The following is a 432,266-nucleotide window of genomic DNA, read 5'->3' as shown; positions in this document are numbered from 1 at the left end:
CCGGCCTCAACGCCGAGGAAGGACTCTGGCACCGATCAGGCTGGGCAGGACGCGGATGACACACCCGACCCATCCACACGTTCTTGCCTATAAGCCCCGCCTGGCAGCCAGCTCCGTGAAACCGCGGCGTTAAACAGGATTGAGGGCCGGCTTCAGAGGCTAGAAGCCGACCCTCTCCCTTGCACCAAGAGTGTCCTGCAATCACATTCCGCAGAAGCTGCCACAGCAAACAACCTCTGCCCTTGAACTATATAACGGTCAGGTAACGGAGCGCTAGTTATGAAACTGTTATTTTTCTGAGAATGTTGCTCGATCCGCCTGTGGACCGGGAACGTCTACAGCGGATTGTCGAGCGGATTGTCGAGCAGCCGCTGGAGCAACTCGTCGAGCGTTTCGCGTTCGGCGGGTGTCAGCGACTGGAACGACTTTGTGAGCACCTGGTCGGCGATGTTCGCTCCACGCTCGCGAAGATCCTCGCCCTTGGCGGTGAGGCGGTGACGCACCGCGCGCCCGGGGCCCGGTACGCGCTCGATCAGGCCGCGGGCAATCATCCGGCCGGCCAGCGTTCCGAACCCCTGGTCCGACTGGAAGGTGAGTTGGGCGAGATCGTGCAGGGATGCATCGGGGTTCTCGTGGAGGTGACGGAGGGCATCCCACTGCACGAGGCTGATCTCGAGCGGCGCGAGTGCCGCCGTCATGGCGTGGTGGTGCCGCATCTGCACTCGCTTCACCGACAGTCCGGTGTCTCGCAGTGACCTTGCCATGCCAGCAGTCTAACCATAGATAACAACTTGTTTATATCAACATATTTGGATACTGTTCTTCCACACAACGTGAACCCAGGGAGACATCTTGAGCAACATCGACACCACGAGCGACACTCGCACCTTCGCGCTTCCCGCGATCGGCGAGGTGGAGGTGAGCTACGCGGAACGCGGCTCCGGCCGCCCGGTCCTCCTGCTGCACGGGGGCGCCGGCCCCCAGTCGGTCATCGGGTTTGCCGACCTGCTTGCGGCTACCGGCGGCGCGCGCGTCATCACCCCAACGCATCCTGGCTTCGGAGGAACCTCACGCCCGGCGAGCCTGAACAGCATGGCCGGGCTTGCCGCGGTGTACTCGCGGCTGCTCGACGAACTCGACCTGGAGAACGTCACCGTGGTCGGCAACTCGATCGGCGGCTGGATTGCGGCCGAGATCGCACTTCTCGCCTCTCCGCGCGTCAGTGGTGTCGTACTCGTGGACGCCGTCGGCCTGCAACTGGACGAGCATCCGATCGTCGACTTCTTCGGCCTCACCATGGACCAGGTCGTCGACCTCAGCTATTTCGCCCCTGACGCGTTCCGCATCGATGTCAGCGCGTTCTCCGAGCCGCAGAAGGCGATGATGGCTGCGAACCGTGCGGCACTGCAGGTCTACGGAGGCGCCACCATGGCGGATCCAGGGCTGCAGGGCAGGCTGCCCGGGATCGCGACGCCGACCCTCGTCCTCTGGGGCGAGGCCGACCGCATCGTGCCGCCCGAGCACGGCAGCGCCTATGCCGACGCGATCCCGGGCGCTCGTCTCCACCTCATTCGCGAGGCCGGTCATCTTCCGCAGCTGGAGACTCCGGAGGAGTTGCGGCGAACCGTCGTGGGCTTCATCGATGAGCGCGTCGCCGACCGCGTGTAGTCGTCCTAGCTGGTGAAGTAGGCCCGACCGGCGAGGTCCTCCTCGAGCGTCGGACCGCTCGGGGTCCAGCCGAGGTACTCGCGCGTGCGGTCGCTGGAGACGAGGGTGTCCGTGCCGAAGAAGCCGGCCAGCCAGCCGAATTGCTCGGGAGCATCCGCCCTGTCGACCGAGACGACGGGCATCTCGAGGCCGCGCCCGATCCACTCGGTGATAGAGCGGGTCGGGATGCCCGGCTCACCGACGGCGTGCAGCACCAGTCCGGGTGTGGCCTTCTCCAGCCCGAGGCGAACGACGCGCGCGGCGTCGGAGCGGTGCACGGCCGCCCACCGATTTGCACCGTCGCCGATGTAGGCGGCGCGGCCCGTGGCGCGGGCAATGCCGACAAGCGCGGCGATGAAGCCGTGGTCACCTTCGCCGTGAACGGTGGGGGCAAATCGCACGCTTACCGAGGCGACGCCCTGGTTGGCGTAGTCGAGTGCGAGGTTCTCGCTGCCGCCCCGCGGGGCTTCGAGCCCGTGAGCCGGGGAGCGGTCCTCCTCGGTCACAGCGTTTCCGTTGACCGCGCCGAAGCCGGACGCGATCAGGAGCGGCCGATTCGACCCGCGCAGTGCGGTGCCGAGAGTGTCCACCGCGGTGCGCTCGGCGAGATTGGACGCGGCGGGGTTGGCAAAATCGTGCTTGTTGGCCAGGTGAACGACCGCATCCGCACTCGCGGCGCCCGTGCGCAGGCTGTCGAGATCGTCCAGGTCGCCGCGCTGCACCGCGGCGCCCTTGGCGACAAGAGACGAAGCGGATGCCGCGGAGCGAGCGAGTCCGAGGACCTGGTGCCCCGAGGCGAGCAGTTCGTCGACCACGGCGGAGCCGATCCATCCGGATGCTCCAGTAACAAAGACGCGCATGGGCGCGACCCCTTTCTCCCGTCGCTGTCGGCGAGAATTTGATGTCAGATACTGACATCACTATACATGCCCATGACAGCGACTGTCATCACTAGAATCGAACCATGGTGAGGTGGGAACCCGGCGCGCGCGAGCGGCTTCAGACGGTGGCGCTCGCACTCTATGCGAAACGCGGGTTCGAGGAGACGACCGTTGCGGAGATCGCCGAGGCCGCTGGTCTCACCGAGCGCACCTTCTACCGTCACTTCGCCGACAAGCGCGAGGTGATCTTCGGGGGCGAGGACGAGTTCCAGGGCCTGTTCGTTCGGGGCATCGGTTCTGGCCCTGCGGGCGGGAACCCGCTGGAGCTGGTTGCGTCAGCCGTCACGGGCGTCGAGTACTTTCCCGATGAGATGCGTGCACACTCGCGGCAGCGCCAGGCCGTCATCGCCGCGAACCCGGAGCTCCAGGAGCGCGAACTGCTGAAGCTCGCCGCCCTGGGAACGGCCATCGCGGTCGCCCTGCGCGAGCGGGGCATCCCGGAGCCGACGGCCACGCTCTCGGCGCAGTCGGGCGTCACGGTGTTCCAGGTCGCGTTCCAGCAGTGGATCGCGGAGGGCGAGACGCGCTCGCTGGTCGAACTCGAGCGCGAGATGTTCACGCAGCTGGCGGGTCTGACGGCCGCCGAGCCCCGGAAGACCAAGCGTGAGAAGATCGAACCCTAGAAGATGTCGGGACTGGGGGCGCTCGCGTGCCGCACCGAGACATCCGCGTGGCGGTCGAAGCGGTAACCGACGCCGCGAACCGTGCGCACGATGTCTTCGTAGGCACCGAGCTTGGCGCGCAGACGACGAACGTGCACGTCGATCGTGCGCTCGTTCGGGACGTCGTCATCGCCGACGGACCACAGCGATGCGATCAGTTCCGCGCGCTCGATCGTGTGGCCCTCGCGCAGCACGAGGTATTGCAGCAGCTCGAACTCCTTGTATGTGAGCGAGGCGGTCTCGTCATCGAGGATCAGGCGTTTGCGGGAAAGGTCCACCACGACACCGCCGCGGCGGGGCTCCTCTTCCGGCTCGGCGTGCTGGCGGTGCTTCGCGAGTGCCGACGGATCCTGCAGGGCGAGGCGAACGACATCCACGTCGCGTCCTCCCGCACCCTCCGGTGCGAGGGCGACGGCCGCGTAGGTCTCCGCGGACGGCACGAGGTCGTTCGTGAGCTTCTTGAGCGCCTCGACGATGTGGCCGAGGTCGGTCCCGGCTGCTGCGGCCTTCAACTCGTCGACTCCGACGTAGAGAACGAAGCCGCGCGCCTCGGTGCCGGAGGGCACGGCGCGCAGTCTCGGCGTCGGGGCTTCACGCGGGGTCGCGGGAGCGGTGACGTGGCTGGACGGAGCCTGCGCCGGAGCGAGGTGGTGGGTCGCCGGGTGGGTCGTGGCGGGCGTGCGGATGAGATCGGTGGTTGCAAGAGACATCAGAGAATTCCTTGTGTGGGGTGAAGGGCCTCTAATGATGAGGGTGTGATCCTTCGGCTACTGCGGGTCGTGCTGAGCGGATGCCGTTCGTTATGAGGAGCGGCGCCCGGGAGTCTGCGCCGCGTCGTGGCAGCGGAAACTCGACAAGGATTGGCCGATTAGGCACACATTCGACAACAGACAGAAGCGCAGCGCGGCATCATCATGCCGGCAGTCCCATGGTCCTCAACAGAGGTCAGGGCGCGCGAGTCGATAGTCATAGACCCCACTATCGGGCAGCATCCCGCCGTCTGTCAAGTCCCGCTGCTGCTGAACACTGCCCTCTCGTGGCGGGAAACGCGCACTCGTGGCGGGAGAAACCGCACACTCCGGCGGGAGAAACGGTCTCGCGGGCGGAGGTATAACTCCCGCCGCGAGACCGTTTCTCCCGCCACAGGGAGGTGGAAAGGGAAGTGACTTATTCGACGGTTCCGTAAAGACGGTCGCCCGCGTCGCCGAGGCCGGGCACGATGTAGCCGACCTCGTTGAGTCGCTCATCGAGCGCACCGAGCACGATCGTGACATCCCGCCCGGCCGTGGCCCTCTCGACCGCGGCGAGGCCCTCCGGCGCACCGATCAGGCAGATGGCCGTGACGTCGACCGCGCCGCGCGCGAGCAGGTAGTCGATGGCCGCGATGAGCGAGCCGCCCGTCGCGAGCATCGGGTCGAGTACGAAGCACTGCCGGTTCGAGAGGTCGTCGGGCAGGCGCTCAGCGTAGATGCTCGGCTGCAGCGTGGTCTCGTTGCGCACCATGCCGAGAAAGCCGACCTCCGCGGTCGGAACCAGTTTGACCATGCCCTCGAGCATCCCGAGGCCCGCGCGCAGGATGGGAACGACGAGCGGGCGGGGCTGGCTGATCGCGAGGCCCTTGGCTGTTGCGACGGGAGTCTCCACGAGCACCGGCTCGACCCGAACGTTGCGCGTCGCCTCGTACGCGAGCAGGGTAACGAGCTCCTCGGCGAGAGACCGGAAGGTGGGGGATGAAGTGGTCTTGTCGCGCAGGACCGTGAGCTTGTGGGTGATGAGCGGATGGTCAGCTACGTGAACTCGCATAGGCTCAATCTACTTCAGGAGGCGCCATGACCGGACACAGGGACGAGCACTACAGCACGTGGATGCTCGCGGCCATCGACGACGCCCGTCGCGCGTCGGAGACCGGCGACGTTCCCGTCGCGGCGCTCGTGCTCGACGCCGACGGCACCCCGATCGGCCGGGGCCGCAATGAGCGCGAGAAGCTCAGGGATCCGACCGCGCACGCGGAGATCCTCGCTATTCGCGAAGCAGCGCGCGCCACGGGCGACTGGCACCTGGAGAACACGACCCTCGTGGTGACGCTCGAGCCGTGCAGCATGTGCGCGGGCGCGATCCTGGGCGCGCGGATTCCCCGCGTGGTGTTCGGCGCCTGGGACGAGAAAGCGGGGGCTGCGGGCAGCGTCAACGACCTGCTGCGCGATCGACGGCTGCCGCACAGGGTCGAGGTGGTCGCGGGAATCGAGGCGGACGCCTGTGCTGCACTGTTGAAGGAGTTCTTCGAGACCCGTCGCTGAGCGCTAGTCAGAAGCCTTGATGATGATGGCCTCGGTGCTGACGTTGCCGTCCGCCTGCGAGACATACACGTCCGGTTCGATGAAGATGACGCGCGCGATGGGAACGGCGTCGCGGATGCGGGCCTCGAGCGCGTTGATCGCGGCAGCCACATCCGCCATCTTCTTCTTGCTCGCGAAGGCGACCTTGGCTCCGACCAGCAGCTCGTCTGGTCCGAGGTACAGCGTGCGCATGTGGATGAGGGCCTCGACGCTCGGCTCGGCGTTGATCGCGTCGCGGATGAGCTCGGCATCCGCTGGCCTTGCTCCCTCGCCCACCAGCAGGCTCTTCGTCTCGACGCCGAGGATGACCGCGACGAGCACGAGCAGCGCGCCGATGCACAGTGTGCCTATCGCGTCGAAGACGGCATTGCCGGTGATGACCGTGAGGCCGACGCCGAGGAACGCGAAGACAAGACCGGTGAGGGCTGCGACGTCTTCGAGCAGCACGACGGGAAGCTCGGGCGCCTTGGCGTGGCGGATGAAGCTGAGCCAACTCTCCTTGCCGCGAACGTGGTTCGACTCCTTGACTGCGGTGCGTAGCGAAAATCCTTCGAGGACCATGGCGATCACCAGCACGAGAACGGGCAGCCACGCGTTCTCGAGCGTGTGCGGGTGCTGCAGCTTCTCGACACCTTCATAGATGGAGAACACACCACCGACGCTGAACAGGATGATCGACACGACGAAGGCGTAGACGTAGCGCTCCCGGCCGTAGCCGAACGGGTGCTCGCTGTCCGCGGCCTTGCGGGACGCCGCGGCGCCGCGCAGCAGAAGCAACTGGTTGCCGGTGTCTGCGAGAGAGTGCACGCCCTCCGCGAGCATCGATGCGGAGCCCGAGAAGAACCATGCGATGAACTTCGTGATTGCAATGCCGAGGTTTGCGAGCAGGGCCGCAACGATCGCCTTGTTCCCGCCAGAAGTGCTCATGGATCAATCCTAGGATGTGCGTGCACCGGCTCACCGGTTCGACTGCACCGCGGAACAGGGGCAGGATTGAACGATGCAGACGACTTTGCCAGCTATCTCCATTCTCGGCGCCGGCTCCATGGGCGGGGCGATCCTGAGCGGCCTGTTGCAGCCGGACGTGGCCGTCGAGGGCGGCATCCGGGTGACCAATCGCACCGAGGCGAAGGCGGTTCTGCTGCGCTCGGATACGGTGCTCAGCTACGCGACAGACAACAACGCCGCCGCGAACCTGGCTGCCGTCGCGGGCGCGCGCATCGTGCTCGTCGCGGTGAAGCCGCAGATGGTTCCGGATCTCCTGAGGGAGATCGGAGGCGCCCTGGACCCCGGCACCGTCATCATCAGCGTGGCTGCGGGCGTGACCGTCGCGACCATTGAGTCCATCCTGCCGGAGTCCGTGTCCGTGCTTCGGGCGATGCCGAACACGCCCGCGATCGTCGGCAGGGGCGTGACGGGTCTGAGCGCAGGAACGCGGTCGAGTGCGGCGGACCTGGGCCTGGCATCCGCTCTCTTCGGCACGGTCGGGGATGTCGTGGTCGTGCCGGAGGAGAAGATCGACGCCCTGAGCACCATCTCCGGTTCCGGCCCGGCCTATGTGTTCTATCTGATCGAAGAACTCACCCGCACCGCCATGGACCTGGGCTTCAGCGAGTCGGCGGCCGCGACGATGGTCAACGGCACCTTCCTGGGCGCAGCGGAGCTGCTCGTGTCATCCCGTCAGAGCCCGCAGGAGCTGCGCAGGCAGGTGACGAGCCCCAGGGGCACGACAGAGCGGGCGATCGCCGAACTCGAGAAGGGCGAGCTCAAGGTGCTGTTCGACCGGGCGACCGCGGCCGCGCTCACTCGCGCGAAAGAGCTCGCCGCGGGGGCCTGAGCCCTTACGCGGGTCGAGTGCTCGCGCAGCGAGTGTATCGAGACCTCAAGTCGTTACTCACGAGGGAGGTTTCGATACGGCCCCGGCGGGCCCACTCAACCCACTGGGTTGGCCTACGCCTGCAGCGTGGCGAACGCCTCAATGTTCGCGGAGTTGCCGCTCACGATGATGAGATCGCGGTTGGAGACGATGGTCTCCGGCGTCGCGTAGGTGAAGTCCTTGCCGGGCGACTTCACGCCGACGACGGTGATGTTGTACTTCTTGCGCACGCCGGCCTCCGCGAGCGTGATATCGCGGATCGGCTTCGGCGGATACATCTTGACGATCGCGAAATCGTCATCGAACTCGATGAAGTCGAGCATCCGCCCCGAGACCAGGTGCGCGACGCGCTCGCCCGCCTCCGCCTCGGGATAGATCACGTGGTTCGCGCCGATGCGAGCGAGGATCTTGCCGTGCGACTGGCTGATGGCCTTCGCCCAGATCTGCGGGATCTTGAGGTCGACGAGGTTCGCCGTGATGAGCACGCTCGACTCGATCGACGAGCCGACCGCCACCACGGCAACCGAGAAGTCCTGAGCACCGATCTGGCGGAGCGCGTCGATGCTGCGGGCATCCGCCTGGACCGCGTGCGTGACGCGCTCCGACCACTTCTGCACGAGGTCTGCGTTCTCGTCGACAGCGAGCACCTCGCGGTCGAGCCGGGCGAGCTGGCCAGCGGCCCCTGCGCCGAACCGGCCGAGGCCGATGATGAGCACGGGGGCATTGTGAGGAATGCGATCAACCAACGATGGGCCTCTCTTCTGCATTTCGGAACAGCTGTGGGCGCTGGCTGGCGGCCAACGCTGCGGCGAGGGTCACTGTACCAACGCGACCTGCCCACATCGTCGCCGCGAGGATGAACTTGCCGGAGTCCGGCAGGCTTTCGGTGAGTCCGGTGCTCAGGCCACAGGTGCCGAACGCGGAGATCACATCGAACAGCACCAGGTGCAGCGGGGCCTTCGTCACCTCCATGAGGGCGATCGACGAGGCCGCGACGATGGTCGCACCCCACAGCACGACACTCACGGACAGGCGCAGCACATCCGTGGGGATGCGGCGTCCGAACGCCTGCATGTCTTTGTTGCCCTTGGCCTCGGCGACGGCCGCGAGGAACAGCACGGCAAGTGTCGTCACCTTGATGCCGCCCGCGGTGGATGCCGAGCCGCCTCCCACGAACATGAGCATGTCCATGGTGAGGAGGCCCGCGCCGTGCATGTCGCCGATGTTCACGTTCGAGAAGCCGCCGGAGCGCGTCATGATCGACAGGAACGTCGCCGTCATCGGCCTGTCGATCGGGGCCTGCGCGCCCAGGGTCAGTGGGTTGTCCCACTCGATCGCATAGATCGCGATGGCGCCGAGCACGATGAGTACGAGAGTGGTGACGAGGGTCAGCCTGACGTGGATCGACAGGCGACCCGGCTTACGAAAGCGCCTGGCCAACGCGAAGATCACCGGGAAGCCCAGGCTGCCGACGAAGACGCCGATGGCGATGGTGCCGAGCATCCACGGGTCGGTGGCAAAGGGCGCGAGGCCGGAGGTATGCGGCACGAAGCCGGTGTTCGTGAACGCCGAGGTGGCGAAGTAGAAGCCCTCCCACAGCGCTTGCCACGGGTTTGAACCCGCGAGCAGCAGGCGTGGCACGAACATCGCCGTGAGCACGATCTCGATGGCGAACACGCTGATCGCTACGGTGGCGAGCAGGCCTCCGATCTCACCGAGGCGGATCGCCTGGGACTCTGAGACCGGTCCGACGTGAATACGCCCCGCGTTCGAGTCGCTCGCCGCGAGCAACCTGGCGCGAAGCCCGAGACGCCGGGACACGATGAAGCCGAGCATGCTCGCCAGGGTCATCACGCCGATCGCGCCGACCTCGAGGCCGATCAGGATGACGACGTTGCCGAACGCGGACCAGTGCATCGCCATGTTCACGGTGTTGAGCCCCGTGACGCAGATCGACGACACTGCGGTGAAGAGCGCATCTGGCAGCGGCGTCGCGGTGCCGGACGCGCTGGCGATGGGCAGCGAGAGCAGCGCCGTGAACAAAAGGATGAGCGCCGTGAAGACCACGATCGCGAATCGTGCAGGCGACGACGCCGCAAAAAGGTCGATAAGATCGCGGGTGCGTGACAAAACGGTGCCGCGAGTGGCGCCTCGGGCGGTGCGCTTGGCGCGCATTGCTCCCCCTTGCTCTCCTGCATCGTCTGCGTCGTTGCGGCAGCTTGTCATGGTACTCCAGCTGGGAGGCCCGGTAGCCTTGGTTCCATGGCGGACATTTTTGACGTGATAGCGGATGCGACGAGGCGCGATCTCCTGCAGGTGCTGCTCGAGCGTCGGGTCTCGTCGGAGTCGGACTCCGGCGAGACCGGGGCGGGCGAGATCAGCGTCGGAGAGCTCGTGGAGACTCTGGGCCTCAGTCAGCCCACGGTGTCCAAGCACCTGAAGGTGCTGCGCGATCACGGACTGGTCCACGTTCGCGAGGAGGGCCAGCACCGCTACTACACCCTCGACTCTCTTCCGCTCGAGGAGCTGGAGGACTGGGTCATCCCCTTCCTCAGCTCGGACTTCGGGGCGGAGGTCGACGGTACGACCGTGTTCTCGGCGTGGTCAGGGGTGCAGGTTCCCGCACCGCTGCGGCGCGCGGCAGACACGCTGCAGCATCCGGCAGAAGCGGGCATCGCGGTGGGGCGCAAGGCGGCGGAGGCCTCGTTCCAGACGATCAATGTTCTGCACGATGCATCCCAGGGCGTCGAGCGCAGGGTGATCGATCCGATCAAGAAGAAGCTCGGCAAAAAAGACTCAAAGTAGGCCTTCGGCACCTGCCTGGGCGGTTGGCGGGGCGAACGCTGCTTGCACACAAGTCACATCTGCCCCTAAAGTGACAATTCAGCACTCCAGTAACAGCGGATGAGTGCTCGGTTCTGCATATTCACGGAACGCTAGGGGCACAGGACAATGGCACGCGATCTTTCTGAGGTGCGTTTTCTCACTATTGCTGAGGTCGCGGACATGATGCGCGTCTCGAAGATGACGGTCTACCGTCTCGTGCACTCCGGCGAACTGCCCGCGATTCGCTTCGGGCGCTCCTTCCGCGTTCCAGAGTCCGCGGTCGAGGCAGCGATCGACTCGCACATCTCCGACGTCGGCTGACCGCTCGGCGAGGACTCGCGAGCTACACGAAGCGGATCGACGCCTGCAGTCTCGTGCGGATGTCGAACAGTTCGTTTCCACCGATCGGCGGCTCCTCTGGGAGTCCGGTGCGCATCAGGGTAGGAAGCCCTGACTGCTGCACGAGCACCGAAGGGATGCCCTTTACTCGGCCGAGCAGTGTGCTCGTCGACTCCGTGGCGTCATCCGGAACCACGATCGCGAGCGCGGTGAAACGCACGCGCGCGGGCTTCTCGACCGACTTCGCGCGCGCCGCCAGGGTGCGAAACGGCCGCTCGTCCTCGATGCCGTCACCGATGAGCTCGCTCTTGCGCACCTTGACGGGAGCGCCCCAGTCCTCGGACTGCACGGCGAACAGCCCGGCCGGCCCGAGCACGACGTGGTCGAGTTTGCCCGCGTCACTGCGCACGTCGTGCCAGATCGTGTATGCGATGCCGAGCGCCGAGAGTGCGCGGGCGGAGGCCTCCTCGGCGAGGGCATCCGCGAGCAGGTGCCGGAGCTCACGCGGCGCCGAGCGCACGAGCGCCGCGTCGTACGGATCCTCAAGCGGTGCGCCGAGCCCCACCCACTCGCGGATGGACACGAGGTAGCGCTCGCGATTCCAGCCACCCGGATGCCCGTAGGACCGAGCAGACGGCCGAGAGTCCCTAAACGTGCGGGCCGGCCGCGCCTCCCACGGCTTGTCGTTCGATGACGCCCCGCCCGAGCGGGACGACGCTCCGGCGCTCGCCGCGTGCCCGCGGTCGTAGATGGCCCGGCTCGCCGGGGTGCCCACTCGCTCCCAGGCCCGCTGCACCGCGGTGAACTCCGTCTCGGAACCGCCGGTGTCTGGGTGGGCCGCGCGCAGCATCCGCCTGTAGGCGCGCCGCAACTCCTCGGTGCTCGCCGACGGGCTCACGCCGAGCACCTCGTAAGGCGTCGCCGCGAGTGGGCTGTCAGTCATGCGGTCGCTTTCGGGTCGAGAGTCAACTCACGAGAATACCCGCGAACCCTGCTCCCTCGCCAAGACGGTCGGCACGACGGTTCAGCTCTTGGTGCGGCCTCCCCGCCTGATGAAGCCCCAGAGCGCGGTGATGACGAACAGGATGATCCCGACGACCGCGAGCCAGAGCAGGCTCTTGATGACGAAGCCCAGGATCGCGAGCACGAGCCAGATAATCAGAAGGATGATCACTAGTGACAACATCGTCCGAGTGTACGTGCATCGTTCGTGACTAGGGTGGAGCGTGATGCGATTCTAGGAAAGAGGCGGCCCGTGGCCGAACCGATCATCCGCCCGTATCGGCCCTCTGACCGTGCCGAGTGCTACGACGTCTGCGTGCGAACGGGCGCGGCGGGTGATGATGCGCGCAGCGTGTACTCCAGCGACGATCTCCTCCCCGACATCTTCTGCGGCCCCTACCTCGACCTGGATGCCGACTCCGCCTTCGTCGTCGACACCGGCGAGCGAGTGGCCGGCTACGTGATCGCCGCGTCGGACACCCGCGAGTTCGTGCGCCGGTACCAGGCTGAGGTACTCCCGGTGTTTGCCGCGCGGTATCCGCTCGTCCCGCATCCGGCGAGCGCGGAGGACTTCATGGTGATCCTCGGACACACACCCGAGCGGATGCTCATCCCGCAGCTCGACGACTACCCCGCGCACCTGCACATCGACCTGCTGCCGGAGGTTCAGGGGCTGGGGCTGGGGCGCCGCCTGATCGAGACGCTGCGGGCTTCGCTCGCTGCCCGTGGCATCCGCGGCGTGCATCTCGTGATGGACTCCGCGAACACCCCGGCCCGCGCATTCTACGATCGGATCGGCTTCGTCGAACTGCCGACGGACGACGAGAGCGTTGCGGTGCTGGGCATCCGAACCGCCTGAGACGGTGTCGGGAACCGCGGGTCAGGCGTCGTCGCCGATCTGCCCAGCGGATGCCCGTGCGAGCAAGCCAGACATGGCCTCCTGCAGGGACTCCCGCGAGACGCTCTCGAACGCCGTGAGCTCCAGGAAGTGCCGTGCGATCGTGACGCCGAGAATCGTGCTGACCGCGAGAAGCGCCCGAGCCTGGCCGGTGTCGCCGCCGAACGAGCGCGTGAGGTTGGTGACGCGCTCGTCGAGATAGCTGCGCATCGAGTCCGCGGCCTCGGGCACGGTGAGCATCGACCGCACGAGGGCGTGGGTCTCCGGCGGCAGTTCTCCGAGGCGAGAGGCGAGCACCTCGGCCAGGTGATCGACGGTGCCACGGTCGTCGCCGGTGGGCAGCTGAACGGCGGAGGCGAACAGCGCGGCCTTGGAGCCGTAGTGCTGCATGACGAGCGACGGGTCGACCTCCGCGACCGTCGCGATGCCCCTGATCGTCGCACCGTCGAAGCCGCGGGCGGCGAACTCCGCCCGTGCCGCTTCGAGGATGCGCTGTGCCGTGCGAGCGCGCTTGACATCTCGTGTACTGGGGGCCATGCACTCACTCTACAGGCGTTGAGCGAAGGTGGTACCGTGATCACTCAACAGCCGTTGAGTGGAGTGGACAATGACACGGATCGCGATAGAGGAACACTGGAACCTTCCCGGGGTGACGGCCGCCGTGAAGGCCCTTCCCGCGGATCGTGGGGATGACAGCATCGTGTTCGACGAGATGGGCGACAACCTCGAGCGTCTCGACGACCTCGGTGAGGCGAGGATCGCCGCGATGGATGCCCAGGGCGTCGACCTGCAGATACTGTCGCTCGCGCCTCCGGGGACGCATCCGCTCGACCCCGCGGAGGCGCGCTCGCTGAGCCGGAGAGCGAACGAGGTCGCGCTCGAGGCGGTGCGGCGGCATCCCTCGCGGTTCCGCGCGTTCTCGACGCTTCCGATGGCTGACCCGGTCGCGGCGGTCGCCGAGCTGGAGCGCACGGCTGGTCTCGGTTTCGTGGGAGCGATGGTCTACGGCCGCGTCGGCGAGACTCCGCTCGACGACCCGCGCTACGACGACCTTTTTGCCGCGGCGGCCGCGCTGCGCCAGCCGATCTTCATCCATCCCCAGATCCCGTCGAGCACGACGAGGGACGCGCTGTACGGCGGCTTCGAGCCGATGACCGAGCTCGCCCTGTCAACGTTCGGATGGGGATGGCATCTCGAAGCGGCGGTTGCGGCCCTGAGGCTGATCGTTCGCGGCACCTTCGACCGGCACCCCGAGATGCAACTCGTACTCGGCCACTGGGGCGAACTGCTGCCGCTGTGGAGCGAGCGCACCGACGGCCTGGCGAAGGTGGCGGGGCTGGAGCGGAAGGTGTCTGACTGCATCCGGTCGAACATCCACGTCACGAGCTCGGGGATGCTCAGCCCCGCGCTGCTGCGGCACACGCTCGAGGTCACGACCCCGGACCGGCTGCTGTTCTCGACGGACTATCCGTTCCAGCGTCCGACGGCGGCGCAGATCGACGCGTTCCTCACGGTCTTCCCGAGCGATGCGGCGCGCGAGCAGTTCATCGCGGGCAATGCGCGTGCGCTGTTCGGTCTCCCCGGTGAGCCGGTGGTTTCAGGCAGCTAGTTCGTCGGATTACTCAGGCGGCCTGGGTGAGACCGCACTGTGGGCACACCCACCAGCTGCGCTCCCCGTCGCCGGTCGGCATCATCCGAAAGAAGCAGTCCGGGCAGTTCGGCGCCTCTGCGTCCTCAACGTCATCCATGAGACCGAGGGTAGCCCTGGCCTCCGTCGATGGCAGGCTGTAGCTGCGCTCTCATTGCTCGGCGCTCAGGAGCGATGCGTAGGACCCCGCGCGGACGTCGTCGAGGAGTGACCGCGCCGAGGGCGCCCATCCGAAGGTCTCGCGGGCCTTCGTGGCGACGAGGCGACTGCTCGTGGTCAGCACGCGCGAGGCCGGGCCGATAGTGCTCTCCGCGACGGAGAGCGGGATCGACACCGCGGGCTTCCCGGTCAGCTCACCGATCGCTTCCGCGAGGGCTCGGAAGGTGAATGGCACGTCACCGACGGCGTTGAAGACACCCGCGGTCGGCCGCGCGATCGCACTCGTGTAGAGAGCGGCGAGGTCGTCGACGTGGATGGGGACCCAGCTGTTGCCTCCCTCGTCGAGATAGGTCGCGGCACCGTTGTCGATGGCGGATCGGATGAGTCCGGTTACGAGACCGGAGCCGCCGCGACCGAAGATCAGCCCGGCGCGAAAGACGATGGGTGTGATTCCTGGGGCGTCGAGCACGATGCGTTCGGCCTGGGCCTTCACGGGCTGTGCGCTGATCTCGGGTAGCACCGCATCCTCCGTGACATCCTTGTTCGGCTCGAAGCCGTAGACGAGACCCGTGCTCGTGAACAGCACGGGCTTGCCGGTGCCCGCGGCTCCCGCACCCTTCGCGAGTGCGCGTACGGCCGCGAGCTCCGTGACGGTGGATTCTTTCGTCATGGCGTAGTCGACCGCCGCGTGGATGACGGCGTCGGCGTGTGCTGCCGCGTCGTACAGCACCCCGGTATCGTCCAGTGAGCCGGCGACCGGCGTCACTCCCGCCTGCGCGAGCGTGTGGCGGCTCGCCTCCGAACGGCCGAGGCCGCTGATCTCGTGGCCTGCGCCCAGCAGATGTTCGACCAGTACCGATCCGAGGTAGCCCGTGCCGCCGGTGATGAAGATCTTCATTTTCGTGTTCCCTTCCGCGGTGTGTTTCGCCGCGGAAGTCACGCTAAACTCTGACATCAGTGTCAAGGTCAAGTCGAAGGGACCACACGTGAGAATCGGTGAACTGAGCCGGACCACGGGCGCGAGCGCTCGCTCGCTCCGCTACTACGAGAAGCTCGGCCTCATCTCCTCCGAGCGCGAGTCGAACGGGTACCGCGAATACGATGCATCGGCGATCCGCATCGTCGGCACGATCAAGTCGCTGCTCGAGCTCGGCTTCCCGACCACGCTGATCGAGCAGGTGCTGCCGTGCACGGGGGACAGTGGCCCGGTCGAGATGAGCTGTTCTTCCGTGATGGAGAAGGTCGCGCGCATCCGCGACGAGATGGACGAGAAGTCCCGCCGCCTGGCGGAGACCCGTGACGTGCTGACGGCGTTTCTGGAGCAGGCGGCCGCCTGACGAGATAGGGCCACGCGGCGTCTTTCGCTCCGCCGATTCACCCCGTCACCCAGTGCGGCTTCAGGAATCCGCTTTCGTAGGCGAACATGACGGCACCCACGCGACTTCGGGCGCCGACCTTGGTGAAGATGTTCGCCAGGTGGGTCTTGATCGTCGCTTCGCCGAGGAACAGCCTCTTGCCCACTTCGCCGTTGCTCAACCCCTGAGCGACGAGCGTCAAGACGTCGCGTTCCCGCTCCGTGAGTGCGCCCAGTCGGCTGACGTATTCCGCGGAGACGAGCTCGGTCGGGGTTGACCTGGCTCCGCGCTCCAAGAGCACACGAGTCATGGCCGGGTCGATGAGGGCGTCGCCTCGCGCCGCGCTGCGCACGGCCGCCGCGAGCAGATCGGGTCCGGCATTCTTCAGCAGGAAACCGGATGCTCCGGCGTGCGCACTCTCGCGGAGGTATTCCTCGTCGTCGAATGTCGTGATCATGAGCACCGCATCGGCACTGCCTGCGTCGAGGATGCGCCGGGTCGCTTCGATGCCGTCGACGCCGGGCATGCGGATGTCCATGAGCACGACATCGGGCCGGAGTTGTGCCGTGGTCGTAACGGCCGCCAGTCCGTCGGTCGCGGTGCCGACGACCTCGATGTCTGTTTCCTCATCGAGCATCAGCCGGAATCCCGCGACGATCACCGGCTGATCGTCGGCGATCACCACTCGGATGGTCTGGTCGCTCAAGCGAGTACCGCGCTCCCGGTTCGAGGCAGAACCGCACGCACAGTCCACCCGCCCTCCGCGCGAGGGCCAGCCGAGAGTTGACCGCCGAGAGCGCGTGCGCGTTCCCGCATTCCCCGGATGCCGTTTCCGGCGTGGGTGGGTGGTGTCGTCTCACTGCGCTGGCCGCGGTCTTCCACGCGGACTTCGATATCGCTTCCTGTCGTCGCGAAACTGACGGAGATGTGTTCGGCGTCGGAATGCAGGAGCACGTTGGTCAAGGACTCCTGCACGATGCGGAGCACCGCATCCCGCACGATCTCGGTGGTGCCCGCGATCTTACCCGACACCGTCACGCGACGGCCACTCGTGCCGAGCCGATCGGTCAGTTCCCGCAGGGCCGTTTCGAAAGACCTGTCGGAGTTGGGCCGCTGACGCAGCACCTGCACGACCTGCCGCATCGCGGCCAGGGCCTCGTTTCCTTCGACCGCGATCGCCCGAACCGTGGTGCGGAGAAGCGCGGGGTCTCGATCGGCAACTCGGTCGGCGGCCTGCGCGGTCACGACCATGGCAGCAACGCGGTGCGCGACAACATCGTGGATGTCGCGGGCGATCGCTGTCCGCACCTCGATTGCCACCCGCTCCCGTTCCGAAGCGCGCAGGGCGATGAGCTCAGCATTCTGTCGGTTGAGGTCTTCGGCGATCTGTTGCTGTCGATGCACGGCCTGCTGTTGGCGGTGCACGGCGTACCCGAGTGCCGCGACCACGGCAACAGTGACCATGAGCATGATGTCGACGGAAGGTTGCGTCCAGGCATATCCGTGGGGGTACACCAGGTCGCCGTTGACGATATGTGACAGGAGATTGTGAACGGCGACGAACGGTGTCGTGATCGCGAGAATGGGGATGACGTACCGCTTGGCACCGCCCAACTGTGCCGCACGAAATGCGGCGACGGCGAGCGGCACGATTCTCACCTCGGGTGCAACGAAGGTCCAGATCCACGGGAGCGCGGCGATGGCGGCCACCACCAGGAGGGTCGATTTCGGCGCCAGCCGCGAGAGCGGCCATGCGACAGCGGTGACGATCGCTACGACGAAGTAGTCGGCGGGACGCGCCGGAAACCACACGGTCGACATCGCGAAGACCACGACTGACAGGGTGAATGCCAGCCAGAGACCGGCGATGATGAGGTCGCGCGTGAGTGGCGAGCGACGGGTGAGGAATGGGGCCACACCGTTACGCTACGCGCCGCCGCTCGGGGCCGCCTCATCCGTTCGGTGGAGTGTGTTCCACCGTTTCCCCGATGGTCTACGGCTTGTGCGGAGCAAAGGCTGGACACCATGAAGAGCACCCATCGAAGCCCCTACCGCGCCCTGTCACTGGGCGCCTCCGTTCTTATGGTCGCGGGTCTCGCGGCCTGCTCGAGCTCGGGTCCCGCGAGTCCGTCGTCCGCGCCGTCTGGTGGCGCCGACGCCAGCACAACTCAGACCGCGAAGACGCCGGTGCTGCCGCTGGACGCTTACATGAATAGTCTCACCGGCCTCTCCGGCAGCCTTGCCGACATCCAGGAGCAGACCTATCAGAGTGATCTCAAGCGCGAGAATCTCATCGCCGCGTGCATGCAGAGGAACGGGTTCTCGTACATTCCCGAAGCGGTCAAGAGCACGCAGACCACCACTCAGGTCGGGCCGCAGCAGAGTGACCTCGACTCGAAAGCATGGGTGCAGAAGTACGGCTACGGGGCCGTCTACACGCCCGAGGGACTCACGGGCGGGATAGCCCGGGCTCAGGAGGCAGCTGGTTCCGCCAAGAAGTCGGGTGAAAGTGTCTCGAATGATCCTAATTCCCGGTACCGATCGTCCCTCACCGGTGCTGAGCAGAAGGCATACGACACGGCGCTGTATGGCACCGAGGCCGCAAATCTCTCGTCGGACGGGACGCGGGACTGGCAGAAACTCGGATGCAGCGGCGCGGCTCTGCATAAGATGCCGAACGAGAACGTGATCATGGCGACCGCTCAGGGGAAGGTAGTCGAAAAAGCCATCGAGCAGTTCGAGAACGGCTACTCGACCTGGCCCGGAGTCTCCGATACCGAGAAGGCGTGGTCGTCGTGTATGGCGGACAGCGGCCATGCCGGCTACCACGCCCAGAGTGAGCCAGCGGCACAGTTCGCGGGGCAGGACACCGCACTCTGGGCCGCCGCGAGTTCCGGCAGCCAGCCGACGACGTCCGATCTGGATGCTCTGGCGAACAAGGAACGTGTGGTCGCGCTTGCAGACCTGAGCTGCCGCGAGAAGACCCACTACAGCAGCACCCTTCGTGCCATCGAAATCAGGCAGGAGAACCAGTTCATGGCGGACAACAAGGTGGCGCTGGACGCCCTCACAGCAGCGGCAACTCAGGCGAAGTCCAAATGAGCACGAAGCGGCTGTCACCGCGCGACTGGTTGCGCAGAAAATGGCCATTTCGAGGCTGGAGCGCGGTGCTTCGACGAGGCCGTGTGATCTGGATCGGTGCGGCCGCAGGAGCTTTGTCGCTCATCGCCGGGCTTCTCGTCGGCCACTACGCGTTGCCGGCAGATGCTGCGGGTGTCGCTCCGGGAGCCGGGCTCGTCACGGTGCCTGTGAGCTATACCCGGTTACAGAACGTCGTGACCCTTCGAGGCCAGGTCGGCTACGCGGATTCCCTTGACGTGACGGTGGACACGTCCGCGCTGACCGGCACTCCGGTCGTCACCGGCCACGTGCCTCGGGTGGGTGCTCAACTCACTCCGTTATCGATCGCTCTCGAAGTCTCGGGGCGGCCGCTGATTGTGTTGCCCGGAGCATTGGCCGCCTATCGCACGCTGAAGTACGGGATGACCGGTGCCGACGTCGTGCAGTTCAAGCAGGCAATGCGGACGGTCGGACTCGATGCCGGCGACCCGGCAAATCCAGTCTTCGACGAGGCCGCGGCCAATTCGATCCCCACCCTGTATGCAAAGATCGGCTATTCCCCGCCCGCGGCAGCGGAGGGAACCTCCGCCGCGGTGACGGCGGCTCGCGCCACGGAACAATCGGCGGAGGACGCACTGACGTCGGCCCAGAACGACCTGTCGGCTGCCTCGGCCGGACCATCAGCGGTCGCGGTGGAACAGGCCGATAACTCGGTCAGGAGCGCGCAGCGTGCGCTCGACTCGGCCAGGGCAGCGACTCCGACGGATGCAGATCAGCTTGCAGATCTTCAGGATGCCCTGGATCTGGCCACAACGGAGCGTCACGCGCTTGATGTCGCCCCGAACACGAGCGCCCAGCGTTTGGCTGTGGCGTCCGCGATCAGATCGCTGGCTGAAGCCCGGGCGGCACTCGTGCTTGCGAACCAGAATGCTCTTCCGGTGCTTCCGCTGAGTGAAGTGCTGTTCGTTCCACAACTCCCGGTGCGGGTCGACAAGGTCGATGCCCACCAGGGCGAACGGCTCAGTGGCGCTGCTATGACGCTGTCAGGAACGACGGTCGCGCTGACAGGCTCGGTCGACATCGGAGACGCGAAGCTTCTGAAGACAGCGGATTCCGCGACTTTCGATCTGCCCGATGGCGGCAAACATCCGGCGACGGTGACGAGCATCACACCGGGAGCGACCGCGAGCGATCGACCGACGATCGTCCTGACCCCGGCGTCTCTGAGCGCCGACCAGATGAAAGAACTGGCCGGACAGAACGTGAAGGTTGAGGTTCCCGTCGGTGCGACGAAGGGCGCGGTGCTCAACGTGCCAGAGGCCGCGCTCTCTGCTGGCCCAGGCGGGGAGACTCGTGTGCAGGTGGTGGATGGAGATCCTCGGGCGGGCACGAAGGCTGTGACCCATCTGGTGGTCGTTGACACCGGACTGGCCGCGGGCGGCCAGGTCGAGGTGACATCGAAGCGCGGCGTGCTCCGTAAAAACGATCTGGTGGTGGTCGCCCGATGAATGAACTTCTTGTCGAACTTCGGGACGTGACTCGATCATTTCCGGGACCGCCGGAGATCCAGGCGCTTCGTGGCGTCAATCTCACGATCAAGCACGGCGACTATTTATCCATCGTCGGGCCCAGCGGCTCGGGCAAGTCGACCATGCTCAACATTCTCGGACTGCTCGACAGACCTTCTGTCGGCGAGTACCGTCTGGAAGGCGTCCTCACCAGCAATCTCGACGAACGTGCCCGCGCCACCGAGCGTGCTCACCGCATCGGGTTCGTCTTTCAATCGTTCCACCTGTTGTCCCGCCGTACGGTGCTCGAGAACGTCATGATGCCGATGCTCTATAACGGCACCTCTCGCACAGAACGCGAGCCGCGCTCCGTGTCGGCTCTTGAACGAGTGGGCCTGGCCGAGCGATCCTCGTGTTTGCCGAACTTTCTCTCGGGGGGCGAACGGCAACGGGTTGCGATCGCGCGCGCCGTAGCGAGCCGCCCCAGCATCCTTCTGGCGGATGAGCCGACCGGAAATCTCGACCAGACGACCGCGGGCGAGATCATGGCGCTCTTTGAAGAACTGAACGCCGAGGGATTGACGGTTGCCATCATCACCCACGACGTTGAGTTGGCGCGCCGCGCATCACGGTCTGTTCGCATCAATCGTGGACGCCTGAGCGAGGTCGAATGAAAGGCGGGGTTCGGTCCGCCGATCGATTCAGGATCTTGGATGTGGTCGTGGAAGCAACCACAGATATCAACGCTCGTCCGGTGCGGCTAATCGCAACCGTCATTGGAACGATCTTCGGGGTGGGAGCGCTCGTGGCGACGATCGGTTTTGCACAGACCTCCGGCGTTCAGATCGCACGCCAATTCGCGGCCGTTGCCGGACGGCAAGCCATCGTCAGGCCGGCGACCGAGCCCGGACCGAACGGTACGGACATCCCGGTGACGAATCTGAACTGGGATGCCTCGACGCAGATTGGACGACTGAGCGGAGTCGATGATGCCGCACTCTTGTCCAAGGTCCCGCTCGGTGGCGGGGTCGTCTCGGCAGTCACGGTTGACGACCCGTCCGCACCAATCCTCGAGCAGCCGGGAGTCTATGCGGCGTCCCCGGAGATCATTCGCACGGCGGGAGCGTCTATGGTCGCCGGGCGGATGTTCGACAGCGGCCACGACCGTCGGGCCGCTCGGGTCGCCGTGATCAGTGCGCGTGCCGCAACCCGGCTGGGCGTCGGCGCCATAGGATCGCAGCCCTCGGTCTTTCTGGGTGGGGTGGCGTATGCAGTGATCGGGATCTACGACCACGCGAAATACGACGGTGATCTCCAGGACGCGATCATCATCCCGTCAAACACGGCGCGCGCCGAATTCGATCTCGCTTCGCCGGACGAAGTGCTGGTGCGGTTGGCTGTGAACGCGGGGCCGATATTCACCAGGCAGGCTCCGATCGCGCTGTCCCCGGGCAACCCGTCTGAGATCGCCGTGTCTGCGCCGAGTGGAGTGTCCGGCCTGCAGAAGAGCGTGCAGGGCGATGTCAATCTCGTCTTCATCATCCTGTCGGTGGTGGTCCTGCTCGCTGGCGGCTTCGGGATCGCGAACGTGACAATGCTCTCAGTCATGGAACGAACCGCTGAGATTGGCTTACGGCGCGCGGTCGGCGCGTCTGCGCGACAGATCGCTGCGCAGTTCATCGCAGAATCTGTCGTCCTGGGTCTGCTCGGTGGGCTGCTCGGGGCAGCTGTCGGGGTCATGTCAATCGAGGTGTTTGCGCTGGTTCACCACTGGCCGGTGGTCACGAGCCCCGCTGTTGCTTTGGGCGGGGTGACACTGGGAGCGCTCGTCGGGCTCGTCGCCGGAGGTCTTCCCGCGCGGAGGGCGGCCGGAATCGAACCCATTGATGCGCTACGCGGGTGAAGGTAAGCCTCACTCCCCGTAGAAGCCGGGAAATGAGGCAGTGGCTCCGACCGGCGTCGATCCGGTGACCTTTCGATTTTCAGGCGTGCTGCTAATGCTGCGGCATTGCCATGCTGGATGCTCCTTCGAACCTCGAGCCGGGCGCTGCGGAGGTCATCGCGCGCGGATGTGCCCGCCCCATCAAGACCGCTTCGGGCGTGTGGGTGCGGTGCGGCTCGAGGGTCAAGAGTCGTTGCCCGTCGTGTGCGGAACTGTACCGGGGCGATTGGGCAGCCATAGCCCGTTCTGGCGTATTTGACGGGCCGGTTGAGAACTTCCAGTTCTACCTTCTGACGCTCACGGCACCATCGTTTGGCCAGGTGCATCGCGTTCCGCGACCTGGCAAGCAAGTGGCCGGCAACTGTGGTTGTGGCGTGCAGCACTCGGCTGACGATGCGGGACTGCGCGGTGTGCCCTTGGATCCCGCGCGATACGACTACGTGGGGCAGGTCGCCTGGAATCGTGACGCTGGTTTGTTGTGGGATCGCACGCGACGTCGTGTGCGGGATCGCTGGGACTCTGCGGAGTATTTCATCGTGCGGGAGTGGCAAGACCGTGGGGTGCTGCATGTGCACGTGTTGGTGCGTATTGCACGTGTTGAGGCACCGACGGCGGACGTGCTGCGGGAGGCTGCGCGCACGGCGGTTGCTGCGTCGAAGGTTGACGGCGGCCTGGTGGAGTGGGGCGCGCAGGCTCGCTGTGATGCATTCCGTGCGAACGGTGACGGGGCAAAGACGATTTGGTATCTGTCAAAGGCGCTGAACTACGTGATGAAGGACGTGGTGCAGCAAGACGGGAGTGCGGCGCATCCGCTCGTCTGGGCGCATCTGTCGGCATTAGAGCGTGCTGCACGGTCGATTCGATGCGCTCCCGATTGTGTGCCTGCCTCCTGCGGTAGTCGGGTGCATGACCGCTACGGTGCGCGCTCGCAGGTGGTGAGTGCGTCGCGTCGTACTAAGCACCGCACGGGCTGGTCGTTCACCGGTCTGACGCGCACGGTGCAGCGGCGGCTGCGCCTGGAGTGGTTTCTCTCACACGCCGCTCCGTCAGGGGCGGCAGATTCTGCGACTGCGGTTTACCAGGTGGAGGCCGTCGAGGAGTTGGCGTTGCGCTTGCGACGTGAGCTGGCTCCTTGCTCGGCGGCTGTGCCATGAGGGGGAGGGGGTGATGAAAATGGCTGAGCCAGATTGTGGGACGTGCGAGATGCTGGGTTACCGTGCGTGCGATATCTGCGGCACTCCGATTATGGATGGCCGGGGCCGTGATGCTCTCGGTCGTGAGTTGTGTGCGTACTGTTCGTGACCGGAACCTGTTGACCGGTTGCGAAGGTGAGGAGACCGTGCGGATGCCGTGCGTGGATGCCCCGAAGGGGCGAACGCGCGGTGCCGCGCGGCCTTTCTCCCTTGCTCCGTGCAACGGCTCCCGCCGCGAATGGACTGCACTATCCCCGCCTGTGGCAACCGGAGCGCGCAGCGCGGAGGGCGGCAGCGCTCCTCTAACGAAGCTAGCGATTCATCATTGAACGGGGACTGGGTATCAGGCTGTGGTTTCTTCCGCGACGTAGTGAAACGCGGCAGCGAGGATGGTCGAAGCAAGAGCGTACGCGCTCCATTCATTGTTCTGAGCTTCCCACTCGTTCATTTCGCTCGGCGAGGGTAGTGCGCTTGGGTGACTAAGCCTGCTGTTTCTGAACTTTCCCAGCTCGCGCGATCTTTCGATCCAATGTTTCTCTAGTCCAAATGTGCTCGCCGTGTGCTCAATGCGAAGGCTCGTGTACTTGGCGTCGAGACGGTTGAGCGCATCGTTGGACGCGCGAATAGCTTTGGCCTTTTTCTTTGCGAGCGCCTTGCCCTCTAGCGTCTTTTTGAGCGTCGCCGCAATTGCCGCCGACTTCTCGTCGTAGTCTGCTGGTGTCATCCATGGAACCACGTCCGCGCATGCTTCTAACACTTGGTAGAACGCAAGGATGGAGCTAGCTGACGTCAGCGGCCCTGCCGCGAAGTCGCTGTATTCAACGCCTCGGTAAAAGATCTCACTGGCAACGGCGAGCTTGGAGTTCTTGTGAAGGCTGGCTACGCGCGCCTGAGCTACTGCGAGCTTCTCAGCAGGAAGATCCTCCTTGGCGTAGTAAGCGATCTTGACAGCTTCGGAGAATGACGAGCCCTGCTTGCCGTCATCGACACCCCAAACTTGAACGCGGTGAGGGTTTCTTCTTTCGCCAGCAGAGAGAGCCGCTATGAGCGGGACGATCTCTTCTGCAACTGCTTTGCGGATGGCAAGATCAGATCGAGTCGCGCGCACGCCTGGGACTATCACCCAACAATCCGAGACGACGCGCAGAGCGGGGGAGGCCGCAGTGAAGTATGTCGAATCCGCGACCGGTTTCAGCTGCGGCCCACTCGGCGGACCCACTGGGCGGTAACCCGCTGGCCCCGGGCCTACCATGGCATTTCCTATTTTCACGTCCACTAGGGGAAGCTGCGGTCCGGTGATGCGTGCCCAGACGCGCCACTCTTTGGAGGCATCGCGGGTTGATGTGCCCATTGCTGCTTTCTTGATCTTGTATAGAAGATTTCGGGAGAACCTGGCTAGGTAGTGTTCGTCGGTGGTGCACCGTAGTCTTGTAGTCGCAGAATCAAGAACTACGAGACGGGGCGTGATGGCGGACTTCCGATCTGAGCGTATGCCCTCGCCTGAGGGTGAAGGCCGGGCAAAGTCTGCCCTTGAGTCGGCCTATACGACTTACTACAAGGCGAATAAGTCTTTCAACGAGCGACTCTTTGGCGCATTCCCGGAACTACGCGAAGCATTGCGCGGCTATTCCGGTGCGCGGCTGCTCGATCTGTTGGGATTCTGGCTCATGTGGCGGATTAGCGGTGGATTCGAGGGCACTCAGAAGGCGCTCGGCATTAGCAAGTCTCAGATGTACCGGCGTATCGCTTTGTTTCGTGAGGCATTCGGAGAACATCCCGACGTGTACGAGTTCCCCGGAATCACTGTTGACCCCGTTGAATTCCTTGCCGGTATGGGCGAACGGTTGAGGCCCAAGCCAAAGAGCTAGTCGCAAAGATTGCGTCTATAGAACATTCCCGCTACTCTCGCATTATGCGAGTACAGAGCGAGTTGGACGCCCCTACGGTGGGCGACCTCTTTGCGCGGTATTGCACGCTCATTCTGAGCAGAGTCGCTCCGGGTACCGGGCGCGGATACATGGTTGCGTGGCGTCGCCGTGTCGCGCCGTCGTTCGCGTCTCGCGCGGTCGCTGAGCTCACGCCGCTGGATATCGAAGCTGAGTTCGCCGCTTGGTCTGGCTCGCGCTCGACCCGGATTGACGCGTTGAGCATGCTGTCGGCGATCTGCCGCGTTGCGGTTAAGGGTGGCTACCTTGTTGCCAACCCTTGTCTCGGAGTCGATGTGCCTCGAGGGCGCGAGGCTGATCCTGCCTCCCGTTCGCTGAATGTTGTGGAGGTTGATCGGCTGCTCCGGGTGTTGCCGCAGTCTGGGCCATATCGGCGGTTCGTGCTCGCTTTGCTCTATACCGGCTGCCGCCTCGGAGAAGTCGCGGCGCTGCGCGTCTCGAACGTTGACCTGGCGGAGCGCGTGATCCGAGTGGCACAAACTGCCTCACCCGGCATGCACGGTGAGCTGCTCATTGGGCCGACCAAGGGCCGTCGCGTTCGCATGGTTCCGATAGCCGATCCGCTGCTGCCGATTGTGTTTGAGGCGATGGGCGGCAAGACGGAGCATGACCTGCTGTTCCCTGGGCCGCGCGGGGGATTCATCAACTCGAAGAACCTCAGCCGTGCGCTGCATTGGTCTGGGATCCGTGACCAGGTGAAGACATACGCACCGGGGGAGGCCGCGCTGCACTGGCACGACCTGCGCCACACAGCCGCTGTCGCCCTGTTCAGTGCTGGCGTGTCCGCTCCCGACGTTCAAGCGATCCTTGGGCACTCGTCGCTACTCGTCACGCAGCTATATGCAGATACGCGAGCTGATGCTGCGAGGCGCGGTGCGGCTGCCCTGTCCAAGTACTGGGATGCCCAGTCGAACGGTCATATTCGAGGGGGTGACGAGTCCGCAAAACTGGCGGCTGATCAGGGGATTTGAGGGTGGCTCCGACCGGCGTCGATCCGGTGACCTTTCGATTTTCAGTCGAACGCTCTACCAACTGAGCTACAGAGCCCTGCACTAGTGCAGAAGGCACGGCCGTCTGGCGAGAGATGACCGTGCCTTGCGACCCTGACCGGACTTGAACCGGCGACCTCCGCCGTGACAGGGCGGCGCGCTAACCAACTGCGCTACAGGGCCTAGCTATTAATGTTTTGTGACCCCAACGGGATTCGAACCCGTGCTGCCGCCGTGAAAGGGCGGTGTCCTAGGCCACTAAACGATGGGGCCATGAAGAAACAACCTTCATAGCTACCGAGCAATAAGCATAAGGGTGCACTCCCCATTAACCAAACGCAGCAGTTTCCGAATCGAAAGACCCAATTGCACCACTCCGAACGAGCGCCCGGCCGAGTCGCCGGAGGGCAGGTAGGTTCAACTGGTCATTGAGGCTGTGCAATGCCGGGTAATGCGCATGAGCGTTGTTACCGTGGTCATACAGAGTTGTTGCTGTGATCAGCCGGCACTTCGCGGTACCGGGTTTGGGGAACGATGAAGAAGCTGTCAGGCCGCGTGCGCACCGCGTCCGAGCCGACCGGTCGTCGCCGCATCCTCAGTCGCCTGCTCTCCACCATCGCCATCGTCGGGATGCTCGCCACCGCCGGCATCATCGCTACCCCGGCACCTGCCGCCTGGGCCGCCGACTACCCGAGCTGGGAAGACGTGATCGCCGCCCGCAACAGCGAGACGGCCAAGGCGGCCGAAGTCGCCAGGGTGCAGAGCCTGCTCGCTGGACTCGAGGCAGCCGTGGCATCCACCCAGGCCGACGCTGAGGCCAAGGGCCAGATCTACTTCGAGGCCCAGCAGAAGTTCGACGCTGCGGCGCGCAAGGCTGAGGAGCTGAAGAAGCAGGCGGATGAGGCTCAGGCCACCGCGGCGAAGTCAAAGGTCAGAGCGGGTCGGGTCGCATCCCAGCTCGCGCGCTCCGGCGGCGGGGACCTCACGGCCACTCTGCTGTTCAGCGGAGACGATGCCGACAGCCTGCTCGCCCAGCTCGGCCTGGCCAGCAAGGTCGCCGACCAGTCGCAGGGCCTCTACAGCAAGGCCATCCAGGATCAGAACACCGCGCAATCGCTGACCGACCAGGCAACCGTCGCCAAGAACGCGTTGCAGGCTCTCGCCGAGGCGGCGCAGGCTGCCCAGGTGGCTGCCCAGGCGGCGGCGGATGCGGCGGCCGCGGCGCTCGCAGAACAGCAGGCGAACAAGGCCAGGCTCGATGCCCAGCTCGCCACCCTGCAGAGTGACCGCATCCACGCCGAGTCGGAATATCTCGCGGGCGTTCAGGCACAGTGGGGTGCCGGCGCGGGTCTCGGCGCGGGCAAGATCAGCGCATCCGGGTGGGCACGGCCCGCGGGCGGGCACATCAGCAGCGGCTTCGGGCGACGCATCTCACCGTGCGCAGGCTGCTCCTCCTTCCACGAAGGTGTCGACCTCGCGGCCGGCTGCAACTCGCCCATCTTCGCCGCGCACAGCGGCACGGTCGTCTACGCGGGTCCCTTCGGCGGCTACGGCAACTTCGTGCAGATCGCCAACGACGACGGCAGTGGCCTCTCCACCGCCTACGGTCACATCGTGAACGGCGGAACCCTCGTGCGCACGGGACAGTCGGTGGGAGTCGGCCAGCAGATCGCACGCGTGGGCAGCACGGGCCACTCCACCGGATGCCACCTCCACTTCGAAGTGCGCGTCAACAACGTGCCCCGTGACCCCGTGTCGTTCATGCGCTCGCAGGGTATCGAGCTCGCAAACTAACGGGCTGGCCCAGGGCGTCCGATAGTCGCCAGGGACTGAAATGTCCCGTGGGGCTGGCCATTTCGGCACATGCCGGTTATTGTGGCTGATGTTAACAGTGTTACTGGAGTGATTCTCCGAGCACTGTGATGTTTCGGGGGATCATGAACAACGCACTCACTGCCGACGGTCGGACAGCGGTCGCTGGCATGCCCAGGCGGCTGCGCCGAGTGTTGGCCGCCGTTGGAGTGCTCGCGCTTTTCGTCACGGGAGCCGTCGCGGGACAGGCTGCGGCGCCCGCGTATGCCGCGAGCTATCCGAGCTGGAACGACGTGCTCGCCGCCCGCAACAACGTCGCCGCCAAGCAGGCGGAGATCGCACGCCTCGATTCCCTCATCAGTTCGCTCACGAGCGAAGTGACCGCAGCGCAGGATCTCGCCAATCAAAAGGGCGCAGAGTTCCAGGTTGCCCAGCAGAAGCTCGACGAAGCCGGCTACAAGGCCGCCGAGTTGAAGAAGCAGGCGGATGCCGCCAAGGTGAAGGCAGACAAGTCCAAGCAGTACGCGGGCCAGCTTGCCGCGCAGCTCGCCAGGGTCGGCGGCGGAGACGTCAGCACGAGCCTGTTCTTCAGCGGAGACGACGCCAAGAACCTGCTCGCGCAGCTCGGCCTCGCGAGCATCGTGAACGACAAATCCGCCTCGGTCTATGAGAAGGCCACACTCGACGAGAACACCGCTCGCTCGATGGGCGACCAGGCCACCAGGGCGCAGGACGCGCTCAAGGTGCTTGCCACGGCCGCCCAGACCGCGCTCGACGAAGCGAATGCCGCATCGGATAAGGCCAATGCCGCACTGCAGGCGCAGGAGGCGAACAAACCCAGGCTCGAAGCGCAGCGCGCGAGCCTGATGGGCAACGTGAAGATCACCGAGGCAAGCTATAACGACGGAGTCGCGGCGGCAGCTGCGGCGGCCGCTGCAGCAGCGGCAGCCGCCGCAGCGAACCCGCCCGCAAACGGCGGATCGAACAGCTCTGGGTGGGCGCTGCCGGCGCGCGGTCCGATCTCCAGCGGCTTCGGCCCACGCATCTCACCGTGTGCAGGCTGCTCGTCATTCCACGAGGGCACCGACATCGCGGGCGGCTGTAACGCTCCGATCTATGCCGCCCACGCCGGAACCGTCGTCTATGCGGGTGTGTACGGCGGCTACGGCAACTACATCCGTATCGACCACGGGGGTGGAATCACCACCGCCTACGGTCACATCGTCAACGGTGGAACGCTCGTGCACCGAGGCCAGTCTGTGGCGGCGGGGCAACAGATAGCCAAGATCGGCAGTACCGGTGAGTCCACCGGATGCCACCTGCACTTCGAGACGCGTCAGGGTGGCGTTGCGACCAACCCGGTGCAGTTCATGGCGGCGCGCGGCATCAGACTCGGCTAGTCACATCGCCTCGACAGCGTAGGGTCCGTAACGGGCGAGACTGCCTCACGGCGGGAGAAATGCGCCCGGCTTTCGGCGTGCGGACGGAGAAACTCTCTGGAGGAGAGAGTTACGACTCCCGCCTCGAACCGCTATGTCCCGCCGCGACTGAAGCCGACGGCGACTGAGCTCGCCGCGAGTGAGACTCGGCGCGTGAGAGTCGGGTCAGTGGCCCTCGGCCTTGAGCTTCTCGACTCCGGCCACGATGATCTCCTCGGCCTCTGCGGCGTCGCCCCAGCCCTCGGTCTTGACCCACTTGCCCGGCTCGAGGTCCTTGTAGTGCTCGAAGAAGTGCTCGATCTCCTTGCGGGTGAACTCGGGGATGTCGCCCACATCCTGGATCCAGGTCCAACGCGGATCCTTCGCGGGAACGGCGATCACCTTGGCGTCTGAGCCGCCGTCATCCGTCATCTTGAAGACGCCGACCGGGCGCACCGAGACGCCGACGCCGGGGAACAGCGGGTAGTCGAGCAGCACGAGCACGTCGACCGGGTCGCCGTCGAGACCGAGGGTGTGCTCGATGAAGCCGTAGTCGGTCGGGTAGACGAAGCTGGTGAAGAGTACCCGGTCGAGGAAGACGCGACCCGTCTCGTGATCGACCTCGTACTTGTTGTGGCTTCCCTTGGGAATCTCGATGATGGCGTCGTACGCGGCCATGGGGTGCTCCTTCTTCTGTCTGCTGGAATAACGTTACTGGATGACCACCCGGCCGAAACTGACCCCCGCGATCGCCGATGTGCGGCGTGCGGTGCGAGCCGCTTTGCTCCCGCTGCAGGCAGCATCCTCCGCTGCCGCCCTCGTTCCCATCCCAAATGAAGGCATTCCAGCGCGGGGGATCGAGACTGCCCAGTACTCCCGGGACGACGAGGTGGCAGTGCCTTCATTTGGGACGCCGGCGGAAGGGACGGCCGGGAAGCAGAGCCCGCTCGTGCTGGTGGCGCTCAGCGGTGGGGCTGACTCGCTCGCGCTCGCGGCCGCCACGAGCTTCGAGGCGGCGCGGGCGGGCATCCGCGCGGGTGCCGTGATCGTCGATCACGGTTTGCAGGTCGGGTCGGCGGATGTCGCGGCGAGGGCCGCGGATCAGGCACGGTCGTTGGGCCTCGACCCGGTCATCGTCACGCGGGTCGAGGTGGGAACGGACGGCGGCCCCGAGGCCGCGGCGCGAGACGCGCGCTACGCGGCCCTCGCCGATGCTGCGGCAGAGACAGGTGCCGCGCGGGTACTGTTCGGGCACACGCTCGACGACCAGGCAGAGACGGTGCTGTTGGGGCTCGCGCGCGGAAGCGGCGCCGCGAGCCTGAAGGGCATGGACCACTCGGCGGGGCTGTATCTGCGGCCGATGCTGGGCATCCGTCGTTCTGTGACGCGTCAGTTCTGCGCGGATTCCGGGCTCGAACCGTGGGAGGACCCGCAGAACAGCGACAACAGGTTCCGCAGGGTTCGGGTGCGCGAGACGATCCTTCCGATGCTCGAGGCGGAGCTCGGTCCCGGCATCGCGGAAGCGCTCGCCCGCACGGCCACGCAGCTTCGCGAGGACGGAGACGCCCTCGACCACTTCGCGGAGGAGCAGATCGAGGAACTCGCGGAACACGCGGAGGCGGGAATCTCGCTCGAGGTGAAAGCACTCGCGGCCAACCCGCCCGCGCTGCGGCAGCGCATCATCCGCCTCGCCGTCTCCGCGGAGTTCGACGTGAGCCTCAGCCGCGCGCACACCCTCGAGGTCGCCAGGCTCGTGACCGACTGGCACGGCCAGGGGGCGCTCGACCTGCCGGGCATTACTGTTAAACGCGAGAGGAACCTGCTGGTGTTCTCTGCAACCACTTCATCTCACCGGGAGCCATAGACCCATGGAATTCAGCGACATCGCGGACGACCTCAGCAGCACGCTCCTCACCGAGGACGAGATCCACGCGAAGATCGCGGAACTCGCCAGGCAGATCGAGAAGGACTATGCCGACCGGGAGATCCTGCTCGTGGGTGTGCTGCGCGGCGCCGTCATGGTGATGGCCGACCTCGCGCGCGAGCTCACCATCCCGCTCGAGATGGACTGGATGGCCGTCTCCTCCTACGGCTCCGGCACGCAGTCCTCGGGCGTCGTGCGCATTCTCAAGGACCTGGACTCCGACCTGCACGGCCGCAACGTGCTCATCGTCGAGGACATCATCGACTCAGGCCTCACCCTCTCCTGGCTCCGCAGCAACCTCGCCAGCCGCGGCGCAGCATCCGTCGAGATTTGCGCGCTGCTGCGCAAACCGGATGCCGCCAAGGTCGCTGTCGACGTCAAGTACGTCGGCTTCGAGATCCCCTCCGCGTTCGTGGTCGGCTACGGACTCGACTACGCGGAGCGCTACCGCAACCTGCGCGGCATCGGCGTGCTCGCGCCGCACGTGTACCAGTAGGGCGAACGGCGCTGGCGTGCATTACGCCGCCAGCAAACATCCAGTGGCTGCCCAGTCCCGGCGCGATACCCTTGCAACCATATTCTTCGTCAGAAAGGTGCCGGGAGCGATCCTCGGAACACTATGAATTTCAAGCGCTTTCTCAAGGGCCCGCTGGTCTACATCCTGCTGGCTGTTGTCGTTGCGTCGGTGGGGTTTAGCCTCCTGAGCGGCTCCGGATTCAAGCAGATCTCGACGCAGGATGGTCTGAAGCTGCTCTCGAACGACAAGGTCGCCTCCGCGAAGATCGTCGACGGCGAGCAGCGAGTGGATCTGACCCTCAAGGCCGCGGGTGCCAACGGCAAGCAGGTGCAGTTCTACTACGCTTCTGCGCGCGGCACCGAGGTGGTCTCCGCGGTGACCAAGTCGACCGCGAAGTTCGACGACCAGGTCGACAAGGGCAACTGGTTCTCCTCGGCGCTCTGGCTCATCCTGCCGTTCCTCGGTATCGGCCTGATCTTCTGGTTCCTGCTCTCGAGCATGCAGGGCGGCGGAAGCAAGGTCATGCAGTTCGGCAAGTCCAAGGCGAAGCTCGTCTCCAAGGAGACCCCGAAGGTGACCTTCGACGATGTCGCGGGTGCCGACGAGGCGATCGAAGAGCTCGAGGAGATCAAGGACTTTCTCAAGGAGCCGGCCAAGTTCCAGGCTGTCGGCGCGCGCATCCCCAAGGGGGTTCTGCTCTACGGCCCTCCCGGAACCGGTAAGACCCTGCTGGCCCGCGCTGTCGCCGGTGAGGCCAACGTGCCGTTCTACTCGATCTCCGGATCGGACTTCGTCGAGATGTTCGTCGGCGTCGGCGCGAGCCGCGTGCGCGACCTCTTCGCGCAGGCCAAAGAGAACTCGCCAGCCATTATCTTCGTCGACGAGATCGACGCTGTCGGACGCCACCGCGGTTCCGGGATGGGCGGCGGCCATGACGAGCGCGAGCAGACCCTCAACCAGCTCCTGGTGGAGATGGACGGCTTCGACGTCAAGACCAACGTCATCCTGATCGCGGCGACCAACCGCCCCGACATTCTCGACCCCGCGTTGCTTCGCCCGGGCCGCTTCGACCGCCAGATCGGTGTCGACGCACCTGACCTCCTCGGCCGCAAGAAGATTCTCGAGGTGCACGGCAAGGGCAAACCGCTCGCCGCCGGAGTCGACCTCGAGGTCGTCGCGCGCAAGACGCCTGGGTTCACCGGCGCGGACCTCGCCAACGTGCTCAACGAGGCCGCGCTGCTCACCGCGCGCTCCAATGCCCAGCTGATCGACAACCGCGCTCTCGATGAGGCCATCGACCGCGTGATGGCCGGTCCGCAGCGTCGCACCCGCGTCATGCGCGACCAGGAGAAGCTCATCACCGCGTACCACGAGGGCGGCCACGCGCTTGTCGCGACCGCGATGCGCAACACCGACCCCGTGACCAAGATCACGATCCTGCCGCGCGGACGTGCCCTCGGTTACACGATGGTGCTTCCGCTCGAGGACCGCTACTCCGTCACCCGCAACGAACTGCTCGACCAGCTCGCTTATGCGATGGGTGGCCGGGTCGCCGAGGAAATCGTGTTCCACGACCCGACGACCGGCGCATCCAATGACATCGAGAAGGCCACGAACACGGCCCGCAAGATGGTCACCGAATTCGGCATGAGCGCGAGCATCGGCTCCGTGAAGCTCGGCTCCGGCTCGGGCGAGATGTTCCTCGGCCGCGACATGGGAAGCCAGCGCGACTACTCCGAGCGCGTCTCGGAGCAGGTCGACGACGAGGTACGCGCGCTGATCGAGAAGGCGCACGACGAGGCCTGGCAGGTGCTCAACGACAACCGTGCCATCCTCGACACGCTTGCGACAGCGCTGCTCGAGAAGGAGACCCTCGACCACGTGCAGCTCGAGGAGATCTTCAAGGATGTGAAGAAGCTTCCGGAGCGCCCACAGTGGCTCTCGAGCGACAAGCGCCCGATCTCGAACAAGCCTCCGGTGGCGATGCCCGTGAAGGCTCCCATCGACGGAGACCTGGTCGACGGAGACGTAGATTCCGCGCCACCGAAGAAGGCTCGTGCTCCGAGGCAGCGCAAACGCCCCGACATCGCAACCGCGTAACGCACGACGAAGGGGATCCGTGTCCCACCAGCACACCGAACCGGATGACGACGGTGCCGCCAGAAGCGCGCCGGCGGCATCCGCGCGGTCCATCGACACGGAGCGCATAGAAGCCGCGGTCGCCGAGCTCATCCGGGCGATCGGCGAGGACGCATCCCGCCCCGGCCTCGCGAAGACCCCGCAGCGGGTCGCGCAGGCGTACACGGAATACTTCGCCGGACTCGCGGTCGACCCGCTCGACCACCTCGCGGGCAACACCGAGTTCCCCGAGGGCGCGGAGGAGTTCGGCGAGCTCGTGCTCGTGCGCGACATCGACTTCCGCTCCATTTGCGAACATCACCTGCTGCCGTTCGTCGGCGTCGCCCACATCGCCTACGCACCGCGCACCCGTATCGTCGGTCTCGGCAGGCTTCCGCGCGTCGTCGAGACTCTCGCCGCGCGGCCCCAGGTGCAGGAGCGCCTCACGGAAGAGATCGCGGATGCCCTGCAGACCGGCCTCGATCCTCGCGGAGTGCTCGTGGTGCTGGAGGCCACGCACGCCTGCGTCTGGGCACGAGGAACCCGACAGCTGCACAGCTCGACGGTCACGGTGACCAGCCGAGGAACCCTGTCTGAGCCGCTCGTCCGCGCCGAGACGATGGCGCTCATCGGCGCACCACGAGGGTCGGCAACGCCGTGAGCACCGACCAGGTCGCCCTGCCGGAACTCACTCCCGGTCGCTCCCGCACGCCCGCCGTCCTGCGCCGGCGCGCACCGTCGAGCGCGACAGCACCGGTCATCATGGGCGTGATCAACATGACCCCGGACTCGTTCAGCGACGGCGGCGAATACAACCATCTGGATGCGGCGATCGCGCGCGCGGTCGAGCTCACCGAGGCGGGCGCGAGACTGGTCGACATCGGAGGCGAGTCGACGAGGCCGGGTGCTGAGCGCATCCCGCTCGACGAGGAGCAGCGCCGCGTCATCCCGCTCATCACCGAACTCGTGCAGCGCGACATCGTCGTGAGCATCGACACCATGAACGCCGCGACCGCGCTGGCGGCCGCCGAGGCCGGCGCGAAACTCATCAACGACGTGTCCGGCGGGCTCGCGGACCCGGCCATGGCGAGGGTCGCCTCCGAGACTGGCCTGCACTTCGTCGCGATGCACTGGCGCGGCCCGAGCTCCACGATGGCGGCGAACGCCGTCTACGGCAGCGTCGTGCGGGACGTGCGCTCCGAGTTGAAGCAGCGCGTCGCCGAGTTGATCGTCGCTGGCGTGGATCCGAACCGCATCATCGTCGACCCCGGCATCGGCTTCGCGAAGAACACAGAACAGAACTGGCTGCTCATCGGCCACCTGCGCGAGCTCGGCATCCTGGGCTACCCGCTCCTGCTCGGGGTCTCGCGCAAGCGCTTCCTCGGCGAACTCCTGCCGGAGGGCGCCCCGGTCAAGGATCGGGACGCGGCGACCGCCGTGATCAGCGCCCTCGCCGCAGAGGCGGGAGTATGGGGTGTGCGCGTGCACGATGTCGCCGGAACGAGGGCGGCTCTCGACGTGTGGAGCGCCATGCACGGAAACGGAGCCAGGCAGTGACCGACGACCTCTTGACCCTCACCGGGCTACGCGCATCCGGCTTCCACGGCGTCTTCGCGGAGGAACGGCAGAACGGGCAGGACTTCTTCATCGACGTGATCGTGGCGCTCGATTTCGCGGCAGCCGCGGCATCCGACGACCTCGACGACACGCTCCACTACGGCGTGCTCGCCGAGGAGATCGTTGCGGCCGTGGAGCGCGATCCGGTGGACCTGATCGAGACCGTCGCCCAGCGCGTCGCCGATGTCGTGCTCGCCCACAGAGCGGCGAAGCGGGTGACCGTGACGCTGCACAAGCCGAGCGCGCCGATCACCGTGCCATTCGCGGATGTCTCGGTCACCATCACCAGGAGCCGCGAGTGAGTGCTCGGGTCGTCGTCGCGTTCGGCAGCAACCAGGGAGACCGCGAGGAGACCCTGAGGTCCGCGGTCGCCGACGTTGCGGCGCTCGACCGCGTCGAGGTGACCGCTGTCTCCGGGCTCGTCGAATCCCACGCCGTCAAACTCGTCGGCGTGGATGAGACTGCACCCAGCTACCTGAACGGCGTACTGCTCGCGACGACCTCGCTCGCGCCGGAGGACCTGCTGACCGAGCTGCAGCGCATCGAGCTCGACCATGGTCGGGTGCGCCTCGAACGCTGGGGTGACCGCACGCTCGATCTCGACCTCGTTGCGGTGGTGAACGCCGACGGCACCCCAGTGCAGCAGGAGACCGAACGGCTCACGCTGCCGCATCCGCGTGCCTGGGAACGCGCGTTCGTGCTCGCACCATGGGCCCAGGTGGATGCCGCCGCCGAGATCCCCGGTCGCGGCCCGGTCGCAGAGCTGCTGGCCCCGATCTCCTCCACCGTGTGGGCCCGCGAGGCGGCGGCGCCCTTCGACAGCAGCTCGGTCGAGGGGACTTCGCTCGAGGAGGCACCGCGATGAAGCACACTCGCGTGAGCACACTCGTGCTGCTCGGCGCCCTCGGAATCGTCGGCGGGGCCTTCGCCGAGACCCTGCTCGCCACGGGTGGGCGGCCGATCGTCATTCCGCAGCTCGGCCTGCCGGTCGCGCTCGTGGCGATCGCGGTCATCCTCGTTCTGCTGGCGCTTCCGATTCGCAGCCTCACCCACGGCACGGCCAAGGCACCGATCGACCCCTACTACGCGACGAGGGTGCTCATGCTCGCCAAGGCCTGCGCGCTGGTCGGTGCGGTGCTCGCGGGGTTGAGCATCGGCGTGCTCGGCTACCTGCTGACACGCTCGGTGTTGCCCGACGGTGGCCCGATCGGCCTCACGGTGTCTACGCTGGTGGGGTCTGGCATCCTGCTTGCGGCGGGACTCATCGCCGAGCGCATGTGCACCATTCCGCCCGTCGATCCCGACGATGACGCGGATCCGAAGCCGATCCGCATCAGGCCCTGACCGACCACCACCAGAGGACACCCGTGAGCACTCGACTTGAACTGGCCGATGTGAGCTGGCGCCGCGTCTCGCCCAAGCTCGTCTGGGTCGAACTCGGCGGCGGCGCGATTTCGTTGGTCGTTGTCGTTGCCATCGCGCTCGGCCTGTGGTTCCTGCAGGCCTGGATACCGCTCGCGATCGCCGGGGTCTTCGCGGTCGGCACGCTCGTGCGGATCGCGGTGACGCCGCGGCGGGTGCGCTCGATCGGCTACCAGCTGCGCGAAGACGACCTGTTGTTTCGGCGCGGCATCATGTGGCAGCGCTTCGTCGCCGTCCCCTACGGGCGGATGCAGCTCATCGACATCAATCGCGGGCCGATCGCCCGTGCGCTCGGCCTGAGCGAGCTCAAGTTCGTCACCGCGGCCGCAGCCGCGGGTGTCACCCTCCCGGGGCTCCCAGAGGCGGATGCCGACGAGCTGCGAGACCAGCTCGTCGCGCTTGCGGAGACTCGGCGAGCGGGACTGTGAGCGAGACTCCCCCGCTCGCGTCCGGCGCCGTGCCGATCGCGAAGAAGGTCGTGGCACTCACCGACGGCGAGTGGCACCGGCTGCACCCGGCATCCCCCCTGCTCCGCGGCGGGATCGCCCTCATCGCCGTGCTCGGAGCCGTGATCGCCAACCTGCGCGAACGCCTGCTCTCGATCTTCATCCCGCGCTTCGACGAGGGCGGCGACCCGATCGACTACGTGATCGACAACGGCCTCGTCATCCAGGCGCTTCTCGTGCTCGCGGTGCTGCTGATCCTGTTCATCACGGCCTTCTACCTCTCCTGGCGGATGCACACCTTCCGCATCACGGACGAGGTCGTCGAGGAGCGCTCCGGCATCCTGTTCCGCACGAATCGCAAGGCCAGGCTCGACCGCATTCAGGGCATCAACATCGTGCGTCCGTTCTTCGCGAGGCTGTTCGGCGCGGCGAAGCTCGAGATCAACCAGGCCGGGCAGAACAGCAACCTGAGGCTGTCGTACCTCTCCTCGAGCGCCGCGGATGACCTGCGTCTCGAGATCCTCCGCCTCGCCTCCGGCGCCAGGTCGGCCGAGCTGCCCGCCGCCGCTGCCGCACTGCACGGACTGCTCGATCGTCGGGTCGCGGAACTGCTGGCCCCCGAGCTCGACCCGAAGCTTGCACTGCCGGAGTCCGTCGTGAAGATCAATCTCGGCCGCCTCGCGGGGTCGATGCTGTTCAGCGAGACCACGATCTTCTTCATCCTCCTGTTCATCGGCGGGGGCATCTGGATCGCGATGACGGGCCGGTACTTCATCCTCTTCTTCGTGCTGCCGAGCCTCTTCGGTCTCGTGAGCTTCTACGTGCGGAAGTTCACCAAGGCGCTCAGGTACACGATCGCGGGAACACCGGATGGCGTGCGCGTCGGTTACGGCCTGCTCTCCACGAGCAACGAGACCCTGCCGCCCGGGCGCATCCACTCCGTGCAGGTGCGCCAGTCGCTGCTGTGGCGGCCGGTCGGATGGTGGGAGGTGCGGGTGAACGTCGCCAGCCACTCCTCCAACAAGGGCGCGGACGGTCGAGCCAACACGACCATCCTGCCGGTCGGAGACTTCGACGATGCCGCGAGGGTGGTCGCGCTCGTGCTCCCCGGATTCCAGCTTCCGGACTTCCGCGAGGTCGGACCGGAGGACGGCTTCACCAATTCGCCGCGCCGCGCCGCCTGGCTGCGCCCGTTCTCCTGGCGTCGCAACGGTTTCGCCTCCGCACCGGACCTGCTGTTGCTGCGCCGCGGTGCCATCTGGCGCCAGCTCGTGATCGTTCCGCAGCCGCGCCTGCAGAGTGTCGCCATCGCCCAGGGGCCGGTGTTGCGGGTGCTGGGCCTCGCGGACATCTCGCTGCACACGGTCTCGGGGCCCATCCGCGCGCAACTCGGCGCCGTCGACTTCGAGCAGGCGGAGACCTTCTTCGGGCAGGTGGCCGAGAGCGCCATCAGCTCCGCCCAGCGTGACACCTCACATCGCTGGCGTTCAGGGGAGGAATCGGCATGAGCACAGAACAGCGCTCAGGTCGTCTCGGGGTCGGCATCGTCGGCGCTGGCCTCGTCGGTCCGATCATCGGGGCGGCGCTCGCCGGAGCGGGGCACGCGATCGTCGGCATCTCCGCGATCTCGGATGCGAGCAAGGAGCGTGCCGAGGCGATCCTGCCCGGGGTGCCGATCCTCGAGCTGCCGCAGGTGATCGAGCGCAGCGAGCTCGTGATTCTCGCGGTGCCCGCCTCGGAGCTCACGCAGCTCGTCGAGGGGCTCGCCGCTACAGGCACCTGGCAGGCCGGGCAGCTCGTGCTGCACACCGCGGCCGAGTTCGGCACGGGCGTGCTGACGCCGGCCATGGCCCAGGGGGCGATTCCGCTCGCCGTGCACCCGATCATGTCGTTTACCGGCACGACCATCGACCTGACCCGCATGGTCGACAGCTACTTCGCGGTTACCGCCCCGGCGCCCGTGCTGCCGATCGGGCAGGCACTCGTCGTGGAGATGGGCGGGGAGCCGCTCGTGGTGGCGGAGTCCGATCGCGCGGCCTACGCGGAGGCCATCTCGACCGCGGTCAGCTTCTCGACCGCCATCGTCGACCAGGCCACGGGCATCCTCGCCTCGATCGGGGTGGAGAACCCCGGTCGCGTGCTCGGCCCCCTCGTGCGCTCCGCGGTCGACAACGCGCTCGGCCGCGCTCTCTGACGCCTCGTCCCCTCGTCATCACCCGGATCGTTGGGTGTTTTCGCCCTTCCCAGCGTGGGGAAGGGCGAAAACCGCCAACAATCGCGCCGCGACCGAGCCGGTAGCATCGGGGTGTGCCCGTTGACGTCGTCGAAACCATTGCCGAACTGCGTGCGCGGCTCGCGGATGCGCGGGGCGACGGCAGGAGCATTGCGCTCGTTCCCACGATGGGCGCCCTTCACGACGGCCACCTCGCACTTGTCGCCAGGGCCCGGGAGATCGCGGATGTCGTGGTCGTCTCGATCTTCGTCAACCCGCTCCAGTTCGGTCCGGCCGAGGATCTCGACCGCTACCCTCGCGACCTGGATGCCGACCGTGCTCGCCTCGACGGCCACGGCGTCGACCTCGTCTTCGCGCCGTCCGTTGCCGAGATGTATCCGAACGGAGAGGTGCAGACCCGCGTCGTCGCGGGCGAGGTCGGCAGCCTCTACGAGGGAGCGGCGCGCCCGGGACACTTCGACGGCGTGCTCACCGTGGTCGACAAACTGCTCGGCATCGTCGGCCCGACCGTCGTGCTGTTCGGACAGAAGGACGCCCAGCAGGCGTTCCTGGTGAAGCGCATGGTCGCGGACCTCAACCTGCCGGTCACGGTCGAAACCGTGCCGATCGTGCGGGAGGCGCGGGGGCTCGCGCTGTCCAGTCGCAATCGGTACCTGTCTGAGGAGCAGAGGACGGCGGCGCTGGCACTGTCTGCTGCGCTCGCGGCGGCCACGGCATCCGCTGCTCTCGGTGCCCCGGTGGCGCTCGGCACCGCCCGTGCGATCCTCGACGAGCAGCCACTGGTTAAGCTTGACTATCTGGTTGCGGTGAATCCGACGGACTTCCTGTCCGTCGAGGATGACTACCACGGGCCAGCAACCGTTCTGGTGGCTGCGACCGTGGGTACGACCAGGCTTATCGACAATGCCGCGGTGCATCTCGGCCCGCCATCAGCTGTGAAGTGAGAGTGCGATCCACATGACGACCACACCGGCAGACTCTGCGTCCGCCGCCACCGAGGCCGAGACCGCTGCGGCCGAGGAGGCCTTCGAGGCCGAGGCATCGCAGCAGATGCAGGTGCGTCTCGGCAAGCGGGACCGCCTCATCGCCTCAGGCACTGGCGCCTATCCGGTGTCGCTGCCGATCACCACGACCATCGCTGAGACGCGTGGCCGCTTCGGCGAACTCGAGCCGGATGCCGCTACGGGCGAGGTCGTCGGACTCGCCGGCCGAATCGTGCACCTTCGCAATACGGGCAAGCTGTGCTTCGCCTCGCTGCAATCGGGCGACGGATCCCGTATCCAGGCCATGGTCTCGCTCGCAGTCGTCGGCGAGGACTCGCTCGACTCGTGGAAGGAACTCGTCGATCTCGGTGACCACCTCTTTGTCTCCGGCGAGGTCGTTGCGAGTCGCCGCGGCGAGCTGTCAGTGATGGTCAAGGAGTGGAAGATCGCCACCAAGGCGCTGCGCCCACTGCCCAACCTGCACACCGAGCTCAGCGAAGAGACGCGTGTTCGCGCCCGCTACCTCGACCTCATCGCCCGTGAGGGCGCGCGCCAGATGGTGCGCAGCCGGGCGGCGTCCGTCGCATCACTGCGCAAGACCTTCGCCGACCACGGCTATGTCGAGGTCGAGACGCCGATGCTGCAGACCATCCATGGCGGGGCATCCGCTCGTCCGTTCATCACCCACAGCAACGCCTTTGACACCGAGCTGTTCTTGCGAATCGCCCCGGAGCTGTTCCTCAAGCGCGCCGTGGTCGGCGGTATCGAGCGGGTGTTCGAGATCAACCGCAACTTCCGCAACGAGGGCGCGGACTCCACCCACTCGCCCGAGTTCGCGATGCTCGAGGCCTACCAGGCCTACGGCGACTACAACCAGATGGCCGATCTCACCCAGGAGATGATCCAGAACGCCGCGATCGCGATCGGCGGCAGCATGGTCGTGACCTGGGCCGACGGCAGCGAGTACGACTTCGGCGGCGAGTGGGATCGCGTGAGCATGTACGAGTCGCTGAGCGCCGCATCCGGTCGGTCGATTACCACCGAGACGCCCGTGGATGAGCTGGCCGCCTTCGCGGACGCGCTCGGCATCGAGGTCAAGCAGGCCACCCACGGCAAGTACGTCGAGGAGCTGTGGGAGCACTTCGTGAAGGGCGATCTCGAGCGGCCCACTTTCGTGATGGACTTCCCGGTCGACACCTCCCCGCTCGTGCGCGACCACCGCACGAACCCCGGCATGGTCGAGAAGTGGGACCTCTACGTGCGGGGCTTCGAACTTGCCACCGGCTATTCCGAGCTCGTCGACCCGGTCATCCAGCGCGAGCGCTTCATCGAGCAGGCCAAGCTCGGCGCGACCGGCGATCTCGAGGCGATGCGGCTGGACGAGGAGTTCCTTCGAGCGCTCGAGCACGGGATGCCGCCGTCGGGCGGCATGGGCATGGGCATCGACCGCCTATTGATGGCACTCACCGGGCTCGGCATCCGCGAGACCATCCTGTTCCCGCTGGTGAAGTGAGGCTCGGATGACCGACTCTGGCAACGGCAAGAAGCCGGAACCGATAACCAGGAACCGCATCATCCTGTGGATTCTCGTGGGCGGCTTCGGCCTGTACCTGGTCGTCAGCGGGGCCATCGGGCTGATCAACTCATAGAGACAGCGCTCGCAGGCACTGGGCGGGCATCGTTCAGCCTGACCGCGTATCCTTGAGCCGTGGACAGCCTTTGGGACAGTTGGTTTATCGTGCTGCTGCCGACGGTTCTTGTCGGCCTCATCTTCTGGTTCATCATGCGCGCCGTCGTGCACGCGGATCGCACCGAGCGCCGGGTCTATGCGCGCATCGAGGCGGAAGAGCGCGCACGCCTGGGCCAGCCGGCGCCGCAGAAGAAGTAGCCGCCGCGCTTCGGGGAATCACGTGCGCGGCTTGAGCCTCACGTTCGGCATCTCGGGCGCGGGCAGCGGCGCGCCGTCGTAGCCGAGAACGGTGCCGAAGCGGCCGTCGATCGAGCCGCCGGCCACGACATCCGCCTGCCACTGCTCGCGGAAGCGCACGATCTCGTCGTGGTCGCGGCCGATGAAGTTCCACCACATGACGATGCGCTCGCCGAGCGGCGTGCCGCCGATAAGCAGCGCGCGCACCGGGGTCGTGCCGGCACTGAGGTGCAGTGTCGAGCGGCCAGGGGGGAGATAACCGAGGTGTGAGACCGCGACTCGTTCGGTCTCGACGGTCAGATCGCCGGCATCCACGAGCACGCCGTGTTCGAAGTCGGGGTCGACCGGCAGGTCGACGGATGTCCCGGCCGGCAGGTCGAGCTGCGCGCCGACGAGCGGGCTGAAGGCCGTTGCCGTGGAGCTCTCGCCGAGGAGGGACCCGAAGAAGATCCGCAGCGTAGCCGCTCCGAAGCGTACGGGCTCCGGGACATAGTGCTCGAACAGCGGCTCGGTGTGCCGCGTCGCATCGGGCAGCGCCACCCACAGCTGGGCACCGTGCAGCACAGTGGTCTGCGTGGTCGACACCTCGGAGTGCTGGATGCCCCGCCCCGCCGTCATGAGGTTCAGTTCGCCCGGGTGCACCATGGCGTGGTGTCCGGCGCTGTCGCGGTGCTCGATCTCGCCTTCGAACAGCCAGCTCACCGTCTGGAGGCCCGTGTGCGGGTGCGGGGGCACGACCATCCCGCCCGTCGCGGCCACGTCATCCGGCCCGTAGTGATCGATGAAGCACCACGCGCCGATGAGCGATCTGCTGCGCTGCGGCAGTGTGCGGCGAACGCCCATCGCGCGCGGGCCGCCGAGCGGAACGTCGCGGGGCTCGAGAATCTCGATCGCGGCGTCCGTGCCGGCGTTATCGCAGACCACCTCGGCCGGGTTCTTCTCCAGGTTGCTCATGCCGGGAGCCTAGCTGCACACCATCTCACTGTGGGAGTGGTGTGCCACCGCCTGAATCGGCGTCAAGTCTGCGTACTTTCTCCACCTTGCCGAGAGGATTCGGGTCACACCGTGGCACGACTCTGTTGCCCGGTTCTTATGGAGGAGAGGATAGAGGCATGGATTACGGCGTGCGGGTGCTTCGCTTCGCCGACTATCCGGTCGTGCCGTGGCGCAACGGCAGGGGCGTGACGCGCGAGGTGGCGGCCTCCGCGGTGCCGATGGCGAGCACCAACCGCGACCCGGGCGGCGACGACCTTCCCCCCATGCCAGCACCGACTCCGGCCTGGCGCATCAGCATGGCGACCGTCGACTCAGAGGCCTCGTTCTCGGACTTCACCGGGCGCACGCGGGTGCTCGGCGTCGTCGATGGCGCGGGCATCGAGCTGACGGTCGACGGGCGGATGTCGAGCCTGCGCCGCGGGGAGACCTACGGGCCGTTCTCGGGCGGGGCACCGGCATCCGCTCGTCCGCTGGACGGCGAAGCACTCGATCTCGGCCTCATCTTCGACCCGGCGCGCACTCGAGGAGAACTGGGCGCGGTCGGCGCGGGCGAGCACGACATCGTCGGGCTGATCTGGTTCGTGGTCGCGCTCGTCGACGGCCTCGAGGTGAGCCTCAACGGCACCTCAGCGGCCACCCTCGCCCGGCGAGACACCGCAGCCCTCGACCTGCGTACGGCCCCCATCGCGCGGCTGTCGCTCGCGGCGCCCACGGCCGCCGCCAGTTCCCCATCCGCCCCGCTCGCCTACCTCGTGTCGATAGCGTCCTGACACGTCGGCCGCCAGCCCCGCCGTAATCGCCCAAATGAAGGAGATGCGGGTGTTTCTGTGGTGACAACCCCCGGAATCCGGGGAAGTCACCGCGCCGACTCCTTCATTTGGGCGATTGCGGATGAGAGGTGCGGTGGAGGATGGGATGCCGCCGTCAGGCGGTCGGTGCACGCACCAGCAGTTCCCCGACCTCACAGTCGAGCGCGTCGCAGATCGCGGTCAGCGTGGAGAAGCGGATCGCTTTCGCACGGTCGTTCTTGAGGACCGAGAGGTTGACGATGCTCATCCCCACCAACTCGCTCAGCCGCGTCAGCGTCAGTCCGCGCTCTTCCAGCAGTTCGTCCAGGCGGCAGTGGATGCCCGTAAGCTCCTCGTTCACGCCCTTGCCCCGAGTCGACCTGCGTCGTTCCCCGCAGTACTCGCGCGGATTGCGCCAAAATGCACTTCCCGCGCCCCGCAAGCGTCCATTTGGCGCAACGCAGTGGGCGCCGACCTGCACGACGGCATCATACGAGCCCTTCTGTGTCGCGCTGCAGGCGCTCGCCAAAGCGGAATGTGGCCGCGAGCAAGGCCAGTGCAACACCTACCAGCAACGGCATCCAGTCAGTCGATCCGATCGCGGTCGGCATGACGAGTGTGTTCGGGGCTGTCTGCGCCACTTCGACATAAGCGATGTGTTGGGCTAACAGGAGTGCGGCACGGGAGAGAGTTCCGCCCAGCCCGATTACGATGGCGCAGGAGGCCAGGCCACGCGAGATCTTGCTGCGAAATGCGACCTCCCGCGCAGCGCTTCTTGCGAAAACGAGGACGAGCACGGTGACCGCAATGCTCGTGACGGCTCCTAGCAGGATGCCAAATGTATTCCACGCATGCGGCCACCAACTGAACGCTGATGAGGAGAATGTCGCTTCGCGAAAGTATCCGAAAGCATCCGGAGCAATCGACGCCGGCACTGCCGTGCCATTCGTCGACATCACGGAGAAGGTGAATGCTGGCGAAGTCGAGCCGATGACGACGAGCGCGATGACAATGGTGAGGAGGTTCCAGGCGATAAAAAGCGTTCCGCCCAGCACGAGAATTCCTTGGGCGATTGAAAGGCTCCCTCTGGCCGGCGTTGGCGGCCCCTTTTCTCGCACCATCGGACTGCTCCTTCCGCGTGATCCGTTCAACGATAATCGTTAACATAACGATTATCGATAACCTTCACAACGTCCGCCAGTCTCTCGCGAGGAAGGGACGCGCAGAAAAGGAGGAGAAACCGTCGTCGGAGCCGCAAAAGTTCCTCCTTTACGTGCGGATGACGCAAAACGTCCTCCATTTCGGCCAGACACCGCCGCCGCGCGGCCGCCGCGACCGTCACGCGGCCGGCTCACGCGGCCGACTCACGCGGCCGGGAGTACTCGCCACTTCGGCCGCAGATGCGCCCCGGTCACGCCTAGGGCGAACACTCGCCAATTGACCGGCTCCCCTCGTTACTCTCGATGTAACGGCATCCACACTGCGCGATGCCTGAGGAGTCAGAAATGTTTGAGAGATTTACCGACCGTGCTCGTCGCGTCGTTGTTTTGGCCCAGGAAGAGGCCAAGATGCTCAACCACAACTACATCGGCACCGAGCACATCCTGCTGGGGCTGATCCACGAGGGTGAGGGCGTCGCTGCGAAGGCACTTGAGTCGCTCGGGATCTCCCTGGATGCCGTGCGCGAGCAGGTACAAGACATCATCGGCCAGGGTCAGCAGCAGCCGACCGGCCACATCCCCTTCACGCCGCGTGCGAAGAAGGTGCTTGAGCTGAGCCTGCGCGAGGCGCTGCAGCTCGGCCACAACTACATCGGCACCGAGCACATCCTGCTCGGGCTCATCCGCGAGGGTGAGGGCGTCGCCGCACAGGTGCTCGTGAAGCTCGGAGCCGACCTCAACCGCGTTCGCCAGCAGGTCATCCAGTTGCTCTCCGGCTACCAGGGCAAGGAGCAGGTCGCCGTCGGCGGTAACGACCAGGCCACGGCGCAGGCGGGCTCGCAGATCCTCGACCAGTTCGGGCGCAACCTCACCCAGGCCGCCCGCGACGGCAAGCTCGACCCGGTCATCGGGCGCGAGAAGGAGATGGAGCGGGTCATGCAGATCCTCTCCCGCCGATCGAAGAACAACCCTGTCCTGATTGGTGAGCCCGGCGTCGGCAAGACCGCCGTCGTCGAGGGCCTCGCCCAGGCGATCGTGCGCGGGGATGTGCCGGAGACGCTGAAAGACAAGCAGCTCTACACGCTCGACCTCGGTTCGCTCATCGCCGGCAGTCGATACCGCGGTGACTTCGAGGAGCGACTGAAGAAGGTGACCAAGGAGATCCGCACCCGCGGCGACATCATCACCTTCATCGACGAGATCCACACCCTGGTGGGTGCGGGTGCCGCAGAGGGCGCAATCGACGCGGCCAGCATCCTGAAGCCTTTGCTCGCCCGCGGTGAGTTGCAGACCATCGGCGCGACCACGCTCGACGAGTACCGCAAGCACTTCGAGAAGGATGCCGCTCTCGAGCGCCGCTTCCAGCCCGTGCAGGTGCACGAGCCGTCGCTGCCGCACACCATCAACATTCTCAAGGGACTGCGCGACAAGTACGAGTCGTTCCACAAGGTGTCCATCACGGATGGCGCGATCGTCGCCGCCGCGAATCTGGCCGACCGCTACGTGGCCGACCGGTTCCTGCCGGACAAGGCCATCGACCTGATCGACGAGGCCGGCGCACGCCTGCGTCTGTCGATCCTCTCGGCCCCGCCGGAGCTGCGCGAATTCGACGACAGGATCGCCGACGTTCGCGGGCGCAAGGAAGCCGCCATCGAGGACCAGGACTTCGAGAAGGCCGCCTCCCTGCGCGACGAGGAGAAGAAGCTGCTCGGCGAGCGGCTGCGCCTCGAGAAGCAGTGGAAGAGCGGAGAGGCCGGCTCCACAGGAACAGTGGATGAGGGTGTCATCGCCGAGGTCCTGGCTGCAGCCACGGGCATCCCGGTCTTCAAGCTCACCGAGGAGGAGACCGCGCGTCTCGTCTTCATGGAGAAGGCCCTGCACCAGCGGGTCATCGGCCAGGAGGAGGCGATCTCCGCGCTTGCGAAGACGATCCGCCGCACGCGTGCCGGGCTCAAGGACCCGAAGCGCCCATCCGGTTCGTTCATCTTCGCCGGCCCCACCGGTGTCGGCAAGACCGAGCTGGCCAAGGCGCTCGCCGAGTTCCTGTTCGACGACGAAGACGCGCTGATCTCACTCGACATGAGCGAGTACGGCGAGAAGCACACCGTCTCGAGGCTGTTTGGTGCCCCTCCAGGGTTCGTCGGCTTCGAAGAGGGCGGGCAGCTCACCGAGAAGGTGCGCCGCAAGCCGTTCTCCGTCGTGCTGTTCGATGAGATCGAGAAGGCCCACCCCGACATCTTCAACTCGCTCCTCCAGATCCTGGAGGAGGGACGTCTGACGGATGGCCAGGGCCGGGTCGTCGACTTCAAGAACACGGTGATCATCATGACCACCAACCTCGGCACGAAGGACATCTCGGGCACTCCGATCGGCTTCACCTCGGCCACAGACACCGCAACCGGCTACGACCGGATGCGTGGCAAGGTCGTCGAGGAGCTGAAGAAGAACTTCAAACCAGAGTTCCTGAACCGCGTGGACGACACCATCGTGTTCCCGCAGCTCAGCGAAGTGGAGCTCCTGCAGATCGTGGACCTGTTCATCAAGCGGCTCTCGGACCGCCTGCTGGACCGCGACATGACCATCGAGCTCACCAAGCCCGCCAAGGAGCAGCTCATCAAGATCGGCTTCGATCCGACACTGGGTGCCAGGCCGTTGCGCCGTGCGATCCAGCGCGAGGTCGAAGACCAGCTGAGCGAGCACATCCTGCAGGGCGAGCTGAACGCGGGAGACCACGTGCACGTGGACTTCGTCGGAGGCGAGTTCGTGTTCACCACAGCACGCCAGCCGGGCCGTGAGATCGAGGAGCCGGTGGCTGCCGTCGAGGCCTGACAACGGCACCTCAAGGGGCGCGACGGGTTTCCCCGCCGCGCCCCTTCTCTTTCCCGCCCCATTCAGCGCTGATCTCGCCGAGCGTGCCCGTGTGCGTCGAGCGTGCCTGTCCGCGCCGCGTTAAACGGGCACACTCGACGCACACGGGCACGCTCGGTGGAGAAGAGAAGGGCGGCACGTAGGATTGAGGTGTGAGTTTTACCGTGCGCACCGCCCGCACATCCGACGTGCCGCACGTGCAGAGGCTCATCGAGCCACTCGTGCAGCGGCGCATCCTGCTCGGCAAGGATGCGGTCGTCTTCTACGAGGCGATCCAGGAGTTCCGCATCGCCGAAGACGAGCATGGCAGGCCCATCGGATGCGGTGCCCTGCACGTGATGTGGGAAGACCTCGCTGAGGTGCGCACCCTCGCGGTCGTGCCGGAATGGCTTCACCATGGAGTCGGACACGCCCTGCTCGAACGCCTCGAGACGGATGCGGTCAATCTCGGTCTGAGCCGCCTGTTCTGCCTCACCTTCGAGGTCGATTTCTTCGAGAAGCACGGATTCTCGACAATGGACGAGGAATCCATCGACCCCGACGTGTACTCCGAGCTCGTGCGCTCTCCCGACGAGGGCGTTGCAGAGTTTCTGGATCTCGCCCGCGTGAAGCCCAACACGCTGGGCAATACCCGGATGCTGAAGCGCCTGTAGTTACTCTTGGGACATGTCGACGTTCAAGAACCCCGTCGGCCCCCAGTCAAGCAAGGTGTACTGGCGCCGCAGGCTCATCGTGGGACTCGGGCTGATCGCGGTCATCGTGATCATCATGCTGATCGTGACCCGGCCTGGTTCGGCGTCGGACAAGAAGACGGCCACCCAGACGCAGTCGCAGTCGTCGACCGCGTCGACGCCGGCGAAGACGACAAAGGAGGGGGATGCCTGTTCCCCCGCCAATATCAAGCTCGAGGCGATAACCGACAAGTCCAGCTACGCCGCGGGGCAGAATCCGATGATCTCGATGAAGATCACCAACACCGGTACGGCGGCGTGCACGATCAATCTCGGGTCGACGCAGCAGGAGCTTAAGATCACGAGCGGCAGTGAGACCTACTGGGATTCCAAGGACTGCCAGACGGACGCTGTCGACTCGACTCAGGTGTTGAAGCCGGCGACGCCGCTCACCACGCCGGCGATCACGTGGGACCGCACCCGGTCGTCCACAACGACCTGCAGTTCGAGCAGGCCGCAGGTCACTGCGGGCGGAGCGAGCTACCACCTCACGGTGAAGGTGGGCGACATCACCTCGAAAGACACCGCGCAGTTCCTGCTGAACTGATCGCGGCTTGAACTGACTCCGGGCGCTCGCAGTGGCTCGTCGAGGCTGCGGTCGCTCCATCGACTACCGTCGCTGCGCGCCGCGCCAGAAGACGTCTCGTGGCGCCAAAAACTTCTGGAGCGGCGGGCCCGTTTCCGGCGCGCGGAGGCCCGCGGCAGCTGCGCGCACGAGGAACAGTTGCGACCGCGGTGGTGAGTGCGAGGTCGGGCCTTTGCTCGCCCTGCTGAGGTATACTCCCCCGAAAGGGGGTAGAACATGACGACGACACCCGTGGAGGAACGGCAGCACGCCAGGCTCACCGCACGCCAATTGTCGAAGCTGCGTGCGCGGCTCGTGTTGGATCTCGAGGACACTCGTGATCTCATCTCGCAGCTGGTCGTGGATCTCGAATCGATGCGTGAGTCCAGGCAGGATGTCGCGACCGATGACGAGCACGACCCAGAGGGTCCGACCCTCGCCTTCGAGCGCTCGCAGGCGACAGCCGTGTTGGACGATGCCAAGGCTCACTTCTCGAGCATCGAGGAGGCGCTACAGCTCGTCGACGGTGAGGAGTTCGGCATCTGTCTCGGCTGCGGTGGACGGATTCCCTTCGCACGGCTGGATGCTCGCCCCTATACGCGCTACTGCGTCGCGTGTGCGGCGCGCGCCGAACGCTGACGCGCGCGCCGCTGGTTAGAATTCCGGAACGTCGATCTTCTCGGTGCCAGCGAACGCGAGCCTCAGCGCCTCGCGCAGGTGACCGCTGTGTGCGTCGAGGACGGTGGAGAATCCGAGGCGTGCTGCCTCTGAAGCGCGCCGCTTCTCCTGGGTGACGGGGCGGATCTCGCCGGCGAGACTGATCTCTCCGACCGCCGCGAGGGTGCCGGGGAGCGGCTTGTCGCGGTAGGCGCTCGCTATTGCCAGCACGATGGCGAGATCGGCGGCGGGCTCCGTGAGACGGATGCCGCCCACGGTCGACACGTACACATCCGCTCCGCTGAGCGCCATCTGGGCGCGCCGCTCGAGCACCGCGAGCAGCATCGCCACCCGCGAGGAGTCGACCCCGTTCACGACCCGGCGCGGCATCGGGGCGCTCGTCTTGACAATGAGCGCCTGTACCTCGACGGGCAGGGCCCTGCGGCCGTCGATCGAGACCGCGACGCAGGTGCCGCTCACCGGGATCGCGGCACGGCCGGGTACAAAGCTTCGCGAGAGGAACAGTCCGCTCGGGTCTGCGACCTGGGCGATCCCGTCGCCGGTCATCTCGAAGCAGCCGACCTCATCCGTGGGACCGAAGCGGTTCTTGTGGGAGCGCACGAAGCGCAGCGCGGTCTGGCGGTCGCCCTCGAACTGCAGCACGACATCCACGAGGTGTTCGAGCAGGCGCGGGCCCGCGATGGTGCCGTCCTTCGTGACGTGGCCGACGAGCAGCACGGGCAGGTTGCGATCTTTGGAGACACGGATGAGCGTGGAGGCGACCTCGCGCACCTGCGCAGGGCCGCCCGCCATGCCCTCGCTGAGCGAGCTGGACACGGTCTGCACGGAGTCCACGATGAGGAGCTGAGGCTCGACCTGGTCGATCTGGCCGAGGATCGTGGCGAGGTCGGTCTCGGCGGCGAGGTAGAGAGTGGGCTGCAGCGCACCGGTGCGCTGGGCGCGCAGGCGCACCTGGCTGGCAGACTCCTCGGCGGTGACGTAGAGCACGCGGGCGCCGCCGGCCGCCGCGCACGAGGCGACCTCGAGCAGCAGGGTCGATTTGCCGACACCGGGCTCACCGCTGAGCAGGATTGTGGCGCCGGGCACGATACCGCCGCCGAGCACGCGGTCGAACTCGGCGATGCCGCTCGGCCAGTGTGCGACCGAGTCGGATTCGATCTCGGTGATCGGCCTGGCGAGCCGGGCGTCGCTCACGTGCACGGCCTTGACCGAGCGCAGGATGCCGGTCTGCTCGCCCGCCTCCACGACGGTGCCCCAGGCCTGGCATTCGCCGCAGCGGCCCGCCCACTTGAGGGTCGTCCATCCGCATTCTGTGCAGCGGAAATTGGACTGGACCTTGGGCATGCTGCCAGCTTAAGCGAGGCCGCCGTCACTCATCCGCTGCGGTGGATGGCGTGGCCGGAACACGCCTGTCGAGGAGAGGAAGAAACGCGGATGCCCACACCCGGTATCCGCGATCGTTCGGGTGAAAGAAGTCTGCCGCGACCTGGTTCAGCGCGTACCGCGGGCCGCCCTGCCGCCACGTCGCCGCGTAGAGCGGAGCCACCTCGAGCCCGAACTCGTCGGCGATCCGGTGCAGGATCTCGTTTGCGATCCGCACCTTCTTCTCTGCGGCGCCGAAATAGAAGGCGGGGAGGTCGGCGACGATGGCGTGCCGGGGGAGCGCGGAGTAGAGCTCGCGCAGCTCGCGTTCGAAACGCTCTGCCTCGAAGGCGGCGATGTCGTTGGCGCCGATCGAGACGGTGAGCACGTCGGGGTGCAGCTTTCGCAGCTTCGGCAGTTCGAGGTCGAGCGCTTCCCGCAGCCGAGCGCCGGACTGGCCCAGGTTGACGACTCTGACCGGTCGTCCCGTGCGCTCGAGCATGTGTGCGGCCAGCATCCCGACATAGCTCCGACCCGGTCGGCTCGCCCCGATGCCCTGGGCCGCGGAGTCGCCCACGGCGACGTAGAGCAGTTCGCCGGTCTTGTGCTCCTGCTCATGCCACCACTTCGCGTTGATCGGGATGTCGGCGGTGAGCCGGATGACCGCCGCACGTCTGCGACGCAGTACCAGCGTGCGCGCGACCAGTGCCGCGATCGCACCGAGCACGACGACGGCGAGCATGGCGCCGGCGATCCACCACCCCATCCGACGACCTTACCCAGCGGCGTCGAGAGCCCGCCGAATGTGGCACGAGTGGGAGCCCACCGTCGTCACCACGAACCGGCCGCGGGCACAACTCAGGAAAAATGCGTCTCAGACCGCTCGGATCCATGCTCCGAGAGGCCATCGCCGCGTTCTGCCTGAGTTGTGACGAGAACAGCGGATGCTCGTGGTCGTTCCGGGGTGAACGCGCGGTCGCTCTGTACTAGGATCGTCCGCGGTACCGTGTCCGAGCGGCCGAAGGTGCAACTCTCGAAAAGTTGTGTGGGTGAAAGCCCACCGTGGGTTCAAATCCCACCGGTACCGCCACTCTCAACCCCTCTACTTCCCTTTATTTACGGGGAAGCAGGGCTGGCGGTGAAGGCTGACGCCCACCGTTTGCCCACATTTTGCCCACATTTGAAATCAAACGGGCGTGATTCAAAGCTGTCGCAACGGCGTCTAGATCCTCGTCGAAGAGGTCCGCGTAGGTGTCCAGAGTCATCGCGGCGGAGGCGTGACCGAGCATTCTCTGCACCGCTTTCACGTTCGCGCCGGCGGACACGGCGAGCGACGCCGCGGTGTGTCTCAGATCATGCCGGGTCAGGCTGGGGAACGTCGGGTCGACCTCCCGAGCTCGGCGCACTGCCGAAATCCACCACCCGCGCCTCGAGTCCGGTGGGCGCACGAAATCTAGGCCGTCGCCGAACACGAGCTGCTCGAGGGTCTTCCCCTCGCAGGCGGCCGCGAGCCCGACGGTGAGGAACTCCGGGAACGGCACAGACCTAGCCTCATGGGACTTCGGGGTGCCGACGACAATGCGCCCGCCAACCATCACAGCGTTCTGCTGCACCTTTGCTCGCCGCCGGAGCATGTCAAGGTCACGGACTCTCAGGGCGGTCACTTCGCCCCACCTGAGGCCCGTGTAGGCCATGAACTCCACCAAGGTGGCCTTGTCCCCGCACAAGCCAACCAGCAGCTCCACCTGTTCGTGGGAGAGGTACACGCGCTCCTTCTTGACCTTGCGTGGCAGGTTCACTCCGCGAGCAGGATTCGACAGGATGCGCCTGTCCTTCACTGCCACATCGAGGATCGACGCCAGGACACCATACGCGCGCAGCACGGTCGTCGCTGACCTGCCGTTCTGGATCTCGGTCACCCACTTCTGCACGGCACTGAATCTGACCTCCGAGACGGCGGTCTGTGCCCAGGCGGGGGAGACGTACAGTCGCCATGCGATCTCGAGCGGACGTGCCGAGGAGGGCTTCAGGTGGCCCAGGTTATCCAGCCAGACTTTCCCGAGCTCGCCGAGAGTGACCTTGCCCTCGGTGGCGTCGATGAACTCACCCTTGGCCTTCGACACCTCCACGGAGGCCAGGAACAACTCTGCGGCTCTCTTCGTGGTGAACCCGCGCTTGTCAGTCTGCGTGCGGTCAGGCTTCCGGTAGCGGACCCTGTAGCGCTTTCCCTCGGATGTTGTGTACGCGGTGATGCTAGCCATCAGAATCATCCACTTTGAATACTTGAAGGTCGACCTGTAGCTGACTAAGTGATGTGCGCAGCTGCTCGAGCTCCCCATTCGCCTCATCGAGCGCATCCTGGTCAACCGTCCCAGCCTCCACTAGGGCCGCAAGCCTTGTGACGCGATTTTCCTGCATCATGTAGTCACGCAGGTGACGGATTAGGTTCTCTGCTACTGCTGTTGCTTGGTTCGCGTGGTCGAATTGCGACGGGTGGTTTGTGAAGATGGTGGACATATTGTTGAACCAGTCCATAGCGCTGAAAACACGTCGCGTGTGGACGTGGTTCTTGCCATTAGCCAGACGTACGAATCGATAGGGCTCATCGATCGGCATTGCCAAGACCACAGGTGGGATGGCCAGGGCCGCTGACAATGCGATGAGTTGGTCAACTGTTATGTCCGTTTTCCGGCCCGTCTCGATATTCGCGATTACACCGCGAGTTAGGCCATAGCCGGCCATTTCCGCAAGCTCGCGTGCGCTGAGGTCCGCGAGCTTGCGGAAGCGAGCGAGGCGCTTGCCTAAGCCTTCACTGGGTTTCTTGCTCACCCCGGAACTATAGCGGCTTTTGGTGTGTTTGTCTCACTGAGAGACAGTTTGCGTTACACGGAGACTATCCGCTATTGTCTACAACAGAGACAAGTTGTCTCTGAGGAGGACAAATGGAGAAGTACCTCAGCCCCGAGGAGGTGTGCGAGATTATCCCGGGCATGACCAGGGCACTACTCGCACAAATGCGGTTCCGCGGGGATGGCCCGCCGTTCATCGCAGCCTCACCGAAGAAGCGCGTGTACTCGGAGGCGTCACTGCATGCGTGGCTGGCCTCACGGGAGCGTACGCAGACCGGAGAGCCGGTATCAGCATGACCGCGCAACCACTTCCACGGCAGTCGTGGGAGACCGACGCCGACTACCAGGCGCGTCTCGCGTCCTGGGAAGGAAGCGCCACCAAAGAAGAGACCCCTCGCGCCAACGAGGGGTCAGTATCCGAAACCCTGAAAGAGGAAACGAACATGTCTATTGTCTCAGAAACCACCAACAAGCGCGAGCTTACCGACGCCGACCTGGTCGACGGCCAGCTCTACGAGCTGGGCGACGAAAGCAAATGGTTCAAGCCGATTGCACGCAAGATGCGGATTCCCGTGTCGGCAATTCCTCCTGAGACTGTGGTGGAGATCCGCAACAAGCCGAGCGACATTCCCGCGATCAGTTATCCGTTCTCTGAAGCCACAGACTCGGACGGCAACAAGATCAAGTTCGCACCGCTGCCCAAGGGCGCCAGCTTCAAAAGCAACTATCTCTTCAAGGAGAACGGGATCACCTACGTCGGTCGAGGCATCTACTGGACAGATGGGCTCGAAGAGGTCGACGGGATCGAGTACGTCAACTTCACTTACGGTCAAGGAGATCTGCCGTGCCCGGTGCACGACTGGTGCAATGGCCACTATCTTCGCGACATCGAAGCGTTCGAACGTAGCGGGGACAAGCTGGAACTCGACTTCTGTGTCGGTCCCACCATGACGTTCTTCGAGTTCAACGTCGGTGAACCCGGCGATTCCACTAGGCCTCAGCGTCTAGCGGGTAGCCGATCCGTCAATGATGACGGGGAGGAGCAGGCACACATCTTCGCCGAGCTTGAGGTCACGTGCAATCGGACGAGTGCCCAGAAACTCGCGGCCGAGCTTCATGCCGCTGCTGACGCGCTCGCCATGTACGCCGCCGGAATGGAGCGTGCCTGATGGCGACCTGTGCAGCGTTGGTCCCCGGCCGCAAGGGCGAGTGCCTTCGTCCCGTACCCGAGGACGCACCCATCCGGCTGTGCCTCGTCCACCAGTGGGTAGTGCAACTTGGTGGGGCGCAGGCCGTCGCCGCCGAGATCCGCAAGGAGGGCAGCTGATGGGCGACGGGATGAGCTTCGACCCCTACGCACTCCCGAGGTTCGAGGGCGGCGACATGACCGCCCTCGACTCCCTCGTCACGTTCAGCGACGGCAGCCAGAAGGCGTTGCGTGATTGCAACAGCGTCGACTTCGAGGTCATGAGAGCGTGGGCCGCCTACAAGTCCGCTGACGCTGGGCGCAGCCTCGCCCTGATCGACGCCGAACTCGAGAACCGCCGCCCGAAGCTCAGGGCGGTGGACTAGCCGATGGGATTCAAGGACGCCAACTGGGCCTACAGCCTCGACCTGCCAATGGCACAGAAGGTCGTGCTCGCTGCGATCTGCCAGCGCACCGACGACAAGACGCACACGACCCTCGTGGGGCAGCAGACAGTCGCCGAGATGATCGGCATGTCAGTCAGGTCAGTGCATCGCGCAGTTGGCGTCCTTGACGATCTCGGCATCATCACACGTGAACCGAGGCGACGCTCGGACGGATATCGATCCTCGGACGCCATCACAATCAACAGGTCTTACACGCCAGAGAGTCACGTGACAGACGTTCACATGACAGAGAGTCACGTGACAGAGAGTCCGACCTCACATGACACACAGGCCGATCTCACACGACAGAGTGTCATGACGATAGATGTCAATCAGTTGTCAACCAGAGATCAACCAGTTTCGGCGACGCCGAAGCCGAAACGACCCGCCGCGACCGGAACACGACTACCCGAAGGCTGGCTCCCATCAGCACCCGTCCGTGCAGCGATGAAAGACGCCGCGCCGCTCGTCGACCTCAGGACCGAACACGAACGATTCACCGACTACTGGATCGCCCAACCCGGCGCCCGAGGCCGCAAGACCGACTGGGACGCGACCTGGCGCAACTGGATGCGCAAGGCCAACGACGACGCCAAGCGACTATCCGCCCCGAAGTCATGGGAAAAGCCAGTCGGCAGACCCATGACGCTCGCCGAAGAGCGAGCCCGATACCTCCAAGAGGTGAGCTAACCCATGAACGAAAACCACATCCACGAGTTCGACCCGATCTCAGGCTGGTGCACGAGAGTCACCGCAGGCGACAGCACATTCTGCGGACACCGCGACGACGGCAGACACATCATGCCCTTCTCCGGCGAGATCATCCACACCGGCCCGAGCTATACGCGCACTGTGCTCGACACCATCAAGGCCAAGATCGAAGCACTCGTCGCCGCCAAGTACCCGACATACAGGAACAAGAAGCAGAACATCGACCTCAACACGCGCGCATACAGGGAGCCAGCCGCATGAGCCGCCAGTCGCGCCGCCAGGTCCGCCGCTGGGCACGGGGCTTCCACCGCCCGACATGGCGACTGGTCAGCTTCACCCTCACGAGGTGGCGGGCATGACAGCCAAGCACGCCGACCCCGAGTACCGGAAGAACGCCCGCCTCATCCGCCAACACGTGAACAGCGCACGCAAGCGCGGCATCGAGATCCTCTGCTGGCGGTGCGGCTGGCCCATCGACGAAGAGCAAGCATTCGACATCGGACACCTCAACCCCACCGAAGGACACAACATGGCCAACCTCGCACCCGAACACCGAGGAGAGAACCGCAGAGCCGGAGGCAAGACCGGAGCAGCCATCCAGAACCTCAGACGCGCCCGAACAACAGGGATGCTGCCATGGTGAACGCTTTTTTTATTTCGGCACGCGGAACCCCCGCCATAGGCTCTACAGTCATCTCTCTCCCTGAGGTCGACTCGTGAGCGAGATTCCCGCCGAAGTGTTGGCGCATCCGCTGCTGGATGAGTCGGCGTGGGTGGAGTTTCGGGACAGCGGCATCGTTCCGTTCTTCGAGACGGAGCTGGTCACGACGGAGGACTCGCGGCTGGAGTTCCTGGCGGGCGCGTGGTTGCTGGATCGCACGGTGAAGGATGGCGGGCTGCTGGCGAATGTGAAGCCGCAGATGCTCCGCGTGGTGGATGTACTCGCCGCGGGCCGGTTGTTGAATGGTGTGATCGAGCCCCGCCGGTCGAGCAAGACGACGACGCTGTTCTGCATCCTGCTGGGCCGCTGCTACGTGCGCCCTGTGCACATGGCTGGGTTCACGCTCGCAACGACGCAGAAGAAGGCGGCAGAGCGGTACCGGTTGGACGTGTACGGGCCGATCATCCGGCAGTGGCCGGACGAGAGTGTGCGCCCGGTGAAGCTGTACAAGGGCAACGGCACGGAGCGGGTGGAGTTCGACAACGGATCGGTGCTCGCTGTGCTGTCCCCGGACGGTGAAGCATTCCGGTCTGGAGCGTACGACACGCTGCTCGTCGACGAGGGCGGCGAGGCGTCCACGGCTATGGGTGACGACATCCAGTCGGCGGTGCTCCCGGCGTTCGATACGCGGCCTGATGGGCAGTTCATCGTCGCCGGTACCGCGGCGAAGTTCCGTGACGGCAACATCTTGTGGGACACCATCAACGATACGGTCGCCGGCGTGCTGCGGTTCACCGTCCCGGACACGATCGACCCCGAGGAGCTCGAGGCGTGGGAACCCGACGAGGAGCACCCACGGGCCCGGGTTCGCGAGCTGATCGAGGGCATGCACCCGGGCGTTGGCACGCTGACCACGCTCGAGCGCATCGAACTCAACTACCGGAAGCTGGGAATCGAACGGTTCGGCCACGAGTACCTCGGGCTGTTCGGCATGGAGGGCGCGAACCAAAGTCTCATTCCGGCACCTCAGTACGAGGCGGCGCTGCTGCAGGAGGCGATGCCGCCCATGCCGAAGCTGTTCACCCTCGCCGTGGCCGTGCATCCTGACCGCGCGTGGGCCAGTGTCGGGGTCGCGTGGAAGCGTGACGACGGGCATGTACTCGTCGGCCTGCTGCATCATCAGGACGGGGTGAAGGGATTCGCGCAGAAGGTGCTGAGCCTGACACGCAAGCTCAAGGTCCCGGTTATCTACGACGACGGGTCCACTGCCACGTCGGTGGAGATGGAGTTCTTGGCCAGGGCGAGCCCGCGCCCGCAGCTGTCGAAGATGGCGACCGGCGATGTTCGCAGGTCCGCGACGAAGGTGTTGAAGCGGTTCGAAGAGGGCACCATCCACCACTACGGGCAGACGCAACTGGACGATGCTGCGCGGGTGGCGGTGAAGCGACCGATCGGCAACGCTGGCGGGTTCGGATTCGGCCGTCCGAAGGATGCACCGGGCGTGGACATCACCCCGCTCGAGGCCATCGCACTCGCCGTGCATGTGCTCGATGATGAGCAGAAGAAGCAGAAGATCGACATCGTCTTCGCGGCTTAGAGCTTATCTACAAGCAACACGCCGATTGGTTGTGGGTAACCTACAACAATACGGGTAATGTGGAGGCGTGGGTTTCCTCGAATGGCTCGGCTTCGGTGCCTCGCCAACTATCGGTATTCAGTCGCCCCTCGCGCCCACTGACAACCTCACGATCTTCGCCGCCGACGACTGGCTGCGCAGCGGCGCGAATGGTGTGATAACCACTCGTGAGACTGCACTTCGCGTCCCTGGCGTCAAGCGTGCGCATGGCATCCACTGCTCACTCGTCGGAGGTCTCAACTTCTACGACATGACGGGCGATCAGCGATCCGAGGAGCAGCCGGCCTGGCTTACTAACTCGGCATCTGGCATCGCGCCGTACCACCGTTGGTACGGCCTTGCGTCCGACCTCTTCATGAGCGGATGGGGATGCCTCGGCTTCACCGACGACATGACTGACTGCATGCATGTCCCGGTCGGCTGGTGGGGAGCTGACGCCGCAGGGAACATCGTCATCTTCGACCAGCGTGTACCCGCGCGATACCGTGCCCGCCCGATCGCTATCCCGATGGGCTACGGCAACAACGGGCTCCTAGTGGACGGCGTCAGTACCGTGCGTGCTGCCCTCCGAATCGAAGATGTGTGGATGGAGCGGATCAACAACCCGCTGCCCGCGACCGATCTGCACATCACTGACCCTGCATACAACGAGATGTCGAAGAAAGAAAAGCAGAAGATCGTCGACCAGTGGAACGAGAACCGTGCACGCGCCGGCGGACAGACGGCAGTGACCCAGTCGTTTCTTGAGGTCCAATCTCTAGGCAGCATCAGCGCCGACCTGTTCGAGAAAGGCCGCAACGCGATCCGCCTGGATCTCGCCAACCACACGGCCGTCCCCGCGTCGATCATCGAGGGCGCGAAAGACGGCAGCGGCTCGGACATCAACTACAGCAATTCGGAAACCTCACCCAACGAGCTCTACAACTTCGGCACCAAAGCATTCGTACAGGCAATCGAAGCACGCCTCTCACTCGACGACGTGTGTGCACCAGGCCACAGCATCCGCGCCGACCTCACCGGAATCATGGCCACACCCAGCCTCAACACCGACCCAACCAGCGCCGACTAGGAGATCATCATGACCGACAACCTAATCCAGTTCGAGGGCGGCGATATCCTCGCCAACCTCGAAGAGCGAACCATCACGGGACTGCTCATCCCCTTCAACGAAGTCGGCAGGACCAACATCGGTCGCTTCCAGGTAGAGGCGGGAGCAGTCGAGCTACCTGCCGACCCCATTGTTATTGGAATCAACACCGACCATGATCCGACCTCGGGCGTCGGTCGTGCTACCAAGGTCTGGCAGGAAGAGCGCGGCATCATGGCGACATTCTCGATCGCCAAAGGGCCCAAGGGCGACGCAGCCCTCGCGGATGCGATCAGCCCGACGGGTGAACGTCGCAAGCTCTCCGGCGAGTTCGGCCCTGCCTTCATCAAAGCGGGCAAGCTCGTCGCCGGAACTGCACACCTCTGGGGTGCAGCGCTCGTGAAGGCCGGCGCATTCCCATCGGCACAAGTACTCGCCGCAGACACTGCCGACCCCGCGCCCGCGATTGAGGGTGTTCCTGCCATCGCAGCGGATGACCCTGCCCATGTGGTCATCGCCGTCGACACACTGCCCACTGACATCACCGCCACGACCCCGGATGGGTCGAGCGCGGTCTACGAACCTAACGCCGCCCCGGCGCAGGAAAACAACACCGAAGGAGCGTCCAACGTGACCGCAACCGCAACACCTGCCGGGGCTCCGGCAGCAGTCCCTCCCACGATCCCGGGCGCGCCCCAGGTTCTCGCCAACCAGGCACCCGCGACCACCGAGCCGAGGCCCGTCGACCGCCGCCAGGTATTCGCCGCCATCGCCGCAGTGAAGGCAAACCCGAATGACCAGGAGAACGTGCAGATCCTCGCCGCTCTATCCGACATCAAGTTCGACGGAACGGGTGCACTCCCTGCCTCCGGTGTGCTCCAGCCCAACTGGCTCGGGTCGCTCGACACGGGCGCGTACGTGCGCGAGTACATCGACCTCGGCAACCTCGGCACCGCAATCACCGCCGGCGGAAAGTCCGGATACAAGACCAAGCGTGGCACCACCGACGCGCCCATCGCCGGACCCGCAGGCATCCCGAATGGCGGCAACTGGACCGGCAACAAGGGGGACATCAACTCCTACGACGGGCGGACTCAACTCTTCGGATCGAGCCTGCGCCGCTTCGCCGTCGGCAACGACATCGCGAGGGAGTTCTACGACCTCCCGGGCGGTGCAGAAGTCGTCGACTCTTTCATCAGCCTCCTTCAGGAGGATTACATGTACTGGTCCGACATGTGGGCACTGTACGACCTGATCTCCCAGCCCGGCGCTCCGGTCGCGGCCGACACCTACCCGACCAACTACCCATCCGCCGTGGGCATGCTGATCCAAGGCATCCTTGCCGTCAAGAAGCGCAAGGACGACGGACGCCGCGACGTACCGACATTCGCCATCGCCAACGACACCGCCTACGCAGCGCTCGCGTACGCAGCCGGTGGAGAGCAGAACCTGCCCGCATTCGTCAACCTCGTCATCACGACCGCCTCAAAGGGCACCGTCGACGGCAACGTTAACGTTGTCCAGGGCGACAACGGCATCACCGACACGGCATCCGTCACGGTCGGTGCGAAGGCCGGCATCGACTTCGACGAGATCGCCGGCGGCCCGCTCGTCGTCAACGCGCTCGAACTCGCCCGCGGCGGTATTGACCGGGCCGTGCACGGATACCTCCAGACGTTCCCACGTCGCTCCGAGGCATTCGTCACCATCGGTACCGCCGACACGCGCGCGAACTCCACCGACTACGCGCTCGGTCGTCTGATCAAGGCGAGCAGCGTCGTCTATCGAGTGGTTGCCGCCGGCACGACCGGCGCATCCGCGCCGACCGCGCCCGCAGTCGGCGCAACCGTCACGGACGGCACCGCGACGCTGCTCCGCCTCGTCTAACGGATCGGGAGCGAAGTCATGGCCGAATGGTTCACAGTCGAGGGCGACACACCCGAGGAAGCGACAGCGGCGCAAGAGCGCCTCGCTGCCGCCTGGGTGGACGCACCTCTCGACAACCTGGAGGTGTGCGCCATGCTGCTGAACGTCGCCAAGACCGACGTTCTCGACTTCGCTCCCGACCCTGCCGACGAGGACGATGCGCCCGACCCGCTGCCCGACCCGCCCGTGATCCCCGAGCGCTACGTGCTTGCACAGCTCCAACAGGCCATCAACCTGTGGAACGCAGGCCGCGTGAGCTCGGACGGAACCAGCGGCATGGACACGTTCACGTTCACGCCGCGCCCTCTCGACAAGACAATCCGGAAAATGATCCGCCCAACGAAGGGACTATTCAGTGTCGGATAGCCTCCGCGTCTGGCTCGACGAGCAGCTCACTCCGCTGCTCCCATCGGGGTGGACACTGATCCCGAACCAGCGGATGCCCGAGACGATCACTGTCACCACGGTGGTGTTGAAGCATTTGGAAATCGAACGTCTCGACGCGGCACCGCTCGGGCAGCTACGTAACACGGTCGTGCTCACCGTGGCGGACGCTCACCAGAACCAGACCACCGCGGAGAACGAGCTCGACGAGTCCGTTCTCACCCTGTGCACCGCTCTGGACGCCCTCAAGAACCTCAACTGGACTGGCGCGAAAAAGGTACTCGTGAACGACACCTATTTGGGCTGGGACATCACCCTCACCGTCATCACAAGCAAGGAGTAATCTCATGGCTCAGATCGCCGTCAACCCGTTCCTCATGAAGGACTGCCTCCTCACGGTCGCAGCCTCGGACTACGCGAAGCACGTCTCCGCTGTCGAGTTCGTCCCGACGTCCTCCGTTGCGACGTGGAAGGGGCTCACTCCTGATTCTGTTTTCAGCTTCGGCAGCAACGCGACCTGGGTCTGCAACCTGACCTACGCGCAGGACTGGAGCACCGCTGATTCGCTCTCCCGCTACCTGTACGACCACGAGGGAGAAGAGATCGAGGTCGTGTTCGAGCCGGTTGCAGGCGGACCGTCCGTCACGGCGACGCTGATCATCACCCCGGGGTCGATCGGCGGCGCTGTGGACTCGGTTGCCGTCTCCACCGTGGGCCTCGGCGTCAAAGGCAAGCCCGTCCTGGAAGCGGTCGCCTGATCATGGCGAGTAGCGGGAGGATCTCGCTGCTCGTCTCCAGTCCACTCGCGACCCTCGTGCAGGCCGTCAAAGGGATGGATAAGGAGGTGACCGCGCAGATCCGGAAACACACGAAGCCGGTCGCTGAACCTGTCTGGCAGGAAGCGGTGCGCGGCAACGTCACCGACCGCCTCCAGACCCGCGTGCTGTCCGACACGGCTCGGGTCGCCGTGTCGGACTCGAACATCATGCTGCGCTCCGGCGGTATCGGGAAGATGACCAACGGCACACCCAAGTCGCTGCTGGCCAGCGCGGCGGAGTTCGGTGCCGACCCGAACAAGCGCATCACCTCACACACCAAGGCAGGTAAGGCGTACACGCGCCGTCGCGGGGCACAGTTCAAATTGCCCCGCTCGCGTGGCTACGTGGTGTTCCCGGCCGCTCGCGAGGTCATCCCCCGCATCGCCTCACTGTGGGTTCAGACCGCCGTACGCACGGTGCACGAGGTGTTCGAGAAAGGTGGCGTCCGTGGCTAAGGGCATCGAGATCGGGATTGCTTCGGAGACGAAGGCGTTCAAGCAGGGAATCGACACCGGCATCATCGCCCCGCTAGAGGACGCCCAGAAGTCCCTCACCGACCTGGGCCGCGACAAGGGTCTGGACAAGCTGGAGGACAACCTCCAGGACGCGCAGAAGGCGTCGAAGAAGCTGGAGAAGGAGACCAAAGACACTGCCGACGCCATCGAGCAGGAGTATCGGAACGCCTACCGCAAGCTCAAGACCGAGTCGAAAGAGGGATACCACAAGGCCTCTGAAGCGGCCGAAGGATTCAAAGACGAGGCCAAGCAGAACTTCGCCGAGACCGCATCATCATTCGACGGGTCTATGCAGTCAATCGCGGACGGTGTGCAGGGCACTCTCGGCGGTCTCGCCACGTCCGTGGCTGGCCCGCTCGGCCTCGCTTTCGGTGCCCTCGGTTTGACTGCGGGAGCGTTTTACTCGCAGTGGCAGAAGAATGCCGAGAAAGTTCAGGAGCGCATCAAAGCGATGTACGACGACATGCTCCAGTCAGGTCAGGATTACCTCTCCCAGGACTATGTCAATGACCAGCTCGCCGCTCTAAAAGACGACCAGAGCCAGTACAACGACCTGGTGAAACTGTCAAAGGATCTCGGCCTCGACCTCTCGGACGTGCTCATCGCCCAGGTCACCAAGGGTGAAGAGCGCGACCGCGTCGAGGCGCGCATCAGAGACAAGTACAAAGAACAACTCGACATCGCGGGCAAGATCGAGGACGGCTTCACGCACACCGGCAATGAAGCCGCGGTCGTGGCCGGACAGCTCTCGAAGTGGAAAGACCACTTCGCGGATCTCGACAAAGACCAGGCCGACACACTCTCCACCGTGCATGACATCCGGGACGCCCAGGAGCAGGTCAACGCGAAATACACCGAGCAGGGCAAGCTCATCGACTCGAACAACAAGAAGCTGAAAGAGACGCCCGCCGAGGTGAAGGTCAAGGTGGCCGAGCCGGATTCGTCGAAGTTGGATGCGTGGCTCAAGAAGCCGAAGAACACGAAGGTCACGGTCGATTTGTTCACGCGTGATGGGAAGCGGATCTACTGATGGTCACACAACTCGCTCTCGACCCGCGTGGCACTGTGGTGGTGCGCAGGAATCTGCTCAAGAATCCGTCTGGCCGCCGCACGCTGACTGGGTATGTGGCGCTCGGCGGCACGCTGGGGCAGGATGCGAACGCAGACACGTACTGCACGGTCACCGCGCCCGCCAGTGTCGCGTCTGCTGGTGTGCAGATTGAGCAGCTCACGGTTGGTGTCGGGCTGACGGCCGATACTGACTACACGCTGATGATCGATATCGGTGCGATCGGCGGGTCATCGGCACAAATTTTTGTGCTCGGCGCGGGTCTCGTCGCGGACGTGTCATCCACGACGGTCGCCCCCGATGTTGGGCTCATGACGCGCACCGTGACGTTCACGACCGCCTCGGCAGGCCCGGTCACGGTCTATGTGCTCAACGGCTCCGCTGCGGCGACCGGCAACACGATCTACTGGCGTGACGCGCTCCTCGGCTCCGCCGGAACCTATTTCGACGGCAACACGGCCGCCGTAGGCGATCTGAGCTATGCGTGGACTGGTGCTCCGGATAACAGTCCCTCGATCGAGCAGACCGTCGACCCGGACACGGTCTCCGCGGCGATCTTGACCGTCGGCTATGAGGTGACGCGGCAGGTGAACACGATCGTCCACGATGTGCCGAATGCGGCCGTGCCGCCGGTCACATTCAAGGGCGCCCAGTCCAGGAGCGGCACGCTCCAGTTTTTGTTCTCGGAGCGGGAGACCTGCCGGCGGGCGGAGATCATCCACACCCGGCCCGGCTACATCACGATCACGGACACGGACTGGCCTGACGGGGGTATGAGGTATGTGGCGCAGGGGGATGTGACCTCGCAGCTCGACCCCGACACGCAGGTGCTGTGGCTGTTGACGACCGGGTTCAGGGAGGCGTGATGGCGACGCCAATGATTCACGCCTGGCAGGTGTCGTGGGCGGACGACTCCGGCAGCGTCGTGCGCGCCTACACGTACACGGTCACCGAGGGTCGCCTCACGCTCGACGAGAACTGGGCACCCTACATTCAGGCCGAGGTCATGTTCCCGATCGTCGGCCTCGTGGGCGTCGATTTTCTCGACCCGCGCACGGACGTGCGCGTCAACCTCACCCTCACCATGACCGCCCTCGGGGCCAGCGCGGCGGTGGCGAGCCGATCGTTCAATCTGGGGGTGCGCACCCGCGAGGTCGACTGGATCGCCGGGACCGTCACCCTGACCCTGGCGTCGGATGAGGCCCTCATGCAGGACTACCGTGACCTTCAGCACGCAGCCGCCGTGTACGGATTCGGCAAACTCATCTACATGGTGCCCGCGGTCATCCAGACCGTGCTACCGGCCGCGACGGTCACATTCCCGACAACTCTGCGCCCTGCCGACAATGCCGCTATTAGCGACGTCGTCTACGGAACGAGCACGCTGTGGGACGTGCTGGCCCCGTGGGTCACCCGTGCTGCCAGGCGAGTCTGGTGCGATGGCGCCCGTGGTTGGCACTACGACGATCCGGCCACCAACCTCACCGCATCCCCGATGCTCCTGTCCGTCACCGACAACCTCACCTCCGCCGTGGAGACACTCGACCGCACCGGCGACTGGTATGACGCCCTGGGCATCACCTACAAGCTCGGAGACGGCACCTACCTCGCGTTCCGCACACCCGCCGGATACACCCGCGCTGGCGCGCTCGAGCGGGAGACTACCGAGTTCGTCGATTATGCCGAGATCGACGTGATCCGCGCCGCGAGCAGCCACGCCGGCCGGCAGTTCCCCATCACCGCGGTCAGCGACATCACCGCGCAGCCCGGACTGCCCATCACCCTCGACCGCGGCATCGGCGCAGAGCTCACCGGCTACATCAGTGCCGTCACATTCGACTGCGCGACCGACGAAATGACAATCCGACCGAGAGATCTAGCATGAGCACGAACGGGCATCTGGCCGCAGCGGAGCTGACGACCGTGCAGGGCACAATCCAGCTGCGCACCGACACCGCCGCCGCGTGGAACGCGATGAAAGCCGCTGCGGCCCGTGACGGGGTGACACTCACGATCGCACCGCCAGCGGGCGGTTACCGCTCGTGGGCAATGCAGCTCGACATGCGTGCACGCCCCGCGCTGTACAACATCACTCCCGGCATCATCCCGGGCCTGCCCTCCGAGCATGGTCTCGGAATCTGTGTCGACATCGCGCAGGGGCTCGCCTGGGTGAAGCACAACGGCGCCCAGTTCGGATTCACATTCCCGCTGCGCACCGACCCGAACCATGCACGCTACAACGGCACCACCACCGCAGGTAGCGGTGGCACATCGATAGGAGATGACGACGTGATTGACGACGCATATTGGAAGCGGCTCGACATCGGACTACAGTCCGTGATCGACCAGATCCGCGGCAGCAAAGAGGCCACCATCAAGCAGCTGCGTGAAGACCTCAGTTACATGCGCGACACGACGTTCAAGAGCTTGCAGGACGGGATCTCGCACCTCACCGCGAACGGCGGTGACATCTCGGCCGCGGACAGGGATCTGATCATCTCCGCGATCAAAGCCGCACCCGCGGCGACCGTCGCCGCGATCAAGGCCGCCCTGTAACGATGAGCGATGCAGTAGCAGCAGCGATCATCGGCGGTCAAGCGCTCGTCCTGGCCGCCGTGCTGCCCCTACTGATCTCCACCAGGCGGCACGCAAAAACGGCAGCCGAGGAGACAAGCAACGACCACAAAACCAATTTCCGCGTCGAGTCCGACGAACGTCACGCAGAGACCGCCGCGAAACTCGACAACCTCACCCGACTCATGCACGCCCAAGGCCGCAGAATCGGCCGCGTCGACCGACGCGTGACCACCATCAACACCCGCCTCGCAATCGTCGAGGACACCATCCCACGAAGGAGCACGAAATGAACATCGCCAAGCAAGCCAAGGCCGCCCTCGGAGGCATCCTCTCCGGCCTCATCACCCTCGCCGCCGTCGCCGCCAACGCCCACGGCATCCAGGACGTGACATTCATCCAATGGGTACTCGTCGCCATCAGCATCATCGGAGTCTGGATCGGCGTCTACCGCATCCCCAACAGACCCGTCAGCTGACCAGGACTCTCAGTCACGCGCTGGCGCTCTCCACGTAATGGCGCACGCCAGCAGCCACGTCAAGAATGCGGCCACGCCGAGGACGGCGAAGATGCCAGCCCACAAGAACTGGACTGTTCCATCACTGAATATCGACGACGACTCACTGGACCCGATCATGGCCAAGACGCCCGCAGTCCCCAACGCGAGAATCCAGACCCATCCGAGCGCGACAATGTACGGATTCATGCCAGTGAAGAAGCCAGGCTCGGCCTTGACCCGTGAGTTCGGTTCATTAGTCATGGCGGCAGCGTAGCGCGGACCACCCGTATCGTGCCCACATTTTGCCCACATTTGTACGAAAATAGGGTGATTGAACCCAATCCAAACGAACCCAAAACCCCCGTATTTACAGGGATCGGGCCACCTCGCCAGTGATCCATGGGGGTTGAGATAGGGTTCAAATCCCACCGGTACCGCTCTGTGATCTCGCAAGACATAGGAAACTCTTGAACCTGCATGGGCTCAAGAGTTTCTTGTGTTTTGGGGTTGGTAGTCGTGGGTCGGGTCTGGGTTCAGGTCGCGGATGCCCTGCCGGAGAAGGCCGCGGATCGGTCGCGCCGGCGGTCGGCGGCTCCGCTCCGCGACGGAGCTGTCTAGGAGAGGCAATTGCCCGCGCCGGCACCGTGCCTGAGGCTGGCAGGAACGGTAGATTATTCACGTGGACAACGGCGCTCAAAACAGTGAAACGAACGTTGACCCCACCCTCGCGGTGCCCCGTCGTCACCGGGCGATTGCACCGCCCGAGGCGGTCGGACGGCTCGAGTGGATCACCCAGCGCCTCGCTCGCGCCCTGCAGCGCGCCGTCGAGCTCGTCGCGTCCGACAACGACATCACCGTGCCGGAGTACCACCTGCTGCTCGCCACGAGTGACGACGTCGGCCGGTCGAACGCCGAGCTCGCTCGGCTGATGTTCGTGACGCCGCAATCGGCCAATCGGGTGCTCGCCGGGCTCGAGCGGCGCGGTTACGTCGTGCGCGCGGGCGAAGCCTCCCGCGGGCGCACGCGCAACACCGTGCTCACGCCGGAGGGGCGGGCCGTGCTCGAGAGCTGCACGAAGCGCATCGCCGACATCGAGGGGCGCGTGATGGCGAGCCTCGACGATGACCACCGCGACGTCATCCTGCCCGCGCTGCTTCGCGCGGCCGACACCCTCGTCGGCGGTTACTTCGGCAACGTCGAGGATGAGCGCCGCGCCGCCGCCAACCGGCGCTCTGCGCAGTCCCGGGGCTGAGCATCCGCCTGAACCGGGCAACGCGAGTCAGCGCGGCCAGCCGCCACCGAGGGCGAAGCGGCAGAACTGCAGGGCCTGCCTGAACTGGCCGACCTCATCCGGCGGAAGCGGAGATACCATCTGCTGCTCGATCCAATCGACCGTGGGCCGCACGTGCGCGAGAAGTTCGTGACCCGCCGTCGTGACGGTCAGGAGCTGGCGTTGTTGGTGGGATGGGTCCTGCGTGCGCGAGACGAGGCCGGCCTCCGTCAGCTCCGTGGTCACCGCCGACATTGATTGCGCGCGCACGAACGAGTTCTTCGCGAGCTCCGCCGAGGTGAGGCCTGGCCGACGCTCAAGCACCGTGAGCGCGGTGTACTGCGTGACCGTGAGCCCGACCTCGCGGGTCACGGACTCGAGGCGAGCGCGGATGGCGAGTTCCACCTGCTTGATCAGGTACAGCAGGGTGACGGTGTCGCCCTGGGTCGGCGGGTGGAGGGCCTCGATGCTCATGTCGACAGCCCCGCGATGAATGACACCATCGACTGCTCGACACCGGCGAGATCGAGGGTGCGCGGGTCTGCATTGCTGGCGCGGATCTCGAGCACCGGGATTCCGGCATCCTCGAGCGCGAGGGTGATGAATGCGGCGCCAGGCACGTCGTCCGCGACGAGATGTACTACCCCGTCGACTCCGTGACCCCTGGCCTCCTTGACGTACCACTCCGGTGCGAGCGGGGGCGCGTAGAGCAGGTCGGTGATGCCGACGAACCGGGCAGCGAGGGTCTCGATGGCGTCGTCGCCGTAGCGGATGTAGCCGTCCGCGGCGATCGCGAGATACATCGACCACACGAAGACCGCGCCGAACTCGTCTTCGAAGCGGCGGTACATCGCGGTGTCGCTCCAGAGTCCGCGCCCCACCCACATCAGGCGGGTGCGCTCGTGCTCGGCGACGGCGGCGCTCGACTCCACGAGCGAGGCGACCTCGTCTCTCAGGGCGCGCGCGGCATCCCGACCCCACTCGCTGCCCCGATGCCACTGCGGAATCATCACGGCCGGAATCGTGTCTGACACGCGCACGGGAGTCGGGCGAGCGGAGGCGACGAGGTCGCGCGCCTCGCGGTTGTACTCCTCCTGCTCGTTGATGAGCCGCATCACCCTCTCGAGCTTCTCCAGCTCGAAGGTGCGGCCGGTGCGCCGCTCGAGAAACTCGATGAGCTGCCGGTTCTCCGCCGCCATGAGGGCGATCCGCTCGCGCCCGAAGACGCGAGTCCACTCGCGCGGAGCGAGCTCCCACCACTCGCCGTCCGGGGTCACGGCCGCCGTGCGCTCGTAGGCGAAGTAGCCGATCGATGGATCGTCGGTCCAGGCCTCGAAGACCTTGCCCGTGGCATCCCCGCTCAGTTCCGCGATCACGAAGTCGGGCTTCGGCAGGCCGCCCCACGGTGCGCGCTCAGGGTCGAGACCGCGGGATCCGAGGGCCAGCACGTCGTACTGCCTGCTGTCGTCGGGGTATCCGTTCCTGGCCACGACCTCGAGGCTCTCGGTCGCGCCCTGCTTCGCGGTGACGATGGATGCCCACCACTGGTTGACGACATAGGGGATGTCCATGGCGCGCAGGATCTCCTGCGGCGCGTCCGCGTTGACCAGAGCGAATATCCCGCCCGCGGCGACGGACGCACGCAACTCGTCGAACCACTCGTGCTGGTGCGCGAGCGCCGCCGTCGCGGACGCCAGCCGGGTCACGATGCCGCTCGCAGGGACTCGACGGCAGCCACGATCTGCTGCGGGTCGTCGGCCGCATCGCCGCGCACCATGACGGCGGGCACTCCCGCGCGTGCGCTCTGGAGGCGCCAGTCCCAGGCCGGTGCGTCGTCGTGCGGGCGCACGACGCTCAGCAGGGCGCGGGCGCCGGTCGCGATGATGCCGTCCCGGGTCGCCGACGCCCGTGCGGCCATCGTGGACGACGCGGATGCCGGTGCCCCGCCAAGTCGGGCGAGCGCGAGATCGCGGAGCAACTGCTCCCTGCCCCGGTCGACCCTCGCGGGCAGCTCGTCGCTCAGAATCGGATCGCCCCAGTCGTGGTCCTCCCCGACGACGGTGGCCCCAACGGCCTCGACCGCGCGATACACCTCGTCTCCGAGGGGCGCACTGCCGGTGAGGAAGAGCGGGAAGGCGGCATCCGTGGGCTCGGTGGTCGTGGCGCGCAGGAGCTCCATCGTCGTGGCCGGGGGCAGGGCGGCTGCCACTCGGTACGCGTGCAGGGCCGTCGTGCCGGCGAGTCGCCGCGCCCGACGCTCCGCGCGCATCCGCTCGAGCTCCGCTCGCAGCCCGACCAGCTCGGCGTGGGCGTCGCTCAGGGACGCCTCCGTGATCGGCGTCGACGTCCAGCTCTCGAGCGTGCGCACCATCCCGGCGAGTTGGGCGATGTTGAACTGCACGGTGCTCTCCCTGTTCTGGTGCACCTGATCCACGAGGCTCACCCCCACCGTGGTACGCCCGCGGCGATGGAGTTCCTGCAGCGTGTAGAACAGCCGCACCGAGGACTCGGTGTCCCGCGAGAGGAGGATGCCGGAGAGAAAGTCGAGCGACCCGTCGAGCACCGAGGCCAGCACGAGGGTGGCCGCGCGGTCGACGGCTCGGCCGAGGAAGCGATCCGTCTCGTCGGTTGGAGCGCCCTCGGGTGCGATGCGGAACGGATGTGCGTCCGCCGCGGCGACGAGGAGCGCTGGCACGTCCCGGCCCACGATTCCGACCACCGCGCGACCGGATGACGCGATGGCAGCCGCGGCGGATCGTGCGCCGAGCGCCGCGGTCTCGAGCTCCCCCGTCACAGGGCGCCCGCGTCTCTCAGGGCAGCGATCTGCTCGGCGTTGTAGCCGAGGAACTCGCTCAGCACGGACTCGGTGTGTTCCCCGAGCCAGGGCGCGGGGCGATCCAGCGAGGTGCTGCTGCCGGAGAGCACGATCGGCACCCCGGAGCCATAGAGATCCTCCGCAACACCGAACACCGGATGGCTCAACTGTTCGACCTCGCCGCGGCTCAGCACGAGCGGGTCGCGAACCGCCTCGCCGGTGTCGCGCACGGGGGCCGCGGGAACGCCGTATTCCTCGAGGCGGCGCACGGCCTCCGCGGAGGTGAGGTGCTGCGCCCAGCTCGCGATCATGGCGTGCAGCTGGTCGGCGTTGTGCACGCGGCTGTCTCGCTTGGAGAAGCGCTCGTCGTCGGCCATCTCCGGCACTCCGAGCGCCTTCATGACACCGGAGCTGAAGGCGTCGGTCGGACCGCACAGGGCGAACCAGCCATCCTGCGTGACGAAGACGCCGAACGGAGCGAGGCGAGGCACATACGAGCCCGTGCGCAGCGGCATCCCGACCGTCTCGAAGGCGTCGAAGGGCTCGCAGGCGACGAGCGAGGTCAGCGCTCCGAGCATCGACACGTCGACCTGCTGGCCTTGACCGGTGCGCTCACTCTCGAGCACCGCGGCGAGAGTGCCGATCACGCCGAACAGGGGCGCGACGAGGTCGGCGATCGGCAGACCGAATCGCACGGGCGGCTCACCCGGGCTGCCCGCCGTCAGCATCGTGCCGCTCAGCGCCTGGATGATCGTGTCCATCGCCTTGCCGCTGCCTGGGCCGCCTTGGGCGCCGAAGCCGCTGATCGACGCATAGACGAGGCGCGGATTGATCTCGCGCAGGGTCTCGAAGTCGACGCCGAGGCGTTTGGTGACGCCGGCGCTGAAGTTCTCGACCACGACATCCGCACTCTTGGCGAGTTCTAGGAAGATCTTCTTGCCCTCTGGGGTCTTGAGGTTGAGAGTCACGCTCTCCTTGTTGCGCCCCCGCAGCATCATCGACACCGACATGTCTTTGTCGCTCGTGCGCCGCGTCTCGAGACCGTGGTCGCTGTAATACGGGGCGTTGTTGCGCGAGGAGTCTCCACCGAGCCGCGGGTTCTCGATCTTGATGACTCTCGCACCGAGACCGGCAAGCAGCAGTGTGGCGTATGGCCCAGACAGGGCGGTCGTGAGATCGAGCACCGTCTTCCCGGTCAGCGGCCTAGCGGTGTCGTTCATTCGGTGTCTCCTTGTTCGTGTGGTGCTCGGACCCGCACCTCGTCGCCCTCCCAGGCGAACTCGGTGTCGAATCCCTCCTCGGCGGTGATCCGCCGGATGTAGTCGATGACGTCTCTGCCGCGCTGGTCGTCGCCGTGCGGCACGGGCTGCGCGCCCTTGCCGATCCAGCACGGGATGACGCCCCAAGCCAGTCGGCCGGTCGGCGAGACATCGAGCAAGGCGATTGCCGTGTTGCGGCTCTCCGGATGGAACGGATACCAGCTCGGCAGACGTGGGTCCGGTTCGAAGCCGAAGAGCCTGCGACGGCGTTCTGCCCACTCGCGCTGCTCGTCGACGCTCGCGGCGGCGGGAGTGAGCGCGTCGGTGACCGTGACGAAGTTGCCGAGACCGTGGAAGATCGCGCGACTCCGATAGAACTCGATGCCGCGGAGGATGTGCGCGTGATGGCCGACGACCATCGCCGCGCCGGCGTCCACGGCGGCGCGCGCGATCTCGGTCTCGTAGGCGGCCAGTGCTGCCGGAACGTGCACGAGCCCCTTGTGTAACGCGACCACGAGCACGTCGACACGGGCGGCGACCCCCGAGATCGTCTCGCGCATCATGGCGAGGGATGCGGGGTCTGCGAAGGTGTGGACGCTCGGGGGCCCGCCCGGGTTCGCTCCGATGGCCTCGTAGTGCGAATAGACGCGCACGTACGCTCCGCCGGGGCGCCTGCTCGTGGCCCAACTGTCCGTCGGCCCGACGCAGTTGAACGACAGCACGCCGATCGTTCTGCCACCGCGCGAGAGGATGACGGGCTCGGTCGCCGAGGCGAGGTCCGCACCCGCACCCGTGGTTGCCATACCGGCCGCCCGCGCTGCGGTGATCGTCTCGACGATCCCCTCGCCCCCGGCGTCCGCGATGTGGTTGCCCGCGAGAGTCAGCACGTCGAATCCAGCACGGGCGACCGCGGCGAGATGCGCGGGGTCCGCCGGCGGGGCGGGTACGTCGATCGTCGCGACGGCAGTGGTCGTGGCGTGCGGCACCTCGAGCTGGCCGATCGTGAGGTCGGCGGCGCGCAGCACCGGCGCGGATGCCGTGAAGAACTCGTCCGGGTCGGGGCGATCGACGATCAGGTCGCCGACGGCCGCAATACGCAGGGAGCCGGTGGCGACATCACTCATGGCTGCCTCGGAGGTTCCGCGACGCCGTTCAGTTCGTCGACGAAGACGCGCACCTCGCGCACGAGACGCTCCGGGGCCTCCTCGCCGATCATGTGGCCGCTGTCCTCGAACAGCACCGCTTTCGCGCCGCGCACATTGACGGCGGCGCGCAGCGCAGACTGCGGTGAGATCACGCCGTCGCGCATCGCCGCGAGAATCAGAACGGGAACCCGGATGCCGCGGTACACCTCCGCGAGCGCCTCGTCGGTGGTGGCCTCGGGGAAGGGTTTTCCCTGGTTGATCTCGGCCTCGTCATCCGGTCGGAGTGCGGCCTCTTCAGCTCCGGCGGCGAATCTCACCTTCCGCGACTCGATCACGGCAGGGTCGTCGGTCCAGCCCGCCATGTGCTCGAGGATGCCTTTGACGAACTCCGGGTCCTTGCGGTGCTCGATGAAGCTGCGGCGGCCCTCGGAGGATGCGGTACCGCCCTCGCGATCGTGCGGCGTTCCGACGACCGAGATGAGGGCCTTGAGTCGCTCGGGGTTCCTGCGGGCGATGTGCCAGCCGATGCCGCCGCCGTGCGAGATTCCGGTGTAGAGGAAGCGGTCGATGCCGAGCCGGTCTGCGAAGGCGCAGACGTCATCCGCCCAGGTGTCGAGCCAGCTCTCCGGTGGGCTGGCCGGATGGGTCGACCGCCCGAAGCCCCGGGCCTGGATGGTGTACACGTGATACGAGGTCGGCGCGGCGGCCAGGATCTCCGGGTAGGCACCCGCCGCGAATCCCATCGCGGACGAGAGCACGACCTCGTCTCCCGATCCGAACTCCTCGTACCAGAGCTCGCCGTCTCCAACATCCATCACGCTCATTGCTCCCCCTCGTTTCGGCGACGTTGACGTTCTTCTCGCCGGGCGCGCTGCTCGGCGGGGTCTGGAACCGGCGCCGCAGCGAGCAGCGACCGGGTGTAGTCCTCGCGCGGACGTTCATAGACGTCGGCTGCCGGACCGAGCTCGACGATGCGGCCCTCCTTGAGCACGGCGATCGTGTGCGAGATGTGCCGCACGACCGAGAGATCGTGCGAGATGAACAACAGGCTGAGGCCGAGATCCCGCTGCAGCTCCGACAACAGGTTGAGCACCTCCGCCTGCACGGAGAGGTCGAGCGCGCTCACCGGCTCGTCGCACACGATCAGTCGAGGCGAGAGCATGAGCGAGCGCGCGATGGCTATGCGCTGCCGTTGTCCGCCGGAGAACTGGGCGGGGTAGCGGTGGGCGGCGTCCTCGCTGAGACCGACTCGCTCGAGCAGCATCGCGGCCCGGTCTGCGGTCTCTGCCGCGGTCATCCGCTTGTCGCGCGACACGATCCTGCACGGCTCCGCGAGGGTGTAGCCGATTGTCTTGCTGGGATCGAGCGAACTGTACGGATCCTGGAAGATCACCTGCCGAAGTGCGCCGAGCGCTCGACGCTCGCCCCGGGGCATGCGCGAGATGTCGCGCCCCTCGAAGAGCACCCGACCGCTCGCGATCGGCAGCATCCCGAGGATCGCCATGCCCGTGGTGGTCTTGCCGGAGCCGGACTCGCCGACGAGGCCCAGCGTGGTGCCCGTGGGGATGTCAAAGCTCACGGCGTCGACGGTGCGCTTGCGGCGGCGGCCGGTACCGCGATCCACGGAGAGGTCGGTCACCTCGAGAATCGGCCCGGTGGCGCTCACGACTGCACCTCACTCAGCTCGTCGATGTGGATGCAGCGGCTCGACCGTTTGCCCTCCAGGTGCACCATCTCGATCGGCGCCCGCAGGCACTCCTCGGTGGCGAGGGGGCAGCGCGCGGCGAAGTGGCAGCCGACCGGCCACTGGTGCGGAGCGGGAACCGAGCCTCCAATGGTGGGCAGCGGTTTGCCTGGCTCCGCGCCGTGCGGGTTCGAGCGCAGCAGCGCTGCGGTATACGGATGCCGCGGAGCCGAGAACAGTTGGGAAACGGACGCGCGCTCCACGACCTCGCCCGCGTACATCACGATCGCGCGGCTGCACAGGTCGGCGACGACGCCCCAGTCGTGGCTCACGAGGATGACGGCCATGCCGGTCTCCTCCTGCAGTCTGCGCAGCAGGTCGAGGATCTCCGCCTGCACCGTCACGTCGAGCGCAGTGGTCGGTTCGTCGGCGATGAGCACCTCGGGCCGCCCGGCGAGGGCCATGGCGATGGCGACCCGCTGGGCCATTCCCCCGGAGATCTCGTGCGGGTAGCGCGCCGCGAGGGCGGGATCGAGCTGCACAGCCATGAGCAGCTCCGAGGTGCGTGCCCTGGCGTCGGCGCGGCTGATGTGATCGTGGGCGCGCACGGCCTCGGCGATCTGCGAGCCGACCCGGAACGACGGGTCGAGAGCCACCATCGGCTCCTGCGAGATCATGGCGATCCGTGCGCCGCGCACCTCGCGAAGCCGGGCGTTCGACATACCGACGAGCTCCTCGCCTCCCAGGCGGATGGAGCCACCGGTGATGCGCCCGTTGACGCCGAGCAGGCCGAGCAGCGCGAGTGCCGTCACGGTCTTTCCGCTGCCGGACTCCCCGACGAGCCCCACGATCTCGCCGGGCAGCACATCGAAGTTGGCGCGCTGGATCGCGATCGTCTCGCGTCCGGCCGGACCGAAACCGACCGTGAGCCCACGCACCGAGAGCAGCGCGCCGGGGGACGCGGGCATCCCGGCCTCCGCGTCGTGCTCTGTCGCCGTGTTGGCGGGCTCATCCAGCTCGTCGGCAGTGGCCACGGCCGCGGTCACGGCCGAGGCGACCCTGCGGGCCGGACCCTCGGTGCGCACCCGCCTGGTGCTCGCGAGACCGGCAAGCGTGAAGCGCTCCTGGTTGGCGTCACGCACGGCATCGCCGAGCAGGCAGAGCGCGAGTGTCGTGACGGCGATGATGCCGCCGGTGGGAATGAGCAGCCAGGGGTCGGTCTGGATGAGCGTGGCGGCCTCGGCGACCATGCCGCCCCAGGTGGGCGCCGGCGGTGGCGGTCCGAATGCGAGGAACGCGAGACCGGTCTGGATGCCGAGGGTCGCCGCTGAGAACAGGCTCACCTGCACGAGCAGCACGCCTCGAATCTGCGGCAGCACGTGCGCGGCCATGATGCGCGCCTGCCCGACGCCGGATACCCTCGCCGCGCCGATGTAGAGCTCCCGCCGCACCGACAGCGCCGCGCTTCGGAAGACGCGGATGAACGCACCGCTGGCGAGCACACCGACGCTCACCATCGCCACGAACATGCTGTTGTTGAAGATGGCGAGCACGGCGAGCGTGATGATCGTGCCGGGGATGGAGAGCAGCACGTCGACGACGCGCAGGATGATGCGGTCGGTCAGGCCGCCGACATAGCCGGCAAGGATGCCGAGCGGGATGGCGATGATGAGCATCGAGACGACAGCGACGAGCACGCCGCTCAGCGAGTCCTGCCCGCCGAACAGCAGGCGGCTGAGCACGTCGCGCCCGAGGGAGTCCGTGCCGAGCAGGTGCGCGAGAGTCGGGCCCTGCTTCGCGATCCGCAGGCTCTGCTCGAGCGGGTCGTACGGGGCGAGCCACGGCGCGGCGATCGAACTGCCGACGATCAGGATCACGACGATGCCCGAGATCACGCCGAGCGGCTTGCGCAGCACGCGGTTCACGAGTCCGGCCGACATCGCCCGGGTTCCATTGCGGCGGGTCATTGCACTCGCACCTTCGGGTTCAGCACTCCGTAGAGCAGGTCGATGGCCAGATTGACGATGATCACGAAGAGGGTGAAGAACACGCCGACTCCGAGCACGACGGGCAGGTCGTGCGAGGTCGTCGCCTGGGTCACCATCGTGCCGAGTCCGGGAAGCACGAAGACGTTCTCGACGAACACTGCGCCGGTCAGCGCGCCGACGACGGTGAGCCCGAGCACGGTCAGCGAGGGGAGGGATGCGTTGCGCAGAACGTGCTTCCATACGATCGAGCGTTCGCGAACGCCGGTTGCCCGCAGCACGCGGATGTAGTCGCGAGCCAGCACGTCCATCGCGGAGTCCCGCATCTGCTTGGCCACGATGGTGACGCCGCCCAGGGAGAGCGCCGCCACGGGGAGCACGAGAGAGAGGAGCCAGCCGCCCGGATTGTCGGCGAACGGGATATAGCCGGTAGCGGGGAAGATCCGAATGGCCACTGCGAAGAGGGCGACCAGAAGGATGGCGACCCAGTAGCTGGGGAGCGCGAGGCCGATCAGCGAGATCGCATCGAGGAGCTTGCCGAGTGCGCCTCCGCGCACGGCGCTCGCGAGTCCGAGCGCCGTGCCGAGAACCGCGATCACGAGCGTCGACAGGACCATGAGGGAGAGCGTCACCGGCACCCGGGCAATGATCAGCGTGCCGACAGGGTCGCCGCTGAAGACCGACTTGCCGAAGTCGCCGTGGATGACACCGCCGAGCCAGGAGGCGTACTGGGTGAGCAGGGGCTGGTTCAGTCCGAGCTGGTCCCGAAGCCTGGCGACCGCATCCGGCGTGGCGTTCGCGCCGAGAATCGTGCGCGCAGGGTCACCCGGGACGAGCGACATGAGGAAGAAGATCGCGATGGAGGAGATCACGATCAGGACAACCGACAAGAGAAGCCGGTTGACGATGAGTCGAACCATGGATGCAGAGCTCCAGGGGGCCCGGCCGGCACCGGCCGGGCCCCATCGAGGGGTGGATAGGTGTGCCTGTTACTTTGTACGCTTCCAGGCGTACTGAGCGTCAGGTGCCTGCGGCAGCGGGTTCGGGTTGAGCGCCGACGCCTTCACATTGGTGATGGTCTTGCCGATCGCGAAGACGTTCTCCGTGGAGATCGCCGGGGCGAACCATCCGGCGTCATTTGCCGCCTTGGTGAGCGTCTCGTACGCCTTCGTCCTCGCCGTCGCACTCGTGCTCGACTGCGCCTGGGCGTACAGCTTGTTCAGTGTCTCGTTGACATTGCCGAACGGGTTGGTGACGCCTGGCTGGGTGAAGTTGGTCACGACCTGCGCGGAGTTCGTGCCCACGACCGGCCAGATCAGTGCAGGGAACTGCTTCGACAGTCCGGCCTGGATGAAGTCGGGAACGGAGTTCTTCACGACCAGGTTGACCTTGATGCCGATCTTGCCGAGGTCGCCGGCGATCGCCTGCGAGATCGTGGTCTGGCTGTCGAGGATGTTCTCGGTCAGCACCGTGAGTTCGAAGCCGTCCGGGTAGCCGCCCTTGGCCATGAGGGTCTTGGCCTGCTTGACGTCATAGGTGAATCCGTAGTCCGCCACGTGGCCGTCGGTGCCCTTCGCACCCATCTGGCCGTTGGGCTGGGTGTAGTCGGGGCTGAGCGCGGATGCCAGGGCGTCGCGGTCGATGGCCAGGGCGATGGCCTGGCGCACATCCGAGTTCGCAAGCGCAGGCACGAGCGTGCCCTGGGTGTCAGCGATCGTGAGACCCCAGGTGAAGAAGGGGGCTGCGACGAGCGTGAGGCCCGCTGCCTTCACGGTGGCCGCGGTGCCTGCCGAGATGCCGGCGAAGTCGACCTGGCCCGTGGTGACGGCGGAGGAAACTGCGCTCGGATCACCGATCACCTTGACGACGATCTTGTCGAACTGCTGGGCATCCGGGTTGAAGTACTTCTTGTTTCGCAGGTAGGTGTAGGAGGCCCCGGAGACCGAGTCGGCGGCGGAGTAGGTGTACTGGCCGGTGCCGTCGCTCGAGGTGAGCAGGCTCTTCGGGTCTGCGAGACCCTTCGGCCCGATGATCTGGCCAACACTCCAGTACTGCGAGAGGTAGTAGGGCGCATCAGGGTACGCCGCCTTGTAGGTGATCACGACGGTGTCGCTGTCTGGCGTCGTGATGGTGTCGACCGGTCCCGCGTACCTGGCATCGCCACCGCCGGCCTTCATCGTGTATTCGAGGGAGGCCTTCACCGCCGCCGCGTCGAGCTTCGCACCGTCGGTGAACGTGACGCCCTTGCGGATGGTGAGGGTCAGCTTGGTGTTGCCGTCAGACAGCGCCCACTTGGTCGCGAGGTCGGGGATGAGCTTGCCGTCACCGGTCTGGTAGACGAGGGAGTCATAGGGTAGCGAGGTGAAGATCGCGCTTCCGCCGGAGCCGCCGAGCGCCGGGTTCAGGCTGATGGGAACGCCGGCGAACTGCGTCGTGAGGGTGCCGCCCTTGGTGCTCGTCGAGGAGGACTTCGTTGACGGGCCGGAAGAACAGGCTGTGGTGCCGAAAACCAACGCCAGGGTAGTGACTGCGACCAACGCGGCTTTCCACGTCGGTCTGCGTGATGCAGACATGTTGCTCCTTTGCAATGAGTGGGGTACGAGGCGACGCGGCTGCGCGTCGAAGATGAAAGTATCAGCTAAACTGATACTCACGCAATAGGTTAGAAAAATCCTGAGAGGTCACGCAATGTCGCGTCCCGTTTCCGAGTCGATCCCGATCGGCAGGCGTTCACTGCCCTTCGGCACCGCATTTCTGCCCGAGCTGAGCATGGGTGTAGACCTCCCTCGCTACGGCTACGCGGAGGAAGAATACCTGTTCAGAGGCACCGCAACGGTGTGGCGCCACGGGACGGATGGGGCCCACGAGGCGGTCAAAGCCGAGCGGCCGTTCTGCACCAGGGTGCTCGTGCGGCGGCCGGCATCCGGTCGGAGCTCCGGGCTCCTGCAGGTGGAGCCGTTGCATCCGGATCTCGATTCCGCGTTGGTCTGGAACGCCATCCACCCGTGGATTCTGCGCGGTCGGCACACCTGGATGGGCGTCACGGTGTTCGCGCCGGCCGCCAGGCAGCTCACGGAGCTCATTGATCCGGAGCGGTATCGCGAGGTCGACATCCCTGAAGACGGCATGCTCTACGACGTGCTCGGGGCGGCCATCCGCTCCGCCATCGCGGGAGACTTCGGCCAGATCGGGGCCGAGCGGGTGATCCTGGCCGGGATGTCTGCCACCGGCAGTTTCTGTCGCGTCGTGCTGCAGGACGGCTTCCACGAGCGCTGGATGCGCGACGACGAGCGGCACCTCATCGACGGCTACGTGATCGGTATCTCCTCCGGGGGTGCTGGCGTCGCGGGCTATCCGCCGCTGTCAGAGCAGGATGGCGTGCTTGCTGCAAACGACCCGCGACGCACGCTTGACCCCCGAGACGCGATCGCGTTCGAGGTGTTGAGCGAGACCGAAGCCGAAACCCACGAGCCGGTGACTCGCGCGGATTCCGATGACCCGCACTCGCTGTATCGGTTGTACGAGATCGGGGCCACCGCGCACGTCGAGGCCCACCCGAGCGTGCTGACGAACCTGCAGCAGTACGAGCGGAGCGGCGGCGTTCGCCCGGCGTTCGAGGTGCTGGAGCGGCGCTCTGACGCGCGATTCGATCTCTATCTGCGAGGCGCGTTCGAGGCGATGCACCGCTGGCTGGTGAACGGGGAGCTCCCGCCCCGGGCGGAACGATTCGAGCACCGCCGCGGCACCGAGGAACTGGTGCGCGACGCGAGCGGGAACGTGCTCGGCGGGGTTCGAACGCCGTGGCTCACCGTGCCGACGGCCGCCTACGCGCCGCACAGCACGGCATCCGAAGAATCGGAGAAGCCGCCGGAGTGGATGCCGTTCGGCGACCCGCAGATGCTGGCCCGCCTGGTCGGCAGCATGCGCCCGTTCCGCATCGCCGAGCTACGCGAGCGCTACGGGTCACGCGCCGGCTATCTCGACCGCTTCGCGCTCGCCGTGCGCGACCAGGTGCGCTCAGGCCTGCTGCTGGACGACGACGCCGACGAGTTGCTGCGGGAGGCGCCGAAGCGCTGGCGCGGCTAGGTCAGTACAGCTACGGCCGCGCCACTATCGGGCGGGGGACACGGCCCTGAACAGGTCGTCCACGAGGGCGTCGACTTCCTCTGGCGTGAGCGGATCCGGGGCGAAGATCGCGCGGTAGGTGATCGGTGACACGACGTAGTTGATCACCTGGTCCGCGGTGGGAACCGGTGCGCCCGATTCGGTCTCGTCTTCCGGGTGCGTGTGCACTCGCTCGACGAGGACCGCGGCCTCCCGACGCCGATTGATCGTGCAGTCGCTCGTGCCGGCGTTGGCCAGTGCGGCACCGGCGCGCAGCAGGGAGCGGTTTGCCGGCGTGCCGAAGTGTTCGGCGAGCTCGTGCGCCCATCCGCGGATGTCCTCCTCGAACGAGCCGGAATCGGGCAGCGTCCGCTCGGGGTCGAGCTTGTATGCCGCCACCTCGTTGATCAGGGTGGAGAGGTCACCCCAGCGGCGGTAGATGCTCGTCGCGTTGACTCCCGCGCGTTCAGCGATCAACGCGATCGTCACGTTCTCGGCGCCAAGCTCGGCGACAAGGGTCTCGACGGCGGAGCGCACGGCTGCGACGACGAGCGAGCTTCGCCCGCCGGTGCGCGTGAATGCGATCTTCTCCGTCATGAATCCATGCTAACGCAGAAAGAGTTGCGATAACAGGACAACAGGGTTACGGTACTTCTCGCAACATTTATTGCGTTAGCCATTTATTCTGCTTTTGGAGCCCGCCGTGAACCAGGCCATCGGCCAGACATCACCCGCATCACCCGCAACATCCTCGATTCCCGAGGCGCACGCGTCAGGGCCGTCGATACGGCGGCGGGGTGCGTCTCGCGGCGTCGCTTTCACAGGGTTCTCGCTGATCCTCGTGCTGCTGTTTGCGTCATCCGCGGCGCCGTCTCCGTTCTTCGTGGTCTACCAGGCCGAGTGGGGCTTCCCCTCCTGGTGGATCAGTTTCGCGTTCGCCGTCTATGCGGTCACCCTCCTGGTGGCGCTGCTCACGGTTGGATCGCTGTCCGATCACATCGGCCGTCGTCCCGTGTTGATCGGTGCGCTGGCGTTTCAGGCGGCGGCCATGGTGCTCTTCGCGTTCGCTCCGAGCATCGGAACAGTCGTGCTCGCGCGCGCGATCCAGGGCTTTGCCACGGGCGCGGCGACGGGAGCATTCTCCGCCGCCCTCACCGATCTTGCCCCCGCGAACAATCGCGCGCTCGGCGCGACCATCAGCGGGCTGTCTTCGGTCGGCGGCCTCGCGATTGGAGCGATCCTGGCTGGCGTGTCGATCGAGGCGGAGGCCGATCCGATCGTCGGCACCTTCCTGGCACTCGCCGCCGTGTTCATACTCGGCCTCGCGTTCGTCGTGGTCTCGCCGGAATCCGTCACTCCGCGGGCGGGTGCGCTGCGCAGCCTGCGCCCCCACGTCGCAATCCCGGCCAGGGCTCGCGGAGAATTCGGCATGGCGGTTCCCGTGCTCCTCGCAGAATGGATGACCGGCGGCCTGTTCCTGGGGCTCGTGCCCGAGATTCTTCGAGACGTCTTCCACGTCGACAGCGGACTCGTCAGCGGCGGCACGATCGCGGCGCTGTCGCTGGTCGGGGCCGTATCCATCTTCCTCAGCCGTCGCGCGGCGGCCCGCACCGTCGTCATTGCCGGGTCATTCGCGCTGCTGCTGGGAGTTGGGGCGGTCGCCGCATCGTTCCTGCTCGCGTCCATCGTGCTTCTCGCGATCGGCACGGTCGTTGTGGGAGTGGGCTTCGGCATCACCTTTGCGGCCGAGCTGCGATTGATCGCACCACTGGCTGAGGCGCACCAGCGCGGCGAGATGTTTGCCGCGATCTATGTCGTGGCGTATCTTTCCTTCGGCGTGCCCGCGATCGTCGCCGGAGCTGCCGCGAGCATCTTCCATCTCGTGCCGACCGCGATCGCCTACACGCTGGTCGTTGTTCTCAGCGCGGCCGTCGGCACCCTCGTGCATCTCGCGAGAGCGCGTCGTGCAGGGGCCGGAGTACGTGCTCGCTGAGAGTGGCGCGTCTGGCGCGGCTAGGGTGTGATCATGGACAACCGCAGCGCTTCCGAGTCGATCCTGGTCAACCGCAGCCCCGAGGTGCTCTACGCACTCGTCTCCGACATCACCCGCATGGGCGAATGGAGCCCGGTGTGCACGGGCGGCTGGTGGGAAGACGATTCCCGCGGCGTGGGCGCCTGGTTCGTCGGGCACAATGAGACCCCGGAGAAGACCTGGGAGACGCGCTCGCAGGTGGCCGTGGATGAGCCCGGGCGCGAGTTCGCCTTCATCGTCGGCGGCGATCGCACCCGCTGGGGCTACACCTTCGAGGCCGTCGACGGCGGCACCCGCATGACGGAGTCCTGGGATTTCCTCCCGGCGGGAGATGCCCTCTTCGCCGAGCGCTACGGCGACGAGGCAGAGGCGCAGGTGATCGACCGCGCCGAGACAGCGCGGGCCGGAATGCGCGCGACCCTGGCCGCGATCAAGAAGGCCGCAGAAGCCGACTCATGAGGATGGAGGCGCGGCCCACGACGAAGCGGACCGCGCCGGCCCAGATGGCCTACGCGCTCTTGCGCGGCTTGATGAACGGGGTGGCTTCCGCCTTCTCCCGCTTCAGGGCCCGCTTGTCCTTCAAAGACAGCTTGGCCTGCTTCTTCGTGTCATTGCTCCGAGGCGATTTCCCTGCCATGTCCACTCCGCTTCCCTATTGACTAGCTGGCGTGCTTCCGAACGACCATAGCCCATTACTCTCAGGAAGTCATGTGCCTCTGACCAGCAAAAAATATGGATGCGACGGTCAGCTCATGCCGAGGCGCGGTTGCGCCGCCAGCTCACGATTCCGGCGATGATCGAGGCGAGGATGAAGGCGCCTCCGACGGCATATGCGGCGGACTTGACGGCCGGGATGCTCGCGGCGAAGTACCCGGTCACGGTGAGCAGCACTCCCCAGGCCAGCGCCCCCACGAGGTTCGCAGCGAGGAACTTGCCGTAGTCCATGCGGGCGATGCCGGCGATCGGGGGAACGAAGACGCGGCCCCAGGGAATGAAGCGCGCCACCACGACGGCCCACCATCCGAGGTCGTGGTAGAACTTCTCCGACCTGGCGACGGCGCTCTTGACCCAGCCGCCCTTGCGACGGTCGAGGTAAGGGCGGCCGTAGTGGCGGCCGAGCACGAAGCCCACCTGGTCGCCGAGGAATGCCGCAACACCGACGCCGATGGCCAGCACCCAGATGTTGACGCTGTCTGCCCGGTGCGCGATGATTCCGGCGGCAAAGAGCAGCGAGTCTCCCGTGATGAACGGGATGAAGACACCGACGAAGAGGCCGGTGCCGGCAAAGACGAGGCCCCAGACGATCAGGTAGAACAGGATCGGACCGAAGGTGGCCAGCCAACCGGATGCCTGGCCGTCAAGGGCGGCGAGGTGAAGCATTACGCTTCGGACTTCTCGGGGCCGTGATCGATCTTGCCCTGCGCGGCCAGGGTCGCGGCACGCTCGGCGAGGCGGTGCTGCACGGACGCCTGCCCCTCGGCGATCACGCTCTGGTCGAGGTGTGCGTTCACGTGGTCATTTCGCCCGTGGTACTTCTCGATGTAGGCGTCGAGCGCCGGACCGGACTCCCACGAGGTGATCAGGCTGTAGCGCGGCTGGGACCCCGCGTGCCAGGTGGCGTGCCAGAAGCGCTGGGTGTCGATGATGAGCTGGGCGCCTGCGGGCAGCGCGAGACGCACCTCGGTGGACGGGTCGAAGCGCTCCCTGCGCAGCACCATGTAGGAGTCCGCGTCGTCGGAGAGGTTGTAATAGCCGCGCACGACCCATCCGGAGCCCTGGGGGTTGAGACGATTGTTGTCGTCCTGGTGCATGTTGTAGAGCGCGTCCGCGTAGCTGTTCGGCTGCAGCTCGATAACGCGGCAGCGGCCGACGTTCGCGCCCGGCTCCTGGGCCCGACGCACGAGGTTCGGCGCCTTCGCAGTCTGGGACTCGATCCACACGCCGTCCTTGTCCGGACGCGGCGGCTCGTGGTTCCAGAAGCCACCGACCTCGATCTCGCCCTGGGCGCTCGCGAGCGGTGCGAAGCGGGTGTCCCCCGATGACTTCCAGTTGACGTATTCGAGGTCACGCCACTCTTCGGGGTCTTTCGCCTGGTCGTAGCGGTCCAGAACGACGAAGCCGCGTTCGTCGAGGAGTGCCGAGGTGAGGTAGCTCATACGAGCCCTTTCGATAGGAGAGCCAGCGCGTTTCAACAGGCTCGACTTAGGCAACCCTAACAGCCGCGGCGGGGAGCGAACGGGCCGGGTGGTTCGCCGATCCCACCGGCTTGCTGAGAGAACTCTAATCGCCCAATAGCCTGTGAACGCTTGTCAGCCCTCGGTGCCCCGTGCCTAGTCTGGAGACCGAGCGACGGGGTGTGGAGGCCTCCACGAGGCACTGGCCGATGGGGGTTGGCCAATCATCGAATCCCACCATCCGCTCTCGGGGGAACTTCCCTCATTGACGCCAACGACGCCGCTAGTCCAACACTCGCGACGGGTGCACGCTGCCCGCCAGAAGGAAATGGAGAACAGCAGCATGACGACTCCCTTATGGAAGAGCAGCCCCTATCGGGGCCATCGCCGAGGCGAGGAGACCCCGCTGCCGCGCAAGCAGGAAAACGGCGCGGTGCACTCTCCATCGCTCTACCTTTTCGTGCTCATCGCCACGGTCGGCATCATCGCGTACACCGCGTTTCTGCTGAACCCGGCGAATCGCGGCGACTGGCTTCCGTACTCGCTGGTGATGTCGGCAGAGCTGCTGCTGGTCGTCCAGGCGCTCTTCGCGATGTGGACCATCCTCTCCGGCGGCCACGACCCGCGGGGCTTCACCTTTCACCACGCGCAGGAGCGCCTCTACGACGGCGAGACGATGGACCGCGAGAACACGGCAGGCTCTCCAGATCGCTGGCCGATGTTCCTCGGCGACCGTCGCATCGGAGTCGACGTATTCATCACCGTGTATGGAGAAGACCTCGAGGTCATCCGTCGCACGGCGTCCGCAGCCGTGGCCATGCGGGGCGAGCACGCCACGTGGATCCTCGACGACGGATCCTCGGATGCCGTGCGCGACCTGGCAGCGGATGTGGGCGCCTGGTACGTGCGTCGCCAGGACCACTCGGGCGCAAAGGCCGGCAACGTCAACAACGCGCTCACGCACGCGAAGGCCGAGTACTTCGCGATCTTCGACGCGGACTTCGTTCCGAACGAGGACTTCCTCTACGAGACCGTGCCGTTCTTCATTGACGACGACGTCGCCTTCGTGCAGACGCCGCAGACCTACGGCAACATGCACAACCTCGTCTCGCGCGGCGCGGGCTTCATGCAGTCCGTGTTCTACCGCTTCATCCAGCCGGGCCGTAACCGCTTCAACGCCGCGTTCTGTGTGGGAACCAACGTGATCTTCCGCCGCACCGCGATCGACGAGGTCGGCGGCATCTACACCGGCTCGAAGTCGGAGGATGTCTGGACCTCGCTCCTGCTTCACGAGCGCGGCTGGAGATCGATCTACATTCCGGTGACCCTCGCCGTGGGTGATGCGCCGGAGACCGTCGAGGACTACACGAAGCAGCAACTGCGCTGGGCATCCGGTGGTTTCGAGATCCTGATGCGACGGAACCCGATGAATCCCCGCCGCAGGCTCACGATCGACCAGCGCCTGCAGTACGGCGTGACCGCGACACACTACCTCGTGGGTATCACCCCGCTCATCCTCATGATGGTGCCGCCGCTCGAGATCTACTTCGACCTGCGCCCAGTGAACCTCACCGTCACGTGGGTCACCTGGCTGCTGTTCTACCTCGGCTTCTACGGCCTGCAGATCATGCTCGCCATGCACACGATGGGGTCGTTCCGGGTGGAGACGCTCGTGCTCGCGACGGTGTCGTTCCCGATCTACCTCAAGGCGTTCATCAACGTCTTCGCGGGCAAGGAGCAGAGCTGGCACGTCACGGGTGCCGCGGGCAAACGGGTGTCGCCGTTCAACTTCATGATTCCGCAGGTGCTCACCTTCACGTTCCTGTTCCTCACCTCGATCGTCGCGGGTGTCAAGGACTTCGGGCATCAGACCTTCACGCTCGCGACCGCCTGGAACGTCACGAACACCATCGTCTTCGCGGTGTTCATCCTCGCCGCGATGCGTGAGTCGCACCGGGCCAAGCGTGCTCCGGTGCGGGCCCGCGTGTATTCCACCTTCGGTCGCCCGGCGGTCGCGCCCCTGCCTGTTCCCGTCGCGGCCTCGACGGATGCCGACACCACGACACCTTCGCCATTGCCCTCGCCGGTGTCCGACCCAGAACTCGTTCCGGCGGGTTCCTATAGAGAGGCTGCATCATGACCTGGACCAACCGCTTCAAACTCCTCAACGGACTCATCGTCGTCGTGGCGATCGTCGCGGCCGCAACGCTCATGCTCAACAAGCGTGAGTCGCAGGTGGCCAGCACCTCGGCGTCCATCGAGGCGATCTCGTACTCCGTGGGCTCGGACTACGCCGGCACCGTCGTCAAGCAGTCTGTGAAGCAGGGAGACACGGTGAAGGCGGGCGACCCGCTGCTCACCATCCAGAGCGCGAGCCTCATGAGCTACATCTCGACCCTCGCCACGCAGGACAAGACGCTGCCGACGACCACCGCATACACGGTGGGAAGCGACGGCCTGCTGACTCTCATCGCCACGCAGCCCGGTGTCGTCTCGAAGGTGAACGCATCCGTCGGCGGCTTCATCGACGCTGGCGAGACACTCGCCACCATCAACCGCAGCAACTCGCTCTACACTCTCGCGAAGTTCAAGCTCGACCCCTACGACTTTTCGCGCATCGAGAAGGGCGCTGAGGTGGAGATCGTGCTTCCGGACACGCGCAAGGTCCTGGGCAAGGTTGCGGTCATCCGCGTCGACACCGTGTCGGGAAAGGCGGATGCCGAAGTCGAGGTGCGCAGCAAGGGGCTGCATTACGGCGGCCATGACGGTCTCATCGAGCCGGGAACGCCGGTCACCGCGATCATGCACCTGCGCGATGACGGACCGCTCTCGGGGGTGACCAACACCTTCCGAACGCTCCTGTTGCAGGTGGGCCTGTGAAGCGCGGCATCGCGATGGTCGCCACCGCGCTCGCGGCCCTGCTCCTGGCGGGCTGCTCCGTCACGGAGCCGACTCCCGACAGGATCGACGACGGCTCGCTCACCTCGGCGCTGTCGCGCATCCCGCAGCGAGAGGTGGCCGCAGCGCCGCACATGCGGCTGGCACCCGGACTCGTGCCACCGACCAATCGATGGTTCTCCGGCCTCGTCTTCGGCACGCCGCAGCCCGTGTTCCCCCTGCCGCTCTCCTTCGAGCTCACCGACTCGGGCTTCTCGTTCGGTGTTCCCGTCGTACACAGTGGCGCGAACACGATCACGGGAGGGATGCAGCCGGACCTCACCGTGGATGCTGGGGCCGCCTCGAGCAAGGTCGTCGCCTACGACACTGCCTCGGTCACCATCGACGAACTGGATGCCTCGGGCAAGGCCATCGGTTCGGTGGTGATCGCCGAGGGCTCGCCGCTCGTGAGCTTTACGGCGAAGCAGGATGCGACGCTCAAACTCCCGCGTCCGCTGAAACACTCGGGCGGTGGCTGGAGCGCCGAAGTGCAGGATTCCCACTACGGCCTCGTCACCAAGGGAGAGGTGCAGAAGGACGGCGGCGCCGTCTCCCTTAAGAAGGGGCAGTCCGCCGTGTGGTTCGCCGCCCCGAGCGCCGGAAGCCTGGACGCGGTCGCCGCGCTCGCCGAGCCGCTCGTGTCGACATCCGTGACGCATTCGGCGTCGGACACGACGGTCGAGACCGCGATCAGCTACCGCACCCGCGGCAAGTCCGACACCGTGTTCGTAGCCATGCCGCACCAGAAGGCGGATCTCGATCACTCGGTCGACTGCGGCCTCGGCAGCTATCCCTCCGTCTATGGCGAACTGGCGCTATGCTCCGGCACGACCCTGAAGTGGGCATCGCCTCGCATCGCGCCCGACGACTCGCTTCCGGTGGATCGCCTGTCGGCGAAACAGAAGGATGCGCTGAAGGCGCAGGTGACGAAGGACGCGGATGCGCCGCCGGACCTGCCCACGGACACCTACTTCGGTGGCAAAGCGCTCTATCGCCTCGCGAACCTGCTCGACCTCGCCACCCAGCTCGGCGACGACGACTCGGCGGCGACCGTAAAGAGGCAGCTCTCGAGCGCGCTGGAGAAGTGGACGGACCCGAAGGGCTGCAGGACGCGCGTGACCCAGTGCTTCGTCTACGACCCGGCGGTGCGCGGGATGGTCGGGCTCAAGGCATCCTTCGGCGCGGACGAGTTCAACGACCACCACTTCCACTACGGCTACTTCCTCTATGCGGCGAGCGTCGCCGCAGCTCACGACGCGACGCTCGCGAAGAAGATCGCGCCGGTGATCAACCTGCTCGCTGCCGACCTTGCCACGAGCGGGCCGTCGAAGCACTTTCCCGTGCGTCGCACCTTCGACGCCTACGCGGGCCACTCCTGGGCATCCGGGTACTCGCCATTTGCCGACGGCAACAACCAGGAGTCGAGCTCGGAAGCGGTCTCGGCCTGGAACGGACTCGCGCTCTGGGCCGACGTGACGAGAAATAAGTCGCTGCAGGACGAGGCCGAGTGGATGCTGTCTAGCGAGGCCGCATCCGCGAAGGCGTACTGGACGAACTTCGACACCTCCGCGCCCGTGTATCGGGGCTACACGCACTCGATCGTCTCGCTCAACTGGGGCGGCAAGCGCGACTACGCCACCTGGTTCAGCGCGGAGCCGAACGCGAAGCTCGCCATCCTGCTGCTGCCGATGAGTCCGGTCTCGGGCTACCTCGGCGGAGATTCGACGCGCATCGAGAAGAACCTCGCCCAGGGAGCACCGAACGGGTACGACGTCACGCTCGGCGACTACCTCATCATGTACTCCGCGATGGCGGGGGACGCGCAGAAGGCGAAGGCGTTGAAGGATGCGAAGGCGCTGCCGGACAACCGCATCGACGACGGCGACTCCCGCAGCTACCTGCTCGCGTGGATCATGACCAGGTGACGCGGCTGCTCCGCTCAGTGCTGCTTTTCGAGGCTCTCGGCGGTCACCGCGAGTGCCGCGCGGTTGGCGAAGACCCCTCCCACGATCACCGAGACGATGAGCACCCCCGCCGCGACGAGCACAAGGGTGCGCTGGGCGTCGACGGACAGCGGCGCGAGGAGAGCGATCGCCGCCAGGATGACCGCGATCGGTGCGCCGACCCAGACCGTGGGCAGCGCAGCCCTGTGTCCCGCGCGCCAGGTCTCCTCGCTCGCCATGACCGACGCGATCCGGATGCCGACGAACGGGTTGGACCGGATCCGCCCGGTCGCGCACGCGTGGATCAGGAACGGAAACGCGACGGACACGAGCAGGATGACGACCGCGGCAACAATCATGGGGATCAGGCTACCCCGTGCCCTCCCCTGCACTCCCGGAGCGCCATCCGGCCGCGGCTGTGTCGGCATCGGGGGACCGCCCCTTCCGTAACTCCTGCAAATTGCCTGCCTGCACGTGACCAGGCCCGTGTTTGTGGTGGCCGCGCCAGACCTGGCCGCAAGTCGCAGGAGTTACGCCAGGTGGTGCCCTCCGTGGGCGCAGACGAGAGTGGGCGTGGATGCGGGTAGGCGCGATGTGGACGCGGCACGGTATTGGCAGGAGCCCTACGAGGTCGACCGTCTCCTCGCCGACCCGCGGGTCCAGGCTGCTCTCGCTCCCGTCGCCGAGGCAGTCGCCTCCTCTCCCAAGGCCGCGTGGTGGTCGACGCCGCTCGACCGTGAGCGGCAGCGTTACGTGCAGTGGCTCGATGAGACGCCAGGGGAGCCGCCCGCGTTGGTCGGAGCGCGACCTCAGCTTGAGCAGTGGAAAGCGCGGACGGTTGCCGACGAGCTCCAGTCGCGGGAGCGTCCATATGGGCTCGCGGAGAATGTTTCGGGATATTGGTGGTCGGCGCCTCAACTGGTTCCCCTCGTGACCACGACCCGGGCATTGCCATTGCTCGCCGCGGTCGGGCTCGTGCTCGTCGAAGACACCTTTGGCTGGCAGCAGGCGCGCGTGTGGTCACTGCGGCCGGCATCCGACGCTCGCGTCTTCGAGATCACCGGGTCGGATGCCTGGGCCGAGTTGGCGGGCAGGTATCCGCTGGACGTGTCCCTGTCTCGCCGCCACGACTGGTGGAGGGCGACCGGGTACGACGGCAGCTGGCTGATCCCCGACTGGGCGGCCGTGGCATCCGACTATGACGCGGTGCACCTCACCGTGCTCGGCTACCTCACGACCGCCGGCCGGGCGCTTTCCTTCGGCGACTCGCACGCGGTACTGGCCGGATGGAACCCCGACGAGACGTACTGGCTGGCAGATGTGCTCGCCGAATCCGGCACTCCGAGCGAGTGGCGCCGGGAACCCTCAGATCCGCTCGGTTGGACCATTGGGTGACCCGACCCTGGTTCGACATGTCATCTCGACGCCGGTCGCCGTCGGCCTCGGAACGGGCTGCCCGACTATCGGTGCGCTGAGCGGCCCCTATGGGGTGACGAACCGCCCGGCGGCCTGGTCGGCCACGGACTGCTCCTTCAGCTTGAAGTGCTGCTTCTTGCCCGTTGCCGTATAGGGCAGCGCGTCGACGAAGGCATAGCGCCGCGGACGCTTGTAGCCCGCGAGGCTCGGGCTCGAGGTGCAGAACTCATCGAGCTCCTTCGCGGCCGCCGCCTCGTCGGTGAGCTGTCCAGGCTTGCGTTGCACGTACGCCACAACCAGTTCGCCCCACTCAGGGTGCGGCGTGCCGACCACGATCGAGTCCGCGACGCCCGTGTGCTCCGCGAGCAGCGCTTCCACCTGAACCGGATGCACGTTTTCGCCACCCGAGATGATCATGTCGTCCTTGCGGCCGATCACGGTGACCATCTCATCCTCGGTCCAGCTCGCGAGATCGCCCGCGTAGAGCCAGCCGTCGTGGAACTTCTTCTCCTGCTCCTCCGGATTGTGCATGTAGGCGTGGCCGGACTTCGACGAGCGTACGATGACCTCGCCGATCTCGTGGCCGTCCTTGTCAGCGAGGTCATCCGGGTCTGCGAGCCTGTCCGGGTAGACCTTCACGACGACGACATCGTCATCGACGCAGGCGCGCCCCGCCGCACCAGCGGCGGTGGTCAGGTCCTCCGGCCGCAGGAAGGTGTTCCAGAATGCCTCTGTCGTTCCGTAGCCGTTCGCGATGCGCGGGCTCAGGATGCGCTGGTAGCGCAGCGCGGCGGCCCGCTCGAACGGCGCACCCATCGTCACGATCCCCTTGAGGCTGCCGAGACTGCGCGGCTTCGCCTCCTGGGCCTCCGCGAGCCGCTCGAGGTTCGTCGGTGCGCCGATGATGTAGCTCAGCTGGTACTGCTCGATCAGGTCGAGCATCCGGTTCGCGTCGAAGCGCGGGAAGGTGACGACGCAGCCGCCGAGGTAGAGCATCGTGTTCGGGCCAGCACAGTAATTGCCGCCGCGGTGGAACCACGGCGACATGTTCATCGTCTTGTCGCCGGGCACGAGCGACATGTGCATGATCACGTCGTGCGCGGTGAGCACCTCGTTGAGACTCGTGAGAGGCACAGCCTTCGGCATGCCGGTGGTGCCCGAGGTGTAGAGGCGACTCGTCTCGTCCCAGACGCTGCCGTCTGCCGGTGCGCGGAAGCTCGGCGCATCCGCCACGAGCAGGTCGTCGAAGACGAGCGAGCCGGTGAGCGGCGTGCCGTCCCCGACCGCGACGAGAACCGGGGGCTGGAACTCGGACAGTGCCAGCGCCTTGTCGATGTTCTCGGCATCCGCGGCGTCGTAGAAGAAGATCGTAGGTCTCGAATCGCTCAGGATGAAGGCGATCTCCGCGGGCGCGAGGCGAAAGTTCATGGGGGAGCTCACCGCGCGCAGGCCCTGCGCGGCGACGTAGAGAAATGCGAACTCCGGCCGGTTCATCAGCTGGAAGGCGACGATGTCGCCGACGCCGACACCCTTCGCTTTGAGGCCGGCCATGAGCTGCCCGGTGACCGCACCGAACTCCCGAAAGGTCCAGCTCTGCCCGGTGTCCGAGTCGATGATCGCGGGCTGGTCCGCATAGCGGTGGATGTTGCGCTCGACCCCGGAGGCGTAGGTGAAGTTGTGCTCGAACACGGTCTTGAGCGCACTCGGGTCGTACTCACTGTTGGAGTGCAGCTTCGTGGACGAATCGGTGAGGGTCATGACGTCTTCTCTTCCTGTGGATGCTCGGGCGGGCGTCCTTTCAGGCGTCGTGTCCTGGGCGGTTTTCTAGGGGTGGTCGTTGCTGGATTTCTCCGCGGGGGAACCACCGGTCGGGTCGGCTTCGTCGCGGGTCATCTCCGACCAGTACGGTGGCGCCACGATAGTCAGGCCGCCGTCGATCGTCAAGACGTGGCCGGTGATGTAGCTCGCTCCGGGGCTCGTGAGAAAGGCCACCGCGTGCGCAAGATCATCGACGGTCGCGAGCCTCCCGAGCGGGATGCGCGCGATCATCGAGTCGATACCCGGCATTCCAGGCAGTGCGTAGAAATGCCGCAGTGAATCCGTGTCGACGAGCCCGCCGTTGACCGCGTTGACCGTGATCCCGCGTGGACCGAACTCCGCTGCCATGTGGCGTACCCAGGACTCGATCGCGGCCTTGTCCGCGCCAATCGCCCCGTAGCCGGGGAAGGCGCGGATGCTGCCATAGCTCGTGAGGGCCACGATGCGGCCGCCGTCGACGAGGTGTGGAAGCGCGCGCTGGCTGAGCAGCACGAAGGAGCGCACGTTGGTCGCCCAGGAGCGTTCGAGGTGGTGGGCGGAGAAGCCCGCTATCGGGCGGAACGCGCTCGCCGCCGCGTTCGCGACGAGATAGTCCAGTTTTTCGCCGGTACTGAAGTGCTCGTCGAACAGCGCGTCGATGTCGTCGGCCGACTCGAGTTCCACGCGCACGGCGACGGCCGTACCGCCCGCGCGCTCGATGCCCTCGACGACGCGCTCCGCATCCGCCTGGTTGCGGCGGTAGCTGAGCAGCACGCGCACGCCGTCCGCGGCCAGCACCTCCGCGATCCTGCGGCCGACACCGCGCGATCCACCGGTGACGATTGCGGTGCGAACGGGATCGGTCATGGTCGTCTCAGTCCGCGCTTCCGCGCAGGAACTCGCCGATCTCTCGCACCTCGGATGCCACCAGGCCGTGTCCGAGGCCCTCGTAGATGCGCTCGGTCAGGGTCGAGTGCTGTGGCAGCCAGTCGATCGTGCGGTCGATCGAGCCAGGATCGATCACCCGGTCCTCGGTGCCTCGACCCCAGAACACGGGCGGACGTAGGGCCTCGAGCGTCGCATCCCCAGGGTGTATGCCCTGAACGGCATATCCCGACAGGGTGACCGCGCGGCCGAAGGTCCGCGGGCTCAGGCGCAGCAGCTGCAGCACCATGGCCCCGCCCTGCGAGAAGCCGAGGATGTCGACCGAGCTGTAGTGCTGTTCGCCGAGCCAGTCGAGAACGGCCGTGGCTGCGGCATCCGCGTACTCGTGGGTCGGGCCGCCGTCGACGTAGTGGGCATGATCGAACCAGGAGTAGCCGGGACCGTCGGGCAGCACAGCGCGAACGGATGCGACGACCGGCTCGAGCGGGAGCAGCGGCGACAGCCCGAACAGGTCGTTCTCGTTCGATCCCTTCCCGTGCATGAGCACCAGCAGCGGACGACCGGCGCGCTCGCGCTCCGGGGCGGACCAGAGTACTGCGTGTCGGTCTAGGTGCATCTCTACATACTTGCACCGCACCGGCGCTTATTCATCGAGTGGGCCCTGCATCGCCGCGGAGACGTGCTCCTCGAATCCTCGCGCTACTGCAACAGTTCGCCACGCGTGCGTGAGCCTCATGTTCTAACGTTGACGTCTGGACAAAGAAAGCGCAGGCAATTCGATGGGGTTCAAATCCTTCCGTGACGAGTCGAAGATCTTCACCTCGTGAGCTCCTCCATTCCGTCGCGGGCGGCCCTTGTCACCGGTGCATCGGGGGGCATAGGGGCTGCCGTGGCACGTCGCTTCGCGGAGGGCGGCGATCGCGTTGCGGTGCACTACGTCACGAATAAGGCTGCTGCAGAAGAGACGCTGCGTTCACTCCCAGGCGAGGGCCACGCTCTCGTTTCTGGAGACTTAGCGGACGTCGGTTCTGCACCGCGAATCGTTCAGGCCGCCGTTGACGAACTGGGCGCCCTGGATGTGCTGGTCTGCAATGCCGCGGTCGCACCATCCGAAGAAAACCGGCACGTCATCGGCGAAGTGTCGTACGCGCAGTGGACTGACGCCTGGCGACGGATGATCGACGTGAATCTACTCGGTGTCGCCAATCTTTCGTGGGCAATGGCTCATCACCTGATCGGACGATCCGCGCCCGGGGCCATCGTCAACGTCGGATCCCGCGGTGCTTTCCGAGGCGAACCCGAGTATCCGGCGTATGCGGCCAGTAAAGCTGGCCTGCATGCGCTCGGACAATCGCTCGCGGTCGCGTTGGCGCCGTACGGCATCTCGGTCACCTCGGTGGCACCTGGCTTCGTCGCGACGCGCCGCCAATTCGCCAAGTTGGAAGGCTCGGAAGGGGACGGTCTCAGGGCGCAGAGCCCGTTCGGCCGCGTTGGCACTCCGGAAGAGATCGCCGCAGCAGTGCACTGGCTGGCGTCTCCCGAGGCGGCCTGGTCGTCGGGAGCGATTCTCGATGCCAACGGTGCATCCTATTTGCGCATGTGACTCGCCTGTGTGCGGACCAGCGCTGACGCGCTTCGGGAGAACGGCAGGAAGCGCGCCGCAAGGCATGGCTGCGGCGGGAGGGGAGAGAATGGACCATGAGCTCCGTTGGCACCCCAGACCCGAATTCCGGTTGGCTCTCCGATGAGGAGCTCGAAGACATTCGCGGACGGCTGCCGATCCTCTACGTCGAGGGCGTGCCGGTGCGGGTCGATGGTCTCGGCAGGGTGATCGAAGTCGGGATGCTGCTGCGGGCATCCGAGACGGGTTCCATCACGCGCACCCTCGTCTCCGGTCGCGTCATGTACGGCGAGACCCTGCGCGACGCCCTGTTCCGGCACCTCGAGAAGGATCTCGGGCCGATGGCGTTCCCGCTCCTGCCTGCGAACCCCGTGCCGTTCTCCGTGGCGGAATACTTTCCTTTCCCCGGCGAGAGCCAGTACACGGATGTGCGCCAGCACGCGGTCTCGCTGGCCTACGTCGTTCCCGTCACCGGCACCTGCGAGCCGCGGCAGGACGCGCTCGAACTCACCTGGATGACGCCGCGCGAGGCCGCATCCGACTCGATCGCCGCCGACATGGAGGGTGGCCGCGGCTCCCTCGTGCGCGCGGCCCTGGCCTCGGTCGGAGTGCTCTACTAGCACGTCGGCTCGCCCGGCCTGGTGCATAACTCCTGCAGAACGCGCGACCGGACCGTCGTTCAGGATGTCTCGTCTTGCGCCGACGCGAATTGCAGGAGTTGTGGATACCGCGGCCGGGAGGTGCTGGCGATTGCCTGCGCCCGGATGCACAAAGGGCCCCGCGCGAACGCGAGGGCCCTGCTGTAATCAGTGCTTAACGTCCCCGGCGTCGCCCGCCACCCTGCGACATGCCGACGAGGCCGCCGCCGGAACCCGCGCGACCCGCGCCGCCGGAGCGACCGCCGCGCGGTGCACTGGAACGCGGTGCGCCGGAGCGCTGGCCGCCGGAGTGTGCAGTACCAGATGCGCCCTCGCCGCTGGCCGTGCTGTAGAAGTTGCGCGATCCACCGGTGCGCTCGCTGCGGGGAGCGCCGGATGCTGCGCCGTCGCGGTTGGCCCGCTTGCGCTGGGCGTTGGCTCCCTGCGAACGCCCGCCGCCGGTGCGTCCGCCCTGCGACTGGCGCGAACGGCCACCGCCCTGGGGCTGGGCAGCGGCACGCGGGGCCGGCTTCACGTAGGCCGCGACCTCGCCCACGAGGGTCGTCACGGCATCCGAAGATGCGGTCACGCTCTGCGGAACGACGCTGATCTCCGCCTTGCGCAGGAGCGCCGCGGTGTCTTTGCGCTGGGTCGGCAGCACGATCGTGACGACCTCGCCCTGCTTGCCCGCGCGAGCGGTGCGACCGGAGCGGTGCAGGTATGCCTTGTGCTCGGCCGGCGGGTCGACGTGGATGACGAGCTCGATGTCGTCGACGTGAACGCCGCGGGCCGCGACATCCGTTGCCACGAGCACCTTGACGCTTCCGTCGCCGAACGCGGCGAGGTTGCGGTCGCGCTGTGGCTGGGAGAGGTTGCCGTGCAGGTCGACGCTCGGGATGCCCGCCTCGGTGAGCTGGCGCGCGAGCTTCTTGGCGTGGTGCTTGGTGCGCATGAACAGGATGCGGCGGCCGGTGCCGGAGGCAAGCTTCCTGACGAGCTCGTTCTTGGCGTCGACCGACTCGACCTCGAACACGTGGTGGGTCATCGCCTCGACGTGCGAGTGCTCGTCGTCCACGGAGTGGAGCACCTCGTTGTGGAGGAAGCGGCGCACGATCTTGTCCACACCGTTGTCGAGGGTGGCCGAGAACAGCAGGCGCTGGCCGTTGTTCGGGGTCTTGTCGAGGATGCGGGTGACGACGGGCAGGAAGCCGAGGTCGGCCATGTGGTCGGCCTCGTCGAGCACGGTGATCTCCACGGCATCCAGCGTGACGAAGCCCTGGTGCATGAGGTCTTCGAGCCGGCCGGGGCAGGCGACGACGATGTCGACGCCGCTCTTGAGGGCCGCGACCTGGCGCTGCTGCGAGACGCCGCCGAAGATCGTGGTGATCTTGAGGCCGTAGGCGTCGGCGAGGGGCTCCATCGCGTGGGTTATCTGGGTGGCGAGCTCGCGGGTCGGTGCAAGCACGAGGCCGAGCGGGCGGCCGGCGCGGCGGTTGCCGCCGGAGAGCTTTCCGCCGAGACGAGCGGCCATCGGGATGGCGAACGCGAGCGTCTTGCCACTGCCGGTCTTGCCTCGGCCGAGCACGTCGCGCCCGGCGAGCGTGTCTGGCAGGGTGTCGGCCTGGATCGGGAAGGGGGAGGTGATGCCTTCTGCCGTGAGTTTCGCGACGAGGGGTGCGGGCACGCCGAGCGTGCTGAAAGTTGTTTCGGACATAAAGCTGGTGTGGTGCCTTTCGGGCATCGGTGGTTCGGCAGCGCCTGAGCGCCGATCGAACAAATGGCGAGAGTGACGGTGGTCACAATCGATCGCCGGAGAAAGTGTCTACGAACCGAATCTGTTTCGGCGAGAAGAGGAAGCCCTTCGATACGGCGCTGGGGCGCCCACTCAGGACAAGCGTTCTACGACGCAGGGAGTTCATGACGAACTCGCAAGTGCCTCAAGCGTAGCAGTACGCGGCCGCTGCCGCCGGTGTGGTGTCTGTATCGTGCGTCCGCCGCTGCGTGTGGCCTCCCAAATGAAGGAGTGGAGCGCTCCCAGCGACTCGTCGTCCCCGGAATCTCGGGGCGCCGCATCCGCAACTCCTTCATTTGGGCGGAAATGAGGGATGCCGGGGCGGGGCGCGCTGCGCGAGGCGGGGTGCGCGCGGCTCAGTACTCGCCGGCGTAGAGCTCGCCCACCGGGATCTCCACGTCCACGGTGTTGCTCGGCGGCGCGAGCGGGCAGGCCCAGGCGGGGTCGTACGCGCACGAGGGGTTGTAGGCGAAGTTGAAGTCGATGACGAGGGAGTTCGGATGCGCACCCTGGCCCAGGTCCGCACCCTTGATGGTGTCGAGAAGGTAGCGTCCGCCGCCGTAGGTTCCGGATGCCACCTGCGGTTCTTCTGCCGATGGACGCCGCCCGGCCAGGGCATCCTTCACCGGCACGAAGATGCCGCCGCCGTAGGTCGTGAGCCGCCATACGTCGAGCGAGCCGACGTCGGGCACTTCGACGCGGCCGAGGCGCTCGAACGGCACGACGCCATCCGTTCCGGTCTCCACCTCGAGGCGCTCCGGTTCCGTCTCGAGCAACTCAAGCTCGAATCGCCAGGCCGGGTCGTATGGGGCGATGGGCAGACCGACGAAGGTGCCCCGCTCCTCCGGGAGCAGCGGTGTGGCCGAGTGGGCCGAGAACAGCCGGTCGCGCCCGGTGCGCCAGAGCTCGTGCCCCATGGCGGGGTCTTTTGCCGCGCGAACCGATGCGTACAGGGCGAAGACATTTCGTCGCCAGTCGGCAACCTCGAATGCTGTCATCCTCTAACGCTACGCTCGACGAACGCGAGCACGCTCGGCAAGCGCACAGGTGCCACGGGGAATGTGGTGCGGGAACGTGTCGTTGTCACTCGGGAGCGAAGGAGCAACCATGAAGGCACTATTGGGCGACACCGTGATCGCCGAGGCACCGAAGGAAGACCTCGTCTCGATCGAGGGAAACTGGTATTTTCCGCCGTCGAGCGTGAGGAGCGAGTACCTCGTCGAGAGTCCGACTCCGTACACCTGTCCGTGGAAGGGCGTCTGCCAGTACTTCAGCGTGAAGGAGGGGGATGCGCTTCTGCAGGATCGCGCCTGGAGCTACCCGAACCCGTACCCGACCTCGTTTGAGCGGGTCGGCAAGGACTACAGCAACTACGTCGCGTTCTGGAAAGAAGTGAAGGTCACCGAGTAACACCGGGTCATCCCCGCGGTCGCGAGCGTGGCCGCCCCATACGATGGCACGGTGAGTTCACCACACGACCAGTCCCACTACCAGGTCCGCTTCGACTGGGGCTCCGCGGGCATCCGTGCCATTGCCCGGGACGCCGACCTGGTCGTGCTGGTCGACGTGCTGTCGACGAGTCCCGCGCTCGAGATTCCGGATGTCGCCGCCGAGGTCGTGCAGGGCGGGTTCCGCAACCGCACGGCCGTCGCCCGGTGGGTGCTCGACCGGCAGGCAGAGAAGGGCGACCGTGTCTTCGTCGCGGTGATCGCGGCAGGGGACGCCCGTGACGACGGCAGTATCCGCTTCGCCGTGGAGGATTTGCTTGCCGCTGGCGCGATCATCGATGCGCTCGCCACGGCGGGCATCGACTTCGTCTCGCCGGAAGGTGCGGCAGCCTGCGCGGCGTTCACCGGCCTGCACCGCGCGATCGCGCATCTCGCCACCGCGTCATCGAGCGGTCACGAGCTGACCGCACTGGGGAGGGGCGACGAGATCGCGCCCGCACTGCAGCTGGATGTCGACACCGAGGTTTTGTCTGTCCCCAGACTCCCGTAGCGTGGAGCGATGCAGACTTCCGCAGAGGCGCTTGTCCACATCGACCACTTCACGATGACGTTCGGCAAGACCACGGTCATCGACGACCTGTCGTTCGACATCAACCGTGGCGAGACCTTCGGATTTCTCGGCAGCAACGGCTCGGGCAAGACCACGACCATCCGTGCCCTGCTCGGCATCTACCAGCCGACGGCGGGCGTGCTGCACATCGAGGGCAAGCCGTTCAGCCCCGAGAACAGCGGCAGTCTCGGCTACCTTCCCGAGGAGCGCGGGCTCTACAAGAAGGAGTCCGTCATCGACGTGATGGTCTACTTTGGCCGCCTCAAGGGGCTTACCCACCAGGGGGCCAAGGAGTGGTCGATGGACTACCTCGAGCGGGTGGCGCTCGCCGACAAGGCCGCGATCCGCCTCGACAAGCTTTCAGGTGGCCAGCAGCAAAAGGTGCAGCTCGGCGTGACGATCATGAACAAGCCGGAGCTTCTCATCCTCGACGAGCCGACCAAGGGCTTCGACCCGGTGAACCGCCGCCTGCTCATGGACATCATCGAAGACCAGAAGAAGGCCGGCGCGACCGTCATGATGGTGACCCACCAGATGGAGGAGGTCGAGCGGCTCTGCGACCGGGTCATCCTGCTCAAGGACGGTCGTGCGGAGGCGTACGGCACGATCGACGAGGTGCAGGACCAGTATGGCGGGGAGATCATCCGCCTGCGGTATTCGGGCGGCGTCATCCCGCCATCCACCCACTACGAGATCTCGCTGCAACAGACCAACTACGCCGAACTTGCCCTGACGGATGGCGCGGACGAGTCGGTCATCCTGCGCGAGCTCGTCGACGCGGGCGTGCAGGTGCGGGAGTTCACCACGAGCAAGCTGTCGCTCGACGATATCTTCGTGCGCGTCTACGGCGAAGAGAACGGGACGGGAGAGTGACCATGGCCCAGCACAACCTGCGCGTCGTCGTCGGCTTCGAAGTGCGCCGCACACTCACCACGAAGCGATTCTGGATCTCGACCCTCGTCGTTCCCGTCGTCATCGGCATCGTGTTCGCACTCGTCTTCCTCAGCAACTCGTCCACGTCGAGCAGCGTCGACTCGCAGAAGAACGCGAAGCTCGCCTTCTCCTACAGCGATGCCTCCGGCCAGATCAACGACGCGATCGCGAGCAAACTGGGCGGTACGAAGGTGACGGATGGCGACCAGGCGATCGCCGAGGTCAGGTCCGGCACGCTCGACGCCTACTTCGCTTACCCGGCGAACCCGGCCAAGCAGCCGGTGAAGACCTACGGCGTGGACGAGGGCATCTTCGCCAACGGCAAGTACTCCTCGATCGCGACGACCGTGCTGCAGCTCAGCGCGCAACAGGCGATCGGCTCCCCGGAGCTCTCGGCGCTCGCGCAGGGCCACGTGGATGTCACGTCCGTTACGTACAAGGACGGGGAGGTCGCCGGCGGCATCAACGCCCTGGTTCCCCCGCTGTTCTTCCTCGTGATCTTCTACGTGGTCATCCTGCTACTCGGCAACCAGATGCTCTCGAGCACGCTGGAGGAGAAGGAGAATCGCGTCACCGAGATGATTCTCACCACGGTGAATCCGACCACGCTCATCGTCGGCAAGATCGTGTCGCTGTTCATTGTGGCGGTGGTGCAGGTGCTGGTCTTCGCGTTGCCGGTGATCGTCGGCTACCTGTTCTTCAGGGAATCCCTCGCGCTTCCGGGCTTCGACATCTCGACGCTCATCTTCGACCCGCAGCGGATGATCGTGGGCGCGCTGATCCTGATCGGCGGCTTCATCCTGTTCACGGGCACGCTCGTCGCGATCGGCGCGGCGATGCCGAGCGTGAAGGACGCGGGAGCCTTCTTCGGCATGATGATGGCGCTCATCTTCATCCCGTTCTATATCGTCACGCTCATCGTGAGCGACCCGAACGCGTTCATCGTGCAGGTGTTCACCTACTTCCCGTTCTCGGCGCCGGTCACGGCGATGCTGCGCAACGGCTTCGGTTCGCTCGAGTGGTGGCAATCGACGATCATCATCGTCGAGCTGTTCGGGCTCGGCTACGTCGCGCTGAAGCTCGCCGTGCGCCTGTTCCGCTTCGGCTCGATCGAGTACACCCGCAAGGTCTCGCTCAAGACCGCGCTCGCACGCCAGAAGTAGACCTCAGCTCACATGCACCGTGGGCCGACGCTTGACCTGCGGCTCGGCCTCGCGAAGTACCTCGCGGGTGACGGGTCCGATCTCACCGGTTCCCGTGATGAGGAACTTGAACATATTCGAGATCGGATTACCCTGCGTCCACTCCAGATAGACCTCGGGTATCGTGCCGGCCTGGTCTCGGATCTCCAGAAGCACTGCTGCGATGGTGTTCGGGATGGCGCCGCTCACCACCTGCAGCACCCGGTATCCGTGTATCGTCATGCCGCGAACGAGGAGGTCCTCCTCGAAATCGGAGGAGTCGGAGGGATAGACCTCGAGAAAGATGATCGGCGTTCTCGACGGGATGTGGCTGTAGCGTCGTTCGTCACGAAGCTTGTCGCGGTACTCGGCCTTGTCGTCGGCTTTTGGCTCATGAGCGACGATCTGGATGGCGTCGTATGTTTCCGAATCCTCCATCACGAAGCGGAGTGCTTCCTCGTCCAGGGTCACCGAGGTGGCTCGCAACTGGAATGATCGACGCACTCGCGACACGATCGACACCGTGACGATGCCGACGATGAACAGAGCCGCGATCCTCACGCCGTCCGGGCGCTCGATCACGTTGGCGACGGTCGTGTAGACGAAGATCAGGGAGATCACGCCGAAGCCGATGGTGCGCCAGTGCTGCCGCTTGCGCCGGGCCGAGAGGGCGACGGCGATCGAGCCCGAGGTGATGAGCACGAGAACGCCCGTCGCGTATGCCCCGCCCTGCGCATCCACGTTCGCCTGGAAGATGAGGGTGATGGCGAAGGCGATCGCAATGAACACGAACACGAGTGGGCGCACGGCGCGGGCCCACTGTGGCGCCATGCCGTATCTGGGCAGATAGCGGGGTACAAGGTTCAGGAGCCCTGCGAGCGCCGATGCTCCGGCGAACCACAGGATGCAGATGGTGCTGAGGTCGTAGACGGTGCCGAATGCCGACCCCAGGTATTCGTGGGCGAGGTAGGCGAGCGCCCGGCCGTTGGCCGAGCCGCCCGGCTGGAACTCCCTCTGCGGAATGAGGAGTGTCGTGACGAGGCTCGAGGTGATGAGGAAGGCGCTCATGATCACGGCTGCCGTGGTGAGCAGGCGCTTGGTTCCGCGGATGCGCCCTGCCGGGTTCTCCTCGGTGTCGTGCGGCCCACCGTGCACCTGCGGCATCACCGCGACACCGGTCTCGAAGCCCGAGAGGCCCAGCGCGAGCTTGGGAAACACGAGCAGGGCGATGCCGACCATGACGAGCGGATCGCCGTGCTGCGTCGTGAGCGCGCCCCACCAGTCCGTGACCAGGGTCGGGTGCCCGGCGGCGTGCCCGATCGCCGTCGCCACCACGACGAGGTTGAGGACGAGGTACACGGTCACCAGAACGACCGCGACGCCGATCGCATCCTTGAAGCCCCGCAGGAAGACCGCGCCGAGCAGCGTGATCAGCACGAGGGTCACGAGCACTTGATTGCCGTGCAGCCAGGCCGGAGCGAATGGGTTCTCGATGGCGTGCGCCGAAGCATCCGCCGCCGAAAGGGTGATCGTGATCATGAAGTCGGTCGCGGCGAAGCCGAGCAGCACGAGCACGAACAACTTGCCCGCCCACCATGGCAGCAGTTTCTCGAGCATGTGGATGGAACCCGACCCTCGCGGGCTCTCCGCGGCGACTCGACGGTAGACGGGCAGCGCGCCGAGCAGGGTCAGTGCCACGAGCACGATCGTTGCGACCGGGGAGAGTAGACCTGCAGCGAGGGCGGCGATGGCCGGTTGGTAACCAAGCGTCGAGAAGTAGTCGACGCCGGTGAGGCACATGACCTGCCACCACGAGCGGGTTTTCTCCACCGATTGTGCGTGCGGCCCCACGTGTGATCCGTGCGGATCGACGAGACCCTTCAACATCCACCGGCGAAAGGAACCACCACGGGTTGTATCCACTTGCACACAGTACGGCAGATGCCGACAGATGACGCTGCTCCCGGTGTAGCAATTGTGGAATGGTGTCGTTTCCGGTGCCGAGCATAGGCTGGAGGCTGTGAACAGAGCCGGAATCCCCTTCATTATCATCGGCGGTCTGAGCGTCATTGCGGGAGGGGTGATCTCGGCGGTCGCGGCCGGGTCACCGAGCTACCTCGCCTCCTGGGCCGTGGCCTACATCGTGCTCGTCGCGGGTGTTGCGCAGCTCGTCCTGGGGATCGGACAGGCGCAGCTCGCGTCGAGGCGGCCACCGGCGTGGGCGATCGTCGCGGAGGTCGTGGCGCTCAATCTCGCGAACGTCGCCGTGTTGATCGGGTCGCTCGCGGACATCCGGGTGCTCAGCTACATCGGCGCTGCACTGCTCGTGATCGCACTGGTGCTGTTCGTCTGGGCCGTGCGGGGCCACCACTCCCGCAACCGCTGGCTGCTCTACGCGTTCCGCGTGATCGTCGTGGTGCTCGCGGTGACCGCGCCGATCGGCCTCGTGATCGCGCACTCCCGCATGGGTTGAGCAGTGCGGTTTCAGGCCTTCGCGCCGCGCGCCCGGTGTGCCCGCACCTTTGCGCGGTTGCCGCAGCGCTGCATGGAACACCAACGGCGGTTGTTGCTGCGCGACTCGTCGTAGAAGACCAGGCCGCAGTCATCCGCAGCACATTCGCGGACGCGCGCGGTCGACTCCGCCCCGAACAGTCCGATCGCCTCGCGTGCCATCGCGGAGAGCGCCTGGCTCGCCCGCGCCCTCGTGCGCCCGGCCTGCCTGCTGCCGCCGGGAAGTGCGGGCGGGATGTCCGGGGTCGCCGCAAACAGGTTGATCACGTCGACGTCGTCGCGGCCCGGTTGCTCGTCGCGGCTTCTCGCGGTGACGATGCGTGCGATGGCCGCGCGCAGGGCCGTCGCGTCGAGAAGATCGCGGTCGGTGACGGTGCCGTCGATGCCGGCGAATCGCTCGCTCAGCCAGGCGGCGAGATCCTCCGGGGTGTGGAGTCGCTCCCACGCGGGGTTGTGGCCCATCGCCCCGGTGTAAGCGAAGTCGAGCGCGAGCGACCCTGAGTCGAACCACCAGCGGTGGCCGCCCGCGGAGTCGAACCACTGGCCGGTCGCGGACTGGCGAGCCGCGTCATCCTGAGACTGTCGCACGTAACCAATATAGTGGGTTACATGGCGAACACGGCGGGCAACACGGGGCGCACCAAAGACGCGGGCTGGGAGGTGGGCGTTCGGCAGACCGTGCCCGCCGCGCTCTCGGCTGTGTGGGAATTCCTGCTCGGCGATGGCCTTCCGCTCTGGCTGGGCGAGACGACTCTCGTGCGCGAGAAGGGCGAAGCCTACGAGACCGCAGACGGTGTGGTCGGAACGGTGCGCAGCTACGCCGAGGGCTCGAAGATCAGGCTGGGCTGGCATCCGAGCGACTGGCCGCACGAGACGGTGCTGCAGCTCACGGTCAAGGAATCGGCGACTGGCACCACGATCGGCATCCACCATGAGAAGCTTGCCGACCGGGATGAGCGGCGCATGATGCTCGGCCACTGGAAGTCCGTGATCGCCGAGCTCGCCGACGCGGTCAATCGGCTTTAGCGATCACTGCCTCTGAGCTACGAGCTCTGTGTCGACCTGCTGTCGCGTTTGAGGAACCTGAGCGCGAATCTTCGCCGGGCGAGGCAAACTCGACGTGCTCTTGTTCTGAGCGGCGAGCAGCGGAGACAGATCGGCTGAACACCCGGTCAGTCGTTCAGCGGTACCGTGCGACCGACCGCGAGGCTGAGCGACCGTAGTGCGTCAGCGAGTTGTTGGTCGTGAAGAACCCGTTGACGTGAACCCACGCTCGCAAACGTAAACGCCTGATGTACAGGTCCGTTAGGACTTTGGAACTCGATCACTGCGACTTCAGGCGCGGGGGTACCTGCTGGCGTGAGTCGAGAGTTGGTTCCGATGTAGGGAGCGAGCTGGCGGGGACGGAAAGCAGAAGGCGAGGGGTACGACCACCTCGATAGAACTGGACCGTTCGCGCATCCACGACAAGGGTCCGGTTGTACGAGCGAAAAAGCCCGGATGCAGTTGTGGGTGCGTTGAACGCAACCTGAAGTTTCACCCGTCAGGCACTGACCCCGCATGACCAGACTGAACGTTGCAACTGCTGCAGCCAGAAGAACACCGCCGATCCTCGTTGTTGAGGTCGCGCACCGCCGCGAGGTCTACAACAAGCTCTGAACACAGAAGTGCGATACGAGATCACCGGCGCCGAATCGAGGCGGGTTCCGCTTGTCCTAGGGTTATAGGCATGTCCAAGGTCTTGAACAAGCTTCCCGTCGGCGAGCGAGTCGGCATCGCGTTCTCGGGAGGTCTCGACACCTCGTGCGCGGTCGCCTGGATGCGCGAAAAGGGTGCCATCCCCTGCAGCTACACGGCGGACATCGGCCAGTACGACGAACCGGACATCGAGGCCGTCCCCGACCGCGCGAAGGCGTACGGCGCCGAGATCGCCAGGATCGTGGATGCTCGCAGTGCCCTCGTTGAAGAAGGCCTCGTCGCCCTGCAGTGCGGCGCCTTCCACATCCGCTCCGGGGGCAAGACCTACTTCAACACCACCCCGCTCGGTCGCGCGGTCACCGGCACGCTGCTCGTGCGCGCCATGAAAGAGGACGGCGTCGACATCTGGGGCGACGGCTCCACCTACAAGGGCAACGACATCGAGCGGTTCTACCGCTACGGGCTCATGGCCAATCCGCGCCTGCGCATCTACAAGCCGTGGCTCGACTCGGATTTCGTGGGAGAGCTGGGCGGTCGCACCGAGATGAGTGAGTGGCTCGTCGCGCGCGGCTTCCCGTATCGCGATTCCGCCGAGAAGGCCTACAGCACCGACGCGAACATCTGGGGTGCGACGCACGAGGCGAAGCGACTGGAAGAGTTGAGCACGGGCCTCGACATCGTCGACCCGATCATGGGTGTCGCCGCTTGGCGCGACGACGTCGAGATCGCGCCGGAGGTCGTCTCCGTGCGCTTCGAGGCCGGTCGCCCCGTCGCGATCAACGGCGTCGAGTTCACGGATGCCGTTGCCCTCGTCCTCGAGGCCAACGCGGTCGGCGGCCGTCACGGCCTCGGCACCTCGGACCAGATCGAGAACCGCATCATCGAGGCCAAGAGCCGCGGCATCTACGAGGCGCCGGGCATGGCCCTGCTGCACATCGCCTACGAGCGCCTGCTCAACGCCATCCACAACGAAGACACCGTCGCGAGCTACCACACCGAGGGACGTCGCCTCGGCCGCCTCATGTACGAGGGCCGCTGGCTCGATCCGCAGTCGCTCATGCTGCGCGAGTCCCTGCAGCGCTGGGTCGGATCCGCGGTGACCGGCGAGGTCACGCTGCGGCTGCGTCGCGGCGACGACTACACGATCCTCGACACGACCGGCCCTGCACTCAGCTACCACCCCGACAAGCTCTCGATGGAGCGCGTGGGGGATGCCGCCTTCGGCCCCGGCGACCGCATCGGCCAGCTCACGATGCGCAATCTCGACATCGCGGACTCTCGCTCGCGTCTCGAGCAATACGCCTCCGCCGGACTCATCGGCGGAGCGACGGCCGAGCTCGTCGGCGCTCTCGAGTCCGGGTTCGCGGAGGAGATCCTCGATCACACCGAGTCAGCGGATGCCGCAGCGGTTGCGCTCGAGCGCGCGACCGATGTCGCCTCCGAGGGCGCGGCCTTCGACGCCGGCACCGACTGACCCCATCGCCGTGCGCTACCGCCGTCGGCAATCGCGCCGAAGGCGGGGGCGTGGTGGGCCTCTATGGGCGGAGCCTTTGGGGCGATTGCCGACGGCACACCTTTACCGCACCCGCCGCTGCTGCCAGCTGATCACGTACGCGGGGTCGAACCGCTTGGAACACCTGCCGCAGGCGAGCGCGCGGGTGGGTTTGCGGTAGCGGTAGTGCAGGTGTCCTGCGGGGCAGGTCCCCACCCAGGGCGCGAGCTCGTTGGCGATCGCGCCGTCGTGCAGCCGCTTTCCCTCGTAGCCGAGGTCTGCAGCGATGGCCTTCCACCGGGGTCCGTGGCCCGCGCGTGATCCGGCGATCGCGTGCGCGACCTCGTGCAGCAGCACCTGGTGGATCTCGTCATCCTCATACCGCCCGGCCAGGTAGCGAGACACGCTGATTCTCTTGTTCGTGTAGTTGCACAGCCCGGCGCGGGTCTTGGCGTTGTCGAAGCCGAATGACCACAGCGCGGGGTCGAGGTGCAATGCGATGAGCGCGTTCGCCCACACGCGCACCCGATTGAGGTCTGCCACGTCACGACACTAACTCGTGCCACCGCTACAGAACATGTCGACGCCTTTAAGCGCAAAGAGGTAGTTTAAAAGGATGATCGGGGACAAAGATGTCGAACAGCGTCACGCCGCGCTCGCCTCGCAGAGTCGTCGCGCGGTGTTGGACCTTCTGACGAGTTCGCACGAACTGCTGGATGCCGCCGCCATCGCGGACGGCATCGGCTTGCACGTCACGACCGTGCGCTTCCATCTCGAGCAGCTCGAGCGTGCCGGACTCGTGCGCCGCGAACTCTCGCACGACGGGCAGCGGGGTCGCCCCCGGGTGCTGTTCGGTGTCACCGCTGCGGCGCAGAGCGACGAGGGACACCGCCAGCTCGCCGAGGTGCTCGCGGATGCGCTGTCTTCCGACCCCGATGGCGGTAAACGACGCGCGACCGCCGCGGGCGAGCGCTGGGCGGATGCGAGCACACGGGACCTCGCCGTCGACCCGGCCAGCGGCGTCGTCGAGCCGCTCGTCACCGTACTCGACCGCCTGGGGTTCGGTCCGGAACTGAGCGGCGAGGGGGATGACCGGGTCATTAACCTGCTCGCGTGCCCCTTCCGGGACACCGCGGCCGCGCATCCCGAGGTCGTCTGCTCCGTGCACCGCGGCCTCATCCAGCGCACCTTGAGCACCTTCGGCAAGGAGGGGGACTCCGCCGGGCTGGTGCCGTTCGTCGAACCTGAGTTGTGCGTCATCCCGCTACACCTGGCTGATGGTGGCGCAAAAACCAAATAGCCCACTCCTAAATAAAAGGAGTATTGTGCTTTTAATGTGTGAGTGACCGCGTCGGGAGTCGAGCGGCACAGAAGAGAGAACAGCCGTGACCTACGTAATCGCAGAACCGTGCATCGATGTGATGGACCGGGCCTGCGTCGATGAATGCCCCGTCGACTGCATCTACGAGGGGGGCCGTTCGCTCTACATCAACCCGGACGAGTGCATCGATTGTGGCGCCTGCGAGCCGGTGTGCCCCGTACAGGCCATCTTCTACGAAGACGACGTCCCGGATGCCTGGTCACCATTCACCGCAGACAACAGCACCTTCTTCTCACAGGTGCTTCCCGGCGCGACCGAGCCGCTCGGCTCCCCCGGCGGTGCGGCCAAGATCGGCCCCACCGGCACGGACACGGATCTCGTCGCCAGTTACGCTCCGCTCGCCGAGCGTCAATAGCCTCCACCGAGGGCACGTCTCAATCGGCCCACTGCGTGCCCCCGGTGGTTAACCTTTTCGCCTAGCCTTCGACGAGCGGCCCCAGCCGCACCTCGAGCAGACGGTCGTCGCCCTGCCGTGGGGTGCCGCGTCCGTCGGTGTTGTTGGTGAGCATCCACAGCGTGCCGTTCGGCCCGGGAATCACGTCGCGCAGGCGCCCGTAGTCCCCCTCGAAGTACGACACGGAGTCGAACGGCGTCCCCGGGTAGATCACCCAGAGTCTCTGCCCGCGAAGCGATGCAAGGAAGAAGGTGTCGTCGACCTGGGCGAGACCGCTCGGGCTCGCATCCGAGGTCTTCCACTGGAGCACCGGGTCGATGAACCCGGACCTGTTCGCGATGCCCTCGACGGTCGGCCAGCCGTAGTTGCCTCCAGGCTCGATGCGGTTGAACTCGTCCCAGGCGTTCTGCCCGAACTCGGCGGCCCAGAGCTGGCCGCTCGAGTCCCACGCGAGGCCCTGCGGATTGCGGTGCCCCGTCGAGTAGACGAGCGAGCCGGGCGTCGGGTTGTCGTTCGGTACCGCACCGGTGGGCGTCATCCGCAGGATCTTGCCGTTGAGCGACGACGGGTTCTGCGCGTTCCCGGGCGAACTCGCGTCGCCGACCGTCGCGTAGAGCATGCCGTCAGGCCCGAACTTGATGCGCCCTCCGTCGTGATTGCTCGCTCTCGCGAGCCCGGTGAGGATGTTTTCCGGGGCACCGAGTGAGTAGTCGCCAGCGCCTCCCTGCAGCGGCATTCGCACGATGCGGTTGTCGGATGCCGTGGTCAGGTATGCGTAGAGCCAACTCGAGTCGGTCGCATCCCCGGCCGTGTCACCCGCGCCATCCATGCTCGCCGGAAGCCGCTCCGCCCCGAGCACCTCGATCCCGAGCAGTCCGCCCTCGCCGCGGTGGACAACATCGCGCACCGCGCCGACTTCGCGCACGGTTCCGTTCGCCTCGAACTCCTTGACCACGCCGGTGTTGCGCTCACTGATCAGCGCGGAGCCGCTCGCCAGCCGCACCACCGACCACGGCGAGGTGAGTCCGCTGGCGAGCACCGTCGGCGTTCCGACGGGCTGCACCGGTCCACTGGTCGAGCTCGAAGTGGGAAGCGGCGCCGACGAAGAGGCCAGTGGTGCAGGCGGCGTGGAGGTGCACCCGCCGAGAGTGATCGCGATGGCGAGCCCGAGCCCGCCCACTGTCGCGGCGAAGCCACGCGTTCTGGACATCTGTCGCCTCCCGGCCTCGGCATCCGTTGTTCCAGCTTCCCCTACGCGAAGGCTGTTGGCTACACGTCTCTTTCGACAGCTCGGGATTGTTGGTGATTTCCGCCCTAAAAACCAGTTTTAAGGGCGGAAATCACCAACAATCCGGAGCCTGCGACGTCGGTCCAGTCTTTGGTGCGATTCACGACGACCCCTCGCGGAACCGCCGGGTCAGGACCTACTCGCGCCGCGCCCCCACCTGGAACACGTTCTTCGACGGCGGCGGCGACGGGATGGCCGTGGCGTCGGTCACAACGGGCGCACCGGCGATGAGGTCTCGCAGCTCGGCCCCCGCAACCACCTTCGACGGATGAGGACCCCCGGCGAGCAGGCGCGGCATCCAGTCGAGCGGCAGTTCGCTCCTCGACCCCACGAGCACGATGTTGCCGAACCTGCGCCCCTTGAGAATCTGCGTCTCGGCGAGCGCGGCAACGTTGCCCGTCGCGTCGAGCATGGTTGCCGCCTGCCCCCGCGCGAAGACGAGGCCGGGGCCGTCTGCGATGTTCGCGACGATGACGCCGTCGGGCTTCAGCAGCGAGACGGCCTGGCGGTAGAACTCGATGCTCGTGACGTGAGCGGGCGTGCGGGCTCCGCTGAACACGTCGACGACGACGAGGTCGACCGTGCCGTGCAGGCCGCCGGGCAGTTTCCCGAGCACCTCGCGGGCGTCGCCGTGCCGTACCCTGATCGATGCCTGCTTCGACCACGGCAGCTCCGCGCGCACGAGGTCCACGAGATCGGTCTCGAGCTCGATGACCTGCTGACGGGAGCCCGGCCTGGTCGCCTCGATGTAGCGGGGGAGGGTGAGGGCGCCCGCGCCGAGGTGCACGGCGGTGAGCGGTTCCCCGGGCATCCCGAGCTGATCGATCACGTGCCCGATGCGCTGGATGTATTCGAAGAAGAGCTGGGTGGGGTCCTCGAGGTTCACGTGGGACTGTGGCGTTCCATCCACGACGAGGGTGAATGCTCCGTCGACCCAGCGATCCGGTTCGATCACAGCGCGGTAGCCGCTGTTCTTCAGGTGGGCCGAGGGGTATTCCTTCACCCCTCGATCATCCCATCCGCGTCCGACTCACAGTGCAGGCCCGACTCACACTGCAGGTGTGTGCGCTTCATCGTCCTGCGACTCGCCCGAGGCATCCGCGATGTACTCGCCCATCTTCTCCTTCGGTAGATGGAAGTGCACGGCCAGCCAGTAGATGCCGCCGGTGATGACGATGTTCACGAGGAAGGCCCAGCCGAACAGTGCGGGGTGCATGGATGGATCCATGAAGAAGCTGAACAGTGCCATGGCGATGAGGTACGGCAGAACCCAGATCGCGGCGACGCGGAAGTCCAGTGGGGGCCGCTCGCTCTTCGTGCCGAGCACCTGGAACAGCACGAGCACGACGTAGCCGATCAGGATGGTGATGAACAGCTTGTAGTTGGTGTCCCAGCCGCCCCAGAACACGATGAGGTTGGCGCAGTAGAACGCGAGCCACGGGATCACGTCTTTGCCCGGGAGTGTGAATGGCCTCTTCAGCTCGGGGAACTGCCGTCGCAGCACGGCGACGACGAGCGGGCCAGAGCCGAACGAGAGCACGGTCGCACTCGTGATGAACCCGACCAGTTGCTGCCAACTCGGGAACGGCAGGAGAAGGAACACCCCGACGACGAAGGTCACCAGCAGGCTCCAGTACGGAACACCGTGACGGTTGTTCGAGGCGAGCCAGCGGGGCGAATTGCCGTTGCGTCCCATCGCGTAGGAGACCCGCGCGGCAATTGTCGTGTAGATGAGCCCGGTATCCGTCGGTGAGATGATCGCGTCGAAATACAGGATGTACGCGAGCCAGCCGAGACCGGCGACCGTGGCGAGGGCGGCGAGTGGCCCGGCATCGTTCGTGAAGACGAGTCCGGCCCAGTTGCCGGACTTGTCCAGAATGTGCGTCGGCACGGCGAGGGTGAAGGCGATCTGCAGCAGCGCGTAGATGATCGCGGTGATGCCTACCGATCCGATGATGGCCAGCGGGATGTTGCGCTTCGGGTTCGAGGTCTCGCCCGCAAGTTCGATGCCCTGCCGGAAGCCGAGGAACGAGAAGCTGATGCCCGCAGTCGAGATGCAGGTGAAGATCGCCACCCAGCCGTTCGGCGCGAAGCCGTGGGAGGTGAAGTTCGCTGGCGTGCCCATCCTGGTCGTGGCGAAGGCCGTGACGAGGAACACCACGATAACGAGAACGATGACGAACAGCTTCCACCACACGAGCACGTTGTTGATCTGGGCGAACAGTCGAACGCCGAAGTAGTTGAGCACGACGAACAGGGCGAGCAGGATCACCGCGACGACGATGCCGAGCGGGGTGAGCACGTGCACGGTTACGCCGCTCGCCGTCGCGCGCGTGGTCAGCGGCGCGTACTTCGTCGCGTAGGTCAGCGCGCCCTCCACCTCGATCGCGGGCACCGCGGCGGTTGCGATCCAGGTGATGAAGCCGAGCGAGTAGCTGCCGAACGATCCCCAGACGAAGTGGGGAAAACGGATGACGCCGCCGGAGATGGGGAACATCGGGCCGAGCTCGGCGTAGCAGAGGCCGATCAGCATGATCATGATGCCGGCGATGATCCAGGAGAAGATCGCCACCGGCCCCGCGATGATCGAGGCGTTGTACGCACCGAACAGCCAGCCGGAGCCGATGATCGACCCGATGGCGGCGAACAGCAGGCCAACCGGGCCGACGTGCCTTCGGAGCTTCAGACCTTCTGTGGACACGGTGTTTTTGGTCGTCGTTGACATCGTCGTCTCCCGTCTCGGCCGGTCGGCTGGTGCGGCGTAGACAGTGTGGCGTCGAGTGAGTCAACCTCAGCGGGCAGGCTATTCCGGAGTCCTGAAAGTCAGGTGTGTGTTGCGGAGTCCCAAATGTGGTCGTCGGGGCGCGTCCGGGTATGGTCAGAGAATGAGCAATGACGCCCAGAGACCAGCGCCCATCAGGATCATCCCGGCCGGCATGCGGACCCAGCTCGACGCATCCTCGTTCCAGGGCCCGGCCACCTTCGGGATGCGCCCGCTGCTGACCGAGCCGGAGCAGCTCGACGCGTGGCAGCCGGATGTCGCGATCGTCGGAGCCCCGTGGGACGACAACACCACGAATCGGCCGGGTGCGCGCTTCGGCCCGCGCGCCATGCGGGCAAACGCCTACGATCCCGGCACCTACCATCTCGACCTCGGAATCGAGATGTTCGACCACCTCGAGGTGGTCGACTACGGCGACGCGATCATGAGCCACGGCATGTGGGAGGCCTCGAAGGACGCCATCCACCAGCGGGTGGGCGAGATCGCCAGCCGGGGCATCATCCCGATCATCCTGGGCGGGGACCACTCGATCACCTGGCCCGCCGCGACCGCCGTCGCAGAGCACCACGGCTTCGGCACGGTGGGCATGATCCACTTCGACGCCCACGCAGACACGGCAGACCAGATCGACGGCAACCTCGCCAGTCACGGCTCGCCCATGCGGCGCCTCATCGAGTCCGGTGCGATCCCCGGCCACAACTTCATCCAGGTCGGACTCCGCGGCTACTGGCCGGGCGAAGAAGACCAGAAGTGGATGCGCGCCCACGGCCTGCGGCACCATCCGATGCAGGAGATCTGGGAGCGCGGCGTCAAAGAGGTGATGAAGGATGTCGTGGCCGAGGCCCTCGACGGTACGGACGCGATCTACCTCTCCATCGATATCGACGTGCTGGACCCGGCGTTCGCGCCGGCGACGGGCACCCCCGCCCCCGGCGGCTTCGCGCCGATCGACCTGCTGCGGGTGGTGCGCCAGATCGTGCTCGACACGAACGTCGTGGCGATGGACGTGATGGAGGTGGCGCCGGCATACGACCACGCGGATGTCACCATCAACAACGCGCACGGCCTCATCTGGGAGGCCCTCGCCGCCCTCGCCTACAAGAATCGGGCCGCCAAAGCCTGAGTTCGTCGCCGCGGTCGCCCGAATGCGCAGCCTCAACGGTCAAGAGCCATACCAACACCATCTTCCGAAAGTCGGGGGTGCGGGATCAGGCACAGGCCATTGCTCTGACCCGTTCCCGGGGGTCGAGTGCTCCGGGGAAAACTGGGTAAACGCTGCGTTTATACTCGCTTTTGCAGAATTGGTCAAGAAACAAGTAGACAACGGTGTGTCGCGCGCCTATAGTTGTTCTTTGCGCTCCCAGATAATCTCTGCCTTCATATTGCGGTCGGCTGCGCATGCCAGGGCATCACAACTCGGGCATATCTTTATGGGGTTCTGGAGAGTCGTGAAGCCCACATATCACCGACTGTAACCGGCCTTTAGCGAGGCCCCGGAGGTTATTTCCTTGGCTGCTGCGCGCAACGCATCCACCACGAATTCATCCAAGAACGCGTCTCCCAAGAACGGTCGCTCGCACGAGCGTCTCTCGTTCGCGAAGATCACAGACACGCTCACTGTTCCCGATCTGCTCGCACTGCAGACGGAGAGCTTCGACTGGCTCGTCGGAAACGACGTCTGGAAGGAGCGCGCCGCGCAGGCGAAGGCGGAGGGTCGCGAAGACCTCCCGTCGCTCACCGGCCTTGAGGAGATCTTCGAAGAGATCTCCCCGATCGAGGACCTCGGCGAGACCATGCAGCTCTCCTTCACGAACCCGTTCCTCGAGGAGAAGAAGTACTCGATCGACGAGTGCAAGGAGAAGGGCAAGACCTTCGCCGCTCCCCTCTATGTTGAGGCCGAGTTCATGAACCACCTCACGGGTGAGATCAAGACCCAGACGGTGTTCATGGGCGACTTCCCGCTGATGACCCCGAAGGGCACCTTCGTCATCAACGGCACCGAGCGTGTCGTGGTCTCCCAGCTGGTCCGTTCCCCCGGCGTGTACTTCGACCGGGCACAGGAGAAGACGAGCGACAAGGACCTCTACTCCGCACGCATCATCCCGAGCCGCGGTGCATGGCTCGAGTTCGAGATCGACAAGCGCGACCAGGTCGGCGTTCGTATCGACCGTAAGCGCAAGCAGTCCGTTACCGTCTTCCTGAAGGCCCTCGGCCTCACGAGCGAGGAGATCCTGGAGGAGTTCAAGGGCTTCGCCTCCATCGAGCTCACCCTCGAGAAGGACACCATCCTCACCAAGGAGGAGGCGCTCAAGGACATCTACCGCAAGCTCCGTCCGGGTGAGCAGGTTGCGGCAGAGGCAGCGCGTGCGCTTCTCGACAACTTCTACTTCAACCCGAAGCGTTACGACCTCGCCAAGGTCGGTCGTTACAAGATCAACCGCAAGCTCGGCATCGACGAGCCCCTGAGCGAGTCGGTGCTCAGCCGCGAAGACATCCTCGCGACGATCAAGTACCTGGTCGCGCTGCACGACGAGCAGGCCACGATCAAGGGTGTTCGCGACGGCAAGCCGGTCGACATCCGCCTCGACGTGGATGACATCGACCACTTCGGCAACCGCCGCATCCGCGCGGTCGGCGAACTCATCCAGAACCAGGTTCGCACCGGTCTCTCCCGCATGGAGCGCGTCGTCCGCGAGCGCATGACCACGCAGGACATCGAGGCGATCACGCCGCAGACCCTGATCAACGTGCGCCCCGTCGTCGCCGCGATCAAGGAATTCTTCGGCACTTCGCAGCTCTCGCAGTTCATGGACCAGAACAACCCGCTCGCGGGCCTGACCCACAAGCGTCGCCTGAGCGCCCTCGGCCCCGGCGGTCTGTCGCGTGAGCGTGCAGGCGTCGAGGTTCGTGACGTTCACCCCAGCCACTACGGCCGCATGTGCCCGATCGAGACTCCTGAAGGCCCGAACATCGGTCTGATCGGATCGCTCGCCTCGTTCGCGCGCATCAACTCCTTCGGGTTCATCGAGACCCCATACCGCCGCGTCATCAAGGGCAAGGTCAGCGACACCATCGACTACCTCACCGCGAGCGAGGAAGACGAGTTCGTCGTCGCCCAGGCCAATGCACCGCTGACGGCAGATGCACGCTTCGCAGAGCCTCGCGTCCTCGCGCGCAAGAAGGGTGGAGAGGTCGACCTCTTCCCCATCGAAGACATCGGCTACATGGATGTCTCCCCGCGCCAGATGGTGTCGGTCGCGACCTCGCTCATCCCGTTCCTCGAGCACGACGACGCAAACCGCGCGCTCATGGGTGCGAACATGCAGCGCCAGGCCGTTCCGCTGCTGCGCAGCGAGAGCCCGATCGTCGGAACCGGCATGGAGGGGTTCGCGGCCATCGACGCCGGGGATGTCGTCACGGCCGACAAGGCCGGCGTCGTCTCCGAGGTCTCCGCCGATGCGGTCACCATTCAGCTCGACGAGGGCGGAACGCAGGAGTACTACCTGCGCAAGTTCGAGCGTTCCAACCAGGGAACCTCCTACAACAACCGCGTCATCGTCAGTGCGGGTGAGCGCGTCGAGGCCGGACAGGTTCTCGCCGACGGCCCCGCCACCGAGAACGGCGAGCTCGCGCTCGGCAAGAACCTCCTCGTGGCGTTCATGCCGTGGGAGGGCCACAACTACGAAGACGCGATCATCCTCAACCAGAACCTGGTGAAGGATGACGTGCTCTCCTCGATCCACATCGAGGAGTACGAGGTCGACGCCCGCGACACCAAGCTCGGTAAGGAAGAGATCACTCGCGACCTGCCGAACGTCAGCCCGGAGCTCCTGGCTGACCTCGACGAGCGCGGCATCATCCGTATCGGCGCCGAGGTTCACCCCGGTGACATCCTCGTCGGAAAGGTCACGCCGAAGGGTGAGACCGAGTTGAGCGCCGAAGAGCGCCTGCTCCGCGCGATCTTCAACGAGAAGAGCCGCGAGGTCCGTGACACGAGCCTCAAGGTTCCGCACGGTGAAGAGGGCACGATCATCGGCGTCAAGGTGTTCGACGCGCAGGACGGCGACGACGAGCTCGGCTCGGGTGTCAACCAGCGGGTCGTCGTGTTCATCGCCCAGAAGCGCAAGATCACCGAGGGCGACAAGCTCTCCGGTCGTCACGGCAACAAGGGCGTCATCTCGAAGATCCTGCCGGTGGAGGACATGCCGTTCCTCGCCGACGGAACTCCGGTCGACATCATCCTCAACCCGCTCGGTATCCCGGGTCGCATGAACTTCGGCCAGGTGCTCGAGGTTCACCTCGGTTGGGCCGCGATGCAGGGCTGGGAGGTCAAGGGCTCCCCGAAGTGGGCCGCGAAGCTCGGCCAGGATGCACTCTCGGTCGCCCCGGGCACGAAGGTCGCGACCCCGGTGTTCGACGGTGCTCTGGAGACCGAGATCGAGGGTCTCCTCGACTCGACCAACCCGACGCGCGACGGCGACCGCCTGATCGACGGCACCGGAAAGACGCAGCTCTTCGACGGTCGCTCCGGCGAGCCGTTCCCGCTGCCGGTCTCTGTCGGCTACATGTACATCCTCAAGCTGCACCACCTGGTCGACGACAAGATCCACGCTCGTTCGACCGGACCGTACTCGATGATCACGCAGCAGCCGCTGGGTGGTAAGGCACAGTTCGGTGGCCAGCGCTTCGGTGAGATGGAGGTGTGGGCGCTCGAGGCATACGGTGCGGCCTACGCCCTGCAGGAGTTGCTCACGATCAAGTCCGATGACATCCTCGGCCGCGTCAAGGTGTACGAGGCGATCGTCAAGGGCGAGAACATCCAGGAGCCGGGCATCCCGGAGTCCTTCAAGGTTCTGATCAAGGAGATGCAGTCACTGTGCCTGAACGTCGAGGTGCTTGCGGCGGATGGAACGGCAGTGAACCTGCGCGATACGGATGACGAGGTCTTCCGTGCTGCAGAGGAACTCGGTATCAACATCTCGGCCAGGTTCGAGTCGTCCTCGGTGGACGAGATCTGATCGCCCGTAGTTCATCCAGCACAGCAGACTTTAGATTTCTGAAGAAGGAAGAAAACATTGCTCGACGTTCACGCGTTTGACGAAATCAAGATCGGTCTCGCGACAGCAGACGACATCCGTCGCTGGTCGCACGGCGAGGTGAAGAAGCCGGAGACGATCAACTACCGCACGCTCAAGCCGGAGAAGGACGGCCTCTTCGGAGAGCAGATCTTCGGCCCGTCCCGCGACTGGGAGTGCTCGTGCGGTAAGTACAAGAGGGTGCGCTTCAAGGGCATCGTGTGTGAGCGCTGTGGCGTTGAGGTGACCAAGTCCTCCGTGCGTCGCGAGCGCATGGGTCACATCGAGCTCGCGGCGCCCGTCACCCACATCTGGTACTTCAAGGGTGTTCCGAGCCGCCTCGGCTACCTGCTCGACATGGCTCCGAAGGACCTCGAAAAGGTCATCTACTTCGCCGCGTACATGGTGATCTCGATCGACGAGGAGGGCCGTCACGACGACATGCCCGGTCTCGAGAACGAGATCCGCCTCGAGATCAAGACCCTCGAGGGCCAGCGGGACTCCCGCATCGCGGAGCGCCTGCAGAAGCTCGAGGCCGACCTCGCCGCCCTGGAAGAAGAGGGTGCGAAGGCCGACCAGAAGCGTCGCACCAAGGATGGTGCCGAGAAGGAAATGGGCCACGTGCGCAAGTCCTTCGACGAGCAGATCGCCCAGCTCGAGCGCGTGTGGGAAGACTTCCGCACCCTCAAGGTCGGCGACCTCAAGCCCGAGGATGCCGTCTTCCACGAACTCCAGGACCGCTTCGGCATCTACTTCGAGGCCCACATGGGCGCCGAGGCCATCCAGAAGCGCCTGCAGACCTTCGACCTCCAGGCGGAGAGCGACGACCTGCACGACCAGATCGCCAACGGCAAGGGCCAGAAGAAGATCCGTGCCATCAAGCGCCTGCGCGTGGTGAACTCGTTCCTGCAGACCGGCAACTCGCCCGCGGCCATGGTTCTCGAGGTCGTTCCGGTCATCCCGCCGGAGCTGCGCCCGATGGTGCAGCTCGACGGCGGCCGCTTCGCGACCTCCGACCTCAACGACCTCTACCGCAGAGTGATCAACCGCAACAACCGACTTCGACGTCTATTGGACCTCGGCGCTCCCGAGATCATCGTCAACAACGAGAAGCGGATGCTGCAGGAGGCCGTCGACGCCCTGTTCGACAACGGTCGTCGCGGTCGTCCGGTCACCGGAACGGGCAACCGTGCCCTCAAGTCCCTGAGCGACATGCTCAAGGGTAAGCAGGGTCGTTTCCGCCAGAACCTGCTCGGCAAGCGCGTCGACTACTCCGGCCGTTCTGTCATCATCGTCGGCCCGCAGTTGAAGCTGCACCAGTGTGGCCTGCCCAAGCAGATGGCGTTGGAGCTGTTCAAGCCGTTCGTGATCAAGCGCCTGATCGACCTGAGCCACGCGCAGAACATCAAGAGCGCCAAGCGCATGGTCGAGCGCAGCCGTCCCCAGGTGTGGGACGTGCTGGAGGAGATCATCCGCGAGCGCCCCGTGCTGCTGAACCGCGCACCAACCCTGCACCGCCTGGGCATCCAGGCCTTCGAGCCTCAGCTCGTCGAGGGTAAGGCCATCCAGCTGCACCCGCTCGTGTGTGCCGCGTTCAACGCCGACTTCGACGGTGACCAGATGGCAGTGCACCTGCCGCTGTCCGTCGAGGCACAGGCCGAGGCGCGCATCCTGATGCTCGCGTCGAACAACATCCTCAAGCCGTCGGATGGCCGCCCGGTCACCCTGCCGACCCAGGACATGATCATCGGCCTGCACCACATCACGACCCTCAAGGAGGGCGTGGTCGGTGAGGGCCGCGCGTTCGGCTCCATCGCCGAGGCGATCATGGCGTTCGACCAGAAGACGCTCGACCTGAACGCGAAGGTGCGCATCCGCCTGGATGGCCTGCACTTCGCAGACGGCGCGGCCCCCGAGGGCTTCGTCGAGGGTGAGCGCTTCCTGCTCGAGACCACGCTGGGCCGTGCGATCTTCAACGAGACGCTGCCCGAGGACTATCCATACATCGAGGCTGTGGCAGACAAGGGCCGGCTCTCCGCGATCGTCAACGACCTCGCCGAGCGCTACCCGAAGGTTGCGGTTGCCGCGGCACTCGACCGGATCAAGGATGCCGGATTCCACTGGGCAACGCGCTCCGGTGTGACCGTCGCCCTGTCCGACGTGCTGACCCCGCCGTCGAAGCGCACGATTATTGAGGGTTACGAGAAGCAGGCCGCGAAGGTCCAGACCCAGTTCGAGAAGGGCCTCACGACCGACGCGGAGCGTCGTCAGGAGCTCATCGAGATCTGGAACAAGGCAACCGCAGAAGTCGCCAAGGCGATGGAAGACAACATGCCGTCTGACAACAACATCAACCGCATGGTCACTTCCGGTGCCCGTGGTAACTGGATGCAGGTTCGTCAGATCGCCGGTATGCGAGGGCTCGTGTCGAACCCGAAGGGTGAGATCATCCCTCGCCCGATCATCTCGAGCTACCGCGAGGGCCTCTCGGTCGCCGAGTACTTCATCGCGACCCACGGTGCCCGCAAGGGGCTGGCAGACACCGCTCTGCGTACCGCGGACTCCGGGTACCTCACCCGTCGTCTCGTCGACGTCTCGCAGGATGTCATCATCCGCGAGAACGACTGTGGCACGACTCGCGGTCTCGACCTGCTCGTGGCCACGGCCGATGAGAACGGCGTGCTCGTGCGCGACAGCAATGTCGAGAACTCGCTCTATGCTCGCAGCCTCGCCGAGGACGCGGTCGACGCCAAGGGCAAGGTCATCGCGAAGGCGGGTGCGGATGTCGGTGACGTGCTGATCCAGGAGCTCATCGACGCGGGTATCACCCACGCCAAGGTGCGCTCCGTGCTCACCTGTGAGTCCGCGGTCGGTGTGTGCGCGACCTGCTACGGTCGTTCGCTCGCCACCGGAAAGCTCGTCGACATCGGAGAGGCCGTCGGCATCATCGCGGCCCAGTCGATCGGCGAACCCGGAACGCAGCTGACGATGCGTACCTTCCACACCGGTGGTGTGGCATCCGCGGATGACATCACCCAGGGTCTTCCCCGTGTCACCGAGCTGTTCGAGGCCCGCACCCCGAAGGGTGCGTCCCCGATCGCCGAGGCCGCAGGAAAGATCACCATCGAGGACACGGATCGCAGCCGCAAGCTCATCCTCACCCCCGACAACGGTGACGAGCCGATCGCCTACCCGGTGCTCAAGCGTGCGACCCTCCTCGTTGAGGACGGTCAGCACGTCGAGCTCGGCCAGCAGCTACACGTCGGCGCTATCGACCCGAAGGAGGTTCTTCGTGTCCGCGGTGTCCGCGCGGTGCAGCAGCATCTCGTCGAGGGCGTGCAGGGCGTCTACCGCTCGCAGGGTGTTCCGATCCATGACAAGCACATCGAGGTCATCGTTCGCCAGATGCTTCGTAAGGTCACGGTCGTCGATCACGGCGACACGGGCCTGCTGCCTGGTGAGCTCGTCGACCGCCTGAAGTACAACGAGCTGAACCGCGAGGTGCTCACCGAGGGCAAGAAGACGGCATCCGCTCGTCAGGAAGTGCTCGGTATCACCAAGGCGTCGCTCGCGACCGAGTCGTGGCTGTCGGCCGCGTCGTTCCAGGAGACCACGCGTGTTCTCACGCAGGCCGCCATGGAGGGCAAGTCCGACCCGCTGATGGGCCTGAAGGAGAACGTGATCATCGGAAAGCTGATCCCGGCCGGTACCGGTCTCCAGAAGTACCGCAACGTGTCGGTCGAGGCCACGGAAGAGGCCAAGGCAGAGCGCTACCCGAACCGCATCTTCACGGATGAGTCGGTGTTCAGCGAGTCAGACCTGAGCTTCGTCGACTTCGACAGCTTCAGTTCCGACGACTACACGCCGGGCACTTATAACTAACCCGCTGGTCGAGTAAGTCGCGCAGCGACCGTATCGAGACCGGAGCGAACGGCCCGTCACCTCACGGTGGCGGGCCGTTCGTCGTTCCTGTGCACGCGGATCGAGTAGGCCGCTCGTGGCCGTACTGTAGGCCGTATCGTGGCCGAGAGAGGTCTCGATGCTTGGATACGCCGCGGGCGGCTGCTCAGCACGAGTATGACTCCTTCGTTGGCTGCTCGACCACCGACTCACTCGTTGGAGTAGCGAGGCACGAGCGTATCGAGCACCGTACTGGGCCCGTTGAATTGACCCCCTCGGGCAATAGTTTCCTTAGCGACTGCATCCCGTCCCGGTCTCGACACGCGGGCTCGTCCCTCGCGCGCGACTCGAGCAGCGGCCTCGTCCTTCGCGCGCTACTTGAGCAGCGGCCTCAATCCGAGAGAGAGCCTTACCCGGTTCGTCGGAGTTCTTTCGGTTCCCGTTGTTCTCGTTGCAGGTCATGTAGTGCTTCGCTCGTGGAGGGCATGGCTTGTGGGGTGCGAGCAGGATCTTCGTCTGCTGGTGGTAGTAGCCAGTACTGGCCGCCGGTCCGGGTGATGTCCCAGTGGTTGTCGTGCAGCAAGAGGTGGTGATATCGGCAGAGGAGGATGCCGTCGGCAATGTCGGTGTTTCCCTGATCTCTGGCCCATTGGTTGATGTGGTGGGCTTCGCACCAGGAGGCGGGTCTGTCGCAGTCGGGCCAGCGGCATCCGCCGTCGCGGGCGGCTAACCCGATGCGTTGCCTGGCGGTGTAGAGGCGTTGTTCGCGGCCGAGGTCGACGCATTGGCCCTCGCTGTCGAAGGCCACCGGCACGGTTCCGGACTCGCAGAGGGCTCGCTCGACCGTGTCGATGGACACTGGGGACGGCTGCCCTTCGATACGCCCGTGGCCTCGCTGTGGAGTATCACCGCCCTGCCTGGCCTGACCACTCTGATGAGCTTGACCACTCTGCTCGAGGGTCGCCCGGGTGACGAGCACGCGCACGGCGGGGCGGCGAGAGCCGAGCACGCTGCGTGCGGCGGTCTTCTCGTCGGTACTGACCCCGATGCGCAGTACGGCCATGATCCCGTCGAACGCGAGTTGCTCCAGTGTGCGCGGATCGGCCTCGATGGATAGCGCACGGGTCTTGTCGGCCAGGTCGACCATCCGTGGTCCGCCACGACGGGGAGAAGTGAGGGAGTCGTAGATGCCGTCGAGGTAGGCGGCGTTTTCCGGGTCGGCCACCAGCGAGTACGCGGTCATGCCGTCTGGTCTGCGATAGCGGCGAAACGTGCGCGCGGCGCGCCTGGCACGTTCCCGATCGGCAATGCCGGCCTCGTCCAGGTCGTCTCGGAGGGCACAGGCGCGGGTCAGGAGTTGGTCGGCGTTCAGGCCGCCCGCGTCGCCCAGTAATCGCTCGGCCGCGGCAGCGAGGGCGTCGGCGGCGATGTCATCTGTTGGGGCGCCCAAGCCGACGCGGATCGCGTCGGCGGCCTCAAGAGACAACTCACCCGCCATGACGGCACGGCCGACCGCGACCAGCCACGGCTTACTCAGCTCCCGCGGGACCCCGCCTGTCTTCTCTGCGGCGGAAACGAGTTCGGCTTCGTGGATGATCGCCCCGGTCCGCACCAGCTTCACCGCCTCGCGACTGGTCGATCCGGTCAACTGTTGCAGCAACCGCTCCGGGGTACGGAACCCGCTGCGCTGCGCCAGCCCGCCGAAACCGAACTCTCGGGCGGAGCGACGAGCGAGTTCACCCGCGACCACGGCGGCGGATGGTTCCAGCTGCCGGGAGATGTCTGCGAACAAGCCCGGGAGTGCCAAGAGTTCGTCTTCGGGTAGCCCCGCCAGAGTCGCCGAATCCCGAGGCAGCGCGGCGGCGGCGGCCGCTATCGCGTGAAGGGAATCGGTGAACGGGGACATGCAAAAAGTCTTCCACATTCGAACACGTATTCGAGAAAATGTGGACAAGTTCTTCTCCACAGATTTTTTGAGGAGAAGAGATGCGGAGTCGAGAGGTCGCAGAGAGCTTCGCGACCGAGCAGATCATAGGCGGCCGATCGGCCATCGCCCTGGTGAGCGCGTCGAGTCCCTTGAACAGTTCGAGAGTTCTGGAGCTCAGGATGTATCGCCCTTGAAGCTCGAGGCGTTTCGCTCGGACATCCGGATCGATCGGCACAGTGAGCTTCGAGCAAACGGTACCGCCGATATCCAGATGCATCTCGGCCTTACGATTTAGGTGGGGCGCCGACGGTATCAAAAGGCTGTCTGGTGCTGTCTCGGGTAACGAGGGAGTCGTGCCTGTGCGAGCGATGGCGATGTTTCCGCTGCTTACTGTTCTTTTCGTCGGATGCGCTGGGTCGCTGTCACCGTCATCTTCCTATGACCGCGTGTCCAGTGAGGACGGTTCGTGGGGAGTCGGGGTAGTGAATCCTCGTTGTGAAGCGTCAAGCGCCTGCGACAAAGATCCAAGCGTCGACATTGCGCTTCACAGTGCCGACATGCCATCGTCACATCTTGGAGTGCGGCTAAAGCCCGGCTCAACCGAGGCGGACGCATTGCGTATAGCTGATTGCCTCGCCGCCGCTCTCACGAGCGGCGAAATATCAATTAGTTCTCCGACTCACTAGAAGATCATTCGGAACCGTCGGCGCTGGCGCCGCAGAACCGTTCCGCGCTCCTCAGTGCTCAAGCGCGCTGCTCGGCCCGCGTGCAAGAACGCGCCCACAAGATCCGCACTCGCTGTTGTACCCCTCTATCGCGGGTATGGTGTAACCCATTCGGGCGCGTTATCGTTAGGCCTCCGGGGGGATTCCGGGGAAATGGGGCGCGTCCTGTCCAGACGGTCGCGCTCAAGGCCTTGAGGGGGGTGAGCGCTACGTGGCGTCGTTGACCGAGATCTTGATCATCCGTGGCCTCATGCCTATCGAGAGTCTTGACGCTGCCATGGGCGGCGAGGTAGATGACGATGCGTTCGTGACCGAGCTTCTCAAAGAAGGCAAGGTCACACCGACACAGGTCGCCTCGGCGCGTGCGGCAAACGCAGGGCTGCCGTTCGTCGAGCTCACCGATTACCCCGTGGATCGCACTGCCGTTGCGCTCGTTCCTGCCGCGCTGTGCAAGCGCCACGAGATCCTGCCGATCTCGGTCACGGGCGACACTCTCGTCGTGGCCATGGCCGACCCCGGCGATGTCTTCGCTCTCGACGACATCCGCGCGGCGACGAGGATGCGCGTGAACGCCGTCGTCGTCGAACAGCAGGATCTCGAGAGCGCGATGGATCGCTTCCTGCGCGCGGACGGCGAGCTGAGCGACCTCACCAACCTGATCGAAGAAGAGGCACAGCCCTCGACGGATGTCGTGCTCGGCTCCGACGCGCTCGAAGACGACGCCCCGATCGTGCGCTTCGTCAACCTGCTCATCAGTCAGGCCATCCAGGACCGCGCGTCAGACATCCATATCGAGCCCGGCGAACACGATCTCGGAGTGCGCTACCGCATCGACGGTGTGCTGCACGAGATGCAGCGCGCCCCCAAGAACATCCAGAACGGCGTGATCTCGAGGCTCAAGATCATGAGCGACATCGATATCGCCGAGCGCCGCAAGCCCCAGGACGGCCGCATGTCGGTCAGTCATGGTGGCCGCAAGATCGATCTGCGCGTCGCGACGCTGCCCACGGTGTGGGGCGAGAAGGTCGTCATGCGAATCCTCGACAACTCCAGCTCGCAGATGGCGCTCAGCGACCTCAACCTGCTCGACCGCAACCTCGACGCCTACCGGCGCTCATTCACCAAGCCGTACGGCATGATCCTGGTCACAGGCCCGACGGGATCCGGTAAGTCGACGACGCTCTACACGACCCTCCACGCGGTGGCGAAGCCGGAGATCAACGTCATCACCGTCGAGGATCCGGTCGAGTACCGAATGGCGGGCGTGAACCAGGTGCAGGTGAACCCCAAGGCGGGGCTCACCTTCGCGAGTGCCCTGCGCTCGATCCTGCGGTCCGACCCGGATGTCGTGCTGCTGGGTGAGATCCGCGACCACGAGACCGCGCAGATCGCCATCGAAGCCTCGCTCACCGGTCACCTCGTGCTCTCGACCCTGCACACCAACGACGCGCCGAGCGCCGTCACCAGGCTCACCGAGATGGACATCGAACCGTTCCTCGTGGGCTCAGCGCTCGACTGCGTTGTCGCCCAGCGTCTTGCTCGCCGGCTGTGCGAGCGGTGCCGCGAGCCGTACCAGGGTGACAGGAACGACCTCATCAACCTGCGCATCGGCTTCAATCCCGAACTTCCGCCACCGACGCTGTTCCGCCCCGTCGGATGCACCACCTGCTCGAACACCGGCTATCGCGGGCGGATCGCGATCCACGAGGTCATGCTCGTCACGGAGGAGATCGAACGACTCGCCGTGAGCCGCGCATCGAGCGCGGAGATCGGCCGTGCTGCGCGCGAACAGGGGATGCTCACCCTGCGCGAAGACGGGTGGGCGAAGGCGCAGTTGGGCTTCACCTCGGTCGAAGAGATCCTTCGGGTGGTGGCGTGATGTTCTTTCCCGCGAACGTAGCTGTCCAGAGATATAAGGGGATATAGGCGTGAACGAACCAAGGTACGACATACCGGTCACACCCGGGGGTGACTCCGAGGGTGCGCGACCGAGTTACGCTCCCCCGCCGCCCAGCGATCCGACCGTGGAGTCGCTGGACTTCCCGCCGCCGACCATGTCGTCGGTGCCCCCGCAGCATCCCGTGTACGTTCCGACCCCCGTGGACGAGTCGGCGGTGTTCTCGCCGATTCCGCCGGAATCACAGGTGCCCACCCTGCGTCCGCGGGGACACGCGGATGCTCTCGGCGCTCCGCCGGAGCAGTTCGTCCACGCCGCGGCGATGCCGGGCACGAGCACGCAGAGCCCGCTCATCGACGCAGACCCGGATCTCGTGACGGCGCTGCAGGAGGTCGTCTTCAGCGGCGCATCCGACCTGCACATCACGAACAACGCGGTGCCGATGCTCAGGGTGGACGGCTCACTCCGCCCGGTCACGGAAGATGTGATCTGGAATCGTGCCAAGGTGACGACGGCACTGCTGAGCATCCTCACCCCGCAGCAACAGGAGACCTTCGCGAGGGAGCTCGAGTTCGACTTCGCGTACACGATCTCGGCGAACGCTCGCTTCCGCGTCAACTTCTACCAGCAGCGCGGTGCGATCGGTGCGGCTTTCAGGCTCATCCCCACCGAGATCAAGAAGCTCGACCAGCTCGGTGTTCCGGATGCCGTGGAGCGTTTCGCGCACCTGGCCAGGGGACTCGTGCTCGTGACCGGCCCGACCGGCTCGGGTAAGTCGACGACGCTCGCCGCGCTCATCGACCTGATCAACCGCACGAGGGCCGATCACATCGTCACGGTCGAGGACCCGATCGAGTTCCTGCACGGCAACCAGATGTCGCTCGTGAACCAGCGCGAGGTCGGTTCAGACACGCACAGCTTCGCGAACGCGCTCAAGCACGTGCTGCGCCAGGACCCGGACGTGATCCTCATCGGTGAGCTCCGGGATCTCGAGACCATCTCCGTTGCGCTCACCGCAGCCGAGACCGGCCACCTGGTCTTTGCCACCCTCCACACGCAGGATGCCCCGCAGACGATCGACCGCGTCATCGACGTGTTCCCTTCTCACCAGCAGTCGCAGGTGCGAGCGCAGCTCGCGGCGACCCTGCAGGGCGTCGTCTGCCAGACCCTGGTCAAGCGCGCGGGCGGCACGGGGCGTGCCGTGGCCACCGAGGTGCTCATCGCCACGCCGGCCGTCGCCAACCTCATCCGAGAGGGCAAGACCTACCAGATCCCCTCGGCGATGCAGGCGGGTCGTGACCTCGGCATGCACACGATGGACCAGCACCTGGCCGAGCTCGTGAACTCCGGTGACATCACGCAGGAAGCCGCGGTCGAGAAGGTGCACGACCTCGAATCGTTCAAGCGTCTCGTGCAGGGCGGCAACACCGGTGCCCCCACCTACAGCTTCGACACGCGCGGCATGAGTGGAGGCTACTAGGTGTCCACCGCACAAGTATTCGCCTACACGAGCCGCGATGGCGGCGGCAAGCTGGTCAAGGGCAAGATGGAGGCGCAGAACGAGGCCGTCGTCGTGTCGCGGCTTCGCACCATGGGGCTCTCTCCCGTGACGGTCGGCACGGCGAACGCCGGCACCGGGCTCAACCGGGAGATCAGCCTCGGTTCGTTCTCCAAGGGAGTCAAGGCCAAGGATCTCGCCGTCGTGAGCCGGCAGATGTCCACGATGATCGCCGCGGGCCTGTCGCTCCTGCGCACGCTCGCGATCATCAGCGAGCAGACCGAGAACAAGCGTCTCGCCCAGGTGTTCAAGACGGTGCGAACGGATGTCGAGGCGGGAACCTCGCTTTCCGATGCGATGGGCAAGCACTCACGCGAGTTCCCTCCGCTCATGTTGAATCTCATCCGCGCGGGTGAGATCGGCGGGTTCCTCGAGAGCTCTCTCGAGTCCGTCGCGAACAACTTCGAGGCTGAGGTCAAGCTCACCGGCAAGATCAAGGCGGCGCTCAGCTACCCGATCGTCGTGCTCGTCATGGCTGTCATCGCGGTTGCTGCAATGCTCATCTTCATCGTTCCCACCTTTGAGAAGATGTTCGAACAGATGGGTGCGACCCTGCCGCTGCCCACCCAATTCCTCGTGGATCTGTCGCACGGCATGGTGTTCATCGGTCCCATTGTCGTCGTGCTCGGGATCGCGTTTGCGATCTGGTGGAAGAAGAGCAAGAACGAACTGCGGGTGCGCAAGGTCGTCGACCCGCTGCGCCTGAAGCTCCCCGTCTTCGGTGAGCTCATGAAGAAGGTCGCAGTCGCCCGCCTGACCCGCAACCTTGCAACCATGGTCGGATCCGGCGTCCCCATCCTCAAGGCACTCGAGGTCGTTGGTGCGACCGCCGGTAACTGGGTCATCGAGAGTGCGCTCGCCCGAGTCGGCGAAGCTGTGCGCAAGGGTGCGACGATCGCGGAGCCGCTCGCGAAGGAGACCATCTTCCCGTCCATGGTCACGCAGATGATCGCGGTGGGCGAAGACTCCGGCTCTCTGGAGCAGATGCTGCACAAGGTGAGCGACTTCTACGACCAGGAGGTCGAGTCGATGACCGAGCAGCTCACGGCACTCATCGAGCCGATCATGATCGCCGTCATCGGTGTGCTGATCGGCGGCATGATCGTCGCTCTCTACATGCCGATCTTCGATATCTACGGCCACATTCACTGATTGGGGTACACCCCCTCAATTGGGGGTGTTTCATTTCCTAATACCCCCCGTTCACGGGATTCCTCGTTGGGGTACAAAGGGTCATGCTGTCAGGTGGGGGGTCAAACACTCGGGGGCCACCTGTCCTATAACTCACGACAGACAGGAAATCACATGATCAGGACGATCAATACCGCGATGGCGCAGCGTCGCGCGGAACTCAGGAACGGTGAGAACGACAAGGGCTTCACCCTTATCGAGCTCATGGTTGTCATCATCATCATCGGCATTCTGGCCGCTATCGCCATCCCGGTCTTTCTCAACCAGCGCAACTCTGCGTGGGAAGGCCAGGTCAAGTCGGACCTCGCGAACGCGGCCCTCGCAGCCGAGTCCTTTGCGGCCGCACACGGCGGTTCCTACGTGGGTATGGTGACTACCGATCTGGCTGACAACGGCTACAAGGCCACTGATGGTGTAACGGTCCAGGTCAGCGGCACGCCGACGGCAACCGCCTACGTGCTCACGGGCACAAACTCGAACATCACCGGGTCGACGTGGACATTCACCAGCTCCACGGGTAAAACCGTGAAGAGCTGACCCAGAAGTACAGCCTTTGCTGTGCGGGGCGTCGCTTCTTGCGGCGCCCCGCACTGGCGGCAGGCCCACATTCCAACTAGCGGGAGAGTGGCTAAACACCAGGAGGGGGGACCTCGTGAAGATCATCCGCAGGCGCTTATATGTCGCCGAGACGCATGACTCCGGAATGTCCCTCATCGAGGTCATCGTCGCGATCGCCATCGTCTCCGCAATCGCGCTCTCCTCCGCCTCACTCGCCATCAACGGCTCTTCCCTGGCGTCGAGCCAGGGACGCAAACAGGTCGCGGTCACGATCGCCAGCGGCGCGATGGAGGCAGCGAGCGCACAAACGGTATCCACGATCTACTCCGGAAGGGCGAAGACCGCCGTACAGGCCGCCTTCGCCGCAAACTCGACCGTGCCCGGCATCGCCGCGGTCGGCGGGGTCGTGCCGACCTATGCGGTCTGGGACACGACGGTTCCGGTTCCCTCGGCCATGAACCTTCCCATCACCGCAGCGCCGATCACGCTCGACGGTACGACCTACACGACGACGACCCTGCTGGGCGCGTGCTATCAGCCTCGAACCGGCGGAGACTGCACGACGATCGCCGGCAAGTCGAGCCCACCCGCGACCGCGCCGGCGGGCTACGTCGCTCTCGTTCGCGTGGTGGTGGTCGTCCGCTGGAGCCCGGATAAGACCTGTGCCGCGAGTGGGTGCTTCTACTCCGCGACAACACTGCTCGATCCCAGCACGGATCTCGAGTGGGTGACCCATGGTTAGCCGCCGCGGCGCGGTGCCGGACGATAACCGGAACGAGGCCGGTGTCACCATGGTCGAACTCATCGTCACGATGTTCGTCTTCGCGATCTTCCTCGCCATCGTGACCTCATCCCTGATCGGCATCACCAAGGCGTCGACCAAGGCCCAGACCGTGTCACGATCGTCCACCGGAGTGCTCAACGTTTTCCAGGCCTTCGATCGCTCCATCCGCTATGCCGATGTCATCAACCCCCCAGGCGCAACGAGCAATGGGCGCTATGTCGAGTTCCGCACCCCGGCAGCGACGACAGGGGGCGCTGCCACCTGCGTGCAGTGGCGCTACGTGCCCTCGTCGAAGACCCTCCAGTCGCGGCAGTGGCCCGACGGTGCGATCGGCTCCGCCACGGCGTGGGCCACCAAGCTCAGCTCCGTCTTCGACAAGGGCGGCAACTATCCCTTTGTGCTCATCCCGGCCGGCAGTGCCGGATCGTCAATGCAGCAGCTCACCCTCACCGTCGTCGCCGGAGACGCGGCCCAGAAGACCGCGGAGATCTCGACCACCTTCGTCGCACGGAACAGCGACGTTGGTTCCAATTCGGGTGGGCCCGTGTGCTCGGCTGGGACGATGCGGCCATGATGACGAACAGGACGAGTGGTCGGCGGCAGGCGAATGAGAGCCCCGCGAGTCGCCTGCGGGATGCGCTCCTCGCGCGACTGCGTCATGACGATGGAGAGCGCGGCGCGGCGCTCCTGAGCGCCATGATCTTCATGGTCATCATGGCCGGTCTCTCTGTCGTGTTGCTGAGCACCGTGCTCAGCCAAACCGTGCCGTCCGTCGCGGCGCAGCGAAACACCAAGACGGTCTATGCCGCACAGGCGGGCATGCAGGCCTCGTTCGCCATGCTTCGTTCCGCCGCAGCCGCACCCGATTCGGCAGGCAATGTCTACGGATCGCTGGGCAAACTCAAGTGCTCGGTGACCGGCCAGGTCGATGCCCAGGCGAACGGGCTCAACTATTCCGCGACGATCAAGTACTACGCGAGTAATCCATCCACGAATCCCGTTCCTCCGGAGATCCCGTGCTCGGCACTGGGGGTGAGTTCGCAGCCCAAGTTCGCGCTCATCACCTCCAAGGGCAGCGCGGCCCCGGGTGCAGGCTCCGGAACCGCGGTGACGGGAGACAGGGCGATCTCCGCGGTCTACGCCTTCAAGGTCACCAACATCAACATCCCGGGCGGTCGTATCTTCGACCAGAACAACGCCGTCTGCCTCGAGGCGGTGCCGCTCGGCTCCGGAAGCGTCGGGCCAGGCTCTTTCATCAAGTTCGTCGCCGCCGCCTCCTGCACCTCATCTGCGACCAACGACGCCAAGCAGCTCTGGGTCTACGCCACTGACTATGAGATCAAGCTCGCAAGCACAATCGGTACTGCAACGCCGCTGTGTATCACCGGGCCCATCAACTATGGCGATTCCACGCAGGACGCGACCCTCCAGAAGTGCCGGACCGATTCCACGAGGTGGAACCAGCTCTGGAGCTGGACGGGCGATTACACCTGGCAGGGACAGAACCCGAGCATCAGTTCCGGCACCAGCGGTTACTACATCGGCGGTCCGATTGCCGCGGGTAATCGGCTCAAGATTCGGACGGACCACAATAACGGAACCTTCAATCCGGCGTCCGCGGTCGGGGCTGGTGCGGCGAGCGTCAACACCATTCAGATCGTGAACTACAAGGAGTTCGGTCGCTGTCTCGACGTCACGAGCGAGGACATCAACTCGAGCTTCATGATCGCGTATCCCTGCAAGCAGGATCCGTCCGGCACGGGTACCCCTGCGGGCACAGGCAAGCTTGCCTGGAACCACAAGTGGTACTACACCGAACCGACCGCACCGGCCACCTCTCTGACCCAGTCCATCTATGTGTATGACGGCTCGGGTACCAAGAAATGCCTCACGACGTCCACAGCGTCCTCGGGCCCGCTCTATCCGACCTTCAGCAATTGCAGCGGTAGCAACAGCCTCCAGAAATGGACCAGGATCGTCATTCCCAGCGACTATCTGAACAGCTATTGGTTCAAGGACAACCTTGGACGCTGCCTGTCTGTGGGTAAGTCGGACGACCTCTACAACGGGTGGTCCAAGATCGTCGTGACGGCCTGTGACGGCTCACTCGCCCAGAAGTGGAACGCTCCGGCGGAGGTCACGAAAGCCACGGTCGGCGGCTACAAGGAGGTGTATAACCAGTGATCGCCTTCCTCATTCTCGCGGGCTTTCTCGGTCTGGTCATCGGCTCCTTTCTCAACGTCGTGGTCTATCGCGTGCCTCTGCGCCACTCCATCGTGTCGCCGGCGAGTGCGTGCCCGGAGTGCGGCCATCCGATCCGGTGGTACGACAACATCCCGGTGGCCTCCTGGCTCGTGCTGCGGGGTAGATGCCGTGACTGTGGTGGGCGCATCTCCGCTCGCTATCCGCTCGTCGAACTGGCAACCGCACTCTTCTTCGTGCTCGTGGCCTTACTCTTTCTCCCGCCCGTCCTGGGCACAACCAGCGGTGTCACAATGGGCGCCCTTACACTCGTTCTCCTTGCCTTCTTGTATTTCGCTGCGATCAGTGTCGCGCTCGCGCTCATCGATCTTGATGTCCACCGGCTGCCGAACACGATCGTTCTGCCCGCGTACCTCGTCGCGACAGTGCTGCTGGTAGCATCGGCCACCCTCTCCGGTGACTACGGCGGGCTGGTGCGGGCCGCGATCGGCGGTGCCGCGCTGGGTATCGCCTACCTCCTCATGGCGGTCGTCGCACCGGGAGGCATGGGTTTCGGAGACGTCAAACTGGCTGGCGTACTCGGCATCTTCCTGGGATGGATCGGCTGGGGGGCACTCGTTGTGGGGGCCATCGCAGCGTTCCTGCTCGGTGGTATCTTCGGGATCATTCTGATCCTGGCCCGCCGCGGTGGGCGCAAGACGGCGATACCGTTCGGTCCGTGGATGCTCCTGGGAGCGTGGAGCGGGATTGCGGCGGGGGGTCCCATCTGGGCTTTGTATCTCGCATCGTTTGGATTGGTTTAAGGGGGGAACACATGAGTTCGAGGATTGTCGGAATCGACATAGGCAGCAGATCGGTGCGTGCCGTGGAGGTGCAGGGTGCGGCAAAGGCCAAGCCTATGATCACTAGATACCACGAGGTGGCGCTGCCGGACGATTCTGTGCGCAGGGGAGAAGTGCTCGAGGTGGGCACGGTCGCCGATGCGCTCAAGAAGCTGTGGTCCGGTGGAAAGTTCACGAGCAGGAACGTCGTGCTCGGCATGGGAGGCCAGCGGGTGTTCGCCCGTGACCTGATCGTGCCGAAGGCCCCGATCGAGCGGATCCGGGAATCACTCCCGTTCCAGGTGCAGGACCTGTTGCCGGTGCCGGTGGAGGATGCGATCCTCGACTTCTACCCGATCTCCGAGGGGGCCAGCAGCGAAGGTCCGATCGTGAACGGCTTGCTCATCGCGGCCATCAAGGATGCCGTGAACCAGAACGTCGACGCGGCCACCAGGGCGCGCCTGAACCCCGTACACGTCGACCTGATCCCGTTCGCGCTCACGAGGGCGCTCGCGCCGATCAACTCGAGTGAGAGCCTGACAGTGCTCATCGGTGTCGGCGCAGACACGACCAACGTGATCATCGCGCAGGGCGGAGTGCCGCTGTTCGTGCGCATTCTGCCGGCGGGCGGAGACGACATCACTCGGGCCATGGCCACGACCCTGCAACTCGAACCAGGCTATGCAGAGGCGCTCAAGCGCGAACTTGGGCTCGGCTCGGCCGATGTCCCGATCGAGCACCGGCCGGCGGTCGAGATCATCTACGCCGTCGTCGGTGAGCTTTTCAACAGCATCCGCAACACGCTCAACTACTTCCTGTCCACCAAGCGGAACTCGCAACTCGAACGGGTCGTCGTCACGGGCGGCGGGACCCAGCTCGCCGGGTTCAACTCGGCGCTGTCCGAGATGATCGGACTTCCGGTTGCGCAGGCGGAACCATTGGGCGGGGTGCAGCTCTCACGCACTGTGGCGTCAGGTACGACACCGCAGCAGAAGGACGCCATGTCCACAGCCTTCGGACTCGCATTGGGGACGAGCGCATGAGCGGTAAGAAGTCTCTCGCGCTCGGGGGAGAGCCCCGGGTCTTTCTCCTGCCGCCGGAGGCCGCGCAGCGTGAAAAGGCGCGCGGGGCCCGCAGGCTCTCGGTCCTGTTGCTCGTGCTCGTCGTCGTCCTCGTCGGCGCGGGATACGGCTACGCGTTCTCGCTGAACTCCTCTGCGCAGGACTCGCTCACCCAGGCACAGGCGCAGTCCGCCGCGCTCGTGAAGCAGCGTAAGCAGTACTCGAAGGCGACCGCGGTGGCGTCGAAAGTCTCCGATGTGACGGACGCCAAACGACTCGGGGCCTCGACGGAGGTGCTCTGGTCCGACCTGATCAGTGCCGTGCGCGGATCGCTTCCCGACGGGGTACTCATAGAGTCGGCGACCATGACTGGGCGGGCGCCATGGCAGCCAGAGCTTCTGCCTGCCGGGCCGCTGCGTGAGCCTCGCGTGGCCACACTCACCTTCGTGATCAGCAGTCCGACCATCCTGGATGCCACGGCCATCGTCCGTTCGCTCGTGGACGTACCGGGGTTCGCGGATGCCACTCCGGATTCGGTCACAAAGGCCGACGGTATCTACAGCACGACGGTAACGCTCAACGTCGACAAGAGGGCGCTCTCCAACAGGTTCGCCGACGACGCGAAGGAGGCATCGAAGTGACCGGCAATCGAATATGGATGCTTGGCGTCACCCTGGCCGCCGTCGTCGTGGTGGCGCTGGGCTGGCTCTTCGCAATCTCGCCGACACTCGCCCAGGCCGACCTGGCGTCGGTTCAGGCCGACAACACGAAGGCCCAGAACGCAGCGCAGCAGATCGCGCTCGTCAAGCTCAAGGGACAGCACGACAAGCTGCCGCAACTCCAGGCAGACCTCGCGAAGCTTCAGGTGGCGATCCCGGATGCGGTCGATCTCGACGACTTCCTCGACCAGCTGCAGCAGCTTGCGCAGGCAACGGGTGTGACGATCACGACGTTCACCGCGGCGGAGGCGACTCCGTACGGCGGCAACGAGGCCGCGGCAACCGGCTCCGCATCGAGTTCCTCCAGTTCCTCGGGCTCGCCGAGTAGTGATTCGTCGACCGCGCCGGCTGACGCGTCGAAGACCGATGCAGCGTCGACCGCCCAAGAAGGGGTGAAGACCAGGCTGTACAGCGTTCCGATCAGCATCGTTCTGACCGGGACCCCGGAGCAGGTCATGGCGTTCACGGACGCAAGTCAGAAGGGCGACAGGTTCTTCCTCGTCACGAGCGACACCTTCACGGGGTCGCGCGACCACCCCGAGGATGACGGCGGAACGCTCACAGGATTCGTCTTCGTCGTACGGGACGCACCACCCTCGGTGACCGCAGCCAAGTAGGTATGCCATGACAGGACCCCATCCGATACGGGAGGCGGTCCTGTCGTGTTTAAAGGCTCCGTTGCTAGAGTGACTCCGTTGGAAGTTGGATGCCCGCGAGGGCTCGACAAGGAGCATGACGTGAGCGACGAGACACAGGAGAACCCCGCCGAACCACGCGCGGGCGAACCGATTCCCACCGATTCCTCCACGGAGGCCGACGCCGCCGTTGAGCAGACTGCGCCGGCGCAGAACGACGACACTGCTCGGGAGGTCGCCGACGACAGCACCCCCGCTGCGGGGACCTCGGACTCGGCCGTCGAGGGCGCAGGGCCCGTCGTCATCGAGTCCGAACCGGAGCAGGCCGAGCCGGTGAGTGACGTCGCTCCCGCCGAGGAACCCGTGGTCGCGGCCTCGGCCCCGGCGCAGACCGTCTACGTGCACGCCCCGGTGCCACCACGCAGGAGGGGCAACCGCGGCATCGGCACCCTCATCGCGCTCGGCTCCGCGATCATCTTCGCGGCGCTCTACGCCGTGGTCGTCTTCGCCGTCGTTCCCGTGTTCGCTCCGCCGCGGGCCGTCGGCTTCGAGTTCCTGGAGTTCATCTCGAGTCCGGCGTTCTTCGTCCCCGTCCTCGTCTTCGCCCTGGGCTTCATCCTCCTCGTGCTGGTCGTCAACAGGGGAGGCTGGTGGGCATACATCCTGGGCAGCCTTGTCGTCGGCGTCTTCGTCTATGTCGTGAGCATCGGCATCCTTCTGCTCGTCAACGGCATCATCGGATCGACACTGAACGAGGGCCTCAGGATGCTGCGTTCCGCTGTCCAGTCCCCGGTGACGATCGTCGCAGGCATCGTCGCTCGCGAGGTCGCACTCTGGATGGGTGCGGCGATCGCTGCTCGCGGCCGCCGGGTGAAGGTCCGCAACGCGGAGGCCAGTGCCGCCTACGATCGCGACACGGCCAGGGCCCGCGCGGACTACGAGAGAGCGGTGGCCGCAAACGCCTCCCGCTGACCCGGGCCCCGATGGCGAGCGTCACACAGGCTCGCCACTCGGGCAGGCGATCCTCGCCTCACTCATGGCCGCCGTGCTCTACGGGGCATTGCTCGGTGCCGCCTACGGCATCATCAGCCTCGTCACCAACCAGGACGTGATCACCGAGCGGGACGTCGGCCCGCTGCTCGGCCCGATCATGGCCGCGACGGCCTGCGCGGTGGTCCTCGTGTCCGTGTTGCTGAGCCTGCGTCCGCGCCGCGGCCCGTTCCGGCTGCCCGTGCTGCGGGCGGTCATGACCGCGATCATCGTGTACCTGCTCGGCCCGATCGTGGGCGGCGTCATCGTCATGTTCGACCGGGGCGACAGTTTCGCCGGCCTGTTCTTCTTCGCGCACAGCGTCACGGGGCCGTTCATCGTCGCCTCGGCGCTCGCCGCGATCCCCGTCGTTCTCTTCGCACCGTTGCTCGCATCGACGACGAATCGTCCGCGCTGACCATTTGACCCACGGCCCGCAGCGAGTTATTCTTTTCAGCGGTGTGCGCTTTGCCGTGCGCTTGAAGTGTGCCCGCCGGATCTCATTCTTCCGGTAACACCTCAGGCTCGGGCATCAGGCATACAAGCTGGGTTTGTTCTCCATCGAACAGCCCCCACGGCATACCACTCAGAAACCCGTTTCCACGGATTCCGCGTGTGGTGCAAGACGGCCAGATTCATTCGTGTTTCAGGTCGGATGCTTAGAACGAAACTGTCACCGTGCAGTAAATACAAGGAGTATGTAGTTGCCCACCATTCAACAGTTGGTCCGTAAGGGCCGCAGCCCGAAGGTCGTCAAGACCAAGGCGCCTGCCCTCAAGGCCAACCCCCAACAGCGCGGCGTGTGCACCCGTGTCTACACGACCACCCCGAAGAAGCCGAACTCGGCTCTGCGCAAGGTCGCTCGTGTGAAGCTGTCCAACGGCACAGAGGTCACCGCCTACATCCCGGGCGAAGGACACAACCTGCAGGAGCACTCGATGGTGCTCGTGCGCGGAGGTCGTGTGAAAGACCTCCCCGGTGTGCGCTACAAGATCGTGCGCGGCGCGCTCGACACCCAGGCCGTCAAAAATCGTAAGCAGGCTCGCAGCCGCTACGGAGCGAAAATGGACAAGAAGTAATGCCACGTAAAGGACCAGCACCGAAGCGTCCCGTAGTTGCGGACCCGGTCTACGGAGCCCCCATCGTCAGCCAGCTCGTCAACAAGATTCTTCTCGACGGCAAGAAGGGTCTCGCCGAGAGGATCGTCTACGACGCACTCCTCGGCGTCTCGGCCAAGAGTGGCGCGGATGCCGTGGCCACCCTCAAGAAGGCGCTCGACAACGTGCGCCCGACGCTTGAGGTCAAGTCCCGTCGCGTCGGTGGATCCACCTACCAGGTGCCGGTCGAGGTCAAGCCTCACCGCGCGAACACCCTGGCGCTGCGCTGGCTCACCACCTACGCCAAGGGCCGCCGTGAGAAGACCATGACCGAGCGTCTCACCAACGAGATCCTCGACGCGTCCAACGGCCTCGGCGCCGCGGTGAAGCGTCGCGAGGACACGCACAAGATGGCAGACGCCAACAAGGCATTCGCGCACTACCGCTGGTAACAGCTTTTCTTCTGCGGGTGAGTAGGCCGCCAGGGCCGTATCGAAACCGGGTTTCGATGTGACACGAGCGCCTACTCAACCCGCAAAAACATTCACCCCAATCTTCGGAGGAACCCGTGGCACAGGAAGTGCTCACCGACCTGAACAAGGTCCGCAACATCGGCATCATGGCGCACATCGATGCCGGCAAGACCACGACGACTGAGCGCATCCTGTTCTACACGGGCGTCAACCACAAGATCGGCGAGACCCACGACGGTGCGTCGACCACGGACTGGATGGAGCAGGAGCAGGAGCGTGGCATCACGATCACCTCTGCCGCTGTCACCTGTTTCTGGAACAAGAACCAGATCAACATCATTGACACCCCCGGCCACGTCGACTTCACGGTCGAGGTCGAGCGCTCGCTGCGTGTGCTCGATGGCGCGGTCGCGGTCTTCGACGGCAAGGAGGGCGTCGAGCCCCAGTCCGAGACCGTGTGGCGCCAGGCCGACAAGTACGACGTTCCCCGCATCTGCTTCGTCAACAAGATGGACAAGCTGGGCGCCGACTTCTACTACACCGTCGACACCATCATCAACCGCCTGGGCGCGAAGCCGCTGGTCCTCCAGCTGCCGATCGGCTCAGAGAGCAACTTCGTCGGCGTCGTCGACCTCGTCGAGATGCGCGCACTCGTGTGGGAGGCAGACTCCAAGGGTGACGTCACGATGGGCGCGAAGTACGACGTTCGCGAGATCCCGGATGACCTCAAGGAGAAGGCTGCGGAGTACCGTCAGCAGCTGCTCGAGACCGTCGCCGAGACCGACGACGCGCTGTTGGAGAAGTTCTTCGGTGGCGAGGAGCTGACCGTCGCCGAGATCAAGGGCGGCATTCGCAAGCTCACCGTCTCGAGCCAGATCTACCCCGTGCTGTGTGGCTCGGCGTTCAAGAACCGCGGTGTCCAGCCGATGCTGGATGCGGTCATCGACTACCTGCCGAACCCCCTCGACGTTCCCGCGATCAAGGGCACCGACCCCCGCGACGAGACGAAGGTCATCGAGCGTCACCCCGATGCGAAGGAGCCGTTCGCGGCCCTCGCGTTCAAGGTTGCCGTTCACCCGTTCTTCGGGCGCCTCACCTACATCCGCGTGTACTCCGGTCACCTTGACAGTGGCGGCCAGGTGGCGAACTCCACCAAGGGCAAGAAGGAGCGCATCGGCAAGATCTTCCAGATGTACGCCAACAAGGAGAATCCTGTTGACGCGGTCACCGCTGGTCACATCTACGCCGTGATCGGCCTCAAGGACACCACCACCGGCGACACGCTGTGTGACCCGAACGCGCAGGTCGTGCTCGAGTCGATGACGTTCCCGGAGCCGGTCATCGAGGTCGCCATCGAGCCGAAGACCAAGGCCGACCAGGAGAAGCTGGGCGTCGCCATCCAGAAGCTCGCCGAGGAAGACCCGACGTTCCGCACCGAGCAGAACCAGGACACCGGCCAGACGGTCATCAAGGGAATGGGCGAGCTTCACCTTGACATCCTCGTCGACCGGATGAAGCGCGAGTTCAACGTCGAGGCCAACGTGGGCAAGCCCCAGGTCGCCTACCGCGAGACGATTCGTCGCACCGTGGACAAGCACGACTACACCCACAAGAAGCAGACGGGTGGTTCCGGCCAGTTCGCGAAGGTTCAGATCTCGATCGAGCCGCTCGAGGTGACCGCGGAGACGACCTACGAGTTCGAGAACAAGGTCACGGGTGGGCGCGTTCCGCGCGAGTACATCCCCTCGGTCGATCGCGGAATCCAGGATGCGCTCCAGGTGGGCGTCCTCGCCGGATACCCGATGGTCGGCGTCAAGGCGATCCTGCTCGACGGTGCCGCGCACGACGTGGACTCGTCGGAGATGGCGTTCAAGATCGCCGGCTCGATGGCGTTCAAGGAGGCTGCTCGCAAGGCCAGCCCCGTGCTGCTCGAGCCGCTCATGGCTGTCGAGGTGCGTACCCCTGAGGAATACATGGGTGACGTCATCGGTGACATCAACTCGCGGCGTGGCCAGATTCAGTCGATGGAAGACGCGACTGGCGTCAAGGTCATCTCGGCGAAAGTTCCACTGTCGGAGATGTTCGGGTATGTTGGCGACCTGAGGTCCAAGACCTCTGGCCGTGCGGTGTACTCAATGTCGTTCGACAGCTACTCAGAGGTGCCGCGTGCGGTGGCCGACGAGATCATCCAGAAGAACAAGGGCGAGTAATTGGCCCGCCTGGCAACAGGCACTTCTGGGTGGGCCGCGACCTCGGTCGTGAAACCGCTCGGATACACCGAGTAACATATCTACACACTCCAAACCAAGAGCATCCGGTCTTATCTCGGAACGGATGCACTCGAAGATCGTCCTGAGGAGGACCACTGTGGCTAAGGCCAAGTTCGAGCGGTCGAAGCCGCACGTAAACATCGGAACCATCGGTCACGTTGACCACGGAAAGACCACGCTGACGGCAGCCATCTCCAAGGTGCTCGCCGACAAGTACCCTTCCGCGGTGAACGTCCAGCGCGACTTCGCGTCGATCGACTCCGCTCCAGAAGAGCGCCAGCGCGGCATCACGATCAACATCTCGCACGTCGAGTACGAGACGCCGAAGCGCCACTATGCGCACGTCGACGCTCCTGGCCACGCTGACTACATCAAGAACATGATCACCGGTGCTGCCCAGATGGACGGCGCGATCCTCGTGGTCGCCGCCACCGACGGCCCGATGGCCCAGACCCGCGAGCACGTTCTGCTCGCCAAGCAGGTCGGCGTCCCGTACCTGCTGGTCGCACTGAACAAGTCCGACATGGTCGACGACGAGGAGATCCTGGAGCTCGTCGAACTCGAGGTTCGCGAGCTGCTCTCCAGCCAGAGCTTCGACGGCGAGAACGCTCCGGTCATCCGCGTCTCCGCACTCAAGGCACTTGAGGGCGAAGAGAAGTGGGTGCAGAGCATCCTCGACCTCATGCAGGCCGTCGACGACAACGTGCCCGACCCGGTGCGCGACAAGGACAAGCCGTTCCTCATGCCGATCGAGGACGTCTTCACGATCACCGGTCGTGGAACCGTCGTCACCGGCCGTGCAGAGCGCGGAACCCTCGCGATCAACTCCGAGGTCGAGATCGTCGGCATCCGCCCGACGCAGAAGACCATCGTCACCGGTATCGAGATGTTCCACAAGCAGCTCGACGAGGCGTGGGCTGGCGAGAACTGTGGCCTCCTGCTCCGCGGTACGAAGCGCGAGGATGTCGAGCGCGGCCAGGTCGTGGTGAAGCCCGGCTCCACCACCCCGCACACGAACTTCCAGGGCACCGCCTACATCCTGTCCAAGGATGAGGGTGGCCGTCACAACCCGTTCTATGCGAACTACCGTCCGCAGTTCTACTTCCGCACCACGGACGTCACCGGCGTCATCACGCTGCCCGAGGGCACCGAGATGGTCATGCCCGGTGACACCACCGAGATGACGGTCGAGCTGATCCAGCCGATCGCCATGGAAGAGGGTCTCGGCTTCGCGATCCGTGAGGGTGGCCGCACCGTCGGCGCCGGCACGGTGACCAAGGTCATCAAGTAACACCGCATCACACGAAGGGCCGCACCCCAGGGTGCGGCCCTTTGTCGTTCCCCTGCACTTTTCTCTTCTCTTCTCTTCTCTTCTCTTCTCTTCTCTTCCCCCTCCCATCCGCACCACTTTCGTCGAGCGTGCTCGTTTGCGCCGAGCGTGCCCGTCGGAACGCACTTGGATAGGCACGCTCGGCGCAAACGGGCACGCTCGGCGGGCAAACGAAGACGGGGGACTACTCCTTGACACGGGCGAGGAGAGTGGGTTTCTCCACGAAAGCGCGGAAGGTGCGCGCGGCTCTCGGCCCGAATGGACATGCTCGACGCATGTCGATGCTCGAACTTCCGCCGCTTGTCACGATTGCTGAGCTTCTCCGCAGTGGCGGATCGCCCGCCTCGTTGCAGCGATCCGCTCGTCGCGGTGACGCACGCATGATTCGTCGAGGTGTGTATCTGCCGACACCTTCGTGGGACGCGCTGGATGCGGAGTCTCGACATCGCATGCAGATCGCGGCTGCCCAGGCCAAGGCGCATTCACCGCTCGTCTTCTCCCACGAGTCGGCTGCCCTTCTCTTCGGCATGCCGATTATCGGCGCGCTTCCAGATCGAGCGCAGGTCACTGCCGCGCCCGAACGTGGCAGGCGCACGCGTCACGATCTCCAGTGGCACGATGCTCGGCTTACCGCGTCCGAGATCGGCGAAGAAGAAGGCTTCAGGGTGACAGGCCCGCTCCGGACGCTTGTCGATCTTCTGGCCTCGCGGTCGTTCATGAGCGGCGTCGCGACGCTCGATCACGCCTTGCACGACATCGAACGCTACGGAGTGACAAAAGAAGCTCTGCAAACGGCGCTGGCAGTGCGGCGTCCATTCCGCAATGTGCGAAAAGTCGACGCGGTGGCGGACTTCGCCACGGGGCTTGCGGATTCGGTGCTCGAGTCGGTAAGCATGGTGTGCTTTCGAGATCTGGGCTTTCCGCTTCCACAGCAGCAACGGGAATACCGTGGCCTCATCACTGGAAAGCAATACTGGGCGGACTTCTACTGGAAGGAGTTCGACGTAATCGGCGAGGCGGACGGCGTATCCAAGTACACCGATCCGGCGTTCCTCCGCGGGCGCACGATCGAGCAGGCGATGCTCGGCGAAAAGGAACGAGAAGACGAACTGCGAGCGCAATGCAGTGGATTCGTGCGGTGGGGCTGGTCCGACGCGTGGTCCAGTGCCCGGCTCGCAGCGAAACTCGCGCGAGCCGGAGTGAAGCGCATCCGCTAGCGCGCCGCGCGCATCCGCGCCTCCGCACACCAGTGGATTCGCCGAGCGTGCCCGTTCGCGCCGAGCGTGCCCATCCAGTCGCGTTTAGACGGACACGCTCGGCGCGAACGGGCACGCTCGGCGAAGGGGGGTGGTGGCGGGCAGAGGAGGGCGAGAAATCCGACACGCCCGGGTTTGCGAGCGGTGTCAGAGTGTGGCAAACTCGTCTAGTTCAACATTCCCGGCGTTTGCGCTGGGATCACTGCCAGGCAGTGCATAGATGTGGATGCCCATGGGCGTCGATCTAGGCCGCGGGTAGCAGAACCGGCACCAACGGCGGCAGACCAGCAATGGTCAGGGCGGCATCGAAGTGCACAGCTTAATCGACCTCGAGAATCATGCGGAGACGTGTGTGCCTCATTCGGGCAACACGCCCGAGCGCGGGGGTCGGTCAGTATCCGAGTGATACGGGCCGGGTGGAGGCGGGAGAAATCCCGAGGAAGCCGGGCATTGAAACATCCACAGTGGTGCGACAGCAGAAGTGCTTCGCAGGTGAGTGTCCGCAGGGGCGCACGCAACAACGCAGACCAGATGGCGCAAGCCAGATATGCAACACCCACGTACTACAGAGAGAGAGTCAGACATGGCGGGACAGAAGATCCGCATTCGACTTAAGTCGTATGACCACGAGGTCATCGACAGCTCGGCGCGCAAGATCGTCGACACGGTGACCCGCGCGGGTGCGACCGTTGTTGGTCCGGTGCCGCTGCCCACTGAGAAGAACGTGATCGTCGTGATCCGCTCCCCTCACAAGTACAAGGACAGCCGCGAGCACTTCGAAAAGCGCACCCACAAGCGACTGATCGACATCATTGACCCGACGCCGAAGGCTGTCGATTCGCTCATGCGTCTCGACCTTCCGGCCGACGTCAACATCGAGATCAAGCTCTAGAGCAGATAGACCAATAGGGAAAACCAATGTCTACAACGAAGACGAGTAAGGGCCTCCTGGGCACCAAGCTCGGCATGACCCAGGTCTGGGATGCCAACAACAAGCTGATCCCGGTGACCGTCGTCGAGATCACCCCCAACGTCGTCACGCAGGTGCGCACCCCCGAGGTCGACGGCTACAGCGCCGTGCAGATCGCCTACGGGCAGATCGACCCGCGCAAGGCGAACAAGCCGGCCACCGGCCACTTCGACAAGGCGGGCGTCACGCCTCGCCGCCACCTCACCGAGGTCCGCACCGCAGACGCCGCCGAGTACACGCTCGGCCAGGAGATATCGGTCGACATCTTCGAGGCTGGCCAGAAGGTCGACGTCGTCGGCACGAGCAAGGGCAAGGGCTTCGCCGGTGTGATGAAGCGTCACAACTTCAAGGGCGTCAGCTCATCCCACGGTTCGCACCGTAACCACCGCAAGCCGGGCTCGATCGGCGCATCCTCGACCCCCAGCCGTGTCTTCAAGGGCATGCGCATGGCGGGCCGGATGGGCGGCGACAGGGTCACGACACTGAACCTCACCGTTCAGGCAGTCGACCTCGAGAAGAACATCATCCTGGTCAAGGGTGCCGTTCCCGGCGCTCGCGGCCGCATCGTATTCGTTCGCAACGCAGTGAAGGGAGCGTAGTTAGATGGCTACCTCACTTGACGTCATCGACTCCTCCGGCAAGAAGGTCGGCTCCGTCGACCTGCCGGCCGAGACCTTCGATGTCCAGACCAACATCCCGCTGATCCACCAGGTGGTCGTTGCGCAGCGCGCAGCCGCCCGCCAGGGGACGCACAACACCCTTCGCCGCGGCGAGGTGTCCGGTGCGGGCCGTAAGCCGTTCAAGCAGAAGGGAACCGGTCGTGCTCGCCAGGGCTCGATCCGCGCGCCCCAGATGACAGGCGGTGGTATCGTCCACGGGCCGCACCCTCGTGACTACGGCCAGCGCACCCCGAAGAAGATGATCGCTGCAGCACTGCGCGGGGCACTGTCCGACCGCGCACGCGGCGGTCGCATCCACGTCGTGGACTCGCTGTCCGTCGGCAAGGCTCCGTCCACGAAGGCGATTGTCAGCCTGCTGAACGACATCGCCACGAGCAAGCACGTTCTCGTGGTTCTCGAGCGCAGCGACGAGCTCAGCTACAAGAGCGTTCGGAACATCCCGACCGTTCACGTGCTGCCCTACGACCAGCTCAACGCGTACGACGTTCTCGTGAGCGACGACATCGTCTTCACCAAGGGCGCGCTGGACGGCTTCGTCGCCGGCCCCGCCGCCGCGGTCAAGACCGAGGATGCCGCGCCTGCGCAGAGCAAGAAGCGCGTCAGCCCCGAGCGGGCCAACCCGGCCAAGGCCGCGGAGGCCAAGGCCAAGAAGGCCGCAAGCAAGAAGGAGAAGGTCAGCGCATGACCGCCACGAACAAGGATCCGCGCGACGTCATCCTGTCGCCCGTTGTCTCCGAGAAGAGCTACGGCCTCATCGACCAGGGCAAGTACACCTTCGAGGTGGACCCCCGCTCGAACAAGACCGAGATCAAGCTGGCGATCGAGAAGATCTTCGGCGTCGAGGTCGCCTCGATCAACACCCTGAACAAAAAGGGCAAGACTCGTCGCACCAAGTTCGGCACGGGCAAGCGCAAGGACACCAAGCGCGCCATCGTGACGCTCAAGTCCGGCTCGATCGACATCTTCACGGCTGTCGGCTAGGGAGCATAAGGAATAAAAATGGCTATTCGTAAGTACAAGCCCACGACCCCTGGTCGCCGTGGTTCCTCGGTTGCAGACTTTGCCGAGATCACGCGCTCGACCCCGGAGAAGTCGCTGCTTCGTCCGCTGCCGAAGACCGGTGGCCGCAACAACGCCGGACGCATCACGACCCGTCACATCGGTGGTGGACACAAGCGCCAGTACCGCGTCATCGACTTCCGTCGCAATGACAAGGATGGCGTGAACGCCAAGGTCGCCGAGATCGAGTACGACCCGAACCGCACGGCGCGCATCGCGCTCCTGCACTTCGTGGACGGCACCAAGCGGTACATCATCGCTCCAGACAAGCTGAAGCAGGGTGACATCGTCGAGTCCGGTGCGGGCGCCGACATCAAGCCGGGCAACAACCTGCCGCTCAAGAACATCCCGGTCGGTACCGTCATCCACGCGATCGAGCTGAAGCCGGGCGGGGGTGCCAAGATGGCACGCTCGGCCGGAGTATCCGTTCGTCTCGTCGCCAAGGACGGCCCGTACGCGCAGCTTCGTCTGCCGTCCGGTGAGATCCGCAACGTGGATGCTCGCTGCCGCGCGACAATCGGCGAGGTCGGCAACGCAGAGCAGTCGAACATCAACTGGGGCAAGGCCGGCCGCATGCGCTGGAAGGGTGTCCGCCCGACCGTCCGTGGTGTCGTCATGAACCCGGTCGACCACCCGCACGGTGGTGGTGAGGGCAAGACCTCCGGTGGACGTCACCCCGTGACGCCGTGGGGCCAGAAAGAGGGCCGCACCCGTCACGCAAACAAAGAGAGCGATCAGCTCATCGTTCGCCGCCGCAATGCCGGCAAGAAGCGCAAGTAGGAGTTCGAGAAGATGCCACGCAGTCTTAAGAAGGGCCCCTTCGTTGACGACCACCTGTACCGCAAGGTGGCGAAGGCGAATGAGGCCAACAGCAAGAACGTGATCAAGACCTGGTCGCGCCGTTCGATGATCATCCCGTCTTTCCTGGGACACACCATCGCGGTGCACGACGGTCGCAAGCACATCCCGGTGTTCATCACCGAGACCATGGTTGGGCACAAGCTCGGCGAGTTTGCCCCCACCCGCACCTTCCGTGGACACGTGAAGGACGACAAGAAGGGTCGTCGCCGCTAACGCGGTGGCGCAAGGAGGAGAGAAATGGTGGAGTCGATCGCACGTGTGCGTCATATCCGCGTGACCCCCACGAAAGCTCGTCGCGTCGTCAGCATGATCCGCGGCAAGCAGGCGCAGGAAGCGCTGGCCATCCTGAAGTTCGCACCGCAGGGTGCAAGCGAGCCCGTGTACAAGCTGGTCGCCTCGGCGATCGCCAACGCGCGGGTCAAGGCGGATGCCAGCAACAGCTACCTGGACGAGCAGGACCTGTTCGTGTCGTCGGCATATGTCGACGAGGGCACGACGCTCAAGCGTTTCCAGCCCCGTGCACAGGGACGCGCGTTCCAGATCCTGAAGCGCACCAGCCACATCACGATTGTGCTGGCGACGCCGGATGAGACCAGCACAGTTGATGCCGACGTGGCTACTTCGGCCAGGAAGGCGGGAAAGAAGTAATGGGCCAGAAAGTAAACCCCTACGGGTTCCGTCTGGGAATCACCACCGACCACGTGTCGCGCTGGTTCTCCGACAGCACCAAGGCCGGTCAGCGTTACAGCGACTATGTCGCGGAAGACGTGAAGATCCGCAACCTGCTCAAGACCTCGCTCGACCGCGCAGGAGTTGCGCGCATCGAGATCGAGCGCACTCGTGACCGCGTTCGCGTCGACATCCACACCGCCCGTCCGGGCATCGTGATCGGTCGTCGTGGTGCGGAGGCCGAGCGTATCCGCACCGACCTCGAGAAGCTCTCGGGCAAGCAGATCCAGCTCAACATCCTCGAGGTGAAGAACCCCGAGGCCGAGGCCCAGCTCGTCGCCCAGGGCATCGCCGAGCAGCTCTCCGCACGTGTGGCGTTCCGCCGCGCGATGCGCAAGGGCCTGCAGGGTGCCCAGCGCGCAGGAGCCAAGGGTGTTCGCATCCAGGTCTCCGGTCGCCTCGGTGGCGCTGAGATGAGCCGTTCGGAGTTCTACCGCGAGGGCCGCGTTCCGCTGCACACGCTGCGTGCGAACATCGACTACGGCTTCTACGAGGCCCGCACCACCTTCGGTCGCATCGGCGTCAAGGTGTGGATCTACAAGGGTGACATCACCAACAAGGAACTTGCCCGCGAGCAGGCCAACGCCAAGTCGCAGCGCCCGGATCGTCGTGACGGTGACCGTCCGCGTCGCGGCGCCGCTTCCGTTGCGCCCAAGGCAGAGGCTGCCCCGGCAGCAGTAGGAGCGGAAGGCTAAATCATGTTGATTCCCCGCAGAGTCAAGCACCGTAAGCAGCACCACCCCGGCCGCACAGGCCAGGCGACCGGCGGCACGACGGTGAGCTTCGGCGAGTTCGGCATCCAGGCTTTGACGCCCGCGTATGTCACGAACCGCCAGATCGAGGCTGCTCGTATTGCCATGACCCGTCACATCAAGCGTGGTGGAAAGGTGTGGATCAACATCTACCCTGACCGCCCGATCACGAAGAAGCCGGCCGAAACCCGCATGGGTTCTGGTAAGGGTTCTCCGGAGTGGTGGGTCGCCAACGTCAAGCCGGGTCGCGTGCTCTTCGAGCTCGCCGGCGTCGACGAGACCATTGCACGTGAGGCGCTCACCCGTGCTATTCACAAGCTGCCCCTCAAGGCACGCATCATCAAGCGCGAGGAGGGAGACGCATAATGGCGATCGGATCCAAGGAGCTTGCCACCGGCGAGCTCGACACCTTTGAAGACAGCCGGCTCCTGGACGAGCTCAAGAAGGCCAAGGAAGAGCTGTTCAACCTGCGCTTCCAGTCGGCCACCGGCCAGCTCGAGAGCCACGGTCGCCTGCGCGCCGTCAAGCGCGACATCGCTCGCATCTACACGATCATTCGTGAGCGCGAGCTCGGCATCCGTGCGACTCCGGCCGCCGTCGAGTCTCCCAAGGCAGCCAAGAAGACCAAGAAGACTGAGGATGCCGCCACGGCGGCTCCTGAGTCCACTGACGAGACGAAGGAGGCCTAGTCATGGCAACGACCAAGAATGCGGCCGCGGAGCCCGCTGCTGCAGAGCGCGAAGGTCACCGCAAGAGCCGTCGCGGCTACGTGACCAGCGACAAGATGGACAAAACCGTCGTGGTCGAGGTCGAAGACCGGGTCAAGCACCCGCTGTACGGCAAGGTCATCCGCCGCACCTCCAAGGTGAAGGCGCACGACGAGACGAACTCCGCCGGCGTCGGCGACCTCGTTCTCATCAGCGAGACCCGTCCGCTCAGTGCCTCAAAGCGCTGGCGCCTGGTCGAGATCCTCGAGAAGGCCAAGTAGGCCACTGGCTTACTTCGAATAAGGACACTTAAATGCTCCAGCAGGAATCCAGGCTCAAGGTCGCCGATAACACCGGCGCCAAGGAGCTGCTCACGATTCGCGTTCTCGGCGGTTCAGGCCGTCGTTACGCCGGTCTCGGCGATGTCATCGTCGCGACGGTGAAGGACGCGATCCCGGGCGGCAACGTGAAGAAGGGTGACGTCGTCAAGGCGGTCATCGTTCGCACCAAGAAGGAGACCCGTCGTCCGGACGGCTCTTACATCAAGTTTGACGAGAACGCAGCGGTCCTCCTGAAGGCCGACGGTGACCCCCGTGGTACCCGCATCTTCGGGCCGGTCGGTCGTGAGCTTCGCGACAAGAAGTTCATGAAGATCATCTCGCTCGCACCGGAGGTCATTTAGTCATGGCGAACATCAAAAAGGGCGACCTCGTCCAGCTGATCAGTGGCCGCAGCCAGGCCAGGGGCGGCGACCGTGGCAAGCAGGGCCGTGTGCTCGAGGTGCTGGTCGGCAAGAACCGCGTCGTGGTCGAGGGACTCAACTACATCACGAAGCACTCGCGCGTCGGCCAGTCCCAGCAGGGTTCCAAGACCGGTGGCATCGAGACCCTCGAGGCCCCGATCCACGTGTCGAACCTGCAGCTCGTCAACCCCGACACCAAGCAGCCGGCACGCGTCGGCTTCACGGTGGAGACGGATGACCGCGGCAAGACCGTGCGCGTGCGTTACTTCAAGGACTCGCGCCGCACTCCCGTGAAGAAGACGAAGACCGACAGCGCGAAGGCTGAGAAGCCCGCCAAGGCCGACGAGGCAGTAGTCGAATCGGCACCGAAGGCAGACAAGCCGGCCAAGGCAACGACGACGAAGGCCGCGGCTGCCACCAAGGCACCGGCCGCTACGGCGTCGGCTGCCACCAAGGCGAAGGCCGCAAGCAAGGCTAAGGACGCAGAGTAATAATGACTGACACCGCAACTGCTGCCCCCGCTGGCAAAATCCAGCCGAGGCTCAAGCAGAAGTACAAGACCGAGATCGCAGCGCAGCTGACGAAGGACTTCGGCTTCACCAACGTGCACCAGGTGCCCGGCCTCGTGAAGATCGTCGTCAACACCGGCGTCGGCGAGGCGGCCCGCGATGGCAAGGTCATCGACGGCGCAGTGAAGGATCTCGCCGCGATCACCGGCCAGAAGCCGCAGGTGACCGCCGCTCGCAAGTCCATCGCGCAGTTTAAGCTGCGTGAGGGCCAGCCCATCGGCGCACACGTCACCCTCCGCGGCGACCGCGCCTGGGAGTTCCTGGACCGCCTGCTCTCGCTCGCTCTGCCCCGCATCCGCGACTTCCGCGGACTCAGCGACCGGCAGTTCGACGGCCACGGCAACTACACCTTCGGTCTCACCGAGCAGTCTGTGTTCCACGAGATCGACCAGGACAAGATCGACCGGGTTCGCGGTTTCGACATCACTGTCGTCACCACGGCCAGGACCGACGACGAGGGACGCGCGCTGCTCAAGGCGCTCGGCTTCCCGTTCCGCACGGCAGAAAACACTCAGTAACACCCACCGATCGCCAGGGTCGGCATCCCATGTAACGGATGTCGAAACCGGGCGAGGAAGGCACCACCATCATGACAATGACAGATCCGGTCGCAGACCTGCTGACCAGACTGCGGAACGCCAACTCGGCGTACCACGAGACCGTGTCGATGCCGAGCAGCAAGCTCAAGTCGAACATCGCAGAGATGCTCAAGGTCGAGGGCTACATCAGCGACTGGAAGGTCGAAGATGCCCGCGTCGGCAAGACGCTCACCATCGACCTCAAGTACGGCCCCAACCGCGAGCGCTCCATCGCGGGCATCAAGCGTGTTTCGAAGCCCGGCCTTCGCGTCTACGCAAAGTCCACGGAGATCCCTCGCGTTCTCGGCGGACTGGGTGTCGCGATCTTGTCGACCTCCTCTGGCCTCCTCACGGACAGCCAGGCGTCGAAGAAAGGCGTGGGTGGGGAAGTCCTCGCCTACGTGTGGTAACTGACAATGTCACGTATCGGAAGACTTCCCATCGACATCCCCGCTGGTGTCGACGTCAAGGTCGACGGCTCGGCCGTCACCGTCAAGGGCCCGAAGGGTGAGCTCGGTCTCACCGTCGCGAGCCCCATCGAGGTCAAGCTCGAGGATGGCCAGGTCCTGGTCACGAGGCCCGACGACGAGCGCGAATCGCGTTCGCTGCACGGACTGACCCGCACGCTCATCCAGAACCAGATCATCGGGGTCACCGAGGGTTACTCCAAGGGGCTCGAGATCGTCGGTACCGGTTACCGCGTTGCGGCCAAGGGCAACTCGCTTGAGTTCGCACTCGGCTTCTCCCACTCGATCACCGTTGACCCGCCGGCAGGCATCACCTTCGCCGTCGAGGGCAACACCAAGCTGACGGTGCACGGCATCGACAAGCAGGCTGTCGGCGAAGCCGCCGCCAACATTCGTAAGCTACGCAAGCCCGAGCCGTACAAGGGCAAGGGTGTGCGCTACGCGGGCGAGGTAGTTCGCCGCAAGGCCGGAAAGGCTGGAAAGTAAACCATGGCTCTCGGAACCAGAGGTAAGAGCAAGTCGGCCGCCAAGGGCCGCCGGCACGCACGACTTCGCAAGAAGGTCGTGGGAACCGAGGCGCGTCCGCGCCTGGTCGTCACCCGTTCGGCTCGCCACGTCTTCGTGCAGGTCGTCGATGACAGCAAGGGTTTCACCCTCGCGTCGGCGTCGACCATGGAGACGGACCTGCGCGGCTTCGACGGTGACAAGACCGCCAAGGCACGCAAGGTCGGCGAACTGATCGCAGACCGCGCGAAGAAGGCCGGCATCGAGGCGGTCGTCTTCGACCGCGGCGGAAGCAAGTACGCGGGTCGCGTCGCCGCCATCGCCGAAGGAGCGCGAGAGGGTGGTCTGGACCTGTGAGCGACACCGAATCCGCTGCTACTACAGCTAACAAGGAGCAGGAAGTGACAGAAGCAACCAAGGTCGAGACGACCGAGGCTGCCGTGGTGGAAACCGCCGCGGGAACCCAGAGCGCTGGCAACGAGCCGCGCGAGGGCCGCCGTGGCGGACGCGAGCGCAACCCCAACCAGCAGCGTGGGAGCCGCGACTCCGACAAGAGCCAGTTCCTCGAGCGCGTTGTGACCATCAACCGTGTCTCCAAGGTGGTGAAAGGCGGTCGTCGCTTCAGCTTCACCGCACTCGTCGTCGTCGGTGACGGAAACGGTCTCGTCGGCGTCGGCTACGGCAAGGCACGCGAGGTTCCCACCGCGATCTCGAAGGGCGTCGAAGAGGCGAAGAAGAACTTCTTCCGCGTGCCGCGCGTCGGCAAGTCGATCCCGCACCCCGTGCAGGGAGAGGCCGCGGCTGGCGTCGTGCTGCTTCGTCCGGCCGCCGCAGGTACCGGTGTTATCGCCGGTGGCCCCGTGCGCGCCGTACTCGAGTGTGCGGGCATCCATGATGTCCTGAGCAAGTCGCTCGGTTCCTCCAACACGATCAACATCGTCCACGCCACGGTCGCGGCGCTCCAGCAGCTCGAAGAGCCTGCCGCGGTCGCGGGTCGCCGCGGCCTGTCGGTCGAGCATGTCGTGCCAGCCCAGATCCTCAGGATCCAGGCAGAGTCAGCAAAGGCAGGTGTCTGATGGCCGCGCGCCTGAAGGTGACCCAGATCAAGTCCAAAATTAGTGAGAAGCAAAACCAGCGCGACACCCTGCGCAGCTTGGGACTCAAGCGCATCGGCGACTCCGTCGTCAGGGAAGACAACTCGCAGAACCGCGGGTACGTCAAGACCGTCGCTCATCTGGTGAAGGTCGAGGAGATTGACTAATGGCTGAGACAGAGAAGCCAACTACGGCCAAGGCTCCGGCCAAGGCTGCAGCAGCGAAGGCGGCCCCCAAGGCCGCCGCTGTAAAGTCGGCTGCAGAGAAGGCTCCGGCCAAGACTGCCGCCAAGGCTCCGGCGAAGGCCCCGGCCAAGGCTGCAACCACGGCATCCGCCAAGGTCGAGTCGAGCGCGAAGGCGCCTGCTGCCCCCAAGGCGAAGAAGGCTCCGGAGTCCGAGACCCGTCCTCAGGTGCTGAAGATGCACCACCTTCGTCCGGCCCCGGGTGCCAAGACCGCACGCACCCGCGTGGGTCGTGGTGAGGGCTCGAAGGGCAAGACGGCCGGTCGTGGAACCAAGGGAACCAAGGCTCGCTACCAGGTTCGCGTCGGCCTCGAGGGTGGAAACCTGAACAGCGTCATGCGCACGCCGAAGCTGCGCGGGTTCACGAACCCGTTCCGCATCGAGTACCAGGTCGTCAACCTCGACAAGCTTGCAGAGCTCTACCCGAAGGGTGGGGACGTGACCGCGGCCGACCTCGTCGCCAAGGGCGCAGTGCGTAAGAACGAGAAGGTCAAGGTTCTTGGGCAGGGTGACATTGCGGTTAAGCTGAACGTTGCCGTTGACAAAGTCTCCGGCTCTGCCCAGCAGAAGATCGTTGCAGCGGGCGGTTCGGTAAAGTAACCGAGTTGCCCAGCGGGTGGCCCGCAGGGGCCACCCGATCTGCAGAAACACCGTTTTAGCCAGGAGGCCTCGTGTTCAGTGCCGTAGCGCGGATCTTCCGCACGCCCGATCTTCGTAAGAAGATCGGATTCACGATCGGCCTGATCGCCCTGTTCCGTCTGGGATCGTTCATCCCCGCGCCGTTCGTCGACTACCGCAATGTTCAGCAGTGTCTTCAGAGCAGTTCCTCGACGAGTGGACTCTACGACCTCGTCAACCTGTTCAGCGGCGGTGCCCTGCTGCAGCTGTCGGTCTTCGCCCTCGGCATCATGCCGTACATCACGGCGTCGATCATCGTGCAACTGCTGCGCGTGGTCATCCCTCACTTTGACGCCCTGTACCAGGAGGGCCAGGCAGGCCAGGCCCGCCTCACCCAGTACACGCGTTACCTCACGGTCGCCCTCGGTGTTCTCCAGTCCACGACGCTCGTGACCGTCGCCCGCAGCGGCGCACTCTTCCCGAGTTCGGCGGGAACTCCGGCCTGTAGCCAGCTCATCACCAACAACGCCTGGTACGCCATCCTGCTCATGGTCATCACGATGACCGCGGGCACCGGCCTCATCATGTGGATGGGTGAGCTCATCACCGAGCGCGGCGTCGGCAACGGCATGTCGCTGCTGATCTTCATCTCGATCGCCGCGCAGTTCCCAACCTCCCTCTGGGCCATCCAGGAGGCGAAGGGCTTCGAGGTCTTCCTCATGGTGCTGGCCCTGGGACTCATCATCACCGGGCTCGTCGTCTACGTCGAACAATCGCAGCGACGCGTCCCTGTGCAATACGCCAAACGCATGATCGGTCGCCGCACCTACGGCGGCAACAACACCTACATCCCGATCAAGGTCAACATGGCCGGGGTCATCCCGATCATCTTCGCCTCGTCGCTGCTGTACCTGCCCGCCCTGATCGCGCAGTTCAATGCGCCCAAGGATGGCAAGCTGCCCGCACCGTGGGTCACCTGGATCACCGACAACCTGCAGTCCGGCGACAGCCCGATGTACGTTCTCGTGTACTTCCTGCTCAACGTCGGCTTCACCTACTTCTATGTGGCGATCACCTTCAACCCGGAGGAAGTGGCCGACAACATGAAGAAGTACGGCGGGTTCATCCCCGGTATCCGAGCCGGGCGACCCACCGCCGAGTACCTCGACTACGTGCTCACCCGCGTGACGCTGGCTGGTGCCCTGTACCTCGCGCTCATCGCGCTCATTCCGCTCGTCGCGCTGGCGCTCTTCGGGGCAAACCAGAACTTCCCGTTCGGCGGTGCGAGCCTGCTCATCATCGTCGGCGTCGGACTCGAGACCGTCAAACAGATAGATGCGCAGCTGCAACAGCGGCACTATGAGGGCCTGCTCCGATGACCCGGCTACTGATCGTCGGCCCTCCGGGGGCGGGCAAGGGCACTCAGGCCAAGCAGATCTCTGCGGCGTTCGGAATCCCCACCATCTCCACGGGTGACATCTTCCGCTTCAACATCGCGAACCAGACCGAACTCGGCGTCAAGGTCAAGGCGATCGTCGACGGCGGCGACTATGTGCCGGACGAGCTGACCAACGCGCTCGTTCGTGACCGACTCGGTGAGCCGGATGCCGCCGACGGCTTCCTGCTCGACGGCTACCCGCGCACGACAGAGCAGGTCCGCTATCTCGATGCCTTCCTCGCCGAACACGGCGTCGCACTCGACGCGGTCATCCGCCTCGTTGCCGATCGCGACGCGATCGTCGAGCGGCTGCGCAAGCGGGCCGTCGCCGAGGGCAGGGTGGACGACTCCGAGGAGGCGATCCGGCACCGCCAGGACGTCTACCTGCGCGAGACCGATCCGCTCATCACCGTGTATCGCACGCGCGGTCTGCTCATCGAGGTCGACGGGCTGGGCAGCGTCGACGATGTTGCGGCTCGTATCTCCAGGGCGCTCGCCGAGCGCGGCATCGGCCCGGCGGAGAACGACCGCGCCGTCGGCTGACCCGCCATGCGCAGGCGTCACAGCATCTACAAGTCCCAGGCCGAACTGCGGCTGATGGTGGCCCCCGGTCTCATCACTGCGGCATCGCTCGATGCCGCTCGTGGTGCGATAAGGCCCGGCGTCACGACCGGCGCGCTCGACTCTGCGGCAGAGAAGGCGATCCGCGCCGGTGGCGGTGTGCCGAACTTCATGAAGGAACCCGGCTACCGGCACACGATCTGCGCCTCCGTGAACGAGGATGTCGTGCACGGCATCCCCGGAGGCAGGGTGGTCGAAGCCGGCGACATCGTCTCGATCGACAGCGGAGCGGAATTCGGCGGCTGGAACGGCGACGCCGCCTTCAGCCTGGTCGTGCCCGATCCGAGCAGGCCCAAGCTCGTGGCGGAACGGCAGAGGCTCGTGGACGTGACGGAGCAGTCGCTGTGGCACGGAATCGCAGCGCTCGCCCGGGCCGCGTATCTGGGCGAGGTCGGGGCCGCGATCGAGGAGTACATCGACGCGCAAGGTGAATACGGCATCCTCGAGGACTACGTCGGTCACGGCATCGGACGCTCGATGCACGAGGAGCCTCCCGTGTTCAACTACCGAGTGCGCGACCGCGGACCCGCCGTGAAGCCCGGGCTCGTCGTCGCGATAGAGCCGATGGTGACGCTCGGCGGGATCGACACCTTCACCGGTGACGACGGGTGGACCGTCACCACGAGCGACGGAAGCATGGCAGCGCACTGGGAGCACTCGATCGCGGTGCACGCGGACGGCATCTGGGTACTCACGGCGCACGACGGCGGAGCGGCGGGGCTCGCACCGCTCGGCGTCGTCCCGGTTCCCATCCCTTAGCCCATCCGCACACCTCACCCTCGGCGCTCCGAGTTACTTCTCGATGTCGCGCACGAGCTCTTCGATGAACGAGGGGAAGTCGACCGAGCGGTGCACGAGTTGCTGCACGTCGTCGCGGTCGGAGAACACCGAGACGAACTGGTCGAAGATCGACTGGAATGTCGTGCGGTCGCTCGCACTGAAGGCGATGAGTGCCACCACGTTCACCCGGTTCTCGCCCCAGCTCATCGGCTGGTCGTTCACGGCGATGCAGATGGCCGTGCGCTTGGCAGACATGGCCATCGCGTGCGGCACCGCGATGTTGTCCGTGAACGCTGTGGACGACATCCGCTCGCGTTCGATCGCCCCGTCGATGTACGCGGGCAGAATGACCCCGGCATCCACCATGCGTTCGCCGAGCGTCCTGATCATCGAGATCTCGTCATCCGCGTGAACATTGCGCAGGAACAGTGCCTCGTCGAAGAACATGAGCAGCTCGTCCTTGAGGTGCAGCCTGCGGCGTTGCCGTCGCACCCTGCTGATGCCGCGCCTGATCGTCTCGATGTCGTTCTCGGTGAGGAACGGCTGGATGACGACCACGTTGTCCGCGAACGGCACAGACGCGATCGTCGTGAGCACGAGGTCCGTCGCGAGCTCGTCCCAGTCGACGTCCGTGCGAGTGATGACGATCTCGATCTGCAGCTCGTCGCCGAGCGCCGCCTCGAGCCGCTCGCGCAGGATCAGGTGCAGGTCGTAGTAGTTGGGACAGACGATCGCGCAGGTGACGCGCTCCTCTCGCCGAGCCTGGCGCTCGAGGTAGGAGCCGATGTGCAGCGCGATGTAGGAGATCTCGTCGTCGTGGATGGTGATCGATTCGCTGCGCTGGATCTCGCTGGCCACGAACACCGCGAGCTCGTAGATCATTGGGAATGCCGTTTTGATCGACCGCGTCATCGGGTTGCGCGAGTAGGACTTGTCCTGCGCCCGTGCCACGAGGTTCTGCACGTGCAGCGACAGGCGAACGATGAATTCCTCGTCGTCGAGGTCCACCATGTATTCCTCGTCGACCCGCGCGATGATCCGACGGATGTTCGCGAGGGTGTCGTGGGTCGAACTGGCGACCGCAGCGCGCGCATCCGCCGAGTCGCGGCCCGGAGTGATCACCCTGGTCGTCAGCAGCAGCGCGAGGTAGTCGAGGTCGGTCTTACGCAGGGCGACGCCGAAATGCTGCAGCACGAGTACCGAGAGCTGCTCGGGGATGTCCGCGATCGGACGCCCACCCGGCCCGGTGACCGGTACGGTCGGGAGCTGCTCCTTCGAGGTGCGGTCGACAGCGATCGCAACGTGGAGCAGCACGTTGTTGATGCCGTACTCGTTGACGAAGTACCCGTGCGAGTCGAGCATCCCGATCAGATCGGTCTTGAACTTGCGGAGGTTGGCCGAATCGAACTCGCGTTGGATGCTCTCGAGTTCGAGGAAGCCCTGCACGCTACCGGCGCGGAACATGCGGCTGAGAAGTCGCCTCAGGTCGTACTCGGAGCCGGAGAGAGAGACCAGGTTGCCCTTGCGGACGAGCGTGAGGTCGGACTCTTCGACGAGGGCCTTGACCTTCCTGAGGTCGGCCTCGATGGTCGATTCGCTCACGAACAGGCTCTCTGCGAGGGAGAAGACGTCGATGCCCTCCGGCGAGTCGCCGAGCCTGCGAACCACGTGATAGACCCGGTCGCGCGGGGTCTCCGGCTCGTTGCCGGGCTGCTTTGCCGTGGCGAGGAAGCTCGCGTACAGCTCGCGGTTGAGCCGGTAGCCACTCGTGGATGACTCGATCACCTCGAGCGGGTGCGCGGAAGCCTTGACCGCGGTGACATAGCTGCGCACACTGCGGGTGGTCACCCCGAGCTGGTCCGCCAGCTCTCCGGCCGTGACCCATCCATCGGCCTGTGCCAGGTAATCGAGCAGGCGTTCGCGCCTGTCGATCATCGGTTCTCACCCGTGGAGTGCATGGTGCGATCTCCTCCGATCAGCGAGCCGAGCCGCACGCAATCGGGCGGCCCTCACGCCATTCTTGCAGAGTGATGCCGCCGCGTGCCGGGCGGAGCCGCGGGACCTGACCCTCTTCCGGGGGTGCGGAACCTTTCCTGTTGGCGGCCCGTGAGGGTGCTGGGCCAGCATGGGAGGACAGGCCGGGAGGTCCGGTATCCGTTAGTTGACGCGAGGAGGCGTGCCGTGCAGAGAGTTCTCGTCGTGTGCGGCGCCGGAGCGTCAAGCACCTTCCTCGTGCACTGGATGCGCAGGGCCGCCCAGGCTCGCGGCCTCGACCTGACCATCGACGCGGGCAGCAGTGCCCAGGTCCCCTCCGAGCTCGACGGCGTCACGGCCGTGCTCGTGGGAGCCCACCTCGCGGAACAGTTCCCTGCGCTGCAGGCCGACGCGGCATCCGTCGGCGTTCCCGCCGCCCTGCTGCCGACTCTCGCCTTCGACGCGATCGGAGCCGCGACCGCCCTTGACGTACTCGGCGACCTTCTCGTCGCCCACGACACCGCCACCGACACCGGGAGCTCTCATGGCTGAACAGACCATCCGCATCGCATCGACGCACGGACTGCACGCGCGCCCCGCCTCGATCTTCACGCAAGCGGCAGCAGCAGCGGGCATCCCCGTGCAGGTCGCCAAGGGCGACAAGGTGGTGAACGCCGCGAGCATCCTCGGGGTCATCTCCCTCGGGATCGAGCACGACGACGAGGTGACCGTGAGCGCGGAGGGCGACAACGCGGCGCAGGTCGTCGACGAACTGGTCGTGCTGCTCACGACCGATTTCGACAAAGAGTAACGGGGGAGAACACAATGCGGCTGCACGGTGTGGGAATTGGGCGTGGACTCGCCACCGGTCCCGTGTTGCGCATGCCTGAGCCCCTTCCGGAGCCGAAGGATGCGAAGAGCGAGCTCGGCGCTGACGTCGAGAAGGAGCGCGCCACCGCGGGTCTCGCGGCAACGGCCGCGCTCATCCGGCTGCGTGGCGAGCGCGCGGGGGGCACCGCGAAGGACGTGCTCGACGCGCAGGCCTTCATGGCGGAGGACCCGACCCTGAGCGCGGATGTCGCGGCCAGGATCGAGTCAGGCAAGACCGCAGAGCGTGCCGTGTTCGAGGCGTTCGCGAGCTTCCGCGACCTGCTCAGCGGCATGGGCGGCTACATGGGAGAGCGCGCGAGCGACCTCGACGACGTCTCGCAGCGAGTGATCGCCCACCTCGCCGGCGTTCCGGTTCCGGGCGTTCCCGACTCCGACCACCCGTTCGTGCTGGTGGCTCACGACCTCGCTCCAGCCGATACCGCGCTGCTCGATCTCGACAAGATCATCGCGCTCGTCACGAGCGACGGAGGCCCGACCTCGCACACCGCGATCCTGGCCAGGGAGAAGTCGATCGTCGCGATCGTCGGCGCATCCGATGCCATGTCGGTCGAAGATGGGACTGTCGTGATCGTGGATGCCGCGGCTGGCCTGGTCACGGTCGACCCTGACGAAGACACCGTCGCTGAGACCCGCGAGCGCATCGCCGAACGCGCGGCCGAGGTCGCGATTCCGGTTGGACCGGGAGTGCTCGCCGACGGAACCGCCGTGCCACTCCTGGCCAACCTCGGATCGGCCAGCGGCGCTGCGGAGGCGGTCGAGCTCGGCGCAGAGGGTGTTGGGCTCTTCCGCACCGAGTTTCTCTTCCTTGACGCGACGACTGCGCCCACCGTGGCCGAACAGCAGGAGCACTACACGAAACTGCTCGAGGCGTTCCCGGGCAAGAAGGTCGTCGTGCGCGCTCTCGACGCCGGCGCGGACAAGCCACTCAGCTTTCTCAACGCGGCCACGGAGGAGAACCCCGCGCTCGGACTGCGCGGACTCCGTGCGCTGCGCGCGAACGAACAGATCCTGCGCGACCAGCTCACCGCGCTCGTCGCCGCGGACGCCGCGACCGAGGCAGACCTCTGGGTCATGGCGCCGATGGTGTCGACCGTCGAGGAGACGCGGTACTTCTCGCGGATCGCGAAGGAAGTGGGGCTGAAGACTGCCGGCGTGATGGTCGAGGTCCCGTCATCCGCGTTGCTCGCCGACCGCATCCTCGCCGAGGCCGACTTCGCCAGCATCGGCACCAACGACCTCACCCAGTACACGCTCGCCGCCGACCGCCTGCTCGGCTCGGTCGCCGCGTTCCAGGACCCGTGGCATCCGGCGGTCCTTCGCCTGGTCGGCGAGGTCGGGCGCGCGGGCGCGGCACTCGACAAACCGGTCGGGGTCTGCGGTGAGGCCGCGGCCGACCCGCTCCTCGCGGTCGTGCTCGTGGGGCTCGGAGTGACCTCGCTGTCGATGTCACCCGCCGCCCTCGCGGGGGTTCGCGCGGAGCTTCACCGCTTCACGCTCCCCCAGGCCCGCGAATTGGCCGACCTCGCGCTCTCGGCGAACGGCGCAAACGAGGCCCGCGCCGCCGTGGCCGCAGCAAGCTCATCCTCTCTCCATTAGTACCCGTTCACCAACCAGAGAAAGTGAAGTGACATCATGACGACGACGTCGACCCCCACAGCAACAAAGTCAGGAGGGGGCGCCCGAGTGGGCGTTCAGCGCTTCGGCACCTTCCTGAGCGGCATGATCATGCCGAACCTCGCGGCCTTCATCGCGTGGGGCATCATCACCGCCCTGTTCATCCAGACCGGATGGGCGCCGAACGGCCTGCTCGGCGGTTTCGGCAAGACCGGCGACGTGGCCAATGTCGGCCTGGTCGGCCCGATGATCACCTACCTTCTGCCGCTGCTCATTGCGAACACCGGTGGGCGGATGGTCTACGGGACGCGAGGTGGCGTGGTTGCGACGATTGCGACCATGGGTGTCATCGTCGGCAGCCCTGTTCCGATGTTCCTCGGCGCCATGATCGTCGGTCCGCTCTCGGCCTGGCTGACGAAGTACATGGACAAGATCTGGGCGGGCAAGATCCGTGCGGGCTTCGAGATGCTCGTCGACAACTTCTCCGCGGGCATCCTGGCCTTCGGACTTGCGGTCGGTGCGTTCTTCGGCGTCGCGCCCGTGGTCACCGGCCTGAGCAACGCGCTCAGTGCCGCGGTGGAGTTCCTCGTGCACAGTGGGCTGCTGCCCCTCGCGAGCATCTTCATCGAGCCGGGCAAGGTGTTGTTCCTCAACAATGCGATCAACCACGGAATCCTGACCCCGCTCGGCATCGAGCAGTCCAAGGAGACCGGCAAGTCGATCCTGTTCCTGCTCGAGGCCAACCCTGGCCCCGGTGTCGGCATCCTGCTCGCCTTCATGTTCTTCGGCGTCGGGATCTCCAAGGCGAGCGCGCCCGGTGCGATCATCATCCAGTTCCTCGGTGGTATCCACGAGATCTACTTCCCGTACGTGCTCATGAAGCCGATGCTGCTGCTTGCCGCAATAGGTGGCGGTATGACCGGTGTCGCGATCAACGTCGCATTCCACTCGGGCCTCGTTGCTCCGGCCTCTCCGGGAAGCATCTTCGCGATCATCTTCCAGACCTCGCGAGACAGCTACGTGGGCGTGATCCTCTCGGTCATCGGTGCCGCACTCGTGTCGTTCCTCATCTCCGCGATCATCCTGCGGGCCTCCCGCAGGCGTGACCTCGAGGCGCTCGCAGCCGGTGACGACGAACTCGCCGCCGCTGTTGCGAAGAACGAGATGAACAAGGGCGGCACCAGCCGCGTCGGCGACCTGCTCGGGGTCAAGGCCGAGGGCGGCGTCGCGACCGCAACGAAGATCGAGAACATCGTCTTCGCCTGCGACGCAGGCATGGGCTCGAGTGCCATGGGCGCGACCGTGCTGCGGAACAAGATCAAGAAGGCCGGAATCGAGGGCGTCACGGTGACCAACAAGGCCATCGCGAACCTCGACGGCACCGAGGATCTGATCATCACGCAGAACACCCTCACCGAACGGGCCCGCCAGAAGAACCCGTCGGCCGTGCACGTCTCCGTCGATAACTTCATGGCAAGCCCGAAGTACGACGACGTCGTCGAAATGGCGAGAAACTAGCTGGATCGCGCGATCGCCAGGAAGAACCAAGGGACATCATGAGCCAGAACGTACTCGAGCCAGACCAGATCAACGCCGCCGGATCGGCCACCAGCAAGGAGGAGGCGATCCGGGAAGCCGGAGCGATACTCGTCGCGGCCGGTGCCGTCACGGCAGAGTACGTCGACTACATGATGCAGCGGGAGGCACTCACCTCCACCTACATGGGCAATTTCCTGGCGATCCCGCACGGCACGAACGAGGGCAAGGACACGATCCTTGCGTCCGCGCTCTCGTTCGTGCGTTATTCCACCCCGATCGACTGGGACGGCAACGAGGTGCGCTTCGTCGTAGGCATCGCGGGCAAGGAGAACGGACACATGGAGATCCTGTCCAGGATCGCCATGATCTTCAGCGACGAGGATGAGGTGCAGCGGCTCCTCGACGCCTCCGACGCCGAGGGCCTCCTCGCCGTGCTGGGGGATGTGAACTCATGACGAAAGCCGTGCACTTCGGCGCGGGAAACATCGGGCGCGGATTCATCGGGCTCGTGCTGCACGACGCGGGCTACGAGGTCGTGTTTGCGGATGTCGATGCCGCGGTCATCGATGCCCTCGCCAGTACTCCCAGCTACCAGGTGCACGAGGTGGGCAACAACCACCGCACCATCACCGTGGACAACTACCGGGCCATCAACAGCGGCACCCACGCTGCGGAGACGAGCGCCGAGATCTCGACGGCCGACATCGTCACGACCGCGGTGGGGCCGAACATCCTGCGCTTTGTCGCCCCGGTCATCGCGAGGGCGATTCTCGACCGCCCGTCTTCCCTTCCGCCCCTCCAGGTCATGGCCTGTGAGAACGCGATCAACGCGACCGATCTCCTGAGGGCTGAGATTCTGAAGGCACTCGAGGCCAGCGGCCAGGCCGCACGGATCGATGGCGCGATCTTCGCGAACACCGCCGTTGACCGGATCGTTCCCGCGCAGGATCGCGGAGACGGTCTCGACGTGACGGTCGAGGAGTTCTTCGAGTGGGCCATCGAGAGCGGACCGTTCGGTGACGCCCCGCCGTCGATCTCCGAGGCACACTTCGTCGACGACCTTGCCCCGTACATCGAGCGCAAGCTGTTCACGGTGAACACCGGGCACGCGACGCTGGCGTACCACGGCTTCCTGCACGGCGCGGTCTCGATCGCCGATGCCATGCGCATCCCCGAGGTGCTCGCCGAGGTGCAGGCGGTACTGACCGAGACGAAGACCCTGCTCGTGGCCGAGCACGACTTCGAGCCCGAGGTGCAGCAGGCCTACGTGCGGCAGAACCTCGCGCGCTTCGCCAACCCGTACCTGCCAGACACCCCGGAGCGGGTCGGGCGCTCGCCGCTGCGGAAGCTCGGGCGGCACGAGAGATTCATCCGCCCGGCGCTCGGCCTGGCCGAGAGGGGCGTGCGGCCGGAGGCGCTGCTGCGCGCGATCGGCGCTGCACTGCGGTTCGACCTTCCGTCCGACCCCGAGAGCGTGACGATGCGGCAGTGGCTCGGCGCGCTCACGCCGGAGGAGTTCACGAGCGATGTCACCGGGCTCGCGCAGGGCGAAGCACTGTTCGCGGATGTCGTGGGCATCGTGCGCGCCGCGCGATTATAGACGCGTGTTGGCGAAAGAGTCGGTTATCCCATAAGATTGATCCTTGGTGTCTGCGGTCGATTTTGTCGTGCCGCCTTTTCCCCCTGATCAGCGGTCTTCGGGATGACTGGCGCCACAATCCAACGCACGACCAGCACGTTCAATTTCTAGCGACGAAGAGGCTATGGCCAACAAAGACGGTGTCATCGAGATCGAGGGCGCAGTAGTCGAAGCTCTGCCCAACGCGATGTTCCGCGTTGAGCTGACCAACGGCCACCGCGTGCTTGCCCACATTTCGGGCAAGATGCGTCAGCACTACATCCGCATCCTCCCCGAGGACCGCGTGATCGTGGAGCTGAGCCCCTACGACCTGACCCGGGGCCGGATCGTCTACCGCTACAAGTAAGAACAAACGGATGCGCATGCGCGCGTCCGGCTGGAAAGTAACGGCCCGGGGCATTCTCCGGGTACGAAGACAGCGAAACAAGGAACCACGATGAAGGTCAATCCCAGCGTCAAGCCGATCTGCGAGCACTGCAAGGTGATCCGTCGCAACGGCAAGGTCATGGTCATCTGCAAGTCGAACCCGCGTCACAAGCAGCGTCAAGGTTAATAGCAAAGGCCATTTCTGGCCTTTGAAGCCTTGACGCGGACGGTCGTCTCGGCCGTCCGGTTCCGTGGACTACACAACTGAACAGAATAAAAGAGCAGCATCACGATCCCAGTTCGCGAGAACCGGGGGACACCCGCGGTCGGAGGCCTCGGTACCGATGCTGTCCATCACCTCCACTCATATCCAGGAGAAGCCACCATGGCACGTCTAGCCGGCGTTGACATTCCGCGCGACAAGCGCGTTGAAGTCGCACTGACCTATATCTACGGAGTTGGCCGCACCAGGGCGCTGAAGGCCCTCGCCGACACCAGCATCAGCGGGGAGATCCGCGTGAAAGATCTCACCGACGACCAGCTCATCGCGCTCCGCGACTACATCGAAGGCAACTTCAAGGTAGAAGGTGACCTCCGTCGTGAGGTCGCAGCGGACATCCGCCGCAAGGTCGAGATCGGAAGCTATCAGGGCATCCGTCACCGCAAGGGTCTGCCCGTGCACGGCCAGCGCACCAAGACCAACGCTCGCACCCGCAAGGGCCCGAAGCGCACCGTAGCCGGCAAGAAGAAGGCCCGATAGGCGCTGGGGAACCCCCACCGTCATCGCCATAATTTTTAGGAGAAAAAATTGGCAGCACCCAAGTCGGCCGCTCGCAAGCCGCGTCGTAAAGAGAAGAAGAACATCGCAGTGGGCCAGGCCCACATCAAGTCGACCTTCAACAACACCATCGTCACCATCACCGACCCCACCGGCGCGGTTCTGAGCTGGTCATCGTCAGGCGTCGTGGGCTTCAAGGGTTCGCGCAAGTCGACCCCGTACGCCGCCCAGATGTCGGCGGAGTCCGCCGCTCGCCAGGCGCAGGAGCACGGCATGAAGAAGGTCGACGTCTTCGTCAAGGGACCGGGCTCTGGTCGCGAGACCGCGATCCGTTCGCTCCAGGCCGCCGGCCTCGAGGTCGGCTCGATCACGGATGTCACGCCGCAGGCGCACAACGGATGCCGTCCGCCGAAGAGGCGCAGGGTCTGATCAGTTTCATCGTTGATCGGGTAGCGAGCGCCAGCGAGCGTGTCGGGACCGGTCTCGATACGGCTGCTTCTTCGTCGCGGTCTGGTCGACCAACACAGCTTCACAACTCAATAGTTTGAACTCCCCGTAAGTGTCATATAGCGGACACTTTGCCGAAAGGAAACAACAGTGCTCATTGCACAACGCCCCACTCTGACCGAAGAGAACATCTCCGAGTTCCGTTCACGGTTCGTCATCGAGCCGCTGGAGCCCGGATTCGGTTACACCCTCGGCAACTCCCTGCGCCGTACCCTGCTCTCGTCGATTCCGGGGGCTGCCGTCACGAGCATCCGCATCGACGGTGTCCTGCACGAGTTCAGCACTGTTGCTGGTGTGAAGGAAGACGTCACCGAGATCATCCTCAACATCAAGGGTCTCGTCGTCTCGAGTGAGCACGACGAGCCGATCACCGCGTATCTTCGCAAGACGGGTGCGGGCCAGGTCACCGCGGCGGATATCTCCGCTCCGGCCGGCGTGGAGATCCACAACCCCGAGCTGCTCATCGCCACGCTCAACGACAAGGCGAAGTTCGAGCTCGAGCTGACCATCGAGCGCGGCCGTGGCTACGTCTCCGCCGCGCAGAACCGCAGCGAGTTCAGCGAAGCGGGCCAGATCCCGATCGACTCGATCTACTCCCCGGTGCTCAAGGTCACCTACCGCGTCGAGGCGACGCGTGCCGGTGAGCGTACCGACTTCGACCGCCTGGTGGTGGATGTCGAGACCAAGTCGGCGATCACCCCGCGCGACGCCATCGCCTCGGCCGGGCGCACGCTGACGGAACTGTTCGGTCTGGCTCGCGAACTCAACTCCGCGGCAGAGGGCATCGAGATCGGCCCCGCGCCGGTCGACGCCGTGCTGTCGAGCGAGCTGAGCATGCCGATCGAGGATCTCGACCTGTCTGTGCGCAGCTACAACTGCCTCAAGCGCGAGGGCATCAACACCGTGAGCGAACTGGTCGCACTGTCGGAGACGCAGCTCATGAACATCCGCAACTTCGGGCAGAAGTCGGTGGATGAGGTCAAGGACAAGCTCGTGGAGCTGGGCCTGTCACTCAAGGACACCGTCCCCGGGTTCGACGGCGCGCACTTCTACAGCGGCTACGACGAGGCCGAAGAGAACAACTAGGGCTCGTCGTTCTCGACGCCCACGACCATCTGATTCTGGAGAAAAACCATGCCAACGCCAACCAAGGGTCCGCGCCTCGGTGGAGGTCCGGCTCACGAGCGCCTCTTGCTCGCGAACCTCGCCGCCGCGCTGTTCACCCACAAGAGCATCAAGACGACCGAGACCAAGGCGAAGCGCCTGCGTCCGGTCGCCGAGCGGCTCATCACCTTCGCCAAGCGCGGAGACCTGCACGCGCGCCGTCGCGTGCTGTCCGTGATCGGCGACAAGACCGTCGTGCACGAGTTGTTCACGCAGATCGCACCGCTCGTCGCCGAGCGTGATGGCGGCTACACCCGCATCACCAAGCTGGGCTTCCGCAAGGGCGACAACGCTTCCATGGTGCAGATCGAGCTCGTTCTCGAGCCCGTGAACCCGAAGCCGAAGGCCAAGACGAAGGCCAGCACCACGGCAGAGAAGCCCGCGAAGGCTGCTCCCGCTGCGGAGCCCGTAGCCGACGAGCCTGCTGCAGCCGAGCCCGCTGCCGCGGAGGAGACCGCCGAGCAGACGGCTGCCGTCGACGCCGAGACCACAGAGGTCGCCGCCGAGGAGGCTCCCGCGGCGGCCGAGGCCGCGGACGAAGCGCCCGCTGAGGACGCCAAGTAGTCTTCTGCCCCAGCCCGTAGTCAGGAACGCCCCGCTCGCCGAGCGGGGCGTTCCTGCATCCCCGGCCCACTCATCCCTTCCCTCGACTGGATGCCGGTGGCGCATCGAACTCGTGCAGGTCGGAGGGACTTCGTGTGGATTGGCCGAGATCGAAGGAACTTTTTGGGCGACAGCCGCAGAAGTTCCTTTTTCCGGAACTGGTGCGGGCTCAGAGCGGGGTTGCGGCCAGGCCGTAGTCGTTGGGCCCCAGGATCGGCGGGAGTTCGGCGAGGCGCTGCAGGGCGTCCCTGATCACACCGGCGTAGATCTCCCCGCCGCGCTGGCCCGGATGGATCTGGTCGCGGGCGAGCAGGTTCAGGTGGCCGGCGATGGCATCCCGCCAATTGGCGAGCTCGACGTTGCGGTACTGCTGCGCATAGTGCGCGAGGGTCTGGTCGACGCCGTCTGTCCAGCCTCGCGGCGCCTGCACGTTCACGAGCACGATCTGGGTGCGCGGGCCAGCGATCTCCCTCGCCTCGTCGAGCGGCGCACGATCGATCGGGCCGTTGGTGCCGAGCCCGATGACGAGGGTCGGGCGCAGCGTGCCGTTGTCCTTCATGCCCTTGACGATCGAGGGAAGCGTGGACATCTGCCTCGACACAACGGCGTCGATCTGGATGCCGGGGAAGGCCTGCTGCAGTCCAGCGGCAGAGGCGAGCATCACCGAGTCGCCGATCGCCGCGATCTGGTCGCCGCCGGGCAGCGCGGCCGGAACCGCGTGCGGCTGCTCCGTCGCCCCGGACGCCGAGGTGCCCGGCGTCGCCCCTCTCGGTGCCGTTGGTGCCGGCGTCGTGGCGCGGGGCGAAGCCGTGTCGATGGCCGCCTGCCCGCGCTGGATCTGCAGCTCCGCGTCACTCTGCGTCGACCCGCTGCTCATCGCCGCGACAGTGCCGACTCCCGTGGCCAGCACAACCACCAGGACGGTCGTGACGCCGAGAGCGTGCCTCGTGCGAGGCCAGAGTGCGGACCGCTCTGACTTCTCGCGGGAGAACAGCCTGCGCAGTGCTGCCCCGCTCGGCAGCACCCAGCGGAATGCCGCTCTGAAACCCCTGGTGCGGATCGGCTGCTCGATGAAGCGGTACGACAGCGTCGAGGCAACGAGGGTGATCGCAATCGCGATTCCGCCGAGACCCCAGCCCGCGGCGCCCATTCTGGGCCAGTTCGGCAGCGCAGCGACCACGAGTACGAACACCGGCCAGTGCCAGAGATACAGCCCGTAGGATCGCTCCCCCACCCAGCGCAGCGGCGGCAGGTCGAGCACGCGGCCGAGAGCAGACCCGGGAACGATGGCGCCGATGATGGTGACGGCGGTGAGCAGCGCGACGGCGACCAGGCCGCCCTGGTAGACGAGCGGGGCATCCGCGGGCATCAGGATGGTCGCGGCGACGAGCGCTCCCAGGCCGAGCGTGCCGAGGGTGGGGAGCAACCAGCGCGCGGCTCTCGACCACCACAGCGGTTGCGCGGACCAGCGCTGGCTCACGACGGCGAGCGCCGCACCGATGGCGAGGCCGAAGCTGTGGGTGTCCGTGCCGTAGTAGACGCGGGTGGCGTCGGAGCCGGGCGTATACAGCAGCGCCATCGCGAGAGCCGACGCGATGCCCAGCGCCACGACAGAGCCGAACCTCAGCCAGCGATTCCGCACCAGAACCAGAAGCAGCACCACAAGCGGCCAGACCAGGTAGAACTGTTCCTCGACCGCGAGCGACCAGAGATTGCGGAACAACTCCGGGGCGGATTCGTCGAAGTAACTGCTGTGGCCCGCGATCGCGAGCCAGTTGCTGCTGAAGCTCGCCGCCCCGAATACCTGCCTGCCGAGGTCGACCAGGACGTTGCCGCCCATGACCCACGCCGCGGTGCAGCAGCCCAGAACGAGGGCGAAGAGAGCGGGAAGCAGACGCCGCGCGCGGCGCAGCCAGAAGCCTCCGAGCCGGATCCGCCCGGTCGTGGCGCGCTCGCGCAGCAGTAGCGCTGTGATGAGAAAGCCGCTGATCACGAAGAAGACGTCGACGCCGAGATAGCCTCCGACCGCGAGCCCCGGACTCAGGTGGTACAGGATGACCATGATGACGGCGAAGGCGCGAAGCCCGTCGAGCCCGCGCAGGTAACGGTCCGAGAGTCTCGGTTCGATGGGGAGTTTCGCCTTGGCCTGCAGGGAAGGGGCCTTCGTGGCGGCGCGTGGGGGAGTTTTCATGGGATGGCCAACATCCATGCTGACTGCCCGGCACCCTCCCGGTCAACTCGTCGCCGCCGGCTGACCGCAGCGGTGCCCTACTGTTTAACCGTGATCGACAGTGTCGCAGCGGGGCCGGGGCCCGGGGATGCCGGGAAGCTGGGCGGCGCGGACGGCGCGACCACGCGCATCCGCCTCGATATCGCCTACGAGGGCACCGCATTCCTGGGCTGGGCGAAGCAGCCCGGACTTCGCACCGTGCAGGGCGAGCTCGAGTCCGCGCTCGCGACGATCTTCGGCCGGGCCGGCGAGCCGCCGACCCTCACGGTCGCCGGGCGCACGGACGCCGGGGTGCACGCGCTCGACCAGGTCGCGCATCTGGACGTGACGCCAGCCCAGCTCGCGAGCCTCGATCGGCCACCGCGAGGCACCAAGGGCGGAGAGAGGCTCGGCGGGCCAGCGGCTCTCGTGCGCAGGCTCAACGGCATCGCTGGACTCGACAGCGACGTGTTCATCACCGGCGCGTCCATCGCCCCGCCGGGGTTCGACGCCCGCTTCTCCGCGGTCTGGCGCCGCTACGAATATCGCGTGTCCGACGCGAACGGCCCTCGTAACCCGCTCGAGCGCAATCGCACGCTCTGGTATCCGGCGGAACTCGACGTCGAGCTCATGGATGCCGCCGCGCACTCCCTCGTCGGCCTCCACGACTGGGCGACCTACTGCAAGCCCCGCGCCGGCGGGACCACCATCCGCACCCTGCAGGAATTCGAGTGGATGCGCGGGGCCGACGGCGTGCTCGTCGCGCGTGTCAAGGCAGACGCCTTCTGCCACAGCATGGTGCGTTCGCTCGTCGGTGCGACCATCGCGGTCGGACAGGGCAAGCTCTCGCCGGAGCGCCTCGTGGAGCTTCGCGAGGAGCTCACCAGAACGAGTGAGTTCAAGGTCGTGCCCGCGAAGGGCCTCACCCTCGTAGAGCTCGGCTATCCGCCGGAGGAGGAACTCGCGGCCAGGGCGGAACAGACCAGGGCCAGGCGCGCGCCAGCGGTTTGACCGCAAGCGCCATGGTCGAGTAATCTTGATCCTTGGTGTCTGCACCTTCCTGGTGCGTCACCCGAACTTGAGCCCTCCATCGATGGGGTTCCCCGGTTTCTGCCGCGGAACGCGCAACGGAGTGGGATTCACGAACGCCTCATTTCGATCAGAAAGCAGCACTATTGTGACGCGCACCTTTTCTCCCAAGCCCGATGATGTCCAGCGCGACTGGCTCATCATCGACGCGACCGACGTTGTTCTCGGTCGTCTCGCAAGCCACGCCGCGAGCCTGCTTCGCGGCAAGCACAAGGCCACCTTCGCTCCGCACATGGACATGGGTGACTTCGTCATCATCATCAACGCCGAGAAGATCGCCCTGACCGGCGCGAAGCTCGCGCAGAAGAAGGCGTACCGCCACTCCGGATACCCGGGCGGCATCAGCGCGACCACCTATGCCGAGATGCTCGAGAAGCACCCGACCCGCGCGGTCGAGAAGGCCGTGCGCGGCATGCTCCCGAAGAACTCGATCGGCCGGGCACAGCTCACCAAGCTCAAGGTCTACGCAGGCGCAGAGCACCCTCACGCTGCACAGCAGCCCAAGACCTACACCCTCGGCCAGGTCGCGCAGTAGCGCGCCACGAACGCATAAGGATTTCCAGATAATGGCGAAGATCGCAGATTCACTCGAGGGCGCTGGCTCCATCGACTCCACAGACTCCACCGGCAGCTATTCGACCGAGACCCCGGCCGAGGCCGCCGTCAAGGCTCCCCGTGCCGTGCTCAATGTTCCCGGCGCGGCCGTCGGTCGCCGCAAGCAGGCCATCGCCCGCGTGCGCATCACTCCTGGCTCCGGCAACTTCACGGTGAACGGCCGCACCCTTGCGGAGTACTTCCCGAACAAGCTTCACCAGCAGCTCATCAACGACCCGTTCAAGGTGCTCGACCTGCTCGGCAGCTACGACGTCGTCGCCCGCATCACCGGTGGTGGCCCCTCCGGCCAGGCTGGTGCGCTTCGCCTCGGCATCGCGCGCTCGCTCAACCAGATCGATGCGGAGAACAACCGCTCCTCGCTCAAGAAGGCTGGCTTCCTCAGCCGTGACGCTCGCGTCAAGGAGCGCAAGAAGGCTGGACTCAAGAAGGCGCGCAAGGCTCCTCAGTTCTCCAAGCGCTAATTCGGGCGGTGGTGCTGTCATGCCCCGTCTTTTCGGAACGGATGGTGTCCGCGGTCTCGCGAACCACGACCTGACGGTCGAGTTGTCCCTCGGTCTTGCCCAGGCCGCTGCCGTGGTGCTGGGCAAGGGCAGGATGGCCGACGGTCGTCGCGCCTCCGGGCGTCGTCCCATCGCGGTGGTTGCTCGTGATCCGCGGGTCTCCGGCGAGTTCATCTCCGCCGCGGTGGCCGCAGGGCTCTCGAGTTCTGGCGTCGACATCTACGACGCCGGCGTCATCCCGACCCCCGCGCTCGCGTTTCTCGTCGCGGACTTCAAGGCCGACTTCGGCGTGATGATCTCCGCCTCGCACAACCCGGCCAGCGACAACGGCATCAAGTTCTTTGCCGTCGGCGGAACCAAGCTTCCGGATGTCGTGGAGGACCGCATCGAGGCCGCGCTGGGCGAACCGAAGCTGGCCCCCACCGGCACGGAGGTCGGCCACATCCGTCGCTTCGCCGACGCCGAGGACCGCTACACACTGCACCTCGTCTCGACGCTCCCGCACCGTCTCGACGGCATCCACGTGGTGCTCGACTGCGCCCACGGTGCAGCCTCTGGCGTCTCGCCCGAGGTGTTCAGCCTCGCCGGTGCAAAGGTCACGGTACTTGGGGCAGAGCCAGACGGCTACAACATCAACGACGGTGTCGGGTCGACGCACCTCGAGAAGCTCGCGGCCGCGGTCGTGGAGCAGGGAGCCGATGTCGGCATCGCCCACGACGGAGACGCGGATCGCTGCCTTGCGATCGATCACCTCGGTCGCATCGTCGACGGCGACCAGATCATGGCCGTGCTCGCCCTGGCGATGAAGGAGCGTGGCGCCCTCGCCGACGACACGCTCGTCGCCACGGTGATGAGCAACCTCGGCCTGCGCGTGGCGATGGAGGAGCACGGCGTGACCGTGCTGCAGACCGCCGTGGGTGACCGCTATGTGCTCGAGATGCTCAACGAGAAGCATCTCGCCCTGGGCGGTGAACAGTCCGGCCACGTGATCATGAGCGAGTTCGCGACGACCGGCGACGGCATCCTCACCGGCCTGCATCTCGTCTCGGAGATGGCGCGCACCGGTAAGAGTCTCGCTGAGCTCGCGTCGGTGATGACCGTATATCCGCAGATCCTCGTGAACGTGCGCGGTGTCGACCGCGCTCGCGTGCACACGGATGAGACGGTGGCGGCGGCAGTGAAGGCCGCGGAGGCAGAACTGGGCGACTCCGGTCGCGTGCTGCTGCGGGCATCCGGAACCGAGCCACTCGTGCGGGTCATGGTCGAGGCCGCAGACCAGGACACCGCAGATCGCTTGGCGCAGTCCCTCGCCGAGGTCGTGCGCGAGCAACTCTCGCTCTAGCGACCCTCGGGCTGCCTTTGGTGGGTTGAGTGCTCCCACAACGAGCGTATCGAAACTCGTCGGAGCCAGTGCTAGAGCTTGCGCAACAGCACGCTGTGCACCTTGTGGTCTCCTCCCTTGCGCAGCACGAGGTCGGCGCGCGACCGGGTCGGCAACACGTTCTGCACGAGGTTCGGCTCGTTGATGCGGCTCCAGATGTCCCGGGCCTGTGCCCGTGCCTGCTCTTCCGACAGCGACGCATAGCGGTGAAAGAAGGACTGCGGGTCGGCGAACGCGCCGCGCTGCAGCTTGAGGAAGCGTTCCTCGTACCAGGTGGCGACATCCGAGGTTCTCGCGTCGACGTAGATGGTGAAGTCGAACAGGTCGCTCACCGCGAGCCCGCGCCCGCCGACCGGGGGCTGGAGCACGTTGAGCCCCTCCACGATGAGCACGTCCGGCCTGCGCACGACGATCTCGGCATCACCGACGATGTCGTAACTGAGGTGCGAATAGAACGGCGCGCGAACCTCCTCGACTCCGCTTTTGACCTTGCTCACGAAACGCAGCAGGGCGCGGCGGTCGTACGACTCGGGGAATCCCTTGCGGTCCATGATTCCGCGCCGCTGCAGCTCGGCGTTGGGGAGGAGGAAGCCGTCTGTTGTGACCAACTCGACCCGCGGGGTGTCTTCCCAGCGCGCGAGCAGCTCGCGCAACAAGCGGGCGATGGTCGACTTGCCGACCGCCACGGAGCCCGCGACGCCGATGACAAAGGGTGTGCTGGATGACTTCTGCCCGAGGAATTCGCTCGTGGCCCTGTGGAGCTGCTTGGCCCCCGCCGCATAGAGGTTCAGCAGTTTGCTGAGCGGGAGGTAGACCTCGGTGACCTCGTGCAGGTCGAGCCGGTCACCGAGCCCTCGCAGCCCGACGATCTCGGCCGGTGTGAGGGGCAATGCCATGGTCGGTGCAAGTTCGGCCCATCGTGCTCGATCGATCTCGACGAACGGTGTGGTGTGCCCGTTGCTCGCCGCACCCGCCCCACGCTCCGACATAGCTCACCAGCGTAGTGCGTACTCGCAGCGTGACCGTGCACGTGCCCCGTAGAATCGTGTTCCATGTGCGGAATCGTGGGTTACGTCGGGAGCAGCCGGAGCGTCGAGGTATTGGTCGGCGGCCTGCGTCGGCTCGAATATCGGGGCTATGATTCCGCCGGAATCGCCGTGATCGACGATGCCGGAGAACTGCACACGCGCAAGCGCGCGGGCAAACTGCACGTTCTCACCGAGGAACTGGCCGCGTCTCCGATCAACGACGGCGGTACGGGCATCGGGCACACCCGCTGGGCGACCCACGGCGGACCGAACGACCAGAACGCGCATCCGCACCTCGGAGACGACGGCAAGCTCGCGCTCATCCACAACGGCATCATCGAGAACTTTGCCGAGCTCAAGGCAGAACTGCTCGCCGCACACCCGGACATCGTCTTCACGAGTGAGACGGACACCGAGGTCGCGGCTCTTCTGGTCGGACTCGAATACCAGAGGACGGGCGACCTCGCCGAGGCACTGCGCGCCGTGGTCGGCCGCCTGCACGGAGCATTCACGCTGCTCGCGCTGCACAAGGACCAGCCAGGCGTGGTGGTGGGCGCTCGCCGCAACTCGCCGCTCGTGATCGGTCTGGGCGACGGAGAGAACTTCCTCGGCTCGGATGTCGCGGCGTTCGTCGAGCACACCCGGCGTGGCGTCGCCATCGGCCAGGACCAGATCGTGACCATCACCGCGGATGCCGTGACCGTCACCGATTTCGACGGCGCTCCCGTCGCGACAGAAGAGTTCCAGGTGGACTGGGATGCATCGGCCGCGGAGAAGGGCGGCTGGTCGAGCTTCATGGCCAAAGAGATCAGCGAGGAGCCGGAGGCCATCGCCAAGACGCTGCTCGGTCGCGTCGTCGATGGCGCCGTGCACCTGAGCGAACTCGACGGCTTCGACGACACCCTGCGCGACATCGACCGCGTCGTCATCCTCGGCTGCGGTACCGCGGCGTACTCGGGAATGCTCGGCAAGTACGCGATCGAGAAGTGGGCGCGCATCCCCGTGGAGGTGGAACTCTCGCACGAGTTCCGTTATCGCGACCCCGTGATCGATGGTCGCACCCTCGTCGTGTCGATCAGCCAGTCCGGCGAGACGATGGACACGCTCATGGCGGTCAAGTACGCGATCGACGGCGGCGCGAAGACCCTGTCGATCTGCAACACCCAGGGCGCGACGATCGCCCGCGAGTCCGATGCCGTGATCTACACGCACGCGGGCCCGGAGGTCGCGGTCGCCTCGACCAAGGCATTCGTCGCGCAGGTCGCCGCGCTGTACCTCCTCGGCCTGCACCTGGCGAGCGTGCGCGGCTCACTCTCCGCGCAGGAGATCACCGGTCTTACCGCCGAACTGCAGGCACTACCGGGCCAGCTCGCGACCGTGCTCGAGCAGCACGACGCCATCAAGCAGCTCGCGGGTTGGATGACCGACACGCGCTCGGTGCTCTTCCTCGGTCGTCACGCGGGTTATCCGGTTGCCCTCGAGGGTGCGCTCAAGCTCAAGGAACTCGCCTACATCCACGCGGAGGGCTTCGCGGCTGGCGAGCTCAAGCACGGTCCGATCGCGCTGATCGAGCCGGGCCAGCCCGTGTTCGTGATCGTGCCGAGCCCGCGCGCGACCGACTCACTGCACAAGAAGGTCGTGTCGAACATCCAGGAGATCCGCGCGCGCGGTGCCCGGGTGCTCGCGATTGCCGAGCAGGGGGATGTCGCGGTGCTGCCGTACGCGGACGAGGTCATCGTGATCCCGCTCGCGTCAACCCTGTTCGAGCCGCTGCTGGCCGTCGCGCCGCTGCAGATCTTCGCGATGGAGCTCGCGTCGGCCAAGGGCCTGGACGTCGACCAGCCGCGCAACCTCGCCAAGTCCGTGACCGTCGAGTAATTTCGATGATCGTCGGCATCGGGGTGGATGTGGTGGACATCGCCAGGTTCGAACGAGCCGCGGACCGCACTCCCGGCCTTCTCCCGCGCCTGTTCGCTGAGAGCGAACGCTGGGACGGCGCCCGCGAGCGCCCGCTGCGCTCCCTCGCCGCCAGGTTCGGTGCGAAGGAGGCGCTCATCAAGGCGCTCGGCAGCTCTGCCGGAGTCCACTGGCACGACGTGCGGGTGGTATCCGACGGGCTCCGCAATCCCTCGTTCTCGATCCTGGGAGAGCTCGCGGAGACGATCGCGGCTCGCGGGATCACCGCTCTCCATCTCTCGATGAGCCACGACGCCGGGGTCGCCATCGCGTATGTCATCGCAGAGAGCACGTCGTGACCACCCTCACGATCGCCACTCCGGACGATATGGAGTCGCTCGGCGCCCGCATCGCCGCCGAACTGCGTGCGGGCGACCTCGTCGCGCTGAACGGAGAGCTCGGTGCGGGCAAGACCACGCTCACGCGTGGGCTCGGTGCGGCACTCGGGGTGCGCGGCACGGTGACGAGCCCCACCTTCGTGCTGGCGAGAACGCATCCGCGGGTCGCGGGAGGTGCACCGCTCGTGCACGTCGACGCGTACCGGCTGTCGAGCGCCGCTGAGCTGGACGATCTCGACATCGACTACGCGGCATCCGTCGTCGTCGTCGAGTGGGCGGCGGGGATGCTCGACGGCCTCACCGAGGACTGGCTCGAGGTGACCATCGCGAGGCCCACGGGGGGCTCGGGCACATCGGATGCGCCCGATTCCGACGACGCGGAGCCCCGCGAGGTCACTATCACCCCGCACGGCCCCCGCTGGTCCGCGGTCTTCCTTCCCGAACCCTGAGTCGCGCGAGTTCCGCCGAGCGTGTCTATCTGCACCGAGCGTGCCCGTTTAATAGCGCGCGGATGGGCACGCTCGACGCGAACGGGCACGCTCGACGACAGAATCCCAGGGGGTTGGGCGCGGGAGAGGGGATACTTGAGAGGTGCTGCTCGCGATCGATACCTCTGCCGGAACCGGCGTCGCTGTGGTCGACCGGGATCGCGGTGTGCTCGCCGAGCGATCCGAGCCCGACACGCGTCGCCACGCCGAGGTGATCGGTGAGCTCATCAGCCAGTGCCTGCTCGAGGCGGATGTCGCGGTAACCGCCCTGTCCGGTGTCGCGGTGGGCATGGGGCCGGGCCCGTTCACCGGGCTGCGGGTCGGCATCGCTGCGGCCCAGGCGTTCGCGCTCGGCGCGAGCAAGCCCGTCGTGCGCGTCATCAGTCACGATGCGATCGCCTTCGGGCACTACGCCGCGGGCGGCAGCGGCCCGCTTCTGGTCGTGACGGATGCGCGTCGCAAAGAGGTCTACTGGTCCGCCTACCGCGGGGCTGATTCCGTCGGGCTTCCGGAGCGGCCGGCCGGCGAGGGCGGCGGGCCCGGACTCGCGCGTCCGGATGAGCTGGCCGCCGCGGTGCCGGGCTTCGCAGCCTACGAGAGGCTGGAGGCGAGCCTGGTCTCCGCGTCATCCCTCGGCCTGCTCGCCGAGACCATGTACTCCCATGGCCGCGAGTTCGCGGGGCGCGACGCGCTCTACCTGCGCTCGCCGGACGTGACGCTCTCTGCCAGCCCGAAGCGGGTGACCGGATGACCTGGCAGCTTCGCCGGGCGAGCCTCGTGGATCTCGACGCGATCATGCTGCTCGAGACCGGCATCTTCGGCACGGACGCGTGGTCCGCCGAGAACATGCGGGACGAGCTCTCGAGCGCACACAGCTACTATCTCGTCGCCGAGCGACTGAGCGACTCGGCGATCGTCGGCTACGCTGGGCTGCTCGCTCCCGTCGGCGCGCGCGACGGCGACGTGCAGACCATCGCGGTCGCGGAGTCAGACCGGCGCGGCGGTCTCGGTCGCACGCTCATCCAGTCGCTCGTCGCGGAGGCGCGCAGGCGCGGGATCCTGCAGGTGTTCCTCGAGGTGCGGGCAGACAACGGCGGTGCGCAGCACCTCTACGAGACGCTCGGCTTCGTCGCGATCGCCGAGCGCAAGGGCTATTACCAGCCAGACAATGTGGACGCCATCGTGATGAAGTACGAGATTCCAGAACCCGCGACCCGTCCGGCGGTGGGCGCATGAGCGCGCTCGTGCTCGGCATCGAGACGAGCTGCGACGAGACCGGAATCGGCATCGTGCGCGGCCGCGAACTGCTCGCGAACGTGATCGCGTCATCCATGGAGGAGCACGCCCGCTACGGCGGTGTCGTGCCCGAGATCGCCGCCCGCGCCCACCTCGAGGCGCTCACGCCGACCCTCGAGGCCGCGCTCGCCGAGGCGGATGTCACGCTCGAGCAGCTCGACGCCATCGCCGTCACGAGCGGGCCTGGCCTGTCCGGCGCACTCATGGTCGGCGTCGGTGCGGCCAAGGCGCTCGCCGTCGCCCTCGACAAGCCGCTTTATGCGGTGAACCACCTCGTCGGCCACGTCGGAGCCGACGTGCTCTCCGCGTCCGGCGCGATCGACTACCCCACGGTCGCCCTGCTCGTCTCGGGAGGCCACACCTCCCTGCTGCTTGTGCGCGACCTCGTCTCCGATGTCGAGCTGCTCGGTGAGACGATCGACGACGCCGCGGGCGAGGCCTTCGACAAGGTGGCAAGGCTCCTCGGCCTGCCGTATCCGGGTGGACCCGAGATCGACCGGGCGGCCGTCGGCGGCGACCCCACGGCCATCCGCTTTCCCCGCGGGCTCTCGAGGCCGAAAGACCTCGTGGAACACCGTTACGACTTCTCCTTCTCCGGCCTCAAGACCGCCGTCGCCCGTCACGTCGAGAAGCTGCGTGACGCGGGAGAAGAGGTGCCGATGGCGGATGTCGCGGCCAGCTTCCGCGAGGCCGTCGCTGACGTGCTCCTCGCCAAGGCCCTCGCGGCATGTGCCGAACTCGGGGTGCCACGCCTGCTCCTCGGCGGGGGCGTCATCGCCAATGCGCGGCTGCGTCAGCTCGCCGAGGAACGCTGCGCAGCCGCGGGCGTCGAGCTCCGCATCCCGCCGCTGTCGCTGTGCACGGACAACGGTGCGATGATCGCGGCGCTGGCCGCGCAACTGGTCGAGGCCGGGCATTCGCCGTCGGACCTCGGGTTCGGTGCGGACTCCACACTGCCGGTCACCTCCATCCAGGCATGACACCGGCGGACCCCGCCTCGCGCCCAATTGACACCCGAGAAGGGGAATGCCACTATTGCAGCGCTAGACGAATGTTCCCTAAGACCTTTTGGAGTTCGCCATGTCTGACCAGATTCCAACCCCGCCGCCAGCGGCGCCTTACTCCGCGCCGGGTGCTCCGGTTGGTGTGAAGACCAACACGCTCTCCATCGTTGCGCTGATTCTTGGATTCCTCGTGCCGATCGGTGGCATCATCACGGGCCACATCGCGCTCGGCCAGATCAAGAGGACCGGCGAGGCCGGCCACGGTATGGCGCTCGCGGGAACCATCCTCGGTTACGTGTTATCCGTCGGCTGGATCGTTTTCTGGATCGTCTACATCGTCGTGATCGTCTCGATAGCGTCGATCGGGGCGAGCATCCCCAACTACTGATCCCGCGGGTCACGCTCGCGCAGGACTCAGGCCTACAACGGCATTCGCACTCGTGCGGGTGTCGTTGTGTCGTTGTCAGGCTCGTTCCGCCAGCAACGCGACGTGCCTGCCCGCGACACGCGTGACGATGAGCGTGGCGCTGCCATCGCCCTTCGGTGAGAGCCTCTTGCGCAGCTGGGCCGGGTCGACATCCACGCCCCGCTTCTTGATCTCGAGCCTGCCGATGTTTCGCGCGCCGAGCTCTCGACGCAACAGCTTCTCATCGAACGGGAACGATTCGAGCACCCGGAAGCAGCTCGCAAACGGCGTCTCCACGGCTGTGTCCGCGCTCAGGTAGGCGATGCCGTCGCTCAGCACGGAGGCGCCGAGGTCACGCGCGAGCATGCCGATGAGGCGCGAGCGGATGACGGCGCCGTCCGGCTCGTAGACGTACTCACCGAGCGGGCCGACCTCGACATCCTCGCTGTCCGCCTCGGCCGTGAGCTCAGCGCTGCCGTGTTCGCCCAGCACGAGGGCTGCGCGACGGATGCCCGGCCTCGCCACCGCGCCGAACCAGACTCCCAGCTCCACGACCTCGTGATCCACGGAGACCCACTGCGCCTCGGCGTCGGACGGGATGAGTTCCCGCTCCACCCCCGGACCGAGCTTGATGCCGGTGGGGAGGCGCTGGCCGAGGGCGAAGGCGAAGTCGAGCGTCGGAGAGAAGTCGGCAGGATTCGTGAGCCTGGAGCTGTGCTGGTGCCCCGATGCGCGGCGCGCGGGGTCGAGGTAGATGCCGTCGAAGGTGTTCGCGATGGAGTCGATCGTTGCCGAGTGGTCCGTGTCCGGCTTGCGTGTGTGTGCGCTCGGGACGCTGTCTGCGGCCTCGGCATCGGCCGCTTCTGCGTCATCGGGTTCGGCAGGCACCGGTTCGGCCCCCGTCGCACTGGTGCCGTCGCCCGGCCGAAACCGCGCGACATCCGCGTTGATGACCGTCGCGTTCGGCCACGACGCGAGGTTGTACGCGGCGATGGCGGCGGTCACCTCGTCGATCTCGACCGCGGTCACCTCGATGTCGAGTGCGGCCAGGGCCAGCGCATCCGCCCCGATGCCGCAGCCGAGGTCCGCGACGCGCGTGAGACCAGCGGCCTGGAACCTGCCCGCGTGCAGCGCGGCGACCCGCAGGCGCGTGGCCTGCTCAAGCCCGGCCTCGGTGAACAGCATCCGCTCGGCGAACGGCCCGAACTTGGCGGATGCCCGCGCCCGCAGCTTCGACTGGCTCAGCACGCTAGCGACGAGGCCGGGGGAGTGCCCGGCTGATCTGAGCTTGCTGACCGTGCGCAGCACATCCGTCTTCGAGGTGTATGGCGGCAGCGAGTCGAGCAGCCGCAGCCCGCCCGCGGACAGCAACTCGACCAGCTCGCGCGTCTCCATCCGCCCATTCTCCCTGACCATCCCCATCCCGTCTCCCCGCAGACGCCCACCGCACCCGTCGCTCCCCTCCCTCCCTCCGACCGCGCGTTCCGTCTCCTCCCGCCGGGCATGTCCCAAATGAAGGAGTGGAGCGCTCCCACGCGGTGGCCCTGCCCGAAAACACGGGCGAGCGGATGCGCGACTCCTTCATTTGGGACGTGCACGCGCCGAGATCGAGGGCGCGGAAGCGGCGGGTGCCGTCCGGGATGCGCCCCGACTCTGGCACTCCAATTGCGAGAGTGCTAATCGACCGGTACAGTAGTTCTGGCACACTCGCAGTGAGAGTGCTAACCCAAGTTTTCAAAAAGTTGTGAGAAAGAAGAGGTCAACGTGGCAGTCTCCATCAAGCCGCTCGAGGATCGCATTGTCATCAAGCAGGTCGAGGCCGAGCAGACCACTGCTTCCGGGCTCGTCATTCCTGACACCGCGAAGGAGAAGCCCCAGGAGGGCGAGGTCGTTGCAGTAGGGCCAGGCCGCATCGACGACAACGGCAACCGCGTTCCGCTCGACATCGCCGTGGGCGACAAGGTCATCTACTCCAAGTACGGCGGAACCGAGGTCAAGTACGGCGGAGAGGACCTTCTGGTTCTCTCGGCTCGCGACGTGCTCGCGGTCGTCGTTCGCTAGAACCTTTCACGAAGGCCCGCCCGGTTTTCGGGCGGGCCTTTCGCATGCCCACCTTGCGGCACGACACAGGAGTAACGTTCACAGGATGCCGCACGAAATGACCAGCCCGGCCGCGGCATCCAGCAGAGAGCGTTCCGGCGTCTTCTTTGCCGTCGCCGCGTTCGCCATGTGGGGCGCGTTCCCCGCCTACTTCCTGCTGCTTCGCCCCGCCAGTGCGTTCGAGATCGTGGACTGGCGTGTGCTGTTCTCGCTCGCCTTCTGCCTCATCGTCGTCACCGTCATGCGCGCGTGGCGCGCGGTCATCGCGATCGCCCGCCAGCCGCGGCAGCTGTTCATGCTCGCGCTCGCGGCGGTCCTGGTGTTTATCAACTGGGAGGTCTACGTCTGGGGCGTGCTCGCGGGCCACGTGGTCGAGACGGCGCTCGGCTACTTCATCAACCCGATCGTGACGGTGCTGCTGGGCGTCATCCTGTTGCGTGAGCGGCTGCGCATCGCCCAGTGGATCGCCGTGGGTATCAGCGCGGTCGCTGTGCTCGTGCTCGCGGTCGGCTACGGATCCTTCCCCTGGCTCGCGTTGAGCCTCGCTCTTTCCTTCGGCCTCTACGGCCTCGTGAAGAAACGCGTCGGGCCCCGGGTGGATGCGCTGAGCGGCCTGACGATCGAGACCGCCTGGTTGTTCCCACTCGCGGTCGTCCAGCTGGTGTTTGTCCAGCTCGACACCGGGATCTCGTTCGGACACCACGGCGTGGGACACGCGCTGTTGCTGCTGAGCGCCGGAGTGGTCACCGCGCTCCCTCTGCTCGCCTTTGCCGCGGCGGCCAGGCGGCTGCCTCTCGTGTATGCGGGTCTCATCCAGTACCTCACGCCGGTGCTGCAGTTCGTCTTCGGTGCCTTCGTGCTGCACGAGGCGATGCCCGCGGAGCGCTGGATGGGCTTCGGGCTGGTCTGGATCGCCCTGATCGTGCTCAGCGTCGATCTCATCGTCACCGGCCGCAGCCGCCGCGCCTCAGTCGTCCCGGGCTGATGCTTCGGTAGTCTTCCGGGGATGAAGAACGGCAGCGGAGCACACGTCGCGAGTCGCCTGCTTGTGGCGGTCGCCGCATCCCTGGCGCTGGTCATGGCCCTCGCGTCCTGCGCGGCAGAGCCGACGCCGGTCAAGCGCACCCCGACGCCGACGGTCGTCGCGCCGAGCGGTGATGGAGTGCTGCGAATCGGAACGCTCTTCCCCACTACGGGTGCCGCGTCCTATCTCGGACCGGCGCAGGTCGCTGGTGTCGAGGTTGCCGTCAAGGAGATCAACCAGGCCGGCGGTGTGCTCGGCAAGCCCGTCACGGTGCTGCACCGCGACTCGGGTGACTCCTCGTCCACGACCGCCGAGACCTCCTTTGCCGACCTGGTCGCGAAGAAGACCGACGTGATCATCGGGCCGTCGTCATCCGTTCTCGCGCTCCGGCTGGTGCCGAAGCTCGTCGAATCGAAGATCGCCATGATCGCGACCGCGGCGACAGCATCCGCGCTCAGCACCGTCGAGGACTCCGGATACCTGTTCCGCACGGTGCCGTCGGATGCGCTCGAGGGCACGGCACTCGCCGGGTACCTCGGCAAGACCAAGGGCGTGAGGGCCGCGCTCGTCTATTTCGACGACGACCAGGGCAACGCCATCCACTCGACCTTCGCGAAGGGTCTCACGAAAGCGGGTGGCACGGTTGTCGCCTCCGAGACGTTCGACGCGAAGACCACGATCGCCACGGTGCTCGCCGCCATGACCAAGGCGAAACCGGATGTCGTGGTCGTCGCCAGCCCGTTCACCGCGGTGGAGCAGAACAAGGCCCTGATCACCGGGCTGAATGCCGCGGGTCTCGGCGCCGCCAAGCTGTGGCTCACCGGCGGCGCGATGGCCGACTACTCGCAGGCAATGCCTGTCGGGTCGCTCACGAACGTCAACGGCATCCTCGATGGTGCCATCGCGACCGACGCGTTCAAGGCGCGCATCAAGGCCGCGGATCCGGCCGTCACCGAGTACCGCTACGCGGCCGAGGCCTACGACGCCACGATTCTCGCCGCACTCGCCGCGTCATCCGCGAAGAACGACAGCGGCCAGGCCGTCGCGCGCACGCTGCAGAGCGTGTCGGAGAAGGGCATCAAGTGCCTCAGCTACGGGGAATGCCTCGACGTGCTCAAGACCCAGAAAGACATCGACTATGACGGGGTCACGGGCCTGATCGACCTCGACGCCAACGGCGACCCGCGGAGCGCCCACTACGGCATCTACAAGTACGACGGAGAAAGCCGGTTTCAACTCGCCGGAGCAACAACCGTCAAATAACGAGAAATCTACCTCAAACGGTCGAATACGCAGATAACCGGCGTGAATCATAACGATTGAGCACAGTTGTCACGCCGTCACGCGCTTTTGTTTGTACTTATGCGCTCGGGGCAATACTTTTACGGGAGGTGGCAATAGTCTGCCAACTTTCAGGAAAGTCGAATTATGAAGGAGCAACATGAGCGTATTCGCGAAGGCTAAAGCCTCCCGCTCTCGGCACATGAAGTCGATCCTCGGTGGCATTGCCATGGTGGGAATCGGCGCAATGGTGCTGAGTGGATGCTCGTCGCCATCCAGCACACCCGAGAAGTCTGCCGGTCCGGTGCAAAACCTCACGCTCAAGATGGGCACCCTGACGCCAGAGACCGGTTCTCTTGCGTTCCTCGGGCCGCCTCAGGAAGCGGGCGTTCTGCTCGCTGTGAAGGACATCAACGACGCCAATCTCGGTATCAAGGTCGATCTGACGCTTGGCGACTCCGGTGACCCGGACAACAAGGCGTACGCCACCACGGTTCCGAAGCTTCTGAACCAGAAGGTGTCCGTCATCATTGGTGCTGCGGCATCCGGTGTTTCGAAGCTGGTCATCGACCAGGTGATCGGTGCGGGAACGATCCTGTTCTCCCCTTCGAACACCTCGCCGGACTTCACCACCTACCCGGATGACGGCCTGTACTTCCGTACCGCACCGTCTGACAACCTGCAGGGTGAGGTTCTCGGTAACCTGATCGCGAAGGATGGCGCGAGCACGCTTGGCATCATCGCCATCAACGATGCATACGGAACCGGTCTGCAGAAGGTTACGCAGAAGACGTTCGAAGAGGCTGGCGGCAAGGTCGTCTCAACCCAGTTCTTCAACGACGGCGACACGACCTTCACCGCGCAGATCGCGGCCATCATGGCACAGAAGCCCGACGCGCTTCAGATCATCTCCTTCGACCAGTCGAAGACGATCCTCCCCGCGCTGAAGGATGCTGGCTTCGACATGAGCCACGTCTACCTGGTTGACGGCAACACGAGCCACTACGGTGACCAGCTCGCTCCCGGCACCCTCACCGGTGCCAAGGGAACGATCCCGGGCCCGCTGCTGAATGACAACTTCCAGCAGAGGCTCATCGACAACTGGGCGTCGGCCAACAATGGTGCGAAGCTGACCGAGTTCACCTACGCCGCGGAGAGCTACGACGCCGTCGTGCTCAGCGCGCTGGCGGCACTCGCAGCCAAGTCCACAGTGGGCAAGGACATCGCTGCCAAGCTCCAGGAAGTCTCTGGCGGTTCGGGCAACGGCAAGAAGGCAACCACCTTCGCCGCCGCAGCGAAGATCATCAACGCTGGAGGGGTCGTCGACTACGACGGACCGTCCGGCGGAATCAAGTTCGACAAGGCCGGAGACCCGACCCAGGCGACGATTGGTATCTTCCAGTACGACGCCACGAACGAGTTCAAGCGCATCAACAAGTAGTGAGCTGACCAAGAAGGCCCTGACCGCTACGGTCGGGGCCTTCTTCGTTGTTTACAGCGATCTTTGCCGCTGGCCGAGTAGCGCAGTTTAGGCGCACCGCCACTCACGGGGTGTGTCGTCGGAGTGGTCTCGATACGGCGCTGGCGTGCCTACTCGACCCGCGGAGCTGCGCTGTGTGGGCCTACGCGGCGTCTTCGCCGAGCGTTCCGAGGTAGAGGTTGATTACCTTCGGATCATTGAGCAACTCGCGTCCTGTGCCCGTATAGGCGTCCTTGCCTTGGTCGAGCACGTAGCCACGGTCGCAGATCTGCAGGCAACGCCTGGCGTTCTGCTCGACCATGACGATCGTGACCCCGGCCTTGTTGATGTCAGACACCCGTATGAACGCCTCGTCCTGCCGCACCGGTGAGAGTCCGGCAGACGGCTCGTCAAGCAACAGCACGTGCGGCTCCATCATGAGCGCGCGTGACATCGCGACCATCTGGCGTTCGCCACCGGACAGCGAGCCCGCCCGTTGCTTCAACCGCTTTTTCAGCTCCCCGAAGATGTCCAGGACGAAGTCGAGTCGTTCCACAAAGATCCTGGGGTTCTGGAAGAGGCCCATTTCGAGGTTCTCCTGGATGCTCAGCGAGGGAAAAATGTTGTTGTTCTGCGGAACGTAGCCAACACCGCGGGCGACGAGCTTGCTCGCCTTGAGCCCGGTGATGTCCTCGCCGTTGAGCAGGATCTCCCCGCCGCGGACAGAGACCTGACCGAATATCGCCTTCAGCAGCGTCGACTTGCCCGCTCCGTTCGGGCCGATGATGCCGATCAGCTCACCCTCGCGTGCGGTGAGGGAACAGTCGTTCAGGATGTTCACCCCGGGAAGATAGCCCGCGGTGAGGTGCTTGAGATCGAGCACCAGGGGTGCTTCGCTGTCGGTACTCACGAGTGTGTCTCCTCTTCAGTGACCCGGCCGGTGACGACCCCGAGGTCAGTATCCAGGTGGCTACCCAGGTAGGCATCGATGACGGCGGTGTCTTTCATGACGACGTCCGGCGGGCCCTCCGCAACGACCCTGCCCTGGGCCATCACAATCACCCAGTCGGCAATGTGACGCACCATCTGCATGTCGTGCTCAACGAACAGCACGGTCATCCCCTCTCTTTTGAGGTCGAGGATGTGATCGAGAAGCGACTGGGTGAGCGCGGGGTTCACGCCGGCCATCGGCTCGTCGAGCATGATCAGCGTGGGGTCGCTCATGAGTGCACGAGCCATTTCGAGCAGCTTGCGCTGGCCGCCGGAGAGGCTGGCCGCGTAATCGTCCTTCTTGGCGTCGAGCTTGAACTTAGCGAGAAGGCTGAGCGCCTTTTCCTCGATCTCGTCGTCCTGCTTGCGCCAGAGCGCGGGCACGAGACTGACAAAGAAGTTCTCGCCGCGCTGGTTCTGTGCGCCGAGTTTCATGTTTTCGAGCACAGACAGCATCGCGAGAGCCTTGGTCAGTTGGAAGGTGCGCACCTGGCCGAGCCTCGCCACCTTGAACGCGGACATTCCGGCGAGTTGCGTGCCGTTGAACGACCACTTTCCGGTGTCCGGCTTGTCAAAGCCGGTGATGAGGTTGAAGAACGTTGTCTTGCCGGCGCCGTTGGGGCCGATCAACGCCGTGATCGCACCGCGCGGAATCTCGAGATGGTCGACATCCACCGCCTTGAGTCCGCCATAGGTACGGGTGACGTTGTCGGCGACGATGATCGGATCGACCTTCGCGCAGCCCGGCTGCATCTCGCCGGCGTGCAGGCCGGTCGTCTTGACGTTCGCTGTGTTAGCGGGCATTGAAGGTCAGCTCCTTCTTGTTGCCGAGAAAGCCCTGCGGCCGGAAGATCACGATGAGCATGAGGGCTACGCCCACGATGATGAAGCGCACGATACCCGCCTGTACCGTCGTCATGAACGGCAGCAGTCCCGCGGAGGACATCGCGGGCAGCACCACGGACAGGAACGCCATGATGAGCCAGAACGCGAGCGAACCGAGCACGGGTCCGAGGATCGTGGCAGCGCCACCGAGCAGCAGGATCGTCCACAGGAAGAAGGTCAGCGACGGAAGGTAGACGCCGGGGACCACTGCGGAGGGAAGCGCGAGAACGACCCCACCCAGCGAACCAAGCACACCGCCGAGAACCAGAACCTGCATCTTGACCGAGAAGACGTTCTTGCCGAGCGCGCGTACCGCATCCTCGTCCTCGCGCACGCCCTTGACGACGCGACCCCAGGGGCTGCGCATGAGCAACCAGACGACGACGAGCGCGACGACCAGAACGGCGATACCGAAGATGCGCATCCACCAGTCGTTGGCATTGAACTGGAACGGGCCGAAGCCGTAGTTTCCCGGTGGTAGCGGGTTGGCCGCATCGAATCCCTCGTGGTAGCCGCCCAGGCCGTTCGCGGAGCCGGTGACGCTCTCCCAAATGGTGCTGTTGAACAGCAGCCGCACGACCTCGGCCGCGGCGATGGTCACGATCGCCAGATAGTCCGCCCGCAACCGCAGAGTTGGCAGACCGAGAATAAAGGCGAAGATCACCGCTGCGCCCATGCCAACAAGAATCCCGACCCACCACGGAAGGTGGAAGGTGAGAATCGAGATGGCGTAGCCGTATGCGCCGAGCGCCATGAAGCCGGCCTGGCCGAAGTTGAGAAGTCCGCCGTAGCCGAAGTGCACCGCGAGGCCCACCGTGGCGATGGCGTACGCAATGGTTTCGGGAGCGATCAGCCACGAGGCCGTGTTTGAGAAGATGAATCCCCAGTTCATAGGAGTTACCTAACCTATTCTCTCTTTACGTCCGAGGATGCCCTGTGGCCTGAACAGCAGCACCACGATCAGGATGGTCAGTGGTGCGACGTATTTCAGGTCGGAGGGCAGCCACAGTGTGGAGAGCTCGACGAGAAGTCCGACCACGATCGATCCGACCAGCGCACCGAACGCCGTTCCAAGCCCTCCGAGCACGACGGCGGCGAAAATGAGCAGCAGGAGCTGCCAGCCCATGTCCCATTTGATGCCCGGGCGGAAATAGGCCCAGAGAATGCCGGAGAGGCCAGCGAGGGCGGCGCCCACGATCCAGAGCAGACGGATGACGCGGTCGACGTCGATGCCCGAGGCCTCGGCGAGCGAGGGATTGTCGGAGATGGCCCTGGTCGCCTTGCCGGTACGGGTGCGGAGGATCCAGTACGCTACAGCGAGCAGCACGATGATGCTGATAGCCATGCTGATCATGTCGGTGCGGGAGAGCGCGATGGGCCCCCACAGCGTGATCTTCGCCGAACCGTCATCGGGCAGTTGAAGAGTGCCGCCACCGATGAAGTATTGGAACACGTAGCGCAACCCGAGCGAGAGCCCGATGCTCACGATCATCAGCTGCACGATGCTGAGACCGCGTTTTCGCAGCGGCTTCCACAGGCTGATATCCAGAATCCAGCCAAGCGCGCCGCTCAGCACGAGCGCGATCGGGGCGGCCAGCCACAATGGGAAGGCGAGGACCACCCCGAAGGCGAAGGTCATCACCGCGCCGAAGGTCACGAACTCCGCGTGCGCGAAGTTGGCCAGCCCGGTAGTTCCATAGATCAGCGAGAGCCCGATGGATGCCAGCGCGAGCATGAGTCCGAAGTTCAGACCGCTGATGGCGCGTCCGATGAACTGGTCGGCGAAGCTCACGACCTGGCGTTCACCCTTGCCGAGGAAGAAGTTCACCGACTTCTCATCGGTGTACCCGAATTTGGCCTGGATTTGGTTCGCGCCCTTGGTGACGATGACCCCCTTCGGCAGGGTGCTCTCATCGAGTGTGATCGTGTAAGTCTTCTTCTTCGGCACACCCACGGACCATTGGCCCTTGTCATCCGTTTTCACCTCGGCCTTGTAGCCGTTTCCGGAGACGGTGATGTCGACGCCGGCGAGCGGCTTGTTGTTGTATTTCACGTTGCCGCTGAAGATGTAGTCGTATTTGGTGGTGTTGACATCATCTGCGTGAGCAGCCGGAGCCATCAGTGTGGTGAGGGCGAGCATGGCGAGCAGCGTGCCCAGAAGAAGGATGATGAGTCGCCGCGAACGCGAACGAACTTGACCAGCTGCTACCACGAGACCTCCAAGACGGGCCAGCTAAAGACACGGTTTGTGCCTTGGGGGTCTGACTTCCGTCACCGTTGACGATACTTGCCGATTATGACGTATCTTGCGCCGTAGCGCCCACATGGGCGTCCTGATATGCGCGAGAGCGTTATGAACCGTTAACATGAGATACCGGAATCAGCGTGGCATCCGGTCTCTTAATCTCGAGAAAACAGGAGACTCAATGGACAGCGGCGACCCTTTCGGCTTCATCGGCCTCACCTACGACGATGTCATGCTGCTGCCTGGACACACCGACGTCATCCCGAGCGAGGTGGATACCTCATCGAGGCTGACCCGTCGCGTTCGCGTGAACACGCCGTTGATCTCCGCGGCCATGGACACTGTCACGGAGGCGCGGATGGCGATCTCCATGGCACGCCACGGCGGCCTCGGCATCCTGCATCGCAACCTCTCGATCGAAGACCAGGGCAACTTCGTCGACAAGGTGAAGCGCTCGGAGTCCGGCATGGTGACCAATCCCGTGACCACGACGCCGGATGCCACGGTCGCCCAGGTAGACGAGATCTGCGGGCACTTCCGGATCTCCGGCCTGCCGGTGGTCGAGGGCGACGGCAGGCTCGTCGGAATCATCACCAACCGCGACATGCGCTTCGTCTCGCAGTTCGAGAAGGACACCACTCTCGTTCGCGACGTCATGACGAAGATGCCCCTCATCACCGCTCCGACCGGAATCGATCCGGACGGGGCGATTGCTATTTTTGCGCAGCACAAGATCGAGAAGCTGCCGCTCATCGACGCCGACGGGCGCCTCACCGGACTCATCACGGTCAAGGACTTCGACAAGACGGAGCAGTATCCATACGCGACCAAGGATGACGAGGGTCGGCTGCGCGTGGGCGGTGCCATCGGCTACTTCGGCGATGCCTGGGAGCGCGCGGGCGTGCTCGCGGATGCCGGTGTCGACGTGATCGTCGTCGACACGGCCAATGGGGATTCCAAGGGCGAGATCGACATGATCCGCAGGCTCAAGTCCGATCCGGCGTTCAAGAACATCGACGTGATCGGCGGCAACGTCGCCACACGGGCCGGGGCGCAGGCGCTCGTCGAGGCTGGCGCTGACGCGATCAAGGTCGGCGTTGGCCCGGGCTCGATCTGCACCACCCGCGTCGTGGCCGGCGTCGGGGTGCCGCAGGTGACCGCCGTGTACGAGGCGTCGCTCGCTGCTCGTGAGGCCGACATCCCGGTCATCGCGGATGGTGGGCTGCAGTATTCAGGAGACATCGCGAAGGCGCTCGTCGCCGGTGCCGAGACGGTGATGCTCGGATCGCTGCTCGCTGGAACGGACGAGAGCCCCGGCGACATGATCTTCGTCAACGGCAAGCAGTTCAAGTCGTATCGCGGCATGGGCTCGCTCGGCGCGATGCAGACCCGCGGCAAGAAGACCTCGTACTCCCGCGATCGCTACTTCCAGGCGGATGTGCCGAGCGACGAGCAGCTGATCGCGGAAGGCATCGAGGGCAAGGTCGCTTACCGCGGCCCCGTCGGATCCGTCACCTACCAGCTGCTCGGCGGACTGCGGCAGTCCATGTTCTACGTAGGAGCTCGCACGATCGAGGAGCTGCGCAACAAGGGCAAGTTCGTGCGCATCACGGCAGCCGGCCTCAAGGAATCGCACCCCCACGACATCCAGATGGTCGTCGAGGCCCCCAACTACAACCGCTAGGGCGCTGCGCCCGCTCGTTCGGTCTCCCGCTCGGCCTCGCGGCGGGAGTCAGGTGCTCGCGGCGGGAGTTACCCCCTCGTCTGGCGGGAGAAAGTGTCTCGCGGCGGGAGTTGTTTCTCCCTCCGCCAGCAGGCTTTCCCCTCCGCCACACTGCGGTCGCGCCCAAACAATTTCACAGTTCGCAGATGTGGGCTGATGTCTCGCCTGGTGCCGCGCAATTCTTAGCTCATGGCATTTGATTCCCTCGCCCACGACGGGCTCATCGTTGTTAGGCAAGTACGACCGCTCATCAGTGACCCGCGGATGGTGGTGCGCGCGTGCGAGAGCGGCGAGTTGGTGAGACTGCGTCGTGGGGTGTACCTGGCCCGGGAACAGTGGGATGCGAAAAGTGGCCGTGAGCAGCACATTCTGCGCATCCGTGCGGTACTCGCTTCCGCACGACGGCCTCTGGTGTTTGCGGGTGTGTCGGCGGCGGCGCTGTGGGGCATGCCCATCGACGGACCCTGGCCATCGGAGGTAACGGTTCTCGACGAGTGGCGCGGCGGTGGACGATCTGAGCCCGGGGTTCGCCGCACGGCTGCCGGTTTCATGAGCGCTCGCACCGTCGAACTGCAGGGCATTGTGGTGACTGACCTGGCGCGCACCGTGCTTGACGTTGCACGAAAGAGTCATTTTGCCGAGGCAGTCGGATCGGTTGATTGGGCATTGTCCGAGCGGAATGTGAACGCGATCACGGTGAGCGATCTGAGTGAAGAACTCGACCGGCTTCGGCCTCGCACGGGCGGACCGCACCTGGAGCTGACCGTGGGATTCGGAACTCCTCTGTCGGGTTCGTTCGGTGAGTCGACGGCGCGGGCGGTCATCCATCAGCTCGGATTTGAGGCGCCAGAGCTCCAGACGGAGTTTCGTGATGCCGAGGGGTCGATCTACACGGATTTTTGGTGGCGTCGGGTGAGGGTCGCGGGCGAATTTGACGGGAAGCAGAAGTACACCCGGCAGGAGTTCACGGATGGCGACCCAGGTGAAGTCGTGTGGCGGGAGAAAAAACGCGAAGACCGGCTGCGGCGGCAAGTGAATGGGGTCGTGCGGATCCTCACGAGCGATGTGAAGCATCCGCAGCATCTCGAGCGTCTGCTACTCGGGGCGGGAGTTCCTCGTTCAGGTAGTTCGTCGTAGTGATCTTCGCGGCGGGAGTAATGGGGTCGCGGCGGGTGTAATGACTCCCGCCGTGAGAAGGTTTCTCCGGCCAGAGTGGAACGTGACTCCCGCCGCGAGGGCATGACTCACGCCGCAGGACCATGCGGGGCGGAGGATGCCGCGCGCACCGGGCGTCGCGCGCACCGGATGTCGGGCGCGGGTCGGCGGGTAGGCTTGGTGCGTGACTGAGGTAGAGATCGGCCGTGCCAAGCGCGCTCGCCGCGTGTATTCGTTCGACGACATCGCGATCGTCCCCAGCCGTCGGACCAGGGATCCGCAGGATGTCTCGACCAGCTGGACGATCGACGCCTACCAGTTCGACATTCCCTTCCTCGCGGCCCCGATGGACTCCGTCGTCTCGCCGGCCACGGCCATCCGCATGGGCCAGCTCGGCGGCCTCGGAGTGCTCAACCTCGAGGGAATCTGGACCCGCTACGAGAACCCGGGGTCGCTGCTCGAGGAGATCAGCTCGCTGCCCGCCGACAAGGCGACCGCGCGCATGCAGGCGATCTACGCCGAACCGATCAAGCCGGAACTGATCGGCGCGAGGCTCGCCGAGATCCGCGCGGCCGGCGTCACCGTCGCTGCGGCACTCTCGCCGCAGCGCACCCAGGAGCTGTACAAGACCGTCGTCGCGGCCGGCGTCGACCTCTTCGTCATCCGCGGCACAACGGTGAGCGCGGAGCACGTCTCCAGGAATCAGGAGCCGCTGAACCTCAAGGAGTTCATCTACGAGCTCGACGTCCCCGTCATCGTAGGCGGGGCGGCGGGCTACACGCCGGCGCTGCACCTCATGCGCACGGGCGCTGCGGGCGTGCTCGTGGGCTTCGGCGGCGGCGCGGCATCCACGACTCGCGCGGCCCTGGGCATCCACGCTCCCATGGCAACAGCGGTGGCGGATGTCGCGGGCGCTCGCCGGGACTACATGGACGAGTCCGGCGGCCGCTACGTCCACGTCATCGCGGACGGAGGCCTCGGAACCAGCGGCGATATCGCCAAGGCGTTCTCCGTCGGCGCGGATGCGGTGATGCTCGGCAGCACCCTCGCCCGCGCCACCGACGCCCCGGGGCGCGGCTGGCACTGGGGCGGAGAAGCACACCACTCCGAACTCCCCAGGGGGCACCGCGTCGAGGTCGGCTCCGTCGCACCACTGGAGCAGATCCTCAACGGACCGTCGACGGTGGCGAACGGGACCGTCAACCTGGTCGGCGCCCTGCGCCGGTCGATGGCGACGACGGGATACTCCGACCTCAAGGAATTCCAGCGGGTCGAAGTGGTTGTAGCTCCATATCATCGGTGACGCACCAGTGACTACGAGGGACTGACGATGGCGAAACTCAAGACAGTGACCCGGTCGGCGAAGCTCGGCCCGGAGGAGCGCGCCTCCTCCATCGAGGCACTCAAGACCAAGGAGCTCGATATCCTCGTGATCGGCGGCGGGATCGTCGGCACCGGATGCGCGCTCGACGCGGTCACCCGCGGCCTGCGGGTGGGTATGGTCGAGGCGAGGGACTGGGCCAGCGGCACGTCGAGCCGGTCGTCCAAGCTCGTGCACGGCGGCATCCGCTACCTCGAGCAGCTCGACTTTCGCCTCGTGCGCGAGGCCCTGACAGAGCGCGGACTGCTGTTGCAGCGGATCGCACCGCACCTGGTCAAGCCCGTGCGCTTCCTCTACCCGCTCATGACTCCCGTGGTCGAGCGTGCATATGTCGGTGCGGGCATGCTTCTCTACGACATCTTCAGTTACACCGGCGGGCGCCCACCCGGGGTTCCGCATCACCGCCACCTCTCCAAGAGCCAGGTGCGGCGCGCCATCCCGAGTCTCACGAGCGACGCCCTCATCGGCGGCATCACCTACTACGACGCCCAGGTGGACGATGCCCGCTACGTCGCGAGTCTTGCGCGCACGGCATCCTTCTACGGCGCACACGTCGCTAGCAGGGTGCGGGTCGAGGGCTTCCTCAAGGTCGGTGAGCGCGTCGTGGGCGTGGAGGCGCACGACCTCGAGACCGACGAGCGCTTCGAGATCCACGCCAAGCAGGTCGTCAACGCGACCGGAGTGTGGACGGATGACACCCAGGCCATGGTGGGCGAGCGCGGCCAGTTCAAGGTGCGGGCCTCCAAGGGCATCCACCTGGTCGTTCCGCGCGACCGCTTCCAGTCCACGATGGGACTGCTGCTGCGCACAGAGAAGAGTGTGCTGTTCGTGATCCCGTGGGGCAGGCACTGGCTCATCGGCACGACAGACACCGACTGGAATCTCGGCAAGGCGCACCCCGCCGCCACGGCCGCCGATATCGACTACCTGCTCGAGCACGTCAACCGGCTCCTGTCTGTGAAGCTGACGCGCGATGACGTCGAGGGCGTCTACGCGGGCCTTCGTCCCCTGCTCGCCGGTGAGTCGGAGGAGACCTCGAAGCTCTCCCGCGAGCACCTCGTCGGTCACTCCGTGCCCGGTCTCGTGGTCATCGCGGGCGGCAAGCTGACCACGTATCGCATCATGGCGAAGGACGCGATCGACGCGGCCGTCTCCTCGCTCGACGGCAAGGTTCCCGAGAGCGTGACCGAGAACATCGGCCTGCTCGGTGCGGAGGGCTATCAGGCGGCGTGGAACAAGCGCGCGAAGATCGCCCGCGCGTTCGGCGTGCACAAGGTGCGCATCGAACACCTGCTCAACCGTTACGGTGTGCTGACCGACGAACTGCTCGACCTCATCCGGGAACGCCCGGAACTCGGCAATCCGCTCCCCGGCGCGGACGACTATCTTGAGGCGGAGGTCGTCTACGCGGCGACGCACGAGAGCGCTCTGCACCTCGAGGATGTGCTCGCCCGTCGCACCCGCATCTCCATTGAGGCGTGGGACCGCGGGGTCTCCGCAGCCCCCGTCGCCGCGCGGCTCATGGGCGAGGCCCTCGGCTGGAGCAGCGAGAAGCAGGCGAACGAAGTGAACAACTATCTCAAGCGGGTTGCCGCGGAGCGCGCCAGCCAGGATCAGCCGGATGACGAGTCGGCCGACCGCGTGCGTCTCGAAGCCCCCGATATCGTGGTCACCAGGTAAAGGAGCCTTCCATGGTCGATGTACGACGGGTCAAGCTCCCGGGCGTCGGTGTGCTGCACACCTTCGTCACCGCAGACGGTGGCAAGGCCGGTGTCATCACGCACCGCTCCGGCCACAGCGATCTCATCACCTTTGCAGACGAGGAAGACGGATCGGACACCAACAAGGTGTCGCTGCGCCTCACGGAAGACGAAGCGCACACCCTCGCTGAACTGCTCGGCGGCACGCGCATCACCGAGTCCATCGAGCGCCTCGAACAGCTTCCGGGGCTCAGCATCGACTGGTTCACCGTGGACTACGACGACCACATCGCGGGGCAGAAGCTCGGCGATCTCGCCTCCAGAGGGGTGGTTGGACTCACGGTCGTCGCGGTCGTGCGTGGCGAGTCCGCGAACCCGGCGCCATCCGATGACTTCACCGTTTTTCCCGGCGACACGCTCGTCGTGGCCGGCTCTCCTGAGAAGGTCACGAAGGCGTTCAACTTCTACCGCACGGGCGACATGACTCTCGGCTCGAAGGTACAGGCGCCTTCGGCATCCGACACCCCACCAGGGCGCTGATCGTGCCTGTCGGGGAAGAGCTGGCGACGCTCGGCGCGCTCCTCCTCATCGCCTACGTGTTCGGGCGACTGGGCAAGCTCATCGGGCTGCCCGCGATCCCCATCTACATGCTGGTCGGGCTGATCGCGAGCCCGCACGCAGACTGGATCCCGCTGCAGCTGGGCACGGATCACATCGAGTTGATCGCCGTGTTCGGGCTCATCCTCCTGCTGTTCAACCTGGGGCTCGAGTTCGACCAGGACGAGTTCTTCGGCAATGCCGGCTCGCTGCTGCTCACGGGTGGAACGCGCATCGCGATCAACATGGGCGTCGGTTTCGTGTTCGGGCTGTGGGTGGGCTGGGGCACGCGCGAGGCGCTCATCATCGCCGGGATGACCGCAACGTCCTCGAGCGCGATCGTGACCAAGCTGCTCATCGAACTAAAGAGGCTGCCCAACCGCGAGACCCCGGTCATCCTGGGCGTCGCGGTCGTCGAAGACGTGTTCATCGCGGTCTACCTTGCGATCGTCGCCGTGGTGATCGGCGGCAAGACCAATGTGTGGGCGATCGTGCTTGAGCTCGTGATCTCGTTCACCTTCCTGGTGGGGATGTTTGCCCTCGCGCGCTGGGGCGGAAAGATAGTCTCGCGCCTCATCCAGACCAAGGACGACGAGCTCTTCACGATCCTGTTCTTCGGCCTCGCCGTTGCGTTCGGCGGCATCGGGGAGATACTGGGTGTCTCGGATGCCATCGGCGCCTTCCTGATCGGCCTCGTCCTGGGTGCGACCAGGTTCCGTGGTCGCGTCGAGCAGCTCGCGCTCCCCATGCGCGACATCTTCGGCGCGTTCTTCTTCCTCAACTTCGGACTGACGCTCGATCCGTCGACCTTCGGCAGTGTGCTCTGGCCGGTGACGGTCGGGGTCATCATGACCATCGTGATCAACACCCTCGGTGGCCAGCTCATCGCCTGGCTCAACCACCTCACGCCGGCCCAGGGGTTCAACGCCGCAGCCATGCTGCAGAACCGCGGGGAGTTCGCGCTCATCCTCGCGACGCTCGCCACGGCCGCGGGCCTCGACCAGCGGCTCACGCCATTCGCCGGACTCTACGTTCTGAGCATGGCCATCATCGGGCCGGTTCTTGCCGTCAACTCCGTGCTGCTCGGGTCCGCGGTGTTCCGCACGAAGAAAAAGAAGGCGCGCGCGGCAGAGCCATCACACCTCGAGCGTGACGAGAATATCGCCCTCGTCGAGGCGGCCCTCGCCGGGGAGCGCGACGGGGAGATCGTCGAGCGCGCCCACGAGGGTGCGAAGCGCACCGATGCGGGCGACGCCAGGGACGAGATCGAGACGGAGATCGACAGGGCGGAGTCTGAGAGGCTCATCGAGGACGCCATGCGACAATCGGGTGAGTCGGTCGACGATCCATCCGCATCGCCCGACATCCCCGCGGAGCCCATCAGGGAACGCCAGAGAGACCCGGAGTACTGAAGAGAATGTGGTCGGTTGCCCGGCGTCCGCGCTGGATCGCGATGCTCGCCCTCGCCCTCGTCATCGCCGGGGGCTTCGCGGCACTCAGCCAGTGGCAACTCTCCCGCGCCATCGCCACGGGCACGGTCGTTGAGCGTGCCACAGAGACCGCTGTTCCACTGACCGGGCTGGTGAAGCCGCAGTCCGAGGTGACAGACAAGTCGAACGGCCAGATGGTCACCGCCTCGGGGAGCTGGGTCGACGATGACTACATCGTGCTGAGCAAGCGCCTCAACCGCGGCAGTGACGGGTACTGGGTGGTCGGCCACCTCGCTGTCGACACAGGAACGAGCACGGCCGGACTCCCCGTGGCGCTCGGCTGGGCACCGAGCGAGAAGCAGGCGAAGCGGGTGGCAACGGTGCTGTCCAAAGAGGATCAGGGCACCGTCACAGTAACCGGTCGCTACCTCAACAGCGAGGCTCCGCAGGACACCGACTTCGAACATGGACAGCTGAGCTCTCTCGCCGCGGGAACCTTCGCAAACCTGTGGAAGGCGATGGACCCGGATGGCATGTACGGCGGATTCGTCGTCATCCACGAACACGTTGCCGGGCTCGATCGCATCGATTCGCCCGCTCCGTCGGCCGAGGTGGAACTCAACTGGCTCAATATCTTCTACGCGATCGAGTGGGTCGTCTTCGCCGGATTCGCGTTCTTCCTCTGGTACCGACTCGTCAAAGACACCTGGGAGCGGGAGCTCGAGGAGGAGCACGAAGCGCTCCAGGCCGCGAACGCACAGGCCGGGCAGGAACAGTCGCCGACAGACTCCTAGAATTGGGGCATGGCGATCAAACCCACACTGTCCGACGTTCCACGAATCCGCAGGGCACTCACCTTCTATCGGGTCTTCGCCTACATCACCGGAACGATGCTGCTGCTGCTGGTTCTCGAGATGATCTTCAAGTACACGCCCATTCAGCGCGAGCTCGAGCTCGGCGGTGCCCATGGGTTCATTGCCCTCGTGCCAGACGGCCAGGTGCTCGCCGTGAATCTGAGCCTCGGCATCCTCATCGCCCATGGCTGGCTCTACGTCGTCTACCTGTTCAGCGACTTCCACCTCTGGAGCATCATGCGCTGGCCGTTCAGCCGGTTCATCGCGATCGCGCTCGGTGGGGTCGTGCCGTTCCTGTCGTTCATCGTCGAGCACTTCATCACGAAGCGCGTGCAGAGGGAATTGGCAGAGCTCGAAGCATCCGCACCATCCGCATCCGCGCCCGCCCCGGAGGTCTCCCATTAGCACTGCTCACCGACCGGTACTCGTCGTCGACTTCGGTGCGCAGTACGCGCAGCTGATTGCTCGCCGGGTGCGCGAAGCGAACGTGTACTCAGAGATCGTGCCGCACACGATCTCCGCCGCCGAGGTCGCGGCCAAGAACCCCGCGGGCATCGTGCTGAGCGGCGGCCCATCGAGCGTGTACGAGGAGGGCTCCCCGGAGCTTGACCCGGGCATCCTGCAACTCGGCGTCCCGGTGCTCGGCATCTGCTACGGATTCCAGGTGATGGCGCAGCAGCTCGGCGGGGAGGTCGCCAATTCGGGCCTGCGCGAATACGGTGCGACGGATGTCACCCTCGCGCCGGGCGACAGCGTGCTGCTGGCGGGGCAGCCGACCGCGCAGACCACCTGGATGAGTCACGGCGACTCGGTCGCCAAGGCGCCGGATGGCTTCACCGTTCTGGCGTCGAGCGAATCGACTCCCGTCGCCGCCTTCGCGAGCGACGAGCGCAGGCTCTACGGCGTGCAGTGGCACCCCGAGGTCAAGCACTCCGAGTTCGGACAGCGCGTGCTCGAGAACTTCCTGCACGACGCCGCGGGTATCCCGGCCGACTGGAACAGCGAGAGCGTCATCGCGGAGCAGGTGGCCCGCATCCGCGAGCAGGTGGGCAGCTCTCGCGTCATCTGCGGTCTCTCCGGCGGGGTCGACTCCGCCGTTGCCGCAGCTCTCGTGCACAGGGCCATCGGCGACCAGCTCGTCTGCATCTTCGTCGACCACGGTCTTCTTCGACAGGATGAGCGCCGCCAGGTCGAAGAGGATTACGTCGCTTCCACGGGCGTTCGCCTCGTCACCGTGGATGCCGTCGACCAGTTCCTCGACGCGCTCGCCGGAGTCATTGACCCCGAAGAGAAGCGCAAGATCATCGGGCGCGAGTTCATCCGCTCCTTCGAGCAGGCCGCCGCTGACCTCGTGGCTGAAGCCGCGTCCGACGGCGCCCCGATCGACTTCCTCGTGCAGGGCACCCTGTATCCGGATGTCGTGGAATCGGGCGGAGGCACCGGCACCGCCAATATCAAGAGCCACCACAACGTCGGCGGGCTCCCGGAGGACCTGCAGTTCCAGCTCGTCGAGCCGCTGCGCACCCTGTTCAAAGACGAGGTGCGCGCGATCGGCCGCGAGCTCGGGCTGCCCGAGGTCATCGTCGGTCGGCAGCCGTTCCCCGGGCCCGGCCTCGGCATCCGGATCGTCGGAGCCGTCGACCGCGAACGCCTCGAACTGCTGCGCAAAGCGGATGCGATCGCGCGCCACGAACTGACCGCCGCCGGCCTCGACGACAAGATCTGGCAGTGCCCCGTCGTGCTGCTCGCGGACGTGCACTCCGTCGGAGTGCAGGGCGACGGGCGCACCTACGGTCACCCGATCGTGCTGCGGCCGGTGTCATCCGAGGATGCCATGACCGCCGACTGGAGCCGCCTGCCCTACGATGTGCTCGCCCGCATCTCGAATCGCATCACCAACGAGGTCGCCGGCGTCAACCGGGTCGTGCTCGACGTCACGTCTAAGCCGCCGGGGACGATTGAGTGGGAGTGAGGCGCCGAGGGCGAGCGGATGGCATCGCTCTCCAGCTCACGCAGTGACGTGACGCCGAGGGCGAGAAGTATCGATTTTCAGCTCAGACAATGAAGTGTTCTGACGGCGAAAAGCGTGCCCGCCAGAACGCTTCATAACCCGCGAGAAAATCGACACTTCTCGCCCTCGGCTGCGCTTATCGCTGGTCCACCAGCGCGCAACCGGCGGTCGAGTAGCGCGAGGGACGAGCCCGCGTATCGAGACCGTCATGCGAACTGACCTTGGGGTCTCGATGCGCTCGTGCCTCGCTACCGGACCGACGTTGGCCCGGTGGCGATACCCTCCGCGCTGGCGGTGTTTATCAGCAGGGCGCGGGTGTCGTTCGCGGCTCGCAGCAGGCTCTCCGGCTCTGTGCCGAGCCGCGCGATGATGCCATCGATCTCTCCGAGTCCGGCCTTGCTCAACAGTCGTTTCTCGTTGGTGACCCACTCTCCTCGGTGTGCCAGGATCGCGTGGGCCGTGTGGCACGCAGCCGCGCTGAGAAGCCCGGCACACTGGGCAACGCGCCCGCGGCGAGCATGCCCCTCCTTCGCGTAGTACAGGGTGAGGTCGGCGTGATGCCACCAGATTTCGGGTGCCGATGTGCGAAGAGCCTCCGGGTACCCCCACTGCGGCAGCGGGCCTCGCAGAATCGTGTTGACACCGAGTTCAGCCAGCAGGATGTAGCTCGGAAGCCCCGCCTGATGGAACAGCAGCGGCTCGATCGTGAACACACCGCGGCACGCATCCTCGTGGATCGTGTCGATCAGCGCCAGGTCGCGATAGTGGATGTCGATCGCGCGGCTATCGAGGGTCACGGCTCCGCCGCCGTTGAATACTCGCCCCCAACCTCCGAGATCGGATAACTCGCCGGGCCAGCCGAGCCTCCTGACAGAGTCCGGGTCGAAGGCCCCGCGGTAGTACAGGCCGAAGTCCCAGTCGCTGGTCGGGCGGTGCGCCCCTTGCGCGCGGGAGCCGCCGAGCGCAACGCCTTCGACCCCGGGAAGGCTCGCGAGCGCATCCGCGACGTAGTCGACGAATGCGGGATCGCTGAGATTGTGGGTAGAAACGGACATGAATGACCTTTGCGTGCAGGATCGATCAACTCACCCACGGCGTGGGGAGGACGAAATCGCAGCTAGGAAATCACAAGACCGAGCTTTGCACGGTGTTTCGCGGCACACAAGGAGCGGTGCTGCGCCGTTTGCTGAATTGCCGGTTCAGCGCTTGATGAGGTGGATGTCGACGCAGCGCAGGTCGAGGTCGGCCCAGGCCTTGTGTCGAGACCTCCCGGTGACCTGCACATTGCGGATGCCCGGCATCGCGTGTGCATAACTCAGGCTGTTTGTGGTTCGGTGCATCGGCGTGTACCGGAAACATGAACCTCTGACCGAGGCGCACCGGAAATAGCCTGAGTTATGAACGGGTGGCGGCGGCCGCCAGCCGCGTTGTCAGGACTTCGAGCGGAGATCGGGTCGCGGGCGGCGGAACGCGAGGGGCAGCAGCGCCCCGAAAGCTACTAGTGCTGCGCCGATTCCCAGTATTGCGAGTGCGTTCCATAAATCCTGTGAGCCGGAGAAGCGCAGGAGCACAAGGATCCACGGGATCGCGGAGATCGCAGCGGTCTGGGCTGCGACCGTGCGATGCCTGAGCCCCAACACGACCGTCGCGACGACGGCGCTCGTGAGAAGAACCACAATGGCCCCCGAGAAGTTGTGCCAGAAGAACCGCTCATCGAAGTAGAGGTGTTGGAGAACGAGCTGGGTTGCCAGATAGGCTGCGGTGATCGTCACGAAGGCGATCGTGGTCGAAATTAACAGCCACAGCGTGCGAGTCGGCGTGCCGATGAGCACCAGCCCGCCGAGCAGGGCGAGGAAGACCATGGTTGTCGTCGTCAACCCATACCATTCGTTTCCGATGCCGGGGATTCGGTAGACGAGCGAGAGGGAAACAGACGCGATGATCGCGAGCACGATGGTTGCCTTGAGAACGTGCCGTCGTGTGGCTGGCACAAGTGCGAGCATGAGTGCGACCAGCCATATGCCCGCGATGATCAGGCCGGGGTTCACGATGGGGTTGAAACCCCATGCAGCTGCATCGGGAGCATGCGCCGTACTCAACGGCGACCACAGCTGGAACGCGAAGTAGGCGAGCGGATACGCGACTCCCGTCGCGAGCGCTATGGTCGAGATCGCGTTGCGGGCGCGGGGATCGAGCAGCACGCCGAGGCGAGTCGAGATTCCGGATGCCGCGAGATTGGCGAGTTCGCCCCGGCGCGGGCGGGTGCGGTGTTCTGCATCGGCGACGTCCAGGAGCGTGCCGGCCACGACATCCGCATTCTTCTCGCGCCAACTGCGCGGGTACCAGCCGAGTGCGCGACGGTAGCGGCGCTCGAGTGCGGCGCTCATGCGATGCCTGTCGCTGGGTTGGCGCGCTTCGCTGGTTTCGCCGACACGCGGGCGGCGAGGTTCTTCCTCGCCCTGGCGGCGTTGCTCTCGAGGCGCTCGATCTGGGTCTCGAGCGCGACGAGGCCGTCGTCCGTGAGCTCGTAGTAGCGGCGGTGGCGGCCGTCCACGACCTCTTCGCCGGCTTCCGCGACGAGGCCCTGCTCGCCGAGGCGGTCGAGCACGGCGTAGAGGGTTCCGACGCCGAGGACGACTCGTCCGTCAGAAAGTTGCTTCGCATCCGCAATCAGGCCGTAACCGTGCTTCTTGCCTCCGGCGAGCGCAGCCAGCACCAGGAAGGTGGGTTCGCGCATCTCGGTTGTACTCATGAGGCGAAGGTACTCGCTACGTCGCTATATATCAATAGTCATGGTATCTGGGCGAATGTTCTACGCTAATCGCATGGAACCGCGCATCCACTTCATCACCTTCGCGACAGCCGATCTCGATGCGGCTCGCGCGTTCTATCGCGACGGACTCGGCTGGGATCCGCTGATGGACGTCCCCGGCGAGATCATCTTCTTCCAGGTCGCGCCGGGCCTGGTGCTGGGCTTGTTCGACGCGGAGAAGTTCACCGAAGACCTGAAGGGCCAGGCGCCCACCGCGGTGTCCGGGGTCACCCTGTCCCACAACGTCGGCAGTCCGGCGGAGGTCGACAGCACGGTACAGGCGCTCGTCGCGGCGGGCGCGACCGTGCTCAAGTCACCTCAGCAGGGCGCGTTCGGCGGCATCTACCACGCCCACGTCACCGACCCGAACGGGCTCGTCTGGGAGATCGCGCACAACCCGGGCTGGAGCATCGCCGACGACGGAAAGGTCAGCTTCGGCTAGAGCTCCGACATGTCGCCGACGCCGGGTATTCCGTCGACGAGCTCGTAGCGCTGCCTCACCACGCCCCGAGGAGACGTGACGGCGGGCTCGAGAAGCCGGAGGTTGGTCGGCACTGTGCCGTCGGCGAAGACCTTCTTGCCGCCGCCGAGGAGGATCGGGTGCACCCAGAGCGTGAGCCGACCGAAGAGCCGCTCGGCGAGAAGGGTCTGCACGAAGTCCAGGCTGCCGATGACGTGGATGTTCTCGTGTCGCGTGCGCAGCTCGCGGACCGCGGCAGCGGCATCCGCACCGAACTGTGTGGAGCCGGCCCACTCGAGGCTCGGCGTGTGGCGCGAAGCAACGTATTTCGGGATGCGGTTGAAAAGGTCAGCGATGACGCCGACTTCGTGCGGCCAGTACGCGGCGAAGATGTCGTAGGTGCGCCGGCCGAGCAGCAGCGCGTCCATCCCCTCCATTCCGGAGAGCACCTGCTCGCCGACGACCTCGTCGATGAGCGGCGCCTGCCAGCCGCCGAAGGCGAACCCGCTCTCGGTGTCTTCGTGCGGGCCGCCAGGTGCCTGCGCGACTCCGTCGAGGGTGGTGAACAGGTCGATGTGGATGAGCCCCATGCGATTCTCCGTAATCGTCAGTCGGCGATGCCCCTCGCCCTTTTCGTCTCCCCCAAGAGTGCCTCCGATTGTGCATCGTGCATGAGTGACAACACAAGCACTTTGCCGAAGCGCGCAGATGGATGACGCGACCCGATCTCGACCGCGGTCTCAAGATCGGGAGCATTGATCAGGTCGAATCCCGCGAACCATTCTTTGAACTCTGCGAAGGGCCCGTCTGTGACCGTGACGGTTCCAGAGCGCTTGGTGATCATGCGGGCATCCTCGATGCCCGTGAGCCGCTCTCCGACGATGCTGATACCGGTGGGCTCGACGGTCTCGAGCCAGTCGGCGATGTCGTCGCTCTCCGCGCTCCACGGTTCGCCGTCCCCGGCGGTGACGTACAACAACAGGTATCGATTGTCTGTGTTCTCCATGGTCATCGGTCCTTCTCCTCTTCTCGTGTGGTGTTCTGCAGCCGCTGTGCCTGTGCCTGAAGCCAGCGTCGTTCTGAGACATTCGACGTTCGCAGGCCGGCTTGGATGTATGCATCGCTCGCCTCGTCGAAGGCGCCCGCCTGTTCCAGCAAGCCGGCTCGCACCGACAGCAGACGGTGCGAGCGCGCAAGGCGCTCGTCAGCCTCCAGGGCGTCGAGCTCGGCCAACCCTGCCGCCGATCCCATGGCCATTCCGACGGCGGCGGAACGACCGAGCCGAGCGGCAGGCCCCGGCTGAAGGTCGACCAGAGTGTCGTACAGCCCGAGGATGTGATCCCAATCGGTGCTGCTCGCGTCGGCAGCCGCGGCATGCACGGCTGCAATGGCCGCCTGAACGGCGATCGGTGTGAGCGTGCCGGTCGTAAGGGCATCCGCTGCAAGCCTGCGGCCCTCGCGGATCTTCGCCTGGTCCCAGAGCGAGCGGTCCTGGTCGGGGAGCGCCACGAGGAGCCCGTCCGGCCCCGTTCGGGATGCCGTTCGTGCGTCGCTGAGCAGCATGAGCGCCAGAAGCGCGGTGGTCTCCTGGTCCGCAGGCCGTGCCTCGCGCAGCATGCGTGTGAGCCGTATCGCCTCTGCGATCAATTCGACGTGCACAGGCAGCTGGCCGAGGGACGGCGCATACCCCTCGGTGAACATGAGATACAGGGCGGTGCGCACGAGCTCTGCGCGTTCGTCGAACTCGCACGCGCTCGGCCATTCGAAGCGACGCCCGGCTTCGTCGATGGTGCGCTTCGCCCGGGTGATCCGCTGCGACATAGCCGTCTCTGACTGGAAGAACGCGGCGGCGATCTGTGTCGTCGTCAGGCCGCAGACGGATCGCAACGTCAGGGCAAGCTGCGACAGGGGTTGCAGTGCGGGGTGACAGCACAGCACGAGCAACGCGAGCGAGTCGTCGCGCGCCGAGACCGCCGCATCCCGGTTGTCGAGCTGCGCATCCCGGTTTTCGCGCGTGCGGCGTGCGGCATCCGATCGGATCGCATCGATGTAGCGACGGCGTGCGACCGTGAGCAGCCAGGCCTTGACGTCTCGCGGTCGGCCGTGCGTCGGCCAACTGTCGAGGGCTTCGATGAGCGCTTCTTGAACGGCGTCCTCGCACGCCGCGAAGTCGCCGTATCTGCGCAGGAGAGCGGCCGTGACGAGCGGAATCGCCGCGCGCAGCTCAGCATCGACGATCGATCCGCTCGGCTCGGACACCGCTGCCTCCTTCCCGGCGAACACATCCTTCACCAGGTGGGTCGGAGTCGACATCGCAGATCCGACATCCCGGATGCCGTATTTCGGACGCAAAACTGCAGCTTCGACTTTACCGCGACAGGCGCTTGCAGAGGTCGGAAAATCGGCATCGGCTCCGACTGCGTGATGACGGTGTGGGAGATGCTCGACACCGATAGCGGAGAGGAAGCGCTCATGACCGAGAGCGATGTGACAATCATCGAGGTGCCAGAGGACAATGGCGAGGCCGTCAGGCGCCTGCGAGCGGAACTTCGCGCGGCGAAGCGGAGACTATCGGAGGAGCGACGCGACGCCATGTTCGCCGGCTACCGGCTGCTGTGGCTCGGTGGGATCAACGTCAATGGTCGGCAGCAGTGATCGGCGCAGCGAATTAGTGTTGAGACATGAGCAAGCCAGTGGACATGCAGGTGCTGGCGAAGACCGTTGCCGACTACGGGTTCGCCTATCTGATCACGATTGCAGAGGGTGACCGCATTCACACCTCTCCTGTGCAGCCGACGCTTCGGGACGAGAGCCTGTTCGTACCGGCTCCTAGTTCGCGCGTGCAGAAGAACACGGGGCAGCGACCGAAGGTTTCGCTGGTCTGGCCGCCGCGCGAGCCCGACGGATACTCGCTCATCGTCGACGGTGCCGCCGAGCTCGATGGGGACGATCTCAGGGTGGTCCCCTCTCGCGCGATCCTGCACCGCCCCGAGATCATCGCTCCGCCCGACGGCGACAGCTGCGTCGCGGACTGCATCGAGATCTAGAGGTTGCGCGCACAAGTTTTCGATCTAGCATGTGCTGATGGCGACGGTTCAGGATGTCCGTCTCGACGACGGTCGCGTGCTGCGAGTACACGACACCGCTGAGGGCGGCGCGACCACGGCGTTCACGGTGGTCTGGCACCACGGCTCGCCGCAGACCGGCGCACTGCTCGCGCCCGTGGTCGAGGCTGCGGTCGCCCGCGGCATCCGTCTACTCTCCTATGGCAGACCGGGCTATGGCGGATCGTCTCCGAAGCCAGGCAGGGATGTCGCCTCGGCGGCTTCGGACGTCGCCGCCGTGACCAACGCGTTCGGTGTCGACCGCTTTGCCGTGATGGGCGCATCCGGCGGAGGGCCACACGCCCTGGCCTGCGCAGCGCTGCTACCCGAGCGAGTCAGCGGGGTCGCCTGCTTCGCGACTCTCGCGCCTTTCGGGTCAGACGGCCTCGACTGGTACGCGGGGATGCACCGCGGAGGCCCGTCGCTCCGGGCATCGGAACAGGGCCGCGCGGCTCGCGCGCTATTCGAGGAGACCAATGAGTTCGATCCGACGAGCTTCACCGACCGCGACTTTGCCGCACTCGACGGCACCTGGGCGAGCCTGGGCGCGGATGCCAACGCAGCGTCCGCAGCCGGATCGGCTGGCCTCATCGACGACGATGTCGCCTACGTCACGCCTTGGCATTGTGACCCGGCGAGAATCGCCGCACCGGTGCTGTTCGCACACGGCGGCGAGGATCGAGTCGTTCCGGCCTCGCATTCCCAGTGGCTATTGCACCGCTGCCACGACGCCGAGCTCTGGCTGCGCCCGCGCGATAGTCACATCTCGATTCTCGGCACGCTGCCGCTCGCGATGGACTGGCTCCGCGCCCGCAGGTAGGGGCAGTTCACGGCCGCGAGGTGCCAGTTTTGGTCGCTTTGGAATTGTCAGAGCGGCCAAAACTGGTACTTCGCGCGACGAGTGCGACCGGATGTGCGCGAGCGAGGAGGAGATGTGGGGCGCGACGAGTGCGAGCGGCCGCTCAGCGCGGCTGGGCGGCGAGGAACTCGCGGATGGCGGGCCGGGCATCCGGATGCCGCAGCGTGCCGCCATGCGTGGCGCCCTCGAGCACGCGCACACTCGCGTTCGGCATGACCGGGTGCGCCGCACGGGCCGCACGCAGGGTCGCTCCGTCGCGAGAGCCGACCAGGAGCATGGTGGGCTGCCGGATGCTCGCGAGCACGGCATCCGAGACCCCCGGATCTTCCTGCGACTCGCGCATGTATGCCGCGAGAGCGAGCGCGTCGTTCGCCGTGAATGCCGCGCGGGTGGTCGCGTCGAGCACGGCCCCCGAACGCTCCCAGCCGTCGAGGAAGCCGGCCATGCCGCCGCTCTTGAGCGCCTCGATGCAGCCGGGGAAGAAAACGCGATCGAAGCTGTTTGCCGCGATGCGCGGTGAGCCGCCCGCGCTGACGAAGCTCAGCATCCGCTCGGGGTGGGTGACCGCGAGCGAGAATCCGACCCGTCCGCCGAGCGAGTACCCGAGGTAGTGTGCGCGGTCGACGCCGGTCTCGTCGAGCACGGCCAGCACATCCGACACCATCGACTCTGCACGGTAGGCCGCGCGTTCGTGCGGCTTGTCGCTGCGCCCGTGCCCGCGAAGGTCGAGGGTGATCGTCGTGTAGTCGTCCCGAAGCTCGCGCACGTAGCCGAATCCGCGCCAGATCGCCTGCGAGAGCGCGGTGCCGTGCACCATCACGAGCGCGGGCCCGCTGCCGTCTACGCGATAGGCGATACGGATTCCGTCGGCCGGATTCTGCACATAGTCCACGAACCCAGCGTGCCCTACTTCAGCCCCGCACGCGGCGCGCACGACCGGTTGAGGTCATGACCGCCCGGACTCCGAGGTGTCGTGGGTCGCGAGCGACGCCAGGTACGAGTTGTAGGCGTCCAGGTCGACGTCTCCGAAGCGGGCGATCTTGCGGTCGTTGGCGCGATCGTGTCGTTTCTCGGACTTCTGCCACTGCCAGAACAGGGCGCCCAGTACGATGAGCGTCGGCAGCTCTGTCGTGGCCCAGGCGATGCCACCGCCGACCCTCTGGTCGGCGAGCGGAGAGATTCCCCAGCCGGGCATCGGCATCGAGTACCAGTGCACGATCAGCACCGTGGACATCATGACGACGATGCCGAAGAAGGCGTGGAACGGGGTGGTCGCGAACAGCTCGAAGATGCGGGTGGCGGGTGCGCTCAGGTTGCGGTGCCTCGTGCTGTAGCGCCGCGGCGACGGGTCTGCGCCGACGATGCTCCAGAAGTACAGCATCCCGATGAGCAGGAAGTGGATGAGCATGAGGTTGTGGCCCCACATCGTGCGCATCAGAACGTCGAAGATCGGCGTGAAGTAGAGCCCGTAGAGGCTCATCACGAACAGCGCCCCGGTGACGATCGGGTTCGTCATGACGCGCGCGAAGCGGCTGTGCAGCAAGCGCAGCAGGAGCGAGCGCGCACTCCAGCGATGGCCGGATGCCGCCGGCAGCGTGCGCAGCAGCAGCGTCATCGGTGCGGCCATCACCAGGAAGATCGGCGCGAACATGCTCAGGATCATGTGCTGGATCATGTGCACGCTGAACAGCTCCATGCCGTAACCATCGAGGCCGGTTGCGGTCGCCTCCCAGACCAGGGCGACCCCGAGAATCCACCAGAGGGTTCGGGTGAGCGGCCACCGCACGCCGCGGCGATGAAGGAGCCACACTCCGAGGAGGTAGGCGACAAGAAGCAGCACGGCGAAGACGGGAAGCATCGGCACCGGCTGCGGATGGAAGTCGAGGAGTCTGGCGATGGTCGGGGGCTGGGACGGCATCCACATGATGCCCTGCCCGTCCATCATCTGCATGGGCGTGCCCGTGTCCGCTGGTGGCATGGGCATGGGGGGTTGCGTAGCGAGAAAAGCGAAAATCTCGACCTCGGATCATCGGCTCCCTCCATTATGCGTCGCTGTGCTGCGCCGCGCAGGTCGGGGTCCGCGCTGGGCTTGCTCTGCAGGCGTGGTCTGCAGAAGTGCGTCGCAGCAGCTGGCGAGGGCCGCCCCGAGCTGGTCGCGCTGTCTCTCGGCGAGCCCCGCGGTCATCCGCCGGGTCACCACCGAGACCCTGGTGCGTGCGCTGCGCAGAAGCTCGCTCGTGCCGGGGGTGAGAGTTGCCGCGAGTTCGCGGCGCGGGCCCGGCTCGGTGGAACGCTCGACGAGACCCTTGTCCACCAGCCCCTGCAGCAGCACGTTCATGGACTGCCGCGAGACGAAGGTGCGGCGGCCGAGCTCGGAGCTCGTGATGCCGGGGCTGTCGTGGAGGGCCTCGAGGCACGCATACTGACCTGGAGGCATCCGCGGAGTTCTACGAGAGCATCGTCGGACTGCGCCGCCTTCCTGTCCAGAACTCCGACGCGGTCGTGTTCGCCTCAGACTCGGTGGCCTTCGCGGTGCGCCGTCCGTTCCCCGGCGTCGACCTGGATGCGATCGCTCAGCTCGGCGCGGGCATCGGCGTGTGGTTTCACGATGAGAAGGCCGCCGAACTGCATGAACGCCTCGTCGGCGAGAACGTGCCCATCGTGCAGGAGCCCTTCGAGAGCCCGTTCGGCATGACGTTCTCGTTCCGCGACCCGGACGGCTACGTCGTGACCATCCACAGCAAGGCCTGATCGGGCCGCACCGGAGGGTCCGCGGATGCCCGCGCCGGTAGACTCTTACCACTTGGGCAAAGGGGACCGCAGTGACTGATAGCGACTTCGAATTGGCCGCGAACGTGTCGCTCCTCTTCCCCGAAGTGCCATTTTTTGACCGCTTCGCCGCCGCTGCGAAAGCCGGGTTTCGGTCTGCAGAGTCGTGGTGGCAGTTCGATGGTCCGGTTCCGAGCGAGAGCGACCTCGACGAGTTTCTCACCGCGATCGGCGTATCGGGTCTCTCGCTCTCGGGCATGAATCTCTGGGCGGGGGACATGCCGGGCGGAGAGCGCGGTGTCGTCTCCCACCCCGCCAGGACGCGGGATTTCGAAGCCAATCTGGAGGTCGTGGTCGAGATAGCGCTCGCCACAGGCTGTCGACTCTTCAATGCTCTCTACGGGCAACGCGTCCCCGGCGAGACTCCAGAGTCCCAGGACCGGACGGCGGTCGCGAACCTGAGCGCGGCGGTGCGGATGCTCGCGCGGGTGAGTGGTACGGTCCTCGTCGAGCCACTCAGTCTGGGTCTCAATGGTGATTACCCGCTCGTCACCGTCGCTGATGCGCTCGGCGTGATCCGAAGCGTTCGGGAAGCGACAGGGCTCGACAACATCGCCCTGCTCTTCGACACCTTCCATCTCGCCAACAACGGCGAGGAACTCGTCAGTGCTGTGCACCGCGCTGGCGAGTACATCGGGCACGTTCAGTTCGCCGATACCCCGGGCCGAGGTGAGCCCGGTACCGGCACGATCGACTTTCCTTCGGTGCTCGAAGCCCTCCAGACGGTCGGTTACGCGAAGTCTGTCGCGTGTGAGTACATCCCGTCGACGGCGACCATTGAGACCCTGTCGTGGATAGGGGCGATGCCGCAGCTGCGGCCGCTTCACTGAGCTCGCAGCCAGAGCGGCTCGTGGGTCAACGCTGCGACTGGCTCGTCGCGATGTAGTCCCGGATAATGTCGTCGAACGAGGTCTCCGCATGCAGCCCGAGCGCCTCCGCCCGAGGCGTCGCGAAGACCGCGGCCCAGGTCGTGACGATGTCCGCGATTGCCGGTACGTTCGTCCAGTCCACCAGGGATGCGGGGTCGTCGCCCGCAACGCGAGCGAGAGCAGTGACCATCTCTCTCGGAGTGGTCGTGAGCGCTGGCAGGTTCATCGCGGTGTGACTGCCCCACTCAGAATCGGAGGCTCCGACCGCCGTGAGAAGGCCGTCCAGGGTCTTCCGCGGTGACGAGAGCGCGACTGCCGTGTCTGGCGGGACGGGGCACTCGGCCCTCTCTCCGGCGAGGGGTTCGCGAATGATCGATGAGAGGAAGCTCGAGGCAGCGGCGTTCGGGCGCCCCGGCCGCACGGACACGGTCATGAGCCGCACGCTTCGACCGCGCACGAAGCCCCTGCGTGTATATTCTGCGACGAGCTGTTCCCCAATGAATTTCTGGATTCCATAGCTGCTCTGCGGGCGGGGCAGGGTCATGTCGTCCACCGGCCCGATCGCGCCGAGAGCCGGATCGCTGCCGAATACCGCGAGAGAGCTGGAGAAGACCAGCACGGGAGGTTGCTGGCGAGAACGGCACAGCTCGAGGACCGAACGGGTGGCATCGATGTTTGTCGCCATCCCCAGGTCGAAATCGGCCTCGGCCGCGGAACTCACCACCCCGGCTAGGTGGAAGATCGCGTCGGCGTCCGCCAGGGTGTGGAGGGTGTCGGCCAGTTCGCCGGTGACAACGATCACGCGCGGGTCGGCGGAGATGTCTGCGGGAGGAGCCACGAGATCCGCAATCAGGAGTTCGCCGACTCCGTCGTGGGTGGTGCCGCCGATGGTGACCTGCGACGCCGACAGCAGCCGTCGCGCCAGAGCGGCTCCGAGGAAGCCGGCTCCGCCGGTGATGGCGATCTTCATGACGTTATCTCCCTGAGCCTGGATACTACGGCCGCATTCGTCGTGCGAAGGGCGGCGAGCCGCTCGTCGAAGTTCTCGGATCTTTCGGGGTCCTGCACTTTCACGCCCAGAACGGACAGTTGGCTCAGGACCGGGTCGGTCAGCGCCGCAGCGATCGCTGCGGTCGTCAGCAGCGAGACAGGATCGACGCTGTCTAGTGGATTGTGTGCGTCGGCCCAGGGGTCGCCGAGTGCGCTCGCGGTGGCCGCGGTTCCCGAAAACATGAGCCCGGCGAGGGTCCCTGCGGCCTGCAGCGCGGCAAGGTGTCTCACCGGCTCATCCGCCGAACGCCCCTCGATCGCGGAACGGCCCCAATTGATCACCTGGCCGAGTGTCGCATCCGTGTTCGCCCGAGCCGTCAGTACCGCATCGGTCTCCTCGTCAAGCGAGAGGAATCCTTTCGCGACCGGTTCGCCGGCTTTCCAGGCATCACAGTGTTCGATGAGCAACTCGATCGCGTTGGCCTCGGCGGCGAGGCCTTCCAGGGATGCGGCGAGGCGCCCGGCGTCGCCGGTTCCCCGTGGGGCCGACGTGAGATGGATGGCCCGAACTGTCTGTTCTCCGCGCAGTTCGTCGAGTCGATGACTCTCGGCCAGTGCGGCGCGAACATCGCCGAGCGCGGCGGCCCGACCGTCATCGTCGGGGGAGGCAAGGCCATAGCGCTGATCGGCGCGGATGCCCGCCATCGTCGCAGGCAGCATAGTCACGACCACGTGCCAGTGTGCGGGCAACACCGCGGCGAGCCCGGGAGCGCCGGTGGTGTGCAGGCCGGCACGGTACGGGACCTCGAGCCCGTGCGCACTGTCAATCGCGCCGAGCTTCTCGTACCACTCACGCTCTCGGGAGGCGAGGGCCTCCGGCGCAGGTTCGATCGCGTATGCGCCCAGCGTGATTCCGTCGATCATCCCTGTTCCTCTCTACTGCCGTGTGACAACATCCGCACGATCGTCGAGTCGTCGTGCACGCCGAGCCCGGCTCGCTCCGCGACCAGGTACAGCTGCCCTGCCGCTGCGGCAACGGGAGCCGGCACATGCGCCTGCGTGGCGAGCGCTGCGACTAGGCCCATGTCCTTCACGAAGATGTCGACCCGGGAACACACCTCCGGTTCACCGCCGAGCGCCTCGACCATTCGCGGTCCGCGATCCGCGAGCATGAATGAGCTGGCAGCGCCGGTCGACAGCGTGTTCACGACCACTGACGGGTCAAGACCCACGGCCACGGCGAGAGCGACGGCCTCTGCCGCCGCCGCGATGTGCACCCCGGCGAGCAGTTGGTTGATCACCTTGAGAAGTTGCCCGTCTCCTATGCGGGGACCGACGATGGTGAGGGTCGACGAGAGCAGATCGAGAATTTCGCGTACCGCCTCGATCGAGTCGTCCGGGCCGCCGACGACGATCAGCAGGTCTCCGTTTCCCGCCCTGGTGGGTCCGCCGCTGATCGGTGCGTCGACGAACCGCAGCCCCCGTTCCTCGATCGTGGCGTTCAGTGCCCGAGCGGCATCCGCACCGATGGTGCTCGTGAGGATGATGACGGCGCCGGGTGCGAGTGCCGACGCAGCGCCGTGTGGGCCGAAGAGTGCGGATTCTGCCTGAGCACCGTCACGCACCGACAAGATCACGACGTCGGCGCCCGCACCGGCGTCGGCCGCGGAGTCAACGGGCTGCACGCCGCCCTGCGCGGCCAGCTCCCGCCTCGCGGGGGAGATGTCGAAGCCCCGCACAATCATGCCGTCGGTGCCCGCAAGGTGAAGCGCCATGGGCAGACCCATCGCGCCAAGTCCGACAACGCCTACGGTCTTCTCGTTCGTCATACCAGTTCCAATCTGTCGACCACCTGTGCGAGGGAGTCATCGTTCCCCACGTTGCCAGCGAAGACGACGTACGCGAGCCCTTCCGACGGACCAGATGCGGCCTGCCACAGGGAGACGATTCCGGGGAGCAGCGAGCCTCGTACCCACGCGCGATCGATTTCGAGCGCTGTCGTGGCGATGTCTGAGGACGTGATGCCACCCTTCGCTACGACGAATCGCGGGGTGTGCAACTGCACCGTCCGACGCACGCTCTCCGTGAGGGCGGCGCTGACCCTGCGCGAGATGTCGAGGCTCGCCTCCGCGGTCTCGGCGGTGACGAGGGCGCGGGAGGTGTGGATCACGACCGGACGAACCTGGAGCTCGGACGCGGCCTCGCTGGCGATCTCGTCCAGGCGGGCTTCGGCATTCCCGTCGACCACCTGGGACACGTCGAGCTCGATCAGCGTGAGCTCGCGGCTCTCCGCCAGCCGCGCGAGCTGGCGGCTGGTGGTCCCGACATGGGATCCGACCACGATCAACCCGTGGCCCATCCTGGCGCCGACGATACGCCGCAACTCGTCGTCGGAGATCGGAGGCCGCGCGTCCTGGCCCAGGCGAGCCCGCACGAACGAGGGCCCGACCCGGTAGAGCAGGCGCACGCCCGCGCGCTCGGCCTCGAGAACGGATGTGGTCGCGGCCCTCAGATCGTCGTCGACAACCGCATCGATGACAACGAGCTGCCCTTCACTGCTTGCTCGCAGTAAATCGGCCAGTGGAGCGTTCGCGGAGCGGATGTCGTTCAGACCAACGTTCACAACGGAGTCGGCCCGGATGCGCCCCCCACTCTTCTCCTCGGCCCACTCGGAGAGGCGCGACGAACGGTACCCAAAGGTCGCATCCCGCGCGTACTCGCCGGAGGACACTGGAGTCAGCCCTTCGGACGACCGAACCCAGTGGATTCCATCGACGGTCACTCTTCCGGCGTCGAGGTAGGCAGGGGACAGCACGACACCGTCGATCGGCTGACCGTGTGCCGCGGAGACCTGCGCGAGCACATCCGTTTCGAGGGGGAAGTGCCCTCGCAGGGTGGAATCGCTGCGGCTTGCAAAGGCCAATTCGATCCCGAGACGTTCAGCGATCTCGAGGCACCTGGTGGCGATCTCGTAATTTCGTTCCGTGGCGAGTGAGGCAGAGAGGCTGCGGGTGTTGGTGAGAATGAAGAAACCGGCTCCGCCCTGCTCGAATGCCCAGGCGATGTCCTCCTCCTGCCAGCGGGTGAGCACCGGTACCCCGTGCACCGTCTGGGTTCCGGTCGGGTCGTCATCGAGGACCACGACCCGCCTGGCCGTCGCGAGCATGTCGCGCAGGAACTCTGCCGGAAAATCGACGGGCGGCGCGAAGTCGTCGAACCATTCAAGTCCGCGTGCGGCGATCTCGGTCATGCGCTGTATCCTCCGTCGATCGGTATGAGAGCTCCATTGATCGTGCCGGACATCGAACTGATCAGCCAGGCGGCGGCATCCGCAACCTCGGCGGGCTGTGCCGCCCTCTTCAGCGGGATCAGGCCGATTCGCCTGTCAACGGCCTGCGGGTCACGTGCACGCCAGTCGCGGATCATCTCGGTTTCGGTCGCACCTGGAGCGACGACGTTGACCCGGATGCCGAACGGACCGCAGTCGTGTGCCGCCGTGCGCGTGAGTCCGACGACGCCGTGCTTTGTCGCCTGGTACGCGCCGAGCCCGGAACTTCCGCGATAGCCGCCGACACTGCTCGTGTTGACGATCGATCCCTCGCGTCCTGAGGCGACGATCGCCCTGACCTCAGCACGGAGCGAAAGCCACACACCCTTGAGGTTCACCGCAACAATGCGGTCGAAATCCGCCTCGTCGACGTCCATGAGGGGTCCATACTGAGTGATGCCGGCGTTATTGAACGCTCCGTCGATGAACCCGAACCTGGCGACGGCCGCGTCGACCAGTCGGTCGACATCCTCCGCGACGCTGACGTCCGTCACCTGGTAAGCGGCGTTGCCACCCGCTGAGGTGAGCTCGTCGGTGAGGCTTCGGAGCGCGTCCTCCGACCGCGCTCCGAGAGTAACGGATGCGCCCTCCCGCATGAAGACGCGGGCGGCCTCGGCTCCGATCCCGGAGCTCGCGCCGGTGATCACAATACTTCGGCCTTCGAGTATGCCCGTCATCGCTGCCTCAGGACTCCAGGCCGGGAGCAGCGCCAAGCTCCGCTCTCAGTTGGGAAAGCCTGGCGTAGGCCATGTCGCGGTATTCGAGTAGTTCCACCTGGTTCGACGCCGGGATGTCGAGAAAGCCGCCGCCGGATTTCAGTCCGAGATGCCCATTTTCGACCAAGTCGGTAAGAGCCTGTGGCGCCGCCAGCCGCTCGCCATATTCGGCGGCGAGCGAATCGTACGAGGCCCCGTACACGTCGAGTCCGGCCATGTCTGCAATGGCGAACGGACCGAAGAGCGCAAGCCGGAATCCGAAGGCGTTCGAAACGACGAGGTCGATCTGCTCTGCAGTGGCGAGGCCCTCTTCCACCATCAGCACGGCCTCCTTGAAGAGGGCGAATTGCAGCCGATTGGCCACAAAGCCCGGCGAATCCGAGACTCTGGCGGGCTTCTTTCCGGCGCGGCGAATCAACCGGTCCACCGACGCGAGCACTTCGGCGGAGGTGTCTTCGGTCGCGATCAGTTCCACGCCCGGAATGAAGGGCGCCGGATTCATCCAGTGCACACCGAGAAAGCGTTCGGGGACAGACACGGACTGCGCCAGCTCCGCTATGGGGATGGCGGAGGTATTTGAGCCTATGACGGCCGAGGCGGGAGCGGCCGCGGAGATGCGAGAGAGCACGCCGGTCTTGATTGCGCGTGTCTCGGGCACTGCTTCGGTCACGTACTGCGCTTCGGCAACGGCCTCCTCGATCGAGGCCCGGGGAGTCACTCCGTGCCGGATGCGCTCCGCCGAGCCGGAGGGAAACAGCCCGCTGTGCTCGAATGCCTCGGTCTGCGCTGTGATACGAGCGTGGGCTCTGGTCGCCGTCGCCTCGTCCACGTCACCGAGTGCGACGCTGCATCCGGCGAGTGCCAGGACCTGCGCGATGCCGCCACCCATGTATCCGGAGCCGATGACCGCGACATCCTGCAGTTCGGTGCCCATTCCTCGTGATTCTCCGCTCATCGGAATTCGTTCGGTTTGTCCAGGTACTCGTTCAGTACGGTCACCTCGCGCTCGGAGAACCGGTGCGGCTTTCGTGTCGACAGCTCGCGCATCGCCTGGGTGGTCTCGGCGAGCAGGTACACGGTGTCGCCCGAGAGATCCGTCGCCCTGGAACTCAGGTCGAGGCTGCTCGAGCCGATGCGCGACACCCACATCTCCATCCGGATGTTCTGGCGGTGATACGGCAGTTCGTTCACGTACTCAAGGCGCTGGGCGGCCGTGATCGTGAAGCACCCCGGATCGAGCCTGGTGAACACCGGGGGTTCCCCCATCCCGATGGTGCCCGGGAAGTCGGGCAAGCCAAAGAGCCGGATGCGGGCCTCCTCGAAGTACCGCACCCACGTCACATTGTTGACGTGAGAGTACCCGTCGGTGTCCGCCCACCTCAGTTGCAGGTGAGTGCTGAGCGACTTAGTGCTTCCCAACACTGCGACCTGCCTTGACCGCAGCCGCTGCGGCTGTCCCGAACATGGTGGCGTCGTTCGCCATGACGGTGAACGTGTATCCCTGGTCTAGCGTGGAGCGCACGGCCTCTGCCGTCGCCCCGCCCGGATTGCCCACCGGAACGCCAGCGGCGTGCGCTGCCGCGATGGTGCCGGCCACGAGCTGTTTCATCTCGGGCGAGCTCTCGGGTTTGCCCACGTTGGCGGACATATCGTTGGTTCCGATGAACAGGGCGTCGACTCCCTTCACCGCTGCAATCGCTGCCGCATTCCTGGCGCCTTCCCCGCTCTCGATCTGCGGCATGAACACGACCTCGTCCTGGCCGAAGCGCAGGTATTCCTCCCGCGGGAGGCTTCCCCACGCTCCCGCCCGGCTGGTCGCGCCAACGCCTCGCACACCCCAGGGCTCGAACCGGATCGCACGCACCGCCTCTTCAGCCTGTTCCGGAGTGTCGACGTGAGGCAGCATGATGCCCTCCGCGCCGGCATCGAGGATGCGCTGCATCCACCCACCCTCGATGCCGGGAACTCGAACAATGGGAGAGACGCCGAGGTGTAGGGCCGTGCCGATGTGCCGATACGCCGTCTCAAGATCCAACGGTGAATGCTCGAGGTCGATCACGATGAAATCAAACCCGGCAATCGCGATGAGCTCAACGATCTCCATGGCCGGGATCTTGACCCAGATCCCCAGGGCTGGTTTGTCCGTTCGTGCTACAGCAGCGCGAAAGAGACTGTGGCGTTCCATGTTCACTTGGACGGGTAGTCGTGCGCGTTGAGCACCCAGCCCTGTTTCGAGAAGTCTTCGCGCGGCGGCGAGAAGATGTCGAGCAGCTGCTGGTGAGGGCCGACTCCTTGCGTGGTGTGGATGGTCGGTGGCGGGATGATCGTGATGGATGGGGTATCGATCTGCTTGTTCTCGTCAGGCCGCCACTGCGTCGAGTCCGGTCCCCAGGGGTAGCGGATGTGGTGCATGAAATCACCCTTCACGGCCATCGACACCTGCTCGAAGTCGTCGTGGTAGTGGGGAGACAAGCGGAACTTGTCGCGCGGCTTCGGCTCTTCAGCGAGGAAGTTGATCATCATCGTGGTGGTGCGGAAGATGCGGCCGAAACGTCCGGGAACGATCGGGGTGTCCTTGAGCACGTACACGCGGAGTTTGAAGCCTCCGACAGGGTCCGGCCACGGTACGAGCGGCGCGTGACGCACATCCGGCACGTCGTATGCACTCTTGTTGATCGATGCCGCGACCAGATCCTCCGACATCACGGAGAGGATACGGATGATCGGCCCGTCGCCGAGTGCCTCGATGACACTGTCGCCAGGAGGGATCACGACGAACGCCTCTTCGCGCACCTCCGCGTTCTCGACCCCCGCGGTCACCTTGATCGGTGCGCTGCCTGAATACATCAGGACCGTGTACTCGTCGACCTGTCCGGTGCGGGCGAACGTGTCCCCGGCCTTCGCATCCGTCCAGCTGACGATCATCGTCGCGGTGCGCGTGATCCACGTCTTGCTGCCGCGTTCCGTGACCTCGGTCGGGGTCAACTTGTGGAACTCGATCCATTGCGACGCCTTGATCGGGGTAGACGGGTCAACCTCGACGGTCGCCTGGCTGGCTGCGGGTGTCGCGAGCTGCGAACGGATATCGTCCTTTGCGTACATTGTCATAACGAGTTGTCTCTTCCTTTGTCTTCAGAGGGTGATTTTGTCGGCGCCCTTGAGCGCGAGCATTGATCGGGCTTCTTCCGGAGTCGCAATCTGCCGACCCATGTCTTCGACGATCGCGCGGATCTTCTCCACCTGCTGGGCGCTGCTCTGAGCGAGCTCTCCCTTGCCAATCCAGAGGCTGTCTTCCAACCCCACCCGCACATGGCCTCCCAGCCACGCGCTGTGGGTCCCGAATTGGAACTGGTTGCGCCCGGCGGCAAACGCCGAGAAGTGGTAGTCGTTGCCAAAGAGCTTGTCGGCGATGGCGACCATGTGGGTCAGGTTCTCGTGGTCTGCGCCGACTCCACCCAGGATGCCGAAGACCCCCTGGATGAGAAACGGTGGCTTGGCGAGTCCCTTGTCTACGAAGTACGCGAGGTTGTAGAGATGACCGATGTCATAGCACTCGAACTCGAAGCGTGTTCCGCGTTTTTCGCCGAGTTCCCGAAGGGTGTACTCGATCTTGTCGAAGGAATTGATGAACGGGTGGCTGTACGTGTTGAGCACGTACTGCTTCTCCCAGTCGTACTTCCAGTCGGTCACCTTGTCGGCGATGCCGGAGTATACGAAGTTCATCGAGCCCATGTTGAGCGACGCGAGTTCCGGGCTGAATCGCATTGCACCGGCAAGTCGCTGGTCCATGGTCATGGACGACGCACCGCCGGTGGTGATGTTGATGACCGGCTGCACCTGCTCGAGAATCGGCGGCACGATCTGCTCGTAGATCTCGGGCTCCCACGCGGGGTGCCCGTCGGGGTGCCGCGCGTGGAGGTGAATGATTGCCGAGCCCGCATTCGCCGCGTCCACGGCCGCAGTGACCACCTGGTCTGCCGCAAGCGGCAGGTAGGGACTCTGGGACGGGATGTTGACCGATCCCGTCACCGCGGTGCTGATGATGACTTTCGGTGCGGTGATCATGGCTGCTCCTCAAGTCCGAGAAGGAAGGCGGTGTTGTGGCAGATCATCGTGCGGATGTCCTTCTCGGAGACCCCGTGTTCCAGAAGTTGTCCGATGATGAGGATGTAGCCGTCGACGGGAAGTGGGTTGCCCTTCTGGCCGAGGTCGGAATCGATGATCGTGTGTTCAGGGCCGACCTTGTCGATCCACGTGATGAGGCGTTCGATCGGCCAGCGTGGGGCGCTCACCTGCGGGTGATACATCGCGAGCTCGTGCTCGATGTATGCACCGTAGTCGACGGCAGCCTCGATGTCGGAGTCCGTGGCGTTGACGATGAAGTCCGGATGCTGCAGCATCATCCGCCGCACTCCCGACTTCTTCGCGGTCTCGAACAGCGCACGCATCGACTTGCCATCAAGGTGTCCGCTCGCGAGCAGTGCGCCGGCCTCCGCAATCTGCCTGGTCACCTCGACCGTGTCCGCCGAGACGTTCCCCGCGGCGTCAAAGATCGACACCTCGCGCTCGCGAAGGTCGAGTGCCGCTGCCGGGAATCCGTCGTCGTGGCTGTGCGCCTCGAGGTGCTGGCCGGACGACACGGTGGGGGCCCAGACGCAGCGGCCTCCCATGCCCAGGCTCATGGCAACGGCGGATGGATTGATCCCACCCGTTTCGGAGTTCATTGCGACGCCGCCATAGACGGGCGTCGGTGCATCCTCCAGCTGGCTCTCCATGGCAAGGAGATCCATCACGGTGTTGTGGTGATGCGACTTGACCAGGATGCCGCGCATGTTGATGCGGGCGCCGTCCCAGGACGCGTCGACGTGATTCAACCTCCGGGGGAACGGGCTGGGGCCGGAGTGGCAGTGGAGGTCGACGGCTCCGTCAAGGACCTTGAGCACTGCCGGGGTGGCCGTCAGTGCGTCTTCAGCGACAAACATCAAGAATCTCCTGTTCGGATGGTGGTATGTGAATTCATAATACGGATAGACCGAGTGAGTGTCCAGAACTTCACGCGGGGATTTCGAGACAATAGCGCGAGAGCGAAAAGGCCCATATGTCCTGTCTATCCAGTGTTTTGACGGGAGGTTTGACGCGTATGCCGCCGGGTGCCTCATCATTTCCGATGCGCAGGCAGCAAAACATTTCTGTAACGAATTCATCCGGATAGTGAATTCAATGATTGCAAAATGAACACAAACCCGGTTTACTGTGTTCGACAAGGGAGGTTTCGATGACGAACATTGCGAAGGCTGATCCTGCATTCGGTGCAATGAAAGCCCCGATGGGTACCGTCGCGAGACCTGCCGGGGCAGCGTAAGAGTCCCAGCAAAGAACAAGAGTTATTCACAACGACAGAAAGTGACAATGATGTCTCGTATCCAGTCCAGAAGGTGGATTGCCACCGCAGCAGCTGTCGCGTCCCTCGCGCTGCTTTCTGCGTGCGCTGGGCCCACCACGTCCGACCCACAGAGTGGCGATGATGACGGCACGAAGCCAGTCACCCTCACCTATGTCTCCTACGGCGGTACGGGCCAGCAGGCGCAGATTGACGCCTGGCAGAAGCCGTACACAGCGCAGAACCCGAACGTGAAGTTCGTCAACACCTCGCCACCCGACCCCGCGCAGGTCAAGGCGCAGGTCACCACGGGCCAGGTCCAGTGGGACATCGTGACCACGGCGCCCTACCTCGCCTCGCAGAACTGCGGCACCCTGTACGAGCACCTGAACATTCCGGATCTCGACATGAGCCAGTTTTCTCCCGGTACCATCGGTGACTGCTACGTGACCGACTTCAAGTACTCGCTGGTCTTCAGCTACAACGGGGACAAGTGGTCGAACCCTGACACCGCACCGAAGACCCTTGCCGACTACTTCGACCTGGAGAAGTTCCCGGGCAAGCGCGGTGTCGTTCCGACCGTGCAGGACGGCTTCCTTGAGACCGCTCTGCTGGCCGACGGCGTGAAGGCCGATGACCTCTACCCGCTGGATGTTGACCGCGCCCTGAAGGTCTGGGACAAGGTCAAGGCCCAGACCGTCTTCGCCGCGAACCCGGGTGCGCTTCTGCAGGCTGTGACCTCGAAGCAGGTCGACATGCAGATTCTCGTGCAGGCTCGTAGCCAGGCGGTGCTCGATGCCGGTGCAAACGCCATCCCGGTGTGGGACCAGACGATCACCAGCATCGATGGACTCGCAATCCCGAAGGGTTCGAAGAACAAGAAGGCCGCGGAGAAGTTCATCAGCTTCCTACTGCAGCCTGAGCAGTCCGCGAAGATGGCGTCTCTCGCCGGTGTCGCACCTGCCAACCTCAAGTCTGTGCCCACCTACAGTGACAACGGAAACCGCATCAACGCCTTTGGAGAAGCCAACACGGGAACTACCGTGCAGGCCTCTGCCGAGTACTGGGGAAAGAACTACAACCAGATCTCGACCAAGGTGACGCAGTGGTTGAACGGCTAACCACCAGGTGAGCAGTGCGCGCCGTGTCGCCGATCCTCCTCGACGGCACGGCGCGCATGAACCGCTTGTATCCTGCTGAGACCCAAGTGGGGCGGCAGGTCGCCCGCTACAACACCAACCGAGGAGCGAAATGAGCACCACCACCACCACGACATCGGGTCTGGTAGCGGAGCCGCGCACTGTCCAACGCGGGACGCGCATCGTCCTCGACAACATCACGAAGGACTACGGCGGCGCCATTCCCGCGGTCGACGGCGTCAGCCTGACGATTGAGCCGGGCGAGTTCATGACGTTGCTGGGCCCCAGCGGGTCGGGAAAGACGACGACTCTCAACCTGATCGCGGGATTCGAGACCCTGACTTCGGGCACGATCATGCTCAACGAGCACGAGGTCTCCCGGCTTGCCCCGCACAAGCGCAATCTCGGGATGCTCTTCCAGAGCTATGCACTCTTCCCCCACATGACCGTTGCCCAGAACGTGGCGTATCCACTTCGCGAGCGCAAAGTACCCAAGGCGGAGATCGAAAGACGCGTCAAAGAGGTACTTGAACTCGTCCAGCTGACCGGGCGCGACCAGAACCACCCATCGCAACTGTCCGGTGGTCAGCAGCAGAGAGTGGCGCTCGCACGGGCCATCGTGTTCCAGCCGCACGCCCTGCTCCTGGATGAGCCGCTGGGTGCGCTCGACCGTAACCTGCGTGCGGCGCTGCAGGCGGAGATCCGCCGCATCCACCGCGAGCTCGGTGCGACGTTCGTGTTCGTCACGCACGACCAGGAAGAGGCCATGAACCTCTCCGACCGGATCGCCCTATTTAACGCGGGACGCATCGAGCAGGTCGGTACGCCGGAGTCGCTCTATGCTGCCCCTGAAACGCTCTTCGCTGCGCAGTTCTTCGGCGACTCCAACGTCTTTATGCTTGGCGACGGCCCTGTCTCCGACTCTGTGCAGTGGAGCGGGAATGTGTGGTCGATCGACCCCGCGACGGTGGCAACGCAGGCAAAAGGCCTCGATGGTGCGACCGCGCTCATGGTGCGGCCGGAGTCGATCTCACTCGTGGCGTCTGAGCGGGACATCCCTGCGGGAGCCAACTTCGTTCGCGCACGGATCCGCGACAGCGAATACGTCGGATCCCACCGCACGCTGCTGCTCGAATACGCGGACGGTGTCAACGGCAAGGCCCGCGTAGACGCAGTCCTGACCGACCTCCATATCGGCGATGACGTCATCGCGTGGTGGCGCCCAGCGTCGCAGCGCGTCGTCGCCGCCTGACGAGGCAGAACGAGCCGATGGGATGATCGCCAGGGTGACGGCGCAATTGCTCCGCGTGCCGCTTCCGTTGTTCATGCACGGCTTCGGGTACCAGTACGTCAACGTTCCATATATATCCGTGCACGATTCGGATGGCCGCCGCGGCACCGGGTTCACCTACACGCTGGATGCCGGCGCGTCCGTGGTCTGCGCCATGGTCGACGAGGTCATAGCGCCTGCGCTCGAAGGCAGCACTGTCGATGACTGGAACGACGTTCGCATTCGCGTGCTCGCGAACACGCGACGCCTGGGCGCGACCACGTTCATCGCCGCGGTCTCGGCCGTCGACATCGCGATCTGGGACCTTCGAGGCGTGGCGACCGGGCTGCCGCTCGTCGAACTCCTAGGAGGGAGTCATCGAGAAGTGTTGTTCTACGGGTCGGGCCGCAGCGGTCAGGACTTGACGACCGATGAGCTGGTCCAGCACAGCCTCGACTACCTCGACGAGGGTTTCAACGGCGTGAAGCTCGGGGTCGGGGTCCACTCGATCGACACGGATGTCTCGCGAATCGCTACGGTCCGTGAGGCCCTGGGTGAGAGTACCCCGCTCATGGTGGACGCGAGCGAACGCTTCACACGCACTGAAGCGCTCGACCTCGGTGGGCAACTCGAGGGGATGGGTGTCCAGTGGTTCGAAGAGCCGCTGATGTCCGAGGACGTTGAGGGTTACGCGCTGCTCGCGCGGGAGCTGGGCACGTCGATCGCCGCGGGGGAGCACTTCCAGGAGGTCGACACCTTCGAGCGGTACGCGCGCGAAACGGGCACGGAGATCTTCCAGCCGGATGCGGCGCTCGGCGGAGGCATCACGGCGATGCTCAAGGTCGCGGCCGTCGCCGCCGGCAGCGGCAGGCGGATCGCCTGGCACTCGCTCGCCGACCTGCACATACATCTCGCGTCGAGCACCGCCGGTTCGTGCTATGTCGAAGACTTCCCCATTCTCGAGAACATCATCGGCGATCCGTTGCGGCCGAAGGACGGCGCGGCGATCGCGCCGTCCCGACCCGGGCACGGCATCCGCTGGGACGCCGGTGCGATCCGCGAGTTCACGGTCGGGGTCTGAGGAGAGTGGGACGCGCGATGCACTGGTGCATTTACGGAGCGGGGGCAATCGGCGGGGTTGTCGGCGCCAGATTGGCGTTCCTGGGGGAGAAGGTGACGTTCATCGCTCGGGGTGAACACCTCGAACGGATGCAGAAGTCCGGACTCGTTCTCGTCGACCCGGAGGGCACTCGCCTCGTGCCGGTCACGGCCAGCTCGTCGCCAGCGGATGCGGCGCTCTCCAGCGGCGACATCGTCATCCTCGCCGTGAAGTCGCAGCACACCGCCGATGCACTCGCCGACCTGGTCGCCACGGTACCGGCCGGTGTGCGCATCTTCTGTATGCAGAACGGCATCGACAATGAACGCCAGGCCCTCAGGTTCTTTGCGGATGTCCACGGAGTGTCCGTCACGCTCCTTGCGAGCTTCACCGAGCCGGGAACGGTGGTCGCGCATTCGGCGCCGACAGTGGGCATCCTGCAGCTCGGTCTCGCCGCGGGCGGAACCGACGAAGGCACGACACTCGCCGCAGAAGTTCTGCGGCGGGCGGGGCTCCGGGTCGATGTGAGCGACGACGTCATGAAGTACAAGCGGCTCAAGCTCATCCGCAATCTGGGGAATGCCATCGAGATCGTCTGCTCCGGGCCCGCTCCGGCATTGCTTGAGCGGATGACGACCGAGGCCGAGGGGGTCTTCTCGAAGGCGGGGTTCACGCTCCCGGCGAGTGATGAGGTCGTGCCGGGGCCAGAGCCGGTCGATCCCTCGGTTCCCCGACTGGGTGGGTCCACCCTGCAGAGCCTTCTTCGCGCATCGGGCAGCATCGAGACCGACTTCCTGAACGGCGAGATCGCCATGCTCGGACGGATCTACAGCATCCCAACACCCGTGAACGTGCTCATGCAGCAGCTCGCACGGGATGCCGCAACCGGCTTCAGGTTCCGACAGTCGCTTACCGAGGCGGACGTCCTTGCGATGCTAGGCGACTGAGGCCGGTGCGCATGGATCACCTCGAGACCGACCACCACCCAGACGCCAGCGCGCGCGAGGCTTTCGCCGCGACTGCATCATGAAAGGAAAACACCCAGTGCTCTCATCGCAGGAAAACAAGCAGATCTTCAACGACATCATCGTTGCCATCTGGTACGACGTCGACCTTGGTGATTCCACCAACGTGCAGTACTTCTTCACGCCGGACGGCGTGCTGTCGTTCGATGGACGAGAGATCCACGGGCGTCAGGCCATTCATGACGGATATCAGAGCCGCCGCTCCAACAACCAGCGACTCTCACGCCACATCATCACAAACGTGCACGTCGTGCGCCAGGACGAGAAGTCGGCCGATGTCGTGAGCACCCTGCACCTCTTCGCGGGTAACGGCGTGCCCGTGTTGCCGAACACCGATCCCCTTTCGGTCACCGACACCTTCGACCACTTCGTGAAGGATGCCGAGGGCAACTGGCTGATTGAGTCTCGACTGCTCAGAAACCTCTTCGTGCGCGAGGGCGCCGTCTTCGTCGAACCGCCGAGCAAGTAACAATGCCAGCGATCTCGGGCCGGGTGGTGCAGTTTGCACGATACGGAGGGCCAGAAGTTCTTGAAGTCGTCACGACGACCTTTGACGAGCCCGGTCCCGAGAACGTCCTCGTGAAAGTGCGCGCCAGCGGAGTCAATCCGGTCGACTGGAAGATCCGCAACGGCTGGCGCAGCGACGGGATCCCCTTCGGCACGAACATGACTCTCGGTGAGGATGCGGCCGGCACGGTGGTTGCCGTCGGCTTCGGGGTCGAGGAATTCAGTCCGGGTGACGACGTCATCGGTTTCGGTCTCTCGAGTGCGTACGCCACGCATGTCGTCGCTCCCAGGGTGCAGTTGTGCAGAAAGCCGGCCAATCTGGGTTTCGCCGAGGCTGCCGCGCTCGGTATACCGATGGCAACGGCGTATCAAGTGCTTCGATCACTGAGACTGGCCGCGGGCGAGACTCTGCTAGTGCACGCTGGTGCCGGCGCGGTGGGCCAGGTCGCGATCCAACTCGGGCGCGAGTGGGGAGCCCGCGTCATTGCCACGGCGAGCCCGTCGAACCATGATCTGCTGCGCTCCCTCGGCGCGGAGCCCGTCAGTTACGGGGAGGGTCTGGTCTCACGCGTTGCGGCGCTTACCCCTGAGGGAGTGCATGTCGTCCTCGATGGCGCGGGAACTCCCGATGCGCTCGAGGCCTCGCTTACTCTGATTCACGACCGCCGAAGGATGGGTGAGCTCGTTGTCAAGGAGTGGCGCGACAAGTATGGTGTCGCCGCGTTCAGCGCAATCAAACCCGGGTATCTCGACGACGAAGCGAGGCGGTTTCGGCGCGAGGCCATTCCGTTTGGCGCACAGCTTGTTGCGGAGGGCAGGGTGCGCGTATCGATACAGGCGAAGTTCCCGCTCGACGAGGTTGCCGCAGCGCACCGATTGAGCGAAATGCGGCACACGGCCGGCAAGATCGTGCTGCTTCCGGAGGTAATCGCATGAGCATCGCGGAACTCGGAAAAAATGATCGCATTGCGAACTTCATGTTCAAAAAATGTAATAGGATGCCTATTAGTCGATGCAAGGCCAGTAACTTTGCGCGGCGACGGGCACGCGACTACGGTTCATATACCGGAATCGGCGTGTGGACCGTGAACAGATTGAGCCCCGCGCCCTCAGCGAAGAGAGTTGGCGAGAAACCATGAACGTGGACAAGACAACCGAAGGTGCGGGGTCTGTCGAAAACGGCACGCCATCGTTGGCGACCGACACCGAGAAAGGTGCGATCCAGTCGATTGAACGGGCCGGGCAAATTCTCTCACTTTTTGACCAGGACACCCTCAACCTCTCGGTCGCAATCGTCTCTGAGCGACTGGGCCTCAACAGGACGACCGCACATCGGTACCTTCTGTCGCTGCAGAGTTCAGCGTTCCTCGACAAGACGAACGGGCCGGGTCCGATCCTGGACCAGCTCTCCGCGTTCATCTCGAGTCGGCGCAAGGTTCTGAGCCTCGCGCCGGCGATCATGCGCGAGCTCTCTGACAAGACGCAGATGACCGTCGTCATGAGTCTGTTGGGCCGCTCAGGCCCCGTGGTCGCGCTCGTCGAAGAGGCAGCGGTCGGAACGATCGTCGTCACCGTTCGCGTCGGCACCGTCCTGGAGCCGAAGTCATCGCAATCACGTGTGCTTGTCGCCTTCCAGTCCGAACAGACCGCCATCGCGCAGCACCTGGCGGGGATGTCCGAATCCGAAGCTAAGGCCGAGGAAGCGGAGCTTGCCAAGGTGCGCAGGGACCGGATTGGTTGGGCAGACCTCAGCCACCTGGGGCTTGCGGCCGTCGCGGCCCCCATCTTCGGAAGCCGTGACGTGAAGGCGGCCATGGCGTTCATCGGCACCGCGAAGATGCTGCCGTCATCGGAAAAGTCCGGGCCGCTTGTCGAAGATCTGAAAGCTGCAGCGGCCAAACTCAGCAAACTCGTCGGCGGATGACGCCACAGGCGCCGGGTGCTCGGTAACAAAGGAGGAGAACGACATGACCGTGTCAACACCACAGATCAAGCGGCAACGCAGGTCGAAGGCGATCGGCAATTGGCTGCTGCTGATACCGGCGCTCGTTGTGCTCGTCATCGTGCTCGGAATTCCGCTCATCCAGAACCTGATTCGCAGTGTGGGCGCCCCAGACTTCACACTCATCCACTACGAAGCCATCTTCACAGAGAAGACGACGATCACGATCCTGTTTCGCACCCTTGGCGCGGCCCTGGTGACGACGGCGGTCACCCTGGTGTTCGGCTATCCGTACGCCTACCTGATGACGAGGGTCGGCCCGACCGCGCGAGGCATCCTGCTCACGATCGTGCTCATCCCCTTCTGGACCTCGGCACTCGCTCGCAACTTTGCCTGGATCATCCTCCTGGGCAACCACGCCCCGGTGCAGCAGTTCTTCGCGTTCCTCGGTAATCCCAACGTGGTGTTATATGGCACGGCTACCGGTGTCACGCTGGCGATGAGTCAGGTGATGTTGCCATTCATGGTCCTGCCGCTCTACGCGTCTCTGGGGTCGATCGACCGGCGACTGCTGCTCGCTGCACGTGGCCTCGGCTCCTCCCCGACCGCGGCATTCTGGAAGATCTTCTGGCCACAGTCGAGAACGGGTGTGATCTCCGGTCTCATCCTCGTCTTCACGCTCAGCAGTGGGTTCTTCGTGACGCCAGCGCTGGTCGGTTCTCCGCAACAGTCCCTGATTGCGCAACTCCTCGCGCAGCAGACGACGCAGCTCCTCGACTTTGCTGCGGCGGGTGCGCTCGGAACGTTCATTCTGGTCGTCACACTGGCCCTCGTCGCGTGGGTCAACAGGGTCGGTGGATCGGTCGCGTCCATCGGCACGGTCACTATCGGGAACAAGAGGTAACGACAATGGCTATTACGTCGAACATCAGCCTGCCGACGTCGCAGACCCCGGCTGTCGCGCCTCGCCGTCGACGCGCGCAGAAACCCGTCGACAAGATACCGGCCTGGCTCAAGATCATCGGAGTCGTCACCGCGCTGTTCCTGGTGCTGCCCACCCTCGTCGTCATTCCGATGAGCTTCAGCACGTCGACGACGTTCGCGTTCCCACCGGTTGGGTTCACGTGGCGCCTCTACGAGAACTTCTTCACGAGCCCGGCCTGGCTGAGTTCACTCGGCAACTCCGTGCTCGTGGCGACCCTGACGGCGATCGTCGCGACGGCGTTTGGAACCGCGATTGCCATCGGCCTTCATCGACTTCGTGGCCCGCTGTCTCGCGCGGTCAGGACGTTCGTCATGGTGCCGTTGGTGGCGCCGTCGATCGTGATCGCGACGGCGGTGTACATCGCGTTCCTCCAGTGGCACCTCACGGGAACCCTGCTCGGCTTCGTTATCGCCCACACCGCGATTTCGCTGCCGTTCGTCCTGGTGAGCGTCACGGCCGCGCTCAGCGGATTGGATGACCGACTGCTCCTCGCCTCCGCCTCGCTCGGTGCCCCGCCGATGCACACCTTCCTCAGGATCACCGCGCCGCTGATCAGCCGGGGCATCCTGACCGGTGCGATCTTTGCCTTCGTCACGTCATTCGACGAAGTCGTCATCTCACTGTTCATCCACTCGCCAACGTTCGAAACGCTGCCCGTACAGATGTACAACAGCGTCACCGCTGAGATCGACCCCACCATTTCGGCGGCGTCGAGCCTCATCGTGGTGGTGGTTGTGCTGGTGTTCCTGCTTCCGCTCGCGTTCCGCAAGCGCAAGAAGAGGCCCGTCGTTCGGGCGAGGTAGTTCGGCTGGCGGGCTGCGGCCCGCGAGTGCTCGGGTACGGCCACCCGTTCATATTATGTTAGATGCGTTTGTATCGTGAACGAGACGTACGTGGACAGGTAAGGACTGTGGTGCCGGCATCCGCTGGCGAGTGCCGGGGATTGCCGTATTTCAGGACAATTGTCAGTGCCTTTGCCTGACTTGTGGGCGTGGACGAGACCGTGCCGAAATTCTTTGATCGAGTAGCAAATCGTTCACGATTCGGATATATAGTTTGCGTAGTGAACTTTCTATACTGCGAACACTCAACGAGGAGATGAATCTTGGCAGCCACAAGAGCGGAACGTATGCCTTCGGGGCAACCACTGCCCACCTATGACGACCTGTTGAGGGCGGAGCCATCGGGTTCGTCCTGGGACTATTTCGGTCGCGACGACCAGCTCGGCACAGTGAACTTTCTGACGCCGGAGGTGCGTAAGCGCGCGGCTGGCCTCATCCGTGCCGGACGCACGATCAACCTCGACTACACGCTCAGCGAGTTCGACCCGTTCCCGTCCGGCACGCGCCCACCGAACCAGCATCACCTTTTCTCCAACAACCCCTATCACTTCGACGACTGGCTCGATTCCTTCTATCTGCAGGGCACGACCCAGATCGACGCGTTGCGTCACATCGGGTATCCGGGGGCGGGGTGGTACGGCGGTCGCAGCAGGGAGGACATCGACACGAACAACCCGACCCTTGGCATCCAGAAGTGGGCAGAGGTCGGGATCGTGGGGCGAGGAGTGCTGCTCGATGTCGAAAGATACTTCGCCTCGATCGGCAGGCCGATCGACCAGTCCGTGGTCACGGAGATCACTGTTGACGATCTCGAGGCGACGGCCACGGCCCAGGGCGTTTCCTTTGAAGCCGGGGACATCCTGATCTTGAGGACCGGATGGGCGGACTACTGCCGCCAGCACATGGACGAAGACAGCCGTAAGGCCTTCAAGAACGGCATGAAGGTGCCCGGACTCGAATCGAGCCGAGCCATCGTGGCCTGGATCTGGAACCATCACTTCTCCATGGTGGCCGCGGACAACCTCGGTATTGAAGCGTTCCCATACACGCCGAACAACGATGTGACGCAGCCGAACCAGGCGCCTCCGGAGAAGAGCGTCGACCACAATGGTGGCCTGCACCGCCCGCTGCTGCCATTGCTTGGCCTCGCCATCGGCGAGATGTTCGCGGTGGAGGAATTGGCGCGCGACTGTGCCGAGGACGGCGTCTACGAGTTCTTCTTCAGTGCGAAGCCGCTCAACCTGATGGGCGGGGTCGGTTCGCCTGCGAACGCCATGGCCATCAAGTAGACCTTCAGGCCGCGCAGGCTGGCCGCCGGGCTCTTCGGCAGCCAGCCTTTCTGTCGTGCCGTCGAACGTGTTCGGATTGTGATCACGGAAGTTGCATCCCGGTCTTGTTTTTCCGTGGGCGTTCCCGTTATTGTTCACATAACGATCTTTGATGTCGCATAACGAACATGTTACGGCCGGTATCGACTCCCCAGCGGAAGAGGCGCGAATCTCAAAAATCGAAAAAACTAAATAAATGAAACAGAAGGACCGTGCGCGAAAATATTCGATCTCGATCGGAAGAGCGCAATCGTGCACGGGCCGTTCGCATAACGACCAGAATGTGCTGCACCTTCGCAGCGACTAATGCCGGGCTTCCGGCACGAAAGGACCAAGAGTGACAAAGACGTCTAGCTTGAAAAAGCTGCTCATCTCGGTGAGCATCGTTGCCATCGGCGGCCTGCTCGGGGGATGCGCGGGTGGAGGCGATCCAGCGCCTGCCCCAAAGTCCAGTGACGGCAAGGCGGCCCTTCCGACGGGGCCGGTCGAGTTGACCTTCGTCGGCTACGGCGGAGCTGGGCAGCAGGCCCAGATCGACTCCTGGCAGGTTCCGTACACTGCTGACCACCCGAACGTGACCTTCCTCAACACCTCGCCCGCGAGCGTCGCCACCGTGAAGGCCCAGGTTCTGGCCGGCAATGTGCAGTGGGATGTCGTGAACGTCGCCCCCGCTGCTGCAGAGGAGAACTGCGGCACCCTGTTCGAGAAGCTGATCATTCCGGAGCTCGACGCGAAGGACTTCCCGGAGGGCACGATCGGCGAATGCTACATCGGTAACTTCACCAACTCCCCGATCGTTGCATACAGCAACAAGGCGTTCCCCGACCCCGACAAGGCTCCGAAGACCCTGGCTGACTTCTTCGATACGAAGAAGTTCCCCGGCAAGCGTGGGGTTGTGGCGACGCTTCAGGACGGCATGATGGAGTACCCACTGCTGGCCGACGGCGTCAAGCCTGATGACCTGTACCCGCTTGATGTCGAAAGGGCACTCGACAAGTGGGACACGATCCGTGACGAGACGATCTTCGCGCCGAACGTTGGAGTTCTGCAGCAGGACGTGGCCAACAACCAGGTGAGCATGTACATCCTGGTGGCATCCCGCCAGCTGGCCCTGCTCAACGCCAACGTCGAGATCACGCCGATCTGGGACGTGACGCTTGCTGCACTGAACTCGTTCGCGGTGCCGAAGGGCAGCAAGAAGCTGGCGAGCGCCGAGGACTTCATCCGCGCATCGGTTCAGCCCGGACCGTCGGCCAAGGTCGCTGAACTCGCGGGTGTTGCGCCGATCAACCTGAAGAGCGAGCCGAACTTCGGAGAGCACGCGGCCACGGTGAATCCGTTCGGCGACGTCAATACCGGCAAGATCGTCAGCCAGAACGTGAAGTGGTACGCGAAGTACAACAACGAGTACAACGCAAAGCTGACCACCTGGCTCAACGGCTAGACATCGGCATCACAACTACAGGTGCGCCCCGGAGAAATTCTTCGGGGCGCACCTGTTGGGTGGTTCAGGCGTGCACGGTCGAGAGCTCGACGGCCTGGCGCAGGGCCTCGACCATGCTGCGGGTGTCGACTCGACCCGTCCCCGCGATGTCGAAGGCTGTGCCGTGGTCGACGGACGTGCGGATCACGGGAAGTCCGACCGTGATGTTGACGCCGGCCTCGATGCCGAGAACCTTCACTGGGCCGTGGCCCTGGTCGTGGTACATCGCAACGATGAGGTCGTAGTCGCCGCGGCCCGCGAGGAAGAATGCGGTGTCTGCGGGGAGCGGGCCGACCGCATCCACGCCATCTGCGACCACCGCGCGCACGGCCGGAGCGATCTTCTCCTCTTCTTCTCCGTAGCCGAACAGCCCGTTTTCGCCCGCGTGTGGATTGATAGCGCAGACTCCGATTCGTGGCCGGGCGATACCAGCCCGTCGGAGGGCCTCGTCTCCGCGGCGGATGGTGCGTTCGACCAGGCCTGGCTCGATGGCGGCGATCGCGTCGATCAGCCCGATATGGGTCGTCACGTGGATGACGCGCAGCTTGGGGGTCGACAGCATCATCGACACCTCCTTCACGCCCATGAGCGACGCGAGCATCTCGGTGTGCCCCGGATAGAGATGGCCAGCGAGGTGGAGCGCCTCTTTGTTGAGGGGAGCGGTGCAGATCGCCTGCACCGTGCCCTCCAGCGCCAGCTCACAGGCGACGCGCACGTACTGATACGCGGCATCCCCGGCGATCGGAGACAGTTCGCCCCAGGGAAGGTCGACTGGCAACAACCCGAGGTCGATGACCTCGATGCGATCCTTTGTGCCCTGGGCTTCATCGTGCACCGTGTCGACACTGACGACCTGTACGTCTCGTCCGGTGATGGCCACCGCGGCGCGCAGCCGGGCTGCATCACCGACCACCACGGGGCGACAGAGCGCCAGGATCTCGGGGTCGGTCACTGCGGCCGCGCAGATCTCTGGTCCAACCCCCGCTCCATCGCCCATCGTCACCGCGACTACCGGTCGCCGCTTTGCTTCGGTCACATCGACTCCTTATATATGTAGGTCTTGACTGCTTCTGAATGTTGGTCTCAGGTACGCCACGATGTCGCGCAGGCTGTTCGCGGTGCCGAAGCTCCCGGGGCGGGTCACCACGGAGCACCCGCTCGCCGTGCGACTCAGCACGACGCCGTCGGCCAGTTCCCGCTCCGGGTACATCGTCGTCACCCTGGCGGCATCCAGCACCCTGCGCGCGGTCTCGCCGCCCGTGAGCACCAGGTCGACTGCTCCGAGCTCGGGAAGCTCGCGCAGACTCGAGGCAAGGACCGCGACGTCGTCCCGATGCCACTGCGCCGTGCGATCCGTGTAGACGACAACGACACCGCCACGGAGGCCATCGGAAATCCTGCTCACGAGGTCCGCGGAGAAGCCTGGCTGCGCCAGCTGCTCCGGCGAGATCGCGATGGCGGATGCGCCGGCGTCGATGAGGATCCTGAGCTGCTCCGAGATCGTTGCCGCGACCGTGCCGACCACGGCGAGGACTGCGGGCGGCTGAGTCCGAGCGGTGTGCGTTGCTTTGGCCTCGGCTGGTTGGAGTCGACGGCCGACGGCCCGCGCGATCGCACCGGTACCCATGATGCCGACCTGCCCAATTCGGGACGTCAGGCGAAGAGCGGCGTCTGCGACCGCGTCGAGGTCGGTCTGCTCCTCGGCATCGCAGACCGGCACCGTGCCCGTGGTCAGGGCGTCAAGCAGGTGCTCATCGAGTGACCCGTTCCGGACCGTCGTGAGGGAAATGACCCTCGTAGGAATACCGTCGAGAAGCTGGGGGATGCTGGTGGGCGGTGGCGTCTTCTCGGCACCCCACGTATCCGTGCGCTGCAGGGGCACACCATCGAGGTGAACGACGCCCCCGGTGACCGTGCGGCGCATCGAGGGAAGGGCGAAGCTCGCGATCGGCGTGATGCCCCGGTCGCGCAGTGCCGCCGTCTCGTCGGCGACACGTCCACGAAGCAGCGAGTCCACTTTCTTGATGATGAGACGCGCACGAGGTCTTGCGAAGACGGCGGCGCGCACGGCCGCGCGCGCATCCGATGCGGTGGCGTAGCGGGAATCGGTGTCGATCACGAGAACTGTCGTCTGAGCGCCATGTGTCTCGCCGTGCTCGAGACGAAGTTCGCTCGGGATCCCTGAGGCGGCCGTGAGCGCTGCGGCAGATTCCGCGGCTCCTGCGAGGTCATCCGCAATGACCAAGATGTCCTGGGGACCGAGAGCGGTGCTATCTTCTGTAGTCATCCCGCCTCCGTCAATTCGAACCGTAAGTTCGAATGGTGAAGCGACTGCGCTTCATTCGAACTTTATTCCCTATTGTCTGATAATTTAGGGTTCTAATTGTATTGCTATATGAACATAAATGTCGCATTGTGAACAGAAGGTCAGCAGAGAATGACTAGAGTCGCCGCCGATGAGGCCAACACGGGTGACATTCAGGCCGTAGCCCGCGTTGGTCAGATCTTCTCCTTGTTCACCCCGCGAGTGACGGAACTGACCGCGGGCGAAGTCGCGAGCCTCCTGGGGCTCAACCGGACGACCGCCTATCGCTATTGCATCTCCCTCGTCGCGGCCGGGTTCCTGGAGCCGGGGAGTCGTCGTGGGTCGTTCGTGCTCGGTGGGCTCATGCTGCAATTGGGCATTCTCGCGCTCGGCCGTCGACGGATCGTCGAACTCGCTCCGCCCCATCTTGCCGGCCTTTCCGCGGTCTCTCACACCACTGCGCTTCTTAGCCTGTGGGGTGCGAACGGCCCCGTCGTGACGAGGGTGGAGGAGAACGCTGAGCGTAACGTGCTGGTGACCGTGAGGGTGGGGGTGCAACTGGACCTCAGCGCTGCCCAGATGAGGGTCTTCCTGGCGTGGCATCCCGACCCGACGACGATCGAGCGTGCCACGAAGGGGCTCAGCGCGGCGGAGCGGGCGGCGCTCGATCGGGAGCTCGAGAAGATTCGCAAGACGGGCATTTGCATCGTGGATGAGATCGATGGCCTTGTGGGTGCAGCCGCTCCCGTCTTCGACGAATACGGCATCTGTGCGACGGTCGCTCTCCTCGGCACGGATCGAATGACGGACTTCACACCGAACTCGTCGACGATGGCTGCTCTGAAGGCGACCGCAGAGACACTCAGCGCCCTGGTCGGGGGCTCGGAGAAGAGTCGAAAGAATTTCTGATCCAGAGGAGACCATGGATGTTTGATCTCACGGGCCGCGTCGCTCTCATCACCGGCGGGAACGGCGGTATCGGCCTCGGCATGGCGCGCGGCCTCGCTGGGGCCGGAGCGACCGTGGCGATAGTGGGTCGGGACGCCGCCAAGAATGCCAGAGCGGTGGCAGAACTCGGCGCCGGCTGCATCGCCATCAGCGCCGATCTCACCGAGCCGGGCCGAGCGGATGCGGTTGTCGCCGAGGTCGTCGAGAAGACCGGTCGGCTCGATATCCTGGTGAACAACGCCGGGACGAATATCCGCGCCACCCCCGACGTCATCACCGATGAGCAGTGGGCGACCGTGATGGACACGAACCTCACCTCCGCCGTGCGCATGAGCAGGGCCGCGTACCCCCATCTCGTCGCGTCGACGCATGGACGCGTGATCTCGACCGGCTCCATGATGTCGCAGTTCGCGATCGAGTTCTCGCCCGCATATGGTGCGAGCAAGGGCGGCATCGTGCAGTACACGCGCAACCTCGCCGTAGCGTGGGGCAAGCACGGCATCACCGCGAACGCACTCCTGCCCGGTTGGGTCGAGACCGATCTGACCCGGCCGAACATGGCGAGTCTTAACGAGAAGGTGATGCCCAGGACTCCGCTCAAGAGGTGGGGCAGTCCCGACGACTTCGCCGGCATCGCGGTCTTTCTCGCGAGCGATGCAAGTTCCTTTCTCACCGGGGCAGCGATCCCGGTGGATGGCGGTTTTTCGATCCAGGGATAGCCGCCGGCCCACGACCCACCGAGATCCAGAAGGAGACCAGACATGTCCGAGAACCCGAGAGAGTCCGTCGCGGCCCGAACCGGCCTGCTCGCAAACAAGACGGTATTGGTCGTCGGCGCAAGTGCGGGCATAGGGGCGGATGCCGCGCGCGTGTTCGCGAAGGAGGGTGCTAGGCTCATGCTCATTGCGCGCAGTGCCGGCCCGCTGCAGGAGATCGTGGACGAGCTCACTTCGGCCGGGCACGAGGTTGACGCGGTCACCGGCGATGCGAGCGTCGCCGAGGACGCAACGCGGTTCGTGGATGCCACGCTGGCACGATTCGGACGGCTCGACGGCGCGCTCAACAACGCCGGGATCACCTCTGGAGGTCGACTCGACGATATCTCCGAACGCGAGTTCGATGAGCTCATGGCCATCAACGTGAAGGGCGTCTGGCTGTGCCTTCGCGAGGAGTTGCGGGCGATGCGGGAGGTGGGTGCCGGGTCGATCGTCAATATGAGCAGTGTGAGCGGCTTCCGAGGCAGCACGGGCCTCGGCGGCTACCAGGCGACCAAGCACGCCGTGATCGGCATGACGCGCACCGCTGCACATGACAACGGGCCTCTGGGCATCCGCGTGAACACGATCGCCCCTGGCCCCATCGAGACGCCGATGATGGCAACCGCACGTGAGACGATCCCCGGCGGCGTCGAGGGGCGGATCGCCGCGACTCCGCTGCGCAAGATCGGCACGGGTCGTGAGGTCGGCGAGGCTGCGGCCTGGCTGCTGAGTGACCGCGCAAGCCATGTCAGCGGCGTCGTGCTCCCCGTAGACGGCGGCTACAGCGCCTAGTGAAGTCGTTCCGCGAGGCTCCCGGCGTGCGCGTGCTCGAGGATCTCGAGGAGAAGCTCCTTCGTCGCCGGGATCGGCGCGATCCCGACCAGGCGCGCGGCACCGATGGCGAGTTCCGCGAACCGCGGGAGCTGGTCCCTGGAGACCCCGATCTCCGCGAGGGATGCCGGCACGCCGATCGACCGATTGATGCGCAGCAGTGCCGAGATCGCGTCGTTCGCGCGCTGCCCTGGGTCGTCCACGCTGGATCCGAGCGCTGCACCGATATCCGCAATCCGTTGCTGCGCGGCGGTGTCGTCGAGGCAGGCATCGAGAACGTAGGGCAGCATGAGGCCGGTGCCGAGCCCGTGCGCGGTGTGGGTGCTCGCCCCGATGGGATACTGCAGCGCGTGTGAGAGGTGGGTGCCTGTGGCACTGAACGACATGCCCGCCAGCAGGCTGCCGAGGGCGACCTCCTGCCGCGCTTCACGGTTCTCGGGCTCGGCGACTGCGACCGTCAGCCACGCGCCGAGCTTTTCTGCCGCCCGCAACGCGAGCACATCGGAGAACGCGTTGCTTCCGGTGAAGACGGGCAGAACGCCGTTCCACGCCAGAGCCAGCGTTCTCGCCGTGTACGACTCGGCGGCGTGCACCAGCGCATCGATGCCGGAAAACGCCGTGACGCTGGCCGGGGCGCCGAAGGTGAAGTCCGGATCGACCACAGCGGCCACGGGGATCAGGTGCGGGCTCGAGATGCCGACCTTGAGTTCGCGCTCGGGGTCGGACACCACGGCGACGGGCGTGACCTCTGATCCGGTGCCCGCTGTCGTCGGAACCGCGACCACCGGGAGCGTCGGGGCAGGCACCGCGTTCTCGCCGTAGTAGCGGCTCAGCGGGCCGCCGTGCGTGAGGAGCAGGGCGATGAGTTTGGCGGCGTCGAGCGCGCTTCCGCCGCCGATCGCGAGGATCACCTCGGGCGAGAACGCACGCACCGACTCCGCCGCCGTGTCGAGAGAGTCGGCGGGCAGCTCTGCTCTGATGTCGCTGTAGATCTCAAGCGCGAGCCCGGCGGACTCGATGGCCAGCCGCGTCTCGGTGAACAGCGGAGTGCCACGCAGAAATGGGTCCGCGACGACAAGCACCCGCCTGCCATGTATCGCCAGCAGGTGCAGAAGTTGCGCGCGTGTGCCATATCCGAAGTGGACGGCAGGGGGCAGTCGCAGGGTTCCGACGGGCGTCATGGGAGCAACGTCACAGGGCTTGCAGGATGATCGCGGAACCCTGCCCACCGCCTCCGCAGATTCCCGCAGCGCCGACCGAGCCGGATCCGGCGGCAGTGAGACGTCGCGCGAGATGACCCACGATGCGAGTCCCTGAAGCACCGATCGGGTGCCCGAGGGCGATGGCACCGCCGTGCGCGTTCACGATCGCGGGGTCGACCCCGAGCAGTTCGGTGGAGTGCACGCCGACCGCCGCGAAGGCCTCGTTGATCTCGACGGCCGCGAGCTCGGCTGCGCTGCGACCGATTGTGGCCAGAGCCGCAGTGATCGCGTTCGCAGGCTGGGCGTGGAGGGAGACATCCGGGCCGGCGACGAGCGCGTGGCCGAGGATCCTCGCGAGGGGCGTGATGCCCTCCTCCAGCGCAGTGGCCTCGGTCATGATCACGACGGCCGCTGCGCCGTCCGAGATCTGCGATGAGTTGCCCGCGGTGAGACTGCCGTTCGGCGTGAACGCGGGCCTGAGCTTCCCGAGGGACTCGACGGTCGTGTCGGTCCGCAGCCCGTCATCCGTGTCGACGACGGTGTCGCCACGGCGTCCGTGCACGGTGTACGGCGCGATCTCGCCCGCGAGGAACTCCGTCGATTCCGCGAGGCGACGGTGCGATGCCGCGGCGAACTCGTCCTGTGCCTGGCGGCTGATCGCGAGGGGCTCGCCGTAGGCATCCGTCGACGCGCCCATGGAGCGCTTCTCGAACGCGTCGGAGAGTCCGTCGTGCTCCATCGTGTCGATCAGCTCCATCGCTCCGTAGCGCACGCCGGTGCGGGAGCGCGGCAGGATGTGCGGGGCCAGCGACATGGACTCCTGGCCCACCGCGACCACGATCCTGGCCTCGCCGCTCGTGACGAGCCGCGTGGCGGTGGCGACCGCCTCGATGCCGGAGAGGCAGACCACGTTGAGGGTGACCGCGGGAACGGAGAGCGGGATGCCCGCCCCCACCGCAGACTGCCGCGCGGGGTTCTGGCCCGCGCCGGCCTGCAGCACCTGACCCGCGACGACCTGGTCGACCGCGTCCGCCGAGATGCTGGCGCGCTCGAGAGCCGCGGCGATGGCGTGCGCTCCGAGTTCTGTGGCCGTGACCGTACCGAAAGCACCGAGGTAGCGGACAAAGGGCGTGCGAGCGAAGCTCGCGATAACTGCGGTCATGATGCCGATCCTAAGGCGAAGGACTCGTCGAGGTCGGCGCGGAAGATCGCATCCGTCGCCTCGCGAACCTCCTCGACCGTGTGACCGGGCGACACCGCGCGCAGCACGAGCCCGTCATCCGTGACATCGAACACGGCGAGGTCGGTGACGATGCGATCGACCACCCCGCGGCCGGTGAGCGGAAGGGTGCACTCGCTCACGATCTTGGATGCGCCGTCTTTCGAACGGTGATCGGTGAGCACGATGATGCGGGGCGAGCCGGCGACGAGATCCATCGCGCCGCCCATGCCCTTGACGAGTTTTCCCGGAATGGTCCAATTCGCGAGGTCACCGCTCGCAGAGACCTGCATCGCCCCGAGGATCGCGAGGCCCACATGTCCACCGCGGATCATCCCGAACGAGGTGGCCGAGTCGAAGAAGCTGCCGCCGGGGAGCAGCGTCACGGTCTGCTTGCCCGCGTTGATGAGGTCGGCATCCTCTTCTCCTTCGAAGGGGAATGGTCCCATGCCGAGGAGCCCGTTCTCACTCTGCAAAGTCACGGAGACCCCGGGCTTCAGGTGGTTGGCGACCAGGGTCGGGATCCCGATGCCCAGGTTCACGTACTGGCCGTCCGTGATCTCGGCTGCGGCGATCGCGGCCATGTCATCGCGTGTCCAGGCCATGTCATTCTCCTTTCGCGAGCGGCGTGCCGTCCGCCGCGACGCGGGGTCGCACGGTGCGCTGCTCGATGTCTTTGACGCGGGGGACCGCCTCGACGAGTCCCTGAACGAAGATGCCCGGAGTGACGATGATGTCCGGGTCGATGAAGCGGTCGGTGAGTATGTGTTCTGCCTCGGCGACGGTCATCTTGCTTGCCGTGGCGATCACCGGGTTGAAGTTGCGGGCCGTGTGCCGGTAGATGAGGTTGCCTGCCTCGTCGGCCGTGTGAGCGTGCACGAGGGCCAGGTCGGCGACGATGCCGCGCTCAAGCACGTATTCCTCGCCGTCGAAGACCTCGGTGGGTTTGCCCTCCGCGATGACCGTGCCGACGCCGGTCTTCGTGTAGAAGCCCGCGATGCCTGCGCCTCCAGCGCGAAGCCGTTCCGCCAGGGTGCCCTGCGGCACGAACTCGATCTCGAGCTTGCCCTGCAGGTACTGCTCGGCGAAGAGCTTGTTCTCTCCGACGTAGGAGGCGACGACCTTGCTCACCTGGTTGTTCTCCAGCAGCAGCCCGAGTCCCTTGCCGTCGACGCCCATGTTGTTCGAGACGATGGTGAGGTCGCGGACTCCGGTGTCGCGCAGGGCCTCGATGAGGTCGGTCGGATTGCCGCTCAGGCCGAAGCCTCCGACGGCGACGATCGCCCCGTCCTTCACCACGCCAGCGAGCGCCTCTGCTGCCGTGTCCCACAATCTGGGCATGAATGCTCCTTTGCAATCCGTGAACGGGTCCCTTTCTGACACTAGATTCGCCGCGGGATGCTGTCAATGCCGCGGCGGGCACGCGGGCATCGCACACCCACCGCATGGTTCTCGTTTACAAGCCGTCTCACATTGTGGGATTATTGCGTCATGGCGGATGTTCATGGCACCCAGGTGGTGCGTCGCGTCGGAGCGATCCTGCGCGCGGTCGGGAGTCGAGGGGTCGAGGGCGTCACTGCCGCAGATCTCGCCACGGAGGTGGGACTCTCGCGCTCCACCGTGCACCGCCTGCTCACGGCGCTCGCCGCAGAGGGATTCCTCGATCACGAGGGTTCGCGCTGGCGCACCGGACCGGAGCTGTATTTGCTCGGCGCCGCGTCGTCCCCCCGTTACAACGTGCGCGGGGTCGCGCTTCCCACCGTGCTCGAGCTCGCGGAGCTCAGCGGCGAGAGCGCCTTCTTCTCCGCCAGGCGCGGCACGGAGTCCATCTGCCTCATCCGAGAAGACGGCAGCTTTCCCGTGCGCTCCTTCGTGCTGCACGAGGGGGTGCGCTTTCCGCTTGGGGTCGCCTCGGCGGGGCTCGCGCTCCTGGCGTTCGAGGCAGACGAGTGGATCGACGAGTACCTGGCCTCCGCGGAGCTCGAGACACGCTTCGGAGAGTCGCACTCGGCATCCGAGGTCCGTGAGCGCATCCGGGCCACTCGCGAGACCGGCTATGCCGTGAACCCCGGACTGATCGTGGAGGGCAGCTGGGGCATGGGCGCCGCAGTGTTCGACGCGGATGGCGAACCGCAGTGGGCGCTGAGCCTCAACGGCATTGAGTCCCGCTTTCGCCCGGAGCGCCAGGAGGAACTCGGACGGATGCTCGTGGAGCACGCCCACGCGCTCTCCCGCGAGCTCATCAACTGGCACTCCTGAGGGCCGCGCCCGGGTCGTCCCGCCGGTCGAGTAGCGCGCGACGAAGCTGTGGGTTGAGTAGGTCGCTCCGCGACCGTATCGAAACCAGCTCGCGTATCGTGACCCACCGCGCGGAAACAGTCACCCGCGCCGCTAATGACGGAGGAATTGCAACACGCCGTCCGAATCCGCCCGCTCATCTCGGCGTGTCGCAATTCCTTCGTAATCAGCGTCGAATGCCCCAACGCTCTGCTCGCCGCTCTACACTTTCCGCCATGACTTCAGTCACCGCAGACATGACGATCTCACTCGACGGCTTCGTCGCCGGGCCCCGGCAGAGCCTCGAGCATCCGATGGGGGAGGGAACTGAGCGCCTCCATCGCTGGCAGTTCGAGCAGCCAGAGGAGAACGCCGCCGAGATTGCCGCGATCGTCGAGGCCGGCGCGTTCATCATGGGCCGCAACATGTTCGGTCCGATTCGCGGCGAGTGGAGCGGTGACTGGCGCGGCTGGTGGGGCGACACCCCGCCATACCACGCACCCGTCTTCGTGCTCACGCACTATCCGCGCGAACCTCTGGTCATGGAGGGCGGCACCACCTTCCACTTCGTGACGGATGGCGTGGAGTCCGCCACGGAGCAGGCTCGCGCCGTCGCTGGCGATGCCACGATCTCGGTCGGTGGCGGAGCGGACACCATGCGCCAGTTCCTGAACGCAGGCCTCATCGATGAACTGCGCCTGCACACCTCGCCGATCCTCCTTCACGAGGGCGAGCGTCTCTTCGACGGTGTGGGCGACCTCACACTTGAGCCCATAACGGTCAGGAGCAACCCGCTCGTCACCCACACCACCTATCGCGTCACCTACCCGGCCTGACGCGCCCCGCTGGTCGAGGAGCGAGGCACGAGCGCGTTGCGACGCACAGCGCTCTTTCTTGCCCGCCCGACCGCCCCTGCTGTAATGGGGGATGCTCCTGTTTCCCGTGTTCGCGTCCTGCGCCTACGAGGTTCCGGTGTGCAACGACACGAATTCTTCCGTGTTTCTCTCGGGTGACAACGCCTGGATCGGGATGCCCGTCATCGCAGGGCTCATCGTGCTCGTCGTCATCGTGGCGCTGCTGCGCCGTCGGAGGCGGTAGCGCACATCCGGACCCATCCGATTGCGGCAAAGTGCGGGTGTGGCGCGGCGAGCACCCACCATTTGCCGCAATGCGGTGCCCGGGGTGACACGAGTGCCCGCGCGCACGAAAAAGGCCGCCCCGGAAGGCGGCCTTTCGCGATAAAGGGAGGGGCTAGCGACGCAGGATGGCCAGCATGCGGAGGATCTCGAGGTAGAGCCAGACGACGGTGACCATGATGCCGAAGGCGGCGGTCCAGCCGTAGATGCGGGGGGCGCCGCGCTTGACGCCGGTCTGGATGCTGTCGAAGTCGAGGACGAGCGAGTACGCTGCCATGATGACGACCAGGATGCCGAGAAGGAAGCCGAGCGGAATCCCGAAGATCTCGACGCTGCTGCGCAGCCCGAACGCATCCGAGTTCACGCCGGTCGCCATGAGGATCACGTTGATGACCGAGAACACCAGGTAGCCCACCATCGCGATGAGGAAGACCTTGGTGGCCTTCTTCGAGGCGCGGATCTTGCCGCTTGCGAACAGGGCGAGCGTCACGCCGACCACGACGAGGGTTCCGATCACGGCCTGCACGGCGATGTTCGGGTAGATCGACTCGAAGAAGCTCGTGATGCCGCCGACGAAGACTCCCTCGACGGCCGCGTAGCTGAGCACGAGCACCGGTGACGGCTTTTTCTTGAAGATGTTGACGAGGGCGAGCGCGAAGCCGACGAGGGCCGCGGGCAGGGCGAGCGCCGGGAGGAACCATCCGACGGCCGCACCGACGAGCAGGATCGCAAAGCTCGAGACGATCTTGATCATCACGTCGTCGTAGCTCATGCGGTTCGTCTCTACCGCCGTCGCAGAGGGCTGGCTGTAGAGGTCGGTGAGCTGCTGGGCGGTCATGCCGCTGTTCAGCTCAGGGGACTTGAGCTCCGCCGCCTTCGAAGCACGGGCGGAGAACGCGGGTGAGTTGTTGAATGCGGGGTTTGAAGAAGCCATGGGGCCAATCTAGCGTGCGGATGCCGGTTCGTGGCTGGGTGTTTGCCCGCTGTTCGCTAGGAGCCGAGCGAGCCACGCGGAGCCCACCAGCACCGCGCTCGCCACGGTCACCACGACGGCCCCGTGACCGTACTGCGGAAAGACCTGGCCGAGCACCACGCCGGCGACGAACGGCGCCAACAGCACGAGATAACAGCGCGCCGGGCGCTGGCGCACGTAGAGCCAGCCGGCAAGCGGAACGACGAGGGCAGCGGATGACGGCCCGCCCGTCAACAGGACGAGCATGACCAGGGCGCTCGGCAGCGACATCCAGAACCTGCGCCATCCCCGTCCAGGCAGGATCCACCAGCCGAGCAGGTGGGCGGTCAGGCCCGCGTACAGCAGATAGGTCGCATAGGCGGACGCCGCCTGCGCGAGCAGGCCCCCAGCCACGAGAAGCGTGAGCGCCGCGGTGTACCTGGACCGGTAGCCTCCCCAGCGCAGGGGGAGCAGCGAGGTCGGCTCACGCCATCCGTCGCGCGGTGAGGCGTCAGCCACGCGCGCCGAAGACGAGGATCGCGAGGTAGACGATGAGAACCACACCAGCGGTCGACAGGCCGATGGTCACGACCAGCGGCACGTCGATCCTGCGTCTCGACGGGGCGCCGTCGGAGGTGTGGAAAGAGGGGATGCTCTCCTCCGTGTATTCCTGACTCGTCGCGACCGACGCGTAGCTCGGGTACCTCTCCCGTGACTCCGCAGTGGCCCTTCCTCGACCCTGCAGCGACTGTCGCCGGGGAGGCAAATCGCGAGAGAGCAGGCTCTCGTCGTCGGCGAACTGCTCGTGCGCGAGGTCGTTGATCGACGGGGAGTGGGCGAACGCCGGTTCGAGTGCCGAAGCAGGCTCGGGAGCTGGCTCGGATTCGACCTCGGGCTCGCTGTCCATGTCGCGAGCGGATGCGCCCGGTGACGGAAAGACCGGAACCGGGAGCACGGGCTCGCGGGCGATCGACTCGTCGTCTACGTCGTCATCGGTGAGTTCGTCCTCGGCGGCGGCGGGCGTCGGCGGGGCGAACGGGGACCGGGCCCGACGAGGCGCGCCCGCAGCGGGCCCCCCTTCGGCGGTGTCGACCTCGACCATCTTGTCGGTATCGACCGCCTCGTCGGTAGCGACGGCCGAGGCCTTCGTCACGGACGCGGCTGACGGCGCAGCGGTGGGTACGGCTGCTTCTGCGGCGATGGGCTCGTCACGGGTTCGGCGTGCGGCGCCCGCGGGTACAGGCGTGCCGCACATGATACAAAATTTCCAACTCGGGTCGAGCTTTGCCGCGCAATTCGCGCAAATCTCCATGAAGAGCAGAGTACCAACAGTAGTAAGGGCAAAGTAAGAACAGTAATGGTGCCATCGCGTAGCGTGATGACATGAAAGAACTCGCGCCGGGGCATCCGATGGTGATTGCGCATCGCGGCGCGAGCGGATATCGACCCGAGCACACGAGGAGCGCCTATCTCCTGGCCCTGGAACTGGGGGCGGATGCCGTGGAGCCTGACCTCGTCTGCACGAGCGATGGAGTGCTCGTCATCCGGCACGAGAACGAGATCTCCGGGACCACGGATGTCGCCTCGAGACCCGAGTTCGCCGACCGCCGAACGACCAAGGCCATCGAGGGTGAGAAGCTCACGGGCTGGTTCACCGAGGACTTCAGCTGGGCAGAGCTGAGCACCCTGCGTGCGCGAGAGAGGCTGCCGAAGCTGCGCCCGCACAACCGCGAATTCGAGGGTGACGACGGCATCCTGCGCTTCTCCGATCTGCTGCAGATCCTGGATGCCGCCCCGCCCGTGGCCGACACCGGTCTCCCCGTTGGCCTCGTCGCCGAGATCAAGCACGCGAGCTACTTCGAATCGATCGGGATGCCGCTCGACGAGCTGTTCGTGGCGGAGCTCGCACGCGCGGGCTGGGACGACGACGCGCGGCTGACGGTCGAAAGCTTCGAGACGACCGTGCTCGGCAGGGTCCGCGACCGTGGCATCCGGGCACGGTATGTGTTCCTGCTCGAGGCATCCGGGGGTCCGGCCGACCGCCCGGGGAGGAGCTATGCCGACTACCTCACTACACAGGGGTTGGCGGCGCTCGCTGCGGGCGACGGCAGTCCGCGGGTGGATGGCATCAGCGTCGACAAACACCTGTTGCTGACGGATGCCTCGGGTCGTGCGAACGCCGCTGAGCTGGTCGACCGCGCGCACGCTGCCGGGCTGACGATCTTCTGCTGGACTCTCCGGGCGGAGAACCGCTTTCTCGCGAGGGAGTTGCGGATCGGCGCCTCGCCCGCGGCCCACGGAAACTGGCGTGAGGAGTTCGGACTGATCCTGGGCTGCGGCGTGGACGGGGTCTTCGCCGACCAGCCAGATCTCGCGCTCGAGGCGCGCGCTGCGCTGTAATCCCGTCTTTCCGTCCCGCGCCCCTCCCCGGTCTCGTCCCAAATGAAGGCGTTTCAGTCGCGAGCTGGCTCGAAGCCCCGTGAATCCGACGCGGCATCCGACGGATGCCTTCATTTGGGAGAGGAAACGGAGTGGGCGGCGGGCATGCACGAGGGGGGACAGACGGCGGATGCGGGAGCGGCGGATGCGGAGAGCGGCGGATGCGGGAGCGGCGGATGCGGGAGCGGCTCCGCCTTGAAGTGGTCGCCCCGGGTGACCGCGGCGAGTATCGCGCGCTCGACCTCGGGCCAACGATAGATCACCTGGTTGTAGCTGAAACGCAGGACGATGTAGCCGAGGGCCGTGAGCTGGGCATCGCGGGTGCGGTCGGCCTCGAAACGCTCCGGGTCGATGTGATACTCGGCGCCGTCGATCTCCACGACGAGCCGCCGACCGATGAGGAAGTCAACGCGCTTCCCATCGATCCACACCTGAAGCCGCAGCGGGAGCTTGTGCGGCGCCAGCCAGAACCGGGTAACCGACTCCGTGCCGCTCTCGCACACTCCGTCCGCAAGGTTCAGCACTCGGGATCGGCTGGGCATCCCGGCTATCAGCTGGTGCCACTGGGCTGGAGTGATCAGGGTCGATTCCCCCCAGTGTGCCGGCCGACGGAGAGCGCTGTCTGCAATGGCAACCGCGTACTCGGGCGGCTGGCATCGGATGACATCCTCGAGGCAGGCGATCGGATCCATCAGGAGGCGCGAGCCCGCTGCCGTGTCGAGATGCCAGTGAGTCGTCACATCATGGGGGTATTCGGTCAGTCTTTGCCGCATGTCCTTCGCGGTGCGCAACCGGCAGTCGTTGTGCTCAACAATGACGTGGAGGTTCTCGTGGGGCGGGAGCCACAGTCCGTGCAGGGCAGCGCCGGAGATGCAGCCAAGCCTGCCGCCGACTCTGGCGGCGTGAAGGAGTTGCGGGTGCACATCCGGCGTGCTGTACCAGCCTTGTCGCACACGCTGGACATCGCCGCGGGCGACGGCGTTCCGAAGTGCTTGCCTGCCGAACCCGGCCGCGTGGAGCTCGTGGGTTGCAGCGAGTCGGCCGCGTTCGCGGATCGTACGTGCCAAGGAGTTCATCCGTCGAGGATGTCGTCCGTTCCGGTTCCGCGGCACCAAAGTCAGAATTCTGTGTATACCGGCCTCGTTTCCTCCCCGGTGCAGGAGCGGATGCCCCTCCCAAATGAAGGCATACGCGGGCACTGTTCACAAGCTGGCGGGGCACAGCATCCGTCTCCAACCGGAATGCCTTCATTTGGGAGAGGAACCCGCGCGGGCGGCCCGGGGTCGGAGGCGCAGCCTAGAATTGGGCAGACATGACCTTCATCCTTGAGCCCGGTGCGACCGCCGAATCTCCTCTCCTCGATGGCCTCAATCCGCGCCAGCGCGAGGCCGTCGAATACCGGGGCCCCTCGCTGCTCATCGTCGCGGGCGCGGGCTCGGGCAAGACGAGCGTGCTCACCCGCCGCATCGCGCACCTGATCGAGACGCGGGATGCCTGGCCCAGCCAGATCCTCGCCATCACCTTCACGAACAAGGCCGCGTCGGAGATGCGCGAGCGGGTGCAGTCGCTGCTCGGGCAGTCGGCGGAGGGCATGTGGATCTCCACCTTCCACTCCGCTTGCGTGCGCATCCTTCGCCGCGAGGCCGAGCACTTCGGCTACAGCAAGAGCTTCACCATCTACGACTCGGCAGACAGCAAGGCGCTCGTCAAGCGCATCATCAAAGACCTCGACGCAGACAGCTTCGGCTTCACCCCGAGCAAGGCCCTCGGCAAGATCTCCAAGCTCAAGAACGAGCTGCACGACGTGGAGTCCTACGCGCGCGATGCGAACTTCGCCGACCCGGCAGAGCGGGTGTTCCTCGAGATCTTCCGCGAGTACACGCGCAGCCTCACCCGAGCGAACGCCTTCGATTTCGACGACCTGATCGGGCAGACGGTCTACCTGTTCCGCGCATTCCCCCAGGTGGCCGCGCTGTACCAGCGGCGCTTCCGGCACATCCTGGTCGACGAATACCAGGACACCAACCATGCGCAGTACTCGCTCATCCGTGAGCTGACCAAGATCCCGCGCACCGAACTGCTCGAAGACGCGGTCGGATTCGACGGGCAGCCGCTGCGCGATCCAACAAGGGCGCTCGACGCCCCCTCGCTCACGGTGGTGGGCGACAGCGACCAGTCGATCTACGCGTTCCGCGGGGCCGATATCCGCAACATCGTCGAGTTCGAGCGCGACTTCCCCCGCTCGAAGGTCGTGCTGCTGGAGCAGAACTACCGCTCGACCCAGAACATCCTCGATGCCGCGAACTCGGTGATCTCCAACAACTTCGACCGCAAAGACAAGAAGCTGTTCACCACGATCGGCTCGGGCGACAAGATCGTCGGATTCACCGGGTACAGCCAACACGACGAGGCACAATTCGTCGCGGATGAGATCCAAACCCTGCGCGAGTCGGGCGTCAGTTACAAAGACGTCGCGGTCTTCTATCGCACCAACGCGCAGACCCGTGCGCTTGAAGAGATCTTCATCCGCTCGGCCTTGCCCTACCGGGTGCTCGGCGGCACCAAGTTCTACGAGCGCGCCGAGATCAAGGATGCACTCGGCTACCTCACCGCCGTCGCGAATCCTGCAGACCCGCTCGCGCTCCGCCGCATCATGAACACCCCCAAGCGCGGCATCGGCCCCGCCACGGAGACGGCGCTACAGAGCTACGCCGACCACAACGACATCACCCTGCGCGACGCCATGCGGCACGCGGATGAGCTGGGTCTCGGCCCCAAGGTGACCGGCGCGATCAGGGGGCTGGTAGCGATTCTCGACGAGGTGGGTGCGACCGTGGACCCGCCCGGCGGCACCCCTGCACCCGCGGCGGACATCCTCACCGCACTGCTCGAACGCACCGACTTCATCGCCTCGCTGCGTCACACGGGCGATGCGCAGGACGAGGCGCGGGCTGAGAACGTGGAGGAACTCGTCTCCGTGGCGAAGGAGTTCACGAAGAACAACCCCGAGGGCACGCTGCTCGACTTCCTCACCGAGGTCTCTCTCGTCGCCGCGGCGGACGAACTGGATGACTCGAGTGGAACCGTCTCGCTCATGACGCTGCACACGGCGAAGGGCCTGGAGTACGAGGCCGTGTTCCTCACCGGTGTGGAGGAGGGGCTGCTGCCGCACCAGATGTCTGCGTCGGAGCCCGGCGGTATCGCGGAGGAACGCCGGCTGTTCTACGTGGGCATCACGCGTGCGCGCAGGAAGTTCTACTTCTCGCTCGCCATGACGCGCTCGCAGTTCGGCGAGGTGAACGTGGCGATGCCGAGCCGCTTCCTGCAGGAGATCCCCGCTGAGCTCATTGACTGGCGACAGTCACCGGGGATGGCGAACTCCCGCAATGGAACGCAGCCTCGCGCGCTCAATGCGCGCAGGGGCAGCTTCGGTGCGGAACTGGGCTCCGGCAGCGGATCGGGCTACGAGAACGGCGACTCCGGGCCGGGGGCGGTTGCGCGGGCGAGGGCCGCGCGCAACGCAGCCAAGCCGAAGACCGAGTGGGCGAACCGCGTCACGGGCACGGTGCGCGACAACGGCGACCTGACGCTCGCGGCGGGGGATCGCATCCGTCATGTCGACTTCGGTGACGGGCGCGTGACCGCGGTCACCGGCGTCGGCCCGAAGAGCGTCGCCGAGGTGCAGTTCGACAGCGTGGGACGCAAGCGCCTGCTCATCAAGATCAGCCCGATAGAGAAGATCTGACGGATCAGTAGCGGTAGACCGTGGTCGCGGTGGGGACGCCGCGCGGTCCGTACGGCGCCTTCTCGAGCCACGCCGACGCCTCCGCGTCCTCGGGGGCACGCTCTGCTGCGGCCTCGAGGCGCGCGATCATGGCTGTGTCTGGGCGCAGGTGCACGAGCGCCTCGCTCGCGGCGTTGCAGTTGAACTGCGCGGCACTGCGCCTGGCCAGGCCGAAGGACTCGACCGCGGCCTTCGCCATCGCGGGGTTCGTCGCGCTCAGGGCGGAGTTCACCGCGAGTGCCGCCACCTCGGCGTCCGGGATGCCCGAGTTGAGCCCGCGCGCGCCGAACGGCGCGAACAGGTGCGCGGCCTCGCCCACGAGGAGCACGCGCCGCGCCGGGTCGGAGAAGTCATGCGCGATCAGTTGCATGAACTGGTACGTCGACACCCACGAGATCTGCTCGGCGTAGGCGGGCGGCATGACCTCGCGCAGCCACTTCTTCACCGTCTCCTCGTTGCTGAAGTCCTCGGGGATGTCTCCCGGCTTCAGCTGCAGGTCAACCCGCCAGCCTCCCGCGAACGGCACCATGAGCACGTTGCGTCCGCCGACGGCCGGATGCGCGTAGTGGAAAACGCGCTCGATGGGCAGCGGTGCGTCGGGCAGCTCGCGCACGTCCACGACGACGTACCAGCCGTCGTCCTTGTCGCCCTCCATGCGCGCGCCGATCTGCTTGCGCACGGGAGAGCGGGCGCCGTCGGCGCCGATCACGTACTGTGCCTCCCAGCGATCTCCGCCCGCGGTCTCGAGGGTGACGCCGTCCTCCTTCGACACCGCGCCGACGACCTCCTGGTTCCAGGCGAACTCGATGCCCGCGGCCTTGGCGGCTTCGAGCAGGTGACGCTCGATGTGAACCTGCGGCAGGCTCGTGAAGTGGGGGTAGGTGCCGGGCGCCGGGTCGGGATAGGTCTTGGCGTAGACCTCCTTGCCCGCGTACAGCGTGCGCTGGGTGTTCCAGTACAGCCCGTGCGAGCTCAGCGTCTTCGCGAGGCCGGGGCTCAGCCGGTCGAGCACCGCGAGGCTCGCGCTGTGGGTGAAGATCGCGCGGCTCCCGGGGCGCTCCCGGTCCGCGCCACCGGCTTCGAGCACGGTCACGTCGCGGCCGAGCGCGTTCATGGCCAATGCGGCGGTGAGGCCGACGGGGCCTGCTCCCACGATCAGGGTTTCACGGGTGTTCGTTGACATGAGGCTCCAAGGGTTCGATGTTCGCGGATTATTCGGTGACGATGAGGGCGTCGAGGATGAGCGTCGCGCTCTTGGTCACCCGCACCGGGTTGAGGTCGATCTCGGTGATGGCGTCGTCGCCGGCGATGAGGCCACCGACCGCGACGAGGATGCGCGCGAGCGCCTCCCGATCGACGGGCGGGGCTCCGCGGTGGCCGGCGAGGATGCTCGCGGGCAGGTCGTCGATCGCCGCACGCGCCTCGGACTCGGCGAGGGGTGCCAGGCGCAGAACCGGCTCTCCGCCGAGTTCGACGTCGACTCCGCCGAGCCCGAGCAGCACAACCGCGCCGAAGGTGTCGTCGCGAATCGCTCCGACGATCAACTCGGTGCCGGACTCCGCCTGCGATTCGAGAAGGTAACGCCGGGGGCTCTCGCCCGGAATGCGGTCGATCGCGGCGATGGCGAGGTCGAGTTGTTCGCGCGTGCGCACGCCCACGTGCACGCCGCCGACATCCGACTTGTGGGAGATCGAGGCGTCGAGCACCTTGACGACGACGGGTGCTTCGAGTTCGGCGAACGCCATGGCCGCCTCGGCCGGGCTCGTCGCGACCCTGCGCTGCGGCGTGACAAGCCCAAGCGAGTCGAGCAGGGTCTTGGCCTGGTTCTCGTCGGGCATGGTGCCGACACTCGCGGCCGAAGAGCTGCGCGGTGCCGTGACTGCCGATGCAGCCGACGTATCGAGCAGGCGCTGCCGGGCACGGGCATCCGCGACGACCGCGGCGACACCGCGGGCCACGCCGTCGGGACTCGTGAACATCGGGATGCCCGCGGCCGCGAGTGAGGCACGCCTCTCGCGCATCACCGTGCGCGGCCCGCCGCTCGCAAACAGCACGGGAGTCTCGAGGTCGCTGAGTGCCTGCGTCGGATCGAGGGTTCCCGGCTCGTCGAGGGCGTAGACCGCGAGCACGTCGACGGCCTCGTCGTGGGCGACGGCTTCGAGCACGCCGCGGAAGGTCTCGGATGGCCGCCCGGTGTCGACGGGGTTCTGCTGGTAGGTGAGCGGGGGCAGCAGTCGCGAGAGGGCGGACGTGGTCTCGGTGGCAAGGGTGGGAACGCTGACCGCGGCACCAGCGAGGGTGTCCGCGATGACCAGGCCGGGGCCCGCCTGGCCCGTGACCACGCCGACGCCGGGGTTCGCTCGCGCGGGAAGGCGCACGCGCGAGAGGGCGGTGAGGGCGTCGATCATCTCGGCCGGGTCGTCCACGATCACAGCGCCGGCCTGGGCCAGGGCCTGCCTGGCCAGCCGGTAGGAGCCGGTGAGCGCGCCGGTGTGCGAGCGGGCGAAGTCGCCGATGTCGCTCTTGCCCACCTTGAACGCCACGACGGGCTTGCGTTCCGCGGCGCGACGCACGGCGGCAGCGACCGCCCGTCCGTCGCCCACCCCCTCGATGTGCAGTCCGATCGCCGTGGTGGCGTCGTCTTCTGCGAGGAAGTCGAGCACGTCGGTGAAGCCCACGTCGACCGCGTTGCCGAGACCGACGCCGAGCCGGAGTCCGACATCCGCTTCTGCCAGCATGAACGAGAGCGCGAGGTTCACTCCACCGCTCTGCGCGACGACGGCGGTGCCGCCGGGGGCGAGCTCGGCAACGCTCGGCATGAAGTTGGCGCAGACACGGTCGATCGGGTTGATGAACCCCGAGGTGTTCGGGCCGAGCAGGCGGATACCGCCGGCCGTTGCCGCCTCGACCACCCGACGCTGGATGTCCGCGCCCGCGTCCCCGCTCTCGGCGAAACCGCCCGCACAGATCACCGCCGCGCGCACTCCGGCCGCCGCGCACTCCTTGAGCGCGGCCGGGACTGCCTCCGGGGGAACCACGAGCACGGCGAGGTCTGCACCATTCGGCAGCTCTCCGACGCTCGCGTAGGCCTCGTGGCCGAGGATGCTTCCGCCGCGCGGGTTGACGGGCAAGAGCTCGCCAGGAAAGCCGGAGAGCGACTGCATCATCGCGTAACCGGCCTTCTGCTCAGACGCGCTCGCGCCGATCACGGCGATGCGGCGCGGGCTGAACAGGGACTCCAATCCGCCGTCGGTCATGCGTTCTCGCCTCCGTGCAGCACGGTCGCACCGGGGCGGTTCCCGTAGAGGATGCCGCCCTCGTCGGTCACGCCGACCTCCAGCCGTCCGAGCTTCTCGATCTCGACGACGACGCGCTGCCCCGCCGAGAGCGGGCCGACGCCCGCCGGTGTTCCCGAGGCGATCACGTCGCCGGGGTGAAGGGTCATCACCGAGCTCGTGTATGCGACGAGCTCGGCCACGGTGAAGATCAGGTCGCGCGTGTTGGCGCTCTGGCGCAGCTCGCCTCCGACCCAGCAGCGCAGCTCGAGGGCATCGGCGTCGCCGACCTCGTCTGCCGTGGTGATCCAGGAGCCGAACGGCGCGAAGGTGTCGAACGACTTTCTCGTGGAGCGATCCTCGGTCGAGCGCACGCTGATGTCGAGGATGGGGGCGTAGCCGAAGACGTAGTCGAGCGCGTCCTCCGCGCTCACGCGACTCGCTGTTCTACCAATCACGATGGCGAGCTCGCCCTCCTGATCGGTGCGCATGTCCGTGTAGGGTAGGCGGATGTCGTCGCCGGGGCCGATCACCGAGGTGTTCGCCTTGAGGAACATGCCGTACTCGACGATCGTCTTGAGTTCGCTCATCTCGAGCTTGTGGTCGAGGTAGTTCACCGGGGCGCCGATGATCTTGCCCGGGCGCGCGATGGGGGCCGCGAGTCTCGTCGACGACAGCGCCGCGTGCGGCAGCGAGGAGAGGTCGAGCGATTCCAGAGCGGATGCCGTCCCTCCGTTCTCGAGAAACGCGAGCAGCGGGCCGCCGGGGCCGACCGGCCCGAGCGCGACGGCGTCAGTGATGTCGACGACCTCGTCTTCTCCGCCGGTGCCGGTGAGACTGCCCTGTCCGGTAAGTATGGCGACCAGTCGTGCATCAACCGTTGTGGCTAACTTCATGCTGAACCTCTTCCGTGAAACTTTCAATCAATGACATTATCAACGACGGTCGCCTTTGTGAATGTCTATTTTGCGATCGTACGCATCGGGCCGGCCGCACTCCTCGGCCCCGACCGCAGCAGTGCGGTGTCGTGGGTCGAGGGCGGCGGTCATGTCGCGGAACCGCGCAGTGCGTCTCGCAGTTCGTCAGGCAGGGGGGAGGGGCGCCCGTCGTCGTCCACGTTCACGCAGGCGATCGTGCCCTCGAAGTAGAGCTCGCCCTCTCGGGTACCGCGCCACTCATACACGATCGAGGTCGTTCCGACCGTGCCCGCCGTGATCTCGATCTCGAACTCGTCTCCGAACCGCAGGGGCCGGTGGTAGCGGGCCGAGACCTCGCGGCGTGGGAACGTCGTGAGGCGCGTCGCCCCCACCTGGCGCAGCAGCGAATACTCTGCAGACTCAGCCCAGCGGAAGACCGCCGTGAAATGGATGCGTCCACCGGCGTCGGTCTCGATCCATTCGACGCGCCTGCGCTCGCGGTAGACCGGGCGCCCATCGTTCGCCGCAACGGACTCAGTCATGGCCTGCTCACTCCAGCGGGGGAAGCGTGATTCCGGAGGACTGCTGGTGTCCGGCGAAGGTCACCGGCCACGCGGCATCGATCGCCTCGGGGCTCCAGCCGCCCTCGCGGTATTCGAGGGCGATCTCGGTCGAGTGCGAGTAGATCGAGAGCTTGTCTCCGCCGATGCCGATGGCCTGGCCGGTCACGGAGGCCGAACCCTCAGAGGCGAGCCAGACGACGAGCGGTGCGACATCCTCCGGTCCGCCCAGGGCGTGCTCCTGGCGTACCTGCCTCGGCAGCGGCTCGCCGGCCTCGTAGGCCTTCACGACATCCGTATATATAGGTATCGTCGCCGTCATAGCGGTGAGCGCCGTCGGCACGACCGCGTTGACGGTGATGCCCGCGCGGGCGAGCTCGAGCGACCAGGTGCGCGCGAAGGCGACGATCCCGGCCTTGGCCGCGGCATAGTTCGTCTGCCCGAAGTTGCCGAACTGACCCGCGGGAGATCCGATCAGGATGATCCTGCCGCCCTCGCCCTGCTCGCGCATCGCGATCGCGGCGGCGCGACCCATCGTGAAGGTGCCGCGCAGGTGAGTCTGGATGACGAGGTCGAAGTCGTCGTCATCCATCTTCCAGAGCACCTTGTCGCGCAGCACGCCCGCGTTGCTCACGAGGATGTCGAGGCGACCGAATTCGCCCAGTGCCTTCTGCACGAGCGCGTCTGCCGTCTCGGTCGGACCGACCGGGGCGATGACCGCGACGGCCTTGCCGCCCGCGGCGGTGATGGCGCGAACCGTCTCGTCCGCGGTGTCCGCGCGAACGTCGTTGACCACGACGGATGCGCCCGCGTCAGCGAGTGCCTCGGCGTATGCACGACCGAGCCCCTGCCCGCTTCCCGTGACGATGGCTACCTTGCCGTCAAGAAGGCCGCTCATGCGTAGTACCTCACGACCATGGTCATGACGCAGGCAGGCTTGGTCTGGCCCTCGACCTCGAACGTGACATCGAACTTGGCCTGGACTCCGCCGGGAACCTCGGACGCCTCGCTCAGCTTCACGCTGACCCTGATGCGCGAGCCCACGGGGACGGGTGCGGGGAAGCGCAGCTTGTCGAGACCGTAGTTCACGCCCGTACCGAGGTCGGTGACCTCGAAGACCTCGGCCATGAGCGGCACGACGAGGGAGACCGTCAGGTAGCCATGCACGATCGTGGTGCCGAACGGGCTGCGAGCGGCCACCTCGGCGTTGATGTGGATCGGGTTGTGGTCACCGGTGAGGTCGGCGAACCTGTTCACGTCCTCCTGGGTGATCGTGCGCCAGCTCGAGGTGCCGAGCTCGGTTCCCACCAGGTCGTGGATGCCCGCAATCGTTGTCTGTACTAGTGCGGTGGGTGCTTCAACGGTCACTATCTTCTCCTTGGATTGCTGGTGGGCGCGTGCTCACTCAGTGTTTGGCTGGCTGCGCACGCGATGGCGTGCCTGGCGGTCATCCGTCGACCCGCACGATGATCGCACCCGCGGCGTCTCCGGCTGCGCATCCGCTGAACAGGCCGACGCCGCCACCGCGGAGCCGAAGGGCCTCGATGAGTTCGGTGATGGCGCGAACGCCGGTCGGCCCCTGCGGGTGCCCCCAGATGAGAGATGAACCGTAGATGTTCATGCGCTCGACGGGGTAGTCCAGTTGCTGTGCGAACCACAGGTCGTTCACGGTGAACGGGTTGTGGGTCGTCACGAGATCGATGTCCTTCATGGTGAGCCCGGCGTCGTCGAGCGCGCGCTGGGCTGCTCCGACCGGAGCCTTGCCCATGTAGGCGGGCTCTGCCCTGGCGAATCCGGATGACAGGATCTGCGCGGTTGCGCCGCCACCGAGTTCCCTCGCGCGGCCTTCGCTCGCGACGATGACGCCGGTCGCACCGTCCGCCGGATAGGTCTGCGAACCGAAGGTGACCACGCCACCCTCGCGCCCCGGCTTGAGCCGGGCGAGGCCCTCCGCGGTCGTCGGGTGGACGCCGTAGTCCTCTTCCAGCCAGGTGTCGCCCTTGCGGCCGGGGATGCGCACCGGCACGAAGTAGCGACGGTGGAACGCGCTGTCGTTGGCGAGTGCTGCCTCGTACTGCTCGTAGCGAAGCAGGGTGAGGTCGTCGACCTGGCTGCGGCTGAAGCCGCCGTCTGCGGCCGTGTTCTCCGCGGTGTCGTTCATGCTCTGTCCCGTTGTCGGGTCGAGCTTCATCGGATCGTTCACCCAGTGCTCGAGCACGGGCGCCGCGCTGGGGTTGGTCTGGCTCGCGAACACCATGAGTGGACCGTTGCTCGTGCGGTCGGTGAGCACGCCGATCGTCGTCTCGTGCGCCCCGAGTTCCACCTGCGTGGCGAGGTGTTCGACCACCGCAGCGCCGGTGGCGCAGGCGCGGGAGATCCACGGGCCGGAGTAGTCGCCGGCGCCGAGCTTGCGGGAGATGAGGGTGACGCCGAAGAAGCCGGTGGGCTGCGGAACGGTGCAGCCGAGCGTCCACTCGGTGATCTCAGAGGCCGCGAGGCCTCGGGCTTCCAGGGCTCGACCGGTCACGTCGACCGCCATGTCGAGGCTGTTCAGGTTCGCGAGCGGACCCTGCCACTTCGAGAACGGCGTCGACCATGCAAAGCCGAGCGGGATGTGTGCATTGCTGAACCGCATTGGTCCTCCAGGGTCCTCGTCGATGATCCGGCAGCTCCGTCGGATTCGCGCGAGACAGCGTTACATTATCAGGTTTCCTGAGAATGCTAGAGCCTTTACCGGCAAATTTCCAGCACGCCATCAGCGGGCCAGAAACGATTGACTTTCTCAACCATAGATTTTACGGTGTAGCTATCCGGGCCTGTGTCGGGCCGATATTCTTACCGGGCGGCCAGCGTTGGCTGTCGTGAAGGGTGGTGCGTTCGATGTTGAACCAGGGACTGGGTTCGTGGATCCATCGCCGTCGGCCGAAGTCCGGCCCCAAGGCTGCAGTGATCTTCGACGGCGTCGAGATCAGCTACGCGCAGCTCAGTTCACGCATCGACCGGCTGGCCGTCGCACTGCGACAACGCGGTGTCGAGCCCGGATCCCGGGTCGCATTCCTGGGCGAGAATCACCCCGCATTCCTCGAGACCTTCTTTGCCGCGGGCACCCTCGGCGCAATCTTCGTCCCGCTCAACACGAGGCTCGCGCCCCCCGAGGTGCAGTACGCGCTGAAGGACGCGGGCAGCACCGTCCTCGTTCACGCGGAGAGCCTGACTGGACTCGCGATCGCCGGGGCCCGCGAAACCGCAGTCGGGCGCCGGATCGTCGTCGCCGACGGGCCGCGCAGGCCTGCGCCCGCCGGGGTCGACGCCACGGAGTCGCCCGACGTCATCGTCGAAGCACTGGATGCCGTGATCGGTTCGACCGCCCAGGAGCGCCTGGACGTCGCGGTGTCGCTCGACGACCCGGCGATGATCCTCTACACCTCAGGGACCACCGGCTCCCCGAAGGGTGCAGTGCTCACCCACGGCAACATCACCTGGAACTGTTTCAACGTGCTCGTGGACTACGACTTCGTGAGCACCGATGTCGCGCTCATGATCTCACCGCTGTTCCACGTCGCCTCCCTCGACATGGGTTTGCTGCCCACGCTCCTCAAGGGCGGCACCGTCGTTCTCGAACCCCGCTTCGATCCGGCCCGTGCGCTGACTCTTATCGAGAAGTACCGCGTGACCTCGCTCAGCGGCGTGCCGACGACCTTCCAGATGCTGTGCGAGCATCCCGACTGGGCCACGACGGATATCAGCTCGCTCGAGAAGCTCACCTGTGGCGGGTCGGCCGTGCCGATGCGCGTGCTCGAAGAATACGAGCGACGAGGCCTCGCGTTCTCCGGCGGCTACGGCATGACCGAGACCTCGCCGGGTGCGACGAGCCTCTCGCCGGAGAAGAGTCGGGAGAAGGCAGGCTCCGGTGGCCTCCCTCACTTCTTCACCGACCTGCGGATCGTCGACGCCGATGGCCGGGTGCTGCCGCCGGGCGAGTCCGGCGAGATCCAGCTGTCTGGCCCGAACGTGATCAAGGAGTACTGGAACAAGCCAGAGGTGATCTCCGCGTGTTACGTGGAGGGCGTGTGGTTCAGGTCGGGCGACATGGGTCACGTCGACGACGATGGCTATCTGTTCATCGCGGACAGGCTCAAAGACATGATCATCTCGGGCGGGGAGAACATCTACTCTGCCGAGGTCGAGCAGGCCGTCTCGGAGCTCGAGGCGGTCGGAAGCGTCGCGATCATCGGTGTCCCCGACGAGAAGTGGGGCGAGGTGCCGATCGCGATCGTCACCGTGCGAGACGGTTTCACGCTGGAGCCGGATGAGGTGCGCAATTACCTGGACGGCAGGATCGCGCGGTACAAGATCCCGAAACGCGTCGAGATCGTCGCGGAGCTTCCGCGCACCGCGAGCGGCAAGATCCGCAAGGCGGAACTCCGCAGGCTCTACCCGGCCTAGTCCGCGAAGGCGATTCGGCGCAGCAGCGATCGAAGCTGCTGCCGTTCGTCGTCGTCGAGCGGCGCGAGGGATTCGCTTTCTGCGTCGCGAACGATCGCCCGCGCCTCTCTGTAGAGTCGCTTGCCCGAGGCGGTCGCGCAGATGCCCTTGGACCGTCGATCGCTCGGGTTGGTCTCGCGGCTGACGAGGCGGCGATCCTCGAGCTCGTCCACGAGCGCCACGACCTGGCTCGGATCGAGCACGAGGAACTCCGCGAGCTCGCGCTGCGAGGGTGCCTGCTCGCTGCAGGCAAGGGCCAGCACGGAGTACGAACGCACCTTCAGCCCAAGCGGAGCGAGTGCGGTATTGGCTCGTGTGATTCCCACAGAGCGAGAGCGTGCCGTGAGGAACTCGATCTCGTGGGCCAGCTCCGTCGCCTGGAGCTCGCTCGCGCCATTCATCGCCTTGACGGCGGCTGTCTGGCCGGCTCCATCAGCGGCGCTGCGTTGGTTCGAGATTGTCCACTCCGTGGGTTCAGTCTCCGGCGCGGCCGGAAACGGTTGCTGGCGTAGGTGCTAATCGTTGAGTTCTTCAAGGATATAAGTTTTCACGGAGTTTGGGAGTGTGAATCGCGCGGAGCATCGTGACGATGCGGCCGGATCGTTGTCGAATCGCCATTGACAGACTCGCGCGGATGCGGTCATAATCCACTAACAGGTTTCCTGATAATCAAGTAACCTGAAGGTCACATCCCTCCCGAAGCACCCCTGGGATTCGAGATTCAATGGCGAATATTGGAGTTGCAATGAAGCACAAAGGTTTACTCACAGCAGCCGTCCTGACGACGGCACTGGCCTTGGCCGGGTGTTCAACGACATCCGGTAACACCGGCACATCCAGCAAGAAGGCCGAGACCGGCCCGATCACGATCGGCATGGTTGTCCCGCTGACCGGACCGTATGCACCGCTCGGCACCGGTGACAAGGCCGCAGCCGAACAAGAGGTCGCGACCATCAACAAGGCCGGTGGCATCGACGGCCGCCAGGTCAAGCTGATCGTGAAAGACGACAAGACGGATGTCACCCAGTCGGTGACGGAGTTCAACCAGTTGGCCAGCGACAAGTCGGTATCGGCGATCCTGTCCTCGTCGTTCGCGAGTGCATCCGCCGCCACTGCCCCTAGCGCGGCGACGAACCAGATCCCGATGCTCGCGCTCAGCCCGATCAGCGTGCTGGCCGACGGCAGCAACAAATGGGCGTTCACGGTTCCCGCGACCCCCGAGGTCTACGCACAGGCCATGGTCGACTACTTCAAGGCGACCGGCGTGAAGAGCATCGCCATCGGCTACGCCGGTGGAGACGTCTACGGCCAGACCGGTAACGACGCGACCAAGGCTGCGGCGAGCAAGGCTGGGGTCGACATCGCGCTGGACGAGGCATACGACCAGACGGCGACTGACTTCTCGGCGCTCATCACCCACGTGCAGAACTCCAAGGCCGAGGGCCTGCTGGTCTGGGGTGCTGGTCCCGCTCCCGTGATCATCACGAAGCAGATGGCCGCCAAGGCACCGGACATCCAGGTGTACATGACCGGTGCTGAGGCATCGACCCTCTACGTGAAGCCTGCGGGCGCAGCGGCCGAGGGCGTCATCATGGCCAGCAGCATCGCCGTTCCGAGTGACCAGCTTCCCGCCGGACCGCTGAAGACCAAGATCGACGCGTTCGTCACCCCGTGGAAGGCTGCGAACGACGGTGTGAACCCGCCGCAGTTCGCCTTCGACGGACTCACTGGAATCCAGCTGGTCAAGGCTGCCATCGAGAAGGCCAAGTCCAGCGACCGCGGCGCGATCCGCGATGCGCTCGAGTCCCTCGACGTGCTGATGCCCGCAGGACGCTACAAGTACTCGCCGACCAACCACGCAGGACTGACGACGGATGCCGTCGCCATCGTCGAGGTCAAGGATGGCAAGTTCGTGGCAACCGACTACTCGCTCGGCCAGTTCAAGACGAACCTGCCCAAGTAACGCAGTCGGCCACCTCACAAGGGACAAACCAATGCTCATCGTCAACGATGTATCCCGAGCGTTCGGCGGGGTGTTCGCTGCTCACGAGGTCAGCCTCGAGGTGGGCAAAGGGGAGCTACGCGGGGTGATCGGCCCCAATGGTGCAGGCAAATCGACGCTGTTCAATCTGATCAGCGGACACCTCCTGCCCCAGGCCGGGTCGATCACCCTGAATGGCAAGCGGATCGATCGGCTCGCGCCCCACGCGCGTGCTCGACTCGGTATCGCAATCGTGTTCCAGGGCGCGCGCATCTTTCCCGGGATGAGCGTGCTCGAGAACGTCATGGTGGGTGCGCACGCGCGGTCCCATAGCGGTGTCTTCGCTGCGGCACTGCGGCTTCCCGGTCAGCGCGCCGAGGAACGCAGGATCGAAGCATCCGCGCTCGCCGCCCTGGAGCGGGTGGGCCTGTCGGAGTGGGCCGGTCGTGAGGCCGAAGATCTCCCGCTCGGCCAGCAGCGCAGGCTCCAGGTGGCGCGAGCCCTGGCAGGAGAACCCGAATTGCTGCTGCTGGACGAGCCCGCATCCGGCCTGCGCGCTGGTGAGCGGGAGAGCCTCTCCGAGCTCATCACCCAGCTTCGCTCGGAAGGAATGACGATCATGCTCATCGAGCACAACGTGGCCATGGTCACCAGGCTCGCCGACACGATCACGGTTCTCGATCTCGGCGAGGTGATTGCCGAAGGCACACCAGACGAGATTCGCACTGACGAACGCGTCATCAAGGCGTACCTGGGAACGGAGCTCGTGGATGCTTAAGGTGGACGATGTCGTCGTGCGTTATGGCGCGGCGACCGCCCTCGATGGAGTGAGCCTGACCGTTGAGCAGGGCGAGATGGTTGCCCTGGTCGGTCCGAACGGGGCAGGCAAGTCGACACTCGTGAACGCGATCAGCTCGATCGTTCCCGTCGCCAGCGGCAGCATCACGATCGGCGGAACGGTCGCGCAGGTGCCGGAGGGTCGACAGCTGTTTGCCGACATGACCGTCGACGAGAACCTGCGGCTCGGCGCGTGGAAGGCGAAGAGCCGGGACACGTCGACGATCTATGAACTTCTGCCTGACCTGGTCGCGCTGCGCCGCCACCAGGCCGGAACGCTCTCCGGCGGCCAGCAACAGATGGTCGCCGTTGGCCGGGCGCTCATGGCAGCGCCCGATCTGCTCGTGATCGACGAGCTCTCGCTCGGTCTCGCCCCGCTCGTCGTGGCCGACCTGGCCACACACCTCAAAAAACTGAACCAGGATCGCGGCACCACGATCCTGTTGATCGAGCAGGAAGTGTCACTGGCCTTCCGTCTCTGCTCACGCGCATACCTGTTGGAGGCCGGGAAGATCGTGACCTCGGGAAAGTCGTCCGACCTGGCCAAGGACCCCGTCATCCAGACCGCGTATCTCGGCGAGTTCTCTGCGAACACCGTCACGCGGGCAGGCGAAGGGGAGGCGGCACGATGAACGACTTCATCGGATATCTCGTCTCCGGTATCGCGCTCGGCGCGTCCTTCGCCCTGATCGGCAGTGGCTTCGTTGTGATCCACCGGGTCACCAAGGTCGTGAACTTCGCGCAGGGCACCCTCGCGGTGTTCGGCGGCCTGATCTCCTACTCCTTGCTTAATGGGATACTCCCGCAGGGCGTCGCGCAGATCGTGACCGTGCTCATCTGCGCGGTGATCGGGCTGATCATGGGCGTCATCGCCATCGGCAAGCGCGGCACCCCTCCGATGATCTCGCTGCTGGTCACACTGGGGCTCGCCATCCTGTCCGGCGCCGTGATCATCCTGCTCTGGGGCCAGGATCCTGTGGTCCCCCCGGGCGTCAAGGGATCGATCAGCTTCCTCGGCGTCGAACTCGAGAGCCAGCGGCTGCTCGTCATCGTCATCACGGCGATAACCTTCGTGGCCATGGGGCTGTTCTTCGGCAAGTCGTACCTGGGCATGGCCCTCACGGCGAGCGCATCGAACCCGCGCGCCGCCAGGCTCGTCGGAATCAACGTGCGCGGCATGGGCTTCATCTCCTTTGCCGTGGCCGGAGCGCTCGGCGGTCTGGCCGGCGTGCTCATCGCGCCGTCCAACCCGATGTCGTTCTATTCGGATCTTCCGTTGGCTCTCAGCGGCTTCGCGGCCGCGGTCTTCGGCGGCTTGAACAGTCCGCTCAAGACTGCGATCGGCGGACTCGTACTGGGTGTCTCCGGGGCGCTCGTCGCGGGATACGGTGGCGGGTCGTTCCAGACCCAGGTCGCGCTTCTCATGATGCTCGTCGTCATGATAGCGCGACACAGGAGCCTGGCAACGGAGGAAGCAAAATGAAGGGCAAATACATCATCATCGCGGTCGTCGCGATCATTGCCGCGATTCTTCCGCTCATGCTCGACGACCTCACCTTCTACGTACAGATGGTCCTGGCCGCGGTCGTGGTCACCGGCCTGTCGCTGCTGATGGGCTTCTCCGGGCAGGTGTCGCTCGGACAGGGTGCCTTCGTGGCTGTCGGCGCGCTGACCGTCGCACTGCTCACCACCAAGGCCGGTGTTCCCCCTCTTATCGCGCTGATCTGCGCGCCCATCGCCGCAGGACTCTTCGCGTACGTCGTCGGTGCTCCGCTGCTGCGACTGCGCGGCCACTATCTCGCGTTCGGAACGCTCGCACTGCTCTTGATCGTCCAGGCGGTCATGGGGAACATCACGTTCTTCGGCGGCGGCATCGGTATCTCGGGCATCCCGCCGCTCGGCATCGGGAACCTGACCGTGTCCGGCCAGCTGACCTACGCCTATATCGCCCTGATCGCACTCGCCGTCGTGCTCCTCATCTCGCGGAATCTCGTGGGAAGTCGCTTCGGTCGCGGTATTCGCGCCCTGGCCGGGAGCGAGTCCGCCGCGAGCTCGTCCGGCGTGCCCATCCTTCGCAGCAAGCTCTCCGTGTTTGCCATCTCCGGTGCCTTCGCGGGGCTCGCCGGCGGCATCGGCGCCTTCTTCATTCCCTACGTGAGCCAGGACTCCTTCCCGCCCATGCAGTCGTTCAGCTACGTGATCATGGCCGTGATCGGTGGCCTTGGAACGCTCTGGGGCGGTGTGATCGGTGCGGTGCTCGTGTCTGTGCTGCTGCAGGTGCTCAACACCCTGGGCAGCCTGCCCGGACTGCCCCCGACCGCGGCCCCGATGCTCCAGTATGCGGGCTACGGCATCGTGCTAATCTGCGTCTTGCTGTTCATCCCGCGTGGAATCCAGCCGACCATCACGGACGCCCTGGCGCGTTTCCGGGCGCGCAGGAATCCCGCGGGATCACCGCCGCCACCGTCCACGTCGACGATCGCCCAGACGACGAGTTCCCCGACGGCGGGCGCCCAGACGACGGAAGTGGAAAGTGATGTCTCAAGTGCTTAGTTCTGCGGACGCGTCCACGCAGCCGGCGAGGACGGGATCGCCCGAGATCACCGTGCTCTATCTCATCAAGCAGGTCGAGCTCGCCGTGCGGTCGCACCTGGACGAGGCCGTGCACACGGCCGGGCTGACCGCCCTGCAGTACACGGCGCTGACCGTGCTCGAGCGGCATCCGGAGCTCACCTCGGCAGAACTGGCCCGCAACTCCTTCGTTCGCGCCCAGACGATGGCCCAGATGATCACCGTGCTCGACGGACGAGGGCTCATCGCCCGGCGTCGCGATCCCCGCAGCCATCGCCAGTACCTGCTCTCGCTCACCAAGGAGGGCCAGAACACTCTCGACTCGCTCCGCGAGGCCGTTCAGGGCATCGAGGAGAAGATGGTCGCCGACATGACAGTGGCGCAGGCGAGGCAATTGCGTGAAGCACTGCACTCCTGCCGCATCGCGCTCGGTGGCGTCCGCGCCCACTGACGCAATCATTGCGTATTCCTTCGTCGCGAGAGATAATCAGGAAACCTGATGGTTTTGACCGGCCGACGGGGTGGGTCGTCCGGACTACTCAACGATGAGAAGAAGGAGCAGCAGTCATGACGATTTCCGAAGCGGTGCGACAGAACATGGACCTGAGCTCGATCGAACCCGGCCGGTTGTTCATCGGCGGCCAGTGGCGTGAGGCCGCAGACGGCGCGCGCCACGACGTCGTCAACCCGGCCACCGGCCAGGTCGTGACCACGGTCGCCTGGGCGAGCGAGGTCGATCTCGACGCCGCCATCGCCGCAGCTCGCGCGGCATTCGATGACGGCGGATGGTCGGGGCTGAGCGGGCGAGAACGGTCCCGCGTGCTGTACAGGGCCTCGCAGCTCATCCGCGAACGCGCCGAGGAGATCGCGCTCGCCGAGAGCGTGGACGTCGGCAAGCCGATCACCTTCGCGAACATCGTCGACGTCACGACCGCCGCGGACCAGTACGAGTACGTGGCCAGCATGGCGCAGCACCTCGACGGCTCCGTGCGGCCGACACCGCTGTCCACCTTCGCCTACACGCGCAGGGAGCCGCTCGGCGTGGTCGCCGCGATCACTCCGTTCAACTTCCCGCTCATCCTCTCGAGCAGCAAGATCGCCCCCGCGCTCGCCGCGGGCAACACGGTCGTGCACAAGCCGTCGAGCGATACACCGCTGAGCGCGCTGATCATGGCGGACATCCTCACTGAGGCCGGTGTTCCCGCGGGTGTGTTCAACGTCGTGACCGGCTCCGGCTCTGTCATCGGCGATCGACTGCTGCAGGATCCGCGAGTCGACAAGGTCGCCTTCACCGGATCCACCGAGGTGGGCCGTCGCGCGGGAAGCCTCGCCGGCGAGCGGCTCAAGCCCGTGACGATGGAGCTCGGTGGCAACGGCCCGAACATCCTGTTCGCGGATGCAGACCTCGACCAGGCGATCGGCACCGTCATCTCCGCGTTCGTCTTCAACACCGGCCAGTTCTGCATGGCAGGGCCGCGCCTGCTCGTGGAGCGCCCGATCTACGAGACCGTGCTCGGCATCCTCGGCAACACCGTCGGCGGCGTTCCGCTCGGTGACCCGATGGATCCAGACACGGTGATCGGTCCGATGGTGAGCCTCGCCCAGCTCGAGAAGGTGGAGAGCTACGTCGCGTCGGCGAAGGCCCAGGGCGGAACCATCGTCGCGGGTGGAGAGCGCCTCGACCTCGACGGGGGCTTCTACTACAAGGCGACCGTGATCGCCGGCCTGGCAGACGATGCGAAGGCCGTGCAGGAAGAGGTCTTCGGGCCGGTGCTCACGGTACAGCCCTTCGACACGGAGGAGGAGGCCATTGAGATGGCCAACAGCACTCCGTACGGGCTCGCGGCCGGTCTGCAGACGAGTGACATCTCTCGTGCGCACCGCGTGTCCGCCCGACTGGATGCCGGCATCGTCTGGGTGAACGGCTGGGGCCTGCTCGACCCAGCCGTGCCGTTCGGCGGCACCAAGGACTCCGGGTTCGGCCGGGAGTACGGACCGGAATCGCTCGAGTCGTATACCCGCACGAAGTCCGTCGTCATCGCGATCAGCTGACGACTGGCGCAGGCGACGGGCGGTCGGTCTGATTTAATGCAGTGATGACCGACTCGTCCGCCTCGCGCACTCGGTCTGGAACTGCGAGAACACGACAGGGCAGCCCCCCCAGCCTGCTTCTCACGCTGCTCGGCGACTACTGGTGGGGCAGGAGCGAGATGCTGCCGTCCGCAGCCCTCGTCGAACTGCTCGCCGATTTCGGGGTGTCTGACGCCGCGGCCCGCGCCGCACTCAGTCGACTCGTGAAGCAGGGACTCCTGGTCTCGAGCAAGTCCGGGCGTAATACGTTCTACGGGCTCACGGCCAAGGGGTCGACGGTGCTCGACGAGGGGCGGTCGCGCATCTTCGAGTTCGGCGCGAGCACGCGCGAGTGGTCGGGAGAGTGGACCATCGTTGCGTTCTCGATCCCGGAGTCGAGCCGGTCCACCCGGGGGAGCCTGCGCACGAGACTGCGCTGGCTCGGGTTCGCGCCGCTCTACGACGGCGTCTGGATCTCACCCCATGACAGACACGAGCAGGCGCTCGACGAATTGCGCGACCTCGGCATCTCGACGGCGACGGCGTTCCGCGCGACGGTTCCCGACGGCGGTATCGACGGCGGACTCCCGCACACCGCGTGGGACCTGGATGACGTCGCCGAGCTCTACGACGCCTTCATCGCGAGCACGGAAGAGCTGCAGCGTCGTCTGGGCGCCCGGCAGTTGAACGACAGCGCGGCACTTGTCGAGCGCACGCGGCTCATGGATGCCTGGCGCTCGTTCCCCGGCGTCGACCCCGACATCCCGGAGCAGCTCCTGCCGCCCGCCTGGCCGAGGCCCAGGGCGCGCGAGATCTTCCTGAGCACCTATGACAATCTCCGCGAACCCGCGACCCTGAGAGTTCGCGAGGTCATCGCACGGCATGCCCCCGCGATCGCCGAGTTCGCCGCGGCGCACCGCTGACCCGCGGGCTCCCTACAACTCGGCGTCTGGGATGCCCGGAAGGTCTGGCGAGGAGAGCAGCACGTTGAGCAGGCGGTGCAGTTCGTCTCGGTCGTGCTGGGTGAGGCCGCCCACGAGGATCTGGTTGATCCGGCGCGCGCGGGGCTGGAGCTCGGTGACCACCTCGAGCCCGAGGGGAGTGAGGTGCAGGATGTTGCGGCGCCGATCCTCCGGATCGCGCTCGCGCTCGATGTAGCCGCGTTGCTGCAGGCGGCGGCACACATCCGTGATGGTCGACCGATCGAGCCCTAGATGCTCGCCCAGGGTGCGCTGGTCGATTCCGGGGTGCAATTGGAGCAGGTTGAGCGCACCGAACTGCACCGAGGTGATCTCGAACGAGCCCTCGGTGAACCACAGGCTCGCGTGCGCCTGTTGCGCCCGCCTGATCAGGAACCCGGTGTACTCGGACAGATCCAGTGCAGTCATATCGGCGATTATGACACCCCTCGTGTCTGGAGAAATATACGACTCTTAATTCGACGAACGCCATTGAACATGTCACGCGTTGGTGCCTATACTGGGGCCGTGCGGCACCCCCTAGTCGGTCGTACCGCGAGCCAACAATCGACGATGGAGACGATATGGGTTCACAACTGGTGTACGAACAAGTACGAACAAACCTCTTTATCAACGGCAAAGAAGAGGCCGGTGCCAGCGAATTGCCGGTGAAAGACCCGGCCAACCCAGCGCAACTCGCCGGAGTCGCGGCAGCGGCATCCCGAGAACAGGCACTGGCGGCGGTCGCAGCCGCGAAGGCCGCGCAGCCCGCGTGGGCCGCACTGACGCCACAGGAGCGCGCGGCGTTCCTGGACGCAAGCCTCGCCGCTCTCGAACCGCACCAGGACGAAGATGCCCAGGTGCTGAGCCGCGAAAACGGCAAGGTCAAGATGGAATCGATCATCGATCTCATCGTGTTCAATGTGCGGTTCGGCCTGGCCACCGCCCTCGCCGACCAGGTCGACGACGTGAGCGTGCTTCCCGGCCCGCCTTACGAGACGACGGTCGCGTACACGCCGATGGGCGTCGTGACCCTCATCGTTCCCTACAACTGGCCGCTCGCCATCCTTGCCGCGACGCTGCCGTACGCGCTTCTCGCCGGTAACACCGTCATCGTCAAGCCACCGCCCACGACGCCGCTGGCCACGACGCGGGTTGTGCAGCGCATTGCGGAGCAGCTTCCGCCCGGTGTGATCAACGTCATCACCGGTGTGGATGCCGAAATCGGCGACGCGCTCATCACGAACGACGACGTGGCCATGGTGTCGTTCACGGGCAGCCCGGGCGGCGGCAGACGCATCATGAACATGGCTTCGTCGACGCTCACCAAGGTGGCTCTCGAACTCGGTGGCAACGACCCGGCGATCATCCTCGACGACGCCAAGCTCGACGACGATTCGCTCAACCGGATGTTTCAGGGCGTCTTCGACACCACCGGGCAGATCTGCATGGCGATCAAGCGCATCTACGTGCACCGGTCGCGGTACCAGGAGGTCGTCGACGGGCTCTCCGCCAACCTCGCGAAGACCGTTCTCGGCCACGGACTGGCCGAAGGCACGACGATGGGGCCGCTCAACACGGCGTCGCAGCGTGACTTCGTCGCGGGGCTGGTCGAGGAGGCCCGCGCCGCCGGCGCAGAAGTGCGCGAGTTCGGTGAGCTGCCGACGGAGGAGGGCCTGCGCGACGGCAACTTCCTGCGGCCGAGTCTCGTACTCGACCCCGATCCTTCGCTGCGCGTGGTCACGGAGGAGCAGTTCGGTCCAACCGTTCCCATCATCCCGTTCGATGACGAAGCCGAGGCGATTGCCGCGGCCAACGACACCTGGGCGGGGCTCTGCTCATCCGTCTGGACGGAGTCTCCCGAACGCGCGGTCAAGGTCGGTGCGCAGCTCCACGCGGGCTACATCTTCGTGAACGACCACGGGCCGGCCTGGCTCGACCAGCGCGCGCCGTTCGGAGGGGTGAATGGCAGCGGCATGGGCAGGGAGATGGGCATCGAGGGTCTCCGCGAGTTCATGGCCACCCGCAGCATCGCCCTGCCGAAGGGATGACCGCGGGACTGGCGTCGATGAGCGAAAGTCCGGCAGCAGGCTTTGCCGTCGCGCCGCCGCGCACCGTTCGAGAGGTCTTCGAACGAGCCGCGGCGGCGAACGGCGACGCGCGCGCGGTATGGGCGAACGGAGTCTCCCACAGTTGGCACGACTGGCAGGTCGACGCGAACGCGCTGGCCGCCGCGCTGCAGGACCTCGGTGTCACGAAGGGATCGGTCGTCGCCGTCCAGGCCCCGAACTCGTGGGAGTTCCTGGTCACGCACGTGGCGGCGGCACTGATCGGTGCCGTCACCTTCCCCATTCACACGCCGTACAGTCAGTGGGAGCTCACGCACCTGCTCGAGCGCGTCGACCTCGCGGCCCTCGTCATCCCCACCACGATCAAGGGCCGGGACCGGCTGCAGGACGCGCGTGCCGTGCTCGCGGGGATCGGCACGAACGCGGTGTTGATCGTCGCCGATCTCGAGCGCGATCGCGCAGACTACGACGGGATGCCCACCCTGCACGAGGGCGAGCTCGCGTGGAACGACCTGATCACCGGCAATCGCGGCCGCGCCCCGCGGCCCGTCGACGTCGGACCGGACACCGTGCTCAGCTATCTGGCATCCAGCGGCACATCGTCGACCCGCCCGAAGATCTGCGTGCACACGCATGCCGGGCAGCTGACGAACGCGTGGCACGTCGCCCTGGACTCGTCCGCGAGACCGGATGACGTGACGCTCAGCGCGAGTCCGTTTAGCCACTCCTTCGGCATGCTGTCCATTCACATCGCCCTCGTGGCGGGGAGCGGGCAGGCGCTCATCGCGGGGTGGAACGTGGACCGTTTCGTCGAGACGGCGATCGGGGCGAAGGCGACGATCGCGTTCGCGGTGCCCGCACAGCTGCGAGACTTCACCGCGGCGGTCGAGCGCGGCGCCATCACCATGCGGCAGGTGCGCACGGGCGGCGCGCCCGTGCCAGGCGAGCTCGTGCGGGCGATCAGGGAGAAGCTCGACGCCGAGGTCTTCGTGCAGTGGGGGATGAGCGAGGTCGGGGCAGGAACCTATACGCGGCCTGGGGATGCGGACGAGGTCGCAACGACGACCATCGGTGCCCCGGGCGGCGGCGCCGAGGCACGCGTGGTCGGCTCCGATGGTGCGCCACTGGGCCTCGATGAGGTGGGCGAGCTCTGTTATCGCGCGCCCACAATCATGCGCGAGTATCTGGGCGACCCGCAGCTGACCTCGGCGGCGATCGACGCGGAGGGGTGGCTGCACTCCGGCGACCTCGCCTCGATGGATGGCGCGGGTAACGTGCACTACGCGGGCCGCATCACGGAGTTCATCAATCGCGGCGGACTGAAGTTCAGCGTCGTCGAGGTGGAGAACCTGCTCTCGGAACTCGGCGGCCTCGAGCAACTCGCGGTGATGCCGATCGACGACGAGCGGCTCGGCCAGAAGTCTATCCTGCTGGCCAAGGTGCGCGAGGGGCACGAGCTGACGCTCGCCGAGGTGACCGCGCACCTGCAGTCGCGCGGGCTTGCCAAGTACAAGTGGCCGGAGCGGCTCGTGGTGGTCGACGGCCTGCCGACGACTCCGACGGGAAAGATCGCGCGCGCGAGGCTCTCGATCCCGGGAGATTGAGGGCTGCGCCTAGAGCCAGCGTGGTGCGAGCGGCAGGGGCGATCCGCTGGCTGTCACAACGCCGGCCGTGCCGCGCCCGGTGGCCCAGCGCGACAGTGCGACCGCCGTGCCGCGCAGGACGACGGCATCCGCAGCATCCGGTTCGCCGATGGAGCGCGCCTCGTCGCGGTCGTCCGGCTGCAGCACGAAGTTCGGGATGCCCTCCGCCTCCTGGCGCTTTCGCCAGTTGCTGAGCACGTCCACGATCAGGCGGTCGACGAGCTCCGCGGGGAAGTGCGTGAAGCTGCCGCCGTTGCGGAGATCGACCGCGTGCAGCCAGACCTCGCGGGTGCGCATCCACACCGTGGTGGATGCCGGAACGACCCGACCCTGTGCCGTGCGGATCTCGGCGTTCCAGGCCTCGTCGGGCAGGTCGCGCCACTCCACGTTGAGGTGCACCGCGGCGTGCGCGGAGAGGTTGCGCAGGGCGACCGGGCTGAGCGTCGCGCCGAGCTCGATCTCCTCCCTGCGGGCCTCGGGAGACGCGTACATCGGGTGTTCGACGCCCGTCGCGGCCCACTCGGTGAGGTGGGTGAGGGCGCGCGCGTTGTAGCCGACGTGCGCGATCAGGTGGTTGCGATCCCAGCCGGGCAGTCCGGACGGCTCGTCGAACTCATCATCGCGCAGCTCGTTCAGCTTGCGCGAGAAATAGGCGGTGCCGCGTCTGGCCAGCAGGAGGCCGGCCTTGATCTCCGGATTGCTCGTCTTGTCACTGCGCGCTGCCATCGCCGCATCCTCTCCGTCTCGTCGTGCTCGGTCTCTCGATGTCTTATGCGACCGCGACCGCTCGGTTGGACTGGCTGCCGAGGCCCTCGATGGTGGTCTCGAGCCGTGATCCGTCCACGAGGTAACGCGGTGGTTTACGCGCGTGACCGACGCCACCGGGCGTGCCGGTCGCGATGACGTCGCCGGGGTTCAGGGTGAGCACGTCGGAGAAGTAGGAGATCAGCTTCGCCGGCGTGAACACGAGGTCTCCCGTCGACACCTCCTGCATGACATCGCCGTCTGCCGTGGTCGTGAGAGTCGGCCCGGGCGACCACTCGTCCGCGGTGACCAGGTAGGGCCCGAACGGCGTCGTGTTCTCGAAGGTCTTGCCCTGCAACCACTGAAGCGTGCGGTACTGGTAGTCGCGCATCGTCACGTCGTTGATGACCGCGTAGCCCGCGATCGTCGCCGCGGCCTGGGCCTCGTCGACCCTGCGCGCAGGCGCACCCATGACGACGGCGAGTTCGCCTTCCCAGTCCACCGCGTCCGAGACCGAGGCGAGCTCGATGTCGTCGTACGGCCCGACGAGTGCCTCGGGGTACTTCGCGAAGTAGGTCGGGTACTCGGGGAGCGTGCGCCCCATCTCGAGGATGTGGTTGCGGTAGTTCAGGCCGACGCACAGGATCTTTCCCGGGTGAGGCACCACGGGCGCCCACTGCTGCGGCTCGATCGAGGCGAGTGCGTGCGCGGTGCCGGATGCCGACGCGGCGATCGAGCGCCAGTCGTCGAGTGCCAGCAGTGCCCCGACATCCGGGACCCCCGTGATCTCGGTCGCGGTGTCGCCGGAGAGCAGAACCGCGGCGGTTCCGCTCTGGGTGCGCAGGGTGGCAAGTTTCACGCGGTCTCTCCTGGGATGTAGGTGCGGGTGAAGTTCAGTCTGTCAATGATCGGCCCGTCGTTGTAGCGGAACAGGTCGAACTGGGTGTCTGCGTGGAGCGACCACGGCACCCAGGACGGCACAGCGAAGATGTCTCCGGTCTCGACCGTGTGCAGGGCGCCGCCGAGCACGATGGTGCCATTGCCCTCGAAGACCTGCCAGACCGAGGAGCCGACCTCGTGCCTGGTGGGGGTCTCGGCGCCCTTGCGCAGGCGGTGGAACTCCGCGCGCAGGGTGGGCATGACATCCCCGCCCGTGGTCGGGTTCACGTAGCGGATCGCGGCATGGCCCTGCTCGACCGTGGCGGGGTGTCCCTCGTCTTCGAGCGCGAGCTGCTCCCGCAGCGCGGCATCCGTGTGCTCCCAGCGGTAGGCGGCGAGCGGAGAGCTCGCGGTGTTCTCGAGGCCGGACAGCGGGCGGAGCCCCGGGTAGCCCCAGAGGCGCTCGGCGCGCGAGACGGCGGGGGAGGCCTCGTCGGTGACGCGCTCTGAGCCGTACTCGAAGAATCCGACGTCGGTGTAGTGGGAGAACGGAACGTCGAGGCCGTCGATCCAGGCCATCGGCTGGTCGGTGTCGTTGTGGTGTCCGTGGAAGTGCCAGCCCGGTGTCAGCAACAGGTCGCCGCGGCGCATTGCCACGGGGTCGCCGTTGACGACGGTCCACACGCCCTCGCCCTCGACGATGAAGCGGAAGGCGTTCTGGCTGTGGCGGTGCTCCGGTGCGGTCTCGTGCGGCCCGAGGTACTGGATGGCGCACCACAGCGTCGGGGTCGAGTACGCCGTGCCGGGGAGGCCGGGGTTCGCGAGGCCGATCGCGCGACGCTCGCCACCGCGACCGACGGGGACCAGGTCTCCGCTGCGCTTGGCTAGGTCGTAGAGCACGTTCCACTTCCATACATAGGGAATGGCGGAAGGCTCCGGGGCCATCGGCATGAGCCCCTCGCGCTGCGTCCACAGCGGGGACATCTGATTCGCCTCGAAGTCACGGTAGAGCGCCTCGAGTTCCGGGCTGTCGGCCCGGCCATCCATCTGCTGCATTGCGGTCTCCTTTGTCCGTGAGCGCGGCGCATCCAGTGCGCACGCGAAAATGCTCAGTACACAAACTATATTCTCGAATGTGGAGAGGATCAAGAGTCGAAAGAAGGCGTGAACTTAAAATCTACTGACAGTTCTCCCGGTGAATGTGCAGCGGGCAAGCGGGTAGAGTTCTTTCTGGTCCAAGTCTCTTGATATCGAGATATCTCGATGTCGAGACAGTGTCTCAAGCAACGGTGTCGCGCGGCGGCAGCGCCGGATGACACACGGACGAATCAGACATACGACCTGCGGATTGGACAAGCAGCGTGGATCTATTTGAGTACCAGGCCAGGGATCTCTTCGAAACCTACGGCGTGCCGGTTCTGCCCGGCATCATCGCGGACACTCCCGCGGAGGTCCGTGCCGCGGCCGAGAAGCTCGGCGGCACGGTCGTCGTCAAGGCGCAGGTGAAGGTGGGCGGCCGAGGCAAGGCCGGCGGCGTCAAGGTCGCACACAATGCAGCGGATGCCGAGACGGCATCCAGGGGCATCTTCGGCCTCGACATCAAGGGCCACGTCGTGGGGCGCGTCATGGTCGCCGCCGGGGCGCGCATCGAGCGGGAGTTCTACTTCTCCGTGCTGCTCGACCGCGCCAACCGCTCCTACCTCTCTCTGTGCAGTGTCGAGGGCGGCATGGAGATCGAGGAGCTCGCAGTGGAGCGCCCCGAGGCCCTCGGCCGCGTCGAGGTCGACCCCGGCCACGGCATCGACCTGGCCAAGGCGCGCGAGATCGCAGCGGCCGGGCACTTCCCGGCCGAGCTGATCGAGAAGGTCGCGCCCGTCATCGTCAAGCTCTACGAGGTCTTCACGGGCGAGGATGCGACGCTCGTCGAGGTCAACCCGCTCGTGCTCACCGAGGAGGGCACCATCGTCGCCCTCGACGGCAAGGTCTCGATCGACGCGAACGCGGACTTCCGCCACCCGAACCACGCGGAGCTCGAGGACGCAGAGGCCGCGGATCCGCTCGAGGCCAAGGCCAAGGCGGCCGGGCTCAACTACGTCAAGCTCGACGGCCAGGTGGGCGTCATCGGCAACGGTGCCGGGCTCGTGATGTCCACGCTCGACGTGGTGTCCTACGCGGGAGAGAAGCACGGCGGGGTCAAGCCGGCCAACTTCCTCGACATCGGGGGCGGAGCATCCGCCGAGGTCATGGCCAACGGCCTCGACGTCATCCTCGGCGACAAGCAGGTCAAGAGCGTGTTCGTCAACGTCTTCGGCGGGATCACTTCCTGCGTCGCCGTCGCGGAGGGCATCATCGCCGCTCTCGGCATCCTTGGGTCTTCTGCGACGAAGCCGCTCGTCGTGAGGCTGGACGGCAACCACGTCGAAGACGGCCGCCGCATCCTGGCCGAGGCGAATCATCCGCTCGTCACGGTCGCCACCACCATGGACGAGGGCGCCGACAAGGCCGCCGAGCTGGCTTCGAAGTAAGGGACTCGAACAACATGTCGATCTTTGTCAACAAGAACTCCAAGGTCATCGTGCAGGGCATCACCGGCGGTGAGGGCACCAAGCACACCGCGCTCATGCTGAAGGCGGGCACGAACATCGTCGGCGGCGTGAACGCGCGCAAGGCCGGCACGACGGTGACCCACGCCACCGCTTCGAACGGCACTGTCGAGCTGCCGGTGTTCGGCACCGTCGCCGAGGCGATCGAGAAGACCGGGGCGGATGTCTCCATCGTCTTCGTTCCGCCGGCTCACGCCAAGGAGGCGGTGGTCGAGGCCATCGAGGCAGCGATCCCGCTCGTCGTCGTGATCACCGAGGGCATCCCCGTGCAGGACTCGGCCGAGTTCTGGGCACTCGCGAAGGCCAAGGGTGGCGCGACGAAGATCGTCGGGCCGAACTGCCCCGGCATCATCACCCCCGGCGAGGCGCTCGTCGGCATCACCCCGGCGAACATCACCGGCCCCGGCCCGATCGGTCTCGTCTCGAAGTCCGGAACGCTCACATACCAGATGATGTACGAGCTGCGCGACCTGGGCTTCTCCACAGCGATCGGCATCGGCGGAGACCCCGTCATCGGCACCACACACATCGACGCGCTCGCCGCGTTCGAGGCCGACCCGGAGACCAAGGCGATCGTCATGATCGGCGAGATCGGTGGCGACGCGGAGGAGCGCGCGGCCGACTACATCAAGGCTCATGTGACCAAGCCGGTCGTCGGCTACGTCGCGGGCTTCACCGCTCCAGAGGGCAAGACGATGGGCCACGCCGGCGCGATCGTCTCCGGCTCCTCGGGAACCGCGCAGGCGAAGAAGGAAGCTCTCGAGGCCGCGGGCGTCAAGGTCGGCAAGACGCCGTCCGAGACCGCGAACCTCATGCGCGACATCCTGGCTGCGCTGTAACGGTCAGTTCTTCGGATGGCCCGTTTCGGCGGGCCTTCCGTCGTTACCCCAGCGTCCCAAATGAAGGCATTCCGGGGTCGTCGGGGCGGATGGCGGGCATCCGGGCGCAGCGGGTGCTCAAATGCCTTCATTTGGGACGTACGTTTGGGACGCATAGTCGGGTGCACGGAGCTGGGTTGGGGCGGGCGAGCGGGAAAGAGCGGGATGCTCGGAACGGCGAGCGGTGGACGAACGGATGGGCCGGTAGGCTCCGTCGGGTATGAATCGTCCGCTCACCGCCCTCTTCGCCGCCCTCGAGGCCCTGCTCGTCGTGGGCATCGGCGTCGGCATCTCGCTCGTGCCGCTGACCATCCTGTGGGCAGTGCAATACGGCCTGCAGATCGACTGGATCGTGTTCTGGCGGGCATCCGTCGACATCTGGCTGCTCGGCAACGGCGGCGACCTCTATGTCACCCTCGACCAGATCACCGCGACGGGCCTCGGCTTCCCCGGCGCGCACGCTCCATTCCTGCTGAGCATCGCGCCGCTCGGCTTCGCGCTGCTCACGGCCCTGTTCGGAGTGCGCGCGGGGCGTCGCATCGGCGAGACGCCGCATCCGATCGTCGGTACGGTTGCGGCCCTCGGGGTGTTTGCCGCTCTCGCGCTCGGGCTCACCCTCAGCGCGCTGTACCCGCTCGTGCGTCCGTCGATCTGGCAGGGGGTGCTGCTTCCGACGGTGTGCTTTGCGCTCGGTATCGCGCTCGGGCTGGGCCGTGTGCGCGAGGCTGCGGAGAGCTCAGCGACGCGGATGTCCGCAATGCTGCGCCGCCTGCCGGCGCACCTGCTCGAGGTGGCCAGACTCGGGCTCCGCGGAGGAGCCGCCGCCGCGGCCGGAGTCACGGCGGTTGCTGCCGTCGCCGTCGCCGTGCTGATGCTCACGCACTACGCCGACGTCATTGCCCTCTACGAGAGCGCGCACGCCGGTGTTCTCGGCGGAATCAGCCTCACCATCGCGCAGATCGCGTTCCTGCCGAACCTCGTGGTGTGGGCGGCATCGTGGTTGGTGGGGCCGGGATTCGCCATCGGCACAGGGTCAGCGGTGTCTCCGCTCGGCACAAGCCTCGGGCCGTTGCCCGCGATCCCGATTCTCGGTGGGCTGCCGACCGGCGATCTTGCCTTCGGATTCCTCGGGCTCATGGTTCCCGTGCTGGTGGGATTCTTCGCGGGGCTTGTCATTCGTCCGCGGGTGCTGGGCGAGATCGGTGCAGCGCCGCGTGGACGCTGGCTCCTGCTCGCGGGAGTCGGCGTCGGCATCGCGGGCGGCGTCGTGCTGGGGCTCCTGGCCTGGGCATCCGCTGGTGCCGCAGGGCCCGGGCGTCTCGTGGATGTCGGACCGTCGCCCTGGCTCGTCGGGCTGTTCGCCGCGCTGGAGATCGGTAGCGCGGCGATCGTCGGGCTGTTCGCGGGTGCCTCGCGGGGCGCTTCGAGGAACTCAGCGGCCGCATCCGTTCGCTGAGCTCGTCGCGCCATTCGCAGGCAACGATGCGCCCGCTCAGCAACGATGCGCCTGTTACGGCAGCCGCATCGATAACTAACCACGGCATCGTTCCCTTGCGGTTGGGGACCGTGGGAACGGCGACGTCCCGGTAGGCTCATCTGGTGCTGTCACTGGTCGTGCTCATCTCCGGCGGGGGGTCCAACCTCCGCGCCCTGCTCGACGTGTCAGAGGACGCAGAGTTCCCCGCCAGGGTCGTCGCCGTCGGGGCGGACCGCGATGCGGACGGACTCGCCCACGCGGAGGCCTATGGCATCCCCACCTTCTCCACCGCGCTCTCGAACTTCGCGGACCGCGAGGCCTGGGGCGACGCACTGCTCGAGCAGATCCAGTTGTGGAACCCCGACCTCGTCGTGCTCAGTGGCTTCATGAAGCTGCTGCCTCCCCGCGTGGTCGCGTCCCTCAAGCTCATCAACACGCATCCCGCCTACCTGCCCGAGTTCCCGGGGGCCCACGGTGTGCGTGACGCCCTGGCCGCGGGCGTCCGCGAGACCGGTGCGAGCGTCATCGTCGTCGACGACGGAGTCGACAGCGGCCCGATCATCTCCCAGCGCCGGGTTCCGGTGCTGCCGGGCGATACCGAGACCGAGCTGCACGAGCGCATCAAGGTCGTCGAGCGCGAGCTGCTCGTGCAGGCCGTACTCGACATCGCCAACGGTGTTGTCGACCTGAACGACCTCGCCGCAACCCACCACCGCTGATCGAGCCGCAGCGATACCCGAAAGCGTCCCGGCGTAACTCAGGCCATTTCGGTCACCGGCCGCCAGGCTCGCAGACATCGTCGGGCGTTGCGGCGCGGGCATCTCCCATTGCCTGAGTTATGACGGGCTCCGGTAGACTGGCACCGTCGCGACTGGCGTTTGGATGGGCAACCATCGGGGAGCGGCAGTTCTCACGCACTCGGTGAGAGCCAACGTTTTGGCCGTTCGCCTGGGCCGAACCGGAAATCCGTTATTCCGGTCGTGCCCAAGGAGTCAGCTGTGACAGCATCCCACCTCGCCCACCCTTCCGATCCAGCGCAGTCGGCGCCGCGCCGTCGTGAGCGCGACGCCATCCCGATCAGACGGGCGCTCATCTCGGTCTACGACAAGACCGACTTGCTCGAACTCGCCGCCGCGCTCGCCGCGGCCGGGGTCGAGATCGTCTCCACCGGGTCGACGGCGAAGAAGATCGCGGATGCCGGACATCCGGTCACCGAGGTCAGCCAGCTCACCGGGTTCCCAGAGTCTCTCGACGGTCGCGTGAAGACACTGCACCCGACGATCCACGCCGGGATCCTCGCCGATCTCCGCCTCGACGACCACGAGCGCCAGCTCGCCGAGCTCGGCATCGAGCCGTTCGAGCTCATCGTCTCGAATCTGTATCCCTTCGTCGAGACCGTGGCGTCCGGCGCATCCGTCGACGAGGTCATCGAGCAGATCGACATCGGGGGGCCCGCTATGGTGCGCTCCGCCGCGAAGAACCACGCGAACGTGGCGATCGTCGTCTCGCCCGCGAGCTACCCGCAGATCATCAAGGCGCTCACGCTCGGCGGCACGACTCTCGCGCAGCGCCAGCGACTGGCCGGGGAGGCCTTCTCCCACACCGCCGCCTACGACAAGGCCGTCTCCGAGTACTTCGCGAGCAACGTCGGAATCCGTGCGGAGCACCCGCTGACGGCCGACAGCGGCGAGACGGTCGAGGAGCTCGAACTGCACGCCACCCTCAAGCAGGTACTGCGCTACGGCGAGAACGCCCACCAGGCCGGCGCGCTCTACGTGACGGATGACGGGGTCGGCATCGCGCAGGCGACCCAGCTGAACGGCAAGGAGATGTCGTACAACAACTACGTGGACGCGGATGCCGCCCTGCGCACCGCCTACGACTTCGCCGAGACGGCCGTGGCCATCATCAAGCACGCGCAGCCCTGTGGCATCGCGATTGCGAACGGCCCGGACGAGACGATCGCCGACGCCCACCGCCGCGCCCACGCCTGCGATCCCGTCTCGGCGTACGGCGGCGTCATCGCGGCCAACCGCACGGTCACGCTCGAGATGGCTGAGACGGTCAAGGGCATCTTCACCGAGGTGATCATCGCTCCGGACTTCGAGCCGGAGGCGCTCGCCCTGCTGCGGAGCAAGAAGAACCTCAGGGTGCTGCGGCTTCCGGCCGGCTACCACCGCGAACCCACCGAGATCAAGCAGGTGAGCGGCGGGCTGCTCGTGCAGGAGGCCGACAGTTTCGCTGGCTTCTCCTCAGAGGGTTGGACGCTCGTCGCGGGCGCCGAGGCGGATGCCTCCACCCGCGCCGATCTCGAGTTCGCCTGGCGTGCGGTGCGGGCGGTCAAATCCAACGCGATCCTGCTCGCCCACGACGGTGCATCCGTCGGTGTGGGCATGGGCCAGGTGAACCGGGTGGACGCGTGCGAGCTCGCGGTCAAGCGGGCGGGCGAGCGTTCCTCGGGATCCGTTGCGGCATCCGACGCCTTCTTCCCCTTCGCGGACGGCTTGCAGATCCTGCTGGACGCGGGGGTGAAGGCCGTCGGGCAGCCCGGCGGCTCCATTCACGACGACGAGTCGATCGAGGCGGCGAAGGCCGCGGGCGTCACGATGTACTTCACCGGGGAGCGTCACTTCTACCACTGAGCACGACGTGTACGGAAGCGGTGCCGAAGTCGAATAAAGTCAGTGCATGAGCGATAAACCCAGTACTGTCTCGTTTTCACGCCGTCTCGGCGCCGCTGCCGTCACCGGATTGACGGTTGCGGTCACCGCGTACCTGGCGTCGGTGCTCGCGTTCTTCGTCGCGGGGCAGGGAACCACGAGCACCCTCGCGGGCCTGCATGGCTTCTTCGTGTGGACGACGCTCTTCGCCTTCCTGTTCTCGGTCGTGCTGGTGCTCGTCGGTGGCCTGAGCCACTGGTACACGGCCGTGGCGAGCGGACTCGTTGCGGGGGCGCTCGGCGCACTCGTCGGAAGCGCGCTGCACGCCACGGAGGGCGGACATCCGTTCGACAGTGCCGTCACGCAGTACGCGGTGGAGACCCTGATCGGACCGAACCTGATCTTCGTCATCGCCCTGATCGTGGCCATGGTGACACTCGGCGTCACCGTGTCGAACCGGATGCTCGGCGCCGGGAACACCGCTCGGAGGATCGCGCTTGTGCGTCCGCCGGCCACGAGTCTCGCTAGCGGCGAGCTCACGCACCTCGAGCGGGTTCCCGTCGACCTCGATCTCGCCAATTCCCAGTGGGATGCCTACGTCACGGCTCTCGCGGACAACGGCTGGGACATCCGTGAAGTTTCGCTCGCGAACGAATTCGCGGACTCGGTCTTCATCGAGGACACCGTGGTGATGTTCGGCAAGACCGCCGTGATCACAAGCCCGGGTGCCGAATCGCGCCGGGGCGAGACCGAAGCGGTCGAGAAGGCCGTGCGCCGGCTCGGCCAGCGCGTCGAGCGGATCGAACTCCCCGGCACCCTCGACGGCGGCGACGTCCTCAAAGTGGGCAAGACCGTCTACGTGGGGCGCGGTGGCCGCACGAACGCGGAGGGCATCCGCCAACTGCGCCTGATCGTCGCGCCCCTCGGCTACAAGGTCGTCGCCGTTCCCGTGTCGATGGCGCTGCACCTGAAGAGCTCCGTGACGGCGCTGCCCGACGGCACCATCATCGGTTACCCGCCCGTGGTCGACAACGCGGCCATCTTCGACCGCTTCCTCGCGGTGCCGGAGATCGGTGGCCTTGCCGTCATGGTGGTCGCGGAGGACACCGTGATCATGGCGGCGTCCGCCCCGAAGAGCGCCGAGCTCATTGCCGACCTCGGTTACAAGGTGATCACGGTCGACATCAGCGAGTTCGAGAAGCTCGAGGGCTGTGTCACCTGCCTCTCCGTGCGCGTACGGTAGCTCGCGGTTCGCACGGCTGTGCGCAGCGCGGTCGGCTATTTTCGCTGAAACCACAACATCTGGTTATTCACGGCATTTTGGACTACTACATATAGTGGTCAAGGCGTACTTTTCTGGGAGAGCAACCCTCCCGACCGGGAGCGACTCCGGTTCAGAAAGGATCGTCCAATGTCACTGTTGTCTTCTCCCACCCGTATCACCGAGCCGGATTCGACTCGCACGCCAGGTTCTGTTGTCGACGTTGCGAGCACCGTCGATGAGTACCTCGACCGTTCGGACTGGCGTGTCAACGCGAATGCCAACCAGGGGTTCTCTCTCGGTGGCCTGATCCTCAACACGGCCGGCAAGGTCATCGCCAACTACTGGCTCACCGAGGTCTATCCGGCTGCCATCGGCGAGGCTCACCGAGCGGGCGACCTGCACATCCATGACCTCGACATGCTCGCGGGCTACTGCGCGGGCTGGTCGCTGCGGGTCCTGATCGAGGAGGGGCTGAACGGCGTGCCGGGCAAGATCGACTCTGCGCCGCCGAAGCACTTCTCCTCCGCCGTCGGCCAGATCGTCAACTTTCTCGGCACGATGCAGAACGAGTGGGCGGGCGCACAGGCGTTCAGCTCCTTCGACACCTACATGGCCCCGTTCGTGCGGATCGATGCGCTCGACTACGCGCAACTGCGCCAACTCATGCAGGAACTCGTCTACAACCTCAACGCGCCGTCGCGCTGGGGCACGCAGACACCGTTCACGAATCTCACCTTCGACTGGGTGTGCCCGGACGACCTGCGCGAGCAGGTTCCCGTGATCGGCGGGGTCGCACAGGACTTCAGCTACGGTGACCTGGCGGGAGAGATGGCCATGATCAACCGTGCGTACATCGACGTCATGACGGCGGGGGACGCCACCGGCCGGGTCTTCACCTTCCCGATTCCCACCTACAACATCACCGAGGACTTCGACTGGGAATCCGAGAATGCCGAGCGACTCTTCGCGATGACGGCGAAGTATGGAACACCCTACTTCCAGAACTTCATCAACTCGGAGCTGAAGCCGGGCCAGATCCGCTCGATGTGCTGCCGACTGCAGCTCGACCTGCGCGAGCTGGAGAAACGGGGCAACGGGCTGTTCGGCTCTGCGGAGCAGACCGGCTCGCTCGGCGTCGTCACGATCAACTGCGCGCGCCTCGGCTACCTGCACTGGGGCGACGAGAAGGAGCTGCTCGTTGCGCTCGATCGTCTGCTCGAGCTTGCGCGGGATTCGCTCGAACTCAAGCGCACCGTGATCGACGACCTCATCAAAGACGGCCTGTTCCCGTACACGAAGCGCTACCTCGGTGCGGGGCTGCGCAACCACTTCTCCACGATCGGGGTCAATGGCGTCAACGAGATGATCCGCAACTTCAGTGGGGGCGCGCATGACATCACGACGGAGCTCGGGCATGCCATGGCCATCCGGATGCTCGACCACGTGCGGGGGCGCATGGTCGAGTTCCAGGAGGCCACGGGCCACATGTACAACCTCGAGGCATCCCCCGCCGAGGGCACGACCTACCGTTTCGCCAAGGAGGACCGCGCGCGGTTCCCCGGCATCCTGCAGGCGGGCACCGACACGAATCCGTACTACACGAACTCGTCGCAGCTGCCCGTGGGCTTCACCGACGACCCGTTCGAGGCGCTCGACCGGCAGGACGAGCTGCAGGCCAAGTACACCGGCGGCACGGTGCTGCACCTCTACATGTCGGAGAAGCTTTCCAGCGCGGATGCCTGCCGCGAGTTGGTACGCCGCTCGCTCAAGACGCACAGGCTGCCGTACCTCACGGTGACGCCCACCTTCTCGATCTGCCCGGACCACGGCTATCTCGCGGGCGAGCATCCCGTGTGCCCGGACTGCGGCGGCGAGTGCGAGGTGTGGACTCGGGTGATGGGCTACTTCCGTCCGGTGAGCTCGTTCAACATCGGCAAGAAGGGCGAGCACGCCGAGCGCACCCACTTCGTCGAGGCGGCGATGTCGCGATGAGCGTGCCGGCACGCGCGGACGATCTGCAGATAGCGGGGATGGCCAGGCTCTCGAGTTGCGATTGGCCCGGGATGCTCGTGGCAACGGTGTTCCTGCAGGGCTGCCCGCTGGACTGCGGATACTGCCACAATCCCGGCCTGCTCGACCCGCGCGTGCCCGGCACTGTCGCGTGGGACGACGTTCTCGCGCATCTCGACCGACGGCATGGGCTGCTCGACGGCGTCGTGTTCTCCGGCGGGGAGCCGACCCGTCAGCCTGGGCTCGCGGACGCGATGCGCCAGGCTCGGGAGCGCGGCTACGGGGTGGGCCTGCACACCTCGGGCGCATACCCGAAGCGGTTCGTCGAGGTGTTGCCGCTGTGCGACTGGATCGGGCTCGACATCAAGGCACCCGAGCGCCTGTACGGTGCCGTGACGGGGGTGCAGGCCGCGGCGGCCAAGGCCTTCGCCTGCCTCCGGTTCGCGCTCGAGAGCGGGGTGGCACTGCAGGTGAGAACCACCGTGGATCCCACCACGATGGCGCCGGAGGACGTGGCAGAACTCACCGAGACGCTCCTGGGCCTCGGGGTGCGCGAACACGTGCTGCAGGAGGTGCGGAGCGAGGGAGCGCGTCCCGTCTATGTGGAGAAGCTCGCCGCAGTGCAGGGACGTGCGGGAATTCTCACGGTGGAATCGCGGGCATCCGCCATGGCCGTGTGAAAGCATCCTGACGTGGTGGAAAGCGAAAGTCCGGCACGCCCGCGCGGTCTCGGCATCAGCCTGATCGTGGGTGGCGTGCTGGGCCTGCTTGCCGCCACCGCGCTGGTCGTCGAGAAGATCCACAAGCTCGAGCATCCCGCGGCCCAGCTCGGCTGCGACATCAGCGTGCTGGTCGGTTGCAGCACGAGCCTGGACTCGCAGCAGGGAGCCCTGCTCGGCATCCCGAACCCCGTGCTCGGGATCGTGTTCTGGACGGCCGTGACGACCGTGGGTGTCGTGATCCTCGCGGTGACACTGCCGCGGTGGATCTGGTGGGCGCTCGCCGCGGGAATGACCGGGGCGTTCGCGCTCGTGGTCTGGTTCATCGCGCAGAGCATCTACGTTCTCGGCGTGCTCTGCCCGTGGTGCATGCTCACCTGGGCCGTGACGATTCCGCTCTTCCTGCTGGTCGCAGGACACGTGGCGCGCTCAGGAGTCCTCCCCGTCGGGCCCGTCGTTCGCCGCGGTGCGGACGTCCTCTACCGCTGGGTGTTCATCATCACGCTCGTCGCGGCGTTCGTCATCGCGCTGCTCGCCCAGGTGAGGCTGGGCGTGCTCACCCACCTCGGGTGACGCGTCACTGCCGCGCGGTCCGCACCTCGCGCCAGCGCGTGCGCAGCGCCCCGGTCGTCGCCACGACGAACAGCACGGCGACGATGGCCCAGGCGACGAGCGCGACCCACACCCCCACGGCCGCGACCATGGACATGAAGCCGAAGTCAATCGCGCCGCCCAGGGTGATCGAGGCGACCGTGTACATCCCGAGCGGGAACACGACGCTCCACAGCTTCGGCTCGTAGTTCCAGGGGAAGCCGCGAACGAAGTATCTCCACAGCCCGAACAACACGAGCATGGGGATGAACCAGCTGCCGAACGACCACAGCACCACCGAGAAGCCGACGACGAAGGGGTGCATCCCGGTCAGGAGCGGCGTCGGAGCCGACGCGGTGACGGTGAGGATGCCCGCGGCCGCCCGAACGCTGATCGCCGTCGCTCCCATGAGGATCCAGTAGGCGGGACCCATCTCCGCCGGCGTCGTCTCGATGAGGAACAGGCGCAGAAAGATGATGACGACGAAGACGAGGTAGAGGATGACGCCGACGCTCCAGAACATCACCGCGCCCCCGGCGAACATCTCGGCGAGCAGTGCCCAGGGCAGCCGTGGCGCGATCGCGGTCGCGAGCACGGCGACGGACTGGGTGCCGACGATCCAGACCAGCCAGCCGCCGTTGATCTCACGAAGCAGTGGGCGATTGCCCGCGAGCACGATCGAGCAGAACAGTCCGTAGCTCAGCACCGCCCAGATGATGACGGCGATGATTCCGAGCACGAGAGACACCCCCCAGAGCCCGGGCGCGAGCAGCGCGGTCGCGAGCACGTTGGTGCCCGCGACGACCGTGAAGAACGACACGGCCGAGCTCGGCATCCGCAGCGACTGCGCGAAGCGCCGCGGATACAGCACGGCACGACTGAGGTAGGCGATCGCGAGCACCACGAAGATCACGACCGTGACCACGAGGAGCACGTTCGCGACCGGGATCAGCCCACGCAGCCGCGCCGCGATCGAGACGATTCCCGTGGCCATGACCGCCGCGAAGTAGCCGGGGTCGAGAGTGGCCAGTCCGCGCAGGATGAAGCCCTCCGGCAGTGGCTGGGGCTCGCGCGGCGCGGCGGATGGTGGCGCCTCGCCCGTCACTCCGAGCGGTGAATCGTCCATGGTTCAGTCACCCTTCGACCTGCTACCGGCGATGCGTGGTCTCGCGTTCGCGCCGAGGAACCGGGCGCTCGCTTTTCGCCCAGCCGCGCCTGGTCGCGCGGGCCCCGAGTTGGCGATCGCGCGAGCGGTACACGAGGTAGGGCCGCACGAGGTACGGGATCGGCGCCGAGAACACGTGCACGAGTCGCGTGTACGGCCAGAACAGGAACAGCGCCGTCGCCGAGAGCACGTGGAGCTGGAACATGAACGGCACGTGGATCATCAGCGCCGCATCCGGCTGGAACAGGATGAGACTGCGAGCCCACGGAGACACCGTGTTCCGATAGTCGTACCCGGCGCCGAACATCTGGAACTGGAAGACGGCGATCGTGCCGAAGACGATCGTGCCGGCCAGAAAGACGTACATCACGACATCCATCACGGTCGTCACGCGGAGCACGCGACGGATTGCTCCGCGCCTGGCCAGCAGGATCGCCATGCCGGCGACGGTGACCAGCGCGGCCAGACTGCCCAGCCAGGTTGCACCGAGGTGGTAGATGTGCTCGGTGATGCCCAAGAACTCGAGCCATTCCTTGGGGATCAGGATGCCCACGACGTGCCCCGCGAACACCGTGAGGATGCCGTAGTGGAACATCGGGGAGCCCCAGCGCAGGATTCGGCTCTCGTACGTCTGGCTCGAGCGGGAGGTCCAGCCGTACTGGTCGTAGCGCCAGCGGAGGATGTGGCCGACCACGAAACTCGCGGCGGCAGCGTAGGGAAAGGCGATCCAGAGCAGCGCATCGCTGAAACTCATACCCTCACGTCCTCACTCGGTGCCCCTGCGGGGGCAAACGGCTTCAGTGCGCCGAGATAGGTCAGCCCGACCATTTCGGCCGGCGGCCCCTCGTTGATCAGGACCATGTACCGCTCCCTGGCCTCGTCATCCATCTCGGGAAGCGAGAGGCAGATCGCGTCGAGCACGTGCGCGTAGGGCGAATCGAAGGTCTCGAGCGCGGCCCTCAGCACCTGGATGCCCTCGCGATGCACCGCGATCAGGTCGTCGGCAATCGGTGAGTCGCTGCGCGCCGAGAACTCGAGCACGGTGGGCAGGTAGTCGGGCAGCTCGCCCGGCTCCACCTCCCAGCCCGCGGCGCGATAGGCGTGGATGAAACGCACGAGCGCCATTCCGCGCTTGCGCGTGTCTCCCGTCGTGTAATAGGTGAGGTACGGGCTGCACTTACGCTTCTGATCGAAGATCGAGGTGAAGTGCGCCTCGAGCTCGCGCTGGCTCATCGACGAAGCAGCGTCGAGGAACGCGCGGAAGGCGTCGCGGATGGGCGCGGGCAGCGACTCGATGACCACGGCGACCGCCGCGAACCTGGCCCTGTGCTCCTCGTGGGGGTAGTCGAGCAGGATCGAGGCCGCCATGTGGGTGGCCGCGCGCTCGTCGGAGGTCAGCTCGAGGGCATCCGTCTGGCGCGGCGCGACCTTTTTCTGGATCATGCGGTGCCTCCCGCGGGTGCGGGCGGGAAGATCCCCGGTTCCCTGCCTGTGCCGCTCCAGCCGAGCAGGTTGATGCGGCCCGAAGGCGGCGTGGACTCCGGTTGGTCGACGAAGTTGGAGAGGTTGTGGAAGTTCTCGACTCCGTTCTCGTCGACGTCGAAGCGCGCGACCGCGGCGGGAGCATCCGTGGGGTTCTCGCCGCGCGGGCGCGTCTTCCGGATGCCGCGATCCTGCGGTCCGTGGTCGCCCGGGCCGCCCATGCCTGGGCCGCCGTCCGAGTCGAGCGAGCAGGCCAGGTTCTCGAGGTCGCGAGCCTGTTCGACGTGCGCCTTGGGGATGACGTAGCGATCCTCGTACTTCGCCACGGCCAGCAGGTGGTACATGGCCTCGATCTCGTCCCCGGTCATCCCGACGAGGTTTGCGATGCGCTCGTTGGGCTCCTGACCGAGGTTGATGTCGCGCATGTACGAGCGCATGGCCGCGAGCTTGCCGAGCGAGTCCTCGATCGGCACGAGGTCGCCAGCAGTGAACAGCCCGGCGAGGTACTCCATCGGGATGCGCAGCTGGTCGATCGCCGAGAACAGGTTCACGACGTCCTCACCGTCCTGCCCGCTGTTCGCGACGACATCGACCACGGGCGACAGCGGCGGGATGTACCAGACCATCGGCATCGTGCGGTACTCGGGGTGCAGGGGCAGCGCCACCTTGTATTCGCTGATGAGCTTGTAGATGGGGCTGTTCTGCGCGGCCTCGATCCAGTCGTCTGCGATGCCTTCGGCCCTCGCAGCGTCGATCACCTCCGGGTCGAAGGGGTCGAGGAAGACCGAACGCTGGGCGTCCAGAAGGTCGTGCTCGTTCTCGATGCTGGCCGCCTCGAGCACGCGGTCGGCGTCGTAGAGCATGAGGCCCAGATAGCGCAGCCGACCGACGCAGGTCTCCGAGCAGATCGTCGGCTTGCCCTGCTCCAGCAGCGGGTAGCAGAGCGTGCACTTCTCGGCCTTGTTCGTCTTGTGGTTGAAGTAGACCTTCTTGTACGGGCAGGCGGAGACGCACATGCGCCAGCCGCGGCAGCTGTCCTGGTCGACGAGCACGATGCCGTCTTCCTCGCGCTTGTACATGGCGCCCGAGGGGCAGGCCGAGACGCACGAGGGGTTGAGGCAGTGCTCACAGATCCGGGGGAGGTAGAACATGAAGGTGTTCTCGAACTCCATCTTCACGTGCTCGCTCATGTGCGCGAGGATCGGATCCTGATCCGCCGTCTCCTGCGCTCCGCCGAGGTTGTCATCCCAGTTCGCTGACCACTTGATGTCCATGTTCTCGCCCGTGAGCAGCGACTTGGGGCGCGCCACCGGGCCGGTCTTCGTCTGCGGCGCGTTCGTGAGCATGTCGTAGTCGTAGGTCCACGGCTCGTAGTAGTCGTCGATCGTCGGCAGGTCGGGGTTGGCGAAGATGTTCGCGAGCTTGGAGAGGCGCCCGCCCGAGCGCAGCTTCAGCCGGCCCTTCTTGCCGCGCTCCCATCCGCCGTGCCACCTGTCCTGGTCTTCGTAGCCGCGCGGGTAGCCGAGGCCGGGCCGCGTCTCCACGTTATTGAACCAGACGTATTCCATGCCGTCGCGGTTCGTCCACACCTGCTTGCAGGTGACCGAACAGGTGTGACATCCGATGCACTTGTCGAGGTTCATCACCATCGACATCTGGGCCATGACCTTCATCAGTACTCAACCTCCTGGCTGCGCCGCCGAATGACAGTAACTTCGTCTCTCTGGTTTCCCGTCGGGCCCAGATAGTTGAACGCGAACGACAGTTGCGCGTAGCCGCCGATGAGATGCGACGGTTTGAGCAGGATGCGCGTGAGCGAGTTGTTCGTGCCGCCACGCTGGCCGGAGGTCTCGGCGATGGGAACGTTGATGGTGCGGTCCTTCGCGTGGTACATGTACACCGTTCCCTCCGGCATGCGGTGCGAGACGATGGCACGCGCGACGACCACCCCGTTGCGGTTGTACGACTCGATCCACTCGTTGTCGCGCACGCCGATCTTCTCCGCGTCCTTCGGCGACATCCAGATGGTGGGGCCGCCGCGCGAGAGGGTGAGCATCATCAGGTTGTCCTGGTACTCCGAGTGGATCGACCACTTCGAGTGCGGGGTGAGGTAGCGCACCGCCACCTCCGCGCGGCCGGCGGAGCCGGGGGCACCGGTCGGCGAGGTCGATCCGATGATCGAATCGTTGAACAGGCGGTGCATGTCGAGTGGTGGGCGATAGATGGGGAGTTGCTCGCCGAGCTCCATCATCCAGTCGTGGTCGAGGTAGAAGTGCTGGCGCCCGGTGAGGGTGTGCCAGGGCTTGAGGCGCTCGACGTTGATGGTGAAGGCGCTGTAGCGGCGACCGCCGTGCTCACTGCCCGACCATTCCGGGGAGGTCAGGACGGGAACGGGTGTGTCGCCGACCTCCTTGAAGGTGTACCTGCGTGCTTCGTTGTCCTCGGCGAGATCGGCGAGCCGCTGGCCCGTGCGCTTTTCCATGGTGCGGAATCCCTGAGTTCCCAGGCGACCGTTCGTCGTGCCGGAGAGCGCGAGCACCATCTCGCAGGCGCGTCTGACGGTGTCCAGTCGCGGTCGGCCCGCGGTGGGGCCGTCTTTCACGAGACCGTTGCGCCGGCCGAGATCCTCAACCTCTACATCGGGATTGAACAGGATGCCCTTGGTCACCATCCCGACCTTGGCCGTGAGCGGGCCGAGGGCGGCCATCCGCGCCCCAAATGCCGCGTAGTCGCGCTCGACCACGGTGAGCTTCGGCATCGTCACGCCGGGGATGAGCTCAGGCGACTCCGTCACGGTTCCATGCGGTGTCGACATCGCATCCGGTGTGTCGTGCAGCAGTGGCGAGGCGACGATGTCCTTGCGCACACCCAGATGTCCCACCGACAGCTCGCTGATCTTCCGTGCAAGCAGGGTGAAGATCTCGAAGTCCGGCTTCGCCTCCCACGGCGGGGTGATCGCCGGATTGAAGGTATGGATGAACGGGTGCATGTCGGTTGTCGAGAGGTCGTGCTTCTCGTACCAGGTGGCCGGCGGCAGGATGACGTCGCTGAAGCCGGTCGTCGAGGTGTTGCGGAAGTCGCTCGTGACCATCAGGTCGAGCTTGCCGATGGGTGCCTCGTCGTGCCATGTCATGGTCTTCGGGCGTCGTCCCGGCCCTGACTCTTCGCCGCGGACGGCGGAGTCTGTCCCGAGCAGGTGCTTGAGGAAGTACTCGTTGCCCTTGCCGGAGGAGCCGATGATGTTGGCCCGCCACACATTGAGCACGCGGGGGAAGTTCTCCGGAGCATCCGGATCCTCCACGGCGTACTTCAGTTCACCGCTGGTGAGCTGGTCCACCACGTACTGTGCCGGCTCAACGCCGGCGGCCTCGGCCTGGTCCACGATGTCGAGCGGGTTGCGGTTGAAGGTCGGGTAGCTCGGCATCCAGCCTCGCTTGGCCGATTCGACGAGGCAGTCCGCGGTCGTGCGGTCCGTGAACAGGCCGGTCGCCTGCGCGCTCGCGAGACTGTCTGCAGGCAGGCCGTCGTAGCGCCACTGGTCGGTCGCGAGATACCAGAACGCCGTGCCGATCATCTGACGCGGCGGGCGCACCCAGTCGAGGCCGAAGGCATACTGTGCCCATCCGGTGAGGGGGCGCACCTTCTCCTGGCCGACGTAGTGTGCCCAGCCGCCGCCGTTGACCCCCTGGCACCCGGTCATGGTGGTCAGTGCGAGGAAGGTGCGGTAGATCGTGTCGGAGTGGAACCAGTGGTTGGTTCCCGCGCCCATCAGGATCATCGAGCGGCCGCCGGAGTCCTCGGCGTTCTGCGCGAACTCGCGGCCGATCTTCTCGGCGATGTGTGCGGGAACGCTCGTGATCTCTTCCTGCCAGGCCGGGGTGCCGGGGCTGGAGGCGTCGTCGTAGCCGGTGGGCCAGTCGCCCGGCAGTCCCTCGCGGCTGACGCCGTAGCGGGCCAGCAGCAGGTCGAACACCGTGGTCACCAATCGCCCGGCCACCTCCATCACGGGAACGCCGCGGCGGATGCCACCGGCGCCACCGGCGTGCTCCTGGCCCGGTTCGGGTGCCAGGTCGAAGCGCGGCAACTCCACCTCGACGGCGCGCCCGTCGTGACCGGGGGCGTCCGCGATCGACAGCAGCGGATCGACCTCGCCGAGGTCGAGGTTCCACAGCCCCTCGTCCTCCTTGGAGAAGCGGTGGCCGAGCGATCCGTTCGGCACCACGGGCTTCGCATGCTGGTCGAGGAGAACGGGCTTGAACGCCGGGTTCGCGACGTCTGCCCTCGTCGTGGGCAGGGCATCCGCGGTGAGGAACTTGCCCGCGAGGTAGCCGTCGCCGTGCGGGGTCAGCTCGATCAGGTAGGCGGAGTCGCTGTACTTCTTCATGTAGTCGAGGAAGCGCGCCGTCTTCTTCTCGAGCAGGAACTCCTTGAGAATGACGTGGCCCATCGAGATCGCCAGGGCGGCGTCTGTTCCGGGGTGCACCGCGAGCCACTCGTCGGCGAACTTGGTGTTGTCGGCGTAGTCGGGGGAGACGACGACGACCTTCTGGCCGCGATATCGGGCCTCGGTCATGAAGTGCGCGTCCGGCGTGCGGGTGACCGGCACATTGGAGCCCCACATCATGAGGTACGACGAGTTCCACCAGTCGGCCGATTCCGGCACGTCGGTCTGGTCGCCGAACACCTGCGGGCTTGCCACGGGCAGATCGGCGTACCAGTCGTAGAACGAGAGCATCGTGCCGCCGAGCATGGTGACGAAACGCGAGCCGACTCCGTGCGAGACGATCGACATCGCCGGAATCGGTGAGAAGCCGGCGATGCGGTCCGGGCCGTACTTCTTGATCGTGTGCACGTGGGCCGCCGCCACGATCTCGGATGCCTCGGCCCAGCTCGCGCGCACGAGCCCGCCCTTGCCTCGGGCCTGCTTGTATGCGCGCGAGGCGACCGGGTCATCCATCACGGCCTGCCAGGCGAGCACGGGGTCGCCGACCTTCTTCTTCGCCGCGCGGTAGGCGTCGAGGAGCACACCGCGCACGTAGGGGTAGCGGATGCGGGTGGGCGAGTAGGTGTACCAGCTGAACGAGGCGCCGCGCGGGCATCCTCGAGGCTCGTACTCGGGGGAGTCCGGCCCGATCAGCGGGTAGTCGGTCTGCTGGGTCTCCCAGGTGATGATTCCGTCTTTGACGTACACCTTCCACGAGCACGATCCGGTGCAGTTGACTCCGTGGGTCGACCGCACCTCCTTGTCGTGGGTCCATCGGTCGCGGTAGAAGGCGTCGGCCTTTCGGCCCCCGTCGAGGAACACCGATCTGAGGTCTTCGGAGACCTCCCCCGGGCGCAGAAAACGGCCCAGCTTGATGAGGGTGTCTGCGAGCGGGCCGTCTGTACGGGCCCTCTGAGCACTGGATGATGTCGTGGACGTCACGATGGCCTCCCAAGTCGGGGCGGTTATCGCGGTAGCAAATCCCGGTCCCCTACTGTGAGCCTCGCCGTACCGTGAGCTCGGGGCAACGACGAAACACCGTGAATATTAAGAAGCCGCCCGGATGCGGGCCTCGGCCGTGTCGCGCAGATCCACCGAGCATCCGTCCACGGGCTCCAGCCGGTTGAGCCGTTCGGTCTCGAGCGGCCCGTCAACGCTCTGGAGCGCGGCTCCCACGAGGTGGAAGTGCACCTGGCAGACCTCGGGATGCTCGCGGGCGAGCGTCTCGACCGGGCACTGGTGGATGTGCACGCACAGGCGCTCGCGATCGACCGTCGAGTCGAAGCCGCACTGGTCCATGTGGTCTTCGACCATGTCGACCTGGAGGTCCGCGTCGGAACGCTCCTGCCCTCTGTCGTCGGCGCGGAAGAGACGATTGAACTGGTCGACGCGCTCCAGCGCTGACTGGATCTTCGCCGCCTGGACGGGGTCGTTCCGATCCATCGCGAGCGCGTACTCGACCTTCGGGCGCCCTCGTGACGCGCTGGGTAGCGGGCGAGACACGACGAAACCATCGTCGATGAGACGGTGTAGGTGTTCCCTGGCCGTGTTCGTATGCAGGCCCGCCTCCTCGGCGAGTTCCTCGATCGTCAAGGAGCCCCGTTGCAGTAGTGCGTACAGCAGCTTGACTCGACTGAGTGATGCCAGCGTCCGGAGATCTGGCGGTCTGCGCGATCCCATGCCTTGATCGTATGGTGCCCGGTGCGGTATAGCCATACCCCGTTTGACTGTGCCGCGTGCCGTCCGATTCTCGGCGACCGCGCGGCCGAGGAGTGCACAATGGAGAGTGTCCACTGCGCTACGGCAGTGGCGAAACAAAGGATCTCCGTGTCCGCGACCGCACGCACCACCGACGCACCACCACAGGGACGCCGGGCTCCCGTTCCCCTGGATGACGCGGAAGTCGCGCGCATCCGCGAGGACTTTCCCGCACTCGCCGAGGTCGTCAACGGCGAACCGCTCAGCTACCTCGACTCCGGGGCCACCACGCAGCGTCCGCGCCAGGTGCTCGATGCCGAACGCGACTTCCTGCTGCACTCGAACGCGGCCGTTCACCGCGGTGCCCACACCCTTGCCGGGCTGGCGACGGAGGCGTTCGAGGATGCCCGTGCAACGGTCGCCGCGTTCGTCGGCGCGAGCGCGGAGGAGATCGCCTGGACCTCCGGGGCGACAGATGCCCTGAACCTCGTCGCCTACGGCATCGGCAACGCGAGTCACGGCCGAGGGGGTCCGGTCGCGCGCCGCTTCGCGCTCGTGCCCGGTGACGAGATCGTCGTGACCGAGGCGGAGCATCACGCCAATCTCGTTCCGTGGCAGGAGCTCGCAGCCACGACCGGGGCAGTGCTTCGGTACGTCCCCGTCGACGAGCGCGGCGTGTACGGCGCGGACGCTGCGGCGGCCGTCATCACCGACAGGACGCGCATCGTCGCCTTCGCCCACGTCTCCAACGTGACCGGCTTCGTTGCACCCGTCGAGGGCCTGGTCGAGCTCGCCCACGCCCGCGGGGCACTCGTCGTGCTCGACGCCTGCCAGTCCGTGCCGCACCGCGAGGTCGACGTCCGCGCGCTCGGTGTGGACTTCGCCGCGTTCTCCGGCCACAAGATGCTCGGCCCCACCGGCATCGGCGTGCTCTACGGCCGGGCTGAACTGCTGAATGCCCTGCCACCGTTCCGCACGGGCGGCTCCATGATCGAAACGGTCACCATGACCGAGGCCAGCTTCATGCCCGCGCCCCAGCGCTTCGAAGCGGGCACCCAGCCGGTCTCTCAGGTCGTCGCGCTCGCCGAGGCGGTGCGCTACCTGCAGGCCGTGGGGCTGGATCGCATCGAGGCGCGCGAGGAGCTCCTGGCCGAGCGGATGTTGCGGGGCCTCGCCAAGATTCCGGGCATCCGCGTCGTCGGCCCCCCGTCGGGCACACCGCGGGCCGGACTCGTGAGCTTCGACACCGCAGGCGTGCACGCGCACGACGTCGGGCAGTTCCTGGATGCGAGGGGCATCGCCGTGCGGGTCGGGCACCACTGCGCGCAGCCGTTGCACCGGCGGCTCGGCCTCACCGCCACCACCCGGGCGAGCGCGTACCTGTACACGAGCCTCGACGACGTCGATCGTTTCCTCGACGCCGTGGGGGACGTGCGCCACTACTTCGGGGAGGCGTGATGGCAGACTCGCTCGAGGGCCTCTACCAGCAGCACATCCTCGACCACTCGAAGCTGCGCAAGGGCTACGGCAACGCCGAGCACCCGGCCGCAGAGCGGTTCGAGCGCAACCCGACGTGCGGCGACGAACTCACGATGCAGCTCGTGCTCGAACCCGGTTCCGACCGCATCGCGGCCCTCACCTGGCACGGCTCGGGCTGCAGCATCTCGCAGGCGTCGGCATCCATTCTGAGCGAGCTCGCCGTCGGCCTGACGACGGGCGAACTCGTGGAGAAGATCGGCGCGTTCCGCACGATGATGCGCTCGCGCGGCGAGGGAGAGGCCGACGAGGACGTCCTCGGAGACGCCGTCGTGTTCCACGGCGTCTCGAAATACGTCATGCGGGTCAAGTGCGCGATGCTCGCCTGGGTCGGCGCGGAGGGCTGCATCGCCGACGTCGCGTGAGGGTGTCGGATTAGGATTGCGCCGTGCTCCGAACGATGTTCAAGTCAAAGATCCACAGGGCCACTGTCACCCATTCCGACCTGCACTACGTCGGCTCGATCACGATTGACCTCGACCTCCTCGATGCGGCGGACCTGCTGCCGGGGGAGCAGGTGAGCGTCGTCGACATCGCCAACGGAAGTCGCTTCGAGACGTACCTGATCCCGGGCGAACGCGGCAGTGGTGTCGTGGGCATCAACGGGGCGGCTGCGCATCTGGCGCACATCGGCGACCTCGTGATCGTGATGTCGTACGCGGCGATGTCCGACGACGAGGCACGCGAGTTCGTGCCGAGGGTCGTGCACGTCGATGCGCAGAATAGGATCGTCGCCGTCGATTCGGATCCCGCTGGCGCGCACACCCCTGGCGTCGAGAGCCCGCCCTACGCACTCAGATGACGCTTGCGCGCCCGGGATCGGCGGACATAGACTACAAGGCTGCCCACCGCCCGAAGGGGCGGTGCGAGGTAGTCACAGAGCTGAATGTCATACGTGCCCAGGAGGATTCCATGATCAAGACGACAATCGCCCACGCCGGCGCGGTGCTCGTCGTCGTGGGCAGCCTCCGCTCCCCGTTCGCACAGGGATAGCCGCCGCGGGGAGTCGCCCCGCATCGAGCTGTCGACCTTCATAACCCGCTCTATCCCTCCAGCAGTTGTCGTTTCTCGACGTCCGCCGCCCGCGGAGACGTCGTCTAGTCGCAAGGAAGACACGTGTCTTTAGAACAGAAGAAGACGGGCACTCTCGCCTCGATCCTTCGCATCTACCCCTATGTGAAGTCCGCCATGCCTCGGGTCTACCTCGGCATGGTCTCGGCGATGATCGCCGCGGTCGTCGCGCTCCTGATTCCGCAGGTGCTCGGCGCCCTCGTCGACGGTGCGCTCGGGCGCGGTGACGCGAACGAGATCTGGTGGCCCGTCGCCGCGGTGCTCGGGCTCGGCATCGTCGAGGCCGTGATGATCTGGTTCCGTCGCCAGTTCGTGCTCGTTCCGGGCACGCAGGTGGAGGCGCGGATGCGCAACAGCCTCTACACCCGGCTCCAGGAGTTGCCGGTGGGCTTTCACGACCGCTGGCCAAGCGGGCAGCTGCTTTCGCGCGCGATCAGCGATCTCGGGCTCATCCGACGCTGGATGTCGTTCGGGCTCCTGCTGCTCGTCGTCAACATTCTCACGATTCTCGTCGGCTTCGCCCTGCTCGTGAGCATCGACTGGATTCTCGGCGTCCTGTTCATGGTGTGCTCGATCCCGCTGTGGATCTACGGCTTCGTGTTCGAGAGCAAGTACTCGATCGTCGCCAGGCGCAGCCAGGACCAGGCGGGCGATCTCGCGACCTCCGTCGAGGAGGCCGTGCATGGCATCCGCGTGTTGAAGGCGTTCGGACGCGGCACGTATGCGCTCGAGAACTTCGCCACCCGCGCGGAGGAGCTGCGCGGCACCGAGATCGAGAAGGCGCGCACGATCGCCAACATCTGGCTGTGGCTGCTGCTCGTGCCCGATGTCACCTTCGCACTCTGCCTCGCCGTCGGCGTCTGGCTCGCCTCGGACGGGCAGGTGACGGTTGGCGGCCTGGTCGCGTTCTTCGCCACCGCGACCGTGCTGCGCTGGCCAGTGGAGTCGATCGGGTTCCTGCTCTCGATGACCATCGACACCCGCACGGCAGTCGATCGCTTCTTCGAGGTGATGGATGCCCCGCGCGCGATCGCCGACCCCGAGCATCCGAAGACCATCGAGCACGCCGAGGGCCGCGTCGTCTTCGAGGACGTGCACTTTCGCTACTCGGACTCACCCGCCCAGTACCCCGACCTGCTCGACGGCATCGACCTCGAGGTGCTGCCGGGCGAGACCATGGCGATCGTCGGCCTCACCGGCTCTGGCAAGTCCACGCTCACCTCGCTCACGGGGCGGCTGTATGACGTCACGGGCGGATCGATCACACTCGACGGCGTCGACATCCGGGACCTCGCCCAGCAGGAGCTGCGCACCCATCTTGCGATGGCCTTCGAAGACGCGACGCTGTTCTCCGCCTCCGTGCGCGACAACGTGCTGCTCGGTCGTCCGGAGTCGACGGATGCGGAGCTCGCCGAGGCACTGGACATCGCGCAGGCGGGCTTCGTCTACGAGTTGCCCGAAGGGCTCGAGACAAAGGTGGGCGAGGAGGGACTGAGCCTCTCAGGCGGCCAGCGCCAGCGACTCGCTCTCGCGCGTGCCGTCGCCGCGAAGCCCTCCGTACTCGTACTCGACGATCCGCTCTCCGCGCTCGACGTGGACACCGAGGCGCTCGTCGAGGCCGCGCTTCGCAGGGTGCTCGCCTCGACCACCGCGCTCATCGTCGCGCACCGTCCATCCACGGTGACTCTCGCCGACCGCGTCGCCCTTCTCGAGGGCGGCCGCATCACCGCCGTCGGCACCCACAGCGAGCTGCTCGCCACGAGCGAGCACTACCGATTCGTCATCTCGAGTCTCGATGACGAGAAGAAGCGCGAGCTCAAGGAGGCGACGGCATGAGCGTCACCGGAGTAGAGGGAGAGGAGCGAGGCGACTTCACCCGCGCGGAGAGCAGGCAGATTCGCGAGCGGTCGCTGAGGCTGCTGGGCTCGCTGCTGCGCCCGCTGTGGATGCGCGTGACGATCACGAGCATCGTGGTCGTCGTGAGCACTGCGGCCCAGGTTGCCGGGCCCGCACTCATCGCGTACGGAATCGATGCCGGCCTGCCCGCACTGCTGAAGCGCCAGGACTGGATGCCGCTCGGCCTCGCCGTCGCCGCGTACCTCGCGGCGGGAATCGTCGGTGCGCTGCTCATCGCGCAGTACACGGTGCTGACCGCGCGGATCAGCCAGGCCATCCTGATCGACCTGCGCAAGCGCGTGTTCCTGCACACGCAGCGGCTGAGCCTCGAGTTCCACGAGAGCTACACCTCCGGGCGCATCATCGCACGGCAGACGAGCGACCTCGACTCGATCCGTGAGCTGCTCGACTCCGGCATCAACCAGCTCGTGCAGGGCGGCCTCTACATGGCGTTCATCGCGATCGCGCTGTTCTCGCTCGACGGCCTGAGCGGCCTCATCATGTTCGCATCGCTCGTGCCGCTCGTGGTTCTCGCGCGCTGGTTCCAGGTGCGCTCGCAGAAGCTGTTCCGGCTCACGAGGGTCACCTCCGCCAAGGTGATCGTGCACTTCGTGGAGACGATGACGGGTATCCGCGCGGTGAAGGCGTTCCGCAAGGAGAAGCGCAACGAGAACGAGTTCGGTGGCCTCGTCGAGGACTACCGCGACGCGAACGCGAAGGTGCTGAACCTGTTCGGGGTCTTCGATCCGGGCCTCGTGCTGATCGGAAACGTCGCACTCACGGTCGTGCTGCTCGTCGGCGGCCTGCGCGTCGCCGGGGGTGGTCTCGAGATCGGTGTGCTGCTCGCCGCGCTGCTCTACACGCGGTCGTTCTACGCGCCGGTGGCCGACATGGCCATGTTCTACAACTCGTACCAATCTGCTGCGGCCGCGCTGGAGAAGATCTCGGGCGTGCTGGAGGAGGCGCCGACCGTGCCAGACCCGGTCAGGCCCGTCGACCTGTGGCACGCGAGGGGAGACGTGGACTTCCGTGACGTGGTCTTCGCCTACCACGAGGATCGCGTCATCCTGCCACGCTTCGATCTTGCGATTCCGTCCGGGCAGACCATCGCTCTCGTCGGCTCGACCGGAGCGGGCAAGTCCACGCTCGCGAAACTCATGGCGCGGTTCTACGACCCGACGGATGGCACGGTCACGCTCGACGGCATCGACCTGCGCCAGCTGCACCCCAAGGACCTGCGCCGCGCAATCGTGATGGTCACGCAGGAGGCATACCTCTTCTCCGGAACGGTGAGCGACAACATCGCGCTCGGCAAGCCGGAGGCGAGCCGCGAGGAGATCGTCGCCGCGGCGAAGGCCGTGGGTGCCCACGAGTTCATCGAGGCGCTGCCGGGCGGCTACGACACGGATGTCAACAAGCGCGGCGGGAGGGTCTCGGCCGGGCAGCGACAGTTGATCTCGTTCGCGCGCGCCTTTCTCGCCGACCCGGTCGTGCTCATCCTGGACGAGGCCACCGCGTCGCTCGACATCCCGAGCGAGCGCCTCGTGCAGGAGGGCCTGCAGACCCTGCTCGCCGACCGCACCGCCGTGATCATCGCGCACCGCCTGTCGACCGTGGCGATCGCCGACCGGGTGCTCGTGATGGAGCACGGGGTGATCGTCGAGGACGGCACGCCGAACGAGCTCATCGCGGGCACGGGCCGCTTCTCGAAGCTGCACGCGGCCTGGCGCGAATCGCTCGTCTAGAGGCGGTTCCGAAAGTTGCAGCGAGTTTTCTGGGATATTTTCCAGATTTCACCCGCGAATATTGCCGGATTATCTCGGGTAAATACCCTTTGCATAGCTCTCTCTCGCTAAAGTGTGAGGATGACCACGCGCAATCGCGAGCAGGCTGACCCCTCGCGGGCAACCCTGGCAGACGTCGCCGCGGAGGCCTCAGTATCGCTGTCGACCGTGTCGAAGGTGCTTAACGGAAAGAGCGGTGTCTCCACTGCGACGCGCGCCCGCGTCGAGGAACTTCTGCAGACGCACGGCTACAACCGTCGCGGGACCAGCCAGACCTCGAGCTTCGTCGAGGTCGTATTCAGGCAGCTCACTCCGGCCTGGGCGATCGAGATCATCCGTGGCGTGGAGCGCGTTGCACACGAGTACGGGATGAGCGCGGTCGTCACCCAGAGCGGTGACCGCCGATCCCCGGGCCCCGAATGGATCGAGGGAGTGATGCAGCGCAATCCCGTGGGCGTGATCCTCATCTTCTCCGGTCTTTCCGAGGCGAACAAGAAGCAGTTGAAGACCCGCAACATCCGCTTCGTCATCATCGACCCCTCCGGGAACCCCGCGCCCGACGTGCCGTCGATCGGCTCAGCGAACTGGTCTGGCGGCGTGCTGGCGGCCAGGCATCTGATCGAGCTCGGGCACACGCGCATCGCGGTCATCTCCGGGCCAGACGAGATGATGAGCGCTCGAGCGAGGCTCTCCGGCTTCCGCTCGGCCATGGACCTCGCGGGCCTCGCCCTGCCCGACGAGTATGTCGTTGCTGGCCAGTATCACCACGAAGACGGCCTGAGCGGAGGCCTGCAGCTCCTGGACCTGCCGGACCGGCCCACCGCCATCTTCGCCGGCAACGACCTGCAGGCGCTCGGCGTCTACGAGGCGGCGAGGATGCTCGGGCTGAGCATCCCGGGCGACCTCTCCGTCGTCGGCTACGACGACCTCGAGCTCGCGAGCTGGGTCGGACCGCGGCTGACCACGGTGCGACAGCCGCTCACCGAGATGGCGGAGCGGGCGACCAGGCTCGTGCTCGGCGGCGTGGATGACGCGGGCGACACCGTGAGGATCGATCTCGCGACCGACCTGGTCGTGCGCGACAGCACCGCCGCGTATCCCCCGACCGAGAGCTGACCATGGCGGTTGCACAACAGCTGACCGATCCGCTCGCGTTCCATGGCGAGGGACCGTCCTGGAGCGAGAGCTGGGGAGGCCTGCGCTGGGTGGACATGCTCGCAGGCGACGTGCTCTCGCTTAGCGCTGCCGGCGCCGTAGAGCGGCTTCACGTCGGCACCATCGCGGCCATGATCCGGCCGCGCACTGCGGGTGGCGCCATCATCGCGCGCGAGCACGACTTCGCCATCCTGCACGACTCCGGCGCGATCGAGCCGCTCGTGGCGGTGCTGGACGATCCGGCGGTGCGTTTCAACGAGGGCGGATGCGACCCACAGGGGCGCCTGTATTGCGGCTCGATGAGGTATGACGCGGCCGAGGGCGGCGCCAGCGTCTACCGCCTGGAGTTCGATCACACAGTCACCGTTGCGCTGTCGTCGGTGACCATCTCCAACGGCCTCGAGTTCGCGGGGTCCGGCGACTTCGCCTACTACGTCGACACGCCGACGAACCGCGTCGACCGGCTGGAATACGACCCGGAGCGGGGTTTTCTTGCCCGCTCGACCTTCGCCACCATCCCGAAGGATCGCGGCTATCCCGACGGCATCGCGCTCGACGTCGACGGCGGCGTGTGGGTCGCCGTCGGGCACGGCTCGGCGGTCTACCGTTTCGACCGGGATGGGCGGCTCGACCAGGTCGTCGACGTGCCGGTGAGCAACGTCACGGCCTGCACCTTCGGTGGCGAGGACATGACGACCCTGTACATCACTACCTCGCGCGAGGGCATCCCGGACGACGCCGAGCCCGAGGCCGGCGCCGTGTTCAGCTACGAGGCCCCCGTCGCCGGGCTGACAACGGGGGCCTACGCGGGCTGAATCCGGTCGATCAGTCGATCGGGGCGGGCCCCAGCTCATCGAGCAGCTGCTGCATCTTCACGTATGCCTTGTTGCGATACGCGATGAGCGCGGGGATGCGGTCGGCCGGCACATCCAGGAAGCCGGCGCCGGACTTGGTGCCGAGCTTGCCCGCATCCACGAGCTCCTTGAGGATCGCCGGGGTGGCAAAGCGCTCGGGGAACCGCGTCTGCAGCGAGGTGTAGCACATGGCGTAGACGTCGAGGCCGGCCATGTCGGCGATCGCGAACGGCCCGAAGAACGGGAGCCGGAATCCGAAGGTCGTGCGCACGATCGTGTCGATCGAGTCCGCGCTCGCGATGCCCTCCTCGACCAGGGCGGTCGCCTCGTGGAACAGGGCGTACTGCAGGCGGTTGAGCACGAAGCCCACGGCGTCGGTGATGCGCGCGGTGATCTTGCCCGCCTTTGCGAGCAGTTCCTCCACCTGCACGAGCGCGTCTTCAGCCGTGCCCGCGTGCGGGATGAGCTCGACGCCGGGGATGAACGGGGCCGGGTTCGAGAAGTGGATGCCGAGGAAGCGGGAGTTGACCTCCACCGCCTCCGCGAGCGTCGTGAGCGGGATCGTGGAGGTGTTGCTGCCGATGATCGCCGTCGGGGAGGCGGCCGCGCTGATGCGCGCGAGCGTCTCCTTCTTGATCGGGACCGTCTCCGGCACGGCCTCCTCGATGAAGTCCACGCCGTCCACCGCGTCCTCCATCGACTTAGCCGCGCTGATGTTCGCGCGAATGGTGTCGGTGGATCCGGCGGGGAACAACCCGGCCGCCTCGAAGTCCGCGGTCTCCGCGATGATGCGCACGAGGTTCTTCTCGGCGATCTCGGCCGAGATGTCGGCGATCTTCACCGTGCACCCGGCGAGTGCCAGGATCTGCGCGATGCCGCCGCCCATGTAGCCGGAGCCGATGACGGCGGTTTTGGTGATCATGAGTTGTCTGCTTCCTCGTAGCGGGTGATGATGGCGACCTTGTTTGCCGAATTCGACGTCGGGTCGAAGCGGTAGCCGAGCCACTCGCGCACGAGCCGCTTGGCCACCTCGATGCCGATGACCCGCTGCCCGAGTGCGAGCACCTGGGCGTTGTTGCTCAGTACGGAGCGCTCGACCGAGTAGCTGTCGTGCGCGGTCGCTGCGCGGACACCCGGAACCTTGTTGGCCGCGATGGCGACGCCGAGGCCGGTGCCGCAGATGAGTACGGCACGGTCCACCTCGCCGGCGGCGATGAGCTTGCCCGCCTCGATGGCGACGTCCGGGTAGTCGGCCTGGGCATCCGGAGTGATGCCGACGTCGGTCACCGACTCCACTCGGTCGTCCTGTTTGAGCAGCTCGAGCAGGATCTCCTTGTACTGGTAACCGGCGTCGTCGCTGCCGATGGCGACCCTGAGTGTGTCGGACATGTCCTATTCCTTCGTGATCGTGTCCGCGATGGTGCGGACGATGAGTGCGAGCGATGTTGCGCCCGCATCCGGATGGCCGAGACTGCGCTCGGCAAGTGGCCTCGCGCGACCGAGTGCTGGTCTGAGGGCCGCGGTTTCTTCTGCCGCCCGCCCAGCATCCTGCGCCGCGGAGCTGAGAGCCTGGGGAACGGGCGAGCCACCGGTGAGTGCGGCCGACAGCGATTCGACATAGGGGACGAGCGCGTCCACCATGGTCTTGTCTCCGGGCGACGCGCCGCCGAGACGCGTGATCGCGTTCATCGCGGACTCGGCGAGCGAGAGCGTGAGCGCAGACGTGTTGGGCTCATCGGTCTGGAGCGCGAGCCCCATGGCGCCCAGTGCGGCACCCCAGAGCGCACCGGAGGTTCCTCCGGCCTCGTCGGCCCAGGCCTCGCCGGCCCGGCGCAGGAGTTCGGATGCCCGTGCGGGCGTCGCCGACTCCGCCGCACGCACCGCGGCGTCGATCCCCCTGGCCATCCCGACGCCGTGGTCGCCGTCACCGGCGATCGCGTCGATGCGCCCGAGCTCATCCGCGTTCTCGTGAAGTGTCTGCTGTGCCGCTCGGAGCAGGGTGGTGGCGAGCTCCGCGGCGCGGATCTCGCTCTCGCTGAGCGGCGTCTCGGGCTCGCTGGTTGTGGCGGCGCCGACCGTGGCCGCGGTACTCGTGCGCGCACGGTCGTCGCCCGCGATCATTCCCTTGCGGTAGCCGGGCGCGTAGGCCGGGTCGCACCACAGTGCCTCGAGCTCCGGCGTGAGCCAGAACAGCGTGACGGAGACGCCGCCCATGTCGAGGCTCGTGACGAGCTCGCCGCACTCCGGCTCCACGATGGTCAGGCCCTCGGCGTCGAGGCGCGCGGCGACGTGGCGGTAGAGCACGAAGAGCTCTTCGTACTTGACGGTTCCGAGCCCGTTCACGATCACCGCGACGCGGTCACCGGCGTCCTCAGCGCGCTCGGCGAGCAGCGGGTCGAGCAGGAGGTCGGCGAGCTCAGCAGCGGAGCTCATCTCGTGCTCGCTGATGCCGGGCTCGCCGTGGATGCCGAGTCCGAGCGACATCGTGCCGGCCGGAACGGTGAACAGGGGAGCGTCGGCCCCGGGGAAGGTGCAGCCGTCGAAGGCGACGCCCATGGTGAAGGTGCGGTCGTTGGTGGCGATGGCCAGGCGCTCGACCTCGTCGAGGTCGAGCCCGCGCTCTGCCGCGGCGCCCGCGATCTTGAACACGGTGAAGTCACCGGCGATACCGCGTCTCTTGTGCCGTTCGTGTGCCGGGGCGCTGGCCACGTCATCCGTCACCAGCACCGTGCGCACGTCGATGCCCTCGGCGCGAAGCCGGTCCTGGGCGAGGCCGAAGTGCAACACGTCACCGGCGTAGTTGCCGAAGCTGAACAGGATGCCGCGGCCCTCGTGCGCGCGCTCGGCGACCCGGTAGGCCTGGGCCGCAGACGGCGAGGTGAACACGTTTCCGCAGACCGCGCCCGTCGCGAATCCCTTGCCGACGAGGCCGGCGAAGGCGGGATAGTGGCCGGAGCCACCGCCGATCACGACACCGACGTGGGGCTCTGGCGCGCGCGTGGCGCGCACGACGCCACCGTCGACGCGCTCGACAAAACTCGGGTTGGCGAGCACGAATCCGTCGAGCGCATCCGTGGCGAAATTCGCCGCGTCGTCGAACAGCTTGGTCATGGCTGCTCACCGTTCTCAGCCTTCGCGCGGGACGCGGAGAGGTCGTGCTGTGCCACCCGGCTGGTCCCGAGCTCGTAGTCCGCGCGCTTCGGCAGCGCGTGCCTGCGCAGGTAGTCGCGGTTGGTCGCGCACACGCTCAGGCCGTCTCCGCCGTAGTTCTCGGTGCAGATCACACCCTGGAACCCGACAGACACGGCGTAGTCGAGCGCCCAGCGGTAGTTCATCAGGCCGGACTCCAGCGGCGCGGGCACCGAGACGTACATGCCGCGCTCGACGTCTTCGTCGCGCTGGTAGTTCTTCACGTGCCAGAAGTTCGCCCACGGCATCGTCTTCTGCACCAATTCGACCCAGGACTCCACCGGACGGTGCAGCCGGATGAGGTTTCCGATGTCGGGATTGAGGCCCACGCTTTCGAGGCCGATGTCTTCGGCCAGCCTGACCGAGGAATCCCCGGTACCGAGGTAGGTGTCTTCGTACATCTCCAGCGAGATCAGCACGCCGACCTCCGCAGCGTGCGTGCCGAGCTCGCGGAAGCGGTTCACGGCGAGGGTCCACATGTCGTGGTCGTACGGATCATCGTGGTGGCCGTCTGCCGTCCAGAACCAGAGCCTGTTCTTCTGCTGCTCGCTCAGCGCCTGGTGAAGGCCGACCGAGACGACGCCGATGCCGAGCTCGGCCGCGGCGTCGATGCTGCGGTGGCTGTAGGCAAGATTCTCCGTGCCGGAGTTCGCGTCGATCACGCTGCGGCGGATGGCCGAGATCGACGTCAGCTCGATCGCGTGCTCCTTCGCCGCGGCCGTGAGCTCGGCGAGTCGCTGCGGGCTCAGGTCCCCGGGGCGCACCCAGCTGTCTGTGAGGTCTGCGCGATCGAACCCCGCGTCCGCGACATCCCTGAAGGCACGCGCCCAGGTCTCGACCGGTGCGTCCTGCGCGGCCTGGCCGCGGGCGTCCACTCCGGGAAAACTGAGCATGCTGGCGGCGATCGGCCAGTTCTCGGCGGTCAGTAGCGGCGGTGTCGTGGAGTCGTTCATGCTTTCAGGTTACCGCTCCGAGAAGAAACTATTCTACATCTTTGGAGAAAATTGTCGCAGATTGAGCGAAATGTTTCTCATACCTGGCGACGGACTCACGGCCACCAGCGCGCGAGCCGCAGGTTCACCCGATAGGCACCGGATGTCGTCTGCACGACCGGGGTGCCCTCGGCCTCGTAGTACTCCAGGGCCCTGTCCTCGTGGCACACCGGCGGGTACCCGCTCGAGCGTACGACGCGCCACCACGGCACCCCGTCGCCGTAGCGGGCCATCACGGTGCCGACGGCGCGGGCCGCGCGCGAACCGAGAACGGCGGCCACGTCTCCGTAGGCCATGACCCGGCCATCCGGAATCGAGGCGACGACATCGAGCACGCGCGAGACGAAGTCGTCCTGAGGCAGGTCAGGCGCCGGGGAAGAAGGAGCGGTCACGACGAAGGTCAGGGGAGTTCGATGGCGCCGATCTTCTCGCCGTACCTGGTCTCTTCGACGACCGTGAATCCGACGCGCAGGAAGAACTCCTCCGGCCCGTCTTCTCCCGGCTCCCAGATCACGGTGAGCCGATTGAACCCGCGCTTCTTCGCCTCCGCCGCAGCCGCGACGACCGCGAAACGACCGACGCCCTTGCCCTGCGTGTTCGCGGCAACGTTCATGCGCCAGATGCAGCTGCGGAACTCTTCTTCGTGGGCGTTGGGGTCGAAGTTCGCCATGAGGAAGGCGACGACGCCGTTGCTGTCGTCGACCACGACGCGGGACCAGTTGTTGCTCGGGTCGAGGAACGGGCCGGCCATGGCGTAGGAGACGGGCTCGATGAAATGTTCCTGTCCGGGCTTCATTGACAACGCATTTGCCTCAACGATGTTCTTCGCCGACAGTTCTTCGAGTCTCAAGTCGCCCATTTAGACAGGCTAACCCCCAGCGCTGATGTGGGCATAGCCAGAATTCCCGAGCTGTGAGCAAGTATCTCGATGTCAAGATACTTTGGCTTCTCTTGTAAGATTGATGGCGGCCTCACCGTAGGCATATCAGGGCCTCTCCGGGGGCCGAACGAGAGGAACGGCCCGTGGCGAAGATCAAGGTAGAGGGAACCGTCGTCGAGCTCGACGGCGACGAGATGACCCGCATCATCTGGCAGAGGATCAAGGACACCCTGATCCACCCCTATCTCGACATCAACCTCGAGTACTACGACCTCGGTATCGAGCACCGCGACGCGACCGACGACCAGGTCACCATCGACGCGGCCCACGCCATCCAGAAGCACGGCGTCGGCGTCAAGTGCGCCACCATCACGCCGGACGAGGCGCGCGTCGCAGAGTTCGGCCTGAAGAAGATGTGGAAGTCGCCGAACGGCACCATCCGCAACATCCTCGGCGGCGTGATCTTCCGCGAGCCGATCATCATCTCCAACATCCCTCGCTTGGTTCCCGGCTGGAACAAGCCGATCATCATCGGCCGCCACGCCTTCGCCGACCAGTACAAGGCCACAGACTTCGTCTTCAAGGGTGCGGGCAAGCTCACCGTGCAGTTCACCCCGGACGACGGCTCCGAGCCGATGAAGTTCGACGTCTACGACGCCCCGGGTGACGGCGTCGCCCAGGTGCAGTACAACCAGGATGCGTCGATCCGCGACTTCGCCCGCGCGAGCCTCAACTACGGCCTGCAGCGCAACTACCCGGTGTACCTCTCCACCAAGAACACGATTCTCAAGGCGTACGACGGCCGCTTCAAGGACATCTTCCAGGAGATCTTCGAGACCGAGTTCAAGGACAAGTTCGACGCCGCGGGACTGACCTACGAGCACCGCCTCATCGACGACATGGTGGCATCCGCCATGAAGTGGGAGGGCGGCTACGTCTGGGCCTGCAAGAACTACGACGGCGACGTGCAGTCCGACACCGTGGCGCAGGGCTTCGGCTCGCTCGGCCTCATGACGAGTGTGCTCTCTGTTCCGGACGGCAGCATCGTCGAGGCGGAGGCCGCGCACGGCACCGTCACCCGGCACTACCGCCAGCACCAGGCTGGCAAACCTACCTCGACCAACCCGATCGCCTCGATCTACGCCTGGACCCGCGGCCTCGCCCACCGGGCCAAGCTCGACGGCAACCCGGCGCTCGCCGAGTTCGCGTCGACGCTCGAGGATGTCGTGGTCACCTCCGTCGAGTCCGGCGCGATGACGAAGGACCTGGCCCTGCTCGTCGGTCCGGACCAGAAGTGGCAGACCACAGAGGAGTTCCTCGACACCCTCGACAAGAATCTGGCAGCGCGCCTGGCCTAGCCACCTCCACCTTCCGCAGAGCAGGCTCGACGAAGCAGGGCGAGGCGTAGGGTCGAGAGTGTGAAGATCACCGTTACCGGGGCGGCCGGCCAGATTGGGTATGCGCTTCTGTTTCGGATCGCGTCGGGGGCGATGCTCGGCGCCGATACGCCAGTTTCTCTGAGGTTGCTGGATATTCCGCAGGCCGTGAAGGCGGCGGAGGGCGTCGCACTGGAGCTCGACGACGGGGCGTTCCCGCTGCTGCAGGGTGTCGACGTGTTCGACGACGCCGGTGCGGCCTTCGAGGGTGCAAACATCGCGCTGCTGGTGGGGTCGCGTCCGCGTACCGCAGGCATGGAGCGTGGCGACCTGCTCGCGGCGAACGGCGGGATCTTCGCACCCCAGGGAAGCGCCATCAATTCGGGTGCTGCCGACGACATCCGCGTTCTCGTAGTGGGGAACCCTGCGAACACGAACGCGCTGATCGCCGCATCACATGCTCCGGATGTGCCTGCCGAGCGGTTCACCGCCATGACCCGTCTCGACCACAACCGTGCTCTCAGCCAGCTGGCGCACAAGGCCGGTGCGCCGGTTTCCGCGATTACGCGGCTGACGGTCTGGGGAAACCATTCCGCCACGCAGTACCCCGACCTGTCTCATGCCCTGGTCGACGGCAAGCCGGTGGATGTTGCCCACAGCTGGGTTGAAGAACACTTCATTCCCACGGTGGCGAAGCGTGGTGCCGCAATCATCGAGGCACGCGGATCGTCGTCCGCCGCATCCGCTGCCAGTGCCGCTATCGACCACGTGCGCGATTGGGTGCACGGCACACCCGTGGGGGATTGGACCTCTGCGGCGCTGCCGAGCGACGGCTCCTACGGTGTGCCGGAGGGGCTGGTCAGCTCGTTCCCGGTGAGCTCCGTCGATGGCCACTGGCAGGTCGTGCCCGGGCTCGACATCAATGATTTCTCGCGTGCGCGCATCGACGCCTCGGTCGCCGAGCTCATCGAGGAGCGCGAAGCGGTCACGACACTCGGCCTGCTGTGACCTTGTCGCCGTTGCGCCACAGCTTCGACGGCCACCAGATCGCCTTGCCGACGTCGTAGGAGAGCGCGGGCACGAGCAGCGACCGCACGATCGCGGTGTCGAGCAGCACGCCGAAGGCGACGATGAACGCGATCTGGGCGAGGAACAGGATCGGGATGACGCCGAGCGCTGCGAAGGTGGCCGCGAGCACGACCCCGGCGGAGGTGATCACGCTGCCCGTCATGCCGAGTCCGCGCAGGATCCCTGGCCGCGTGCCCAAGTGCATCGATTCCTCGCGTACGCGAGTCATGAGGAAGATGTTGTAGTCCACGCCCAGGGCCACGAGAAAGACGAAGCCGAACAGCGGCACCGAGGCATCTGCTCCGGGAAAGCCGAACAGATGGTTGAACACGAGCGCGGAGACGCCGAGCGCCGCAGCGTAGGAGACGACCACGCTGAGGATCAACAGCACCGGTGCCAGTATCGACCGCAGCAGGAGCATGAGGATCAGCAGGATCACCACGAGAACGATCGGGATGATCTTGACCAGGTCGCTCTGTGCCGTCGCGTTCGTGTCGTAGGCGATCGCCGTCACACCGCCGACGAGAACGGAGGGATCGGTCTTCGGCAGTTCGGCGCGCAGTGTCTTGACCACGTCCTCGGCCTTCGCGGAGTCCGCCTCGTAGCTCAGCACGGCGTCGATGAGCACCCTGCCGTTCTTGACGATCGGGTCTGCCCTGGTGCCGGGACGCACGGTGCCAACATAGACGCTCGCCGAGTCGATGCCCGCGGTCGCGGTGACCGCGTCGAGCATGGCATCCGCCTTCGACTCCTGGGTCACGATGACCACGGGGCTGCCTGCGCCACTCGGGAAGTGCTTGGACGCGAGCGCCTGGCCGTCGGCCGCCTGGGACTGCGAGAGCACGAGGTCGGTTTGTGGCACACCACTGGCCTTGAGCTGCAGTACGCCGAGGCCGCAGGCCAGGAGCACGAGGAGCGACACGATCCAGGTGACCCTCGGGCGGCGGGAGATGAGCCTGCCGACGCGGCGCCACAGTCCCCGGATTCCCTCTAGCCCGTGGATCTGATCCTCGGCCTTGTGGTGCGCGTGCCCTTCCTCGGTCTCGACCGCGGGCCGGAACGGCCAGAACGCGATGCGACCGAACAACACGAGCAGCATTGGCAGCAGCGTGAGGGTGGCGAGCAGCGAGAACACGATGCCGATCGCGGCGATGGGTCCGAGGCTCTTGTTGGAGTTGAGGTCGGAGAACAGCAGGCACAGCAGCGCGATGATCACGGTCGCGCCCGAGGCCGCGATCGGCTCGAACGCGGCCTTCCACGCCCTGCCGATGGCGGCCCACTTCGACTCGACGTGCCTGAGGGATTCGCGGAAGCGGGCGACCAGAAGCAGCGAATAGTCGGTGGCCGCGCCGATCACGAGGATCGACAGGATTCCCTGGCTCTGCCCGCTGAGCTTGATCCAGCCCCAGCTGGCGAAGGCATAGACCACGAGGATGGCTGCGGTGAGCGCGAAGATCGAGGTGAGCAGCACGAGGAACGGCAGCACCACCGAGCGGTAGACGAGCAGCAGGATGAGGAACACAGCGCCAGCCGCGACGAGCAACAGGATGCCGTCGATGCCTCCGAAGGCGTTCACGAGGTCGGCCGTGAGGCCCGCGGGCCCCGTCACGTACGCCGTCGTCGAGGACGGAGCGCCGGCATCCGCCACCGAGCGCAGCTCCGCGACGACCGTCTTGACCTCGTTGGAGTCGCTGATCGGCACGATGTACTCGACGGCCTTGCCGTCTTCGGACGGAATGGGACCGGCGACCGAGGTCTTCGCGGGCGCCTCGGGAGCCTGCACCCCTTTCACGTCTCCGAGCTTGCCTGCGAGCGTCACGGCGTCTGCAAGGTCGCTGCGAGAGAGCGTGTCGTCGGAGACCAGAAGCACGATCGCGGGGATCGCCTTGGAGTCGGTGAACTTCTGCTGCAGCTCATTGACCTTCGTCGATTCGGCGCTCGCCGGCAGGAACGCCGCCTGGTCGTTGCTGGAGACCGAGGAGAGCTTACCGAACGTGGGTCCGCCGAAGCTCGCGGCGACGAGCCAGGCGACGAGCAGCAGCGAGGGGAGCAGGATGCGCAGCCAGCGACGAGGAGTCCAGTCGCGGCGGGGATTGTCGGTTGACATCGATCAGTGCCTTTCGAGTGCAAACAAAATGAACAGCATTGTGACGAGGAAGCCGACGGAGTAGTTGATCCAGAGGAACCTTTTCCACCCGCGGTTCGCCGATTCCGACGCCTCGTCTGAGACCGAGCGGAAGGGCAGTGCGGTGGCGATATACGGAAGGGTGAACAGCGCGGCGATGGGTCCCGGCCACGGGGTGAACAGCATGAGCAGACCAGCCGCGGCCCAGAGCGCAATCGCGAAACGCACCGTCCACGTGGCGCCCATCACGGTGGCCACCGAGTGGATGCCACCTTCCCGGTCGGGCAGCACGTCTTGTACGGCACCAAAGGCGTGGCTGGCCATTCCCCAGAAGAAGAAGGCGGCGAGGATCGCGAAAATCGAGGGGCTAAAGGTTGCTCCGGCGAGAGCAAGGCCATAGACCGCCGGGCTCACGAAGTGGGTGCTCGAGGTGATGGAATCCAGAAGAGGCTTCTCTTTGAATCTCAGGCCCGGCACCGAGTACGCCGCGACCGCGGAGAGGCTGATCGCGAGCACGAGCCAAGAGAGAGGGCCTCCGAACGCCACGAGCGCGATCACAAAGGGCAGGCTCAAGATGACCGCGGTCCACAGCGTGATCCGGTGGATTCCGCGGTCGAGTACGGCCCCCTCCATGCCGCCCTTGCGGGGATTGGCAAGGTCGGACTCGTAGTCGAAGACATCGTTGATGCCGTACATCGCCAGGTTGTAGGGCACAAGAAAGAACACGGTGCCAATGATCAGCGGCGCATCGATGCGCCCGGTGCTGAGGTAGTAAGCCGCAGCAAACGGGAATGCGGTGTTGATCCAGCTGATCGGCCGCGAGGCCAGGAACAGCGATCTGGTCACTCCGCGGCGCTCACCCGTGCGCATCTGAGCCCCGCTTTCTGAGTAGTGACCACAGCGCGGGCAAAAGCATGAGTCCGGCCAACGGATAGGCAAAGTCTTCGATCGGCGCGAAACCGATCGCCAGGCCTGAAGTTAAGCGCGGGTCGTAGGCAACGAGGCCCGCACTGATCATGACGTTGTCGAAGGCTGCGGTCAGCGCAAGCAGGACGACCCCCGCGATCACGACGGGCAACCACCAACGCCGGATCAGTGAGGACCGAGACGGTCTGCCGACCAGCACCGCGACCAAGACAAGCGCGGCCACGACAAGAAAGAGGAGGCTGAGCACGGTGTAGCTCACGATCGAGCCTTCCTTCGGCTGAGGACACGCTCGACACCGGCAATGAGCACCATGGTGAGGTAGCAGAGAAAGAGCAGAAAGAACGGCTCCTCCAGTGGTAGCTCGGGCGCCAGCAGCACGCCGGTCATGATCGCCGTTTCGCCGCGAAAGAAAATGCCGAGGCCGATGCCAAAGAAATCCCAGACCAGAAAAAAGACGAGGCCGGCGGCGAGCACGATCGCGGCCCTACGGGCATCCCTCCAGAAGAACAGTCGGAATCGGTGGTCGATGAGCGCCATGCACCCGATCGCCACGAGCAACGTTGCGAGATAGAGAAAGCTCATAGTGGCTCCGCAAGAGCACCGGTGCTGATGTCGCCGCGCAGTCGCTTGATGACCAGCTCGGCGCTGATCAGGCACATTGGCAGACCGATTCCGGGCACTGTCGTGCCGCCCGCATAAAGCAACCCGTCTAGCTTGCTCGACGCATTCTTGCCGCGCAGAAATGCGCTTTGACGCAGGGTGTGTGCCGGGCCCAGGGCGGTGCCCCTCCACGAATTCAGATCCCGCTCGAAGTCTGCCGGGCCCATGGTGCGGCGCACCACAATGCGTTCGGCGAGATCCGGAATCTGTGCCCACTCGCTGATCTGGCGGATGACTTCGTCGGCAACTACCTCCACTGTGGCATCTCCTGCGCCGTCGATTCCGCCGTGGCCGATTCCGGGATCTGCCGGAACCGGAACGAGCACGAATAGGTTCTCGTGCCCTTCCGGTGCAACGGCGGAGTCCGTGGCACTCGGGCGGCAGACATAGATGGATGCAGGGCTTGGCACCGAGGTCACCGCGCCGAAAATTCTGCCGAAGTTGTCTGCCCAGTCCTCGGTGAAGAAGAGGCTGTGGTGGCTTAGTGCGGGAAGCACACCGCGAACCCCGAGAAAGACCAGAATCGCTCCGGGTCCCGCGACACGCTTGTCCCACCACTCCTGCGGATAGCTGCGCAGCTCCTGCGGTAGCAGTTGCGTTTCAGTGTGGTGCAGGTCTGCCGCGGAGACGACGACGTCCGCGTCGAGGTGCCGCGGGCTGCCCGCCGGATCGAGGTAGTCCACCCCGGTGACCCGCGGATGCGCACCTGCCGTCGTCGTGATCCGGGTCACGGTGGAACGGGTGAGGGTGGTCACCCCGGCGGCGTCTGCCAGCCGCGCGATGCTGTCGATGACCGCCGCGAAGCCGCCATCCGGATAGTAGACACCGTCTTCGAGATCGAGATGGCTCATCAGGTGGTACATGCTTGGCGTCATTGATGGCGCTGAGCCGAGGAACACGGCAGGGTAGCCGAGAATCTGGCGCAGGCGCAGGTCTGTCACGAATCGCGCGACGTAACGATCGAGCGGCTGAAGGAGCAGGCGCATGAGTCTGCCCGTCCGCCCCAGCACTTCGCCCACGAGCAGCGGCCGGAAGGAGGCGAAAGTCGAATAGAGAAAGCGCTCTGTCGCAATGCGATAGGTCTCGCGCGCTGAGGCCAGGTAGCGCTCCATCGCGGCGCCAGCACCCGGTTCGATCCGTTCGAAGGTGCGCGCATTCTCGTGGCGGTCGGCGACGATGTCCACCGGGTCCGCGTGCTTTTCGAAGAACACCCGGTAGCCGGGATCCAGGCGGCCGAGGCTGAGCTGTTCCGCAGCAGATGTTCCCATCAGCCGGTAGAAGTGGTCGAACACCTCGGGCATGAGGTACCACGACGGGCCGGTATCGAAGCGGAACCCGTCGCGCTCCCAGCTGCCTGCTCGACCGCCGAGTTCGCTGCGAGCTTCGAGAATGGTGGTGTTGTAGCCCTCTTTGGCGACCAGCGCTGCGGTTGCAAGACCCGCAATTCCTCCGCCGATAATCACGGCTGTTCCCCGTTGTCTGCTGCCGTTCATGAGTTGCCCCTACCGCGATTTCGCAGTTTGGCTCGCAGCAGGATTCGGAGCTTGACCTGCGCGGGCACGCTGATTCTTGTGTGAAGCAGCGTCGCGGCGGGCGCGCTGCGGACTCGAGTACTGAGTTCCTGGAACAGACCGTGTGCGGCGTCAATGGCGACGCGGCAGTTGGCCGGAAGCTGCGGGATGACCGCGGCCGCTTGGTCGAGGTCATCGTCGATGTCCTTCAGGAGCGCCAGCTTCTGCGACTCGGTGAGTTTTTCCGGATCGATCTCGGGAAAGTAGTTTCGGTGAAGATCGGTCCAGTCGACGCTCAGATCCCTCAGAAAATTGATCTTCTGGAAGGCGGCTCCGAGTCTGCGGGCACCATGCTCCAGTTGCATTCGTGTGTCTGGCGAGCATTCGGTGCCGTGTAGAAATACTCGAAGGCACATCAGCCCGATGACTTCTGCCGACCCATAGATGTAGTCGTCGACCTCTTCCGCAGTGAACGGCGATGGATCCAGGTCACGCCGCATCGAGGCAAAGAAGGGTGCGGTGAGCGAGGCGTTGATCCCGACAGACCGGGCGGTCTCCGCGAAGGAGTGCACGACGACATTCGTGCTGTAGCCACCCAGCACGGCATCCTGCGTTTCGCGTTCGAGCGCATCGAGCAGCGCCAGTTGGGCTGGCACGCTGAGGCCCGCCTGAGCGGCGGCGCCATCGACGATCTCGTCGGCAATGCGCACGAGACCGTAGATGTTCTCGATATTTGGGCGGACCGATTTGCCGAGCAGGTTCGACGCCATCCCGAAGGAGCTCGAATATTCGTGGATGATGGTAGCCGAGCTCTTGTGTGCCGCACGCGTATACAGCTTGAGGTCGGAGTCGGCGTCCGAGCGTCGTGTCACCAGGACCGCTCACCCGCTTTCGATGCCACTTCTCTGAGCTGCTCGCGCAGCGCGGGGGGAATAGCCGCCGCGGCGATGGCCGCCAGTGCAGCGTTGTTGTGTTCCGCGATCAATTGCTCGATAAACGATCGCGCCCCCACGGCCTCGAGTATCTCCTTCACGCGCGCAGCATCACTCTCGTCGGCATCGCCGCGCTCGAGAATCTCGCTGAGTTCGCTCGATTCACTGCGCTGGAGGGCGTAACACATCAGGGGTGTCACCTTCCCCTCCCGAATGTCGCTCGTAGTGCTCTTTCCCGTCAGTTCTTGGTCGCCGAAAACCCCGAGCACGTCGTCACGTAATTGGAACGCGATGCCCACGTTGCGACCGTACTCGCCGAGTGCGGCGAGTGTTGCGGCAGTGGCGCCGGCGAGCATCGCGCCGGCCTGCAGCGGTGCCTGGAACGAGTAGTGCGCCGTTTTCCACTGTGCCATTGAGATGACCTGCGACAGCACAGGCCTTTCGATGCCGCTGCTGTAGGCCACGTCTGCCAGCTCTCCGGCGGCCGTCACGAACATGCACTCCTCCAAGAGGTCGAGTAGTGCACCGCGTGCCTCGTGGGGAATGTCGAGTCTAGCGACGAGCGACTGGGACGCGTGAATGAGAAGGTCTCCGGCGAGAATTGCGGATGCCTGTCCCCAGCGTTCGGCGTTGGATGCGCTTGCCCCCCGCTCGAAAGCCTGTGATGCGAAGGAGCCGACAACGTTGGGCTGACCGCGGCGCACGACGTCTCCGTCGATGACATCGTCGTGCAGAAGGAATGCCGCGTGCAGAAGCTCAAACGCCATCGCCACGGTGACGGCGTCGTCGTCGTTGCTTCCTCCGAACGCGTGATAGGCGCCGACGACCAGTGCGGGTCGAAAACGTTTTCCCCCGTCGCTCGATCGACGGATGGCAGACCAGAGCTCTGCGTACTGTCGGCCGTATTGCACCGCTTCGCCTTCTTTCTGGTGAAAGAATGCGCTCAATCGTTCGGTGATGTCGTCTACTCGAACGGTATTACTGAAGAGCGGTGTCGTCAGTGTCATCTCACGCTCGCTCTCCCGCGTGGGCCAATTGAGTCGAGTCATGCTGTCGCGATCCGCCAAGAAGCGGCAGTAGCTGTGCCTGAAGCGCCAGCCAGGGGCTGAAGACCGCGGGGGTAAGCCGAATCGAACGTCCGAGGTCGAGGGGATCGACCCAGGCATGATCCATGACTTCGACGGGATGCAGCGTCGGCTCCTGCGAGGTAGACGCGATGTAGACCGGGCATACTTCGTTTTCGACAATGCCGGCGGCATCCACGGCTCGATAGCGAAAGACGGGAAGTGCTAGCTCAAGCTGGGTCAGTTCGAGCCCGACCTCGTAGGCTGCTCGTCGGTGTACCGCGGTGAGTAGTTGCTCTGCGGGAGCAGGATGCCCGCAGAATGAGTTGGTCCACACGCCTGGCCAGCTTGCCTTGCTCAGTGCGCGTCGGGTGATGAGAACGTGACCCTGCTCGTTGAGTACATAGCAGGAGAACGCGAGGTGCAATGGGGTATCAGGACCGTGCACACTCGCCTTGCTCGCCAGCCCGATCGCCTTGCCTTGCTCGTCGAGAAGTACAACATCTTCATTGTCGCTCGCGGTTGCCATCTCAACTCCCTTGAATTTTTATCTAGCATAGCTAATAAATAGCTTATCAAGCATTATCTTTCAGGATACGATAACAGGATGGTCGAACCAGCCAGCATCTCCAGTCGAGTCGAAGGGGCCATTCTCGACCCACGAGCGGTTGATCCGAAACAGGAGCTTGTCGACTATTCCGCGATGGACGACGCCGAGATCTCGCAGATCGTGCGGGTGCTGCAATCCATTCGGCGCTGGCGCGAGGCAGAACAGAAGATGAGCCTCAGCTCGCGAAACCACATGAAGTTGAACGAGAACGACATGAAAGCGCTGCGCTTTCTCGTGGTCTGCAAGAACGAGGGACTCATTGCTACTCCGGGTGGCCTCGCAGAGCACCTCAGTATTTCAAGCGCCTCCACCACGAAACTGCTTGACAGGCTCGCCGCCGCCGGACACATTGAGCGCTCAGCTCACCCGAGCGATCGACGCGCGCTGATGATCACGATCACCCAGCAGACTCACGAACAGGTGAGGGACACCGTGGGGCGAACCCATGCGCGCCGCTTCGACGTGGCAGCGAAGCTATCTCCCGAAGATCGCGAAGTGGTCATTCGCTTTCTCAATGACCTCAGCAATACGAGTGACGAGGCCCAGGAGCTACAGGGCGAGGCGGCAGTGCGCCCGCAGAACGCAGATTAAGAGTCAGGCCGTGAGACGCTCAGCCGCTCGGCCTCTCCCACGTCGCGATCGGTCCGTCTTCGACGACAAACAGCGGATGTGGTCGAGGTTCTCGCAGATCGATCCAGCGCTCAGCAACCGCCGGGCTGCGACTGGCCAGTTTGCGCGTGAGGTGCGTCCACTCGTAGGCGAGTTGACCCCTCGTCACCGGGATTGGAGCGACCGGCTTGGGGCGGTCGTGGATTCGCGTGCGGTCGAAGTGATAGCCACGGGCATCCGCCTCGTCGGCGATGCCGCTGAGAAAGCGAGCGACCGCGGCCTCGGGCGTAGCGTGATCCCGAAATCTCTCCAGCTGCGGATGCTGTCGGTAGCCCTTGGTCGCACCCGCGAGTACCGCTTGTGCCAGAAGCGCCTCCCGCCAGCATGCCGTCAGGGCTTGCCGGTCGAAGTACTGGGGGTTCACGGACCAGAGTCTCACCAGCACCACACTAGCGACCGTCAACGGGAGTTCCGTTCGGCCACCGCGCGAGTGAAGGGAAGTGCCCGCAGTGACGATCACGTACATGAGCATCGTTCAATCTCCGATTGATGAGGTCTTCGCCTGGCATGAGAGGCCTGGGGCATTTTCGAGGCTTGCACCGCCATGGCAACCGGCGCGAGTGCTGGTAGAAAGCGCATCGCTCAAGGACGGAGAGGCAGTGCTGGGATTACCGGGCGGCCTCACCTGGGTGTCGCGGCACGACCCCGATGGCTATGACCCGCCCCGACGCTTCATTGACACCATTGGCGTGGACGGCCTGGCTTCGCTTCCAGTCCGCGCCCTCGTGAACTGGCGGCACAGTCACGAGTTCGCGGTGGAATCGGCGACGACAACCAGGGTGACCGATCGAGTCGAGACGCCGGTGGGGTCGAGGGCGCTTCGGCCCATGTTCGTCTATCGACACCGGCAATTGGCCGATGATCTCGCTGCACACCGGTGGGCCGCGGGTATGGGTGCCCCATCGCTCACGATTGCGATGACCGGATCGTCTGGACTGGTCGGCTCCGCTCTTTCGGCGTTCCTCTCGACGGGAGGGCATCGCGTCGTGCGGCTCGTGCGCGGGCGTGCGCGCGGTGCGGATGAGCGGCACTGGGATCCGATGCATCCAGACCCCGGGCTCCTCGATGGCGTCGACGCGCTCATCCATTTGGCAGGCGAGTCGATCGCCGGCCGGTTCACCGAGAACCACAAGAAGGCGATTCGGGGCAGCCGGATCATCCCGACCCGGAGACTGGCTGAAATCGCGGCGAGCGCATCCGGGGGACCCAAGGTTCTGGTTGTTGCCTCGGCCGTCGGCTATTACGGCGTCGACCGTGGCGACGAAGAGCTGACCGAAGAAAGTAGTCGAGGCCAGGGATTTCTGGCGGATGTCGTGGCTGAGTGGGAGGCCGCGGCCGGGCCGGCAGCTGAGGCCGGCATTCGCGTGATTTCGATCCGCACCGGGATCGTGCAGGCGGCTCGAGGTGGAACCCTTCGCTTGTACCGTCCCTTGTTCGCCGCGGGCCTCGGTGGCCCCATCTCTGACGGGCGTCAATGGGTCTCGTGGATCGACCTGGACGATCTCGTCGACGTGTATCACCGTGTGGTGGTTGACCCCGAGATGTCGGGGCCGATCAACGCCGTGGCGCCCGTGGCAGTGCGCAACGCGCAGTACGCACGCACGCTGGCGGGGGTGCTGCGCAGGCCGGCGCTGCTTCCAGTACCGGCCTTCGCACCGCGAATTCTGCTGGGCTATGAGGGTTCAGCCGAGCTCGCCGAAGCCGACCCGCGTGTGGTTCCCGCGAAGCTCGAGCGGGCCGGGCATCACTTTCGCCAGCCCGTTCTCGAAGGTTCTCTTCGACATCAGCTCGGCAGAGTCATCTGCTGACGCCGGGCTGGTTTTGCTCGTCTGGTCAGCTCACCCCGCTCAGGAAAGCCCGTGGCCATTCGAGGTCTGCCAAGGGAAGTCGGGTTCAGCGACGCTAAAGAGGTCACGGGCCGCAGTTGGGGATGTGCCCAGACTGCGACCCGTGACCGAGGACTGCTCGACGCGATTATGCGGTGACCTCCACCGGCTTCTCCGCGGTGCCGTTCGCGGTGATCGCGACCTTGCGCGGCTTGGCCTTGGCGCTCATCGGAATCATGACGCTCAGCACGCCGTTGTCGTAGTTCGCACTGATGTTCTCGGTGTCGATCCCGTCGCCGAGATTGAGCTGGCGAAGGAAGCTGCCGCTGGGGCGTTCATGTGCGAGCCACTTCACACCGTCATCGCTGTGAGCCGTGCGCTCGGCGCGAATGGTGAGCAACTGGCCGTCGACATCCACATCGACCGAGCCGGGGTCGATGCCGGGGAGGTCGGCACTCAGGATGTAGTGATCGCCATCGCGATACAGGTCGATCGGCATCAGGCGTGGGCCCTGACGCGAGTCGAGGAGGTTTGCAGCGACGCGGTCCAGTTCACGGAATGGGTCGAACAACATTGCCATTTTCATCTACTCCTTCGCAGCGCGTGCCTTGTGGACAAGCGCAACCGGTTTCTTTCTAAACTTGAGTCGTATACGCTCAAGTACGAAAATATTAGCACTCTCGGTTGAAGAGTGCCAGTTATTCGCAGAGAGCGAAATCGCCTCGCTGGCGGCCTGGCATCCGCGCCGTGACCCCGGGTCGCGACGCCTGCGCGACACTGTGGAGTGAGCGCAGAATGGGTCGTATGAACGTGGAGATCCTGCACATCGACGAATGCCCCAATTGGCAGGAGGCGGGCCGACGGATGCGGTCAGCGCTGGACGAAACCGGGTACGACGATGTTGCCGTGCGATATCGCCTGCTCGAATCGTCGGACGATGCCGATGGCACCATGTTCGCAGGGTCGCCCACGGTGGCGGTGGACGGCGTCGACCTGTTCCCCACGGGAGAACGCACGAGCGAGCTGTGCTGTCGCATCTACTTCACGCCTGCCGGCATTGCCGGGGCTCCTACGACGGAGCAGTTCGTCGAGCGCCTTCGAGCCCTCTGAGCGCTCGGCGGAGGGGAGAGCCGGATAAGCGTGCCAGGCGTTGCGAATGTTTTGTTTGTAAGGTTTACTAAATGGCATGCGGGTGTCTGAGAACAGTGTCTGGCGGATGTCGTGACGGCATCCGCGACCCTGCTGCCCGGCTTCGTCGGCACGGCCCTGCCGCGCTGGCTCGCCGCGCGCCTGCGTGACGGTCTCGCCGGCGTCTGCCTCTTCGGCGCGAACATCGCCTCCCGCGATCAGCTGCGCCGCCTCACGGACGAGATCCGCGCGGCCAACCCGCACGCGCTCATCGCGATCGACGAGGAGGGCGGAGACGTCACCCGGCTCTACCACGAGACCGGGTCGCCCTACCCGGGCAACGCCATCCTGGGCCGCATCGACGATTCCGAATACACGGAGTCTGTCGCGCGCTCGATCGGGCTCGAGCTGCGCAGCGCCGGCGTCAACCTGGACTTTGCGCCGGATGTCGACATCAATTCCAACCCGGACAATCCGGTGATCGGGGTGCGCAGTTTCGGCGCAGACCCCGCGCTCGTCGCCAGGCACGGAGAGGCCTGGGTGCGCGGGCTGCAGTCCACCGGGGTCGCGGCGTGCGCGAAGCACTTTCCCGGTCACGGCGACACGGCAACGGATTCGCACCTCTCGCTCCCCGTGGTCGACCTGCCGCTAGAGGAGCTTCGCGCCCGGGAGCTGCTGCCGTTCGCTGCGGTGGTCGCGTCGCGCGCGATCATGACGTCCCACATCCTGCTGCCCCGCATCGACGCGAGCGGCCCGGCCACCTTCTCCCGGGCGATCCTGCAGGAGCTGCTGCGCGAGGAACTCGGCTACGAGGGCGTGATCGTCTCGGACGCCCTCGACATGACCGGCGCGAGCGAGGAGATCGGCATCGCCGGAGCCGCCGTGCGCGCGCTCGCCGCGGGCTGCGACCTGCTCTGCATCGGCACAGACACGACCGACGAGCAGCTCGGCGAGATCGAGCGGGAGATCGAGCGCGCCGTCGCCGATGGTCGTCTCGAGGCTTCGCGGCTCGCCGACGCGGCCTCGCGCACCGGGGCGCTCGCGCGGGAGCTTGTGGCCGGGTCCGAGGCGGCGGGAGACGAACCCGCGTTCCCGCTCGATCGCACGGTCGCGGTGTTCGATATCCAGCCCGGTATCGCGGTCCACAGCGATCGTGTTCTCGTGTCGATGGTCACGGAGGCAAACATCGCGATCGGCGCCTCGCCCTGGGGGGTCGAGGCGGCGGGTGCAAACACACTGAGAGTGTACGAGGGCGAAGCGATACGCGTGCCGATTGGTGCGCAACCGGTGGTGATCGGCAAAGACAACCACCGGCTCCCCTGGGTGCGCGAGGCGATCGACCGAGCGCGCCACGAATATCCGAATGCCCTCATTGTCGACATGGGCTGGCCGAGCGACGACCGGGCCTACGCCGATGTCGCCACGTTTGGCGGCTCCCGGCATGTTGGGAGTGCGCTGCTCTCGTGGTTGGAAAGCGCGGAAGCGATGAGCGAGGCCTCGCTTGTGGGCGCGCCGCCGCTATCTGAACCGTTGCTGGTCGGGCTCGACATCGGCGGAACCAAGGTGCACGCCGTCGCGGTCGATGTCGCCGGAGCCATCGCGCACGAACTGCGTCTACCCACCGGTTTCGGGGCGGATGCCGTGCTGCAGACTGCGATCGCCGCGGTCTCCGGGCTGGCCGACCTTGCAGGGGTCGAGCCGGGGGCGTTCCGCTCGATCGGCGTCGGCGTCCCGGGGTCGGTGGATGCGGAGGCCGGCATCGTCAGGCACGCGGTGAACCTGGGGCTCACGGGCCTCGATCTCGGCCCGCGGCTGGCCGCGAGGTTCGACCTTCCCGTGCGCCTCGAGAACGACGTGAATGCGGCGGCGCTGGGGGTGTGGAACCTGTTCGCAACCGCGCCAGACGCGCCTCGTTCGATCGCCTACCTGAACCTCGGCACCGGGATGGCGGCGGGGATCGTGCTGGATGGCGCACTGTGGCGAGGCTCCCGCGGCACCGCCGGCGAGGTCGGACACATTCCGGTCGACCCGAACGGTGCGGTGTGCGGCTGCGGCCAGCACGGCTGTCTCGAGACGCTGGCCTCCGGGTCCGCGGTCGCGAGGCAGTGGCCGAGCGAGCATCCGTACCCCGTGGTCGAACTGTTCGAGGCGGCGGAGAGGCGCGTGCCGCTGGCCATCGAGGTGCGTGACCGGCTCGTGGAAAACACCGCGCTGGCCGTTCGCATCCTCATTCTCAGCATCGACGTCGACCGGGTCGTCATCGGCGGTGGCATCAGTTCGCTCGGTGCCCCGCTCATCGACCGGATTCGCGCGGTGCTCGACTCCTGGGGGCGCTCGTCCCCGTTCATCGCCTCGCTCGAGTTCTCGTCGCGGGTCGACCTCGTGCCGCCTGGCTCGTCGGTCGCGGCGATCGGTGCCGCCCTGGCTGGCGGGCAGGGCGGGAGGCAGGCAACATGACCACGCAGGACGAGCGGGCGCGTCGCTCGAGCGGGAGCAGGCCACTGCGACCCTCCGCCAAGGTGCTGCCGGAACACGCGCGTGTGCACAACCGCGCGCTCGTGCTGCAGACCCTCTACGGTTCCGGCCAGCAGAGCAGGGCGGATGTCTCGCGCAGTACCGGTCTGACCCGCGTGACCGTCTCCGACCTGGTTGCAGAACTCATGGAGGACGGGCTCGTCGTCGAGCTCGGACGACGCGAGGTCGCACCGAGCGAGGGAGCACACCGGGGCAAGCCGGCCATCCTGCTCGACATCGACCGCGCGGCGTTCCAGATCATCGGGGTCGACCTCGGTGACTACGCCGTCTTCCGCGGCGCGGTGCTCGACCTCGGCGGCGCCGTCCTGCGCCGCGCCGAGGTGCCACTCGCGGGCAGCACAGGCGACGTCGCGTCGGCACAGGTGGTCCAGCTCATCGAGCGGCTGCGCAGCGAGGCGACCGCACCCGTTCTCGGCATCGGCATCGGCTCACCGGGGGTCGTCGATGACACCGGAACGGTGCTCAGCGCTCCCAACCTCGGCTGGGTCGACGAGCCCCTGCAGGCCGGCATCGCCGCACAGTTCTCGCTGCCGGTCGTCGTGGTGAACGATGCGAACGTCGCGGTGCTCGCCGAGCACAGCTTCGGCGACGCCGAGGGCGACACGATGCTCGTCAAGGTCGGGCACGGCGTCGGCGCCGGACTGCTTCTCGGCGGAGTGCAACTCTTCGGCAGCCGCTTCACGGCCGGGGAGATCGGCCACGTCGTCGTCGATCCGGATGGCGAGCCGTGTTCCTGCGGAAAGCGCGGCTGCCTCGAGACCTGGCTGGCCATCCCGAGGCTCGAGGCGAGGCTCGCGCTGGCCACGACCTGCTCGGGTCGTGACGCAGTGCTGCGCGAGGCGGGCGAGCGTTTGGGGATCGCGCTGGCGCCGGTCGTCGGGGCGCTGGGCCTCACCGAGATCGTGCTCAGCGGGCCTAGCGCGTATTTCGACGGCGTGCTCGCGGAGGCTGTGGCCTCGACGCTGCGCGCGAGAACGATGGCGGGCGAGGTCACTCTGCGCCTGACGAGGCTCGGCGACGACATCGTGCTGCGCGGGGCGGCTGCCGCCGTGCTGTCGCAACAGCTCGGGGTTTCCTGATGTACACACAGTCCAGGCAAGGAGTTGTTCCGTGGCAGAAATAGTCATTCTCGACGGCCAGGAGGACGCCGGCGAACTCGCGGCCGACGTCATCCTGAGTCTCGTCGCACGCAAGCCGGATGCCGTGCTCGGCCTCGCGACCGGGTCGACGCCGCTCACGGTCTACCGCGCCATCGCCGCGCGGGGCGCCGACCTCTCGAGGGTGCGAGGGTTCGCGCTTGACGAGTATGTCGGCCTGCCCGCCGGGCACCCGGAAAGCTACCGTTCGGTGATCTGGCGCGACGCGGTGGGGCCGCTCGGCCTCACCCCCGAGCTCGTGCGGGTGCCGGCAGACCGCGGTCCGATCGAGGAGGCTGGCGAGAACTACGAGCGGGCGATCGTCGAGGCTGGGGGAGTGGACGTGCAGATTCTCGGTATCGGCACCGACGGTCACATCGGCTTCAACGAACCCGGTTCATCCTTCGCTTCGCTCACTCGCGTCAAGACGCTCACCCAGCAGACCAGGGCGGACAACGCGCGCTTCTTCGACTCGATCGATGACGTTCCAGTGAACTGCATCACCCAGGGCCTCGGCACGATCCACCGCGCGAAGCACCTGCTGCTGCTCGCGTTCGGCGAGGGCAAAGCGGATGCGATTGCCGCGGCCGTGGAGGGCCCGGTCACTTCGTCCGCGCCGGGCTCCGCCATCCAGCTGCACCCTCACGTCACCGTGATCGTGGACGAGGCCGCGGCCTCCCGCCTCGCGAACCTCGACTACTACCGCTACGCCTGGGCGAACAAGCCCACTTGGGAGTCGGTGTAGTCCGTCGCGCTTCGACGGGCTCAGCGCACGATGGCTGTGCGCAACATGAGCCAGGTTCCGAGCGACGACAGCACGATCACGACGGCGGCCAGGATGGCGAGCCACCACAGCTGAAACGCGGCGAAGATCGCTCCGGCCGACGGCACCGCGACGATGACGGCGACGATGAGCACGAGTGCCGTGCCGATGCCGATCAGCTGCGGCCCGCGCGAACCGAGACGAATCCACGATGCCCCGAAGACACCACCGATCGTGAGCAGCGAGAGCGTCGTGAGGAACACGATGGGAATGAGCAGCCCGAAGTTGCCCGCGCCGAGGATGTAGATGTCGAAGATGTAGAAGCCGGAGAACCAGTGGTTCGTCACGAGCTCCAGCATCGTGAGCACCGCGAACACGGCCGTCAGATACAGCGACACCAGGATCGCCCAGAGCAGGGTGCCCGCGGTGAAGGAGCGACGCGTGGTGCCGAGTGTGAGCGCGAACGGGAACGTCGTCGCGGTGGACTGCACCCCGAAATAGACGAGGAAGCCCGACAGTGCGTAGACCAGGCCCGGGTTCGACTGCGAGCCCTGGATCCAGCCCGCGGTTCCCGGCAGGCTGCCCGAGCGCCAGAAGACGAGCGAGATGAGCACGGAGACGACCGCGACCATCCCCGTGATGTACAGGGGTACGACGAAGGTCGACTCGCGCTTGTTCAGGTGCAGTTGGGTGGTGGAGAGGATGGTGCTCATGGTGTTACGCCGCCTTCGATTCGGTGGGGCTGGCGTCGTTTGCGCCATAGCCCGAGACGAGTTCCTGCAGGGTGGGGCGCGCGAGCTGCACGCCATGGGTCTCCGCGCTCTCGCGCAGTGCGGCGTCGATGGTTCCCTCGGCCGTGAGGGACACGAGATTGCCGATGGACTGCCTCTCGAGCACGCGGTGGTCGCCGAGCACCTCGGCCACGGCATCCCTGGCACCGCTCAGGGTGAACGCGCGGTCGCGGGCGGCATCCGCCTCGTCATCGACGACGACCCTGCCCCGATCGAGGATGACGACGCGGTCGAACAGTGCCGCGGACTCCTCGATCAGGTGGGTCGAGAGCACGATCGTCCTGGGGTGCTCGCCGTAGTCGCGCAGGAGCATCGTGTGGAAGAGCGCCCTGCCGGTCACGTCCAGACCGAGGTAGGGCTCGTCGAGCAGGGTGACGGATGCCCGCGACGCCAGCCCGAGCACGATCGCGACGGAGGAGAGCTGGCCACGCGAGAGCTTCTTGATGCGGGTCGTGGTCGGGATGCGGAACCCGTCTGCCAGTTCCGCCGCGAGCTCGGCGCTCCAGTTCGGTGCGAACTCCGGCGCGATCCGCAGCACGTGGTGCAGCCTGTAGTCGTCGGGATAGCGCTGGTTGTCGCGCACGTAGCTGATTTGCGCGAGCGTCGGCGCGTGCTCGAACGGCGAGTGGCCGAGGATGTCCGCGCGGCCAGAGGTCGCGCGATCCTGCCCGGCCATGATCGACATGATCGTCGTCTTGCCGGCCCCGTTCCGGCCCAGCAGGCCGAGGATCGAGTGCTCCGGCACGGTGAAGCTCACGTCGTCCAGCGCTCGCACCTGGCCGAAGCTGCGCGAGACGTGATCGATTTCTATCGCGTTCGTCATGAGTGGTCCTTGTCGGTGAGTGGTGGTGTGGTTGTGGTCGTCGGTGGTGTGGTCGCGATCATGCCCGCGAGTTCGTGCCTGTCGATTCCGAGGAGCTCGGCCTCGTGCAGGAGCGGTGCCAGGCGCTGCTCCCGGAACGCGGCTTTGCGCGCAGCGAGCAGGCGCCCGCGGGCTCCCGGCGACACGAACATCCCGATCCCCCGCTTCTTGTAGAGCGCTTCCTGCTCGACGAGAATGCCGATGCCCTTGGCAGCCGTGATCGGACTGATCTGGTAGAACGCCGCATATTCGTTGGTGGAGGGGACGGCAGTCTCTTCGGCGTAGGTGCCGTTGATGATGTCTTCTGCGACCCGCTCGGCGAGTTGCAGGAAGATCGGCCCGTCTCCGGAAAGCATGCTGCCCCTTAGGTTCTATAGTGCACTATAGAACCTAAGAGCATAGTGCGACAAAGTCAAGACCTGCGGCGAAGCATGAGCGTGCTCACTCTGTGGTGGCGGGAGAAATGGGCTCGTGGCGAGAGTCATTACCCCATCCGCGAGACCATTTCTCCCGCCACGTGTGTGCGCAACTCCAGCCGCGAGCGCATAGTCCCCGCCGCGACTCGGCGCCAGGAGTCAGTAGTGCAGCTTGCGGCCCGCGCCCCAGACCGACACGACCCGCCACTCGTGGTCGAGCATGACCGCGTCTGCGACGTAGCCGGGCTTCAGATAGCCGAACTGCTTCTCCAGCCCGAGCACGCGCGCGGGCGTGAGCGTGAGCGCTTCGACGGCTTCTGCCGGCGCGAGTTTCACCTGCTCGATCGCGATGCGAAGCGCTCGGTCCTGGGTGAGGGTCGAACCCGCGATGGTCTCGGTTCCCGAGAGCACGGCGAGTCCGCCCCGCACCGTGACGTTGAGCGAGCCGAGACGGTAGTCGCCGTCGCTCGAGGCGGCCGCGGCCATAGCATCCGTGATCAGCGCGATCCTGCCCGGCGCGCGCGAGAAGGCGAGGGCCGCGACATCCGGATGCACGTGCAGGCCGTCGAGGATCAGCTCGAGCGTGACGCGCTTGTCCTCGAATGCCGCGATCACCGGGCCGGGCTTGCGGTGATGGATGCCGGGCATCGCATTGAAGACATGGGTGAGCAGTCGTGCTCCGCGGTCGAACGCCTCCTTGGCCAACTCGAAGTCTGCCTCGGTGTGCCCGACTGCCACAATGATCCCCTGCTGGACGAGCACGTCGATGGCGTCGAGCGCGTTCGGGAGCTCCGGTGCCATCGTGATCTGCCGCACGGTGCCGCGGCCCGCCTCGAGCAGGTCTTCGACGATCGCGGGGCGCGGTTCGCGCAGGAAGTCGGGGTTGTGGGCGCCGCGCCTGGCCTCCGCGAGGAACGGGCCCTCGAGGTGAGAGCCGAGCACGAGCGGATCGGATTCCGTCAGGTCCGCGATCAGCGCGAGCGTCTCGCGCACGTGCGCGAGGGGATTCGCGACGAGGCTGAGCAGCGACCTTGTGGTGCCGTGCGCGCGGTGTGAGGCCAGCGCGGCCGCGATCGCTTCCGGCCCGTCATCGAAGGCGTACCCCCCGCCGCCGTGCGTGTGCAGATCGATGAAACCGGGCGTGAGCCAGTGCCCGCCGACGTCGATGCGTTCGGTGGCCGTGGTCCAGGCGGGGGTGGGCTCTGCCGGGCCGGACCCCGTTTGGGCGATACGATCGCCGTCCACGAGCATCCAGAAGTCGTCCACCTGCCCTGCGGCGTCGACTTTGCGCGCGCTGTGAAAAAGGATGGTCATGACGCCTGCCCCCTGGAGATCTCTGCCCTGCCGTTGATAATGCCGCTGATGAGGGCGATCACGGCGAAGACCGCGCCGACGAGGGGATATCCGAGCATGAACCAGCTGGCGGCCGCCGAGCCCATCACGAGGATCTCGATGAGCGCCTTGCCCACGGGGTCGAGCGGGAGCACTGCCTTCGGCGCGCGGAACAGCGCCCAGACCGCGGCGGCGAACAGGGGCGCGCCGATCATGTACAGGACGCCAGGCCAGGGGAACGGCCAGGCCAGGTAACCCCAATATCCAAGAGAGAACAGGGCGAAGAGTTCGAGCAGGAAACGCAGGATGTCGTTGGCCGTCAGCGGGCGAGCCGCCGGGGCCTGGCGATCTTCGTTCGCCCCTGAGTCGCCCACTCCTGAATCCTACCGACCGGCACTACTTGAAGATGATCGTGCGCGCGCCGTCGAGCAGCACACGGCCCTCGGCGAACCACTTCACCGCCTGGGTGAGCGTGCGCGACTCCTCGTCCTGCCCGATCGACACGAGCTCGGACGGGGTGCGCGAGTGGTCGACGCGAACGACGTTCTGTTCGATGATCGGCCCCTCGTCGAGGTCGCTCGTGACGAAGTGGGCGGTCGCACCGATGAGCTTCACGCCGCGGGCATGCGCCTGCTTGTAGGGGCTCGCACCCTTGAAACCGGGCAGGAACGAATGGTGGATATTGATGATGCGGCCGGCGAGGCGCTCGCAGAACTCCGGAGAGACGATCTGCATGTAGCGGGCGAGCACGACCAGCTCGATGTCGTACTGGTCGACCGCATCCAGCACCCGCTTTTCGAAGGCGAGCTTCTGCTCCGCGGAACGCACCTCGTGGTGTTCGAACGGCACGCCGTAGAAGGCGGCGAGATCGGCGAGATCGGGGTGGTTGCTCAGCACGAGCGGCAGGCTCACGGGGAGTTGGCCCGCGCGCTCGCGGAACAGCAGGTCATTGAGGCAGTGGGCTGCGGTCGACACCAGGACGAGGGTGCGCAGCGGGCGACCGACGACATCCAGGGTGCAGGTCATGTCGTACTTGGCGGTGATCGGTGCGAGCGCGGCCTCGAATCTCTCCCTACTCGCGGCGGACTCGACCTGCAGGCGCATGAAGAAGGTGCCGGTGTCGAGGCTGGCGAACTGCTGCGACTCCGTGATGTTGCCGCCGGCGTCGACGATCGCGCCGCTGATGGCGTGCACGATGCCGGGGCGATCGGCGCAGACCAGCGTGAGAACCCAGTGGGTGGTTGCTTCGGTCACGTCACCAGCGTATTGCCTGTCGTGCGACTTCATTGCCGCGAGCGGCTGCGGGTAGAATCACCGTGATGGCGCAGTGGACCGCGCCGTCCCGCGGGCGGCGAACGCACCACATCTTTTCGAACGGAACTCCGTCCCATGGACGTGCCTGAAAGCAAGCCCACTGCCGCGCCCTCCTTCCCCTGGCTCGCCCTCGTCATCCTTGCCGGCGCCATCTTCGTCTCCGTGACGAGCGAGGTGCTGCCCACGGGTCTGCTTCCGGACATGGCGAAGGGGCTCGAGGTCTCGCAGTCGCAGATCGGACTGCTGGTCACCGTGTTCGCGGGAACCGTGGTGGTCTCGGCCGCGCCGCTGACGACCCTCACGCACCGCTTCGGGCGCAAGCGCCTCGTGCTCATCGTGCTGCTCGGCTTCGCAGTGACCAACTTCCTCGGTGCGATCGCGCCGAACTACCTGGTCATGGTGCTCTCGCGGGTGCTCGGCGGCCTCGCGCACGGGCTGTTCTGGGCGGTGGTCGGAGCCTATGCCGCGCACCTCGTGCCGAAGGCGCAGCTGGCACGCGCGGTCGCCGTGACCGGCTCGGGCGCGACACTCGCGTTCATCCTCGGTGTTCCCGTCGGCACGGCGCTCGGACACCTCATCGGCTGGCGCGGCGCATTCGCCGCGATGGGCGTCGCGATCCTCATGCTGACCCTGCTCGTGCTGCGGTTCCTGCCCAAGGTCAACCACATCGAGCCGCTCAAGACCGGCGAGATCGCCGTGCCGATGCGCCACGACCCTTCATTGTTCGGCATCGCCGTCATCTGCGTCATCACGACGGTGCTGATGAGCGGGCAAAACCTCTTCTACACCTACATCGTGCCGTTCTTCACGACCGCGGCATCGTTCGCGAGCAGCTCGGTCGCGCTGCTGCTTCTGGCCTACGGCATCGCGGGCGCGGTCGGTCTGTTCCTCGCGGGCCTCGTCGGTGCGAAATACCCGCGCGCGAGCCTCGTCGTGGCGTTCATGCTCGTGGGCGTCGCGGTGCTCGTGATGGCGCTGCTCCCGCACCTGAACTGGCTCGTCGTCGCGATGCTCGTGCTGTGGGGCGCGGCGTTCGGCGGAACTCCGGCGCTGTTGCAGACCCGGGTGCTGCACACGGCATCCGTGCGGTTACGCGACGTATCGTCGGCCTACTTCACGACATCGTTCAACGTCGGCATCGGCGGCGGCGCATTCATCGGCGGACTGTTGCTCGACGCCTACGGGATCGGCGTGCTGCCGTTCGTGGATGTCGCGGTGACGGTTGTGGGAATTCTGCTGATCCTGGTCACCAATCGACTGATCAGCAGGCGGGCGGCGCGCTTCGGGCTGTAGGGCGGTCAACTCTCAGGGGTGGTCGCGACGATCGGCGACCGTGACCACCCGCACGGTCACGCCGGCGCGCTCGATCGCTGCGAGCGCATCCGGGTTTGCCCGCTCGTCGGTGACGAGGGTGTCGATGCTGTCGATGTCTGCGACCTTCGCCATCGCGAGCGTGCCGATCTTCGACCCGTCCGCAACCACGATCGTGCGCTGCGCGTGCATGACCATCGCACGGTTGGTGCGAGCCTCTGTCTCGTCGTGCGTGGTCACCCCGCCCTCTGCCGTGATGCCGTCAGTGCCGAGGATCGCCGTGCCGACGTTGACCGCGTTGAAGGTGTTCTCGGCCAGAATCCCCACGAGTTCGAGCGACTGGTGGCGCAGCGACCCGCCCGTCATGATGACCTTGAGCTGCGGATAGCTGGTCACCAGGGTCGCAATCGTCAGGGAGTTCGTGATGATCGTGAGGTCGCGATGGTTCGACAGCGCGCGTGCGACCTGCGCCGTGGTCGACCCGCCGCTGAGTGCGACGGCGTGACGCTCGGGCGGGATGAGGATGGCCGTCTGCGTCGCGATCAACCGTTTCGCCTCGAGGAACTGGGTGTCGCGCAGTGCGACGGGAAGCTCGGCGCGCGAGCCGATGACGGCCGCGCCTCCGTGCGTGCGGCGGAGCAGTCGCTGGTAGTCGAGGTCGGCGAGATCCCGCCGCACCGTCGCTGCCGAGACGCCGAGGGCGGCGCAGAGTTCGGCGAGCGAGACCGACTCGTGCTGGGAGACCATCGCGAGGATCTCGATCATGCGGCGCGATCTTTTACCCGATGCTGCGGGGTGCAGTTCCGGCAGCGCGCCGACCGTTGTTGCCCCGTGCCGCGCGCCGGGCTCAGACACAGATGACCTCGCATCCCTGGCCGCGGATGCCGTCGAGCTGTGCCTGGGGCGCTCGATCGTCGGTGATCAATACGTCCACCTCGGAGATCGTGCACACCCGTGCGAGCGCGACCCGGGAGAACTTGGTCGCGTCGGCGAGAACGACGGTCTGCCGAGCGCGGTTCTGCAGCACTCCGTTGACGCGCGCCCCCACCGGGTCGTAATTCGTGCATCCGGCCGTCATGTCGACGCCGTCGACCCCGACAAAGGCGACGTCGACGTTGTAGTCCGCGAAGAACGCCTCCGCGCCGGGCCCGACCGTCTCCTGGCTGCTGCTGCGGGCTTCGCCGCCGGCGACGAAGACGCGGATGCCGGAGTTCGACAGGAGACTCGTCGCGATGTTGAGCGCGTTGGTCACGACGGTGAGGCCCTCCCTCCCCATCAGGAGGCGGGCGAACTCCGTGACGGTCGTGCCGCCGGTCATGCCGATGACGCGGGCGCCGTCGAGGTAGCGCAGCGCACTTTCGGCGATGCGTTGTTTCTCGGGCAGATCCTGCCCGGTCTTGTAGTTGAGGGGCAGGTCATTGAAGGCCGCGTTGGTGGCGGCGCCGCCGTGGATGCGCGTGACGAGTCGTTGCTCCTCGAGCTGCTCAAGATCGCGCCGGATGGTCGCGGCGGAGACTCCGAACCGCCGGGCAAGATCGGTCACCTCGATGTTCCCGGCCTCGATCACGGCCGAGACGATCTGGTTCAATCGCTGTCTCCTGAGCACGCGTTCATCATACGTACCCGCGCATCAAAACTGTGCGTAACTGCATGATTATGACGCAGGAGTGTTCATAACGCGCATTTTGACTGCTCATTCGCTCTCTTCTCTTCTACCTGTGGCGCGCACTGTGTAAATGTTGTTCGCGCCCACGCAGTATGTGCATCTGTACTGCACCGGGCATCCCGACTCACAGCCCCAAGGAAGGTACGTCGATGAGAACAAAGAAGTCTCGCCTGAGGGGAGCCGCCCTGCTCGCAGGCGCCGCATCCCTCGCCATGATCGCCACCGGCTGCAGTGCCGGCAGCCCCGCAGCATCAAACAAGACCACGGATGTGACGATCACCGTCGCGCTGTTCGGCGCACCACCGCCGAAGGCGTCTCTCGCCGCGTTCACGAAGGACACCGGCATCACCGTCAAGTGGTCAACGATCGACTGGGACAGCCTGCAGACGAAGATCGCTGCGGCCGCCACCTCGAACACCTACTTCGCGGATGCGACGGATGTCGACTGGTCGCGCGTCGGCCAGGAGGGCAAGCTCGGCTGGTTCCTGCCGATGGAGAAGTACATCGACGAGGCCGCGTACAAGGCGGACATGCCTCAGCTGTCGTCCTTCACCTATGACGGTCACATCGTTGGCGTGCCGTTCGACTCCTCCTACCTCGTGACCACCGTCAACACCGAGCTGTTCGAGAAGGCGGGCATCACCGAGATGCCGACCACGATCGACGAGTACACGAGCGACCTGCACAAGATCAAGGACCAGGGCATCATCGAGAACCCACTGAACATCCCGTTCGCCGCAGCAGAGGGCCTCTCGACCTACTGGTACGAGACGACGAACGCGTTCGGCGGCACGGTGCTCGACAAGTCCGGCAACCCGCAGTTCTCCGACCCGGGTTCCGCCGGTTACAAGGCCGCAGAGTGGATGGTGAACGCACTCAAGGACGGACTCGTCCCCGCGGGCAACATCAACGTCAGCGACAGCCAGGGCCAGCAGACCCTGATGGCCAAGGGTGTCGTCGCGAGCACCTTCGCCGACTACTCCGGCAATGTCGGCAGCCTCTACGACGTGCCAGACACCTCCTCGGTGGTCGGCAAGGTCAAGTACATTCCGACACCCGGAGTAAGCGGCGTTGCGGCGAACATGAGCAACCCGGATGGCATCGGCATTCCGAAGACGGCGAAGTACCCTGCCGCGGCGGCCAAGTTCATCGAGTGGTTCACCGACGCGGACAACCAGGCGGACTTCGCGGGTGCGAACGGACCCGACAAGGTCATGCCCGGCTACTTCCTCCCGTCCAGGCTCAGCGGAATCAAGAAGCTGACCGAGAGCGGCGTGCTGAAGGACGGCGAGCAGCTGTCTGAGCTGCTGAAGACGAGCAAGCCTGTCTTCCCGGAGGGCGCGCCCACCTGGTACCCGCAGTTCTCCAACGCGGTGTACACCAACCTGCACGCCGCAGCCACGGGCTCGATGTCGGTGAAGGATGCGATCAAGACGATCGCAGACACGGCGACGAAGCTCGCGGCAGACAAGTGATCCGTCCACTCGAGCGCACTCGAAAGACCACGACGAATCGATGAGCACGACTATTCGCGTCGACAAGCTCTCGCCCCCCGCGTTGAACAAACGCGGGGGGCGCGAGGGCGGCAAGCGCAGACGAATCGACCTCCTACCCTACGGCCTGGTCACGCCACTGATGATCTTCATCGTCGGGCTTGCCCTCATCCCGGCCGGCTACACGATCATCGCCGCGTTCTTCCGGGTGCAGCCGCTCAACCCACCGGACCGCTTCAACGGCATCGACAACTTCGTCTCGCTGTTCGGCAGCACGGCGGTCACCTCGAGCATCGGCAACACCGCCCTGTACGTGGTCTTCGGTGTGGGACTCTCGACGGTGCTCGCCATCGCGATGGCCGTGACGCTGCAGAAGAAGTTCTTCGGCCGCTCCGTGCTCATCGCCGTCCTCATCCTTCCCTGGGCGCTGCCCGGCGTGGTGGAGGGGATCCTGTGGGCGAGCATCTGGGACAGCAACAGCGGCCTGCTCAACAGCGTGCTGCACTCGCTGCACCTCATCGATCACTACATGGTCTTCCTCGGACAGAACCAGTTCCTGACCATCATCGGCATCGAGCTGGTGCAGGTGTGGCAGATCACCCCGCTCTCGACGCTGCTCATCCTGGCCGCGCTGCAGAACATCCCGGCCGACATCTATGAGGCGGCGAACATCGATGGGGCATCGCCCTGGCAGGCGTTCAAGCGGATCACCCTTCCGCTCGCCCGCCCCGGGATCACCATCGCGATGGTGCAGGCGATCATCCAGACGCTCAACGTGTTCGACCAACCGTATGTGCTCAACGGCTCGGCCGCGACCGGCGCATCCCTGACCATGCAGACCTACTTCATCAGTTTCCAGAACCTCAACTTCGGAGAGGGCTATGCCTTGTCCCTGCTGATCACGATCGCCACGCTCATCGCATCGTTCCTGGTGCTCAAAATCGTCTACAGGCCGGTGGAGTACTGATGAAACAACGCGCACCCTGGGCTCGCCGCATCGGCGTCGCACTCATTCTCTTCTGGTCTCTCGCTCCGCTGTACTGGGCCGTCAACATCAGCCTGCAGACCGACGCGCAGGCCGCGGCGAAGCCGTCCAACTACCTGCCGCCGACGCCGTCACTGAACAACTACATTGCGTTGCTCTCCGGCAACAGCGATCTCTCGCAGTCGATCAGGCAGTCCGCGATCAACATCGTCATCGAGTGTGCGGCCGCGACGCTCGTCACGATCGTGCTGGCGACGCTCGCCGCGTATGCCTTTGCCCGGATGACGTTCAAGGGTCGCAAGGTCCTGTTCTACACGGTGCTCGCCACGATGGCGTTCCCGGCGTACACGACGCTCATCCCGATCTACCAGATCCTCACCGGACTGAGTCTCGTCAATACCTACACGGGCATCATCCTCGTCTACGTCTCCGGCTTCCTGCCTCTGGCGACCTGGATTCTCTACAACTACATGTCGAGCCTGCCGATCGCGCTCGAGGAGGCGGGCACCATCGACGGCGCCAGCCGCATGCAGGTGCTGTGGCACGTCGTGCTGCCGCTGGCGCGCCCCGGTGTCATCTCCACGGCGATCATCACCTTCCTCTTCGCGTGGGGCCAGTTCCTCTTTCCCCTCGTGCTCTCGAGCGACCTGTCGACCCAGCCGCTCACGGTCGTGATCGCGTCGATTCAGGGCAGGCACATCGTGCCGTACACGCTCCTGAGTGCTGCCGGGGTCATCGCGCTCGCGGTGCCCGCGCTCATCGCGGTGGTGCTGAACCGCTACATCGTGAGCGGCCTGCTGGCGGGGAGCGTGAAGTGATGACCGATTCCCGGATGACCGGCCAGGTGATCGCCCTCGACGTCGGCGGAACCGCCATGAAGGGCGCGATTCTCGGCGAGGACAACACCGTCGAGAGCTTCTACGGATGGCCGACCCCTCGGGCCGATGGGCCGGAGCAGGTCGTCGGTGCCGTGCTCTCTGCCGTCGACGAGCTCGTCGGGCGAGCACCGAACGCGCGGGCAATCGGGCTCGTCGTGCCCGGACTGGTCGACTCCCACACCGGTGTCGCCGAGTACTCCGAGAACATCGGCTGGAAGAACGTCGCCTTCCGTGCGCTGCTCGCCGAGCGGACCGGTCTGCCCGTCGGCTTCGGCCACGATGTGCGCGCAGGTGGACGTGCAGAACGCGAGATGGGTGCCGGGCGCGGCTCAGAAGAGATGTTCTTCATGCCGATCGGCACGGGAATCTCCGGGGCCATCTATACGGGTGGCCATGCGCTCGACAACAAGTACGGGGGCGAGATCGGGCACCTCGACGTCGGCTCCGGGGAGGTCTGCGCGTGCGGTGACACCGGATGCCTCGAGACCGTGGCGACCGGGCCATCCATCGCTCGCCGCTACAACGCGCTCGCGGGCACGGAGCTCTCGGGTGCGAAGCCGGTCGTGGAGCGCATGGTCGGCGGCGATCCGCTGGCCGCGCGGGTGTGGAACGAGGCGATCGAAGGGCTCTCGCGGGCCCTCACGAGCTACATCTCTCTTCTCGCCCCAGATCTCGTCGTGATCGGCGGTGGGGTGTCTGCCGCCGGTGACCTGCTGCTCGACCCGCTGCGCGCATCCCTTCGGGGCAGGCTCGGCTGGAGACCGGAGCCGGTTCTGGCTCTCGCCGCCCTCGGCGAGAACGCGGCCTGCCTCGGTGCAGGGCTGCTTGCACGTGATGTTCTGGAGCGGACACAGCGCGGTGCGGGGGAGCGGCCATGACCGCGTCGACGGCCCACGCGCTCGTGGCGTCCGCGGGGGAGCGGGCGCGGGCGGTGCTCGCCTTCAACGTGATCTCGCTCGAATACGCCGAGGGCATCGTCGCGGGCGCCGAGCGGGCCTCGGCTCCCGTGATCCTGCAGTTCAGTGAGCGGGCCATCCGGTATCACGGTGGCGCGATTGCGCCGGTGCTGGGCGCGTGTCGCGAACTGGCCGCGACAGCCGGAGTCCCTGTCGCCCTGCACCTCGATCACTTCCAGGACCCGCAGCTCATCGAGCAGGGGATCGGGCTCGGTGCGGAGCACGAAGCGACCTCGATCATGCTCGACTTCTCCACTCACGCCCACGACGAGAACGTGTCACTGACCGCCGACTACGCGCGGCGTGCCCACGATGCGGGTCTCTGGGTGGAAGCGGAGCTCGGAGAGATCGGCGGCAAGGACGGCGCCCATGCGCCCGGCGTGCGTACGGATCCGATCGAGGCGCGAGAGTTCGTCGCGGCGACCGGGGTCGATGGCCTCGCCGTTGCCGTGGGGAGTTCGCACGCGATGACCTCGCACAGTGCACAACTCGACCTCGCGCTCATCGCCGAGCTGGCATCCGCTGTTCCCGTGCCGCTCGTGCTGCACGGGTCGTCCGGGGTGTCGACCGCGATGCTGCGGGATGCCGTGGCCGCGGGCATCCGCAAGGTCAACGTCGGCACCGCGCTGAGCATCGCGTTCACCGCGGCCGTGCGCGACTTTCTCGCCGCGAATCCGTCGGCATCCGACCCTCGCGGCTACCTGGGCGCTGCCCGCGACGCCATCGCATCGACCGTCGCAGAACTGGCCGAGAATCTCAGCAAGGAGCACCATGACTGACCACCTGTGGAACACCATCCGCGACCACAAGGCGGGGAACGCCAACGGCATCTATTCGGTGTGCTCAGCGCACCCGACGGTGCTCGAGGCGTCGATGCTGCAGGCCGCGGCAGACGGAACCTACGTGCTCATCGAGGCGACCTCCAATCAGGTCGACCAGTTCGGCGGCTACACCGGGATGCGCCCGAGCGACTTCCGGGACTTCGTCTTCGGCATCGCAGACAGGCTGGGCTTCCCTCGCGAGCGGATCGTGCTCGGCGGCGACCACCTCGGCCCGAACCGCTGGCAGAAGCTGTCGGCCGCCGAGGCCATGGACAACGCCGAAGCGCTCGTCGAGGCCTACGTTCGGGCCGGATACACCAAGATCCACCTCGACTGCAGCATGTCCTGCGCGGGCGACCCCGTTCCGGCCGGCGATGAACTCGTGGCAGAACGCACGGCGAGGCTCATGCGCGTCGCGGAAGACACCGCCAGGGATGCCGGTCTCGGCGAGAGCATCCTCTACGTCATCGGCACGGAGGTCCCAGTGCCCGGCGGCGCCCACGAGACGCTGTCGCAGCTCCAGCCGACTTCTGCCGACGCGGCCCGTGCCACCCTCGGCCAGCACAGGATCGCGCTCGCCGCGCGCGGCCTCGAGGCGGTGTGGTCTCGCATCATCGCGCTCGTCGTGCAGCCCGCGGTCGAGTTCGATCACCTCCAGGTCATCGACTACGTGCACGAGGCGACCGCTGCTCTCCGCGCCGTCCTCGACGGCGAGAGCGGGATGGTGTTCGAGGCGCACTCCACCGACTATCAGCGACCGGAAGAACTCCGGCAGCTGGTCGAGGATCACTGGGCGGTTCTCAAGGTCGGCCCCGGCCTCACCTTCGCCATGCGCGAGGCACTGTTCGCGCTCGCGAAGATCGAAGACGAACTCGTGCCGGAGGGCTCACGCTCGAGGCTCATCGAGGTCATCGATGAGCGGATGCTCGAGAGCCCCGGCTACTGGGAGAGCTACTACGAGGGCGGCACCGACGAGCAGCGCATCGCCAGGCGCTACAGCTACAGCGACCGACTGCGCTACTACTGGCCGGACCCCCAGATAGCCGCCGCCGAGGCCCGACTCTACGAGAACCTCACTGCGATCCAGATCCCCGAGCCGCTGATCAGCCAGTTCCTGCCGGAGCAGTACACGCGGGTGCGGGCGGGAGAACTCGGCTCCGACCCCCGTTCCCTCGTCATCGACAGGGTGCGGGACTGCCTGCGTCCGTACGCTCGTGCCTGCTTTTCACCACTATCCACCACAACCCAAGGAGCACGTCTTGCCTAGCACCACCGAAACACAGCGTTGGCCCGAGAGCGGGGCGGCGACGGTGCGGGAGATACTTCAACAGCCGGATGTGTGGCGCGAGGCTCTCGACAACGTCCTCCGCAACGCGGACGCGCTCGATGCATTTCTGGCACCGCTGCTCGCCCGCCCGGACCTGCGCATCGTCCTGACGGGCGCAGGCACCTCGGCCTTCGTCGGCAGCATTGCGGCCCCGGCTCTCTCGCGCCTGCTCGATCGGCGCGTAGATGCGATCGCGACGACGGACATTGTGTCCAACCCGCGCGTCTATTTCGCCGAGGACCTGCCGACGCTGCTCGTGTCGTTTGCGCGCTCGGGCAACAGCCCCGAGAGCATTGCGGCCACGGAACTGGCGGACGACGTCCTCAGCGACGTCAGTCACCTCATCCTGACCTGCAATGAATCCGGCAAGCTGTCGCAGGAGCACGTCGGGCGGGAGAAGTCCGCCGTCGTGCTCATGCCGGAGCGTGCCAACGACGAGGGCTTCGCGATGACCTCGAGTTTCACCTCGATGCTGCTGTCCAGTCTCCTCATCCTCGGGGGCACGGATGACGCGGCGGTCACGGCGTTGTCCGCGGCGGCAGGGCGCGCCCTCGAGCTGGTTCAGGCACCCGCGCGCGCACTCGCGGCGAGGGGCTTCGATCGTGTCGTCTACCTCGGCAGCGGGCCGCTCACGGGGCTCGCGCGGGAGTCGGCGCTCAAGCTCCTGGAACTCACCGCGGGCAAGATCGTCTCGTACTACGACTCGTCGCTCGGCTTCCGGCACGGCCCGAAGTCCGTGCTCAATGACCGCACCCTGGTGATCGTGTACGTGTCATCCGATCCGTACACCAGGCACTACGACCTCGACATCGTCCACGAACTGCAGGCGACCATTCCGGCCAGCAACCTCGTGGTGATCTCGGCGCTTCCGCTGTCGCTGGAGTCCGACATCCGTACTTTCGTCTTCGAGGAACTCAGTGCGCTTGATGACGCCTACCTCGCGGTCGCGTTCGTGACCATCGCGCAGGTGCTCGCCCTGTCGTTCTCGACCGAGCTCGGGGTGACCACAGACAACCCGTTCCCCGGCGGTGACGTCAACCGTGTCGTGAAGGGCGTGCAGATATATCCGCTGGGTGCCTGAGTAATGGGAAGCGCTGGCTGATCGCGACCGCGGTCGGTTAGACTTGCCGCGTCGCGACTGGCGTTGAGATGGGCAACCATCGGGGAGCGACAGCATCCCCCGGGTGAGCCGGAGGAAGCCCCAGATTCGGCCGTACGCCTGGGCCGAACGGATACCTTTGTTTTATCCGTTCGCGTCACAAGGAGCCGCCGATGTCCTCTCACCTTCCCGCCCAATTCACCGCGCCACTGTCCGAGGTCGACCCCGAGATAGCCGAGGCACTCGCGAACGAGCTCGCCCGCCAGCGCGGCACTCTCGAGATGATCGCGAGCGAGAACTTCGTTCCCCGCGCCGTGCTCGAGGCTCAGGGCTCCGTGCTCACCAACAAGTACGCGGAGGGCTACCCCGGCCGCCGCTACTACGGTGGCTGTGAGTTCGTGGATGTCGCGGAGACCCTCGCGATCGCGCGCGCCAAGAGCCTCTTCGGGGCTGCGTATGCGAACGTGCAGCCGCACTCCGGTGCATCGGCCAACGCCGCTGTGCTCTCCGCGATCGCGGAGCCGGGCGACCGCATCCTCGGCCTCGAACTCGCCCACGGCGGTCACCTCACCCACGGCATGAGGCTCAACTTCTCCGGCAAGCTCTATGAGGCCCACGCCTACGGCGTCGACCCCGACACCTTCCTGGTCGACATGGATGTGGTGCGTGAGAGGGCGCTCGAGTTGCGCCCCAAGGTCATCATCGCCGGCTGGTCCGCCTACCCGCGCCAGCTCGACTTCGCCGCCTTCCGCGCCATCGCCGACGAGGTGGGTGCCAAGCTCTGGGTCGACATGGCGCACTTCGCCGGCCTCGTTGCGACCGGGCTGCACCCCTCGCCCGTGCCGCACGCGCACATCACCTCGTCCACCGTGCACAAGACCATCGGTGGACCGCGAAGCGGCTTCATCCTCACCAACGAGCTCGAGCTGCAGAAGAAGATCAACTCGAACGTCTTCCCCGGCCAGCAGGGCGGGCCGCTCATGCACGTGATCGCCGCCAAGGCGACCGCGTTCAAGCTCGCCGCGGAGCCGGAGTTCAAGGACCGCCAGGAGCGCACCGTGCGCGGCGCCCAGATCCTCGCCGAGCGGCTCACGGCATCCGACGCGAAGGACGCGGGCATCGACGTGCTCACCGGTGGCACCGACGTGCACCTGGTGCTCGTCGATCTGCGGAACTCGGCGATCCACGGGCAGGACGCCGAGGACATCCTGCACTCGGTCGGCATCACCGTGAACCGCAACGCGGTGCCGTTCGACCCGCGCCCGCCGATGACCCCGTCAGGGGTGCGCATCGGGACCCCGGCGCTGGCCACCCGCGGATTCGGCGACGAGGAATTCACCGAGGTCGCGGACATCATCGCCACGGCCTTGAAGCCCGCTCCGGACGTCGACGCCCTGCGCGCCCGCGTCGTGAAGCTCACCGACGGCTACCCGCTCTACCCCGGCCTCACGAGCCCCGGCACCTGGGCCTGATTCACTTCCGCTGGTCGAGTAGTGAGCGCTAGCGAGCGTATCGAGACCTTCGCAGCTGTGGCTTCGTCCCGGTCTCGATACGCGGGCTCCTTCCTCGCGCGCTACTCGACCCGCCTTAATACAAGGGAGCTCCCATGACCGCAACGAAATTGGATGGCGTCGCCACGGCATCCGCCATCAAGGGCGAGTTGAAGGCGCGGATCGCGGCGCTCAAGGCGCAAGGCATCACCCCGGGGCTCGGAACGCTGCTGGTCGGGGAGGACCCGGGCTCGCTCTCCTATGTCGCAGGCAAGCACCGTGACTGTGCAGAGGTGGGTATCGAGTCGATTCGTGTGGACCTGCCGGCCACGGCATCCGCTGACGATGTTCGTGCTGCCATCGCGGGACTCAATGAGAACCCCGCCGTGACGGGCTATATCATCCAGCTTCCGCTTCCCGCGGGCATGGACGAGAACGCGATGCTCGAGCTCATGGACCCGGCGAAGGATGCGGACGGCCTGCACCCGACCAACCTCGGCCGCCTCGTGCTCGGCGTCTCCGGCGAGCTCGACTCCCCGCTGCCCTGCACACCGGCCGGGATCGTCGAGATGCTTCGGCGCTACGACGTTCCGATTCCCGGTCGCAAGGTCGTCGTCGTCGGCCGCGGTCTCACAGTCGGTCGTCCGCTCGGCCTCCTGCTCACGCGCAAGGGGCTCGACGCCACCGTCACCCTCGCGCACTCGCGCACGGTGGGCCTCGCGGATGAGGTGCGCCAGGCCGACATCGTCGTCGCGGCGGTCGGCGTCCCGGCCCTGATCAAGGCGGACTGGGTCAAGCCCGGTGCTGCTGTGCTCGACGTCGGAATCACTCGAGTTGTCGACGAGGAGACCGGCAAGGCCAGGCTCATCGGCGATGTCGACCCGGCCGTCGCCGAGGTTGCGGGCCACCTCTCACCGGTGCCGCGCGGGGTCGGTCCCATGACGCGCGCGATGCTTCTCGTCAACGTCGTGACCGCAGCGGAGCGCCTGGCCAGCTGAGGCGAGAGCGAGGCGCGCTACTCGCCGACGTAGCCGGTGACGCAGCTTGTTCCGCTCGTGTCCTGCGTTGCCCAGCCGTCGACATCCTCGACCTTCGCGGCCGTGGCAAGCGGAGTCATCCTGATCGTGCAGGATTCGATGGTCGCGTTGGTGTTCGACTGCACGGCGAAGCCGTAGAGGCCGAACCGCCACTTGCCGAGGTCGGGGCTATCGCTGTCGCTGTCGAACTCCGCGATTCCGTGCGCGGTTCCCGAGCTCGCCCAGGAGTAGGTTCCCAGGCATCCGTCGAACGACGACGGATTCACGATTCCGTCGCCACTCGCCGCCTTCGCGCTGTAGTTGCTGCCCAGATAGAGATCGAGCGGAGAGACGAAGTCCTGGCTCGTCGTCGTGCTTGTGAGGTCGAGGCGCATGATCGTGCCGCCGTGCGCGGCCATGGTCTCGGCACTGATCGGGGTTCCGCCGACGCCGTCGCCGCAGCGGTCGAGGAACTCTGTGACGAGGTTCGCAGCCTTGTGGTCGCTCGCCGCAAGCGGTTCGTGCGCCGTGAGCTCGATGCCGATCGTCGAACCGCCGGAGCTGCGCACGTTCGCCGAGATGGTGAAGAGCACGTCCGACGGGGGCCCCGGCGTGGGCGTCGTGGCCGGGGCCGGGGTGTGAGAGGCGACGGCGCGCTTCTGCGGGGTCTTCTGCGGGGCCTGCCCCGCGCATCCGCTCAGCACGAGCGCAGCGCAGGCGACGGCGAGGATGCCAAGGCAGGTCGTGGCGAGCGGCTTCTTCACGGCATCCCCCTGATCGTGGCCCAGGCTCGGCGCGTCTACTCTCGCGAAGCGCCGGGGGCCGCGCTCACGACGAAGGTCGTGGGCTGCCCGTATCCATGCTCCGCGAAAGCCCCGTCGATGGCAACCTCCACGAGCGACAGGGATTCCTCCGGCACGAGCGCGATCGCCGAACCGCCGAATCCGCCTCCGGTCATCCGCGCGCCGATCGCACCGGAGGACTGTGCGGTCTCCACGGCGAGGTCGAGCTCCGGAACCGAGATCTCGAAGTCGTCGCGCATCGAACGGTGTGAGGCATCGAGCAGATCGCCGATGGCTGCCGGGCCGTGTTCCTTGAGTGTCGCGACGGTGTCGAGCACACGCTGGTTCTCTGTGACGACGTGTCGCACGCGACGGAAGGTGACGTCGTCGAGCAGTTCCCTCGCGAGCCCGAGGTCGGCAACCGAGACGTCCCTGAGGGAGTCGACCCCGAGCGCCGCCGCGCCGCGCTCGCAGGATGCCCTCCGCTCCGTATAGCCACCGGTCGCGTGCTGGTGGCTGACGTGGGTGTCGATCACGAGGATCGCGAGCCCGGCCGCCTCGAGTCCGAGTGGAACGACCTCGCTCTCGAGGCTGCGGCAGTCGAGGAACACGGCGCTGTCTGCTTCTCCGAGCAGCGACGCCGACTGGTCCATGATTCCCGTCGGCGCTCCGACGGCCTCGTTCTCTGCGAGCTGGCCGACCTTCGCGAGAGTGCGCCGGTCGAGACCGAGTCCCCACAGCTCGTTCAGCGCGAGCGCCACGGCGCTCTCGATCGCCGCCGAGGAGGAGAGGCCTGCCCCCACCGGAACATTCGAGTCGAGGTGGATGTCGAAGCCAGCAACAGAGTCCAGGTCCGCCCTGCGATCTCCCGCGACCTTCTGTGCGAGCGCCCACGCCACCCCGAACGGATAAGCCGACCATCCGCTCAGGTTCTCCGGACGCAGCTCGTCGAGTGACAGTTCGATGGTCTCCTCGGCGAATGAGCTGGAGACGCGCATCACGCGGTCATCCCGGCGGCCGATCGCGAGCACGGTGCGCCGGTTGATCGCGAACGGCAGCACGAAGCCGCCGTTGTAGTCGGTGTGCTCCCCGATGAGGTTCGCACGGCCGGGGCCGGACCACAGGCTCTCCGGCGCGTGGCCATAGAGCGCGGTGAAGCTCTCGCGCACCTCGTCGCGCAGGTCGCTGCCGCTCACAGTCTGGCGATCCCGTCTCGTACGAGTTCTGCGGCCTTCTCGGGCACGACGTCGCCGATCCATGCGCCCATCGCGGCCTCGGAGCCGGCAAGGTACTTGAGCTTGTTCTTGCTCCTGCGTGGGGAGGTCAGCTGCAGCATGAGGCGGATCTCGTCTCGTTTCACGTTCACGGGTGCCTGGTGCCACGCCGCGATGTAGGGGGTGGGGGTCTCGTAGATGTTGTCGACGCCGCGAAGCAGGGTGAGGTACAGGCGCGACAGTTCGTCTCGTTCCTCCTCGCTCGTCGCCGCGAAGTCGGGCACGTGGCGGTGCGGGAGCATGTGCACCTCGAGGGGCCAGCGGGCGGCGAACGGCACGAAGGCGATCCAGTGCTCTCCTTCGAGCACGACGCGCTCTGACGCCCGCTCACTCTCGAGGATCTTCTCGAACAGGTCCGGGCCGAAGTTGTCGATCGAGGCGATGAGCCTCTCGGTGCGCGGGGTGATGTAGGGGTACGAGTAGATCTGTCCGTGTGGGTGGTGCAGCGTCACACCGATGGCTTCCCCGCGGTTCTCAAAAGGGAACACCTGCTCGACACCCGGCAGCGCCGAGAGCACGGCGGTGCGATCCGCCCAGGCCTCGATCACGGTACGGGCGCGGGACTCGGTCTGGCTGCCGAACGAGCCCTCGGTCGCCGGGCTGAAACACACCACCTCGCAGCGGCCGACCGCGGTGCGGGTGCGGCCGAGCCCGATTGTGGCGAGGTCATCGAGGCCTGCAGGGGCATTGTCATCGGTGAGCAGCGGCCCGAACGACGGCGAGCGGTTTTCGAACACGGCAACGTCGTAGTTGCTGGGGATCTCCGAAGGGTTGGATGCGCTGGCCGGCGCGAGCGGGTCCTGGTCGGCCGGGGGGAGAAACACTCTGTTCTGCCTCGCAGCGGCAACGGAGATCCACTCGCCGGTGAGTGGATCCTGCCTCATGGTCGCCGTGTGCGGTCTCGGGTCGAGGAGGCGGGCATCCGGTGCGCGATCCGGGGCCAGCGTGGTGTCCGCGTCATCGAAGTAGATGAGCTCGCGACCGTCCGCAAGGCGGTACTCGCGTTTGGTGATCTGCGGCATATGACCTCTTTGACGTGCGGTTGTGTGTAGCCACCGCGATTATGCTGGGCGGATGCGAGCACCCACTGGAGAACAATTTGAATTGACAAGATCGCACGGAAAACAACAATCTCGATCAATCATAACCGAGGTAGCCGCAGGAATACGGGCTCTGACGGTGGATGGCGTGGAGATTGTTGAGACTTTTCCGGCCTCCGTGCGCCCTCCTTTCGGCAGCGGCACGGTGCTTTCTCCGTGGCCGAACCGCATCAAGGACGCCGTGTGGATGCTCGACGGCGTGAAACAACAGCTGAACATCTCTGAGCCCGCCCGCGGTAACGCGCTGCACGGACTCCTCGTCGCGACGCCGTATCGCGTCACCGAGCAGAGCGAAAGTGTGCTCGAACTCGCCGCTCCGGTGTTCCCGCAGCACGGCTACCCGTTCCAGCTGCACACGACCGTGCGCTACGAACTGCTCGACGACGGCCTGCGGGTCACCCACGGATTCCGCAACGTGGGCGAAGGCCGCGCGCCCGTGGCCGTGGGCACGCATCCGTTCTTCAAGATCGGCGGGGTTCCCACCGAGGACCTCGTGCTCACCGTGAACGCGGACACCCACTTCGACGTGGATGAGCGCCTCAACCCGATCCGCGAGGTGCCCGTCGACGGCACGGAGTTTGATCTTCGCGGCGGGCGTCGGGTCGGCGATCTGTCGCTCGACGACGGCTTCGGTGCCGTTCGAATGGTTGACGGCGTCAGCTGCCACCGCCTCACCGCGCCGGATGGTCGTTTCGTCGAACTGTGGCAGGACGGGTCGTTCGGCTACGTGCAGGTGTTCACAACGCGTGCGTTCTCGGGCGAGGGTGGAGAGCACCTCGCGATCGCGATCGAGCCGATGACCGCGCCCGCGGATGGCTTCAACTCCGGCAAGGGCGTGCGCTGGCTCGAACCGGACGAGAGCTGGTCGGCGACCTGGGGCGTGCGCTACGGCGGCACCACCGAGAGCTGACATGCCGACATCTTCCGAACGCGATGTGCGTCGCTGGCGGCAGTACCTGGCCGACGAGATCGCCGAGGCTGCCGTCTACCGTGACCTCGCCTCGCGCCGCACCGGCGAGGAGCGGGAGATCCTGCTCGCGCTCGCCGAGGCGGAGGGGCGCCACGCCGCACACTGGCAGGAACTGCTCGGCGACCGGGTGGGCACTCCGCGCAGAGGCGACATCCGCACCAGGATGCTCGGCCTGCTCGCGCGCACCTTCGGCTCCGTCTTCGTGCTCGCGCTCGCCCAGCGCGCGGAGGCGCGTTCGCCCTACGAAGCGGATGCGGATGCCACGGCCGCGATGGCAGCAGACGAGCGCATCCACGGCGAGGTAGTTCGCGGTCTCGCCGCGCGTGGACGCAATCGCCTCTCAGGCACGTTCCGCGCCGCCGTGTTCGGTGCCAATGACGGGCTGGTCTCCAATCTCGCCCTCGTCATCGGGATCAGCGCTGCCGGCGTCGCCTCCCACGTCGTTCTCCTGACCGGGGTCGCGGGTCTTCTCGCGGGTGCGCTGTCGATGGGGGCGGGGGAGTACGTCTCCGTGCGGTCCCAGCGCGAACTGCTCGAGGCATCCGCCCCTGACCCCGAGGCGAACACCGCGCTGCCACACCTCGACGTGAATGCCAACGAGCTCATGCTCGTCTACCGCGCGCGCGGTATGTCGATCGAGGAGGCGAAGGCGCGGGCGGATGCCGTGCTCGCCGACCACAGTCTCGCCACGGTGCCCGAGACGGAGCAGGACGACCACGAGGCGGTGGGCACGGGGCTGCGGGCAGCGGTCTCGAGCTTCTGCTTCTTCGCCTCCGGTGCGGTCATCCCGGTCATCCCGTACCTGTTTGGGCTCAGCGGCGTGGTCGCGATCATCATTGCGGCCGTGCTCGTGGGGCTCGCCCTGCTCGGCACCGGTGCCGTCGTCGGGCTGCTCTCCGGTGCTCCACCGCTTCGCCGCGCGCTGCGCCAGCTCGCGATCGGCTATGGCGCCGCCGTGGTCACCTACCTTCTCGGCCTGGCCTTCGGAGCCGTCGGCGCGTAGTCCAGCCGCTTCTCGTTCCCTGAGCCGGTCGAAAGGTGGCGCCACGTTCTCTGACAGCCCGCCACCGCATCCGGATTGAAGGATCTTTCTGCGCTTTGGCACGTATTGGAGGAGTTTTTGTGGTCAAAACCGCGATTTCTCCTCCTTTCCGGCAACGCGCAGACAGCCCATCGTGGCGAAAGAGCCCGTGCTGGCGGGAGAAACCCACTCGCGGCGGGAGTCATAATTCCCTCCGCGAGTCGCTGACTCCCACCGCAGCAGTCAGCGCAGTGTGTCGAGCGCCTCAATCACGCGAGCCGGGTCGGTCTCGGGGTTGACGAAGGCGAGCCGCAGCACGGTGCGGCCGTGCCAGGTGGTCGGGACGCAGAAGATCGTGCCTGAGGTGGACATCCGGTGCGACCATTCCGCATACTGCTCGTCGCTCCAGCCCACGCGCTCGAACAGGATCACGGTCAGCTCGGGCTCCGCAACGAGGTTCAGGTACTCAGCCGCGCGGATGGCCTCGGTCACCGCGCGCGCCGTGGCGAGTGACCTCTCCACGGCCGCGGTGTATCGGTCGGTGCCGTGCGTCGCGAGGCTGAACCAGAGGGGGAGCCCGCGGGCGCGCCGGGAGAGGTGCAGGGCGAGTTCGCTCGGGTTCCACGACTCACGGTCGACGTGATCGAGGTAGCTCGCGTGCTGGGAATGGGTCGCGCGGGCGAGCTCAGGCTGCCGGTAGACGAGCGCGCAACAGTCGTAGGGCGCGAACAGCCACTTGTGTGGGTCGACGATGAAGCTGTCCGCCCGCTCGATGCCCGCGTAGAGGTGACGGACCGACGGGGCGGTGAGGCCGGCGCCGCCGTACGCGCCGTCGACGTGCAGCCAGACGCCGTATTCCTCGCAGACGTCCGCGATATCCGCGAGGTCGTCGATGAGGCCCTCGTTGGTGGTGCCCGCCGAGGCGACGACGGCGAAGACATCCGGATGCTCCGCCAGCACCGCGCGCAGCGCAGCGCCCGTGAGGTGGTCACGTTCGTCCCGCGGCGCCGTGACGATGTCCACGTCGAGAGCTCGCGCCGCGCTGTGGATCGAGGAGTGCGCCGTCGTGGTGCAGGCGAGCTGCCACCCGCCGGCCGGCCGGCCGCCGCGCTTGGCCTTGGCGGTCTCACGGGCGGTCATCAGCGCGGAGTGGTTGCCCGAGGTACCGCCGGAGACGAAGGTGCCACCGGAAGTACTCGGCCATCCCAGCATCCCCGTGATCCAGGCGAGTGCCTCGTTCTCCGCGTAGATCGCGCCGGCGCCGGCTTCCCACAGGCCGCCGAAGATGTTGGCCGAGCTCGTGACGAGGTCGAAGGCGATGGCTGCCCGTGTTGGGGCAGCGGCGATGTAGGCGAGGTTCATGGGGTCGTCCTGCGAGCGCGTCGCTGGCTCGAGCACGCGGTCGAAGATGGCCAGTGCCGCCTCGCCACCGATGCCCTCCGCGGTGATCGAGGGGCCGGCATCCGCCGCCAACTCCGATGACGGTCTGGCCGTCGACATCGGGTCGGTGTGTCGCACGACGCGACGGGCGGCCCAGTCGAGCGCGTGTTCGACAACTCGTGATTCGTCGCCCCAAAAGGAGTGGGTGGCGGCGGAGTGGGCGGAAGACTCGTTCATGCCCTAACGTTCTCATCCGCGGCCGCCCACTGCAAGCTCTCCCGCCCGCGCCCGTAAATAGGTACTTTTCCCGATGAGCGGCCACCACCTTAGAGAGCACTCTCGATGGTGGGAAAGGGCGAAAGGGCCGATCATGCAGATTTCAGAGTATTCATTCGCGTGGCTCAACCGCGATCGCGAGAAGCGGCTCACGCAGGAGCTGGAATGGAGGAGGCGCGCGCTCGAGCGAGCTCCCGAAGCCGAGCCGCGGAGCCGCGCGAGGTGGTTCCGTGGACATCGCGCGGCTACCCCCGCGGCTTCTCCTTCAGCGCGAAACGTCGTACAACCGCGGCAGGTCGCTCTTCGCCAGGCCGAGCCTGCAGGATGTGGGGGGCAGGTGGCACGATGAAAGCATGAGGCCAGCCGCAGTCAGCCCGCTCATCATCGGGCGGGAAACCGAGTTGGCGATGCTGCGCGAAGCCGTGCAGGAATCCGTCAGTGGCAGCACGAGAACCGTTGTTCTGAGTGGTGAAGCCGGCATCGGCAAGTCGCGCGTCATCCAGGAATTCCTCGCGGACCTTCCCTCGGGCGTGATTGCGCTCCGAGGGCAGTCGGTTGACCTCGACCGTGACGCGCCGCCCTACGCGCCGATCGTCGAGCCGTTGCGCGAGCTCGTCCGCGAATTCGGGGAGCAGGTGGTGCGAGAGGCCGCCGGGCCCGCCCATGATGCCCTGGGAGTGCTCCTCCCCGAGCTCGCAACTCCGTCCGCGTCCGTCAGCGGGAACAGCGTCGACCTGCTGTTCGACGCGGTGGCGTCTGTGCTCGAGAACATTGCTGCCGATCATCCACTCGTCGTCGCCATCGAAGACCTGCACTGGGCTGACCCGGCGGCGGTCGGTCTGCTGCGATTCCTCGTGCGGGTGCTCGAGCGCGCCCGGATCCTCTTTGTCCTGACCTTCCGATCCGATGAGTTGCGCAGCGGCCGTGCGCTGCACGGGTGGTTGCCCGAACTGGATCGCAGTCGCCGGGTCGAGCGGCGGGAACTGACCCGCCTCGGGCGCAGGCAGCTGCGGCAGCTCGTCGCTGCGCTCGGTGGGGCGAGCCCGAGTTCGAGCGAGCTCGCGGTCATCGTGCAGCGCACCGGCGGCGTCCCGTTCTTCGTCGAGGAAATCGTCGGTCTCGGGTGCTACGACGAGCAGGATCTGGTGCCGACGAACCTGCGCGACATCCTGCTCGCTCGGTACGAGACCCTGAGCGACGACACCAGGTGCATGCTGCGCCTCCTCGCGGCAGGCGGCAATCACGTCGAGCACGCGCTGTTGACCACGGTGTCTGCGAGTTCCGCTGACGAGATCGATGAGGCTGCACGTGAAGCCGTTGAAGCGAGCGTGCTCGTTGTCGACGGCACGAGCTACGGGTTTCGGCACGCTCTCGTGCGGGAGGCCATCCACGAGCAGCTGCTGCCGGGAGAGCGGGTGCGTTTCCACTCCGCGTACGCGCTCGCTCTCGAGGGCGCGACGACCATTGGAGAGCCGGATGCGAGCGAGATCTCGTATCACTGGATGGCCGCCCACGACCTGCCACGCGCCTTCGCGGCCTCGCTGAAGGCGATGGCACAGGCTCGAAGCGCCTTCGCCTTCGTGACGGCCGCACGGATGGGAGAGCGCGCGATCGAGCTGTGGGGGATGGTTCCCGACGCCGAAGCGATCGCCGGCATCAGCAGGGTCGAACTCCTTTCGCGCACCGCATACATCCTGCGCAACACCGGCGAAAGCGAGCGCGCGCTCGCTCTCATCGACATCGCGCTGGCCGAGTCCAGCCCGATGGACTCGGCGCTCTACGCTCTCATGCTGCGCAATAAGGCGTCGTTCCTCGCCAATGTCGGGAAGGAGGGTTCCATCGAGCTCCTCGGGCAGGCGCTCGAGGTGTTGCACGGTGGCGAACCGAGCGTGCTCAGGGCGAATGTGCTGGGCGAGCTCGCCAGCCGCTACATGCTGGCCGCACAGTTCGACCGTGCGATCGAGCTGGCCGACGAGGCCTTCACCGAGGCGCAGAAGGTCGACTCGAAGGATCGGATGTCCGTGGCCGCGAACATCCGCGGAATATCGCGGGTATCGTCGGGCCTCGTCGAACGTGGGCTGGCCGACCTCGAACTCGCGGGAGAGCTTGCCGACGGCAACGACTCTGCGCGATTGCGCTTCTGGGTCAATAAGTCGGATGCCATGCAGTTGCTCGGGCGCTTCGGCGACGCGGTGACACTCGCCGAGACCGGGCTCGAACGGGCGAGGCAGCGCGGTGTCGAGCGCACCTCGGGCGTGATGCTCATGTCCAACGTGATCGAACCGCTCTTTGCGCTCGGAGACGTTCAGCGCGCGACAGAACTGCTCGACCGGGCGATGGAACTGGACTCTCCAATCGGATTCAACATCCATCTGCAGCGGCTCACACTGCTCACGACGCTATGGGGTGGTGACCCCTCCCTCGCCTCTCGACTGCTCGAGGGCTGGCGCGCTGGCCTGCGCCTCCAGATGTGTATCGACACGCAATCGAGGCTCGGCATCGCTCGGGTCGCCGCGGAGATCGCGCTTGAACGGGGTGATGCGCTCGTTGCCTGGAGCGAGGCACGGGTTGTGCTTCATCCCGACCACCGGGTCTACCCGCCGTACGATCTGCCGCTGCTCGTGGTGGCCGCTCGTTCCCTTGCGGAGCTCAAGCGCGCCGGCGAAGTGCCATCGGACGAGTACGACGCTGCGATGACGTACCCGGATGCCGAGGCGGCGCTGCGGCGGGTGCTCGCGTTGTCGGCCTCGTGGCCGACCGCTCCTGCCTACCTCGCCCTGTTCGAGGCCGAGCTGGGCGGCGAGGAGCACGATGGTGCTGACCCGACGCTGTGGGGCAGGGCCGTGGAGGCGACGAGGGTTCCGACGATTCCGGTGCAGTGGCTGCCGTACGCGCAGTTTCGGCACGCGACAGCGCTGATGGCGCGCGGAGACCGGGTCGCGGCGCAGGAGAGCGCGGGGGCCGCGAGGTCCCGTGCGGCAGAGGTCGGCGCGCAGCTCATCGTGAATCGAACGGCGGAATTCGAGGACCGCGCCGGACTCACGGCGGCGGGCAGACATCCGGCGAACGGTGGGCAACAGCTCACCGAGCGAGAGCAGCAGGTGCTCGCGCTGATCGTCGAGGGGCTCAGCAATCGGCAGATCGCCGACCGGCTCTTCATCAGCGTGAAGACCGCGAGCGTTCATGTCTCGGCGATCCTGCGGAAGACCGGTGCGGCGTCCCGCACCGAGGCAGCGTTCATCGCCTCGCGCTGTCGACCACCGGCTCCGTGAGCGTCAGGGCGTCGCGCCGGTCGCGACCTCGCGCGACGGGTCGTTCGCCCACTGCGACCAGGATCCGGCGAAGAGTGCGGCGGGGATGCCCGCGAGCTCCAGCGCGAGAACCTGGTGGGCCGCGGTGATGCCGGAGCCGCAGTAGACGGCGGCCTCGGTGGAATCGTTCAGCCCGAGTGCACCGAAGCGCGCCAGAAGCCGTTCGGCCGGGAAGAAGGCGCCGGACTCGTCGGCATTCTCCGTGGTCGGCGCGTTCACGGCGCCGGGGATGTGCCCGGCTTTCGGATCGATCGGCTCGACCTCGCCGCGATACCGCTCGCCGGCCCGTGCGTCGAGCAGGATGCCGTGGCCGGCAAACCCGGCGGCCTCGTCGATGTCGATGGTCGGCATCGCACCCCACCGCACGGTCACGTCGCCGGGCGCCGCGGCGCGCACGTTGCCGGCGCTCTGCTCCTGCTTCGCGCGGGCCCAGGCGTCGAGCCCGCCGTTGAGCACGCGTACATCGCCCACTCCGGCGTTCCGGAGCATCCACCACAGCCTCGCGGCACCGAAGCTCTCCGCCTGGTCGTAGACGACGATCGTGCTCTCGGTGGTGACGCCGAGCGTGCGCAGGGTTCGCTGGAAGTCGTCCGGGTCGGGGAGCGGATGCCTGCCGCGCGCCGGCGACGGAGCCGCGGCGAGGTCGCGGTCGAGATCGACGTAGCGCGCTCCGGGGATGTGGCCGGCGAGGTAGCGCTCGCGGCCATCCGTTCGTCCGAGGCTCCACCGCACGTCGAGCAGCACGAGCGTCGGGTCATCGATGGCCGAGGCGAGTTCGTCGACCGAGATCAGGGGACTGGTGTCTGGTGCCATGGTTCAATTCTCCTCGTCGGCGGGTGCGCCCGTGAGCTCGAGCCGCACCTGGTCGGCGTCCAATACCGAGAGCGCGGCGTTCAGGGAGCTCGCGCTGAAGGTTCCGTCGTCGCGGGCGCGCAGGAGGGCTGCGCGCTGCGAGGCGATCTCGGCGAGGCGCAGCCGCTTGCTCTCCGCTGCGGGCCACCTCGTGTCGCCTGGGTCGCTGTGATCGGCTCGTGCGGCTGCCGCTCGTGCCTCGTCAGCCCGCGCCTCGTCCGCCGCGGCATCCAGCAGGGCCATGAGGCGCACCCGCTCGACACCCTCGGCGGCGGGGTCAACGGTCGCGGGCTTCACCCAGGAGAACACCCGCGCGAGCGTGCCGCCCTGCAGGAGGAGGGAGCCGCCTGCGACCAGGAAGGCGATGAACACGAGCACGGAACGAAGGTGGGTGTCTGGCAGGGTCTGGGCGGCGGCGAGAGTGATGGCCCCGCGCATCCCCGCCCACACGACAATCGAGCCCTCGCGCCAGCCGAGCGGCTGTGAGGCGAAGTATTCGATGTCCGCGAGCATCCGGCGCAGCGTTCCGCTGAAGCGGTCGATCCTGGCCTGGGGTGCCGGACCGCGGCGCCGGGAGAACCCCGTGTCCGGATTCTCGAGCTGCTCCTTGATCTGGGCGAGCCGCGGCTTTCGTCTGGCCTTACGGTTGGCGTTGCGCTGGAGCCCGGACAACAGGAGTGTGACGTAGACGGTGCGCACGACGATCGTGAGCACGAGTGCCGCCGCAGCGATGGCTATGGAGAAGTCGATTCCGCCGTGATCGGCCTGCACGTCGCCGACGATCGCGGTGAGTTCGAGGCCCATGGTGAGGAAGATCGCGCCCTCGAGGATGAGTTCGATGGTCTTCCAGTTCTGCGAATCCGAGAGCCGATGCTGGGGAGACAGCACGCGGATGGCCCCGCGCCCGGTGACGAGCCCGGCGACGACGGCCGCGACGAGACCGGAGGCGTGCAGCATCTCGGCCGGGATCGACGCGAGGAACGGCACGGTGAAGGAGATCACGGTGTTGACCGTCGCGTCCTTCACGCGCGCCCGCACGAGGAGGTTGAGCTTGCCGATGATGAGGCCGATCACCACAGCAACGACCACAGCGTAGGCGAAGTTGCCCACGACGCTCCACAGCGAGACGGATGCCGCCGTCCCCGCGATCGCGGCCCGCAGGAGCACGAGGGCCGTTGCGTCGTTCAGCAGGCTCTCGCCCTCGAGCATGGCGATGATCCTGGGTGGTGCTCCGAGGCGTTTGACGATCGAGGTGGCCACCGCATCCGTCGGGCTCACGATGGCGCCGAGGGCGATGCCCCAGGGGAGGCTGAGGCCCGGAATGATCCAGGAAAAGAACAGTCCGAGGATGATCGAGCTCAGCACGACGAGCGCGACAGAGAGCCCCGCGATCGCCGTGAACTCGCGGCGGAAGTCCATACCGGGCATTGAGACGGATGCCGAATACAGCAGCGGAGGAAGCACGCCGGCCAGAATCCACTCCGGCTCGATCACCACGGCCGGGACGAATGGCAGCAGGCTCACGCCGATCCCCAGCGCCACGAGCAGCAGCGGGGTGGCTACGCCCCAGCGTGCCCCGAGGGTCGTCGCACCCGCGATCGCGAGCAGTCCGAGCACGGCGATGATGAGAAACTCCATGGCACCTCCTGGGTAGCCACGGTATCGCGCCGGTGTCCCGGTCCAGCGCGTACCCGCGGCTGTGCACCCGTATTTGTCCCAAATGAAGGAGATGGCGGCTGCTGACGCCTGAAATGACGGATGCGGCGGCCACAGTTGGTGGCTTTGCCTTCATTTGGGACAGGACGGGCATTGAGGAGAAGGCAGGCAGTGGGGGATCGCCGCCGTCACTCTTCGGGGATCGCCCTCCCGAACGCTTCGAGGGTCATGGCCTCGGGTTCTGGACCACCCCGGTGGCCGGTGTCCAGGGCCTCGATCGCAGCCAGTTCATCGCCGGACAGCTCGAAGTCGAAGACGTCGATGTTCTCGGCGATGCGTGTCGGCTTCGTGGACTTCGGGATGACGGAGCGGCCCTCCTGGAGGTGCCAGCGGAGCATGACCTGCGCGGGCGACTTCCCGTGCGCCTTCGCGATCTCGCCGATGGTGGCGTCTTCGAGAGTGTTGCCGTGGCCGCTGTCGCGGTAGAACGTGATGCCTCCGATCGGAGACCACGCCTGCGTGAGAATACCGAGCCCCGCATTGGCAGCCTGCACGGCCGACTGCTGGAAATAGGGGTGGAGTTCGATCTGGTTGAGAGCGGGTGTGACGGAGGCGGTGTCCATGAGCCGGTTCAGGTGTTCGACCATGAAGTTGCTCACGCCGATCGAGCGAACCCTGCCGTCGGCGAGGAGTCTCTCAAGCGCGCGGTATGCGCCGAGGGTCTTGTCGAAGTCGCTGGGGAGTGCCTGATGCAGGATCAGGAGATCGATCTGCTCGATTCCGAGCTTGCGCGAGCTCTTCTCGAAGGCGTGCAGTGTCTCGTCGTAGCCGTAATCGCTGATCCAGACCTTCGTCTCGACGAATACCGCGGCCCGATCTATACCGGACGCGGCGATCGCCTCGCCCACCTGGCGTTCGTTTCCATAGGCGGCGGCGGTGTCGATGTGGCGGTAGCCCGCCTCGAGTGCGGTGGCCACGGCATCCCGGGTCTCGTCTGGCGGGGTCTGGAAGACTCCGAACCCGAGCTGCGGGATGGTGACGCCGTTGTTGAGGGTGAACGTGTCCATCTGTCTCTTCTTCCTTCTCAGTATCGACGAGCGGCCGACGTGGTTGGGGCGCGCGTTCCATCCAGCGCGGGTCACCGCGCGGCGTTGTCCCGGTGGCTGTCCTCGATCGCCATCGGAGCGCCCGGCTGTGCGGTGTCGATCGTCGCAGCCCAGCTCGCGAGCAGGCGGAGCCCGTCCGCGGACGGCGAGTTGGGCTCGGCGGTATAAGCGAGGAACGTGAGGCCCGGGTCAGAGCTCAGTTCGAGCGCTTCATAGGTGAGGTCGAGCTCGCCGACCTCGGGGTGTCTCAGTCTCTTGATCCCCGTCCGGTGGAATCGCACGTTGTGTGCGGCCCAGCGGGTGCGGAATGTCTCGCTACGGGTGGAGAGCTCTCCGATGAGGTCGGAAAGGTCACGATCGTACGGGTTCACTCCGGCTTCGGAGCGGAGCATCGCGACGATGTCATCCGCGGCTCGCTCCCAGTCCACGAAAAAGCTCTTGGATCGCTCGTTCAGAAAGATGAAGCGGGCGCTGTTCGCCGGCCGAACCGGGTCGAGGAACATGTCGCTGTAGAGCGCATAGCCGAGACGGTTGCCGGCGAGGAAGTCGTGGCGGGCATTTCGCACCCATGCGGGTGCCTCGGTCACGGCGTCGAGCATCCGCTGGATGCTCGGGCGAACGCCGTGCGGGCTCGACCGGCGGCGCTTCGCCGGCGAGGAGTTCGACGCGCGAGCCAGGTCGAAGAGGTGAGACGTCTCTGCTTCATCGAGTCGCAGGGCACGTGCGACGGATCCGAGCACGGCTTCGGAGACGCCGTGGAGATTCCCCCGCTCAAGCCGGTTGTAGTAGTCCACGCTCACTCCGGCCAGCATCGCGACCTCCTCGCGGCGCAGCCCGGGCACTCGGCGGTTGCCGCCGTATGCGGGGAGCCCTGCCTGTTCCGGGGTGATTCGCGCGCGCCTGGAGGAGAGGAACTCCTTGACGTCCTCCTGATTGGTCATAGTCACGACGTTAGGCCGGTGTGCCCCACTTCGGGAGGTATTGCCATTACCTGTAATGCCAGACACTCCCGCGGCGGATGAATGAGCGGTGAACTTGAGTGCATGAGAGCGAGAACGCTTCACGCTTCACCGCGGCGCACTTTCATCCTTGTTCTCATCCGATTCTTTAAGGAGCGAAAGAATGCACACACGAACACTCGGACAGGGACTCGAAGTCTCAGCAATCGGCCTCGGAGCGATGGGGATGTCGCAGAGTTACGGCCCGAACCCGGGTGACCGCGACGAGATGATCCGCGTGCTCCGCAGCGCACTCGACAGCGGCGTCACCTTCTTCGACACCGCCGAGGTGTACGGACCGTTCGTCAACGAGGAACTGGTCGGCGAGGCACTCGAGCACGTGAGGGACCAGGTCGTCATCGCGACGAAGTTCGGGTGGAAGATCGAGAACGGCAAGTCGGTCGGACTCGACAGCCGGCCCGAACGCATCCGGAAAGTTGCAGACGAGTCCCTCCGTCGTTTGCGCACAGACACGATCGACCTGTTCTACCAGCATCGCGTCGATCCCGAGGTGCCGATCGAGGACGTCGCCGGAGCGGTCGGCGAACTCGTCAAGGAGGGCAAGGTCCGCCACTTCGGACTGTCCGAGGCTGCGGCAGGAACGATCCGCGCCGCGCACGCGGTCTTCCCGGTGACCGCGCTGCAAAGCGAGTACTCGCTCTGGACCCGGGATCCGGAGGGAGAGGTGCTCGCCACGCTGGCCGAGCTCGGTATCGGGCTCGTGCCGTTCAGTCCGCTCGGCAAGGGATTCCTCACGGGCACGGTCGACGCGGCGACAGGTTTCGCGGCGGGAGACGTTCGCGCGACGATCCCTCGATTCTCCAGCGACAATCGCAAGGCGAATCACGCGATAGTCGACCGTGTTGCCGCGATCGCAACCGCGCACCACGCGACTCCCGGGCAGGTCGCCCTCGCATGGCTGCTGGCTCAACACCCGTGGGTTGTGCCCATACCCGGCACACGGCGCACGTCGCGGATCGAAGAGAACGCCGGGGCGACGGGAGTCGGACTCTCTTCCGATGAGGTTGCGGGCCTCGACTCCCTCACCGAGCTCGTCGGAGTTCACGGCGATCGATACAACGAAACACAGATGGGTTTCATCGACCGCTGATCAGGGCGATCGCCGCCGAAACAGCACAAGTTGCGGTGGGCCCCGCGGGGCTCGAACCCGCGACCCGCGGATTAAAAGTCCGATGCTCTACCAACTGAGCTAGAGGCCCGCGTCGTTAAATCTAGCGTGCTTCACGCCGCGCAGAGAACTCGAAGCGGCGGCGAAATGCGCGCGGCCGCAGTGAAATGGGCCCGGGGAATGCGAGTGCGTTCCACCGGGCCCGGGCAGACCGCGGATATCAGACCCGACGGCCGGAGATCAACCGTATCAGCCAGACGATGATGGCGATGGCGGCGAGCACCAGAGCGACCCACAGCAGCCAGTTGAGTGCCTGGACGAGTCCTCCGGTGATGGCGAGAACGATGGCAACGATGATGACGATGACAAGCAAGATGTTCATTGTTTTCTCCTTTGTGAGGATGTTGCGTCCCTCAGAGTAGCGGAATATGACCCCCATACGGGGGTACATCAGCATTCGCTCAGGTTTCATTCAGCTTGACGATTCGGTCGCTCGCGGCTCCGGCAATGCGCTCGGCCGAGGTGGGACGCTGTGCACGTCGCATAGGCTTGACCGGATGTCAGAGCAGTTTCACAAGCCCACAAAATTCTCCGGTTCCAAGTTCGAGAGCCTCGAGGGTGGGGCGGACCCTGCGCAGACCAGCCGTGTCGCGCACGACACCGCGCGGGCCCTGCTGAGCCGCGTTCGCAGCAGCGGCGACCCGGAGGTGGTCGACCGCCTCGTCACCTTCGCCGACGAGCACGGAATCGACGCGATCGCCGAGCTGTGGGCGCAGTCGAGCCCGCGCAGCCTGCCCGGTGCGCTCTGGCGTATCTACCTGCTGCGCACGCTCATCCGGCAGGACGCGGAGACCATCAGCTTCCTGTTCCAGCGCGGAACCGAGGTGGCGACGACGATCGATCCCGTCATCGCCGGGGCCACCACGCCCACCGGGCCGGCGGAGATCGTGGTGCTGGCCGACCAGATCCTGCGTGGCCTCTTCGACGGCGATTTCGCCGTTGCGCTTGACCGGGCGGCCGCGTTCTGCCGTCTGCTGTCGGCCGGGAGCACGAGTCTCGCGGATGACCTCGAGCTCACCTTTCCCGACCGCGCGACCGAGCTCACGACGAGGGCGCTGCGGCTGTCGCAGACCGCGACCGAGTTCGCGAGCTGCGCGAGGCTGTGGCGATCCGACTCGCTCGAGTGAGCCCGCGCGACATCCGATCTCCGGGCTGTCGCTCTCGGCTGCGGTATTCGGATGAGCCGTCTACAATGGTTCGCGGCCCTCGGGCCAATTGTCGGGCCGCAGTAACCCCGGGCTCCATTATTCGCCGCTTCGAGCGGCCTCTCGCCGAGAGGCGTTCTGCGGTCCGGCACTCTCCCATCTTGGTCGAGTAGGCCGTTCGCGGCCGTATCGAGACCGGGACCCAGCGCGCTCGATCGGCATAACGATCAACCGAACTTGCCGGAGACGTAGTCTTCCGTCGCCTGCACACTCGGGTTCGAGAACATCGTGGTCGTGTCGTCGTACTCGATGAGCTTGCCCGGCTTGCCTGTTCCGGCGATGTTGAAGAACGCCGTGCGGTCGGAGACCCGGGATGCCTGCTGCATGTTGTGGGTCACGATCACGATCGTGTACTCCTGCTTGAGCTCCTCGATGAGGTCCTCGATGGCGAGCGTGGAGATCGGGTCGAGGGCGGAGCACGGCTCGTCCATGAGCACCACGTCCGGCTGCACGGCGATCGCGCGGGCGATGCACAGGCGCTGCTGCTGGCCGCCGGAGAGCCCGGAGCCGGGCAGCGCGAGCCGGTCCTTGACCTCGTTCCAGAGGTTCGCACCCTTCAGCGCGCTCTCGACCAGGTCGTCGGAGTCCGACTTCGACATCCGCCTGTTGTTGAGCTTGACCCCGGCGAGCACGTTGTCGCGGATCGACATGGTGGGGAACGGGTTCGGTCGCTGGAACACCATGCCCACCTGGCGCCGAACGAGCACCGGATCCACGCCCGGTCCATAGAGGTTGTTACCGTCGATGAGCACCTCGCCCTCGACCCGCGCGCCCGGAATCACCTCGTGCATGCGGTTGAGCGTGCGCAGGAAGGTGGACTTGCCGCATCCGCTCGGGCCGATGAAGGCCGTCACAGTACGCGGCTCAATGGTCAGCGACACGTCTTCGACGGCCTTGAACTTGCCGTAGTAGACGTTGAGGTCGTGTACTTCGATGCGCTTTGACATGGGGTCCTATCGGCGGAGTCTATTATCGGCTGAGTCTGGGGGAGAAGATACGCGCGACGAGCCTGGCGATCAGGTTGAGCGCCATCACGATGAGGATGAGCGTGAGCGCGGAGGCCCAGGCGCGATTGAGGGAGTCCGAGGCATTCGGCGTCTGCATCGCATACTCGAGGTATGCGAAGACCGGGAGGGTCATCATCCGGTCGCCGAACAGGTCGTAGTTCATGCTCGCGGTGTATCCGGCCACGATGAGCAGCGGCGCCGTCTCGCCGATCACGCGGGCGATCGCGAGCGTGACGCCCGTGGTGATTCCGGCGATGGATGTGGGGATGACGATCTTGAGGATCGTGAGCCACTTCGGCACCCCGAGCGCGTATGAGGCCTCCCGCAGCTCGTTCGGCACGAGCTTGATCATCTCTTCGGAGGACCGCACCACGACCGGGATCATCAGCACAGACAGTGCCACGGAGCCGCCGAAGCCAGATCGGTAGCCGGGGTCGCCGAACACCAGCGCGAGCAGCGCGAAGGCGAACAGGCCGGCGACGATCGAGGGAATCCCCGTCATGACGTCCACGAGGAAGGTGATCGTCTTCGAAAGCGCACCCTTGCCGTACTCCACGAGGTAGATCGCGGTGAACAGTCCGATCGGCACCGAGATGAGGGTCGCGAACGCGGTCACCTCGATCGTTCCGACGATGGCGTGCAGTGCGCCACCGCCCGGCCCGAGGATGTTGCGCATCGACTGAGTGAAGAACGACGGCTCGAGCATCCGCGGCAGGCCCTTGAGCGCCACGGTGTAGACCAGCGAGACGAGCGGCAGCACCGCGATGATGAATGCCGTCGCGACAAGCGAGGTGATCAGCCGGTCCTTGGCCTTGCGGCTGCCCTCGACGAGAAACGAGACGACATAGATCAGGATGTCGAACAACACCGTTCCGAGGAATAGTGCGCCGATGAGGTTGAACTCTGTGGTTCCCCCGCCGAGCTGCACGAGCACGAAGACGACGCAGAGCAGAGCCCAGCTCCCGAGGAGCAGCGCCCAGGTGGTACCCCTCGGCAGCCTGCCCGCGGTGAGCGAGTTGGCGATCGGACCGGTGCGGCCCGTGGTGGTCGCAGTGGTGGTGGCGGTCATCAGTTCGCTCCGGAGAAGGCTTTGCGGCGGTTGACCACGTAACGGGCGATGGCGTTGACGATGAAGGTGATCACAAACAGCACGAGGCCGGACGCGATGAGCGTGTTGACCCCGAGGCCGGAGGCTTCGGCGAACTGCAGCGCGATGTTCGCGGCGATCGTGTTCGGGTTCTGCGCTGTAAGAACAAAGAAGGAGACGACCGCGGCGGGGGAGAGCACCATCGCGACGGCCATGGTCTCGCCGAGAGCGCGACCGAGGCCGAGCATCGCGGCGGAGATGATGCCGGCGCGTCCGAAGGGGAGCACGGCCATCCGGATCATCTCCCAGCGGGTGGCGCCGAGCGCGAGCGCCGCCTCCTCGTGCAGGAGCGGCGTCTGCAGGAAGATCTCGCGGCAGACGGCGGTCATGATCGGCAGCACCATCACGGCGAGCACGATTGCGGCGGTGAGAATCGTTCTGCCGGTGCCGGAGACGTCCCCGCCGAAGAGCGGGAACCATCCGACGTTCGTGTTCAGCCAGGCGTAGAAGGGCTGCGCGGCCGGAGCAAGCACCTGGATGCCCCAGAGACCGAACACCACGGACGGCACCGCCGCGAGCAGGTCGACGATGTAGCCGAGAAGCTGGGCGATTCTGCGCGGTGCGTAGTGCGAGATGAAGAGCGCGACACCGATGGAGATCGGGGTGGCGATGACGAGGGCGATGGCGGATGCCCACACCGTGCCGAACACGAGGGGCCAGACATAGGCCCAGAAGTTGGGCGCGCTGTTCGGGAGGGTACCGGGTTTCGCGACGAGGGCGGGAAGGCTCTGCACGATGAGGAAGATCGCGACCGCGGCCAACACCGCGAGGATGATCGATCCCGCGATGACGGTGCTGGAGGAGAATACCCGGTCTCCCAACCGGCGCTTGGCCCTGATCTCACCCGGTGCTGTGGTCATCCCTGGCTCTCTGTCGTGTGGACTGTCTGTGCTGTGCTGTGCTGTGCTGTGCTGTGCTGTGCCTGTCGTGTGGAACCCGGTTCGGGCTGCGCCGGTGTCGACGCAGCCCGAACCTGTCGCGCGTGGTGTTACCTGATGGTGTCGATCACTTTGTCGACCTTTGCGGCAAGCTCGCTCGACAGCGGGGCGGAGCCGGCGTTCTTGGCCGCGCTCTGCTGTCCTGCGTCGCTCGCGACGTACTTCGCGTATGCCTTGACGAGGGCGCCCTTGTCGGCGTCCGCGTACTGCTGGCAGACGATGAGGTAGCTCACGAGCACCATCGGCCAGGAGTTCGCATCCGTGATCCTGCGGTCGATCGCGATGGCGAGGTCGCCCGCCTCACGGCCGGAGGCGACCGGGGACTTGGCCACGACATCCGCAGCGCCCGCCGCGTTGATCTTCACGTAGTCGCTGCCGACCTTGAGCTCGGCGATGCTGAGGCCGGCCGCACCGGACTCGTCGATGTAGGTGATGCTGTTCTTCGAGTTCTTCACCGCGTCGGCGACACCGGAGGTGCCCTTCGCCGCGTCCCCGACCGAGTACGGGTAGGTCTGCGTCGCGGGCTTGTCCCAGACGGTCGGAGCGTTGGCGCTCAGGTACTCGGTGAAGTTCTGCGTGGTGCCCGAGTCGTCCGAGCGGTGAACGACGGTGATCGGGGCGGATGGCAGCGTCGTGCCCGAGTTCTGGCTCGTGATCGCCGGGTCGTTCCAGTTCGTGATAGTGCCCTTGAAGATGCCCGCGATGGTCGTCGCATCGAGCTTCAGGTCCTTCACGCCATCGAGGTTGTAGGCGATGGCGATCGGCGAGATGTAGACCGGCAGGTCGATCGGCTTGGTGCCTGGCGCGCAGTTCGGGGACGCGGTGGCGAGTTCCGCGTCCTTCAGTGCCGCATCCGAGCCCGCGAAGATCGCGGCGCCGGAGAGGAAGTTCGTGCGGCCGGCACCAGAACCCTGCGGGTCATAGTTGACGGTCACGTCGGGGTTGGCCTTCTGGAAGCCCGTTCCCCAGGCGATCTCGGCAGCGCCCTGTGCGGACGAGCCGACGCCGTTCAGCGTGCCGGAGAGGGTGGACGTGCTCGATCCGCTGTCTCCGGATGCCGGGGCCTCGTTCGCTGCGCACGAGGACAGGACCATGGTGCCTGCGAGAGCAATGGCAGCGATGCTGCCCGCGCGTGAGAATGCACGACGCCTGAGATTCACAGTGTTCCCTTTCGGAAGGTTTGATTACAGGTGGTGGGCCGGTGCCGACCCACTTGTGACCATACGAACCTTGGTTAACCACGATCGTCCTATCGGGTGAACGGCAGGTTAACGAACGAGGAAAGCTCTGGCTGCGGCGGCGCCCGCTTCCGCCCGCTTCCGCCCGGCTATCGCCCCGACGATGCGCCACTTTGTCAATGATGCGGATACTGTAGCGACCGCATCGTTGACAAAGTGGCGCATCGTTGGGGTTTCTGTTGGCCGCGCTTCTCGCGAGTCAGGAACCCGGCATCCACGAGCACCTTGAGGTGGTGGGAGACTGTGTTTTGAACCATCACGACCGAAGAGGAATGACGTTCATGACCGCGAGGCCCTCCGTGCTGTTCGTCTGCGTGCACAATGCCGGCCGCTCACAGATGGCGGCGGGCTATCTCCGCGCGCTCGCGGGGGATCGCGTCGAAGTGCGCTCGGCGGGGTCCGAGCCTGCGGACCAGATCAACCAGGCCGCGGTCGCCGCGATGGCCGAGGACGGCATCGACATCGCGGGCAACCAGCCGAGGATTCTCACCGCGGAGTCCGTGAAGGAATCGGATGTCGTCATCACCATGGGCTGCGGCGACACCTGCCCGATCTTCCCGGGCAAGCGCTACGAGGACTGGGATCTCGATGACCCGGCAGGGCGGGGAATCGATGCCGTCAGGCCCATCCGCGACGAGATCAAGGCGCGCATCGAACGGCTGCTCGCCGAGATCCTGCCCGCCGAAACGACCGACCACGAGAATCCAGGAGAACTCAATGACCGAACCCTCTGACATCCGCGAGCAGGTTCGCGACCGCTATGCCCGCGCGGCGCTGACGATCACCGACGTCTCCGCACCCGCCTCAGCGAACGCCGATTGCTGCGGTAGCGGATGCTGCGGTTCAGACGCGATTGCGGAGGCGGATGTCTTCGGCTCGACCCTCTACACCGACGGCAGCACGAGCGGACTGCCGGACGAGGCAGTGCTGGCGAGCCTCGGCTGCGGCAATCCCACCGCGATAGCCGACCTTCGCGAGAGCGAGACGGTGCTCGACCTGGGGTCGGGCGGCGGCATCGATGTGCTGCTGTCCGCGCGCAGGGTCGGACAGAACGGATTTGCCTATGGACTCGACATGACCGATGAGATGCTCGACCTGGCGCGCGCGAATGCTGCGAAGGCCGGTGCGACGAACGTCGAGTTCCTCAAGGGGCAGATCGAAGACGTGCCGCTCGCAGCTGAGACGGTGGACGTGGTCATCTCCAACTGCGTGATCAACCTCTCCTCCGACAAGCCGGCCGTCATCCGCGAAATGTTCCGGGTGCTGAAGCCCGGTGGCCGCATCGGGGTGTCGGATGTCGTGGCCGAGAACCACCTGAGCCCGGCGCAGCGCGCAGAGCGGGGCTCGTACGTCGGCTGCATCGCGGGAGCCCTGTCGATCGCGGAGTACGAGGCCGAGCTGACCGCTGCGGGCTTCACCGACGTGACCGTGCAGCTCACTCACGAGGTGGCAGACGAGATGCACGGTGCGATCGTGAAGGCCGTCAAGCCGTCCTGACCCCTCCGTTTCGTCGCGATCGTTGGCTGTTCCCGCCCTGAAACTCGAGTCTTAGGGCGGGAACAGCCAACGATCCGGGTGCGGTAGGGTCGCAGAGCGGCGCGGGGTCAGTCGACGAGGGGGCCGTGGGTCTCGATCGCGACGAGGCCGGACTTCGGATGCTCAACCGAGACGTGCAGAACGGTGAAGTGCCCGGTCGAGAGCATTGCCGCACGCCGCATCGCCGCATCCACCTCGGTGTGCGTCGAACGCGCGACGGCGCCGATGATGCCGGGAAGAACCGGGCCGTGGCTGCACATCACGACGGTCTGTTGCTTGTCGAGCCTCTTCGCGACGGCCTTCTTCACGGTGGCCTTGCCGTCTTCGTAGGCGTCCTGGCTGATGCCGGGCGAGTGCTTCACCTCGAGGCCGGTGATGTCGGCCACCGGGGTGATCGTGCTCACGCACCGCACCGCGGGACTGCTCACGAGCCGCTTCGGTCCCCAGGCGGCGATCGCGGGGGCGACACTGGCCGCCTGCTGCGTGCCTTTGTGCAGGAGCGGCCTGGTGGCATCCGGCCCGTCCCAGCTTGCGGGTGGCACCGCCTTGCCGTGACGCAGCGCGATGATGGCGAAAGTGTGCAGTTGGCCGGCGTCGACCCTCGCGCTGAAGCGGTCGAGCACGTCCTGGTCACGGTCGTAGCTCATCTTCTTTCGCGCGGCGGCGATCGGAAGCCATTCGAGGGCGGCGATCTCCTTGTTGGGCGTGAAGGCGGATGCCGCGAGCGTCTCGTCGTCGACCTCGGCGCTCCAATAGAACACGCGCTTCTCGCGCCCGCCGGGCAGTGTGTACTCCGTGGTGCCGAGCGGGGGGCCGAGCGTGACCCGCAGCCCGGTCTCCTCACGGATCTCGCGCACCGCGGTCTGCGGTGGGGTCTCGCCCGGGTCGACCTTGCCCTTGGGCAGCGACACGTCGGAGCGTTCGTCGCGATGGACGAGCAGCACCTCGACCGTTCCCCTGTGGAGGCGCCAGCACACGGCCCCCGCAGCCAGTACGACCGAGGGCATGAGCAACGTCACCGCAATACTCCCGTTCGCTTTCGTCCTGAGATCTGACGCATTACTACATTCTGCATGTCGCGGAGGGGGGTCCCGTCATCGGAGACGTGGTGCCTGGTCCAGGAACCGTCGTCGTGCAGCGTCCACGACGACGTCTCATCCGATATGGCGAGGTCGAACAACTCGTCGACCTCGCGCAGGTGGTCCGGGTCGGTCAGCCGCACGAGCACCTCGACCCGGCGATCCAGGTTGCGATGCATGAGGTCTGCGCTGCCGATATACACCTGTGGCTCTCCATTGTTCACGAAGGAGAAGATGCGGGAGTGCTCGAGGTAGCGCCCGAGAATGGAGCGAACCTGGATGTTGTCGCTGAGCCCCGGGATGCCCGGACGCAGCCCGCAGATCCCGCGCACGACGAGCTCGATGGGAACCCCGGCCATGCTCGCCCGGTAGAGCGCGTCGGTGAGCGCCTCGTCAACGATCGAGTTGACCTTGATGCGTATGCCGCACGGCAGCCCGTTCTCGGCGTTGAGGGTCTCGACAGCGATGCGCTTGAGCAGGGCCTTGCGCAGGTGCAGCGGGGCCACGAGCAGTCGCTTGAACTTCTTCTCGATTGCGTAGCCGGAGAGCTCGTTGAACAGGCGGGTCAGGTCTTTGCCCACCTGGGCATCCGCCGTCAGCAGGCCGAGATCCTCGTAGATGCGCGAGGTCTTCGGGTTGTAGTTGCCCGTGCCGATGTGGCAGTAGTGCCGAAGCACACCGTCTTCCTGGCGCACGGCGAGGGCGAGCTTGCAGTGTGTCTTGAGCCCGACCATCCCGTAGACGACGTGAACGCCGGCCTTCTCGAGCTTTCTGGCCCAGTTGATGTTGGCGGTCTCGTCGAACCTGGCCTTGATCTCCACGAGGGCGAGCACGGCCTTGCCGTTCTCTGCGGCGTTGATGAGTGCTTCGACAATGGGGCTGTCGCCGCTCGTGCGGTACAGCGTCATCTTGATGGCGAGTACGGCCGGGTCGACCGCGGCCTGTTCGAGGAAGGCCTGCACGCTCGTCGCGAACGACTCGTACGGGTGGTGCAGCAGGATGTCGCGCTTGCCGATGGAACTGAAGATGTCGTAGGTGTCCGTGGCTTCCGTCGGCAGCAGGTTCACGCTCGTCGTGGGAACGTGCGGCGGATACTTCAGCTCCGGCCGGTCGATCCTGGTGACCTCGAACAGTCCACCGAGGTCGAGCGGCGCGGGCAGGCGATACACCTCCTGCTCGGTGATCTCGAGCTCGCGCACGAGCAGGCCGAGGGTCACCTCATCCATGTCGTCGGTGATCTCGAGCCGGATCGGCGGGCCGAAGCGGCGGCGCAGCAGCTCGCGCTCGAGCGTCTGGATCAGGTCTTCCGACTCGTCTTCGTCGAGCTGCACGTCTTCGTTCCTGGTCACCCGGAACTCGTGGTGTTCGAGGATCTCCATGCCGGGGAAGAGCTCGTCCAGGTGATTGGAGATGAGGTCTTCGAGGGGGATGAAGCGCAGGTGGCCGCTCGAGTCATCCGGCAGCTGCACGAATCGCGGCAGCATCGGTGGCACCTTGAGTCTCGCGAACTCCTCCTTGCCCGTCTTCGGGTTGCGGACGCGGATCGAGAGGTTGAGCGAGAGCCCCGAGATATACGGGAACGGATGCGCGGGGTCGACCGCGAGCGGCATGAGCACCGGAAAGATGCGCTGCGCGAAGATCTCGTCGATTCGCGCGCGGTCGTCGTCGTTGAGGTCGGCCCAGCTCTCGATGTGGATGCCGGCGGCGTCGAGCTCGGGCTTCACCTGGTCGCGGAACACGGTCGCGTGGCGCTGCTGGAGCTCCTGCGCTCGCTCCTGGATGTCAGCGAGCACGGCTGTCGCCGGACGCCCGACGTTGGTCGGAACGGCGAGCCCGGTGACGATGCGGCGCTTGAGGCCTGCGACCCGCACCATGAAGAACTCGTCGAGGTTGCTCGCGAAGATGGCGAGGAAGTTGGCGCGCTCCAGCAGCGGTGTCGTCGGATCCTCTGCGAGCTCCAGAACGCGGTTGTTGAAGGCGAGCCAGCTCAGCTCGCGATCGAGGTAGCGCTCTGGCGGCAGCGTGCCGTCGTCCACCCAGCTCGAGTCGTAATCGTCGTCGAGACTGTCGGTCGCGAGCCCAACTTCGGTGAGGTAGGTTTCGCTGTCCATCCGTTCATCATTGCATCCCACCGCACGCGGCGGTGAGTGCGGGATGAATGAACGGTTAACGCCGCTTCAGCTCGTACTGGATGTCGATCGAGTGATCGGCGAAGCCGAAGGAGCGGTAGAGATTGACCGCGGCCACGTTGTCGGCCTCCACGTAGAGGCTCGCCGTACGGATGCCGCGCTCGGCCAGCCGTGCCAGCCCGGCCGAGACGAGCTGGCGTCCGAGCCCCAGGCCCTGGTATTTCGGATGCACTCCCACCGCGTAGAACTCGCCGATCTGCTCGGCCTCGCCCGCCTGCTCCTCCACCTTGAGCCAGCAGAAGCCCATCATCTCGCCGGAGTCTGCACGTGCCACGAGGAAGTCGTCTGCGTCGAACCAGTCTTCGGACTTGCGCGCGTCGAGGTCGGCCTGGGTGAGGGAGCCCTGCTCCGGATGCGTCGCGAATGCGCGCGCGTTGACCGCGAGCCACTCCGCGTCGTCCACGCCCGGCCTGAAGGTGTCGATGGTGGCTGTGCCGCGCCCGCTGGTCGAGCCTGTCGAGACCTCCGCCCGCAACTGCAGCAGCTCGCGCACGGGCTCGAAGTCGTATCGCTTGGCGAGCCTGCGGGCATCCGGGTGGTCGCCGTGCGCCCAGATCCGCACGGTTCCGTGGGCCTCGCGCAGCATCTCGATCATCATCCGGTTGCCGAGGCCGTGGTGCCTCTCGAGCGGGTCGACGACGAACTCCGCGTCGAAGCTGTCCGTTGCGAACAGCACGATGGCCGCTGCGGCGGGCTTCTCTCGCGCGGCGAGCACGACGAGCTGCCGTACGCCGCTCTCGAGGTCGATGAGGGACTGGTCAGAGAAGGGCGGCTGGCGGTCCGCGAACGTCGCCCTGGCGATCAGTCCGTCGAGGAATTCGCGCATTCCCGGCGTGAAACTAGGGCCGGATGGGTTGGTCAACTCTGTCACTCTCTTCCTCGTACAGATTGAAGCGGTAGCCGACGTTGCGCACGGTGCCGATGAGCGATTCGAGTTCGCCGAGCTTCGCCCTCAGCCGCCTTACGTGCACGTCGACGGTGCGGGTTCCGCCGAAATAGTCGTAGCCCCACACCTCGCTCAGCAGCTGTTCGCGGGTGAACACGCGGGAGGGGTGCAGCGCGAGAAAGCGCAGGAGCTCGAACTCCTTGAAGGTGAGGTCGAGTGTGCGGCCCTGCACCTTGGCGGAGTAGCTGGCCTCGTCGATGACGACTCCGGATGCGCTGATCTTGGTGCTCTCCTGCTCCTCGCTGTGGCGGCTCAGGGCCAGGCGGATGCGCGCATCCACCTCCGCGGGCCCCGCGGTTTCCAGAATCACGTCGTCGATTCCCCAGTCGGCGCTCACGCCCGTGAGTCCGCCCTCGGTGAGCACGACGAGCAGCGGGACTGCGATGCCGGTGGTGGTGAGGATCTTGCAGAGCGATCTGGCACTCGCGAGGTCTCCGCGGGCATCCACCAGGACCAGATCGCTGCTCGGGGCGTTGACGAGCGATGCGGGCTCGGCCGGAATTCGGCGCACGCGATGACTGAGTAGTGAGAGCGCCGGCAGAACGTCGTTGTCGACTGCAGGTGTCAGGATCAACAGCTGCGCCACAGAGTCCTCCAAACGCCAGAGCTGAAGTCTACTAGGGCGGCTCGCTTGACTGGGTCGCCGGTCGAGTGCGACGTCATCAGAAATATGTGTCACGCCGGGGCGATCCGCATGCTACTGTTTCCGCTGTTACTTCTTTTTTCGTAGTCAACCGTGTTTGGAGTTTGTATGTCCCTGTTTCGCCTTGATGCCAGCATCGCGCCCGCCACATCCCAGAGTCGGGCCCTGGCAGATCTCGTCGAAGCGGAGTGGTCCGCTGAACATCCCGACTCGGTGATCACGCGTCGTGATCTCGGCACGGAGCCGCTGCCCGTCACGACCTGGCGCGATGTCGTGACCAGCAGCTACACCGCGGAGGCCGACCGCAGCCAGGCCCAGCGCGATGCCCACGCGCTCGCCGGGGTGCTGGCGGACGAGCTGATCGACGCGGACGCGCTGCTGCTGGCGATCCCGCTCTACAACTGGGGAGTAGCGGCTCATGTGAAGAGCTGGTACGACGTCACCTACACCGACGAGCGCATCGCCGGGGGCGCGCTCAAGGGCAAGCCCGTCGTGCTCGCCACGGTTCTCGGCGGCAACTACAACCCCGGCACGCCCAAGGAGGGCTGGGACCACTCCACCCCGTGGCTACGGCGCGTCATCAGCGACGTCTGGGGTGCAGACCTGCTCGTCGTGCAGCGCCAGTTCACCCTCGTCGGCGTCAATCCCGCGCTGGACCAGTTCACCGAGCAGGCGGCAGAGATCAAGGCTGCCTCAGAGCAGCTCGCGATCGAGCACGGCCGCGCCCTCGCCTCAAAACGTTATTCACTCGTCAACTAGAGAAAGAGAGAAAGCTGTCATGACTACCATCAGTTTCATTGGCGTCGGAGGCATGGCCAAGGCCATAGCCACTCGCGCGGTCGCAGGCGGCAACACGGTCGAGCTCATCGGCCGTGACGCTGCCAAGGCCGAGGCTCTCGCCGGCACGCTCGGCGGCGGGACCACCACAGCGGCATTCGGCGCCGTCCCCACCGGGGACATCGTGGTGCTCGCCGTGCCGTACACGAGTGCCGTCGAAGTCGTGACCCAGTACGGGGAGGCGCTCGCAGGCAAGGTCGTCATCGACATCTCCAACACCTTCAATGGCGACGCCAGCGGTCTGGTGTCTCCCGACGGCACCTCGGGTGCGCAGGAGATCGCCGCGGCGGTTCCCGCGAGCGCGAGCGTGGTGAAGGCGTTCAATACCGTCTTCGGCCACGTGCTGGCCCAGGGGCATTCGCTCGACGTGTTCTTCGCCGGGGACGACGCGGCGGCCAAGGCGAGCGTCGCAGCTTTTATCGAGAGCCTCGGGCTTCGTCCGCTCGATGCGGGCCCCCTGGAGATGGCGCGTTCGCTCGAGCGAGTGGGGCTGCTGCTCATGGGCCTCGCTCGCAACGGCGTGGGCTTTAACTTTGCCCTGGGCGTCGAGGTCTTCGGCTGATCACGTCGCCCGGCCCTGCACCGCACGCCGCTCGCGTGCGGTGTAGGGCAAGATAGGGACGTGCGCTGGCGTCTGACCGTAATCCCCGTCTGGCTGTTCACCGTTATCGGTGCAGTCCTGACCGGGCTCCTTGTCTCGCCCGCGCACTACCTCATCTGGCTGCCCATGGTGCTTGCCGGGGCGATCTTCCTCACCATCTGCATCCAGCTTGCTGCCGTGGAGAAGGAGGGGCTCGTCAATCGGATGACCGCGAGTCTCGTCGGCTCGGTTGTCGTCCTCGCCGTGGCGACCGCGATTCTCTGGCCCATCTCACTCGCCTGACCGCCGCCCGCGCCCATATGTTAGCCTCGGTTAACATTCTGAGGGGTCGACGATGACGGCCGTGAAACCGGGCAGTACACGCTCCGTTGCGGCGCCCGAGCGGCGCCTGCTGCGGCTGCTGGGCCCGGCGTTTGTCGCGGCCATTGCCTATGTCGATCCGGGCAATGTCGCGGCCAACCTGTCCGCGGGCGCGGAGTACGGCTACCTGCTCGTCTGGGTGCTCGTCGTCGCGAACGTCATGGCCGTCGTCATCCAGTACCTCTCGGCGAAGCTCGGCCTCGTCACCGGGCGCAGCCTGCCCGAACTGCTCGGAGATCGGATGCCGCGGGCCGGCCGCCTGCTCTACTGGGCGCAAGCGGAGCTCGTCGCCGCGGCCACGGACCTGGCCGAGGTGATCGGTGGCGCGATCGCGCTGCAGATCCTCTTCGACCTGCCGCTCGTGCTCGGCGGAATCATCGTCGCAGTGGTCTCGATGGTCATCCTCGCGGTGCAGTCCAGGCGCGGGCAGCGCCCATTCGAGTTCGTGGTGATGGCGCTCCTGGCGATCATCGCGGTCGGTTTCGTGGCGGGCGTCCTGGTCAGCCCGGTCGACTGGTCGCAGACCGCCGCGGGCATCGTGCCGCGCTTCGAGGGGACGGGCACGGTGCTCCTCGCCGCGAGCATGCTCGGCGCGACGGTCATGCCGCACGCGATCTACCTGCACTCCTCGCTCGTGCGGGATCGGCACGGCGTGACCACGGACCCGTCGCGCATCAGGCGCCTGCTGTCCGCGACCCGCGTCGACGTGCTCATCGCCCTCGTGATCGCCGGCTCTGTGAACATCGCGATGCTCCTGCTCGCGGCGGCGTCGCTGTCCGGCGTCGCGGGAACGGAGTCGATCGAGGGCGCCCACGCCGCGATCGAAACCGCGCTCGGCCCGGTCATCGGGGTCGTGTTCGGGATCGGCCTGCTCGCATCCGGCCTCGCCTCCACCTCGGTCGGATGCTATGCGGGCGCGACGATCATGGATGGCCTGCTCCGGGTGCGCGTGCCGCTCCTGGCCCGGCGGGCGGTCACCGCGATCCCGGCGCTCGCCATTCTCGCGACCGGGTTCGATCCGACGCGCGCGCTCGTGCTGAGCCAGGTGTTCCTGTCGATCGGCATCCCGTTCGCGCTCATCCCGCTGGCCTGGCTCACGAGCAGGCGGCAGGTCATGGGCGCCTTCGCGAACCGGATGCCGCTGCGGCTCATGACGATCGCCGTCACCGTGGCGATCGTGCTGCTGAACGTTCTGCTCGTCTGGCTGATCGTCTCAGGGCAGGAGTGAGCGAATGGACGTGATCTCCAGTACCGCCCAGGACTACCTCAAGGCGATCTGGTCCGCGCGCGAATGGGGTGGAGACCCGGTCACGATCACGGCGCTCGCCGCGCGCTTCGGCACGTCGACGGCATCCGCGTCTGACACCGTCAAGCGCCTCGTCGGCCAGGGCCTCCTCGAGCACGAGCCGTATCGCCCGATCGGCCTCACCCCGCTCGGCGAGAAGCATGCCGTCGCGGTCGTGCGGCGTCACCGCCTGATCGAGACCTTTCTCGTCGCCCGGCTCGAGTACAGCTGGGACGAGGTGCATGCCGAGGCGGAGACGCTCGAGCACGCCGTCTCCGACCTCATGATCGACCGAATGGATGCGCTGCTCCGCCACCCGCGCACCGACCCGCATGGCGACCCCATCCCGAATCGCGCGGGCGAGGTCGACTACCCGGCCGGAGCGCTCCGCGTGCGGGACGCCGAGCCCGGGCACTACCGTGTCGCGCGGATCTCCGACGACGACTCCGCGCAACTGGCGGTGTTCGAGGCGGCCGGGCTCGTCACGGGTGTCGCGCTGGAGGTGCTTGGGCGCGACGGCACGAGCGAGACCCGCATCGCGCTGCCGGAGAGCGAGCTCGCGCTCCAGCGGGCCGGCGCTGGGGCCGTCATCGTCGTGCCACGCTGACCCGGGCCGTTCCATCCGCTTGGGTACACTGGTTCCCATGAAGATCGAAGTAGACAGAATCTAGCCACCGATCGGTGGCCTCCACGCCGAGTGAGCGCGCTCTGCGCCCCGTGTGGATCTCGACCCGGTCGAGTCGTCCTTGTCTACTTTCCCCGCCCCGGGCCACACCCGCGGTCAGAACGGATTTGTCATGTCTTCAGTCATCACCCTCAGGGACCTGAGCTTTCAGTGGAGCGACGGCAGCATCGCTCTCGAACACCTGAACGGAACCTTCATGGCCGGCCGCACCGGGCTGGTCGGGCGCAACGGTGCGGGCAAGTCCACGCTCCTGCGTCTCGTCGCGGGCATCCTCACGCCCACCTCCGGCCAGATCGACACGGTCGGCGACGTCGGCTACCTCGCGCAGACGCTCACCCTCGGCGGCACCACGACCGTTGCCGAGTTGCTCGGCATCGACCACACCCTCGCGTCACTGCGCGCGATCGAGGCGGGTGATGTCGACGAGCGGCACTTCGACGCGGTCGGCGACGACTGGGACATCGAGGCGCGCGCGGACGAGGCACTGCACGCAATCGGACTCGGATCCGTCGACCTCGGCCGAAACGTCGCGGAGGTCTCTGGTGGGGAGGCGATGCTCATCGCCATCTCCGGCCTGCGCATCCGGCGCACCTCGATCACGCTGCTCGACGAGCCGACCAACAACCTCGATCGGCCGACGCGCACGACGCTCGCCGGTCTCATCGACAGCTGGCCTGGCACGCTCGTCGTCGTCAGCCACGACCTCGAGCTGCTGGAACGGATGGACAGCACGGCCGAACTGCACGCCGCCCGCCTCGACACCTTCGGTGGCCCGTACAGCCAGTGGAAGGCGCGCCTGGACCAGGAGCAGGAGGCCGCGTCGCAGGCGGCCCGCGCGGCCAAGCAGTCCCTCAGGGTCGAGAAGCGCCAGCGCATCGAGGCGGAGACCATGCTTGCGCGCCGGGAACGCACGGCGAAGAAGGTCCAGCGCGACGGCGGCATCCCGAAGATCGTCGCCGGCGTGCTGAAGAGCAGGGCGCAGGGATCCGCCGGATCGCTGCGCACGACGCTCGACGGCCGGGTATCGGTCGCGCAGGCCGTGCTCGACGCAGCGGATGCGCGCGTGCGAGACGACGAGCACATCCGCCTGGTGCTCCCGGACCCGGACGTTCCGCGCGGGCGCAGGCTCGCGGAGATCACGGATGACGACCGCACCTTCATCGTGCAGGGCCCGGAGCGCGTCGCCATCGTCGGCCCTAACGGCGCGGGCAAGTCGACGCTGCTCGACCAGCTCGTGCGCGGGGGAGGGCGGGCGCCCGGGCGAGCGCACGGCACCCTGCTCACCGATCGTTTCGGCTATCTGCCGCAGCGCCTCGACGGCCTGGATGACGCGGCAAGCGCGCTCGACGCCGTGCGATCGGTCGCTCCGGGCATGGCCCCGGGCGACATCCGCAACCAGTTGGCGAGGCTCCTGCTGCGCGGCGACAGCGTCGATCGCCCCATCTCGACCCTTTCCGGCGGTGAGCGGTTTCGGGTCGCGCTCGCGAGGCTCCTCCTGGCCGAGCCGACATCGCAGCTGCTCATCCTCGACGAGCCGACCAACAATCTCGACATCGCGAGCGTCGAGCAGCTCGCCCAGGCACTCGACGCCTACCGCGGCGCGATCATCGTCGTGAGCCACGATCACGCGTTCCTCGAGCGGCTCGCCGTCGACACGATCATCGAGCTGGACGCGGCCGGAAACGCGCGGCAGAAACGGTCGCTGGAGTGACCGGGCCCGCTTCAGTGCTCGCGTCGCGATGAGGCAGCAGGATCCGCAGTCGTCGTCTCGTGCGGCACCAGGCCGAGGAGACGAAGCTTCTCAGCGCTGTCGCTGTTTTCGACGGGGTAGTACAGCACGAGGATGAGGCCGTCGACGGGGAGCTTCTCCCTGTGCAGGCTCATCGTGCCGACCTCGGGGTGGTTGACCGTCGTCGTGCCGCCCGTGAGCTGCCGCACGTCGTGCCTGGCCCACAGGGTGCGGAACCGCGCGCTCGCGAGCGAGAGTTCTCCGACCAGTTCAACCGCGCGGGTGTCGCTCGTGTCGTCGCCGATGGCCCGGCGGAACGTCGCGACGAAGTCGGCCACGGCCGAGTCCCAGTCGCTCTGGAACGCGCGTTCCTCCGGGTCCAGGAGCAGCGACCGCAGCCGGTTGTGGCCGGGGATGAGACGGGGAGAAAAGGCGACGGCGAGCGAGTTCGACGCGAGCACGTCGAAGTAGCGGCCCTCGATGAACGCGGGAACCTCGAGCGCCCCGAGGAGATCGTGCAGCCGGGCAGGCACGCGTTCGGTTCGACGCTGCCGCCGCGCGCGGGGATGAGGGCTGCCGAGACCGAACAGATAGTCGGCTTCGACCGCATCCAGTTGCAGTACCCGAGCCAGGGACTCGAGCACCTGCAGGGACGGACTCCTGTCTCGCCCGCGTTCGAGCCTGAGATAGTAGTCGGCGCTGATTCCCGTCAGGAGCGCGACCTCCTCGCGCCGCAGCCCCGGCACGCGACGGTGGGACCCGGCGGGGATGCCCAGCTGCTCGGGCGTGACCAGCGCCCGGCGAGCCCTCAGGTAGGTGCCGAGCCGATTCTCCTGGCCATCGTCATCCATGGGTCTCACGTTAGCCCGCGCGCGACGCCGGAGAGGGGCCCCGCTGCTCCCCGGAACAACGGAGACCTTTCTCACCCCCGGGACCCGGCGTGATGATTCGGAGGTATCGAAAACGGATGGAGACAAGAACACCATGGACATCACCAATCGCACCGTTCTGATCGTCGGCGGCACCTCGGGCATCGGCCTCGGTTTTGCGCGACGGTTCGCCGCAGCGGGCAGCACCGTGATCGTCGGAGGGCGCAACACTGACCGGGTCCACGACCTCGAGACGGTGCAGATCGACGTCACCGACTCCGCGTCGATCGCTCGGGCGCGCGACCAGGTGCTTGCGGATCATCCTGACCTGGATGTCCTCGTCACGATGTCGGGTGTCATGCTCATCGAAGATCTTCGCGACCCCGCGCACGGCATCCAGGCGGAGACGACCATCGAGGTCAACCTGCTCGGAACCATCCGGGTGATCGACGCGTTCACGCCACACCTCATCAGTCGCGGCGGTGCGAACATCATCACCGTCAGCTCGGGCATCGCCTTCCTGCCGTTCCCGCTCATGGCCAGCTACGGTGCGTCCAAAGCCGGGGTGCACGCCTACACGGAATCGCTCCGCGCGCAGCTTGCGGGCACCGGTGTCGACGTGACCGAGCTCGTTCCGCCGGCTGTAGCGACTGCCGGTCAGGAGAAGGTGAACCCCGCCGCGTTGCCGCTGGAGAGTTTTCTCGACGAGGTCACCGGCCTCGCCACCGAGAGCCCGACGCCGAACGAGATCGTGGTCACGGCCGCGCTCGCACTCCGGTGGGCGGAACGCGACGGGAGTTACGCAGAACTCCTCGAGCGTCGGTCGCAGGCGCTGAGCTCCCTTCCGGGGCGCTGACCCCGCCACGGCCGCAACTGGCATAGAATCAAGCCATGTATCTCGCGCTGGAACTCTTCTTCGTCGGCCTGCTGGTGCTCGCCACGCTCGCCATCGGGTACGTTTCGGTCGTCGTTGTCTACAACCTCTTCCGGGGTCAGAGCTAACCAGAGCTCGTCATGATCGAACTCGATGACACCCTGCCCTCGGAGCTGGTGCCGCTCTCCTGGCTGCTCGGAGTGTGGGAAGGCAGCGGCGTCGTCAACTACGCGGTCGGCGACGACATCCGCAATCACGAGTTCGGCCAACGCCTGAGTTTCAGCCACGATGGCCTGCCCTACCTCAACTACACCTCGTACACCTGGCTGCTCGATGAGGACCACACGCCCCTCGCCACCGAGACCGGCTACTGGCGCATCGGTCGCGCGCCGACGGATGCCGACCCCGGCCCCGGCATGCTTCCCGGCATCGGACCCCGGCCCTTCGTCACGGCAGAGGCCGTCGAGACGCTGCGCAATGCAGAAGGCGGATTCGACATCGAGGTGTCGATCCTGCACCCGGGCGGCGTGAGCGAGCTCTACCTCGGCCAGGTGCGAGGCGCGCGCATCGACCTCGCGACGGATGCCGTGTTGCGCTCCTCCACCGCCAAGGCGCACAGCGCATCCACCCGCATGTACGGCCTGGTCGAGAGCCACCTGCTCTGGGCCTGGGACATCGCGGCCTTCGGGCAGCCGCTCGCCACTCACGCCTCTGGACGGCTCGGCCGTGTCGACTGACGTGGCGCCGAGCGTTTTTCTCTCGCTGCCCGGGGCGGTCGAGGGAACGGATGCGGATGCCGGCGTCGCCGTACACTATGGCAACCCGGTTCCTGAGCAGCGCGCCCTCTCGGCGGGAGAGGCCGTGGTCGACCTCTCGCACCGCTCCGTCCTGACCATCACGGGCCCTGACCGCCTCAGCTGGCTGGACTCGATCAGCAGCCAGTCCATCGCGAGGCTTGCGCCGGGGGTCTCGAGTGAGACGCTCATCCTCGACCCGAACGGCCGGGTCGAGCACGACATCCGCCTCGTCGACGACGGCGAGACCCTGTGGATGCTCGTCGAGCGTGTGGATGCCGAGTCGCTGCTGGCCTGGCTGAACAGCATGAGGTTCACGCTGCGCGTCGAGCTCGCCGACCGCTCGGCCGACTACGTCACCGTGGGAACGCTCGGCGAGTTCGAGCTGCCGGTCGCGGCGCCGAACGGGGTGCCGCTGGTGTGGCGCGACCCGTGGGCGAGCGTCGGCGTCGGCGGCTACCAGTACTCGCCCGTGGCCGAGCATCCCTCCGCAGACTTTCCCTATCGCGAGGTGCTCCTGCGCCGCGAGGACCAGGGCGCGGCCGCCGCGCTGCCCGTTGCCGGAATGCTCGCGCTCGAGGCGCTGCGGATCGCGGCCTGGCGTCCGCGCTTCGCCGCAGAGGTCGACGAACGCACCATCCCGCACGAACTCGACTGGCTGCGCTCCGCCGTGCACCTCACCAAAGGCTGCTACCGCGGGCAGGAGACGGTCGCCAAGGTGCACAACCTCGGACATCCGCCCCGCCGCCTCGTGATGCTTCACCTCGACGGGTCGGATGCCGTGCTCCCCGTCCACGGAGACAGCGTCGCGCTACCGGGCGCCGACGGCGACACGGTCGTGGGAACAGTCACCTCGTCCGCGCAGCACCACGAGCTCGGACCGATCGCGCTCGCGGTGGTCAAGCGCACCGTCGATCCGCTGGCCGATCTTGTGGTGCTGGCGGGCGGCATCCGTATCGCCGCCGCGCAGGAGGTTATCGTGCCGCCCGATGCCGGGGCCGAGGCCAACGTCCCTCGCCTCCCGCGCCTGGGCGCCGTCCGCCGCTAGCCCCCGCCCTCCCTGTTCCGCGAGATGCCAGTTGTGGGGGTCATCCGCGACGAATGACCCCCACAACTGGCATCTCGCGGACCGTTCAGCGGATATCCGGGTGCCAGCCCGACGCCAGGAGAGCCGTGCGGACCTTGGCCACGATGACCTCGGGGCGCCGGAGATGCGTCTTGTTGAGCCGGACCACGCGCCACTTCTCTTCCATCACCGCGTCGAGCCGATCGATGTCCTTGTAGAACTGTTCATCCCCGGCGAAATGGTGCGCACCGTCGTACTCAACGAGGATGCGGTACCCGAGATAGACCAGGTCGCCAAGCGCGATGAACTCGCCGCGCGCGTTCCTGATCGTGGCGTTGACGCTGGGTTCCGGAAGCCCGGCTCCCACGATGATCAGCCGCACCTCGGTTTCCTTCGGGGAGTCCACACCCGCTCGCACTGCCTCGAGCGCCTCTCGCAGTTTGCGCGCGCCTCGTCGGCCACCCCATCCCTCAACCGCCTGTCGTAGTTCGGCGAGGGTCGCCAACGGCTGCTTCCGTCGGACCAGGGCATCTCCGATGACAATCAGCTCTCGCACCGACAGCACGGTCGCAAGGTCGCACCAGGTCTGAATCGCGGAGGTGATTCGAAGGCCCTCGACGGTAGCGCCGTGCACGCGTTCCGGTTCAGCGTGGTGGCCGACGACACCGCGTGCTCGTGGGGCGCGGCGCGGCAATTTCGACGTGACATGAAGCAGAGACGAATCCTGAAGTCTCCACGGGAGTGGAAGCCCCAGCAGCCGTGCCGCGGTGAGGTGACTGAAGTACTGGTCGTCCGCCATGCCCGCCGCGTACGCCTCACACGATTGGAGGAACGACCGATCGGGGGCTTGTGGTGCACGGATGCCGCGAAACGGCCGGTCGAGATCGCTCGATCGGGTGCGCTCGCGGGTGACCCCACGCGTGAGTGCGTCGCGGAAAGTGAACGGTCTCCCATCCAACTCGGGCGGAAGTCGTTTCGGTGCATGCATTCAGCCAGCATCCCGATCTTGCCGCCGACTCGCGCAAACTATCCCCAGCCGACCGAGCGGCCTGCCGGGCAAGCTACTTGTTGGTGCCCTGCGAGACCGATCCCTGCAGCTGGCGCTGGAAGATCAGGTAGACGATGAGCACGGGGATGACCGTGATGACGACGGCGGCGAAGAGCGCGCCCGCATCCACCGAATAGCCTGCCTGCGAGGCGAACTGCGCCATTCCCTGGGTCAGCACGTATTTATCCGGATCCGTGTTCAGCGCAATCGGCAGCAGGAACTGGTTCCACAGGCCGACGAAGTTGAGGATCGCGACCGTCGCGAGCCCCGGCCTCGCCATCGGCAGCATCACCTGGAAGAAGGTGCGCCATTCGCCCGCGCCATCGATCGCCGCGGCCTCCGCGATGGAGTTCGACAGCGACTTGAAGAACGACACGAGGAAGAAAACAGTGAAGGGAAAGGCGAACGCCGTGTACGTGATGATCAACCCGGGCAGCGTGTTGAGCAGTCCGATGCTGCGGAGCACGAAGAACAGCGGAACGATCGCGAGGAAGATGGGGAAGGTCAGCCCCGCGAGCATCAGGTAGTACAGCGCGCGGCTTCCGGGAAACTGGAAGCGCGCGAGCACGTACGCCGACATCGAGCCGAACAGCATCGTCAGGATCAGGGCGCCGAACACGACGATGATCGTGTTGACGAAGAAACCGCCGATGCCCGAAGTCGTCCACGCGTTCACGTAGTTGTCGAAGTTCCACACCTTGGGCAGTGAGAACGGGGAGGCGTAGATCTCCTTCGTCGTCTTGAACGAGGAGAGCACGACCCACAGCATCGGCAGGATGACGATGAGCGACCAGAGCGTCAGAACGGTATGCGATGCGCCGCCGACGAACCGGTCGGTTCGGCTGGGCTTAGTCCTGCGACCTGTGGGGATGGGAATGCCACCCGCGCGGGTCACGATGGCTTCGGTGGTGAGAGATCTGGTTGTCATTCGGCCACGTCATTGTTTCCGCCGGTGAGCTTGCTCACCAGAAATACGACTGCTGCAAACGCGAGCGTGATCACCGCGAGCATGACGCCCATGGCGCAGGCGTAGCCGAACTGGCCCTTGGTGAAGGCGGTCCTGAACAGCTGCTGCGACATCACGAGGGTCGAGTTGGACGGGCCGCCGCCGGACTCCAGGGCTGCCATGTACACGAAGGCGTCGAGCGCGAGGATGCCCATATAGATGTACGCGGTCTGCACGGTGTCGCGGATGAGCGGGATGGTGATGGTCACGGCGGTGCGGAAACGCCCGGCTCCGTCGATCCTCGCGGCCTCGTAGATCTCGGCGGGGACGCCCTTGATCGCCGCGATGAACAGCACCATGTAGAAGCCGATGAGTCCCCAGACGATGACGAACATCACGGCGGGCATCGCGACCCCGAGCACGCCGAGCCAGGCGAACGACTGGAAGTTCTCGAGCCCGATGAGGGTGAGGAAGCCGTTGAGGATTCCGTTGTTGGGGTCGTATACCTGCGCCCAGATGAGGCCGATGACGATGGCCGGGATCACGTAGGGGAAGAAGGAGATGACGCGGTAGAAGCTGGAGTAGCGCAGGCCGCGGATGGCGCCCTGCGACGGGCCGCCGATGGTCACGAGGGTCGCGAAGATGAGGGCGACCACGAGGGTGACGAGCGGCAGCACGATCGCGAGCGTCACGCTGTTGCCGATCGCCTTCATGAAGGTGCCGTCCTGGAACAGCTTCACGTAGTTGGAGACGCCGATGAAGTTCATGTTGGGCGTGAAGCCCGACCAGTCCGTCAGCGAGTAATAGGCCGCTTGAATGAACGGCGACACCACGAACACGATGTAGCCGATGACCGGGAGCGCCAGGAACACGACCATGAAGCTGATCTTGTCGAAGGTCAGGTCCTTGCGGCTCCACCGCCGGGCGGCGGTACTTCTACCGCCGCCCGGCCCGGTGATGGGAGTGACTGTCACTTGACAGTGACCTTCTTCACCGAGGAGTCGTTCGCGACCTTGTCGGTGATGGCCTGCAGGCCGGCCGTGAGCGTCTTGACGTCCGAACCACCCTGAAGGAAGGTGTTCCAGACGACGAGCTGATCGACGTTCATGCCGTACAGGTCGACGAAGTTCCAGGAGAACACGTTGTCTCCCGCGTCGCCGAGCATCTTCACCTGGGAGACGAGCGCGGTCGAGCCGAAGCCGTCGGCCGGGACCGTGTCCTTCACGATGGTGGAGGAGAATGTCGTCTTGGCGAAGTTGACCGCGGCGTCATGCGAGAGCATGGCGCGCAGGAACTCCTTGCCACCGGCGACGTTCTTGCCCTGCGACGGAACGATGTAGCCCTCGCCCGCGGTGGAGTGCAGCGCGGACCAGGGCATCTTGGATGAACTGGTCACGGTCGGCTCCGGGGCACCGGTCATCTTGAACCCGTCCTTGGTGTTCTTCTTCATCTCATTCTCGATCCATCCGCCGGACGGGTAAAGGATGAAGTCCTCGTCGTTGCTCCATTGTGCCTGCGCGGCGGTGAACTGAGTACCGGCACCGCCGGGCTTCACGTAGCCGGCGTCGATGATCTTCTTGAGGCCGTTGAAGACATCCTGCACCGGTCCGAGCGACCAGCAGCCCGGCTTGAGGTTCTCCAGGGCGAGGCGCACGTCGTCGCCGCCCTCCTTGATCGCCGAGCCGATGGCCATGGTCTGGTAATAGGTCGCGGCCTCCTTGCCCCAGCCGAGCAGGTACTTGCCCTTGGCTTTCGCCTGAGCGCCGAGGTCGAGCATCTCTGCATACGTTTTCGGAACGGTCCAGCCGTTCGCCTCGAACAGGGACGCCGAGTACCAGATGGCGTAGACGGTCAGCACGTAGTTGAGCTGCACGAACTTGCCGTCGAAGGTTCCCGGCGCGATGACGCCGCCGAACAGAGTGTCCTTGATGACCTTGCCCTCGAGGTTCTTGGCCTCGATGACATCGGTGAGGTCAGCGAGCTGGTCGCGGATCGTGTTGATACCGATCAGGTTCGCACCGCTGTTGTCGATGACATCCGGTGGGTTGCCGGCGACGAAGCGCGGCTGCAGGGTCTGCGAGATGTTGGTCTGCGCAGTGACCTTGACCTTGGAGCCCGGCTGCGCCTTCTCCTCGATCTTCGCGGCGAAGTTGGCGTAGTCGATGCCGTATCCGCCCTTGAAGATGACCGCGTCGACGGTCGAGTTGGCTGCCATGCCGAAGGGGTTCTTGGCCGTCTTCTTTCCGCCGGCTGCGTTGCCGGTGGTTCCGGTCCCTGAGCCCGCGCACGACGCGAGTACGCCTCCTGCGGGGATGACCAGTGCCGTGATGAGAGCGCCGCGAAGGAAATCGCGCCGCTGGAGAGGTGTTTCTTTAATGGACATGAGTTCTGCTGCCTTCCATTTCTCTTGGTTACTCGATCTGTTGGGTTCGTACTGTTCTGGGGAATAAGTCGAGGGGTCAGGCGGTGCGGTTGAACTTGCCTTCGTAGAGCGCTTCGAGCGCGCGGTTGTGCTCGTCGCCGCCCGGGATGTTTGCCGAGATGTAGAGCGGAGGGGTGGTGCCGGTCGCCGCGATCCGCTCCGCGACGCCGATGGTGAGCACCTGGGCGATGTACGCGGCCGTGATGGACGACACGGCGCCGACGGGAACGCCGCTCGACAGCTCCTGGGTCGCGTCGCCGTAGGGGGCCAGGTTGTCGAGCACGACATCCGCGACGTCCCGCAGCCGCTTGCCGCTCGCATGCTTGGGCTCGACCTTCATGGTGTGATCGAGGCTCGTGACGGCGATGACCGGATGTCCGTGGTTCTTCGCCGCGATCGCGAGACCGACGATGGAGCCGTTGACCCCCGAGTTGGACGCGATGATGAAGGCGTCGTCCGGCCCGACCGGGGTGAGCGCGTAGAGCTCGTCCGCGATGTCCGGATTGCGTTCGAGGGAGCCGCCGCTCAGGGCATCGAGTCCGAGGCTTCCGCGCAGCACGACATCCCGCAGCGCGATCTTGTTGGTGGGGATGAGGCCGCCGGCGCGACCCGCGATCTCCATCGCGAAGGCCTCGGAGTGGCCGGTGCCGAAGGCCTGGATGACTCCGCCGCGCTCGATCGCGGTGACGAGGATGTCGATCGCCGCGTCGAACCCGCCGGCGTCCGCCGTCGCAGCCAGGTCGTGCAGGCGCGACAGCACGCCATCCGTATAGCTGCTGATCAGGGCGGACTGCGCTGATGGTTCTGACACTGTTACTCCTCGATACTTTCTTCGGACTGGTGAGATTCTTTGTCGTGCCTGACGGCGCTCGAGGAGCGGCTCGGTCGCCTGTGGGTCGAGACGGCCAGGGCGGATGCCGCGAGGTTGTCGGTCGTGCGCGCGAAGTTCTCCTGCGCGACGAGCAGGTACAGCAGATCGAGTACGAGCAGTTGTGCGTGCTTGGCCGAGAGGTCATCGGGTTGCAGGAACCGCTCGTACACCGAGGTCACGATGCTCAGGTCCGCGGCCTCGGCCATGGGGGATGTCGGGTTGTTGGTGACGGCGACGGTCAGGGCTCCGGCGCGGCCGGCTTCGCCGAGCATCTGGATGGTCTCCTCGGTGCGCCCGGTGTTGGAGATCCCGATAGCCACGGAGTGCTTGTTCTGGATGGCCGCGCTCGTGAGCCCGGCGTGTACCTCAGACCAGACGTGGGTGTTGACGCCGATGCGATAGAGCCTCGCCTGCATCTCATCCGCGAGCATGGCGCTTCCGCCGACGCCGTAGATGTCGACGTGGTGGCTCGCCGCGATGCGCTTGGAGATCACCTTCATGGTGGGCAGGTCGATGGTGGCCGCGGTCTCGCGCAGCGTGCGGGAGTGGGCGTTGACGAGGGTGCTCAGCACGTCTGCCGGGGGGTCATCCGGTCCGAACTCGCGACCGATGTCCGTCTTCCAGGAGTCCCGCGCGGTGCTGCGGCCGAAGTCGGTGGCGATGCTCACCCGGAACGGCGCGTATCCGGCATAGCCGAGCATCCGACAGAAGCGGGTCACGGTGGCGGCGGAGGTGCCGGCGTGTTCCGCGAGCTTGCCGATGGAGAGCTTGAGGGGAGCCTGGGGATTCTCCAGCAGGTAGTGGGCGATCTTCGACATGACCCCGGACATCTCGGGCAGCCGCGACTGGATTCGATTGGACACGCCCGCGGCGGTTCCTTCGGACCCAGCGTTCTGGGCTGACGTCATTGTGAGAATCCCTTTCTCCATCATTGGAGTTACGTGAAAATCATTCTTACACTACAGTGTGCTTCACGCCAACAGCTATTTCGAAAAGGTAACGATGCCGACGATTCTCGCGATGGATGCCGGGGGTACCTCCACGCGTGCCGTCGTGCTCGACGCGGAGGGGCGCTGTCTCGGCTACGGGCGCGCGGGAACGGGCAATCCCACGGCAGCGGGAACGGATGCCGCGGTCGAGCAGCTGGGCCTGGCCGCCGAGCGTGCGCGCGCCTCCTTCGGCACCACGGAGCCAGGGTCCTTTGCTGTCATCTCGCTCGCGGGTTCGGTCTCAGGCCCGTTCGTGACTCGCCTCGCGGCCAGGCTCGCCTCGCTCGGCTTCGCCGCAGAACCCAGCCTGCAGCCCGACCTACTTGGCACGTTCTACTCCGGCACGATCGAGAGCGGGGGGTCCGCGCTCATCGCAGGAACGGGCACAGTCGCGGGCCGCATAGCCGGGGGAGTGTTGGATTTCACCCGCGGGGGAACCGGCTGGCTCCTGGGCGATGACGGATCTGGTTTCTGGATTGGGCAGCGGGTCGCACGGGCCGTGGTGGCCGCACTCGACGGGCTGGGTCCGGCGACCGCGCTCACCGATGCCGTGCTCTCCTCCTTCGGGATCGATCATGAAGAAGGGCGCCTGCGCGGGCGCCCACCCGCACTGATCAACCTCATGGGGAAGCTCTACGAGTCGAGACCGGTCGAGCTCGCCCGTCTCGCTCCCCTCGCGTTCGAGCTGAGGGATGACGCGGTCGCCGAACGGATTCTGCTCGATGCCGCGGATTCCCTCGCGCGGTTACTCGAGGCCACCCGCGGCGCGGACGATGACGGACCCATCGTCACGGGAGGCAGCATCCTTGCCGCGGGGCTACGGGTCGCGCCCGAGATCTTCACGGCCAGGCTGTCCGATGCCGCGCGGGGCGCGGAACTCATCCCCGTGGCGGATGGCACGGTTGGGGCCGCCGTGCTCGGACTCCGGCAGGCGGGCGTCACCGTCGACGATGCGCTGTTCTTGCGGCTGCGAGCGGGGGTGGCCGCGTTGAGCGCGAAGGCCGACCCGGCATGACCACGATCGCGATCGTCGGCCAGGGCGCCATGGGCCGCGCCCACGCAAGGGCCTGGAACGAGATCGGGCTCGGCGACAGCATCCGGTATATCTGTGCCCCGGGAACGCCCGTGCCGATCGTCGATGCACCCGTCGCGCGCTTCGTGACCGACCTCGATATCGTGTTGGCCGATCCGGATGTCGACATCGTCTCCATTTGCACGCCGACTCCCACGCACGCAGGCCTCGCCATCCGCTGCCTCGACGCGGGCAGGAACGTGCTGCTCGAGAAGCCGATCGCGCTGTCTCTCATCGACGCGCGCGCGGTCACGGAGGCGGCGGAGCGGAGCCTCGGCAACCTCATGGTCGCCCACGTCGTGCGCTTCTTCGACGGCTATCGTGCGATCCGCCAGCGGGTGGAGACCGGAGAGCTCGGCGAGGTGCTCACTGTGCGGGCCGAACGGCTCAGCGCCGCGCCCGGGCCGTCGACCTGGTGGCACGACGAATCGAAGTCCGGCGGGATGGTCGTCGACTTCGCCATCCATGATTTCGACCAGCTCAATCTTCTTCTTGGGCGGCCGCACACGGTGTCCGCGCATCGGGCGTCGCCGGGTGGCCCGGTCGACGTCGTGGTCGACTACGAGGGCGGGGGCAGGGGCCGGGTGCTCTCCTTCATGGGGATGCCGCCGGAGTTTCCCTTCTCCTCGTCCATCGAGGTGCTGGGCAGCGAGGGTCTCGCCGAGCACCGATTCGCCGGTGCGCCGACGGGCGTCGTGGCGCCCGGGAACGACAGCTTTCTGCTGATGACGGACGCGGTGGAGCATCGTCGAGTGGAGACCACAAACCCCTACGCGCGCCAGGCACAGTACTTCCTGGACTGCGTGCGGAGTGGTACGAGGCCGGAACTCTGTCCAGCGGAGGATGCGGTGCTCGCGCTCGCCGTGGCGCTTGCGGCGAGGGAGTCGCTCGCGAGCGGTGCGCCGGTCGCGGTCCGCTCCTAGCGTTCGCGCTCGGAGCCATGGCTAACGTCGGAGATTTGGGGACACGCCACGAAATCTGGCAATTTTCCCCGGCGTTTCACAATCCATCCTGCGTTGGCGTGCTCCATCCGGGGTGAGGCCGACCGGAACGCTTCGGTCGTGCCCATGATGCGTTCCGGCCGGTGGTCTGCAGCTCTGCGGTCAGATGACGCCGACCGAGAGCCCGTCCGGGTTACCGAAGCGGTGGGCGGTGATGCTGATCGCCTGCTCGTGCAGGAACGGCAGCAGCTCTACGCGCCCGGCGGCAGTCACCGGCGAGGCGTAGACCGCGAGATCCGGGTTGCCGCCGGTCGCCTCGGTGAAGGCCGTGCGGTCTCCTCCGATGAGCCGGATGCGACTGGTCGCCAGCTCCTCCCGGCCCGCCCGCGCGAGCCAGTCCCCCTCGGTCTCGACCGTGACGTTCACCGCGCCGGGCCCAGACGCGGGCCCAGAGGCAAGCTCCGCCGCGAGCCCCGCGGGCAGTGGAACCGCCGAGCTCAGCTGCACCTCCGACCCGGCGAGCCTCGCCGCGGCGAGCACGCGCACGAGCTCCGCGAACGGGCTACCCAGGCTGTGCCGCACGGTGACCGGCATCGGCAGATAGCGGAACAGGTTGCGTTCGACGCCCACGCCGGACGGGTCGCGCACGATGCCGAACTCGCTCGCCCAGGCCATAGCATCTCGCAGCGCCGAGGCGTGTACGAACGTCCACTGCTCCGCGTCGAGGTCGGGCATGGCGGCGGAAAGCAGGGAGCCCACCGCGGGGGCGAGGCGACATTCTTCTGGAGCCGCGGCGGCGGCATCCGGGGTCCACTGTCCGAGACCGAAGAGGTAGTTGGGGCCGCCCGCCTTGGCGCCCGCGCCGACGCTTGAACGCTTCCAGCCGCCGAAGGGTTGGCGCTGCACGATGGCGCCGGTGATGCCGCGGTTCACGTAGAGGTTGCCGGCCTCGACGCCGTCGAGCCACTGGGCGAGCTCCGCGGGGTCGAGCGAATGCAGCCCGGAGGTGAGGCCGTAGTCGATCGCGCGCTGCAGCTCGATCGCCTCGGCGAGGGTGGCAGCGTGCATGATCCCGAGCACGGGTCCGAAGTATTCGGTCAGGTGGAACTCGGAGCCGGGTTTCACGCCGGTGCGGATGCCGGGCGACCAGAGCATGCCGCTGTCGTCGAGTTGTTTCGGTTCGACGAGCCATCGCTCGCCGTCGCCGAGCGTCGTCAGCGCGCGCAGCAGCTTGCCGTTCGCCGGCTCGATGATCGGCCCCATCTGGCTCGTGGCGCTCTGCGGATAGCCGACTCTCAGCGAGGTCGTCGAGTCGACGAGCTGTCCGAGGAAGCGCGGGGACTGCGCGACCGACCCGACAAGAATCGCGATGCTCGCGGCAGAGCACTTCTGCCCCGCGTGCCCGAAGGCAGACTTCACGATGTCCGCGGCAGCGAGGTCGAAGTCCGCGCTCGGCGTGACGATGATGGTGTTCTTGCCGCTCGTCTCCGCGTGCAGACGGAGGTCGGGCCGCCAGGAGCGGAACAGCTCCGCGGTCTCGTAGCCGCCGGTGAGAATCACCTGGTCGACGAGCGGATGCGACACGAGCTGCTGCCCGAAGTCCCGCTCGCTCAGCTGAACGAGAGTGAGCACGTCCTTCGGCACCCCCGCGCGCCAGAGTGCCTCGACCATGACGGCGCCGGAGCGCTGGGCGAGAGCGGCGGGCTTGATGATCACGGCACTGCCGGCCGCGAGCGCCGCCAGCACGGACCCGGCCGGGATGGCGACCGGGAAGTTCCACGGCGGCGTGACCACGGTGAGTGCGAACGGCGTGAATCTCGCGCCGTCGACCTGCTCGAGCAACAGCGCCTGCTCCGCGTAGTAGTGGGCGAAGTCGGTGGCCTCGCTCACCTCGGGATCGCCCTCCGCGATGGTCTTGCCGGTCTCGCTCGCCATGACCTCGATGAGGTCGGCTCGGCTGGCGGCGAGCTCCCGTCCGGCGCGGTGAAGGATGCGTGCTCGCTCGCTCGCGGGCAGGGCACCCCAGGCTGCACCGGCCTTCGCGGCCGCCACGATCGTGCGGCCGAGGGTTTCGGCATCCGAGATCATTGCCTGCTCGATCGCCGCTGTGCCGAGCGTGGAGTTCTTCGCCCGGGACAGGATGGCGCGCCCCCACGCCCGGTTCGCCGCGATGGCCGGGTCGGTGTCCGGCTCGTTGTGGAAGCCGCGTGCTTCCTGCGGCGCGAGCGCGACGGTGCGATCCTGCGTGCGGTTCGGGGCGGGCTCGCTCTCGGCGAGACCGGCGACGGAGGCGAGGAAGCGGTCGCGCTCGCGCTCGAACAGTGCCTGGTCGCTGTCGAGCTCGAACACGGCGGACATGAAGTTGTCCTCGCTCGCGTTCTCCTCCAGACGACGGATGAGGTAGGCAATCGCGACGTCGAACTCGCTCGGGCGAACCACGGGTGTGTAGAGCAGCAGCCCACCCACCTCGCGCGTGACGGCGTCCGCCTGCCCGGTCGCCATGCCGAGCAGCATCTCGAACTCGACGCGGTCCTGCACCCCGCGCTCGCCCGCGAGCAGCCAGGCGAAGGCGACATCGAAGAGGTTGTGGCCCGCGACGCCGATCTTGACGCTCGCGGTGCGCTCGGGCGTGAGGGCCCAGTCGAGCACGCGCAGATAGTTCGTGTCGGTTTCCCGCTTGGAGGCCCACGTCGCGAGAGGCCATCCGTGCATGGCGGCGTCCACGTGCTCCATGGCGAGGTTCGCACCCTTGACGAGGCGCACCTTGATCGCGGCGCCACCCTGTGCGACACGAGCGGATGCCCACCCGTTCAGACCCTGCAGGGCGCCGAGGGTATCCGGCAGGTAGGCCTGCAGCACGATTCCCGCCTCGAGCGTGAGCAGCTGCGGCTGGTCGAGGATGCGCTGGAAGACCGCGATGGTCAGGTCGAGATCCTTGTACTCCTCCATGTCGAGGTTGATGAATTTGGGGGTCGGGGCAGCGGCCGCAAGCTCGAACAGCGGGGTGAGGCGGTGCACGATCTCGTCGACGGCCTCGTCGAACGCCCACATCGAGAGCTGGCTCACCACGGAAGAGACCTTGATCGAGACGTAGTCGACGTCGTCACGGGCGAGCAGAGCCTTCGTACCCTCAAGCCTGCGGGCGGCCTCGCCCTCGCCGAGCACGGCCTCGCCGAGCAGGTTGAGGTTGAGGCGCGCACCTCTGGAGCGCAGCTTCGCGATGGCGGGCCCGAGCCTCGCGGGCGTGGCATCGACGATGAGGTGGCCCACCATCCGGCGCAGCACGCTGCGGGAGATGGGCACGACGATGCCGGGCAGGATCGGACCGAAGACGCCGCCGAGCCAGATGGCGAACCGCATGTACCAGGGCAGGAAGCGCGGGGTGATCTTTGCGACCGCGCGCAGGTTCCTGCCCGCGACGTGCAGGTCGTGCGGGCGCACGACGCGATCGACGAACCCGATGGTGAAGTCGAGTCCGTGCGGGTCCTTGAGCACCCCGGCGAGGCGCTCGGCCGCGGGGTCCGCTGGTGCGTGCGCTCCGTCGTGCACCCAGCGGGTTGCGAGAGCAATCGCGGAGTCTGCGAGCGTGTGATCCAGTGTCGTGACGTCGTCGGCAGCCATGGTCATCCCACCCCTTCGGGAAAATCGATGTCGTATTTGCCCAGTATGTGTCACGCTAGGCATTAGATAAATCGAACATCTTCGATGGATATCCATCGGAAAAACTGATGCTTTGGAGAATCGATGCTGGACGTACGACGACTGCGGCTGCTGCGCGAACTGCAGATCCGCGGCACTCTCGCCGAGGTGGCTGCCGCGCTCAGCTACAGCCCGTCCTCGGTGTCGCAGCAGCTGAGCCTGCTCGAGAAGGAGGTGGGCGTCGAGCTGCTGCGCAAGACCGGCAGGCGCCTACGGCTCACCCCGCAGGCCGAGGTGCTCGTCGAACACACGACGGCCATCCTCAACCAGCTCGAGCTCGCCGAGGCCGACATGGCGGCGTCGCTGTCCCTCGTCGCCGGCACGGTGCGGCTGGCCGTGTTTCAGTCGGCGGTGCTCGCCCTGCTGCCGGCCGCGCTCGCCATCATCGGCCGCGAGCATCCGGAACTGCGCGTCGAGGTGACCCAGCGCGAGCCCGAGTCCGCGCTGTTCGAGACCTGGACGCGCGACTTCGATCTCGTCGTCGCAGAGCAGTATCCGGGGCACGCGGCGCCGAGGCTTCCAGAGCTCGACCGGGAGCCACTCGTGTCGGATGCGCTGCGGCTCGGGGTGCCGCCGGCGCACTTCGGCCTCGGCATCCGTTCCGTTGCCGACGCCGCCCGGATGCCGTGGGTCATGGAGCCCCACGGCACGGCCTCCAGACACTGGTCGGAGCAGGCCTGTCGCCAGGCCGGGTTCGAGCCGGACGTGCGCTTCGAGACCCCTGACCTGCAGACGCACATCCAGCTCATCGAGTCAGGCAACGCGGTGGCGATCCTGCCCGACCTGGTTTGGGTGGGCCGCACGCCCACCGTCGAGCTCATCCGCCTGGCGGGCGACCCGCACCGCAGCGTCTTTACCTCGACCCGCAAGGCCGCCCGCAACCGCCCGGCGATCATCGCCAGCCGGGCTGTGCTGCTGCAGGCCGCGCACGACGTGGCGGCGGGTGTCGTGGTGGCTGGCTCGCCTACTGCGAGCTGAGAGCCGCGGAAGTTCCCCCAGCTCCGCGCCAAATGGAGGGGAATTCTGTGCCCCTGCGCCATTTTCTCCTCCCTTTCGGTCACGGGCGGCGGGATCTGACGTCGCGCGCCTTTCGATAAACTGTCGGCATGACTTTTACCCTCGTTCTCCTTCGCCACGGTAACTCAGACTGGAACCAGAAGAACCTGTTCACGGGCTGGGTCGACGTCGACCTCAGCGACCAGGGGCGCGAGGAGGCGAGGCGCGCGGGTGAGCTGCTCGCGGCATCCGGAATCCTGCCGGACATCCAGTACACGAGCGTGCTCAAGCGCGCAATCCACACCGCGAACATCGCCCTGGATGTCGCCGACCGCGACTGGATCGACGTCAAGCGCAGCTGGCGCCTCAACGAGCGCCACTACGGTGCGCTGCAGGGCAAAGACAAGGCGCAGACCCTCGCCGAGTTCGGGCAGGAGCAGTTCATGACCTGGCGTCGCTCTTATGATGTTCCGCCGCCCGCGCTCGACGACGACAGCGAGTTCAGCCAGGCGCACGACCCGCGCTACGCCGGGCTCGGAACCGACCTTCCACGCACGGAGTGCCTCAAGGATGTCGTAACCAGGATGCTGCCCTACTGGCAGTCAGACATCACCGTCGACCTCGCCGCGGGCAAGACCGTTCTCGTCACGGCGCACGGCAACTCGCTGCGCGCGCTCGTGAAGCACCTCGACGGCATCTCGGATGCCGACATCGCCGAGCTCAACATCCCCACCGGCATCCCGCTCGTCTACGAACTGGGCGACGACTTCATGCCGGTCGCGCCTGGTCGCTACCTCGACCCCGAGGCTGCGGCCGCGGGCGCAGCAGCGGTGGCAGCTCAAGGCAAAAAGTAGCCCTCCCACTTCACCGTTGAGGTCTGGCACTCTGCTCTTCCGGATGCCCGGGAGCAGCAGAGTGCCAGACCTCACGGCGTATGGGCCGAGCGCCGGAGGGTGTTCAGCGCACTTCCGAACTGTGAGAGGTGCGCTGTCGACAGCGGCGCGGTGATGAGCCGCGCCAGTTCGTCGTCGAAGACGGGCTCGGCCGCGCGGAGTGCCTCGACCCCGGTCGGCGTGAGTTCGACGATCGACGACCGCCGGTCATCCGGATGCGGCGTGCGACGACAGTATCCGGCCTTCTCGAGCCGGTCGACGGCCTGGCTCGCCCCGCCAACGGTGATGGCGACGGCTTCCGCTATGTCGAAGACGCGACACAGCGGGGTCGCATCGATGACGAGCATGAGGTTGAAGCTCGACGCCGTCAGGCCTCGCTCGGCCTGAAGCCTGGCATCGACGGCTCCCCAGGCGATCGTCTCGAAGCGGATCAGATCGTCGAACACAGTGCGCGCGTCAGTCACGGCCACCGTCCTTTCGTTGCCCATCAATATACATTAGGTGCAAGTAGCTTACTGATAAATAGATTAGTGCTAAGCTAAAGCCTGTCGATTTCGGCACACCAACTACACACCTAAGGCAGAACATCATGACCATCCAGCAGCGCGACCTCGTAGACCAGATCCTCCGCGACGCACCGTTCGACCTCGGCGGTGACGTCGCAATTCATCGCCCGCTCCTCGAGGAGATGTTGACGTCGCAGCCACTCCCGGACGACGTGCGGATGACGCCGGGTGAGCTCGGCGGCGTCCCCGTCATCTACGTCGACATCGACGGCATTGCGCCGCGAGGCACCATCTTCCACATCCACGGCGGCGGATTCGCGGTCGGCTCCGCGCGCGGCTCCGTTGGGCTCGCGTCCAGCCTGGCCAGGAAGACCGGGATGCGCGCGGTCTCGATCGAGTACCCGCTTGCGCCCGAGCATCCGTTCCCTGCCGCCCTCGGAGTTGTCACGACGGCGTATCGGGCGCTCCTTGCGGAGGTCGGCAGCGCCGACGTGATCGTGTCCGGCGAATCGGCCGGCGGCAACCTTGCCGTCGAATTGCTCATCGCGGGGAAGTCGGAGTCACTCCCGATGCCCGCTGCCGCCCTGCTGTTCTCGCCGATGACCGACCTCACCGTCTCGGGCGACAGCTTCACCACCAGGGTGGGCATCGACCCGAACATCACCGCGGCGGCGATCCGCACGAGAGTCGGAGACTACCTCTCCGGCTCCGGCGCCGATGCAACCGATCCGCTCGTGAGCCCGATCTTCGCCGACCTCAGCGGACTCCCGCCACTGCTGATCCAGGCCGGGTCCCACGAGGCGCTCCTCGACGACGCGACCAGGCTTGCGGTCAAGGCCGCCGCGGATGACGTGGCCGTGATCCTGGACGTGACGCCCGGCGTGCCGCACGTGTTCCAGGCGTTCGCGGGCATCCTCGACGAGGGGACCGCCGCGCTCGACCGCGCGGCCGCCTTCGTCGCCGACCACCTGTCGGCGCTGGTCAGCAAGTAGCTCAGAACCCGATGAGGTCTGGCGTTCTGCTCTTCCGGATGGCCGGGAGCAGCAGTTCGCCAGACCTCATCGGAGTGGGGGCCGACTCAGTCGTCGGCGGGGATCCAGTCACCCGTTGCCAGGTACTGCACCTTCTTCGCGATGGAGACCGCGTGATCCGCGAACCGCTCGTGATAGCGGGAGGCGAGGGTCGCGTCCACGGTGTCGACCGTCCCGCCCTTCCAGGTCTCGCCGAGCACCTTGTCGAACACGCTCAGGTGCAGCGCGTCGATCTTGTCGTCGTCGTTGCGGATCTCCTCCGCGAGGCGCACGTCTTCGGTCTGCAGGAGTTCCGTGAGCTTCTGCGAGATCTCCACGTCGAGGCCACCCATGTCTTTGAAGGTGCTGCGCAGCCCCTTCGGCACGACCTTCTCCGGGAAGCGATAGCGGGCGAGCTGCGCGATGTGCTCAGCCATGTCTCCCATCCGCTCGAGCGAGGCGGAGATGCGCAGCGCGCTCACCACGATGCGCAGGTCACGCGCCACCGGCTGCTGCCTCGCGAGGATGTCGATCGCGAGTTCGTCGAGACTCACCGTGAGCTCGTCGATCTTGTCGTCGTCGGCGATGACGGTCTCCGCCAGCGACACGTTCGACTCGTTGAACGCCCGCGTCGCGTTCTCGATGGAGATCGAGACGAGTCCGGAGATCTCGACCAGGCGCTCCTGAACCTCGCGCAGCTCCTGTTGAAATACCTCGCGCATGCATCCCTCTCGAATAGGCAGATCACGGTCGATGTCACGTCGACCAGTCCGGGCCATGCTGCCCCGCGAAGGTTAACGGCAGGTGATCGTCTGTTGAACAACGAGCCACCCTGCGGCGATATCGCGGCGTGCTGCCTGGCGGGCCGGGAGTTGAAACTAATCTAGTCGCTATGGACACCGCCTGGCTCGTGCCGCTCGCGCTCGTCGTGGGCTTCGCTGCCGGTGCCGGGATCGTGGGCATCGTCATCGCCTCGGCGAGGAGCGGCCAGCGAGCCGCGGATGTCGTGAGCACGGCCGTTCCGGACGGCGTCGACGAGGTGATCGACGCGCTCGACTCCGGCGGCATCGTGCTCGACCCGTCCAACAACGTCGTGAAGGCCTCGCCGGGCGCACTCGCCTTCGGTCTGGTCTGGGACCAGCGACTCGTGCATCACGTACTGGTCGATCTCGCGGACCGGGTGCGCCGTAACGGAGAGTCGGTCACCCGGGAACTCGAACTCTCCCGCGGCCCGTTCGGCGAGGCGAGCATCTACCTCTTCGTTCGCGCGGCCCGTCTCGGCTCACGCTACGTGCTGCTTCTTGCGGAAGACCGCACGGAGGCCTACCGACTGGATGCCGTGCGCCGGGACTTCGTGGCCAATATCAGTCACGAGTTGAAGACCCCTATCGGCGCGGTCGGACTGCTCGCCGAGGCGCTGCAAGCCGCATCTGATGATCCGAAACAGGTGAAGAAGTTCGCCAAGCGACTCACCAAGGAGTCTGAGCGCCTCGCCGGGATCACGCAGGAGATCATCGAGTTGTCGAGGCTGCAGGCGGAGGACGCGCTCACCAAGCCGGATGTCGTGGAGATCGACGAGGTCATCGCCCAGGCCGTCGACCAGAACCAGGTGCTCGCGGAATCGAACAAGGTGCACCTGGTCAGCGGGGGAGACGCGGGGGCGCAGGTGTATGGCGACGAGCCGCTTCTCGTGGTCGCGGTGCACAATCTCATCGCCAATGCCGTCCAGTACTCACCGAAACATTCCCGCGTCGGCATAGGGGTGAGCAGCGTCGACGGGATCGTCGAGATCGCCGTCACCGACCAGGGCCCGGGCATCCCCGAAGACGAGACGGAGCGGGTCTTCGAGCGCTTCTATCGAGTCGACCCCGCGCGCTCGAGGCACAGCGGAGGCTCCGGCCTCGGCCTGAGCATCGTCAAGCATGTCGTGCAGAACCACGGGGGAGAGGTCAGGGTGTGGTCGCAGGCCGGGAGCGGCTCGACCTTCACCATTCGACTGCCCGAGACATCCCGTGCACGTGTCCCATCGCCCGAGGAGGCCCCATGACCCGCGTGCTGATCGTCGAAGACGAGAAGTCGCTGAGCGAGCCGCTCGCGTTCCTGCTCGAGCGTGAGGGGTACGAGGTCAAGGTCGCGAAGGACGGCCCGTCTGCTCTCCGCGCCTTCGAGCGGCACGGGACAGACCTCGTGCTGCTCGACCTCATGCTCCCGGGCATCCCGGGCACGGAGGTGTGCCGCGAGATCCGCGCGCAGTCGCAGGTGCCGATCATCATGCTGACCGCCAAGGACAGCGAGGTCGACATCGTCGTCGGCCTCGAGCTCGGCGCGGATGACTACGTGACCAAGCCGTACTCCACGAGGGAACTGCTCGCGCGGATGCGGGCCGTATTGCGCCGCAGGGTCGAGCCGGATGACGACGGCAGCCCAGTGATCACCGCCGGCCAGGTGCGCATGGACCTTGAGCGCCACACTGTGTCCGTGCGCGGAGAAGAGATCTCGATGCCCCTCAAGGAATATGAGCTGCTGGAGTTTCTCGTGCGAAACGCGGGCAGGGTGCTCACGCGCGGCCAGCTGATCGATCGCGTGTGGGGCGCCGACTACTTCGGCGACACCAAGACGCTCGACGTGCACATCAAGCGCATTCGTTCACGCATCGAGGAGCAGCCGTCTGAGCCGGTCATGCTCGTGACGGTGCGAGGGCTCGGCTACCGCTTCGAGGCCTGACAGACCAGCGGGCTACCTCAGTCGGTGGGCTGCGGTGACGGCAGCAGTTCGTCGTAGGGCTTCAGCGTGCCGTCGAGCACGGGAACCAGCAACTGCTTGCCCGTCTGGTCGCCGTACTGCACGAAGATCGGGAACAGGGTGCCCGGCGTTGCCTCCGCACCGCTCAGCACGAGCTGCGGATCGCCGTGGCCACCGACGCTCGCGGTCTTGCCGGGATTCGCGAAGACGGCGTCGTCGACCTTGCCGCTCACGCCATCGCTGTCTTTGCCCTGGTACTGGAAGGTGACGTTCACGCCGTTGTCTGTCTCGTTCACGACGTTGGCGAGCAGGCTCACGTCGCCGCTCTCGCCGGCGAGCAGCAGCACGTTGCGGATGTAGACGTCGCCGATCTGCGTGTTCACGCCGTCGCTCGGGTCGTACGGCTTGAGCGTGGTTTGCGGTGCGAAGAATGTGCACCCCGCCGTGCTCAGCAGCACTGCGGCTGCCAGGACTACGGATGCCGCACGACGTGCTCTCACAGAACCCTCCAGAACCAAAGAAATGCGGTTTCGAGCTCGCGGCGTGTGTCCGCGGAAACCTGCTGTGAGTTTAGCCTACCGACCATCACAGCCCAGCCCAAGGTAAGGGCACCCTTACTCGGAACTCCCTGTGGTAAACTGGAGGCCACTGAACGGAGCCCATCAATGCTTTTTGAGGTCGGCGAAACCGTCGTATACCCCCACCACGGCGCAGCCACAATCACCGAAGTCAAGACCAGGACCATCAAGGGCGAGGAGAAACTCTACCTCAAGCTCAACGTGACCCAGGGCGACCTGACCATCGAGGTACCAGCGGAGAACGTCGACCTCGTCGGTGTGCGTGACGTGATCGGCAAAGAGGGCCTCGACAAGGTCTTCGAGGTGCTTCGCGCGCCGTTCACCGAGGAGCCGACCAACTGGTCCCGTCGCTACAAGGCGAACCTCGAGAAGCTCGCCTCCGGCGATGTCATCAAGGTCTCCGAAGTCGTTCGTGACCTCTGGCGTCGCGATCAGGACCGCGGCCTCTCCGCCGGTGAGAAGCGCATGCTGGCCAAGGCTCGCCAGATCCTGATCTCCGAGCTCGCTCTCGCCGAGAAGACCGACGAGGAGAAGGCATCCAGCGTCCTCGACGAGGTCTTGGCCTCCTGAATTAGCGAGCCCGCCACGATTCCCACCGTCGGCGTCATCGTCGTCGCGGCCGGAAGCGGTACGCGACTGGGAGCGGGCGAACCGAAGGCGTTCGTGCAGCTCGGCGAACTGCCGGTGCTCGCACATGCGCTGCGGGGAATCTCCGGCATGGCCGAGCCCGCGCAGCTCGTCGTCGTGGTGCCCCGCGACAAGCTCGATGCCGCCAGGCGAATCGTGGGGTCGAGCGGTGCCGCTGAGGGCTGTGTCATCGTCGCTGGTGGAGGCACCAGGCAGCGCTCCGTCGCCGCGGGCATCGCGGCGCTCGCCCAGACGGTCGAGACGGTGCTCGTGCACGACGCGGCACGCGCCCTCACACCCGCCTCGCTCTTCGACGAGGTCATCGCGGCAGTCATTCAGACGCGGGCCGGGGTGATCCCGGTGCTCGCGGTCAGCGACACGATCAAACAGACGGATGCCGATGGCCGTATCGAACGCACGCTCGATCGCTCAGGCCTCGTCGCAGTGCAGACGCCGCAGGGGTTTCCTCGCGAGCAACTCGTGGCTGCGTACGCGATGGCCGCGGAAGATTTCCCCGACGACGCCGCCGTGTTCGCCGCGGCCGGGCATCCGGTCTCCGTCATCGACGGTGACGAGCTCGCGTTCAAGATCACGACCGCGGGCGACCTGCGCAGGGCGGAGGGCATCGTGGGAGCACAGCCGAACAGAACCGGCATCGGCATCGACGTGCACGCCTTCGATGAGAGCGCGCCGCTGTGGCTCGGCTGTCTCTACTGGCCGGACGAGCCGGGCCTCTCGGGGCACAGCGACGGGGATGCGCTCAGCCACGCGATCTGCGACGCTCTGTTGTCCGCCGCGGGGCTCGGTGACCTCGGCAGCCGCTTCGGCATCGACGATCCGCGCTTCGCCGGGGCACACGGCGAGGTGTTCCTCGAGGAGACCGCGCGCCTCGTGCGCGGGGCCGGATACTCGATCGGCAACGTCGCGGTGCAGCTCATCGGCGTGCGCCCGAAGATCGCCGCGCGACGCACGGAGCTCGAGCAGAAACTGAGCGTCATTATCGGGGCGGCCGTGAGCGTGGCGGGTACGACATCCGATGGCCTGGGTTTCACGGGTGCAGGCGAGGGAGTCGCCGTCATGGCGACCGCCTTGCTGCGTCGTGATCGGTAGGCTTAGCCGGTGACTGTACGCCTCTACGACTCCAGAACCCAGGCGCTGGCCGACTTCGTGCCGATCGTGCCCGGCGAGGTGGGCATCTATGTCTGCGGGCCCACGGTGCAGTCGTCCCCGCACATCGGTCATCTGCGTTCTGCACTCGTCTACGACCAGTGGCGACGCTGGCTCAGCTACCGCGGTTTCGACGTCACCCTCGTGCGCAACGTCACCGACATCGATGACAAGATCCTCGACAACGCGCGCGGCGCCTCGAAGGGCGAGCGCGAGCAGTGGTGGGCGCTCGCCTACCGCTACGAGCTCGAGTTCACCGCCGGGTACAACAGGCTCGGAATCCTGCCGCCCACCTATGAGCCCCGGGCCACCGCGAGCATTGGGCAGATGCAGGAGATCATCCAGCGACTGATCGACCAGGGCCACGCCTATCCCGCCGCGGACGACTCGGGCGACGTCTACTTCGACACGAAGAGCTGGCCGAGCTACGGAGAGCTCACGCGGCAGAAGCCCGACGACATGGCACCGGCCGCGGATGCCGACCCGCGCGGCAAGCGGGACCCCCGCGATTTCGCGCTGTGGAAGGGCCGCAAGCCAGGCGAGCCGGAGTCCGCGGCCTGGAACTCGCCGTGGGGCGCCGGGCGCCCGGGATGGCACATTGAGTGCTCCGCGATGTCGTCGCGCTATCTCGGGCCGCACTTCGACATCCACGGTGGCGGCCTCGACCTGCGCTTCCCACACCACGAGAACGAGCTCGCCCAGTCGAGCGCGGCGGGCGACGGGTTCGCCAACTACTGGGTGCACAACGGCCTCGTGAACGTCAACGGGCAGAAGATGTCGAAGTCGCTCGGCAACTCGATCTTCGCCGCGGAGTTCCTGAACAAGGCGCGTCCCCTGGTCGTGCGCTACTACCTCGGCGCCGCTCACTATCGCTCCACGATCGACTACCACGACGGTGCCCTGATCGAGGCCGAGGCCGCGCTCGAACGCATCGAGGTGTTCCTCGCCCGTGCCGACCGGCGCCTCGCCGGAACCCGGTTCTCCGGCAGCGGAGCGGAGCGCGTTCCCGTCGAGTTCGCCGAGGCGATGGATGACGACCTGGCCGTGCCGCAGGCGCTCGCCGTGCTCCACGAGCGGGTTCGCGCGGGCAACGCGGCGCTCGACGCCGAGGACCTGGGCGAGGCGGCTCAGGTGCGCGGCGAGGTCACCGCGATGACCGAGGTCCTCGGCATCAATCCGCACGCGCCGGAGTGGCACCACGTGACAACCGACCCGGCCAGCGTCGCCCTCGGCACGCTCGTGGAGAAGCTTGTCGAGGATCGCGAGGGTGCGCGCAGGAGCCGCGACTTCGCCGCAGCAGACCGCATCCGCGATGAACTGGCTGCCGCGGGCATCCAGATCGAAGACACCCCGACCGGCCCTCATTGGAGCTTGGAATCATGAAGTCATCCGGAGCGAACAAGCCGCGCGCTGGCGCCGTACGCAAGGGCCGCAAGGGCCCGCAGGTGGGGTCGGGCGGCCAGGGCAAGCAGGCGCTCGAGGGCAAGAAGCCCACGCCCAGGGCGGAGGATCGGCCGTACCACCCAGCGGGCAAGCGCAAGGCCGCGCAGGAGCGCTTCGTCGCGGCCGGCGGCCAGCGTCCGTCGCGCGGTGGGTCGGGTTCCGGCGCTCCGCAGCGACCGCAGCGCACGAGCAAGCCCAGGCAGACGGATGACGTGGAGGTCGTGACGGGGCGCAATTCCGTGCTGGAGGCCCTCCGCGCGAACATCCCGGCGACCGCTCTCTACATTGCGACCCGCATCGAGTACGACGACCGGGTGAAGGAGGTCATGTCGATCGCGACCAAGCGCGGCCTGCCCATCCTCGAGGTCATGCGTCCGGAACTCGACCGGCTGGCCGGCTTCGACTCTGTGCACCAGGGGCTCGCGCTCAAGGTGCCGCCGTACGACTACATCCACCCGAACGAGCTTCTCGACCGGGTGCTCTCGCGCGGCCAGGTGCCGCTGCTCGTGGCACTCGACGGCGTGACCGACCCGCGCAACCTCGGCGCGATCATCCGCTCGACCGCGGCCTTCGGCGGCCAGGGCGTGATCGTGCCGCAGCGCCGCTCGGTCGGACTCACCGCCGCCGCGTGGAAGACCTCCGCAGGAGCCGCGGCCCGCACGCCCGTGGCGATGGCGCCGAACCTCACCCAGTCGCTCAAGGCGCTCAAGGAGCGCGGCGTGTTCGTGCTCGGCCTGGACGGCGGCGGGGATGTCTCGCTGCCCGGACTCAGCTGGGCGACGGAGCCGCTCGTCGTGGTGGTCGGCAGCGAGGGCAAGGGCCTGTCTCGCCTCGTGACCGAGACCTGTGACGCGATCGTCTCCATCCCGATCAGCTCATCGACGGAGTCCCTCAACGCAGGTATCGCCGCGAGCGTCACGCTCTACGAGATCGCCTCGCGCCGAGCCGCGAAGTAGCCCGCCACGCTCCTCTGGAGCGCACCTCGAGATGCCAGTTGTGGGGGTCATTCGCGCGGAATGACCCCCACAACTGGCATCTCGCGAGCCGGTTCTGAGGTGACCGTTGCGTACGCTCATGCGCATAACGAATCGCATGCATTCCGTGTCGGGTATTGACAGTCCTCGCCAAAGTGTCTACAACTGTAGAAACAACTTGGGCCGTCGCATCCCGCTCACCGCCGAAGCTAGCACGACATCGAACGAGGAGGTTCTGTGGATCCTGTATTTGTGCTCCAACAGGCCCTCAACGGCCTGAGCTTCGGTGCCCTTCTCTTTCTCGTGGCGAGCGGCTTCACCCTCACCTTCGGCCTCATGCAGATCGCCAACCTCGCACACGGCGCCTTCTACGTGCTCGGCGCGTACGTCGCCGTGGTCACCGTGAGCACCACGCACAACTTCTGGATCGGAGCACTCGCGGGCACCGCGGTTGCCGCGGGAACCGGACTTCTCACCGAGCGGGCACTGCTCCGCAGGGTGCGGGGGCGCGAGATGCCGGAGGTGCTCGTCACCGTCGGCGTGATGATCGTGATCGCCGACCTCATCCTCGCCCTGTTCGGCGGACACCCGCGCTCGGTGAGTTCGGGCAACGGCGCACCCTCCGGTGCGATCACGATCGGCGAGTTCGTCTATCCGCAGTATCGACTCGCGATCATCGCACTCACGATCGTGATCGCCGTGGCCCTGTTCGTGCTCCAGAAGCACTCGAAGGTCGGCGCGATCATCCGCGCCGGCGTCGACAACCGGGAGATGGCCAGCGCAATGGGCATCAACATCGACAGGGTGTTCACGGCGGTGTTCCTGTTCGGGGCGGCACTCGCCGGATTCGCCGGAGCGATCGGCAGCGGACTGCTCAGCCTCACGCCGGGGTCTGGCACAGACATCCTGCTCTTCGCCCTCGTCGTCGTGATCATCGGCGGCCTCGGAAGCATCAAGGGTGCAGCGGTGGGCGCAATTCTCATCGGACTCATCGACGCCTTCGCCAAGGCCTGGCTGCCCGACTTCTCGTACTTCACGATCTTCGCGCCCATGGCCCTCGTGCTGGTGCTGCGTCCCAACGGACTCTTCGGGAGGACAGCATGAAACGCGCCACCGTCGGCAAGCTGTCTGCGATCCTGGTCGCGCTCGCCATCCTCGTCGCGCTCCCGTACATGATCAGCAGCTACTACGTCTCGCTCATCAGCATCGTCTTCATCTCCGCGATCCTCGCCTCGAGCATCAACATGCTTGCGGGGGATGCGAACCTGGTGTCGCTCGGGCACGCCGGCATCGCGGCCGCCGCGGGCTACGGTCTCGCCTGGGCGTCCAGGCAGGGATACGACCTCGGCGGCCAGCTTCTCGTCGCCGCCATCCTCACCGTCGTGACGAGCGTCATCTACGGCCTCATCTCGATGCGCACCCGCGGCATCTTCTTCCTCATGGTCACCCTCGCCGCAGGCATGGTCTGCTACGGCATCGCCTTCCGCTGGTCCTCCGTGACCGGTGGAGACAACGGACTGACCGGAATCTCCAGGCCGGCAGGACTCGCGTCGTACTGGCAGTTCTACTTCTTCGTCCTGGCCGTGTTCGTGATCGTGACCATCGCCCTGGTCATCACCTCGCGCTCGCCATTCGGGTTGGCGATGCGCGGGATCAGGGACAGTGAGACGCGCATGCGCAGCCTCGGCTACAACGTTCCGAACTACAAGTTCGTCGCGGTGTTCCTCTCCGGGATTGTCGCGGGTATCGCGGGGGTGCTCACCGTCTGGCAGTTCGAGTTCATCAGTCCGTCGGCCGGCGGTTTCGACAAGTCGGCGATGGTCATGGTCATGGTCATCATCGGCGGCATCGGAACACTCTTCGGTCCGCTCCTCGGTGCGGCCCTCGTCGTCTCGATCGAGCAGGTGCTGAGCACCTATGTCGACCGCTGGCCGATGATCCTCGGCGCCCTGTTCATCATCGTCGTCATCTTCGCCCCGCAGGGTCTGGACGGCGGGATACGACAGCTCACAGCCCGGTTCCGACGGCGCAGATCGCCCAAGGATTCCGCAATCACGAGCAGCGTTGCTCGCGATGAAAAAGTACAGACACCAACGACGCACCAATGAAAGGCACGGCAATGCACTCACGCACTACAGCACATCGCCTACGTTTCGGCGCGGTAGCAGTTATGGCCGCGGCAGCGCTCGCACTGTCGGGATGCGCTCCCTCCGGAAACCTCGACGCGGACGGATCGGATGGTGCCGCGGCCTCGAGCGACACCTTCACCGTCGGCCTGCTCACCCCCATGACCGGCTTCGTCGCCGCTGTCGGAACCGACATGCAGCAGGGCTGGGACCTGTACTGGGAAGAGCACGGCACCAAGGCCGGAAAGTTCACGGTCAAGACCGTCATGGAAGACACCGCCAGCAGCGCAGACACCGGCTTGAGCAAGGCGCAGCGACTCGTCACGGAGGAGCACGTCGACGCCGTTGTCGGCCCGGTGCTCGCCAACGTGTCGCTCGCCGTCGGGAGCTATCTCGCGAAGGAGGGCGTCGTCAACCTGGCGCAGACCGCGGCAGACGACCTCACCCAGCGCAGCAAGAACCCGCTCGTGCTCCGCACCGGAGCATACGCGGGCAGCCAGACCACCTATCCGGGTGGCAAGTGGGCCTTCGATGAGGGCTACAAGACCGCGGCAACGCTGTGCGTCGACTATGCCTTCGGCTGGGAGAACTGTGGTGGCTTCGCCAGCGCGTTCACGGATGCGGGCGGCACGGTGACCAAGCAGTATTGGTACCCGGCGGACGCCACAGACATGAGCACCTACGTCAGCCAGCTGAAGAGCTCCGGTGCCGACATGGCATTCGTGGCGACCGCGGGCGGACCGGACAGCTCCAACTTCCTGAGGTCGGCATCCGACTTCGGGCTGTTGAAGAGCATGCCGATTCTCAACAACTGCTGCGCGACAGACCAGGCGATCCTGCAGGACGTCGGTGACATCGCGCTCGGGGTCAAGTCCGTGCACTACTACGCGGAGGGCACCACGCTTCCCCAGACCGAGAAGTTCGTGAAGGACTTCGAGAAGAAGTACGGAGTCATCCCCTCCAGCTACGCGATGGGGATGTACGCGACCGCGGACATGCTCGCCAAGGCGCTGAAGGATGCCACCAAGAAGCCCACGGGAACCGCCCTGGTCGACGCGATCAAGGCACTCGATCTCTCGGGCAGTGTCTACGGCGACGTGAAGTTCGACGAATACAACGACATGGTCGGCCCGATGGTCATCCGCCACGTCGAGAAGCGCGACGACGGCAAGCTGTGGAACGTGGTCGACAAGACCTACGACAACGTGAGCCAGTTCTGGACGTACGACCCGGCCGAGTTCCTGAAGCAGCCGTCCTACTCGCAGAGCTTCACCGGAAAATGACAACCATGCCATCCGTCGCCTCGTTCCCGGGTTCTGAACTCGGGAACGAGGGGGCGGCCCTGATTCTCGACGGCGTCACCAAGAAGTTTGGTGGGCTCACCGCGGTCGACGGTGTGAGCTTCGTCCTTCCCACCGGCGGGCGGCTTGCCGTCATTGGGCCGAATGGGGCGGGGAAGACCACCCTGTTCAGGGTCATCGCGGGCGAGTTTGCCGCGACGGAAGGCACGATAACCCTCTTCGGCGACGACGTGACGAGGGTGAGCGAGAGGGCACGCGCGATGCGCGGCGTCTCGCGCACCTTCCAGGTCTCCAACCTCTTCCCGACCCTCACGGTGATCGACAACGTTCGTATCGCCGCGCAGGTGAACACTCCGACGAGCCATCGCTTCTGGCGCCCGCTCGGGCAGAACGATGCCTACGCCGAACGGGCAGCGGATGCGCTGGCCCAGGTCGGCCTGGACGGGCGCGCGAAAGACACCGTGTCCAGCCTGTCGCACGGGGAGAAGCGCCAGCTCGAGATCGCGATGGCGATCGTCGTGAAGCCGAAGCTCATCCTGCTGGACGAGCCCGCGGCGGGGCTCTCGGCATCCGAACGGCGGGTGCTGCGCGCGCTGCTCGAGAACCTGCCGAAGGACATCACCTTCCTGCTCATCGAGCACGACATGACGCTCGCGCTCGAACTCGTGGATCGCGTGCTGTGCCTCGACAACGGAACCCCGCTCGCCTACGGCGCCCCCGACGAGATCCGGGCGAACCCCGCCGTGCAGGCCTGCTACCTCGGGCGAAGGGAGTGACGATGCTGACAATCACGGAGCTGCACGTCGGGTACGAGACCTCGCACGTGCTCAACGGGATCGGCTTCACGATCGGAGGCGGGGAATCCGTCGCCCTGCTCGGGCGCAACGGGATGGGCAAGACCACCCTGGTGCGCGCGATCTGCGGCCTCACGCCGCCGACCATCACGGCCGGCGGTATCGACCTGGATGGCGTCGACCTGCGCTCGCTGTCGAAGCACGACGTCGCCCGGGCCGGGATCGGCCTCGTGCCACAGGGCCGCCACGTCTTCGGCAGCCTGACCGTTCTCGAGAACCTCGCCGTGGTGCGCCAGAACAAGACGGCGGACGATCCGTGGACGGTCGAGCGCGTGTTCTCCTTCTTCCCGAGGCTCGAGGAGCGCGTGAAGTCCTACGCGCAGACGCTCTCCGGTGGTGAGCAGCAGATGCTCGCCATCGGTCGTGCCTTGATGACGAACCCGAGGGTGCTCATCATGGACGAGCCGTCTGAGGGTCTCGCGCCCGCCGTGCTGAGGGTCATCGAGGACAGGCTGCAGGAGCTGCGCAGGACCGGTCTCTCGGTGCTCGTGGCAGAGCAGAACGTCGACCTCGCGCTGTCACTGAGTGACCGCGTCATCATCCTGGGCGAGGACGGCCGTGTCGCCTGGACCGGAGGGTCCGAGCTGCTGGCCGCCGATCCGGCTCCCATCCACACACACCTTGGTCTATGACCACCGCGCTGTCAAAGAGAGGAACCACAAATGGCTGAACTGGAACTGATCCAGCTCGATCCGAGCAAGGCACACTGGCTGCCCTACGCACCCGCGATCAAGGTGCCGGCGAACTCGGAGTACTTCTTCCTGTCGGGGGCGACCGCGATCCCGCTGTACCACATGCACCCTCACATCGATGAGGAGTGTGTGCTGCCCGACGACATCCAGGAGCAGACGAGGCGGGTGATGCGCACGATTCTGGAGGTGCTGGAGTTCAACGGCCTGACCTGGAAGAACGTCATCCACGTCTACGAGTTCCTCACCGACATGCGCGACGCCGACCTCATCCACGCGACCATGGGCGAGTTCCTCACGGGCATGAACTGGTACCCGGCAGACACCATGATCGGTGTCAACACGCTGAGTGCGCCGGGGGCCAGGTTCGAACTCGACGTCATCGCCGCACGGGCGATCGACTGAGCAACCGCGCCCGCTTCGAAACAGCTTCTTCAGAGAGAGGTGGCTTCCATGGCCATTGCACCCGTACATTCAGATCCTTCTCGCGCGAGCGAGCTGCAGTACCCACCGGGCATCTCGGTGTCGAACACCGACACCCTGTTCTTCATGTCCGGTGCGACGGCGATCCCGCTGTACCACATGCATCCGCACATCGACGAGGAGTGCATCGTCCCTGACGACATCAGGGAGCAGACCAGGCGCATCCTCGTCACCTTCGACGAGATCCTGAAGTTCAACGGTCTCGCCTGGCACAACGTCGTGAAGTTCACGCAGTTCCTCACGGACATCCGGGAACACGACGCGGTGCAGGAGGTCATCACCGAGTTCTTTGCGGGCTCGAACTGGAAGCCCGCATCCTCCTCTGTGGCCATCAACAGCCTGAGCGCTCCCGGCGCGCGACTTGAGATCGACGTCATCGCGGCCAAGTCCGACGACTGATTCAGAAAGCGAAGAACCATGACCAGCATTGAGACCATTCAGCTCGATCCGAGCAAGGCACACTGGCTGCCCTACGCGCCGGCCGTGAAGGTGAGCGGTCCGACGAAGCTCTACTTCCTCTCGGACATCGGGCCGATCCCCACGTACCACCGCCAGCCGCTCAGCCGCGAAGACGCCGTGCTGCCCGACGACATCCGTGAGCAGGCGCGGATGACCTTCCAGAACCTCTCGGACCTGCTCGCCAGTCACGGGTTGGGTTGGCAGAACGTCGTCAAGGTGCTCGAGTTCCTGAAGGACATGCGTGAGGCGGATGCGGTGCATTCGGTCATGGGCGAGTTCTTCGGGGGCACGAGATGGTTTCCGGCGAACACGATGGTGCAGGTCGACAACTTTGTCGCACCCGGCGCGCGCCTGCAGTACGACGTGATCGTGGCTGGACCGCTACACCCCTAGGGCGATGCGCCCCAGCAGCGCATCGAGTACCCCGACCTGGTCGACCACGTAGGCGGTCTTCGGGTCGGGGAGTGTCATCACCTTCAGCCCTGCGGCGACGCAGAGGATCTGGTCGACGATCTCGTCGTTGCTCAGCTCGGTGGGCAGGAGCGACGCCGCCCGCGCGAGCTCAAGGTGCTGCTGCATCCAGTGCCGCCAGATCGCGTACGAGTCCGCGTGGATCTTCATGAGCTGTGTGTTGACCGAGGTACGGTCCCAGAAGGCGACGGTGACCCTGGACTCGACGGTGCGCTCCTCATCGAGCGGCAGCATCTCCAGGCAGAGGCAGCGGATGGCGTCGAGACCCTTCTTGTCGCCGACCGTGAGTGCCGCACGCTCGTTGATGCGGTAGAAGGTGCGCTGGAACGCCGCGGCGAGCAGTTCGTCCTTGTTCGTGAAGTAGTGCTTGAGGCCGCCATTGGCGAACCCGGCCTCCGCGGCGATCTCGCGCATCGTGGCCGCCGCGAATCCGCCGCGCGCGATGATGCGCCAGGTGGCCTCGATGATCTGAGTCCGGCGCTGGTCGTGATTGGCCTGCCTAGACACGATCGGGTTGCCGTCCCATCTGCGGTCTCGTCATCAACATTTCTCCAACTGTAGACAAAAACAGTTGGCGCGACCAGCATCACGGACGTTCGACGGGGTAATCGCCGCACAGCGGCGCGATCGAGCCACGCTCGATAATATTGCTCATTCCGCCGTCGGCGGCACGATTGCGCGCGAGAGGGTGCGGGCGCAGCCTCGCGGCGTGCGCCAGCACTGAACCCCTAGGAGATGCGCCAGCCGCGGTCGACGTACATGTTCGTCGCCGAGACACCGCGGTTGTTCAGCAGGAACTGCGTCGCATCGACGATGTCGGCCATCGTCGCAAGCTTTCCACCCGGCGTGCGCGACTCGTAGCCCTCGAGCACCCCCGCGGGCTTGTCTGCCCAGAACGGACTGTCGCCGATGATCCCCGGATGGATCGCGTTGACCCGGATGGGAGCGAGTTCGAGCGCGAGGGTCTTGACCATGCCCGCAACTCCACCGTTGATCGTCGAGACGGTCGTCGAACCGGGGTACGGGGCATCCTTCGCGCGACCGCCGAAGAGCACGATGCCGGTGTCACCCGTGGGATCGAGCCGATCGAGCAGCGTGTGGATGACCTCGGTGTATCCGACGAGTTTGAGCGTCACGAGGCGGATGGCCCGCTGGATGTCGTAGTCGCGTGCCGTGTTCGCGTCGCGTTCGATGGCCGCCAGGACGAGTCCGTGCACTTGTCCGACGCCCGCGAGCTGGCCCGCGATGGTGGTCGGCTCGGAGATGTCGAGCGCGACGCCGGTCACGCGGTCCCCGACGGATGCGGCGATCTCTGTTGCGCGCTTCTGGTCGCGACCGGTCAATACGGCCCGGTCACCGCGGGCGACGATGTCTTTGACGAGTTCGAGTCCAATGCCGGACGTTCCTCCGACGACGACGATCGTTCTGTCAGTCATGGCTTCTCCTTTGAGGCTGTGATGCTTCCACTGCTAAAACTAGCAGTGACACTGGACATATATGTTCAGTCATGCTTAAATCTCTGACAAGCTGACTGACCCGAGGTTGTTGAGACTGTACGCATTCGCCTGCGCCTCAAGGCCGGTCGCGGCGGGCGAAGACGCTCGCCGGGACGCTTCTCAAGGAGGATGAGCGCATATGTCAAGTAATGGTGTTCCCCAGGCCGGACAGCCGGTCGTATTCCGGAACGGAATCGTTCTCACCATGGACGATTCACACACGGTCATCCCGCGGGGTGACGTGCTCGTGGTCGATGGCAAGGTTGCCGACGTAGGCCCGTCTCTCGCCGTTCCGGATGGCACCTTCGAGATCGACTCCGAGAACGGCATCATCATGCCGGGCATGATCGACACGCACAGGCACATGTGGCAGTCGGCGATGCGCGCGTACGGAGCGGACTGGACGCTCACCCAGTACTTCGTCTGGTACTACCTCGAGCACGGCATGAAGTTCCGCCCGGAGGATGTCGCGGCCGGCAACGCCATCTCCGCGCTCGACGCCGTCGAGTCCGGTGTGACGACGAGCGTGGACTGGTCTCACGGCCTCCGCACCCCCGACCACGGCGAGGCGGCATACGAGGCACTCGCCTCCTCGCCCGGACGATTCGTCCTGGCCTATGGCAACCTGGCCGGCGCTCCGTGGGAGTGGTCGCAGGATCCGAAGGTGCGCAGGCTCATCGAGCGCGCCCGTGACGACTCCCGGCTGTTCGGCGCGCAGATCGCGTTCGACGTTCCGGGCGACCCGGGCTTCCCCGAGGCTCCGGCGTTTGCGCTCGCCCGCGAGCTGGGCGTCAATGTCACCACCCACGCCGGCGTCTGGGGCGCGACCAATGACGATGGCATCCGTGTCATGTACGAGAACAAGGCCATGCAGCCCGGCTACGTCTACGTGCACGCGGCCAGCCTCAGCGACGAGTCGTACCAGATGATCGCGGCGTCTGGCGGGACCGTGTCGCTGGCGACCGAGAGCGAGCAGACCTGCGGCCAGGGCTATCCGCCGTCGCACGCGCTGCGCAAGCACGGCATCCAGGCATCGCTCTCCATGGACACGAGCGTCTGGCAGAGCGCGGACATGTTCTCCGCGATGCGCGCAACGATCGGTGCGGACCGTTCCTGGGAGCACACCCACGCGCACGAGACGGGCGACACCGTCACCCACGTCGCGCTTCGCGTCGAGGAGGTCGTCGACTGGGCGACTCGTGGCGGAGCCAAGGCCCTGGGCAAATTCGACCAGGTCGGAAGCCTGGAGAAGGGCAAGCTGGGCGACGTCGTGCTGATCAAGAACGACGACTCACCCACGATGACCCCGATCCTGAACCCCTACGGCCACGTGGTCTACCAGGCAGGTCGAGGCGACGTGCACACGGTCATGATCGGTGGCGAGCTGATCAAGTCGAACGGCAAGCTCATCGCCGGAGACCTCCGCGGCGTCAAGAAGCAGCTCGAGAACACGGTCGACTACCTGCAGAGCGCGCTCGGCTCCGAGACCTGGAACGCCGGCATGAACCCGGACATCCCCGAGGTCGAGATCCTGACCAACCCGTACCAGTACCGCAAGTAAACACGTCGGCGCCCAGGGAGGACACCGTGAGTACAGCTGTAATCAAGTGGTTGGAAGGGTATCGAGAGGCGTGGGAGAACCGCGATCCGGATGCCGCTGCCGCACTCTTCACCGAAGACTCCAGCTACACGGAGCAGCCGTACCAGGAGCCCTTCCTCGGGCGCGCCGGCGTTCACAAGTACTGGACCGAGGTCACAGCGACGCAGAGCGATGTCGCGTTCCGGTACGGCACTCCCGTCGTCGATGGATCGCGCGCCGCCGTCGAGTGGTGGGTGACGATGCGCAACGGCGGCGCAGACGTCACCCTGGCGGGGGAGTTTCTACTGGTGTTCGACGAGCACGGACTGTGCCGCGAACTGCGCGAGTACTGGCACTTCAGCGAGGGGCAGCTGGCGCCGCAGGCCGGCTGGGGACAGTAACGACCGCAATGATCGCGATAAGCGGAGCCACGGGCCACCTCGGTCGCATGACCGCGCAGCGCGTCGCGGAGCTGGGGTGCGACCCCGGCGACCTCGTGCTCACCACCCGGACTCCGGATGCCGTGGCCGAGCTCGTTCCAGGAGCCCAGGCGCGCGTCGCGGATTTCGGGAGGCCGGAGACCCTCGCGAGTGCGTTCGGCGGCGTTCGGCGGCTGCTGCTCATCAGCACGGACACCGTCGACGAGCGGAGTGTCCAGCATGCGGCCGCGATCGACGCCGCGGTCGCCGCGGGCGTCGAACACATCATCTACACCTCGATGCTGTCTCCCGCGCCGCCGAACCCCGCGCTCATCGCGGAGAGCCACTGGGCTACCGAGGAGCACCTGCGCGCGAGCGGGGTCGCATACACGATCCTTCGCTGTTCGCTCTATTCAGACTTCCAGGTGTTCGAGGCCGCCGAGGCGCTGACATCCGGTCGCTTCGTGCACAATCGTGGCGCGGGGGGCTGTAGCTACATCGCGCGGAGCGACTGTGCCGCCGCAGCCGCCGCTGTCCTAACCGGGGATGGGCACGAGGGGCAGGTGTACGAGCTCACGGGCCCCGAGAGCCTGGACGCCGATTCTCTCGCCGCGCTGTACTCGGAGTTCGGTGATCGAAGCGTCGAATCGGTGTCGGTGGGTGACGATGAGCTGCTTCGCGTGCTCGCCGCCGACGCGGGCACCGACGGCCACGTGCAGTACGGCGCCACGCTCGCAATCTCTCTCGGGCGAGCGATCCGGGAGGAGCGATTTGCCGCAGTCACGGCGACGGTCGAGCAGCTGACCGGCCGCGCACCGCGTGCCGTCTCGGCCCTTCTCGAGGAGAGCAAGAACGTCATGCGCTCGAGCGTCGGCGGACTGTAACGAATTACAGTCGGAATTAACAGCTGACCAGAAAACACTTGCTTAATCCCGTAAAACTCGGCATGGTGTTCACTAATACTGAAATATATGCAGTTATACGCAACATCCCCTTCACATCTGGTTCATTGCAGTTGATTTCAAAGGAGAAGTCATGCGACACAGCACACGCCCCTCGTTCCGCAGACAGGCTGTACGAGCCCTGGTCACCCTCTCGGTAGCCGCTCTCGCCCTCACCGGCTGTAGCGCCCAGTCCGATGGCGGTTCCTCGGACAAGGCCCCCAAGAACGACAAGGCCCTCAACATCGCGTACATGTCGTTCGCGGTGGCCAACAGCTACGACGCGCCGATGCTCGCCGCGGCCCAGGCCGTGGCCGCAGACAACAACGCAAAGATCACCGTCTTCGACGCAAACAACGACCCGCAGGCCCAGTTCACGCAGCTCCAGAACGTGATCACCTCCGGCAAGTACGACGGAATCATCACCCAGCCGATCTTCGGTACAGGGCTCGTCGACCTCGTCACCCAGGCCATCGACCAGGGCATCAAGGTCGTGAACATCAACCAGATCCTCGGCCCGGACTTCACGACGAACAAGCCGCAGATCAAGGGTCTCTCGGCGAACGTCACCTTCGTGCCGACCGACATCGGCAAGAAGATCGGCGAGCAGGTCGTCGCGGCGTGCGCATCGCAGAACCTCGACCCCTGCACGGTCGGCTACCTCTACGACATCAAGGCGTCCGTGCTCGACGTGGCCATCCGCGACGGATTCAACGCCGCCATCAAGGGCTCGCCCGTGAAGGTCGTCGCAGAGGGAGAGTCCTTCTTCACCGCGACGGTCGCCCTCGGAGCCGTGCAGGACATGCTGCAGGCGCACCCGGATGTCAACCTCATCGCGGGCTCTGACCAGGGCATCCAGGGCGCGGTCCAGGCGCTCGATGCCGCGGGCAAGACCGGCAAGGTGCTTCTCGTGGGTTTCGGTGCCAGCTCCGTCGGCACCCAGGCGGTTGCGGCAGGAAAGTGGTTCTCGACCGTCGCGATGACACCGGCCTCCGAGGGTCGTCTCGGAATGAAGGCGCTCATCGAGGCACTGCGCAACGGTAAGGACTCCGGGGCGATCGACCCGACCAAGGGCATCCCGAACGACGGGGTGATCGACAAGAGCGTCGCCAGTTCCTTCACGGCGGAATGGGTCGGATAGCTCCATGAGCACAGATCTTTTGTCCGGCTCCTCGCGCCTGCCGCACGTGCAGTTGCGAGGGGTCGGCAAGAGTCTTGGCGGGTCGCGCATCCTCAGCGACATCGATCTCACCGTCGCCAGGGGATCCATCCACGGCCTGGTGGGGGAGAACGGAGCGGGCAAGTCATCGCTCAGCAAGATCATCGCCGGCCTCCTCATCCCGGACGAGGGAGAGCTGCTGGTCGACGGTGAGCCGATGGTGTTCCGCTCTCCGCGCGAAGCCCTCGCGCACGGTGTCGCGACGATCGCGCAGGAACTCGCGCTCGTGCCCGCGCTCACTGTTGCCGAGAATGTCTTCCTCGGCAACGAGCCGGTGAAGACCGGGTTCGTGCAGCGCAAGGCACTCCGGGCTCGTTTCGACGCCCTCGTCGCGGAGACCGGATTCGAACTCCGCGCGGATGCCGTGGTCGGCTCGCTGAGAACGGCCGACCAGCAGAAGGTGGAGGTGCTTCGCGCGCTCGCGAGCGGCGCATCGTTCATCATCATGGATGAACCCACCGCGGCCCTCTCCGCACAGGACGCCGAGCGTCTTCACGAGGTCGTGCGCTCGCTCGCGCGGTCGGGCCGCACCGTGCTCCTCATCTCTCACTTCCTCGGCGAGGTGCTCGACCTCTGTGACACCGTCACGGTGCTGCGCGACGGGCACCTCGTGCGTACCGCTGCCGCGGCGGAGGAGTCTGAATCGTCACTCATCGAGGCCATGCTCGGCCGCAGCCTCGGCTCTGTGTTCCCCGCCAAGGGCACGGCAGACCCGTCGGCCGAGGAGGTACTGCGGGTGCAGGACCTCGTCGCCCCGGGCGTCAACGGCGTCTCGTTCAGCGTGCGCGCGGGGGAGATCGTGGGACTCGCCGGGCTCGTCGGCGCAGGGCGCAGCGAGATCGTGCACGCGATCTTCGGCTCCAGCAGGCGCCAGGCAGGCCAGGTGACCGTTCGGGGATCTCGACCGGGGCGTGGGGGAATCGCGGCCTCCCTGCGCGCCGGGATGTTTCTCATCCCGGAGTCGCGCAAGGATCAGGGTCTCGTGCTCCAGCGTTCCGTACGCGAGAACGTGACGCTCGCCAACCTGGGGCGTATCAGCCGCCTGGGCTGGGTGCGCAGAAGAGCTGAGCGGCGGGAGGTCGCGGGCCTCCTGCACGATGTGACCGTCGGCGGCGATGACAGGCGAGGGGTGTCGAAGCTCAGTGGAGGCAACCAGCAGAAGGTGTTGTTCGCGCGGGCGCTGCAGCATCCGCGCAGCCTGCTCATCGCGGATGAGCCGACGCGCGGCGTCGACATCGGCTCCAGGCGAGCGATCTACGACCTCATCGTCGCGCAGGCCGCCGCCTCCATCGGAGTGATCGTCGTCTCCTCGGACGTCGAGGAGATCCTCGGCCTCGCCCACAGGGTGCTCGTCGTGCGTGGCGGGAGCATCGTCGCGGAACTCGAGGGCAGCCAGATGACAGAAGAGAACATCCTCGTCGCGGCGTTTGCCGAGGCGGGCGCGAACCACGACCAGACAACAGCAGGGGTGACCTCATGACCGACACCATGCCCACAGGCCAGAGTGAGCTGGCGACTCCACGCTGGGGCGTCCGCCAGATCCAGTGGCGGTCCGTGGCGATCCTTTTTCCGTTCCTGGTGCTGTTCATCGCGCTCTCGATCGGAAGCCAGCGCTTCCTCTCGCCCATCAACCTGCTGAACATCCTCGATCAGCAGTCGGCGACCCTGATGATCGCCGCGGCGGGCACGCTCGTGCTCATCAGCGGCGGCATCGACCTGTCGGTCGGCGCGACCTATGCGCTGTCCGCCGTCGTCGCCGGGACCGTCACGATCTCCTCCGGGCCGGTGTTCGGCGTGCTCGCCGCGCTTGCGGTCGGCATCGTGGTCGGCCTGGTCAACGGCGTCGTCAGCACGGTGATGCGTGTCAATTCGCTCATCGTGACCCTGGCGATGTCGTTCATCGTCGCGGGCGTCGCGAGCCTCGTCACCGGGGGCAACCTGGTCGTGCTGTTCGACCGCCTCGACTTCGCCGCCATTGCGCGCACGCCGTTCCTCGGAGTGCGGACCTCGATCTGGGTGATGATCGTCGTCGTCGTCGCGATCGGAATCCTCCTCGCGCGCACCACGACCGGGCGCTACCTCTACGCGGCGGGGGGAAACCCCGAGGCAGCGAGGCTGGCGGGCATCCGGGTCAACGGCGTGCGCATCCTCGGCTTCACGCTGAGCGGTGCGGCAGCGGCCCTCGGTGGAATCATCGACACCTCGCGGGTGCTGAGCGCCCAGGCGTCACCGGGCACGGCGCTCACCTTCACCGTCCTGGCGGGGATCGTCGTCGGTGGAACCTCGATCCTCGGCGGTGAGGGCGCCGTCTGGCGCACGGTCGTCGGCGTGCTTTTCATCGCGCTCGTCGGCAACGGGTTCAACCTTCTCGGCGTCGACGCCCTGTTCCAGCAGATCACGCTCGGAGTCATCCTGCTCGTCGCCGTGGGCATCGACGCCTGGTCGAGGGCGCTGCGGCGCTGAACCCGCGCGCATGGTTCAGCGTGCCGCGGCCGCCATCAGAGCGAAGTTCGCCGGGTCGGGCGCGAGTTCCCCGCGCTCGATGCGGTGGGCGATCTCGACGACCGTGGAGTTCATCGGGGTGGCGATGCCGAGCCTGGCACCCTCCGCAACCACGTGGCCATTGAGGTCGTCGACCTCGCTGTGCCTGGACTTGCGCCAGTCCTGCAGCACGGTCGTCGTTGCACCGGGCACGACGAAGCCGGCGAAGAGCTTGTCGAGCATGATCTCGACCACCTTCGCGGGGTCGGAGACCTCGTCCGCGGTCAGTCCGAAGATCGGCAGGATGGGGTGGCCGAGGGCCTGGGCCACGTCGAGCGCCTCCTGGCCCGCCTTCAGCATGACCTCGCGCATTCCGGGAACGTGGAGTGCATCGAGCATCGGCAGGCCGAGGATCGCAGAGGTGACGAGCAGTGTGCTGTTGCTGATGAGCTTCATCCACTTGGTCGCCGCGATGTCGTCGACGAGCTGCACTCTGCCGGAGTGGCGCAGGATGGCCGCGACCTCCTCCTTGCGCCCGACCGGTCCTCCCGCCGGAGCGCCGACCGCGAACCAGGACTGCACGGTTCCGGTGTGCCGGTGCACGATGCCCGGCTCGTCCATGGTGGAGGAGACCTCGATGACGGTGCCCATGGTTCGTTCGACGCCCACGGCGTCGACGATGGCATCCACGGTCATCCCGTTCTGGAGGCCCGCAAGCAGTCCGTCGTCCGCGAGGTAGGGGGCGATGAGACGCGCGGCCCAGGGGGAGTCGTAGGCCTTCATGAGCATGAGCACGAGGTCGAACTTCGTGCGCAGCGTCGCGACCTCGCACAGGTGCATGGTGCGCGGGCGAACGTGCAACTCGCCGCCGGGGGAGAGGATGCGCAGGCCATCCGCCCGCATCCGTTCGACGTGCTCCGGCCACTGCTCGATCAGCACGACGTCGAGACCGGCTACGGTGAGATCCGCCCCGATCGATGCTCCGTTCGCGCCGGCACCGAGCACTGCGATCCGTGGTTGGTTCATCTCAACTCCTATCGGCAAAGCTGTCATCAGGTTACAGTAGAGATGTACACAACAGGGTGCATATCCTGCGAAATCGCGCCGCAGGCGCGGACATCGTAAATCTGCACTGAACACCATCTCGGGAAAGCAGAAGCCAATGATCCTCCATCTCGCAATGTTCACCTGGCGCGACGATGTCACGCCGGAAACCGTCGCTTCGCTCACCGAGGCACTGAAGGAGATGGCCGCGGGCATCCCGTCGATTCGCTCCTACGTGTGTGGTGACAATCTCCACGTGCGCCCGGGCGGCGCGGACTATGCCGTCGCCGCGATCGTCGACGACGAGGCCGGCCTGAACGCCTACATCGACTCTCCGCTGCACAAGGCCGTCTACGACAGGTACCTGGGCAGCATGATCGCCGAGCGGATGGCCTCCCAGCTCGACCTGGCGCAGGGGAGCCTGTCGTGAGCACCATGCGCGCAGCGGTGCTCCATGCCGTGAACGACCTTCGGGTGGACGAGGTCGAGGTCCCCGTCCCCGGCCCGGGCGAGGTGCTCGTCAGGGTCGCGGTGTGCGGCGTCTGCGGCAGCGACGCGACGGAGTTCAGTCGTGGCCCGGTTCTCACAGTCATGCCCGTGACGCTCGGGCACGAGTTCGCCGGAACCGTCGAAGCGCTCGGTGATGGTGTCAACTCCGTGGCTGTCGGTGCGACCGTCGTCTGCGGTGCGGGCGTCTCGTGCGGCCATTGCAAGCCGTGCCTGGAGGGGCGCACCAACCTGTGCCGCGAGTACACGACGCTCGGGCTGCAGCACGACGGTGGCCTGGCCGGCTACGTCGTGGCACCCGCGGACATCCTTCTCGACGTCTCGGACAGCGGGCTCTCGCTCGACACCCTGGGGCTCAGCCAGCCCATGTCGATCGCCGTGCACGCCGTGCGTCGCAGTGGGCTGCGGGCCGGGCAGGATGCGGTCATCGTCGGAGTGGGCGGAATCGGCGTCTTCATCACCGTGGCCGCGGCCGCGGTGGGTGCTCGCGTGCTCGTCGTCGACCTCAACGAGGAGCGGCTCGCGCTCGCGGAGGCACTCGGTGCGTTCGCGACACTGAAGGCGGGAAGCAGCACGCTGGGCGAGCGTCTCAAGGAACTCGGGATGGATCCCGATGTGTTCTTCGAGGTGAGCGGTTCAGCGCCCGGGCTCGCTTCGGTGCTCGAGGTCGCGATGCCTGGATCCACAATCGTGCCCGTCGGCATCCAGCGCGGCGAGCCCGCACTGCCGCTCGGCTCGTGGACGCTGAGCGAGTACACCATCATCGGGACGGTGGCTCACGTTTTCAGGGCCGACATGCCCGAGGCGGTTCGACTGCTCGGAACGCGCGACGACTGGTCGGACATCTCGCACGAGGTCCTGCCGCTCGAGTTCGTGGCAGAGGAAGGCCTTGTGCCCCTGACCAACGGCACGGCGGAGCAGATCAAGACGCTCATCGATCCGTGGATCACGGAGCGCAGGCTGGCGGATCATTCCCGAGCCTGAGTTCCCGGATGCACTGATTTCTGGGATGCACCGAGCTTCCGGATACCTGGGGGCTGTGCGGTAGGAGAGGTCCCAGGTGTTCAGAAGACTTCAGGCGTGGAAGTTGTCCATGACCCGCAGCACGTCGACGGCGGAATCCAACTGTGAGTTGTCGTGAGCGGAGGCAGCCCCCGGCGCGGCGGTGAGTCCGTCATTCTGCTGGCGACGTCCGACCACGAACCACACGCCCCTGGCCACCGTCGTGCCGTTGTTCGTGAACAGGTGCGGCCGAATGGAGTCGAACTGCAGCGAGTCGCCCGGCCCGAGCACGTGGGTCTCGAACTCGAGCTGGAGGGTGAGGCTGCCCTCGAGGATGTAGGCGTACTCGATGCCGCTGTGGCGCATGAGCTTGCCCTCGACCGAGCTGGAGCCGCCGGGCTGGTAGGTGACCAGAACTGCGTCGCCTGGCCCGCCTGGCTCCGAAGCGAGGTGCTCCCAGCGCACACCGTTCTCCATCTCGAGCACGGCGTTGTCGGATGCCCGCTGCACGTTGGGCACGGTCGCCGCTGTGCGATCCGGCCGGGTTGCTGCATGAGTGCCTGCGGGCGCTCCTCCGAGCAGTTCATCGAGCGAGAGCCCGAGGTGCGTGGCCATCGCGTACAGGGTGGACACGGACGGTTGCGTCTTCCCGGTCTCGACCTGCGATATCAGGCTCGCGGAGACGCCCAGGGACTGCGCGAGGCTGCGCAGGCTCAGTCGTCGCAACGTTCGCGCCTCCCGCAAACGAGCACCGACACTGTTCTCCGTCATACAGCTCTCCAAAGAAAGTCCAGCCAGGGTTGACACTATCGTGCGAGAAGAAGGTTTTCGCCCGAAAACGCACTATTTAGGTCAGAATACACGGTCTATACGTTAAGCTATAGTGAACGTGATTTGCCTGACTATACAGCCGGCTGATATTCCAACAGGAGAAGCTATGAAGAACACCGGGACAACGGGAACCAATGCGGTCGACTGGGAGGAACGCGTCGATTTCGAGCGACTGCGGAACGAGAGACTGGCGCGGCTCAAGGCCGAATTGAACCGCTCGGAGCTCGGTGCGGTACTCGCATTCGACTTCTCGAACATCCGCTACATGAGTGCGACCCACATCGGCACCTGGGCGATGGACAAGCTCATCCGCTTCGCACTGCTCACCCGCAACACCGATCCCATCGTGTGGGACTTCGGTTCTGCGGCGAAGCATCACGCCCTGTACAACCCGTGGCTCGACACTACGACCGCCGAGATGGATGCCGACCCGAATGCGCCCCACGAGGGAGCGAAGCGGCCCCGTCTCGAGAGCGGCGCCAGGGCCGGAATCTCCACGCTCCGCGGTGCATTCCCGCCCGACGCCGGAATCGCCCAGGAACTCGCACGCAAGATCAAGCGCGAGCTGGAGAAGTTCGGTGTCGCGGACCAGCCGCTCGGGGTCGATGTGATCGAACTTCCGATCCTCTTCGCCCTCCAACAGGAGGGCATCACAGTGCTCGACGGCCAGCAGGTCTTCATGGAGGCGCGTCGCATCAAGACGGGGGACGAGATCCGCCTTCTGACCCAGGCAGCGTCGATGGTCGATGCCGCCTACGAGAACCTGTACGAATTCCTGCGGCCGGGAGTGCGCGAGAACGAAGCGGTCGGACTCGTAGCCAAGACGCTGTACGACCTCGGTTCGGAGTACGTCGAGGGTGTGAATGCCATCTCCGGGGAGCGCTGCTCGCCGCATCCGCACGTCTTCTCCGACCGCATCATCCGCCCGGGTGACCCGGCCTTCTTTGACATCCTGCACAGCTGGAATGGCTACCGCACCTGTTACTACCGCACCTTCGCGGTCGGCTCGGCGAGTTCTGCCCAGCGCGACGCCTACACGAGGGCCAGGGAATACATGGACCGCGCGATTGCGCTCGTGAAGCCGGGCGCGACCACGGCGGACATCGTCGCGGTCTGGCCGAAGGCGGAGGAATTCGGTTTCGCCGACGAGGAGGCCGCGTTCGCGTTGCAGTACGGACACGGCGTAGGGCTCTCGATCTGGGAAAAGCCGATCTTCTCGCGATTGACTTCGTTCGACCACCCCGAGGTGCTGCAGGAGGGCATGCTCTTCGCGCTGGAGACCTATTGGCCTGCGGCCGATGGGTGGGGCGCGGCGCGCATCGAGGAAGAGGTCGTCGTCACCGCCACCGGCTGCGAGGTCATCACGAAGTTCCCGGCAGAAGAGCTCATGGTTGCAGGTAAGCGCTACTTCACCATCGATGGCCCGCTCAACCTCAAACGGGACTCGCAGTCGCACCTGAACACGACGTGGGGTCGGGGCGAGGCGTGAGCGTGCTTGGATTCCTCGGCGTCGGCTCGATGGGCTCGGGCATGGCGGCCCGACTGATCGAGGTCGGCCACGAGGTTCGTGTCTGGAATCGATCGCCGGATGCCGTGGAAGAACTCGTGAGCCGCGGCGCGGTCGCAGCCTCCAGCCCGGCAGACGCTCTAGCGGCCGAGGTGTCGTTCAGCATGCTCGCGAACGACGCCGCGGCCGAGGTAGTACTCACCGCTGAGGCCGCCCACTCGGCGAAGGGCCGCATCCACGTCAACATGGCGTCGATCAGTCCGGAGGCGTCGACGCGTCTCGCGGCCATCTTCGAGGATGTGAGGGCCGGGTATGTCGCGGCTCCGGTGCTCGGCAGACCGGATGTCGCTGCCGCGGGGCAGCTCAACATCCTTGCCGCTGGGGCGAGCGCGACCGTCGATGCCGTTGAACAGTATCTCGCCGTACTGGGCAAGCGGATCTGGCGCCTGGGCGAGAAGCCCGGGGTCGCCAACGCGGTCAAGGTCTCGGTGAACTACAACATCATCCACGCGCTGCAGGCGCTCGGCGAGACGATCGCCATGGTCGAGCGGCTCGGGGTTGAGCCGGTGCAGTTCGTGGAACTGCTCAGCAGCAGCCTGTTCGGCGGCGTGGTCTACACGGGCTACGGCAACGAGATCGCCCGCCAGGGCTACTACCCGCCTGGGTTCCACATCGAGCTCGGACGCAAGGATCTTCAGCTTGCCGAGGACGTCGCCGCGTCCAGCGGAGTTACCCTAGCCACTATGCCCGCGCTCATCGCGGTGTTCGAGCGCGCGCTCGCCGATGCCGAACTCTCGCAGGGAGACTGGGGCGCGATCGCCGAGGTCACCCGCCGCGACCTGTTATGAAAGCGCTCCGCGCTGAATTATCGGACACGCACTTCTGTCCTGGCGTTGAACGAGGTCGAGGTTCATTGCGACTTCGACGCTTCGCACAGTCGGCAGAACTCTAGCGAGAGCCGCGAGGCGTTCGTGCATCTCGACAGCGTCGAGCGTTCTCTGCATCGGGCCAATCGGAACGAGATGGGATACACGCAGATGTCGAATCGTGTCGGGTCATAGTCCTGACTCGTTGGCAAGTAGCAACGCGACATTTGATGGCTGAGCGTTGATCTGACCGCTTTCGATGCGTTGGGCTAGATCCATTGTGCGCTTGTTGGCCGGCGCGTGTTGCCCATGCAAACCCAGAACGTTTACGACAAACCCGTTGATCTCTGCAGCTTCGCCTCGCCGACCCTTCCGCCAATCCTGCAATACCGTCGTCAATGTATCGGGGAAGGAATAGTCCGACAGCACCCGTCCAAGAAGATTCGCGGCGTACTGGTCTGGATCCACTATGTCGCTAGCGGCCATACCGAAAATGGGCACGAACTTGCACCCATCAGCCAGTGTCGCTTGCGCGGCTTCTCTGCCACATTCGATCATGAAATCATGCACACCGGGCAAAGACGCTGCCTCGGCCAGAGGGAGGTTGAGAATCGCCGACGGGACGAGTTCTCCGGCGTTGGCGATCAGCTTCATCCATTTTGCTGAGCGAATGTCGCTCGTGATTTCGACCGTACCGGCGTGTTGTAAGAGGTTTTGTACCTGCACGACGCGATCGTCAAGTCCGTTGACGATTGCTCCCACTGCAAACCATGCTGTTGCGGGCGAGTTTTGACGGGTAACAACACCCGGCTCCCACATGTTGGAAGCCATTTCGATGACAGCACCTATCGTGCGTTCGGCGCCTACGACAGCCGCGATGTCATCAATCGACATCCCGTTTTGCAGGCCTACGACCACCCCGTCATCCGCCAGAACTGGTTTGATGAGTTCGCATGCCCACCTGGTGTCATATGCCTTGACGAGAAGGAACACAATGTCGAATTTCTCACGGAACGTCGCAACTTCACAAAGGTGAACTGCGGTGACCGGGGTTATGTGAGTAGCCTCCGGCATCCGCACCTCAATCCCGTTGCGTCGCATAGCTTCGACGTGATCTGGCCACTGCTCGATAAACGTCACATCTAAGCCTGCGTTCACTAAATCGGCTCCGATACCTGCGCCCTGCGCACCGGTGCCGAGCACCGCAATCTTTGTCGATGACATACGAGACTCCTTTGCTCTTATCGCGGTTGTTAGGTCGCAATTCGAGCCAGCATACCAACTCGTTCACATCCACTTCACACATTTATTTGAACTTCGGCCCGGGAGCGAAGTAAGCGCGCTACCGTGACGGATCATGCGATGTGCCCAATCTAAAAGTAATTGGGGCATGACGCCATACGCCAGGTTTCCGATCAAACTGAGCAGCCGATTGATATACGAATGAGCTTGTGAACACTGATAATCAATGTGTACAGTATTGCCCAACGGGTTTAGCGCTTGGTGGACGGAGTTGTCCCCACCGGCTGGAGCGATAATGAAGGATGCGGCGATGCATGTTATCTCAACTCAAATGAGGCGCACTCGACCGAGCTTTTCGCGTGGATTCATCGCTATCGCCGCCGCGACGATTGCGCTGTTTATACTCGGCGCTGTAGTCGCGCCGTCGAGTGTCTCGCATAGCGCTCTAATCGGAATGATTCCCTTTGCAGCGGTGCTCGCGATCGTGGGGTTGGGCCAATTACTCGTTATCCAACAGGGTGGAATCGATCTATCCGTGGCTGGCGGCGTTTCGCTGGCAGTCGTCGTTGTTACCCACCAACCCGACGGCGACAGTTCCAAACTTCTTCCGGCCGTGATCATGGCCATTGGGTTCGCTACTGCTGCTGGACTACTCAATGGGGTCCTGGTGAGTCGGCTTCGCTTGAACTCGATTATCGCGACGATCGGAACGAACGCGCTTCTATACGGACTTGTTTTTGCCGTCTCTGGTGGCACGCCCCGAAGCACAACCCGTTTGCTAGCGAACATCGCCGGGGGCAGCACGTGGGGTATTCCTCACTCTGCTCTTTTCGCGGGCGGCGCACTAATCGTCGTCTCTGTTTTGACCAAGAAAACTGTGGGCGGTCGTCGTTTCGAAGCGATCGGGGCAAGCCCGGCCGCGGCTCGCGCGGTTGGTCTGAAGGTGCGAGTGCATCAGACTCTTTCTTTCGTCTGGGCCCAATGGCTGTATTGTCTCGGCGGTATTTTGCTTGCCGGAATCACTAATCAACCAACGGCTTTCCAAGGCGACTCTTTGCTCCTGCCGTCCGTTGCAGTCGTGGTACTTGCCGGAACCTCGCTTCTTGGCGGCCGCGGCTTCCCGATCTCCACTGTGATCGCGGCCTTGTTCCTTCGGGAATTGCAACAGTTTGTGCTTGCGCTGGGAGTTGGCACCTCGATCCAGATCCTTGTGCAGGCAATAGCTCTCGCCGTTGGCGTGGGCCTCTACTCCGTCGACTGGTCATCTGTACGGCGACGGCTCAGGCGGCGCAGAGCCGATGAGGTAATCGTCGCCTGAACATTGGTAAAAAAACTCGACAGAGAAGTCGAAATGTGCGGCACAGTTGCCGCGAAAAATCCAGGAGGAAAAGCAGCCATGAAACGTCCTAGCATTCTCACAGCAACATTCGCGACCGTGGCCCTCGCTGCGCTCGCCTTAGCAGGTTGCAGTTCCGGCGGCCCTGCATCGACGGCAAACGGAGCAGATAACGTCACTCATCTCGAGGGTGCGCCGGCTTGGTGTGGGACTAAGAAGGCGACCCTTGCTCTGCTGGATGGTTTCGGAGGTAACAGCTGGCGTCTGGTTACCACTGCGTCTGGCCAGGACGAGGTCAAGAAGTGCGCGAGCATTACCAAGTACGAGTACTCGAACGGCAATGGAGATACCCAGAAATCGATCTCGGATATCCAGGGCTTCACTGCCAAGGGTATTGACGCGATGGTCGTGTTCGCCGATGCGGGACAAGCGATGCTGCCAGCACTTCGCAGCGCCTACAAGGCTGGCGTAGTGGTGGTGCCTTATCGCGTTGAGGTCGGTGGCAAGGCTGGCACCGACTACACGCAGTTCGTCGGTGCTTCGTTCGAGAATGACGGTATCAATTGGGGCAAGTGGATCAAGAGCATTTTGCCGAGTGGTGGCAACCTGCTCTTCCTGAGCGGTCCGAAGGGGAACAGCCAGGGCAACGATGAGCTGAAGGGTATGAAGACCGTACTCGACGACAGCTACAAGTTCATCAATGAGGCACCATACGATGTCACGAACTGGGATCCTGCATTGACCCAGCAAGTGCTAACCGCGGAGATTGCCAAGAACCCCAAAATCGACGTGATCGTTTCAGACTTCGGTCCGTCGCTGGTCGGTGCTCTCCCGGTATTCCAGAAGAGTGGCCGTTCGATCCCCGCCATCGCAACCTCGGATGGCAATGCTCTCGGGTGCTTCTGGAAGCAGAATGAAGCTGCGAACCCTGACTTCAAGCTGTTCACAGTCGCGACCGGTAACGACAACGTTCGCCTCGCTGTGCAGTGGGCAGTGGCCAAGGCGACCGGAGGTCAAGTTCCGGACTCCACAACCTTCAAGGCACCGGAGTTTGAGAACTCTGTGACAGGTAAGCCGAATCCCGTGGAATGCGACGCGAACCTGCCGGGTGATATCTACCTGTCCGCTGAGCTCAGCAAGCAGGCTCAGGCTGCTGCCATCAACAACAAGTAATCGAACGCACCGGATCGGCCAGGAGGAATCCTGGTCGGTCCGGCGCCTCGCCTGAAGCTCTCCCAACTTTCTCAGAGGTAAACACGTGACCGACATAACTACGATTCCGGGGTTGTCTGCGACAGAATCCGCTGACGCTCAGGGCGTGATGAATCTTCGTAACATTTCAAAGTTCTACGCGGGAGTTCCTGCACTCTCAGATGTGACGTTGCAGATACGCCCAGGTGAGGTGCACGCGATCCTTGGGGAGAATGGCGCGGGCAAGTCCACGCTGATGAATGTTGCTTCAGGCACTACCCAACCCGATGGTGGATCTATCGTCTTTGATGGCGAAGCGGTCACGCTGACTCCACCGGTAGCGG

At 65.9% G+C, this 432,266-nt stretch carries 439 protein-coding genes, 5 tRNA genes, 4 pseudogenes and 2 riboswitches (1 of these 450 cut by a window edge); of the genes and pseudogenes, 277 read left to right on the top strand and 171 right to left on the bottom strand.

Annotated elements, in window-relative coordinates; translation table 11 throughout:
* Nucleotides 1–335 precede the first annotated feature (335 nt).
* Nucleotides 336–764: a MarR family winged helix-turn-helix transcriptional regulator gene (locus tag ABUA28_RS04230; RefSeq protein WP_349902677.1), complete on the bottom strand. Its 429-nt coding sequence runs from the start codon at nucleotides 762–764 to the stop codon at nucleotides 336–338.
* 88 nt (nucleotides 765–852) lie between these two features.
* On the opposite strand from ABUA28_RS04230, the gene ABUA28_RS04225 reads away from it, so the two are divergent.
* Nucleotides 853–1,668 carry an alpha/beta fold hydrolase gene (locus ABUA28_RS04225; RefSeq protein WP_349902676.1) on the top strand — a complete coding sequence of 272 codons (816 nt, stop codon included), beginning with the start codon at nucleotides 853–855 and terminating at the stop codon, nucleotides 1,666–1,668.
* Nucleotides 1,669–1,673: 5 nt separating this feature from the next.
* Here the strand turns inward: ABUA28_RS04225 and ABUA28_RS04220 are convergent, their stop codons facing one another.
* Nucleotides 1,674–2,567: an SDR family oxidoreductase gene (locus ABUA28_RS04220; protein ID WP_349902675.1), complete on the bottom strand. Its 894-nt coding sequence runs from the start codon at nucleotides 2,565–2,567 to the stop codon at nucleotides 1,674–1,676.
* A gap of 104 nt (nucleotides 2,568–2,671) precedes the next feature.
* Between ABUA28_RS04220 and ABUA28_RS04215 the strand changes: the two genes are divergently transcribed.
* Nucleotides 2,672–3,271, top strand: coding sequence for a TetR family transcriptional regulator (locus ABUA28_RS04215; RefSeq protein ID WP_349902674.1), 600 nt, complete (start codon nucleotides 2,672–2,674; stop codon nucleotides 3,269–3,271).
* On the opposite strand, the gene ABUA28_RS04210 is transcribed toward ABUA28_RS04215, so the two are convergent.
* Both ABUA28_RS04210 and upp read right to left on the bottom strand, forming a co-directional pair.
* Nucleotides 3,268–4,020, bottom strand: coding sequence for a winged helix-turn-helix domain-containing protein (locus ABUA28_RS04210; protein ID WP_349902673.1), 753 nt, complete (start codon nucleotides 4,018–4,020; stop codon nucleotides 3,268–3,270). The genes ABUA28_RS04215 and ABUA28_RS04210 overlap by 4 nt on opposite strands.
* Before the next feature lie 457 nt (nucleotides 4,021–4,477).
* On the bottom strand, nucleotides 4,478–5,113 hold the full coding sequence (gene upp / locus ABUA28_RS04205) for a uracil phosphoribosyltransferase (RefSeq protein WP_349902672.1): 636 nt from the start codon (nucleotides 5,111–5,113) through the stop codon (nucleotides 4,478–4,480).
* A 26-nt stretch (nucleotides 5,114–5,139) separates the two neighbouring features.
* Between upp and tadA the strand changes: the two genes are divergently transcribed.
* A complete protein-coding gene (tadA, locus tag ABUA28_RS04200; RefSeq protein ID WP_349902671.1) occupies nucleotides 5,140–5,607 on the top strand; it encodes a tRNA adenosine(34) deaminase TadA in 468 nt (155 codons plus the stop codon).
* 3 nt (nucleotides 5,608–5,610) lie between these two features.
* Here the strand turns inward: tadA and ABUA28_RS04195 are convergent, their stop codons facing one another.
* A complete protein-coding gene (locus tag ABUA28_RS04195; RefSeq protein ID WP_349902670.1) occupies nucleotides 5,611–6,573 on the bottom strand; it encodes a cation diffusion facilitator family transporter in 963 nt (320 codons plus the stop codon).
* A 73-nt stretch (nucleotides 6,574–6,646) separates the two neighbouring features.
* Here ABUA28_RS04195 and proC point away from each other — a divergent pair, with 73 nt between their 5' ends.
* Nucleotides 6,647–7,483 (top strand): pyrroline-5-carboxylate reductase, encoded by an 837-nt coding sequence (proC, locus tag ABUA28_RS04190; protein ID WP_349902669.1) that lies wholly within the window; start codon nucleotides 6,647–6,649, stop codon nucleotides 7,481–7,483.
* Nucleotides 7,484–7,596: 113 nt separating this feature from the next.
* Here the strand turns inward: proC and ABUA28_RS04185 are convergent, their stop codons facing one another.
* Nucleotides 7,597–8,268, bottom strand: coding sequence for a potassium channel family protein (locus tag ABUA28_RS04185; protein ID WP_349902668.1), 672 nt, complete (start codon nucleotides 8,266–8,268; stop codon nucleotides 7,597–7,599).
* Complete coding sequence (locus ABUA28_RS04180) at nucleotides 8,261–9,697, bottom strand: TrkH family potassium uptake protein (protein ID WP_349902667.1); 1,437 nt, start codon at nucleotides 9,695–9,697, stop codon at nucleotides 8,261–8,263. Before ABUA28_RS04180 ends, ABUA28_RS04185 begins: the two co-directional genes overlap by 8 nt.
* An 87-nt stretch (nucleotides 9,698–9,784) precedes the next feature.
* On the opposite strand from ABUA28_RS04180, the gene ABUA28_RS04175 reads away from it, so the two are divergent.
* Both ABUA28_RS04175 and ABUA28_RS04170 read left to right on the top strand, forming a co-directional pair.
* Nucleotides 9,785–10,327 (top strand): ArsR/SmtB family transcription factor, encoded by a 543-nt coding sequence (locus ABUA28_RS04175; RefSeq protein ID WP_349902666.1) that lies wholly within the window; start codon nucleotides 9,785–9,787, stop codon nucleotides 10,325–10,327.
* Between the two features lie 147 nt (nucleotides 10,328–10,474).
* Complete coding sequence (locus tag ABUA28_RS04170) at nucleotides 10,475–10,669, top strand: helix-turn-helix domain-containing protein (protein WP_349902665.1); 195 nt, start codon at nucleotides 10,475–10,477, stop codon at nucleotides 10,667–10,669.
* A 22-nt stretch (nucleotides 10,670–10,691) separates the two neighbouring features.
* Here the strand turns inward: ABUA28_RS04170 and ABUA28_RS04165 are convergent, their stop codons facing one another.
* Nucleotides 10,692–11,630 carry a J domain-containing protein gene (locus ABUA28_RS04165; protein ID WP_349902664.1) on the bottom strand — a complete coding sequence of 313 codons (939 nt, stop codon included), beginning with the start codon at nucleotides 11,628–11,630 and terminating at the stop codon, nucleotides 10,692–10,694.
* An 81-nt stretch (nucleotides 11,631–11,711) separates the two neighbouring features.
* Nucleotides 11,712–11,873: a hypothetical protein gene (locus tag ABUA28_RS04160; RefSeq protein ID WP_349902701.1), complete on the bottom strand. Its 162-nt coding sequence runs from the start codon at nucleotides 11,871–11,873 to the stop codon at nucleotides 11,712–11,714.
* Between the two features lie 69 nt (nucleotides 11,874–11,942).
* On the opposite strand from ABUA28_RS04160, the gene ABUA28_RS04155 reads away from it, so the two are divergent.
* Nucleotides 11,943–12,548, top strand: coding sequence for a GNAT family N-acetyltransferase (locus ABUA28_RS04155; RefSeq protein ID WP_349902663.1), 606 nt, complete (start codon nucleotides 11,943–11,945; stop codon nucleotides 12,546–12,548).
* A 21-nt stretch (nucleotides 12,549–12,569) separates the two neighbouring features.
* Here ABUA28_RS04155 and ABUA28_RS04150 read toward each other — a convergent pair whose 3' ends face one another.
* A complete protein-coding gene (locus ABUA28_RS04150) occupies nucleotides 12,570–13,124 on the bottom strand; it encodes a TetR/AcrR family transcriptional regulator (RefSeq protein ID WP_349902662.1) in 555 nt (184 codons plus the stop codon).
* A 70-nt stretch (nucleotides 13,125–13,194) separates the two neighbouring features.
* On the opposite strand from ABUA28_RS04150, the gene ABUA28_RS04145 reads away from it, so the two are divergent.
* Nucleotides 13,195–14,196, top strand: a complete 1,002-nt coding sequence (locus ABUA28_RS04145) for an amidohydrolase family protein (protein WP_349902661.1) — start codon at nucleotides 13,195–13,197, stop codon at nucleotides 14,194–14,196.
* Between the two features lie 13 nt (nucleotides 14,197–14,209).
* Here ABUA28_RS04145 and ABUA28_RS04140 read toward each other — a convergent pair whose 3' ends face one another.
* Complete coding sequence (locus tag ABUA28_RS04140) at nucleotides 14,210–14,335, bottom strand: hypothetical protein (RefSeq protein WP_349902660.1); 126 nt, start codon at nucleotides 14,333–14,335, stop codon at nucleotides 14,210–14,212.
* A gap of 51 nt (nucleotides 14,336–14,386) precedes the next feature.
* Nucleotides 14,387–15,292 carry an NAD-dependent epimerase/dehydratase family protein gene (locus tag ABUA28_RS04135; protein ID WP_349902659.1) on the bottom strand — a complete coding sequence of 302 codons (906 nt, stop codon included), beginning with the start codon at nucleotides 15,290–15,292 and terminating at the stop codon, nucleotides 14,387–14,389.
* 88 nt (nucleotides 15,293–15,380) lie between these two features.
* Between ABUA28_RS04135 and ABUA28_RS04130 the strand changes: the two genes are divergently transcribed.
* The gene (locus tag ABUA28_RS04130) at nucleotides 15,381–15,731 is read left to right on the top strand and encodes a MerR family transcriptional regulator (protein ID WP_349902658.1); all 351 of its coding nucleotides are present in this window, start codon (nucleotides 15,381–15,383) and stop codon (nucleotides 15,729–15,731) included.
* 37 nt (nucleotides 15,732–15,768) lie between these two features.
* Here the strand turns inward: ABUA28_RS04130 and ABUA28_RS04125 are convergent, their stop codons facing one another.
* A complete protein-coding gene (locus ABUA28_RS04125) occupies nucleotides 15,769–16,455 on the bottom strand; it encodes a response regulator transcription factor (protein WP_349902657.1) in 687 nt (228 codons plus the stop codon).
* Nucleotides 16,452–17,666 (bottom strand): sensor histidine kinase, encoded by a 1,215-nt coding sequence (locus tag ABUA28_RS04120; protein WP_349902656.1) that lies wholly within the window; start codon nucleotides 17,664–17,666, stop codon nucleotides 16,452–16,454. The genes ABUA28_RS04125 and ABUA28_RS04120 overlap by 4 nt, the downstream gene beginning before the upstream one ends.
* 108 nt (nucleotides 17,667–17,774) lie before the next feature.
* On the opposite strand from ABUA28_RS04120, the gene ABUA28_RS04115 reads away from it, so the two are divergent.
* The 5 genes from ABUA28_RS04115 to ABUA28_RS04095 all read left to right on the top strand — a co-directional run bounded on the left by ABUA28_RS04115 (nucleotide 17,775) and on the right by ABUA28_RS04095 (nucleotide 23,473).
* Nucleotides 17,775–18,851, top strand: coding sequence for a hypothetical protein (locus tag ABUA28_RS04115; protein WP_349902655.1), 1,077 nt, complete (start codon nucleotides 17,775–17,777; stop codon nucleotides 18,849–18,851).
* Nucleotides 18,852–18,934: 83 nt separating this feature from the next.
* The gene (locus ABUA28_RS04110) at nucleotides 18,935–20,377 is read left to right on the top strand and encodes an efflux RND transporter periplasmic adaptor subunit (protein ID WP_349902654.1); all 1,443 of its coding nucleotides are present in this window, start codon (nucleotides 18,935–18,937) and stop codon (nucleotides 20,375–20,377) included.
* Nucleotides 20,374–21,051, top strand: coding sequence for an ABC transporter ATP-binding protein (locus ABUA28_RS04105; RefSeq protein WP_349902653.1), 678 nt, complete (start codon nucleotides 20,374–20,376; stop codon nucleotides 21,049–21,051). The genes ABUA28_RS04110 and ABUA28_RS04105 overlap by 4 nt, the downstream gene beginning before the upstream one ends.
* A 47-nt stretch (nucleotides 21,052–21,098) precedes the next feature.
* Entirely contained in the window at nucleotides 21,099–22,280 is a 1,182-nt protein-coding gene (locus ABUA28_RS04100; RefSeq protein ID WP_349902652.1) for an ABC transporter permease, read from the top strand.
* A 110-nt stretch (nucleotides 22,281–22,390) separates the two neighbouring features.
* Entirely contained in the window at nucleotides 22,391–23,473 is a 1,083-nt protein-coding gene (locus ABUA28_RS04095) for a replication initiator (RefSeq protein ID WP_349902651.1), read from the top strand.
* A gap of 382 nt (nucleotides 23,474–23,855) precedes the next feature.
* On the opposite strand, the gene ABUA28_RS04090 is transcribed toward ABUA28_RS04095, so the two are convergent.
* Nucleotides 23,856–24,863 carry a hypothetical protein gene (locus ABUA28_RS04090; RefSeq protein ID WP_349902650.1) on the bottom strand — a complete coding sequence of 336 codons (1,008 nt, stop codon included), beginning with the start codon at nucleotides 24,861–24,863 and terminating at the stop codon, nucleotides 23,856–23,858.
* Between the two features lie 112 nt (nucleotides 24,864–24,975).
* On the opposite strand from ABUA28_RS04090, the gene ABUA28_RS04085 reads away from it, so the two are divergent.
* Nucleotides 24,976–25,380 carry a hypothetical protein gene (locus tag ABUA28_RS04085; protein WP_349902649.1) on the top strand — a complete coding sequence of 135 codons (405 nt, stop codon included), beginning with the start codon at nucleotides 24,976–24,978 and terminating at the stop codon, nucleotides 25,378–25,380.
* A gap of 149 nt (nucleotides 25,381–25,529) precedes the next feature.
* On the top strand, nucleotides 25,530–26,429 hold the full coding sequence (locus ABUA28_RS04080) for a tyrosine-type recombinase/integrase (RefSeq protein ID WP_349902648.1): 900 nt from the start codon (nucleotides 25,530–25,532) through the stop codon (nucleotides 26,427–26,429).
* Nucleotides 26,430–26,432: 3 nt separating this feature from the next.
* Here ABUA28_RS04080 and ABUA28_RS04075 read toward each other — a convergent pair.
* The 3 genes from ABUA28_RS04075 to ABUA28_RS04065 all read right to left on the bottom strand — a co-directional run bounded on the left by ABUA28_RS04075 (nucleotide 26,433) and on the right by ABUA28_RS04065 (nucleotide 26,720).
* Nucleotides 26,433–26,505: transfer RNA gene (locus ABUA28_RS04075), tRNA-Phe, on the bottom strand.
* Nucleotides 26,506–26,556: 51 nt separating this feature from the next.
* Nucleotides 26,557–26,630 (bottom strand) — tRNA-Asp (locus ABUA28_RS04070).
* A gap of 17 nt (nucleotides 26,631–26,647) precedes the next feature.
* A tRNA-Glu gene (locus tag ABUA28_RS04065) sits at nucleotides 26,648–26,720 on the bottom strand.
* 261 nt (nucleotides 26,721–26,981) lie between these two features.
* On the opposite strand from ABUA28_RS04065, the gene ABUA28_RS04060 reads away from it, so the two are divergent.
* Complete coding sequence (locus ABUA28_RS04060) at nucleotides 26,982–28,241, top strand: peptidoglycan DD-metalloendopeptidase family protein (protein WP_349902647.1); 1,260 nt, start codon at nucleotides 26,982–26,984, stop codon at nucleotides 28,239–28,241.
* Nucleotides 28,242–28,384: 143 nt separating this feature from the next.
* A complete protein-coding gene (locus tag ABUA28_RS04055) occupies nucleotides 28,385–29,659 on the top strand; it encodes a peptidoglycan DD-metalloendopeptidase family protein (RefSeq protein ID WP_349902646.1) in 1,275 nt (424 codons plus the stop codon).
* A gap of 204 nt (nucleotides 29,660–29,863) precedes the next feature.
* Here ABUA28_RS04055 and ppa read toward each other — a convergent pair whose 3' ends face one another.
* Nucleotides 29,864–30,355 (bottom strand): inorganic diphosphatase, encoded by a 492-nt coding sequence (ppa, locus tag ABUA28_RS04050; protein WP_349902645.1) that lies wholly within the window; start codon nucleotides 30,353–30,355, stop codon nucleotides 29,864–29,866.
* A 40-nt stretch (nucleotides 30,356–30,395) separates the two neighbouring features.
* Between ppa and tilS the strand changes: the two genes are divergently transcribed.
* The 15 genes from tilS to ABUA28_RS03975 all read left to right on the top strand — a co-directional run bounded on the left by tilS (nucleotide 30,396) and on the right by ABUA28_RS03975 (nucleotide 42,825).
* Complete coding sequence (gene tilS, locus ABUA28_RS04045) at nucleotides 30,396–31,541, top strand: tRNA lysidine(34) synthetase TilS (RefSeq protein ID WP_349902644.1); 1,146 nt, start codon at nucleotides 30,396–30,398, stop codon at nucleotides 31,539–31,541.
* A 4-nt stretch (nucleotides 31,542–31,545) separates the two neighbouring features.
* On the top strand, nucleotides 31,546–32,097 hold the full coding sequence (hpt, locus tag ABUA28_RS04040) for a hypoxanthine phosphoribosyltransferase (RefSeq protein WP_349902643.1): 552 nt from the start codon (nucleotides 31,546–31,548) through the stop codon (nucleotides 32,095–32,097).
* A gap of 123 nt (nucleotides 32,098–32,220) precedes the next feature.
* Nucleotides 32,221–34,218, top strand: a complete 1,998-nt coding sequence (gene ftsH / locus ABUA28_RS04035; protein ID WP_349902642.1) for an ATP-dependent zinc metalloprotease FtsH — start codon at nucleotides 32,221–32,223, stop codon at nucleotides 34,216–34,218.
* 91 nt (nucleotides 34,219–34,309) lie between these two features.
* Entirely contained in the window at nucleotides 34,310–34,897 is a 588-nt protein-coding gene (gene folE / locus ABUA28_RS04030; RefSeq protein ID WP_349902699.1) for a GTP cyclohydrolase I FolE, read from the top strand.
* Nucleotides 34,894–35,793 (top strand): dihydropteroate synthase, encoded by a 900-nt coding sequence (gene folP / locus ABUA28_RS04025; RefSeq protein WP_349902641.1) that lies wholly within the window; start codon nucleotides 34,894–34,896, stop codon nucleotides 35,791–35,793. Before folE ends, folP begins: the two co-directional genes overlap by 4 nt.
* Complete coding sequence (gene folB / locus ABUA28_RS04020; protein ID WP_349902640.1) at nucleotides 35,790–36,155, top strand: dihydroneopterin aldolase; 366 nt, start codon at nucleotides 35,790–35,792, stop codon at nucleotides 36,153–36,155. The genes folP and folB overlap by 4 nt, the downstream gene beginning before the upstream one ends.
* On the top strand, nucleotides 36,152–36,718 hold the full coding sequence (gene folK / locus ABUA28_RS04015; RefSeq protein ID WP_349902639.1) for a 2-amino-4-hydroxy-6-hydroxymethyldihydropteridine diphosphokinase: 567 nt from the start codon (nucleotides 36,152–36,154) through the stop codon (nucleotides 36,716–36,718). Before folB ends, folK begins: the two co-directional genes overlap by 4 nt.
* Nucleotides 36,715–37,197, top strand: a complete 483-nt coding sequence (locus ABUA28_RS04010) for a DUF3180 domain-containing protein (RefSeq protein WP_349902638.1) — start codon at nucleotides 36,715–36,717, stop codon at nucleotides 37,195–37,197. The genes folK and ABUA28_RS04010 overlap by 4 nt, the downstream gene beginning before the upstream one ends.
* Before the next feature lie 23 nt (nucleotides 37,198–37,220).
* On the top strand, nucleotides 37,221–37,703 hold the full coding sequence (locus tag ABUA28_RS04005) for a PH domain-containing protein (RefSeq protein WP_349902637.1): 483 nt from the start codon (nucleotides 37,221–37,223) through the stop codon (nucleotides 37,701–37,703).
* Nucleotides 37,700–39,229: a PH domain-containing protein gene (locus tag ABUA28_RS04000; RefSeq protein WP_349902636.1), complete on the top strand. Its 1,530-nt coding sequence runs from the start codon at nucleotides 37,700–37,702 to the stop codon at nucleotides 39,227–39,229. Before ABUA28_RS04005 ends, ABUA28_RS04000 begins: the two co-directional genes overlap by 4 nt.
* On the top strand, nucleotides 39,226–39,915 hold the full coding sequence (locus ABUA28_RS03995) for a Rossmann-like and DUF2520 domain-containing protein (RefSeq protein WP_349902635.1): 690 nt from the start codon (nucleotides 39,226–39,228) through the stop codon (nucleotides 39,913–39,915). Before ABUA28_RS04000 ends, ABUA28_RS03995 begins: the two co-directional genes overlap by 4 nt.
* 113 nt (nucleotides 39,916–40,028) lie before the next feature.
* Nucleotides 40,029–40,898 (top strand): pantoate--beta-alanine ligase, encoded by an 870-nt coding sequence (gene panC / locus ABUA28_RS03990; RefSeq protein WP_349902634.1) that lies wholly within the window; start codon nucleotides 40,029–40,031, stop codon nucleotides 40,896–40,898.
* Between the two features lie 13 nt (nucleotides 40,899–40,911).
* On the top strand, nucleotides 40,912–42,450 hold the full coding sequence (gene lysS / locus ABUA28_RS03985; RefSeq protein ID WP_349902633.1) for a lysine--tRNA ligase: 1,539 nt from the start codon (nucleotides 40,912–40,914) through the stop codon (nucleotides 42,448–42,450).
* Between the two features lie 7 nt (nucleotides 42,451–42,457).
* Complete coding sequence (locus ABUA28_RS03980; protein ID WP_349902632.1) at nucleotides 42,458–42,586, top strand: hypothetical protein; 129 nt, start codon at nucleotides 42,458–42,460, stop codon at nucleotides 42,584–42,586.
* A gap of 59 nt (nucleotides 42,587–42,645) precedes the next feature.
* Nucleotides 42,646–42,825, top strand: coding sequence for a hypothetical protein (locus ABUA28_RS03975; RefSeq protein WP_349902631.1), 180 nt, complete (start codon nucleotides 42,646–42,648; stop codon nucleotides 42,823–42,825).
* An 18-nt stretch (nucleotides 42,826–42,843) separates the two neighbouring features.
* On the opposite strand, the gene ABUA28_RS03970 is transcribed toward ABUA28_RS03975, so the two are convergent.
* On the bottom strand, nucleotides 42,844–43,818 hold the full coding sequence (locus tag ABUA28_RS03970; RefSeq protein WP_349902630.1) for a pirin family protein: 975 nt from the start codon (nucleotides 43,816–43,818) through the stop codon (nucleotides 42,844–42,846).
* 158 nt (nucleotides 43,819–43,976) lie between these two features.
* Between ABUA28_RS03970 and ABUA28_RS03965 the strand changes: the two genes are divergently transcribed.
* Nucleotides 43,977–44,630 (top strand): HutD/Ves family protein, encoded by a 654-nt coding sequence (locus tag ABUA28_RS03965; protein ID WP_349902629.1) that lies wholly within the window; start codon nucleotides 43,977–43,979, stop codon nucleotides 44,628–44,630.
* Nucleotides 44,631–44,784: 154 nt separating this feature from the next.
* Here ABUA28_RS03965 and ABUA28_RS03960 read toward each other — a convergent pair whose 3' ends face one another.
* Both ABUA28_RS03960 and ABUA28_RS03955 read right to left on the bottom strand, forming a co-directional pair.
* Nucleotides 44,785–45,009 carry a helix-turn-helix domain-containing protein gene (locus tag ABUA28_RS03960; RefSeq protein WP_349902628.1) on the bottom strand — a complete coding sequence of 75 codons (225 nt, stop codon included), beginning with the start codon at nucleotides 45,007–45,009 and terminating at the stop codon, nucleotides 44,785–44,787.
* 127 nt (nucleotides 45,010–45,136) lie between these two features.
* On the bottom strand, nucleotides 45,137–45,769 hold the full coding sequence (locus tag ABUA28_RS03955; RefSeq protein ID WP_349902627.1) for a hypothetical protein: 633 nt from the start codon (nucleotides 45,767–45,769) through the stop codon (nucleotides 45,137–45,139).
* A gap of 384 nt (nucleotides 45,770–46,153) precedes the next feature.
* Here ABUA28_RS03955 and ABUA28_RS03950 point away from each other — a divergent pair, with 384 nt between their 5' ends.
* The 4 genes from ABUA28_RS03950 (at nucleotide 46,154) to ABUA28_RS03935 (ending at nucleotide 50,611) form a co-directional block, all read left to right on the top strand.
* Nucleotides 46,154–48,637, top strand: coding sequence for an ATP-dependent Clp protease ATP-binding subunit (locus ABUA28_RS03950; RefSeq protein WP_349902626.1), 2,484 nt, complete (start codon nucleotides 46,154–46,156; stop codon nucleotides 48,635–48,637).
* Nucleotides 48,638–48,828: 191 nt separating this feature from the next.
* A complete protein-coding gene (locus tag ABUA28_RS03945) occupies nucleotides 48,829–49,329 on the top strand; it encodes an amino-acid N-acetyltransferase (RefSeq protein WP_349902625.1) in 501 nt (166 codons plus the stop codon).
* Nucleotides 49,330–49,342: 13 nt separating this feature from the next.
* Nucleotides 49,343–49,954, top strand: coding sequence for a hypothetical protein (locus ABUA28_RS03940; protein WP_349902624.1), 612 nt, complete (start codon nucleotides 49,343–49,345; stop codon nucleotides 49,952–49,954).
* Nucleotides 49,955–50,209: 255 nt separating this feature from the next.
* Nucleotides 50,210–50,611, top strand: coding sequence for a TraR/DksA family transcriptional regulator (locus ABUA28_RS03935; protein WP_349902623.1), 402 nt, complete (start codon nucleotides 50,210–50,212; stop codon nucleotides 50,609–50,611).
* 15 nt (nucleotides 50,612–50,626) lie between these two features.
* On the opposite strand, the gene radA is transcribed toward ABUA28_RS03935, so the two are convergent.
* Together radA and ABUA28_RS03925 are read right to left on the bottom strand one after the other, a co-directional pair.
* A complete protein-coding gene (gene radA / locus ABUA28_RS03930) occupies nucleotides 50,627–51,994 on the bottom strand; it encodes a DNA repair protein RadA (RefSeq protein WP_349902622.1) in 1,368 nt (455 codons plus the stop codon).
* Between the two features lie 25 nt (nucleotides 51,995–52,019).
* Entirely contained in the window at nucleotides 52,020–52,778 is a 759-nt protein-coding gene (locus ABUA28_RS03925) for an SGNH/GDSL hydrolase family protein (RefSeq protein ID WP_349902621.1), read from the bottom strand.
* A 234-nt stretch (nucleotides 52,779–53,012) separates the two neighbouring features.
* On the opposite strand from ABUA28_RS03925, the gene ABUA28_RS03920 reads away from it, so the two are divergent.
* Nucleotides 53,013–53,102 (top strand) — tRNA-Ser (locus ABUA28_RS03920).
* 22 nt (nucleotides 53,103–53,124) lie between these two features.
* Here the strand turns inward: ABUA28_RS03920 and ABUA28_RS03915 are convergent.
* Nucleotides 53,125–54,273, bottom strand: coding sequence for a tyrosine-type recombinase/integrase (locus ABUA28_RS03915; RefSeq protein ID WP_349902620.1), 1,149 nt, complete (start codon nucleotides 54,271–54,273; stop codon nucleotides 53,125–53,127).
* Nucleotides 54,266–54,841, bottom strand: coding sequence for a helix-turn-helix domain-containing protein (locus ABUA28_RS03910; RefSeq protein WP_349902619.1), 576 nt, complete (start codon nucleotides 54,839–54,841; stop codon nucleotides 54,266–54,268). The genes ABUA28_RS03915 and ABUA28_RS03910 overlap by 8 nt, the downstream gene beginning before the upstream one ends.
* Nucleotides 54,842–54,954: 113 nt before the next feature.
* On the opposite strand from ABUA28_RS03910, the gene ABUA28_RS03905 reads away from it, so the two are divergent.
* From ABUA28_RS03905 to ABUA28_RS03810, 20 genes are all read left to right on the top strand, one after another.
* Complete coding sequence (locus tag ABUA28_RS03905) at nucleotides 54,955–55,158, top strand: hypothetical protein (protein ID WP_349902618.1); 204 nt, start codon at nucleotides 54,955–54,957, stop codon at nucleotides 55,156–55,158.
* On the top strand, nucleotides 55,155–56,030 hold the full coding sequence (locus tag ABUA28_RS03900) for a hypothetical protein (protein WP_349902617.1): 876 nt from the start codon (nucleotides 55,155–55,157) through the stop codon (nucleotides 56,028–56,030). The genes ABUA28_RS03905 and ABUA28_RS03900 overlap by 4 nt, the downstream gene beginning before the upstream one ends.
* Nucleotides 56,030–56,188, top strand: a complete 159-nt coding sequence (locus ABUA28_RS03895; RefSeq protein ID WP_349902616.1) for a hypothetical protein — start codon at nucleotides 56,030–56,032, stop codon at nucleotides 56,186–56,188. The genes ABUA28_RS03900 and ABUA28_RS03895 overlap by 1 nt, the downstream gene beginning before the upstream one ends.
* A complete protein-coding gene (locus ABUA28_RS03890; RefSeq protein ID WP_349902615.1) occupies nucleotides 56,188–56,433 on the top strand; it encodes a hypothetical protein in 246 nt (81 codons plus the stop codon). The genes ABUA28_RS03895 and ABUA28_RS03890 overlap by 1 nt, the downstream gene beginning before the upstream one ends.
* A gap of 3 nt (nucleotides 56,434–56,436) precedes the next feature.
* Nucleotides 56,437–57,183 carry a helix-turn-helix domain-containing protein gene (locus ABUA28_RS03885; RefSeq protein ID WP_349902614.1) on the top strand — a complete coding sequence of 249 codons (747 nt, stop codon included), beginning with the start codon at nucleotides 56,437–56,439 and terminating at the stop codon, nucleotides 57,181–57,183.
* Nucleotides 57,184–57,186: 3 nt separating this feature from the next.
* Complete coding sequence (locus ABUA28_RS03880) at nucleotides 57,187–57,465, top strand: hypothetical protein (RefSeq protein ID WP_349902613.1); 279 nt, start codon at nucleotides 57,187–57,189, stop codon at nucleotides 57,463–57,465.
* A gap of 94 nt (nucleotides 57,466–57,559) precedes the next feature.
* On the top strand, nucleotides 57,560–57,847 hold the full coding sequence (locus ABUA28_RS03875; RefSeq protein WP_349902612.1) for a hypothetical protein: 288 nt from the start codon (nucleotides 57,560–57,562) through the stop codon (nucleotides 57,845–57,847).
* A 73-nt stretch (nucleotides 57,848–57,920) separates the two neighbouring features.
* The gene (locus ABUA28_RS03870; RefSeq protein ID WP_349902611.1) at nucleotides 57,921–59,462 is read left to right on the top strand and encodes a hypothetical protein; all 1,542 of its coding nucleotides are present in this window, start codon (nucleotides 57,921–57,923) and stop codon (nucleotides 59,460–59,462) included.
* A gap of 67 nt (nucleotides 59,463–59,529) precedes the next feature.
* Nucleotides 59,530–60,570 carry a hypothetical protein gene (locus ABUA28_RS03865; protein WP_349902610.1) on the top strand — a complete coding sequence of 347 codons (1,041 nt, stop codon included), beginning with the start codon at nucleotides 59,530–59,532 and terminating at the stop codon, nucleotides 60,568–60,570.
* Between the two features lie 9 nt (nucleotides 60,571–60,579).
* Entirely contained in the window at nucleotides 60,580–62,475 is a 1,896-nt protein-coding gene (locus ABUA28_RS03860; RefSeq protein ID WP_349902609.1) for a hypothetical protein, read from the top strand.
* 18 nt (nucleotides 62,476–62,493) lie between these two features.
* Nucleotides 62,494–62,880 (top strand): hypothetical protein, encoded by a 387-nt coding sequence (locus ABUA28_RS03855; protein ID WP_349902608.1) that lies wholly within the window; start codon nucleotides 62,494–62,496, stop codon nucleotides 62,878–62,880.
* On the top strand, nucleotides 62,870–63,241 hold the full coding sequence (locus tag ABUA28_RS03850; RefSeq protein WP_349902607.1) for a hypothetical protein: 372 nt from the start codon (nucleotides 62,870–62,872) through the stop codon (nucleotides 63,239–63,241). Before ABUA28_RS03855 ends, ABUA28_RS03850 begins: the two co-directional genes overlap by 11 nt.
* A 4-nt stretch (nucleotides 63,242–63,245) precedes the next feature.
* On the top strand, nucleotides 63,246–63,656 hold the full coding sequence (locus tag ABUA28_RS03845; RefSeq protein WP_349902606.1) for a hypothetical protein: 411 nt from the start codon (nucleotides 63,246–63,248) through the stop codon (nucleotides 63,654–63,656).
* Between the two features lie 2 nt (nucleotides 63,657–63,658).
* The gene (locus ABUA28_RS03840) at nucleotides 63,659–64,171 is read left to right on the top strand and encodes a hypothetical protein (RefSeq protein ID WP_349902605.1); all 513 of its coding nucleotides are present in this window, start codon (nucleotides 63,659–63,661) and stop codon (nucleotides 64,169–64,171) included.
* Nucleotides 64,164–65,261 (top strand): coiled-coil domain-containing protein, encoded by a 1,098-nt coding sequence (locus ABUA28_RS03835; RefSeq protein ID WP_349902604.1) that lies wholly within the window; start codon nucleotides 64,164–64,166, stop codon nucleotides 65,259–65,261. The genes ABUA28_RS03840 and ABUA28_RS03835 overlap by 8 nt, the downstream gene beginning before the upstream one ends.
* Complete coding sequence (locus ABUA28_RS03830) at nucleotides 65,261–66,166, top strand: hypothetical protein (RefSeq protein WP_349902603.1); 906 nt, start codon at nucleotides 65,261–65,263, stop codon at nucleotides 66,164–66,166. Before ABUA28_RS03835 ends, ABUA28_RS03830 begins: the two co-directional genes overlap by 1 nt.
* Nucleotides 66,166–67,185, top strand: a complete 1,020-nt coding sequence (locus tag ABUA28_RS03825; protein ID WP_349902602.1) for a hypothetical protein — start codon at nucleotides 66,166–66,168, stop codon at nucleotides 67,183–67,185. The genes ABUA28_RS03830 and ABUA28_RS03825 overlap by 1 nt, the downstream gene beginning before the upstream one ends.
* Nucleotides 67,182–67,856: a M15 family metallopeptidase domain-containing protein gene (locus ABUA28_RS03820; protein WP_349902601.1), complete on the top strand. Its 675-nt coding sequence runs from the start codon at nucleotides 67,182–67,184 to the stop codon at nucleotides 67,854–67,856. Before ABUA28_RS03825 ends, ABUA28_RS03820 begins: the two co-directional genes overlap by 4 nt.
* Nucleotides 67,857–67,858: 2 nt before the next feature.
* The gene (locus ABUA28_RS03815; protein ID WP_349902600.1) at nucleotides 67,859–68,167 is read left to right on the top strand and encodes a hypothetical protein; all 309 of its coding nucleotides are present in this window, start codon (nucleotides 67,859–67,861) and stop codon (nucleotides 68,165–68,167) included.
* Nucleotides 68,164–68,352: a hypothetical protein gene (locus ABUA28_RS03810; protein ID WP_349902599.1), complete on the top strand. Its 189-nt coding sequence runs from the start codon at nucleotides 68,164–68,166 to the stop codon at nucleotides 68,350–68,352. The genes ABUA28_RS03815 and ABUA28_RS03810 overlap by 4 nt, the downstream gene beginning before the upstream one ends.
* A gap of 9 nt (nucleotides 68,353–68,361) precedes the next feature.
* Here ABUA28_RS03810 and ABUA28_RS03805 read toward each other — a convergent pair whose 3' ends face one another.
* Nucleotides 68,362–68,634, bottom strand: a complete 273-nt coding sequence (locus ABUA28_RS03805) for a hypothetical protein (protein ID WP_349902598.1) — start codon at nucleotides 68,632–68,634, stop codon at nucleotides 68,362–68,364.
* Between the two features lie 418 nt (nucleotides 68,635–69,052).
* On the opposite strand from ABUA28_RS03805, the gene ABUA28_RS03800 reads away from it, so the two are divergent.
* On the top strand, nucleotides 69,053–69,625 hold the full coding sequence (locus tag ABUA28_RS03800) for a MarR family winged helix-turn-helix transcriptional regulator (RefSeq protein ID WP_349902597.1): 573 nt from the start codon (nucleotides 69,053–69,055) through the stop codon (nucleotides 69,623–69,625).
* 27 nt (nucleotides 69,626–69,652) lie between these two features.
* On the opposite strand, the gene ABUA28_RS03795 is transcribed toward ABUA28_RS03800, so the two are convergent.
* From ABUA28_RS03795 to ABUA28_RS03750, 10 genes are all read right to left on the bottom strand, one after another.
* Nucleotides 69,653–70,117 carry a MarR family winged helix-turn-helix transcriptional regulator gene (locus ABUA28_RS03795; RefSeq protein ID WP_349902596.1) on the bottom strand — a complete coding sequence of 155 codons (465 nt, stop codon included), beginning with the start codon at nucleotides 70,115–70,117 and terminating at the stop codon, nucleotides 69,653–69,655.
* Entirely contained in the window at nucleotides 70,114–71,349 is a 1,236-nt protein-coding gene (locus ABUA28_RS03790; protein WP_349902595.1) for a 2-hydroxyacyl-CoA dehydratase family protein, read from the bottom strand. Before ABUA28_RS03790 ends, ABUA28_RS03795 begins: the two co-directional genes overlap by 4 nt.
* Nucleotides 71,346–72,437 carry a 2-hydroxyacyl-CoA dehydratase family protein gene (locus tag ABUA28_RS03785; protein ID WP_349902594.1) on the bottom strand — a complete coding sequence of 364 codons (1,092 nt, stop codon included), beginning with the start codon at nucleotides 72,435–72,437 and terminating at the stop codon, nucleotides 71,346–71,348. Before ABUA28_RS03785 ends, ABUA28_RS03790 begins: the two co-directional genes overlap by 4 nt.
* The gene (locus ABUA28_RS03780; protein WP_349902593.1) at nucleotides 72,434–73,678 is read right to left on the bottom strand and encodes a CaiB/BaiF CoA transferase family protein; all 1,245 of its coding nucleotides are present in this window, start codon (nucleotides 73,676–73,678) and stop codon (nucleotides 72,434–72,436) included. The genes ABUA28_RS03785 and ABUA28_RS03780 overlap by 4 nt, the downstream gene beginning before the upstream one ends.
* Complete coding sequence (locus ABUA28_RS03775; RefSeq protein WP_349902592.1) at nucleotides 73,675–74,841, bottom strand: CapA family protein; 1,167 nt, start codon at nucleotides 74,839–74,841, stop codon at nucleotides 73,675–73,677. Before ABUA28_RS03775 ends, ABUA28_RS03780 begins: the two co-directional genes overlap by 4 nt.
* A complete protein-coding gene (locus ABUA28_RS03770; protein WP_349902591.1) occupies nucleotides 74,838–75,686 on the bottom strand; it encodes an alpha/beta fold hydrolase in 849 nt (282 codons plus the stop codon). The genes ABUA28_RS03775 and ABUA28_RS03770 overlap by 4 nt, the downstream gene beginning before the upstream one ends.
* Nucleotides 75,683–76,528 (bottom strand): ATP-binding cassette domain-containing protein, encoded by an 846-nt coding sequence (locus ABUA28_RS03765; protein WP_349902590.1) that lies wholly within the window; start codon nucleotides 76,526–76,528, stop codon nucleotides 75,683–75,685. Before ABUA28_RS03765 ends, ABUA28_RS03770 begins: the two co-directional genes overlap by 4 nt.
* Complete coding sequence (locus ABUA28_RS03760; RefSeq protein WP_349902589.1) at nucleotides 76,525–78,513, bottom strand: dipeptide/oligopeptide/nickel ABC transporter permease/ATP-binding protein; 1,989 nt, start codon at nucleotides 78,511–78,513, stop codon at nucleotides 76,525–76,527. Before ABUA28_RS03760 ends, ABUA28_RS03765 begins: the two co-directional genes overlap by 4 nt.
* Nucleotides 78,510–79,451: an ABC transporter permease gene (locus tag ABUA28_RS03755; RefSeq protein ID WP_349902588.1), complete on the bottom strand. Its 942-nt coding sequence runs from the start codon at nucleotides 79,449–79,451 to the stop codon at nucleotides 78,510–78,512. The genes ABUA28_RS03760 and ABUA28_RS03755 overlap by 4 nt, the downstream gene beginning before the upstream one ends.
* A 69-nt stretch (nucleotides 79,452–79,520) precedes the next feature.
* The gene (locus ABUA28_RS03750) at nucleotides 79,521–81,104 is read right to left on the bottom strand and encodes an ABC transporter substrate-binding protein (protein WP_349902587.1); all 1,584 of its coding nucleotides are present in this window, start codon (nucleotides 81,102–81,104) and stop codon (nucleotides 79,521–79,523) included.
* Between the two features lie 115 nt (nucleotides 81,105–81,219).
* On the opposite strand from ABUA28_RS03750, the gene ABUA28_RS03745 reads away from it, so the two are divergent.
* Entirely contained in the window at nucleotides 81,220–82,617 is a 1,398-nt protein-coding gene (locus tag ABUA28_RS03745) for an alpha/beta hydrolase domain-containing protein (protein WP_349902586.1), read from the top strand.
* 24 nt (nucleotides 82,618–82,641) lie between these two features.
* On the opposite strand, the gene ABUA28_RS03740 is transcribed toward ABUA28_RS03745, so the two are convergent.
* Complete coding sequence (locus tag ABUA28_RS03740) at nucleotides 82,642–83,232, bottom strand: TetR/AcrR family transcriptional regulator (protein ID WP_349902585.1); 591 nt, start codon at nucleotides 83,230–83,232, stop codon at nucleotides 82,642–82,644.
* Nucleotides 83,233–83,338: 106 nt separating this feature from the next.
* On the opposite strand from ABUA28_RS03740, the gene ABUA28_RS03735 reads away from it, so the two are divergent.
* The gene (locus tag ABUA28_RS03735) at nucleotides 83,339–84,628 is read left to right on the top strand and encodes an MFS transporter (protein ID WP_349902584.1); all 1,290 of its coding nucleotides are present in this window, start codon (nucleotides 83,339–83,341) and stop codon (nucleotides 84,626–84,628) included.
* Between the two features lie 33 nt (nucleotides 84,629–84,661).
* Nucleotides 84,662–85,126, top strand: coding sequence for an SRPBCC family protein (locus tag ABUA28_RS03730; protein ID WP_349902583.1), 465 nt, complete (start codon nucleotides 84,662–84,664; stop codon nucleotides 85,124–85,126).
* A gap of 49 nt (nucleotides 85,127–85,175) precedes the next feature.
* On the opposite strand, the gene ABUA28_RS03725 is transcribed toward ABUA28_RS03730, so the two are convergent.
* The 3 genes from ABUA28_RS03725 to ABUA28_RS03715 form a co-directional block, all read right to left on the bottom strand.
* Nucleotides 85,176–85,304, bottom strand: coding sequence for a hypothetical protein (locus ABUA28_RS03725; protein ID WP_349902582.1), 129 nt, complete (start codon nucleotides 85,302–85,304; stop codon nucleotides 85,176–85,178).
* Between the two features lie 113 nt (nucleotides 85,305–85,417).
* Complete coding sequence (locus ABUA28_RS03720) at nucleotides 85,418–86,047, bottom strand: DedA family protein (RefSeq protein ID WP_349902581.1); 630 nt, start codon at nucleotides 86,045–86,047, stop codon at nucleotides 85,418–85,420.
* On the bottom strand, nucleotides 86,047–86,823 hold the full coding sequence (locus ABUA28_RS03715) for a hypothetical protein (RefSeq protein ID WP_349902580.1): 777 nt from the start codon (nucleotides 86,821–86,823) through the stop codon (nucleotides 86,047–86,049). Before ABUA28_RS03715 ends, ABUA28_RS03720 begins: the two co-directional genes overlap by 1 nt.
* A gap of 361 nt (nucleotides 86,824–87,184) precedes the next feature.
* Between ABUA28_RS03715 and ABUA28_RS03710 the strand changes: the two genes are divergently transcribed.
* Genes ABUA28_RS03710 through ABUA28_RS03700 form a run of 3 tightly spaced genes read left to right on the top strand, consistent with a single transcriptional unit; the run spans nucleotide 87,185 to nucleotide 91,703 of the window.
* Nucleotides 87,185–88,981: a glycosyltransferase family 2 protein gene (locus tag ABUA28_RS03710; protein ID WP_349902579.1), complete on the top strand. Its 1,797-nt coding sequence runs from the start codon at nucleotides 87,185–87,187 to the stop codon at nucleotides 88,979–88,981.
* On the top strand, nucleotides 88,978–89,721 hold the full coding sequence (locus tag ABUA28_RS03705) for an HlyD family efflux transporter periplasmic adaptor subunit (RefSeq protein ID WP_349902578.1): 744 nt from the start codon (nucleotides 88,978–88,980) through the stop codon (nucleotides 89,719–89,721). The genes ABUA28_RS03710 and ABUA28_RS03705 overlap by 4 nt, the downstream gene beginning before the upstream one ends.
* Nucleotides 89,718–91,703: a glycosyl hydrolase gene (locus tag ABUA28_RS03700; protein WP_349902577.1), complete on the top strand. Its 1,986-nt coding sequence runs from the start codon at nucleotides 89,718–89,720 to the stop codon at nucleotides 91,701–91,703. The genes ABUA28_RS03705 and ABUA28_RS03700 overlap by 4 nt, the downstream gene beginning before the upstream one ends.
* Before the next feature lie 14 nt (nucleotides 91,704–91,717).
* On the opposite strand, the gene ABUA28_RS03695 is transcribed toward ABUA28_RS03700, so the two are convergent.
* On the bottom strand, nucleotides 91,718–92,080 hold the full coding sequence (locus tag ABUA28_RS03695; RefSeq protein ID WP_349902576.1) for an SdpI family protein: 363 nt from the start codon (nucleotides 92,078–92,080) through the stop codon (nucleotides 91,718–91,720).
* A gap of 235 nt (nucleotides 92,081–92,315) precedes the next feature.
* Here ABUA28_RS03695 and ABUA28_RS03690 point away from each other — a divergent pair, with 235 nt between their 5' ends.
* On the top strand, nucleotides 92,316–93,116 hold the full coding sequence (locus ABUA28_RS03690) for a hypothetical protein (protein ID WP_349902575.1): 801 nt from the start codon (nucleotides 92,316–92,318) through the stop codon (nucleotides 93,114–93,116).
* Between the two features lie 87 nt (nucleotides 93,117–93,203).
* Here the strand turns inward: ABUA28_RS03690 and ABUA28_RS03685 are convergent, their stop codons facing one another.
* From ABUA28_RS03685 to ABUA28_RS03675, 3 genes are all read right to left on the bottom strand, one after another.
* Nucleotides 93,204–94,895, bottom strand: a complete 1,692-nt coding sequence (locus tag ABUA28_RS03685; RefSeq protein WP_349902574.1) for a class I adenylate-forming enzyme family protein — start codon at nucleotides 94,893–94,895, stop codon at nucleotides 93,204–93,206.
* 66 nt (nucleotides 94,896–94,961) lie between these two features.
* Nucleotides 94,962–95,801 (bottom strand): SDR family oxidoreductase, encoded by an 840-nt coding sequence (locus ABUA28_RS03680; RefSeq protein ID WP_349902573.1) that lies wholly within the window; start codon nucleotides 95,799–95,801, stop codon nucleotides 94,962–94,964.
* 7 nt (nucleotides 95,802–95,808) lie between these two features.
* Entirely contained in the window at nucleotides 95,809–96,435 is a 627-nt protein-coding gene (locus ABUA28_RS03675; RefSeq protein ID WP_349902572.1) for an alpha/beta hydrolase, read from the bottom strand.
* Nucleotides 96,436–96,642: 207 nt separating this feature from the next.
* Between ABUA28_RS03675 and ABUA28_RS03670 the strand changes: the two genes are divergently transcribed.
* Entirely contained in the window at nucleotides 96,643–97,422 is a 780-nt protein-coding gene (locus tag ABUA28_RS03670) for an SDR family NAD(P)-dependent oxidoreductase (protein WP_349902571.1), read from the top strand.
* Nucleotides 97,423–97,517: 95 nt separating this feature from the next.
* The gene (locus tag ABUA28_RS03665) at nucleotides 97,518–98,060 is read left to right on the top strand and encodes an NUDIX hydrolase family protein (protein ID WP_349902570.1); all 543 of its coding nucleotides are present in this window, start codon (nucleotides 97,518–97,520) and stop codon (nucleotides 98,058–98,060) included.
* A 193-nt stretch (nucleotides 98,061–98,253) separates the two neighbouring features.
* Here ABUA28_RS03665 and ABUA28_RS03660 read toward each other — a convergent pair whose 3' ends face one another.
* Nucleotides 98,254–99,792: a DEAD/DEAH box helicase gene (locus ABUA28_RS03660; protein WP_349902569.1), complete on the bottom strand. Its 1,539-nt coding sequence runs from the start codon at nucleotides 99,790–99,792 to the stop codon at nucleotides 98,254–98,256.
* A gap of 434 nt (nucleotides 99,793–100,226) precedes the next feature.
* Nucleotides 100,227–100,868, bottom strand: coding sequence for a DUF1684 domain-containing protein (locus tag ABUA28_RS03655; protein WP_349902568.1), 642 nt, complete (start codon nucleotides 100,866–100,868; stop codon nucleotides 100,227–100,229).
* 109 nt (nucleotides 100,869–100,977) lie between these two features.
* Here ABUA28_RS03655 and ABUA28_RS03650 point away from each other — a divergent pair, with 109 nt between their 5' ends.
* The 4 genes from ABUA28_RS03650 to ABUA28_RS03635 are packed head-to-tail and all read left to right on the top strand — an operon-like array spanning nucleotide 100,978 to nucleotide 104,024.
* Nucleotides 100,978–101,280: a DUF427 domain-containing protein gene (locus ABUA28_RS03650; protein WP_349902567.1), complete on the top strand. Its 303-nt coding sequence runs from the start codon at nucleotides 100,978–100,980 to the stop codon at nucleotides 101,278–101,280.
* Nucleotides 101,281–101,331: 51 nt separating this feature from the next.
* On the top strand, nucleotides 101,332–101,868 hold the full coding sequence (locus ABUA28_RS03645) for a 2-phosphosulfolactate phosphatase (protein WP_349902566.1): 537 nt from the start codon (nucleotides 101,332–101,334) through the stop codon (nucleotides 101,866–101,868).
* A gap of 9 nt (nucleotides 101,869–101,877) precedes the next feature.
* Entirely contained in the window at nucleotides 101,878–102,801 is a 924-nt protein-coding gene (locus tag ABUA28_RS03640) for an ABC transporter ATP-binding protein (protein ID WP_349902565.1), read from the top strand.
* 2 nt (nucleotides 102,802–102,803) lie between these two features.
* On the top strand, nucleotides 102,804–104,024 hold the full coding sequence (locus ABUA28_RS03635; protein ID WP_349902564.1) for an ABC transporter permease: 1,221 nt from the start codon (nucleotides 102,804–102,806) through the stop codon (nucleotides 104,022–104,024).
* A gap of 3 nt (nucleotides 104,025–104,027) precedes the next feature.
* Here the strand turns inward: ABUA28_RS03635 and ABUA28_RS03630 are convergent, their stop codons facing one another.
* Complete coding sequence (locus ABUA28_RS03630) at nucleotides 104,028–105,929, bottom strand: APC family permease (RefSeq protein WP_349902698.1); 1,902 nt, start codon at nucleotides 105,927–105,929, stop codon at nucleotides 104,028–104,030.
* A gap of 133 nt (nucleotides 105,930–106,062) precedes the next feature.
* Here ABUA28_RS03630 and ABUA28_RS03625 point away from each other — a divergent pair, with 133 nt between their 5' ends.
* Entirely contained in the window at nucleotides 106,063–106,515 is a 453-nt protein-coding gene (locus tag ABUA28_RS03625; RefSeq protein WP_349902563.1) for a hypothetical protein, read from the top strand.
* Between the two features lie 11 nt (nucleotides 106,516–106,526).
* Here the strand turns inward: ABUA28_RS03625 and ABUA28_RS03620 are convergent, their stop codons facing one another.
* The gene (locus ABUA28_RS03620) at nucleotides 106,527–107,141 is read right to left on the bottom strand and encodes a CGNR zinc finger domain-containing protein (protein WP_349902562.1); all 615 of its coding nucleotides are present in this window, start codon (nucleotides 107,139–107,141) and stop codon (nucleotides 106,527–106,529) included.
* A gap of 21 nt (nucleotides 107,142–107,162) precedes the next feature.
* Here ABUA28_RS03620 and ABUA28_RS03615 point away from each other — a divergent pair, with 21 nt between their 5' ends.
* Both ABUA28_RS03615 and argG read left to right on the top strand, forming a co-directional pair.
* Nucleotides 107,163–107,579, top strand: coding sequence for an SRPBCC domain-containing protein (locus tag ABUA28_RS03615; RefSeq protein WP_349902561.1), 417 nt, complete (start codon nucleotides 107,163–107,165; stop codon nucleotides 107,577–107,579).
* 703 nt (nucleotides 107,580–108,282) lie between these two features.
* Entirely contained in the window at nucleotides 108,283–109,725 is a 1,443-nt protein-coding gene (gene argG / locus ABUA28_RS03610; RefSeq protein WP_349902560.1) for an argininosuccinate synthase, read from the top strand.
* A 102-nt stretch (nucleotides 109,726–109,827) separates the two neighbouring features.
* Here the strand turns inward: argG and ABUA28_RS03605 are convergent, their stop codons facing one another.
* The gene (locus ABUA28_RS03605) at nucleotides 109,828–110,286 is read right to left on the bottom strand and encodes a SprT-like domain-containing protein (RefSeq protein WP_349902559.1); all 459 of its coding nucleotides are present in this window, start codon (nucleotides 110,284–110,286) and stop codon (nucleotides 109,828–109,830) included.
* 73 nt (nucleotides 110,287–110,359) lie between these two features.
* Between ABUA28_RS03605 and ABUA28_RS03600 the strand changes: the two genes are divergently transcribed.
* Nucleotides 110,360–111,043: a helix-turn-helix transcriptional regulator gene (locus ABUA28_RS03600; RefSeq protein WP_349902558.1), complete on the top strand. Its 684-nt coding sequence runs from the start codon at nucleotides 110,360–110,362 to the stop codon at nucleotides 111,041–111,043.
* Nucleotides 111,044–111,128: 85 nt separating this feature from the next.
* Entirely contained in the window at nucleotides 111,129–111,479 is a 351-nt protein-coding gene (gene fdxA / locus ABUA28_RS03595; protein ID WP_349902557.1) for a ferredoxin, read from the top strand.
* A gap of 61 nt (nucleotides 111,480–111,540) precedes the next feature.
* On the opposite strand, the gene ABUA28_RS03590 is transcribed toward fdxA, so the two are convergent.
* The 3 genes from ABUA28_RS03590 to ABUA28_RS03580 form a co-directional block, all read right to left on the bottom strand.
* Nucleotides 111,541–112,728 carry a PQQ-dependent sugar dehydrogenase gene (locus ABUA28_RS03590; RefSeq protein WP_349902556.1) on the bottom strand — a complete coding sequence of 396 codons (1,188 nt, stop codon included), beginning with the start codon at nucleotides 112,726–112,728 and terminating at the stop codon, nucleotides 111,541–111,543.
* A 214-nt stretch (nucleotides 112,729–112,942) separates the two neighbouring features.
* A complete protein-coding gene (locus tag ABUA28_RS03585) occupies nucleotides 112,943–113,809 on the bottom strand; it encodes a spermidine synthase (protein ID WP_349902555.1) in 867 nt (288 codons plus the stop codon).
* Between the two features lie 45 nt (nucleotides 113,810–113,854).
* Entirely contained in the window at nucleotides 113,855–115,531 is a 1,677-nt protein-coding gene (locus ABUA28_RS03580) for an APC family permease (protein ID WP_349902554.1), read from the bottom strand.
* A gap of 160 nt (nucleotides 115,532–115,691) precedes the next feature.
* Between ABUA28_RS03580 and speB the strand changes: the two genes are divergently transcribed.
* From speB to ABUA28_RS03565, 3 genes are all read left to right on the top strand, one after another.
* Nucleotides 115,692–116,711: an agmatinase gene (gene speB, locus ABUA28_RS03575; protein ID WP_349902553.1), complete on the top strand. Its 1,020-nt coding sequence runs from the start codon at nucleotides 115,692–115,694 to the stop codon at nucleotides 116,709–116,711.
* 385 nt (nucleotides 116,712–117,096) lie between these two features.
* Nucleotides 117,097–120,606: a DNA-directed RNA polymerase subunit beta gene (gene rpoB, locus ABUA28_RS03570; RefSeq protein WP_349902552.1), complete on the top strand. Its 3,510-nt coding sequence runs from the start codon at nucleotides 117,097–117,099 to the stop codon at nucleotides 120,604–120,606.
* Between the two features lie 57 nt (nucleotides 120,607–120,663).
* The gene (locus ABUA28_RS03565; RefSeq protein WP_349902551.1) at nucleotides 120,664–124,545 is read left to right on the top strand and encodes a DNA-directed RNA polymerase subunit beta'; all 3,882 of its coding nucleotides are present in this window, start codon (nucleotides 120,664–120,666) and stop codon (nucleotides 124,543–124,545) included.
* A 427-nt stretch (nucleotides 124,546–124,972) separates the two neighbouring features.
* Here ABUA28_RS03565 and ABUA28_RS03560 read toward each other — a convergent pair whose 3' ends face one another.
* On the bottom strand, nucleotides 124,973–126,529 hold the full coding sequence (locus ABUA28_RS03560) for an HNH endonuclease signature motif containing protein (protein ID WP_349902550.1): 1,557 nt from the start codon (nucleotides 126,527–126,529) through the stop codon (nucleotides 124,973–124,975).
* 897 nt (nucleotides 126,530–127,426) lie between these two features.
* Here ABUA28_RS03560 and ABUA28_RS03555 point away from each other — a divergent pair.
* From ABUA28_RS03555 to map, 41 genes and pseudogenes are all read left to right on the top strand, one after another.
* Nucleotides 127,427–129,094, top strand: a complete 1,668-nt coding sequence (locus ABUA28_RS03555; RefSeq protein WP_349902549.1) for a GspE/PulE family protein — start codon at nucleotides 127,427–127,429, stop codon at nucleotides 129,092–129,094.
* Nucleotides 129,095–129,143: 49 nt separating this feature from the next.
* Nucleotides 129,144–130,592 (top strand): type IV pilus twitching motility protein PilT, encoded by a 1,449-nt coding sequence (locus tag ABUA28_RS03550; protein ID WP_349902548.1) that lies wholly within the window; start codon nucleotides 129,144–129,146, stop codon nucleotides 130,590–130,592.
* A complete protein-coding gene (locus tag ABUA28_RS03545; protein ID WP_349902547.1) occupies nucleotides 130,593–131,822 on the top strand; it encodes a type II secretion system F family protein in 1,230 nt (409 codons plus the stop codon). It begins immediately after the preceding gene.
* 153 nt (nucleotides 131,823–131,975) lie between these two features.
* The gene (locus tag ABUA28_RS03540) at nucleotides 131,976–132,398 is read left to right on the top strand and encodes a prepilin-type N-terminal cleavage/methylation domain-containing protein (protein WP_349902546.1); all 423 of its coding nucleotides are present in this window, start codon (nucleotides 131,976–131,978) and stop codon (nucleotides 132,396–132,398) included.
* A 115-nt stretch (nucleotides 132,399–132,513) separates the two neighbouring features.
* Nucleotides 132,514–133,161, top strand: coding sequence for a type IV pilus modification PilV family protein (locus ABUA28_RS03535; protein WP_349902545.1), 648 nt, complete (start codon nucleotides 132,514–132,516; stop codon nucleotides 133,159–133,161).
* A complete protein-coding gene (locus ABUA28_RS03530) occupies nucleotides 133,154–133,777 on the top strand; it encodes a PulJ/GspJ family protein (protein ID WP_349902544.1) in 624 nt (207 codons plus the stop codon). The genes ABUA28_RS03535 and ABUA28_RS03530 overlap by 8 nt, the downstream gene beginning before the upstream one ends.
* Nucleotides 133,774–135,387: a hypothetical protein gene (locus ABUA28_RS03525; RefSeq protein ID WP_349902543.1), complete on the top strand. Its 1,614-nt coding sequence runs from the start codon at nucleotides 133,774–133,776 to the stop codon at nucleotides 135,385–135,387. The genes ABUA28_RS03530 and ABUA28_RS03525 overlap by 4 nt, the downstream gene beginning before the upstream one ends.
* A complete protein-coding gene (locus tag ABUA28_RS03520; RefSeq protein ID WP_349902542.1) occupies nucleotides 135,384–136,208 on the top strand; it encodes a prepilin peptidase in 825 nt (274 codons plus the stop codon). Before ABUA28_RS03525 ends, ABUA28_RS03520 begins: the two co-directional genes overlap by 4 nt.
* Nucleotides 136,209–136,219: 11 nt before the next feature.
* Nucleotides 136,220–137,269, top strand: a complete 1,050-nt coding sequence (gene pilM / locus ABUA28_RS03515) for a type IV pilus assembly protein PilM (RefSeq protein WP_349902541.1) — start codon at nucleotides 136,220–136,222, stop codon at nucleotides 137,267–137,269.
* Entirely contained in the window at nucleotides 137,266–137,928 is a 663-nt protein-coding gene (locus tag ABUA28_RS03510) for a hypothetical protein (RefSeq protein WP_349902540.1), read from the top strand. Before pilM ends, ABUA28_RS03510 begins: the two co-directional genes overlap by 4 nt.
* On the top strand, nucleotides 137,925–138,623 hold the full coding sequence (locus tag ABUA28_RS03505) for a hypothetical protein (RefSeq protein ID WP_349902539.1): 699 nt from the start codon (nucleotides 137,925–137,927) through the stop codon (nucleotides 138,621–138,623). The genes ABUA28_RS03510 and ABUA28_RS03505 overlap by 4 nt, the downstream gene beginning before the upstream one ends.
* Before the next feature lie 120 nt (nucleotides 138,624–138,743).
* The gene (locus ABUA28_RS03500) at nucleotides 138,744–139,613 is read left to right on the top strand and encodes a hypothetical protein (protein ID WP_349902538.1); all 870 of its coding nucleotides are present in this window, start codon (nucleotides 138,744–138,746) and stop codon (nucleotides 139,611–139,613) included.
* Between the two features lie 64 nt (nucleotides 139,614–139,677).
* Nucleotides 139,678–140,088, top strand: coding sequence for a DUF6121 family protein (locus tag ABUA28_RS03495; protein WP_349902537.1), 411 nt, complete (start codon nucleotides 139,678–139,680; stop codon nucleotides 140,086–140,088).
* 286 nt (nucleotides 140,089–140,374) lie between these two features.
* Nucleotides 140,375–140,749, top strand: a complete 375-nt coding sequence (rpsL, locus tag ABUA28_RS03490; protein ID WP_325517316.1) for a 30S ribosomal protein S12 — start codon at nucleotides 140,375–140,377, stop codon at nucleotides 140,747–140,749.
* On the top strand, nucleotides 140,749–141,219 hold the full coding sequence (gene rpsG, locus ABUA28_RS03485) for a 30S ribosomal protein S7 (protein WP_349902536.1): 471 nt from the start codon (nucleotides 140,749–140,751) through the stop codon (nucleotides 141,217–141,219). The genes rpsL and rpsG overlap by 1 nt, the downstream gene beginning before the upstream one ends.
* A 116-nt stretch (nucleotides 141,220–141,335) precedes the next feature.
* Nucleotides 141,336–143,450, top strand: a complete 2,115-nt coding sequence (gene fusA, locus ABUA28_RS03480) for an elongation factor G (protein WP_349902535.1) — start codon at nucleotides 141,336–141,338, stop codon at nucleotides 143,448–143,450.
* 157 nt (nucleotides 143,451–143,607) lie between these two features.
* Complete coding sequence (gene tuf / locus ABUA28_RS03475; RefSeq protein WP_349902534.1) at nucleotides 143,608–144,801, top strand: elongation factor Tu; 1,194 nt, start codon at nucleotides 143,608–143,610, stop codon at nucleotides 144,799–144,801.
* 314 nt (nucleotides 144,802–145,115) lie between these two features.
* Nucleotides 145,116–146,057 (top strand): type IV toxin-antitoxin system AbiEi family antitoxin domain-containing protein, encoded by a 942-nt coding sequence (locus tag ABUA28_RS03470; RefSeq protein WP_349902533.1) that lies wholly within the window; start codon nucleotides 145,116–145,118, stop codon nucleotides 146,055–146,057.
* Between the two features lie 622 nt (nucleotides 146,058–146,679).
* A complete protein-coding gene (rpsJ, locus tag ABUA28_RS03465; protein ID WP_147783478.1) occupies nucleotides 146,680–146,988 on the top strand; it encodes a 30S ribosomal protein S10 in 309 nt (102 codons plus the stop codon).
* Nucleotides 146,989–147,014: 26 nt separating this feature from the next.
* Nucleotides 147,015–147,665: a 50S ribosomal protein L3 gene (gene rplC, locus ABUA28_RS03460; protein WP_349902532.1), complete on the top strand. Its 651-nt coding sequence runs from the start codon at nucleotides 147,015–147,017 to the stop codon at nucleotides 147,663–147,665.
* A 4-nt stretch (nucleotides 147,666–147,669) separates the two neighbouring features.
* The gene (gene rplD / locus ABUA28_RS03455; protein WP_349902531.1) at nucleotides 147,670–148,431 is read left to right on the top strand and encodes a 50S ribosomal protein L4; all 762 of its coding nucleotides are present in this window, start codon (nucleotides 147,670–147,672) and stop codon (nucleotides 148,429–148,431) included.
* Entirely contained in the window at nucleotides 148,428–148,727 is a 300-nt protein-coding gene (gene rplW / locus ABUA28_RS03450; RefSeq protein ID WP_349902530.1) for a 50S ribosomal protein L23, read from the top strand. The genes rplD and rplW overlap by 4 nt, the downstream gene beginning before the upstream one ends.
* Nucleotides 148,728–148,745: 18 nt before the next feature.
* Nucleotides 148,746–149,585 carry a 50S ribosomal protein L2 gene (gene rplB / locus ABUA28_RS03445; protein WP_349902529.1) on the top strand — a complete coding sequence of 280 codons (840 nt, stop codon included), beginning with the start codon at nucleotides 148,746–148,748 and terminating at the stop codon, nucleotides 149,583–149,585.
* Between the two features lie 12 nt (nucleotides 149,586–149,597).
* Nucleotides 149,598–149,879, top strand: coding sequence for a 30S ribosomal protein S19 (gene rpsS, locus ABUA28_RS03440; RefSeq protein ID WP_349902528.1), 282 nt, complete (start codon nucleotides 149,598–149,600; stop codon nucleotides 149,877–149,879).
* 24 nt (nucleotides 149,880–149,903) lie between these two features.
* The gene (gene rplV, locus ABUA28_RS03435; protein WP_349902527.1) at nucleotides 149,904–150,314 is read left to right on the top strand and encodes a 50S ribosomal protein L22; all 411 of its coding nucleotides are present in this window, start codon (nucleotides 149,904–149,906) and stop codon (nucleotides 150,312–150,314) included.
* Nucleotides 150,314–151,090 carry a 30S ribosomal protein S3 gene (gene rpsC, locus ABUA28_RS03430; protein ID WP_349902526.1) on the top strand — a complete coding sequence of 259 codons (777 nt, stop codon included), beginning with the start codon at nucleotides 150,314–150,316 and terminating at the stop codon, nucleotides 151,088–151,090. The genes rplV and rpsC overlap by 1 nt, the downstream gene beginning before the upstream one ends.
* Nucleotides 151,091–151,093: 3 nt before the next feature.
* Entirely contained in the window at nucleotides 151,094–151,513 is a 420-nt protein-coding gene (gene rplP, locus ABUA28_RS03425) for a 50S ribosomal protein L16 (protein WP_349902525.1), read from the top strand.
* Nucleotides 151,513–151,836: a 50S ribosomal protein L29 gene (gene rpmC, locus ABUA28_RS03420; RefSeq protein WP_349902524.1), complete on the top strand. Its 324-nt coding sequence runs from the start codon at nucleotides 151,513–151,515 to the stop codon at nucleotides 151,834–151,836. Before rplP ends, rpmC begins: the two co-directional genes overlap by 1 nt.
* Before the next feature lie 2 nt (nucleotides 151,837–151,838).
* Nucleotides 151,839–152,135: a 30S ribosomal protein S17 gene (gene rpsQ, locus ABUA28_RS03415; RefSeq protein ID WP_349902523.1), complete on the top strand. Its 297-nt coding sequence runs from the start codon at nucleotides 151,839–151,841 to the stop codon at nucleotides 152,133–152,135.
* 32 nt (nucleotides 152,136–152,167) lie between these two features.
* A complete protein-coding gene (gene rplN / locus ABUA28_RS03410) occupies nucleotides 152,168–152,536 on the top strand; it encodes a 50S ribosomal protein L14 (protein ID WP_325518105.1) in 369 nt (122 codons plus the stop codon).
* Between the two features lie 2 nt (nucleotides 152,537–152,538).
* A pseudogene (gene rplX, locus ABUA28_RS03405) lies at nucleotides 152,539–152,874 on the top strand (50S ribosomal protein L24); the annotation flags it as partial.
* A gap of 215 nt (nucleotides 152,875–153,089) precedes the next feature.
* Entirely contained in the window at nucleotides 153,090–153,683 is a 594-nt protein-coding gene (gene rplE, locus ABUA28_RS03400; RefSeq protein ID WP_325518107.1) for a 50S ribosomal protein L5, read from the top strand.
* A 71-nt stretch (nucleotides 153,684–153,754) separates the two neighbouring features.
* Nucleotides 153,755–154,153, top strand: a complete 399-nt coding sequence (gene rpsH, locus ABUA28_RS03395) for a 30S ribosomal protein S8 (RefSeq protein WP_325518108.1) — start codon at nucleotides 153,755–153,757, stop codon at nucleotides 154,151–154,153.
* A 6-nt stretch (nucleotides 154,154–154,159) separates the two neighbouring features.
* Nucleotides 154,160–154,696 (top strand): 50S ribosomal protein L6, encoded by a 537-nt coding sequence (rplF, locus tag ABUA28_RS03390; RefSeq protein ID WP_349902522.1) that lies wholly within the window; start codon nucleotides 154,160–154,162, stop codon nucleotides 154,694–154,696.
* A 3-nt stretch (nucleotides 154,697–154,699) separates the two neighbouring features.
* Nucleotides 154,700–155,071 carry a 50S ribosomal protein L18 gene (gene rplR, locus ABUA28_RS03385; RefSeq protein WP_349902521.1) on the top strand — a complete coding sequence of 124 codons (372 nt, stop codon included), beginning with the start codon at nucleotides 154,700–154,702 and terminating at the stop codon, nucleotides 155,069–155,071.
* A 44-nt stretch (nucleotides 155,072–155,115) separates the two neighbouring features.
* Nucleotides 155,116–155,790, top strand: a complete 675-nt coding sequence (gene rpsE / locus ABUA28_RS03380; RefSeq protein WP_407075407.1) for a 30S ribosomal protein S5 — start codon at nucleotides 155,116–155,118, stop codon at nucleotides 155,788–155,790.
* The gene (gene rpmD / locus ABUA28_RS03375) at nucleotides 155,790–155,975 is read left to right on the top strand and encodes a 50S ribosomal protein L30 (RefSeq protein ID WP_325518113.1); all 186 of its coding nucleotides are present in this window, start codon (nucleotides 155,790–155,792) and stop codon (nucleotides 155,973–155,975) included. The genes rpsE and rpmD overlap by 1 nt, the downstream gene beginning before the upstream one ends.
* Nucleotides 155,975–156,652, top strand: coding sequence for a 50S ribosomal protein L15 (rplO, locus tag ABUA28_RS03370; RefSeq protein WP_349902520.1), 678 nt, complete (start codon nucleotides 155,975–155,977; stop codon nucleotides 156,650–156,652). The genes rpmD and rplO overlap by 1 nt, the downstream gene beginning before the upstream one ends.
* A gap of 71 nt (nucleotides 156,653–156,723) precedes the next feature.
* On the top strand, nucleotides 156,724–158,049 hold the full coding sequence (gene secY / locus ABUA28_RS03365; protein WP_349902519.1) for a preprotein translocase subunit SecY: 1,326 nt from the start codon (nucleotides 156,724–156,726) through the stop codon (nucleotides 158,047–158,049).
* Nucleotides 158,046–158,651, top strand: coding sequence for an adenylate kinase (locus ABUA28_RS03360; protein ID WP_349902518.1), 606 nt, complete (start codon nucleotides 158,046–158,048; stop codon nucleotides 158,649–158,651). Before secY ends, ABUA28_RS03360 begins: the two co-directional genes overlap by 4 nt.
* Before the next feature lie 6 nt (nucleotides 158,652–158,657).
* Nucleotides 158,658–159,488 (top strand): type I methionyl aminopeptidase, encoded by an 831-nt coding sequence (gene map / locus ABUA28_RS03355; protein ID WP_349902517.1) that lies wholly within the window; start codon nucleotides 158,658–158,660, stop codon nucleotides 159,486–159,488.
* Between the two features lie 33 nt (nucleotides 159,489–159,521).
* On the opposite strand, the gene ABUA28_RS03350 is transcribed toward map, so the two are convergent.
* Nucleotides 159,522–161,444 (bottom strand): BglG family transcription antiterminator, encoded by a 1,923-nt coding sequence (locus ABUA28_RS03350; protein ID WP_349902516.1) that lies wholly within the window; start codon nucleotides 161,442–161,444, stop codon nucleotides 159,522–159,524.
* A gap of 246 nt (nucleotides 161,445–161,690) precedes the next feature.
* Between ABUA28_RS03350 and ABUA28_RS03345 the strand changes: the two genes are divergently transcribed.
* From ABUA28_RS03345 to rplQ, 12 genes are all read left to right on the top strand, one after another.
* Nucleotides 161,691–162,035, top strand: coding sequence for a PTS sugar transporter subunit IIB (locus tag ABUA28_RS03345; RefSeq protein WP_349902515.1), 345 nt, complete (start codon nucleotides 161,691–161,693; stop codon nucleotides 162,033–162,035).
* Nucleotides 162,028–162,294 (top strand): HPr family phosphocarrier protein, encoded by a 267-nt coding sequence (locus ABUA28_RS03340; RefSeq protein WP_349902514.1) that lies wholly within the window; start codon nucleotides 162,028–162,030, stop codon nucleotides 162,292–162,294. The genes ABUA28_RS03345 and ABUA28_RS03340 overlap by 8 nt, the downstream gene beginning before the upstream one ends.
* Before the next feature lie 71 nt (nucleotides 162,295–162,365).
* Nucleotides 162,366–163,970: a phosphoenolpyruvate--protein phosphotransferase gene (ptsP, locus tag ABUA28_RS03335; protein ID WP_407075406.1), complete on the top strand. Its 1,605-nt coding sequence runs from the start codon at nucleotides 162,366–162,368 to the stop codon at nucleotides 163,968–163,970.
* A gap of 87 nt (nucleotides 163,971–164,057) precedes the next feature.
* Nucleotides 164,058–165,506, top strand: coding sequence for a PTS mannitol transporter subunit IICB (locus ABUA28_RS03330; RefSeq protein ID WP_349902512.1), 1,449 nt, complete (start codon nucleotides 164,058–164,060; stop codon nucleotides 165,504–165,506).
* Nucleotides 165,507–165,544: 38 nt separating this feature from the next.
* Nucleotides 165,545–165,982, top strand: a complete 438-nt coding sequence (locus ABUA28_RS03325) for a PTS sugar transporter subunit IIA (RefSeq protein WP_349902511.1) — start codon at nucleotides 165,545–165,547, stop codon at nucleotides 165,980–165,982.
* Nucleotides 165,979–167,127 carry a mannitol-1-phosphate 5-dehydrogenase gene (locus tag ABUA28_RS03320; protein WP_349902510.1) on the top strand — a complete coding sequence of 383 codons (1,149 nt, stop codon included), beginning with the start codon at nucleotides 165,979–165,981 and terminating at the stop codon, nucleotides 167,125–167,127. Before ABUA28_RS03325 ends, ABUA28_RS03320 begins: the two co-directional genes overlap by 4 nt.
* Nucleotides 167,128–167,290: 163 nt before the next feature.
* Nucleotides 167,291–167,512 carry a translation initiation factor IF-1 gene (gene infA, locus ABUA28_RS03315; RefSeq protein ID WP_325516630.1) on the top strand — a complete coding sequence of 74 codons (222 nt, stop codon included), beginning with the start codon at nucleotides 167,291–167,293 and terminating at the stop codon, nucleotides 167,510–167,512.
* A 90-nt stretch (nucleotides 167,513–167,602) separates the two neighbouring features.
* Nucleotides 167,603–167,719 (top strand): 50S ribosomal protein L36, encoded by a 117-nt coding sequence (rpmJ, locus tag ABUA28_RS03310; RefSeq protein ID WP_349902509.1) that lies wholly within the window; start codon nucleotides 167,603–167,605, stop codon nucleotides 167,717–167,719.
* A 198-nt stretch (nucleotides 167,720–167,917) separates the two neighbouring features.
* Complete coding sequence (gene rpsM, locus ABUA28_RS03305; RefSeq protein WP_349902508.1) at nucleotides 167,918–168,292, top strand: 30S ribosomal protein S13; 375 nt, start codon at nucleotides 167,918–167,920, stop codon at nucleotides 168,290–168,292.
* Nucleotides 168,293–168,340: 48 nt separating this feature from the next.
* The gene (gene rpsK / locus ABUA28_RS03300; protein WP_325516626.1) at nucleotides 168,341–168,739 is read left to right on the top strand and encodes a 30S ribosomal protein S11; all 399 of its coding nucleotides are present in this window, start codon (nucleotides 168,341–168,343) and stop codon (nucleotides 168,737–168,739) included.
* 168 nt (nucleotides 168,740–168,907) lie between these two features.
* Nucleotides 168,908–169,903 (top strand): DNA-directed RNA polymerase subunit alpha, encoded by a 996-nt coding sequence (locus ABUA28_RS03295; RefSeq protein WP_349902507.1) that lies wholly within the window; start codon nucleotides 168,908–168,910, stop codon nucleotides 169,901–169,903.
* Between the two features lie 48 nt (nucleotides 169,904–169,951).
* A complete protein-coding gene (gene rplQ, locus ABUA28_RS03290; protein WP_349902506.1) occupies nucleotides 169,952–170,545 on the top strand; it encodes a 50S ribosomal protein L17 in 594 nt (197 codons plus the stop codon).
* Between the two features lie 208 nt (nucleotides 170,546–170,753).
* Here the strand turns inward: rplQ and ABUA28_RS03285 are convergent, their stop codons facing one another.
* Nucleotides 170,754–172,775, bottom strand: a complete 2,022-nt coding sequence (locus ABUA28_RS03285; RefSeq protein ID WP_349902505.1) for an acyltransferase family protein — start codon at nucleotides 172,773–172,775, stop codon at nucleotides 170,754–170,756.
* 138 nt (nucleotides 172,776–172,913) lie between these two features.
* Here ABUA28_RS03285 and truA point away from each other — a divergent pair, with 138 nt between their 5' ends.
* From truA to glmM, 4 genes are all read left to right on the top strand, one after another.
* On the top strand, nucleotides 172,914–173,804 hold the full coding sequence (gene truA / locus ABUA28_RS03280; RefSeq protein ID WP_349902696.1) for a tRNA pseudouridine(38-40) synthase TruA: 891 nt from the start codon (nucleotides 172,914–172,916) through the stop codon (nucleotides 173,802–173,804).
* A 166-nt stretch (nucleotides 173,805–173,970) separates the two neighbouring features.
* Nucleotides 173,971–174,417 carry a 50S ribosomal protein L13 gene (rplM, locus tag ABUA28_RS03275; protein WP_349902504.1) on the top strand — a complete coding sequence of 149 codons (447 nt, stop codon included), beginning with the start codon at nucleotides 173,971–173,973 and terminating at the stop codon, nucleotides 174,415–174,417.
* Between the two features lie 31 nt (nucleotides 174,418–174,448).
* On the top strand, nucleotides 174,449–174,958 hold the full coding sequence (rpsI, locus tag ABUA28_RS03270; protein WP_349902503.1) for a 30S ribosomal protein S9: 510 nt from the start codon (nucleotides 174,449–174,451) through the stop codon (nucleotides 174,956–174,958).
* Between the two features lie 19 nt (nucleotides 174,959–174,977).
* Entirely contained in the window at nucleotides 174,978–176,339 is a 1,362-nt protein-coding gene (gene glmM / locus ABUA28_RS03265) for a phosphoglucosamine mutase (protein WP_349902502.1), read from the top strand.
* A gap of 71 nt (nucleotides 176,340–176,410) precedes the next feature.
* Here glmM and coaA read toward each other — a convergent pair whose 3' ends face one another.
* Entirely contained in the window at nucleotides 176,411–177,367 is a 957-nt protein-coding gene (gene coaA / locus ABUA28_RS03260) for a type I pantothenate kinase (RefSeq protein ID WP_349902501.1), read from the bottom strand.
* A 63-nt stretch (nucleotides 177,368–177,430) separates the two neighbouring features.
* Here coaA and glmS point away from each other — a divergent pair, with 63 nt between their 5' ends.
* The 7 genes from glmS to ABUA28_RS03225 all read left to right on the top strand — a co-directional run bounded on the left by glmS (nucleotide 177,431) and on the right by ABUA28_RS03225 (nucleotide 182,876).
* Nucleotides 177,431–179,284: a glutamine--fructose-6-phosphate transaminase (isomerizing) gene (gene glmS / locus ABUA28_RS03255; protein ID WP_349902500.1), complete on the top strand. Its 1,854-nt coding sequence runs from the start codon at nucleotides 177,431–177,433 to the stop codon at nucleotides 179,282–179,284.
* A gap of 5 nt (nucleotides 179,285–179,289) precedes the next feature.
* On the top strand, nucleotides 179,290–179,661 hold the full coding sequence (locus tag ABUA28_RS03250) for a holo-ACP synthase (protein WP_349902499.1): 372 nt from the start codon (nucleotides 179,290–179,292) through the stop codon (nucleotides 179,659–179,661).
* Nucleotides 179,658–180,149 carry a tRNA (adenosine(37)-N6)-threonylcarbamoyltransferase complex ATPase subunit type 1 TsaE gene (gene tsaE, locus ABUA28_RS03245; protein WP_407075405.1) on the top strand — a complete coding sequence of 164 codons (492 nt, stop codon included), beginning with the start codon at nucleotides 179,658–179,660 and terminating at the stop codon, nucleotides 180,147–180,149. The genes ABUA28_RS03250 and tsaE overlap by 4 nt, the downstream gene beginning before the upstream one ends.
* Nucleotides 180,150–180,291: 142 nt before the next feature.
* The gene (tsaB, locus tag ABUA28_RS03240; RefSeq protein WP_349902498.1) at nucleotides 180,292–180,939 is read left to right on the top strand and encodes a tRNA (adenosine(37)-N6)-threonylcarbamoyltransferase complex dimerization subunit type 1 TsaB; all 648 of its coding nucleotides are present in this window, start codon (nucleotides 180,292–180,294) and stop codon (nucleotides 180,937–180,939) included.
* A complete protein-coding gene (gene rimI, locus ABUA28_RS03235) occupies nucleotides 180,936–181,424 on the top strand; it encodes a ribosomal protein S18-alanine N-acetyltransferase (RefSeq protein ID WP_349902497.1) in 489 nt (162 codons plus the stop codon). The genes tsaB and rimI overlap by 4 nt, the downstream gene beginning before the upstream one ends.
* On the top strand, nucleotides 181,421–182,464 hold the full coding sequence (tsaD, locus tag ABUA28_RS03230) for a tRNA (adenosine(37)-N6)-threonylcarbamoyltransferase complex transferase subunit TsaD (RefSeq protein WP_349902496.1): 1,044 nt from the start codon (nucleotides 181,421–181,423) through the stop codon (nucleotides 182,462–182,464). Before rimI ends, tsaD begins: the two co-directional genes overlap by 4 nt.
* Nucleotides 182,465–182,564: 100 nt before the next feature.
* Complete coding sequence (locus ABUA28_RS03225) at nucleotides 182,565–182,876, top strand: DUF4190 domain-containing protein (RefSeq protein WP_349902495.1); 312 nt, start codon at nucleotides 182,565–182,567, stop codon at nucleotides 182,874–182,876.
* A gap of 75 nt (nucleotides 182,877–182,951) precedes the next feature.
* Here the strand turns inward: ABUA28_RS03225 and ABUA28_RS03220 are convergent, their stop codons facing one another.
* On the bottom strand, nucleotides 182,952–184,289 hold the full coding sequence (locus ABUA28_RS03220; RefSeq protein WP_349902494.1) for a class I SAM-dependent methyltransferase: 1,338 nt from the start codon (nucleotides 184,287–184,289) through the stop codon (nucleotides 182,952–182,954).
* Between the two features lie 369 nt (nucleotides 184,290–184,658).
* On the opposite strand from ABUA28_RS03220, the gene groES reads away from it, so the two are divergent.
* The 4 genes from groES to ABUA28_RS03200 all read left to right on the top strand — a co-directional run bounded on the left by groES (nucleotide 184,659) and on the right by ABUA28_RS03200 (nucleotide 188,740).
* Entirely contained in the window at nucleotides 184,659–184,955 is a 297-nt protein-coding gene (gene groES / locus ABUA28_RS03215) for a co-chaperone GroES (protein WP_325516914.1), read from the top strand.
* A 97-nt stretch (nucleotides 184,956–185,052) separates the two neighbouring features.
* Nucleotides 185,053–185,979 (top strand): EamA family transporter RarD, encoded by a 927-nt coding sequence (gene rarD, locus ABUA28_RS03210; RefSeq protein ID WP_349902493.1) that lies wholly within the window; start codon nucleotides 185,053–185,055, stop codon nucleotides 185,977–185,979.
* 21 nt (nucleotides 185,980–186,000) lie between these two features.
* Nucleotides 186,001–187,281, top strand: a complete 1,281-nt coding sequence (locus ABUA28_RS03205) for an ABC transporter substrate-binding protein (RefSeq protein ID WP_349902492.1) — start codon at nucleotides 186,001–186,003, stop codon at nucleotides 187,279–187,281.
* A gap of 178 nt (nucleotides 187,282–187,459) precedes the next feature.
* On the top strand, nucleotides 187,460–188,740 hold the full coding sequence (locus tag ABUA28_RS03200) for an ABC transporter substrate-binding protein (protein ID WP_349902491.1): 1,281 nt from the start codon (nucleotides 187,460–187,462) through the stop codon (nucleotides 188,738–188,740).
* A gap of 181 nt (nucleotides 188,741–188,921) precedes the next feature.
* Here the strand turns inward: ABUA28_RS03200 and ABUA28_RS03195 are convergent, their stop codons facing one another.
* The 4 genes from ABUA28_RS03195 to ABUA28_RS03180 are packed head-to-tail and all read right to left on the bottom strand — an operon-like array spanning nucleotide 188,922 to nucleotide 192,773.
* Entirely contained in the window at nucleotides 188,922–189,668 is a 747-nt protein-coding gene (locus tag ABUA28_RS03195) for an ABC transporter ATP-binding protein (protein WP_349902490.1), read from the bottom strand.
* The gene (locus ABUA28_RS03190; RefSeq protein WP_349902489.1) at nucleotides 189,665–190,552 is read right to left on the bottom strand and encodes an ABC transporter ATP-binding protein; all 888 of its coding nucleotides are present in this window, start codon (nucleotides 190,550–190,552) and stop codon (nucleotides 189,665–189,667) included. The genes ABUA28_RS03195 and ABUA28_RS03190 overlap by 4 nt, the downstream gene beginning before the upstream one ends.
* The gene (locus ABUA28_RS03185; protein WP_349902488.1) at nucleotides 190,542–191,525 is read right to left on the bottom strand and encodes a branched-chain amino acid ABC transporter permease; all 984 of its coding nucleotides are present in this window, start codon (nucleotides 191,523–191,525) and stop codon (nucleotides 190,542–190,544) included. The genes ABUA28_RS03190 and ABUA28_RS03185 overlap by 11 nt, the downstream gene beginning before the upstream one ends.
* A gap of 9 nt (nucleotides 191,526–191,534) precedes the next feature.
* The gene (locus tag ABUA28_RS03180) at nucleotides 191,535–192,773 is read right to left on the bottom strand and encodes an ABC transporter permease subunit (protein ID WP_349902694.1); all 1,239 of its coding nucleotides are present in this window, start codon (nucleotides 192,771–192,773) and stop codon (nucleotides 191,535–191,537) included.
* Between the two features lie 286 nt (nucleotides 192,774–193,059).
* Here ABUA28_RS03180 and guaB point away from each other — a divergent pair, with 286 nt between their 5' ends.
* The 9 genes from guaB to guaA all read left to right on the top strand — a co-directional run bounded on the left by guaB (nucleotide 193,060) and on the right by guaA (nucleotide 203,690).
* Nucleotides 193,060–194,562 carry an IMP dehydrogenase gene (gene guaB, locus ABUA28_RS03175; RefSeq protein WP_349902487.1) on the top strand — a complete coding sequence of 501 codons (1,503 nt, stop codon included), beginning with the start codon at nucleotides 193,060–193,062 and terminating at the stop codon, nucleotides 194,560–194,562.
* Nucleotides 194,563–194,790: 228 nt separating this feature from the next.
* The gene (locus ABUA28_RS03170) at nucleotides 194,791–195,738 is read left to right on the top strand and encodes a type IV toxin-antitoxin system AbiEi family antitoxin domain-containing protein (RefSeq protein ID WP_349902486.1); all 948 of its coding nucleotides are present in this window, start codon (nucleotides 194,791–194,793) and stop codon (nucleotides 195,736–195,738) included.
* A gap of 202 nt (nucleotides 195,739–195,940) precedes the next feature.
* On the top strand, nucleotides 195,941–197,059 hold the full coding sequence (locus ABUA28_RS03165; RefSeq protein ID WP_349902485.1) for a GuaB3 family IMP dehydrogenase-related protein: 1,119 nt from the start codon (nucleotides 195,941–195,943) through the stop codon (nucleotides 197,057–197,059).
* Between the two features lie 27 nt (nucleotides 197,060–197,086).
* A complete protein-coding gene (locus tag ABUA28_RS03160; RefSeq protein WP_349902484.1) occupies nucleotides 197,087–198,817 on the top strand; it encodes a glycerol-3-phosphate dehydrogenase/oxidase in 1,731 nt (576 codons plus the stop codon).
* Nucleotides 198,818–198,828: 11 nt separating this feature from the next.
* Nucleotides 198,829–199,377, top strand: a complete 549-nt coding sequence (locus ABUA28_RS03155) for a cation:proton antiporter regulatory subunit (RefSeq protein WP_349902483.1) — start codon at nucleotides 198,829–198,831, stop codon at nucleotides 199,375–199,377.
* 2 nt (nucleotides 199,378–199,379) lie between these two features.
* Nucleotides 199,380–200,846 (top strand): cation:proton antiporter, encoded by a 1,467-nt coding sequence (locus ABUA28_RS03150; RefSeq protein WP_349902482.1) that lies wholly within the window; start codon nucleotides 199,380–199,382, stop codon nucleotides 200,844–200,846.
* A 5-nt stretch (nucleotides 200,847–200,851) separates the two neighbouring features.
* Nucleotides 200,852–201,658 (top strand): SURF1 family protein, encoded by an 807-nt coding sequence (locus tag ABUA28_RS03145; RefSeq protein WP_349902481.1) that lies wholly within the window; start codon nucleotides 200,852–200,854, stop codon nucleotides 201,656–201,658.
* Between the two features lie 9 nt (nucleotides 201,659–201,667).
* Nucleotides 201,668–202,123 carry a DUF3817 domain-containing protein gene (locus ABUA28_RS03140; protein WP_349902480.1) on the top strand — a complete coding sequence of 152 codons (456 nt, stop codon included), beginning with the start codon at nucleotides 201,668–201,670 and terminating at the stop codon, nucleotides 202,121–202,123.
* Nucleotides 202,119–203,690 (top strand): glutamine-hydrolyzing GMP synthase, encoded by a 1,572-nt coding sequence (gene guaA / locus ABUA28_RS03135; protein ID WP_349902693.1) that lies wholly within the window; start codon nucleotides 202,119–202,121, stop codon nucleotides 203,688–203,690. Before ABUA28_RS03140 ends, guaA begins: the two co-directional genes overlap by 5 nt.
* 287 nt (nucleotides 203,691–203,977) lie before the next feature.
* On the opposite strand, the gene ABUA28_RS03130 is transcribed toward guaA, so the two are convergent.
* The 4 genes from ABUA28_RS03130 to ABUA28_RS03115 all read right to left on the bottom strand — a co-directional run bounded on the left by ABUA28_RS03130 (nucleotide 203,978) and on the right by ABUA28_RS03115 (nucleotide 206,481).
* Entirely contained in the window at nucleotides 203,978–204,784 is an 807-nt protein-coding gene (locus ABUA28_RS03130) for a nucleotidyltransferase domain-containing protein (RefSeq protein ID WP_349902479.1), read from the bottom strand.
* Between the two features lie 144 nt (nucleotides 204,785–204,928).
* Entirely contained in the window at nucleotides 204,929–205,069 is a 141-nt protein-coding gene (locus tag ABUA28_RS03125) for a hypothetical protein (protein ID WP_349902478.1), read from the bottom strand.
* 90 nt (nucleotides 205,070–205,159) lie between these two features.
* The gene (locus ABUA28_RS03120; RefSeq protein ID WP_349902477.1) at nucleotides 205,160–206,116 is read right to left on the bottom strand and encodes a hypothetical protein; all 957 of its coding nucleotides are present in this window, start codon (nucleotides 206,114–206,116) and stop codon (nucleotides 205,160–205,162) included.
* Nucleotides 206,113–206,481, bottom strand: a complete 369-nt coding sequence (locus tag ABUA28_RS03115; RefSeq protein WP_349902476.1) for a PadR family transcriptional regulator — start codon at nucleotides 206,479–206,481, stop codon at nucleotides 206,113–206,115. Before ABUA28_RS03115 ends, ABUA28_RS03120 begins: the two co-directional genes overlap by 4 nt.
* Before the next feature lie 73 nt (nucleotides 206,482–206,554).
* On the opposite strand from ABUA28_RS03115, the gene ABUA28_RS03110 reads away from it, so the two are divergent.
* A complete protein-coding gene (locus tag ABUA28_RS03110) occupies nucleotides 206,555–206,983 on the top strand; it encodes a VOC family protein (RefSeq protein WP_349902475.1) in 429 nt (142 codons plus the stop codon).
* Here the strand turns inward: ABUA28_RS03110 and ABUA28_RS03105 are convergent.
* Genes ABUA28_RS03105 through ABUA28_RS03095 form a run of 3 tightly spaced genes read right to left on the bottom strand, consistent with a single transcriptional unit; the run spans nucleotide 206,980 to nucleotide 209,314 of the window.
* Nucleotides 206,980–207,591 carry a dihydrofolate reductase family protein gene (locus tag ABUA28_RS03105; RefSeq protein WP_349902474.1) on the bottom strand — a complete coding sequence of 204 codons (612 nt, stop codon included), beginning with the start codon at nucleotides 207,589–207,591 and terminating at the stop codon, nucleotides 206,980–206,982. The two genes, ABUA28_RS03110 and ABUA28_RS03105, sit on opposite strands and share 4 nt — an antisense overlap.
* A 17-nt stretch (nucleotides 207,592–207,608) precedes the next feature.
* Entirely contained in the window at nucleotides 207,609–208,013 is a 405-nt protein-coding gene (locus ABUA28_RS03100) for a YciI family protein (protein WP_349902473.1), read from the bottom strand.
* A complete protein-coding gene (locus tag ABUA28_RS03095; protein ID WP_349902472.1) occupies nucleotides 208,010–209,314 on the bottom strand; it encodes an RNA polymerase sigma factor in 1,305 nt (434 codons plus the stop codon). Before ABUA28_RS03095 ends, ABUA28_RS03100 begins: the two co-directional genes overlap by 4 nt.
* A gap of 159 nt (nucleotides 209,315–209,473) precedes the next feature.
* Here ABUA28_RS03095 and ABUA28_RS03090 point away from each other — a divergent pair, with 159 nt between their 5' ends.
* Genes ABUA28_RS03090 through ABUA28_RS03080 form a run of 3 tightly spaced genes read left to right on the top strand, consistent with a single transcriptional unit; the run spans nucleotide 209,474 to nucleotide 210,925 of the window.
* The gene (locus ABUA28_RS03090; protein WP_349902471.1) at nucleotides 209,474–209,656 is read left to right on the top strand and encodes a hypothetical protein; all 183 of its coding nucleotides are present in this window, start codon (nucleotides 209,474–209,476) and stop codon (nucleotides 209,654–209,656) included.
* Nucleotides 209,657–209,682: 26 nt separating this feature from the next.
* On the top strand, nucleotides 209,683–210,048 hold the full coding sequence (locus ABUA28_RS03085; RefSeq protein WP_349902470.1) for a pyridoxamine 5'-phosphate oxidase: 366 nt from the start codon (nucleotides 209,683–209,685) through the stop codon (nucleotides 210,046–210,048).
* Between the two features lie 37 nt (nucleotides 210,049–210,085).
* Nucleotides 210,086–210,925 carry an alpha/beta fold hydrolase gene (locus ABUA28_RS03080; RefSeq protein ID WP_349902469.1) on the top strand — a complete coding sequence of 280 codons (840 nt, stop codon included), beginning with the start codon at nucleotides 210,086–210,088 and terminating at the stop codon, nucleotides 210,923–210,925.
* Nucleotides 210,926–211,067: 142 nt separating this feature from the next.
* Here ABUA28_RS03080 and ABUA28_RS03075 read toward each other — a convergent pair whose 3' ends face one another.
* From ABUA28_RS03075 to ABUA28_RS03065, 3 genes are read right to left on the bottom strand one after another with little or no spacing between them, the layout of a single operon-like run.
* Entirely contained in the window at nucleotides 211,068–211,856 is a 789-nt protein-coding gene (locus ABUA28_RS03075) for an alpha/beta fold hydrolase (protein WP_349902468.1), read from the bottom strand.
* 54 nt (nucleotides 211,857–211,910) lie between these two features.
* A complete protein-coding gene (locus tag ABUA28_RS03070; RefSeq protein ID WP_349902467.1) occupies nucleotides 211,911–212,948 on the bottom strand; it encodes a cytochrome c oxidase assembly protein in 1,038 nt (345 codons plus the stop codon).
* A 42-nt stretch (nucleotides 212,949–212,990) separates the two neighbouring features.
* Nucleotides 212,991–213,401, bottom strand: a complete 411-nt coding sequence (locus ABUA28_RS03065; RefSeq protein WP_349902466.1) for a MarR family winged helix-turn-helix transcriptional regulator — start codon at nucleotides 213,399–213,401, stop codon at nucleotides 212,991–212,993.
* Between ABUA28_RS03065 and ABUA28_RS03060 the strand changes: the two genes are divergently transcribed.
* Nucleotides 213,392–213,715, top strand: coding sequence for a VOC family protein (locus tag ABUA28_RS03060; protein ID WP_349902692.1), 324 nt, complete (start codon nucleotides 213,392–213,394; stop codon nucleotides 213,713–213,715). The genes ABUA28_RS03065 and ABUA28_RS03060 overlap by 10 nt on opposite strands.
* A gap of 71 nt (nucleotides 213,716–213,786) precedes the next feature.
* Nucleotides 213,787–214,623 carry a hydroxypyruvate isomerase family protein gene (locus tag ABUA28_RS03055; RefSeq protein ID WP_349902465.1) on the top strand — a complete coding sequence of 279 codons (837 nt, stop codon included), beginning with the start codon at nucleotides 213,787–213,789 and terminating at the stop codon, nucleotides 214,621–214,623.
* Between the two features lie 25 nt (nucleotides 214,624–214,648).
* Here ABUA28_RS03055 and denD read toward each other — a convergent pair whose 3' ends face one another.
* The 11 genes from denD to ABUA28_RS03000 are packed head-to-tail and all read right to left on the bottom strand — an operon-like array spanning nucleotide 214,649 to nucleotide 224,678.
* Entirely contained in the window at nucleotides 214,649–215,632 is a 984-nt protein-coding gene (denD, locus tag ABUA28_RS03050; RefSeq protein WP_349902464.1) for a D-erythronate dehydrogenase, read from the bottom strand.
* Entirely contained in the window at nucleotides 215,629–216,576 is a 948-nt protein-coding gene (locus ABUA28_RS03045) for a DUF4862 family protein (RefSeq protein ID WP_349902463.1), read from the bottom strand. The genes denD and ABUA28_RS03045 overlap by 4 nt, the downstream gene beginning before the upstream one ends.
* Nucleotides 216,573–217,481: an NAD(P)-dependent oxidoreductase gene (locus tag ABUA28_RS03040; RefSeq protein WP_349902462.1), complete on the bottom strand. Its 909-nt coding sequence runs from the start codon at nucleotides 217,479–217,481 to the stop codon at nucleotides 216,573–216,575. Before ABUA28_RS03040 ends, ABUA28_RS03045 begins: the two co-directional genes overlap by 4 nt.
* The gene (locus ABUA28_RS03035; protein WP_349902461.1) at nucleotides 217,478–218,902 is read right to left on the bottom strand and encodes a four-carbon acid sugar kinase family protein; all 1,425 of its coding nucleotides are present in this window, start codon (nucleotides 218,900–218,902) and stop codon (nucleotides 217,478–217,480) included. The genes ABUA28_RS03040 and ABUA28_RS03035 overlap by 4 nt, the downstream gene beginning before the upstream one ends.
* Nucleotides 218,899–219,657, bottom strand: coding sequence for an SDR family NAD(P)-dependent oxidoreductase (locus ABUA28_RS03030; protein WP_349902460.1), 759 nt, complete (start codon nucleotides 219,655–219,657; stop codon nucleotides 218,899–218,901). Before ABUA28_RS03030 ends, ABUA28_RS03035 begins: the two co-directional genes overlap by 4 nt.
* 7 nt (nucleotides 219,658–219,664) lie before the next feature.
* On the bottom strand, nucleotides 219,665–220,651 hold the full coding sequence (locus ABUA28_RS03025) for a 3-hydroxyacyl-CoA dehydrogenase family protein (RefSeq protein ID WP_349902459.1): 987 nt from the start codon (nucleotides 220,649–220,651) through the stop codon (nucleotides 219,665–219,667).
* Nucleotides 220,648–221,118, bottom strand: a complete 471-nt coding sequence (locus ABUA28_RS03020; protein WP_349902458.1) for an acyl-CoA thioesterase — start codon at nucleotides 221,116–221,118, stop codon at nucleotides 220,648–220,650. The genes ABUA28_RS03025 and ABUA28_RS03020 overlap by 4 nt, the downstream gene beginning before the upstream one ends.
* Entirely contained in the window at nucleotides 221,102–221,881 is a 780-nt protein-coding gene (locus ABUA28_RS03015; RefSeq protein WP_349902457.1) for an HpcH/HpaI aldolase family protein, read from the bottom strand. The genes ABUA28_RS03020 and ABUA28_RS03015 overlap by 17 nt, the downstream gene beginning before the upstream one ends.
* A 2-nt stretch (nucleotides 221,882–221,883) precedes the next feature.
* Complete coding sequence (locus ABUA28_RS03010; protein ID WP_349902456.1) at nucleotides 221,884–222,804, bottom strand: cupin domain-containing protein; 921 nt, start codon at nucleotides 222,802–222,804, stop codon at nucleotides 221,884–221,886.
* 24 nt (nucleotides 222,805–222,828) lie between these two features.
* Complete coding sequence (locus ABUA28_RS03005; protein WP_349902455.1) at nucleotides 222,829–223,761, bottom strand: BKACE family enzyme; 933 nt, start codon at nucleotides 223,759–223,761, stop codon at nucleotides 222,829–222,831.
* Nucleotides 223,758–224,678, bottom strand: coding sequence for a DUF6282 family protein (locus ABUA28_RS03000; RefSeq protein WP_349902454.1), 921 nt, complete (start codon nucleotides 224,676–224,678; stop codon nucleotides 223,758–223,760). The genes ABUA28_RS03005 and ABUA28_RS03000 overlap by 4 nt, the downstream gene beginning before the upstream one ends.
* 427 nt (nucleotides 224,679–225,105) lie before the next feature.
* Here ABUA28_RS03000 and ABUA28_RS02995 point away from each other — a divergent pair, with 427 nt between their 5' ends.
* From ABUA28_RS02995 to ABUA28_RS02945, 11 genes are all read left to right on the top strand, one after another.
* Nucleotides 225,106–226,197, top strand: coding sequence for an extracellular solute-binding protein (locus ABUA28_RS02995; protein WP_349902453.1), 1,092 nt, complete (start codon nucleotides 225,106–225,108; stop codon nucleotides 226,195–226,197).
* A 130-nt stretch (nucleotides 226,198–226,327) separates the two neighbouring features.
* Entirely contained in the window at nucleotides 226,328–227,467 is a 1,140-nt protein-coding gene (locus ABUA28_RS02990) for an ABC transporter ATP-binding protein (RefSeq protein ID WP_349902452.1), read from the top strand.
* Between the two features lie 22 nt (nucleotides 227,468–227,489).
* Nucleotides 227,490–228,566 (top strand): mandelate racemase/muconate lactonizing enzyme family protein, encoded by a 1,077-nt coding sequence (locus ABUA28_RS02985; protein WP_349902451.1) that lies wholly within the window; start codon nucleotides 227,490–227,492, stop codon nucleotides 228,564–228,566.
* Nucleotides 228,567–228,583: 17 nt separating this feature from the next.
* A complete protein-coding gene (locus tag ABUA28_RS02980; RefSeq protein ID WP_349902450.1) occupies nucleotides 228,584–229,531 on the top strand; it encodes a ketopantoate reductase family protein in 948 nt (315 codons plus the stop codon).
* A gap of 97 nt (nucleotides 229,532–229,628) precedes the next feature.
* On the top strand, nucleotides 229,629–230,078 hold the full coding sequence (locus ABUA28_RS02975) for a nuclear transport factor 2 family protein (RefSeq protein ID WP_349902449.1): 450 nt from the start codon (nucleotides 229,629–229,631) through the stop codon (nucleotides 230,076–230,078).
* A gap of 2 nt (nucleotides 230,079–230,080) precedes the next feature.
* The gene (locus tag ABUA28_RS02970) at nucleotides 230,081–231,052 is read left to right on the top strand and encodes an NADP-dependent oxidoreductase (RefSeq protein WP_349902448.1); all 972 of its coding nucleotides are present in this window, start codon (nucleotides 230,081–230,083) and stop codon (nucleotides 231,050–231,052) included.
* Nucleotides 231,053–231,257: 205 nt separating this feature from the next.
* Complete coding sequence (locus tag ABUA28_RS02965; RefSeq protein WP_349902447.1) at nucleotides 231,258–232,040, top strand: IclR family transcriptional regulator; 783 nt, start codon at nucleotides 231,258–231,260, stop codon at nucleotides 232,038–232,040.
* A gap of 43 nt (nucleotides 232,041–232,083) precedes the next feature.
* Nucleotides 232,084–232,962, top strand: a complete 879-nt coding sequence (locus ABUA28_RS02960) for an ABC transporter permease (protein WP_349902446.1) — start codon at nucleotides 232,084–232,086, stop codon at nucleotides 232,960–232,962.
* 5 nt (nucleotides 232,963–232,967) lie between these two features.
* Entirely contained in the window at nucleotides 232,968–233,846 is an 879-nt protein-coding gene (locus ABUA28_RS02955; RefSeq protein ID WP_349902445.1) for an ABC transporter permease, read from the top strand.
* A 302-nt stretch (nucleotides 233,847–234,148) separates the two neighbouring features.
* Nucleotides 234,149–235,174 (top strand): cyclase family protein, encoded by a 1,026-nt coding sequence (locus ABUA28_RS02950; protein ID WP_349902444.1) that lies wholly within the window; start codon nucleotides 234,149–234,151, stop codon nucleotides 235,172–235,174.
* Between the two features lie 376 nt (nucleotides 235,175–235,550).
* Nucleotides 235,551–236,657: an extracellular solute-binding protein gene (locus tag ABUA28_RS02945; protein WP_349902443.1), complete on the top strand. Its 1,107-nt coding sequence runs from the start codon at nucleotides 235,551–235,553 to the stop codon at nucleotides 236,655–236,657.
* A gap of 64 nt (nucleotides 236,658–236,721) precedes the next feature.
* Here ABUA28_RS02945 and pdxA read toward each other — a convergent pair whose 3' ends face one another.
* Together pdxA and ABUA28_RS02935 are read right to left on the bottom strand one after the other, a co-directional pair.
* Nucleotides 236,722–237,732, bottom strand: a complete 1,011-nt coding sequence (gene pdxA / locus ABUA28_RS02940; RefSeq protein WP_349902442.1) for a 4-hydroxythreonine-4-phosphate dehydrogenase PdxA — start codon at nucleotides 237,730–237,732, stop codon at nucleotides 236,722–236,724.
* A 9-nt stretch (nucleotides 237,733–237,741) separates the two neighbouring features.
* Entirely contained in the window at nucleotides 237,742–238,983 is a 1,242-nt protein-coding gene (locus tag ABUA28_RS02935; RefSeq protein ID WP_349902441.1) for a four-carbon acid sugar kinase family protein, read from the bottom strand.
* 150 nt (nucleotides 238,984–239,133) lie between these two features.
* On the opposite strand from ABUA28_RS02935, the gene ABUA28_RS02930 reads away from it, so the two are divergent.
* From ABUA28_RS02930 to ABUA28_RS02920, 3 genes are read left to right on the top strand one after another with little or no spacing between them, the layout of a single operon-like run.
* On the top strand, nucleotides 239,134–239,910 hold the full coding sequence (locus ABUA28_RS02930; protein ID WP_349902440.1) for an IclR family transcriptional regulator: 777 nt from the start codon (nucleotides 239,134–239,136) through the stop codon (nucleotides 239,908–239,910).
* A 17-nt stretch (nucleotides 239,911–239,927) separates the two neighbouring features.
* The gene (locus tag ABUA28_RS02925; protein ID WP_349902439.1) at nucleotides 239,928–240,668 is read left to right on the top strand and encodes an SDR family NAD(P)-dependent oxidoreductase; all 741 of its coding nucleotides are present in this window, start codon (nucleotides 239,928–239,930) and stop codon (nucleotides 240,666–240,668) included.
* A 42-nt stretch (nucleotides 240,669–240,710) separates the two neighbouring features.
* Nucleotides 240,711–241,499 (top strand): SDR family NAD(P)-dependent oxidoreductase, encoded by a 789-nt coding sequence (locus tag ABUA28_RS02920; protein WP_349902438.1) that lies wholly within the window; start codon nucleotides 240,711–240,713, stop codon nucleotides 241,497–241,499.
* Here the strand turns inward: ABUA28_RS02920 and ABUA28_RS02915 are convergent.
* The 4 genes from ABUA28_RS02915 to ABUA28_RS02900 are packed head-to-tail and all read right to left on the bottom strand — an operon-like array spanning nucleotide 241,496 to nucleotide 245,300.
* Nucleotides 241,496–242,719, bottom strand: coding sequence for an iron-containing alcohol dehydrogenase (locus tag ABUA28_RS02915; protein WP_349902437.1), 1,224 nt, complete (start codon nucleotides 242,717–242,719; stop codon nucleotides 241,496–241,498). The two genes, ABUA28_RS02920 and ABUA28_RS02915, sit on opposite strands and share 4 nt — an antisense overlap.
* A 10-nt stretch (nucleotides 242,720–242,729) precedes the next feature.
* On the bottom strand, nucleotides 242,730–243,902 hold the full coding sequence (locus tag ABUA28_RS02910) for an acetyl-CoA C-acyltransferase (protein WP_349902436.1): 1,173 nt from the start codon (nucleotides 243,900–243,902) through the stop codon (nucleotides 242,730–242,732).
* On the bottom strand, nucleotides 243,899–244,564 hold the full coding sequence (locus tag ABUA28_RS02905; RefSeq protein WP_349902435.1) for a CoA transferase subunit B: 666 nt from the start codon (nucleotides 244,562–244,564) through the stop codon (nucleotides 243,899–243,901). The genes ABUA28_RS02910 and ABUA28_RS02905 overlap by 4 nt, the downstream gene beginning before the upstream one ends.
* A gap of 1 nt (nucleotide 244,565) precedes the next feature.
* A complete protein-coding gene (locus ABUA28_RS02900; protein ID WP_349902434.1) occupies nucleotides 244,566–245,300 on the bottom strand; it encodes a CoA transferase subunit A in 735 nt (244 codons plus the stop codon).
* Between the two features lie 150 nt (nucleotides 245,301–245,450).
* On the opposite strand from ABUA28_RS02900, the gene ABUA28_RS02895 reads away from it, so the two are divergent.
* From ABUA28_RS02895 to ABUA28_RS02885, 3 genes are all read left to right on the top strand, one after another.
* A complete protein-coding gene (locus ABUA28_RS02895; RefSeq protein WP_349902433.1) occupies nucleotides 245,451–246,218 on the top strand; it encodes an IclR family transcriptional regulator in 768 nt (255 codons plus the stop codon).
* Between the two features lie 254 nt (nucleotides 246,219–246,472).
* Nucleotides 246,473–247,072, top strand: coding sequence for a dihydrofolate reductase family protein (locus ABUA28_RS02890; RefSeq protein WP_349902432.1), 600 nt, complete (start codon nucleotides 246,473–246,475; stop codon nucleotides 247,070–247,072).
* A gap of 91 nt (nucleotides 247,073–247,163) precedes the next feature.
* Nucleotides 247,164–247,334: a hypothetical protein gene (locus tag ABUA28_RS02885; protein ID WP_349902431.1), complete on the top strand. Its 171-nt coding sequence runs from the start codon at nucleotides 247,164–247,166 to the stop codon at nucleotides 247,332–247,334.
* Between the two features lie 153 nt (nucleotides 247,335–247,487).
* On the opposite strand, the gene ABUA28_RS02880 is transcribed toward ABUA28_RS02885, so the two are convergent.
* From ABUA28_RS02880 to ABUA28_RS02865, 4 genes and pseudogenes are all read right to left on the bottom strand, one after another.
* Nucleotides 247,488–248,306 carry a Bax inhibitor-1/YccA family protein gene (locus tag ABUA28_RS02880; protein WP_349902430.1) on the bottom strand — a complete coding sequence of 273 codons (819 nt, stop codon included), beginning with the start codon at nucleotides 248,304–248,306 and terminating at the stop codon, nucleotides 247,488–247,490.
* 9 nt (nucleotides 248,307–248,315) lie between these two features.
* On the bottom strand, nucleotides 248,316–248,843 hold the full coding sequence (locus ABUA28_RS02875; protein ID WP_349902429.1) for a hypothetical protein: 528 nt from the start codon (nucleotides 248,841–248,843) through the stop codon (nucleotides 248,316–248,318).
* On the bottom strand, nucleotides 248,836–249,477 hold the full coding sequence (locus ABUA28_RS02870; protein ID WP_349902700.1) for a hypothetical protein: 642 nt from the start codon (nucleotides 249,475–249,477) through the stop codon (nucleotides 248,836–248,838). The genes ABUA28_RS02875 and ABUA28_RS02870 overlap by 8 nt, the downstream gene beginning before the upstream one ends.
* A 90-nt stretch (nucleotides 249,478–249,567) precedes the next feature.
* A pseudogene (locus ABUA28_RS02865) lies at nucleotides 249,568–249,636 on the bottom strand (zinc-ribbon domain-containing protein); the annotation flags it as partial.
* Nucleotides 249,637–249,707: 71 nt separating this feature from the next.
* Here ABUA28_RS02865 and ABUA28_RS02860 point away from each other — a divergent pair.
* Nucleotides 249,708–250,724, top strand: a complete 1,017-nt coding sequence (locus tag ABUA28_RS02860) for a glycerophosphodiester phosphodiesterase family protein (RefSeq protein ID WP_349902428.1) — start codon at nucleotides 249,708–249,710, stop codon at nucleotides 250,722–250,724.
* 110 nt (nucleotides 250,725–250,834) lie between these two features.
* Here the strand turns inward: ABUA28_RS02860 and ABUA28_RS02855 are convergent, their stop codons facing one another.
* The gene (locus ABUA28_RS02855; RefSeq protein WP_349902427.1) at nucleotides 250,835–251,839 is read right to left on the bottom strand and encodes an endonuclease domain-containing protein; all 1,005 of its coding nucleotides are present in this window, start codon (nucleotides 251,837–251,839) and stop codon (nucleotides 250,835–250,837) included.
* Nucleotides 251,840–252,075: 236 nt separating this feature from the next.
* On the opposite strand from ABUA28_RS02855, the gene ABUA28_RS02850 reads away from it, so the two are divergent.
* Nucleotides 252,076–254,508, top strand: a complete 2,433-nt coding sequence (locus tag ABUA28_RS02850; RefSeq protein ID WP_349902426.1) for an ATP-dependent helicase — start codon at nucleotides 252,076–252,078, stop codon at nucleotides 254,506–254,508.
* Between the two features lie 4 nt (nucleotides 254,509–254,512).
* Here the strand turns inward: ABUA28_RS02850 and ABUA28_RS02845 are convergent, their stop codons facing one another.
* The 7 genes from ABUA28_RS02845 to ABUA28_RS02815 all read right to left on the bottom strand — a co-directional run bounded on the left by ABUA28_RS02845 (nucleotide 254,513) and on the right by ABUA28_RS02815 (nucleotide 261,934).
* Nucleotides 254,513–255,730 carry an FAD-dependent monooxygenase gene (locus ABUA28_RS02845; RefSeq protein WP_349902425.1) on the bottom strand — a complete coding sequence of 406 codons (1,218 nt, stop codon included), beginning with the start codon at nucleotides 255,728–255,730 and terminating at the stop codon, nucleotides 254,513–254,515.
* 28 nt (nucleotides 255,731–255,758) lie between these two features.
* Complete coding sequence (locus ABUA28_RS02840; protein ID WP_349902424.1) at nucleotides 255,759–257,804, bottom strand: acetate--CoA ligase family protein; 2,046 nt, start codon at nucleotides 257,802–257,804, stop codon at nucleotides 255,759–255,761.
* Nucleotides 257,801–258,718 carry a fumarylacetoacetate hydrolase family protein gene (locus ABUA28_RS02835; protein ID WP_349902423.1) on the bottom strand — a complete coding sequence of 306 codons (918 nt, stop codon included), beginning with the start codon at nucleotides 258,716–258,718 and terminating at the stop codon, nucleotides 257,801–257,803. Before ABUA28_RS02835 ends, ABUA28_RS02840 begins: the two co-directional genes overlap by 4 nt.
* Before the next feature lie 149 nt (nucleotides 258,719–258,867).
* Nucleotides 258,868–259,281 carry an acyl-CoA thioesterase gene (locus ABUA28_RS02830; RefSeq protein WP_349902422.1) on the bottom strand — a complete coding sequence of 138 codons (414 nt, stop codon included), beginning with the start codon at nucleotides 259,279–259,281 and terminating at the stop codon, nucleotides 258,868–258,870.
* A 7-nt stretch (nucleotides 259,282–259,288) separates the two neighbouring features.
* Complete coding sequence (locus ABUA28_RS02825) at nucleotides 259,289–260,197, bottom strand: SDR family NAD(P)-dependent oxidoreductase (protein WP_349902421.1); 909 nt, start codon at nucleotides 260,195–260,197, stop codon at nucleotides 259,289–259,291.
* Nucleotides 260,194–260,667 carry a MaoC family dehydratase gene (locus ABUA28_RS02820; protein ID WP_349902420.1) on the bottom strand — a complete coding sequence of 158 codons (474 nt, stop codon included), beginning with the start codon at nucleotides 260,665–260,667 and terminating at the stop codon, nucleotides 260,194–260,196. The genes ABUA28_RS02825 and ABUA28_RS02820 overlap by 4 nt, the downstream gene beginning before the upstream one ends.
* Nucleotides 260,668–260,746: 79 nt before the next feature.
* Nucleotides 260,747–261,934, bottom strand: a complete 1,188-nt coding sequence (locus ABUA28_RS02815; protein ID WP_349902419.1) for a thiolase family protein — start codon at nucleotides 261,932–261,934, stop codon at nucleotides 260,747–260,749.
* A gap of 245 nt (nucleotides 261,935–262,179) precedes the next feature.
* Here ABUA28_RS02815 and ABUA28_RS02810 point away from each other — a divergent pair, with 245 nt between their 5' ends.
* Complete coding sequence (locus ABUA28_RS02810; protein ID WP_349902418.1) at nucleotides 262,180–263,745, top strand: acyl-CoA synthetase; 1,566 nt, start codon at nucleotides 262,180–262,182, stop codon at nucleotides 263,743–263,745.
* Here ABUA28_RS02810 and ABUA28_RS02805 read toward each other — a convergent pair.
* On the bottom strand, nucleotides 263,742–264,185 hold the full coding sequence (locus ABUA28_RS02805) for a MarR family winged helix-turn-helix transcriptional regulator (RefSeq protein ID WP_349902417.1): 444 nt from the start codon (nucleotides 264,183–264,185) through the stop codon (nucleotides 263,742–263,744). The genes ABUA28_RS02810 and ABUA28_RS02805 overlap by 4 nt on opposite strands.
* A 344-nt stretch (nucleotides 264,186–264,529) precedes the next feature.
* On the opposite strand from ABUA28_RS02805, the gene ABUA28_RS02800 reads away from it, so the two are divergent.
* The 8 genes from ABUA28_RS02800 to ABUA28_RS02765 all read left to right on the top strand — a co-directional run bounded on the left by ABUA28_RS02800 (nucleotide 264,530) and on the right by ABUA28_RS02765 (nucleotide 272,166).
* A complete protein-coding gene (locus ABUA28_RS02800) occupies nucleotides 264,530–265,747 on the top strand; it encodes an ABC transporter substrate-binding protein (protein WP_349902416.1) in 1,218 nt (405 codons plus the stop codon).
* Nucleotides 265,748–265,778: 31 nt separating this feature from the next.
* Nucleotides 265,779–266,543: an ABC transporter ATP-binding protein gene (locus ABUA28_RS02795; RefSeq protein ID WP_349902415.1), complete on the top strand. Its 765-nt coding sequence runs from the start codon at nucleotides 265,779–265,781 to the stop codon at nucleotides 266,541–266,543.
* The gene (locus tag ABUA28_RS02790; protein WP_349902414.1) at nucleotides 266,536–267,234 is read left to right on the top strand and encodes an ABC transporter ATP-binding protein; all 699 of its coding nucleotides are present in this window, start codon (nucleotides 266,536–266,538) and stop codon (nucleotides 267,232–267,234) included. Before ABUA28_RS02795 ends, ABUA28_RS02790 begins: the two co-directional genes overlap by 8 nt.
* The gene (locus tag ABUA28_RS02785) at nucleotides 267,231–268,085 is read left to right on the top strand and encodes a branched-chain amino acid ABC transporter permease (RefSeq protein ID WP_349902413.1); all 855 of its coding nucleotides are present in this window, start codon (nucleotides 267,231–267,233) and stop codon (nucleotides 268,083–268,085) included. Before ABUA28_RS02790 ends, ABUA28_RS02785 begins: the two co-directional genes overlap by 4 nt.
* Entirely contained in the window at nucleotides 268,082–269,155 is a 1,074-nt protein-coding gene (locus ABUA28_RS02780) for a branched-chain amino acid ABC transporter permease (protein WP_349902412.1), read from the top strand. The genes ABUA28_RS02785 and ABUA28_RS02780 overlap by 4 nt, the downstream gene beginning before the upstream one ends.
* A complete protein-coding gene (locus ABUA28_RS02775) occupies nucleotides 269,148–269,624 on the top strand; it encodes a MarR family winged helix-turn-helix transcriptional regulator (RefSeq protein ID WP_349902411.1) in 477 nt (158 codons plus the stop codon). Before ABUA28_RS02780 ends, ABUA28_RS02775 begins: the two co-directional genes overlap by 8 nt.
* Before the next feature lie 116 nt (nucleotides 269,625–269,740).
* Nucleotides 269,741–271,225, top strand: a complete 1,485-nt coding sequence (locus ABUA28_RS02770; protein ID WP_349902410.1) for an aldehyde dehydrogenase family protein — start codon at nucleotides 269,741–269,743, stop codon at nucleotides 271,223–271,225.
* A gap of 44 nt (nucleotides 271,226–271,269) precedes the next feature.
* Nucleotides 271,270–272,166, top strand: a complete 897-nt coding sequence (locus ABUA28_RS02765; RefSeq protein ID WP_349902409.1) for a PaaX family transcriptional regulator — start codon at nucleotides 271,270–271,272, stop codon at nucleotides 272,164–272,166.
* A gap of 12 nt (nucleotides 272,167–272,178) precedes the next feature.
* Here the strand turns inward: ABUA28_RS02765 and ABUA28_RS02760 are convergent, their stop codons facing one another.
* A complete protein-coding gene (locus tag ABUA28_RS02760; protein WP_349902408.1) occupies nucleotides 272,179–272,631 on the bottom strand; it encodes a MarR family winged helix-turn-helix transcriptional regulator in 453 nt (150 codons plus the stop codon).
* A 155-nt stretch (nucleotides 272,632–272,786) separates the two neighbouring features.
* On the opposite strand from ABUA28_RS02760, the gene ABUA28_RS02755 reads away from it, so the two are divergent.
* Together ABUA28_RS02755 and ABUA28_RS02750 are read left to right on the top strand one after the other, a co-directional pair.
* Nucleotides 272,787–274,253, top strand: coding sequence for an aldehyde dehydrogenase family protein (locus tag ABUA28_RS02755; protein ID WP_349902407.1), 1,467 nt, complete (start codon nucleotides 272,787–272,789; stop codon nucleotides 274,251–274,253).
* Nucleotides 274,254–274,270: 17 nt separating this feature from the next.
* The gene (locus ABUA28_RS02750) at nucleotides 274,271–275,875 is read left to right on the top strand and encodes a class I adenylate-forming enzyme family protein (protein ID WP_349902406.1); all 1,605 of its coding nucleotides are present in this window, start codon (nucleotides 274,271–274,273) and stop codon (nucleotides 275,873–275,875) included.
* 9 nt (nucleotides 275,876–275,884) lie between these two features.
* On the opposite strand, the gene ABUA28_RS02745 is transcribed toward ABUA28_RS02750, so the two are convergent.
* Genes ABUA28_RS02745 through ABUA28_RS02735 form a run of 3 tightly spaced genes read right to left on the bottom strand, consistent with a single transcriptional unit; the run spans nucleotide 275,885 to nucleotide 278,593 of the window.
* Entirely contained in the window at nucleotides 275,885–276,640 is a 756-nt protein-coding gene (locus ABUA28_RS02745) for a maleylpyruvate isomerase family mycothiol-dependent enzyme (RefSeq protein WP_349902405.1), read from the bottom strand.
* A gap of 43 nt (nucleotides 276,641–276,683) precedes the next feature.
* Complete coding sequence (locus ABUA28_RS02740; RefSeq protein ID WP_349902404.1) at nucleotides 276,684–277,517, bottom strand: fumarylacetoacetate hydrolase family protein; 834 nt, start codon at nucleotides 277,515–277,517, stop codon at nucleotides 276,684–276,686.
* Nucleotides 277,514–278,593 carry a cupin domain-containing protein gene (locus tag ABUA28_RS02735; protein ID WP_349902403.1) on the bottom strand — a complete coding sequence of 360 codons (1,080 nt, stop codon included), beginning with the start codon at nucleotides 278,591–278,593 and terminating at the stop codon, nucleotides 277,514–277,516. Before ABUA28_RS02735 ends, ABUA28_RS02740 begins: the two co-directional genes overlap by 4 nt.
* A gap of 305 nt (nucleotides 278,594–278,898) precedes the next feature.
* On the opposite strand from ABUA28_RS02735, the gene sucC reads away from it, so the two are divergent.
* The 9 genes from sucC (at nucleotide 278,899) to ABUA28_RS02690 (ending at nucleotide 289,721) form a co-directional block, all read left to right on the top strand.
* Nucleotides 278,899–280,062, top strand: a complete 1,164-nt coding sequence (gene sucC / locus ABUA28_RS02730) for an ADP-forming succinate--CoA ligase subunit beta (protein ID WP_349902402.1) — start codon at nucleotides 278,899–278,901, stop codon at nucleotides 280,060–280,062.
* Nucleotides 280,063–280,076: 14 nt separating this feature from the next.
* Complete coding sequence (gene sucD, locus ABUA28_RS02725) at nucleotides 280,077–280,979, top strand: succinate--CoA ligase subunit alpha (RefSeq protein WP_349902401.1); 903 nt, start codon at nucleotides 280,077–280,079, stop codon at nucleotides 280,977–280,979.
* A gap of 259 nt (nucleotides 280,980–281,238) precedes the next feature.
* Nucleotides 281,239–282,474 carry a cell division protein PerM gene (locus ABUA28_RS02720; protein WP_349902400.1) on the top strand — a complete coding sequence of 412 codons (1,236 nt, stop codon included), beginning with the start codon at nucleotides 281,239–281,241 and terminating at the stop codon, nucleotides 282,472–282,474.
* A gap of 143 nt (nucleotides 282,475–282,617) precedes the next feature.
* Nucleotides 282,618–283,214, top strand: a complete 597-nt coding sequence (gene purN / locus ABUA28_RS02715) for a phosphoribosylglycinamide formyltransferase (protein WP_349902399.1) — start codon at nucleotides 282,618–282,620, stop codon at nucleotides 283,212–283,214.
* Between the two features lie 138 nt (nucleotides 283,215–283,352).
* Nucleotides 283,353–283,456, top strand: a riboswitch (ZMP/ZTP riboswitch).
* Between the two features lie 37 nt (nucleotides 283,457–283,493).
* Nucleotides 283,494–285,137: a bifunctional phosphoribosylaminoimidazolecarboxamide formyltransferase/IMP cyclohydrolase gene (purH, locus tag ABUA28_RS02710; protein WP_349902398.1), complete on the top strand. Its 1,644-nt coding sequence runs from the start codon at nucleotides 283,494–283,496 to the stop codon at nucleotides 285,135–285,137.
* Nucleotides 285,138–285,183: 46 nt separating this feature from the next.
* The gene (ddaH, locus tag ABUA28_RS02705) at nucleotides 285,184–286,398 is read left to right on the top strand and encodes a dimethylargininase (protein ID WP_349902397.1); all 1,215 of its coding nucleotides are present in this window, start codon (nucleotides 285,184–285,186) and stop codon (nucleotides 286,396–286,398) included.
* A 168-nt stretch (nucleotides 286,399–286,566) separates the two neighbouring features.
* A complete protein-coding gene (locus tag ABUA28_RS02700) occupies nucleotides 286,567–288,411 on the top strand; it encodes a ribonucleoside triphosphate reductase (RefSeq protein WP_349902396.1) in 1,845 nt (614 codons plus the stop codon).
* Nucleotides 288,408–289,109: an anaerobic ribonucleoside-triphosphate reductase activating protein gene (locus tag ABUA28_RS02695; protein WP_349902395.1), complete on the top strand. Its 702-nt coding sequence runs from the start codon at nucleotides 288,408–288,410 to the stop codon at nucleotides 289,107–289,109. Before ABUA28_RS02700 ends, ABUA28_RS02695 begins: the two co-directional genes overlap by 4 nt.
* Nucleotides 289,110–289,121: 12 nt before the next feature.
* Nucleotides 289,122–289,721: a vitamin K epoxide reductase family protein gene (locus ABUA28_RS02690; protein ID WP_349902394.1), complete on the top strand. Its 600-nt coding sequence runs from the start codon at nucleotides 289,122–289,124 to the stop codon at nucleotides 289,719–289,721.
* Nucleotides 289,722–289,725: 4 nt separating this feature from the next.
* On the opposite strand, the gene ABUA28_RS02685 is transcribed toward ABUA28_RS02690, so the two are convergent.
* The 6 genes from ABUA28_RS02685 to ABUA28_RS02660 form a co-directional block, all read right to left on the bottom strand.
* The gene (locus ABUA28_RS02685) at nucleotides 289,726–290,865 is read right to left on the bottom strand and encodes a tellurite resistance/C4-dicarboxylate transporter family protein (protein ID WP_349902393.1); all 1,140 of its coding nucleotides are present in this window, start codon (nucleotides 290,863–290,865) and stop codon (nucleotides 289,726–289,728) included.
* A 22-nt stretch (nucleotides 290,866–290,887) separates the two neighbouring features.
* Entirely contained in the window at nucleotides 290,888–291,658 is a 771-nt protein-coding gene (gene narI, locus ABUA28_RS02680; protein WP_349902392.1) for a respiratory nitrate reductase subunit gamma, read from the bottom strand.
* Nucleotides 291,655–292,347, bottom strand: coding sequence for a nitrate reductase molybdenum cofactor assembly chaperone (gene narJ / locus ABUA28_RS02675; RefSeq protein WP_349902391.1), 693 nt, complete (start codon nucleotides 292,345–292,347; stop codon nucleotides 291,655–291,657). The genes narI and narJ overlap by 4 nt, the downstream gene beginning before the upstream one ends.
* Nucleotides 292,344–294,059 (bottom strand): nitrate reductase subunit beta, encoded by a 1,716-nt coding sequence (gene narH / locus ABUA28_RS02670; RefSeq protein ID WP_349902390.1) that lies wholly within the window; start codon nucleotides 294,057–294,059, stop codon nucleotides 292,344–292,346. Before narH ends, narJ begins: the two co-directional genes overlap by 4 nt.
* Nucleotides 294,059–297,811 carry a nitrate reductase subunit alpha gene (locus ABUA28_RS02665; RefSeq protein WP_349902389.1) on the bottom strand — a complete coding sequence of 1,251 codons (3,753 nt, stop codon included), beginning with the start codon at nucleotides 297,809–297,811 and terminating at the stop codon, nucleotides 294,059–294,061. The genes narH and ABUA28_RS02665 overlap by 1 nt, the downstream gene beginning before the upstream one ends.
* 105 nt (nucleotides 297,812–297,916) lie before the next feature.
* Nucleotides 297,917–298,549, bottom strand: a complete 633-nt coding sequence (locus tag ABUA28_RS02660) for a helix-turn-helix transcriptional regulator (RefSeq protein WP_349902388.1) — start codon at nucleotides 298,547–298,549, stop codon at nucleotides 297,917–297,919.
* A 147-nt stretch (nucleotides 298,550–298,696) separates the two neighbouring features.
* Between ABUA28_RS02660 and ABUA28_RS02655 the strand changes: the two genes are divergently transcribed.
* From ABUA28_RS02655 to ABUA28_RS02620, 8 genes are all read left to right on the top strand, one after another.
* Nucleotides 298,697–300,025, top strand: coding sequence for an aminotransferase class V-fold PLP-dependent enzyme (locus tag ABUA28_RS02655; RefSeq protein ID WP_349902387.1), 1,329 nt, complete (start codon nucleotides 298,697–298,699; stop codon nucleotides 300,023–300,025).
* Nucleotides 300,025–300,468, top strand: coding sequence for a Fe-S cluster assembly sulfur transfer protein SufU (gene sufU, locus ABUA28_RS02650; protein WP_349902386.1), 444 nt, complete (start codon nucleotides 300,025–300,027; stop codon nucleotides 300,466–300,468). Before ABUA28_RS02655 ends, sufU begins: the two co-directional genes overlap by 1 nt.
* A 23-nt stretch (nucleotides 300,469–300,491) precedes the next feature.
* Nucleotides 300,492–300,905, top strand: coding sequence for an aspartate 1-decarboxylase (gene panD, locus ABUA28_RS02645; RefSeq protein WP_349902385.1), 414 nt, complete (start codon nucleotides 300,492–300,494; stop codon nucleotides 300,903–300,905).
* Nucleotides 300,902–301,096, top strand: coding sequence for a hypothetical protein (locus ABUA28_RS02640; protein WP_349902384.1), 195 nt, complete (start codon nucleotides 300,902–300,904; stop codon nucleotides 301,094–301,096). Before panD ends, ABUA28_RS02640 begins: the two co-directional genes overlap by 4 nt.
* A 195-nt stretch (nucleotides 301,097–301,291) precedes the next feature.
* Nucleotides 301,292–303,010: an ABC transporter ATP-binding protein gene (locus tag ABUA28_RS02635; protein WP_349902691.1), complete on the top strand. Its 1,719-nt coding sequence runs from the start codon at nucleotides 301,292–301,294 to the stop codon at nucleotides 303,008–303,010.
* A complete protein-coding gene (locus ABUA28_RS02630; RefSeq protein ID WP_349902383.1) occupies nucleotides 303,007–304,815 on the top strand; it encodes an ABC transporter ATP-binding protein in 1,809 nt (602 codons plus the stop codon). Before ABUA28_RS02635 ends, ABUA28_RS02630 begins: the two co-directional genes overlap by 4 nt.
* Before the next feature lie 120 nt (nucleotides 304,816–304,935).
* On the top strand, nucleotides 304,936–305,970 hold the full coding sequence (locus ABUA28_RS02625; RefSeq protein WP_349902382.1) for a LacI family DNA-binding transcriptional regulator: 1,035 nt from the start codon (nucleotides 304,936–304,938) through the stop codon (nucleotides 305,968–305,970).
* 2 nt (nucleotides 305,971–305,972) lie between these two features.
* Nucleotides 305,973–306,824, top strand: coding sequence for an SMP-30/gluconolactonase/LRE family protein (locus ABUA28_RS02620; RefSeq protein ID WP_349902381.1), 852 nt, complete (start codon nucleotides 305,973–305,975; stop codon nucleotides 306,822–306,824).
* Between the two features lie 10 nt (nucleotides 306,825–306,834).
* Here the strand turns inward: ABUA28_RS02620 and ABUA28_RS02615 are convergent, their stop codons facing one another.
* From ABUA28_RS02615 to ABUA28_RS02590, 6 genes are all read right to left on the bottom strand, one after another.
* Nucleotides 306,835–307,785 carry a 3-hydroxyacyl-CoA dehydrogenase family protein gene (locus tag ABUA28_RS02615; RefSeq protein WP_349902380.1) on the bottom strand — a complete coding sequence of 317 codons (951 nt, stop codon included), beginning with the start codon at nucleotides 307,783–307,785 and terminating at the stop codon, nucleotides 306,835–306,837.
* Nucleotides 307,782–308,252, bottom strand: coding sequence for a ribose-5-phosphate isomerase (locus ABUA28_RS02610; RefSeq protein ID WP_349902379.1), 471 nt, complete (start codon nucleotides 308,250–308,252; stop codon nucleotides 307,782–307,784). The genes ABUA28_RS02615 and ABUA28_RS02610 overlap by 4 nt, the downstream gene beginning before the upstream one ends.
* Before the next feature lie 3 nt (nucleotides 308,253–308,255).
* Complete coding sequence (locus ABUA28_RS02605; protein WP_349902378.1) at nucleotides 308,256–309,974, bottom strand: dihydroxyacetone kinase family protein; 1,719 nt, start codon at nucleotides 309,972–309,974, stop codon at nucleotides 308,256–308,258.
* Entirely contained in the window at nucleotides 309,971–311,005 is a 1,035-nt protein-coding gene (locus tag ABUA28_RS02600) for a sugar phosphate isomerase/epimerase family protein (protein ID WP_349902377.1), read from the bottom strand. Before ABUA28_RS02600 ends, ABUA28_RS02605 begins: the two co-directional genes overlap by 4 nt.
* Before the next feature lie 95 nt (nucleotides 311,006–311,100).
* Nucleotides 311,101–311,436, bottom strand: a complete 336-nt coding sequence (locus ABUA28_RS02595; protein ID WP_349902376.1) for an MGMT family protein — start codon at nucleotides 311,434–311,436, stop codon at nucleotides 311,101–311,103.
* An 8-nt stretch (nucleotides 311,437–311,444) separates the two neighbouring features.
* Nucleotides 311,445–311,903, bottom strand: coding sequence for a GNAT family N-acetyltransferase (locus ABUA28_RS02590; protein WP_349902375.1), 459 nt, complete (start codon nucleotides 311,901–311,903; stop codon nucleotides 311,445–311,447).
* 164 nt (nucleotides 311,904–312,067) lie between these two features.
* Between ABUA28_RS02590 and ABUA28_RS02585 the strand changes: the two genes are divergently transcribed.
* Entirely contained in the window at nucleotides 312,068–313,282 is a 1,215-nt protein-coding gene (locus ABUA28_RS02585) for an NADP-dependent isocitrate dehydrogenase (protein WP_349902374.1), read from the top strand.
* A 60-nt stretch (nucleotides 313,283–313,342) separates the two neighbouring features.
* Nucleotides 313,343–314,308 carry a malate dehydrogenase gene (locus ABUA28_RS02580; protein ID WP_349902373.1) on the top strand — a complete coding sequence of 322 codons (966 nt, stop codon included), beginning with the start codon at nucleotides 313,343–313,345 and terminating at the stop codon, nucleotides 314,306–314,308.
* Here ABUA28_RS02580 and ABUA28_RS02575 read toward each other — a convergent pair.
* The 8 genes from ABUA28_RS02575 to idi are packed head-to-tail and all read right to left on the bottom strand — an operon-like array spanning nucleotide 314,286 to nucleotide 322,116.
* A complete protein-coding gene (locus ABUA28_RS02575) occupies nucleotides 314,286–316,475 on the bottom strand; it encodes an MMPL family transporter (RefSeq protein ID WP_349902372.1) in 2,190 nt (729 codons plus the stop codon). The genes ABUA28_RS02580 and ABUA28_RS02575 overlap by 23 nt on opposite strands.
* 3 nt (nucleotides 316,476–316,478) lie before the next feature.
* Nucleotides 316,479–317,363, bottom strand: a complete 885-nt coding sequence (locus tag ABUA28_RS02570) for a prenyltransferase (RefSeq protein ID WP_349902371.1) — start codon at nucleotides 317,361–317,363, stop codon at nucleotides 316,479–316,481.
* Entirely contained in the window at nucleotides 317,350–317,679 is a 330-nt protein-coding gene (locus ABUA28_RS02565) for a lycopene cyclase domain-containing protein (protein WP_349902370.1), read from the bottom strand. Before ABUA28_RS02565 ends, ABUA28_RS02570 begins: the two co-directional genes overlap by 14 nt.
* Nucleotides 317,676–318,002, bottom strand: a complete 327-nt coding sequence (locus ABUA28_RS02560; RefSeq protein ID WP_349902369.1) for a lycopene cyclase domain-containing protein — start codon at nucleotides 318,000–318,002, stop codon at nucleotides 317,676–317,678. The genes ABUA28_RS02565 and ABUA28_RS02560 overlap by 4 nt, the downstream gene beginning before the upstream one ends.
* On the bottom strand, nucleotides 317,999–319,573 hold the full coding sequence (gene crtI / locus ABUA28_RS02555; protein ID WP_349902368.1) for a phytoene desaturase family protein: 1,575 nt from the start codon (nucleotides 319,571–319,573) through the stop codon (nucleotides 317,999–318,001). The genes ABUA28_RS02560 and crtI overlap by 4 nt, the downstream gene beginning before the upstream one ends.
* Nucleotides 319,570–320,463: a phytoene/squalene synthase family protein gene (locus tag ABUA28_RS02550; protein WP_349902367.1), complete on the bottom strand. Its 894-nt coding sequence runs from the start codon at nucleotides 320,461–320,463 to the stop codon at nucleotides 319,570–319,572. Before ABUA28_RS02550 ends, crtI begins: the two co-directional genes overlap by 4 nt.
* Nucleotides 320,460–321,530 carry a polyprenyl synthetase family protein gene (locus tag ABUA28_RS02545; protein ID WP_349902366.1) on the bottom strand — a complete coding sequence of 357 codons (1,071 nt, stop codon included), beginning with the start codon at nucleotides 321,528–321,530 and terminating at the stop codon, nucleotides 320,460–320,462. The genes ABUA28_RS02550 and ABUA28_RS02545 overlap by 4 nt, the downstream gene beginning before the upstream one ends.
* Nucleotide 321,531: 1 nt before the next feature.
* A complete protein-coding gene (gene idi / locus ABUA28_RS02540; protein WP_349902365.1) occupies nucleotides 321,532–322,116 on the bottom strand; it encodes an isopentenyl-diphosphate Delta-isomerase in 585 nt (194 codons plus the stop codon).
* A gap of 78 nt (nucleotides 322,117–322,194) precedes the next feature.
* Here idi and ABUA28_RS02535 point away from each other — a divergent pair, with 78 nt between their 5' ends.
* Entirely contained in the window at nucleotides 322,195–322,788 is a 594-nt protein-coding gene (locus tag ABUA28_RS02535) for a MarR family winged helix-turn-helix transcriptional regulator (RefSeq protein ID WP_349902364.1), read from the top strand.
* 19 nt (nucleotides 322,789–322,807) lie between these two features.
* On the opposite strand, the gene ABUA28_RS02530 is transcribed toward ABUA28_RS02535, so the two are convergent.
* A complete protein-coding gene (locus tag ABUA28_RS02530; RefSeq protein ID WP_349902363.1) occupies nucleotides 322,808–323,245 on the bottom strand; it encodes a pyrimidine dimer DNA glycosylase/endonuclease V in 438 nt (145 codons plus the stop codon).
* An 85-nt stretch (nucleotides 323,246–323,330) separates the two neighbouring features.
* On the opposite strand from ABUA28_RS02530, the gene ABUA28_RS02525 reads away from it, so the two are divergent.
* A complete protein-coding gene (locus tag ABUA28_RS02525; protein WP_349902362.1) occupies nucleotides 323,331–324,674 on the top strand; it encodes a TIGR01777 family oxidoreductase in 1,344 nt (447 codons plus the stop codon).
* A 166-nt stretch (nucleotides 324,675–324,840) separates the two neighbouring features.
* Here the strand turns inward: ABUA28_RS02525 and ABUA28_RS02520 are convergent, their stop codons facing one another.
* A complete protein-coding gene (locus tag ABUA28_RS02520; RefSeq protein ID WP_349902361.1) occupies nucleotides 324,841–325,272 on the bottom strand; it encodes an Hsp20/alpha crystallin family protein in 432 nt (143 codons plus the stop codon).
* A 224-nt stretch (nucleotides 325,273–325,496) separates the two neighbouring features.
* On the opposite strand from ABUA28_RS02520, the gene ABUA28_RS02515 reads away from it, so the two are divergent.
* The 4 genes from ABUA28_RS02515 (at nucleotide 325,497) to ABUA28_RS02500 (ending at nucleotide 330,236) form a co-directional block, all read left to right on the top strand.
* Nucleotides 325,497–325,802, top strand: coding sequence for a thioredoxin family protein (locus ABUA28_RS02515; protein ID WP_349902360.1), 306 nt, complete (start codon nucleotides 325,497–325,499; stop codon nucleotides 325,800–325,802).
* Nucleotides 325,803–325,913: 111 nt separating this feature from the next.
* Nucleotides 325,914–328,277, top strand: a complete 2,364-nt coding sequence (gene nagZ, locus ABUA28_RS02510; protein WP_349902359.1) for a beta-N-acetylhexosaminidase — start codon at nucleotides 325,914–325,916, stop codon at nucleotides 328,275–328,277.
* On the top strand, nucleotides 328,274–329,434 hold the full coding sequence (locus ABUA28_RS02505) for an ROK family protein (RefSeq protein ID WP_349902358.1): 1,161 nt from the start codon (nucleotides 328,274–328,276) through the stop codon (nucleotides 329,432–329,434). Before nagZ ends, ABUA28_RS02505 begins: the two co-directional genes overlap by 4 nt.
* A 31-nt stretch (nucleotides 329,435–329,465) precedes the next feature.
* On the top strand, nucleotides 329,466–330,236 hold the full coding sequence (locus ABUA28_RS02500; RefSeq protein ID WP_349902357.1) for a glucosamine-6-phosphate deaminase: 771 nt from the start codon (nucleotides 329,466–329,468) through the stop codon (nucleotides 330,234–330,236).
* A gap of 20 nt (nucleotides 330,237–330,256) precedes the next feature.
* Here ABUA28_RS02500 and ABUA28_RS02495 read toward each other — a convergent pair whose 3' ends face one another.
* The 6 genes from ABUA28_RS02495 to purU all read right to left on the bottom strand — a co-directional run bounded on the left by ABUA28_RS02495 (nucleotide 330,257) and on the right by purU (nucleotide 334,942).
* Nucleotides 330,257–330,967, bottom strand: coding sequence for a hypothetical protein (locus ABUA28_RS02495; protein WP_349902356.1), 711 nt, complete (start codon nucleotides 330,965–330,967; stop codon nucleotides 330,257–330,259).
* 4 nt (nucleotides 330,968–330,971) lie between these two features.
* Nucleotides 330,972–331,868, bottom strand: a complete 897-nt coding sequence (locus ABUA28_RS02490) for an ABC transporter ATP-binding protein (RefSeq protein ID WP_349902355.1) — start codon at nucleotides 331,866–331,868, stop codon at nucleotides 330,972–330,974.
* Nucleotides 331,865–332,263: a GntR family transcriptional regulator gene (locus ABUA28_RS02485; protein ID WP_349902354.1), complete on the bottom strand. Its 399-nt coding sequence runs from the start codon at nucleotides 332,261–332,263 to the stop codon at nucleotides 331,865–331,867. The genes ABUA28_RS02490 and ABUA28_RS02485 overlap by 4 nt, the downstream gene beginning before the upstream one ends.
* 219 nt (nucleotides 332,264–332,482) lie before the next feature.
* Nucleotides 332,483–333,637, bottom strand: a complete 1,155-nt coding sequence (gene nagA, locus ABUA28_RS02480; RefSeq protein ID WP_349902353.1) for an N-acetylglucosamine-6-phosphate deacetylase — start codon at nucleotides 333,635–333,637, stop codon at nucleotides 332,483–332,485.
* Nucleotides 333,634–334,029, bottom strand: coding sequence for a YrdB family protein (locus tag ABUA28_RS02475; protein ID WP_349902352.1), 396 nt, complete (start codon nucleotides 334,027–334,029; stop codon nucleotides 333,634–333,636). Before ABUA28_RS02475 ends, nagA begins: the two co-directional genes overlap by 4 nt.
* A 22-nt stretch (nucleotides 334,030–334,051) precedes the next feature.
* The gene (gene purU / locus ABUA28_RS02470) at nucleotides 334,052–334,942 is read right to left on the bottom strand and encodes a formyltetrahydrofolate deformylase (protein ID WP_349902351.1); all 891 of its coding nucleotides are present in this window, start codon (nucleotides 334,940–334,942) and stop codon (nucleotides 334,052–334,054) included.
* Nucleotides 334,943–335,044: 102 nt separating this feature from the next.
* Between purU and ABUA28_RS02465 the strand changes: the two genes are divergently transcribed.
* Nucleotides 335,045–336,262 carry an MFS transporter gene (locus ABUA28_RS02465; protein WP_349902350.1) on the top strand — a complete coding sequence of 406 codons (1,218 nt, stop codon included), beginning with the start codon at nucleotides 335,045–335,047 and terminating at the stop codon, nucleotides 336,260–336,262.
* 12 nt (nucleotides 336,263–336,274) lie between these two features.
* Here ABUA28_RS02465 and ABUA28_RS02460 read toward each other — a convergent pair whose 3' ends face one another.
* The gene (locus ABUA28_RS02460) at nucleotides 336,275–337,135 is read right to left on the bottom strand and encodes a DeoR/GlpR family DNA-binding transcription regulator (RefSeq protein ID WP_349902349.1); all 861 of its coding nucleotides are present in this window, start codon (nucleotides 337,133–337,135) and stop codon (nucleotides 336,275–336,277) included.
* Nucleotides 337,128–337,886: a DeoR/GlpR family DNA-binding transcription regulator gene (locus ABUA28_RS02455; protein ID WP_349902348.1), complete on the bottom strand. Its 759-nt coding sequence runs from the start codon at nucleotides 337,884–337,886 to the stop codon at nucleotides 337,128–337,130. Before ABUA28_RS02455 ends, ABUA28_RS02460 begins: the two co-directional genes overlap by 8 nt.
* Nucleotides 337,887–338,095: 209 nt before the next feature.
* On the opposite strand from ABUA28_RS02455, the gene ABUA28_RS02450 reads away from it, so the two are divergent.
* The 9 genes from ABUA28_RS02450 to ABUA28_RS02410 all read left to right on the top strand — a co-directional run bounded on the left by ABUA28_RS02450 (nucleotide 338,096) and on the right by ABUA28_RS02410 (nucleotide 347,993).
* Nucleotides 338,096–339,421: an extracellular solute-binding protein gene (locus ABUA28_RS02450; protein ID WP_349902347.1), complete on the top strand. Its 1,326-nt coding sequence runs from the start codon at nucleotides 338,096–338,098 to the stop codon at nucleotides 339,419–339,421.
* A gap of 40 nt (nucleotides 339,422–339,461) precedes the next feature.
* Nucleotides 339,462–340,406, top strand: a complete 945-nt coding sequence (locus ABUA28_RS02445; RefSeq protein ID WP_349902346.1) for a carbohydrate ABC transporter permease — start codon at nucleotides 339,462–339,464, stop codon at nucleotides 340,404–340,406.
* Entirely contained in the window at nucleotides 340,406–341,242 is an 837-nt protein-coding gene (locus ABUA28_RS02440; protein WP_349902345.1) for a carbohydrate ABC transporter permease, read from the top strand. Before ABUA28_RS02445 ends, ABUA28_RS02440 begins: the two co-directional genes overlap by 1 nt.
* Nucleotides 341,242–342,180, top strand: coding sequence for an ROK family protein (locus tag ABUA28_RS02435; RefSeq protein ID WP_349902344.1), 939 nt, complete (start codon nucleotides 341,242–341,244; stop codon nucleotides 342,178–342,180). The genes ABUA28_RS02440 and ABUA28_RS02435 overlap by 1 nt, the downstream gene beginning before the upstream one ends.
* Entirely contained in the window at nucleotides 342,177–343,037 is an 861-nt protein-coding gene (locus ABUA28_RS02430) for a class II fructose-bisphosphate aldolase (protein WP_349902343.1), read from the top strand. The genes ABUA28_RS02435 and ABUA28_RS02430 overlap by 4 nt, the downstream gene beginning before the upstream one ends.
* Nucleotides 343,030–344,346, top strand: a complete 1,317-nt coding sequence (locus tag ABUA28_RS02425) for a D-tagatose-bisphosphate aldolase, class II, non-catalytic subunit (protein ID WP_349902342.1) — start codon at nucleotides 343,030–343,032, stop codon at nucleotides 344,344–344,346. Before ABUA28_RS02430 ends, ABUA28_RS02425 begins: the two co-directional genes overlap by 8 nt.
* Nucleotides 344,339–345,487: an SIS domain-containing protein gene (locus ABUA28_RS02420; RefSeq protein ID WP_349902341.1), complete on the top strand. Its 1,149-nt coding sequence runs from the start codon at nucleotides 344,339–344,341 to the stop codon at nucleotides 345,485–345,487. The genes ABUA28_RS02425 and ABUA28_RS02420 overlap by 8 nt, the downstream gene beginning before the upstream one ends.
* A gap of 43 nt (nucleotides 345,488–345,530) precedes the next feature.
* Nucleotides 345,531–345,638: riboswitch (ZMP/ZTP riboswitch) on the top strand.
* A gap of 40 nt (nucleotides 345,639–345,678) precedes the next feature.
* Complete coding sequence (gene glyA, locus ABUA28_RS02415; RefSeq protein WP_349902340.1) at nucleotides 345,679–346,977, top strand: serine hydroxymethyltransferase; 1,299 nt, start codon at nucleotides 345,679–345,681, stop codon at nucleotides 346,975–346,977.
* Nucleotides 346,978–347,111: 134 nt separating this feature from the next.
* Nucleotides 347,112–347,993, top strand: coding sequence for a bifunctional methylenetetrahydrofolate dehydrogenase/methenyltetrahydrofolate cyclohydrolase (locus ABUA28_RS02410; protein WP_349902339.1), 882 nt, complete (start codon nucleotides 347,112–347,114; stop codon nucleotides 347,991–347,993).
* A 17-nt stretch (nucleotides 347,994–348,010) separates the two neighbouring features.
* Here the strand turns inward: ABUA28_RS02410 and ABUA28_RS02405 are convergent, their stop codons facing one another.
* The 3 genes from ABUA28_RS02405 to galT are packed head-to-tail and all read right to left on the bottom strand — an operon-like array spanning nucleotide 348,011 to nucleotide 351,089.
* The gene (locus tag ABUA28_RS02405) at nucleotides 348,011–348,775 is read right to left on the bottom strand and encodes a hypothetical protein (protein ID WP_349902338.1); all 765 of its coding nucleotides are present in this window, start codon (nucleotides 348,773–348,775) and stop codon (nucleotides 348,011–348,013) included.
* Between the two features lie 35 nt (nucleotides 348,776–348,810).
* On the bottom strand, nucleotides 348,811–349,989 hold the full coding sequence (galK, locus tag ABUA28_RS02400; RefSeq protein WP_349902337.1) for a galactokinase: 1,179 nt from the start codon (nucleotides 349,987–349,989) through the stop codon (nucleotides 348,811–348,813).
* Nucleotides 349,986–351,089, bottom strand: coding sequence for a galactose-1-phosphate uridylyltransferase (gene galT, locus ABUA28_RS02395; protein WP_349902336.1), 1,104 nt, complete (start codon nucleotides 351,087–351,089; stop codon nucleotides 349,986–349,988). Before galT ends, galK begins: the two co-directional genes overlap by 4 nt.
* Nucleotides 351,090–351,255: 166 nt before the next feature.
* On the opposite strand from galT, the gene ABUA28_RS02390 reads away from it, so the two are divergent.
* Together ABUA28_RS02390 and ABUA28_RS02385 are read left to right on the top strand one after the other, a co-directional pair.
* On the top strand, nucleotides 351,256–352,077 hold the full coding sequence (locus ABUA28_RS02390) for an aldose 1-epimerase family protein (protein ID WP_407075404.1): 822 nt from the start codon (nucleotides 351,256–351,258) through the stop codon (nucleotides 352,075–352,077).
* Between the two features lies 1 nt (nucleotide 352,078).
* Nucleotides 352,079–353,140 carry a VIT1/CCC1 transporter family protein gene (locus ABUA28_RS02385; protein ID WP_349902334.1) on the top strand — a complete coding sequence of 354 codons (1,062 nt, stop codon included), beginning with the start codon at nucleotides 352,079–352,081 and terminating at the stop codon, nucleotides 353,138–353,140.
* Nucleotides 353,141–353,401: 261 nt separating this feature from the next.
* Here the strand turns inward: ABUA28_RS02385 and ABUA28_RS02380 are convergent, their stop codons facing one another.
* On the bottom strand, nucleotides 353,402–354,775 hold the full coding sequence (locus tag ABUA28_RS02380) for a pyridoxal phosphate-dependent decarboxylase family protein (RefSeq protein WP_349902333.1): 1,374 nt from the start codon (nucleotides 354,773–354,775) through the stop codon (nucleotides 353,402–353,404).
* 392 nt (nucleotides 354,776–355,167) lie between these two features.
* On the opposite strand from ABUA28_RS02380, the gene ABUA28_RS02375 reads away from it, so the two are divergent.
* Nucleotides 355,168–358,086: a helix-turn-helix transcriptional regulator gene (locus ABUA28_RS02375; protein WP_349902332.1), complete on the top strand. Its 2,919-nt coding sequence runs from the start codon at nucleotides 355,168–355,170 to the stop codon at nucleotides 358,084–358,086.
* Nucleotides 358,087–358,089: 3 nt separating this feature from the next.
* Here ABUA28_RS02375 and ABUA28_RS02370 read toward each other — a convergent pair whose 3' ends face one another.
* The 4 genes from ABUA28_RS02370 to ABUA28_RS02355 all read right to left on the bottom strand — a co-directional run bounded on the left by ABUA28_RS02370 (nucleotide 358,090) and on the right by ABUA28_RS02355 (nucleotide 362,680).
* A complete protein-coding gene (locus tag ABUA28_RS02370) occupies nucleotides 358,090–358,938 on the bottom strand; it encodes a sulfurtransferase (protein WP_349902331.1) in 849 nt (282 codons plus the stop codon).
* A gap of 3 nt (nucleotides 358,939–358,941) precedes the next feature.
* Nucleotides 358,942–360,615, bottom strand: coding sequence for a cation:proton antiporter (locus ABUA28_RS02365; protein ID WP_349902330.1), 1,674 nt, complete (start codon nucleotides 360,613–360,615; stop codon nucleotides 358,942–358,944).
* 206 nt (nucleotides 360,616–360,821) lie between these two features.
* Nucleotides 360,822–361,700 (bottom strand): aldo/keto reductase, encoded by an 879-nt coding sequence (locus ABUA28_RS02360; RefSeq protein ID WP_349902329.1) that lies wholly within the window; start codon nucleotides 361,698–361,700, stop codon nucleotides 360,822–360,824.
* 71 nt (nucleotides 361,701–361,771) lie between these two features.
* Nucleotides 361,772–362,680 carry a helix-turn-helix transcriptional regulator gene (locus ABUA28_RS02355; RefSeq protein WP_349902328.1) on the bottom strand — a complete coding sequence of 303 codons (909 nt, stop codon included), beginning with the start codon at nucleotides 362,678–362,680 and terminating at the stop codon, nucleotides 361,772–361,774.
* Between the two features lie 181 nt (nucleotides 362,681–362,861).
* On the opposite strand from ABUA28_RS02355, the gene ABUA28_RS02350 reads away from it, so the two are divergent.
* Complete coding sequence (locus ABUA28_RS02350; RefSeq protein ID WP_349902327.1) at nucleotides 362,862–363,848, top strand: aldo/keto reductase; 987 nt, start codon at nucleotides 362,862–362,864, stop codon at nucleotides 363,846–363,848.
* A gap of 36 nt (nucleotides 363,849–363,884) precedes the next feature.
* On the opposite strand, the gene ABUA28_RS02345 is transcribed toward ABUA28_RS02350, so the two are convergent.
* Together ABUA28_RS02345 and ABUA28_RS02340 are read right to left on the bottom strand one after the other, a co-directional pair.
* Nucleotides 363,885–363,957 (bottom strand) — tRNA-Lys (locus ABUA28_RS02345).
* A 129-nt stretch (nucleotides 363,958–364,086) separates the two neighbouring features.
* Complete coding sequence (locus ABUA28_RS02340; protein ID WP_349902326.1) at nucleotides 364,087–364,248, bottom strand: hypothetical protein; 162 nt, start codon at nucleotides 364,246–364,248, stop codon at nucleotides 364,087–364,089.
* Between the two features lie 175 nt (nucleotides 364,249–364,423).
* Between ABUA28_RS02340 and ABUA28_RS02335 the strand changes: the two genes are divergently transcribed.
* Nucleotides 364,424–365,053 (top strand): DNA-directed RNA polymerase subunit beta, encoded by a 630-nt coding sequence (locus tag ABUA28_RS02335; protein WP_349902325.1) that lies wholly within the window; start codon nucleotides 364,424–364,426, stop codon nucleotides 365,051–365,053.
* A gap of 245 nt (nucleotides 365,054–365,298) precedes the next feature.
* Here the strand turns inward: ABUA28_RS02335 and pstB are convergent, their stop codons facing one another.
* From pstB to ABUA28_RS14085, 5 genes and pseudogenes are all read right to left on the bottom strand, one after another.
* Complete coding sequence (pstB, locus tag ABUA28_RS02330; RefSeq protein WP_349902324.1) at nucleotides 365,299–366,078, bottom strand: phosphate ABC transporter ATP-binding protein PstB; 780 nt, start codon at nucleotides 366,076–366,078, stop codon at nucleotides 365,299–365,301.
* Between the two features lie 22 nt (nucleotides 366,079–366,100).
* Nucleotides 366,101–367,207 carry a phosphate ABC transporter permease PstA gene (gene pstA / locus ABUA28_RS02325; protein ID WP_349902323.1) on the bottom strand — a complete coding sequence of 369 codons (1,107 nt, stop codon included), beginning with the start codon at nucleotides 367,205–367,207 and terminating at the stop codon, nucleotides 366,101–366,103.
* Nucleotides 367,207–368,145, bottom strand: coding sequence for a phosphate ABC transporter permease subunit PstC (pstC, locus tag ABUA28_RS02320; protein WP_349902322.1), 939 nt, complete (start codon nucleotides 368,143–368,145; stop codon nucleotides 367,207–367,209). Before pstC ends, pstA begins: the two co-directional genes overlap by 1 nt.
* Before the next feature lie 128 nt (nucleotides 368,146–368,273).
* Complete coding sequence (pstS, locus tag ABUA28_RS02315) at nucleotides 368,274–369,317, bottom strand: phosphate ABC transporter substrate-binding protein PstS (protein WP_349902690.1); 1,044 nt, start codon at nucleotides 369,315–369,317, stop codon at nucleotides 368,274–368,276.
* A 260-nt stretch (nucleotides 369,318–369,577) separates the two neighbouring features.
* A pseudogene (locus ABUA28_RS14085) lies at nucleotides 369,578–369,718 on the bottom strand (ArsR/SmtB family transcription factor); the annotation flags it as partial.
* Nucleotides 369,719–369,742: 24 nt separating this feature from the next.
* On the opposite strand from ABUA28_RS14085, the gene ABUA28_RS02310 reads away from it, so the two are divergent.
* Together ABUA28_RS02310 and arsM are read left to right on the top strand one after the other, a co-directional pair.
* Entirely contained in the window at nucleotides 369,743–370,195 is a 453-nt protein-coding gene (locus tag ABUA28_RS02310; RefSeq protein WP_349902321.1) for an arsenate reductase ArsC, read from the top strand.
* A complete protein-coding gene (arsM, locus tag ABUA28_RS02305) occupies nucleotides 370,179–370,958 on the top strand; it encodes an arsenite methyltransferase (protein ID WP_349902320.1) in 780 nt (259 codons plus the stop codon). The genes ABUA28_RS02310 and arsM overlap by 17 nt, the downstream gene beginning before the upstream one ends.
* A 107-nt stretch (nucleotides 370,959–371,065) precedes the next feature.
* Here arsM and ABUA28_RS02300 read toward each other — a convergent pair whose 3' ends face one another.
* Genes ABUA28_RS02300 through ABUA28_RS02285 form a run of 4 tightly spaced genes read right to left on the bottom strand, consistent with a single transcriptional unit; the run spans nucleotide 371,066 to nucleotide 375,797 of the window.
* Complete coding sequence (locus ABUA28_RS02300; RefSeq protein ID WP_349902319.1) at nucleotides 371,066–372,016, bottom strand: NUDIX hydrolase; 951 nt, start codon at nucleotides 372,014–372,016, stop codon at nucleotides 371,066–371,068.
* The gene (locus ABUA28_RS02295; RefSeq protein WP_349902318.1) at nucleotides 372,013–374,187 is read right to left on the bottom strand and encodes an RNA degradosome polyphosphate kinase; all 2,175 of its coding nucleotides are present in this window, start codon (nucleotides 374,185–374,187) and stop codon (nucleotides 372,013–372,015) included. The genes ABUA28_RS02300 and ABUA28_RS02295 overlap by 4 nt, the downstream gene beginning before the upstream one ends.
* Before the next feature lie 55 nt (nucleotides 374,188–374,242).
* Complete coding sequence (gene mshD, locus ABUA28_RS02290) at nucleotides 374,243–375,136, bottom strand: mycothiol synthase (protein WP_349902317.1); 894 nt, start codon at nucleotides 375,134–375,136, stop codon at nucleotides 374,243–374,245.
* The gene (locus ABUA28_RS02285; RefSeq protein ID WP_349902316.1) at nucleotides 375,105–375,797 is read right to left on the bottom strand and encodes a response regulator transcription factor; all 693 of its coding nucleotides are present in this window, start codon (nucleotides 375,795–375,797) and stop codon (nucleotides 375,105–375,107) included. Before ABUA28_RS02285 ends, mshD begins: the two co-directional genes overlap by 32 nt.
* Before the next feature lie 165 nt (nucleotides 375,798–375,962).
* On the opposite strand from ABUA28_RS02285, the gene ABUA28_RS02280 reads away from it, so the two are divergent.
* The 6 genes from ABUA28_RS02280 (at nucleotide 375,963) to ABUA28_RS02255 (ending at nucleotide 381,333) form a co-directional block, all read left to right on the top strand.
* Nucleotides 375,963–376,613: an FMN-dependent NADH-azoreductase gene (locus ABUA28_RS02280; protein ID WP_349902315.1), complete on the top strand. Its 651-nt coding sequence runs from the start codon at nucleotides 375,963–375,965 to the stop codon at nucleotides 376,611–376,613.
* A gap of 19 nt (nucleotides 376,614–376,632) precedes the next feature.
* The gene (locus tag ABUA28_RS02275; protein ID WP_349902314.1) at nucleotides 376,633–377,253 is read left to right on the top strand and encodes an NADPH-dependent F420 reductase; all 621 of its coding nucleotides are present in this window, start codon (nucleotides 376,633–376,635) and stop codon (nucleotides 377,251–377,253) included.
* A gap of 60 nt (nucleotides 377,254–377,313) precedes the next feature.
* A complete protein-coding gene (locus ABUA28_RS02270; protein ID WP_349902313.1) occupies nucleotides 377,314–377,574 on the top strand; it encodes a hypothetical protein in 261 nt (86 codons plus the stop codon).
* A 52-nt stretch (nucleotides 377,575–377,626) separates the two neighbouring features.
* Nucleotides 377,627–378,880, top strand: coding sequence for an Nramp family divalent metal transporter (locus ABUA28_RS02265; RefSeq protein WP_349902312.1), 1,254 nt, complete (start codon nucleotides 377,627–377,629; stop codon nucleotides 378,878–378,880).
* A 4-nt stretch (nucleotides 378,881–378,884) separates the two neighbouring features.
* Nucleotides 378,885–379,544: a metal-dependent transcriptional regulator gene (locus ABUA28_RS02260; RefSeq protein WP_349902311.1), complete on the top strand. Its 660-nt coding sequence runs from the start codon at nucleotides 378,885–378,887 to the stop codon at nucleotides 379,542–379,544.
* Nucleotides 379,545–379,734: 190 nt separating this feature from the next.
* Complete coding sequence (locus ABUA28_RS02255; protein ID WP_349902310.1) at nucleotides 379,735–381,333, top strand: ABC-F family ATP-binding cassette domain-containing protein; 1,599 nt, start codon at nucleotides 379,735–379,737, stop codon at nucleotides 381,331–381,333.
* Between the two features lie 11 nt (nucleotides 381,334–381,344).
* On the opposite strand, the gene ABUA28_RS02250 is transcribed toward ABUA28_RS02255, so the two are convergent.
* The gene (locus ABUA28_RS02250; RefSeq protein WP_349902309.1) at nucleotides 381,345–382,202 is read right to left on the bottom strand and encodes a helix-turn-helix domain-containing protein; all 858 of its coding nucleotides are present in this window, start codon (nucleotides 382,200–382,202) and stop codon (nucleotides 381,345–381,347) included.
* Between the two features lie 133 nt (nucleotides 382,203–382,335).
* Between ABUA28_RS02250 and ABUA28_RS02245 the strand changes: the two genes are divergently transcribed.
* From ABUA28_RS02245 to ygfZ, 3 genes are all read left to right on the top strand, one after another.
* Nucleotides 382,336–383,076: an SDR family oxidoreductase gene (locus ABUA28_RS02245; RefSeq protein WP_349902308.1), complete on the top strand. Its 741-nt coding sequence runs from the start codon at nucleotides 382,336–382,338 to the stop codon at nucleotides 383,074–383,076.
* Nucleotides 383,077–383,234: 158 nt separating this feature from the next.
* On the top strand, nucleotides 383,235–383,831 hold the full coding sequence (locus tag ABUA28_RS02240; RefSeq protein ID WP_349902307.1) for an FABP family protein: 597 nt from the start codon (nucleotides 383,235–383,237) through the stop codon (nucleotides 383,829–383,831).
* Nucleotides 383,821–384,936 carry a CAF17-like 4Fe-4S cluster assembly/insertion protein YgfZ gene (gene ygfZ, locus ABUA28_RS02235; RefSeq protein WP_349902306.1) on the top strand — a complete coding sequence of 372 codons (1,116 nt, stop codon included), beginning with the start codon at nucleotides 383,821–383,823 and terminating at the stop codon, nucleotides 384,934–384,936. Before ABUA28_RS02240 ends, ygfZ begins: the two co-directional genes overlap by 11 nt.
* 85 nt (nucleotides 384,937–385,021) lie before the next feature.
* Here the strand turns inward: ygfZ and ABUA28_RS02230 are convergent, their stop codons facing one another.
* The 6 genes from ABUA28_RS02230 to ABUA28_RS02205 all read right to left on the bottom strand — a co-directional run bounded on the left by ABUA28_RS02230 (nucleotide 385,022) and on the right by ABUA28_RS02205 (nucleotide 391,104).
* Nucleotides 385,022–385,942 carry a hypothetical protein gene (locus ABUA28_RS02230; RefSeq protein ID WP_349902305.1) on the bottom strand — a complete coding sequence of 307 codons (921 nt, stop codon included), beginning with the start codon at nucleotides 385,940–385,942 and terminating at the stop codon, nucleotides 385,022–385,024.
* Between the two features lie 73 nt (nucleotides 385,943–386,015).
* Nucleotides 386,016–386,930, bottom strand: coding sequence for a carbohydrate ABC transporter permease (locus ABUA28_RS02225; protein ID WP_349902304.1), 915 nt, complete (start codon nucleotides 386,928–386,930; stop codon nucleotides 386,016–386,018).
* Nucleotides 386,927–387,922, bottom strand: coding sequence for a carbohydrate ABC transporter permease (locus ABUA28_RS02220; protein ID WP_349902303.1), 996 nt, complete (start codon nucleotides 387,920–387,922; stop codon nucleotides 386,927–386,929). Before ABUA28_RS02220 ends, ABUA28_RS02225 begins: the two co-directional genes overlap by 4 nt.
* Nucleotides 387,919–389,331, bottom strand: a complete 1,413-nt coding sequence (gene ngcE / locus ABUA28_RS02215) for an N-acetylglucosamine/diacetylchitobiose ABC transporter substrate-binding protein (RefSeq protein ID WP_349902302.1) — start codon at nucleotides 389,329–389,331, stop codon at nucleotides 387,919–387,921. Before ngcE ends, ABUA28_RS02220 begins: the two co-directional genes overlap by 4 nt.
* Before the next feature lie 76 nt (nucleotides 389,332–389,407).
* The gene (locus ABUA28_RS02210; RefSeq protein WP_349902301.1) at nucleotides 389,408–390,181 is read right to left on the bottom strand and encodes an SIS domain-containing protein; all 774 of its coding nucleotides are present in this window, start codon (nucleotides 390,179–390,181) and stop codon (nucleotides 389,408–389,410) included.
* Between the two features lie 2 nt (nucleotides 390,182–390,183).
* Nucleotides 390,184–391,104 (bottom strand): MurR/RpiR family transcriptional regulator, encoded by a 921-nt coding sequence (locus ABUA28_RS02205; protein ID WP_349902300.1) that lies wholly within the window; start codon nucleotides 391,102–391,104, stop codon nucleotides 390,184–390,186.
* A 139-nt stretch (nucleotides 391,105–391,243) separates the two neighbouring features.
* Between ABUA28_RS02205 and ABUA28_RS02200 the strand changes: the two genes are divergently transcribed.
* Together ABUA28_RS02200 and ABUA28_RS02195 are read left to right on the top strand one after the other, a co-directional pair.
* Complete coding sequence (locus ABUA28_RS02200; RefSeq protein ID WP_349902299.1) at nucleotides 391,244–392,245, top strand: N-acetylglucosamine kinase; 1,002 nt, start codon at nucleotides 391,244–391,246, stop codon at nucleotides 392,243–392,245.
* Nucleotides 392,242–393,225, top strand: coding sequence for a Gfo/Idh/MocA family protein (locus tag ABUA28_RS02195; protein WP_349902298.1), 984 nt, complete (start codon nucleotides 392,242–392,244; stop codon nucleotides 393,223–393,225). The genes ABUA28_RS02200 and ABUA28_RS02195 overlap by 4 nt, the downstream gene beginning before the upstream one ends.
* Nucleotides 393,226–393,405: 180 nt before the next feature.
* Here the strand turns inward: ABUA28_RS02195 and ABUA28_RS02190 are convergent, their stop codons facing one another.
* Nucleotides 393,406–396,870 (bottom strand): bifunctional proline dehydrogenase/L-glutamate gamma-semialdehyde dehydrogenase, encoded by a 3,465-nt coding sequence (locus ABUA28_RS02190; RefSeq protein ID WP_349902297.1) that lies wholly within the window; start codon nucleotides 396,868–396,870, stop codon nucleotides 393,406–393,408.
* A gap of 117 nt (nucleotides 396,871–396,987) precedes the next feature.
* Here ABUA28_RS02190 and ABUA28_RS02185 point away from each other — a divergent pair, with 117 nt between their 5' ends.
* On the top strand, nucleotides 396,988–397,920 hold the full coding sequence (locus tag ABUA28_RS02185; protein WP_349902296.1) for a LysR family transcriptional regulator: 933 nt from the start codon (nucleotides 396,988–396,990) through the stop codon (nucleotides 397,918–397,920).
* A 128-nt stretch (nucleotides 397,921–398,048) separates the two neighbouring features.
* Nucleotides 398,049–398,792: a phosphoglyceromutase gene (locus tag ABUA28_RS02180; protein WP_349902295.1), complete on the top strand. Its 744-nt coding sequence runs from the start codon at nucleotides 398,049–398,051 to the stop codon at nucleotides 398,790–398,792.
* Nucleotides 398,793–398,863: 71 nt separating this feature from the next.
* Here the strand turns inward: ABUA28_RS02180 and ABUA28_RS02175 are convergent, their stop codons facing one another.
* Nucleotides 398,864–399,319: a MarR family winged helix-turn-helix transcriptional regulator gene (locus ABUA28_RS02175; protein WP_349902294.1), complete on the bottom strand. Its 456-nt coding sequence runs from the start codon at nucleotides 399,317–399,319 to the stop codon at nucleotides 398,864–398,866.
* Nucleotides 399,320–399,420: 101 nt separating this feature from the next.
* Here ABUA28_RS02175 and ABUA28_RS02170 point away from each other — a divergent pair, with 101 nt between their 5' ends.
* Nucleotides 399,421–400,329 (top strand): alpha/beta hydrolase, encoded by a 909-nt coding sequence (locus ABUA28_RS02170; protein ID WP_349902293.1) that lies wholly within the window; start codon nucleotides 399,421–399,423, stop codon nucleotides 400,327–400,329.
* Between the two features lie 86 nt (nucleotides 400,330–400,415).
* On the opposite strand, the gene phoU is transcribed toward ABUA28_RS02170, so the two are convergent.
* On the bottom strand, nucleotides 400,416–401,069 hold the full coding sequence (gene phoU / locus ABUA28_RS02165) for a phosphate signaling complex protein PhoU (protein ID WP_349902292.1): 654 nt from the start codon (nucleotides 401,067–401,069) through the stop codon (nucleotides 400,416–400,418).
* Nucleotides 401,070–401,239: 170 nt separating this feature from the next.
* Here phoU and ABUA28_RS02160 point away from each other — a divergent pair, with 170 nt between their 5' ends.
* The gene (locus ABUA28_RS02160) at nucleotides 401,240–402,394 is read left to right on the top strand and encodes a sensor histidine kinase (RefSeq protein ID WP_349902291.1); all 1,155 of its coding nucleotides are present in this window, start codon (nucleotides 401,240–401,242) and stop codon (nucleotides 402,392–402,394) included.
* Nucleotides 402,391–403,071 (top strand): response regulator transcription factor, encoded by a 681-nt coding sequence (locus ABUA28_RS02155; protein ID WP_349902290.1) that lies wholly within the window; start codon nucleotides 402,391–402,393, stop codon nucleotides 403,069–403,071. Before ABUA28_RS02160 ends, ABUA28_RS02155 begins: the two co-directional genes overlap by 4 nt.
* A gap of 17 nt (nucleotides 403,072–403,088) precedes the next feature.
* On the opposite strand, the gene ABUA28_RS02150 is transcribed toward ABUA28_RS02155, so the two are convergent.
* Nucleotides 403,089–403,589: a hypothetical protein gene (locus tag ABUA28_RS02150; RefSeq protein WP_349902289.1), complete on the bottom strand. Its 501-nt coding sequence runs from the start codon at nucleotides 403,587–403,589 to the stop codon at nucleotides 403,089–403,091.
* Between the two features lie 165 nt (nucleotides 403,590–403,754).
* Between ABUA28_RS02150 and ABUA28_RS02145 the strand changes: the two genes are divergently transcribed.
* From ABUA28_RS02145 to ABUA28_RS02090, 12 genes are all read left to right on the top strand, one after another.
* Entirely contained in the window at nucleotides 403,755–404,237 is a 483-nt protein-coding gene (locus tag ABUA28_RS02145; protein ID WP_349902288.1) for a CarD family transcriptional regulator, read from the top strand.
* Entirely contained in the window at nucleotides 404,238–405,404 is a 1,167-nt protein-coding gene (ispD, locus tag ABUA28_RS02140) for a 2-C-methyl-D-erythritol 4-phosphate cytidylyltransferase (protein WP_349902689.1), read from the top strand. It abuts the gene before it with no gap.
* 9 nt (nucleotides 405,405–405,413) lie between these two features.
* The gene (cysS, locus tag ABUA28_RS02135; protein ID WP_349902287.1) at nucleotides 405,414–406,844 is read left to right on the top strand and encodes a cysteine--tRNA ligase; all 1,431 of its coding nucleotides are present in this window, start codon (nucleotides 405,414–405,416) and stop codon (nucleotides 406,842–406,844) included.
* Entirely contained in the window at nucleotides 406,841–407,860 is a 1,020-nt protein-coding gene (rlmB, locus tag ABUA28_RS02130) for a 23S rRNA (guanosine(2251)-2'-O)-methyltransferase RlmB (protein ID WP_349902286.1), read from the top strand. The genes cysS and rlmB overlap by 4 nt, the downstream gene beginning before the upstream one ends.
* A 255-nt stretch (nucleotides 407,861–408,115) precedes the next feature.
* A complete protein-coding gene (locus ABUA28_RS02125; RefSeq protein ID WP_349902285.1) occupies nucleotides 408,116–408,982 on the top strand; it encodes a branched-chain amino acid ABC transporter permease in 867 nt (288 codons plus the stop codon).
* Complete coding sequence (locus tag ABUA28_RS02120) at nucleotides 408,979–409,986, top strand: branched-chain amino acid ABC transporter permease (RefSeq protein WP_349902284.1); 1,008 nt, start codon at nucleotides 408,979–408,981, stop codon at nucleotides 409,984–409,986. The genes ABUA28_RS02125 and ABUA28_RS02120 overlap by 4 nt, the downstream gene beginning before the upstream one ends.
* 62 nt (nucleotides 409,987–410,048) lie before the next feature.
* Nucleotides 410,049–411,287: an ABC transporter substrate-binding protein gene (locus ABUA28_RS02115; protein ID WP_349902283.1), complete on the top strand. Its 1,239-nt coding sequence runs from the start codon at nucleotides 410,049–410,051 to the stop codon at nucleotides 411,285–411,287.
* Nucleotides 411,288–411,292: 5 nt separating this feature from the next.
* Entirely contained in the window at nucleotides 411,293–412,081 is a 789-nt protein-coding gene (locus ABUA28_RS02110; protein WP_349902282.1) for an ABC transporter ATP-binding protein, read from the top strand.
* A gap of 2 nt (nucleotides 412,082–412,083) precedes the next feature.
* The gene (locus ABUA28_RS02105) at nucleotides 412,084–412,791 is read left to right on the top strand and encodes an ABC transporter ATP-binding protein (protein WP_349902281.1); all 708 of its coding nucleotides are present in this window, start codon (nucleotides 412,084–412,086) and stop codon (nucleotides 412,789–412,791) included.
* Nucleotides 412,792–412,821: 30 nt separating this feature from the next.
* On the top strand, nucleotides 412,822–413,253 hold the full coding sequence (locus tag ABUA28_RS02100) for a RidA family protein (RefSeq protein ID WP_349902280.1): 432 nt from the start codon (nucleotides 412,822–412,824) through the stop codon (nucleotides 413,251–413,253).
* Between the two features lie 48 nt (nucleotides 413,254–413,301).
* Nucleotides 413,302–413,730, top strand: coding sequence for a RidA family protein (locus ABUA28_RS02095; protein WP_349902279.1), 429 nt, complete (start codon nucleotides 413,302–413,304; stop codon nucleotides 413,728–413,730).
* Between the two features lie 18 nt (nucleotides 413,731–413,748).
* A complete protein-coding gene (locus tag ABUA28_RS02090) occupies nucleotides 413,749–414,183 on the top strand; it encodes a RidA family protein (protein WP_349902278.1) in 435 nt (144 codons plus the stop codon).
* Here the strand turns inward: ABUA28_RS02090 and ABUA28_RS02085 are convergent.
* Together ABUA28_RS02085 and ABUA28_RS02080 are read right to left on the bottom strand one after the other, a co-directional pair.
* Complete coding sequence (locus tag ABUA28_RS02085; RefSeq protein WP_349902277.1) at nucleotides 414,172–414,768, bottom strand: TetR/AcrR family transcriptional regulator; 597 nt, start codon at nucleotides 414,766–414,768, stop codon at nucleotides 414,172–414,174. The two genes, ABUA28_RS02090 and ABUA28_RS02085, sit on opposite strands and share 12 nt — an antisense overlap.
* 221 nt (nucleotides 414,769–414,989) lie before the next feature.
* Nucleotides 414,990–415,697: an SDR family NAD(P)-dependent oxidoreductase gene (locus ABUA28_RS02080; RefSeq protein ID WP_349902276.1), complete on the bottom strand. Its 708-nt coding sequence runs from the start codon at nucleotides 415,695–415,697 to the stop codon at nucleotides 414,990–414,992.
* Nucleotides 415,698–415,896: 199 nt separating this feature from the next.
* On the opposite strand from ABUA28_RS02080, the gene ABUA28_RS02075 reads away from it, so the two are divergent.
* From ABUA28_RS02075 to ABUA28_RS02050, 6 genes are all read left to right on the top strand, one after another.
* Nucleotides 415,897–417,318, top strand: coding sequence for an amidohydrolase family protein (locus ABUA28_RS02075; RefSeq protein WP_349902275.1), 1,422 nt, complete (start codon nucleotides 415,897–415,899; stop codon nucleotides 417,316–417,318).
* A 26-nt stretch (nucleotides 417,319–417,344) separates the two neighbouring features.
* Nucleotides 417,345–417,737: a nuclear transport factor 2 family protein gene (locus tag ABUA28_RS02070; protein ID WP_349902274.1), complete on the top strand. Its 393-nt coding sequence runs from the start codon at nucleotides 417,345–417,347 to the stop codon at nucleotides 417,735–417,737.
* A gap of 8 nt (nucleotides 417,738–417,745) precedes the next feature.
* Nucleotides 417,746–418,639 carry an NAD(P)H-binding protein gene (locus ABUA28_RS02065; RefSeq protein ID WP_349902273.1) on the top strand — a complete coding sequence of 298 codons (894 nt, stop codon included), beginning with the start codon at nucleotides 417,746–417,748 and terminating at the stop codon, nucleotides 418,637–418,639.
* Between the two features lie 151 nt (nucleotides 418,640–418,790).
* Entirely contained in the window at nucleotides 418,791–419,837 is a 1,047-nt protein-coding gene (locus ABUA28_RS02060) for a sugar ABC transporter substrate-binding protein (protein WP_349902272.1), read from the top strand.
* 4 nt (nucleotides 419,838–419,841) lie between these two features.
* The gene (locus tag ABUA28_RS02055) at nucleotides 419,842–421,395 is read left to right on the top strand and encodes a sugar ABC transporter ATP-binding protein (protein ID WP_349902271.1); all 1,554 of its coding nucleotides are present in this window, start codon (nucleotides 419,842–419,844) and stop codon (nucleotides 421,393–421,395) included.
* Nucleotides 421,392–422,378: an ABC transporter permease gene (locus tag ABUA28_RS02050; RefSeq protein ID WP_349902270.1), complete on the top strand. Its 987-nt coding sequence runs from the start codon at nucleotides 421,392–421,394 to the stop codon at nucleotides 422,376–422,378. Before ABUA28_RS02055 ends, ABUA28_RS02050 begins: the two co-directional genes overlap by 4 nt.
* A gap of 15 nt (nucleotides 422,379–422,393) precedes the next feature.
* On the opposite strand, the gene ABUA28_RS02045 is transcribed toward ABUA28_RS02050, so the two are convergent.
* Nucleotides 422,394–423,422 carry a ketopantoate reductase family protein gene (locus tag ABUA28_RS02045; RefSeq protein ID WP_349902269.1) on the bottom strand — a complete coding sequence of 343 codons (1,029 nt, stop codon included), beginning with the start codon at nucleotides 423,420–423,422 and terminating at the stop codon, nucleotides 422,394–422,396.
* Between the two features lie 136 nt (nucleotides 423,423–423,558).
* Between ABUA28_RS02045 and ABUA28_RS02040 the strand changes: the two genes are divergently transcribed.
* Nucleotides 423,559–423,870 (top strand): Dabb family protein, encoded by a 312-nt coding sequence (locus ABUA28_RS02040; RefSeq protein ID WP_349902268.1) that lies wholly within the window; start codon nucleotides 423,559–423,561, stop codon nucleotides 423,868–423,870.
* 5 nt (nucleotides 423,871–423,875) lie between these two features.
* A complete protein-coding gene (locus ABUA28_RS02035) occupies nucleotides 423,876–424,931 on the top strand; it encodes a zinc-dependent alcohol dehydrogenase (protein WP_349902688.1) in 1,056 nt (351 codons plus the stop codon).
* A gap of 90 nt (nucleotides 424,932–425,021) precedes the next feature.
* Here the strand turns inward: ABUA28_RS02035 and ABUA28_RS02030 are convergent, their stop codons facing one another.
* The gene (locus ABUA28_RS02030) at nucleotides 425,022–425,720 is read right to left on the bottom strand and encodes a helix-turn-helix domain-containing protein (protein ID WP_349902267.1); all 699 of its coding nucleotides are present in this window, start codon (nucleotides 425,718–425,720) and stop codon (nucleotides 425,022–425,024) included.
* Between the two features lie 166 nt (nucleotides 425,721–425,886).
* Between ABUA28_RS02030 and ABUA28_RS02025 the strand changes: the two genes are divergently transcribed.
* Both ABUA28_RS02025 and ABUA28_RS02020 read left to right on the top strand, forming a co-directional pair.
* Nucleotides 425,887–427,269 (top strand): M24 family metallopeptidase, encoded by a 1,383-nt coding sequence (locus ABUA28_RS02025; protein ID WP_349902266.1) that lies wholly within the window; start codon nucleotides 425,887–425,889, stop codon nucleotides 427,267–427,269.
* The gene (locus ABUA28_RS02020) at nucleotides 427,266–428,135 is read left to right on the top strand and encodes an NAD(P)-dependent oxidoreductase (protein ID WP_349902265.1); all 870 of its coding nucleotides are present in this window, start codon (nucleotides 427,266–427,268) and stop codon (nucleotides 428,133–428,135) included. The genes ABUA28_RS02025 and ABUA28_RS02020 overlap by 4 nt, the downstream gene beginning before the upstream one ends.
* A gap of 207 nt (nucleotides 428,136–428,342) precedes the next feature.
* Here the strand turns inward: ABUA28_RS02020 and ABUA28_RS02015 are convergent, their stop codons facing one another.
* The gene (locus ABUA28_RS02015; RefSeq protein WP_349902264.1) at nucleotides 428,343–429,377 is read right to left on the bottom strand and encodes a ketopantoate reductase family protein; all 1,035 of its coding nucleotides are present in this window, start codon (nucleotides 429,375–429,377) and stop codon (nucleotides 428,343–428,345) included.
* 313 nt (nucleotides 429,378–429,690) lie between these two features.
* On the opposite strand from ABUA28_RS02015, the gene ABUA28_RS02010 reads away from it, so the two are divergent.
* The 3 genes and pseudogenes from ABUA28_RS02010 to ABUA28_RS14080 all read left to right on the top strand — a co-directional run.
* Nucleotides 429,691–430,713 (top strand): ABC transporter permease, encoded by a 1,023-nt coding sequence (locus ABUA28_RS02010; RefSeq protein WP_349902263.1) that lies wholly within the window; start codon nucleotides 429,691–429,693, stop codon nucleotides 430,711–430,713.
* Between the two features lie 33 nt (nucleotides 430,714–430,746).
* A complete protein-coding gene (locus ABUA28_RS02005) occupies nucleotides 430,747–431,904 on the top strand; it encodes a substrate-binding domain-containing protein (protein ID WP_349902262.1) in 1,158 nt (385 codons plus the stop codon).
* Between the two features lie 205 nt (nucleotides 431,905–432,109).
* Nucleotides 432,110–432,266, top strand: a pseudogene (locus ABUA28_RS14080) (ATP-binding cassette domain-containing protein); its annotated part runs 257 nt beyond the window's last position; the annotation flags it as partial.

The sequence above is a fragment of the Parafrigoribacterium humi genome (assembly GCF_040227205.1).
GTDB lineage: Bacteria > Actinomycetota > Actinomycetes > Actinomycetales > Microbacteriaceae > Parafrigoribacterium_A > Parafrigoribacterium_A humi.
This window is presented reverse-complemented; position numbering and strand designations above follow the sequence as displayed.

Excerpts from the sequence above, each read along its gene's own strand:
- ABUA28_RS04230 (WP_349902677.1), bottom strand. The coding sequence starts at position 764 with ATGGCAAGGTCACTGCGAGACACCGGACTGTCGGTGAAGCGAGTGCAG.
- ABUA28_RS04220 (WP_349902675.1), bottom strand. The coding sequence starts at position 2,567 with ATGCGCGTCTTTGTTACTGGAGCATCCGGATGGATCGGCTCCGCCGTG.
- ABUA28_RS04215 (WP_349902674.1), top strand. The coding sequence starts at position 2,672 with ATGGTGAGGTGGGAACCCGGCGCGCGCGAGCGGCTTCAGACGGTGGCG.
- ABUA28_RS04210 (WP_349902673.1), bottom strand. The coding sequence starts at position 4,020 with ATGTCTCTTGCAACCACCGATCTCATCCGCACGCCCGCCACGACCCAC.
- upp (WP_349902672.1), bottom strand. The coding sequence starts at position 5,113 with ATGCGAGTTCACGTAGCTGACCATCCGCTCATCACCCACAAGCTCACG.
- tadA (WP_349902671.1), top strand. The coding sequence starts at position 5,140 with ATGACCGGACACAGGGACGAGCACTACAGCACGTGGATGCTCGCGGCC.
- ABUA28_RS04195 (WP_349902670.1), bottom strand. The coding sequence starts at position 6,573 with ATGAGCACTTCTGGCGGGAACAAGGCGATCGTTGCGGCCCTGCTCGCA.
- proC (WP_349902669.1), top strand. The coding sequence starts at position 6,647 with ATGCAGACGACTTTGCCAGCTATCTCCATTCTCGGCGCCGGCTCCATG.
- ABUA28_RS04180 (WP_349902667.1), bottom strand. The coding sequence starts at position 9,697 with ATGCGCGCCAAGCGCACCGCCCGAGGCGCCACTCGCGGCACCGTTTTG.
- ABUA28_RS04175 (WP_349902666.1), top strand. The coding sequence starts at position 9,785 with ATGGCGGACATTTTTGACGTGATAGCGGATGCGACGAGGCGCGATCTC.
- ABUA28_RS04170 (WP_349902665.1), top strand. The coding sequence starts at position 10,475 with ATGGCACGCGATCTTTCTGAGGTGCGTTTTCTCACTATTGCTGAGGTC.
- ABUA28_RS04165 (WP_349902664.1), bottom strand. The coding sequence starts at position 11,630 with ATGACTGACAGCCCACTCGCGGCGACGCCTTACGAGGTGCTCGGCGTG.
- ABUA28_RS04160 (WP_349902701.1), bottom strand. The coding sequence starts at position 11,873 with ATGTTGTCACTAGTGATCATCCTTCTGATTATCTGGCTCGTGCTCGCG.
- ABUA28_RS04150 (WP_349902662.1), bottom strand. The coding sequence starts at position 13,124 with ATGGCCCCCAGTACACGAGATGTCAAGCGCGCTCGCACGGCACAGCGC.
- ABUA28_RS04145 (WP_349902661.1), top strand. The coding sequence starts at position 13,195 with ATGACACGGATCGCGATAGAGGAACACTGGAACCTTCCCGGGGTGACG.
- ABUA28_RS04140 (WP_349902660.1), bottom strand. The coding sequence starts at position 14,335 with ATGGATGACGTTGAGGACGCAGAGGCGCCGAACTGCCCGGACTGCTTC.
- ABUA28_RS04135 (WP_349902659.1), bottom strand. The coding sequence starts at position 15,292 with ATGAAGATCTTCATCACCGGCGGCACGGGCTACCTCGGATCGGTACTG.
- ABUA28_RS04115 (WP_349902655.1), top strand. The coding sequence starts at position 17,775 with ATGAAGAGCACCCATCGAAGCCCCTACCGCGCCCTGTCACTGGGCGCC.
- ABUA28_RS04105 (WP_349902653.1), top strand. The coding sequence starts at position 20,374 with ATGAATGAACTTCTTGTCGAACTTCGGGACGTGACTCGATCATTTCCG.
- ABUA28_RS04095 (WP_349902651.1), top strand. The coding sequence starts at position 22,391 with ATGCTGGATGCTCCTTCGAACCTCGAGCCGGGCGCTGCGGAGGTCATC.
- ABUA28_RS04090 (WP_349902650.1), bottom strand. The coding sequence starts at position 24,863 with ATGGGCACATCAACCCGCGATGCCTCCAAAGAGTGGCGCGTCTGGGCA.
- ABUA28_RS04080 (WP_349902648.1), top strand. The coding sequence starts at position 25,530 with ATGGTTGCGTGGCGTCGCCGTGTCGCGCCGTCGTTCGCGTCTCGCGCG.
- ABUA28_RS04060 (WP_349902647.1), top strand. The coding sequence starts at position 26,982 with ATGAAGAAGCTGTCAGGCCGCGTGCGCACCGCGTCCGAGCCGACCGGT.
- ABUA28_RS04055 (WP_349902646.1), top strand. The coding sequence starts at position 28,385 with ATGAACAACGCACTCACTGCCGACGGTCGGACAGCGGTCGCTGGCATG.
- ppa (WP_349902645.1), bottom strand. The coding sequence starts at position 30,355 with ATGGCCGCGTACGACGCCATCATCGAGATTCCCAAGGGAAGCCACAAC.
- tilS (WP_349902644.1), top strand. The coding sequence starts at position 30,396 with ATGACCACCCGGCCGAAACTGACCCCCGCGATCGCCGATGTGCGGCGT.
- hpt (WP_349902643.1), top strand. The coding sequence starts at position 31,546 with ATGGAATTCAGCGACATCGCGGACGACCTCAGCAGCACGCTCCTCACC.
- ftsH (WP_349902642.1), top strand. The coding sequence starts at position 32,221 with ATGAATTTCAAGCGCTTTCTCAAGGGCCCGCTGGTCTACATCCTGCTG.
- ABUA28_RS04010 (WP_349902638.1), top strand. The coding sequence starts at position 36,715 with ATGAAGCACACTCGCGTGAGCACACTCGTGCTGCTCGGCGCCCTCGGA.
- ABUA28_RS03995 (WP_349902635.1), top strand. The coding sequence starts at position 39,226 with ATGAGCACAGAACAGCGCTCAGGTCGTCTCGGGGTCGGCATCGTCGGC.
- lysS (WP_349902633.1), top strand. The coding sequence starts at position 40,912 with ATGACGACCACACCGGCAGACTCTGCGTCCGCCGCCACCGAGGCCGAG.
- ABUA28_RS03980 (WP_349902632.1), top strand. The coding sequence starts at position 42,458 with ATGACCGACTCTGGCAACGGCAAGAAGCCGGAACCGATAACCAGGAAC.
- ABUA28_RS03970 (WP_349902630.1), bottom strand. The coding sequence starts at position 43,818 with ATGAGCAACCTGGAGAAGAACCCGGCCGAGGTGGTCTGCGATAACGCC.
- ABUA28_RS03965 (WP_349902629.1), top strand. The coding sequence starts at position 43,977 with ATGGATTACGGCGTGCGGGTGCTTCGCTTCGCCGACTATCCGGTCGTG.
- ABUA28_RS03955 (WP_349902627.1), bottom strand. The coding sequence starts at position 45,769 with ATGGTGCGAGAAAAGGGGCCGCCAACGCCGGCCAGAGGGAGCCTTTCA.
- ABUA28_RS03950 (WP_349902626.1), top strand. The coding sequence starts at position 46,154 with ATGTTTGAGAGATTTACCGACCGTGCTCGTCGCGTCGTTGTTTTGGCC.
- ABUA28_RS03940 (WP_349902624.1), top strand. The coding sequence starts at position 49,343 with ATGTCGACGTTCAAGAACCCCGTCGGCCCCCAGTCAAGCAAGGTGTAC.
- ABUA28_RS03935 (WP_349902623.1), top strand. The coding sequence starts at position 50,210 with ATGACGACGACACCCGTGGAGGAACGGCAGCACGCCAGGCTCACCGCA.
- radA (WP_349902622.1), bottom strand. The coding sequence starts at position 51,994 with ATGCCCAAGGTCCAGTCCAATTTCCGCTGCACAGAATGCGGATGGACG.
- ABUA28_RS03925 (WP_349902621.1), bottom strand. The coding sequence starts at position 52,778 with ATGGGGTGGTGGATCGCCGGCGCCATGCTCGCCGTCGTCGTGCTCGGT.
- ABUA28_RS03915 (WP_349902620.1), bottom strand. The coding sequence starts at position 54,273 with ATGGCTAGCATCACCGCGTACACAACATCCGAGGGAAAGCGCTACAGG.
- ABUA28_RS03905 (WP_349902618.1), top strand. The coding sequence starts at position 54,955 with ATGGAGAAGTACCTCAGCCCCGAGGAGGTGTGCGAGATTATCCCGGGC.
- ABUA28_RS03900 (WP_349902617.1), top strand. The coding sequence starts at position 55,155 with ATGACCGCGCAACCACTTCCACGGCAGTCGTGGGAGACCGACGCCGAC.
- ABUA28_RS03895 (WP_349902616.1), top strand. The coding sequence starts at position 56,030 with ATGGCGACCTGTGCAGCGTTGGTCCCCGGCCGCAAGGGCGAGTGCCTT.
- ABUA28_RS03890 (WP_349902615.1), top strand. The coding sequence starts at position 56,188 with ATGGGCGACGGGATGAGCTTCGACCCCTACGCACTCCCGAGGTTCGAG.
- ABUA28_RS03885 (WP_349902614.1), top strand. The coding sequence starts at position 56,437 with ATGGGATTCAAGGACGCCAACTGGGCCTACAGCCTCGACCTGCCAATG.
- ABUA28_RS03880 (WP_349902613.1), top strand. The coding sequence starts at position 57,187 with ATGAACGAAAACCACATCCACGAGTTCGACCCGATCTCAGGCTGGTGC.
- ABUA28_RS03875 (WP_349902612.1), top strand. The coding sequence starts at position 57,560 with ATGACAGCCAAGCACGCCGACCCCGAGTACCGGAAGAACGCCCGCCTC.
- ABUA28_RS03860 (WP_349902609.1), top strand. The coding sequence starts at position 60,580 with ATGACCGACAACCTAATCCAGTTCGAGGGCGGCGATATCCTCGCCAAC.
- ABUA28_RS03855 (WP_349902608.1), top strand. The coding sequence starts at position 62,494 with ATGGCCGAATGGTTCACAGTCGAGGGCGACACACCCGAGGAAGCGACA.
- ABUA28_RS03845 (WP_349902606.1), top strand. The coding sequence starts at position 63,246 with ATGGCTCAGATCGCCGTCAACCCGTTCCTCATGAAGGACTGCCTCCTC.
- ABUA28_RS03840 (WP_349902605.1), top strand. The coding sequence starts at position 63,659 with ATGGCGAGTAGCGGGAGGATCTCGCTGCTCGTCTCCAGTCCACTCGCG.
- ABUA28_RS03830 (WP_349902603.1), top strand. The coding sequence starts at position 65,261 with ATGGTCACACAACTCGCTCTCGACCCGCGTGGCACTGTGGTGGTGCGC.
- ABUA28_RS03825 (WP_349902602.1), top strand. The coding sequence starts at position 66,166 with ATGGCGACGCCAATGATTCACGCCTGGCAGGTGTCGTGGGCGGACGAC.
- ABUA28_RS03820 (WP_349902601.1), top strand. The coding sequence starts at position 67,182 with ATGAGCACGAACGGGCATCTGGCCGCAGCGGAGCTGACGACCGTGCAG.
- ABUA28_RS03815 (WP_349902600.1), top strand. The coding sequence starts at position 67,859 with ATGAGCGATGCAGTAGCAGCAGCGATCATCGGCGGTCAAGCGCTCGTC.
- ABUA28_RS03810 (WP_349902599.1), top strand. The coding sequence starts at position 68,164 with ATGAACATCGCCAAGCAAGCCAAGGCCGCCCTCGGAGGCATCCTCTCC.
- ABUA28_RS03805 (WP_349902598.1), bottom strand. The coding sequence starts at position 68,634 with ATGACTAATGAACCGAACTCACGGGTCAAGGCCGAGCCTGGCTTCTTC.
- ABUA28_RS03795 (WP_349902596.1), bottom strand. The coding sequence starts at position 70,117 with ATGAGCATCGAGGCCCTCCACCCGCCGACCCAGGGCGACACCGTCACC.
- ABUA28_RS03780 (WP_349902593.1), bottom strand. The coding sequence starts at position 73,678 with ATGAACGACACCGCTAGGCCGCTGACCGGGAAGACGGTGCTCGATCTC.
- ABUA28_RS03775 (WP_349902592.1), bottom strand. The coding sequence starts at position 74,841 with ATGAGTGATGTCGCCACCGGCTCCCTGCGTATTGCGGCCGTCGGCGAC.
- ABUA28_RS03770 (WP_349902591.1), bottom strand. The coding sequence starts at position 75,686 with ATGAGCGTGATGGATGTTGGAGACGGCGAGCTCTGGTACGAGGAGTTC.
- ABUA28_RS03760 (WP_349902589.1), bottom strand. The coding sequence starts at position 78,513 with ATGACCCGCCGCAATGGAACCCGGGCGATGTCGGCCGGACTCGTGAAC.
- ABUA28_RS03755 (WP_349902588.1), bottom strand. The coding sequence starts at position 79,451 with ATGGTTCGACTCATCGTCAACCGGCTTCTCTTGTCGGTTGTCCTGATC.
- ABUA28_RS03750 (WP_349902587.1), bottom strand. The coding sequence starts at position 81,104 with ATGTCTGCATCACGCAGACCGACGTGGAAAGCCGCGTTGGTCGCAGTC.
- ABUA28_RS03745 (WP_349902586.1), top strand. The coding sequence starts at position 81,220 with ATGTCGCGTCCCGTTTCCGAGTCGATCCCGATCGGCAGGCGTTCACTG.
- ABUA28_RS03740 (WP_349902585.1), bottom strand. The coding sequence starts at position 83,232 with ATGACGGAGAAGATCGCATTCACGCGCACCGGCGGGCGAAGCTCGCTC.
- ABUA28_RS03730 (WP_349902583.1), top strand. The coding sequence starts at position 84,662 with ATGGACAACCGCAGCGCTTCCGAGTCGATCCTGGTCAACCGCAGCCCC.
- ABUA28_RS03725 (WP_349902582.1), bottom strand. The coding sequence starts at position 85,304 with ATGGCAGGGAAATCGCCTCGGAGCAATGACACGAAGAAGCAGGCCAAG.
- ABUA28_RS03720 (WP_349902581.1), bottom strand. The coding sequence starts at position 86,047 with ATGCTTCACCTCGCCGCCCTTGACGGCCAGGCATCCGGTTGGCTGGCC.
- ABUA28_RS03715 (WP_349902580.1), bottom strand. The coding sequence starts at position 86,823 with ATGAGCTACCTCACCTCGGCACTCCTCGACGAACGCGGCTTCGTCGTT.
- ABUA28_RS03710 (WP_349902579.1), top strand. The coding sequence starts at position 87,185 with ATGACGACTCCCTTATGGAAGAGCAGCCCCTATCGGGGCCATCGCCGA.
- ABUA28_RS03705 (WP_349902578.1), top strand. The coding sequence starts at position 88,978 with ATGACCTGGACCAACCGCTTCAAACTCCTCAACGGACTCATCGTCGTC.
- ABUA28_RS03695 (WP_349902576.1), bottom strand. The coding sequence starts at position 92,080 with ATGATTGTTGCCGCGGTCGTCATCCTGCTCGTGTCCGTCGCGTTTCCG.
- ABUA28_RS03685 (WP_349902574.1), bottom strand. The coding sequence starts at position 94,895 with ATGACCCTCACCGATTCGTCCACGAAGCTGCACTCCAACAGTGAGTAC.
- ABUA28_RS03680 (WP_349902573.1), bottom strand. The coding sequence starts at position 95,801 with ATGACCGATCCCGTTCGCACCGCAATCGTCACCGGTGGATCGCGCGGT.
- ABUA28_RS03675 (WP_349902572.1), bottom strand. The coding sequence starts at position 96,435 with ATGCACCTAGACCGACACGCAGTACTCTGGTCCGCCCCGGAGCGCGAG.
- ABUA28_RS03665 (WP_349902570.1), top strand. The coding sequence starts at position 97,518 with ATGAGCTCCGTTGGCACCCCAGACCCGAATTCCGGTTGGCTCTCCGAT.
- ABUA28_RS03660 (WP_349902569.1), bottom strand. The coding sequence starts at position 99,792 with ATGTCCGAAACAACTTTCAGCACGCTCGGCGTGCCCGCACCCCTCGTC.
- ABUA28_RS03655 (WP_349902568.1), bottom strand. The coding sequence starts at position 100,868 with ATGACAGCATTCGAGGTTGCCGACTGGCGACGAAATGTCTTCGCCCTG.
- ABUA28_RS03650 (WP_349902567.1), top strand. The coding sequence starts at position 100,978 with ATGAAGGCACTATTGGGCGACACCGTGATCGCCGAGGCACCGAAGGAA.
- ABUA28_RS03640 (WP_349902565.1), top strand. The coding sequence starts at position 101,878 with ATGCAGACTTCCGCAGAGGCGCTTGTCCACATCGACCACTTCACGATG.
- ABUA28_RS03635 (WP_349902564.1), top strand. The coding sequence starts at position 102,804 with ATGGCCCAGCACAACCTGCGCGTCGTCGTCGGCTTCGAAGTGCGCCGC.
- ABUA28_RS03630 (WP_349902698.1), bottom strand. The coding sequence starts at position 105,929 with ATGTTGAAGGGTCTCGTCGATCCGCACGGATCACACGTGGGGCCGCAC.
- ABUA28_RS03615 (WP_349902561.1), top strand. The coding sequence starts at position 107,163 with ATGGCGAACACGGCGGGCAACACGGGGCGCACCAAAGACGCGGGCTGG.
- argG (WP_349902560.1), top strand. The coding sequence starts at position 108,283 with ATGTCCAAGGTCTTGAACAAGCTTCCCGTCGGCGAGCGAGTCGGCATC.
- ABUA28_RS03600 (WP_349902558.1), top strand. The coding sequence starts at position 110,360 with ATGATCGGGGACAAAGATGTCGAACAGCGTCACGCCGCGCTCGCCTCG.
- ABUA28_RS03590 (WP_349902556.1), bottom strand. The coding sequence starts at position 112,728 with ATGTCCAGAACGCGTGGCTTCGCCGCGACAGTGGGCGGGCTCGGGCTC.
- ABUA28_RS03580 (WP_349902554.1), bottom strand. The coding sequence starts at position 115,531 with ATGTCAACGACGACCAAAAACACCGTGTCCACAGAAGGTCTGAAGCTC.
- speB (WP_349902553.1), top strand. The coding sequence starts at position 115,692 with ATGAGCAATGACGCCCAGAGACCAGCGCCCATCAGGATCATCCCGGCC.
- ABUA28_RS03540 (WP_349902546.1), top strand. The coding sequence starts at position 131,976 with ATGATCAGGACGATCAATACCGCGATGGCGCAGCGTCGCGCGGAACTC.
- ABUA28_RS03530 (WP_349902544.1), top strand. The coding sequence starts at position 133,154 with ATGGTTAGCCGCCGCGGCGCGGTGCCGGACGATAACCGGAACGAGGCC.
- ABUA28_RS03525 (WP_349902543.1), top strand. The coding sequence starts at position 133,774 with ATGATGACGAACAGGACGAGTGGTCGGCGGCAGGCGAATGAGAGCCCC.
- pilM (WP_349902541.1), top strand. The coding sequence starts at position 136,220 with ATGAGTTCGAGGATTGTCGGAATCGACATAGGCAGCAGATCGGTGCGT.
- ABUA28_RS03510 (WP_349902540.1), top strand. The coding sequence starts at position 137,266 with ATGAGCGGTAAGAAGTCTCTCGCGCTCGGGGGAGAGCCCCGGGTCTTT.
- ABUA28_RS03495 (WP_349902537.1), top strand. The coding sequence starts at position 139,678 with ATGGCCGCCGTGCTCTACGGGGCATTGCTCGGTGCCGCCTACGGCATC.
- rpsG (WP_349902536.1), top strand. The coding sequence starts at position 140,749 with ATGCCACGTAAAGGACCAGCACCGAAGCGTCCCGTAGTTGCGGACCCG.
- ABUA28_RS03470 (WP_349902533.1), top strand. The coding sequence starts at position 145,116 with ATGTCGATGCTCGAACTTCCGCCGCTTGTCACGATTGCTGAGCTTCTC.
- rpsJ (WP_147783478.1), top strand. The coding sequence starts at position 146,680 with ATGGCGGGACAGAAGATCCGCATTCGACTTAAGTCGTATGACCACGAG.
- rplC (WP_349902532.1), top strand. The coding sequence starts at position 147,015 with ATGTCTACAACGAAGACGAGTAAGGGCCTCCTGGGCACCAAGCTCGGC.
- rplD (WP_349902531.1), top strand. The coding sequence starts at position 147,670 with ATGGCTACCTCACTTGACGTCATCGACTCCTCCGGCAAGAAGGTCGGC.
- rplW (WP_349902530.1), top strand. The coding sequence starts at position 148,428 with ATGACCGCCACGAACAAGGATCCGCGCGACGTCATCCTGTCGCCCGTT.
- rplB (WP_349902529.1), top strand. The coding sequence starts at position 148,746 with ATGGCTATTCGTAAGTACAAGCCCACGACCCCTGGTCGCCGTGGTTCC.
- rpsS (WP_349902528.1), top strand. The coding sequence starts at position 149,598 with ATGCCACGCAGTCTTAAGAAGGGCCCCTTCGTTGACGACCACCTGTAC.
- rplV (WP_349902527.1), top strand. The coding sequence starts at position 149,904 with ATGGTGGAGTCGATCGCACGTGTGCGTCATATCCGCGTGACCCCCACG.
- rpsC (WP_349902526.1), top strand. The coding sequence starts at position 150,314 with ATGGGCCAGAAAGTAAACCCCTACGGGTTCCGTCTGGGAATCACCACC.
- rplP (WP_349902525.1), top strand. The coding sequence starts at position 151,094 with ATGTTGATTCCCCGCAGAGTCAAGCACCGTAAGCAGCACCACCCCGGC.
- rpmC (WP_349902524.1), top strand. The coding sequence starts at position 151,513 with ATGGCGATCGGATCCAAGGAGCTTGCCACCGGCGAGCTCGACACCTTT.
- rpsQ (WP_349902523.1), top strand. The coding sequence starts at position 151,839 with ATGGCAACGACCAAGAATGCGGCCGCGGAGCCCGCTGCTGCAGAGCGC.
- rplN (WP_325518105.1), top strand. The coding sequence starts at position 152,168 with ATGCTCCAGCAGGAATCCAGGCTCAAGGTCGCCGATAACACCGGCGCC.
- rplE (WP_325518107.1), top strand. The coding sequence starts at position 153,090 with ATGACTGACACCGCAACTGCTGCCCCCGCTGGCAAAATCCAGCCGAGG.
- rpsH (WP_325518108.1), top strand. The coding sequence starts at position 153,755 with ATGACAATGACAGATCCGGTCGCAGACCTGCTGACCAGACTGCGGAAC.
- rplF (WP_349902522.1), top strand. The coding sequence starts at position 154,160 with ATGTCACGTATCGGAAGACTTCCCATCGACATCCCCGCTGGTGTCGAC.
- rplR (WP_349902521.1), top strand. The coding sequence starts at position 154,700 with ATGGCTCTCGGAACCAGAGGTAAGAGCAAGTCGGCCGCCAAGGGCCGC.
- rpmD (WP_325518113.1), top strand. The coding sequence starts at position 155,790 with ATGGCCGCGCGCCTGAAGGTGACCCAGATCAAGTCCAAAATTAGTGAG.
- rplO (WP_349902520.1), top strand. The coding sequence starts at position 155,975 with ATGGCTGAGACAGAGAAGCCAACTACGGCCAAGGCTCCGGCCAAGGCT.
- ABUA28_RS03360 (WP_349902518.1), top strand. The coding sequence starts at position 158,046 with ATGACCCGGCTACTGATCGTCGGCCCTCCGGGGGCGGGCAAGGGCACT.
- map (WP_349902517.1), top strand. The coding sequence starts at position 158,658 with ATGCGCAGGCGTCACAGCATCTACAAGTCCCAGGCCGAACTGCGGCTG.
- ABUA28_RS03350 (WP_349902516.1), bottom strand. The coding sequence starts at position 161,444 with ATGATCGACAGGCGCGAACGCCTGCTCGATTACCTGGCACAGGCCGAT.
- ABUA28_RS03340 (WP_349902514.1), top strand. The coding sequence starts at position 162,028 with ATGGCTGAACAGACCATCCGCATCGCATCGACGCACGGACTGCACGCG.
- ptsP (WP_407075406.1), top strand. The coding sequence starts at position 162,366 with ATGCCTGAGCCCCTTCCGGAGCCGAAGGATGCGAAGAGCGAGCTCGGC.
- ABUA28_RS03325 (WP_349902511.1), top strand. The coding sequence starts at position 165,545 with ATGAGCCAGAACGTACTCGAGCCAGACCAGATCAACGCCGCCGGATCG.
- ABUA28_RS03320 (WP_349902510.1), top strand. The coding sequence starts at position 165,979 with ATGACGAAAGCCGTGCACTTCGGCGCGGGAAACATCGGGCGCGGATTC.
- infA (WP_325516630.1), top strand. The coding sequence starts at position 167,291 with ATGGCCAACAAAGACGGTGTCATCGAGATCGAGGGCGCAGTAGTCGAA.
- rpmJ (WP_349902509.1), top strand. The coding sequence starts at position 167,603 with ATGAAGGTCAATCCCAGCGTCAAGCCGATCTGCGAGCACTGCAAGGTG.
- rpsM (WP_349902508.1), top strand. The coding sequence starts at position 167,918 with ATGGCACGTCTAGCCGGCGTTGACATTCCGCGCGACAAGCGCGTTGAA.
- rplQ (WP_349902506.1), top strand. The coding sequence starts at position 169,952 with ATGCCAACGCCAACCAAGGGTCCGCGCCTCGGTGGAGGTCCGGCTCAC.
- ABUA28_RS03285 (WP_349902505.1), bottom strand. The coding sequence starts at position 172,775 with ATGAAAACTCCCCCACGCGCCGCCACGAAGGCCCCTTCCCTGCAGGCC.
- rpsI (WP_349902503.1), top strand. The coding sequence starts at position 174,449 with ATGGCGAAGATCGCAGATTCACTCGAGGGCGCTGGCTCCATCGACTCC.
- glmM (WP_349902502.1), top strand. The coding sequence starts at position 174,978 with ATGCCCCGTCTTTTCGGAACGGATGGTGTCCGCGGTCTCGCGAACCAC.
- coaA (WP_349902501.1), bottom strand. The coding sequence starts at position 177,367 with ATGTCGGAGCGTGGGGCGGGTGCGGCGAGCAACGGGCACACCACACCG.
- glmS (WP_349902500.1), top strand. The coding sequence starts at position 177,431 with ATGTGCGGAATCGTGGGTTACGTCGGGAGCAGCCGGAGCGTCGAGGTA.
- ABUA28_RS03250 (WP_349902499.1), top strand. The coding sequence starts at position 179,290 with ATGATCGTCGGCATCGGGGTGGATGTGGTGGACATCGCCAGGTTCGAA.
- rimI (WP_349902497.1), top strand. The coding sequence starts at position 180,936 with ATGACCTGGCAGCTTCGCCGGGCGAGCCTCGTGGATCTCGACGCGATC.
- tsaD (WP_349902496.1), top strand. The coding sequence starts at position 181,421 with ATGAGCGCGCTCGTGCTCGGCATCGAGACGAGCTGCGACGAGACCGGA.
- ABUA28_RS03225 (WP_349902495.1), top strand. The coding sequence starts at position 182,565 with ATGTCTGACCAGATTCCAACCCCGCCGCCAGCGGCGCCTTACTCCGCG.
- ABUA28_RS03220 (WP_349902494.1), bottom strand. The coding sequence starts at position 184,289 with ATGGAGACGCGCGAGCTGGTCGAGTTGCTGTCCGCGGGCGGGCTGCGG.
- rarD (WP_349902493.1), top strand. The coding sequence starts at position 185,053 with ATGACCAGCCCGGCCGCGGCATCCAGCAGAGAGCGTTCCGGCGTCTTC.
- ABUA28_RS03205 (WP_349902492.1), top strand. The coding sequence starts at position 186,001 with ATGAAGAACGGCAGCGGAGCACACGTCGCGAGTCGCCTGCTTGTGGCG.
- ABUA28_RS03200 (WP_349902491.1), top strand. The coding sequence starts at position 187,460 with ATGAGCGTATTCGCGAAGGCTAAAGCCTCCCGCTCTCGGCACATGAAG.
- ABUA28_RS03190 (WP_349902489.1), bottom strand. The coding sequence starts at position 190,552 with ATGCCCGCTAACACAGCGAACGTCAAGACGACCGGCCTGCACGCCGGC.
- ABUA28_RS03185 (WP_349902488.1), bottom strand. The coding sequence starts at position 191,525 with ATGAACTGGGGATTCATCTTCTCAAACACGGCCTCGTGGCTGATCGCT.
- ABUA28_RS03180 (WP_349902694.1), bottom strand. The coding sequence starts at position 192,773 with ATGCTCGCCCTCACCACACTGATGGCTCCGGCTGCTCACGCAGATGAT.
- guaB (WP_349902487.1), top strand. The coding sequence starts at position 193,060 with ATGGACAGCGGCGACCCTTTCGGCTTCATCGGCCTCACCTACGACGAT.
- ABUA28_RS03170 (WP_349902486.1), top strand. The coding sequence starts at position 194,791 with ATGGCATTTGATTCCCTCGCCCACGACGGGCTCATCGTTGTTAGGCAA.
- ABUA28_RS03160 (WP_349902484.1), top strand. The coding sequence starts at position 197,087 with ATGGCGAAACTCAAGACAGTGACCCGGTCGGCGAAGCTCGGCCCGGAG.
- ABUA28_RS03155 (WP_349902483.1), top strand. The coding sequence starts at position 198,829 with ATGGTCGATGTACGACGGGTCAAGCTCCCGGGCGTCGGTGTGCTGCAC.
- ABUA28_RS03145 (WP_349902481.1), top strand. The coding sequence starts at position 200,852 with ATGTGGTCGGTTGCCCGGCGTCCGCGCTGGATCGCGATGCTCGCCCTC.
- ABUA28_RS03140 (WP_349902480.1), top strand. The coding sequence starts at position 201,668 with ATGGCGATCAAACCCACACTGTCCGACGTTCCACGAATCCGCAGGGCA.
- ABUA28_RS03130 (WP_349902479.1), bottom strand. The coding sequence starts at position 204,784 with ATGTCCGTTTCTACCCACAATCTCAGCGATCCCGCATTCGTCGACTAC.
- ABUA28_RS03125 (WP_349902478.1), bottom strand. The coding sequence starts at position 205,069 with ATGCACCGAACCACAAACAGCCTGAGTTATGCACACGCGATGCCGGGC.
- ABUA28_RS03120 (WP_349902477.1), bottom strand. The coding sequence starts at position 206,116 with ATGAGCGCCGCACTCGAGCGCCGCTACCGTCGCGCACTCGGCTGGTAC.
- ABUA28_RS03115 (WP_349902476.1), bottom strand. The coding sequence starts at position 206,481 with ATGAGTACAACCGAGATGCGCGAACCCACCTTCCTGGTGCTGGCTGCG.
- ABUA28_RS03110 (WP_349902475.1), top strand. The coding sequence starts at position 206,555 with ATGGAACCGCGCATCCACTTCATCACCTTCGCGACAGCCGATCTCGAT.
- ABUA28_RS03105 (WP_349902474.1), bottom strand. The coding sequence starts at position 207,591 with ATGGGGCTCATCCACATCGACCTGTTCACCACCCTCGACGGAGTCGCG.
- ABUA28_RS03100 (WP_349902473.1), bottom strand. The coding sequence starts at position 208,013 with ATGACCATGGAGAACACAGACAATCGATACCTGTTGTTGTACGTCACC.
- ABUA28_RS03095 (WP_349902472.1), bottom strand. The coding sequence starts at position 209,314 with ATGTCGACTCCGACCCACCTGGTGAAGGATGTGTTCGCCGGGAAGGAG.
- ABUA28_RS03090 (WP_349902471.1), top strand. The coding sequence starts at position 209,474 with ATGACCGAGAGCGATGTGACAATCATCGAGGTGCCAGAGGACAATGGC.
- ABUA28_RS03085 (WP_349902470.1), top strand. The coding sequence starts at position 209,683 with ATGAGCAAGCCAGTGGACATGCAGGTGCTGGCGAAGACCGTTGCCGAC.
- ABUA28_RS03080 (WP_349902469.1), top strand. The coding sequence starts at position 210,086 with ATGGCGACGGTTCAGGATGTCCGTCTCGACGACGGTCGCGTGCTGCGA.
- ABUA28_RS03070 (WP_349902467.1), bottom strand. The coding sequence starts at position 212,948 with ATGCCCATGCCACCAGCGGACACGGGCACGCCCATGCAGATGATGGAC.
- ABUA28_RS03065 (WP_349902466.1), bottom strand. The coding sequence starts at position 213,401 with ATGCCTCCAGGTCAGTATGCGTGCCTCGAGGCCCTCCACGACAGCCCC.
- denD (WP_349902464.1), bottom strand. The coding sequence starts at position 215,632 with ATGAAGATCGCCATCACCGGCGGAGCCGGCTTCCTCGGAGCCGCTCTG.
- ABUA28_RS03045 (WP_349902463.1), bottom strand. The coding sequence starts at position 216,576 with ATGATCGACGGAATCACGCTGGGCGCATACGCGATCGAACCTGCGCCG.
- ABUA28_RS03040 (WP_349902462.1), bottom strand. The coding sequence starts at position 217,481 with ATGACGAACGAGAAGACCGTAGGCGTTGTCGGACTTGGCGCGATGGGT.
- ABUA28_RS03035 (WP_349902461.1), bottom strand. The coding sequence starts at position 218,902 with ATGACCGAGATCGCCGCACGCGGACTTGAATGGTTCGACGACTTCGCG.
- ABUA28_RS03030 (WP_349902460.1), bottom strand. The coding sequence starts at position 219,657 with ATGACGGGCATACTCGAAGGCCGAAGTATTGTGATCACCGGCGCGAGC.
- ABUA28_RS03025 (WP_349902459.1), bottom strand. The coding sequence starts at position 220,651 with ATGAGCGGAGAATCACGAGGAATGGGCACCGAACTGCAGGATGTCGCG.
- ABUA28_RS03015 (WP_349902457.1), bottom strand. The coding sequence starts at position 221,881 with ATGGAACGCCACAGTCTCTTTCGCGCTGCTGTAGCACGAACGGACAAA.
- ABUA28_RS03010 (WP_349902456.1), bottom strand. The coding sequence starts at position 222,804 with ATGACAATGTACGCAAAGGACGATATCCGTTCGCAGCTCGCGACACCC.
- ABUA28_RS03005 (WP_349902455.1), bottom strand. The coding sequence starts at position 223,761 with ATGATCACCGCACCGAAAGTCATCATCAGCACCGCGGTGACGGGATCG.
- ABUA28_RS03000 (WP_349902454.1), bottom strand. The coding sequence starts at position 224,678 with ATGTTTGTCGCTGAAGACGCACTGACGGCCACCCCGGCAGTGCTCAAG.
- ABUA28_RS02995 (WP_349902453.1), top strand. The coding sequence starts at position 225,106 with ATGATGTCTCGTATCCAGTCCAGAAGGTGGATTGCCACCGCAGCAGCT.
- ABUA28_RS02990 (WP_349902452.1), top strand. The coding sequence starts at position 226,328 with ATGAGCACCACCACCACCACGACATCGGGTCTGGTAGCGGAGCCGCGC.
- ABUA28_RS02985 (WP_349902451.1), top strand. The coding sequence starts at position 227,490 with ATGATCGCCAGGGTGACGGCGCAATTGCTCCGCGTGCCGCTTCCGTTG.
- ABUA28_RS02980 (WP_349902450.1), top strand. The coding sequence starts at position 228,584 with ATGCACTGGTGCATTTACGGAGCGGGGGCAATCGGCGGGGTTGTCGGC.
- ABUA28_RS02970 (WP_349902448.1), top strand. The coding sequence starts at position 230,081 with ATGCCAGCGATCTCGGGCCGGGTGGTGCAGTTTGCACGATACGGAGGG.
- ABUA28_RS02960 (WP_349902446.1), top strand. The coding sequence starts at position 232,084 with ATGACCGTGTCAACACCACAGATCAAGCGGCAACGCAGGTCGAAGGCG.
- ABUA28_RS02955 (WP_349902445.1), top strand. The coding sequence starts at position 232,968 with ATGGCTATTACGTCGAACATCAGCCTGCCGACGTCGCAGACCCCGGCT.
- ABUA28_RS02935 (WP_349902441.1), bottom strand. The coding sequence starts at position 238,983 with ATGACTACAGAAGATAGCACCGCTCTCGGTCCCCAGGACATCTTGGTC.
- ABUA28_RS02930 (WP_349902440.1), top strand. The coding sequence starts at position 239,134 with ATGACTAGAGTCGCCGCCGATGAGGCCAACACGGGTGACATTCAGGCC.
- ABUA28_RS02925 (WP_349902439.1), top strand. The coding sequence starts at position 239,928 with ATGTTTGATCTCACGGGCCGCGTCGCTCTCATCACCGGCGGGAACGGC.
- ABUA28_RS02920 (WP_349902438.1), top strand. The coding sequence starts at position 240,711 with ATGTCCGAGAACCCGAGAGAGTCCGTCGCGGCCCGAACCGGCCTGCTC.
- ABUA28_RS02915 (WP_349902437.1), bottom strand. The coding sequence starts at position 242,719 with ATGACGCCCGTCGGAACCCTGCGACTGCCCCCTGCCGTCCACTTCGGA.
- ABUA28_RS02910 (WP_349902436.1), bottom strand. The coding sequence starts at position 243,902 with ATGACCGCAGTTATCGCGAGCTTCGCTCGCACGCCCTTTGTCCGCTAC.
- ABUA28_RS02905 (WP_349902435.1), bottom strand. The coding sequence starts at position 244,564 with ATGGCCTGGACACGCGATGACATGGCCGCGATCGCCGCAGCCGAGATC.
- ABUA28_RS02900 (WP_349902434.1), bottom strand. The coding sequence starts at position 245,300 with ATGCCCAGATTGTGGGACACGGCAGCAGAGGCGCTCGCTGGCGTGGTG.
- ABUA28_RS02895 (WP_349902433.1), top strand. The coding sequence starts at position 245,451 with ATGGCGGATGTTCATGGCACCCAGGTGGTGCGTCGCGTCGGAGCGATC.
- ABUA28_RS02890 (WP_349902432.1), top strand. The coding sequence starts at position 246,473 with ATGACTTCAGTCACCGCAGACATGACGATCTCACTCGACGGCTTCGTC.
- ABUA28_RS02885 (WP_349902431.1), top strand. The coding sequence starts at position 247,164 with ATGCTCCTGTTTCCCGTGTTCGCGTCCTGCGCCTACGAGGTTCCGGTG.
- ABUA28_RS02880 (WP_349902430.1), bottom strand. The coding sequence starts at position 248,306 with ATGGCTTCTTCAAACCCCGCATTCAACAACTCACCCGCGTTCTCCGCC.
- ABUA28_RS02860 (WP_349902428.1), top strand. The coding sequence starts at position 249,708 with ATGAAAGAACTCGCGCCGGGGCATCCGATGGTGATTGCGCATCGCGGC.
- ABUA28_RS02855 (WP_349902427.1), bottom strand. The coding sequence starts at position 251,839 with ATGAACTCCTTGGCACGTACGATCCGCGAACGCGGCCGACTCGCTGCA.
- ABUA28_RS02850 (WP_349902426.1), top strand. The coding sequence starts at position 252,076 with ATGACCTTCATCCTTGAGCCCGGTGCGACCGCCGAATCTCCTCTCCTC.
- ABUA28_RS02845 (WP_349902425.1), bottom strand. The coding sequence starts at position 255,730 with ATGTCAACGAACACCCGTGAAACCCTGATCGTGGGAGCAGGCCCCGTC.
- ABUA28_RS02840 (WP_349902424.1), bottom strand. The coding sequence starts at position 257,804 with ATGACCGACGGCGGATTGGAGTCCCTGTTCAGCCCGCGCCGCATCGCC.
- ABUA28_RS02835 (WP_349902423.1), bottom strand. The coding sequence starts at position 258,718 with ATGAAGTTAGCCACAACGGTTGATGCACGACTGGTCGCCATACTTACC.
- ABUA28_RS02830 (WP_349902422.1), bottom strand. The coding sequence starts at position 259,281 with ATGACTGAGTCCGTTGCGGCGAACGATGGGCGCCCGGTCTACCGCGAG.
- ABUA28_RS02825 (WP_349902421.1), bottom strand. The coding sequence starts at position 260,197 with ATGAGCGGCCTTCTTGACGGCAAGGTAGCCATCGTCACGGGAAGCGGG.
- ABUA28_RS02815 (WP_349902419.1), bottom strand. The coding sequence starts at position 261,934 with ATGCGGTTCAGCAATGCACACATCCCGCTCGGCTTTGCATGGTCGACG.
- ABUA28_RS02810 (WP_349902418.1), top strand. The coding sequence starts at position 262,180 with ATGTTGAACCAGGGACTGGGTTCGTGGATCCATCGCCGTCGGCCGAAG.
- ABUA28_RS02805 (WP_349902417.1), bottom strand. The coding sequence starts at position 264,185 with ATGAATGGCGCGAGCGAGCTCCAGGCGACGGAGCTGGCCCACGAGATC.
- ABUA28_RS02800 (WP_349902416.1), top strand. The coding sequence starts at position 264,530 with ATGAAGCACAAAGGTTTACTCACAGCAGCCGTCCTGACGACGGCACTG.
- ABUA28_RS02795 (WP_349902415.1), top strand. The coding sequence starts at position 265,779 with ATGCTCATCGTCAACGATGTATCCCGAGCGTTCGGCGGGGTGTTCGCT.
- ABUA28_RS02790 (WP_349902414.1), top strand. The coding sequence starts at position 266,536 with ATGCTTAAGGTGGACGATGTCGTCGTGCGTTATGGCGCGGCGACCGCC.
- ABUA28_RS02785 (WP_349902413.1), top strand. The coding sequence starts at position 267,231 with ATGAACGACTTCATCGGATATCTCGTCTCCGGTATCGCGCTCGGCGCG.
- ABUA28_RS02780 (WP_349902412.1), top strand. The coding sequence starts at position 268,082 with ATGAAGGGCAAATACATCATCATCGCGGTCGTCGCGATCATTGCCGCG.
- ABUA28_RS02770 (WP_349902410.1), top strand. The coding sequence starts at position 269,741 with ATGACGATTTCCGAAGCGGTGCGACAGAACATGGACCTGAGCTCGATC.
- ABUA28_RS02765 (WP_349902409.1), top strand. The coding sequence starts at position 271,270 with ATGACCGACTCGTCCGCCTCGCGCACTCGGTCTGGAACTGCGAGAACA.
- ABUA28_RS02760 (WP_349902408.1), bottom strand. The coding sequence starts at position 272,631 with ATGACTGCACTGGATCTGTCCGAGTACACCGGGTTCCTGATCAGGCGG.
- ABUA28_RS02755 (WP_349902407.1), top strand. The coding sequence starts at position 272,787 with ATGGGTTCACAACTGGTGTACGAACAAGTACGAACAAACCTCTTTATC.
- ABUA28_RS02750 (WP_349902406.1), top strand. The coding sequence starts at position 274,271 with ATGAGCGAAAGTCCGGCAGCAGGCTTTGCCGTCGCGCCGCCGCGCACC.
- ABUA28_RS02745 (WP_349902405.1), bottom strand. The coding sequence starts at position 276,640 with ATGGCAGCGCGCAGTGACAAGACGAGCAATCCGGAGATCAAGGCCGGC.
- ABUA28_RS02735 (WP_349902403.1), bottom strand. The coding sequence starts at position 278,593 with ATGCAGCAGATGGATGGCCGGGCCGACAGCCCGGAACTCGAGGCGCTC.
- sucD (WP_349902401.1), top strand. The coding sequence starts at position 280,077 with ATGTCGATCTTTGTCAACAAGAACTCCAAGGTCATCGTGCAGGGCATC.
- ABUA28_RS02720 (WP_349902400.1), top strand. The coding sequence starts at position 281,239 with ATGAATCGTCCGCTCACCGCCCTCTTCGCCGCCCTCGAGGCCCTGCTC.
- ddaH (WP_349902397.1), top strand. The coding sequence starts at position 285,184 with ATGAGCGATAAACCCAGTACTGTCTCGTTTTCACGCCGTCTCGGCGCC.
- ABUA28_RS02700 (WP_349902396.1), top strand. The coding sequence starts at position 286,567 with ATGTCACTGTTGTCTTCTCCCACCCGTATCACCGAGCCGGATTCGACT.
- ABUA28_RS02695 (WP_349902395.1), top strand. The coding sequence starts at position 288,408 with ATGAGCGTGCCGGCACGCGCGGACGATCTGCAGATAGCGGGGATGGCC.
- ABUA28_RS02685 (WP_349902393.1), bottom strand. The coding sequence starts at position 290,865 with ATGGACGATTCACCGCTCGGAGTGACGGGCGAGGCGCCACCATCCGCC.
- narI (WP_349902392.1), bottom strand. The coding sequence starts at position 291,658 with ATGAGTTTCAGCGATGCGCTGCTCTGGATCGCCTTTCCCTACGCTGCC.
- narJ (WP_349902391.1), bottom strand. The coding sequence starts at position 292,347 with ATGATCCAGAAAAAGGTCGCGCCGCGCCAGACGGATGCCCTCGAGCTG.
- narH (WP_349902390.1), bottom strand. The coding sequence starts at position 294,059 with ATGAAGGTCATGGCCCAGATGTCGATGGTGATGAACCTCGACAAGTGC.
- ABUA28_RS02660 (WP_349902388.1), bottom strand. The coding sequence starts at position 298,549 with ATGGGATCGCGCAGACCGCCAGATCTCCGGACGCTGGCATCACTCAGT.
- sufU (WP_349902386.1), top strand. The coding sequence starts at position 300,025 with ATGGCAGACTCGCTCGAGGGCCTCTACCAGCAGCACATCCTCGACCAC.
- ABUA28_RS02640 (WP_349902384.1), top strand. The coding sequence starts at position 300,902 with ATGACGCTTGCGCGCCCGGGATCGGCGGACATAGACTACAAGGCTGCC.
- ABUA28_RS02635 (WP_349902691.1), top strand. The coding sequence starts at position 301,292 with ATGCCTCGGGTCTACCTCGGCATGGTCTCGGCGATGATCGCCGCGGTC.
- ABUA28_RS02630 (WP_349902383.1), top strand. The coding sequence starts at position 303,007 with ATGAGCGTCACCGGAGTAGAGGGAGAGGAGCGAGGCGACTTCACCCGC.
- ABUA28_RS02625 (WP_349902382.1), top strand. The coding sequence starts at position 304,936 with ATGACCACGCGCAATCGCGAGCAGGCTGACCCCTCGCGGGCAACCCTG.
- ABUA28_RS02620 (WP_349902381.1), top strand. The coding sequence starts at position 305,973 with ATGGCGGTTGCACAACAGCTGACCGATCCGCTCGCGTTCCATGGCGAG.
- ABUA28_RS02615 (WP_349902380.1), bottom strand. The coding sequence starts at position 307,785 with ATGATCACCAAAACCGCCGTCATCGGCTCCGGCTACATGGGCGGCGGC.
- ABUA28_RS02610 (WP_349902379.1), bottom strand. The coding sequence starts at position 308,252 with ATGTCCGACACACTCAGGGTCGCCATCGGCAGCGACGACGCCGGTTAC.
- ABUA28_RS02605 (WP_349902378.1), bottom strand. The coding sequence starts at position 309,974 with ATGACCAAGCTGTTCGACGACGCGGCGAATTTCGCCACGGATGCGCTC.
- ABUA28_RS02600 (WP_349902377.1), bottom strand. The coding sequence starts at position 311,005 with ATGAACGACTCCACGACACCGCCGCTACTGACCGCCGAGAACTGGCCG.
- ABUA28_RS02590 (WP_349902375.1), bottom strand. The coding sequence starts at position 311,903 with ATGGGCGACTTGAGACTCGAAGAACTGTCGGCGAAGAACATCGTTGAG.
- ABUA28_RS02575 (WP_349902372.1), bottom strand. The coding sequence starts at position 316,475 with ATGTCAACCGACAATCCCCGCCGCGACTGGACTCCTCGTCGCTGGCTG.
- ABUA28_RS02570 (WP_349902371.1), bottom strand. The coding sequence starts at position 317,363 with ATGCGCACGGGTGAGCGCCGCGGAGTGACCAGATCGCTGTTCCTGGCC.
- ABUA28_RS02560 (WP_349902369.1), bottom strand. The coding sequence starts at position 318,002 with ATGAGCTTTCTCTATCTCGCAACGTTGCTCGTGGCGATCGGGTGCATG.
- crtI (WP_349902368.1), bottom strand. The coding sequence starts at position 319,573 with ATGAACGGCAGCAGACAACGGGGAACAGCCGTGATTATCGGCGGAGGA.
- ABUA28_RS02545 (WP_349902366.1), bottom strand. The coding sequence starts at position 321,530 with ATGACACTGACGACACCGCTCTTCAGTAATACCGTTCGAGTAGACGAC.
- idi (WP_349902365.1), bottom strand. The coding sequence starts at position 322,116 with ATGGCAACCGCGAGCGACAATGAAGATGTTGTACTTCTCGACGAGCAA.
- ABUA28_RS02535 (WP_349902364.1), top strand. The coding sequence starts at position 322,195 with ATGGTCGAACCAGCCAGCATCTCCAGTCGAGTCGAAGGGGCCATTCTC.
- ABUA28_RS02525 (WP_349902362.1), top strand. The coding sequence starts at position 323,331 with ATGAGCATCGTTCAATCTCCGATTGATGAGGTCTTCGCCTGGCATGAG.
- ABUA28_RS02520 (WP_349902361.1), bottom strand. The coding sequence starts at position 325,272 with ATGGCAATGTTGTTCGACCCATTCCGTGAACTGGACCGCGTCGCTGCA.
- ABUA28_RS02515 (WP_349902360.1), top strand. The coding sequence starts at position 325,497 with ATGAACGTGGAGATCCTGCACATCGACGAATGCCCCAATTGGCAGGAG.
- ABUA28_RS02505 (WP_349902358.1), top strand. The coding sequence starts at position 328,274 with ATGACCACGCAGGACGAGCGGGCGCGTCGCTCGAGCGGGAGCAGGCCA.
- ABUA28_RS02495 (WP_349902356.1), bottom strand. The coding sequence starts at position 330,967 with ATGAGCACCATCCTCTCCACCACCCAACTGCACCTGAACAAGCGCGAG.
- ABUA28_RS02490 (WP_349902355.1), bottom strand. The coding sequence starts at position 331,868 with ATGACGAACGCGATAGAAATCGATCACGTCTCGCGCAGCTTCGGCCAG.
- ABUA28_RS02485 (WP_349902354.1), bottom strand. The coding sequence starts at position 332,263 with ATGCTTTCCGGAGACGGGCCGATCTTCCTGCAACTCGCCGAGCGGGTC.
- nagA (WP_349902353.1), bottom strand. The coding sequence starts at position 333,637 with ATGACCATCCTTTTTCACAGCGCGCGCAAAGTCGACGCCGCAGGGCAG.
- purU (WP_349902351.1), bottom strand. The coding sequence starts at position 334,942 with ATGAAGTCGCACGACAGGCAATACGCTGGTGACGTGACCGAAGCAACC.
- ABUA28_RS02465 (WP_349902350.1), top strand. The coding sequence starts at position 335,045 with ATGGACGTGCCTGAAAGCAAGCCCACTGCCGCGCCCTCCTTCCCCTGG.
- ABUA28_RS02450 (WP_349902347.1), top strand. The coding sequence starts at position 338,096 with ATGAGAACAAAGAAGTCTCGCCTGAGGGGAGCCGCCCTGCTCGCAGGC.
- ABUA28_RS02445 (WP_349902346.1), top strand. The coding sequence starts at position 339,462 with ATGAGCACGACTATTCGCGTCGACAAGCTCTCGCCCCCCGCGTTGAAC.
- ABUA28_RS02440 (WP_349902345.1), top strand. The coding sequence starts at position 340,406 with ATGAAACAACGCGCACCCTGGGCTCGCCGCATCGGCGTCGCACTCATT.
- ABUA28_RS02435 (WP_349902344.1), top strand. The coding sequence starts at position 341,242 with ATGACCGATTCCCGGATGACCGGCCAGGTGATCGCCCTCGACGTCGGC.
- ABUA28_RS02430 (WP_349902343.1), top strand. The coding sequence starts at position 342,177 with ATGACCGCGTCGACGGCCCACGCGCTCGTGGCGTCCGCGGGGGAGCGG.
- ABUA28_RS02425 (WP_349902342.1), top strand. The coding sequence starts at position 343,030 with ATGACTGACCACCTGTGGAACACCATCCGCGACCACAAGGCGGGGAAC.
- glyA (WP_349902340.1), top strand. The coding sequence starts at position 345,679 with ATGTCCTCTCACCTTCCCGCCCAATTCACCGCGCCACTGTCCGAGGTC.
- ABUA28_RS02410 (WP_349902339.1), top strand. The coding sequence starts at position 347,112 with ATGACCGCAACGAAATTGGATGGCGTCGCCACGGCATCCGCCATCAAG.
- galT (WP_349902336.1), bottom strand. The coding sequence starts at position 351,089 with ATGCCGCAGATCACCAAACGCGAGTACCGCCTTGCGGACGGTCGCGAG.
- ABUA28_RS02385 (WP_349902334.1), top strand. The coding sequence starts at position 352,079 with ATGCCGACATCTTCCGAACGCGATGTGCGTCGCTGGCGGCAGTACCTG.
- ABUA28_RS02380 (WP_349902333.1), bottom strand. The coding sequence starts at position 354,775 with ATGAACGAGTCTTCCGCCCACTCCGCCGCCACCCACTCCTTTTGGGGC.
- ABUA28_RS02375 (WP_349902332.1), top strand. The coding sequence starts at position 355,168 with ATGAGGCCAGCCGCAGTCAGCCCGCTCATCATCGGGCGGGAAACCGAG.
- ABUA28_RS02370 (WP_349902331.1), bottom strand. The coding sequence starts at position 358,938 with ATGGCACCAGACACCAGTCCCCTGATCTCGGTCGACGAACTCGCCTCG.
- ABUA28_RS02365 (WP_349902330.1), bottom strand. The coding sequence starts at position 360,615 with ATGGAGTTTCTCATCATCGCCGTGCTCGGACTGCTCGCGATCGCGGGT.
- ABUA28_RS02360 (WP_349902329.1), bottom strand. The coding sequence starts at position 361,700 with ATGGACACGTTCACCCTCAACAACGGCGTCACCATCCCGCAGCTCGGG.
- ABUA28_RS02355 (WP_349902328.1), bottom strand. The coding sequence starts at position 362,680 with ATGACCAATCAGGAGGACGTCAAGGAGTTCCTCTCCTCCAGGCGCGCG.
- ABUA28_RS02350 (WP_349902327.1), top strand. The coding sequence starts at position 362,862 with ATGCACACACGAACACTCGGACAGGGACTCGAAGTCTCAGCAATCGGC.
- ABUA28_RS02340 (WP_349902326.1), bottom strand. The coding sequence starts at position 364,248 with ATGAACATCTTGCTTGTCATCGTCATCATCGTTGCCATCGTTCTCGCC.
- ABUA28_RS02335 (WP_349902325.1), top strand. The coding sequence starts at position 364,424 with ATGTCAGAGCAGTTTCACAAGCCCACAAAATTCTCCGGTTCCAAGTTC.
- pstB (WP_349902324.1), bottom strand. The coding sequence starts at position 366,078 with ATGTCAAAGCGCATCGAAGTACACGACCTCAACGTCTACTACGGCAAG.
- pstA (WP_349902323.1), bottom strand. The coding sequence starts at position 367,207 with ATGACCGCCACCACCACTGCGACCACCACGGGCCGCACCGGTCCGATC.
- pstC (WP_349902322.1), bottom strand. The coding sequence starts at position 368,145 with ATGACCACAGCACCGGGTGAGATCAGGGCCAAGCGCCGGTTGGGAGAC.
- pstS (WP_349902690.1), bottom strand. The coding sequence starts at position 369,317 with ATGGTCCTGTCCTCGTGCGCAGCGAACGAGGCCCCGGCATCCGGAGAC.
- ABUA28_RS02310 (WP_349902321.1), top strand. The coding sequence starts at position 369,743 with ATGACCGCGAGGCCCTCCGTGCTGTTCGTCTGCGTGCACAATGCCGGC.
- arsM (WP_349902320.1), top strand. The coding sequence starts at position 370,179 with ATGACCGAACCCTCTGACATCCGCGAGCAGGTTCGCGACCGCTATGCC.
- ABUA28_RS02295 (WP_349902318.1), bottom strand. The coding sequence starts at position 374,187 with ATGGACAGCGAAACCTACCTCACCGAAGTTGGGCTCGCGACCGACAGT.
- ABUA28_RS02280 (WP_349902315.1), top strand. The coding sequence starts at position 375,963 with ATGTCCCTGTTTCGCCTTGATGCCAGCATCGCGCCCGCCACATCCCAG.
- ABUA28_RS02275 (WP_349902314.1), top strand. The coding sequence starts at position 376,633 with ATGACTACCATCAGTTTCATTGGCGTCGGAGGCATGGCCAAGGCCATA.
- ABUA28_RS02265 (WP_349902312.1), top strand. The coding sequence starts at position 377,627 with ATGACGGCCGTGAAACCGGGCAGTACACGCTCCGTTGCGGCGCCCGAG.
- ABUA28_RS02260 (WP_349902311.1), top strand. The coding sequence starts at position 378,885 with ATGGACGTGATCTCCAGTACCGCCCAGGACTACCTCAAGGCGATCTGG.
- ABUA28_RS02255 (WP_349902310.1), top strand. The coding sequence starts at position 379,735 with ATGTCTTCAGTCATCACCCTCAGGGACCTGAGCTTTCAGTGGAGCGAC.
- ABUA28_RS02250 (WP_349902309.1), bottom strand. The coding sequence starts at position 382,202 with ATGGATGACGATGGCCAGGAGAATCGGCTCGGCACCTACCTGAGGGCT.
- ABUA28_RS02245 (WP_349902308.1), top strand. The coding sequence starts at position 382,336 with ATGGACATCACCAATCGCACCGTTCTGATCGTCGGCGGCACCTCGGGC.
- ABUA28_RS02240 (WP_349902307.1), top strand. The coding sequence starts at position 383,235 with ATGATCGAACTCGATGACACCCTGCCCTCGGAGCTGGTGCCGCTCTCC.
- ABUA28_RS02230 (WP_349902305.1), bottom strand. The coding sequence starts at position 385,942 with ATGCATGCACCGAAACGACTTCCGCCCGAGTTGGATGGGAGACCGTTC.
- ABUA28_RS02225 (WP_349902304.1), bottom strand. The coding sequence starts at position 386,930 with ATGACAACCAGATCTCTCACCACCGAAGCCATCGTGACCCGCGCGGGT.
- ngcE (WP_349902302.1), bottom strand. The coding sequence starts at position 389,331 with ATGTCCATTAAAGAAACACCTCTCCAGCGGCGCGATTTCCTTCGCGGC.
- ABUA28_RS02200 (WP_349902299.1), top strand. The coding sequence starts at position 391,244 with ATGCCGACGATTCTCGCGATGGATGCCGGGGGTACCTCCACGCGTGCC.
- ABUA28_RS02195 (WP_349902298.1), top strand. The coding sequence starts at position 392,242 with ATGACCACGATCGCGATCGTCGGCCAGGGCGCCATGGGCCGCGCCCAC.
- ABUA28_RS02190 (WP_349902297.1), bottom strand. The coding sequence starts at position 396,870 with ATGACCATGGCTGCCGACGACGTCACGACACTGGATCACACGCTCGCA.
- ABUA28_RS02185 (WP_349902296.1), top strand. The coding sequence starts at position 396,988 with ATGCTGGACGTACGACGACTGCGGCTGCTGCGCGAACTGCAGATCCGC.
- ABUA28_RS02180 (WP_349902295.1), top strand. The coding sequence starts at position 398,049 with ATGACTTTTACCCTCGTTCTCCTTCGCCACGGTAACTCAGACTGGAAC.
- ABUA28_RS02175 (WP_349902294.1), bottom strand. The coding sequence starts at position 399,319 with ATGGGCAACGAAAGGACGGTGGCCGTGACTGACGCGCGCACTGTGTTC.
- ABUA28_RS02170 (WP_349902293.1), top strand. The coding sequence starts at position 399,421 with ATGACCATCCAGCAGCGCGACCTCGTAGACCAGATCCTCCGCGACGCA.
- phoU (WP_349902292.1), bottom strand. The coding sequence starts at position 401,069 with ATGCGCGAGGTATTTCAACAGGAGCTGCGCGAGGTTCAGGAGCGCCTG.
- ABUA28_RS02160 (WP_349902291.1), top strand. The coding sequence starts at position 401,240 with ATGGACACCGCCTGGCTCGTGCCGCTCGCGCTCGTCGTGGGCTTCGCT.
- ABUA28_RS02155 (WP_349902290.1), top strand. The coding sequence starts at position 402,391 with ATGACCCGCGTGCTGATCGTCGAAGACGAGAAGTCGCTGAGCGAGCCG.
- ABUA28_RS02145 (WP_349902288.1), top strand. The coding sequence starts at position 403,755 with ATGCTTTTTGAGGTCGGCGAAACCGTCGTATACCCCCACCACGGCGCA.
- rlmB (WP_349902286.1), top strand. The coding sequence starts at position 406,841 with ATGAAGTCATCCGGAGCGAACAAGCCGCGCGCTGGCGCCGTACGCAAG.
- ABUA28_RS02120 (WP_349902284.1), top strand. The coding sequence starts at position 408,979 with ATGAAACGCGCCACCGTCGGCAAGCTGTCTGCGATCCTGGTCGCGCTC.
- ABUA28_RS02115 (WP_349902283.1), top strand. The coding sequence starts at position 410,049 with ATGGCCGCGGCAGCGCTCGCACTGTCGGGATGCGCTCCCTCCGGAAAC.
- ABUA28_RS02110 (WP_349902282.1), top strand. The coding sequence starts at position 411,293 with ATGCCATCCGTCGCCTCGTTCCCGGGTTCTGAACTCGGGAACGAGGGG.
- ABUA28_RS02105 (WP_349902281.1), top strand. The coding sequence starts at position 412,084 with ATGCTGACAATCACGGAGCTGCACGTCGGGTACGAGACCTCGCACGTG.
- ABUA28_RS02100 (WP_349902280.1), top strand. The coding sequence starts at position 412,822 with ATGGCTGAACTGGAACTGATCCAGCTCGATCCGAGCAAGGCACACTGG.
- ABUA28_RS02095 (WP_349902279.1), top strand. The coding sequence starts at position 413,302 with ATGGCCATTGCACCCGTACATTCAGATCCTTCTCGCGCGAGCGAGCTG.
- ABUA28_RS02090 (WP_349902278.1), top strand. The coding sequence starts at position 413,749 with ATGACCAGCATTGAGACCATTCAGCTCGATCCGAGCAAGGCACACTGG.
- ABUA28_RS02080 (WP_349902276.1), bottom strand. The coding sequence starts at position 415,697 with ATGACTGACAGAACGATCGTCGTCGTCGGAGGAACGTCCGGCATTGGA.
- ABUA28_RS02075 (WP_349902275.1), top strand. The coding sequence starts at position 415,897 with ATGTCAAGTAATGGTGTTCCCCAGGCCGGACAGCCGGTCGTATTCCGG.
- ABUA28_RS02065 (WP_349902273.1), top strand. The coding sequence starts at position 417,746 with ATGATCGCGATAAGCGGAGCCACGGGCCACCTCGGTCGCATGACCGCG.
- ABUA28_RS02060 (WP_349902272.1), top strand. The coding sequence starts at position 418,791 with ATGCGACACAGCACACGCCCCTCGTTCCGCAGACAGGCTGTACGAGCC.
- ABUA28_RS02055 (WP_349902271.1), top strand. The coding sequence starts at position 419,842 with ATGAGCACAGATCTTTTGTCCGGCTCCTCGCGCCTGCCGCACGTGCAG.
- ABUA28_RS02050 (WP_349902270.1), top strand. The coding sequence starts at position 421,392 with ATGACCGACACCATGCCCACAGGCCAGAGTGAGCTGGCGACTCCACGC.
- ABUA28_RS02045 (WP_349902269.1), bottom strand. The coding sequence starts at position 423,422 with ATGAACCAACCACGGATCGCAGTGCTCGGTGCCGGCGCGAACGGAGCA.
- ABUA28_RS02040 (WP_349902268.1), top strand. The coding sequence starts at position 423,559 with ATGATCCTCCATCTCGCAATGTTCACCTGGCGCGACGATGTCACGCCG.
- ABUA28_RS02035 (WP_349902688.1), top strand. The coding sequence starts at position 423,876 with ATGCGCGCAGCGGTGCTCCATGCCGTGAACGACCTTCGGGTGGACGAG.
- ABUA28_RS02030 (WP_349902267.1), bottom strand. The coding sequence starts at position 425,720 with ATGACGGAGAACAGTGTCGGTGCTCGTTTGCGGGAGGCGCGAACGTTG.
- ABUA28_RS02025 (WP_349902266.1), top strand. The coding sequence starts at position 425,887 with ATGAAGAACACCGGGACAACGGGAACCAATGCGGTCGACTGGGAGGAA.
- ABUA28_RS02015 (WP_349902264.1), bottom strand. The coding sequence starts at position 429,377 with ATGTCATCGACAAAGATTGCGGTGCTCGGCACCGGTGCGCAGGGCGCA.
- ABUA28_RS02010 (WP_349902263.1), top strand. The coding sequence starts at position 429,691 with ATGAAGGATGCGGCGATGCATGTTATCTCAACTCAAATGAGGCGCACT.
- ABUA28_RS02005 (WP_349902262.1), top strand. The coding sequence starts at position 430,747 with ATGTGCGGCACAGTTGCCGCGAAAAATCCAGGAGGAAAAGCAGCCATG.